The organism is Dictyobacter halimunensis, from assembly GCF_036245075.1.
In genome coordinates, this window is sequence record NZ_BSRI01000002.1 from 1,326,445 (window position 1) to 1,787,817 (window position 461,373).

General features: G+C 54.2%; 359 protein-coding genes, 10 tRNA genes, 6 rRNA genes, 4 pseudogenes and 1 riboswitch (2 of these 380 cut by a window edge). Of the genes and pseudogenes, 183 read left to right on the forward strand and 196 right to left on the reverse strand.

The features are described 5' to 3' along the window. The 3 genes and pseudogenes from AABA21_RS19555 to AABA21_RS19565 all read right to left on the reverse strand — a co-directional run. Positions 1-638, reverse strand: the 5' portion of a protein-coding gene (locus AABA21_RS19555) for a hypothetical protein (RefSeq protein WP_338253133.1). It extends 4 nt beyond the left edge of the window; only the first 638 of its 642 coding nucleotides appear in the window; the start codon lies at positions 636-638; its stop codon lies off the left edge, out of view. A 268-nt stretch (positions 639-906) separates the two neighbouring features. Next, complete coding sequence (locus AABA21_RS19560) at positions 907-1,092, reverse strand: hypothetical protein (RefSeq protein ID WP_338253134.1); 186 nt, start codon at positions 1,090-1,092, stop codon at positions 907-909. A gap of 10 nt (positions 1,093-1,102) precedes the next feature. Further along, positions 1,103-2,971 (reverse strand): annotated as a pseudogene (locus tag AABA21_RS19565) (Ppx/GppA phosphatase family protein). A gap of 267 nt (positions 2,972-3,238) precedes the next feature. Between AABA21_RS19565 and AABA21_RS19570 the strand changes: the two are divergent. Beyond that, a tRNA-Leu gene (locus tag AABA21_RS19570) sits at positions 3,239-3,325 on the forward strand. A gap of 210 nt (positions 3,326-3,535) precedes the next feature. Continuing rightward, a tRNA-Leu gene (locus AABA21_RS19575) sits at positions 3,536-3,622 on the forward strand. A 133-nt stretch (positions 3,623-3,755) separates the two neighbouring features. Here AABA21_RS19575 and AABA21_RS19580 read toward each other — a convergent pair. The 3 genes from AABA21_RS19580 to AABA21_RS19590 all read right to left on the reverse strand — a co-directional run bounded on the left by AABA21_RS19580 (position 3,756) and on the right by AABA21_RS19590 (position 10,535). Continuing rightward, positions 3,756-5,288, reverse strand: coding sequence for a serine/threonine protein kinase (locus AABA21_RS19580; protein WP_338253135.1), 1,533 nt, complete (start codon positions 5,286-5,288; stop codon positions 3,756-3,758). Between the two features lie 496 nt (positions 5,289-5,784). Further along, positions 5,785-8,745 (reverse strand): 23S ribosomal RNA (locus AABA21_RS19585). 307 nt (positions 8,746-9,052) lie between these two features. After that, a 16S ribosomal RNA gene (locus AABA21_RS19590) occupies positions 9,053-10,535 on the reverse strand. A gap of 744 nt (positions 10,536-11,279) precedes the next feature. Between AABA21_RS19590 and rrf (AABA21_RS19595) the strand changes: the two genes are divergently transcribed. Together rrf (AABA21_RS19595) and AABA21_RS19600 are read left to right on the forward strand one after the other, a co-directional pair. Then, positions 11,280-11,396 (forward strand): 5S ribosomal RNA (gene rrf, locus AABA21_RS19595). Positions 11,397-11,655: 259 nt separating this feature from the next. Next, positions 11,656-14,571, forward strand: a complete 2,916-nt coding sequence (locus AABA21_RS19600; RefSeq protein WP_338253136.1) for an ATP-dependent helicase — start codon at positions 11,656-11,658, stop codon at positions 14,569-14,571. Between the two features lie 110 nt (positions 14,572-14,681). Here the strand turns inward: AABA21_RS19600 and AABA21_RS19605 are convergent, their stop codons facing one another. After that, complete coding sequence (locus tag AABA21_RS19605) at positions 14,682-15,140, reverse strand: lipocalin-like domain-containing protein (protein WP_338253137.1); 459 nt, start codon at positions 15,138-15,140, stop codon at positions 14,682-14,684. A 374-nt stretch (positions 15,141-15,514) separates the two neighbouring features. On the opposite strand from AABA21_RS19605, the gene AABA21_RS19610 reads away from it, so the two are divergent. Further along, complete coding sequence (locus AABA21_RS19610) at positions 15,515-16,039, forward strand: hypothetical protein (protein WP_338253138.1); 525 nt, start codon at positions 15,515-15,517, stop codon at positions 16,037-16,039. Between the two features lie 68 nt (positions 16,040-16,107). Here the strand turns inward: AABA21_RS19610 and AABA21_RS19615 are convergent, their stop codons facing one another. Then, entirely contained in the window at positions 16,108-17,463 is a 1,356-nt protein-coding gene (locus AABA21_RS19615) for an MFS transporter (protein ID WP_338253139.1), read from the reverse strand. A 685-nt stretch (positions 17,464-18,148) separates the two neighbouring features. On the opposite strand from AABA21_RS19615, the gene AABA21_RS19620 reads away from it, so the two are divergent. From AABA21_RS19620 to AABA21_RS19630, 3 genes are all read left to right on the forward strand, one after another. Beyond that, positions 18,149-18,760 carry a hypothetical protein gene (locus tag AABA21_RS19620; RefSeq protein ID WP_338253140.1) on the forward strand — a complete coding sequence of 204 codons (612 nt, stop codon included), beginning with the start codon at positions 18,149-18,151 and terminating at the stop codon, positions 18,758-18,760. 137 nt (positions 18,761-18,897) lie between these two features. Beyond that, positions 18,898-19,308, forward strand: a complete 411-nt coding sequence (locus tag AABA21_RS19625; RefSeq protein WP_338253141.1) for a GntR family transcriptional regulator — start codon at positions 18,898-18,900, stop codon at positions 19,306-19,308. A gap of 77 nt (positions 19,309-19,385) precedes the next feature. Continuing rightward, positions 19,386-20,423 carry a DUF1648 domain-containing protein gene (locus AABA21_RS19630; RefSeq protein ID WP_338253142.1) on the forward strand — a complete coding sequence of 346 codons (1,038 nt, stop codon included), beginning with the start codon at positions 19,386-19,388 and terminating at the stop codon, positions 20,421-20,423. Between the two features lie 92 nt (positions 20,424-20,515). Here the strand turns inward: AABA21_RS19630 and AABA21_RS39455 are convergent, their stop codons facing one another. Further along, the gene (locus tag AABA21_RS39455; protein ID WP_479430363.1) at positions 20,516-23,494 is read right to left on the reverse strand and encodes a hypothetical protein; all 2,979 of its coding nucleotides are present in this window, start codon (positions 23,492-23,494) and stop codon (positions 20,516-20,518) included. 1,653 nt (positions 23,495-25,147) lie between these two features. Between AABA21_RS39455 and AABA21_RS19655 the strand changes: the two genes are divergently transcribed. From AABA21_RS19655 to AABA21_RS19705, 11 genes are all read left to right on the forward strand, one after another. Then, a complete protein-coding gene (locus AABA21_RS19655) occupies positions 25,148-26,557 on the forward strand; it encodes an isochorismate synthase (protein WP_338253147.1) in 1,410 nt (469 codons plus the stop codon). A 9-nt stretch (positions 26,558-26,566) separates the two neighbouring features. Then, a complete protein-coding gene (menD, locus tag AABA21_RS19660; protein ID WP_338253148.1) occupies positions 26,567-28,405 on the forward strand; it encodes a 2-succinyl-5-enolpyruvyl-6-hydroxy-3-cyclohexene-1-carboxylic-acid synthase in 1,839 nt (612 codons plus the stop codon). Positions 28,406-28,412: 7 nt separating this feature from the next. After that, complete coding sequence (gene menH, locus AABA21_RS19665) at positions 28,413-29,288, forward strand: 2-succinyl-6-hydroxy-2,4-cyclohexadiene-1-carboxylate synthase (protein WP_338253149.1); 876 nt, start codon at positions 28,413-28,415, stop codon at positions 29,286-29,288. Positions 29,289-29,328: 40 nt separating this feature from the next. Next, the gene (gene menB / locus AABA21_RS19670; RefSeq protein WP_338253150.1) at positions 29,329-30,147 is read left to right on the forward strand and encodes a 1,4-dihydroxy-2-naphthoyl-CoA synthase; all 819 of its coding nucleotides are present in this window, start codon (positions 29,329-29,331) and stop codon (positions 30,145-30,147) included. Positions 30,148-30,838: 691 nt separating this feature from the next. After that, on the forward strand, positions 30,839-32,002 hold the full coding sequence (gene menC, locus AABA21_RS19675; RefSeq protein WP_338253151.1) for an o-succinylbenzoate synthase: 1,164 nt from the start codon (positions 30,839-30,841) through the stop codon (positions 32,000-32,002). Positions 32,003-32,027: 25 nt separating this feature from the next. Next, positions 32,028-33,566: an o-succinylbenzoate--CoA ligase gene (locus AABA21_RS19680; RefSeq protein WP_338253152.1), complete on the forward strand. Its 1,539-nt coding sequence runs from the start codon at positions 32,028-32,030 to the stop codon at positions 33,564-33,566. Positions 33,567-34,133: 567 nt separating this feature from the next. Further along, a complete protein-coding gene (locus AABA21_RS19685) occupies positions 34,134-35,039 on the forward strand; it encodes a carbohydrate ABC transporter permease (protein ID WP_338253153.1) in 906 nt (301 codons plus the stop codon). A 150-nt stretch (positions 35,040-35,189) separates the two neighbouring features. Continuing rightward, positions 35,190-36,089 (forward strand): carbohydrate ABC transporter permease, encoded by a 900-nt coding sequence (locus AABA21_RS19690; RefSeq protein WP_338253154.1) that lies wholly within the window; start codon positions 35,190-35,192, stop codon positions 36,087-36,089. Positions 36,090-36,157: 68 nt separating this feature from the next. Beyond that, on the forward strand, positions 36,158-37,504 hold the full coding sequence (locus AABA21_RS19695; RefSeq protein WP_338253155.1) for an ABC transporter substrate-binding protein: 1,347 nt from the start codon (positions 36,158-36,160) through the stop codon (positions 37,502-37,504). 217 nt (positions 37,505-37,721) lie between these two features. Further along, a tRNA-Ser gene (locus AABA21_RS19700) sits at positions 37,722-37,811 on the forward strand. A gap of 8 nt (positions 37,812-37,819) precedes the next feature. Continuing rightward, positions 37,820-37,891: transfer RNA gene (locus AABA21_RS19705), tRNA-Trp, on the forward strand. Between the two features lie 256 nt (positions 37,892-38,147). Here AABA21_RS19705 and AABA21_RS19710 read toward each other — a convergent pair. Next, a complete protein-coding gene (locus AABA21_RS19710) occupies positions 38,148-38,783 on the reverse strand; it encodes a class F sortase (protein ID WP_338253156.1) in 636 nt (211 codons plus the stop codon). An 89-nt stretch (positions 38,784-38,872) separates the two neighbouring features. Then, the gene (locus AABA21_RS19715) at positions 38,873-39,694 is read right to left on the reverse strand and encodes a DUF4397 domain-containing protein (protein ID WP_338253157.1); all 822 of its coding nucleotides are present in this window, start codon (positions 39,692-39,694) and stop codon (positions 38,873-38,875) included. Positions 39,695-40,194: 500 nt separating this feature from the next. Here AABA21_RS19715 and AABA21_RS19720 point away from each other — a divergent pair, with 500 nt between their 5' ends. After that, positions 40,195-42,648, forward strand: coding sequence for a DNA polymerase domain-containing protein (locus tag AABA21_RS19720; RefSeq protein WP_338253158.1), 2,454 nt, complete (start codon positions 40,195-40,197; stop codon positions 42,646-42,648). A 56-nt stretch (positions 42,649-42,704) separates the two neighbouring features. Here AABA21_RS19720 and rbsK read toward each other — a convergent pair whose 3' ends face one another. Beyond that, positions 42,705-43,637 carry a ribokinase gene (gene rbsK, locus AABA21_RS19725; protein WP_338253159.1) on the reverse strand — a complete coding sequence of 311 codons (933 nt, stop codon included), beginning with the start codon at positions 43,635-43,637 and terminating at the stop codon, positions 42,705-42,707. A 258-nt stretch (positions 43,638-43,895) separates the two neighbouring features. Between rbsK and AABA21_RS19730 the strand changes: the two genes are divergently transcribed. Further along, on the forward strand, positions 43,896-46,022 hold the full coding sequence (locus tag AABA21_RS19730; protein ID WP_338253160.1) for an ADP-ribosylglycohydrolase family protein: 2,127 nt from the start codon (positions 43,896-43,898) through the stop codon (positions 46,020-46,022). 287 nt (positions 46,023-46,309) lie between these two features. Here the strand turns inward: AABA21_RS19730 and AABA21_RS19735 are convergent, their stop codons facing one another. From AABA21_RS19735 to AABA21_RS19745, 3 genes are read right to left on the reverse strand one after another with little or no spacing between them, the layout of a single operon-like run. Further along, complete coding sequence (locus tag AABA21_RS19735; RefSeq protein ID WP_338253161.1) at positions 46,310-46,852, reverse strand: hypothetical protein; 543 nt, start codon at positions 46,850-46,852, stop codon at positions 46,310-46,312. After that, the gene (locus AABA21_RS19740) at positions 46,830-47,129 is read right to left on the reverse strand and encodes a hypothetical protein (RefSeq protein WP_338253162.1); all 300 of its coding nucleotides are present in this window, start codon (positions 47,127-47,129) and stop codon (positions 46,830-46,832) included. The genes AABA21_RS19735 and AABA21_RS19740 overlap by 23 nt, the downstream gene beginning before the upstream one ends. Before the next feature lie 8 nt (positions 47,130-47,137). Then, the gene (locus tag AABA21_RS19745; RefSeq protein WP_338253163.1) at positions 47,138-48,145 is read right to left on the reverse strand and encodes a hypothetical protein; all 1,008 of its coding nucleotides are present in this window, start codon (positions 48,143-48,145) and stop codon (positions 47,138-47,140) included. A gap of 390 nt (positions 48,146-48,535) precedes the next feature. Between AABA21_RS19745 and AABA21_RS19750 the strand changes: the two genes are divergently transcribed. Continuing rightward, a complete protein-coding gene (locus AABA21_RS19750; RefSeq protein WP_338253164.1) occupies positions 48,536-51,136 on the forward strand; it encodes a tetratricopeptide repeat protein in 2,601 nt (866 codons plus the stop codon). 56 nt (positions 51,137-51,192) lie between these two features. Here AABA21_RS19750 and AABA21_RS19755 read toward each other — a convergent pair whose 3' ends face one another. After that, entirely contained in the window at positions 51,193-51,375 is a 183-nt protein-coding gene (locus AABA21_RS19755) for a hypothetical protein (RefSeq protein WP_338253165.1), read from the reverse strand. Positions 51,376-52,290: 915 nt separating this feature from the next. Between AABA21_RS19755 and AABA21_RS19760 the strand changes: the two genes are divergently transcribed. Beyond that, positions 52,291-52,863, forward strand: a complete 573-nt coding sequence (locus AABA21_RS19760) for a dihydrofolate reductase family protein (protein WP_338253166.1) — start codon at positions 52,291-52,293, stop codon at positions 52,861-52,863. A 3-nt stretch (positions 52,864-52,866) separates the two neighbouring features. On the opposite strand, the gene AABA21_RS19765 is transcribed toward AABA21_RS19760, so the two are convergent. The 5 genes from AABA21_RS19765 to AABA21_RS19785 all read right to left on the reverse strand — a co-directional run bounded on the left by AABA21_RS19765 (position 52,867) and on the right by AABA21_RS19785 (position 61,053). Continuing rightward, complete coding sequence (locus AABA21_RS19765; protein WP_338253167.1) at positions 52,867-53,937, reverse strand: SGNH/GDSL hydrolase family protein; 1,071 nt, start codon at positions 53,935-53,937, stop codon at positions 52,867-52,869. A gap of 287 nt (positions 53,938-54,224) precedes the next feature. After that, the gene (locus AABA21_RS19770) at positions 54,225-55,454 is read right to left on the reverse strand and encodes a sensor histidine kinase (protein ID WP_338253168.1); all 1,230 of its coding nucleotides are present in this window, start codon (positions 55,452-55,454) and stop codon (positions 54,225-54,227) included. 134 nt (positions 55,455-55,588) lie between these two features. Further along, positions 55,589-56,575 (reverse strand): MBL fold metallo-hydrolase, encoded by a 987-nt coding sequence (locus AABA21_RS19775; RefSeq protein WP_338253169.1) that lies wholly within the window; start codon positions 56,573-56,575, stop codon positions 55,589-55,591. Between the two features lie 21 nt (positions 56,576-56,596). Then, a complete protein-coding gene (locus AABA21_RS19780; protein ID WP_338253170.1) occupies positions 56,597-58,117 on the reverse strand; it encodes a sensor histidine kinase in 1,521 nt (506 codons plus the stop codon). A 689-nt stretch (positions 58,118-58,806) separates the two neighbouring features. Next, entirely contained in the window at positions 58,807-61,053 is a 2,247-nt protein-coding gene (locus AABA21_RS19785) for an ATP-dependent Clp protease ATP-binding subunit (protein WP_338253171.1), read from the reverse strand. Between the two features lie 744 nt (positions 61,054-61,797). Here AABA21_RS19785 and prfA point away from each other — a divergent pair. Continuing rightward, entirely contained in the window at positions 61,798-62,874 is a 1,077-nt protein-coding gene (gene prfA, locus AABA21_RS19790) for a peptide chain release factor 1 (protein WP_338253172.1), read from the forward strand. Positions 62,875-63,100: 226 nt separating this feature from the next. Here prfA and AABA21_RS19795 read toward each other — a convergent pair whose 3' ends face one another. The 3 genes from AABA21_RS19795 to AABA21_RS19805 all read right to left on the reverse strand — a co-directional run bounded on the left by AABA21_RS19795 (position 63,101) and on the right by AABA21_RS19805 (position 66,364). After that, positions 63,101-63,976, reverse strand: a complete 876-nt coding sequence (locus AABA21_RS19795; RefSeq protein ID WP_338253173.1) for a carbohydrate ABC transporter permease — start codon at positions 63,974-63,976, stop codon at positions 63,101-63,103. 104 nt (positions 63,977-64,080) lie between these two features. After that, positions 64,081-65,016, reverse strand: coding sequence for a carbohydrate ABC transporter permease (locus AABA21_RS19800; RefSeq protein ID WP_338253174.1), 936 nt, complete (start codon positions 65,014-65,016; stop codon positions 64,081-64,083). A 31-nt stretch (positions 65,017-65,047) separates the two neighbouring features. Continuing rightward, positions 65,048-66,364: an ABC transporter substrate-binding protein gene (locus AABA21_RS19805; RefSeq protein WP_338253175.1), complete on the reverse strand. Its 1,317-nt coding sequence runs from the start codon at positions 66,362-66,364 to the stop codon at positions 65,048-65,050. Between the two features lie 526 nt (positions 66,365-66,890). Here AABA21_RS19805 and AABA21_RS19810 point away from each other — a divergent pair. Further along, positions 66,891-67,649 carry an HAD family hydrolase gene (locus AABA21_RS19810; RefSeq protein ID WP_338253176.1) on the forward strand — a complete coding sequence of 253 codons (759 nt, stop codon included), beginning with the start codon at positions 66,891-66,893 and terminating at the stop codon, positions 67,647-67,649. After that, complete coding sequence (locus AABA21_RS19815; RefSeq protein WP_338253177.1) at positions 67,630-68,322, forward strand: hypothetical protein; 693 nt, start codon at positions 67,630-67,632, stop codon at positions 68,320-68,322. Before AABA21_RS19810 ends, AABA21_RS19815 begins: the two co-directional genes overlap by 20 nt. On the opposite strand, the gene AABA21_RS19820 is transcribed toward AABA21_RS19815, so the two are convergent. After that, on the reverse strand, positions 68,323-69,099 hold the full coding sequence (locus AABA21_RS19820) for a cysteine hydrolase family protein (protein WP_338253178.1): 777 nt from the start codon (positions 69,097-69,099) through the stop codon (positions 68,323-68,325). Between the two features lie 22 nt (positions 69,100-69,121). Next, positions 69,122-69,907, reverse strand: a complete 786-nt coding sequence (locus AABA21_RS19825) for an NUDIX hydrolase (protein ID WP_338253179.1) — start codon at positions 69,905-69,907, stop codon at positions 69,122-69,124. A gap of 440 nt (positions 69,908-70,347) precedes the next feature. Here AABA21_RS19825 and AABA21_RS19830 point away from each other — a divergent pair, with 440 nt between their 5' ends. The 19 genes from AABA21_RS19830 to AABA21_RS19920 all read left to right on the forward strand — a co-directional run bounded on the left by AABA21_RS19830 (position 70,348) and on the right by AABA21_RS19920 (position 92,252). Continuing rightward, positions 70,348-73,569, forward strand: coding sequence for a helicase C-terminal domain-containing protein (locus AABA21_RS19830; RefSeq protein ID WP_338253180.1), 3,222 nt, complete (start codon positions 70,348-70,350; stop codon positions 73,567-73,569). 110 nt (positions 73,570-73,679) lie between these two features. Next, entirely contained in the window at positions 73,680-73,886 is a 207-nt protein-coding gene (locus AABA21_RS19835; RefSeq protein WP_338253181.1) for a type II toxin-antitoxin system HicB family antitoxin, read from the forward strand. 411 nt (positions 73,887-74,297) lie between these two features. Further along, on the forward strand, positions 74,298-74,834 hold the full coding sequence (locus AABA21_RS19840) for a hypothetical protein (RefSeq protein WP_338253182.1): 537 nt from the start codon (positions 74,298-74,300) through the stop codon (positions 74,832-74,834). Positions 74,835-74,965: 131 nt separating this feature from the next. Beyond that, positions 74,966-75,373 carry an NUDIX hydrolase gene (locus AABA21_RS19845; protein WP_338253183.1) on the forward strand — a complete coding sequence of 136 codons (408 nt, stop codon included), beginning with the start codon at positions 74,966-74,968 and terminating at the stop codon, positions 75,371-75,373. 297 nt (positions 75,374-75,670) lie between these two features. Beyond that, positions 75,671-76,966, forward strand: coding sequence for an RNA-guided endonuclease InsQ/TnpB family protein (locus AABA21_RS19850; protein WP_338253184.1), 1,296 nt, complete (start codon positions 75,671-75,673; stop codon positions 76,964-76,966). 201 nt (positions 76,967-77,167) lie between these two features. Continuing rightward, positions 77,168-77,551 carry a response regulator gene (locus tag AABA21_RS19855; RefSeq protein ID WP_338253185.1) on the forward strand — a complete coding sequence of 128 codons (384 nt, stop codon included), beginning with the start codon at positions 77,168-77,170 and terminating at the stop codon, positions 77,549-77,551. A 907-nt stretch (positions 77,552-78,458) separates the two neighbouring features. Beyond that, positions 78,459-79,250 (forward strand): hypothetical protein, encoded by a 792-nt coding sequence (locus AABA21_RS19860; protein WP_338253186.1) that lies wholly within the window; start codon positions 78,459-78,461, stop codon positions 79,248-79,250. 96 nt (positions 79,251-79,346) lie between these two features. Further along, on the forward strand, positions 79,347-79,688 hold the full coding sequence (locus tag AABA21_RS19865) for a histidine triad nucleotide-binding protein (protein WP_338253187.1): 342 nt from the start codon (positions 79,347-79,349) through the stop codon (positions 79,686-79,688). Positions 79,689-79,722: 34 nt separating this feature from the next. Next, complete coding sequence (locus tag AABA21_RS19870) at positions 79,723-80,883, forward strand: glycosyltransferase family 4 protein (RefSeq protein WP_338253188.1); 1,161 nt, start codon at positions 79,723-79,725, stop codon at positions 80,881-80,883. A 5-nt stretch (positions 80,884-80,888) separates the two neighbouring features. Beyond that, complete coding sequence (locus AABA21_RS19875) at positions 80,889-82,055, forward strand: glycosyltransferase family 4 protein (protein ID WP_338253189.1); 1,167 nt, start codon at positions 80,889-80,891, stop codon at positions 82,053-82,055. Positions 82,056-82,064: 9 nt separating this feature from the next. Beyond that, positions 82,065-83,183: a glycosyltransferase family 4 protein gene (locus tag AABA21_RS19880; protein WP_338253190.1), complete on the forward strand. Its 1,119-nt coding sequence runs from the start codon at positions 82,065-82,067 to the stop codon at positions 83,181-83,183. Between the two features lie 249 nt (positions 83,184-83,432). Beyond that, a complete protein-coding gene (locus tag AABA21_RS19885; protein WP_338253191.1) occupies positions 83,433-84,326 on the forward strand; it encodes a hypothetical protein in 894 nt (297 codons plus the stop codon). A 15-nt stretch (positions 84,327-84,341) separates the two neighbouring features. After that, the gene (locus tag AABA21_RS19890; protein WP_338253192.1) at positions 84,342-84,614 is read left to right on the forward strand and encodes a hypothetical protein; all 273 of its coding nucleotides are present in this window, start codon (positions 84,342-84,344) and stop codon (positions 84,612-84,614) included. Positions 84,615-84,687: 73 nt separating this feature from the next. Further along, complete coding sequence (locus tag AABA21_RS19895) at positions 84,688-84,942, forward strand: hypothetical protein (RefSeq protein WP_338253193.1); 255 nt, start codon at positions 84,688-84,690, stop codon at positions 84,940-84,942. A gap of 195 nt (positions 84,943-85,137) precedes the next feature. Further along, a complete protein-coding gene (locus AABA21_RS19900) occupies positions 85,138-86,985 on the forward strand; it encodes a S9 family peptidase (RefSeq protein ID WP_338253194.1) in 1,848 nt (615 codons plus the stop codon). Positions 86,986-87,110: 125 nt separating this feature from the next. Next, complete coding sequence (locus tag AABA21_RS19905; RefSeq protein ID WP_338253195.1) at positions 87,111-88,061, forward strand: ribose-phosphate diphosphokinase; 951 nt, start codon at positions 87,111-87,113, stop codon at positions 88,059-88,061. Positions 88,062-88,182: 121 nt separating this feature from the next. Continuing rightward, on the forward strand, positions 88,183-89,379 hold the full coding sequence (locus tag AABA21_RS19910; RefSeq protein ID WP_338253196.1) for a protein kinase domain-containing protein: 1,197 nt from the start codon (positions 88,183-88,185) through the stop codon (positions 89,377-89,379). Positions 89,380-89,602: 223 nt separating this feature from the next. Continuing rightward, positions 89,603-90,952: an FHA domain-containing protein gene (locus AABA21_RS19915; RefSeq protein ID WP_338253197.1), complete on the forward strand. Its 1,350-nt coding sequence runs from the start codon at positions 89,603-89,605 to the stop codon at positions 90,950-90,952. Between the two features lie 82 nt (positions 90,953-91,034). Beyond that, the gene (locus AABA21_RS19920; RefSeq protein ID WP_338253198.1) at positions 91,035-92,252 is read left to right on the forward strand and encodes a protein kinase domain-containing protein; all 1,218 of its coding nucleotides are present in this window, start codon (positions 91,035-91,037) and stop codon (positions 92,250-92,252) included. 48 nt (positions 92,253-92,300) lie between these two features. Here AABA21_RS19920 and AABA21_RS19925 read toward each other — a convergent pair whose 3' ends face one another. Together AABA21_RS19925 and AABA21_RS19930 are read right to left on the reverse strand one after the other, a co-directional pair. Beyond that, the gene (locus AABA21_RS19925) at positions 92,301-92,783 is read right to left on the reverse strand and encodes a response regulator transcription factor (protein WP_338253199.1); all 483 of its coding nucleotides are present in this window, start codon (positions 92,781-92,783) and stop codon (positions 92,301-92,303) included. Positions 92,784-92,980: 197 nt separating this feature from the next. After that, positions 92,981-95,131, reverse strand: coding sequence for a GAF domain-containing protein (locus AABA21_RS19930; protein ID WP_338253200.1), 2,151 nt, complete (start codon positions 95,129-95,131; stop codon positions 92,981-92,983). 688 nt (positions 95,132-95,819) lie between these two features. Between AABA21_RS19930 and AABA21_RS19935 the strand changes: the two genes are divergently transcribed. Together AABA21_RS19935 and AABA21_RS19940 are read left to right on the forward strand one after the other, a co-directional pair. Next, entirely contained in the window at positions 95,820-96,947 is a 1,128-nt protein-coding gene (locus AABA21_RS19935) for a hypothetical protein (RefSeq protein ID WP_338253201.1), read from the forward strand. Between the two features lie 295 nt (positions 96,948-97,242). After that, positions 97,243-98,442 carry a hypothetical protein gene (locus AABA21_RS19940; protein WP_338253202.1) on the forward strand — a complete coding sequence of 400 codons (1,200 nt, stop codon included), beginning with the start codon at positions 97,243-97,245 and terminating at the stop codon, positions 98,440-98,442. On the opposite strand, the gene AABA21_RS19945 is transcribed toward AABA21_RS19940, so the two are convergent. Together AABA21_RS19945 and AABA21_RS19950 are read right to left on the reverse strand one after the other, a co-directional pair. Continuing rightward, positions 98,427-99,377, reverse strand: coding sequence for a dihydrodipicolinate synthase family protein (locus AABA21_RS19945; protein ID WP_338253203.1), 951 nt, complete (start codon positions 99,375-99,377; stop codon positions 98,427-98,429). The two genes, AABA21_RS19940 and AABA21_RS19945, sit on opposite strands and share 16 nt — an antisense overlap. Positions 99,378-99,484: 107 nt before the next feature. Then, entirely contained in the window at positions 99,485-100,387 is a 903-nt protein-coding gene (locus AABA21_RS19950) for a J domain-containing protein (protein WP_338253204.1), read from the reverse strand. Positions 100,388-100,483: 96 nt separating this feature from the next. Between AABA21_RS19950 and AABA21_RS19955 the strand changes: the two genes are divergently transcribed. Then, positions 100,484-101,176: a DUF6062 family protein gene (locus tag AABA21_RS19955; RefSeq protein ID WP_338253205.1), complete on the forward strand. Its 693-nt coding sequence runs from the start codon at positions 100,484-100,486 to the stop codon at positions 101,174-101,176. Between the two features lie 157 nt (positions 101,177-101,333). Here the strand turns inward: AABA21_RS19955 and AABA21_RS19960 are convergent, their stop codons facing one another. Beyond that, positions 101,334-103,364, reverse strand: a complete 2,031-nt coding sequence (locus AABA21_RS19960; RefSeq protein WP_338253206.1) for a glutamate synthase-related protein — start codon at positions 103,362-103,364, stop codon at positions 101,334-101,336. An 11-nt stretch (positions 103,365-103,375) separates the two neighbouring features. Then, entirely contained in the window at positions 103,376-105,868 is a 2,493-nt protein-coding gene (locus tag AABA21_RS19965) for a glutamate synthase central domain-containing protein (RefSeq protein WP_338253207.1), read from the reverse strand. A 1,207-nt stretch (positions 105,869-107,075) separates the two neighbouring features. Between AABA21_RS19965 and ppc the strand changes: the two genes are divergently transcribed. After that, a complete protein-coding gene (ppc, locus tag AABA21_RS19970; RefSeq protein ID WP_338253208.1) occupies positions 107,076-109,994 on the forward strand; it encodes a phosphoenolpyruvate carboxylase in 2,919 nt (972 codons plus the stop codon). 120 nt (positions 109,995-110,114) lie between these two features. Here the strand turns inward: ppc and AABA21_RS19975 are convergent, their stop codons facing one another. From AABA21_RS19975 to AABA21_RS19985, 3 genes are all read right to left on the reverse strand, one after another. Further along, positions 110,115-111,188: a sialidase family protein gene (locus AABA21_RS19975; protein ID WP_338253209.1), complete on the reverse strand. Its 1,074-nt coding sequence runs from the start codon at positions 111,186-111,188 to the stop codon at positions 110,115-110,117. Positions 111,189-111,411: 223 nt separating this feature from the next. Further along, on the reverse strand, positions 111,412-111,549 hold the full coding sequence (locus AABA21_RS19980; RefSeq protein ID WP_338253210.1) for a hypothetical protein: 138 nt from the start codon (positions 111,547-111,549) through the stop codon (positions 111,412-111,414). A gap of 169 nt (positions 111,550-111,718) precedes the next feature. After that, the gene (locus AABA21_RS19985; protein ID WP_338253211.1) at positions 111,719-113,581 is read right to left on the reverse strand and encodes a hypothetical protein; all 1,863 of its coding nucleotides are present in this window, start codon (positions 113,579-113,581) and stop codon (positions 111,719-111,721) included. A 921-nt stretch (positions 113,582-114,502) separates the two neighbouring features. Between AABA21_RS19985 and AABA21_RS19990 the strand changes: the two genes are divergently transcribed. The 4 genes from AABA21_RS19990 to carB all read left to right on the forward strand — a co-directional run bounded on the left by AABA21_RS19990 (position 114,503) and on the right by carB (position 121,071). Then, positions 114,503-115,567 carry a P-loop NTPase family protein gene (locus tag AABA21_RS19990; RefSeq protein WP_338253212.1) on the forward strand — a complete coding sequence of 355 codons (1,065 nt, stop codon included), beginning with the start codon at positions 114,503-114,505 and terminating at the stop codon, positions 115,565-115,567. A 30-nt stretch (positions 115,568-115,597) separates the two neighbouring features. Continuing rightward, positions 115,598-116,638 carry an N-acetylornithine carbamoyltransferase gene (locus tag AABA21_RS19995; RefSeq protein ID WP_338253213.1) on the forward strand — a complete coding sequence of 347 codons (1,041 nt, stop codon included), beginning with the start codon at positions 115,598-115,600 and terminating at the stop codon, positions 116,636-116,638. 114 nt (positions 116,639-116,752) lie between these two features. Then, positions 116,753-117,838: a glutamine-hydrolyzing carbamoyl-phosphate synthase small subunit gene (carA, locus tag AABA21_RS20000; RefSeq protein WP_338253214.1), complete on the forward strand. Its 1,086-nt coding sequence runs from the start codon at positions 116,753-116,755 to the stop codon at positions 117,836-117,838. After that, positions 117,838-121,071, forward strand: a complete 3,234-nt coding sequence (carB, locus tag AABA21_RS20005) for a carbamoyl-phosphate synthase (glutamine-hydrolyzing) large subunit (protein WP_338253215.1) — start codon at positions 117,838-117,840, stop codon at positions 121,069-121,071. The genes carA and carB overlap by 1 nt, the downstream gene beginning before the upstream one ends. A 57-nt stretch (positions 121,072-121,128) precedes the next feature. On the opposite strand, the gene AABA21_RS20010 is transcribed toward carB, so the two are convergent. Continuing rightward, entirely contained in the window at positions 121,129-121,848 is a 720-nt protein-coding gene (locus AABA21_RS20010) for an alpha/beta fold hydrolase (protein WP_420917164.1), read from the reverse strand. 470 nt (positions 121,849-122,318) lie between these two features. On the opposite strand from AABA21_RS20010, the gene AABA21_RS20015 reads away from it, so the two are divergent. Further along, positions 122,319-123,203: an SDR family oxidoreductase gene (locus tag AABA21_RS20015; RefSeq protein WP_338253216.1), complete on the forward strand. Its 885-nt coding sequence runs from the start codon at positions 122,319-122,321 to the stop codon at positions 123,201-123,203. Then, positions 123,200-123,697 (forward strand): winged helix-turn-helix transcriptional regulator, encoded by a 498-nt coding sequence (locus AABA21_RS20020; RefSeq protein WP_338253217.1) that lies wholly within the window; start codon positions 123,200-123,202, stop codon positions 123,695-123,697. Before AABA21_RS20015 ends, AABA21_RS20020 begins: the two co-directional genes overlap by 4 nt. Before the next feature lie 57 nt (positions 123,698-123,754). On the opposite strand, the gene hisG is transcribed toward AABA21_RS20020, so the two are convergent. The 3 genes from hisG to AABA21_RS20035 all read right to left on the reverse strand — a co-directional run bounded on the left by hisG (position 123,755) and on the right by AABA21_RS20035 (position 126,727). Then, positions 123,755-124,636, reverse strand: a complete 882-nt coding sequence (gene hisG, locus AABA21_RS20025; protein WP_338253218.1) for an ATP phosphoribosyltransferase — start codon at positions 124,634-124,636, stop codon at positions 123,755-123,757. A 521-nt stretch (positions 124,637-125,157) separates the two neighbouring features. Next, positions 125,158-125,622 carry a GtrA family protein gene (locus AABA21_RS20030; RefSeq protein ID WP_338253219.1) on the reverse strand — a complete coding sequence of 155 codons (465 nt, stop codon included), beginning with the start codon at positions 125,620-125,622 and terminating at the stop codon, positions 125,158-125,160. Between the two features lie 172 nt (positions 125,623-125,794). Beyond that, positions 125,795-126,727, reverse strand: a complete 933-nt coding sequence (locus AABA21_RS20035; protein ID WP_338253220.1) for a mechanosensitive ion channel family protein — start codon at positions 126,725-126,727, stop codon at positions 125,795-125,797. Between the two features lie 558 nt (positions 126,728-127,285). Here AABA21_RS20035 and AABA21_RS20040 point away from each other — a divergent pair. Genes AABA21_RS20040 through AABA21_RS20050 form a run of 3 tightly spaced genes read left to right on the forward strand, consistent with a single transcriptional unit; the run spans position 127,286 to position 130,109 of the window. Further along, positions 127,286-127,423 (forward strand): hypothetical protein, encoded by a 138-nt coding sequence (locus AABA21_RS20040; RefSeq protein WP_338253221.1) that lies wholly within the window; start codon positions 127,286-127,288, stop codon positions 127,421-127,423. After that, positions 127,420-128,829 carry an argininosuccinate lyase gene (argH, locus tag AABA21_RS20045; RefSeq protein ID WP_338253222.1) on the forward strand — a complete coding sequence of 470 codons (1,410 nt, stop codon included), beginning with the start codon at positions 127,420-127,422 and terminating at the stop codon, positions 128,827-128,829. The genes AABA21_RS20040 and argH overlap by 4 nt, the downstream gene beginning before the upstream one ends. A gap of 2 nt (positions 128,830-128,831) precedes the next feature. Beyond that, positions 128,832-130,109: an argininosuccinate synthase gene (locus AABA21_RS20050; RefSeq protein WP_338253223.1), complete on the forward strand. Its 1,278-nt coding sequence runs from the start codon at positions 128,832-128,834 to the stop codon at positions 130,107-130,109. A gap of 132 nt (positions 130,110-130,241) precedes the next feature. Here the strand turns inward: AABA21_RS20050 and AABA21_RS20055 are convergent, their stop codons facing one another. Then, positions 130,242-131,351 carry a lipid II:glycine glycyltransferase FemX gene (locus AABA21_RS20055; RefSeq protein ID WP_338253224.1) on the reverse strand — a complete coding sequence of 370 codons (1,110 nt, stop codon included), beginning with the start codon at positions 131,349-131,351 and terminating at the stop codon, positions 130,242-130,244. A gap of 118 nt (positions 131,352-131,469) precedes the next feature. Further along, entirely contained in the window at positions 131,470-131,871 is a 402-nt protein-coding gene (locus AABA21_RS20060) for a WD40 repeat domain-containing protein (RefSeq protein ID WP_338253225.1), read from the reverse strand. 413 nt (positions 131,872-132,284) lie between these two features. On the opposite strand from AABA21_RS20060, the gene AABA21_RS20065 reads away from it, so the two are divergent. Together AABA21_RS20065 and AABA21_RS20070 are read left to right on the forward strand one after the other, a co-directional pair. Next, positions 132,285-132,854, forward strand: coding sequence for a nitroreductase family protein (locus AABA21_RS20065; RefSeq protein ID WP_338253226.1), 570 nt, complete (start codon positions 132,285-132,287; stop codon positions 132,852-132,854). 224 nt (positions 132,855-133,078) lie between these two features. Continuing rightward, complete coding sequence (locus AABA21_RS20070; RefSeq protein ID WP_338253227.1) at positions 133,079-134,791, forward strand: hypothetical protein; 1,713 nt, start codon at positions 133,079-133,081, stop codon at positions 134,789-134,791. 511 nt (positions 134,792-135,302) lie between these two features. Here AABA21_RS20070 and AABA21_RS20075 read toward each other — a convergent pair. Together AABA21_RS20075 and mscL are read right to left on the reverse strand one after the other, a co-directional pair. Continuing rightward, positions 135,303-135,836 carry an adenine phosphoribosyltransferase gene (locus AABA21_RS20075; RefSeq protein WP_338253228.1) on the reverse strand — a complete coding sequence of 178 codons (534 nt, stop codon included), beginning with the start codon at positions 135,834-135,836 and terminating at the stop codon, positions 135,303-135,305. Positions 135,837-136,087: 251 nt separating this feature from the next. After that, positions 136,088-136,597, reverse strand: a complete 510-nt coding sequence (gene mscL / locus AABA21_RS20080; protein ID WP_338253229.1) for a large conductance mechanosensitive channel protein MscL — start codon at positions 136,595-136,597, stop codon at positions 136,088-136,090. An 867-nt stretch (positions 136,598-137,464) separates the two neighbouring features. Between mscL and AABA21_RS20085 the strand changes: the two genes are divergently transcribed. The 5 genes from AABA21_RS20085 to AABA21_RS20105 all read left to right on the forward strand — a co-directional run bounded on the left by AABA21_RS20085 (position 137,465) and on the right by AABA21_RS20105 (position 143,859). Then, positions 137,465-139,219 carry an ABC transporter ATP-binding protein gene (locus AABA21_RS20085; protein WP_338253230.1) on the forward strand — a complete coding sequence of 585 codons (1,755 nt, stop codon included), beginning with the start codon at positions 137,465-137,467 and terminating at the stop codon, positions 139,217-139,219. Further along, a complete protein-coding gene (locus tag AABA21_RS20090) occupies positions 139,216-140,979 on the forward strand; it encodes an ABC transporter ATP-binding protein (RefSeq protein ID WP_338253231.1) in 1,764 nt (587 codons plus the stop codon). The genes AABA21_RS20085 and AABA21_RS20090 overlap by 4 nt, the downstream gene beginning before the upstream one ends. A 128-nt stretch (positions 140,980-141,107) precedes the next feature. Further along, on the forward strand, positions 141,108-141,779 hold the full coding sequence (locus AABA21_RS20095) for a hypothetical protein (protein ID WP_338253232.1): 672 nt from the start codon (positions 141,108-141,110) through the stop codon (positions 141,777-141,779). A gap of 219 nt (positions 141,780-141,998) precedes the next feature. After that, complete coding sequence (rlmB, locus tag AABA21_RS20100; protein ID WP_338253233.1) at positions 141,999-142,751, forward strand: 23S rRNA (guanosine(2251)-2'-O)-methyltransferase RlmB; 753 nt, start codon at positions 141,999-142,001, stop codon at positions 142,749-142,751. A 130-nt stretch (positions 142,752-142,881) separates the two neighbouring features. Beyond that, a complete protein-coding gene (locus AABA21_RS20105) occupies positions 142,882-143,859 on the forward strand; it encodes a hypothetical protein (protein WP_338253234.1) in 978 nt (325 codons plus the stop codon). A 147-nt stretch (positions 143,860-144,006) separates the two neighbouring features. Here the strand turns inward: AABA21_RS20105 and AABA21_RS20110 are convergent, their stop codons facing one another. The 8 genes from AABA21_RS20110 to AABA21_RS20145 form a co-directional block, all read right to left on the reverse strand. Further along, complete coding sequence (locus AABA21_RS20110) at positions 144,007-144,741, reverse strand: SDR family oxidoreductase (RefSeq protein ID WP_338253235.1); 735 nt, start codon at positions 144,739-144,741, stop codon at positions 144,007-144,009. An 18-nt stretch (positions 144,742-144,759) separates the two neighbouring features. Beyond that, positions 144,760-146,115, reverse strand: coding sequence for an FAD-binding oxidoreductase (locus AABA21_RS20115; protein ID WP_338253236.1), 1,356 nt, complete (start codon positions 146,113-146,115; stop codon positions 144,760-144,762). 356 nt (positions 146,116-146,471) lie between these two features. Further along, the gene (locus tag AABA21_RS20120; protein ID WP_338253237.1) at positions 146,472-147,416 is read right to left on the reverse strand and encodes a DUF8189 domain-containing protein; all 945 of its coding nucleotides are present in this window, start codon (positions 147,414-147,416) and stop codon (positions 146,472-146,474) included. A gap of 356 nt (positions 147,417-147,772) precedes the next feature. Beyond that, complete coding sequence (locus tag AABA21_RS20125; RefSeq protein WP_338253238.1) at positions 147,773-149,266, reverse strand: NADH-quinone oxidoreductase subunit N; 1,494 nt, start codon at positions 149,264-149,266, stop codon at positions 147,773-147,775. Between the two features lie 77 nt (positions 149,267-149,343). Next, positions 149,344-150,924 carry a complex I subunit 4 family protein gene (locus AABA21_RS20130; RefSeq protein WP_338253239.1) on the reverse strand — a complete coding sequence of 527 codons (1,581 nt, stop codon included), beginning with the start codon at positions 150,922-150,924 and terminating at the stop codon, positions 149,344-149,346. Between the two features lie 13 nt (positions 150,925-150,937). Then, positions 150,938-153,106 (reverse strand): NADH-quinone oxidoreductase subunit L, encoded by a 2,169-nt coding sequence (gene nuoL / locus AABA21_RS20135; RefSeq protein ID WP_338253240.1) that lies wholly within the window; start codon positions 153,104-153,106, stop codon positions 150,938-150,940. Between the two features lie 4 nt (positions 153,107-153,110). Then, positions 153,111-153,434, reverse strand: coding sequence for an NADH-quinone oxidoreductase subunit NuoK (gene nuoK, locus AABA21_RS20140; RefSeq protein WP_126595220.1), 324 nt, complete (start codon positions 153,432-153,434; stop codon positions 153,111-153,113). Positions 153,435-153,439: 5 nt separating this feature from the next. Further along, positions 153,440-153,964 carry an NADH-quinone oxidoreductase subunit J family protein gene (locus tag AABA21_RS20145; protein WP_338253241.1) on the reverse strand — a complete coding sequence of 175 codons (525 nt, stop codon included), beginning with the start codon at positions 153,962-153,964 and terminating at the stop codon, positions 153,440-153,442. Between the two features lie 456 nt (positions 153,965-154,420). On the opposite strand from AABA21_RS20145, the gene AABA21_RS20150 reads away from it, so the two are divergent. After that, complete coding sequence (locus AABA21_RS20150; RefSeq protein WP_338253242.1) at positions 154,421-156,763, forward strand: protein kinase domain-containing protein; 2,343 nt, start codon at positions 154,421-154,423, stop codon at positions 156,761-156,763. A gap of 105 nt (positions 156,764-156,868) precedes the next feature. On the opposite strand, the gene AABA21_RS20155 is transcribed toward AABA21_RS20150, so the two are convergent. Further along, a complete protein-coding gene (locus AABA21_RS20155) occupies positions 156,869-158,275 on the reverse strand; it encodes a calcium:cation antiporter (RefSeq protein WP_338253243.1) in 1,407 nt (468 codons plus the stop codon). Positions 158,276-158,667: 392 nt separating this feature from the next. Between AABA21_RS20155 and AABA21_RS20160 the strand changes: the two genes are divergently transcribed. Both AABA21_RS20160 and AABA21_RS20165 read left to right on the forward strand, forming a co-directional pair. Continuing rightward, positions 158,668-159,507: a hypothetical protein gene (locus AABA21_RS20160; RefSeq protein WP_338253244.1), complete on the forward strand. Its 840-nt coding sequence runs from the start codon at positions 158,668-158,670 to the stop codon at positions 159,505-159,507. Positions 159,508-159,581: 74 nt separating this feature from the next. After that, positions 159,582-160,547: an aromatic ring-hydroxylating dioxygenase subunit alpha gene (locus tag AABA21_RS20165; protein ID WP_338253245.1), complete on the forward strand. Its 966-nt coding sequence runs from the start codon at positions 159,582-159,584 to the stop codon at positions 160,545-160,547. Between the two features lie 70 nt (positions 160,548-160,617). Here the strand turns inward: AABA21_RS20165 and AABA21_RS20170 are convergent, their stop codons facing one another. Continuing rightward, entirely contained in the window at positions 160,618-161,754 is a 1,137-nt protein-coding gene (locus AABA21_RS20170; protein ID WP_338253246.1) for a tetratricopeptide repeat protein, read from the reverse strand. 843 nt (positions 161,755-162,597) lie between these two features. On the opposite strand from AABA21_RS20170, the gene AABA21_RS20175 reads away from it, so the two are divergent. Next, complete coding sequence (locus AABA21_RS20175) at positions 162,598-163,626, forward strand: gluconeogenesis factor YvcK family protein (RefSeq protein WP_338253247.1); 1,029 nt, start codon at positions 162,598-162,600, stop codon at positions 163,624-163,626. 85 nt (positions 163,627-163,711) lie between these two features. Here the strand turns inward: AABA21_RS20175 and AABA21_RS20180 are convergent, their stop codons facing one another. Next, a complete protein-coding gene (locus tag AABA21_RS20180) occupies positions 163,712-165,301 on the reverse strand; it encodes a gamma-glutamylcyclotransferase family protein (protein ID WP_338253248.1) in 1,590 nt (529 codons plus the stop codon). Between the two features lie 179 nt (positions 165,302-165,480). Beyond that, positions 165,481-167,064, reverse strand: coding sequence for a MocR-like pyridoxine biosynthesis transcription factor PdxR (pdxR, locus tag AABA21_RS20185; RefSeq protein ID WP_338253249.1), 1,584 nt, complete (start codon positions 167,062-167,064; stop codon positions 165,481-165,483). A gap of 925 nt (positions 167,065-167,989) precedes the next feature. Between pdxR and AABA21_RS20190 the strand changes: the two genes are divergently transcribed. After that, the gene (locus tag AABA21_RS20190) at positions 167,990-168,910 is read left to right on the forward strand and encodes an eIF2B alpha/beta/delta subunit family protein (RefSeq protein ID WP_338253250.1); all 921 of its coding nucleotides are present in this window, start codon (positions 167,990-167,992) and stop codon (positions 168,908-168,910) included. Between the two features lie 130 nt (positions 168,911-169,040). After that, entirely contained in the window at positions 169,041-169,376 is a 336-nt protein-coding gene (locus AABA21_RS20195; RefSeq protein WP_338253251.1) for a DUF5522 domain-containing protein, read from the forward strand. Between the two features lie 37 nt (positions 169,377-169,413). Here AABA21_RS20195 and AABA21_RS20200 read toward each other — a convergent pair whose 3' ends face one another. The 3 genes from AABA21_RS20200 to AABA21_RS20210 all read right to left on the reverse strand — a co-directional run bounded on the left by AABA21_RS20200 (position 169,414) and on the right by AABA21_RS20210 (position 173,207). After that, positions 169,414-170,433 (reverse strand): CHAP domain-containing protein, encoded by a 1,020-nt coding sequence (locus AABA21_RS20200; protein ID WP_338253252.1) that lies wholly within the window; start codon positions 170,431-170,433, stop codon positions 169,414-169,416. Between the two features lie 224 nt (positions 170,434-170,657). Next, entirely contained in the window at positions 170,658-171,608 is a 951-nt protein-coding gene (locus AABA21_RS20205) for a CHAP domain-containing protein (RefSeq protein ID WP_338253253.1), read from the reverse strand. A gap of 513 nt (positions 171,609-172,121) precedes the next feature. Further along, positions 172,122-173,207 carry a CHAP domain-containing protein gene (locus tag AABA21_RS20210; protein WP_338253254.1) on the reverse strand — a complete coding sequence of 362 codons (1,086 nt, stop codon included), beginning with the start codon at positions 173,205-173,207 and terminating at the stop codon, positions 172,122-172,124. Between the two features lie 417 nt (positions 173,208-173,624). Here AABA21_RS20210 and AABA21_RS20215 point away from each other — a divergent pair, with 417 nt between their 5' ends. Together AABA21_RS20215 and AABA21_RS20220 are read left to right on the forward strand one after the other, a co-directional pair. Then, on the forward strand, positions 173,625-174,932 hold the full coding sequence (locus tag AABA21_RS20215) for a S53 family peptidase (RefSeq protein ID WP_338253255.1): 1,308 nt from the start codon (positions 173,625-173,627) through the stop codon (positions 174,930-174,932). Between the two features lie 229 nt (positions 174,933-175,161). Further along, the gene (locus tag AABA21_RS20220; protein ID WP_338253256.1) at positions 175,162-176,979 is read left to right on the forward strand and encodes a DUF2207 family protein; all 1,818 of its coding nucleotides are present in this window, start codon (positions 175,162-175,164) and stop codon (positions 176,977-176,979) included. A gap of 50 nt (positions 176,980-177,029) precedes the next feature. Here AABA21_RS20220 and asd read toward each other — a convergent pair whose 3' ends face one another. From asd to AABA21_RS20280, 12 genes are all read right to left on the reverse strand, one after another. Beyond that, positions 177,030-178,100: an aspartate-semialdehyde dehydrogenase gene (gene asd, locus AABA21_RS20225; RefSeq protein WP_338253257.1), complete on the reverse strand. Its 1,071-nt coding sequence runs from the start codon at positions 178,098-178,100 to the stop codon at positions 177,030-177,032. A gap of 113 nt (positions 178,101-178,213) precedes the next feature. Next, on the reverse strand, positions 178,214-179,695 hold the full coding sequence (locus tag AABA21_RS20230; RefSeq protein ID WP_338253258.1) for an aspartate kinase: 1,482 nt from the start codon (positions 179,693-179,695) through the stop codon (positions 178,214-178,216). A 95-nt stretch (positions 179,696-179,790) separates the two neighbouring features. After that, positions 179,791-181,119: a homocysteine synthase gene (locus AABA21_RS20235; RefSeq protein ID WP_338253259.1), complete on the reverse strand. Its 1,329-nt coding sequence runs from the start codon at positions 181,117-181,119 to the stop codon at positions 179,791-179,793. Positions 181,120-181,138: 19 nt separating this feature from the next. Further along, entirely contained in the window at positions 181,139-182,284 is a 1,146-nt protein-coding gene (gene metX, locus AABA21_RS20240; RefSeq protein WP_338253260.1) for a homoserine O-acetyltransferase MetX, read from the reverse strand. Between the two features lie 431 nt (positions 182,285-182,715). After that, a riboswitch (SAM riboswitch) is annotated at positions 182,716-182,833 on the reverse strand. A 209-nt stretch (positions 182,834-183,042) separates the two neighbouring features. Then, positions 183,043-183,621 (reverse strand): Uma2 family endonuclease, encoded by a 579-nt coding sequence (locus AABA21_RS20245; protein WP_338253261.1) that lies wholly within the window; start codon positions 183,619-183,621, stop codon positions 183,043-183,045. A 135-nt stretch (positions 183,622-183,756) separates the two neighbouring features. Next, a complete protein-coding gene (locus AABA21_RS20250; RefSeq protein ID WP_338253262.1) occupies positions 183,757-184,716 on the reverse strand; it encodes an aldo/keto reductase in 960 nt (319 codons plus the stop codon). 175 nt (positions 184,717-184,891) lie between these two features. After that, on the reverse strand, positions 184,892-186,076 hold the full coding sequence (locus tag AABA21_RS20255; protein WP_338253263.1) for a thiolase family protein: 1,185 nt from the start codon (positions 186,074-186,076) through the stop codon (positions 184,892-184,894). A 211-nt stretch (positions 186,077-186,287) separates the two neighbouring features. Further along, a complete protein-coding gene (locus AABA21_RS20260; RefSeq protein ID WP_338253264.1) occupies positions 186,288-186,557 on the reverse strand; it encodes a PLD nuclease N-terminal domain-containing protein in 270 nt (89 codons plus the stop codon). Positions 186,558-186,762: 205 nt separating this feature from the next. Continuing rightward, entirely contained in the window at positions 186,763-188,181 is a 1,419-nt protein-coding gene (locus tag AABA21_RS20265) for a sensor histidine kinase (protein WP_338253265.1), read from the reverse strand. A 230-nt stretch (positions 188,182-188,411) separates the two neighbouring features. Beyond that, positions 188,412-189,647 (reverse strand): peptidoglycan DD-metalloendopeptidase family protein, encoded by a 1,236-nt coding sequence (locus AABA21_RS20270; RefSeq protein ID WP_338253266.1) that lies wholly within the window; start codon positions 189,645-189,647, stop codon positions 188,412-188,414. A gap of 98 nt (positions 189,648-189,745) precedes the next feature. Continuing rightward, a complete protein-coding gene (locus tag AABA21_RS20275; protein ID WP_338253267.1) occupies positions 189,746-190,966 on the reverse strand; it encodes a TolB family protein in 1,221 nt (406 codons plus the stop codon). A 202-nt stretch (positions 190,967-191,168) separates the two neighbouring features. Beyond that, a complete protein-coding gene (locus tag AABA21_RS20280; protein WP_338253268.1) occupies positions 191,169-192,233 on the reverse strand; it encodes a lipid II:glycine glycyltransferase FemX in 1,065 nt (354 codons plus the stop codon). A gap of 164 nt (positions 192,234-192,397) precedes the next feature. Here AABA21_RS20280 and AABA21_RS20285 point away from each other — a divergent pair, with 164 nt between their 5' ends. Together AABA21_RS20285 and AABA21_RS20290 are read left to right on the forward strand one after the other, a co-directional pair. Further along, a complete protein-coding gene (locus AABA21_RS20285) occupies positions 192,398-192,829 on the forward strand; it encodes a potassium channel family protein (protein WP_338253269.1) in 432 nt (143 codons plus the stop codon). A 96-nt stretch (positions 192,830-192,925) separates the two neighbouring features. Then, positions 192,926-193,585 (forward strand): potassium channel family protein, encoded by a 660-nt coding sequence (locus tag AABA21_RS20290; RefSeq protein WP_338253270.1) that lies wholly within the window; start codon positions 192,926-192,928, stop codon positions 193,583-193,585. A gap of 139 nt (positions 193,586-193,724) precedes the next feature. Here the strand turns inward: AABA21_RS20290 and AABA21_RS20295 are convergent, their stop codons facing one another. Beyond that, the gene (locus tag AABA21_RS20295) at positions 193,725-195,002 is read right to left on the reverse strand and encodes an AI-2E family transporter (RefSeq protein ID WP_338253271.1); all 1,278 of its coding nucleotides are present in this window, start codon (positions 195,000-195,002) and stop codon (positions 193,725-193,727) included. A gap of 484 nt (positions 195,003-195,486) precedes the next feature. Here AABA21_RS20295 and AABA21_RS20300 point away from each other — a divergent pair, with 484 nt between their 5' ends. After that, on the forward strand, positions 195,487-195,771 hold the full coding sequence (locus AABA21_RS20300; RefSeq protein ID WP_338253272.1) for a hypothetical protein: 285 nt from the start codon (positions 195,487-195,489) through the stop codon (positions 195,769-195,771). Between the two features lie 126 nt (positions 195,772-195,897). Here the strand turns inward: AABA21_RS20300 and AABA21_RS20305 are convergent, their stop codons facing one another. Beyond that, positions 195,898-196,695: a hypothetical protein gene (locus AABA21_RS20305; RefSeq protein WP_338253273.1), complete on the reverse strand. Its 798-nt coding sequence runs from the start codon at positions 196,693-196,695 to the stop codon at positions 195,898-195,900. Between the two features lie 141 nt (positions 196,696-196,836). Continuing rightward, entirely contained in the window at positions 196,837-198,825 is a 1,989-nt protein-coding gene (locus AABA21_RS20310; RefSeq protein ID WP_338253274.1) for a DUF790 family protein, read from the reverse strand. Between the two features lie 399 nt (positions 198,826-199,224). On the opposite strand from AABA21_RS20310, the gene AABA21_RS20315 reads away from it, so the two are divergent. Next, a complete protein-coding gene (locus AABA21_RS20315; RefSeq protein ID WP_338253275.1) occupies positions 199,225-201,900 on the forward strand; it encodes a serine/threonine protein kinase in 2,676 nt (891 codons plus the stop codon). 222 nt (positions 201,901-202,122) lie between these two features. Here AABA21_RS20315 and AABA21_RS20320 read toward each other — a convergent pair whose 3' ends face one another. Continuing rightward, a complete protein-coding gene (locus AABA21_RS20320; protein ID WP_338253276.1) occupies positions 202,123-203,136 on the reverse strand; it encodes an endonuclease/exonuclease/phosphatase family protein in 1,014 nt (337 codons plus the stop codon). A gap of 351 nt (positions 203,137-203,487) precedes the next feature. Then, on the reverse strand, positions 203,488-204,858 hold the full coding sequence (locus AABA21_RS20325; protein ID WP_338253277.1) for a glycine--tRNA ligase: 1,371 nt from the start codon (positions 204,856-204,858) through the stop codon (positions 203,488-203,490). Positions 204,859-205,273: 415 nt separating this feature from the next. Here AABA21_RS20325 and AABA21_RS20330 point away from each other — a divergent pair, with 415 nt between their 5' ends. From AABA21_RS20330 to AABA21_RS20375, 10 genes are all read left to right on the forward strand, one after another. Continuing rightward, positions 205,274-207,973 carry a DEAD/DEAH box helicase gene (locus AABA21_RS20330; protein WP_338253278.1) on the forward strand — a complete coding sequence of 900 codons (2,700 nt, stop codon included), beginning with the start codon at positions 205,274-205,276 and terminating at the stop codon, positions 207,971-207,973. Between the two features lie 352 nt (positions 207,974-208,325). Then, positions 208,326-210,650, forward strand: a complete 2,325-nt coding sequence (locus AABA21_RS20335; RefSeq protein WP_338253279.1) for a serine/threonine protein kinase — start codon at positions 208,326-208,328, stop codon at positions 210,648-210,650. A gap of 113 nt (positions 210,651-210,763) precedes the next feature. Next, positions 210,764-212,851, forward strand: a complete 2,088-nt coding sequence (locus tag AABA21_RS20340; protein WP_338253280.1) for a serine/threonine-protein kinase — start codon at positions 210,764-210,766, stop codon at positions 212,849-212,851. A 65-nt stretch (positions 212,852-212,916) separates the two neighbouring features. After that, the gene (locus AABA21_RS20345; protein WP_338253281.1) at positions 212,917-214,671 is read left to right on the forward strand and encodes a hypothetical protein; all 1,755 of its coding nucleotides are present in this window, start codon (positions 212,917-212,919) and stop codon (positions 214,669-214,671) included. Between the two features lie 55 nt (positions 214,672-214,726). Beyond that, positions 214,727-215,191 carry a hypothetical protein gene (locus AABA21_RS20350; protein WP_338253282.1) on the forward strand — a complete coding sequence of 155 codons (465 nt, stop codon included), beginning with the start codon at positions 214,727-214,729 and terminating at the stop codon, positions 215,189-215,191. 420 nt (positions 215,192-215,611) lie between these two features. Further along, complete coding sequence (locus AABA21_RS20355; RefSeq protein WP_338253283.1) at positions 215,612-217,315, forward strand: hypothetical protein; 1,704 nt, start codon at positions 215,612-215,614, stop codon at positions 217,313-217,315. A 315-nt stretch (positions 217,316-217,630) separates the two neighbouring features. After that, complete coding sequence (locus AABA21_RS20360; RefSeq protein WP_338253284.1) at positions 217,631-218,491, forward strand: ABC transporter ATP-binding protein; 861 nt, start codon at positions 217,631-217,633, stop codon at positions 218,489-218,491. Positions 218,492-218,500: 9 nt separating this feature from the next. Next, on the forward strand, positions 218,501-220,180 hold the full coding sequence (locus tag AABA21_RS20365; protein WP_338253285.1) for an ABC transporter permease: 1,680 nt from the start codon (positions 218,501-218,503) through the stop codon (positions 220,178-220,180). Positions 220,181-220,576: 396 nt separating this feature from the next. Continuing rightward, positions 220,577-221,275, forward strand: coding sequence for an RNA polymerase sigma factor (locus tag AABA21_RS20370; RefSeq protein WP_338253286.1), 699 nt, complete (start codon positions 220,577-220,579; stop codon positions 221,273-221,275). Then, positions 221,272-222,588 carry a hypothetical protein gene (locus AABA21_RS20375; protein WP_338253287.1) on the forward strand — a complete coding sequence of 439 codons (1,317 nt, stop codon included), beginning with the start codon at positions 221,272-221,274 and terminating at the stop codon, positions 222,586-222,588. Before AABA21_RS20370 ends, AABA21_RS20375 begins: the two co-directional genes overlap by 4 nt. Positions 222,589-222,640: 52 nt before the next feature. On the opposite strand, the gene AABA21_RS20380 is transcribed toward AABA21_RS20375, so the two are convergent. From AABA21_RS20380 to AABA21_RS20400, 5 genes are all read right to left on the reverse strand, one after another. Next, complete coding sequence (locus tag AABA21_RS20380) at positions 222,641-223,576, reverse strand: AraC family transcriptional regulator (RefSeq protein WP_338253288.1); 936 nt, start codon at positions 223,574-223,576, stop codon at positions 222,641-222,643. An 18-nt stretch (positions 223,577-223,594) separates the two neighbouring features. Continuing rightward, a complete protein-coding gene (locus AABA21_RS20385; RefSeq protein WP_338253289.1) occupies positions 223,595-224,344 on the reverse strand; it encodes a phytanoyl-CoA dioxygenase family protein in 750 nt (249 codons plus the stop codon). Between the two features lie 191 nt (positions 224,345-224,535). Beyond that, on the reverse strand, positions 224,536-225,771 hold the full coding sequence (locus AABA21_RS20390) for a YncE family protein (RefSeq protein ID WP_338253290.1): 1,236 nt from the start codon (positions 225,769-225,771) through the stop codon (positions 224,536-224,538). Positions 225,772-225,796: 25 nt separating this feature from the next. Next, positions 225,797-226,930, reverse strand: coding sequence for a WD40/YVTN/BNR-like repeat-containing protein (locus AABA21_RS20395; RefSeq protein ID WP_338253291.1), 1,134 nt, complete (start codon positions 226,928-226,930; stop codon positions 225,797-225,799). Positions 226,931-226,967: 37 nt separating this feature from the next. After that, positions 226,968-228,902 carry a copper resistance protein CopC gene (locus AABA21_RS20400; RefSeq protein ID WP_338253292.1) on the reverse strand — a complete coding sequence of 645 codons (1,935 nt, stop codon included), beginning with the start codon at positions 228,900-228,902 and terminating at the stop codon, positions 226,968-226,970. A gap of 367 nt (positions 228,903-229,269) precedes the next feature. Here AABA21_RS20400 and rnc point away from each other — a divergent pair, with 367 nt between their 5' ends. From rnc to meaB, 4 genes are read left to right on the forward strand one after another with little or no spacing between them, the layout of a single operon-like run. Next, positions 229,270-230,010, forward strand: coding sequence for a ribonuclease III (gene rnc / locus AABA21_RS20405; RefSeq protein ID WP_338253293.1), 741 nt, complete (start codon positions 229,270-229,272; stop codon positions 230,008-230,010). Further along, on the forward strand, positions 229,994-231,679 hold the full coding sequence (locus AABA21_RS20410; protein ID WP_338253294.1) for an N-6 DNA methylase family protein: 1,686 nt from the start codon (positions 229,994-229,996) through the stop codon (positions 231,677-231,679). Before rnc ends, AABA21_RS20410 begins: the two co-directional genes overlap by 17 nt. Then, positions 231,672-232,103: a cobalamin B12-binding domain-containing protein gene (locus AABA21_RS20415; RefSeq protein ID WP_338253295.1), complete on the forward strand. Its 432-nt coding sequence runs from the start codon at positions 231,672-231,674 to the stop codon at positions 232,101-232,103. Before AABA21_RS20410 ends, AABA21_RS20415 begins: the two co-directional genes overlap by 8 nt. Before the next feature lie 8 nt (positions 232,104-232,111). Beyond that, on the forward strand, positions 232,112-233,071 hold the full coding sequence (meaB, locus tag AABA21_RS20420; protein WP_338253296.1) for a methylmalonyl Co-A mutase-associated GTPase MeaB: 960 nt from the start codon (positions 232,112-232,114) through the stop codon (positions 233,069-233,071). 18 nt (positions 233,072-233,089) lie between these two features. Here meaB and AABA21_RS20425 read toward each other — a convergent pair whose 3' ends face one another. Further along, positions 233,090-233,929, reverse strand: coding sequence for a hypothetical protein (locus tag AABA21_RS20425; protein ID WP_338253297.1), 840 nt, complete (start codon positions 233,927-233,929; stop codon positions 233,090-233,092). Positions 233,930-234,518: 589 nt separating this feature from the next. On the opposite strand from AABA21_RS20425, the gene AABA21_RS20430 reads away from it, so the two are divergent. Then, the gene (locus AABA21_RS20430; protein WP_338253298.1) at positions 234,519-235,928 is read left to right on the forward strand and encodes a DEAD/DEAH box helicase; all 1,410 of its coding nucleotides are present in this window, start codon (positions 234,519-234,521) and stop codon (positions 235,926-235,928) included. Between the two features lie 163 nt (positions 235,929-236,091). On the opposite strand, the gene AABA21_RS20435 is transcribed toward AABA21_RS20430, so the two are convergent. The 9 genes from AABA21_RS20435 to AABA21_RS20475 form a co-directional block, all read right to left on the reverse strand. Continuing rightward, positions 236,092-237,753 carry a serine/threonine protein kinase gene (locus tag AABA21_RS20435; protein ID WP_338253299.1) on the reverse strand — a complete coding sequence of 554 codons (1,662 nt, stop codon included), beginning with the start codon at positions 237,751-237,753 and terminating at the stop codon, positions 236,092-236,094. Positions 237,754-237,773: 20 nt separating this feature from the next. Continuing rightward, positions 237,774-238,421, reverse strand: coding sequence for a hypothetical protein (locus AABA21_RS20440; RefSeq protein WP_338253300.1), 648 nt, complete (start codon positions 238,419-238,421; stop codon positions 237,774-237,776). Further along, entirely contained in the window at positions 238,396-240,198 is a 1,803-nt protein-coding gene (locus AABA21_RS20445; protein ID WP_338253301.1) for a protein kinase domain-containing protein, read from the reverse strand. The genes AABA21_RS20440 and AABA21_RS20445 overlap by 26 nt, the downstream gene beginning before the upstream one ends. A gap of 31 nt (positions 240,199-240,229) precedes the next feature. After that, positions 240,230-242,719, reverse strand: a complete 2,490-nt coding sequence (locus AABA21_RS20450; RefSeq protein WP_338253302.1) for a serine/threonine protein kinase — start codon at positions 242,717-242,719, stop codon at positions 240,230-240,232. A 501-nt stretch (positions 242,720-243,220) separates the two neighbouring features. Further along, positions 243,221-244,360, reverse strand: a complete 1,140-nt coding sequence (gene dnaJ / locus AABA21_RS20455; RefSeq protein ID WP_126595280.1) for a molecular chaperone DnaJ — start codon at positions 244,358-244,360, stop codon at positions 243,221-243,223. A 398-nt stretch (positions 244,361-244,758) separates the two neighbouring features. Continuing rightward, positions 244,759-246,672, reverse strand: coding sequence for a molecular chaperone DnaK (gene dnaK / locus AABA21_RS20460; RefSeq protein ID WP_338253303.1), 1,914 nt, complete (start codon positions 246,670-246,672; stop codon positions 244,759-244,761). A gap of 151 nt (positions 246,673-246,823) precedes the next feature. Continuing rightward, positions 246,824-247,927, reverse strand: a complete 1,104-nt coding sequence (hrcA, locus tag AABA21_RS20465; RefSeq protein WP_338253304.1) for a heat-inducible transcriptional repressor HrcA — start codon at positions 247,925-247,927, stop codon at positions 246,824-246,826. A 441-nt stretch (positions 247,928-248,368) separates the two neighbouring features. Next, on the reverse strand, positions 248,369-251,242 hold the full coding sequence (locus tag AABA21_RS20470) for a transglycosylase domain-containing protein (protein ID WP_338253305.1): 2,874 nt from the start codon (positions 251,240-251,242) through the stop codon (positions 248,369-248,371). Positions 251,243-251,952: 710 nt separating this feature from the next. Beyond that, positions 251,953-254,796 (reverse strand): transglycosylase domain-containing protein, encoded by a 2,844-nt coding sequence (locus AABA21_RS20475; protein WP_338253306.1) that lies wholly within the window; start codon positions 254,794-254,796, stop codon positions 251,953-251,955. A 329-nt stretch (positions 254,797-255,125) separates the two neighbouring features. Here AABA21_RS20475 and AABA21_RS20480 point away from each other — a divergent pair, with 329 nt between their 5' ends. From AABA21_RS20480 to AABA21_RS20500, 6 genes are all read left to right on the forward strand, one after another. Next, positions 255,126-256,682 carry a peptidase MA family metallohydrolase gene (locus tag AABA21_RS20480; protein ID WP_338253307.1) on the forward strand — a complete coding sequence of 519 codons (1,557 nt, stop codon included), beginning with the start codon at positions 255,126-255,128 and terminating at the stop codon, positions 256,680-256,682. Positions 256,683-256,690: 8 nt separating this feature from the next. Then, the gene (dprA, locus tag AABA21_RS20485; protein WP_338253308.1) at positions 256,691-257,857 is read left to right on the forward strand and encodes a DNA-processing protein DprA; all 1,167 of its coding nucleotides are present in this window, start codon (positions 256,691-256,693) and stop codon (positions 257,855-257,857) included. A 381-nt stretch (positions 257,858-258,238) separates the two neighbouring features. Then, complete coding sequence (gene alr, locus AABA21_RS20490) at positions 258,239-260,818, forward strand: alanine racemase (protein ID WP_338253310.1); 2,580 nt, start codon at positions 258,239-258,241, stop codon at positions 260,816-260,818. Then, the gene (locus AABA21_RS39460) at positions 260,784-260,897 is read left to right on the forward strand and encodes an alanine racemase C-terminal domain-containing protein (RefSeq protein WP_420917165.1); all 114 of its coding nucleotides are present in this window, start codon (positions 260,784-260,786) and stop codon (positions 260,895-260,897) included. The genes alr and AABA21_RS39460 overlap by 35 nt, the downstream gene beginning before the upstream one ends. A gap of 192 nt (positions 260,898-261,089) precedes the next feature. Beyond that, positions 261,090-262,070, forward strand: coding sequence for a diacylglycerol/lipid kinase family protein (locus AABA21_RS20495; RefSeq protein WP_338253312.1), 981 nt, complete (start codon positions 261,090-261,092; stop codon positions 262,068-262,070). 68 nt (positions 262,071-262,138) lie between these two features. Beyond that, positions 262,139-263,890: a dynamin family protein gene (locus tag AABA21_RS20500; RefSeq protein WP_338253313.1), complete on the forward strand. Its 1,752-nt coding sequence runs from the start codon at positions 262,139-262,141 to the stop codon at positions 263,888-263,890. Positions 263,891-263,974: 84 nt separating this feature from the next. Here the strand turns inward: AABA21_RS20500 and AABA21_RS20505 are convergent, their stop codons facing one another. Further along, positions 263,975-264,397: a hypothetical protein gene (locus AABA21_RS20505; RefSeq protein ID WP_338253314.1), complete on the reverse strand. Its 423-nt coding sequence runs from the start codon at positions 264,395-264,397 to the stop codon at positions 263,975-263,977. A 156-nt stretch (positions 264,398-264,553) separates the two neighbouring features. Between AABA21_RS20505 and AABA21_RS20510 the strand changes: the two genes are divergently transcribed. Next, a complete protein-coding gene (locus tag AABA21_RS20510; protein ID WP_338253315.1) occupies positions 264,554-265,750 on the forward strand; it encodes a phosphotransferase family protein in 1,197 nt (398 codons plus the stop codon). Positions 265,751-265,807: 57 nt separating this feature from the next. Here the strand turns inward: AABA21_RS20510 and AABA21_RS20515 are convergent, their stop codons facing one another. The 8 genes from AABA21_RS20515 to AABA21_RS20550 all read right to left on the reverse strand — a co-directional run bounded on the left by AABA21_RS20515 (position 265,808) and on the right by AABA21_RS20550 (position 274,179). Beyond that, the gene (locus AABA21_RS20515; RefSeq protein ID WP_338253317.1) at positions 265,808-266,587 is read right to left on the reverse strand and encodes an SDR family oxidoreductase; all 780 of its coding nucleotides are present in this window, start codon (positions 266,585-266,587) and stop codon (positions 265,808-265,810) included. A 36-nt stretch (positions 266,588-266,623) separates the two neighbouring features. Then, a complete protein-coding gene (locus AABA21_RS20520) occupies positions 266,624-267,721 on the reverse strand; it encodes a Gfo/Idh/MocA family protein (protein ID WP_338253319.1) in 1,098 nt (365 codons plus the stop codon). A gap of 599 nt (positions 267,722-268,320) precedes the next feature. Beyond that, on the reverse strand, positions 268,321-268,545 hold the full coding sequence (locus AABA21_RS20525; protein ID WP_338253321.1) for a helix-turn-helix domain-containing protein: 225 nt from the start codon (positions 268,543-268,545) through the stop codon (positions 268,321-268,323). 474 nt (positions 268,546-269,019) lie between these two features. Beyond that, on the reverse strand, positions 269,020-270,063 hold the full coding sequence (locus AABA21_RS20530) for a hypothetical protein (protein WP_338253322.1): 1,044 nt from the start codon (positions 270,061-270,063) through the stop codon (positions 269,020-269,022). Next, entirely contained in the window at positions 270,051-270,227 is a 177-nt protein-coding gene (locus AABA21_RS20535; RefSeq protein ID WP_338253323.1) for a hypothetical protein, read from the reverse strand. Before AABA21_RS20535 ends, AABA21_RS20530 begins: the two co-directional genes overlap by 13 nt. Beyond that, the gene (locus AABA21_RS20540) at positions 270,214-270,882 is read right to left on the reverse strand and encodes a sigma-70 family RNA polymerase sigma factor (RefSeq protein ID WP_338253324.1); all 669 of its coding nucleotides are present in this window, start codon (positions 270,880-270,882) and stop codon (positions 270,214-270,216) included. The genes AABA21_RS20535 and AABA21_RS20540 overlap by 14 nt, the downstream gene beginning before the upstream one ends. A gap of 770 nt (positions 270,883-271,652) precedes the next feature. Beyond that, a complete protein-coding gene (locus tag AABA21_RS20545; RefSeq protein WP_338253325.1) occupies positions 271,653-272,204 on the reverse strand; it encodes an RNA 2'-phosphotransferase in 552 nt (183 codons plus the stop codon). A gap of 166 nt (positions 272,205-272,370) precedes the next feature. Further along, positions 272,371-274,179 (reverse strand): FAD-dependent oxidoreductase, encoded by a 1,809-nt coding sequence (locus AABA21_RS20550; protein WP_338253326.1) that lies wholly within the window; start codon positions 274,177-274,179, stop codon positions 272,371-272,373. A gap of 545 nt (positions 274,180-274,724) precedes the next feature. On the opposite strand from AABA21_RS20550, the gene AABA21_RS20555 reads away from it, so the two are divergent. Genes AABA21_RS20555 through queG form a run of 3 tightly spaced genes read left to right on the forward strand, consistent with a single transcriptional unit; the run spans position 274,725 to position 277,983 of the window. Further along, entirely contained in the window at positions 274,725-275,801 is a 1,077-nt protein-coding gene (locus tag AABA21_RS20555) for an ABC transporter ATP-binding protein (RefSeq protein WP_338253327.1), read from the forward strand. Further along, complete coding sequence (locus tag AABA21_RS20560; protein ID WP_338253328.1) at positions 275,798-276,706, forward strand: ABC transporter permease; 909 nt, start codon at positions 275,798-275,800, stop codon at positions 276,704-276,706. The genes AABA21_RS20555 and AABA21_RS20560 overlap by 4 nt, the downstream gene beginning before the upstream one ends. A 32-nt stretch (positions 276,707-276,738) precedes the next feature. Further along, positions 276,739-277,983, forward strand: coding sequence for a tRNA epoxyqueuosine(34) reductase QueG (gene queG / locus AABA21_RS20565; RefSeq protein WP_338253329.1), 1,245 nt, complete (start codon positions 276,739-276,741; stop codon positions 277,981-277,983). A gap of 258 nt (positions 277,984-278,241) precedes the next feature. Here the strand turns inward: queG and AABA21_RS20570 are convergent. Continuing rightward, positions 278,242-281,202: ribosomal RNA gene (locus AABA21_RS20570) — 23S ribosomal RNA — on the reverse strand. Positions 281,203-281,831: 629 nt separating this feature from the next. Here AABA21_RS20570 and AABA21_RS20575 point away from each other — a divergent pair. Further along, positions 281,832-282,122 carry a hypothetical protein gene (locus AABA21_RS20575; RefSeq protein WP_126595299.1) on the forward strand — a complete coding sequence of 97 codons (291 nt, stop codon included), beginning with the start codon at positions 281,832-281,834 and terminating at the stop codon, positions 282,120-282,122. Positions 282,123-282,236: 114 nt separating this feature from the next. Here AABA21_RS20575 and AABA21_RS20580 read toward each other — a convergent pair whose 3' ends face one another. Next, on the reverse strand, positions 282,237-282,575 hold the full coding sequence (locus tag AABA21_RS20580; protein WP_338253331.1) for a winged helix-turn-helix transcriptional regulator: 339 nt from the start codon (positions 282,573-282,575) through the stop codon (positions 282,237-282,239). Positions 282,576-282,779: 204 nt separating this feature from the next. Here AABA21_RS20580 and AABA21_RS20585 point away from each other — a divergent pair, with 204 nt between their 5' ends. Together AABA21_RS20585 and AABA21_RS20590 are read left to right on the forward strand one after the other, a co-directional pair. Beyond that, positions 282,780-284,126 carry an NYN domain-containing protein gene (locus AABA21_RS20585; RefSeq protein WP_338253332.1) on the forward strand — a complete coding sequence of 449 codons (1,347 nt, stop codon included), beginning with the start codon at positions 282,780-282,782 and terminating at the stop codon, positions 284,124-284,126. Positions 284,127-284,277: 151 nt separating this feature from the next. Next, positions 284,278-285,345 (forward strand): M42 family metallopeptidase, encoded by a 1,068-nt coding sequence (locus AABA21_RS20590; protein WP_338253333.1) that lies wholly within the window; start codon positions 284,278-284,280, stop codon positions 285,343-285,345. Between the two features lie 96 nt (positions 285,346-285,441). Here AABA21_RS20590 and AABA21_RS20595 read toward each other — a convergent pair whose 3' ends face one another. The 4 genes from AABA21_RS20595 to AABA21_RS20610 all read right to left on the reverse strand — a co-directional run bounded on the left by AABA21_RS20595 (position 285,442) and on the right by AABA21_RS20610 (position 287,691). Continuing rightward, entirely contained in the window at positions 285,442-285,813 is a 372-nt protein-coding gene (locus tag AABA21_RS20595) for a ribosomal protein L7/L12 (RefSeq protein WP_338253334.1), read from the reverse strand. A 23-nt stretch (positions 285,814-285,836) separates the two neighbouring features. Beyond that, complete coding sequence (locus AABA21_RS20600; protein ID WP_338253335.1) at positions 285,837-286,292, reverse strand: hypothetical protein; 456 nt, start codon at positions 286,290-286,292, stop codon at positions 285,837-285,839. A 281-nt stretch (positions 286,293-286,573) separates the two neighbouring features. Then, positions 286,574-287,596, reverse strand: coding sequence for a DUF6585 family protein (locus tag AABA21_RS20605; RefSeq protein ID WP_338253336.1), 1,023 nt, complete (start codon positions 287,594-287,596; stop codon positions 286,574-286,576). A 24-nt stretch (positions 287,597-287,620) separates the two neighbouring features. Then, positions 287,621-287,691, reverse strand: a tRNA-Gln gene (locus AABA21_RS20610). Positions 287,692-287,953: 262 nt separating this feature from the next. Here AABA21_RS20610 and AABA21_RS20615 point away from each other — a divergent pair. Then, positions 287,954-289,171, forward strand: coding sequence for a Gmad2 immunoglobulin-like domain-containing protein (locus tag AABA21_RS20615; protein ID WP_338253337.1), 1,218 nt, complete (start codon positions 287,954-287,956; stop codon positions 289,169-289,171). A 516-nt stretch (positions 289,172-289,687) separates the two neighbouring features. On the opposite strand, the gene AABA21_RS20620 is transcribed toward AABA21_RS20615, so the two are convergent. Continuing rightward, the gene (locus tag AABA21_RS20620; RefSeq protein ID WP_338253338.1) at positions 289,688-290,542 is read right to left on the reverse strand and encodes an LLM class flavin-dependent oxidoreductase; all 855 of its coding nucleotides are present in this window, start codon (positions 290,540-290,542) and stop codon (positions 289,688-289,690) included. Positions 290,543-290,957: 415 nt separating this feature from the next. Here AABA21_RS20620 and AABA21_RS20625 point away from each other — a divergent pair, with 415 nt between their 5' ends. After that, positions 290,958-292,133, forward strand: a complete 1,176-nt coding sequence (locus AABA21_RS20625) for a glycosyltransferase family 4 protein (RefSeq protein WP_338253339.1) — start codon at positions 290,958-290,960, stop codon at positions 292,131-292,133. A gap of 81 nt (positions 292,134-292,214) precedes the next feature. On the opposite strand, the gene AABA21_RS20630 is transcribed toward AABA21_RS20625, so the two are convergent. The 5 genes from AABA21_RS20630 to AABA21_RS20650 all read right to left on the reverse strand — a co-directional run bounded on the left by AABA21_RS20630 (position 292,215) and on the right by AABA21_RS20650 (position 302,215). Next, on the reverse strand, positions 292,215-296,423 hold the full coding sequence (locus AABA21_RS20630) for an MBL fold metallo-hydrolase (RefSeq protein ID WP_338253340.1): 4,209 nt from the start codon (positions 296,421-296,423) through the stop codon (positions 292,215-292,217). 449 nt (positions 296,424-296,872) lie between these two features. Then, positions 296,873-300,136, reverse strand: a complete 3,264-nt coding sequence (locus AABA21_RS20635; protein WP_338253341.1) for an FtsX-like permease family protein — start codon at positions 300,134-300,136, stop codon at positions 296,873-296,875. Continuing rightward, complete coding sequence (locus tag AABA21_RS20640; protein ID WP_338253342.1) at positions 300,133-300,849, reverse strand: SGNH/GDSL hydrolase family protein; 717 nt, start codon at positions 300,847-300,849, stop codon at positions 300,133-300,135. The genes AABA21_RS20635 and AABA21_RS20640 overlap by 4 nt, the downstream gene beginning before the upstream one ends. 182 nt (positions 300,850-301,031) lie before the next feature. Continuing rightward, a complete protein-coding gene (gene secG / locus AABA21_RS20645) occupies positions 301,032-301,280 on the reverse strand; it encodes a preprotein translocase subunit SecG (protein WP_338253343.1) in 249 nt (82 codons plus the stop codon). A 179-nt stretch (positions 301,281-301,459) separates the two neighbouring features. Then, positions 301,460-302,215 carry a glycosyltransferase family 2 protein gene (locus AABA21_RS20650; RefSeq protein WP_338253344.1) on the reverse strand — a complete coding sequence of 252 codons (756 nt, stop codon included), beginning with the start codon at positions 302,213-302,215 and terminating at the stop codon, positions 301,460-301,462. A 292-nt stretch (positions 302,216-302,507) separates the two neighbouring features. Here AABA21_RS20650 and AABA21_RS20655 point away from each other — a divergent pair, with 292 nt between their 5' ends. The 3 genes from AABA21_RS20655 (at position 302,508) to AABA21_RS20665 (ending at position 306,223) form a co-directional block, all read left to right on the forward strand. Continuing rightward, positions 302,508-303,158, forward strand: coding sequence for an MBL fold metallo-hydrolase (locus tag AABA21_RS20655; protein ID WP_338253345.1), 651 nt, complete (start codon positions 302,508-302,510; stop codon positions 303,156-303,158). Between the two features lie 70 nt (positions 303,159-303,228). Beyond that, on the forward strand, positions 303,229-304,902 hold the full coding sequence (locus tag AABA21_RS20660) for a CTP synthase (protein WP_338253346.1): 1,674 nt from the start codon (positions 303,229-303,231) through the stop codon (positions 304,900-304,902). A 4-nt stretch (positions 304,903-304,906) separates the two neighbouring features. Continuing rightward, positions 304,907-306,223 carry a magnesium transporter gene (locus AABA21_RS20665; RefSeq protein WP_338253348.1) on the forward strand — a complete coding sequence of 439 codons (1,317 nt, stop codon included), beginning with the start codon at positions 304,907-304,909 and terminating at the stop codon, positions 306,221-306,223. Positions 306,224-306,297: 74 nt separating this feature from the next. Here AABA21_RS20665 and AABA21_RS20670 read toward each other — a convergent pair whose 3' ends face one another. The 3 genes from AABA21_RS20670 to AABA21_RS20680 form a co-directional block, all read right to left on the reverse strand. Beyond that, on the reverse strand, positions 306,298-307,023 hold the full coding sequence (locus AABA21_RS20670) for a hypothetical protein (RefSeq protein ID WP_338253349.1): 726 nt from the start codon (positions 307,021-307,023) through the stop codon (positions 306,298-306,300). A 181-nt stretch (positions 307,024-307,204) separates the two neighbouring features. Beyond that, on the reverse strand, positions 307,205-307,717 hold the full coding sequence (gene greA, locus AABA21_RS20675) for a transcription elongation factor GreA (RefSeq protein WP_338253350.1): 513 nt from the start codon (positions 307,715-307,717) through the stop codon (positions 307,205-307,207). 585 nt (positions 307,718-308,302) lie between these two features. Continuing rightward, positions 308,303-308,767: a DUF5679 domain-containing protein gene (locus AABA21_RS20680; RefSeq protein WP_338253351.1), complete on the reverse strand. Its 465-nt coding sequence runs from the start codon at positions 308,765-308,767 to the stop codon at positions 308,303-308,305. Positions 308,768-309,147: 380 nt separating this feature from the next. Here AABA21_RS20680 and plsY point away from each other — a divergent pair. Continuing rightward, positions 309,148-309,752: pseudogene (plsY, locus tag AABA21_RS20685) on the forward strand (glycerol-3-phosphate 1-O-acyltransferase PlsY). 35 nt (positions 309,753-309,787) lie between these two features. On the opposite strand, the gene pgsA reads toward plsY, so the two are convergent. Next, on the reverse strand, positions 309,788-310,405 hold the full coding sequence (gene pgsA / locus AABA21_RS20690; protein WP_338253352.1) for a CDP-diacylglycerol--glycerol-3-phosphate 3-phosphatidyltransferase: 618 nt from the start codon (positions 310,403-310,405) through the stop codon (positions 309,788-309,790). 122 nt (positions 310,406-310,527) lie between these two features. Beyond that, a complete protein-coding gene (locus tag AABA21_RS20695) occupies positions 310,528-311,616 on the reverse strand; it encodes a TRM11 family methyltransferase (RefSeq protein WP_338253353.1) in 1,089 nt (362 codons plus the stop codon). A 181-nt stretch (positions 311,617-311,797) separates the two neighbouring features. Here AABA21_RS20695 and AABA21_RS20700 point away from each other — a divergent pair, with 181 nt between their 5' ends. After that, complete coding sequence (locus AABA21_RS20700; RefSeq protein ID WP_338253354.1) at positions 311,798-313,354, forward strand: NAD(P)H-hydrate dehydratase; 1,557 nt, start codon at positions 311,798-311,800, stop codon at positions 313,352-313,354. A 105-nt stretch (positions 313,355-313,459) separates the two neighbouring features. On the opposite strand, the gene rplI is transcribed toward AABA21_RS20700, so the two are convergent. Next, positions 313,460-313,927: a 50S ribosomal protein L9 gene (gene rplI, locus AABA21_RS20705; protein ID WP_338253355.1), complete on the reverse strand. Its 468-nt coding sequence runs from the start codon at positions 313,925-313,927 to the stop codon at positions 313,460-313,462. A 762-nt stretch (positions 313,928-314,689) separates the two neighbouring features. On the opposite strand from rplI, the gene AABA21_RS20710 reads away from it, so the two are divergent. Beyond that, positions 314,690-315,394, forward strand: a complete 705-nt coding sequence (locus AABA21_RS20710) for an SRPBCC family protein (RefSeq protein WP_338253356.1) — start codon at positions 314,690-314,692, stop codon at positions 315,392-315,394. Between the two features lie 18 nt (positions 315,395-315,412). Here the strand turns inward: AABA21_RS20710 and AABA21_RS20715 are convergent, their stop codons facing one another. Continuing rightward, positions 315,413-316,603 carry a hypothetical protein gene (locus AABA21_RS20715; RefSeq protein ID WP_338253357.1) on the reverse strand — a complete coding sequence of 397 codons (1,191 nt, stop codon included), beginning with the start codon at positions 316,601-316,603 and terminating at the stop codon, positions 315,413-315,415. A 239-nt stretch (positions 316,604-316,842) separates the two neighbouring features. Between AABA21_RS20715 and AABA21_RS20720 the strand changes: the two genes are divergently transcribed. The 7 genes and pseudogenes from AABA21_RS20720 (at position 316,843) to AABA21_RS20750 (ending at position 325,099) form a co-directional block, all read left to right on the forward strand. Continuing rightward, positions 316,843-317,628, forward strand: a complete 786-nt coding sequence (locus AABA21_RS20720; protein ID WP_338253358.1) for a DeoR/GlpR family DNA-binding transcription regulator — start codon at positions 316,843-316,845, stop codon at positions 317,626-317,628. A gap of 228 nt (positions 317,629-317,856) precedes the next feature. Then, a pseudogene (gene galE / locus AABA21_RS20725) lies at positions 317,857-318,845 on the forward strand (UDP-glucose 4-epimerase GalE). Further along, the gene (gene galT, locus AABA21_RS20730; RefSeq protein ID WP_338253359.1) at positions 318,845-319,915 is read left to right on the forward strand and encodes a galactose-1-phosphate uridylyltransferase; all 1,071 of its coding nucleotides are present in this window, start codon (positions 318,845-318,847) and stop codon (positions 319,913-319,915) included. The pseudogene galE and the gene galT overlap by 1 nt, the downstream one beginning before the upstream one ends. Beyond that, positions 319,912-320,937 carry an FIG domain-containing protein gene (locus AABA21_RS20735; RefSeq protein WP_338253360.1) on the forward strand — a complete coding sequence of 342 codons (1,026 nt, stop codon included), beginning with the start codon at positions 319,912-319,914 and terminating at the stop codon, positions 320,935-320,937. Before galT ends, AABA21_RS20735 begins: the two co-directional genes overlap by 4 nt. Positions 320,938-320,990: 53 nt before the next feature. Next, positions 320,991-322,433 carry a galactokinase gene (locus AABA21_RS20740; protein WP_338253361.1) on the forward strand — a complete coding sequence of 481 codons (1,443 nt, stop codon included), beginning with the start codon at positions 320,991-320,993 and terminating at the stop codon, positions 322,431-322,433. A gap of 378 nt (positions 322,434-322,811) precedes the next feature. Further along, a complete protein-coding gene (locus AABA21_RS20745) occupies positions 322,812-323,387 on the forward strand; it encodes a beta-class carbonic anhydrase (protein WP_338253362.1) in 576 nt (191 codons plus the stop codon). A 266-nt stretch (positions 323,388-323,653) separates the two neighbouring features. Beyond that, a complete protein-coding gene (locus AABA21_RS20750; RefSeq protein ID WP_338253363.1) occupies positions 323,654-325,099 on the forward strand; it encodes an NADP-dependent isocitrate dehydrogenase in 1,446 nt (481 codons plus the stop codon). Positions 325,100-325,162: 63 nt separating this feature from the next. Here the strand turns inward: AABA21_RS20750 and AABA21_RS20755 are convergent, their stop codons facing one another. After that, positions 325,163-326,032 carry a phytanoyl-CoA dioxygenase family protein gene (locus tag AABA21_RS20755; RefSeq protein WP_338253364.1) on the reverse strand — a complete coding sequence of 290 codons (870 nt, stop codon included), beginning with the start codon at positions 326,030-326,032 and terminating at the stop codon, positions 325,163-325,165. Between the two features lie 254 nt (positions 326,033-326,286). Here AABA21_RS20755 and AABA21_RS20760 point away from each other — a divergent pair, with 254 nt between their 5' ends. Continuing rightward, positions 326,287-327,039, forward strand: a complete 753-nt coding sequence (locus AABA21_RS20760; protein ID WP_338253365.1) for an SGNH/GDSL hydrolase family protein — start codon at positions 326,287-326,289, stop codon at positions 327,037-327,039. Between the two features lie 71 nt (positions 327,040-327,110). On the opposite strand, the gene phoU is transcribed toward AABA21_RS20760, so the two are convergent. Next, the gene (gene phoU / locus AABA21_RS20765; protein WP_338253366.1) at positions 327,111-327,860 is read right to left on the reverse strand and encodes a phosphate signaling complex protein PhoU; all 750 of its coding nucleotides are present in this window, start codon (positions 327,858-327,860) and stop codon (positions 327,111-327,113) included. Between the two features lie 400 nt (positions 327,861-328,260). Further along, complete coding sequence (locus tag AABA21_RS20770) at positions 328,261-328,677, reverse strand: response regulator (protein WP_338253368.1); 417 nt, start codon at positions 328,675-328,677, stop codon at positions 328,261-328,263. A gap of 368 nt (positions 328,678-329,045) precedes the next feature. On the opposite strand from AABA21_RS20770, the gene AABA21_RS20775 reads away from it, so the two are divergent. After that, the gene (locus AABA21_RS20775) at positions 329,046-329,885 is read left to right on the forward strand and encodes a PIG-L family deacetylase (protein WP_338253370.1); all 840 of its coding nucleotides are present in this window, start codon (positions 329,046-329,048) and stop codon (positions 329,883-329,885) included. A gap of 60 nt (positions 329,886-329,945) precedes the next feature. Here the strand turns inward: AABA21_RS20775 and murJ are convergent, their stop codons facing one another. From murJ to AABA21_RS20800, 5 genes are all read right to left on the reverse strand, one after another. After that, positions 329,946-331,793, reverse strand: a complete 1,848-nt coding sequence (murJ, locus tag AABA21_RS20780; RefSeq protein ID WP_338253372.1) for a murein biosynthesis integral membrane protein MurJ — start codon at positions 331,791-331,793, stop codon at positions 329,946-329,948. A gap of 82 nt (positions 331,794-331,875) precedes the next feature. Next, entirely contained in the window at positions 331,876-332,400 is a 525-nt protein-coding gene (locus AABA21_RS20785; RefSeq protein ID WP_338253374.1) for an adenylyltransferase/cytidyltransferase family protein, read from the reverse strand. After that, a complete protein-coding gene (locus tag AABA21_RS20790; RefSeq protein ID WP_338253375.1) occupies positions 332,393-333,421 on the reverse strand; it encodes a bifunctional heptose 7-phosphate kinase/heptose 1-phosphate adenyltransferase in 1,029 nt (342 codons plus the stop codon). Before AABA21_RS20790 ends, AABA21_RS20785 begins: the two co-directional genes overlap by 8 nt. Further along, on the reverse strand, positions 333,411-334,196 hold the full coding sequence (locus tag AABA21_RS20795; RefSeq protein ID WP_338253377.1) for a WecB/TagA/CpsF family glycosyltransferase: 786 nt from the start codon (positions 334,194-334,196) through the stop codon (positions 333,411-333,413). The genes AABA21_RS20790 and AABA21_RS20795 overlap by 11 nt, the downstream gene beginning before the upstream one ends. Before the next feature lie 13 nt (positions 334,197-334,209). Continuing rightward, the gene (locus AABA21_RS20800; RefSeq protein WP_338253379.1) at positions 334,210-334,500 is read right to left on the reverse strand and encodes a DUF503 domain-containing protein; all 291 of its coding nucleotides are present in this window, start codon (positions 334,498-334,500) and stop codon (positions 334,210-334,212) included. 509 nt (positions 334,501-335,009) lie between these two features. On the opposite strand from AABA21_RS20800, the gene upp reads away from it, so the two are divergent. From upp to AABA21_RS20830, 6 genes are all read left to right on the forward strand, one after another. After that, positions 335,010-335,678 (forward strand): uracil phosphoribosyltransferase, encoded by a 669-nt coding sequence (gene upp / locus AABA21_RS20805; protein WP_420917203.1) that lies wholly within the window; start codon positions 335,010-335,012, stop codon positions 335,676-335,678. A 127-nt stretch (positions 335,679-335,805) separates the two neighbouring features. Next, the gene (locus tag AABA21_RS20810) at positions 335,806-336,168 is read left to right on the forward strand and encodes a hypothetical protein (RefSeq protein ID WP_338253383.1); all 363 of its coding nucleotides are present in this window, start codon (positions 335,806-335,808) and stop codon (positions 336,166-336,168) included. Positions 336,169-336,337: 169 nt separating this feature from the next. Beyond that, complete coding sequence (locus tag AABA21_RS20815; protein ID WP_338253385.1) at positions 336,338-336,751, forward strand: response regulator; 414 nt, start codon at positions 336,338-336,340, stop codon at positions 336,749-336,751. Between the two features lie 182 nt (positions 336,752-336,933). Then, complete coding sequence (locus AABA21_RS20820; RefSeq protein ID WP_338253387.1) at positions 336,934-337,332, forward strand: response regulator; 399 nt, start codon at positions 336,934-336,936, stop codon at positions 337,330-337,332. Between the two features lie 216 nt (positions 337,333-337,548). After that, positions 337,549-338,367, forward strand: a complete 819-nt coding sequence (locus AABA21_RS20825; protein ID WP_338253389.1) for a M55 family metallopeptidase — start codon at positions 337,549-337,551, stop codon at positions 338,365-338,367. 130 nt (positions 338,368-338,497) lie between these two features. Continuing rightward, the gene (locus AABA21_RS20830) at positions 338,498-338,749 is read left to right on the forward strand and encodes a hypothetical protein (RefSeq protein WP_338253391.1); all 252 of its coding nucleotides are present in this window, start codon (positions 338,498-338,500) and stop codon (positions 338,747-338,749) included. Between the two features lie 18 nt (positions 338,750-338,767). Here the strand turns inward: AABA21_RS20830 and AABA21_RS20835 are convergent, their stop codons facing one another. The 5 genes from AABA21_RS20835 to AABA21_RS20855 form a co-directional block, all read right to left on the reverse strand. Then, complete coding sequence (locus AABA21_RS20835; RefSeq protein ID WP_338253393.1) at positions 338,768-340,396, reverse strand: methyl-accepting chemotaxis protein; 1,629 nt, start codon at positions 340,394-340,396, stop codon at positions 338,768-338,770. Positions 340,397-340,682: 286 nt separating this feature from the next. After that, positions 340,683-342,011, reverse strand: coding sequence for a GTPase HflX (hflX, locus tag AABA21_RS20840; RefSeq protein WP_338253394.1), 1,329 nt, complete (start codon positions 342,009-342,011; stop codon positions 340,683-340,685). Between the two features lie 96 nt (positions 342,012-342,107). Then, entirely contained in the window at positions 342,108-342,653 is a 546-nt protein-coding gene (locus AABA21_RS20845; protein WP_338253395.1) for a CvpA family protein, read from the reverse strand. A 243-nt stretch (positions 342,654-342,896) separates the two neighbouring features. Further along, positions 342,897-344,234 carry a TldD/PmbA family protein gene (locus tag AABA21_RS20850; protein ID WP_338253397.1) on the reverse strand — a complete coding sequence of 446 codons (1,338 nt, stop codon included), beginning with the start codon at positions 344,232-344,234 and terminating at the stop codon, positions 342,897-342,899. Positions 344,235-344,251: 17 nt separating this feature from the next. Further along, the gene (locus tag AABA21_RS20855; protein WP_338253398.1) at positions 344,252-345,709 is read right to left on the reverse strand and encodes a TldD/PmbA family protein; all 1,458 of its coding nucleotides are present in this window, start codon (positions 345,707-345,709) and stop codon (positions 344,252-344,254) included. 471 nt (positions 345,710-346,180) lie between these two features. Here AABA21_RS20855 and tgt point away from each other — a divergent pair, with 471 nt between their 5' ends. The 3 genes from tgt (at position 346,181) to AABA21_RS20870 (ending at position 350,034) form a co-directional block, all read left to right on the forward strand. Then, a complete protein-coding gene (gene tgt, locus AABA21_RS20860; RefSeq protein WP_338253399.1) occupies positions 346,181-347,311 on the forward strand; it encodes a tRNA guanosine(34) transglycosylase Tgt in 1,131 nt (376 codons plus the stop codon). Beyond that, on the forward strand, positions 347,295-348,122 hold the full coding sequence (locus AABA21_RS20865; protein ID WP_338253401.1) for a class I SAM-dependent methyltransferase: 828 nt from the start codon (positions 347,295-347,297) through the stop codon (positions 348,120-348,122). Before tgt ends, AABA21_RS20865 begins: the two co-directional genes overlap by 17 nt. A gap of 94 nt (positions 348,123-348,216) precedes the next feature. Beyond that, on the forward strand, positions 348,217-350,034 hold the full coding sequence (locus tag AABA21_RS20870; RefSeq protein WP_338253402.1) for a glycoside hydrolase family 2 protein: 1,818 nt from the start codon (positions 348,217-348,219) through the stop codon (positions 350,032-350,034). Between the two features lie 69 nt (positions 350,035-350,103). Here AABA21_RS20870 and AABA21_RS20875 read toward each other — a convergent pair whose 3' ends face one another. Beyond that, on the reverse strand, positions 350,104-351,603 hold the full coding sequence (locus AABA21_RS20875; RefSeq protein ID WP_338253404.1) for an MFS transporter: 1,500 nt from the start codon (positions 351,601-351,603) through the stop codon (positions 350,104-350,106). A gap of 200 nt (positions 351,604-351,803) precedes the next feature. Here AABA21_RS20875 and rlmN point away from each other — a divergent pair, with 200 nt between their 5' ends. Next, positions 351,804-352,964 (forward strand): dual-specificity RNA methyltransferase RlmN, encoded by a 1,161-nt coding sequence (gene rlmN / locus AABA21_RS20880; protein WP_338253406.1) that lies wholly within the window; start codon positions 351,804-351,806, stop codon positions 352,962-352,964. A 444-nt stretch (positions 352,965-353,408) separates the two neighbouring features. On the opposite strand, the gene rpmB is transcribed toward rlmN, so the two are convergent. Next, the gene (rpmB, locus tag AABA21_RS20885) at positions 353,409-353,606 is read right to left on the reverse strand and encodes a 50S ribosomal protein L28 (RefSeq protein WP_126595355.1); all 198 of its coding nucleotides are present in this window, start codon (positions 353,604-353,606) and stop codon (positions 353,409-353,411) included. 217 nt (positions 353,607-353,823) lie between these two features. Between rpmB and AABA21_RS20890 the strand changes: the two genes are divergently transcribed. From AABA21_RS20890 to AABA21_RS20910, 5 genes are all read left to right on the forward strand, one after another. After that, complete coding sequence (locus AABA21_RS20890) at positions 353,824-354,219, forward strand: Asp23/Gls24 family envelope stress response protein (RefSeq protein WP_338253407.1); 396 nt, start codon at positions 353,824-353,826, stop codon at positions 354,217-354,219. Positions 354,220-354,246: 27 nt separating this feature from the next. Beyond that, positions 354,247-355,962, forward strand: a complete 1,716-nt coding sequence (locus AABA21_RS20895) for a DAK2 domain-containing protein (RefSeq protein ID WP_338253408.1) — start codon at positions 354,247-354,249, stop codon at positions 355,960-355,962. Positions 355,963-356,149: 187 nt separating this feature from the next. Next, entirely contained in the window at positions 356,150-357,001 is an 852-nt protein-coding gene (locus AABA21_RS20900; protein WP_338253409.1) for a DegV family protein, read from the forward strand. 525 nt (positions 357,002-357,526) lie between these two features. Then, complete coding sequence (locus tag AABA21_RS20905) at positions 357,527-357,766, forward strand: hypothetical protein (protein ID WP_338258458.1); 240 nt, start codon at positions 357,527-357,529, stop codon at positions 357,764-357,766. Then, positions 357,763-358,173 carry a hypothetical protein gene (locus AABA21_RS20910; protein ID WP_338253411.1) on the forward strand — a complete coding sequence of 137 codons (411 nt, stop codon included), beginning with the start codon at positions 357,763-357,765 and terminating at the stop codon, positions 358,171-358,173. Before AABA21_RS20905 ends, AABA21_RS20910 begins: the two co-directional genes overlap by 4 nt. A gap of 109 nt (positions 358,174-358,282) precedes the next feature. Here the strand turns inward: AABA21_RS20910 and AABA21_RS20915 are convergent, their stop codons facing one another. Continuing rightward, positions 358,283-358,870, reverse strand: coding sequence for a DUF3090 family protein (locus AABA21_RS20915; protein WP_338253412.1), 588 nt, complete (start codon positions 358,868-358,870; stop codon positions 358,283-358,285). Between the two features lie 11 nt (positions 358,871-358,881). Then, positions 358,882-359,862, reverse strand: coding sequence for a D-2-hydroxyacid dehydrogenase (locus AABA21_RS20920; RefSeq protein ID WP_338253414.1), 981 nt, complete (start codon positions 359,860-359,862; stop codon positions 358,882-358,884). Positions 359,863-360,331: 469 nt separating this feature from the next. Between AABA21_RS20920 and AABA21_RS20925 the strand changes: the two genes are divergently transcribed. The 10 genes from AABA21_RS20925 (at position 360,332) to AABA21_RS20970 (ending at position 368,867) form a co-directional block, all read left to right on the forward strand. Further along, positions 360,332-361,270, forward strand: a complete 939-nt coding sequence (locus AABA21_RS20925; RefSeq protein WP_338253415.1) for a hypothetical protein — start codon at positions 360,332-360,334, stop codon at positions 361,268-361,270. A gap of 166 nt (positions 361,271-361,436) precedes the next feature. After that, entirely contained in the window at positions 361,437-361,658 is a 222-nt protein-coding gene (locus AABA21_RS20930) for an AtpZ/AtpI family protein (protein WP_338253417.1), read from the forward strand. A 198-nt stretch (positions 361,659-361,856) separates the two neighbouring features. Continuing rightward, the gene (atpB, locus tag AABA21_RS20935) at positions 361,857-362,600 is read left to right on the forward strand and encodes a F0F1 ATP synthase subunit A (RefSeq protein WP_338253419.1); all 744 of its coding nucleotides are present in this window, start codon (positions 361,857-361,859) and stop codon (positions 362,598-362,600) included. 115 nt (positions 362,601-362,715) lie between these two features. Further along, positions 362,716-362,937, forward strand: coding sequence for an ATP synthase F0 subunit C (atpE, locus tag AABA21_RS20940; RefSeq protein ID WP_126549613.1), 222 nt, complete (start codon positions 362,716-362,718; stop codon positions 362,935-362,937). Between the two features lie 160 nt (positions 362,938-363,097). After that, positions 363,098-363,658 carry a F0F1 ATP synthase subunit B gene (gene atpF / locus AABA21_RS20945; RefSeq protein WP_338253421.1) on the forward strand — a complete coding sequence of 187 codons (561 nt, stop codon included), beginning with the start codon at positions 363,098-363,100 and terminating at the stop codon, positions 363,656-363,658. After that, complete coding sequence (gene atpH, locus AABA21_RS20950; RefSeq protein ID WP_338253423.1) at positions 363,658-364,260, forward strand: ATP synthase F1 subunit delta; 603 nt, start codon at positions 363,658-363,660, stop codon at positions 364,258-364,260. The genes atpF and atpH overlap by 1 nt, the downstream gene beginning before the upstream one ends. A gap of 229 nt (positions 364,261-364,489) precedes the next feature. Beyond that, positions 364,490-366,037: a F0F1 ATP synthase subunit alpha gene (atpA, locus tag AABA21_RS20955; protein WP_338253424.1), complete on the forward strand. Its 1,548-nt coding sequence runs from the start codon at positions 364,490-364,492 to the stop codon at positions 366,035-366,037. 11 nt (positions 366,038-366,048) lie between these two features. Then, positions 366,049-366,957, forward strand: a complete 909-nt coding sequence (gene atpG, locus AABA21_RS20960) for an ATP synthase F1 subunit gamma (RefSeq protein WP_338253425.1) — start codon at positions 366,049-366,051, stop codon at positions 366,955-366,957. A 53-nt stretch (positions 366,958-367,010) separates the two neighbouring features. Continuing rightward, a complete protein-coding gene (atpD, locus tag AABA21_RS20965; protein ID WP_338253427.1) occupies positions 367,011-368,432 on the forward strand; it encodes a F0F1 ATP synthase subunit beta in 1,422 nt (473 codons plus the stop codon). Positions 368,433-368,435: 3 nt separating this feature from the next. Then, the gene (locus tag AABA21_RS20970) at positions 368,436-368,867 is read left to right on the forward strand and encodes a F0F1 ATP synthase subunit epsilon (protein ID WP_338253429.1); all 432 of its coding nucleotides are present in this window, start codon (positions 368,436-368,438) and stop codon (positions 368,865-368,867) included. Between the two features lie 70 nt (positions 368,868-368,937). Here the strand turns inward: AABA21_RS20970 and AABA21_RS20975 are convergent, their stop codons facing one another. Together AABA21_RS20975 and AABA21_RS20980 are read right to left on the reverse strand one after the other, a co-directional pair. After that, entirely contained in the window at positions 368,938-369,975 is a 1,038-nt protein-coding gene (locus AABA21_RS20975) for a hypothetical protein (RefSeq protein ID WP_338253430.1), read from the reverse strand. Positions 369,976-370,130: 155 nt separating this feature from the next. After that, positions 370,131-370,382: a hypothetical protein gene (locus AABA21_RS20980; RefSeq protein WP_338253432.1), complete on the reverse strand. Its 252-nt coding sequence runs from the start codon at positions 370,380-370,382 to the stop codon at positions 370,131-370,133. A gap of 304 nt (positions 370,383-370,686) precedes the next feature. Here AABA21_RS20980 and gpmI point away from each other — a divergent pair, with 304 nt between their 5' ends. Further along, positions 370,687-372,276 (forward strand): 2,3-bisphosphoglycerate-independent phosphoglycerate mutase, encoded by a 1,590-nt coding sequence (gpmI, locus tag AABA21_RS20985; RefSeq protein ID WP_338253433.1) that lies wholly within the window; start codon positions 370,687-370,689, stop codon positions 372,274-372,276. 138 nt (positions 372,277-372,414) lie between these two features. On the opposite strand, the gene AABA21_RS20990 is transcribed toward gpmI, so the two are convergent. The 3 genes from AABA21_RS20990 to AABA21_RS21000 are packed head-to-tail and all read right to left on the reverse strand — an operon-like array spanning position 372,415 to position 377,313. Beyond that, the gene (locus AABA21_RS20990) at positions 372,415-373,377 is read right to left on the reverse strand and encodes a hypothetical protein (protein WP_338253435.1); all 963 of its coding nucleotides are present in this window, start codon (positions 373,375-373,377) and stop codon (positions 372,415-372,417) included. Between the two features lie 33 nt (positions 373,378-373,410). Then, complete coding sequence (locus tag AABA21_RS20995) at positions 373,411-375,270, reverse strand: glutamate mutase L (RefSeq protein ID WP_338253436.1); 1,860 nt, start codon at positions 375,268-375,270, stop codon at positions 373,411-373,413. Between the two features lie 24 nt (positions 375,271-375,294). Continuing rightward, entirely contained in the window at positions 375,295-377,313 is a 2,019-nt protein-coding gene (locus AABA21_RS21000) for a hypothetical protein (protein WP_338253437.1), read from the reverse strand. Between the two features lie 156 nt (positions 377,314-377,469). On the opposite strand from AABA21_RS21000, the gene AABA21_RS21005 reads away from it, so the two are divergent. The 3 genes from AABA21_RS21005 to AABA21_RS21015 all read left to right on the forward strand — a co-directional run bounded on the left by AABA21_RS21005 (position 377,470) and on the right by AABA21_RS21015 (position 379,637). Continuing rightward, the gene (locus AABA21_RS21005) at positions 377,470-377,931 is read left to right on the forward strand and encodes a RusA family crossover junction endodeoxyribonuclease (protein ID WP_338253438.1); all 462 of its coding nucleotides are present in this window, start codon (positions 377,470-377,472) and stop codon (positions 377,929-377,931) included. 110 nt (positions 377,932-378,041) lie between these two features. Next, entirely contained in the window at positions 378,042-378,950 is a 909-nt protein-coding gene (locus AABA21_RS21010) for a DUF92 domain-containing protein (RefSeq protein WP_338253439.1), read from the forward strand. Positions 378,951-379,160: 210 nt separating this feature from the next. Then, positions 379,161-379,637 carry a DUF6789 family protein gene (locus tag AABA21_RS21015; protein ID WP_338253440.1) on the forward strand — a complete coding sequence of 159 codons (477 nt, stop codon included), beginning with the start codon at positions 379,161-379,163 and terminating at the stop codon, positions 379,635-379,637. A gap of 63 nt (positions 379,638-379,700) precedes the next feature. On the opposite strand, the gene AABA21_RS21020 is transcribed toward AABA21_RS21015, so the two are convergent. Then, positions 379,701-380,057, reverse strand: a complete 357-nt coding sequence (locus tag AABA21_RS21020; RefSeq protein ID WP_338253442.1) for a DUF4870 domain-containing protein — start codon at positions 380,055-380,057, stop codon at positions 379,701-379,703. Between the two features lie 1,263 nt (positions 380,058-381,320). Here AABA21_RS21020 and AABA21_RS39465 point away from each other — a divergent pair. The 6 genes from AABA21_RS39465 (at position 381,321) to AABA21_RS21050 (ending at position 386,512) form a co-directional block, all read left to right on the forward strand. Then, positions 381,321-382,439, forward strand: coding sequence for a bifunctional lysylphosphatidylglycerol flippase/synthetase MprF (locus AABA21_RS39465; RefSeq protein WP_420917166.1), 1,119 nt, complete (start codon positions 381,321-381,323; stop codon positions 382,437-382,439). A 348-nt stretch (positions 382,440-382,787) separates the two neighbouring features. After that, on the forward strand, positions 382,788-383,138 hold the full coding sequence (locus AABA21_RS21030; protein ID WP_338253445.1) for a PTS sucrose transporter subunit IIBC: 351 nt from the start codon (positions 382,788-382,790) through the stop codon (positions 383,136-383,138). Between the two features lie 12 nt (positions 383,139-383,150). Then, a complete protein-coding gene (gene holA, locus AABA21_RS21035; RefSeq protein ID WP_338253447.1) occupies positions 383,151-384,173 on the forward strand; it encodes a DNA polymerase III subunit delta in 1,023 nt (340 codons plus the stop codon). A gap of 59 nt (positions 384,174-384,232) precedes the next feature. Next, the gene (locus AABA21_RS21040) at positions 384,233-385,345 is read left to right on the forward strand and encodes a class I SAM-dependent methyltransferase (protein ID WP_338253449.1); all 1,113 of its coding nucleotides are present in this window, start codon (positions 384,233-384,235) and stop codon (positions 385,343-385,345) included. Between the two features lie 107 nt (positions 385,346-385,452). Then, on the forward strand, positions 385,453-385,947 hold the full coding sequence (locus AABA21_RS21045) for a DUF427 domain-containing protein (protein ID WP_420917204.1): 495 nt from the start codon (positions 385,453-385,455) through the stop codon (positions 385,945-385,947). 103 nt (positions 385,948-386,050) lie between these two features. Then, a complete protein-coding gene (locus tag AABA21_RS21050) occupies positions 386,051-386,512 on the forward strand; it encodes a nuclear transport factor 2 family protein (RefSeq protein ID WP_338253453.1) in 462 nt (153 codons plus the stop codon). 188 nt (positions 386,513-386,700) lie between these two features. On the opposite strand, the gene AABA21_RS21055 is transcribed toward AABA21_RS21050, so the two are convergent. Next, positions 386,701-387,993: a glycosyltransferase gene (locus AABA21_RS21055; protein WP_338253454.1), complete on the reverse strand. Its 1,293-nt coding sequence runs from the start codon at positions 387,991-387,993 to the stop codon at positions 386,701-386,703. A gap of 348 nt (positions 387,994-388,341) precedes the next feature. Here AABA21_RS21055 and AABA21_RS21060 point away from each other — a divergent pair, with 348 nt between their 5' ends. Continuing rightward, positions 388,342-390,333, forward strand: a complete 1,992-nt coding sequence (locus tag AABA21_RS21060; RefSeq protein WP_338253456.1) for a copper resistance CopC/CopD family protein — start codon at positions 388,342-388,344, stop codon at positions 390,331-390,333. Positions 390,334-390,457: 124 nt separating this feature from the next. On the opposite strand, the gene AABA21_RS21065 is transcribed toward AABA21_RS21060, so the two are convergent. The 4 genes from AABA21_RS21065 to AABA21_RS21080 all read right to left on the reverse strand — a co-directional run bounded on the left by AABA21_RS21065 (position 390,458) and on the right by AABA21_RS21080 (position 393,309). After that, complete coding sequence (locus AABA21_RS21065) at positions 390,458-391,000, reverse strand: gamma carbonic anhydrase family protein (protein ID WP_338253458.1); 543 nt, start codon at positions 390,998-391,000, stop codon at positions 390,458-390,460. Positions 391,001-391,121: 121 nt separating this feature from the next. Then, positions 391,122-392,030, reverse strand: coding sequence for a proline dehydrogenase family protein (locus AABA21_RS21070; protein WP_338253459.1), 909 nt, complete (start codon positions 392,028-392,030; stop codon positions 391,122-391,124). Positions 392,031-392,191: 161 nt separating this feature from the next. Continuing rightward, positions 392,192-393,076, reverse strand: coding sequence for an SDR family oxidoreductase (locus AABA21_RS21075; RefSeq protein WP_338253461.1), 885 nt, complete (start codon positions 393,074-393,076; stop codon positions 392,192-392,194). A 5-nt stretch (positions 393,077-393,081) separates the two neighbouring features. Beyond that, entirely contained in the window at positions 393,082-393,309 is a 228-nt protein-coding gene (locus AABA21_RS21080) for a hypothetical protein (RefSeq protein ID WP_338253462.1), read from the reverse strand. Between the two features lie 591 nt (positions 393,310-393,900). Here AABA21_RS21080 and AABA21_RS21085 point away from each other — a divergent pair. Beyond that, on the forward strand, positions 393,901-394,788 hold the full coding sequence (locus AABA21_RS21085; RefSeq protein ID WP_338253464.1) for a hypothetical protein: 888 nt from the start codon (positions 393,901-393,903) through the stop codon (positions 394,786-394,788). 102 nt (positions 394,789-394,890) lie between these two features. Here AABA21_RS21085 and AABA21_RS21090 read toward each other — a convergent pair whose 3' ends face one another. The 5 genes from AABA21_RS21090 to pheS all read right to left on the reverse strand — a co-directional run bounded on the left by AABA21_RS21090 (position 394,891) and on the right by pheS (position 405,586). Further along, a complete protein-coding gene (locus AABA21_RS21090) occupies positions 394,891-395,196 on the reverse strand; it encodes a 2Fe-2S iron-sulfur cluster-binding protein (RefSeq protein ID WP_338253465.1) in 306 nt (101 codons plus the stop codon). A gap of 113 nt (positions 395,197-395,309) precedes the next feature. Then, positions 395,310-397,445, reverse strand: a complete 2,136-nt coding sequence (locus tag AABA21_RS21095; protein WP_338253466.1) for a BACON domain-containing protein — start codon at positions 397,443-397,445, stop codon at positions 395,310-395,312. Between the two features lie 537 nt (positions 397,446-397,982). Further along, positions 397,983-401,624 carry a BACON domain-containing protein gene (locus tag AABA21_RS21100; protein ID WP_338253467.1) on the reverse strand — a complete coding sequence of 1,214 codons (3,642 nt, stop codon included), beginning with the start codon at positions 401,622-401,624 and terminating at the stop codon, positions 397,983-397,985. 317 nt (positions 401,625-401,941) lie between these two features. After that, positions 401,942-404,476: a phenylalanine--tRNA ligase subunit beta gene (gene pheT, locus AABA21_RS21105; protein ID WP_338253468.1), complete on the reverse strand. Its 2,535-nt coding sequence runs from the start codon at positions 404,474-404,476 to the stop codon at positions 401,942-401,944. Between the two features lie 63 nt (positions 404,477-404,539). Continuing rightward, a complete protein-coding gene (gene pheS, locus AABA21_RS21110; RefSeq protein WP_338253469.1) occupies positions 404,540-405,586 on the reverse strand; it encodes a phenylalanine--tRNA ligase subunit alpha in 1,047 nt (348 codons plus the stop codon). A 495-nt stretch (positions 405,587-406,081) separates the two neighbouring features. On the opposite strand from pheS, the gene AABA21_RS21115 reads away from it, so the two are divergent. Beyond that, a tRNA-Pro gene (locus AABA21_RS21115) sits at positions 406,082-406,155 on the forward strand. Positions 406,156-406,394: 239 nt separating this feature from the next. After that, positions 406,395-407,120 (forward strand): DNA-binding transcriptional response regulator, encoded by a 726-nt coding sequence (locus AABA21_RS21120; RefSeq protein WP_338253470.1) that lies wholly within the window; start codon positions 406,395-406,397, stop codon positions 407,118-407,120. A 99-nt stretch (positions 407,121-407,219) separates the two neighbouring features. Here the strand turns inward: AABA21_RS21120 and AABA21_RS21125 are convergent, their stop codons facing one another. The 4 genes from AABA21_RS21125 to AABA21_RS21140 form a co-directional block, all read right to left on the reverse strand. Then, complete coding sequence (locus AABA21_RS21125; protein WP_338253471.1) at positions 407,220-408,374, reverse strand: tyrosine-type recombinase/integrase; 1,155 nt, start codon at positions 408,372-408,374, stop codon at positions 407,220-407,222. Between the two features lie 12 nt (positions 408,375-408,386). Further along, positions 408,387-408,593, reverse strand: coding sequence for a helix-turn-helix domain-containing protein (locus AABA21_RS21130; protein WP_338253472.1), 207 nt, complete (start codon positions 408,591-408,593; stop codon positions 408,387-408,389). 12 nt (positions 408,594-408,605) lie between these two features. Beyond that, the gene (locus AABA21_RS21135) at positions 408,606-409,721 is read right to left on the reverse strand and encodes a rolling circle replication-associated protein (RefSeq protein ID WP_338253474.1); all 1,116 of its coding nucleotides are present in this window, start codon (positions 409,719-409,721) and stop codon (positions 408,606-408,608) included. 401 nt (positions 409,722-410,122) lie between these two features. Then, entirely contained in the window at positions 410,123-410,443 is a 321-nt protein-coding gene (locus tag AABA21_RS21140; RefSeq protein ID WP_338253475.1) for a hypothetical protein, read from the reverse strand. A 330-nt stretch (positions 410,444-410,773) separates the two neighbouring features. Here AABA21_RS21140 and AABA21_RS21145 point away from each other — a divergent pair, with 330 nt between their 5' ends. Continuing rightward, positions 410,774-411,226: a hypothetical protein gene (locus tag AABA21_RS21145; RefSeq protein WP_338253477.1), complete on the forward strand. Its 453-nt coding sequence runs from the start codon at positions 410,774-410,776 to the stop codon at positions 411,224-411,226. A 100-nt stretch (positions 411,227-411,326) separates the two neighbouring features. On the opposite strand, the gene AABA21_RS21150 is transcribed toward AABA21_RS21145, so the two are convergent. The 12 genes from AABA21_RS21150 to AABA21_RS21205 all read right to left on the reverse strand — a co-directional run bounded on the left by AABA21_RS21150 (position 411,327) and on the right by AABA21_RS21205 (position 416,291). Continuing rightward, positions 411,327-411,662, reverse strand: coding sequence for a hypothetical protein (locus AABA21_RS21150; RefSeq protein WP_338253479.1), 336 nt, complete (start codon positions 411,660-411,662; stop codon positions 411,327-411,329). Between the two features lie 5 nt (positions 411,663-411,667). Next, a complete protein-coding gene (locus AABA21_RS21155; RefSeq protein ID WP_338253481.1) occupies positions 411,668-411,826 on the reverse strand; it encodes a thiol:disulfide interchange protein in 159 nt (52 codons plus the stop codon). Between the two features lie 79 nt (positions 411,827-411,905). Next, complete coding sequence (locus AABA21_RS21160) at positions 411,906-413,228, reverse strand: CCDC90 family protein (RefSeq protein ID WP_338253483.1); 1,323 nt, start codon at positions 413,226-413,228, stop codon at positions 411,906-411,908. A gap of 232 nt (positions 413,229-413,460) precedes the next feature. Then, the gene (locus tag AABA21_RS21165; RefSeq protein WP_338253485.1) at positions 413,461-414,153 is read right to left on the reverse strand and encodes a hypothetical protein; all 693 of its coding nucleotides are present in this window, start codon (positions 414,151-414,153) and stop codon (positions 413,461-413,463) included. A 13-nt stretch (positions 414,154-414,166) separates the two neighbouring features. Continuing rightward, positions 414,167-414,508 carry a hypothetical protein gene (locus AABA21_RS21170; RefSeq protein WP_338253486.1) on the reverse strand — a complete coding sequence of 114 codons (342 nt, stop codon included), beginning with the start codon at positions 414,506-414,508 and terminating at the stop codon, positions 414,167-414,169. Between the two features lie 165 nt (positions 414,509-414,673). After that, positions 414,674-414,925 (reverse strand): hypothetical protein, encoded by a 252-nt coding sequence (locus AABA21_RS21175; RefSeq protein WP_338253487.1) that lies wholly within the window; start codon positions 414,923-414,925, stop codon positions 414,674-414,676. An 8-nt stretch (positions 414,926-414,933) separates the two neighbouring features. Further along, the gene (locus tag AABA21_RS21180) at positions 414,934-415,080 is read right to left on the reverse strand and encodes a hypothetical protein (RefSeq protein WP_338253488.1); all 147 of its coding nucleotides are present in this window, start codon (positions 415,078-415,080) and stop codon (positions 414,934-414,936) included. Positions 415,081-415,134: 54 nt separating this feature from the next. Further along, entirely contained in the window at positions 415,135-415,350 is a 216-nt protein-coding gene (locus AABA21_RS21185) for a hypothetical protein (protein ID WP_338253490.1), read from the reverse strand. 14 nt (positions 415,351-415,364) lie between these two features. Next, a complete protein-coding gene (locus AABA21_RS21190) occupies positions 415,365-415,580 on the reverse strand; it encodes a hypothetical protein (RefSeq protein ID WP_338253491.1) in 216 nt (71 codons plus the stop codon). A gap of 11 nt (positions 415,581-415,591) precedes the next feature. Continuing rightward, on the reverse strand, positions 415,592-415,858 hold the full coding sequence (locus AABA21_RS21195) for a hypothetical protein (protein WP_338253493.1): 267 nt from the start codon (positions 415,856-415,858) through the stop codon (positions 415,592-415,594). Continuing rightward, positions 415,858-416,058 carry a hypothetical protein gene (locus AABA21_RS21200; protein ID WP_338253494.1) on the reverse strand — a complete coding sequence of 67 codons (201 nt, stop codon included), beginning with the start codon at positions 416,056-416,058 and terminating at the stop codon, positions 415,858-415,860. Before AABA21_RS21200 ends, AABA21_RS21195 begins: the two co-directional genes overlap by 1 nt. Positions 416,059-416,081: 23 nt before the next feature. After that, positions 416,082-416,291 (reverse strand): hypothetical protein, encoded by a 210-nt coding sequence (locus AABA21_RS21205; RefSeq protein ID WP_338253496.1) that lies wholly within the window; start codon positions 416,289-416,291, stop codon positions 416,082-416,084. Between the two features lie 311 nt (positions 416,292-416,602). On the opposite strand from AABA21_RS21205, the gene AABA21_RS21210 reads away from it, so the two are divergent. The 10 genes and pseudogenes from AABA21_RS21210 (at position 416,603) to AABA21_RS21255 (ending at position 424,662) form a co-directional block, all read left to right on the forward strand. Then, positions 416,603-416,824 (forward strand): helix-turn-helix domain-containing protein, encoded by a 222-nt coding sequence (locus AABA21_RS21210; protein WP_338253497.1) that lies wholly within the window; start codon positions 416,603-416,605, stop codon positions 416,822-416,824. Positions 416,825-416,954: 130 nt separating this feature from the next. Beyond that, positions 416,955-418,157: an NsdA family TPR-like regulatory protein gene (locus tag AABA21_RS21215; protein WP_338253498.1), complete on the forward strand. Its 1,203-nt coding sequence runs from the start codon at positions 416,955-416,957 to the stop codon at positions 418,155-418,157. Positions 418,158-418,176: 19 nt separating this feature from the next. Then, positions 418,177-418,830 (forward strand): NUDIX domain-containing protein, encoded by a 654-nt coding sequence (locus AABA21_RS21220; RefSeq protein WP_338253499.1) that lies wholly within the window; start codon positions 418,177-418,179, stop codon positions 418,828-418,830. A gap of 827 nt (positions 418,831-419,657) precedes the next feature. After that, a pseudogene (ltrA, locus tag AABA21_RS21225) lies at positions 419,658-420,886 on the forward strand (group II intron reverse transcriptase/maturase); the annotation flags it as partial. 213 nt (positions 420,887-421,099) lie between these two features. Further along, positions 421,100-421,408 carry an HNH endonuclease gene (locus AABA21_RS21230; protein ID WP_338258459.1) on the forward strand — a complete coding sequence of 103 codons (309 nt, stop codon included), beginning with the start codon at positions 421,100-421,102 and terminating at the stop codon, positions 421,406-421,408. A gap of 111 nt (positions 421,409-421,519) precedes the next feature. Next, entirely contained in the window at positions 421,520-421,786 is a 267-nt protein-coding gene (locus AABA21_RS21235; RefSeq protein ID WP_338253501.1) for a transposase, read from the forward strand. A 14-nt stretch (positions 421,787-421,800) separates the two neighbouring features. Then, positions 421,801-422,637 (forward strand): IS3 family transposase, encoded by an 837-nt coding sequence (locus tag AABA21_RS21240; protein WP_338253502.1) that lies wholly within the window; start codon positions 421,801-421,803, stop codon positions 422,635-422,637. Between the two features lie 36 nt (positions 422,638-422,673). Beyond that, on the forward strand, positions 422,674-423,588 hold the full coding sequence (locus AABA21_RS21245; RefSeq protein WP_338253503.1) for a restriction endonuclease: 915 nt from the start codon (positions 422,674-422,676) through the stop codon (positions 423,586-423,588). 20 nt (positions 423,589-423,608) lie between these two features. Further along, complete coding sequence (locus tag AABA21_RS21250) at positions 423,609-423,887, forward strand: hypothetical protein (protein ID WP_338253504.1); 279 nt, start codon at positions 423,609-423,611, stop codon at positions 423,885-423,887. Between the two features lie 205 nt (positions 423,888-424,092). Continuing rightward, positions 424,093-424,662, forward strand: coding sequence for a hypothetical protein (locus AABA21_RS21255; RefSeq protein WP_338253506.1), 570 nt, complete (start codon positions 424,093-424,095; stop codon positions 424,660-424,662). A 383-nt stretch (positions 424,663-425,045) separates the two neighbouring features. On the opposite strand, the gene AABA21_RS21260 is transcribed toward AABA21_RS21255, so the two are convergent. After that, entirely contained in the window at positions 425,046-425,603 is a 558-nt protein-coding gene (locus AABA21_RS21260; RefSeq protein WP_338253507.1) for a hypothetical protein, read from the reverse strand. 1,128 nt (positions 425,604-426,731) lie between these two features. On the opposite strand from AABA21_RS21260, the gene AABA21_RS21265 reads away from it, so the two are divergent. Then, a complete protein-coding gene (locus AABA21_RS21265) occupies positions 426,732-427,142 on the forward strand; it encodes a hypothetical protein (RefSeq protein WP_338253508.1) in 411 nt (136 codons plus the stop codon). Between the two features lie 99 nt (positions 427,143-427,241). Here AABA21_RS21265 and AABA21_RS21270 read toward each other — a convergent pair whose 3' ends face one another. The 5 genes from AABA21_RS21270 to AABA21_RS21290 form a co-directional block, all read right to left on the reverse strand. Beyond that, on the reverse strand, positions 427,242-428,015 hold the full coding sequence (locus AABA21_RS21270; protein WP_338253510.1) for a hypothetical protein: 774 nt from the start codon (positions 428,013-428,015) through the stop codon (positions 427,242-427,244). Between the two features lie 653 nt (positions 428,016-428,668). Continuing rightward, positions 428,669-429,739 carry a class I SAM-dependent methyltransferase gene (locus AABA21_RS21275; RefSeq protein ID WP_338253512.1) on the reverse strand — a complete coding sequence of 357 codons (1,071 nt, stop codon included), beginning with the start codon at positions 429,737-429,739 and terminating at the stop codon, positions 428,669-428,671. 65 nt (positions 429,740-429,804) lie between these two features. Next, the gene (locus tag AABA21_RS21280) at positions 429,805-430,683 is read right to left on the reverse strand and encodes a UbiA family prenyltransferase (RefSeq protein ID WP_338253514.1); all 879 of its coding nucleotides are present in this window, start codon (positions 430,681-430,683) and stop codon (positions 429,805-429,807) included. 89 nt (positions 430,684-430,772) lie between these two features. Then, positions 430,773-431,342 carry an anti-sigma factor family protein gene (locus tag AABA21_RS21285; RefSeq protein WP_338253515.1) on the reverse strand — a complete coding sequence of 190 codons (570 nt, stop codon included), beginning with the start codon at positions 431,340-431,342 and terminating at the stop codon, positions 430,773-430,775. 2 nt (positions 431,343-431,344) lie between these two features. Continuing rightward, positions 431,345-431,980 carry an RNA polymerase sigma factor gene (locus AABA21_RS21290; RefSeq protein ID WP_338253516.1) on the reverse strand — a complete coding sequence of 212 codons (636 nt, stop codon included), beginning with the start codon at positions 431,978-431,980 and terminating at the stop codon, positions 431,345-431,347. Positions 431,981-432,094: 114 nt separating this feature from the next. Here AABA21_RS21290 and AABA21_RS21295 point away from each other — a divergent pair, with 114 nt between their 5' ends. The 7 genes from AABA21_RS21295 to AABA21_RS21325 all read left to right on the forward strand — a co-directional run bounded on the left by AABA21_RS21295 (position 432,095) and on the right by AABA21_RS21325 (position 435,127). Then, positions 432,095-432,550, forward strand: a complete 456-nt coding sequence (locus tag AABA21_RS21295) for a DUF6249 domain-containing protein (RefSeq protein ID WP_338253518.1) — start codon at positions 432,095-432,097, stop codon at positions 432,548-432,550. 356 nt (positions 432,551-432,906) lie between these two features. Next, positions 432,907-434,385: ribosomal RNA gene (locus AABA21_RS21300) — 16S ribosomal RNA — on the forward strand. A gap of 194 nt (positions 434,386-434,579) precedes the next feature. Beyond that, positions 434,580-434,653, forward strand: a tRNA-Ile gene (locus AABA21_RS21305). A 3-nt stretch (positions 434,654-434,656) separates the two neighbouring features. Continuing rightward, positions 434,657-434,729, forward strand: a tRNA-Ala gene (locus tag AABA21_RS21310). A gap of 39 nt (positions 434,730-434,768) precedes the next feature. Then, a 5S ribosomal RNA gene (rrf, locus tag AABA21_RS21315) occupies positions 434,769-434,885 on the forward strand. Positions 434,886-434,919: 34 nt separating this feature from the next. Continuing rightward, positions 434,920-434,993: transfer RNA gene (locus tag AABA21_RS21320), tRNA-Ile, on the forward strand. A 60-nt stretch (positions 434,994-435,053) separates the two neighbouring features. Next, positions 435,054-435,127 (forward strand) — tRNA-Ile (locus AABA21_RS21325). Positions 435,128-435,199: 72 nt separating this feature from the next. On the opposite strand, the gene AABA21_RS21330 is transcribed toward AABA21_RS21325, so the two are convergent. Then, entirely contained in the window at positions 435,200-435,988 is a 789-nt protein-coding gene (locus AABA21_RS21330; protein WP_338253520.1) for a type III pantothenate kinase, read from the reverse strand. A 34-nt stretch (positions 435,989-436,022) separates the two neighbouring features. Further along, on the reverse strand, positions 436,023-436,706 hold the full coding sequence (locus tag AABA21_RS21335) for a hypothetical protein (protein ID WP_338253521.1): 684 nt from the start codon (positions 436,704-436,706) through the stop codon (positions 436,023-436,025). Between the two features lie 299 nt (positions 436,707-437,005). Between AABA21_RS21335 and AABA21_RS21340 the strand changes: the two genes are divergently transcribed. Both AABA21_RS21340 and AABA21_RS21345 read left to right on the forward strand, forming a co-directional pair. Next, entirely contained in the window at positions 437,006-440,683 is a 3,678-nt protein-coding gene (locus AABA21_RS21340; RefSeq protein ID WP_338253522.1) for a UvrD-helicase domain-containing protein, read from the forward strand. A gap of 86 nt (positions 440,684-440,769) precedes the next feature. Beyond that, on the forward strand, positions 440,770-441,012 hold the full coding sequence (locus AABA21_RS21345) for a DUF2630 family protein (RefSeq protein ID WP_338253524.1): 243 nt from the start codon (positions 440,770-440,772) through the stop codon (positions 441,010-441,012). 58 nt (positions 441,013-441,070) lie between these two features. On the opposite strand, the gene AABA21_RS21350 is transcribed toward AABA21_RS21345, so the two are convergent. From AABA21_RS21350 to AABA21_RS21370, 5 genes are all read right to left on the reverse strand, one after another. Further along, positions 441,071-441,835 carry a lysophospholipid acyltransferase family protein gene (locus tag AABA21_RS21350; RefSeq protein WP_338253525.1) on the reverse strand — a complete coding sequence of 255 codons (765 nt, stop codon included), beginning with the start codon at positions 441,833-441,835 and terminating at the stop codon, positions 441,071-441,073. Next, positions 441,832-442,518, reverse strand: a complete 687-nt coding sequence (cmk, locus tag AABA21_RS21355) for a (d)CMP kinase (protein ID WP_338253526.1) — start codon at positions 442,516-442,518, stop codon at positions 441,832-441,834. Before cmk ends, AABA21_RS21350 begins: the two co-directional genes overlap by 4 nt. Before the next feature lie 114 nt (positions 442,519-442,632). After that, entirely contained in the window at positions 442,633-443,442 is an 810-nt protein-coding gene (locus AABA21_RS21360; protein ID WP_338253527.1) for a pseudouridine synthase, read from the reverse strand. A 477-nt stretch (positions 443,443-443,919) separates the two neighbouring features. Beyond that, on the reverse strand, positions 443,920-445,164 hold the full coding sequence (locus tag AABA21_RS21365; protein WP_338253528.1) for a DUF2851 family protein: 1,245 nt from the start codon (positions 445,162-445,164) through the stop codon (positions 443,920-443,922). Next, on the reverse strand, positions 445,130-446,170 hold the full coding sequence (locus AABA21_RS21370; RefSeq protein ID WP_338253529.1) for a coiled-coil domain-containing protein: 1,041 nt from the start codon (positions 446,168-446,170) through the stop codon (positions 445,130-445,132). The genes AABA21_RS21365 and AABA21_RS21370 overlap by 35 nt, the downstream gene beginning before the upstream one ends. Before the next feature lie 516 nt (positions 446,171-446,686). Here AABA21_RS21370 and AABA21_RS21375 point away from each other — a divergent pair. Continuing rightward, positions 446,687-448,609: a S1 family peptidase gene (locus AABA21_RS21375; RefSeq protein ID WP_338253530.1), complete on the forward strand. Its 1,923-nt coding sequence runs from the start codon at positions 446,687-446,689 to the stop codon at positions 448,607-448,609. Positions 448,610-448,729: 120 nt separating this feature from the next. Here the strand turns inward: AABA21_RS21375 and AABA21_RS21380 are convergent, their stop codons facing one another. From AABA21_RS21380 to AABA21_RS21455, 16 genes are all read right to left on the reverse strand, one after another. Continuing rightward, positions 448,730-449,968 carry a DUF4097 family beta strand repeat-containing protein gene (locus AABA21_RS21380; protein WP_338253531.1) on the reverse strand — a complete coding sequence of 413 codons (1,239 nt, stop codon included), beginning with the start codon at positions 449,966-449,968 and terminating at the stop codon, positions 448,730-448,732. Between the two features lie 99 nt (positions 449,969-450,067). Then, on the reverse strand, positions 450,068-451,177 hold the full coding sequence (locus AABA21_RS21385; protein ID WP_338253532.1) for a DUF4097 family beta strand repeat-containing protein: 1,110 nt from the start codon (positions 451,175-451,177) through the stop codon (positions 450,068-450,070). A gap of 282 nt (positions 451,178-451,459) precedes the next feature. Continuing rightward, positions 451,460-451,960 (reverse strand): DUF3054 domain-containing protein, encoded by a 501-nt coding sequence (locus AABA21_RS21390; RefSeq protein ID WP_338253533.1) that lies wholly within the window; start codon positions 451,958-451,960, stop codon positions 451,460-451,462. 1 nt (position 451,961) lies between these two features. Next, positions 451,962-452,120 carry a hypothetical protein gene (locus AABA21_RS21395; RefSeq protein WP_160145720.1) on the reverse strand — a complete coding sequence of 53 codons (159 nt, stop codon included), beginning with the start codon at positions 452,118-452,120 and terminating at the stop codon, positions 451,962-451,964. 17 nt (positions 452,121-452,137) lie between these two features. Beyond that, positions 452,138-452,875: a cytochrome c biogenesis protein gene (locus AABA21_RS21400; RefSeq protein ID WP_338253535.1), complete on the reverse strand. Its 738-nt coding sequence runs from the start codon at positions 452,873-452,875 to the stop codon at positions 452,138-452,140. Positions 452,876-452,978: 103 nt separating this feature from the next. After that, a complete protein-coding gene (locus AABA21_RS21405; RefSeq protein ID WP_338253537.1) occupies positions 452,979-453,668 on the reverse strand; it encodes a heme exporter protein CcmB in 690 nt (229 codons plus the stop codon). Next, positions 453,665-454,438, reverse strand: coding sequence for a heme ABC exporter ATP-binding protein CcmA (gene ccmA / locus AABA21_RS21410; protein WP_338253538.1), 774 nt, complete (start codon positions 454,436-454,438; stop codon positions 453,665-453,667). Before ccmA ends, AABA21_RS21405 begins: the two co-directional genes overlap by 4 nt. Further along, the gene (locus tag AABA21_RS21415) at positions 454,435-455,691 is read right to left on the reverse strand and encodes a carboxypeptidase-like regulatory domain-containing protein (RefSeq protein WP_338253539.1); all 1,257 of its coding nucleotides are present in this window, start codon (positions 455,689-455,691) and stop codon (positions 454,435-454,437) included. The genes ccmA and AABA21_RS21415 overlap by 4 nt, the downstream gene beginning before the upstream one ends. Further along, positions 455,669-456,037: a hypothetical protein gene (locus AABA21_RS21420; protein WP_338253541.1), complete on the reverse strand. Its 369-nt coding sequence runs from the start codon at positions 456,035-456,037 to the stop codon at positions 455,669-455,671. The genes AABA21_RS21415 and AABA21_RS21420 overlap by 23 nt, the downstream gene beginning before the upstream one ends. Beyond that, positions 456,037-456,630 (reverse strand): cytochrome c-type biogenesis protein, encoded by a 594-nt coding sequence (locus AABA21_RS21425; RefSeq protein WP_338253542.1) that lies wholly within the window; start codon positions 456,628-456,630, stop codon positions 456,037-456,039. Before AABA21_RS21425 ends, AABA21_RS21420 begins: the two co-directional genes overlap by 1 nt. Continuing rightward, complete coding sequence (locus AABA21_RS21430; RefSeq protein WP_338253543.1) at positions 456,627-458,663, reverse strand: heme lyase CcmF/NrfE family subunit; 2,037 nt, start codon at positions 458,661-458,663, stop codon at positions 456,627-456,629. Before AABA21_RS21430 ends, AABA21_RS21425 begins: the two co-directional genes overlap by 4 nt. A 9-nt stretch (positions 458,664-458,672) precedes the next feature. After that, the gene (locus tag AABA21_RS21435) at positions 458,673-459,128 is read right to left on the reverse strand and encodes a cytochrome c maturation protein CcmE (protein WP_338253544.1); all 456 of its coding nucleotides are present in this window, start codon (positions 459,126-459,128) and stop codon (positions 458,673-458,675) included. 13 nt (positions 459,129-459,141) lie between these two features. Beyond that, positions 459,142-459,600 (reverse strand): hypothetical protein, encoded by a 459-nt coding sequence (locus AABA21_RS21440; RefSeq protein ID WP_338253545.1) that lies wholly within the window; start codon positions 459,598-459,600, stop codon positions 459,142-459,144. Between the two features lie 13 nt (positions 459,601-459,613). Further along, entirely contained in the window at positions 459,614-460,225 is a 612-nt protein-coding gene (locus AABA21_RS21445; protein WP_338253546.1) for a TlpA family protein disulfide reductase, read from the reverse strand. Positions 460,226-460,510: 285 nt separating this feature from the next. Beyond that, positions 460,511-461,122: a type 1 glutamine amidotransferase domain-containing protein gene (locus AABA21_RS21450; protein ID WP_338253548.1), complete on the reverse strand. Its 612-nt coding sequence runs from the start codon at positions 461,120-461,122 to the stop codon at positions 460,511-460,513. Between the two features lie 105 nt (positions 461,123-461,227). Continuing rightward, positions 461,228-461,373, reverse strand: partial view of a GNAT family N-acetyltransferase gene (locus AABA21_RS21455; protein ID WP_338253549.1) — the final stretch only. Its footprint extends 424 nt past the window's final position; only the last 146 of its 570 coding nucleotides appear in the window; the start codon falls outside the window, past its right edge; it ends in the stop codon at positions 461,228-461,230.

Sequence of the window (461,373 nt, forward strand, 5' to 3'; positions counted from 1 at the left end):
TCATGGGTAACGAAGTGCAGCTTGCGATCAAAGACTTTTTCAAACAGGTCGGCCTTCTCCTGGGCGTGTTCTAATTCAACGTCTAAATCGGCCAGTGGACGTACCCACAGGCGCAGGGTCCAATGCTTATCATTGCAGCGAGCCGGATCAGCGGCCACATTGAGTACACGACCATCGTGATCGTAATCCAGGGCATCCGCGATACGCAGCAGAGCGGAGAGCGTAGAGACACGCTTGCGCGCATTGGGTGAGAGGGCCGCGTATTCCTCATGATCTGTGCTCGGCAGGGCCCGCCGATGATAGCGAGCGATACAGGCGATCTCATGGCGCTGCTTATCCGAGAAATCGGGCAGGGGAGTTTCCTTGATCAAGCGATACGAGTGCTTATGATGGCGACGTGCCTCCACCATCATCCCTGTATTATGCAGGAAAGCCGCCCGCTCCAGCAAACGCAAGCCACGTTTACCATACCCGTGCAAAGGGCGGGTAGCCTCAAACAACTGGATGGAGAGACGCATTACCTGACGAGCATGGGGCCAGTCTTCGACCAGCAAACCACCGCTCAACTGCAGTTCTTCCGCCGTCGGTTCATCTTTTCTGACTTCATCTAACTCTTGAATCGAATCTGGCATCATCATGCGCTTGTACCTCCAAAGACACAGTATACATCCAGGCATCCATCTGGTCGATGAAAAATATCGCCACCCGTGCCTCAGGTTCCTGTTCGTTTCGTTACACGAATTGGATAACATATAAATAGATAAACTTCAAATTTTCCCTCACCGAGGGAAAAGGGTTTATAAAAATATAGGGAGGAATTTGTGGGGGAACTATCATGCCCCCGGCATGCTTGCCCCCACGCCCCCGGCAGGAGGGCCTAGCCGGCCCTCCTGCACCTCCCCCGCTTTATGCGTTGTCGGCCAGCATGCTGAGCACTTTGCGTTGAAAGTTCTGCTGCTTGAGCTGATACCAATGCTGGTAAAACGCTGTATACTGGCTCTCGCGCTGTTGCTGCAGGTTGCGCAGCAACAGTTCCAGACCCTCACGTTGCTCGGCACCGAGGGGCCGGGCAGGTTGTAAAAGGTGCTTCACCAAGGCTGGATTAACCGCCGGGGCCTTTTTTCTGGTCCTGGCTGCTAGCAGTCAGCAGGGCCTGCTCATAAGCCGCGCCACTATCCTGCGCTCCCAGGCTCAGCCTTAGCAAGGCGATCATAACATCGTCATCGTGTAATGAACCCAGCTCTTCCTGGATCTGTTCTACTTCCTTGATGATTGAGGCACATTCGTCGGGGAATGTTTCCTCGAAAATTTCCAGGGTATAGCGTAGACGTTTGGCGGCAATGCGTAGATTGTGCAGGTTCTTGACCGCGTAAGGATCATCTACATATGTTTCCCAGCTAAACATCTCGGTCAGCCGCACCCTGGCGATGGCTCGCGCATTCTTGCCGGTTGAGGCATTCCGATCCAGATCGGTTACCATACTAGCCTTTGCCATTGGTCACCTTACCTCCTCTTCTGGCAGGCATGCCATCACTCGACGTAGAAACGCCTTATCCTTCAATGGTTGTAAGCATTGTTCTATCTGGCGCTGATGCTCCTGGCGATACGCGTTCAATTGTTCAATGAGCCATTCAGCTCCCTGTTGCTCCACCAAAGACGTGTTCTCGGACTGCTTACGCAGATTTTCAATCATCACATCTGTATCACGAGCCAGACCCAGGGTATCGGCGAGCTCTTTGACCTGGCGATAGACGGCTTTAAACTTTTTGGGATTACAGACCGATTGATAAGCATCCATGACGGCACGCAGGCGGCGCGAGGCCACGCGCATTTTATGGACCGCCTCGATATCATCATGGCGCAGAACATCGTCACGCCAGTCCAGCATGGTTCGCGCCCGTTCCTGAAACAGGCGCCGGCCGGTGGAGATAAAGTCATCACGGTAGGTAACTACAGAGTCCATGAGCTCATTATCGGTGATCAACTGTTGGGATGACTGCTCGGATGCCTCGGCTTGCTGTTGCGCGCGCTGCAGCCACTGCTCCCCCTCCCGACAGTAAGCCATGGCCAGCCCTTCTCGAATGCCAAAGGTGCTGATGTGGATCTCTTTCAAGTGAAAGACTTCGAAGATCGCCAGCAGGATCAATGCGCCGGCGGTGATGATGCGGGCTCGCTGCACATCCAGCTCGTAGCGACTGGCTACCTCTTCCGCTGGCAGTGCCCATAACAGTCCCTGGCAGCGCAGCAGATCTTCATACGTCAGCACATCCGCGCCTTCATCCAGCTTAAACGCTCGCCGCGCGAGTGATAGCAGGGTATTTGCGCTCCCACCGGTCACAAAGAGAATAGATGGAAAAGCTTTGATGTTTAACCCGGACAGGTATGTACGTAAGAATGTCCTGGCCGTCGATTGATCGGCCACCGTGGGAGGGTTAGATTGCAGGTAACGATCGTGCAGCCAGCCAGAGCCAATTGGCAGAGAGGTATGCCAGGAGATGCGCGCGTTTTTCGCCAGCACCAGCTCGGTACTTCCACCACCCATATCCATGACGCCGAACTGCTCAGGTGGCTGCGGCAGCTTATTTACGGCATAGGCCGCGCCATAAAAGGTAAGCGTCGCCTCGACATCACCACCGATGCAATGAACCTTGATATCGGTTTCCCGCTGGATAGCCTCCAGGAAATCCGCGCGATTGCTGGCCTTACGAATAGCTTCCGTGGCAATGGCCAGTGTTATCTGTGGCTCAAACTCTTTAGCGATTGCTTGAAACTTTTTCAGGGTAGAAACCGCAAGCTCTTGTTTCTCTGGTGAGATCGCGCCCGTGGCATTGACGCTTTCGCCAATGCGCACTACGGCCTCATCTGCGGCCAGAATCTCAAAATCTGTAGCGGAACAACGAGCAACCACCATACGCAAGGTATTACTACCAATGTCGATAGCCGTGCACACGGATGCGGTTTGCTCAGGCATGCATTACTCCAAATTTCTATTTTTTTGATACACTTTATAAAAAACACGTGGATTTAACAAAGGTATGTTTAGCAATAGTATTAAGAGCAACATACCTCAGATTTATTCCTTCGGGGACACTAGTGTTATTATAACATGAATTTTGAGATATGAATGAACAGCCGAGCAAAAATAAAAATTCCAGCCTCAAACCTTGAAATCGCGCCTCTAAACCTATTGACAGAAGCGGCCAGATCCTGTATTATGAACACATCCTGAACGGGGCAAGCCGAAGTGGTGAAATTGGTAGACACGCAACGTTCAGGGCGTTGTGCTCGCAAGGGCATGGGGGTTCGAGTCCCCCCTTCGGCACCAATATCCGCCTCCTCTTGAGAGATCAAAGGGAGGCGGTTTTGTTCTGTCTTGATTCTGTGGAGAGTTGGCGCGTCAGACCAGGATAAGCCATGCATGGGGCACGTGCAGGGCATTATAAAAAATAGGGATAAAAACTACGCAAATACCCGAAATATCTCGTTGACAAGCCGATCGGAATCCTGTATGATATACCCATCCTGAACGGGACAAGCCGAAGTGGTGAAATTGGTAGACACGCAACGTTCAGGGCGTTGTGCTCGCAAGGGCATGGGGGTTCGAGTCCCCCCTTCGGCACCAATATCCGCCTCCTCTTGAGAGATCAAAGGGAGGCGGTTTTGTTTTGTCTGCAAAAGCAAGCGGCGGTGCTCAGCAGTCCATTGTGTGCTGGTGCATTGAGGGCGCAGCTGCCCCCCAATGCACCAGCACACAATCAGATATCATCAGGGGATGGCGCGCTAGAGAGTGTGATCTGCTCTATCTTCCAGGAGCCATCGGACTGACGATCGATAAGGCCATCCCAACGATAATAGTGTATGAGTGTCCCCTGTGGAGCTTTCTCCTGCGTATGAAGCTGCAGTAACACATCGACCTCCGAGGGCGAACGCGCAATGGACTGCTTGAATGATATATCATTATGCGCCAGCGATTGATAACTACTCAAGAAGCGCTCATAACTTGTGTGCCGCTGAAAATCCGGACTGCACAGGGCGTAGGCCGCGCGATAGTTGTGTTGATTAAGATCATCGTAATACTGACTCACAGCCAGCCGAGCCTGCTCAGATGGTGGTATAGAAGAAGTTGCGAAGGCTCCCAGGATATGCAGCACAGCCAGCGTACCAATGCCAACCATGGCGAATAGAGGCAGGCATTTTAAGACAAAGTATCTGAACAGGTCTGGCTTACGTGCGATGGTTGAGGGCAACGGCATGACCTGCTCATGGGTATACGAAAAACCAAAGTCGGCGGTTCGTGGAGCTGCGTTGCTGGCCACGGGAACTGATTGGACCGGGACACGCGAAGAAGCCGCTACAAGTTGAGGAGATACTGGCGCGACAACAAACTCTGATTTGCCCGGCTCTCCACTGGTGCCATTGGATATAGGAAAATGAAGGTGATGTGCCAGCGATTGCCGCGGCCTGTCCATCATGGTGATAGCCCCCGCAAAAGCCTGAGCCAGTTCGCCCACCGATTTATAACGCTCGGAGGGATACCTGGCAGTCGCTTTCTGCAGCACCCGATCCAGCGTCAGCGGCAGATCAGGGGTTAGCGCGGCCACCGATGGAAGCGTCTCCTGCAGATGCTGGCGCATCAGGGTATATGTGCTCTCCCCCTTAAAAGGCTTGTGACCGGATAGCATTTGAAAGAGCAGGATCCCCAGTTGATAGATATCCGAATAGTGGGTAAGCGGCTCGCCGCGCACCATTTCTGGAGACATATAGAGCGCGGCCTCCATATCGGCATCCGCCGTACTTTCGAACAGGTGGGCCAGGGCAAAATCGGTCAGGAGCAGCCGGCCCTCGGCGTTAATCAGAATATTCGTCGGCCGCAAATCTCCGTGAATAGCATGCAGTGAATGCGCATAATCCAACGCCGACGCGATCTGCAAGAGATAAGCCAGAATCTGCTGCGGCGCCAGCTTACCCTCGCGTTTTAATAGCTGTTCCAGGCTGCCACTGCCTATATAGGGCATCACCACGTACGCCAGCTGATCATGTTCTTCATAGTCCAACAGGGGAAGAATGTGAGGATGATCCAGGCGAGCGATATTTGTTACTTCGCGTCGAAAGCGCAGGAAAAAATCATCTCGTCTGGGTGCCTGTGCCTGTACAACCTTGACCGCGACCAGGCGTCCAGGATGAAATTGCCTGGCCAGGTATATAGTGCTGAACTGGCTATGGCCAATCACCTTCTCAAGCGTATAATTTCCCAGGACTGTTCCAACAAGATCATCATTCACTTTCACAACGCACCGCCCCCTTGACTAAGGTGTTAAGGATGTGTCTTTTTCTCGTCTTTCTGGTGTACGTGAGCGCCCCCGCACGGGCGTCCGCTGCGCGGCCGCACTTGTTTTTTAGTAGGTGGTGTAACGCAGTGAGTGTGTGCGAATGCACACACTCACTGCGTTACACCACCTACTAAAAAACAGTTAAGCACCGCAGGTGCGAAAAAGCATGCAGGCCGCAGGCGATGAGCATGAGAGCAAGACACATTCTCACTGACGTAAAGTAGATCGATATACTATAATGACTCAAATGCCTGGAGAGAAATAAATGAGAAACAATAAGTCCGTAGAATTGGGCATAAAAAAAGATTCGTTATATATATAACGAATCTTGGAAGCTTTTTTATTTGCTTGAATAACTGGAGAGTAGTATTCCCTCAATTTTGCCGAGCCATCTGTCAGTCAGAGACTGAAGCAGAGAACACGCATTCCGTGCCACGATGAAGATACATGTTGGTGAAACAAGCCGTACGATCATTAGGGCGACTTCGCTACGCCTGTTACCAGGTGTCCACGTGTCGTCTATCTACCAGGTCGTCTTCCTGGGATCTTGACTCTTCTAGAGAGTGGGAGAACAAGTCTTGGGTGCGGCTTCGCGCTTAGATGCTTTCAGCGCTTATCCCTTCTCGACATAGCTATCCAGCTCTGGCCCGGGCAGGCCAACTGGCACACCAGCGGTCGAGCCATCTCGGTCCTCTCGTACTGGAGATGACGCCCCTCAATTCTCCTACGCCCACGACGGATAGAGACCGAACTGTCTCGCGACGTTCTGAACCCAGCTCGCGTGCCGCTTTCATGGGCGAACAGCCCAACCCTTGGGACCTACTCCAGCCCCAGGATGCGACGAGCCGACATCGAGGTGCCAAACCTTGCCGTCGATGTGAACTCTTGGGCAAGATAAGCCTGTTATCCCCGGGGTAGCTTTTATCCGTTGAGCCACACTCCTTCCACTCGGGAATGTGGGATCACTAAGCCCGACTTTCGTCCCTGCTCGACCTGTCCGTCTTGCAGTCAAGCTCCCTTGTGCCTTTACACTCTGATGGGTGATGTCCATCCACCCTGAGGGAACCTTTGGGCGCCTCCGTTACTCTTTGGGAGGCGACCGCCCCAGTCAAACTACCCGCCTGATCCTGTCCACGTCCCGGCTCACGGTGACGTGTGAGAAACAAAACACAACGAGAGTGGTATTTCATTAGTGTCTCCCCCACCCCCACAAGGGTAGGTTCTCCGACTCCCACCTATGCTACGCACGCTCTGCCTCGTTTCGAGGTCAAGGTGTAGTAAAGCTCCACGGGGTCTTTTTGTCCTGTCGTGGGTAACCCGTATCTTCACGGGTACTTCAATTTCGCCGAGTCCTCTGTCGAGACAGTGCTCAACTCGTTACTCCTTTCGTGCGGGTCGGAACTTACCCGACAAGGAATTTCGCTACCTTAGGACCGTTATAGTTACGGCCGCCGTTCACCGGGGCTTAGATTCGCAGCTACGATCACCGCTCCTCGTAACCTTCCGGCACTGGGCAGGAGTCAGCCCCTATACTTCCGCTTTCGCGTTCGCAGAGACCTGTGTTTTTGGTAAACAGTCGGTTGAGCCAATTTCTTGCAACCCCCTCACGCCATTCCGAAGAACATCGCTACTAGGGCACCCCTTCTTCCGAAGGTACGGGGTCAATTTGCCGAGTTCCTTAACAGAGGGTCGCTCGATCACCTGGGGAGTGTTCCCCCTGCCTACCAGTGTCGGTTTGCGGTACGGGCGGAGATGGCTCTGGCGAGAGGCTTTTCTTGGCGGCCTAGGGGCCGATGACTTCCGCGGACGCAACGTCCGCTCGCTGCACGTGTCATGCACAGGAAACCGGGATTTGCCTCGGCTTCGCACTTCAGCGCACAGACCCATCCTGTCCACTCGATGGGCTCACCTTCCTTACCGCGTCCCCCCATTGCTCGTAACGAGCATCTCCGGTGCAGGAATCTCTGACCTGCTTTCCATCGCCTACGACTATGACGTCCTCGGCTTAGGACCCGACTCACCCTGGGACGTTTGACGGTGCCCAGGAACCCTCAGGCATTCGGTGTGTCTGGTTATCACAGACATGACGCTACTCATTCCGGCATTCTCACTTCTCTTCGCTCCACCAGTCCTTACGGTCTGGCTTCTCGGCTTGAGAACGCTCCCCTACCAATCCATCTAGGATGGATTCCATGGCTTCGGTAATCCGCTTGAGCCTCGATACGTTGTCGGTGCCACGACACTCGACCAGTGAGCTATTACGCACTCTTTAAATGGTGGCTGCTTCTAAGCCAACATCCTGGCTGTTTGGGCGTTGTGACCCCCTTTTACACTCAGCGGATACTTGGAGACCTTAGCCGATGGTCTGGGCTGTTTCCCTTTTGACGACGAAGCTTAGCCCCCGCCGTCTCACTTGCATGCATGCTGTCCTGGCATTCGCAGTTTGCTTGGGTTTGGTAACCTGCACGAGGCCCCTAGCCCATTCAGAGCTCTACCTCCAGGATAGTTCATCATACAGCTGTACCTCAATACATTTCGGGGAGAACCAGCTATCTCCGTGTTCGATTGGAATTTCTCCCCTATCCACAAGTCATCCCCCAGTTTTGCAACACTGGTGGGTGCGAGCCTCGACGGACTGTCACATCCGCTTCACTCTGCTCATGGATAGCTCACACGGTTTCGGGTCGCATCGCCGCAACCGCTCGCCCTGTTCAGACTCGGTTGCCCTATGGCTCCCCAGCTTTAACGCTGGTTAACCAGGCTACGACGATGCACTCGCCGGATCATTCTACAAAAGGCACGCCATTAGCCCTTGGTTTCTCATGAAACAGTGGCCTCTGACTGCTGGTGAGTACGTGGTTTCAGGGTCTCTTTCATCCCCCTCTCGGGGTGCTTTTCACCTTTCCCTCACGGTACTTGTTCGCTATCGGTCGCTAAAGATGTGTAGCCTTGGAGGGTGGTCCCCCCAGCTTCCCACAAGATTGCACGTGTCTCGTGGTACTCAGGATACCGACCCAGTCCCCTCGTTCGTCCTCTACGGGACTCTCACCCGCTCTGGTCACGCTTTCCAACGTGTTCAAGTAAACAAAGGTTCTTTGTTGTCGGTCCTACAACCCCGATGGACCCGAGGGTTCATCGGTTTGGGCTCCTCCCGGTTCGCTCGCCACTACTACGGGAATCTCGGTTGATTTCTTTTCGTCGGGTTACTGAGATGTTTCAGTTCACCCACTGCCCCCCGTCACTGCCTATGTGTTCAGCAGGCGGTCTCCAGACATCACTCTGGAGGAGTTGCCTCATTCGGAATCTCGGGGTTCATCGCTTGTATGCAGCTCCCCCCGAACGTTTCGCCGGTCTCCGCGTCCTTCTTCGGTCTTTAGCGCCAAGGCATCCACCTCGTACTCTGTGTAGCTTGTTCTCTACGTCTCTTCATCATGTACTATGAATGCTTTGACTTCTGCTCTTCTTCTCGAAGAGAGAAATCGATCCTCTGCTTCAACTCTGGCTGACCATATTGCTCAGCAAAATTGAAGGAATACTATCTTCAGTTGTTCAGGTGCACTGCTGGCCATCCGCCTTCCGTAGAAAGGGATGCTGTACCCCAACAGCTCAAGAGTGGAAACCAGCGTCGCTTCTGGCAACGCACCAACCAATGTCCTGGTCGACCTGGAAGTGGGATGAAACTGTACGTTCTTCTGTGAAGAACCTTCATCCAAGCTCCCTAGAAAGGAGGTGATCCAGCCGCACCTTCCGGTACGGCTACCTTGTTACGACTTCACCCCAATCACTGACCCCACCCTCGACGCTTGCCTCCCCAAGGGGTTAGCCCAGCGGCTTCAAGTGTTGCCAACTTTCGTGGTGTGACGGGCGGTGTGTACAAGACCCGGGAACGTATTCACCGTAGTGTGCTGACCTACGGTTACTAGCAACTCCAACTTCATGGAGGCGGGTTGCAGCCTCCAATCTGAACTGAGGCCAGGTTTGACGAGATTAGCTCCCCCTCGCGGGTTGGCAACTCTTTGTCCTGACCATTGTAGCGTGTGTGTCGCCCAAAGCGTAAGGGCCGTGCTGACTTGACGTCATCCCCGCCTTCCTCCGTCTTATAACGGCAGTTTCGCTAGAAATATCCAACTAACGACAGGGGTTGCGCTCGTTGCGGGACTTAACCCAACATCTCACGACACGAGCTGACGACAGCCATGCAGCACCTGTGAACCCGCCCCGAAGGGACAGCCCGTTACGGCTGGTGCAGGTCCATGTCAAGCCTTGGTAAGGTTCTTCGCGTTGCATCGAATTAAACCACACGCTCCGCTGCTTGTGCGGGTCCCCGTCAATTCCTTTGAGTTTTAATCTTGCGACCGTACTCCCCAGGCGGACCACTTATTGTGTTAACTGCGACACTGAAGGGGTCGATACCCCCAACGTCTAGTGGTCATCGTTTACGGCTAGGACTACCAGGGTATCTAATCCTGTTCGCTCCCCTAGCTTTCGCACCTGAGCGTCAGGTACTTCCCAGGACACTGCCTTCGCCTTTGGTGTTCCTCCGGATATCTACGCATTTCACCACTCCACCCGGAATTCCGTGTCCCTCTGAAGCCCTCAAGTCAGACAGTTTCCATAGTACTTCGTCAGTTGAGCCGACGACTGTCACTACAGACTAATCTGACCGCCTGCGTGCGCTTTACGCCCAGTAACTCCGGACAACGCTCGCCCCCTACGTATTACCGCGGCTGCTGGCACGTAGTTAGCCGGGGCTGATTCCTCTGGTACCGTCCGTTCTCGTCCCAGAGAAAAGCAGTTTACGATCCGAAAACCGTCATCCTGCACGCGGCGTTGCTCGTTCAGGGTTGCCCCCATTGACGAAAATTCCTCACTGCTGCCCCCCGTAGGAGTCTGGGCCGTTCTCAATCCCAGTGTGGCTGATCGTCCTCTCAGACCAGCTATCGATCGCAGTCTTGGTAGGCCATTACCCCACCAACCAACTAATCGAGCGCAGGCTCATCCTCGGGCGCCGTTTCCGGCTTTGCTCTCGCGAAAGAGCATATGCGGTATTGTCGGCGATTTCTCGCCGGTATTCCTCACCCCAGGGTAGATGACCCACGTGTTCCTCACCCGTCCGCCACTCCCTGTTTGCACAGGGCGTTCGACTTGCATGTGTTAGGCACGCCGCCAGCGTTTATCCTGAGCCAGGATCAAACTCGCCATCCAATTTTGTATATCGACATCGCGCTCAACGAGCGGATGCGCAATTGCATGTGAATTGCGATCATGGCCAAGTTACATTAACATTGGCTTGTTTCGCAGATTATTATGGATACTTGATGATGGAAAAACCATCAAGCCTCCGAATTGACAGGAACTGGTTCTTATGTGTGTTGTTGTTCCAGTTGCTGTTCTGCTTTCCACTCTTCAGTTGTCAAGGTACTGTGTCGGCAGAACCTTCATTCTGCCATTGAGCAAGCATTTGTGCTTTTTTCGTTCGCTTGTCTCGTGTGCTGTAGTATCGCATATCTGTTGTGCTCTGTCAAGCGGTTTTGGGACCACTTTTGCGAGTCGTCCGAAATCTCGTTGCTTACCCCGGTTCCGCTGGGAACCGCCACTGCAAACGGCCTGAAACGCTCACGGACGCGGTCACCCCGCGTGGTATGTCTTTCAGGGGGAAGTTGATCCCGGAGGGGCTACATTAGCGTAGCACAACTGCGATATAGGGACAGGAGCGCCCACACGTATAAGAGCGGGTGATTGTCTCTTTTTTGACAGCTCGATGATTATGCCACACCTGCATAACTCTGTCAAGCATTTTTTAGACATATTTGACCCCGGCCATAAAATTGGCGAAAAATAGGAAGCGAGGAAAAATTCATCCAAATTCATTCTAAAAGGGGGTTGACAGAGTCAAAACTCTGTAGTAGTATTCCCTCTGTCAGAAAAACCACTTGCATGTGCAGGTGAGCTGGTGACAATAGCGAAGAGGGCACACCCGTTCCCATCCCGAACACGGAAGTTAAGCTCTTCCTCCCCGATGATACTGCGTGGGCAACTGCGTGGGAAAATAGGAAGTCGCCGTCTCACCCGCCCATACGGGTGGTTTTTTTGTTGCCTTAAAAACGCACCTATGTCATGGGTTGAGGCAGGAAGCGCCCGCACGGGGCGCACCTACGATGGCATGATTTATCCGCCCGTTTTACCTATTGGGCTGTTTTCTTCAAAAAAAGCTGATTGCGCTGCGTATATCTATACATGAGAGATCCCGATTGTTGTTGGTATGGGCGAACTGGCTGGCCTGGTGCAGCGGTTGGCTCCTCCTGTATAGAAAGTATGTTGCTTGATGATAGAGACCGGTGGCGCTATTTCCCCTCTATTGACCTCCCACTACGAGATGAATGAAGATCAGAAGGCCATCGTGGCCCACAAGCAGGGGCCGCTACGCGTGATCGCGGGTCCCGGTTCCGGCAAGACCTATAGCCTGACGCTGCTGGCGATGAATCTGCTTCTCTGCCAGGATACGTCCCCGGAGGGCATTATACTGTGCACCTATACCCAGAAGGCTGCTTACGAGATGCAGGACCGGCTATATGAGATTGCGCGCAAGATTGGCTATACGGAGGATCTGTCGCAGATCAAGATTGGGACCATCCATAGCATCTGCAAGCAGTTTTTGATCCGTCATCTGAACCATACACCGCTGGGCAATAATTTTGAGACGCTGGACCAGTTTTCGCAGCAGATGCTGATCTACCGCCACCTGGATGAGCTGTGTAGTCCGGGGATGCTGCGCTTTCTGGGCGAGCAGTGGGGGAGCAGCTGGCAGATCGCCAAAAAGCTGCAGTTTCTATGCGATAAGATTGCCGAGGAGTTGATCGTCGATAAGCTGCTGCAAGAGTTTCCTCATCCGCACCTGGATACCAGCAGCGATCGGCGTACCCTGACCAGTATGCTGCCACACATCTATCACAAGTACGCCGCTCTCCTGCGTGACGCTAATTATGTTGACTTCGCGCACCTGCAAAAATATGCCTATGACCTGCTCCAGCAACCAGCGGTCTTCCAAAGTATCGCTCAGCATATTCGTTACGTGCTGGTCGATGAATATCAGGATACCAACTATATCCAGGAACAGATCCTGTCTAAACTGGCTCTGGCAAATGGGGAGCGCAATCTTTGTGTGGTCGGAGATGAGGATCAGGCCCTCTATCGCTTTCGCGGCGCCACGGTACGCAATATTCTTGAGTTCGCACAGACGTTTCCCGAATGTAAACAGGTGCAGTTGACGATCAATTATCGCTCGCACGCGACCATTATCGCCACCTGCAACCGGTGGATGGAGAGTCTACATGCCTCCTTCCCGCAGGCGCCCACGTATCTGTCCGGTATCTTCCGTACCGAAAAAACGATCCGTTCGGCTCTCTCTCACGCCGAGACGGCGCATTATCCAGCCGTAATCACGCTAGAGGCCCGGGATCCCTGCGATGAGGCGGAACAGTTCGCGCGCCTGATCTATGAGCTGAAGCAGGAGGGACGCATCCAGGACTATAGCCAGGTCGCTATCCTGCTGCATAGCGTGCGCTCTTCCTACAGCCAGCCATACATTGATGCGCTCGAAAAATATCAGATCGCGACCCATTGTCCACGGGCGCGCAACTATTTCAACCAGCCAGAAATTCAACTGCTGCTGGGATGCTTTGCCCAGTTGCTTCATCTGCAGGAGGCCGACTTTACACCCGAACAGGAAAACTTTCTGCTCTATCTCCAGTCATGCCAGGAACTGCTGACCCTGACCTGTCAGCGCCATCGCGACCTGACCAGCGAGCTGCATACTATCCAGGAGGAGATCTGGACGACCAGCGAGTGGTCTGAGACCGCCGAAAAGCAGCTGGCGGATTATTTCTATCGCTTCATTTTTACGTCCGCCTTCGATACGTATCGAGCGGATAAGCAGGCCATGGCCAGCCTGGTTATCTTCTCGCAACACCTCAAGGCGTTTTTAACCAGCTTTCAACACACCCATCTCAGCACCAGAAATCTGGCCGCCGTTCAATACGACTTCTTTCACACCTTTCTCTACTTTCTCCATCTGGATGGGGTCAACCAATTCGAGAATCCAGATGAACTGGTGCCGCTGGATCATGTGCAGATCATGACGATCCACCAGGCTAAAGGATTGGAGTTTCCGGTGGTCATTGTAGGACGGCTGGATAAGGCGCCTCCCCAGGGAGGCAATGAGGATAGGGCGCTGCGGCCATACTACCAGCGGGAAGCGGTCGAGCCCGAGAAGTATATTCCGGCTTTCGATACACGACGCCTTTTCTATGTAGCTTTCTCCCGCGCCCGCCAGGTGCTGATCCTGAGCGCGCCTCTGAAGCCGCATAGCCAGTTTAGCCTGCTCTGGTACAATACGCAGGCCCTGGAGTATCATTATCGCGAGCTGATGCTCAAGATGCCACCGGCGGATGAGGTGCAGCCACATGAGCCACCCAAGCGCCGCTTAAGCCTGACCAGTCATATCGCACTCTACGATACCTGTCCCCGGCAATTCGAGTACCTACGCGAGCACAACTTCAGTCCAGCCCACAGTGTCAATACTTTTTATGGTCAGCTCATCCACCAGACGTTGGAGGGTATGCATCGCCTCGCCCTGGAGCAGCCTCTGAACAGCGTCCATGAGCATTTGATTCTGGAGCTGTTTGAACGAACCTTTTATTTCCTGACCTGTAGCGGCATGACTCCCCTGGATCGTGCCAGCAAACAGAAGGCGCTGGCGCAGATCCTGCGTTACTTTGATCAGAACCAGGACCTGCTCGACCAGGTATACGACGCCGAGTATAGCTTCCAGGTTGAGAAGGATCAGTATCTGCTGACGGGCAAGATGGATCTGCTGGTGCGGGGACAGCAGGGATTGGAGATCATCGATTTCAAGTCCGGTACTCGGCCTGAAGAGGACGCGATGATCCTGGGAGCCTACAAGCAGCAGCTCTATCTGTACGCCCATGCCCTGGAACGTCGCACACGTCAACTGCCCGCACGTCTGTCCCTCTATTGGATGGCCGAGCCCAATAAGCGGGATGCATTGATGGAGGTTCCCTTTCACGAGGAGAACCTGCAGCAGGTCGATAGCTATTTTGATGCCATCAGTCACAAGATTTTGAATAAGCAGTTTGAGGTGGTCACACCTCCCCCACGTGAGGTCTGCCAGCGCTGCGATATCCGCTATCTCTGCGCGAAACAGGGGACCATCTCGTTGTGAGATATGTCCCCTGTCCATTTCTTAAAATGGGTCTGACTCCCGTCACCCTGGTGGATCGTGATAGCCCCCGCATGCACCAATACACAATGGACTTGTAGACTACCAGCCGGTCAGCTATCAATTCCTGGCGCATACTTGTGCCAGATCATATAACCGGTCCCCTGCTTACCGTTGGCCAGAATAGGCGCTGACCGCAGAATCAACTGCTGGTCGTCCACCATTTCGATGTAGCGTAATTGGGCCTGGCCAACCCAGTTAGGGAATAAGCTGGCCTTGACATGATGGGTGACCTCGTTGCCATGCAGTTCATATGGTCCCCCATAAGAGACATAGGACCTGGCGGCCTGAGCCTGCTCTTCCAGGCTTCCGGCCAAAATATCTTCCGTCGCGAATAGCTGCCGTTCTCCTGTGGCGAGGGCCATTGACATGTATCCGTCAGGTGAATACACCAGGTGTCCGCTGGCGTGCGTTCCCCAGGGATAGCGAACATCCCCATCACTATAGCGCATCTCTATCGAAGCTAACTTCCATGTGCCGATTAAATCAGCCGGAGCAATAACCAGTTCCATAAGCGGCCGTCCTTTTCAGCTTGTACGCCAGTTGCTCACGCAACTTTTATAGCTGTTAACGCGCTACATAAAATCCATATTCTTGTTTTATATAGTTACCCTGTCATCATATTTACGCACAGTGCCCGTATAACTGTCAAATAACATGTAGTTCTGACGGTACAACTTTTTGCCTGACTGCTGCGTGTAGAAAGAGTAGTTGCCCTATATTTTTAGCAAAAAAGCTAACACAAACGTAGCAGTATTACACAGATCTCAGCCGCGACCTGCTAGCATGGCAGGTTCACATGTAGAAGCTGGGTGCGCCAAATGGTTTCACTCAGACGTGTAGGATAAAAGCAGGGAGGTCTGTGTGATAGAAAGGTTGAAGCAAGATGACTGCCATACATAGAGAGAATAATAAAACTCGTATCGAGTTCCCTTCGATTACTTTCACTCGCACGGCTAATCGCGCTATCAATGTCAAGGATATAAATAAGGCCTCCTGGCTGGGGATCGCGGTCGGACTGCGTTCGATGACCCCGATCGCGGTGCTGACCACGACCAGCAATCAGAGCTCACCAACGCTCAAAAAGGTGACGACCTTTCTGGCGGTGGGAGAAGCTATCGCCGATAAACTGCCAGTCATTCCCAGTCGCGTCTCGAAGGGTCCGTTTCTGGGCCGGATCGTGATTGGAGCGGTGGCGGGAGCGGTGCTCAATAAGCGATTACAGCAGCCACCAATGATGGGAGCGATGCGCGGCGCGCTGGGGGCGGCCCTGGGAACGATCGCGGGCTATACTTTCCGCAGCTTTGCCCCCAACGCAACCGGCATACCCGATATCATCTGGGCCCTGGCCGAAGATGGCATAGCTTTTACGCTAGCCACAAGTGCTACTACATCAGATAAGCTGATGTAGCAGCATTACACAGCAGAATCTTTTTCTATGCGCCGTCAGGAACCAACAAACTGCATACCGGGCTGAGATCAGTGGATCACCTGGTCAGGTTGCTTCTCAACCTCGCGCAGCGTTCCTAGACGGCGCATTTCGGGCCAGCAGAGTGCGACACAGACCACGACCAGGATGGTACCAATGCCTCCAGCCACTACAGAGAGGATGGGGGTGAATAGTTGCGCGGTCAGCCCCGATTCAAAGCCCCCCAGTTCATTTGATGCCCCCACAAACAGTGAGTTGACCGCCGAGACGCGTCCCCTCATCTCGTTGGGCGTCCGGGTCAGCAGCAGCGAACTGCGAATGACGACGCTCACATCATCGAGGGCTCCCAGCAGGAAGAGCATGGCCAGCGATAGCCAGAACGAATGCGAAAGTCCGAAGACGATGGTGGCAAGACCAAAACCAGCGACCGCGACCAGCAGAGTCGGCCCCGCACGCTTGAATGGCGGCCGATGGGTAAGGATCAGTACCACGCACAGGGCGCCGATCGAGGGGGCCGCGCGCAGCCAGCCGAGTCCGGTTGGTCCTACATGCAGGATGTCACGCGCAAAGATCGGCAGCAGGGTTGTTGCCCCACCCAGTAGCACGGCGAAGAGATCCAGCGTGATCGCCGCCAGCAACACCGGGGTGCGCCGCAGAAAATGCACGCCCTCAAAAACCTCTCTCCAGCTGGTCTCCTCTTTCTCTTTACGCGCATCTGCTTTGACAACCTGGTGGCGCGCTTTAATGAAGATCAGGAGAATGACAAAGGTAAAAGCGGCCAGCGCGTTCAAGACGTAGACCAGGGTAGCGCTATGGAAGAGACCAACCAGCATGCCACCTAGACCGGGTCCCATCACAGAGGCGAGCTGCCAGGAGCTACTGCTCCAGGTGGCGGAGTTCTCAAAGTCCTCCTCAGGAATAGTCTGGGCCGAAAGGGCGGAACTGGCTGGATTCAGGAATGCCGTGGCGGTACCAATAACGAATAGACAGGCATAAATCAGAATAAGCGAACCATGAAAGAGAGATAAGGCGGCCAACCCCAACGAAGATATGACCAGCACGCTCTGTGAAATAAGCATGATCGCTTTACGGTTCACGCGATCGGCGATATGCCCGGCGGGCAACGATAATAAGATCACCGGAATGATTAAAACCAGCCCCACACCACCCAGGACCAGGGCAGAGTTGGTGCGATCATAAAGATCCCATCCTAACGCGACCTCTAACATCCTTTCACCCATCGAGACGATGAACGATCCAATCAGCAATAAGCGGAAATCACGCGAACGCATGGCGGCGTAAGGATCGTGGACGGGAGGCGGGGCTGAACCTATTTCAGAAGCGGGTGGCGAAGTGTTGGAGAGCGCAAACTCAGACTGCTGATCATCCCTGTTGACAAGACTCACGTATGTACCTCTTTAACTAGCTCACGAGTCCACTGTGGGTTGATGCATGGAGTGATCATCCGATCACTCCATGCATCAACCCACAAAACCAGCGCAACTGCGCAAAGGACGCGCGTGCGAGGGCTATCACCTGCCCCCGTGTGGCAAAAGTTAGACAGATGCTACAAAAATACCTTTGCTAGCAACTATACCATATAATCGGCCAGCGATTTGCCGCTTCCATAGGAGAAGATAAGTACTAATGTTTTGTGTCATTAAATACTAGCATAAACCAAAAGGTGTTATTATAGTCATATAATGGGCATATATATGGTCCATCCTCTATTACTAAAAGGCCTGATGTATCCTCTTTCAAAAAGATTATGTTACAATACTCATATATGGAATCATGCGTGGCCGTATACGTTGACTATATTCCTCCGGAGCCAGTTTAACGGGTCCGATTCCTATCCTTTTTTATCAATTACAGGTGCTTTAACGTTTACAGTATTACAGTACCGGAATAAAAGTTTCTACTCATATCGTCAATAATTTATCTCTACAGTAGCATTAGATAGTAGGGCCTCTATTGATTTGTTTGTTTGCATTATTAAGACTATATGCAACCAATCAGGGAGACAAACTTTGGCTTATGGCGAGAGAGGGTTGCCCTCTGTAAGAAAAGCGTTTAATCGAGAGGTGCGCAGTGTATAGGATCGGTCTGTCAACCCTCTTTCAGGTAATGCAAGAATATCGGCAGAACGGGCGCCTGAGGGCGCAGTTACCGCAAGGGACGCTCGGGCTAGACAGTAGCTATGTCTTTATTGATATGGTCCAGGGCAGCATCGTCTCGTGCTATATCGTTAATGCCCAGGGCCAGCTACTTACGTCTGGTCGTTCGGCCCTCAATACGGTCGCGTATGTTGGCGCGTTAGATTGGACGGTGATGCAAGAATATGTGCAGACCAGTCCACGCCTGCCCGCTGTGCGCGCGAATACCACGGGACAGCTTCCAGCTATTCCTCAATACGCCGGAGGTAACACGGGACAGATTCCGGCTATTCCTCAATACGCCGGACATAACACGGGACCCCATCCCGCCATTAACTTTATCCCCCAGAGAAGTATACCGCTCGATTCAGCGATCCTGACGCGCTTTCCACGCCATTTAAAGCGTGTCCTGGTACTGGCCGATGGTACGCGAACCGTGGGAAAGATTGCTTCCATCCTTTCACCACATGAGGATCGCATCCGCGAAGTGCTGCAGATTCTGCACGACCTCGAGGACAGGGGCCTCCTGAGCATTAAGCGCTCGTAGCTTGCTCGTTCCCTTCTCCCTACCCCTCTTTTGTTTCCGACGTATCACAATCTCTGCCTCTCCTGGTATAGCATATTGCAATTCTTTGTTCTATTTGTTATAGTATATATATTACAAAGTAGCGAAAGGCTTACGCCATGTTTTTGATGATAGAGATCGATAGTGAAAAACCTATCTATATGCAGATTCGCGACCAGATCATTGAGGGGATTGCCAGCGGGCAGTTACCAGCGGGTGCGGGTCTGCCATCCATCAGGCAATTGGCCTCTGACTTTGGCATTAATCTCCATACGGTCAATAAAGCCTATGATCTGCTGGAGCGCGAGGGCTTTATTCAGCTCAGGCGTAAGACGGGAGCCGTCATTCAGGTGACTCCTCCTCTATCACCTACCTGGCAGGAGCGGCAGAGAACGCTGCTGGCGGAGGCTTACGCTAAAAATGTTCCTTCTGAAGAGATTTTGCGACAGTGCCATGCCATCTTAAAAGAGTTTGAAGAGGCTGCGCTACATCATCAAGAGAATAGTAGTAATCCACAGAATTGGAGCTAACAATGGGTACTCTGTATGTACTTATGAGCATCATTTCTCTCATCCTGGTTGTGTCCGCGTGGTTGTGGACGCGCATTATGCCTCCTACAATCCCCTTTGGGGTACGTATTCCGCCCGATCGTGTGGATGCACCAATTATCGCGCATGTTCGACGCGACTATCATACCGGTCTGATCGTGATCGCTTTGCTGGTGGGGGCTGCCAGCTGGTTCTTCGCGCAGTATAACTCTGTGATCTATACCAGCGTGGTCGGCATTCTGGTGACAACAATATTGATCTACCTCGATTATTACAGCGCGCATAAGCGCATCGCGCATGTAAAGGAGCGCGAAGGCTGGTACAACGGTCTGCGCCAGGTGGTTATGGCGGAGGTTGGCACGACGAGATCCGAGGTGAGTCGTCCCTCGCTACTCTGGTTGCTGCCGGCTCTGCTGATCCTGGCCGCGATCATCGCCATCGGCATCGTGCGCTATCCAGCGCTGCCCGCGATGATCCCAACCCACTTCGGAGCCGATGGGCAGCCCAATCAGTGGACCGACAAGGCGGTGGCGTTGTGGACGTTGCCGCTGCCTGTGATCCTGGTTAGCGGTCTGCTCTATACCCTGGCTTACTACCTGCCCCACACGCGCCAGCAGATCGACCCGAACAATCCTGAAGCAGACCATGAGCGCCAGCGCTTGCTGCGCCAGGGAACCAGCAAGCTGCTCCTGATGATAGCGACGATGACGAACCTCATCTTTCTGCTCACAGCGTTGCTGGTGCTCGGCGTCCTACCACCCGGCAACGCTGTGACCATTGTGCCTATCGTGACCACGATCACGCTGCTGATACTTGTTGGGACCATCACCTATCTGACACGCCTGATGAGCCGCGCCAGTCAGTCTCAGCACGCACAGGTCAATGCCAACAAGCAATTTGTGGCCCGCGATGATGACCGCTACTGGATCGGTGGCATACTCTATTATAATCCTGAAGATCCGGCTCTATGGGTGGAGAAGCGTATGGGCATGGGCATGACCATCAACTTTGGCAACCCCACAGGCAAGATCATTACGGTCGCCTTTATCGTCATCATCCTCATCTCATCGCTATTGCCAATCATCCTCGGTCATTAACATGGCCCAAAACAAAGACGTATGCATGTAGCGCAATGCTACATGCATACGTCCTTCAAGCTAGTCCAGCATCCTTCGAGCTGGTTCTGTTATTACCAGAACGGAGGAGGCGGTGGAATGTTCAACGATGCACTACAAAGTCTATATGGATACGATGGACAGGTCGCGGGCAACGGGCTGTTCTGTGATACACCAGAGCTCCCAGACGCGGGCAACGGGCTGTTCTGTGATACACCAGAGCTCCCAGATGCAGGCAACGGGCTGTTCTGTGATACACCAGAGCTCCCAGACGCGGGCAACGGGCTGTTCTGTGATACACCAGAGTTCCCAGACGCGGGCAACGGGCTGTTCTGTGATACACCAGAGTTCCCAGACGCGGGCAACGGGCTGTTCTGTGATACACCAGAGTTCCCAGACGCGGGCGGCAGGTCGTCATACTTGTGGATGTTCAAACTGGCGTTGGCCGTCACCTGGCTACCTCCAACCAATGTTGGCAGAGTCACAGAACCAACCGATGAAGTATTATTGGCCACTGTGATCTTATCACCCGCATTCAGTTGGACGATAACTTCCCCATGAATCTGTTTGGTCTCCAATGAGCGACCATTAGATCCAAATCGGCCTCCCGGAACTGGCGTACCATTGAGAAGAATAGCGAACTGACTGCTCTGGTTCGTCTGAATATCAACGCTGATACGATAGACGCCGGGGTCATTCACAGTCACCGTATCCGCCGCTGTATGCTGGATTCCTGCAGAGATAACACCATCGGTACCAAACGTGACTGTATTATTAGGTGCTATAGTCTCTGCAGTTGTATTGTAAATGTCCGCATACTGCTGAGTCATTGTCGATCCTGAAGGGCCTTGCGGTCCTGCCGGGCCAATGGGACCCTGTGGACCAGTTGCACCAGTTAGGCCAATGGGACCCTGTGGACCAGTTGCACCAGTCGGGCCTTGTGGGCCGGTGGGGCCAACTGGGCCGGTATCACCTTGTGGTCCTTGCGGGCCGGTGGCGCCAGGATTGCCTTGTGGACCTGTGGCGCCGGCCGGTCCTACTGGTCCCAGCGGGCCTTCCGGTCCCTGAGGTCCCTGAAGTCCTTGCGGGCCCACTGGTCCCTCAACTCCCTGGGGACCTTGTGGTCCTGTGTTACCTTGCGGGCCGGTGGGGCCAGCTGGGCCAATGTCACCTTGTGGTCCTTGCGGGCCGGTGGGGCCAGGATTGCCTTGTGGGCCTGTGGCGCCAGCCGGGCCTGTTGGTCCCAGCGGGCCTTCCGGTCCCTGAGGTCCCTGAAGTCCTTGCGGGCCCACTGGTCCCTCAACTCCCTGGGGACCTTGTGGTCCCTGTGGTCCTATGTCACCTTGTGGGCCTGTGGCGCCAGTGTCACCCTGTGGTCCTTGCGGGCCAGTGTCACCCTGTAGACCTTGCGGTCCAGTTGGGCCGGCTGGGCCGGTATCGCCTTGTGGGCCTTGTGGGCCTTGTGGGCCGGTGGCGCCAGTGTCACCTTGCGGTCCTTGTGGGCCGGTGGCGCCAGTGTCACCCTGTGGTCCTTGTGGGCCGGTGGCGCCAGTGTCACCCTGTGGTCCTTGTGGGCCGGTGGCGCCAGTGTCACCCTGTGGTCCTTGCAGGCCGGTGGGGCCAGCTGGGCCTGTGTCACCCTGTGGTCCTTGCGGGCCGGTGGGGCCAACTGGTCCTGTGTCACCTTGCGGTCCCTGTGGGCCTGTGTCACCCTGTAGTCCTTGCGGTCCAGTTGGGCCGGCTGGGCCGGTATCGCCTTGTGGTCCTTGCGGGCCAATGTCACCCTGTAGACCTTGCGGTCCAGTTGGGCCGGCTGGGCCGGTGGCGCCAGTGTCACCCTGTGGTCCTTGCGGGCCGGTGGGGCCAACTGGTCCTGTGTCACCTTGCGGTCCCTGTGGGCCTGTGTCACCCTGTGGTCCTTGCGGTCCAGTTGGGCCGGCTGGGCCGGTATCGCCTTGTGGTCCTTGCGGGCCAATGTCACCCTGTAGACCTTGCGGTCCAGTTGGGCCGGCTGGGCCGGTGGCGCCAGTGTCACCCTGTGGTCCTTGCGGGCCGGTGGGGCCAACTGGTCCTGTGTCACCTTGCGGTCCCTGTGGGCCTGTGTCACCCTGTGGTCCTTGTGGACCGGTGGCGCCAGTGTCACCCTGTGGTCCTTGTGGACCGGTGGCGCCAGTGTCACCCTGTGGGCCTTGCGGGCCGGTGGGGCCAACTGGTCCTGTGTCACCTTGCGGTCCCTGTGGGCCTGTGTCACCCTGTGGTCCTTGCGGTCCAGTTGGGCCGGCTGGGCCGGTATCGCCTTGTGGTCCTTGCGGGCCAATGTCACCCTGTAGACCTTGCGGTCCAGTTGGGCCGGCTGGGCCGGTGGCGCCAGTGTCACCCTGTGGTCCTTGCGGGCCGGTGGCGCCAGTGTCACCTTGCGGTCCTTGCGGGCCGGTGGCGCCAGTGTCACCCTGTGGGCCTTGCGGGCCGGTGGCGCCAGCTGGGCCAGTGTCACCTTGCGGTCCTTGTGGGCCGGTGTCACCCTGTGGTCCTTGCGGTCCAGTTGGGCCGGCTGGGCCGGTATCGCCTTGTGGTCCTTGCGGGCCAATGTCACCCTGTAGACCTTGCGGTCCAGTTGGGCCGGCTGGGCCGGTGGCGCCAGTGTCACCCTGTGGTCCTTGCGGGCCGGTGGCGCCAGTGTCACCTTGCGGTCCTTGTGGGCCGGTGGCGCCAGTGTCACCTTGCGGTCCTTGTGGGCCAGTGGCGCCAGTGTCACCTTGCGGTCCTTGTGGGCCAGTCGAGCCAGCCGGGCCAGTTTTACCGGATGGGCCTTGCGGACCTGCTACACCTTGCGGGCCTAAGGGTCCCTGGTTTCCTTGCGGGCCTTGCGGGCCTACCGGTCCCTGAAGTCCCTGAGGTCCTTGCGAGCCTTGCGGTCCGACTGGACCAACAGGCCCGGTAGCTCCTATAGGGCCGGCTGGGCCTACGGGCCCTAAGGGACCCTGGGGTCCCGGAGGTCCTGGAGGCCCTTCCTGCTCTACATCTTTCGTATCTAGAGCGTGATGCCTGTTCAGGCTACTGCCCCTAGTGGTATCAATGGAGGGATTCGTGCTTGTCTGTACGAAGCCATGAATACGTTGATAATCTGCCAACGTATTCACCGTGGTGCTGGTGAGGACATGCTCGTGGCTGTTGGACAAAGCCTTTGCAACACCTACATGGGCACCCATCATGGGCATGGTAAACACGGCCCCTGCCATCAACAACGAACCAGCCAGACGTATACCAATCTGGGGGCTTTTGCGCGGGAGCCTGGGGTGGAGATCCACCTGTTTCATAGATGTTATTCCTTCCTTGATGAAGCGTTGATCGCACACGAACAATCAACACTTGCCGAACGGAATATAAACAGATAAAGAGGTTTTTTATATTTTTTCAGCATTCGGATAACATTCTTGCTAAAAATTTACCTCCTATGTTAACTATACATATCGCAAAAAATGAGCATTTTAGATTTATATAATATTCTATATCATAGAAATCACTCTAAACGATTTAATTAATTATGTAATTTTTTAGCTCAAGAATATATTGGAAGGCAAAATATGCTGGAGGGGATTTTCACTCACCATATGTGCTAGCCCATTTGTGCTATCACATATACAGATTTTTCAATCAAGGGATCTAATTAAACCGATCCCAACAGCGCCTCAGCGCCATTTTCGCCAAGAGACCCTTCGGCTAAAATGGGAGACCCGTTACCAGCCGGGGCATTTCTTAACCGTTTGCGCACCTTGGGCAGGTGGAGACCCGTCGGCTAAATTGGGAGACCCGTCACAAAATCGGGAGACCTGAACTTTTCAAAATGGGAGACCCGTCATAAAAAAGGGAGACCCGTCGGGCGTCTCTGTTGCCATCAAAAAGAGGGATTCACTATCTTATGACAACTAAAGGGGAATTTTTCCAGCTCAAAGGGAGACCCTGCGACTGAAATGGGAGACCTGAAGACCAAAAGGGAGACTTGAGTCTCCTTCCCTATCGATATCGATATCGTAATATATATTTAATTATTATATTTTTATTAACTTTAACGATTACGATTAATCGATAACCGCTACCCCGCCGCTAACTTCTCAACCACAGGAAAATATTATGTCACTATCTGTTGCTTATTTTTCAGCTATTGACTTTCCAGCCACCTCGTGCTATCCTACCACCAGATCACGCTGCACCATCACCCAATCGCCCGACACTTGCAGCGTGGATGATCTCGCTTTGCTGAAGAAATTTTTCTCCGTATTTCCCTCTTTGGTTTGTTTTTCAACGACGTGCTATAATACTACAGGCACTGCTTTGGCTTCGGCTTTTCTACCACCGCAGTATGTCGCCCCATGTGGTCATACCTCTGCTATCTCTAGACTACTTATGTTGCTGGTCCCTTTGGGTGTGACTACGATGCGGCCCGGTGGCTAGATCGAGAGTTGTCAACGGTGGTTATGGATATGCGGAGGATCAGAAACAAGCTGTCTGGTTTTGCTGTTCTCTCTCCCTCCCCATCTTCCAGCCCGCACCGTCTGGCTCATAGATGAGTATATTCCACTATGGTCGCATGGTCTCTTTCGATATAATAATCAGTGATACTTCTGGTGAGTTGAATGGATATAACTTTTACTGATAATGCGTATAACACAAAACATGCGGGGTCCCCTCTCTACGACCGAGACCATTTGCTAACGACGTTCCAACAGGCCAGGGAGCGCGCGAGCCAGCTAGAACGTCAGATCCTGGTCAGCATTACCCTTCCCATGGCCACCCACGATCCACAGGTGGTGTTTCGCATGTTCCAGCATCTTGATATGGGCGATCGCTTCTTCTGGGCGCGCGCAACCGATAAGCGAGCACTGGTCGGCGTTGGAGAGGCAACGGTAATTGAGACGACCGGCCCCGAACGGGTAACGACGGCGGCAACCGCCTGGCGCGAACTACGCCAACACGCGATTATCGAGAAAATTTCGTCAGACCTGCCTCCCTATACCTCGGGTCCCGTGCTGCTGGGCGGCTTTATGTTTGACACGCTGACACCCCATACCGATCTATGGGAAGGTTTCCCGGACGGCCTGCTGATCCTCCCCCACCTGCTCTTCCATGTTGATGAAGATAAAGCTGCCCTGACCATCAATGCGTTGATCGACGCAGACGATGCCGTTGAGCAACGTACCGAGCAGGTAGTAGAAAGACTGCAGCATCTGGCCCAGGCGCTACAAAACAGAATCGATCAACCTGTTGAAGAGGCGGCACAGCGGTCCAGCGAGTTGAGGACACAGGATATGCTGCCGGCCGAGCGGTGGAAAGAGCAGGTGGCGCAAGCGGTGAAGAAGATCCGCGCGGGCGCCTTTGAGAAGGTGGTGCTGGCCCGTGGCGTGCAGGTGGCGCAGGAGGAGGAGTTTGATGTCGATGGCACGCTGCGACGCCTGAGCCAATCCTATCCCAGCGCCTATGTGTTCGCCATCCAGCGTGGCACGCGCTACTTTATGGGCGCGACCCCCGAGCGTCTGGTGTGCAGCGAGGATGGAGAGATTCAGACGATGGCGCTGGCCGGTTCAGCCCCCCGCGGGACTTCCGAGGAAGAGGATCGCCGCTTCGGTGAGGAGCTGCTCAAGAGCGAGAAGAATCAGGGTGAACACAATTTTGTGGTGACAACGATCCGCGATGCCCTCTCTTCCCTGTGTTCGCGCGTCTGGGTAGCAGATGCTCCACGCCTGCTGAAGCTCAAAAATATTCAGCACCTGGAGACACCGATCATGGGTAATCTGAAGCCGGGACACAGCATCCTGGAGGCCATTGAGGATCTCCACCCGACCCCTGCGGTCGGTGGCTATCCACGGCTGCCGGCGCTCGACGCCATTCGTGAAGATGAGCAGTTGGATCGCGGCTGGTACGCGGGTCCGATCGGGTGGATCGGAACCGGCGGCAATGGCGAGTTCGCGGTGGCGCTACGCTCAGGATTGGTTGATGGCCGGCAAGCCACGCTCTTCGCGGGCTGTGGTATCGTGGCCGATTCCGATCCTGAGAGCGAGTATCAGGAGTCCTGCTTGAAGCTGCAGGTGATGCTACGTGGCCTCGGTGGAGAAATGTGAGAAAGTTCTATGGTACAGCTACAAACACATAGTGATCCGCGCCAGGCAGCGAATCCTATGTATGCTTATGTCAATGCATTTATTGATGAGTTACAGCGTTCGGGGGTCCAGAATATTGTGATCTGCCCGGGCTCACGCTCGACGCCGCTGGCGATGGCTATCGCGGCCCACCCATCTCTCAAAGCCTGGATGCATGTAGATGAGCGTTCGGCGGCCTTCTTCGCGCTGGGAATGGCCAAGCAGTTGCAGCGCCCGGTAGGACTGGTCTGCACCTCGGGGACGGCGGCGGCCAACTTTCTGCCGGCCATTGCCGAGGCAAAGTTGACCCACATACCACTGCTGGTCCTGACCGCCGATCGTCCTCATGAGCTACGCGAGACCGGCGCTCCGCAGGCCATCGATCAGAATCGCCTCTATGGGACGCACGTCAAGTGGTTCGTCGAGGTCGCTCTGCCCGAGGCGAGCAACGAGGCGCTACGTTATATCCGCACGCTGGCCGACCGGGTCGCGGCGCTGGCTAGCGCGGTGCCGGCCGGACCGGTCCATCTCAATCTGCCGTTTCGCGAGCCGCTGACGCCCGCCGCCCTACCCGATCAGCCTCTACCACCCGTTGAAAAGCGCGATCCCATCCTCTGGCAGGGCCGGCCCGACAACGCGCCCTATATCCGTGTCAACGATGCCCTCCCCGGTAGTATCCCGGCCGCAGAGATGGAGCGAATCGCCGAGCAAGCCAGCTCCACCGCGCATGGACTAATCGTGGTCGGACCATCATTTGATCCCTCCCTGACACAGCCTCTGCTTGCCCTGGCGCGCACCCTGCGCTATCCCATTCTGGCTGATCCACTGTCGCAGCTACGCGGCGGGGCGCACGAGCAGGATCTGGTCGTCAGCAGCTACGATGCCTTCCTGCGCCTTGAGTCCTTTACGCAGCGCTTCGTACCAGAGCTGATCATCCGCTTCGGCGCGATGCCGGTCGCCAAACCTTTCCTGCTCTACCTGAAGCGCTATGCCGACTGTCCGCAGATCATCGTTGATGGGCTGGGGGAGTGGAATGAGCCGACGCAGCTGGCCTCACAGCTGATCCATACCCATCCGGCTACCTTCTGCAAGGAGCTGGCGGCTCTCCTGGCACAGCGGAAACAGGATCGTCCAGCACGCGACGACGGCTGGCTCCAGAGCTGGCTGCGCACCGATCGCACGACACGCCAGACGCTGTGGGCCGCCATCCAGGATTTTCAGGACCCCTTTGAGGGGCGCGTCTTTACCGAGCTGGCCGATCTGCTACCTGAGGGCGCGACCCTCTTCGCCGGCAACAGCATGCCGATCCGCGATATGGATACATTCTACTGGGGCGGTCCTCAAAACGTCGACGCGCTCGGCAATCGTGGCGCCAACGGCATCGACGGCGTCATCTCCAGCGCCCTGGGGGTTAGCGCGGGCAAACAATCCTCCACCCCCACGGTACTGGTCATCGGCGACCTGTCCTTCTTCCATGATCTCAACGGATTGCTGGCGGCGCGATTACACCAATTGGATCTGGTGATCATCTTAATCAATAATGATGGTGGTGGGATCTTCTCATTCCTACCACAGGCCGCCTATCCAGATCACTTTGAGCAGCTGTTCGGTACCCCGACCGGACTCGACTTTCAGCCGGTCGTACAGATGTATGGGGGGACCTATCAGCGGCCAGCGGACTGGAGCGCCTTCCGCCAGGCCTTTCAGCATGGCATCGCCGCGCGTGGGCTGCATGTGATTGAACTGCGCACCGAGCGCGCCAGCAATGTAACCATGCATCGCCAGCTATGGCGAGCGGTCGAAGGTGCGCTCCGTAGTCAGGAGGACTAAGCGAACAATGGGAATGCAACGCCCCGATCTTCAAGTAGATAGTGTGCAGCAGATTGAGGTCAATGGGATACATATGGGTTGTCTCCAGATGGGTCGACACGAGGGTGAAGGCGCCGAGCAACCCACGGTAGTCTTTATCCATGGTTTCACAGGGTGCGCGACCAACTGGGGCTCCCTGCTGAAACATTTAGTCGAACACGGAATGCATGTTATCTCTCTGGAGATGCTCGGGCATGGCCTTTCCAGTGTGCCCGAGGATCCCTGCCGTTATGCCATAGAGCATTGCCAGGAAGATATTGTGGCGGCCCTGAGCTCCCTTGGCATCGCCGCCGGACAGGCGATCCTGGTTGGCTACTCAATGGGAGGTCGCATCGCCCTCTATACGGCTCTCTCGGGCTATTTCAGGGCCTTGCTGCTGGAAAGCGCATCACCAGGACTGTCCTCCCCTGAGGAGCGCGAGCAGCGCCGTCGTAGCGACGAGGCGCTCGCCAATTGCATCGAAGATTATGGGATCGAGGCGTTTGTAAATTACTGGGAGCGCCGCCCGATCTTCGCCACCCAGGAGAAGCTGCCGTACAGGATACGCGAGGCCCTGCGTCAACAGCGTCTGCGCAATAGTCCACGTGGATTGGCCAATAGCCTGCGCGGCGTGGGTACCGGCGCGCAACCGGCCATCCATGATCACCTGGAAACCATTGCGGTCCCGGTCCTCCTGCTTACCGGTGAGGAGGATCAAAAGTTCTGCGCGGTTGCTCGCGATATGGCCGAGCGCTTTCCCCAGGCCCGGCACCACATCGTTCCAGGCGCCGGTCATACCATACACATGGAGCAACCCGAGGAATTCGAGCAACTTGTCTACACATTCTGCCGCTCTGTGCCATAATAGGAGAGAAGATAAATTTAGAAACAAGGAGACTATGATCATGTCAGTTGAATGGCAAAAAGTTCGTGATTATCAAGATATTATTTTTGAAAAAGCCGAGGGCATGGGGAAAATCACCATCAATCGCCCCGAGGTACGCAACGCATTCCGCCCAGAAACGCTGAATGAGCTGATCGATGCCTTCACGCTCTGCCACGAGGATGCCGAGATCGGCGTGGTTATCTTCACCGGGCAGGGCGAAAAGGCTTTCTGCTCCGGCGGCGACCAGCGCGTGCGCGGTGAGGGTGGCTATGTCGGCAGCGACGGCGTGCCCCGTCTAAACGCCCTTGAGTTGCAGAAGGTGATCAAATACCTGCCTAAACCCGTTATCGCCATGGTCGCGGGCTACGCGATCGGCGGTGGTCACGTCCTGCAACTGCTCTGCGACCTGACAATCGCAGCCGACAACGCCCGCTTTGGCCAGACCGGTCCCCGCGTAGGCAGCTTCGACGCCGGCTGGGGCGCCACCTACATGGCCCGTGTGGTTGGTCATAAAAAAGCCCGTGAGATCTGGTACCTCTGCCGCCAGTACGACGCCCAGCAGGCACTGGACATGGGACTGATCAACACCGTCGTCCCCCTGGACCAGTTGGAAGAAGAGACCGTGAAATGGGCCCAGGAGATCCTGGAGAAGAGCCCGATCGCCATCCGCTTCCTGAAGTCAGCCTTCAACGCCGACACCGATGGCCTGGCAGGCATCCAGGAGCTGGCCGGCAACGCCACCATGCTCTACTACATGACTGAAGAAGGCAAAGAAGGTAAGAACGCCTTCCTGGAGAAGCGCAAACCCGACTTCTCAAAATTCCCACGCCTCCCATAAATAACGAAGGCAAAACGAAGGGGCAAGCGCTCGCTTGTCCCTTTACGCAACAGTGGATCAGTGGTGGAAGTAGAGGAAGATACAATAACATAGACCCAGGAATCCCAGGAGCATAAGTGAAGCGCCCAACAGAACCCCCAGCAATCTCCGAATATTAAGTGGCTGACTGATGGGTCGCTGGGGAACGATCCCTGGCCTCCTGTGCGGTGACATGTTTTGCATACAATCTACCTCCTACTTTCCAACATCTCTCTTGGTCTCTATAACGAACACAACTCGATACATTATCATTACAATGTAATCATTGCACATCCATAACATCATCGTGGGGAGAAAAGAGATCCCGTAGGTTCGGCCCTCGCGGCCAATGCTTTCAACTTTTAGAATAAGCAACAAGAAAAGAGACCACAGTACGTGCGGAGCTTGCCCCCGCTTGCTTGCTCGCCGCTCGAAAAAGCAGCAAGCAGAATGCGATGCATCGCATGCAACCGTTCCTGGTCGCTTTGAAGGAGCTTTCCGCTTGGGGGACAAGCAAGCGGGGGCAAGCCCCGCACGTACTGTGGTCTTTTCTCGTTTTGCATGATCTTACATTGAACGTATTGGCCCTCGCGAGGGAAAATCGGCCGCAAAGGCCGAACCTACTGGGTCGCTTCATTGAAATGTTGTAGAAAGCATACAAAAGGGGAAGGAATTGAGCACGTCCAGGCAACTAATCATTGAGGGGATAAGATGGACGCCATACCAGGTGCCGTTGCGGAGCAGCTTTACCAGCGCCCATGAGCGCCTGGTGACGCGTGATGGGATTATCGTTGAGCTACATACAAGTTCCGGTACCATCGGGATCGGCGAGTGCGCCCCTCTGCCCGAGTTCAGTGGGGGGACGCTACAGGATGTGATGGGTTGTCTGCCGTTCGTCGCTCCACGCCTGCAGGGGCTGGCACTATCAGATGCCCTGGCACAGCTTGATCAGCTGCAAGACACGCTCCCTACGGCTGCACGCTGCGGATTAGAGACCGCCGTGCTGGATGCGCTGGGCCAGCATTATCGGTGCTCATTGGCGACCCTGCTCGCCCTTCCCGATCTCATAGAGCCGCCCACAGCACAGGACCTGGCACAGGCGGCCTCTCAGGTACGCACGAGTGTACCGGTCAATACAGTCATCGGCGCGCAGGAGGTCGAGGCGGCGGTCGAGCAAGCCCGACAGGCGGCTGCTCAGGGTTTCTCCTGCATCAAGCTCAAGGTGGGACCACAACTGCGCCAGACCGTTGAGCTGGTGGCGGCCGTACGGGCCGCGCTGGGTCCTACCATCCACCTGCGCCTGGATGCCAATGAGTCCTGGGATTTTGAGCTGGCCCGCTCGATTCTGTCGTCCTGTGAACTCTGGAGCATCCAGTATGTAGAGCAGCCATTGCCGAGAACGGATCTGGCCGGCATGGCGGCCCTGCGCCGCGCAGTACCTATCTCTATCGCCGCCGACGAGGTGCTCTCTGATCTGGAAAGCGCCCGGCGCGTCCTGGCCAGAAACGCGGCCGGAATCTTTGTGATCAAACCTCAGCTCGCCGGAGGCCCGCGCCAGAGCCAGCGCATGATACGCGAGGCGACCGCCCATGGCGTGCGCTGCGTGATTACCAGCACCATCGAGAGCGGCGTCGGCGTCGTCATGGCCCTGCACCTGGCGGCGGCCATGCCCGAGATCACGCTGGAATGTGGCCTGGCCACCCTGCCGCTGCTGATCGACGATCTCATTCAGGAAACACTCCCGATCGAGAATGGACACATGACATCTCCCACGGCCCCCGGCCTAGGAGTACACCTGAAGCAGGCGACCTTGACAAGATACGCCGGATCAAACTAGTCATTTACAAGGTAGAGGCATAAAAGTGAATAGCACACATCTTCCCAACTGGCTACAGCGCTGCGCGGACAATACGCCGCGCAAGCTGGCCATCAGTACGCCGGAAATAGCATGGACCTTCGCGGAATTGAATCAGCAGGCGCTGCAGCTGGCACAACAGCTATCGACGCTGGGTATCAAGCAGGGCAGCCGCGTGGCGCTGCTGGCCAGCAACGGCGTCCCCTTCGTGGTCTGCGTGCACGCCCTGATCCGCCTGGGCGCCATCCTGGTCCCGCTCAACGTGCGCCTGACCCTGGACGAACAGCTCTGGCTGCTGCGCGACGTGGAGGCCATGGCACTACTCAGCGATAGCACTTATACGGAGCGGGCCGCCGCTATTCAGCAGGCCCTGCCAACCCTGAGCACAGCCCGGCTACAGTTAGAGACGGCTACGCGCCACGTGTCGCTGCACAATGTCGTCCCCGACCAGCATACGGCCCTACTCGACGAGATCGATCTGGAGGCGACGCACGCCATCATGTATACATCAGGCACGACCGGCATCCCCAAGGGCGTAATCATTACCTACAAGATGCAGTGGTGGAACGCCATTGGCTCGGCCCTTAATATGGGACATCAGGGCGAGAGCGATTGCTGGCTGCTATGCATGCCGCTGTTCCATATCGGCGGCCTCTCCATCCTGATGAAGAACGTCATCTATGGCATTCGCATTATCGTATATGAGAAGTTTGATGCCGCGCTCGTCAATCAAGCGATTCGCGAGCAGGGGATCAGCATCATCTCGGTGGTGGCGATCATGCTGCAGCGCATGCTGGCCGAACTGGACGCCAGCCATCAGCACTATCCCTCTACGCTGCGCTGCGTGCTGCTAGGTGGTGGACCCGCTCCCCGGCCACTGCTGGAGGATTGCGCCAGCCGCGACATACCGGTGGTCCAGACCTATGGCCTGACAGAGTCCTGCTCGCAGGCGGTCACGCTCTCGCCCGCTGACGCCCTGCGCAAGCTCGGCTCGGCCGGCCGTCCCCTGCTGCCAGTCCAGCTGCGCATCGTCGACGAGGGCGTGGTGGTGGGATCCAACCAGCCCGGCGTCATCTGCCTGAAAGGCCCCAGCATCACGGCCGGCTACGATCACCGTCCCGAAGCCACGGCGACCACCATTCAGGATGGCTGGCTGACAACCGGCGATGTCGGCTACCTGGACGAGGAAGGGTATCTCTATGTGCTCGACCGGCGCAGCGACCTGATCATCTCCGGTGGAGAAAACATCTATCCTGCCGAGATCGAAGCCGCCCTCCTGACCCATCCAGACGTCGCGGAGGCGGGCGTCTGCGGCCAGGTCGATCCTCAATGGGGACAGGTACCCATCGCTTTCGTCCACCTGCATCCCGGCAGCACACTGACCCCAACCGAACTGATCACCTATGCCAGCCAACGCCTGGCCCGTTACAAAGTCCCCCGCGCCATCTATCTCACCTCACCGCTCCCCCGCAACTCCTCCGGCAAGCTCCTGCGCCGCGAGCTCCCCACCCTCCTCCCAGGACCCACATTACCGCCCTCCCCGTAGTTTCGGGCCTCGCGCCCGATTTCCCGTTGCCGAGCACGTATGTTTCCTCGGTTTTTTTCGTGCTTGAAGGGCAAATCAGGCATAAGACCCGAACCGACGGCGGGTGAGAATTATTATGATTATTATTCAATAATCTCGCTCATAAATATATATTAGAGATCACGTAATCTATATTAGAGATCGCGACAACGCTTTTGAATATGTGTGCTATTTGAATACAGAATTCTGAGTAATAATATATAAAAGGCATTCATTCCAGATAACAATTTCGTTCCCCTTCAATTACTTTTATAGATATGCTATAATCTTTTATAAAGATATTCCTTCAGACAAGAAACACACTCCCCGCTAGCTTTAAATCGACATAAGCGTGTTTCTTTCAAACGGTTCAACGTTGAGCTTTCAGGAATGGAAAATCAGGTGGAAACCTGGCTCTCTCAGCGCAGGCATGGTTGCCTGTAATGGGAGAGCTAAATTGTTTTTCTCGCCTGTTTTTCATAGATCTACAATGTGGTCATAAAGTCCTCACAAGAGAACTCGGTATGTTTCCATGTAAGGAGGCTATTGATGATTGCTGTCAAAAGCAACAGAATGAGCAAACGGGAACGCTCAAATGTCCTGAAAGGATTGATGTTTATCAGTCCATGGATGCTCGGTTTTCTGGTCTTTGTATTGTATCCGACGATCTATTCGTTTGTGATTAGCTTCGCTCGGTATTCGGGCATGCTGCCGCCGGTCTGGCTGGGATTCGGGAATTACACTCGTCTCTTCACCGATCCACTGGTCGGGACCGCTGTGCAGAACACGTTTTTCTACGCGATCCTGGCGGTGCCGATAGGGCTGGTGGTGGCCTTGCTACTGGCGCTGGCGATGAACCGCTCAGTCAAAGAGGTCGCGATCTATCGCACGGCCCTCTATCTCCCCTCGATTATCCCTATCTTCGCGATGTCGTTTATCTTTATTGTGCTGGTCAATCCTCAATATGGCTTGCTCAATATGGTGCTGGGGCTTTTTAATATCCCTCAAACCGACTATCTAAGCGATCCGACAGGGGCGAAGCTCATCATCGTCTTGATGGCGCAACTGGGCGCGGGCAACGCTGCTCTTATCTTCCTGGCTGGCCTCAATAATATTCCTAAGACGATGTACGAGGCGGCCCAGATCGATGGTTCCAGTCGTCTGGGCAGTTTCTTCCGCATTACGCTGCCCTTGCTCTCACCGACGATCCTCTTCAATCTGATCACAGGCGTGAGCGCGGGCCTGCAAGTTTTCCAACAAGCATACATTATGACGAACGGTGGGCCTGCCAACGGCACCCTGTTCTACATGTATTACCTGTATCAGAATGCGTTTAGCTACGCGCAACTGGGCTATGCGTGCGCGCTAGCGGTGATATTGTTCCTCTTTGGATTAGTGCTGGCACTCGTTCTATACTGGCTGAGCCAGCGTTTCGTAAACTACGATGCTTCTTAAGTCACGCCCCGCAGCGATATCTATGGAGTCACATAGCTATCGTTTCAGGGTGTAGAGGTTGCTTTACAGATTGAGAAAGTGAACAACTATGTACAATTCCATCAATTGTAGCTGGTTAGATGGCCGTGATGGCATGCAGGAGGCGCTTTAATGAAAACGGTGACCAGTCCAAGTACAAGTCCGATCAACGATGATCCTAAACTGACCCAGATGCGCCGCCAGGTCGTTGCTCGCAAGGCGCGCAAAGAGATCGGGGTACGCGTCTTCCTCGTGCTGATGTCGCTACTCTTCCTTGTCCCGCTCTACTGGATGATTAATACGGCCCTCAAGTCTAATCCTGAGTTGGCCATTACTCCCCCCACGCTCTTCCCTCAGAGCTGGGAATGGAATAACTTTATCCAGGCGATCAACACGATCCCGTTTTTTCAGTACTTTCTAAATACGGTCATCTATACCGCCCTGGCGGTAATCGGAGCCGTGTTATCCAATCTGATCGTGGCCTATGGCTTTTCATGCCTCGAATGGCGTGGCCGCGACAAGATCTTCTATCTGGTGCTGGTGACGATCTTTATCCCTTTTCCGATCGCCATCATCCCCATGTTCGACCTCTTCGCCTGGCTGCATTGGATCAATACGCTGCTGCCGCTGGTCGTACCGGCCTTCCTTGGCAGCGCCTTCTATATCTTCCTGCTGCGTCAGTTCTTGCTGCAGGTGCCCCACGAATTGCTTGACGCGGCCCGCATCGATGGCGCCAGCGAGTGGAGCATCCTCTGGCGCGTGATAGCCCCGATCGCCAGACCAGCGCTGGGCGCGGTCGCGATCCTATCGGCCGTGGGCGCCTGGAACGACTTCATGGGTCCCTTAATCTATCTGCAAGACGACTCGATGCATACGCTCTCGATCGGCCTGCAGGCATTCCGCTCAACCCACGATATCCAGTTTAACCTGTTGATGGCCGCCTCCGTCCTGGTAATCGTGCCAATCGTGGTGCTGTTCTTTATCTTCCAGCGCTTCTTCATTGAAGGCGTGACGATGGGCAGTATCAAATAGCCGGGATATACACTACGCGGAACACTATGGTGTGTTTCTCGCAACGATTTTTCATGGAGAAAGCAAGCATGCAACAGAATAAACATACGACGTTTGCCCGGCTCTGCGTCGGGCTGCTGGGACTCTTCCTGGTGGCGATGGCGCTGTCGTCCTGCTCATTCCCGGGCTCGCGCGATTCACACGAGGTGGTCTACTGGACCACGGCGACCGATCCGATTACGACGAAGGCGCAGCAGGCCATCATCGATGCCTTTGATAAGGCCAATCCCGATCTGCATGTGCGCATGGTGGGGATGCCGTCACAGGGCACGGGCGATTCGACATCCTTGATTACGGCGGTGCGCGGCGGCTCGCCACCCGACGCCTATATGATCGACCGCTTTACCGTCAGTCAGCAGGCCTCGGTCGGACTGCTGCAGGACCTCACCCCCTACGAGAGTAAGAATCCAGGACTTGAGAATGGCTATCTGCCCTTCGCCTGGGGCGAGACGCAGTACCAGGGCCATTCCTACGGCCTGCCGCTGGAGACGGATGCGCGCGCCATCTACTATAACAAGGATCTACTGAAACAGGCTGGCATCGATCCATCTGAACTGGACCCCTCTCATGGTCCGGTCACGGTCGACAAGCTCTGGTCGATCGCGCAGAAGCTCAATAAGACTGATTCCCATGGCAACTATACCCAGATCGGTTTTATCCCCTGGGCAGGTGAAGGCGAGCACGCCACCTGGGCACTGGACTTCGGAGCCAAATACTTTAATCAGCAGCAATGCCAGGTGACGCTGACCGAGCCGGCCATCATGCAGGCGTACCAGGATTATCAGAAGTGGGCGCAACAGCTGAACTATTCGAGGGTAGCGACCTTCCTGGCGACCTACCAGCCACCCAACGCGCCACCCAGCCAGACGCCGTTCTTTACCGGCCACCTGGCGATGTCGATTGATGGCAACTGGAATATCGCCAGCCTCCAGCAATACGCGCCCAAACTGAACTATGGCGTCACATACCTTCCCAGGCAGCAGGCGGGCGAGCAGCCCTTCACCTGGTCTGGTGGTATGGCCGTCGTAATGCCCAGGGGAGCGCCCAACGCCGACGGCGGCTACCGCTTCATTCGCTACATGACCGGCGCCGAAGGCCAGAAGATCTATGCCCAGATCACCGGGCACCTGCCAACCTGGAAAGATCTCTACAACGACAAGAGCCTGTTCCAGGGCAATCAGCAATTCTTTGGCAACTTGATGCAATACTCGACGAGCCGCGTCCCCCTACCAGTGGGCGCCCAGCTCTGGGATGCCATGACCACGGCCCAGCAAGACGTGCTGCTCGGCAACAAATCGCCGCAGCAGGCCCTGCAAGAGGCCCAGGCCCGCATCCAACCGCAGATGCAGCAATATTGCCCCTTCAAAATAAGCTAACAGATCATCCATACACAGCAACCCGATCAGGAAACGTCTCTCCTCGAGAGGAGGGACGTTTCCTGGTAATTCACAGCCTCTGCAAAAAACAGCCTGAAAAGTGTTGACAGTCGGTTGCGGTTATGTTATGATTTTCCTCGTTAAGGCAGTTCTAAACCCAACTGCTATACGGTACACCAGAATCTCATGGCAACATGATCTTCGATGTAACCCGCACGGAGAGGTCGCATAGTGGCCTAGTGCGGCGGTTTGCTAAACCGCTGAAGGGGCAACCCTTCCGAGAGTTCGAATCTCTCCCTCTCCGCCATACTCCATAGGGGAGTAGCTCAATGGTAGAGTCCACGTCTCCAAAACGTGTTGTTGCAGGTTCGAGTCCTGTCTCCCCTGCCCCTTAAAGAAGGCTTCGGCAAGTGTTTGCCGGGGTCTTCTTTTTTATTGTGCTCCCCTGCGTTGCGCGCCTTCGGCCATGACACTACGCACCTACGGTGCTCACAGGTTTTTTAAGAGTGGTGCGGTACAACAGGTGGGTGCGGATGCACCCACCTGTTGTACCGCACCACTCTTAAAAATGGGGCGGCCGCGCATGCGGACGCCTGTGCGGGGACGCTCAGGTTCCCCAACAATATAATAAAGGCCTGCGGCCTTAAATCAGCTTGGTGTAAACAACCAGGCGTAGCGAGGTCTGCCCCTGGCTGGGAATCCAGACGCCTGCGCAGGTGATCATATTCAGATAGGTACCACTGCTATCGCCAAAAATACCTTGCAGGTGGCTGGGATCGGGCGGGATAGCTTCGCTCCTGATGGTGCGGAAGTGGAGTTGCTGGCCGCTACTGGTGGTGATAATGACTTCGTCACCGGGCTTCATGTATTGCAGGTTCCAGAAGACGGCGGGACTGCCCCCGTCCCGGTCGACATGCCCGTCGATGACGGCGCTCCCCTTCTCACCAGGGCGGGGACCGCTTTCGTACCAACCCGTTCCATCCCATTTGTTCCTATGCGGGGTGTCCAGGTTGCCGCTGGCCAATACCCCGACCGGCTCGACTTCGGTGTCAACGCCAATAGCGGGAATACGGATATGCACCGGCTCAGCCACACGCACAATCGGCACAGGTGTAGGTGTCGGTGGCATGGATGTGGGTGTCGGCGCTACCGTTGGTCGGGGCGTCGGCCGGACCACTTGAGCCTGAACCGCGTTCCCACCACAGGCACTCAGAACACAGAGCAGGCCAACATACATAAAACCCATCATTGCGACATACAAACGATTGACACGCACCATCACGAACACCTTTCTAGTAGCAAATCCTCCACAAAGTGATACGCACCTATCCTTTGATTAGATGCGTATCACTCTTCTTTCCTAGCAGATTAGCGGCGGACGCGGGCGTAGCGCACGGTGTAGCCAGCGGTTCCCGCGATAATCAGGGCGACGGCGCCAAGGAACCAGGGCAGGGTCGTATCGCTGGAAGCCGGAGCAACGGCATGGGGATTTGCGCCGGTCTGCGGCATGCCAGGAACACCGGTAGCGACACCAACTACGAACTTGAGAGCGGGATCACCCTGGTAGAGGCCAATGGCGAACACGCTATTGACGGTGTTGCTATTCAGGGTGGCACTCACAGGAATGGTAGCATTGGCCTGGGTGGCGGTCACGTTGAAGGTGTAGGAAGCTGGCGGTACTGTCAGGTAGTCACTGGCATTCTTGTAGGTCAGTCCGGTAATGACGGTCTTGCCACCGGCCGCCACGTTGACTGGACCAGCATTGGGCGAGAGATGATATACACGCACCTTAGCCATACCACCCGACAACATGTTGTCATCAGCGAAAGCTTGCAGGCCAAAGCCGGTATCCTTGGTGCCAATAGCGGCGACGGTGTAGGCCATACCAGACTCAACAGAAACACTCTGGTTGATGACGGCGGCATCGGCGCCCTTACCAGCGGGTGCGACCTGAACTTTATGCGAACCAGCAGGTACGGCCACATAATCGGTCACGGTACCAAAGGTGAAGTTAGGCAGCAATTTGTTGCCATCGACAAAAACATCGACCGTACCAGCCGCAGGAGAGGCATGCACCACACGCACATAGGCATTATCGGCCGGAGCCGCGAACGCACTGGCCGACGAGAAGAGCACCAGAGCCAGCATTCCCACCAATGCAGCAGCAATAGATACACATCGTTGTAACATCTTCATTGTTTCCTCTTTCTTTTCACAACATAAAGTAAATACATACGAACAACAGGTCAAGATTTTGACGTTCTCTAACCATGAAAACCAATCTCTCCAGATGTATTTTGGAGATCGCATTCTCACACGAGATCGTAGGTGCTGGGCTTGCCCCAGCCTTGCCGCTCAGCGGCCCCGTGCCCGGGCGCCAGAGTGTTAAATTAAACATCTTGGGACTCACCCCGGCTTGTAACGCGACACGAAATACATAGAACCATTCTATCTTGCTCACTCAGGTCTATTACCGATTAGTGGATGGCGTATGTATTTCGTGTGAACGTAGTATTGACGACACCACACCCGTGATTCTGTAAAATTATTTAACCTTTTGAAGAAATTCATGCAAATATATTCATGTTACGGCGGGAAAGGTGAGCCGGGACTTGTTATTCAAGGTCAACTCATGTATGATTAGAACAAACGTTTTCTTCTCATAATAGACCAGGAGCGTGCAGTCGGCTATGCAAACACAAATTGATCCTACGCCAATCCCAATCGAAGATGAATACCTCTTTGGCTGGAATCCGACGCCAGGCATCGTTTCTGTCTGGGCCCATCGCGATGGCCGGGCGCTGATCTGGCGCCGGGTGAATGGCACCGTTGTGCGTTCGGCTGAACACTATATCCCCTGGCTCCTGGCCACTTCCCTGCAGGACGTGAAGTACCTGGGGGACGCGCTGCAGCCCCACGATGAGCATGCCAGCCACAAGGTCGTCCTGCGCTACCGCAAGCTGAATGGGCCGGCCTCCTCCTACAAATATCTGCTGTATGCCCGCGAAAGTCGCCTGCTGGAGAAAACGATTCTGGAGGGGGCCGGTCATCGCCTACGGCGGCCACTCAATATGATAAATGAACTGGGTGATGCCTATTACCGCGTGGGGCCGGTCGAGCAGTACCTGATGAGCAGCGGCAAGGTCTATTTTCGCGGCATGACCTACCAGGATCTCCACCGGCTGCAGTTTGACCTGGAAACGACGGCGCTGGACCCGCATCGTGGCCGTATCTTCCTGGTGGCGATCCGCGATAACCATGGCTTTGAGCGGGTGTTGGAGGCCGCCACACCCGAGGAGGAGGCGCACCTGATCTATGAGCTGTGCGCCCTGATTCGTGAGCGCGATCCCGATGTGATCGAGAACCACAATCTGTTCGGCTTTGACCTGCCCTTTTTGGAGCATCGCGCCACCGTGCATCGGGTGCCGCTGGAGATCGGGCGAACGGGGGGGCCGATGGTGATGGAGAGCTACCAGGAGACGCTGGCCGTTGGACCCGAGGCGCGCAAGCGCAAACGCTTCAGCGTGGTGGGCCGCGAACTGATCGATACGATGGACGCGGTGCGGCGCCATGATTTCGTGGTGCGCGATATCCCCAGCTATGGCCTGAAAGAGGTTGCCAAATATTTTCGCATCGCCTCGCCCCAGCGCGTCTACATCGAGGGTAGTGACATCTTCGAGACCTATCAGAAAAATCCAAACCTGGTGCGTCGCTACGCTATGGATGATGTGACGGAGGTTGATGGCCTCTCGCAGCGATTGCTGGGGGCGCCCTTCGCCCTGGCTGGCATGGCGCCCCGCCGCTATGAGCGACTGGCCTCGGCTGGTCCAGCCATGGGCATCCTGGAACCAATCCTGGTGCGTAGCTACCTGCGCCGGGACGCAGCCCCACCGTATCAAGCAGCCCAGCAGAGCGCCGAGGATGGTCTGCACGAAGGAGGGGCGGTCCACCTGTTCGCCTCCGGCATCGCCGAGCAGGTCGTCAAGGCCGACGTCGCCTCGCTGTATCCCTCACTGATGCGCACCTTCCGCATTGGACCCTCCTGCGATCGCCTGGGAATCTTCCTCAACATCCTGGGACGCCTGACCGATCTGCGCCTGGAACATAAGGAGATGGCGCTCCAGAATAAACGCCACTCGATCGAGAGCAATCATCACGCGGCCACGCAGGCGGCGATGAAGATCTTGATCAACGCCGCCTACGGCTATATGGGGGCGGGCAAGATGGCGCTGTTCGCGGACGGCAAGGCGGCCGGCGAGGTGACGCGGCGCGGCCGGGCCATCCTCAACTCGATCCTGGACGCCCTGCGCCAGCGCGGCATGGCGCTGATCGAGGCCGATACGGATGGCGTCTACTTCGCGGTCCCCAGAGGATGGAGCGCGGCCCAGGAAAAGGAGCTGGTCAATTCGATCGCCTCGGAGCTGCCCGCCGGTATTCGCCTGGAGTATGAGGGTCGCTACCGAGCCATGCTCAGCCATGAGGTCAAGAACTACGCCTTGCTAACCTATGATAATCGCCTGCTGGTCCATGGCGTCGCCCTGCGCTCCAGCCGGGCCGAGCCCTTTGGCGACCGCTTCCTGCGCAAGGCCCTGCACTGCGCCATGGTGGGAGATGTCGTCGGTGTCCGCAACCTCTACCTGGAAACCGTCTCCGATCTGCGCAATCGCCGCCTGCCGGCCTCGGAACTGGCCACGCGAGTCAAGCTCTCCAAGAAGCCCGAAACCTATATGGAGGCGCGCAACAGCCACCAGGAGCCCGCCTACGAGGCCCTGCTCGGCGCTGGTCGTACCCACTGGGAGGTCGGGGAACGCGTCCGCTTCTATCGCACGCGCAAAGGCTACGTCTGGCTGCCCGACGAGACCGAGGAGGCACCCATCGTTACCGACTGGCGCGAACAGGCCGACGGCAAGGTAGCTCCTCAGACAAAGACCTCGCTCGTCACCTATCAGGATATCGCCAATCGCCGCGACTACGACGTCGAGCACTACGTCCAGGTGCTGCGCAACTCATACGCCGCCCGGCTGAGCAAAGCCTTCAGCAAAGAAGCCTTCGAGCAGCTCTTTCGTGCCGAACAACAACCCAGCCTCTTCGACGTCGACCCACCTATCGAAAGCATCGAGCCGCTCTGGATTCGCCACAATTAACTGTACGTGCCGGGCTTGCCCCGGCTTGCCGCGAAGCGGCCCGTACCCTCACGATTCTATTCCCCCACGTCGGAGCGCCTGGGGAGGCCAGATTGGGCCCCGAAGCGAGTCACTTTGATGGAGCTGGCGCGGATGGCGAAGCGCAGGGCATCAGCCGGCGTCTGACCTTCGGCAAGGGCGACGGTGAGCGCGCCGACAAAGCAATCCCCAGCGGCGGTGGTGTCGACAACGTTGACTTTAGGCGCCTGCTGATAGATGATATTGGTCTGCCCCTGCTCGTCCGCATTGATCAGAACGGCCCCCTGCGCGCCCAGGGTAATTACAACGGTGGGAATGCCGTGTTCGTGGAGAATAGCCCCGACGTGCCGGGCATCGTCCAAGCTCTCCACCGGCTGTCCACTGAGCAGGCTGGCCTCGGTCTCGTTCACAACCAGCACGGAGAGCTTGCTCAGCGTCTCCCTGCGCAATGGATGGGCCGGTGCCAGGTTGAGGATAACCGGGACGTTCAGGCTGTGGGCCCGCTCAATCAATAACTCCACGGTCTCATGTGGAATCTCCATCTGCATCACCAGGGCCTGAACCTGCTCTAGCGCGTCAAAAATATGCTCCATCTGCCGCTGATCTTTGCCGACGTTGCCATTGGAGCCCGAGGAGACGACAATGGCGTTCTCGCCCTGCTCGTTCAAGAAAATAAAGGCCGAGCCACTGGCCGCTTCTGTATCCGTGACCAACAGACTGGTATCGATCTGATCGTCCTCCAGAGCGGCCTTCAGTTGCTGGCCAAAGGGATCCTGTCCAATGCGCCCGGCCATCTGAACCTGGGCACCCAGGCGCGCCATAGCCACAGCTTGATTGGCCCCCTTGCCGCCTGGCACAAACGTAATCGAGCTCGCCCCTAGCAAGGTCTCACCCATCACAGGCAGTCGCGGCACGCGCACCACCTGGTCCATATTCAAACTACCAACCACAAGAATTGGCTTTACAGGCATAAATATGTCCTACCTTTCCTAAACGATAAAATTCTGGTTTCCCACTATACATTTGAGTTCTGTTAGAATAATAATAGCCTATTAAACCCTTAACATGAATCGTGGGATATGAATATATCGAGGCCGCATCTCTGGTAGCCCCTGCTCTAACAACGATAGTAAATCCGGCTTACGACGTTTTATTGCTGGATTGGCCTCTGGAGGGCTACGTGGCTAAGAACATATCATTACGTTGAAAGGTTACAAAGGTTTTCTTCTATGTCAGATCAATACACATTGCCAACGGATTACGTTGAACGCGCCTATGCAGGTGTGCTGGGGAAGATCATTGGCGTCTACCTGGGGCGTCCGTTTGAGGGCTGGTCGTATGAACGGATCATGCGGGAGCTGGGTGAGATCAATTATTATGTGCATGAGAAGCGCGGTGTGCCACTGGTGGTGACCGATGACGATATTTCCGGGACCTTTACGTTTCTGCGCGCTCTGGCCGATTATCATTATGATCCCGAGCTGTCGGCGGCCCAGATCGGGCAGAGCTGGCTGAATTATATTATCGAGGGGCGCACGATTTTGTGGTGGGGCGGCATGGGTAATTCAACCGAGCATACAGCCTACCTGCGCCTCAAAGAAGGTATCAAGGCTCCGCGTAGCGGCTCCATCGAGATGAACGGCCGGGTGGTGGCGGAACAGATCGGGGCGCAGATCTTTATCGATGGCTGGGCCATGGTCTCACCCGGCAATCCCGCGCAGGCGGTGCGGCTGGCTGGTGAAGCTGGCCGGGTCAGCCACGATGGCGAGGCGGTCTATGCCGCCCAGGTCATCGCCGCGATGGAGGCGCAGGCCTTTGTTGAGCGCGATATCCAGAAGTTGCTGGATTGCGGCCTTTCGTTTATTCCTGAGGATGCGCTGGTCTATCGTATGATCCAGGATATCCGCGGCTGGCATCGTGAGGAGTCCGATTGGCGCAAGACGCGCGAGAAGATCGCGAAGAAGTATGGCTATGACACTTATGGTGGTAACTGCCATGTGATCCCTAATCATGCCCTGATCATCATGGCCCTGCTCTATGGTGAAGATGACTTCCAGCGCTCGCTGATGATCGTCAATACGGCGGGCTGGGATACAGACTGCAACTCAGCCAATGTTGGCTGTTTGCTGGGGATTAAGAATGGCCTGCAGGGTATCGATGCTGGTCCGGACTGGCGCGGGCCGGTGGCTGATCGGCTCTATCTGCCGACCGCAGATGGTGGTCGGGCGATTACCGATGCGGTGATCGAGACATATCATATCGTCAAAGCGGCTTCGGCCCTGGCTGGCGTGGCATATCAGGCACCTAAAGATGGGGCGCGCTTCCATTTCTCCCTGCCGGGCTCGGTACAGGGCTTTCAATTGAGCGGAGATGGAGACCAAAGGGCACACTTGAAGAACACGGCACACCCCTTGCGGGCGGGTGAGCGCTGCCTGGAGGTTGCTATCCAGGAGCCCGGCACTGATGGGCAAGCGTTGCACTTGACCACAGCGACCTTTGTGCCTGTAGATGCCCTGGAGATGAGGGGCTATTCGCTACTGGCTTCGCCAACCCTCTATTCTGGACAGCGGGTGCAGGCCGCAGTGCTGGCTGATAGCGGGAATAGTCAGCCGCTGCAGGCTCGTCTGATCATCCAGGTCTATAACGCCCAGGATCAGCTTAGCGTGCTTGAGGGACCGCAGGTAGAGATAGCCGCTGGCGAGCAGAAAACGCTGGAATGGCTCGTGCCAGATACCCACGGGCAACCGATCGCTACAATTGGACTGGCGCTAGCTGGTGGCCAGACCGGGAAACTCTATCTGGATTATCTGACCTGGCAGGGAACACCCGATATCTTGCTGACGAGGCCCCAGGAAGGGGGTCATGCATGGCAGCGGTCCTGGGTGAATGGAGCCGATCAGCTCGAATCCGGGAGCTCAGAATCGTATCGCATCATACAGAACCATGGCCGTGGCCTTGTCAGCCAGGGCACAAGGGAATGGGGCGACTATCGCGTCGATGCCGTGCTGGCGGCCCACATGGCCGATGCGCTGGGAATCGCCGCGCGTGTCCAGGGCCTGCAGCGCTACTATGCCCTGCTGCTGACCAATGACGGCCACGCCCGCCTGATCAAGGTTCTCGATGGCGAAACTGTGCTGGCCGAAAGCCCATTCACCCGGGAACTGGATCACCGCTACACCCTCACCCTGCACGTACAAAGCCACACCATAAAAGCCCTCATCGACGGCCAACCATGGTTCGAGGTACAAGATCAACACAATCCTCTGCTCGGTGGAGGTATCGGATTGGTATGCGAGGTTGGCCGCATCGATTGCGACACCGTACGCGTACAACCCATAAACATAAAAACCACGTAGGCTCTTTCAAACATACCATCACCCCCTTATTATTAGATAGGGCAACAATACCATCGCCCTCTTATTATTAGATGGGGCAATATGGGTCGCATGGCGACCCATATTGCCCCATCTAATAATATCCTTTGAGCGCCGAAGGCGCGTAGTGTCAGGGGCCGAAGGCACGAAATGCAAGAAAGAAAAAAGAGCGGAACCGAACCATTGTGGGATATGGTTCGGTCCCGCCCTCACAACCAGAAAGCACAGGGAGGACATAATGTCGATTGTATGTTTGGGTCTCGCGCCCGCTAGCGCCGTCCCGCGACGACCGCCTTGCGGGGCTCTGCGTATTCTTCTTCTTCGTCCGGCTGGCCCGAGATGAGCAGGATGTAGCCGGTGGCCAGGATCGATGAGATATCGACGTTGAATGAGCGCATCTTCAGACGCGTACGCGAAAGGGCGCAGCGCACCGGGCGCATCTCTTGATCCCAGTTACCCTCTTCCATCGCCTCTTCCAGGTGCTCGCGGGCCCGCGTGATATCGGCCTCGCTGGCCTTGCCACCGCTATAGAAATTGGCGTAGAGCACTTCATAAGGACAATAATAGGGAAACAGCTCCAGGAGAGGCAGCAAAACGTTCATCTCGGTATTGGTGAACTGCTCCTGCTTCAGGAGGCGCGGAATATGCAATTCATCGCAGGCCAGGTAAGACAGCGTCCCAAAGGTCGTGTTAAGGACCATGATGTGGCCCGCAGGCAGCGAATCCTGAAGTGAGAAGTGCAATATTTTATTCGCCTGCTGGTTTGTATAGTCTGCTGGTGCTTTAGGTTTACGCAGGTAGACTTTCTGCATGGTGATACTCCTTCATAGTAGACACATCTTTAGGGTCTACCACTCTCAACCGCATCGCCACTGTCCCGCGTACACCAACCGTGGCCGCCTCTCGGCTAGCGGTATGCGACCCCTGCTCTTGTGAGGTCACCAGGTGCGGGAACGCAACGGCGGCACCATAGGTGCCGGCCGGCGCATCCACACAGGATACCGCAGCCGTGACGACAAAGCGCACAGCGATGATTAACCGGGTGTTGATAGGACGATTTAGATGAATACGCTGTACATAAGTTGCCATAGACTCGACTATATCCCCCAGATTGTATGTAGCAACGAGGCTGGCGTCTGTAGTGTCGGGTTGGCGCGCGCGACCTCAAGCAGATAGCCGAAGCCAATGCCACCCACGATACCCAGAACGACCAGTGCCACGAGAATAAGCAGTAATTTATCCTGTTTAAGGCGCGCAACGTGTGTGCTAAAGGACGATGGCTGCTCAAGTGCCTCAGGCGCGTACGCTACCTCAGCAACTGGCTGGACCATCTCCTCAGGCGCCTGCATGTCCTGCGTAGCTATATCTAAAGAGAACGCCACCCCGGACAAAAATGGGGCTTCCTCCTCATTTTCAAGTAGCGTCGCAGGGCTCAGCACACGTGTCTTGCGTACCCTTTCCCCACCTTGAAGTGACCCATACGAGGGTAAGTCGGATAACGGTTCGGTCACCCGAGTCGCCGTAATACGCCTGACGGCCGCTACGGGGGCCGTATCAAGCATCTCAAGCGTCTCTGATGAACCGACTTGACCAGAAGGTTCGCGTAAGTCAGCAACGGCCACGCTACTCGACAGGGATGTGCGGTACGTTTCCCCCTGCGTACCTGTAGCCTGGCTGTCATAGCGATTCCAGGGACCAGTAAAACTGGTGACTGGAGACTGCTCAATTACCGTGCTCAACTCGGGTTGGGCCGGTAATCCATCGAACATGGAGGGCCAGGAGGGCGGAAACCCCGGTTGGAGTAACGCCTTCTGGCAGGTCTCTATCGTCGAGAAGACGGTAAAGCCATGCCGACGCGCCCATAAACGCAGTCGTTCGTTCCCCTCTATGACCAGCACCAGCTGAGCATCCTGCCGGGTCGCGACCTGTTGCAACTCACGCAAATCTCCCGGACGCCGGAACACGGCATCTTGCGGCAATACGACGACGATGGGCTGGCGATAATACTGGCCCAGGTGATGGAATAGCCAGTTGACTACAGATGTGCGCTCGTCGCTCGATTCAACCACCAGGGTACTGATGTCGTTTAGCTTCTCGTATCTCATATGCCGTCCGTATCTCTGTTAGTCTTCCCTGAGAGCATTTAAAAGTAGCGCTTAGCGGGGTCAAGGGGCGGCTAGCCCCTTGCGGGGTGTGGAGTGTCCCCATCCTCTCCTTCCCCCCGCCGCCAAAACCGGCGCTTAGCGGGGTCAAGGGGCGGCAGCCCCTTACGGGGTGTGGGGTGTCCCCATCCTCTCCTTCCCCCGCCGCCGAAGGCGGCAACAATACTTTTAAATGGCCCTGCCATTTCCTTACTACAAACTTTTTCTATGCTAATTATGTATTAAAATAAGGTATACTTTTAATGACAGATTTATCAAAAGCATTTATCATTTTTATCATTCTGGCGCTATTTATCACATTCATGCTCACAACCTAGGAAGAATGGTGAACGGATGCCGACTTCAGAGACGCCCCATCAGCCCCGTGTACGTTTAACTGAAGCACGTGTCAGCTACAACCTTTCGCAGCAAGAGGTCGCGGACGAGATCGGCACGACCTATGTCAATGTCAGTCGGTGGGAACGTGGAATCACCAGGCCTAACCCCTATTTTCGGCGCAAGCTGTGTGCGCTGTTCAATAAAACCGAGGAAGAACTGGACCTGCTGACGGCGCGAACCGAACGCGGCAAAAGTGGCCGCTCGTCATCCTCCGGCGCGTCCAGCGCACCCGCCACGGTCGCGGCCCCGGTAGTCCAGCGCGTCATCTATGACCCGGCTATACCGCTGCTACCGGCCATACCGTTGGTGGGACGCGAAAAGGACCTGGCCGTGATCAGGCAGCGCCTCAAGGGCAGTGGCAATATGGCCCTGACCGCCCTGAACGGGCTGCCCGGCGTGGGCAAGACCGCGCTATCGGTGGCGCTGGCCCACGATGGTGAGCTGCGCGAATTCTTCAAGGATGGTATCCTCTGGGCCGGCCTGGGACCACAACCCAACTTGCCCGGCATCTTTAGCCGCTGGGGCAATCTGCTGGGCATCTCGTTCGCCGAGATGACCAAGCTGGGCAGCGATGAGGCGCGCGCCAAAGCCATTCGCAACGCCATCGGTGATCGCGCCATGCTGATCATCATCGATGACGCCTGGAAACTGGAGGAGGCGCTGGCCTTCCGCGTCGGCGGCAGTCACTGCGCCCACCTGGTGACCACGCGCTTCCCCAACATCGCCTCCCACATGGCACTGGGCAACGCCATCAATATCCGTGAGCTGGGCGAGAGCGAAAGCATCAGTCTGCTCAACCTGCTGGCCCCACAGGTCATCTATCGCGAACAGCAGAAGGTCCACGATCTCGTACAGGCTGTCGGCGGACTGCCACTGGCCCTGACCCTGATCGGCAACTACCTGCGCAAGCAGGCCTATAGCGGTCCCGCGCGCCGCATCACCTCGGCCCTCGAACGCCTGAGCAACGCCGAAGTGCGCCTCAAGCTCAAAGAGCCACACATCCCGGCCGAGAGCCATCCCAGCCTGCCCAACGAACAATCGCTCTCTATCCAATCCATCATCGCCGTCACCGACCAGCTGCTCGACGAAGAGACGCGCCGCGCCCTCTACGCTCTCTCCGTCTTCCCGCCCAAGCCCAACACCTTCTCTGAAGAGGCCGCCATGGCCGTCGCCGCCTGCGGCACCGACGAACTCGACGCCCTCTCAGACGCTGGCATGCTCGAAAGCAACGGAGAACGTTACCTCCTGCACCAGGTCATCTCCGACTACGCCCTGCTCCAGATCTCCGACGAACAGCTCACCGCCGCCCAGGAGCACCTCGTAGCCTACTACGCCGACTACGTCGAAGAACACAAAAAAGACTACGAACAACTCGAAGAAGACAGCAGCACAATTGAAGCAACCCTCGAAATTGCATATGAGATTGATGAAAGCATTGCATTTATTAGAGGCGTTTGTGCCTTTGCGCCATTCTTATTGCTAAGAGGCTTATATGTTCAGGCAGAACATTATTTAGAACAGGCCTATGAAAAAGTTGTTGACCAAAACGACCAGACCCGTCACGCACAGGTTTTACTTTATCTAGGAGAAACAGCTCAAAAAAGAGGAGAATCACAAAAAGCAGAACAATATCTTTTAAGAGGGTTAGAAATAGCCCGGAGTAATGCAGACAACGAAAGAATATGTGCACTGCTCGGCAACTTAGGCGATATAAAATGGAGATCTGGAGATTTAAAGCAAGCGGAAGATTATTTAACAGAGGGGCTAGCACTAGCCCAACAAATTGGTGACATTGAACGAATGAGTAATCTGTTAAAGAGCTTAGGTCCCGTTGTCACGAATCAAGGCAACTATCAAAAAGCAACCGAATACTTAGAACAAGGATTGGCCTTATCCAGGCAGATTAATAATCATGAGCAAGCATGTCTTCTTCTTAGTAACCTTGGAGTTCTAGCAGGAATGATGGGCAAATATGAACCCGCAGAAATGTATTTCCAAGAAGGATTACTATTAGCTCGCCAGTTAGGACACCGAGAGCAAATTTGTATATTATTACTTAATTTGGGCGCTGTATCTGTAGATAAAAAAAATTATATGCAGGCCAAAGCATATTTCCAAGAAGGATTGGCTATCAGCCGGCAGATGGGATATCCAGAAGGTACAAGCATGCTATTGCTTAACCTGGGAGAAATTGCTGTTATAGAAAAAAACCATATACAAGCAGAAAAATATTTACAAGAAACCTTAGCTTTAGCCAAACAACTTGGCAGACCTCTAATTATTGCTAGAACAATGCTTGAATATGGGAAGTTGCATCTGCAACAAGCAGAGTTAGAATCAGCTGAAAAGGATTTTTGTGAAGTGTTGACTACAGCTTCTAAAGGAAATTTAGATTTAATAGCAATGGCTAATTACGGCCTTGCCCAAGTTGCAGCACGGCAGAATGATTTAGTTCGTGCCACTTCTTTAGGAAAAGAAAGTTTAGCCATATTAGAGACAATGGGAGATCCGAATTCCAAAGAAGTTGGTGAGTGGTTACAATCACTTCACAATTAGCAAAAACAACAGGGGTACAAAAAAGATAAAAGTCTTTTGTACCCCTGTTGTTTTTGCTAATTAAACCAGTAATAGCTTGGGTCAACTTTTTTGGAAGGTGCTACTGTTGGAGTTGGCGTTGGAGATACAGTTTTCACACCGGCGGCGTGGCTCATGATGGCAGGACCGATGACGAGGATGGTAGCCATAATTAAGAGTACGAGAACGGGTACGATCCAGCGAAGATACTGTTTACGCATGATGCTTCCTTTCCTTGCCCCGGGAGAGCAGAGCCGCTTCCGAACGGTCGCTCTTACCGTCTTGCCTGGTCTCCGAGGCTGCTACTGTTTTGAATACACGTGTTTCGCTTGAAGCCACATCATCGTTGTTGCTCTACGGCAACTGCTCCAACCTCTACAAGGCCCGCGTTTGCAGAGGCTGGGTCACTGCCGCCATGTACATGCAGCTTCCGGTTTGCCACCCCATCCAGGAAGTACCAGTATGTTGACCCTTTGTCAGGCATTCCGTATACCCTGGTTGGTGCCGGTTCAACGTCTTTTCGGTAGAAGACATCTTGTCGCTTTCTTTGGCATCTGCTGCGCGCCCGGTCGTTATGTCTTATACCGAATGGATAGCACCGACAAGATGTAAGGTATAAGATTTTTTTCGATTCATCATTTTTGCCTCAAGTGGTACTCAAAAAGTACTAAGCGGATGTCCATATTGATGTACATACCATGAAAGAGCCTGTAGAGCGCTTCAGGCCACTGACAAAAGTCACCAATTCGCGTCGGAGCAGGCGAATTAGCCGGAAGTGTTACTGTTAAGATTATGTAAAGATTATTGAAATTGCTTTGTAGCCATAAAAGAGGGGCGTTTACTCCCAAAATTGCGCAGGGGTTTTAAAACACCCGTTACAAGTGATATACTTCAAATTGGTAGCCGGGCAGGCGGCTTGAGATGTGTTGCCAGACCCTGGCTGCCCTGGTCCTTCGATTTCTATCCTGTCTTCTTCCGCCCTATCATATTTCCCCTGCATTGTCTGAAGCACCTACCCATCCGGGTGATAAAGTTGAAGCTTTCAATATCATTTCCGATTATGTTCCTGTTATCTAGAAAAAGAGAGTAATTATTATTTGACAGCAAATCAGATATGAGAGGATAAGAAGGAGAGTATGAGAAAGATCATCAGCACCATGTGGGTTACCCTTGACGGTTTCATTTGCGGACCAAACGGCGAGATGGATTGGGTCGCGGAATGCTTCGACGAGGCTATGGGCAAATATCAAGGCGAATTCCTCTTCGCGGCCGATACGCTCTTGCTGGGACGCGTCACATATCAAAGCTTCGCCGGCTCCTGGCCGCATGTGCCAGATAATCCAAATGTCTCAGAGGATGAGAAAGAGTACGCGCGCAGGCTGAACGCGATGCAGAAGATAGTCTTCTCCAGAACACTCGAAAGCGCGGATTGGAACAATACCCGACTGCTAAGAGAGATCGATCCCACGGAGATTGAGCGCCTGAAGAGCGAGCCGGGCCGCAACATCAACATCTCTGGCAGCCCTGGCCTGGTCCAATCCCTGGCCAACCTCGGCCTGATCGATGAATACCAGGTCCTGGTCTATCCACTCATTCTGGGCGATGGCAAACCCTTCCTGCAAAACATCAAGGACCGCGTCAGGCTCAAGCTGGTCGACAGCAAAACGCTCCCATCCGGCGTGATGATCCTCTATTACCAGCCGAAGTAGAAGTTATACCTCTCCCTTATGGCGGTAGCGCAAGATAGGCACAAGCTGAGCCGCAACCTTGCGCTGCCCAATATCACTGGGATGGAGAGCATCGCTGAAGTCGGGCGGTCCCGGACTCAGCCAGCCGGTGGTATCGACGTAAAAGACATTGTGGTCGCCGGACGCATTGAGCGCGTAGACCGCCGATCGCGTCGGCGCCTCCATGTAACCGGCAAAGGTTCTGAGGACGTAGATGGGCGTATCGGGATAGTGCTGCCGCAACCTGCGCAGAAACGCCTGGTAGGTTAGCTCAAAGACCTGGGCCGATTGTCCATGATTATAGTCGTTGGTCCCCAGGTTGATGACCAGCGCACCGGGTGTATAGCGACTGGTGTCCCACAGGGATGAATCGGGATACTGCAAAGTCTGCATCTTGAAATACTGGGTATCCATGCCCGCGCAGGATGGCGCCGTCGAGCTCAGGCAGATGCCCGAAGTCGCTATCTCCGTATGTTCGGCCCCCAGTTGTTCCGCCGTCAACCAGGCGTAGGTGGAGAGATCCTTCATGCTATCAGAGTAACCAGCCGTGATCGAATCTCCAATAAACTCTATGATGTCTGATGAAACCTGGGGAGTAAGCGTACTGGCGCCGCCATCCAGCAGCAAGCCCTGAAAATGCATGCTCGACCACTCTGACGCGATAGTCACGCGTAGCGAATGATCGCCATCCGGCAACTCCACCGGGGTAAGATTCAGCAGGCCCCGGGTGCCATGGTAGAGCACATCGGGTCCCCGATCGATGCTGACATAGACGTCAGACGCCTCACCCAGCCGTAGCTCGACATGTTGTCCATTGAAGGCTGTCTTAAAATAAGCGCCACCCCAATAACTCACATATTCATGGTTATTGGTGGTATCCCAGCGCCCATAGTATTTGATATCCGCGTTATTCACAGCCACCCGTATCGGCAACTTCTTCACCGGTGGCGTCTCACGATGTTGCCATGGCCACGCATAGAGCAGATACGCGATCGCCACCAGCAGAGCCAGCAGAACCAGCCCGACGATCGCATAGCGTTTCATGGATCCAATCAAAATCAACCTCCCCGCTTCTCCAGACGCACGCACCACTCTCTTTTTATTTCATTATACAACCTTCCACCTTTTATATATGCATGAGCATAAATAATGCGATTGGAGGCCCCCGTATGTTCGGAGCTTGCTCCCGATTTCCCCCTCCTCGTACGAAAATGCCCCCTCTCGCGGCCGATTTCCCTCCGCATACGAAAACGCCCATTAAAAACGATAATGACATTTTCATGCATTGCGCGTTTAATGGACGTGGTCATACGGGAAGGGGAAATCGGGAGCAAGCCCTGAACCTACGAGGGGGGCGAGGATAGCGACACGGGGAGCTCTACGTAAAATGTACTGCCTTTTTTGAGCTCGGATTCACACCAGATGCGTCCATTGTGACGCTCAACGATGTCTTTGGTGATGGCCAGGCCCAGGCCCAGGCCACGCTTGGAGGAGGATTGGGCGTCCGGGGTGCGATAAAAGGTTTCAAAAATATGCTCCTGCTGGTCTTTGACGATGCCGCGACCATGGTCCCGCACCGAGAAGAGGACACAATGGGTGCCGGGATTGATGCTGACTTCAACCGGCGTGTTGTCGGGCGAGTATTTGATGGCGTTGCTGATCAGGTTGGTCATGACCTGAGAGAAACGATCAACGTCCAGCTTGAGGGCGACTGGCTCGGTGGGCGCATCCAGTACAATCATGCGATCGGTGAGCAGTCGCTGGTCCTCCACTACTTCGCGGCAGAGCGCGGTAACGTTGCACAGGCGTCGATTCAATACGGCCTTGCCGGTCCGTATACTACTGACATCCAGTAGTTCGTCGATCAATGTGGTCAGGCGACTGGTCTGGTCATTGATGCGCTCAAGGGTAGTGGCGACACCGTCCATATGCTCAAGATCCTTGTGCCTGGAGATGCGACGCAGCATCAGCTGGGCCTGTCCCCGAATGGTGGTGACCGGGGTCTTCAGCTCGTGCGAGGCGATCGAAAGGAAGCGATCCTTCATCTGATTGGCATCTTCCAGGCGCCGGTTGGTCTCTTCCAACTCCTGGGCATATGATTGCAGTTCAAGCTCGGTGGCCATAGCCTGGAAGCGCGCGCGTTCACGCTGCGCCGTAATCAGGGCAATCACCAGTCCCGAACCAATAAATGGTAATAATTGCAGAGCATCGCGCCAGTTTGAATAATCATATGAGCTTATAGGCAAAATAAAAAAGAAATACAGGGCGGCCGCGTTCAATAAAATAGACCAGATGGCCGGGCCAGCTCCCCAGAACAGGGCCGTCATAACAATCACAATAATACTAAAAGTGCTAGGAAAGAAGAATTGCCCGAACATCTTTGTCACATAAATGGTGCATAGAGACACGATCACTGTGGCCGGGATCGCTACCAGATAGCCAATCAGTGGGTGACGCCACTTTGGCACATTGCCCATATAATCTTTGCGCAACTGTGAGCGCTGCTCAAGACTCATGCGCCGATAGCGTCGGCCCCGCTTATCTGTATATATGTCACCATGAGCTAATCTCATGCTTTATCCAACCCCCTCTTACAACCCGACCGGTCGCAATACATAAATAGCCATGCCCCAATTCCTGTATAAATCCTGGCTGGTCGCCTCGCCTTTTATCATTATGAGAGAAGCTCTCCCACGGTCGGGCGGATTTATACTATCTGGGCACGGAGCCGTTTTTGCTCGGTGGTCATAAATGCTTCTTGCATCTGCGCATCATGCATACCAATAATGGCTACCTCTGGGTGCTGCCGCGCGAAATAATGCAGATCGATCAACGTTTGTCGCGCTGTCGCATCGTCGCTGGTCACCATGGACCAGAGTACGGGATGCATAGTCGTTGGAACCGTATAGTTGTCCGAGAGCCACGCGGCATCTCCAATAAGGAAGACGCGTGGGCCATGAGCACGATTAATAAACATACCCATCTGGCCCGGCGTATGGCCCGGCAACGGTACCAGTATGATCGATCCATCTCCAAATACATCATGACTGCAGCGGAAGCCTTCGTAGGCGGGTCCCGCGAAGTCTAGCAACTGCATTGGATTATTCGATAATAAACGCCTTACCAATCCCTGATTCTTTTCTAGCAAACCCTGGGTGGCAAAATCATATTCTACTCGATTCACCTGCAGAAGTACACCGGACAGATCAGGAATACCCGACACATGGTCCCAGTGTAGATGGGATAACAGCACGAAATCCAGGTCTTTTGGTTCCATGTGCAGATGTTCCAGATGCTGGCATAGTGGCCGCTCCATGTTGAAACGCCCGAGTGTTTTTGAAAAAAGGAATGACTGATCCATTAAAAATAATGGAATATCGGTGCATAAGCCGCTATCATAGAGGAATGTTTCCCGGGGATGCTTGATAAGCACGGCGCTATAGGCGATGGTACGCGCTGTCAAGGAGAACGAGCCACGTACCGCTATACATTCTGGAACCGCTACGCTGCCACAACGCAGAAAGGTGATGTCGATATCAGGCAAGTCTTCTTTGGCCAGGCTCGCTGACTCCGTAGGACGCTCGTAGAGCTGGTCTGTCACAAAGGGATGCGGCAAAAAGCTATTGATGGCACTCGCTATCCCGATAAAGCCCAGCGTGAGACCTCCCAAAGTTAGCCAGTTACGTAGCTTCATAAGCTTTCCTCGTACATGTTACTAGTTCTCAGTCGCCGCTTGCTCCCCTTCCACCTGCGCCAGAGGCACGGTAAACCAGAATGCCGACCCTTCGTCAGGCGTACTGATAACACCAACCTGACCACCCTGTCGCTCGATAAGTATCTGACTGATATACAGGCCCAGGCCCATACCAACGCCTGATCCACTACCGGCCTTGATGGTTGGCGACTGATAAAAACATTCCCAGATGCGCGTCTGCTCTTCTGGAGCGATGCCCGGCCCTTTATCTTGCACGGCCACTCGTACCTGGAAACTACCGGTAGCGACCAGCGGTTCAAGCTGGACATTCACCCGAATCGGCTGCTGCGCCTCAGAATACTTTAACGCGTTCAGCAAATAATTGTTGACTACCTGCTGGAGACGATCGGGATCAGCGATGATCAGGATAGGCTCATCTCCAGGAAACTGCACAGTAATAATACGCTCGGGTAGCGCTTTGTGTTGCTCACGCACGGCGGCTTCAATAATCGGTCGCAGATCACATGGCTCCTGGCGCACGTGCACCTGCAGGCGATTGCCCTGGATACGCGAAACATCCAGCATATCTCCAACCAGGCGATTGAGTACGCCGATCTGGCGCTCGACGCGCTCCAGCATCTCTATTGAGGCCCGGACCTTGCCGTCTGCACCTTCCAGCAGCATTTCTGGACGCTGCATGACGCTTCTCAGGCGCCGCATGGCGAGCTGGGTATTGGCCTTGATGGTTGTGAGTGGCGTGCGCAGTTCATGGCTGGCCAGGCTCAGAAAATCTTCCATCTTCGTCCTGGCCTCGTGCAGGGTTGCAACTTGCGCTAAAGCTTCATCACGTTCAGCTAGCGCATAGTCTAACACATTACGTGTTAAGGTCGCCAATTCATGACCGAGGGTCCTGATTTCAGATTGCTCGTCGAGGGTAGAAAGTCGCAGTTCCAGTCGCTCCAGTTCCGCCAGCAACTGCTCCTGGGGATCCTCCACTGACTCGGACTGCGCGAACAGCGACTCGGATGCAACCGATGATAGTTCTGGCTCTGGAAGTTCTTCCGGCTGATTCGCCTCGTCTTTAACGATGGTGGGAAGCGCGTTCATATTACGGGTGGCAGGGTCGGCCGCGGACCAGCTCTCATCACCGAGTGCTTCAACAAAACCCAGTATGGCATAGTGCTGACTCGCACGCTGGCCCGAGGCGGAAAAGGTAACCTTTACACGCACAGGGGTCCCGTCACGTCGCAGGAAACGCGTCACAAGATTGGCACTGGCCAGCTCTCCGGTCGCGAGGCGGTGCACTAAATCCATGCAGGCCGCCCGATCCTCGGCATCAACGATCTGTGGGAAGGACTGCTTCCATAATTCTCCCCGGCTATAGCCGAGCAGCTGGCAAAACGTTCCGTTTGCCTGCAGCCAGCGACCACCGGTGCTGAGCGCGATAATGCCCAACGCGGACTGTTCAAACAACACCTGATAGGGCATCTCGTAGTCCTGCTTCCAGGGCACGACATGCTTCTTCTCATTCTGCTTACCCATAGGGTTCCATACACTTCCAAAGACAATAGTATTTTTATTTTCCATCGTTACTTACACCAACCGCTTCCGTCATCATGGGTTCGGCCCTCGCGGCCAATTTGCCCATCCCCCACAATCACGTTTATCCGGCCAATCGCGTTACAATCATTAATCCGCCCACAACGAAAATAGCTTGTAGTATTCTCATTGGAGTTGGTTAGAGTTGGCGAACGGCGTGCCACACTGGCAAACGCCAAAAACCATATGTAATCGCTCGGTATAGACCAAAGCTCTAGTATTTTACACGATTGATCGTACCAAATAGATGAGGGGCCGGTACCACAAAGAAAAACAGTGAGCACTTTCCGCTCACTGTTTTTCTTTGTGGATACCAGATACTTATCTATTTGAGGTACGGGCGCGCCCCCGCACTGGCGTCCGCTTGCGCGGCCGCAGCGAGTTTTATATATGGAAGCGACAGGGGCGCGGATGCGCCCCTGTCGCTTCCATATATTATAAAGAGGATGAAGGGAGCGCAGATGCTCTCCTCATCCGGGGTATTCGCGCCCCTGTTACTTCCATATATAAAGAGAATAAGGGAAGCGCAGGTGCTCCCCACATCTGGGGTATTCGCGCCTCTGTTGCTTCCATATATAAAGAGGATGAGGGGAGCATAGATGCTCCCCTCATCCGGGATATTCGCGCCCCTGTTAGGAATTCTGGAGGGGCTGGTGTTGCTGGGCCTCAACCACGATCTTGCCGTCAACCAGCGTGAGCATGGCGGCCTGGCCGCTGCTGATGTCGTTGGACAGCAAGGCGTCAGCTAGAGGATCATCAACGTAGGTCTGGATGGCGCGGCGCAGTGGACGCGCTCCATACTCTTCGTCGAACCCTTCCTTCAGAAGGAAGTCACGCACCTCGTCGCTGATGACCAGTTCGATGTTCTGCTCGGACAGGCGACCGCGCACCTGGTTGAGAAGCATATCTACGATCTGATACAGCTCGTCTTTACCCAGTGAGTGGAAGACCACCACCTGATCGATGCGGTTGATGAACTCAGGTCGAAAGACCTTCTTGAGCCCTTCCATGGCCTTTGAGCGCATAACTTCGTGCTCTTCGGCGCGGGCATCATCACCTTTCCTGTACACAAAGCCCATGTTCACAGCCCGGCGCAGGTCCGCGCTACCAGCGTTACTGGTCATGATCACCACGGTATTTTTGAAGTCCACGGTCCGGCCCTGCCCATCGGTCAGACGGCCATCATCCATAATCTGCAGCAGCGAGTTAAAGACTTCAGGATGAGCCTTTTCGACCTCGTCCAACAAAATGACGCTGTAGGGACGGCGGCGCACCTGCTCGGTGAGCTGACCACCATCGTCATGACCGACATATCCAGGAGGGCTACCAAACAGTCTTGAGACGGTATGGGGCTCCATATATTCGGACATATCCAGGCGAATCAGGTTGCTTTCACCACCAAACAGTTCCGCAGCCAGCGACCTGGCCAGCTCGGTTTTACCGACGCCGGTGGGACCCAGGAAGAGGAAGGAGCCAATCGGACGGCGAGGATCTTTAAGTCCCGCTCGTGAGCGACGGATGGCGCGAGCCACCGCGCTGATTGCCTCATCCTGTCCGATGACTCGCCTGCGCAGATCGCCTTCCAGGGAACGCAGGTTCTGGCGCTCGCTCTCCAACATCTGGCTGACCGGCACGCTCGTCCAGGTCTCAACCACGCGAGCAATGTGCTCGGGCGTTACGATCAGGGAGACATGGTTGTTCTTGTCAGAGCGTGCGCGCTCTAGATTGCCTAGCACCAGCAATTCCTGCTGGCGCATCATGGCCGCCCGCTCATAGTCTTCGGCGTTGGCGGCGGCCTCCTTCTGGGACTGAATATCGGACAGCTCTTTTTCCAGGTCCGAAATGGTGGTGGGGCTGATGATCCCTTTCTCGGTGGCCTCTAAACGCAGGGCTGAACCCGCCTCGTCCATCACATCGATGGCTTTATCTGGCAGGAAGCGGTCGTTGATGTAGCGATCCGACAGCTTGACGGCGGCATCAATAGCCTCATCGGTAATCGAGACGCCGTGGTGGGCTTCATAATTTGGGCGCACGATACGCAGCATGTCGATCGCCTCTTCAATCGAGGGCTCATCAACCAGGATGGGCTGGAAGCGGCGCTCCAGGGCGGCATCCTTCTCGACGTGCTTGCGATATTCATCCAGCGTGGTGGCACCGATACAGCGCAGCTCGCCACGGGCCAGCGCTGGCTTGATCATGTCCGCCGCGCCAACCGCGCCTTCAGCCGCGCCCGCGCCAACCACCGTATGCAGCTCATCGATAAAGACGATGACCTCAGGCGCCTGGCGCAACTCTTCCAGAATGGACTTGATGCGCTGCTCAAACTGACCACGGAACATTGCGCCCGCCACCATGCCACCAATGTTCAAAGTGACGATACGTTTGCCGCGCAAAGTCGCGGGCACATCGCTGGCGTAGATCTTACGCGCCAGACCCTCGACGATCGCTGTCTTACCCACACCAGGCTCACCAATCAAGACAGGATTATTCTTCTGGCGCCGGCCCAGCACAGTAATCAAGCGGCGTAGTTCACGCGCCCGCCCGGCAGCCGGATCCAGTTTTCCCTCCGCCGCCTCATCAGTCAGATCACGACCATACTGGTCCAGCGTCGGCGTCTTGCTATGCTTTTTGTTCTGACGCTCAGCAGTCGCGGTATTCAGATTCCCAGTATTAGAGGAAAATTTATTGCTGGTATTATTTGCCGAAAAACCAAAGGGAGCACCAGTCGGACCCTGTCCGTCCGCGTCACCAAGCTGACCGATGGCATTCATCATCTCGTCAACACAGGACTGGCAGAGGAAGTGGGACTCACGACGGCCATCAATCATCTGTTCTACGCGTACGCGAGCAGGGTTCTTCTGACAACGTTCGCATTTCATGTCTTGTATGCTCCTCACGCTATTTGCAATCTAGCACGCTTTTTTTCAATCGGTTATACACATGTTTGTTATCGATTTGGAAACGAAATATCATTTTTGATAACTTTACATCTGCGTGCTTTACGCGTATTTCACATAAAATGTTCTAGCAAACTTATTTATAGACTGCTAACATCGATTATAACACATGAGCTTTTTGGCTGTCTAGCACTCATGCTTTATGATTGCTAGCACACCTATTACAACATAGGGGACGGACCTCTTATTCCACTACTTTCCCCGCCACATCCTATCGCCTCCCTATAATTATTACGATTGAGTTCGCCACCCTGTTTTAAACATAGCCAACTCTCCCATTTTCAATGTGGGTATGCTATAATGAAGGCGTGAAACTATATCTGCCTGTTACAACCAGTATACAGAGGTTCATAACCGCCCACGCATGTGCCTTGCATTCTACACGCCATGCGACGACCGCGCGTTACCTGCTCACAGCCGGGTAGCGGCGCTTAAACACGCCCCTGAACTTCCTCCATCAGCACAGCCACGCGCTCGTGCTCTGTGTGTGAAGATAGCTTCTATCTTTATACGAACCGGAAGACCTATTCATAGATGTTTGATATCGAGAAACTACCCGCGTATGTCCGCCCCTCTGTGTTTACAACCATATATGGCGCTAACCTGGCCATCCTGGATACACGACCAATTCCGGGCGGATCGTGAGATATAGGGAGAGAAAATAGCATGGATTTTATGGGAAAACTTGCCAGCCTGGCTAAGCGTTACGAAGAACTGAACTCGCTATTGGCGCAACAGGATGTGCTCAACGACCTTGATCTGCTGCAGAGATATGGTCGCGAGCACGCGGAGTTGGAGGATGTCGTTCATAAATATAATGAACTGAAGACAACCGACCAGCAGCTCGCTGAGGCGCAGGAGCTCTACGAGAGCGACGATCCCGAGATGCGCGACATGGCCTACGAGGAGATGGAGCGTCTGAAAGCCTATAAAGAGCAACTGCTTGAAGAGGTCAAGGTCGCCCTGTTGCCCAAGGATATCATGGATGAGAAGAATGCCATCGTGACCATCCAGGGCGGTGCCGGTGGTGACGAGGCCGCCCTCTTCGCTGGTGAGCTTTATCGTATGTATACTCGCTACGCCGACAATCACCGCTGGAAGATCGAAGTCCTCGACGTCAACGATACCGAGCAGGGCGGCATTAAAGACATCACCTTTGTTATCAAAGGCAAGGGCGCCTATAGCCGCATGAAGTACGAGGGCGGCACCCACCGCGTGCAGCGCGTACCGGTCACCGAGGCCAATGGCCGCATCCACACCTCAACGGCCAAGGTCATCGTCCTGCCAGAGGCCGACGACGACATCAATATCGACATTAAAGATAGCGATATCCGCGTCGATGTCTATCGCTCAACCGGCCACGGGGGACAGAGCGTGAACACCACCGACTCGGCGGTGCGTATCACCCACTTGCCAACCGGCCTGGTCGTCACCTGTCAGGACGAGAAATCGCAGTTGAAGAACAAGACCAAAGCCCTGGGCGTCCTGAAGGCCCGCCTATGGGATCTTGAGGAGGCTAAAAGGCAGGAGGAACTGAGCAAGAACCGTCGCTCCCAGGTACAGACCGGCGATCGCAGCGAAAAGATCCGCACCTACAACTTCCCGCAGGACCGCGTCACCGACCACCGCATCGGCCTCACGCGCCACAACCTGCCCGGAGTCATGAACGGAGATCTCGACGAGTTCCTCAACAACCTTATCGCCGTCGACCAGGCCGACAAACTCCAAAGCACGTTCGCGTAATTTCGGGGAAAAGAAGAACCAGAGTACGTGCGGGGCTTGCCCCGCTTGCTTGCTTCCTATTCGTCAAAGCCAGCTTCTGCCGATGCGCATCATTGTTCTTGCTGCTTTTTCGAACGGGAAGAGCAAAGCGGGGGCAAGCCCTGCACGTACTCTCATCTTGCTTCTTTGTACATTCTTTTAAAGTTAAAGGTATTCCCCACCAGGGATTATTTAAGCGCTCCTTCGGTCAATCCCTGCAGGAATTGTTTTGGAAGAAGAAGAATATAATGATCAGGGGCAGCGCGGCCAGCACAGCTCCTGAGAGCAGGATGCCATACTGGTAATCATACGGACCGACCAGCGATGAGATGCCCAGGTTCATGACGAACATGCTGGGATCGGTCGTGACCACCAGCGGCCACAGGTAGTCGTTCCATAGCCCCGTGAAGGAGAGGATCGCCACCACGGCCAGTCCTGGACGCACCAGCGGCACGATTACGCGCCACCAGATGCTGAACTCGGTGGCGCCATCGACGCGGGCCGCGTCCAACAATTCATCCGGCACACTCAAGGTGTACTGGCGCATCAGGAAGATGGTGAAGGCGCTCACCGCGCGGGGGAGGATCAGCGCCTGGTAGGTGTTGAACCAGTGCAGGACACGAATGACTTCGAACTGCGGCACCAGCGTCACCTGTCCGGGGATCAGCATGGTGGCCAGCAGAACGCCGAAGAGCACATTCTTAAATGGGAAGTTGTATTTAGCGAAGGCAAAGCCCGCCAGCGATCCCAGCACCAGCGAGGTCAGTGTGCCCAGAACCGCTACGACCGCCGTATTAAAGGCCCAGCGCGCAAAGGGAAAATTGGTCAGCAGGTCCTGCATATTCACCATCGTGAAATGCACCGGGATCAAGGTCAGCGGCGTCCCAAAGATCTCCGAATTCGGTTTGAACGCGCTGCTGATCATATAGATAAATGGGATCACCGTCAAAACCAGCAGGATCAACAGGATGGCGTTGATGACGGTCGATCCAATGTAAAAGCGCGTCTTATACGCATTTTTTCTACGGCTCCGTATCGTACTGCTCTCTGCTGCTTCTGGAGCGGCAAGATTGACATTGGCCATGATGCATTGTCCTCTCTTCTTGTTTTACCAGTAACTGTCTTCTCAGCTATCTCCGTGGCGCAGGGACGCCCTGGCTACAGACAGATAGCTAATCCTCAACTGGCTTAATCACCCACTCCCTTAAATCCGAAGAGCCTGATGTTTAAGAGCGATAATACTAACAGGATAGCGGTCATTGAATAGGCAATCGCGCTGGCGTACCCTACGTTAAACGCCTCGAAGCCCTGATAGTACACGTACACCGAAATGAAGAGCGAGGCATCAGATGGACCACCACCAGTCAGCAGGAACGGTTCAGCGAAGACGTTGTAGGAGCCGATCAGGGCCTGAATGGTTACCAGCAACATGATTGGACGCAGCAACGGCGCGGTCACATAGAAGAAGTTCTGCAGTCGTCCAGCCCCATCGATGGATGCGGCTTCGTTGAGCTCGCGGTTAATGCTGTTCAGTCCGGCCAGCCAGAACAGGGTGTTGATACCGATATAGTTCCAGATGGCCAGAATCATAAATCCAATCAGGACCACGTTGGTGTCGGTCAGCCAGCCGATCGGCTGAATGCCGAACCAGCCCAGCATGGCATTGAGCAGTCCATAATTGGTATCCAGTACACGCGAGAAAATCACCGAGATGATCACCGCCGAGGTCACCGTGGGCAGGAAGAAACCCGTCTTGTACAGACCCTTCCAGCGCACAAATGTGGAGTTGATCGCCAGCGCGACCAGCAGGGCCAGCGGAGACAGGATGAAGATACTGAAGAGGGCGAAGCGTGTCGTCACCCAGACCGCGTTGATGTAGCGCGGATCCTGAAACATGTGGATATAGTTGCCCAGTCCGAAGAAGGCCTTCTGCTCAAAGCCAAATCCCTTGAAGAAACTTAACCAGAAAGAATAGGCGATAGGGTAGAGGCCAAAGACCAGGAAGATCAAGTAGAAGGGGGCAACAAACAAAAATGGCGCCAGCTGACGTTGATGGCGACGCCACCAGTTGCTTGAACCGGTGGTCTGTGGACGAGCCGTTACCTGTGTCTGTGTGACAGCCATGGTAAAACACCTCCCTGTGAACTAGGTAGCCTTAAGCGGATTCAAAGCTAATGATACTCTGCGACTGTCTCTGCGCCTCAGACAGGGCAGACTCAGCCGAAACATCAGATTTTTGAATGGCCGGCGTAAGGCCATAGTTAACACACGCACTGGTCGTCTCGGGCCAGAACGGCGAGTTATACCATTTATTGATCTCCGGCGAAACCTCTTTGATGAGATCGCCGACCCGCTGATTATCAAAGAAGGCCAGTGGCTCATTGAGGGCAGAATTGTTCAACGCGGGCTTGTAGGTCGGCCAGACCTGGCGGATACTAAAATCGTTGAGCAGGGCCTCAACGTTGGTATGCTCAAAGAGCACAAAGTCCATGGCTTCCTCAACACTGCTCGACGTCTTCAAGACCGTCACGCCGGTTCCGCCCCAGGTAGCCGTGCGCGATCCACCAGCCTCCCAGGCTGGCACCGGCATGAGATGCCACTTCCCCTTGGTATCCGGCAGACTCTGTTGTGTAAAACCGCTAAAGTTCCAGGAGGGTCCCAGCACTGTGGAGATACTGCCCTGTTCCAGGGCGGTATTGTATGCCTGCCCGATGGGGCGTACGGTCCCCCAACCCTCCTTGATGGCATTCTTCTGGTACTGAAGCGCTTTGATATTCTCAGCGCTATTCAGCGAAGGCACCCCCTGCGCGTTGAAGAAGCCGCCTTTGTTCTGCAGGGCCATGATCCACCAGTAGCCCCAGTCATTAAATGGGAAATCGAGCAGATAATTCTTGGTATCGGTATGGTATTTGCGCGCCGCCTCCGCGAACGCGTCCCAGGTGGGGATGGTGGTCGTGACACCGGCCTTTTTCCAGATATCCCAGCGATAACAGAGCAGGCAGGTGTTTAATTCATTACCGATGCCGTAGATCTTGCCCTTCCAGCTCCAGGGATTAGTGGCGGAGGGCTGATAGAACTGGTCCAGGACCCCCATCTGCTGCAGCTTGGGCGTCATCTCGGCAAAAATAATATCTCCTTTGATGTAGCGAGAAAACTGGCTGATCTCGATATCGGCGATATCAGGACCACCCGATCCAGCCTGCGAGGTCACCAGCACCTGGTCGTGCATCTGTGTGTAGGGGAAAACCAGCCAGTTGATCTCAAAATCGGGCTTTTTCTGCTGCTTGTACATTTCCCAGGCTTTCTTCTGCCACGCGATACGTGTATCCGAAAAGGCCCAGAAATTGAGGGTTTTCTTGGCGCCAGTGTTAAACGCGGGCGCGCAACCGCCGAGAAATAAGGAACTGCCAACAGCCAGTCCAGCGGCGGTTTTGAGGAAGGAACGTCGACTTGGTGACGTGATGGTAGGCATCTCTCCTCCTTAAGAGTATCATGATGAGTGCGGGTCCGCTAAAGAATTCGACATCGAACCAGACAGACCAATACGTGGACTCCTCGTGTACATCTTGCCTATGAAGAAAAGATAACTGCAATATATATGAATTGTCAAGGTTATACACGTACAATTTATTAAAATTTATTTGTATATGCCGCGCATAGCCTGTCAATTTAAAAACTAGCTATAATTAGATATATCTTGATATATTTTTACATATAATTTATGGAATTGCCTGAGGGGTCAGGCGCCCCCCTTTATCAGGGGGCATGATAGCCCCCACACGGGCGAACATAAGGGGTGCAGGGTCCTCCCCGCACCCCGGCAGGAGGGCTCGCCGCCCTCCTGCACCCCCCGCGTGTGCAGGGGCATGCATGCACGCTGGTTTGACATTCAACCAGCGTGCATGCTAGACTTTCTTATACTACCAATACATGCAGATACATATGATGCAAATAGTCATCTATGTATCTGGCTTGATCTTCAGATAAGGTAATGCGACATGAAGTTAGAACAGCCACAATCGATGCGTACCGTGTTTTTCGATGCCGGCTTTACCTTACTCGAGCCTCATCCTTCGGTGGCGGAAATCTGTCACCAGGTCTGTCAACAACTTTCCCTGCATATTCATCTGGAGCAGCTTCAAGGTCAAATTGAGGTTGCCGAGGATTTTTATTTTCGGCACGTTCGTTCACATCCCCATATATGGGCGGATAACCAGGATATCGATGATTTCTGGATTGAATACTATGCCCATCTTCTGCGGCCATTTATAGAGGAGCACGATGAGCAGCGTCTCTATCAACTGGCGAGGACCATTAATACCGAGTTTGAAAAGCATACCAGCTGGCAGCTTTATCCCGATGTTCATGAGACGCTGGGGACGCTGCATGAGCGCGGCTATAGCCTGGGTGTAATTTCAGATTGGGGTATTTCACTGGGACCTATTTTACGCCAGCTAGAGTTGACCCGCTATTTTGATTGCGTCTTGATTTCAGCAGCCACGCGACATGCCAAGCCGTCCCCTACTCTGTACGATCTGGCTTTGCAGCGGGCCAACGCGATCCCTGATTATACAATCCATATCGGCGATTCCTACATAAATGATGTGCTAGGAGCACGCACGGTCGGTATTACACCAGTCTTGCTGGACCGCGCACATCGCGTTACCGAACAAACACTCGATTGTTTATTAGTTCATTCACTCACAGAGTTACTTGATATCTTGGAGGTTGAACGACTTGAAGGCGAGTACAAATAAACAGCAATTATTGATGATAGCTGGCGCATTTATCGGTACAGTGGTTGGCGCGACGTCGCTGCTCGTTCATTACGTACGGCAGGAGATTGAGAGACGTGGCTATCCGAGCTGGCGCGAGTGTCGCTGCGAATTTAAGACGCAGGAGACGATCTTTCAGGTCTGGCATAGCCATCATGAGCAGCGGGGTGAGACGATCATCGCGCAGGAATGGGGCACCTACCTGGTAAAACCGCCGCTCTGGCTGCGCTCTTTTCTCCACCATGCCACACAGACACTGGCGGTGCTCAATCCCTTTGGACGCTACATCGAGCGGGTTACGTTGAGCCCACAGCAGTCCTATCAGTTCGCGGCCATCCTGCATGCCAGCACAACCAACGAGGATCTCCCCGAGCCCACCTACCAGGATGATCTGTATGTGATCTGGCGGCGCGAGGTGCTGCACTTCCCACGCTACCTCTTTGATGCGTACCTGCGCCGTCTCTATCCGGTCAATGTGCCGGCGGACCGCCTGACGCAAGAGGAAGGCCTGCCCGCATTGTGGGACCATGGCAGCAATCTGCCCCTCCCCAATGAGGGTTCCCTACTGGAAACCCCCGTTGGGACGCGCATCGACTGCATCGGCTGGGCGCCGGCTCAGATCTCTTATTGCACCGCTCGTTCGCTGCACAACTAGTTAGCGCTGAATATTTCTTACGACCTCGATGCCGTTTAGAGCCATATGGTACAAGAAGATGAGGTTGAGTACATCCCCGTCGTGGGGCAAGATGCCCAGCTGTTGGGCTGCGGCGACGGGCGTATCATACGTCTGGACGGCATTGGCGGGTACGATGACGCGCAGCGGCAGGTTGTGGGCGTTGGCGTACAACTTCAGGTGCATAGCCATCTGGTAGATACAGAGATCGGTACAATCACCCACGATAATGGCAGCTTGCAGGTCGCGCTGCTCCTCCAACCAACCAGCAAGCCCGGTACCATGGAAACCACTGAGGGAGTTCTTCTGGACGGTGGTATAGAGATCGGCGAACGGCAGCCGCGCCAGTTCGGGAATGTTGTCGGCCTCAGACGTTCCACGCACGCAGTGGGGTGGGAACTGCGCGAATTCGGTGGCGTCGGGAGTATGGGCATCCTGGGCCAGGATAAACTGGCGCACACCCGCCTCGTAGGCTCCCTCAAACACATCGACGACCGCCGGGATAATACCCTCGACGCGTGGACTCGACAGAGCCCCCTCGTGGCAAAAGCCGTTGATCATATCGACGCTCAACACCACCACCTGCCCATCCCGTGCTGGCCCCGCCAGGTCCTGCCAGCTTAAATTTGCTAACTGCTGCTCCCAATCATGCAAAGCGCGCAAAAAGAGATCGGCCTGCGCCTGAAATTGCGCGGACAAAGGTGAAGTTGTCATACGATCCATGCTCCCATCTGCCAGTCTGACTGGTCCATCTGTCATCCGTTATCCATTGATTAAACAGCTATAACTTGTGTTCCGCCGCCGGATTGAAGCGGTACAGGCGCGCCGGTCGGTGCGTCCCTTCCATCTTTTTGGCACCCGTATCCTCCAGAATGTTAGTTGAGAGGATCTTTTTGCGGAAGTTGCGCTTGTCCAGGCGTTTATGCAGAATAATCTCGTAGACACGCTGCAGCTCGCGCAGCGTGAATTGTTCCGGCAATAGGTTGAAGGCAATGGTGGTGTACTCAAGCTTATTGCGCAAGCGATTGAGGGCGTAGTCTACGATCTCCTGGTGATCGAACGCCAGCTGCGGCAGTTCATAGACAGAGAACCAGCCCACGTCGGCCGCGTCGCTGGCCGCGCGCACCTGCAAGCGCTCCGAATCGAGCAGGGCAAAATAGACCACGGTAATCACACGCGTGCGCGGATCGCGTCCGGGATCGCCAAAGGTATAGAGCTGCTCCAGATAGACATCCTGTACACCGGTCTCCTCCTGCAGCTCACGCTTGGCGGCCGACTCCAGCGACTCATTCATGTTAATGAAGCCCCCGGGAATGGCCCACATACCCTCATATGGCCAGGCGCGCCGCTTGATCAGCAAGATTTGCAGATCCCGCTGCCGCAAGCTCATCATCAATACATCAACCGTCACCGATGGACGTTCATACTTATTCACATCATACTGATGTGCCTCACCGTTGTCCGTTTGTTCGGAGACCTGAACCTGGGCATGCTGCTCGTGCTTCTCCTCACGCCAGTCCTCACGGCCACTGATACCGCTACCCATCGCTTCGCTTTGCTCTTCCATACTTGTTGCCTTCTTTATCTCGCCATACAACTACTGAAGTATTTCTTGTCCACTACATTTTACCTATTCCGCTACTCGACAACTATAGGTGTGAGAGGGTATCATATTCTTAACAACGGCACCCGTACCCGTCCTCCTCTACTTAGTGTACACGATACACTATTTATACTCTATATCCCTCCTCATGTCAAGTGATCTCCCCTCTACATAATCCTTCCCCGCACCCGCACAGGCGGACGCCTGTGCGACCACACTTGTTTTGAGTTGGTGCATGGGGTGCGCGAATGCGCACCCCATGCACCAACTCAAAAGATAATGGGGACGCCTGCGTTCCCCACGCCGGGAGGCGCAAAATACCAATTGGCTTTAACGGCCTGACTATGCTATACTGCAGACTATAAACAAAACAGGCGTTCGAATATTTGGGAGAGGCAGAAAAAATGGCAGAGGTAGAGCTTCAGCAGATTGGCGCGTACCCCGTTACCGGTCTACTGCACGAGAGTTCTACGAGCACTTTTTATCTTGGTAAACAGCGCAAGAAAAATGTAATTATTCAAAGGCTCAACATCCCTTTCTCCGATGCGGAGGATAAAAAAGCCTTTCTAGCTCGCACGAAACAACTAAAGAAACTAAAGAATCGCGCTATTGTGGCGGTCATCGAGGCGAATTTTGATGGTGATAGCGCCTACCTGGTATTGGAGCAGCCGGCGGGGAAACCGTTGAGCCAGTTGATTGAGCCCGGAAGCTGTCTGAAGCCCGACGTGGTGCGGCAGTACGTGTCGCCGCTCGCCAGCGCCCTGCACTATGCCCATGTCAGCCACGTGGTCCACGGCAATCTCCATCCCGGCGCGATATTTATGAGCGATCGTCACGAGATGCTCCTGACCAGCTTTGCCCTGACCCCTCCTGGCTTTACACCTTCTCTGGACAACGAGGATGCGGCCCTGCCCTATATGGCCCCTGAGCAGCTACAGGGCCAGACCAGCGCGTCCAGCGATCAGTACGCGCTGGCGGTAATGACCTACACCTGGCTCTGTGGACGCCGCCCCTACCAGGCCAGCGAGCGCACTCAACTGCTCGCACAGCAACTGCACGAGCCATTCCCCAAGCCCTCCAGCCTGAACAAGCATATCTCAGCCGCGCTTGAGCAGGTGTTGCTGCAGGCGCTCTCAATCGATCCTTCGCAGCGTTTTCCCCATATCCAGGATTTTGCCGATGCCTATCTGGGAGCGTTGATGGGAATGCCGGTCAAAACGTCGGTAATCCGACCAGCCCTGGCGCGCCCAACTATCCCAACGACACCGGTGCTACAGGACATAGAGGAAGACACGACACCGCGGGTGTCCGTTACACCGCCGCAGCCATCACGACCTCGCAAAATCGCCGAGGAGCCACTACCATTCCGAGCGCAGCAGAGCTCGGAGGCGCCCGCCGCGCCATCCGTCCCCGAGACACCCGACGACCTGTCAAGCCGCGTTGAGAGCATAAGCGATGAGCGGCAGCAGGAACTCGCTACATGGCTAGCCGAACGTAAACAACAAACGGGCTCAAATGCTGAGGCAAGCAATGGATCTCGGCCCGCCGCATTTTCTCCAGACGATCTAAAGGCATTGGATACTCTAGATGAAGAGGCCGAGGAGGAGAACGCGGCACCGCTGCACGATTCACGCCTGGTAATGAGGGTTTCAGAAGATCTGCGGCAGGGCGGCGTGCTCTCGCAGAGCCTGCCCGGCTACGAGGAGCGACCGGCCCAGATCGAGATGGCGACCATGGTTTCACGTGCCATCAACCAGAGGACACCCGCCATCATCGAGGCGGCGACCGGAACCGGTAAATCGCTGGCCTACCTGGTCCCGGTGGTACGCTCGGGACAGGTGGCCATCATCAGCACAGCCAATAAAGCCCTGCAGGAGCAGCTCTTCTACAAAGATATCCCGTTTGTGCAGCGGCATATCAAGCACTTTGAGGCCGCCCTGGTCAAAGGTGTCAACAACTACATCTGCCTGGATCGGGTGGAGAGCGAGCGCGTGGGCATGCAGTTCTTTACCAAGAACCGCGACTTCCAGCGCCTGTACGACATGATCAACGATCCCGAGACCGGCTATCGCATGACGGGCGATTTCGAGACGCTGGGCTTTCAGTTGCCCGGCGATATACGTTCCCGCGTCGCCACCGATAGCGATCAGTGCGCCTGGTCCAAATGCAGTTTCTTCGATGAATGCTACGTACGGCAGATGCGCGAACGCGCCGAGCGTGCCCAGGTCATCGTCGTCAACCACACCCTGCTGCTGCTGGACGCGGCCATCGGCGGCTTCCTGCTGCCCGAGCGCGACGTGATCATCCTGGACGAGGCCCACCACCTGGAAGAGGAGGCCACGCGCTCCTTTACCATCACCATCAATCCGGGCCAGATTCAGACGTTGCTGGCGCAGCGTATGCTCAAGGACCATAGCCAGCTCAGTCTACAGGATGATGCCATGCGCGCCGCCCAACTGATGTGGATGCGCCTGGAACAGGTCGCCAACCCCAGCTTCAAGGGGCGCGTCAACCTGGAATCACCCCTGGAAGAAGGATTGCGCCTGGCCACGACCATCTCCGACCTGACCGACTCGCTGCGCAAACAGCGTCCCAAAGAGCTCCCCGAAAAAGAGGGACAGCTCTACGATAAGCTGCTGAAGCGCACCCAGAACCTGGCCGAAAATATCCGCACCGTCTTCTCGGTGGCGGACCAGAGTAAGTTTGTCTATTATGTTGAGCGCATGGAAGGGTCGGCGTCACGCGGCTTCGTGCTGCAGGCGTCGGCGGCCCCGCTGGACGTAACGGCCTGGCTGCAAGAACGGCTCTTCGACAAGTGCAATGTCATCAGCACCTCGGCCACCCTGGCCACTATCGGACCCAACCCGGCTAAACCCGAGGAGAAGGGACCCAACTTTTCGTATTTCCGTCGCCGCGTCGGCCTCGATCCACTGGCGCGTCCCGATGTGGTGGAAAGCGTGCTGCCCCTGACCTTTGATTATGAGAACAACGCCCTGCTCTATCTGCCACGCCACCTGCCGCCGCCGACCTTTGGCGCCGGGGCTGATGACTATATGGTAGACGTCGCCCGCGAGATGTACCGGCTGGTCAAGGTCTCACGAGGACGAGCCTTCCTGCTCTTCTCCAGCCGACGCATGCTGGACCGCGCCTACGAGCTGATGGCCCCACACCTGCCCTATCCACTCCTGCGCCAGGGAGACATGACGCGGCTCGAACTGACCCGGCGCTTCCGCGAAGAGGAAGGCTCGGTCCTGTTTGGCCTCAAGAGCTTCTGGGAAGGGGTCGACATCGCCGGAGACGCCCTCTCGCTGGTCGTCATCGACAAGCTCCCCTTTGATCCGCCCGACGACCCGGTGCACGAGGCGCGCGTCGCCCAGATGAAGGCCGCCGGCGAAAACTGGTTCGGCACCTATGTGCTGCCCCAGGCCGTGCTGCGCCTCAAGCAGGGCATCGGTCGCCTGCTGCGCACACGCGAGGATCGCGGTGTCATGGCCATCCTCGACACCCGCCTGCACACCAAAGGCTACGGCAAACAGGTGCTCAACGCCCTGCCGCCGGCGCGGCGCACCTCCAGCATCCGCGACGTCGACCGCTTCTTCAACGAAACACCGCCGTCGTCATCGTAGATGCGCCCCTTGCGGGCGCTTCCTGCCTCGGCCCACGGGATCCCAATCATAAAATATGTTTTGCGCCAAAATAAAATGGTACATTGGTAAGAGAAAGGGAGGCAATGGATATGAACCCTGATCATTATTCAAAGCTCATCCAATGGGATCCACGTGATAATATCTATGTCGTTACCATTCCAGAGCTCGCAGGATGTCGCACCCATGGCGATACTTATGAGGAAGCTATAAAAAACGCCCTCGGAGTTATCGAATTATGGATTGAAGATGCCCAAAAAGCAGGAGAGCCTATTCCTCAGCCAACTTTTGCCGCTTAGCCTACCTGAGAACTTTTTTCCACAGAAATATATCAGCACCCCTCATTGAGATGAGTGGGTACTGATTATTTTGATGAAAAAAATGTGAACTATTACACATTTTCTTCAATGGAGGCGGATAGGGGAGATTTCTATCGATATAGCCGCATTATCTATAGTGAGAGGTGGAGAAAACGGTTCCACTTACATAAAATTGTAAATCCTCTGTTCATAGGTCTGGCGAAACAGCAAGAACCCTCGTAAGAAGAAAGCAGTAAAACTTCGTTTTCTTATGCCACTACACCTGTAAGGAAATCAAAATATTAAATGCGATTATATCTTAATACCGCAGCTTATATTGTGTAATGATAGCAAACGAGTAGGTCAACCTAACCAACTATTGACCTGATATTCTTGAAAAGAGGTATCACCATGTGGAACAACAAGGCAAAAACAGCACTCATCGCCATAGTCTGTTTCCTCGTCGTGGGAATAGCATACTTTGGAAGTGTCATCGGAAGCCAGGTTGCTAATGCGGCGCCAGCTTCCCCATCACAAGCGCACTCAGCATCTACAAGCAATAAAGTCACGACGAACGCTTCCATCAATGGGGTCACAACTCAGGCTTCCGCTTTCAGGGTAACAGGCATTGATATGTCTGTTACTCCAAGCACAACCTCCCTATGGAGGTGTGGCTCTTACATTCAAGTTGTTTACCATGCCACCTTTCATGTCAACTCCGGTCCAAATGGAGGAACGATTGTCTTCTCCTATACCATTAATAATGGGCGTTCTCAAACGATGGAAAAGTTAACTATTCTACCTGGTCAACATCTCTCAGACTTCACATTCACCTGGCAAGGAAGCCTTCCTGCCGACCATTTCTACCCGGAGCCGGGAGGCGTAATGGTTACCAGCCCAAACACCCTGGTGTCTAAGCTGGTCGCGCCAGCTGGACACTGCCGCTAATCACAGCAGGTTTCAAGCGTTTATGCCACAATGCGCAAGATGGGAGAGTCAGATACTCTCCCATCTTGCGCGCCCGCCAACTTTATTGAAACGCAAACGAGCAAACAACACAGACAAATAAAGGATAAAAAATGTCAATACCCAAACATATTATTTCTGCAGCCGCCATTGTTCTTAATGAGAATAACCAGATATTGCTAATCAAAGGACCTCGCAGAGGTTGGGAGATACCAGGTGGACAAGTTGAAGAGGGTGAATCAATCAAAGACGCTGTTGTGAGGGAAGTGAAAGAAGAAACGGGCATTGATGTTGAGGTGATCAATTTTTGTGGCATTTTCCAGAATGTTTCAAGCAGTATTTGCAATACACTCTGGTTAGCCACGCCTATTGGTGGACAATTTCAAACAAGCGAAGAGAGCCTGGAAGTCAGATATTACCCGATAGATGAGGCACTTAATATGGTAAGCTGGAAGAATTTCCGCGAGAGAATTCTTCATTGCCTTGATAAAAGTAAGCATCCCTTCTTCGTCGCCTTTTAACATCCGGCGCGGGAAGTCCCGTCTCCATTCATGGGACGGGATGAAAGCGCCGTTCCTTTTGGGCTGGTTGGGTGGGTGGAGCATCCAACCAGCCTCGCTTCTCTCCTTAAAGCACCACTGAAGAGGGATTGATGCCCTCCGCCAATGCATGTGTCGCCGACTCATTTCAACGTGCCTTTCACCAATGAGCAGATGCTTCCAAGCGGTGGGAAACCACACCACGTGCATGATGATTGAGGTGGAGATCCCCTCATTTCCCCCTTGGAAAGTTCGTTCGAGTATGCTACACTAGCAGACATGAACACCGTCAAGATCTATCAACTGAAGCACCTCTCTTCGGAGCACTATCAGCGATTACGGACGGCACAGCAAGAAGCGGCATTGATATGGAATGCGTGTGTGACATTACATCTGCAGGCGCGCATGCAGCATACCACGTGGCCCGGACGCGACGCGTTGCAGAAAGCCACCAAGGGGCGCTTTGCCCTTCATAGCCAGTCGGTTCAGATGGTCACGCATGCCTTTCTTGCCAACGTCGAGACCACTCGGCAATTGCGCCGGTCACATCCGCAGATGAAGATGCGTTATCCCTACAAACTGAAGCAGTTCTACCCTGTCTCCTGGCCTGCACAAGCGGTATCCAGAGAAGGAAAGCGCGTGGTGTTGCCGATGGGACGCGGGCGTGACTCGTTGGTGTTGCCCGTCGAACTGCCCGAACACAGTCGGTCGGTGACATTGGTGTGGAACAATGGCTACGAACTGCATGTGAGCGTCGAGGTTCCGCAAGCCGAAACCGCTCCAGGCAACGTCCACGCCACCGTTGATCTGGGAGAAATTCATCTTGCGGCCGTTACGACCAATACGAGTGAGGCCATCATCGTCACCGGGCGCGGTATTCGCTCGCTCAAACGGGGGCGTAGCAAAGCGTTGCGCACCATCAGCAAGAAGCAGTCCCGCTGTACCAAAGACTCCCGTCATTGGAAGAAATTGCAACGGGCCAAAAACAAGCAATCTCGACGAGCAGAGCGCCGCATTCGTGATCAACGGCATCAAGCCACCCGCAACGTGATCGACTTCTGCGTTGAGCACAAGGTCGGGACCCTCTTTATTGGCAACCCTCACGGGGTGCGCACGAAGAACCATGGACGTCACCACAATCAGCGTATGAGCTTGTGGGAATACGGAAAAGATATCGACTGTCTGACCCACAAAGCCAACCAGGCTCACATCGAGTGCTTCACTGGCTCCGAACGAGGAACAAGTAGCCAGTGTCCTGCATGTGGGCATAAACACAAGCCGAGAAACAGGCAATGGACGTGCAAAGCCTGCGGGTTCTCTGGGCACCGCGACCTGGTCGGTTCGATCAATATGCATACGCTCACCTTTGATGAGCAAGTGAACTTTCCTCGTTCGTTCACGTATCTTCGTCCTGCCATATGCAGGTCAAGAAGTAGTAGGGCAGACGCGCCCCTGGTCTCCCAAAAGGAGATCTGTTGTCTCAGTCAGTCCGGCTCTCAGCCACACGTTGCAGACGTGGTCTCTTCGGAGGCAGGTTACCGCCCGGACGATGCTAAGAAGCCTGTCTCCCTTTAGGGGACAGGAGCGTCACGGCTTTATTGTCAAAACAAACCCACACGCAGGCAAACGAAACGCACGAAAACAAATACCTCTCGTCAGTATGACCTTTAGCAACCAATGACTGCCTCTATACGTGCTTAGTAATGGATTTATGTCTATGGTGCTGAGCGACATACGGCAGTGATTGAGAGGCATGCGATGAGGAAAAGAATACTCGTGATTGAGGATTCCGACCCTATCCTCGATCTGTTCCGCCAGGTCCTGGCTGAAGACGACTATGAAGCGGTCCTGTCGCCCTATCCAATACAGACAGCGCAAGAAGTAGAGGATATTAAACCAGACCTCGTCATCCTTGATTTCATGTTTGGGAACAAAAATATAGGGTGGTCAATACTACAAATGCTCAAAATGCATCTCCCAACATCTCATATTCCTGTTCTCATTTGCACCTCTGGTTTAGAAATGGCACGAGTATACAGTGAGCCTTTAATTTCTCAAGGCGTTCCAATCGTATATAAACCTTTTGATGTAGATGAGCTACTCAGAATAATAAGACATATATTTGCATCAAGAGATGTAAAACCATGCAATACAGAATAATGATATCTTTATCCTCCATGTACTAAGAAATCACAAGATCAAGTTAACTACCCAAGCTAAAAAGCACCAGCTAATCAGCTATACATGCCTCTTCTACACCGGTGTAAGCACTCGTGAGCTAAACTCAATTTGACAGCAGTGAAGTAAATTATTGCACTTCTCTATAGATGCATTTAAATATTTCTAATATCTTACGAGCGTATAAACTCAGAAGGACAAAGGTAGACAGGGCTGGAAAAAGAGAATAGAATAGGAGGTGCATTCCGACTCATCATAAACAACAAAAATTTAAATTGGTACAGGGGAGTTCGCGCATGAGCAAAACGAAGATGCGTTGTATCAATTGTGGCAAGTGGTTTCAGTCGGCCAATGCTAGAGAAGTAACTTGCCCTGATTGCACGCAAAAAGCCAGAAAAGAAAAGCAGGCGGCCAAAAACGCGCCGCCCTCCCAGAATAAAGCTGCCGGCGCGGCCGCAGCACCCCGGACGGTGGCGCCCCCACCGAAGCCGAAGCCAGCGCAAAGTGGAACCAATCAATGGCTCGATAGCCTGTCCGATGTGAAGGTAGCTCAACCGGAGCCACCCCCACAGCGTCCGAAGATACCATCCCCTCCTGTACAACGCGACCGCGGCAACGGTCCGGGAGGAAATCGCCCGGCTGCTGGACCACCAAACCAGGGGCTGCGCGATGGCAATGCGCCACGCAGCAATGGTCCAGGGCGCGGTCCCGCTGCGTATCATGTGAGCAATGGCAATACGCTCACAGTTTCACCGGGGCAGCGCCCCCCCAGCCATACCGGCCTTCCGAGGGTGGCCCGAATCGCGGCGGTGTTGGACGCGGCAAGCCCTGGACCAAAGGTGCCGGTCCTGGCGGCCCTGGCGGTCCTCGCGGTGGCAAGAAGCCAAGGGTGCCAAAGCCAGCAGCCGCGCCAAAACCAAAACGCGAGAAGACGCCGCCACCAGAGCCGTTTAAACCGACATTGGAGCAGATTACCCAGGTCGAGGAACGCTATATCGCCCTGGCCCAACCGTCCGAGTTCGATGGCATCCGCACCCAGATCGCGAAAGAATTTAGCATTCCAAAGAAGGCGGTCAAGAAGATCATTAAAGATCTGCGCGATCGGCAGAATATCCCCAGCTGGTGGGAGATTCAGACCTATAAGGGTTCTCAGGAGGAGTTAGATCGCATCAAGGCGATCTATGAACCCTACCTGCCAGTACCACCTGTCGGGGTGCATAAGAAGATCTCTGACGAGCTGGAGCTGAAGCCGGGAACGGTCTACCAGGCCATTAAGGCGATTCGTACTGAGATGAATCTCCCTCAATATAATGATCCCAAGTTCCATGAGGAAGAGCTGGCCGAGCATATCAAGCGTGCCCAGGCTAAAAAGGCCGCGGCCGAAGCGGCTAAAGCCGCCGCTGCTGCTGAGAGCCAGGAGAAGGAGACAAAGAAGGATAGCGCCGAAAACGAAACGGGCAAAGAGACAGCGGTGGCGGTGGCAGGTCCCACCACAGCCGAAGCCGCTCAACCTGCAGCTTCCGAAGCAGAAGCTTCTAAACCCGAGTCGTCAACGGCGGCTTCCGAGGCACAGACTCCTAAACCTGAAGCCACGGCCACGACTTCCGAGCCCAAAGCTCCCGAGCACGAGACCTCCGCGGTGGCATCTGAATCTGATAGCAATTCAGGCGCCCACGAATAAACTGCACGTCAATGGGACTAAAGTCATCCCATGGCGATGCAACCTAGTCAAACCAGATGAATTAGGCGATAATTCATCTGGTTATTGAGGTTTTCTATGGAAGATTGTATTTTCTGTAAAATCGCAGCGGGCCAGATCCCAAGCACGGTTGTCTACCAGGATGACGATGTGTTTGCGTTCCGGGATCTCAACCCTCAGGCCCCTGAACATATTTTGTTCATTCCAAAGCGCCATCTCGCCTCAATGGCCGAGCTGACCGCCGAGGATGGCCCTCTTCTGACCAGCATATTCACGGCTGCTAAAGACGTGGCCCATCAGCTGGGTCTGGAGCAGGGCTATCGCTTTTTGACCAATGTCGGCCCTCACGCAGGTCAAAGCGTCTTCCATCTGCACTTTCACCTTCTGGGCGGCCGCGACATGGGCTGGCCTCCAGGATAAGCAGAGGTGCGCCTACCAGGATAAAGGATTTGTGATGCGTATTGCGATTGACTATACCGCGGCTATTCGCCAGGGCGCGGGCATCGGGGTGTATGTGCGCAACCTGGTGGCCGCCATGCTGGCACAGGATGAGGATAATTTCTATACATTGCTTACCAGTGGACGCGCCAGTGCGGAGCGTCCATTTCCTATGGCGGACAATGTCCGTGGACGCAATATAGGCATCCCCGATCGTTACCTGAATATCCTCTGGTATCGCCTGCGGGCGCCCCTGCCGGCCACCCTCTTTTCTGGTCCGGCCGATATCTATCATGGACCCGATTTTGTGCTGCCTCCCCTGGGGAGGCGAGTGCGCAAGGTGGTGACGATCCACGACCTGGCCTTTCTGGAGCATCCCGAATACGCGGTGCCCTCGCTGGCCGAGTATCTGCGCAGGGTGGTGCCACAGGCGGTGGAGAGCGCCGACGTGGTGGCGGCGGTCTCGCAGGAGGTCAGGCGCACGCTGGTCGAGCATTTCCAGACGCCGCGTGAGAAGCTGGTGGTGATCCCCAATGGGGTTCAATCCTATTTCCGCCGCATCACGGACCCCGTGATCCTGGGCGCCACGCGCCATAAGTTTCAGCTTGAGCAGCCCTTTGTGCTGGCCGTGGGGACGCAGGAGCCACGCAAGAATCACCAGGGCATCATCAAGGCGTTCTACCAGGCACAACAGGAGAAAGATGGTCCTTCTCTCTTAGTGATCGCCGGAGGACAGGGCTGGCTGTATGAGGAGACGCTACAGCTGGTGCGCGATCTTAAGCTTGAGAACAAGGTACGCTTCCTGGGTCGTGTCACCGAGCACGAGTTGATTACGCTGTATAGCATGGCCGAGCTCTTCGTTTTCCCTTCCTTCTTTGAAGGCTTTGGCATCCCGCCGCTGGAGGCCATGGCCTGCGGAGCACCGGTTATCACATCGAATACATCGTCTCTACCAGAGGTAGTAGGCGATGCCGCGTTACAGGTTGATCCGCACAATATCGATGAACTGTCGCATGCCATGCTGCGCCTGCTACAAGATGAACAGCTCCGCACAGATCTGCGCCAGAAAGGCTATCAACGTGTACAGCTCTACAGCTGGCAAGCATCCGCCCGCAAGATGCTCCGCATCTATGAGCAGTTGTATGCGGGCCAGAGTAATTTCGCAAGCGAGGCATAACTATCATGAAGATCGGCATCAATGCGCAGTTCTTTCAATTCCCCGCCACCGGTAGCGGACAGTATCTCTCTCACCTGCTCAACGCGCTGGCTGAAGTGGATGATCATAATGAGTATGTCTTGCTAGGACCCCGTTCGCTGCCACAGCTGCCGGTGCAGACATATCCCTACCGTGTCCACGCGGTCCCGTCGCTGGCGGCGCGCAATGAAAATATCGAGAAGGTGGTCTGGGAGCAATGGACGAGTCCGCTGGCGGCGCGCAAGGAGCATGTTGATCTCTTGCACGTCCCCCACTTCGCGCCCCCTCTCTTTCCGCCCGTGCCAACCGTGGTGACTATCCACGACGTGATCCCACTGCGCCTGCCCGCTTACCAGCCCAACAGTAAGGTCAAGGCATATACCAGTCTGATCGCGCGCTCGGCCCACCGGGCCAGTATGGTGATCGCACCTAGCCAGCATGCGCGGCAGGATATCATCGATGCGCTGAAGCTGCCGCCTGAGCGTATCCGTGTCATCTATGAGGCCGCCGGTGATGAATATCAGCCGGTGACCGATCCTGCCGTGTTAGCCGCCGCGCGCGCCCGCTATGGTCTGGGTGAACGCTACATCTTCTACCTCGGAGGACTGGATCAGCGCAAGAATGTGCCGCAACTGGTGCGCGCTTTTGCTCGTCTGCATGCCCAGGTCGGCGATCCCAATCTGCAGTTGCTGATCGCGGGCAATCCGGACAAGCAGAAGGGCTCGCTCTTCCCCGATCCACGCCCGGTGGCCGCCGATCTGGGTATGAGCGGTCAGATCACCTATCGCTTTATCGAGGAAGAGGATAAGCCCGCCATCTATAGCGGGGCCAGCGTTTTTGTGTTTCCTTCTCTCTACGAGGGCTTTGGACTCGATCCGCTGGAGGCGATGAGTTGTGGAGCGCCGGTGGTCTGCTCTAATCGTACGTCGCTGCCAGAGGTGGTCGGGGACGCTGCCATCAGCGTCGATCCCGAGAATGTAAAGGATCTGGTGGATGCCATGCAGCGCGTTCTGACCGATGAGGCGCTGCGCTCAGATCTACGTGCCCGTTCTCTTCAGCAGGCGAAGCGCTTTCACTGGCACCAGGCGGCACAGCAGACCCTGGCCGTCTATGAAGAGGTACTGGCACATAAAAAAGCTCGTAGAAAAAACTAAAAGGGACTGATGATGCGTATTTTGATGCTTTCCAAGGCTCTGGTCGCCGGGACCGCGCAGCGTAAACTGGAAGAGATTGCCCGGTGTCCTGATGTCGAACTGACCCTGGTTACCCCTCCGTACTGGCAGAGCGATGATGGGAGCAAGCAGGTGCTTGAACGCCTCTACACCGAGGGCTATCGCATGATCGTAACGCCGATGGCCTTCAACGGCAAGTTCCACTGGCACTACTACCCAAAGCTAGGCCAGATTATGCGCGAGGTGCGGCCCGATATCGTGCACATCGACGAGGAACCGTATAACCTGGCGACCATCCAGGCAATGTACCTGGCACAGAAGCAAGGGGCACGGGCGCTCTTCTTCACCTGGCAGAATCTGTATCGCCGCTATCCGCCACCGTTTCGTCAGATCGAGCTGTACAATTACAGGCACGCGGCACTGGCCATCGCCGGCAACCGCGATGCCTCGGAGGTCCTGCGCAAGAAAGGCTACCAGGGTCCCATCCGCGTCATCCCGCAGTTTGGCTTTGATACCGATATCTATAAACGTAGCGCGCCCCGGCCACCGCGCGAGGCTGGCGCACCCTTCACCCTGGGCTTCATCGGTCGCCTCAAAGAGGAAAAAGGACTGCACCTGATGGTGGAGGCGTTGACCCACCTGCCCGAGTATTGCCAGGTCGTCTTTGTCGGCCACGGTCCCATGAAGAGCCCGCTGGAAGAACTGGCCGCGCGACTGGGCGTCAGCCAGCGCGTCATCTTCAAGCCGGGAGTCCCCACCGACCAGGTACCTGGCGAGATGGAGAAGCTAGATGTCTTCGTGCTCCCCTCGCTCTCGCGCCCCAACTGGATCGAGCAGTTTGGCCGCGTCCTGGCCGAATCGATGTCCTGTGAAACGCCCGTCATCGGCTCCAGCAGCGGAGAGATCCCCTACGTGATTGGAGATGCCGGCCTGATCTTTAAAGAAGGCGATGCTCTGGACCTGAGCCTGAACGTACGGAAGCTGCTCGAAGATCCCCAGCTCTACAGCACCCTGGCGCAGCATGGTCGCCAGCGCGTCCTCGACAACTATACCCAGGCACAGATCGCCCGCCAGACCTACGAAGCCTACCAGACCATCCTCCAGAAATAGCAAACACCGGGCGCCCCTCATGGGCGCCTTCCCTCAATTTTCCATGTTTCATTTAATGCATCGAAAACATTTTTGTCTTTTCAGCTTTGCCCAAATCATATCTATTATTGTCAAATTTTTTCAACACGTTTATTATTAGATTTCTTTAATATTCATGCTAAAACACTTGCATTATTGCGGAGTTTAAAGTATCATATAGATACATTTAATATATGCAATATTTCCAAATCTAAATCTGGAGCCTTTAACATGCAAAATAACCCTAATCATTCTGAGCAGCCCAATTATCCTTTTTCATCTAATCAATACAATCAGCCTAATCAGCCTTTCTCGCCCAATCAGCCATCGCAACCCGGCTACCCATCGCAACAGCCCGGGTTTCCACCTCAAGGATACCAGCAGCAACCCTATCCAAACCCCTATGGGGCGCCAACAACCCAAAACAGTACCCTTCCAGGTACTTCGGTACCCAAAGCCAATTCGCTGGGCAAGACCTGGGGGTGGTATAAGCGACAGCGCAATATTACCAAGCTGGGTGTTGGGTGTGGATCGCTCTTTGTCCTTCTGATGTTTTGTTCCCTGTGTTCTGTTGCGGTCCAGGGAGCTTCTTCTTCATCCCAACAAACAGCGACAGCGGCCACGCCAACCATCGAGACCACCCCAACTGCCAAACCTGCTGACACACCATCCCCTACTCCGAAACCAACACCAACGCCGAAACCAACACCAACGCCCAAGCCAACCCCTACCCCCAAACCGGTCCCAACCATATCACCGGCCCAAGTTGAGGCCAATGACAAGCAGACCTATAGCGATACGACTATTGCCAACATCGACAAAGATGGCAATCAGGGTTTTGGCAAGTTATATCATTTTACCTGTACCCTGGTAAAATTTGTGAAAGACGACCAGGGAAATACGGCGGGTGCCAACGTAGATGACCCCAACAACCCTGGCACGTTCGTTCAGATCGCCTTCCCGGACGGGACCGATCTGAGCAAACTCAACGAAAACGACACGATTGAAGTGTGGGGAATAGGTGGTGGCGTTGCCACCGGACAAAATGCCTTTGGCGGGACCGTTCAAGAAGCAACTGTGGCAGTAAACTATATTACGGACACAACGACCGGGTACCAGAAGTAAAAGGAAGGACTTCCTATGAATACACCACAATCCATGGTGACCAGGAACTACACCAAACCTGCAATACTGACCCTAGTGCTGTACTGCCTGCTCTGGCTCCCTGGCTGTATTGTCAACATCATCTACCTGCAAAAAGCACAGGCGACAAAGCGCATGACTGGGGTACAACCTGGTGGCTATGGCTGCCTTCTGACGCTCTTCATTGTTTGCGGTGCTCTGCCTCTGGTATTCAGCATACTGTTTGCCCTGCTGGCTCTGATCAACCCATCGGCTGCTGGCTTTCATTAAAACAAGAACCAGGAAAGAGAGGTCATCGCGCCTCTCTTTCTTGTTGCCAGCACTGTATATTTTTCTCAGAATTATGTCCTCTACCTCACATCAGACCACCCTACCAAGAGCCATCCTATCCACCAACCCTATCTGCTGCCCCAGACTCTATTCCGATTCCCCCTGCCTCCTGGCTGGAAGAAGCGGTGCATCGACAGGTGAGTATCCAGCTCCTGCTCTGGCCGGCTCTATCGTCTACGAGGTGCCCAGCGCGCAACACAATTTCACTCTGCAGTTCACGCCCGATATCACAAGTAACGACATGGCAAACTGGGACTTCTCGGTCTAATTCATCAACAGACGCAACACTCTCTGACGACACCGCCCCGGCAGCGCGTATACATATACGCGCTGCCGGGGTCGTTTTAGCGTTCGATCTCAACTTTCCCCCATGGCCATACGTAGAAGTAACAGAATGTAGCATGTAGCATGTTTCAGCGGGCATAGATTGCTTCGCTATCATAAAGAAAAGAGAGGAATTTGTATGACAGTTTCAAACAGGACCGAGTTAATCCCACGCCGTATATTGTTTGGAAATCCGGTCAAGGCCAGTCCTCGCATCTCGCCCGACGGGACGCGGCTGGCGTACTTGGCCCCCGTGAACGATGTGCTCAACGTGTGGGTCGGCGAGGTCGGCAGCGAGGAGTCTCATCCGGTCACCAATGATACGGAGCGCGGGATCCGGTTTTATTTCTGGGCCTTCGATAATAAACATATTCTCTACGTTCAGGATATGGGCGGCAATGAGAACTGGCGCCTGTACGCGACCAACCTGGAGACGCGCGAGACACGCGACCTGACGCCATTTGAAGATGTGCAGGTACAGATCGTCGATCAGGATAAGCACTTCCCCAATGAGATGCTGATCGCGATGAATAAAGAGAATCCCCAGGTTCACGATGTCTATCACCTGGATCTCTCCAGCGGCGAGCTGACGCTGGTGGCGCAGAATCCCGGCAATGTGGCGGGTTGGATCGTGGATACACAGTTCAAGGTGCGCGGCGCCATGGCCGCCCGGCCCGATGGCGGCATGGATCTGCTGACGCGCAAAAGCGAGCAGGACGAGTGGCAGCACATCCTGGGCTGGGACTCCGATGACGCGCTGACCAGCGGGGGCCTGTTCTTCAGTCAGGACGGCGAGTCGATCTATCTGCAGGATTCGCGCCAGTCCAACGCGGGCCGCCTGGTCAAATTGAACCTGGCCAACAACGAGCAGAGCGTGATCGCCGAAGATCCACAGTACGATGTCGGCGATGTAATGGTCAACCCGGATACCTATGAGATCCAGGCCGTAGCCTTTAACAAGGACCGCGTCGAGTGGCAGGTGCTGGATGAAACGATCCGGCTCGACTTCGATCGCATCCATGAGATCCACCAGGGGGACTTCTCGATCGTCAGCCGCGATAACGCCGATGAGACCTGGATCGTGGCCTTCATCGCCGATAATGGTCCGGTTCCCTACTATGCTTACCACCGCAAGGATCAGAGCGCGGACTTCCTATTCGTCAATATGCCTGATCTCGCCGAGTATACGCTGGCAAACATGCAGCCGGTGACCTACCAGGCGCGCGACGGCCTGACCATTCATGGCTACCTGACTCTGCCAGTTGGGGTGCAACAGAGCAACCTGCCGCTGATCGTCAACGTCCATGGTGGACCCTGGGCGCGCGATAGCTGGGGTCTTAATCCCGAGGCGCAGTGGCTGGCCAACCGTGGCTACGCCTGCCTGCAGATCAATTATCGCGGCTCAACCGGCTACGGTAAGGACCATCTGAACGCCGGAGATAGAGAATGGGGCCGCAAGATGCATTACGACCTGGTCGATGGCGTCGAGTGGGCGGTCAAGCAGGGCATCGCCGATCCGAAAAAGGTCGCCATCTATGGTGGCTCTTATGGTGGCTACGCCGCGCTGGTCGGGGCGACCTTCACTCCGGACCTGTTCGCCTGCGCCGTCGATATCGTGGGTCCCAGCAGCCTGATCACCCTGATCCGCACCATCCCTCCCTATTGGTCAACGGCCCTGGCCACGTTCCAGCAGCGCGTGGGCAACGTCGATACCGAGGAGGAGTTCTTGAAGTCGCGCTCGCCGCTGTTCGCGGTCGACAACATCAAGATCCCGCTGCTGATCGCCCAGGGTGCCAACGATCCACGCGTCAAACAGTCCGAGGCCGAGCAGATCGTGGAGGCGATGAAGAGCAAGGGCATCAACTACGAGTATATGCTCTTCCCTGATGAAGGTCATGGCTTCGCCAAACCCGAAAATCGTCTCAAATTCTACGCGGCCGCCGAAAAGTTCCTGGCCCAGCATCTGGGTGGACGCTACGAAGAGTAGCCATGAAGCACTCTGACATAGAGGTACCGCTATGTCACTTCCTTGAGAGCCCATCCGTTAGAGAATGTGGAGCCCTGCATCTCTACGGATGTACTCCCAGGGGTTCAAGCAAGGGAAACTGAGTTATGAATGACGACCCGATGTTGATCTTTGCAGGCAGCGGGAGTCCACGGCTGACGGCTCGCATCTGTGAATATTTACATCTTCCACAGGGCAAGAACGAGACCCTGCACTTCTCTGATGGCAACACCTTTGTACGCGTCCTGGAGAATGTGCGCGGACGGCGCGTCTACCTGGTGCAGTCCACCATCTTTCCGACCAACGATACGTTCATGGAGTTGCTGTTCTGGATCGATGCCTTCAAACGGGCGGGGGCCGACTCGGTCACGGTCATTATTCCTTATTTTAGCTATGGTAAAGGTGACAAAAAAGATGAGCCACGCGTCTCTATTCGTGGTCGCGTCTGCGCGGACGCCATCGAGGTAGCCGGGGCCGATCGCGTGGTCACGATGGACCTGCACGCACCCCAGATTCAGGGCTTCTTCCATCGTCCAGTGGATAATCTCTACGCCCTGCCTGTGCTCTGCAATCGCATCAAGGCCATGAACCTGCCCGACCCGATCATCGTCTCGCCCGATGTAGGCTTCGCCAAACAGGCCCGGCGCTATGCCTCGCACCTGGGAACGCCAATCGCCATCGCCTACAAAGAGCGACTGGCCCACGACGAAAAGGCGGTCGTGATGGAGGTCATCGGCGATGTACGAGACAAGACCGCCGTCGTGGTCGACGACTTCACCACCTCCGGCGGCACCCTGGTCAGCGTCGCCAACCTCTTGCTAGAACAGGGCGCGCGTGAAGTCTACGCCGCCGTCACCCATGGCGTCCTGACGGGCCGAGCCATTGAGCAGATCGAAAACAGTCCCATCAAACGTCTCTTTATTACCGACACCGTCGAGAATCACCCGGTCCAGTTTACCGCGAAAATCGAGGTCGTCTCTGTAGCGCCACTCTTTGGTGAGGCCATTAAACGCATTCACAATCGGGAGAGTATCAGTGAAATGTTCAAAGGCGTGTAAGGTCAGACATTGGTCACGAAGGGGAATCTACCAGCCATCACGGCAAGCATCATGACACAAGTGAATGGATGGTGTATAATGTAGCCGCTAACAGTAGCCTATTATTAGAGGAGTTCACGCCATGAATGGTGACATGATAGGTCGTGTCATCAAAGGTCGCTACAAACTAATCGATGAACGCGGTCGGGGCAGTTTTGCCACCGTCTATGTCGTACGCGACCTCGGAGACAACCGGATCTACGCGCTCAAGGTCATGCATCTAGAGCTCTCGGGAGACGGCGAACTGCTAGCGCGTTTCCAGAGAGAGGCACACATTCTCTTAAATCTGAACGATTCTCACATTGTACAGATCTTTGACTATGGAAACGATAACAACATGCACTATATCGTGATGGATTATATCGACGGTCAAAGCCTGAAGTACTACATGATTAATCAGGGTCCCATGGAGCCGATACGCGCCATTAACTATGCGCGCCAGATTACCGAGGGCCTGGACACGGCGTATAAACAGGGTGTAGTGCATCGAGATATAAAGCCACAGAATATACTTATTAATAGCAAGGACATTGTAAAGATAACCGACTTCGGCCTGGCCCGTGGCCGGGACACTGTTACACTGACGCAGTCGAATGTATTTATGGGCACTGCCTACTATATTTCGCCTGAACAGGCCGAAAGTGGGCGTTTAGCAGATACCCGCTCCGATCTTTATTCGGTGGCGACTGTGCTCTTCGAGATGTTGACGGGGCGTCCACCTTACGAGGGGGATACCGCCGTAGATATCGTAATCAAACATATCAACGAAAAGGTGCCGTCGATCTGCCGCCTGCGCCCCGATCTGCCGCTGGAGATGGATGCATTTATGCAGCGGGCCCTGGCGAAATCGCCGGATGAGCGCTTTGCGACCCCTCAGGAATTTAATGCCGCCCTTGAGCGACTCACCCAGCAATTGCCACCACCCAGGCCGGTGAGCGCGGGTGACAACAAAAAGACACCCGCGCCTCCAGCAAGGGAGGCACGCGTCGTCGTAATATCCAGTGGGCAGAGCATTCCATTAAAGGGGGATAAAATGGTCGTTGGTCGTCAGGACCCTACCCTGGGTATCTATCCAGAGATCAATCTGGCGGATAAAACAGTAGGGCGTCGTCACGCCTACCTGCGCAACCAGCAAGGGGTCTATACCGTCGAAGACCTCAATGCCCTGAATAAGACTCGTTTAAACGGAGTGACCTTGACACCACACGAGGAACGTACCCTTAAAGATGGTGACATTCTACGCTTTGGGAGCGTCGAGGTACGTTTTGAATTGCGCTAATTAGAGGCTAATTATTCGATATTCTTACTCATTCGCTAATACGCAACATTGCGCTCGCCGTGGTGTGAATAGCACTGAGTCGCAGTTGTAGGGGTACCTGGGATGGTGCCCGATCCAGATCGGGTGGCGTGTCTCGTCTGTAGTCTGGTCAGGCTGAGGAGATCAGCCGGGCTACAAATGGCGAGTGTTCTCGCTGCCCCTACGCTTAGAGGGGTGAACTGTTATGAGAGAGCCATATTTGACTATCTTTGCTGCCCTGGGCAGCCTTATTCCAATGCCTGTTCTCATCGGAGCCATCATCGCCGTTGCTGTTATTCTGGCCCTTGGTGGCGTATTCTTGTGGCGCAGCAACAAAGGCAAAACGCCGAAAGCGCCAATCGGCTCCGGCGGGACCAGCGATTGGCAGCGCCAGGCTCAACCGGGCGCCTGGAATCAGAATCAGCAGCAGGGGTCGTCCGCCTGGAATCAGCAGGGGGCCCAGGGGCAGAATCCATGGGGCACATCCGGTGCCGGCGCCCAGCAGAATAGCTGGGGAGGCGCCTCCGGCGCGCCTGCTCAACAGCAACAGCAGCAGCAAGCCAATGCCAATCCATGGGGCGCATCCCCGGCTCAACCCGAGCAGAATCCATGGGGCGCACCCAGTCCTTCACAGCCCTCATGGGGCAACGCGCAGCAGCCACAGCCGCAATCACCGGCGCAGGGGGCCAATCCATGGGGCGCAACCCCGGCTCAGCCCGAGCAGAATCCATGGGGTGCATCCAATAATCCGGCGCAACCAGCTGCTAACCAGCCGTGGGGTACATCAAGCCCTTCACAGCCCGGCTGGGGCAATCAGGGCAATCAGGGCAATCAAGCTCCCTGGAACGCACAGGGTGCCTCCGCTCCCGCTCAGGATCCATGGGGAGCCGGCCAGCAGGGACAAAGTGGCTCAGGCCAGCAGTGGGGGGCCCCGGCGGCCAACGCGGCCTCACAGCAGGCGCAGACCGCCTATGGCGGAAATCCAAACGCGGGCTGGAATCAGCCGCAGCAACCACAGCAACCGCAGCAGCCACAGCAGCAGGCCGATCCATGGGGCACGCCTACGCCCAATCCCAAGCCACCTTCCGCGCCATTCTCGAATCCTTCTTCGGTCCCACCGTGGCAGCAGCCCAACCAGGGCGGCTTCGGTCAGGATCCCAACGCCATGTATGGTGGCGGCGGCGCCGATAACGAGAAGACGGTGCTGCGCTCACAGGGTCCCCAGATGGGTGTCAATCCGCAAATGGGCGGTGGCGTCGGCTTTGTGCGCGTAGAAGAGGGGAAAGAGCCTGGCCGCATCTATGAGATTCGCAAGGAGTCATTGAGCATGGGCCGTAGCCGTGAAAGCGATATCTTCCTGGAAGATCTGGCCGTGTCGCGCCTGCATGCCTCACTTGTCAATATGGGCAATGGTAGTTATGCTTTAAAGGACGAAGGCAGCGCCAACGGCACCAAGGTCAATGGGCAGCTCGTCAACAAATTCCAGACGTACCCATTGCAGGAAGGGGACCGCATCCAGCTTGGGCAGACCGTTCTCGTGTTCGCCAAGAAATAAGCGGAAACGCTTCTGACCGATGTCAATGTCTATACTACGCTCATACACTAACGCCATTTAGAGAGGGAAAGGGGCCACGCAGGTGTACTGCCCGGATGGAACCAAGCAGCAGCCATCAGCGTGGCCCTATGACATGATGCAGCAAGACGATCTGATTGGAACAACGCTCGGCAATTACCGTATCCTGGAGGCTCTGGGACAAGGGGGAATGGCTCGGGTATATAAGGCCCACCAGGAGAACCTGGGCCGCGATGTGGCGATCAAGGTCCTGCCACCGTGGTATGCGGCTGACCGTAGTTTCGTTGAGCGCTTCAATCTGGAGGCCAGGTTGGTCGCGTCGCTCACGCATCCGAATATTGTGACCGTTCACGATGCGAACGAGCAATATGGTCATTTGTATATTGTAATGCAGCTTGTCGATGGGGGAACCTTAAAACAGCGCTTCGATAGATTTTTATTGGAGAAGCGAGCGATCGATACGGCTGAGTTGATCTCTATTTTTGTGCAGTTGTCCGACGCTCTGACGTACGCCCATGGTCAGGGGGTCATCCATCGCGACATCAAACCGGTCAATGTGCTGATGGATCGCTCGGGGCGCCCAATCCTATCGGATTTCGGTATCGCCAAGGTGCTGGCCAGTACGCAGATGAACCTTACCCGTCCCGGCGCCGGTGTAGGTACGCCGGAATATATGTCACCAGAGCAATGCCAGGGCGGGCCCGTGGATGGGCGAGCCGATATTTATGCGCTGGGCGTCATGCTCTATGAGGCGGAGACCGGGCGTACACCGTTCGTGGCGGATAACTATCCGGCGCTGGCCCATAGCCATATCTATGAGCAGCCACCGCATCCACGCGCGCTCAATCCACTGATCCCACCGGCTATAGAACACATTATGTTGAAGGCCCTGGCCAAAAATCCTGCTCAGCGCTATCAGACGGCGCGCGAGATGGGTGACGCCCTCAATCAGGCGCTCGTGCAGATCAACAATCCGTCCCAGTCAGCTATCGGCGGCATGTTTGGACAGGCACCGATGGGTGGAGGCAACTTTATGCCGCAGCATCTCCTGCCATCTCAGCCCCCGATCGCCCAACCGCCCCCGCCACACACACCGACGATGGTCGATAGTCGCCAGCAGAATGTACTCTTCACGTGCTTTAATTGTCAGCACTTAAACAAGCCTCAGATGCGCTACTGTACGCGCTGCGGCTATCTGCTCAATCAATGCACCGTCTGCGGCGAGCGTAATCCGGTCGGCAACCGCTTCTGCACGCGCTGTGGACAACCACTGGCCATCTAACATCGTCGGCCCAGCCGAAATAAAATACAGCCGGACACTCCCGGTGCGTCAATAGACGAACTCATCCGGCTGCATAGAGGTCAGGCGGTCAAGGGTTCTGCGTTGCTCATCCATCCGTTTGTGGTGCAGCATAGCCCTTTGTTCGGCCGATAAGGATAACAGGGCTCTGACGCGCTCAACAATCACGCTGGGCTGCGTAGGCTTGGTGAGGTATTCAATCGCGCCCTCTTCAAAACCCTGCATCTGATCCGTCAAATGGACCAGGGCACTGACGACCAGCACGGGGATACCGGGCAGCAGATGGTTATTGCGGAGCCAGTGCAACACATCCCACCCCGACCCCGGCTGCATGACCAGGTCGAGGATGATCAGGTGGGGCTGAAATTCTGGAATGGTGCGTATGGCCTCCTGGCCATTTGAGGCGACCGCGACCTCAAAACCATGGTGCCGTAAAAAGAAGCCCAGAACCTGCTGGATAGCCTGTTCATCTTCAACGATAAGAATCCGATTCTTCTGTGGTGCCTCATACATACTAGTTTACCTCTACTATCCACCAGCCTGCTAAATAGAAACCAACATTGATAAACATCACTGTATCGCGTCACTCGACGCGGCGGGCATACACGTATGGTAGGCGCATCTCTCCCTGCTGATATGTTGATCCCCTCCTTTGGGGACGTTCATACGCCAGCACAGAGGGTGTCGCGGTGTGGCAGATCTGAACCACGCTACGAGGTACGACTGCGCCTTACCAGGGGAAAGCGAACTTCTGAAATGGTGCGCTCAACCGGTTCGTTATTTTCTTGCGCGTTACGGTTTGACAGCGTGACCATGCCACGGCGCAAGGAAAATTTTCCATCGAGATCGCCGATCAGATGCTTGATAAGCGAGAGGCCCAGTCCTTCGGAACTGCCCTCGGCGTTTTCGTCAAAGGAGAGCTCAAAGGCTGGTCCGACGCCGTCGTCCAGCACTTGGACGGTAACCATGCCATCCTCTTCCAGGCCACGAATGATGATGGAACCTTCATTTTTATTCGCCATACCGTGCTTGATCGAGTTAGAGATCATTTCGTTGATGACCAGAGCCAGCACGGTCACGGCCCGCGAGGGGATAACGATCGGGCTGGGCTCGACCTGGAAGGTAATGCGCTTCTCGGGCGGGCACAGGTTGGCGTGGGCGACACCAACGATCTTGCGCGCGATCTCGTCGACGCGCGCCTCGCTGACATCCTCGTGGGCCAGCAGATCATGGGTTGAAGCCAGGCCCTGCACGCGGTTGACGCTTTCCGCCAGCGTGGCCCGGATCTCGGGCGACTTGGTGCGCCGCCGCTGCAGCGAAAGGATACCGCCCACGGTCGCCAGGTTGTTCTTGACGCGGTGATGCAGTTCACGCAGCAAGACCGACTTGAGCTCCAGGCCCCGGCGCGCCTCCTCGTACAATCGAGCATTCTCGATGGCGATGGCGGCTTCATTGGCGAAGGTAATCACCAACTGCATCTGTTCAGGACTCAGCAGGTGGCGATGATTGCTATAGATACAGATACAGCCCAGCACCTTCTGCTTGACCTTGAGGGGAACGCAGAGCACCGAGTGGATCTCCGATGAGACAAAGGGATCGCTACGGATAAAACAGCTCTCATCCGCCTGGAAGCAGTCAACCGCCATGCTTGGCCGTCCGGTCTGGACTGAGCGACCGGCGCAGCACTGTCCCACGCCAATCTGGATGCTGGAGGCCAGGTTGGTATTCAGGCCATAGTGGGCCAACACATGCAGCTTCTGCCGATCCTCGTCAAGCTCGAAGATGCAGGAGCGCTCCGCCCCCGAGAGGTGAACGGCCTGGGTGGTGATGATCTGCAGCACCTCGTCAAGGTTCAGGGTCGAAGCGATAATCGACGAAACGCGGTGGATCGTCGCCAGCTCATGCACCTTGCGGCGCAGCTGCTCATCGGTCTGCTCATAGAGCCGTCCGTTTTCGATATTGATGGCCACGATGCCGGCCACCACCTCGACAAAGCTGATCTCGTCGCGGGTAAACTCGCGAGGCTCGATCGATTGTACGCTGATCACGCCGATCAGGCGCTCCGCGTTGCCGAAGAAGATAATCGGTAACGCCATCAGGCCGTGCAGATCGGTATGGTAGGAACGCGCTTCCGAGGCGAAATTGTTATCCGAGAGGGCATCGGGCATAAACAGGGGACGCCCCTTGTCGGCCACCCAGCCGCTATAGCCTTCGCCCAGGCGCAGGGTGAAATGCATCCCTCCCAGGGGACGCGGACCATTGGTGGCGCGCAGGGTCAGCACGCGTTGCAGTTCATCATAGAAAAAGATGGAGCAGAGTTCAACGTGTAGTTCAGCCGCGACTTCCTGAGCGGTAATCTCGAGCGTCTGGTCCAGGTCCATGGCCGAATTGCTCACGCCATTGATGCGCTGCAGGGCCGTCAGACGTTGCTCAAGCTGCTGGGTGGTGTGGACGCTTTCAACCTTATACTGATCGGTAACGCTCTGATATCCACGCGCCAGCGACATGACACTGATCGATTGCAGCTGCGACAGGCGGGCTGTGGCCGCAGCCAGCATGCCGGGCTGCTCCGAAAAGACCTCTTTCAGTTCATTTAAGAGCGCATCAATATATTGATGGAGACCGTTGAGGCGCCCGTCTAGCTTGCCACCCTGTTCCGCCAGCCAGCGACCGGATCGCTCAAAACGAGCTGCCAGACTTTCGTTATTAACAGCCTCATCCCCTATCAGAGCATTGAGAAGAAGCCATGCATCACTTCCCTCCTCGGGGCCATGACTATCGCCAGAAACACGCTGGAGACATGCCTGCAGGCGAGTTATGTGGGTATGTAATCCTTGCTCTACACCGTCACCTGATATCACGTTGCTTTTCCTAATCTGCTTCATGCCACACTAAAGTAGCGCGTCATCTACCATCTAACAATTCACGTGATGCGGGTCCCCTCGGTTCACCCATGGGGAGGGGCATCACGCACTCCTTTCCTGCGCTCCTCTTTCTCGTGTCACCTTTTTATATCGCCCCTTGCGGGGAGCCGTTTTTGGTGGGAACGGCCAAACCCGCACCGGTTTCCCGGGTAATGTGTGCCTCGCCGATGTTCGAAAGGGTTTCTTGAATACGGCACCGCCTCGAACCCCATCTGGCTGTTTAACCGCATTCCGTAGAGCTTGGAACTGGCAATGCATTCCAGGGTACCTATGCATTCCTTCCGAACGTAGCCCGATGGCCTTCCGAAGAAGGTCCTGGCTGGGGCTGGTCAAGTCCGGGCCTGCAATAGCTGGGCAGAAGTCACCCCTATTTACAAACCTCCGCCTTCAGGCGTGGGGATACTTGACCATTACACTTGGTCCATGTATCGTATTTTAGTTGTGCTATGAGTCAGTGTCAAGATACAGAGTATATGTTCACTAAACGCTGATCCCCGGGGAAACCGCATAACTATATGACTAATCTCCTATTCGCACTTTTTTGTTTACCACCCCTATACCTGCTTCGTCATTATAAGTAATGTCTACAGCAGGGTAGTTGTTTGATAAAGAGGTTTGTTAGAACATGAGATGCTCACAATGCGGCATGCCGCTCTCTCCATCGCGTACCAGTTGTCCACGCTGTGGAGCAACGGTTGCGAACGGGGGAATACGTCCATCGGGCAAGATCAGGCTGACTCACGATCCAGCCCCTTCGCCGTCCAATTCATTTACACCCGATAGCGCTAGCGCTAATCAGAACGCGCCAGCCGGCTGGGGTATGTTCGCCCCCGTGACGTTCCCACAGGAGCGGCCAGTTGATGTGCCACACGCCCCAGGGCAAGCTGGTCAGTTTTCCCCTGCATCTCAGCCTTATCCGCCTCCCCTGACAAATGGGCCTCTACCCGTGAATACCGGTGCGCGGCAGAATATGTATGTGCCGTCAACGCCAACACCAACCAGGCGGACTACTCCACAGGTGCCGCGTATGCCTATGCCGGCCCCGCCACCGATACAGCGACAGTCTACCCCACCCCGTCAGCCGCGCATAAAGCTAGGCTTTACGGTTGCGGGCATGTGTCTGATGGCAGGTTTCCTTATTATGGTCTTTGTTTTCATCATGGCGCAAAGTCTACAATTGACACAGAACACTGCTTCTAGCAATGCAGCACCTCAGCAATCCATGAATCAGCCGGCCGCTACACAACCTGCTACGACACCTCCTACCAGCACACCTCAAACCTCTGCGACCCAGACCCAGCCGGCCGCTACACAACCCGCCGCTACACAACCAGCCGTGGTACAGCCACAGGCGACGCCAACCACGTCGTTCGCGACCCCAACCATGCCAGCGTCGGGCAATCTCTACGTGGATAACGCCAGCCTGACCAACGGGGTCAACACACAAAACGGACAGCCGCTGCAGCCGACGCAAACCTTCCGCCTGGGTCAACTGGTATATGTAACGATGGTCGTTCACCAGCCCGCCTACAACGGCGCCATCTGCCTCAGCTGGTCCGTCAATGATCGTGCCTACCCCTATGCCAGCCCGGCAAATCCTGGTGGGGCCACCTATCTAGCGCAGACCAGCGCCTATTTCTATTACAAACCGGGCACCACCGGCCCTGGCTTTGTAGATATTTATTGGGCCAGCTCAACCGCCTGTACCGATAAAGTGCTCGTTCAACACCTGCCATTTACCATCACAGCTTAATCCATCACACACGCAAAGACAAATCCGTCGGTGCGCCCCTCGTGGGCGCAACCCACCTGGGGGTCACGGCAACCTCGGCACGCCTCTTGCAAGCACATCCAATTACTCATATAATATGCTCAACAAACGAAATCCAATAGAGAATATGCAGTCGAGCTCTTGTGGTCCATTCTGTCTCTTTCATCTGTAAAACATCAAAAAAATTATTTATGCATCAATTTCACAACGGAAGTGCGCATACAAACGCAGCAGATATGTATAACAGTCTAGTTTCATTTGCAGGAAGGAACCATTCATGACGCATTGTCAGTTCTGTGGCGCCGTATTACAATCATCACTCACCGACTGCCCATCCTGTGGAAATGCCGTGATCACTAACAACATGCAAGGAAGACCGGCTGCGAACACCACCGGCAACCCTCCGAACGCCATGCCTATGCTTCAGAACGGCCAGCCTCCTGCTCCCGCGCAGTCACCGCCATCGGCCCTGTTCAAGAAACCAGGGCAGGCTTTTTCTTTGCCCACGTCACCGGCCGCAAATAGTCAGTCTCCAGCTGGACCGCCTTCTCACTCAGGCCTGCTGGGCGGTAAGTCTTCGTCACGGCCATCCTCGCTGTCTGGCTTACAAGGACCGGGCCCCCAATTTGCACCCCGGTTGTCCCTCTCAGGTATTTCGGGCACCAACTCAGGGTCACAAGCACAGCGATCGCCACAGTCATCCCTCTCGGGCTTCCAGAATGGTGGCATCGCCGCGCAGCCACTCTCAACACCATTGCCGCCGCAGCCACCCTCAACACCATTGCCGCCGCAGCCGCTGGCGGCGATGCCGAATACTATGCAGCAAGCCGCTGGCGCGCCAGGGATACCTATGGCGGCGCTTCCCAACACGCCGCAGCCGCTGGCACCTGCGTCGCTCTGGCAACCACCACGCCAGCCAGACATGGCTTCGCGACCCGCAACGACGAACCAAAGTAAAAGTCAAGCGCGCATTGGAGTCTGGCTAACCATCTTTATCCTGTGCGCGGTCGTAGTGGGCGCCATTGGTGTATTTGCCTACCAAAGATATAGCGGCAATCCGCAGCAAGGTTCGTCTTCTTTCACGTCGGTCCAGGGACCATCGGGAACAACCAGTGTAGAGCAGGCGGCCTCGATCATCTTGCACGCCCAGACCTCGAGCGGTATTGACGCCAATTATAATCCCGTGAATCCAGGCAAGAACTTCGCGGTGGGGCAGAAAATATATATTAGTTTCGATATCCAGACCAAAACCAAACGGGGCTATATTGAGGTCAAGTGGTATAGCGGGAAGCATATAAAGGACGCCGATATGTTCGCGCACGATCCCGCGAACTCCAGTGGCTACTTCAGTACATACTATAACGCGCCAGCGCCGGGCGCCGCCGAGCTCTACTGGTGTACCCGGGCCAATTGTAGCGATGCCCAGCTGGCTCAGGTACTCACCTTTACCGTTGCCTCATATCAGAGCAATCCCTGACCTTCTTCGAGCTCTTTTTCTCTGGCGATCAGGGGGGACAGCGCCGCCAGGAGGGCGCGCTGCTCCTGGTGCGTCAGCGGCTGCAGCGGAAGACGGGGCAGGCCACCATAGCCGACACAATGCTCAAGCGCCGCCTTCAGTCCCGCCACCCCGTATTTAGAGGTCACGGCGCTATTGGCGGGGATCAGGCGCGCCTGCAGGATACGGGCCTCCTCGATCTTCTCCTGCTCAAACAGGCTCTGCAGCCGACACACGGTACGTGGAAAGACATTGGCCAGGGCGGCTACAGCCCCGATAGCGCCTCCCACCAGCGCGGGCAACAGAATATCCGCGCTGCCGGCGAAGACCTGGAAATTCGGCTCGGCACGCGCCACCAGCTGCGACAGCTTGACGATATCGCTGGAGCTATCTTTGATGCCGGTGATATTGGGATGCCGCGCCAGTTCCAGGATCAGATCGACGCTCAGATTGATCCCGGCAGCGCTGGAAGGCATGTTATAGATTAGCACCGGCAGCGGACTGGCATCGGCCACGGCCCGGTAGTGGGCACCCAGAGCCGCATCATCCATGCGACGCGGATAATATGAGGGCGGCAAAACCAGAGCGAAGGATGCGCCATGGCGGGCCGCCTGCTCGCAGTAAGCAATGGTCTGGCGCGTCGATTGCGCACCGCAGCCCGCGATGATGGGGAGTGGCTTCTCGGCGCCCCTGACCGCCGTCTCATAGCTCGCCGCCAGCAGCCGCGCGCGCTCCTCGCTATCCAGATGGACCGCCTCGCCGTTCGATCCCATCACCACATAGCCCGCGATACCGCTGCCCGCCAGACGGCGCAGATGGCGCTGTTGTGTCACAAGATCTAGATGCTGGTCGGGATCAAAAAACGTGGGAACGGGGGGATAGATACCACCCGGTAGAATTGTCGATTGGCCTGGCATAAATAGACACCCTCCTGCTCATGCGAAAGAGATATAAATATATATTCTAAGCGCATTATAGCACGCCACCCATTCAGATGAGTCGGGCAGCCGGGAGGGGTTCGTATTTACAGATGGCCGCCCAGCGCCACCAGCGCCACCAACAGCACCAGCAACAGGCACACGCCAATCCAGAGCGTGCGCATCAACAGCGCCTTCTGATTGGCTTTGTGGCGCAGCTCAGCGACGCGCTGATCCTCCGCCGGTGACCAACGAGCCCGGCCACAATAAGGGCAAAGCGGAAAGAGTTCATAGGGTGGACAAAGTCCCCCCAGCTCATCACGCCTGCCCGAGCCGTAGGAATACGAGCCAATCTCATAACGGATCTGCTCGCTCTCAAAGACGGCGTTACAGTGGACGCAACGCAGCAGCAGAAACTCGGGCCAGTCCAGGGCGTGGCAGTTGGGACAATAGCGGGGCTGCTTCTGTCCCTGCCAGCGATGGTGGCAGCGGTGACAGAAATATTGTCCCTGTGATGCTTTCGGGGCAACGCCACGCAGCATACCATCCAGAGCCAGGCGACCAGCATCAGCGGGCGCGAGTGTATAATCAAAGTCAACCAGGTTGATGCGGGCAGGTTTGCCCGACGTCAAGGTAGGAAACGCATAGTGCCGCTGGCGATCGCGCCGGGCCCCGGGCGTCACATCGCCACTCCCAGCCTTGCCGCCCCGTGGACGTACCGTGGCCGCCGGATGAGCAGCAGCATTGGATGGTGGAGCTTGATAGCCACGTCCACCACGCTCGTCCAGCAGATGCTCGGAGCGCCGGGCGTCATACTGCTTACGCTCAAGCGGATCGCTGAGCGTCTGATAGGCCTGCAGCAGCTGGCTCATCCGCTCATTGGCATCCGAGCCAGCATAGACATCGGGATGATATTGAAGCGCCAATTTCTTGAAGGCCGCCTTAATGACGCTCGGTTCTGCATCCACCGGCACCTCAAGCAACGCATAATAATCAGTAAAAGTATTCATTCGCTAATTGTGTTATAGGTACGTAAGCTGGCAATTTTTTGCAAAACAAGGTATCTTCTAGTACATAGACGAATAACTAATCAAAAGGTTGTACACATGGTCAAAACACGAGAATATCAAGCGTTGCTCAGCGCCTGTGACCGGGAAGGTTGCCTCCTTTGTAACCTGGTCCATGAGAGTGTCTATCGCTACCTGGATTCCTGGAAGTATGAACTCTTTACAGATGTAGAAATTCGGCAAGAATTGCGCGACACGCAGGGCTTCTGCCATATCCATACCTGGCAACTGGCGCGCATGGGTGCCACCCTGCCCATCGCGCAGGCATATCGCGATATTCTCTCCGACACCATTGATCAGCTACAGCAGAATGGCTCCTCCACGGGTCCATCCGGAGGACTATTGCGCCGGCTCTTCGAGAATAAGGGAGACGCCACCAATAAACCCAATTGTCCCGCCTGCAAGCAGAAAGCGCAGGCCGAGGAGCGCTACATCCACAGCCTGCGCCAGGCGCTGCTCGACGATGAATTTGTGGCCGCTCTCTCACAGTCCACCGGACTCTGCCTGGACCACTTTAAGCTGGCCAGCGAGCTACGCACCAAAGAGGTTCCCGGCAACTGGCCCCAGCGCCTGCGCCAGGCCCAGCTTACCTGTCTACAGAGATTGGACGCCCAGCTGGGCGAGTTGATCCGCAAGCACGATTACCGCTTCAAGGAGGAGGAGCGTGGTAGCGAGATGGTTGCATGGAAGCGGGCGGCCGGCCTCGTCTCCGGCGAGGACGTTCTCTCGTAGCCAGCCTGGGGGCGCTGACGCTCCCAATCTTATTAAGATAGGATGTGGTATAAACATGGCGCTTTGGCGCCATGTTTATACCACATCCTATCTTAATAAAAGAAGGGAAAAGCGGCGTTGCTCTTCCCTTCAAGATCACAAGAAATGGTAAATTGTATTAATGAGAGACGCTCAACAGACCATCGTAGTCGCTGGCGCCGATGAAGTCGCGCGCGGAGAGCGTTGAGTTCTCGGGCAGAACGCGCCAGAACTTGCCGCTGAGTTGATCCCAGTCGGCCAGGATCTCTTCGGCGTATTTGCTGCGCGTCTTGCGTGCGTGCAGCTCAACGACGTTGCGCAGGGCTTCGAGCTCGCTGCTATCTTCGATACGGTTGAGTCCAACCATCTCTGTGTTGCAGCGACCTACAAAGTGGTCCTCACGGTCCAGCACATAGGCGACACCGGCGGACATGCCGGCGCCAAAGTTCTGTCCGGTCTCACCCAGGACCACAACCATACCGCCGGTCATATATTCGCAGGCGTGATCGCCGACCCCCTCGACCACGGCGACGGCACCGCTATTGCGAACCGCGAAGCGTTCACCGGCGCGACCAGCCGCGAAGAGGTAGCCAGCCGTAGCACCATACAGGGCCGTGTTGCCAAGGATGATGTTATCCTGCGAGGCAAAGGTTGAGTCGGTTGGCGGCACGATCACGATCTGTCCACCACCCATGCTCTTGCCGACGTAGTCATTGGCGTCACCACTCAGGATCAGGCGCATGCCGGACACGTTGAAGGCGCCAAAGCTCTGACCAGCCGAACCGGTAAAGTTACAGGTAATGCTGATACCAGGCAGCCCCTCGTTGCCGTAGCGCCGGGCGATCTCACCCGCCAGGCCAACGCCAATCGAGCGATCATAGTTGTTGATCTCATGCTGAGTGATGATGCTGCGCTCGCCACGCAGGGCTGGCTCGGCATCGATCAACAGCTGCTCGGCCACCTTGGATTGTGGTACCGTCGTCTGGGCGTTGGGATCAGAGATGACCGGCAAAGAGGTCAGCAGTGGCGCCACGTCCAGATCACACTCAACCTTACCTTCCAGCAGGTCAGCGCGTCCGATAACATCCTCCAGCCGCGAGAAGCCAAGCTCGGCCAGCAGCTCGCGTACCTCTTCCGCTACCTGGGTCAGGTAGTTGATCAGGAACTGGGGACGACCGGTAAACTTGGCGCGCAGATCCTCGCGCTGGGTCGCGATGCCGGCCGGACAGGTGTTCAGGTGACACTGGCGAGCCATATCGCAGCCCAGGGAGACCAGGGCCGAAGTGCCGAAGCCGAATTCTTCAGCACCGAGCAGGGCGCCGATAATCACGTCGCGGCCAGTCTTAAAACCGCCATCGACGCGCAGCTTCACGCGCTTACGCAGGCCGTTCTTCACCAGCACCTGCTGGGCCTCGGCCAGACCACGCTCCCACGGCATACCCACGTGCTTGATCGACTGGATCGGTGAGGCACCGGTCCCGCCATCGTGGCCGCTAATCAAGACGTAGTTGGCATGGCCTTTGGCGACACCGGCCGCGATCGTGCCGACGCCGGCCGCGGAGACCAGCTTCACACCGACGCGGGCGCCTGGATTGATCTGGTGCAGATCATAGATCAGCTGCGCGATATCTTCAATACTATAGATGTCATGATGGGGTGGCGGCGAGATCAACTGGACACCAGGCGCCGTGTGGCGCAGCTTGGCGATAAACGGCGTCACCTTAAAGGGAGGCAACTGACCACCCTCACCCGGCTTGGAACCCTGAGCCATCTTAATCTCCAGCTCCTCGGCCCGCACCAGGTACTCCGGCGTCACGCCGAAGCGTGCCGACGCCACCTGCTTGATCTTACTGCTGACGGGATAGCCCTCAATGGTTTTGTGATACCACTCGGGATCTTCACCGCCCTCACCAGTATTGTTGCGTGCGCCGATGCTATTCATCGCCGCCGCGATCGTCTGGTGGGTCTCAGGGCTGAGCGCGCCCACCGACATCGCTGAAATAACGAAGCGGGAGCGGATCGACTCCATCGACTCAACCTGATCCAATGGGATTGGCTCGCGGGGTACGAACTTCAGCAGGTCACGCAGCACAGTCGCCGGTCGCTGATAGACCAGCGAGGTGAACTGCAGGTAATCTTCCTTCGTGCCCGATTGAGCGGCCTTCTGCAACGCCCGCACGATCAGGGGATTGAAGGCATGGTATTCAGCATCGCGACGGAAACGATAGCGGCCCAGGTCGGCCAGCTTACGCTTTTGGGATTGGCGGTCTCGGGCGACGCCTGCGCCTGCTGCAGCTCTTCCGCCTGCTTGATCAACTGCTCCGATACCAGCTGATAGGTGATCTTGCCGGTATGGAAGGTCGAACCCGCGAAGCAGCGCTCAACAAACTCAGGCACCAGACCCAGCACCTCAAATTGTCCCGCGCCAATGATGTTGCGCAGGGTCGAGATGCCCATGCGCGCCATGATCTTGCATAGACCCTCTTCAATAACGTGGATGTAACGCTCAACGGCCAGTTCGCGCGTCACATGCTCAAGGCGGCGATCGCCGGCCATAGCACGTACGCTCTCCAGCGCCATAGTGGGCACAATGGCTTCAGCCCCATAGCCCAGTACCAGCGCGATCTGGTGCACGTCACAGACCTTACCGGTCTGGCAGATCAACGAGGCGCGCGAACGCAGTCCCTTGTCGATCAGCGCCCGGTGGACCGCGCCAATGGCGATCAACATCGGCACTGGTAGACGCGTCAGCGAGGCATCGCTATCGCTCAGGACGATCAGGGTAATGCCATCATTGATAGCCGCGATCGCCTCCGCCTCCAGGCGGTCAAGCGTCTTTTCAACGCCCGCGCTGCCATCGGTGATGTCGAAGGTCGTCAACAAGGTGCGGGAGCGGAAATGCTCGTCATCAATATGGCACAACGACTCCAATTGCGCTTCGGTCAAAATCGGCGATTTCAGATGGACCAGGTGCGCGTGATCAGGCGTCTCGGTCAGCAGGCTGCCACGGCGACCGATGTAGGTATCCAGCGACATCACCACGCGCTCACGCAACGGGTCGATGGGAGGATTGGTCACCTGGGCGAAACGCTGCCGGAAGTAATCCGAAAACGAACGCTGCTGATTGGACAGGACCGCCAGCGGCGCATCATCACCCATACTCCAGGTCGGCTCTTTATTCTCCGACAGGATCGGGCGCAGCACCATCTCGACATCCTCATGTGTATACCCGAAGATCTGCTGACGTACGAACACATCGCTGATCTCTGGCGCATAACCAGGATCTGGCAACTCCTCCAGAGATGACTGAGGCAGGCTCACGCGATGGCTCTCCAGCCACTCCTGATAGGGCTGGCGCTGGGCCAGCGCCTCTTTAATATCCAGATCGCGCAGGAAAACCTGGTGCTCCAGATCGACGGCGATCATCTCGCCGGGTCCGAGGCGACCCTTCTCCACAACATCCTGCGGCTCAACCGAGACCACACCAACCTCTGACGCAACGATCAGCAGGCCCTGCGCGGTCAGCACGTAGCGAGCGGGACGCAGACCATTGCGATCCAGCGCCGCGCCAACGGTACGACCATCGGTAAAGACCAGCGCGGCCGGACCATCCCAGGGCTCAATCAGACCAGCATGGTAATCGCACCACGCGCGCCGGGCGGCATCCAGTTCTGGATCGTGCTCCCAGGCGGGTGGAACCAGCATCTGCATACTCTGTAACAGATCGCGACCAGAGGCCGCCAGGAACTCCAGCGCATTGTCCAACTGGGCTGAATCGCTGTTCCCAGGCTGCACCACGGGCAACAGGTCCTGTATCTGCTCGTTCCAATACGACGACGTCATAGAACCTTCGCGCGCCTGCATCCAGTTGCGGTTGCCCTGAATGGTATTGATCTCACCATTGTGGGCCAGCAAGCGCATTGGTTGGGCCAGCGGCCAGGCAGGAAATGTATTGGTGCTATAGCGCTGATGGAAGACGGCCAGCGCACTCGTAAAGCGCGGATCGGCCAGGTCTTGATAGAAGTTGGCCAGGTCATTGGGCGCCAGCAAGCCTTTGTGAACGAGAACGGTATTGGAAAGTGAGGCGATGTAACAATCCGAAATATCGGCCTCAGTAAGCTTTCTCTCGATCAAACGCCGGGCATGATAGAGGGCTTTCCCATATGCCTCAACAGTAAAATCAGCGGGACAAGCGACCAGGACCTGCGCGATCTCGGGTGCAATCTCGCGGGCGCGTGCTCCCAGAACGTTATAGTTCACTGGAGGAGTACGCCAACCCAGAATGACCAGACCGGCATCCTGCAAAACTTGCTCGATGATCTGGCGACATTGTTGCGTATGGACACTGCCCTTGGGAGGGAGAAAAACCATGCCGACACCCAGATCTGCCGGGTTGGCGACTGTCACGTGCTGTTTTTCCAGTTCCTCAAGAAGCAATGCTCTAGGAATTTGTGTGAGAATGCCAGCGCCATCATATACCTCTGCGTCTGCATCCTGGGCACCACGATGGGTCAATCGCGCCAGAGCTTCCAGGGCCTGCTGTACCAGGGAATGGTTGGCCTCACCGGAAACGTGCGCTAAGAAACCCGTGCCGCAGGCATCATGCTCCCAACGGCTATCATAAAGCGGATACATTTGACACGCAGATTCAATGGCTTCATGCTTGTGCGTCATGCATTGCTCTCCCAATTAAAGACTATCTTGCCAATGCTAAGAGGCACCTGCGCCGGAGCCGGAGAGTTCGACGAACTGTCGTTGGCCGCCGAAATCATTTTCGCTGTTTCGGGTATGTGCAAGAGGGACGTTGTTTCAGGCTTAAAACATTTGGAGTATGTCGTCGCGACATGGAATGGATGAGCATCGTAGCTCTTCGTACAGATCTGGTAACATTACCACTTGTGGAGAGAGTATAGCATACAGATAAGCATCCAAACAAGCTTTGTATATGTAGAAAGTAACTACACTGTTCCTGGCGAGATAGTATATTTTCAACTCCTTTTTAGTAGACTCTACGGCAGGGAGAGCCGAACTGGCGGCCTTTTATCGTCACTACGACAATAGTGAATCCAACGAGTGTTCCGGCCGAAAAAAGCTCACAGCAGCGTCATACTCAGATATTGCGACAGCCGATTCAAGCGCTCGGCGCTTCAATAGAGAGATTCTTCTCATAGAAGAAAGATCCACATTCCCCAACGGCCCCCTGTATAATTTCTCCATATTTGAGTTGAACATAATCTGACGCTGGTCATATTGGAGCTCACGTGAGCGCCCCCGCACAGGCGTCCGCGTGCGCGGCCGCACTGGTTTTTTTGTGGTGGTGCAGCAGAGGTGCGCCTTCGCGCACCTCTGCTGCACCACCACAAAAACTGACTCCTGAGCACCGCAGGTGTGAACCCTCGTGCCGGCCTCAGGTGGAGGAGGTGTCCCTACTAGCGTCAGCTTAAGGAGTGCAGGGGCCTCCCTGCCGGGAGCGTGGGGGCAAGCATGCTGGGGCATATAGTGCCCCACCAATTCCTTTCCCCTCCCTCCCCACGGGAGGTGCAGGAGGGCGCTCAGCCCTCCTGCCGGGGTTTGGGGTTCCCCACCATTCCCACCTTCCTCCCCCCGCGGGAGGTGCAGGAGGGCGCTCAGCCCTCCTGCCGGGGTTTGGGGGTGTCCCCCACCAATTCCTTTCCCCTCCCTCCCCGCAGCAGGCGGGGAATTATGTAAACCAGCTACATCTTGCCTGCAGCATAAATATGCTAGAATGAAAACAAAGTGCACAAGATCAAGCCAGCAAGTGGAGTCACACACGCAAATAAAAAGTCTCTACACTGAGAGCATCTGGCAACGACGTTGATCATGTACTACTCATCAGATGTGCTTACAGTAAGGACAGATTATGTCAGAACGAATGTACCGTCGAGAAAAAGACTATGCGCTCCGACAGGATATACGTGTCCTGGGCAACACATTGGGGCAGTCTATTCAACGGCACGAAGGCCATCAAGTCTTTGATACAGTAGAGCAATTGCGTGGCCTTTGCATCCGCCTGCGCGAGCATAGTGAGCGTCTAAAGCAGGCAGATGGTGCCGAGAAAATCACGATCCAACAGCAGATTCGCGATATGGAGCAAGAGATCTTGCGCATCGTGAGCGAGAGTGATCTGGATACAGCCATCGATGTAATTCGCGCTTTTACCGTTTATTTCCACCTGGTTAATACTGCCGAGCAGTACCATCGTATCCGCCGCCGGCGCGCCCATGAGCTTGATCCTCAGTCTACCCCGCAGCGCGGTTCTTTAGAGGCGCTGGTCGAATTCTTTAAGCGTAACCAGATCGATGGGGAGACGCTGCAGAAGCTCTTCAATCAGATGTCGATCGACCTGGTCTTTACGGCCCATCCGACCGAAGCGACGCGCCGCAGCCTGATCACGAAATCACGCCGCATCACCGAACTCTTGAGTAAATCAGATCACGCCGATCTGATGACGCAACGGGAGCGCGAGCAGTGGCAACGCGATCTTGATACCGTCATCGATCTGCTCTGGCGAACGGACGCGGTGCGCCAGGTGCGGCCGCAGCCACTGGATGAGATCAAGATGGGCATCTACTACCTGGATGAGATCATCTACTATGCCCTGCCGGACCTGTACGCGGAATTCGAGGAGTTGCTGCACAAAGAGTATCCCGACCTGGTGGTCCCACCCTTTTTGCACGTCGGCTCCTGGATCGGCGGCGACCAGGATGGCAATCCATTCATTCATGCCGATACGCTGCTGACAGCCTTAAATCAGCAACGCAACTATATCTTGATTCACTATCGGCGCACGCTGTTTGAGCTGGCCCGCGAGTGCTCGCAATCTATCGATCATTCCACCGTCACCCCGGAACTGCAGGCGTCGCTGGACCGTGATATGGCGGCCATGCCCGAGTACGTGGAAGAGATGGGACCCCAGACGGCGCTCGAACCATATCGCGCCAAGTTCTCACTTATGTGGAGACGACTGGGCGAGAACCGGGCCGCCCCACCTATTCCCCAGCAGCTCTCCTGGACCTCTTCACCATTGGCAGAGCAACAGGAAGAGACGAGCAAGGGGATCGCCTATAAGGACGCTGAAGAGCTGCTCGCCGATCTGCGCCTGGTGCAAGATAGCCTGCTGGCCGACGGCGAAACGACCATCGCGCGGGGTCCCTTGCAAACGCTGATCCGCCAGGTCGAGAGCTTTGGCTTCTATTTCGCCGCACTGGACGTGCGCCAGCATAGTGAACGTCATTCGTCCGCCGTCTCAGAACTGTTACAGGCGACCGGACTGCGCAAGGATGACTATAAGACTTTGCCCGAGCAGGAGCGCATCCAGATCCTGGAAAATCTGTTGCAGGACCCGCGCATCCTGACCCGGCCCGGCCTCAAGCTGAGCCCGGAGACCGGCCAGATCCTGACCAACTTCCAGACGATTCGCCAGGTGCGCGAGACCTTCGGCAAGCGCGCCGTGAATTGCTACATCACCAGCATGTCGCATTCGCTCAGCGATCTGCTGGAGGTTCAGTTCTTCTGCAAAGAGATGGGCATCTACGATCTGCCGATCGTGCCGCTGTTCGAGACTATCGATGACCTGCGCCAGTGTACCGACATTCTGGAGACGGCTTTTACCCATCCACTCTACCAGGAATACCTGAAGAATTGTGGTCGCGAGCAGCAGGTGATGCTTGGTTATTCGGATAGTAGTAAAGATGGTGGCATCCTGACCTCAAGCTGGGAGCTCTACCAGGCCCAGAGCCGGCTGGCCACGCTGAGCCAACGTCACGGCATCACCATTACCATCTTCCACGGTCGCGGCGGCGCCATCGGTCGCGGCGGTGGTCCCATCTATCAGGCCATCCTGGCCCAGCCGCCGGGGTCAGTCAATGGCCGCCTGCGCATCACCGAACAGGGCGAGATGCTCTCATTCAAATATGGCATCCACGACATCGCGATCCGCAACATGGAGCTGGTGGTCGCCGGAGCCGTACAGTCCAGTATTCCCATCGAGCACATCGTTGAATCCCAGGTCCATCCCAAACCCAAAGCGGACTGGATCGCGACTCTGAATCGGCTCTCGAACAGTGCCCATAGCCGTTACCGCAAGCTGATCTATAATGATCCGGCCTTCCTGGCCTTCTTTGAGCAGGCCACGCCCATCAAAGAGATCGGCTGGCTCAACATTGGTTCCCGTCCGGCGCGCAGGACCGTTGGACGCGCCATTGAAGAGCTACGGGCCATCCCCTGGATCTTCTCCTGGATGCAAACCCGTTATGTGCTCCCAAGCTGGTATGGCGTGGGAGGCGCGCTCGAAGAATATCTGCAGGAAGATCCAGCTCGACTGAGTCAGCTACAACAGATGTACAAACAATGGCCATTCTTGCAGGCATTCCTGGACAATCTGCAGATGACGCTCTCCAAGGCGGATATGAGCATCGCCCATGTGTATGCCCACTTCCTGGTTGAAGATCGGGCGCTGAGCGAGCGCATCGCCCGCGAGATCCAGTCTGAATACGAACGCACCTGCCGCGCGGTCACCGCCATCGTCGGTGGCAAAAATCTGCTGGACAACTCGCCCACTCTGCAGGAATCGATCCGGAGACGCAATCCTTACGTTGATCCGCTCAGCTATTTCCAGATCATCCTGCTCAAGCGCCTGCGCGCCCTGGGTGGTCCCCTGACGCTGGACGCGGAAGCGCAAAAGCAGGCATCGGCCGAGGAACTTGAGCGTGCCCGCCTCACCTACGCGGTGCTCCTGACCATCAACGGCATTGCCGCCGGCGTCCGCAATACCGGTTAATAAGTTCGGACCTCGCGTCTGATTAGAAATCGTACGCGCCCGAGCAAGTTCAGGTACACAATACCCCCTCCAATTGATGATATTGGAGGGGGCTGTTATATTGATTTCATCCCGATAGGTTTATTTTACGCGCCCAAACCTCATCATAAGCGCGCCGTTTAAGCCAACAATGACGCCTATCTGTTTTGGATCGCTGCCGACCTGGTAGATAGCAGGCCAGGTGCAACATCCAGCATACCAGGCTGGTTGATCATTTTTGTACCAGGTGGCACCGTTGTCGTCACTGATCGAGACTTGATTGGAACCAGCCGACGTAACCAAAACGCGCCCACTCGGCAGAACAGTAACATAAGGGCCATTATACTGATCTGGAATAGCCGTGCCCAGATCGTTTGACCAGGTCACACCATCGCTAGAGATCTTGTAATGGGCATTACAGTTATCGGTCGCGCATAACTCAAAAACAAGAATATATTTGCCATTCGCCATTCTCGCCATGACAGGCATGCCTGGCCGGGCCGCGCCAGGTTGAGCGGCGGCAAATATCTCAGGTCCCCAGGTAGTCCCTCCATCGCAGGAGACGCGCTCAGATACGACCTGGTTATAAGATGGGTTGTCATCGGCATGCTTTTCACTGGAATAGAAACCAGCAACACAGCCATTCGGCAACACGTATAAGAAAGGCTCCCATAGGCCACGATTGAAACGCCCGGCGGAATTGGGGTTCGTATCCAGCTGGCTTACCAGCGTCCAGTTATGCCCCCCATCGGTACTCTTGAAGACGGGAAGACCGAACCAGTTCAGGTCTGTTCGGCGGCTACGCGTCGCCATCAAGATGGTGCCATCGTGTAAGCGCGCCATCTGAGATTGTTCCTGAATATAACCATCAGGCGATGGTATAGAGGCAATAACGTTATAGTGCTCGGCTGTCTTATCGACAGTGGCTACTTTGATCACGAAGGGGCCACTACTCGGGTATTCGGTATACGTAATCAGATTCTCATCCTGCTTACTCCAGGGCAACATGCGCCCCCAGCCAGGATTCCTCGTATTGCTAATCGTCGTGGAGTCAGACCAGGAAATGGGACCACCAGAGGCAGAGGCATACGCCGCAGGAGCAACAGCTATCAAGCAAGCAACAATGCCAATGAACCCGGCTACAACTAGCTTCCAGCGCAAAATAAACATCTTCATTGTATATCTTCTCTTCCTTGTCAAATATACTGAACTGAACATCCTGGTATGTTTACTTTCGTTCAACGTTGAACGAAAGTAAACATACCATCATTTGTATATATCTGTCAAGACCTGGAAGAAAGAAGAAAAGTGGTTGAAATGCAGAAGGAAAGATTTTGATGCAGGCAATTATATAACAAAAGCGCCCCATACAGGGCGCTCTTATGATCTTTTTTGACAGTTAACGTTTCAACTCACGAATCAGCTTTGGCAAAAGAATTGCATGCGATGTCAGGGCGGCGGCCCACAGCGCCACCGTGATGACATTACCATATTTTTGTGTAAAAGAACTATTTTGTTGTGTTGTCCCCGATGCCATTATATGTCCTCTCGAATACATGATATAGCATTAAGTGTTAACGTACACCAATATATTCGAATCATACCCAACAAATAGTTACGTAAGCAAGCACAACCCCAATAGGTTCGGGCCTCGCGTCCGATGAAATGTTTTCATCGGACGCGAGGCCCGAACCTACTGGAAGGGGTTATTTTCGAGGCGCGGGGGTCGGCGTTGACCCGAGTTGGATAGTGGTGTCGTCAAAGGTTTTGAGATTGACCACGGTTCCGCTGGCTCCGCTGTAGGTGACGGTTACGGTGTCGCCGGTCTGGACCAGAGGCAGTTTAGGTGACAGCGCGAGGTTGGCCGTGAAGATGTACGGCTGTCCCGCGATCTGCAGGTAGTAAACGGTACTGGTTCCCTGCTGGACCGAGGAGATGCGCTGCACCTTGCCGCTAGCGGTCTGTATCTGGCCGCTCGTGCTGCCGCCCGAGTTGCCGTTACTGGCCTGAGAGGTCAACCATTGCTGGTAATCGCGCAGGCCGGAGTTGAGGTCGGGATCGAATTGTACGTTGTTGCCATTGAGCTCGCGGGCATCAACCAGGCCGACCGCCTGGAAGATATCGCCGCTGGCGGTGTTCTGCACGTAGATAGCCACCCAGGTCGGCGTATTATAGATCTGGTAGAGCTGGACCGAGGCGACATTATAGCCACGAATATTGGCGCGCGTAGATTGGAACGTCTTCGTGACGTTATCACCAATACCCAGTCCGGCCGATTTGCTGTAGAAATTGGCCTGGTTCTTGTGCGTATCGAACAGGAACACACCGGTGCTCGAATTATCATTCATCGAGGCGGAGGTCATCGGGATCAGCCAGACCGGCTGATCGACGTTATTATAGAGCAGTTCTGGTGAACTGGAAGGCGACTGCTGTCCCAGACCAGAGGGATTGAACCAGGGGGCGGCATGATAAAGTCCCCACCAGCTGAGATACTGCGAGACAGTCTCCTCTGGCATAACGCGATCGACCCAGGCAGGGACGTTCTGAGGGCTGTATTCTTTGATATCGCCGGTATGGGCATCCACCAGCAAGACCTTGCTCAGCACGTCACCGGTATAGCCACGCGATGGCTGCATGAGAGAAATGGTCCAGTAGGGATGCAGGCTATCATCCAGCTCAAGGGTGGGATCGACCAGCCGCCCATAGGTATAACCACTGAGATAGACGTGGCGCAGCAGATCCTGGTTCAGCAACGCTCCAGGCAGGTAGCGGATCGTCGCTTGCGACTCGGTATGCAGCTGTGACGGCTGCTGGGGATCTTCCGCATCCACCATCACAAAGCCAGGCGTGAAGGGATTGGAAAGATTGACAAACAGGTTATTATAGCTCAGCGGCGCGACGTAGTAGAGATGATGATTGATGGACTGCAACGTATAGCTGTCCGGGCTCAGTTGATAGGCCGAACCCAGATTCTGGCCCGTCGATCCCAGAATCTGCTGCCCCTTGTATGACGCGATGCTCTGACTGACCAGCACGATATGGCTGGCATCGGTCGGCGGCAGATTCGGCGCGGACTGCATGGTGACATGGGGAATCGCCGCCAGCGCCTTGGCGTTGCCATCGAACCAGGTAGTAAAGATATTGATGAGCAGGGTGGCCGCGATCCCAAAGACGGCCACGACGATCAGACCGAAGACACCCGCGGCGATCGAGCGGCGCGAAACTTTGGCGGCATCGGCTTTGGGAGTATAGACCTGGCCCTGGCTGGCGCTCAGGCTCATCTCCAGCGCCCCGCGCGCGCCCCCGGCGATCGCGAATAGATTGATGATGCTGCTGATCAGCAGCGGCCAGAGCACCCACTGCCAGCCCCAGAAGGGTCCGGTGAAGGCAGGTTCAGAGAAGTAGAGGATCACCAAACAGAACACATAATTGAAAATGGTAAAACCCGTAAACCAGCGCACAAATGAACGCGCCTCGAAAGGCTCCTTGCGTCCAAAGCCCAGCCGACCGATAGTCAGACAGGCCATAACGATCAGGGTTCCGATCAGTGCCAGCAACAGAATGATCATCTGGATCAATCCCTCTTACTCAGAGAGAAGAGGTCTCCTTTTCTCAAATGCAACAATAACATTTTGCTATTATTTGTATAACATAATGCTATTGCTCTGTCAAGAGAGGGAGGTGCAGGAGGGCGGCGAGCCCTCCTGCCGGGGTGCGGGGTGTCCCCGCGCCCTTACCTTTTCCCTCTCGCGCCGCCGCAGCGGCGCGTAAAAAGAGAAGAAGAGGTTTTGCGGGGACACCCCGCACCCCGCAAGGGGCTCGCCGCCCCTTGACCCCACTTAGCGGCAGGCTACGGTAGCGCCATGCTTAAAACATGTGCTGTAAGAGTTCCACATAAAGTGCTCGTAAATAGTATGCATGACTCACATTCATTCAGGACGTTTATTCGTTGACATTTCACAAGGCGGATGGTAATCTCTTTGAAAGACAAATAAATAACCAGACCCGCGCTGATCGAAAATAGTATGAGAGAAGCACCTGACAGCGATCCGAAAGAGAGTGGAAGTTCGGAATGGGAAAGCTCTTTCAAAACGCCTTCGTGAGCGGCTGACCGAAGAAAGCTACCCGGCTTTTTCTTGAGCCAGGGGAGCAAGTAGGACAGGTGGGTGGTTCCCACGTCGCGTATTAACCAGGAAAAGTGGTCACTGTCAGTTTTGTCACGAGGACGTGAACAGGCTAAGCTGCAGATAGTGACAATTGGGGTGGCACCACGGGCATAGCTCTACCACGAAGTCTGAGAACTTCTAGTGTGACTATTCTCGTCCCTTCAAAAAGAATGGAGGGGGCGAGGATTTTTTTTACCTCTTTGCACCTTCCATCTATCACATTCCAACTTTTTCTTTGTCCTCTCTCGGGAACGTTATGAGCCTGCCAGTGACAGGCGCACGTGCAATGAGGGCAAAACAGTCAGGAAGAAGAGGTGCAATACCATGCAGATGCAACTTACAAAGATTCCCTCAGCGGTGCGCAAGCTTGACGTACCTTCAGTCGTTGAGATCAGTGAGCAAATTATCCCTGAAGAGGGCGCGGTCCTGATCGCGGAAGCACTGTCGGACGCGGGCAAGAACAATCTGTTAGAGTTCACCACCGGGCGCATCGGTTTTCTAGTCGAGGGAGACGTCCTACCCGTCGTCCTCGGCAAGCGGCGCGCGCTGCGCGAGTATAGTGGCGATATCCCCAAACATGTCGCCGTTGGTGACCTGCTCTATTATCTCTGCGAAAGCGGCGTTGTGGGCGAGATCCGTGGCCTCAACGAACAGTGGGGCGCCCCCATGCAGGTCAGAATTCTGGGCAGCCTGGTCGAAAATGGTCGCCAGGTCAACATTAAGGACGCCGCCCTTCCCCATCACACAACGCTGGAGCAGAGCGCCCCCATCATTGGCGTGGTCGGCACCTGCATGAATATAGGCAAGACCACCACCATCTGTAAGATCATCAAACATTTTACGCAGCAGGGCCAGAAGGTCGCCGGTGTTAAACTTTCGGGCGTCGCTTCCACGCAGGATCTGGACAAGATCTCGGACGCCGGGGCATCTCCAGTCATCGGCTTTATGGATGCCGGCCTGCCCTCCACCTGTGGCGATCCCAAAGAGGTGGTTGAGGCCGCCATCAGCGTGCTGCAGGAGGCCAACAAGTCAAACCCTGATCTGATCATCGCCGAGTTCGGCGACGGCATCCTGGGCGAATATAACGTCGGCCATATCCTGAAGTCACCCGAGATTCAGCAGCACATCAGTTCATTCATCGTGGGGGCCGGAGACCTGGTAGGAGCCTGGGGCGCGCAGCAGATCATGCACCAGTACGGAGTTCCCGTCACACTGATTACTGGTCCCGCTGTCAACAACGATACCGGCGTCCAGTTCGTGGAGAGCCACTTTGGCGTTCCCGCCGAGAGCAACCAGCACGCCATGCCGAAGACGCTGCACCTGGTCGAGAAAGACCTGGCCGCGATCAAGCAGAAACAGCACGCGCCAGCCGTCATGGCACAATCTTAAGCAGAGTCAGTACGTACAGGAGAACATCGTATGCTTCAACAGCAAACCAATACCCATTTCCTGAATACGGCCGACCTGCCCCAGGAAGAGATCCAGGCGCTCATCGCGCTGGCCTTAGATTTAAAACAGGGTAAAGTGCAGAAGAGCCTGGCCGGTAAGACGCTGGCCACACTCTTCTTCAATCCTTCGGTTCGCACGCGGGTCTCGTTCGCCACGGCCATGTTCAAGCTGGGCGGCCAGGCGCTGGAGATCAGCGGCAACAACGTGTGGTCGTTTGAGTACGCCGATGATGTGGTGATGGATGGCTCGACCATCGAGCATGTCAAAGAGGTGGCCCCCGTACTCTCGCGCTACTGCGACGGCCTGGCCATCCGCTGCAGCGAGCTGGTCACCAAATCAGCTGAGAGCGCCAGTACCGGCAGTTGGGCCGAAGCCAAACAGGATATCGTGCTCAACAGCTTCGCGAAGTACGCCAGCGTGCCCGTCATCAATATGGAATCCAACGTCTATCATCCCTGCCAGGGACTGGGAGACGCCGTCACCATCAAAGAACAATTGGGCGAGACAAAGGGCAAAAAATACGTTCACACCTGGGCCTACCACCCCAAGGCTCTGCCAATGGCCACCACCAATTCACAACTGCTGGCCGCCTGCGACCTGGGTATGGACGTCGTACTGGCACATCCACAGGGATGGGAACTAGATCCTGAGATACTTGAAGTGGCCCAGAAACGTGTTATACAGAGTGGGGGCTCATTTTCCATCTCCAATGATCAGAATGAAGCCCTGGAAGACGCGGATATCGTGTGTGCAAAAAGCTGGGGCGCCCTCCCCTACTACGGCAACTGGGAAGCTGAAAAACAGGCCCGGGCGCAACTGAAAGACTGGATTGTTGATGAGCCAAAGATGGCTCGTACCAGACAGGGCAAATTTATGCACTGCTTGCCGGTGCGTAGAAATATCGAGGTTACGCAAGGCGTACTGGATGGTCCCAGTTCGATCGTCATCGACGAAGCCGAAAATAGAATGTGGGCCCAGATGGCCTTACTGGCGACCCGGCTTGGGGGCTGAGCCAGCCACACGGTATCTGCCAGATGCCTGATCCATTTCGGTTGACCTGTCATTATGTTCTGCTTAAACCTCCTGGCGACAAACGGAGGAATGGCAGTTAAGAAAGGATGATCCATGCACACGCCAGTACTAACCAGACCAGATTCAACCCAGCGGCCCCTGCGCCACGGCAAACTAATCCTGGAGGATGGGACGCAATTTGAGGGCCGCTCCTTTGGCTATGAAGAGGGACGATCCGGTGAGGTCGTCTTCAGCACGGGTATGGTGGGCTATCCCGAGTCACTGACTGATGCCTCGTTCGCCGGTCAGATTCTGACCCTGACCTATCCGTTGGCCGGCAACTATGGCGTGCCCTCCCGGGACAAGTGGGAAGATGATCGCATCCACGCTACCGGGCTGATCGTCTCCAACTACATTGATACGCCGTCACACGCCCAGAGCACGATGACCCTGAGCGAGTGGCTCAAGCAGCAAAAGGTGCCGGCGCTCGAAATCAAAGATACGCGACTGCTCACCCAGCACATCCGCAACCACGGAGCTATGCTGGCGAAAATCGTCTTCGATGAGGACGTGCCCTTCTTTGATCCCAACCAGAGCAACCTGATCTCACAGGTCTCAACCAGCGAAGTTACCATCTCAGGCAACGGTCCCAAAACGATCGCACTGCTGGACTGCGGCGCCAAGAAGAATATCGTGCGCTGTCTGGAGCGCCGCAATGTACGCATCGCGACGGTGCCCTGGGATTATAACCTGTTCGCACCGGATATCCCTTTCCACTTCGACGCCCTGTTGATCTCCAATGGCCCGGGCAATCCCAAAACGGCCACGGCGACCATTCAGACCATTCGCACGGCACTGGAACAGAAGATCCCCACCCTGGGCATCTGCATGGGCAACCATCTGCTGACTCTGGCGGCCGGTGGCGATACCAGCAAGATGAAGTTTGGGCATCGCAGCCAGAACCAGCCCTGCATCATGCAGGGTAGCCCGCGCTGCTACATCACGACCCAGAATCACGGCTTCGTGGTCAGCGAGGTACCACCTGACTTCAAGCCCTGGTTTATCAATGCCAACGACGGCAGCAATGAGGGCATCATGCATGTCTCCCAACCCTTTATGTCGGTTCAATTTCATCCCGAAGCGGCCCCTGGACCAGTGGACACTGAGTGGATCTTTGATTACTTCCTGGAGAAAATTTGATGGAACAACTACGCAAAGTGCTGCTGCTGGGGTCCGGTGCCTTGAAGATTGGACAGGCCGGTGAGTTCGACTATTCCGGCTCGCAGGCCCTGAAGGCGTTAAAGGAGGAGGGGGTCCAGACCGTCCTGATCAATCCCAATATCGCGACCATCCAGACCTCACAGTTGCTGGCGGACCGTGTCTACTTTCTGCCCGTGACGCCCTACTTCGTGGAGCAGGTCATTCAGCGCGAGCAGCCAGATGGCATCCTGCTCTCATTCGGCGGTCAAACGGCCCTGAACTGTGGCATCCAGCTGCATGAACAGGGAATTCTGGCCCGCCACAACGTGCGCATCCTGGGCACACCAATCTCAGCCATTATTCTAACCGAGGATCGGCAGAAGTTCGCCGAGCATCTTCATAGCATCAATATTCCAACCCCGCAGAGTCAGAGCGCCACTACTCTGGCCGAGGCGCTCGCACTGGGAGAGCAGATCGGCTTTCCCGTGATGGTGCGCGCCGGTTTCGCCCTGGGTGGACAGGGCTCGGGTATCGCCAATACAAAAAATGAACTTGAGCATATCGTTAAACATGCACTCTCGTTTGCCCCGCAGGTGCTGGTTGAACAATATCTTCATCACTATAAAGAAATAGAATATGAAGTTGTCCGAGATCATCATGATAACTGCATCACCGTCTGCAATATGGAGAATATGGACCCGCTGGGCATCCATACCGGCGAATCGATCGTGGTCGCGCCCAGCCAGACCCTGACCAATGAGGAATATCACCTGCTGCGCGCGGCCTCGATCCAGATCGTGCGCAGCCTGGGCATCGTCGGCGAATGCAACGTCCAGTTCGCCCTGGATCCTATGAGCACCCAATATTATGTCATTGAGGTCAACGCACGCCTCTCGCGCAGTTCGGCCCTGGCCAGCAAAGTCACCGGCTATCCACTGGCCTATATCGCTGCCAAGCTGGCGCTCGGCTACGATCTGACCAGCCTGCCCAACAAGGTCACCGGCGTGACCCGTGCCTGCTTCGAGCCCAGCCTCGACTACCTGGTCGTCAAGATACCACGCTGGGATATCGCCAAGTTCAAGGGGGTGGAGGAAACGATCGGCACGGGCATGAAGTCCGTGGGCGAGGTGATGGGCATCGGGCGCACCTTTGAGGAGGCCTACCAGAAGGCCCTGCGCATGCTGGAGCAGAACTTCGAGGGCGCGCTGCCGGCCGCAGATTTCTTCTCCTCGCAGGAAGAGATGAGGCACTATCTCTCTACTCCGACGCCCAAACGTCCCTTCGCGCTGGCGCAGGCCCTGCAGCAGGGCATCACCATCGATGAGATCTATACGCTGACCGGCATCAACCCCTGGTTTCTGGCGCGCATCGCTAATATCATCGAGCATGAAGGGGCGGTTACACCAGGCGGAGATCTGGCGGCCGAGCAGTTGTGGGAGCTGAAGCAGCTGGGTATCTCGGATAAGCGCATCGCCGAACTGCATGGCAGCGACGAGATGAGCATCCGTAATCTGCGCCAGCAGCTGGGGGTACGCCCCTCGGTCTTGCAGATCGATACGCTGGGTGCGGAGTTCCCGGCCGAGACCAACTATCTCTACCTGACCTACAATGCGCGACACCATGATGTCTCGCCCTGCTCCGGCGATGGCGTGATCGTGCTCGGCTCGGGTCCCTACCGCATCGGCTCCTCGGTGGAGTTCGACTGGACCAGCGTCAGCACAGTCGAGGCGCTGAAGAAGCACGACAGACAGGCTATCATCATCAACAGCAATCCCGAAACGGTCTCCACTGATTATGACGTCTCCGATCGGCTCTACTTTGAAGAGCTGACCTTTGAGCGCATCGCCGACATCTACGATTTCGAGCAGCCGGAGGGCCTGATCGTTTCAGTGGGAGGACAGACACCCAATAACCGCGCCCGCGCGCTGGCGGCGTATGGCTGTCAACTGCTGGGCACGCTGGCGAAAAACATCGATCGCGCTGAGAACCGCAGCACCTTCTCACAGTTGCTGGACACACTAGGTGTACAACAACCCGAGTGGAACACGTTCACGACGTTGGACGAATTGACCTCCTTCGCCGAGCGCGTCGGCTATCCGGTCCTTATTCGCCCATCCTATGTGCTCTCGGGCAGCGCCATGAAGGTCTGCGACACGCCCGAAGAACTGGAGCTGTACGCCAGCCAGGCCGCCGCGCTCTCACCCGACCATCCCGTGACTGTCTCAAAATTCTTTGAATACGCGCGTGAACTGGAGTTCGACGCCGTCGCCCAGCACGGGCAGGTCAAGGCCCACGTCGTCTCGGAGCATATTGAGAATGCCGGCGTTCACTCGGGCGACGCCACGATTGTCCTGCCACCGCAGACCATCTCACAGGAGGTGCAGCAGCAGATCGCTGCGATTGGACGCCAGATCGTACAGGCGCTGGAGGTAACGGGTCCGGTCAACATCCAGTTCCTGCTCAAGGACGGCCAGCTCTACGTGATCGAGACCAACCTGCGTGCCTCGCGCACCTTTCCCTTCATCTGCAAAGTCACCGGCGTCAACTTCATGGACATCTTTGTAGACGCCATCTTCTCCCAGCAAGAGTTGCCCTGCACGGAGGTTCCGGAACCTGACTTTGTCGCCCTGAAGGCGCCACAGTTCTCCTTCTCGCGCCTGACCGGGGCAGACCCGGTCCTGAGCGTAGAGATGTCCTCCACCGGCGAGGTCGCCTGCTTCGGTGAGGATCTTGAAGAGGCTTATCTGAAGGCCATCCTGGCCTCGGGCGGCACGCTGCCCCAGAAGGGCATCTTCCTCAGCATATCCGGCGAAGACAAGCAGGAGGACCTGCTCGCCAGCCTGCAGCATCTAAAAGAGTTGGGACTGCCGCTCTACGCCACCGAAGAGACATGGCAGTTTCTGCAGGGGCACCAGGTCGCGGCCACCCTCTTATCAGCGGAGAAAGGAGAGGTGGAGCAGGCCTTCCGCCAGCACCAGGTTGACCTGGCCATCGTCATCGTCGCGGGCCGCCTGCAGCGCGACTTCGACCAGAACTACACCCTGCGGCGCCTGGCCATCGACTGCAACATCCACCTGGTCACCAGGATCAAGCAGATGCGCATCTTCCTGCGCGCTCTGGCCCACAAAGATCTGTCTGAGCTGCCCATCAAAGCCTGGGACGAGTACCGGCACGAGCAGCCACTCGCAGAGCTCTACATATCTGAGCCCACGCTGATGCGCAGCCAACCATAAACCGCTTCGCATGGCGCATTCCAGCAAAAGTCAGTAGATAAGCCACGAGACAATAGCTTATATACTGACTTTTGCTGCATCTTGAATAAAGCGCTTTATTTCTTGCGCGATAGGCCCTGGCTTACCATAATCCTGTGCCGCATCATGGTTTAATCCATGGAGTTCAATTAGCTGAACATGGGGCAAGACGTTATGTAAAGCATTGATACTTCCCTTGATGAATTCAGCGCTTTTGCTGCCAAGGAGTAATAGGACATCAGCGGTCACGCCTCTATAATTCTCAATGGTGCCCTCCGTTTGGGTGACGATCTGCAATTCATCGCGCAACGTGGGAAGAAGTTCCCGGTATGGCACGTCATCACCTTTCACATTCCGATCGACTAGCCGCAATATCAACCTGGTCAGAGGTATCAGAAAAGAATCTGGGACAAGACGAAGCGCCTTCACCTGATCTTTTGTCAGGCCTACCACGGCTAGAATCGGGCCACCTTTAGCCATATTCAGCTCAAAATGCTGAATGGAGGCTATAAATGGTTCCAACCCTGGCTGGCCCGCGAACAGAACAGGCTCATAGGCGATGACCTTCTGGATGGCGGGCAGCGAGATCGCCGCATGCAGGGCAAAGAGCGCGCCATCAGCGGTGCCGAAAACAAAGTGCGCATCCGTTTGCGTAAGCAGGGCATCAAGATCTTCATCTTCCCTCTCGATGCTATAGTTAGCACCTAAAGGACCGCTCAGGCCGCGCCCACGACGATCCGGAATATAAACGGTAAACACATTTGACAACGCACCTCCCAACTTCATCAAGTTTTGCGAGGCATTTACCCCCCCCATGCAGAAGAATAAGCCCCGGACCGCTACCCATCTGGCGGTACCCGATCTGAGTCCCATCTTTGGAATGTACAAAACCTTTTGTATACGATTGAGCCTTTTTACTCATAACCACTTCCCTTTTCATTGCCCATCGTGTTTTTTCTGTTTTTCATGGACAAAACAACAGGTCGCCTATAATTAATAAACATATTGTCTGTTTATTAATTATAGGCGACAGATCGCCATTGTCAAGAGAATCGGCATCAAGATGATGCGAAACAACAAGGGACGTCGAATAAGGCGAACAGAAGGTAAAAATGCTCCAAATTGGAGCATTTTTTGTTGTATTTCCGCCATAATAACGCTATAATTAGTTTGCAAAATGCAAACTAATGACGTGACAGTGAGTGCAAAGGAAAAGGTAGGAGTACATCATGATTCTTATTACTGGAGCAACTGGCCTGACCGGTACGGCACTTGTGAACAAATTCCGAAAACGCCATGAGCAAGTACGCATACTCACGAGGGACGCTAAAAACGCGAACATGTTTGAAGATGATCCGAACATTGAAATTGCAGCCGGCGACATGCTCAAGCCAGAAACACTTGATGACGCACTCAAAGACGTAGACAAAACAGTGCTTATATCTCCGGCAGACCCGGTAGCAATGGCCGCAATGCAGATATCATTTATCAATGCTGCTAAAAAGGCGGGTGTACGACACATCGTTAAACTGTCCAGCCTGAATCCAGATAAAAATAGCCCTGCCCGTTTTTTACGCATGCATGCCGAGATCGAGAAACACCTCGAGGATTCCGGCATGGCATGGACGCATATTCGCCCGGCCCACTTCATGCAAATGTATCTGCTCGAAGCAGCGACGGTTATCGCGCAGGACTCATTATTCATCCCTATGGACAACGCGTTCATCGCACCAGTTGATGTGCATGATATCGCCCAGGTACTCCATGCCGTGCTTACAACTGAAGGTCATGAAGGCAAGATTTATGAGCTAAGCGGGCCAGACTCGATGACGGTAAACGCTATTGCTGCGCAGCTTTCCAGGGCACTTGGGAGGACTATCCACTACGTCAACGTCACACCTGAACAGGAGCGACAGCAACTCGTCATGTTCGGTATGCCGGAGCAACTGGCGGATGCTGTGAACGAACTTTACAGTGAGCGACGCAAGGGTTCTGAGTCGAAAGTGCTCCTCGAGACACATAAACTGTTTGGTATCCAGCCAACTCCATTTGCCGAATTTGTAGCGCGGAATGTAGAAGTATTTAAGGCTGCTCAAAAGGAACAAAAGGGATGAAAGGTCTGCATCCAACAAAACAGGGGTTCCAGATACAAAAGAATCAACTCAGGTCTGACTGTCCTATTAACTTCGCACTTGAGATCTTCGGCGATAAGTGGACGCTGCTTATTGTACGCGACATTGTCTATGCCGGCAAAAGGACACATGGGGAATTCTTGAAATCAGACGAGCGTATTGCGACGAATATCCTGGCCGACCGCTTGGCAAGGCTTGAATGCCAGGGAATTATCACGAAGGTGGTTGATCCAAAGGATAAACGCCGCGAAATCTTTTCTTTAACTGAGGAAGGTTTAGCGCTTATTCCGTTACTGCTCGATCTTCAGTCATGGAGCAATGTATTTGGACCAGCACACATCAGCCGGAGTGCGGCTCTTGAAGCGGCGCTCAAAAAGGACAGAGAAAAAGTTATATCAGATATAACTGACAGCGTACGACATGGCGGCTTTCTGTTCGCGAACGCAGAGTGGTTCCCACCTCGGAAGGCGCAATAGCAATGCTGCGGTTGTATGATTAGATAGCAGGGAAATCATACAACCGCAGCAGCCATATTAGACAAACATTTTTTCGATGGAGGAAACGAGGATGCCCTGGGCGCCGAGGGTTTTGAGCTCTTCGATGACATCCCAGAACATGTCTTCGCGAATGGCGGTATGCACGGCCATCCAGGAGGGATCGGCCGTAGGCAGAACGGTGGGAGACTTGAGGCCGGGCATAATGGTGGAGATGTATTCCAGCGCGCTGGACGGGACGTTCATCATGACGTATTTATATTCGGAGGCGGCGATGACGCCACGACAGCGTGTCAGCAGGCGCTCGATGATAGCGGCTTTATGGTCGTTGGCCAGCGAGTCGCGGTTGGCGATGATCACCGACTGCGAGTCCAGCACGTTGTCGATAGCGACCAGGTCGTTCAGGCGCAGGCTGCTACCAGTGCTGACCAGGTCGACGATGGCCGAGGCTACGCCCAGCGCGGGCGTAATCTCCACGCTACCACTGATGGTGATTACGTTGACATCCACGTTGCGCTCCTGAAAAAAGCGACTGGTCGTCACGGGATACGAGGTCGCGACCTTGCAGCCGGCCAGCTGTTCGATGTTTGTAATGCCGCTCTCGGCGGGAACGGCCACCTTCAGGCTGCAATGGCCATAGTTGAGCGACATGATCTCCGTAACCGGCTTGTCGGACTCCACCACCAGGTTGCGGCCCACGATACCCAGGTCCACCACGCCTTCAGCAACGTACTCCGCGATATCGTCATCGCGCACATACAGAATATCCATCGGAAAGTTGCGGCAGATACTGAAGAGGCGCTGCTTATAGGATTCAAAATGCAGACCCACGGTACGCAACAAATTACGCGTATCTTCGGTCAACCGACCATCCTTCTGTATCGCCAGCTTGATGTGATCTTCACTCAATCTCGTTACCATCGTCAGTGTACTCCTTCTGGTTTTACCCATAAAAAAACCCTCATTCCTCGCAACTCGAGGAACGAAGGTCAATCCGCGGTCCCATCCTCATTTCTGTCCAACCGACAGACACTCGGCCTCATAGTCCTGTCTCTTTCAAACAAAAGAACGCAAGACTATAAGATGCTCTTGATAACGGATGAGGCCATCCGGTGTGCTTTGGCGCTGCTGCGCCTGTTCGCACAAGGCTCTCTCGGTGTGTTCGGTCGGCTGGTATACCTGGATTTGCACCACCCTCCAGGTCGCTGTATATACCACACCCGCCTACTCTTCCTCGATCACTCGCCTCTACTTGAATACATTGTACTGATCATCTATGACTGTTCGTAACTGCAAGCTAGTTACCAGACCTGTTGCAGCGACGAAACCAATGTGCTTATCCAGCTTTGACTTTAGTATAGTAAGCACTCAAACCATTGTCAAGTGAAAATTATACATTTAAAGATCTTTTAACACATGTATATGGCGTGTCAGGGCGACAACTAATCGGCCGCCGAAGTGGTCTCATCCTCGTCGACAGTGGGCGGCAACATCGGATCGGTGACCGGCTCATGCTTGGGCGCAGCGGTTCTGGTCGGACGCGGACGATAGACGAAGCGATCCGAGACCAGGTATTTGTAGACAAACGAGAAGCAGAGCCCGATCGGATTGGAGAGGTATTCGTTCACGTGGAAGACATAGTGGAAGATTAGAGCCACCGAGAAAGAGATCACCAGGGCGGAGATGCTGGTCACCTCGGCCTTCAGCAGCCGATAGAGCCAGATAGAAGCGTGGTTGGGGCGGTATTCGGGATAGGTAATGAGCTGGTTCAGGGCAAAATTGGCGCCATTGCTGACGGCAAAAGCAAAGACATAGGCAACTGGATAGAAATGGAACAAAAACATAAATGCAGCCAGCGCCAGATCATTAATGAGAATACCAATGCCACCGATAATGGCGAAGCGCACAAATTTTTTGCGTACTAAATTCAAGAGAAAAGCAAAGATAGAAAATCTCCTTTTTTATTCACAAACCACAAAGGGCGGGTTGCCCTTTGTGGTTCTGCATATATCTGGAATCCACATATATTAACGTCCGGAGACCGGAGCCGGTTACCACTGATCCCGGATGTTACAACGGTTATTTGCTACGCCATGGCTCGTTCGGCCCCTGCCCGGTAGAGGTCTGTGGGGGATAGCCCTGGGTGGAGGCCGTCTGGGACGGGTAGCCCTGAGTAGGGGGCGTCTGGGACGGGTAGCCCGTGGTCGGACCCGCGGGGGTAGGCTGTCCCGGTTGATTAAGCTCACCGGGAGCCTTGCCCACCATCGATGGTGGCTGATTAAAGGGCTGCGACATATCGATCTGACCCTGCCCCGAGGCGGGCGCCATGGCCACGTTCATACGATTCTCGCTACGTTCAAGGACACGCTTGGCACTATCGCGTCCACCCAGGCCAAAGGCCAGTCCGCAGGCCAGCGCGATGCTACCAACGACAGCGGTAAACAGCGTCGTAATCAACGCGGGAGCAATCTGCAGTTGCTCCAGAGCGATCAACACGGAGAAACCCAGGATCGCGTAACGCGCGATGTTGGCCAGGAAGTTGGGATTCGCCATGCGCGTACTGGCGGAGGCACCCCGCACCAGGTCGGCCACCACGGCCGAGACCAGCATACCGATAAGCAAAACCACGATCGCGACAAACACATTAGGGATATAGCCAACGATCTGTCCGATCAGGACGCTGACCGCGTTCAACTCCAGGGCGTTGAAGGCAGGCACCAGGAAGATCAAGAAAACAAACCAGAAGAGGACCTTTCCTAATAATGTCGCGGGATCCATGCGCATATTCATCTGCTGCTCAAAGCGCGTAAGCCCAATGCGATCGCTCAAGCGATCAAAGCCTACACGGCGCAACAACAGGGTTAGTCCTTTAGCCAGCAACGAAGCTACAATCCAGCCTACCAACAGAATGACTAAGAATCCAACCAGCCTCGGGATAAACGCAAACACCATACCGAGCGCATTCGCCAGCGACGAATAGATGGCGGCGCCCCAATTGGTAATAACGCTCATGAGCTATGCTCCTTTCGCGGGTAGATATCGCTGACTGCCTGGACCACCCCTGTATAACAAACGAATCTACATGGATATGTGAAACATGTCCTCCTAAAAGGCAACTTTTATGTGCAGTCAGGGGTTTGACATTTCAGGAGAGGGCTGTTATCCTAATACAAATATTAAAGAAGACCCGCGTTGAACGAAAATAGTACGAGAGTTACAACCAACAGCGATCCGGAGTAGAGTGGAAGTTCGGAATGGTCGTGTCCTCTCAGAACGCATTCGTGAGCGGCTGGCCGAAGAAAGTTTGCTGTGATCCACACACTTATGGGACCACAGAAGACAAGTAGGACAGGTGGCTGGTTCCCATGTTTCGCAAGTAACCAGGAAAAGTGGTCTTTCGGCTCTTGCTCATAGAGCCTGCATGAAAGACAATTAGGGTGGCACCACGGGTGTGATAGGGCAATGATTAAGATATCCCTGCACTCTCGTCCCTTCAAGATTGACGGAAGGGGCGGGGGGTTTTTTATTGCCCTGCAGCTTCTTCCATAGCACAATCGAAGGAGATCACACATGCTAATGGTTCAACAGGGGTGCCCCAACCTATCGGACACCACGGCAAGATCCATTCGTGCCCTCAACCAGCCTGCCAGCCACGCATGGCATGCCCATCCCAGCGTCTCCCACGGCGCGAAGGAGGGCGCGCGATGAGCAAGATCTGGCAAAAAGGCTATAGCATCAACGAGCAGGTGGAGCGCTACACGGCCGCGCAAAATAGTCTGCTCGACAATCGCCTGATTCGGCATGACGTCTGGGGCTCGCTGGCCCACGCTATCATGCTGCACCAGATTGGAATTCTCGACGACGAAGAGCTCCAATCCCTCAAAAAAGGTCTGAACGAGATCCTTGAGCTGGAGAAAGAAGATACATTTGTCGTCCAGCCCTCGGATGAAGATGTGCACACTAGCATCGAGAACTATCTGACGCAGACAATCGGTACAGCAGGCAAGAATATCCATACCGCCCGCTCGCGCAACGACCAGGTGCTGGTGGATCTACGCCTCTACAGCAAAGAGGAACTAACGCAGACCAGCAAGAAGCTCTTCAACCTGATCACTACGCTTTTGAACTTCGCCGAAGAACAGATGGCTACTCCCATGCCCGGCTATACCCACATGCAGCGCGGCATGCTCTCTTCGGTTGGCCTGTGGGCCGCCAGCTTCGCCGAGTCCCTCATCGATGATGAGCGCCTGCTCTCGGCGGCCTATGAGATCAACGATCAGTCGCCGCTCGGCTCCGCCGCTGGCTATGGTGTCCCCTTGCCTATCGATCGCCAGCTGGTCGCTGACCTGCTGGGCTTCGCGCGCGTACAGAATAACGTTATCTACGTACAGAACGCCCGCGGCAAGATCGAGGCGGCCATCGTACAGGCGCTGACGCAGATCATGCTGGACCTCAGCAAGATGGCCCAGGACCTGCTGCTTTTTACCACGGCCGAGTACGGCTTTTTCCAGGTGGCGCAGGAGGTATGCACCGGCAGCAGCATCATGCCCCAGAAGCGCAACCTGGACATCATGGAACTGGTGCGGGGGCGAGCCCAGACGATGCTGGCCCATCAACAGCATATCCTTGGCATCGTCTGCGGCCTGCCATCCGGCTTTAACATGGATTACCAGGAGACCAAGCGCCCGCTGATGGAGGCGCTGGACCTGGCGCAGCAGAGCATCGACATCTGCTCCCTGGTGATCAGCAAGATAAGTGTCAACAAAGAAAGACTGCTGAAGGCCTGCACCTTTGAGCTCTTCGCCACCGATCGCGCCTACGACATGGTCACTAAAGATCAGATGCCGTTCCGCGATGCCTATCGCATCGTCGGCAAAGAGGTCACGGCCCAGCTCGATCAGCTCCTATCTCTGCCAACCGAAAGTCAGGAGCAACTGGTTGAACGCCTCAAGGCCCGCAGCCATCAGGGCGGCACTGGCAATCCGGGTTTAGAACAGGCCCGACAACGCCTGGCGCAGGCGCAAGAAGACTGGCAGCAACGCGCCACAACTTTCACAACCGCAATTCAACAGCTCGTCGGAACATCACAGATATCTATTCTGGAGGAGGAGTAGCTATGCCATCCGTTGTACTCGCATATTCTGGAGGACTTGATACCTCAGTCGCCATTCGCTGGATCAAAGAAAAATACGACCTGGACGTAATCGCCGTCACCATTGATGTCGGCAATGAGCGCAACATGCAGGAGATCGCCGATCGCGCCACCCAGATCGGGGCCATCAAGTCCATGATCGTGGATGGGCGTGAAGATTTTGTGCGCTATTTTGTCTGGCCCGCCCTGCAGGCTGGCGCCATCTACGAGGGACAGTATCCGCTGGCCACAGCGCTGGCCCGTCCCCTGATCGCTCGTCTGCTGGTTGAAGTAGCACGCCAGGAGGGAGCGGTCGCCGTGGCCCACGGCTGTACCGGCAAGGGCAACGACCAGGTGCGCTTCGACGTCTCAATCAACACGCTGGCTCCTGATCTCAAGATCATCGCGCCCGTGCGCGAATGGAGCATGACACGCGACAACGAGATCGCCTATGCCGCCGAGCACAACATGCCGATCAAGGTCAGCAACGCCAGCCCCTACTCGGTCGACCAGAATCTGTGGGGTCGCAGCATCGAATGCGGCATCCTGGAAGATCCCTGGGCCGAGCCACCGGCCGACGTCTTCGCCTGGACCAGCGATCCCGACACCATGGACGCCCTGGAGCCCAAATACTATGAGATCAGCTTCCAGAACGGCATCCCGGTCGCCCTCAACGGTGAAGAGATGCCCGGCTATGTCCTGATCGAGACCCTGAACAGCGAGGCCGGCAAATACGGCATCGGACGCATCGACCACATCGAGAACCGCCTGGTCGGAATCAAGTCGCGCGAGATCTACGAAGCTCCGGCCGCCGTGGTGCTGCACACCGCCCACAGTGCCCTGGAAAGTCTGACCCTGAGCCGCGAACAGATCCGCTTCAAAGAGACGATCGCCTCCGAGTACGCCCGCCTGATCTACAACGGCCAGTGGTATAGCGCCCTGCACCAGGACCTGGCCGCGTACGTCCAGAGCACGCAGCGCTTCGCCAGCGGCACGGTACGCGTCAAGCTGTCGCGTGGTCGCTGTCAGATCGTTGGTCGCAAATCGGATCACTCGCTCTACGATCATGGCCTGGCCACCTACGACAGTGGAGACCAGTTCGACCACAACGCCGCCCTCGGCTTCATCAAGCTCTGGGCGCTGCCGCTGAGCACGCAGGCCCAGGCCCAGTTGCTCCCCTCCATCGGCTTCGAGGGCAACCTCCTCAACACCGGCGAAGGCAAGGTCCAAATCTCCACCAAACCCGAGACGACCCACCCATAGGGTCAGAGTCTACCTCCGATTTTTAATACATCAAGCAGGCAGAAAGCGGAGGAGTGCGGGAGGGTCGGCTAGCCGACCCTCCCGCACTCCTCCGCTTTCTGCCTGCTTGATACATCCTCTCATTGAGGTATGCTATGCGTGGGTGGGAGTTTTGGGGGGCTGTTCGGGGGCCTTCTCCTGTTCGGCCTCTTCTTTGTGATTCTGGCGGGCGGCACGCCACTTTTTGAAATCGAGCATGCGCCTGTAAGCCTGGTAGAGGAATGGGTTGTAGGGCAAGTCGTAGCCAGGCATCGCGGTACGCGCAAAGCCGTTGAAGCCACGCTTGAAGGTATAGACGCCCCACAACGGATCCTTCTTGGCCTCTGGCTCTTCCAGCGTGGTGGGAATGCCCAGGAAGTTGTAGTATTCGCAGCCACGGGCTTTGGCCCACTGCATGCCGGTCCACTGCAGCAGGTGATTGGGCATGACGTTGCGACCTTTGGTCAGGGACGCGCCATAGCGATACCAGCACCACTTACCCATGCGCATCAGGACGATAGCGGCAATCGGCTTGCCCTCGTGCTCGGCGATCAACATGGCGTAGCGATCACCCTCAGAAAATAGCTTCTCTACCAACTCAAAGTGCTCAATGCTGTGGATATAGAACTGGTCGCGCTCACTGGTCTCCTGCAGGATACTATAGAAAGCTTCCATATCCTCCCGGCCTTTAGCCTCGCGTACCGTTACACCTTTACGGGATGCCAGGCGGATGTTGTAGCGCCACTTCTCTTTCATGTTGGCCAGGATCTCTTTTTCATCCGGCCGGATATCCAGGATCCATTCATTGCGAATGTGCAGAAACTGGTTCGATGGCTTGAAGCCGCGACGAGTCAGGGCCGAGGTCCAGGTGGTATCGCCTGCGTCGACTCCCGGTTCCAGCTTGAGCATAAAGGCCCCCTTCTTACGGGCCTCGCTCTTGACGAAGTTGAGCAGCACATTCATCGCCGGGGAATCGGGATCATCGATCACGGGACCGCGTGGCGCATAGAAGAAACTGCTACGCAAAAGCGGCATCTTGACCAGCAGCAGCAGCATGGCGGCGCAGAGATTGCCCTGATCATCAACCACGCCGACATGAAACGCCTGTGAACCGACATCCTTCGACAGCTCACCCCACTCATAGGACTGGGTGATATTTCCGTAGGGGGACTTCTCCACGAAGTCGTTCCACTGCTGCCGATCAGTAATGAAACGTGCTTCCATCTTTTTCTTCTCCTCTATTGCAACCTGATAGGCTGAGAGTCTTATCACGACTAGCACAGGCCAGGGCACCCTCTCAGGCAAATAAGCAGAGGAGACACACAGCAGCCATGCTAGGGTATTAGCTAGCGGATCCTGGTGAGTAATATACTCCTACGCCAGGTTGTTTTTGTGCCTGGGTCCAGACATCCCATATATAGAGCACTCGCTCTGTACTGGTCGATATCTTCAAGCTTGCGTCGGGCAGCCAATCCAGCACAGCACTCATAGTTTCCCGATAGACGAAAACAGCATACCGGGTGCGCACATTCCAAATGTGAATATCCTGGTCTTCGCCAGTTGACGCCATTACGCGCGTCTCAGAAGAACACGTCAGGGCCGTAACCTCTTCCGCCTGATGATAGCAGACCAGATTACAGATTATAGAAGAGGGATCGGGACCCGCGCGATAATCCCATACCTGCTCCATATAGGCCGAACCAGCACCCACGATCGAAGTCAACCACGAAAAAAAACTTTCCACACCTACACCTCATCTTCGACCAATCAATCGCAGAAATGTATGAACCTGACAAGTCGCGTGACAACACTCCAGTTGAATTTGCGCCGTCTTTACTTAACTGATTGAAAGGTATGATGTTATCGCGTTCAGTTTATCATGCAGTGGGATAAATCGCTACCAATTCAAACTTATGTCGCATGCGCTGGCCTCTTTCTTTGCTCAGGCGCCTGCGGCGCCGATCATGGATATTGAGGAGTGTGGTGTGCGGCCGAGGCCGCACACCACACTCCTCAATATCCATGTGATGGGGTCATGCCTTTTCATAAAGTGGGGAAAAGAGCTATAATACATCTCAACGATAGCAAACGTATAGGCGGTAAAAAACCTTCCCGGGCGGTAGCGCCATTATGAGTAGGAGAGAAAGTTTAGAGCAGATGACAACAGTTTTTGAAACGATCAAGCGGCGTCGTAGCATTGGTAAGATGACGGACCAGGTGCCGACGCACGAGCAGATTGAGCGTGTGCTGGAGGCGGCCACGCACGCCCCTAATCATCATAAAACCGAGCCATGGAGGTTTTTTGTGGTGAGCGGTAAGACACGTATCGAACTGGGAGCTGTGATGACCCAGGCCCTGGCCGAGCGCCACAAGGACGAACCCTATCTTTGCAGCCAAGCCAGCCTGGATAAAGAGCGGAATAAGCCATTGCGCTCCCCTATCCTGATCGCTGTAGCCTCCAAAGCGCCGGAACAGGGCAACGTACTCGCCATTGAAAACATCGAGGCGACGGCGGCGGCTGTACAGAACATGCTGCTGGCTGCTGAGGAGATGGGACTGGCCGCCATATGGCGTACCGGAGAGGCGGCCTATGATCCCCGCATCAAACACTGGTTTGGACTGGCAGCAGAAGATCAGCTGGTCGCCTTTGTCTACCTTGGCTATCCAGCCATTCAGGCCAGCGAACGCCTTCCTGTACCAGCGGACAGCCAAACCGTCTGGCTCTAATATGTTACCCCGCTGCATCCACCTCATGGTCAGCCTGGTTTTTGATGGCCAACCCGCAAAGGCCCCGAGTTTTCCCAACAAAAAACTCGGGGTAACTTCATGATATTTACAGGAGAATGCTCTATTGCAGATACGTTAAATAGTCCTATTCACACAAGCGATTATTTACGTTCTATAAGTAATAGGTAATTCATTTCTCATGTCCATAGCATAGGATGATAGTGATGTATAGCAAACCACTTATATTAGAAAAACAAAAAACGCCATCAAACGTACCCAATCAAAAGGCACGTATCGCGGTAGTACTTGTAACGACTATGGTGGTTATCGCGGTATCGATGCGCTTTATTCTGATCATGAATAACTGGCCTGTCACAAATAGCGATGAATCAATTATGGGGCTTATGGCTCTCCATATTTCACATGGAGGAGAATGGCCTCTTATGTATTATGGGCAGGGATATATGGGGCCGATAGAAGCATATATAGCGGCGCCCTTTTTTCGGCTCTTAGGTCCATCCGTATTTAGCTTACGGATTGGACTATTACTATTTTTCAGCTTGTTTTTAATTGCGATGTACAGGTACTCAAAGTTTCTGTATACAGAAAAATTTGCCCTCTTTATCTGTCTTTTACTGTGCCTGGAATCAAAAGAGATTATCATCCGACAATTGAAGGCGATAGGAGGGTATCCAGAGTTACCTCTGTTAGCAGTTACTATTTGCATCCTGGTTACAGCAATACTCTGGCGGCATAATAAAACGATCACTAATAAAGCGCGAGCAAGTCAATATTTACTCTATTTTCTGCTTGGTTTGATGGCAAGTTTTGCTATCTGGACTGATCTTCTGATTTTCCCATTTGTCATGATGGGCCTATTCCTTCTCATTATTTTTATAAGAAAAGATTTACTATCTCTGGCAGGGCTATTATTATTGTGCGGCTTTGTTATCGGCATATTTCCAATTATCCTGCATAATATAACAGCACCATTTAGCGAAAGCACCATCGCCAATATGGCTGGACTTATCAACGCGACTGATGGAAAAAGCTATTCACTACTGCAAAAATTGGGTGGCGCATTCTTTATTGGTATCCCTAGTGCAACCGGCTATCCGCAAATGTGTCCCTCCAACATGGCTCCAACCCTTGGGGAAATACAGGCGGGGTGCTTGCTCCTGCGAGGTAGCTGGAGCCTCGGCTATTTAGTGCTGTGGACACTGGCTGTATGGAGCGCAATCAAAAATATCAGGCGGGAAAGCGGGAAAGAGATAGCGACCACACGTGAAGCAAGACAAAAGCAGATCATCGAGTATAGCCGCCTGATGTTACTTGTGGGTGGTGGATTAACGATCATCATCTACTCGCCGAGTACATCGGCCGCGTCAGCACCAGAACCAACCGCGAGGTATCTTATCTGTCTGCTTCTCACCATTCCAGCTGTCCTGTGGCAACTCTGGCCCGGCAAGAGCAGCTATCTTAAAAACAAGGCCACAAAAGCTCCAGGCATCATCTTCTATCTGCACTTGTGTCTGTTAGCCACTATTCTATGTGCGTTCTCATATGGCATAATTGAAACGTTTACCGATATCCCCGCGGCCCAGCAATTTTCTCGCCAGGAAACAAGGCTCGCGCAACACCTGGAGTCAATCCAGGCAACACGCATCTACTCAGAATACTGGACGTGCAATCGCCTTATATTCCAGAGCGAAGAAAAAATTATTTGTAGCGTCCTCAATCCGGATCTTACACCAGGGATGAATCGCTACTCCCCTTACCAGGTTGCTGTGCAAAAGACCCAGAGTCCCTCATATGTATTTCCGCTGAACTCACAACACGAGCATAACTTTATCAAAATACATAAACAAGATAATACGCTGCAGAATTATCAGTACAGCACTTATGAAGGGTATTCCATATATCTCTCTAAAGGGTAGGTCTTACTTTCTGCATCCTGGGGGTACGTGAGCGGCCCCGCACGGGCGTCCGCTGCGCGGACGCCCTCGTTTTTGTATGTTGATGTATCGGGTGCACTGGTGCGCACCCGATACATCAACATACGCATGTCTTTTAAGCACTATCGGTGTGAAACTGATTTTATGTGTTGTTGCATGGGGTGCTCGGATGCCTAATACATCAACATACACATGCTCTTTAATCACTGTTGGTACTCAACAGCTTATTGTATGTTGGTGCAACAGGGGCGCGGATGCGCCCCTGTTGCACCAACATACAATACCGGTGCGGCCGCGCATGCGGGCGCCTGTGTGGGAGCGCCCATGTGCCCCCGCACGGCGAGAGTAATACATGCTCTTACGTATAAGCAGCATAGGAGATAAACAAAAAAAATATGCGAGGACACCATTGCTTGAGCAGGTGTCCTCGTATACACAAAAGGTAGTATCTGGGGATACTTCATATGTTTTTTTCTAGCAGAGATGGATGGGCTTAATATTGGATCAGCGCGAAGACGTCGTGTCCCTCCAGGCGTTCGCGGCCCTTGAGGAAACCCAGTTCCACCAGGAAGGCGATGCCGGCGATATGGCCTCCCATCTTCTCCACCAGTTCGATGGATGCGGAGACGGTGCCACCCGTAGCCAGCAGATCATCCACAATCAGGACACGCTGTCCCGGCTTGATGGCATCGGTATGCAGTTCAACCACATTGGTGCCATACTCGAGCGCGTACTCAACGCTAACGGTGCTGGACGGCAGTTTGCCGAATTTGCGCACGGGCACAAAGCCACAATTGAGCAGGTAGGCCAGCGGCGCCCCGAAAATAAAACCCCGAGACTCAACGCCAACGACGGCTTCAATACCAGCGCCCGCATAGTGCGCAGCCAAACGATCCATGGCCACGTGAAATGCTTTGGGATCTTGCAGCAAAGGGGTAATATCCTTGAACAGGACACCTTTCTGGGGAAAATCAGGAATATCGCGAACCCAATCTTCCAATCGTACAGGCTCGGATGTTGACGTCATGAGCTATGTTCTCCTCTGTATGGTATGAAATTGGCAATAACACAGGGGCCGGTCAAGCCACATACGCTATTCTCTTGACTGACCGCCCCTTGTCTTCACGGAAAACATTAATCGCATCCATTAAATTTATGAATAACAATCAACATTTTCTCCGTTAGCAGTATACGCTAGCCATTTCCCACATGCAAGAATCTGAAGGGTCGTCTCCCGTTTTCCGCCGGCAGAAAACGGGGGACGGAGGCGGATAGAAATTAGCGCGCCGTCGCAGCCTGTGCAGGAGTCTCATCGGCCGGCGGCAACTGGGCCGTACAATAAGCACACCGCGTCGCCTTCAAAGGCACCTCGCTCAAACAGAACGGGCAATCCCGCGTGGTCGGGGCCTCTTCCTGCTTGGGACGTAGTCGCTCATAACGATCATGCAAAGCATTGATCGGCTTTACAACAAAGAAGTAAACCACCGCCGCTGTCAAGATAAAACTGATAACGACGTTAAGAAAATCACCATATAAAAAAGGGCCCTCCTTCAAAGTGCTCAAATTACCCTGATGTACAAAAATACCAATTAATGGTGTAATCAGGTCTTTAACCGCACTCTGAACAACCCCATTAAAAGCGGCCCCAATAACAACGCCAACCGCCAGGTCAACGACGTTGCCGCGTAGCAAAAACTTGCGGAAGTCACCCAATGTGTTTAAGCCACCTCTGAAGCCACGACGTCCATACTCCATAATATTACCTCGATCAAATAAGTCCCGAGCCATGAACACTCCTTCTCGGCCAAAAAATCATACAATTACAATACAGTTGTTGGATGCTACACACGCATCTCGCATGTAATACGAAGGCCAGAAATAATCCGCTACATGGTAGAGGCATTTGTAGTAGGTGCTGGGCTTGCCCCAGCTTTGCTTGTAGTAGGTGCTGGGCTTGCCCCAGCTTTGCAGCGCGGCCCCAGCTTTGCAGCGCGGCCCCAGCTTTGCAGCGCAGCAACCTCGACAAATGTACTACCATACAGATCCAATCTCAGGGTAACATAAAGCTCAGCGTTATTCCAGACCCTCTCCTTATCGTAAGCGAAGATGCTGGGGGCATCCTCAACCCTGGTTTGTCGCAAAGCGACCCCGTTCACGGCCGATTCAGCTCACATAACACCATCCCATTGTCCCAGAACCCTGTTTGCAACATTTGAATGATGCGTAATGAATATATGTATCTTGATTTATATACAGGTTTATGGTACGCTCGTAAGAGATCGGCTGAAAGGAGCAGATACGCTAGATGATAACGATATTCGCATTTGATTTGAAGAAGAATTTTTCGCATCCTCTGATAGGAACCTATCTATAAGTGCGCCCTCGAAGCCGCTAGCTGTTTGTAGCATTGCTCCCCCTTCTTTACCCCAACGGGAGCATATCCTCCACTCGCTTAGACTGCATGACCATGGGTGCACGCTGACCCGTGGCTTTTTTCTGCCTTTTTCACATTATGATGCGTTTATACGCGAAGCCATGGGTATGGTTTGTCTATTCACCTCGTGGCCTAGCGGAGGTCATCATGCGCGCAAACGAATCTCTGGTGTCGGGCTCACGAGGTTTTTGAAAGCATTGCTGTGATGAAAGGATTCACCCATGAGCACCGCGCTCAAAGATTCATTTACCTATCGTGAGCTGTTGACGCTCTACCTGGGACCACAGTGGCGGCGCGTCTGCTGGCTGATCTTACTGCTGCTGGGCAGTATAGTCCTGCAGCTGATTAATCCTCAGATCTTACGCCAGTTTATCGATAACACCATGCAGGGAGCCGACATCACGCCGCTGATGCTGGCCGGGGCCCTGTTCATGGGATTCTCACTGCTGAACCAGATGCTGGCCGTGATCAATACCTATGTCAGCGAGAATGTGGCCTGGACCGCCACCAATCAGCTGAGAACCGACCTGGTGCGACACTGTCTGCAGCTCGATATAGCCTTCCATAAGGCCCGTACGTCGGGCGAGCTGATCGAGCGCATCGATGGTGATGTCAATACGCTGGCCACATTCTTCTCGCAGGCCATCGTCAGATTATTCGGCAACGGCTTGCTGATCATCGGCGTGCTACTGCTGCTCTTCAAGGAACAATGGCAGGTAGGGATCGCCATCAGCCTGTTCGCGCTCTGCGGCCTGTTGATCCTGACACGCGTACGCCGCATCGCCATTCCCTACTGGATGAAGACGCGCGAGAAGGATGCCGAGTTCTTTGGCTTTCTGGGCGAGCATCTGGCTGGTACGGAGGATCTACGCGCCAATGGCGCCACCGGCTATGTGATGACCCGCTTCTACCAGATTCTGCGGGGCTGGCTGCCGATCAATATACGCGCCAGCCTGGCCAGCTATGGGACCTGGGGCAGCACCCTGCTCCTATTCGGCATCGGCAACGCGCTGGCCCTGGCCATCTCTATCTACCTGTGGAGCAAGCACGAGATCTCACCGGGCAGCGTCTACCTGATCTTCTACTACACCAACCTGCTCAGCGCGCCGATGGAGCAGATCCGCACCCAGTTGCAGCAGTTGCAAGAGGCGGGAGCCGGCATTGAACGCATCCGTCAGCTCCTGCAGGCTCAGCCAACCATTCTCGATGGCAGCGGGCCAGACCTGCCAGAGGGGGCGCTGGCCCTGGAGATCGATGACCTCACCTTCAGCTACAATCCGGAGGAACCAGTATTGCAGCACATCTCTCTGCAACTGTCGGCGGGACGCGTACTGGGTGTGCTTGGACGCACCGGCAGTGGCAAGACCACTCTGGCGCGCCTGCTGCTGCGTCTATATGAGCCCCAGCAAGGAGAGATACTGCTGGGAGGTGTGCCGCTGCGCCAGACGCGGCTGAGCGATCTGCGTCAGCACATCGGCATGGTCACCCAAGACGTACAGCTCTTCCACGCCACGGTACGCGACAACCTGACCTACTTCAACCGCGCCATAGCCGATGAAAGGATCATCAGGGTCCTCTCAGAGGTAGGGCTGGTGGGCTGGTATAAAAGCCTGCCTGAAGGGCTGGATACCGTCCTGGGCTCGGACGGCGAGGGGCTATCGGCGGGCGAGGCTCAATTACTGGCCTTTACACGCATCTTCCTCAGCGATCCCGGTCTGATTATTATGGATGAAGCTTCGTCCCGCTTAGATCCCGCGACGGAGCAGTTGATCGAGCACGCCATCGACACCCTGCTGAACAATCGCACCGGCATCATTATCGCGCATCGGCTGGGCACGATTCAGCGCGCCGACGATATATTGATCATCGAAAATGGACGGATACTGGAGTATGGACCGCGCACCCGGCTAGCCGCCGATCCTCAATCACGCTTTTACCAGTTGCTGCAAACCGGCTTAGAAGAGGTGCTCGCATGAAGACCTATCAATATCTCTGGCGCCTGTTTCGCTATCGCCCGCTGCTCTACACGCTCAACGCCGTGCTGTGGGCCATCATCCATGTCGCGCCCCTGGTACCGGGCCTGCTGGCACAGCAGTTCTTTAATCGTCTGCAAAGCGCCACACAGATCTCAAATGCCTTCTGGCTCATCATCGTGCTACTGGTCGCAACCGAGCTGGGCAGAGTATGCCTGATCCTGTGCGGAGGAACCGTAGATTCGCTGCACCGCTTCAGCATCAACGGCCTGCTGAAGCGTAATATGCTGGCGCGCATCCTCGAGCGTCCGGGGGCACACGCGGTACCGGGCTCTCCAGGCGAGGCGATCAGCCGCTTCCGCGACGATGCGCGCCAAGCCGAAGACGCCGTCAGCTGGACCCTGGATAGCATCGGCTCCATCTGCTTTTCGATCATCGCCATCGTGATCATGCTCAGGATTAGCGTCACCATTACGCTGTTTGTGTTTATGCCGCTGGTTTGCATGGTAGCTGTCACCCAGGCCATCCATAAGCGCCTGGAGCGCTATCGCCGCGCCAGTCGCGAGGCCACGGGGGCTGTCACCAGCGCCATTGGCGAGATCTTCAGCAGCGTACAGGGGATCAAAGTGGCGGCCGCCGAAACACACGTCGTAGAGCATTTCCAGGGGCTGAACGAGCAGCGCCGCCGCACCATGCTCAGGGATCGTACGCTGGAGCAGCTGCTCGACTCGATCTTCGGCAACACGGTCGGGCTGGGCACCGGCATGATCCTGATCCTGGCTGCGCAGGCGCTTCACACTCATCAGCTAAGCATCGGCGACCTGGCGCTCTTCATATACTACCTGACCTTCGTAACTGAATACACACAGTGGGCCGGCACGTTCCTGGCCCACTACATCCAGACCGGGGTAGCATTTCAACGTATGGATACACTGCTGCAGGGCGCGCCGGCTGAGCGGCTGGTCGCCCATCATCCGCTCTACCTGCGCGGTACCCTGCCAGCCCCCAGCCCGAACATAGTGCCCAGCGAACAGGATCAGTTGACGGTGCTCAAAGTGGAGGGATTGAGCTACCGCTATCCCGATAGCGGGCGTGGCATCACCGGGATCGGCTTTCAGCTGCGTCAAGGATCGCTAACCGTCATCACCGGGCGCATCGCCTCCGGCAAGACGACACTCCTGCAAGCACTGCTGGGTCTGCTTCCCGGAGACGAGGGGGAGATCTATTGGAACGGCCAGGCAGTGCAAGACGCAGCCAGCTTCTTTGTGCCGCCGCGCAGCGCCTATACCGCGCAGATCCCGCGCCTCTTCAGCGCCACGCTGCAGGAAAACATCTTGCTCGATCAGCCACACAATCCCGCACGGCTGCAAAAAGCCCTGCACACGGCGGTTATGGAACCGGACATCGCCACGCTGGAAAACGGACTGGAGACCATCATCGGCAGTCGGGGCGTCAAGCTCTCAGGCGGCCAGATCCAGCGCACGGCCGCCGCCCGCATGTTCGTGCGTCCCGCCTCCCTACTGGTCTTTGACGATCTCTCCAGCGCCCTCGACATAGAGACCGAGCACCTGCTGTGGGAGCGGCTGTTTCAGGATCAGCCACCCACCTGCCTGGTTGTCTCCCATCGCAAAACCGTCCTGCAGCGCGCCGACCAGATCATCGTACTCAAAGATGGACAGATCGAGGCCAGAGGCACGCTCGCCGAGCTCCTGGAAAATAGCGAGGAATTTCAATATCTCTGGCATGGAGCCGGCAATTTTTGACATTTATGGCAAGATCATGTTACCCTGGTAGAGGTAATATATAGCGTAAATCGCTCATTTACGAGCACACAATAGTAAAGAAGATAACCAGTGGTCATCAATGACCATCTTCGTAAAGGAGTACAGATATGTGGCCATTTGATCAGAATCAACACCAGGTATACCAGCAGTATGCCCAGGCCTATGATACGGGTAACTTCAGTGGATTCGATCCTATGCAAGCCATCAACCATTTACGCCAGTTTATTCAGGGCGCGCCACCCGAGATGCAGCAGAATATCTATCAGCAGCATTTTGATCAGATGCCTTATGAGCAGCGCGCGATTCTGGCTCAGCAGATGCCACCGCAATACGGGGTCGATCCAGGTAATAGCTGGTCGATGGCGCAGGGGCTGATGCGCATGGGACAGGAGCAGCCGCACCTGCTCCAGCAGATCTTCAGTCATCCCTTGCTGATGGGCAGCGCTGTAGCCTTAACCGCTCTGGTCGCCAAACATATGCTGGCCCATCGTCAACAGCAGGGTGGCTATCAGCAGCAGCCATACTATAACGATAATTTCCAGCAGGGTGGCTTCCAGCAGCAGCCCTATGGCAATGATCAATATCAACAGCAGCCCTATGGCAATCGGCAGGGCTACCAGGATCCTCAGTATGCGCAGCAAGAACTGCAGCAGGAGCGACAGCGCGAACAGGAATTGCGGCGCGAGCTGAGACAGGAAGAGCAAGAGATCGAGCGCCTGGAAGGCAATGGTTATGGTAATCAACAGCGCCATCACCACCAGCGCCGCGAAGAATATTAAGTCTCTTTTTGTGTGCTGGTGCTACAGGGGCGGATCCGCGCCCCTGTAGCACCAGCACACAAACCAGTGCGGCTGATATGAGAACAGGCCTTCCGCATGAGCTTTTTCATGCGGAAGGCCTGTTCTCATATCAGGCACAAATAGTGGAGAGAGGCGCGGTGGTGTGCTATACTCGGGGAGAATTAATTTACCCATCATCATGATACATAAAGAGGTACTATGCCCGAATATATATGGGGCCGCAATCCCATTGCAGAAACGTTACAGTCCGGTCGCCACGTTCAGCGCCTGTTGCTGGCCGAGGGAATCCGTGAGGCCCCGGCCATCGCGACTATCTTGCAAGAAGCCAGGCGACGCCAGGTTCCAGTTGAGACCGTGCCGCGTCACCGCCTGGATCAGATCAGCCACGGGGCAGTTCACCAGGGCTGCATCGCCCAGGTTGAGGAGCGCAGATACGCCAGCGCTGACGATATCCTGGCCCATGCCGCGCAGAAACAGGAAGCTCCCTTTATCCTGATCCTGGACGCGATCCAGGATGTCAATAACCTGGGCTCGCTGCTGCGTACGGCCGAGGCGGCCGGCGTCCATGGTGTGATCATCCCGGAGCATCGCGCAGCTGAGGTCAACGCCACCGTGGTCAAAACGTCGGCGGGCGCCACCGAGCATATCCTGATCGCGCAGGAGACCAACCTTACCCGCGTCATCGACCAGCTCAAGAAAGAGAACATCTGGGTCGTTGGCCTGGCAGGCGAGGGAAAGACCCTCTACACGCAGGCCAATTTAACCGGGCCGCTGGCCATCGTGGTAGGCAACGAGGGGAAAGGATTGAGCCGACTCGTACGTGAGCACTGTGATGTACTCGTCAAACTACCGATGTTTGGACAGGTCAACTCGCTTAACGCCGCCGTGGCCGGAAGCATCTCCCTGTATGAAGCATTACGGCAGCGTACCACCCAGAACGGAAAAAAGTAGGACATGACACATAAAACGCTAACAGGGCGGTAAATGTAGACGTATAGATTATAGAGGATTTATCCCGTTACGCCAATTCATTCAACTGCGTCTATTTTAATACAATGTTGTGTTCCCAGGAGTAATTCTAGTGTTCAAAACTTTCATCAGGTATCTCAGCGTCCTATTTTGTGGCCTGGTCGGGTGCGCACTTTTTATCTGTACCTATACACAACCAGCGGCTTTTGCCAGTCCATCTCATACCCAGGATGATCCAACGCCCACGGCAACGGCGACGGCCACCTATAATCCTAATTTAACGCTCGCCCTGCCAGCAGGAGGAACGCCCAGCGGACGACCAGGAACCGTCATTCAATTGACCGGCACCGGCTTCCCTCCCAACAGCGGTGTGGCGTTCTCGATCGCGACAGATCCCAATCAGTGTGCCAGCGGCAATGGCAGCGTAGGACCCCTCCAGTCACAACAGCCGGCGAATGCCGATGGCAACGGCAACTTCACGGTTCAGGCCAGCTGGCCCGACAGCGCCAATCAGCCCAACACCAAGTATTACGTCTGCGCCAGCGCGGGCAACGCCCATGCGGCGGCTACCACGCCGTTTACCGTCCTCGGTCAGCCAACGGTAGCCTCCTCCAACCAAACGGTCAACGCCGGTGACAAAGTGACCATCACAGGACAGAACTGGCTTCCCCAGCAAGGCTTAAACGTAGCGATCACCGCCGGTCAGGGCGGCAACACCATCGTCAGTGGGCAGGCCAATCCGGATACCAACGGCACCTTCTCGCTAGACCTGACGATCCCCGCCAGTACCGCGTCCGGCAACTACGGCATCAGTGTCGTCGGCCAGAATGATCCCAACTTGAAAACGTATCAGGATAACGCGATCACCGTCAACGCGCAGGCCACACCCACTCCCCAGGCCACAGCCACACCTACAGCCACACCTACTCCCCAGGCCACAGCCACACCTACCCCTACTCCTTCCACGAACAATGGCTCTTCTGGTGGCGGCGGCGGCCTGACCTGGCTCATCTTCTTATTAGGTGGTGTAGGGGTCGTCCTGGTCATCATCGGCCTGACCATGTACCTCTCCAATACCCACAGTAGTTGAGGGGTGTCAGACACACTTTTTCCAGGGACGCGTATGCGCCCCTTTCGGGCGGCCGCTGGCGCAGCCGCCCGTATTAAAAGGGTTGATGCATGGGTTGCGCGGATGCGCAACCCATGCATCAACCCTTTTATCATTTGTATGATGGTGCTACAGGGACAGGCGTTTGAAGATGCTTTCGGGAATGGATTTGATGACCAGCATGATGATGCGCCAGTAGCCGGGTGTATAGGCGATGTCTTTGCGTCGCTTGATGGCGTCGTAGATGCCCTGGCCGACCGCCTCCGGTTTGGCGAAGAGCAGGCCCTGCTTCATATGAGCCGTCATCGGTGTAGAGACGGTGCCCGGCTTGATCGTAACCACGGCCACGCCCGATTTCGCCAGGCGGTTGCGCAGTCCCTGCAAGAAGGTGCTGACCGCCGCTTTGGCCGTGCCATAGACATAGTTGCTTGCGCGACCGCGATCGCCGGCTACAGAAGAGATAACCGCGATCGTACCCCGCTTCTGCTGCTCAAAATAGTTGGCGCTCAGGGTGAGTAGTGAGATCACGCTCAGCGCGTTGGTATTGAACTCCTGCAGCGTCTCGGCCACGCTCAGCTCGCAGGCCCGCTGATCACCCAGGGTGCCATGCGCTATCAACAGCACATCCAGGCCTCCAAGTGTGGCGATCGCCTGCTGCAGCATCGCATCGTGGTGCTCCAGCTGACTGAGGTCCAGGGTATAGGTCTCGATAGCCTGCGCCCCGCGCACCTTCAGATCGGCGGCCACCACCGCCAGCTTCTCGGCGGAACGCGCGACCAGGAAGAAATCGGCCCCATCGCGGGCAAAAAACTTGGCTGTCTCATGGGCCAGCGCGGACGTGGCCCCTACAATTGCTACTCTCATCGTCTTTATCGTACTTTCTTAGATATAGGTCGGAATGTTGCTATCGGTCCCCTGAGTCACACGACGCCAGAAGCTGGAGGAGAACTTGGGATCAATATACTGTTCAAACTCCTGCCACTGCGGATAGTACTTCTTAAAGGACTCGGGGCTCATGCGGGCATCTTTAGCAGGATAGAGGACGCCACCGTTATCCTCAACGATGCGGTCCAGCTCGTTCATAAAGGTGCGCGTGCGCTCACCATGGTTGGAGAAGTCGAGGGCCAGCGTAATACCGGGACGTGGGAAGGACAGCATACCGGGCGACTTGATGTAGCCAAACTGCTTCAACACGGTCAGGAACGAACCCTCGCCAGCCTGCTGGATATGGTGGATGCACTTGCGCATCGCCTCGCGGCCATTCTCAAACGGGACCACAAACTGATACTGGAAGAAGCCACGCTTGCCATAGATACGATTCCAGTTGTGGATAGCATCCAGTGGATAGAAGAATGGATCGTAGGGCACGGTCTTGCTGACGTACTTCTCACGCTGGACATGATAGTAAGCCTCGTTGAACGCCTTCACAGTATACGTATTGAGCGCGAACGAAGGGAAATCGATCGGCACGGCCAGCGGCAGCTTCTTCGGCTTATATTTCTTCGCCAGGTCAGGATCTTGATTGTGGTTGCCGCGAGAAAACTTGCCGCGACACAGCTTATCACCACCGATCAAGAGATCCACCCACGACACGGTATAGTCATAATCTTTATCCGAGGCGGCCGAAAGCTCGAAAAACTCATCGAGCGACTCGAAGCGGATCGAGTCCATATCGATAAAAGGATTCATGATCTTGCGCAGCCGAAACTCGGCCCACAGGATCACACCGGTCAGGCCCAATCCACCGATCGTAGCCCGGAAAAGCTCGCTGTTCTGCTCGGGTGAGCAGATCAGGTGCTCCCCGCTTGAGCGCACCAGCTCAAATTTAGTCACGTGACAGCCGAAGGTGCCGGCGGCATGGTGATTCTTCCCATGCACATCATTGGCGATCGCGCCGCCGACCGAGACAAATTTGGTACCCGGACTCACCGGCAAGAACCAGCCGCGTGGGACCGCCACCTGCAACACATCGGCCAGCGAGACGCCGGCCTCGCAGCGAATAATGCCTTTTTCTGTATCAAAAGAAATAAAATTCTTAAGATGGCTCGTATCAATAGAGATACCATTTTCATTCAGACAGCTATCGCCATAGCTGCGACCATAGCCATAGGGGAGGATTGATTGATCCATCGAGCCAAGGTCCGGCAGTTCACCGCGCCAGTATACTGGTACGACCTGGTTATTCTTGACCAATGGATAGCGCCCCCAGGATTGAGGTTGTTTATTTGCAGATCCCATAACTTATCTATTCCTTGTTCATTGTAGCGCGAATGAATATGTTTCACATTGTTGTTACGTTCATAATAACGTATAAGCCCTAACTCACGCTACGAATCAGCCCAAATGTATAGGTGGGAGGGAGATATGGTGTTGGATACAGGGGCCGTCGAGGCCCCTGTATCCAACACCATAGAAAAAAGGGTATAGGGTAATGAGGCAGCTCAGGAGTCCATTTTGAGTTGGTGCATGGAACCTCGTCGGCCCCTGTATCTAACACGCTGAAAAAGGGGTATAGGGTGCGGAGGCAGCACAGGAGTCCGTTTTGAGTGGTGCATGGGGCGCGGATCCGCGCCCCATGCACCACTCAAAAACTCTTAGTAGAGGGCCATGAAGGTGGTAAGGATGCTGTGATCGACGTCCTTTTGCTGGAGGGCCAGAGCGTCGGAGGTCAGCTTATGTTGCTGACTGGGACTGCCACGGAATGAGAAGTGATGGAGCGATCCATCACTGCTGGCGACGACAACGTGCTGCAAACCATCGGCCTGGGCGTAGGCGGTCAAGAAGGTCATGCTGCCCTCGCTGACCAGGTAGAAGCGAGCAAGCACATCGGTCTGGAAGGATGCCTCTTCATTCAGATAGCTGACGTGATAGAGTTTACCATCGCGGGTAGCAACGATGAGGTGACGAGACCCATCGATCGGCAGTTGGTAGGCCGCCATGCCAAAGAAGCGCTCATCGAAGAAGCCCAGTGAACGGCGCTGAGCCGTCTGCTGGTTGCCAAAGGCGTAGTCATATAAATGACCATCGCTGGCCGCGACCAGCAGATGGTGTGTAGCAGTCTTAGAGGTGAAATAGCCAGCGATACTGGTCGCATTGCTCTCAAGGCTTGCCACCGGCTCGGGAGTGGCCTCCCGCTCTGACTGCATGTTGAGATGATAGACCACGTCATCACTGGTGGCCGCCAGGACATGATACGTATTATCAGCAGAGGAGTAAGCCGCCAGCGCCGTCACCATCACGTCCTCAAAATGGTGTACAAACTGCTTCTGCTCACCCTCAAAATGGTAGAGGTTACCATCGACGGTCGCGGCGACGGAATGAAGCGCGCCATCAGCGCTAGCATAGACCGCCAGCGCGTTGATTACCTCACCATCCAAGCGACCGATCACGCTAAACGCGAGCTGCTCATTAGCCTGCGGCGTAATATAATAAATATTCGCATCACCCGTTGCTATCACCACATGCTGAGTTTGATCATTCTCAACTACAAGACCAGAAATAGCCGTTGCTACCTCATTAAACGCAAGAGATTGGACCATCTACCTGCTTTCCTTTCAAGATACCTGGAGTCGTTATAATTATGTATCTGAATATGCATTCTATAGGCTATAGCAGATAATTATGGTAATAAAAAAGTGTATTTATGGTTAAGATTAAATGATTCGAGTGCTGATTATGTATAGGCTGCGCCATAAGCCGGCGATGGGTGTCTGCGACCCCTCACGCTACGCGCCTGCGGCGCTCAGAGAGTTTTTTATAGAGATGATGGTGCAAAGGTGCGCTTGGCGCGCACCTTTGCACCATCATCTCTATAAAAATAAAAGAGGTTCAATAGAACTAATAATACAGTTCTATTGAACCTCTTTGTATGGAGCCTGTAGCTCCAGGAGTTTTATTAGCGACCGACGAGTGAAGCGAAGAGATTGAAGGCCGCGGGATTGGCGGCATTGATCACCAGCTGCACGATAACGGTCAGCACCAGCAGGGCAGCCGATGCCAGGGTGATCGAGGTACCCAGACTCATTGAGGTCACCAGGCGACCCTCTTTCTGTGGCTCATCAAAGAACATGACTTTGATGATGCGACCGTAGTAGACTACCGAGACGATACTGTTCAGCAGAGCGATGATTACCAGCCACGACTGACCCAGCTGCCAGGCCGAGGTAAAGATAAACACCTTACTGAAGAAGCCGGCCACCGGTGGAATACCTGCCAGAGAAAGCAGACACAGGGCGGTACCAACACTCAGCAGCGGGGCGCGCCTCCACAGGCCACGGAAGTCATCGATCTTCTCGCCACCGGTCATATTCGCCAGGGCGATGATGCCCGAGAAGGCACCCAGGTTGGTGACAACGTAGACCAGGATAAAGAAGAGCACCGCGGCGGTACCGGTAGCGGCGGCGGCCTGGTTAATATGGGCCATACCCACAGTACCGACCACACCGACCAGGATATAACCGGCCTGCGCGATACTGGAATACGCCATCATACGCTTGATATTGGTCTGGACCGCAGCCACAAAGTTACCCAGCGTCATGGTCAGGACAGCCACGATCGAGAGGGTTACAACCAGGGGCAGCAGGTCCACCTGCCACAGGCCACCATAGATCAGGACGCGGATCAGGGCCGCGAAGCCAGCTGCCTTCGAGCCAACCGAGAAGAAGGCCGTTGCTGGTGTGGGAGCGCCCTCATAGATATCGGGAGCCCACATATGGAACGGAACCGCCGAGATCTTGAAGCCAAAGCCCGCGATCACCAGCACATCCGCCACGATCACCATCAGGTTGCCATTGGTAAAGCTCTTGAAGGTATGCGCCAGGCCCTGCAGATCCGTGGTACCGGTCAGGCCATAGAGCAAGGCGAAGCCATACAGCAGGATGGCCGAGGACATCGCGCCGAGCAAGACATACTTGACGGCCGCCTCAGACGACTTGGTATCGGAACGAATCAGGCCAGCCATGATATACAGTGGGAAGCTGGTCAGTTCCAGAGCGATATAAATCGAGATCAACTCGCCTGTGCTGGCCATGAACATCATACCCACGACCGACAGGAGCATCAACGAATAAAACTCGCCATCCGCCTGCACGTACTTCCCAATATAGTCATAAGACGCCAGGATGATAACGGCCGCGATAATCAAGAAGATGATCTCAAAAAAGAGAGAATACTGATCCACCACCAGCATCTTAAAAAATGCCGTCTGGGGGCCACTAAAGGTAACAACCTGCGCGATGGTAAAAGCCGCAGGCACGATCAGACCTACCAGCGCGGTAGCCGCAATGACGATACGTTTCTTCGTAAAAAGATCAACGGCCATCACAACCAACGCTAACAGCACCAGGCTGATTTGAGGCGCCAGCAGGTAGAGATCATAAGGCCTAAACATAATTACTCCTTACCCCGCAGCGGGGCGATCCAGCTTGTTAACCTGGCGGATCGCCCAGGCTGCTTCGGGGGCCTCCCCTACTTTATCATGGTCACGGCCGTATGAATAATCGGCGTGATACTACTCGAAATCATGTTAACCAGAGGCGCCGGATACACGCCAACAAACACGATCAGCCCGGCCAGAGCAAACAGCGGGACGAGCTCGCGTGCCGAGGCATCTGGCAGCCAGTTCCACTTCTGATTGAAAGGTCCAAAGAAGACGCGCTTGATCATCCACAGCAGATACGCGGCGGTCAGGATCATAGTAAAGACCGCGATCAAAGTCGGAATGCTCCAAACACGGAAGCTACTGGTGAAGACCATGTATTCAGCGACGAATCCGGCCATACCAGGCAGCCCCAGTGAGGCCAGGGCCGCGAAGGTGAATAACGTGCCCAGCATCGGCATGCGCTTGGCGATACCACCGAAGACGGCGATCTCGCGGGTATGGGCCAGATCATAGACGACGCCAACGCAGAAGAAGAGCATACCGGTAATGATACCGTGGCTAAACATCTGCAGGGTCGCGCCGGTCAAAGCCACCTGGCGGAACGCCTGGTCGCCAGCCAGGCCACCAGCCGCGGCGGCCACGCCCAGCAGGATGATACCCATATGGCTCACGCTCGAATACGCGATCAGCTTCTTCATATCCCTCTGCACCAGGCAGATCGCCGCGCCATACAGGATATTGATCACCGCGATCACCACCAGCCAGCCCGCGAACTGCCCCAGTCCTCCAGGGAACAGGGTAAAGCAGAAGCGGATCAGGCCATAGGCACCCATCTTCAGCAGCACACCAGCCAGCAATACGCTAACCTCGGTCGGAGCATCCGTGTGGGCATCCGGCAGCCAGGTATGGAACGGGAACATCGGGATCTTCACCGCGAAGGCCATGAAGACCAGCAGGAAGGTCAGCAACTGCAGGGTAATGCCAATGCCAAAGATCGTCGTGGTACCACCGATCAGGTGCGTGGACAGATACTGCATGTCGGAGCTACCGACATTGAAGTAGAGCAGGATGAAACCGGCCAGCATAAACACGCTACCAAAGAACGTGTAAAGCAGGAACTTCCAGGCCGAATAGACACGACCGGGAACGCCATGTTTAATCGCGTCACTTCCCCAGACACCGATCAGGATAAACATCGGAGCCAGCTCAACCTCCCACATCAGGAAGAAGAGGAAGATATCCAGCGCCATAAAGACGCCCATCACACCGGCTTCCAGAAACAGCATCATGGCCAGATAGTCTTTGACGCGCTTCTTCTGCCAGCCGCCAATCACGGCCAGCATCGTCAACAACGCGTTCAAGATCACCATCGGCAGGCTCAGGCCGTCCACGCCGAGAAAGTATTGCACAGTAAAGCGGGACGAACCAGCCTTCAGATTAATCCAGTTCAACTTCACCTGGTCGGCCAGGTGGTTCAAATCACCAAATCCGCTAATCCCACTGGTCGTGAGAATACGGAAGAAAATCCACATTGAAAGAGCGAAGGTAGCCGCCGAAAGGGCCAGGGCCCACCAGCGCGCCACTTTCGTCGGAAACACATAGACACCCACACCACCAATCACAGGCAGCAGGAGAATCCATGTGAGATCGCTCGCAAAAAACGACATGTCTTCTTATCCTTTACTTGACGCCTGTGGTGATCAGGACAACGACGACAATCGCCAATACAGCCACACCGCCAAAGAAGCCCAGCATATACGTCTGTACACGACCGGTCTCCACACGACGGGCGCCAGCCCCCAGGCCAGTCACACCGCGTGCCACACCATTGACGATGCCATCTACAACATAGGTATCAAACAGCTGCGACAACTTGGAGACGCCACCCAGGATCAGGTAGTTGGTAATCCAGTTGTACAGGGTATCCATATAGTAACGGTTATACAGAATGTTATGCAGCACACGCAGCACGGCGTTCGACTGCACAAACTGGTTGATCTTCACCAGCTCGACGCGGCCATAGACCGCCCAGGCAATGCCCAGTCCAGCCAGGGACACGATGACACCGAACCAGGTATCCAGGCTTGTTAGCAGGGTCGGGATGCTCAAGTTCTGCACAGCCTCGGCGTTGACGTTAACATACTGGTAGAAACCGGTCCAGTAGCCAGCGATGACGGAGGGGATCACCAGCAGCATCAACGGAATGGTCATGGTCAGAGGAGACTCATGCACCTCACCGGAGCCACGATACGGACCACCCCACAGACCCATGAACTTACCACCCTTACCACCAAAGGCCAGGATGAAGGCGCGCAGCATATAGAAAGCGGTCAGGCCAGCGGTAAGCAGAGTCAAAGCATAGATAACAATATGACCATGCTCCAGCGACAGACCGATGATCTCTTCTTTACTATAGAAGCCGGACATGAAAGGGAAACCCGAGATAGCCAGCACAGCGACCAGCCAGGTGAAGGCGGTGATCGGCATGCGAGTCGCCAGGCCACCCATCAAACGTACATCCTGAACTTCTTTGTGCATGGCATGATGCAGACCGTGCAGCACGCTACCGGCACCCAGGAAGAGCAGAGCCTTGAAGAAGGCGTGCGTAAAGAGGTGGAACATACCGGGGCCAGGGCCAAACTCAGGACCGGCCACACCGAGACCCACGAACATATAGCCCAGCTGACTGATAGTCGAGAAGGCCAGCACACGCTTGAAGTCCGATTGCACCAGCGCGATAGTCGCGGCGAAGAAAGCGGTAAACGCACCGATCGAAGCCACAACATCAAAGGCGAACGCGGGAGCCGCGTTAAAGAGAGGGAAGGTACGGGCGACCATATAGACGCCGGCGGCAACCATGGTTGCCGCGTGGATCAGCGCGCTCACCGGGGTAGGACCTTCCATAGCGGAGGGCAACCATGTATGCAGCGGGAACTGCGCCGACTTACCAATCGCGCCACAGAACACCAGCAGCATCGCCACACCCAGCAGGGTGGAATGATACAAAGGGTTACCAGAAGTGATACTCTTCTGAATCTGCGCGAAATCGAAGGATCCTGTATTGACGAAAAGGATCATGATACCGAGGATAAAACCAACGTCACCGATGCGGTTCATGATAAATGATTGCAGGTTCGCACTAGCAGGCGCGGGTCGCTGCTCCTCGGGTTTAGCCCGTTTATTGATCCAGAAACCGATCAACAGATAAGAGCTCAAACCGACCAGTTCCCAGCCACAGAAGATTACCAGGAAGTTCTGGGCGAAAATGATCAGCAACATTGAGAACGCGAACAAAGACAGGTAGGCATAAAAGCGCGCATAACCTGCCGAGTTCTCCATATATCCCTGGGAGTAAAACTGGACCAGCAATGAGATAGTGGTTACCACCACCAGCATCGCGATGCCCAGACGGTCCAGGTGGAAGGCGATATCATAATGCAGAGTAGCCACATTGAGCCAGGTATAAGAAAAGACCGGAATACCGCTCTGAGGCAGAACGCTCGAAGTCATCGAGCTCAACAGCAAGACCCAGGAATAAACACAGGCGGCAAGCATAATCAGCAGCGCGGCATAGGCGCTGGCCTTTGCACCGGCCGAAAGACGAGGAACCTTAGGATCATCGTCATCATCCTCGGCATGCCCGACTCGCTCATCTCCATGGGTGCCCTGCGCCTCAACCGAATGATGGTCAGCGTGGTCGCTGGCATGGTCTCCATGGCCACCAGCATGAGCTGCAGGAGCCGTCTTAGGTCGGCTCAGCATATCCCATACCCGTGTACCGAAGATGATTACAGCGAAAGCGAGGAGCGGTGCAAACAAGATTGTCCACGATAATTGATACAACAACATCTGATCACCACTTCATCATATCGATCTCGCCAACATCCACCGTAGCACGTTTGCGATAGATGGCAATAATCATTGCCAGTGCAACCGCAGCCTCGGCCGCAGCAACAGTGATAATGAAAATAGCGAAGATCTGTCCAGTCAACAGCTCTTTATAAGCATTGACGGTATTAAAGTACGAAAAACCAACCATTGTAATATTGACTGCATTCAGCATAATTTCAATACCCATCAATACGGCAATGGCATTGCGCTTCGTAATAGCGCCATACAGGCCAATACAAAAGAGCACGGCCCCCAGAACAACAAAATGATTAACTGTAAGCTGCATCCCCATTAATCCTCTCTGCCAATGACAATTGCGCCAACAATTGCGACCAGCAACACCAGTGATGCAATTTCAAACGGGAGCACATAGCTGTAATGGACAGGGCTGTATAACAACTGGCCGATGCTCACAACGTTGTTGGGGAGCTGCTTTGCGACCTCTGACGCACTGACAACATTCTTTACAGCATGCTGGCTCGTATTCACCGCGTAGATGATCGCCACGCCAAGGGCGGCACAGATCACAGCAGCCACGGGCCATAACCTATTAGTTGGATTGGTTTGTGTACGTCCCGTAATGCGCGTTAACATCAGCGCAAACAAGATCAAAATCGTTACCGCACCTACATAGATGAGGATTTGCACAATAGCAATAAATTCTGCACTGAGCAGGACATAAATACCGGCGGCCATGGCGAAGACCATAACCAGAGCCAGAGCGCTATGCACAATATTACGAAGCCCCACCACCAGCAATGCGGCACCCACCAGGATCACGGCGAAGATCCAGAATAAGAGGGTGGCTAAATCCATAAAAAAACATACCTCCGGATTATATCAGATATTATTGGATCGTAATTTCAGACTCAAACCAGAGGGAGAAGATTACACATCCTTACATTGGTTAATTTCTGCTAATTGTATTGTATCTCATTCTACGACGCCCTGGACACGACAAGGTAAGCCTATATCCTAATGGGGGAGTAGAACACGTGCATAGTCCCTTTGGGATTCTAACAAAACCTGAGACTGGTGACAAGGGGAAAAAAGTTCCATTGCGCCACCATTAGTCAGGCAATCAGCCCCATCTCCAATTACCCGTTGCTTACGCTATCCCTGCCATTTATGAAAATAACTCTACAATAACAAGATGCAAGTAGGCAACCATCATGCCTACTAAATGGCGGTACACGACACGTAAGGGAACCAGGTGTGCTATAATTTGTCGTAAACATACATAGTTTCATTTTAAAAGGGCGTAATTGTGGCATGAGCTTAACACATACATCTCTCGATCAAACTCAACCTGATATAATGCGATGCAAACGTTGCAATGCGGAATTGCCACCTTCGGCAACTTTTTGCGGACGATGTGGTGAGCGCGTCGAGAAACAGGGAGGCGATAAGTCATCTCCCAAGAACGCCGACATCACTGACCGCTATCGTATCACTTCATTGCTGCGGCGACAAGCTCCAGCACAGGTCTTAATGGCCATTGATACCCAGCAGCAACGCCCGGTCATCATCCATGATATTGATATCAGCTCGCTTGACGAGGAACATCGAGCCCTGGCTATCGCGGCGTTACAAAATGAATATGACGTGCTGCGCCGGCAGCGTATTCCAGCGGTAATGCCGCTGGTCGATCTACGCTATTTCAATGGACATCTATACGTCATTTCCGGCTGGCCATTCGCGCTGGCCAGCAAAGATGGCACCAGCAACACATCGCAGATACGGGTCTCAACCTTGCAAGATATCCTGCAAAGTGGCATTGGCCTGCCCGATGAACAGACAGCCATCGCCTGGATTTATCGCCTGAGCCGGGCGCTTGAACAGATCCATCGCTCAGAGGTCATGCTCGGGCAGATCGATCCCCAGACCATCGTAGTCAGTCAGCATGACTATAGTGGAGAGCCACTCCTCATCATCGCCTGGATCCCTGATCTCCTACGCGAACTCATTCCCCAGCCATTGAACCATGCCAATCCTTCTCCGTTTTGCGCACCCGAGGTACTGCTGGGCGATATCGAGCCACGTTCAGATATCTACAGTCTGGGCGCCATTCTCTATCTGTTGTTGACAGGCATTACACCCGATGATGCCAATAAACGTCGTCACCGTCCATTGCCAGCGTTGCGCGACCTGGATGCGCGCAGCAATAGCACATTGGATATGACGGTCATGCAGGCCCTGGCCATGGAGCGAGAGCTACGCTATCAAAGTGCCAGCGAATTCTCAGAAATGCTGCAGCGCTTCCTACCCCAATCCATCAACAATCGCTCCGGCGGCTCCAATAATCCGCAAGTCAGCAATGAGAAAAGTGCTCTGTCGATCGCTGCGAACATGGCCGATAATAAAAGTGACACCGATAATGGGGTAGCGGACACCGAGGAAGCAGATGATCAGACCATTTCGATGATCCCGCTTCAGGCTCGCATGGCCCGGCGCTACCTTTCCAGAATCAAAACAAGCAATCTGGGCTCGCCAGAAGTATCAACCGGGGAGGCGCCAGTGGAAAAAGGGGCGGCACAACAGAGACAGTTCCAGGTAGACGAGGGGACCAGCCAATCTGCACAACCATCTGCCGAGGAGCCAGAAGTTATGAATACAGAGACAACAGAAGAACAGACAGTGGAGTCCGCAGGCACTGAGCCCGCTAACGACTCGCAAGATGCCTCCACTATTGATGAGCGGCATACGTTGGAACAGCAGAATACAACTGATGTCCACCAGAACGAACAGAATCGACAAAGCGAGACCGCCGCGCCAGAGCTGAATAAATGGGGGCCGCAAGAAGGGGCCACCAGCGAGGGGCGGCATATCCAGCCATCGGGCGAACTACCACCTCAGGATATCTCCCAGATGTCGACGGTCCTGATTAAAAAAGACTCACTTACCGCGGACCTGTTAGCGCAGGCCGCAATGGTGGATCAGTCGGCTGATAATGGACAGGCTGACAATACCGAACAGGCACAACATGGTGAAGAGCCGATACACGAGCATAAAGACTCATCGCTAACACACCTGAAGAATATCATCACCGGTTCTCTGCCGGCATTGCCCAAACTTCACATACCAAAAACTCCCATCCTGGGCGGAGAAAGCACAGGAGAGAACAAAGAACGGCCCGACGATTCGTTATTGAAACGGGTCCAGCGCTTCATCCTGGGCGAACCTCAGCAGAGCACATCAGCGGCAGCCCTAATTGAGACGCCGATGCGTATCCAACCCAAGCAGGGCTACTCTATTCGCGTCAACGTCCTGGGACGCAACAAGGCTAACAATGATCAGGTAACTGGTGGGTTGAGCTCTCTGGGAGAAGGGGAAACGGTTCACATCGAAGTGCGGTCAGCGCTCTATCAGAACTACGCCTACATTGTCCAGCAGGCTGACGTCACCATACCAGGAACCGGCTATGTCGCCGAGGTCACGATGCCTATGCAGGCTCTCAGCAGCGGACCCAGCGGTAGACGCGAACGCCTGCATATCTTCTTTATGGATGACAATCGCAGTCCCCTCTATGAAAAGCCTTTTGTTATCGAGCTGTTCGTCTCCCACCTCGTCCAGAGCGGTCGCGAAGGACATAATGTACTGTCAATACCATTATAATGGTATTGACAGTACATTATTTTAATGAGGATATGGAGAGGGGCCCTGTGTGGTGTGCAGTGCACACCACACAGGGCCCCTCTCCATATCCTCATTATTAATTTCTTATCCAGGGATGACGGGTGAGTTTCCGAATAGGAAGATGGTGCCACCCATCATGGCATAGAGCAGTATCATCAGCAGACCTTCGAGCCAGACCAGTTCACCATCTTTGGTGACTTCGCTAAAAAGGAAGGTGGCTAGCGCGAGCACAGCCAGTTCAACCAGGCTAAAAATCAGGTCGAGACGGTGCGGCATAAAGAGGCTAACCAGGACCAGGATGGGGGCCATTAGCAAAGCGATCTGGATCGACGAGCCTGCGGAGGCAGACAAAACCATTTCCATGCGCTTATCCAGGGCCATAGAGATAGTGTTGAAGTATTCTGGCAGACCACCGATCAAAGGAATAAAGATCAGGCCCACAAAGGCGGCATTCCAGTGCAGTACCGCCGTCATCGGCTCAATCGTCCCCACCAGAATCTCAGAGATGATAGCGACCCCAACGGTTGCCAGGATCAGCAGGAGCAGGCTTCTCCACAAAGGAACCTTTTTCGCCTCTTCATTCGGCTTCGCCTCCTCTGGAGCCGTCTGCGCCTGCTTTCCAGCGCTCCGTTTAAGTACCAGAGACGGATCTAGCAGGGAATTCTTGGAGGCACTGTTCCCATCGGTAGCTTCTGGCGCCTTATCCTGCTCCGCCACCGCGCCGGCTGCCCCGGCCGCATTTCCTGTCTCATGGGCAACGATCGCATCAACGGTACCATCAATGCGCCGCAGCACGCCGCTCTTGCCCGCAACCGAGCTCTGAGCCAGGTGCTGGCGATAGGCGAGCAGACGCATAATAGCGGCCGCCGAACGCGCTCCCACCAACGGATCAATCTCTACCTCGTTCTCCTGATGTTTATCACCCAGGCGAAAGACGCTGAACAGGATCGACGCGACATAGCCGATCAACAACATGACCGCAATCGCGTCCGATAGCATCACACCACGCTCAGCAACCATCGATTGGTTGGCGCGTGTCGCGAAGATTTCAGCGATCGTGGGCAGCAACAGACCCCCGATCGAGAGTGCCAGCAACGATGCGTACTGGCTGGCCGGACGCGTCTCAAAACGCAGGCGCCCATTTTTAAAGCCACCGATACAGACGGCGATCCCAAAGACCAGCAAAAGATTCCCGAGCACCGTCCCGATAATGGTGGCACTCACCACATCAACCAGACCCTTGGTGAGAGAAATAATACCGATAATAAGTTCAGTGGCATTGCCGAATGTCGCGAACAATAAACCACCAATACGCTCACCTGTATGCTCCGCCACCTCTTCCACCGATTGGCCAATCAGAGCAGCCAGTGGAACAATACCCAGGGCGGCAATCACAAAAAGCACCCATGAAGGGACATGTATAAAGGGAACATATTCAAACACAACAGCCAGAGCAGCAAAGATCAATAAGAAATATAACCAGCGCGGCATTCCATTCCTCCCAAATTATCCTGGATAGAAATCCATACGTTGTATACGCACGGTCATGCTGTAGAGTTACAGCCGCCCGGTTGGTCATGCTGGGAAACGGCATGACCAACCGGGCATGGGGAACGCAGGCATCCCCATTCTCTTATGATGTGCTGGTGCAAGCGGGAGGTGCAGGAGGGCCGGCGAGGCCCTCCTGCCGGGGTGTGGGGTGTCCCCACCAGATCCTCCCTCTCCCGCCGCCCGCAGGGCGGCAGAGCGGAGTCCGAGAGCACAGCTCTGAAATCAGACCACTGACAACTCTTGTCAGAAGTAGTAAACTTTTGCCATACTTTTAATGGAGAGAAAAGTCTCAAGCATTGTCTTTACCAGGTATTTAATAAAGGTTTTTTCTAATGAAACGTGGTTTATTAGCCAGGCTACGCTCAAATGGCATCTATTACATTATTGCGGGCCTGCTTTTGTTGTTAGTCATACCGCTCTACCAGGTCCTCTTCCTGGGTCATACCGGCTTTAGCGCCGCCCTGGACGCCACCGGTCTGGGACGCTACACAGCCTATCTTGCCTGGATCAGTAGCCATAGCCTGCCGTTTTTGGTCTATCGCGCGCTCTTGCTGTGCGCCTTTTTGCTACTGATCTCGTTTCCGTTTAACCTGAATCGCATTATTATCGCCCAGGAATTGATGGCGCAACAGGAGCGCGAGGAGGAAGAGCGCCAGGCCATGACAGAGCAGGCAGGCGCCGCCGATAGCGAAGAAGAAGAGGAGGAGGATGGACTACCGGCATATCCATGGCGTGGTAAAGGGTTTGTCGTGCTGGCGGCCTGGCTGGGTCTGGTCGGGCTCTCGATTTATTTGCTGGGTACCGCGGCCAGCAGCATCTACTTCATCCTCGTTGCCAGCAGCACAGGAGCCGCCCTGCAAAACAGCGTCACAACCATCGCGCCCATATTTTCCATCATCACCAATGTGCTGGGCACCGGTCTGCTGGGATTGGGATGCCTGTTCTTTGGCGCCATGATCGGGCGTACCGGCAAGAATCTCTGGCCAGGAGCCTGGGTAGCCTTTGGCTACGCCTCGCTCTTCATCGGAGCCATGCTCTGCATCAGCGCGGTAGCCGTGCTTAGCGCCGCAGGCAGTGGTCAGAGCACCCTGACGACCATTGCCACCCTCCTCTTCGCAATCTGGATCATCTGGCTGGGGACCATGCTGGTGCGTTTGAAACCGGAACCGTAAATTCATAAATTAATCGGACGCGAGGTCCGAACTTATGGTATTTTTCATGAAATGGGAGAAAGGGAATTGTATTTATGCTTAATGATCAGGTGTTGGTGAACGATTGGCATGTCGTCGCCCGGGCAGAGGAGTTGCAGGAGGGGAGAACCATGCCGGTCCGTCTGCTGGAAGAAGACCTGGTGCTCTGGCGCGTAGGCGGAAAGATCTGCGCCTGGCAGGATCTGTGCGTCCATCGGGGAACCAGGCTCTCGCTTGGCAAGGTTGAGAACGGGACCCTGGCCTGTGCTTATCATGGCTGGGTTTATAATGAAGATGGTCAATGTATACGCTACCCGGCCCATCCCAGTCAGCAGCCATCAGAGCGTGCGCGGGCCAGGGTGTACCAGGCCCGCGAAAAATATGGCTGGATCTGGGTCTGCCTGGGAGAGGCGACCAGAGACATTCCGCATTTCCCTCAATGGGAGGACGCCAGCTATCGCAAGGTTCACTGCGGGCCATACACATACAAAGCCAGCGCCCCCAGGGCGATTGAAAACTTTCTGGATATCACGCACTTCCCGTTTGTGCACCAATCGTACCTGGGAGATCCCACGCATGCTGAAGTCAATGATTATCAGGTAACAACTGATGAGGATGGTATCACAGCCAGTAACATCACCGTCTGGCAGCCCGATCCCGATGGTAGCGGGCAAGGAGCTCTTGTCTCCTATACGTATCGCGTGTATCGGCCTCTGACGGCGGGGTTTGTGAAATCTTCGGCGGGTCCCCACTTTGCCATGTTCTTCACCATCACGCCGGTAGCGCCCAACCTTTCACATGCATGGGCATATGTAGCGATGGATTATAGCAATCTCACCGAGAGCGAGATCCAGGAATTTCAGAATCTGATTACCATGCAGGATGTGCCGATCGTAGAATCTCAGCGGCCGGAACTACTGCCCCTGGACCTGCAGGCTGAGCTACACCTGCGCTCCGACCGCACCGCCATCGCTTATCGCAAATGGTTAGGGCAGCTGGGATTAAGTTTCGGGACAGCTTGATCCCAGTTTAAATAGCTGGTGGGTCACCCATATGCTGTGCTGGTGCACGACATACACGTGACCTACCGGGCTATTTACCATCTTCTCTAAATTGATGGAGCGCGGTATAGCCGGCGCGCCAGCACTCAATGGCTTCCGCGTCGCGGCCGAGTTCCTCTAGAACCTGCGCCCAACCACCGTAGATCTCAGCCTCATCGGCGTAAGCCTGGGTCGCGGCCAGGCACGTCTTGGCCTTCTCATACCAGGAAAGAGTCTCCTCCAGCAGCTGGCGATGCCGGGCTCCGTCCTGCTGGAGAGCCGCCGCATACGCCACCTTGGCGATTACATGATAGACTCGCCCCTTCATATGCACATCATCGGTCTGCTCCATCGTCGTCAGGGCCAGTTGACAATAGCGCCTGGCCTCCGTCAGACGCTTCTCAGCCAGGCGCACCTCTGCCAGGGCGGCGCAGTTCAACATAGCCAGTGTTGGTCCCTGGTAACTGGTTGCCATAGCCAGCGACTCAGTATAGTGGTCAGAAGACTCGCGATAATTGCCCATCTGCATACAGACATGGCCGAGCATATTGTGCATGCGCGCCGCCATCTGCTGATCCTCGCGCGCCATATACAGGCGCAGCGCCTCCTGACCGGCGTTGTACGAATCGACGAGCTTATTCATTGCGCGATAGACATCGCACAGGCCATAATAGATATCGGGCAGAGCCGTCTCATTGCCGTAATGATTACAGAGGCGTATCGCCTCCTCGTAGTGCTCAAGAGCTGGAGTATATAAACCACGCATCAGACACGTCATGGCCAGGTAGTAACGCGCATGGATACGAACCACCGGCAGATGAACGCGTCGATCGTGTAGTACCTTCAGGCAACGCGTAAAATGAAGAGAGGCATCTTCATACGTTGAAAGGTTCACCGCAGCCATTCCCAGTCGCAACAACGCCATCGCATGGCGCTCGCGCTCCTGTGGTGTCTCTACAGCCAGGCGTTCATCCATTCCCACCAGAAGTGGTGAAAGAGTATTAAGCGCCTCCTCCCACTGTTGGCGCTGAACATAACACCAGCCAAGCAGATACGCTACTTCTTGTTGCTGCTTCTCGTTATCGAGCTGCATGTTTATCAATACGTCCAGAGCCGCGTCATATCTGCCTTCTTCCACCAGAAGTCTGGCCCGATAAAGTAACATCCTGTTATCCGCATTCTGTGTCACTAGCGCATTCCTCCCTCAAAAATAAGAGCAATTATAACACATCTAATCTCATAGGTACACATATCACTCATGATGCGATATATTGTTTAATGGATTGAGAAACCAGTGGATACCAAACTACCGTTATGCACAATAAAACACCCTAAACCTATATTTTTATCTTATTAATAGACAAAAATAAATGAGGATTATTAAATTTTCACCAAAACTTTAGCCTTTAAGGGATGGATGGGCAAAAAATTAAAGTGTAAGGAGAAAAATTACATGGAAAGGCATATAGAGAGCATGTAAAAATACAACGGGAGTCTTGCGCCCCCGACACCGCGCCCACAAAGTGTCGAAGAGATTCCCGTTGACAACAGTATAGCGTAATTCCATTCCTTACACAAGAAGATAGGACTTATGGGAGGATAGATCATTCAAATAACATAAAGAGAAATGTTGATTTGCAACTATATTTGCTGCGTAATAGCATAACATATATTATAGCTGAGTATGATTCATTCAGCACCAGTAGCCAGAAGCTCCTACTTAAAGAAGTAGCTGATAAGGGTAGACAAGCATAATTCTTGCACGAGGTATACTGTCGTGATAGACTGTCGGAAGAAAACAGATCATTGTTTTGAAAATGATAGATATTAAAATTATCATTTTCTCCGATTGTTTATATTACAATGTTTGCTTATCAAATATATGTCGAAAAAATAACGACGCCGTACGTATTATACAATGCATATCATGGCGTAATTGAACAGACGCATGCTGTGCATCTACATAATGCGTATTTGTGTAGAGGAACATATTGTGGATAACGAACCTGGAATCAGCCGAAGGAGAAACCTAGTGCAGAGGAATTTGCGCACAGGAGACCAGTTTGCAGGACGCCGTGTTGTAACTATCGGCGGAGGATCAGGAACATTTTCACTCCTTTCCCATCTCAAAAAATATCCATTTAATATCACTGCCGTGGTCAATATGTCGGACAGTGGCGGTAGCTCACGCCGGCTCATGGACGAGTTCCGCCGCCAGTTGCCATTGGGCGATCTGCGCATGTCGCTGGTTGCGCTGGCTCGCAACGGAGCCCTGTGGCGAGAAGTATTTATGCATCGTTTTGAAAAATCCGAAGATGCCACTGAAGCCAATACTGTTGGGGGCGTTGGCGGCCATAGCCTGGGCAACCTTATTCTGAAAGGTCTGCAAGATATCAACAATGAAGATCTTCTGCTGGCTATTGAAGATGCGCAAGAGTTACTGGATACCGCCGGCAACGTCGTGCCCGTAACCCTGGCTCAGACCACTATTTGCGCTGATCTGGAAGACGGCACCGCGATATGCAGTGAAACAGAGATAGATACACGGGGAGAAAAACATCCTGGTCCGCTGTCGCCCATTCAAAATTTGCGCCTGATACCCGCAGATGCGCCTGCGTGCCAGCAGGCGGTTCGCGCCATCCGCCGCGCCGACACCATCATCATTGGTCCCGGAGACCTCTATACCAGCCTCTTACCCAATCTACTGGTGACGGAGATTGCTCGCGCGGTACGTGAATCTGACGCGGAAAAAGTCTATATTTGTAATCTGATGACAAAGCACGGTGAGACCGATCACTATAAAGCATCTGAATTTGTCAATGTGATTCACCACTATCTGGGGGCGCGGGTAGACCGTGTCTTGCTTAATGATGGTACCTTTTTATCAGAGGTTTTAAGCGCGTACGAGGAAAAAGGGAGCATGCCGGTACAGGTTGATCAAGAGCAGGTGGAGCGCATGGTTCCCAGCGTGGTTGTCGGGCGCTTTAACCTGGAGGGCGATTCGCTGGCGCGTCACGATCCCGAACGCGTTGTGCATGCGATCTTTGATAATGCCGATTAGGATGGTAATTCTTCAGTGATATGGTAAGGGGAACATGACACCAGGCGTCATGTCTTCCTTACCATATCACTGTTTTTCATCCAGTTCAGGGGCGCCGAAAAAATACGCGTCCTTCGCAGAGGCCGGCCAGGGCACCGACGAGTGAAAAAAGGGCGATATGGCGGTGCAGGTTTGCGCTCCAGATAAAGACGCCGCTGGTTAATAAAATATAGCTTAGAATAGCCAGTACCAATCCGATAAAGGGACGAGTGAACCAGGTAATAACGATAAATGTAGGGGGACGATCTATCTGCAGACGACTCAGGGTGACGATGCAACTGATACATCCTCCTAGAAGCCCATACATCATGACTAGCCAGGGCACCCCCAATGGCTCGAAGCTTTGATTAAACACCCCATTAGCCACCCCCAATCCCTGAATGATGGCGACCAGCAACACGATCAGCAACAGCGCAACCAGGTAGATGGCGAAGATCATCAGCCAGCGCTGCGTCTGCAGTGTGGACTGAGGCAGAAATGAACGTGGAATAAGGTTAGCGGAAGGTAGAAGGGATTCTTTAAAAACGGGCAGGGGTTCGGTATTATGTTCATTAGCGGTCGCTGTCTCGCTTCCAGAACCGGACAGCATGTCCGCTGGCAGATGGGCGGAACGTAGCTCCGATACATGCGAGGAATGCAGGCCGGCCACCTGAGATGAATGGGAGACATACTGACCAAGGGGACTATTGCGCATGGTACTCTCCTCTGAAGCGCTATTCATGGCGCTGACACGCCGTGAGCGCTGACCCATGAAGTATTCCCCGGCTGATTGCTCACTCTCAAGATTTACACGTTGCTCCAATAAACGCTGAATATAGCTCTCGGATATTTTATGCTTGCGCGCGATCTGCGCCAGGCGCTGCATAAAGGCCAGATCGCCGGTCCCTTGTTCAGGCAAAGTAAAGTGCAGCTGCTGATAGGCGACATCGGTCGCGACATAGGTAGTGCTGGTTATCTCGCGTTCCCGGTAAGACTCATGGACCGCCACCTGGATCCCCTTAAAAAACTTCTGCGGCGTGATTGCGGCATGGATAGTATCAAGCAACGATGGATCGTTCCCATTTGGTTCAGACACACGGCGTGGGATACGATAGAGCACACCCCATACCTCCGCGTCGGGCTCTAAACTGGGGCTGATCGCGACGATAGTGGGTCCAGTACTGCCATGGATACGCTGGGCGCCGACCACCAGTGTATAGCCTTTGAGAACCGCCGGACCATACAACAAGGCCAGGCCATCCAGGCGTTCAGGACTATTTAAAATCGCGGCGTCCATTTCCAGGCCGTATTCAAATAACCAGATAAATTCCTGCTCCTCTTCGAGGGGACCGGGCTGGCTGGTAGAGGCCGACGCCAATGCTTTCTCGCTATCGGACTCGCCGATCTCTTCAGGCAAGGGAGGAGCCGATGGTGCTTTCGAGGGAAAGGGAGGCGCGGTCTCAAGCCGGTTCTCGGCTGGATACTGACCCCCGGAGGATATCATCATTTCATATGAAAGTGGGCGCGGAGTATTGCTACGTACAATCGGCACGCCGGGCACAACCTCTTCTCCCGGTTGCTGCCCGGTGGTCGATACCGATGTTTCTTCCTGCTGCTCCTGCGCCTCATCAGATTTTTTCTGCTGCTTGTGCTCCATTTTGATTGCAACCTCCTTCTATTCACATGCCCACCAGTCAATCAAAATTACAGCTTCTATCATGCTAAGATACTCATAATGCCCGTCTTCACCAAATCAATAGGACTAATGGGGCAACAGGAGATTGACGGCCACAATGGTCGGGAACCATCAAGGTCGCTCTGAAAGGCAAAGATGGATCAAACCACCGGCAGATGCTCAATGGGGAGGTCCTGATCCTCTGAATGCGTCCTACGAGCCAACAAACGACGCATGGCGACTCCGATGCGACGTATGCCCTCGGAGATATGAGCCTCTTCAGGAGAAGCAAAACTCAGACGAATATAGTGCTGTCCGCCTCCATCGACATGGAACAGATCACCACTGACGAACGCGACCCGTTCGTGGGCCGCTTCACGCAACAGGTGGCGCGCCCGCATCCCATGGGGCAGACGGCACCAGAGATGCATACCACCGGTAGGCGGATAGACACGTCCCCCCGACGGCCAGTAGGTCTCGATGGCTTCCAGCATCAGGTTCAGCTTATGTTGATAGCACTGACGTGCCCGCGAGAGGTGTCCATCCAGTAGATCACGGCGTATCAATTCAGCGATAATCCACTGTCCGAGCGCGTTTGTATTGAGGTCAAAGGTTTGCTTATATAATCCCATGCGCTCAATTACGGGTTCGGGAGCAGCCAGCCAGGCCACACGCAGGCCAGGGGCCAGCATCTTCGAATAGGTGCTCAGATATAAGACATTGCCGTAGGTATCCAGGGACTTCAAGGGCCGGGATGGCTCCTCGCCAAAGTAGATCTCGCCATAAGCATCATCTTCAACGATAGGAACCTGGTAGCGCCTCGCCAGTTGCAGCAGGCGTCGACGCCGCTCAACGGACATCACCACCCCGGTAGGATTCTGGAAGGTCGGCAGGGTATAGATGAAGCGCGGCTGACGGCGCGCCAGGATCGCCTCCAGCAGATCCACACGCATCCCCTCACTATCGGTGGGGATACCAATGATGCGCGCGCCCAGCGCCCGGAACATCTGGATCGCGCCCAGATAGGTTGGCACCTCGACCACCACTTCATCGCCAGGTGAAAGCAGGAAACGCCCCAGCAATCCCAGACCCTGGGTGGAGCCCGAGAGGATCAGGATGTTCTGCACATCCACGCTCACGCCACGGGTGCGCATGCGGGCCGCGATCTGGCGGCGCAAGCTTAAGAGACCATCAACAGGGCAATAACCCAGCGCACTGCGTTGCGCTTCAAGCGAGCTATCGGCCATAATCGACTGAATCAGATCGGCCGGCAACATATCGGCGGAAGGAGTCCCCTGGGCCAGCGAAATAATCTCCTCGCCGGCTTTAAGCGAGGTCAGTTCGCTTACCGCGCGCGTGTCGCGTCCGATCAGTGAATCCTCATTTGCAGCCAGTCCCAGCAACCAGGAGGGCGTCGTCTGATCAAAATAGTCCTCCTCGGGGCGGAAAGAACCACGCTTCACCAGCGTTCCCCGTCCTACATGTCCCTCGATCAGGCCCTCGGCCGACAGATCGTTATAGGCATTCATGACCGTCGTACGGTTCACGCCCAGTTCTCGGGCCAGCGTACGTTCAGGAGGAAGGCGCGTCCCCTCGGGCAGTTCGCCAGAAAGGATCGCCTCGCGCAACCCCTGGCTGATCTGCCGATAGAGCGGAATGCCATTTGAACGCTCAAGACGGATAAATGAACGAATGGATGCCATAAACAAAGGCAATGGCTGATAGCTTGTCTGTGCTTGTCCCATGTCTTCCTCCCGATTGGCTGTTGATATCACACAGTGTAACCAATCCAATCGCTAACCCACAAGAGCCAATTAAGGGTTGTATCCAGCCAATTGTCAGACCTACTCTGACAATTGGTTGGGTAGTTGAGCGCCCCCGCACGGGCGTCCGCTGCGCGGCCGCGCTCGTTTTATATATGGGAGCCAGAGGTGGAGTGCGCCTCAGCGCACTCCACCTCTGGCTCCCATATATAAAACGAGTGTGCATTGCTGGCGCCGCAGAAGTCAGTTATGCGTTGGGCCAGTAGGGGCTGAGGTGCACTCCATCCCTGGCTCCCATATATAAACTGATGTGCACTGCTGGTGCCACAGAAATCAGTTATAAGTTGGGATAATAGGGGCGCAGATGCGCACTCCACCTCTGGCTCCCATATATAAATGACCGTTGAATGCTGCTGATGCCATAGATACCATTTGTGAATTGGGACAACAGGGGCGCGATACGCACCCCATGCTCCCATATAAAGACCGGTGTACACTGCTGGTGCCACAGAGTCAGTTATGCGTTGGGCCAGTAGGGGCGCATCTGCTCACCCCATCCCTGGCTCCCATATATAAAAACTGGTATGCACCGCTGGTGCCACAGAAGTCAGTTATGCGTTGGTGCAACAGGGGCGCATCTGCGCCCCTGTTGCACCAACGCATAAAAACCAGTGCGGCCGCGCAGCGGACGCCTGTGCGGGGGCGCTCACGTGCCTCAATCAGAGGGGAAGAGGATACAGCTAAGAAGTTGGGAAGAGGATTTGAAAAATAACGATGCGATCTAGCTGGGAGTATCCAGGGGGCTGGAGGTTATGCTACACTAAATCGCATCGTCTAACCTATCAAAAAGACGAATAGCAACCCATATCAGTTAATTTTTTCTTTATGCAAAGTGAAGTAATAATATATGGAAACAGTTGAACAACGTATTCAGCAGGTATGCGAGGATAGGGAGCATGGCTCACGCTGGCTGGTTAAAGAGGCGATTACGATTCTGCGCGACCTGGCGCGGGATGAGCGGCGTCCAGCATCCGAACGCCTGCGGCTTCTGGCCAGCGTCGCTCGGCAGATCGTTCAGGCTCGACCAGCCATGGGGGCGCTCACCAGCGCGGTCGGACACGTCATCCAGGCGCATGAAGAAGGATTGGAGGCCATGGGAAATGCAGCCCAGCAGTTACTGGACGACTATGCATCGGCGACCGAGCTCATGGCCGAACATGCACGTCCCTATGTAAAGGGACGCCTGATGACCTGCAGTATCTCAGGAACCGTTTTAGAGGTTCTGGTGGCGCTGAAGGACCAGATCGAGCACGTCACGGTGCTGGAGGGCCGTCCTCGCTACGAGGGGCGCGCAATGGCCCAGGCTCTGCATGAAAAAGGGATCGCGGTCACCATCATTACCGACGCGCAGGCGGACATTTTCTTGCCACAATGCCAGGGAGTGGTCGTAGGAGCCGATAGCCTCCTGATCAACGGGGATCTGCTAAATAAAGCCGGAACCGCGCTGCTGGCCTGGGCCGCCCGTGGACACGACATCCCTTTTTATGTCCTCAGCGAGACACTCAAAATCTCGCCCAAACGCTGGCACGAGCACGATCCCGCGCGTATGGCCAGCAACCTGGCGCTCCTGGAAGAGAAAGAGCCCGCGGAAGTCTTTGCCGATGCTCCATCCGGCATTCAGGTACGCAACTTCTACTTCGACCATACCCCTTATCGGCTCCTGACGCACGTCATCACCGAGAACGGTCTGCTTGATAGGAGGAGGATTCGAGAGATCGCGGTCGCCACCAGGGCCAGCGAACGCCTGCTGTCGAAGTGGCATCCGTAGGGGGCAACCTTGCCCTATCCCACTTTTTTTCAGCTACAATACTTCAACAGGCAATGCATTCTCAGCAAAACTGTGCCAGCCAGGCGTAGAAATGATATGTAAGTGGATGGGTACAGGGAAAGGTCTAATCATGTACTTGAGGAAAGAAGACGGGGATTGGGAGGTAACATCGAATGGCTTGTATGTTGCAACGCGAGGTTATCTTATTCGTCGCGGCTTCTGCTGCTCCAACCGCTGCCGAAACTGTCCATACATCAACTGGCATAGCAGTCCCCACTGGCAACCTCTTCCTGCCGAATGCATCAAACGCACCCGCGTCTCACCCAGGTCGATCTGCGCCGCCCAGGCGTTGCTGGCCTATCACGAACAGGAACTCAAAGATGGTCCGTCAGAGGACAGGGACAGACATCAAGAAATGATTGCCCACTATACACGCCTGCTCACCCAATGGGGGCACAAAAAATGAGGAAGGCCAATACAGCATTGGTCTTCCTCATCAAAGGTTATGGATGCCAGATAAAAGAGACACCGGGACCTGGTTGATACGTATTCCAGGAAAAGACTCCCCAACCGACAACATTCCAGTTGGTAGTGGCCACCGAACCATCGGCGTTTATTTTCTCAACCACGGCTACGTGCCCGGCCCAACCAGCGTACTGTGTACCCGGCTGCAACACGATAATCGAGGGAACATGAGGCTGAGAAGAAACAACCCAGCCAGCGGCGGCCGCACCGGACGCCCAGGCCGAGGCATTACCACTCCAGGTAACGGCGTAGCCGGTCAAATGGTGGTACTCATAGTCGGCCCAATAGGTACACTGTCCCGGCGTAAATGGATTCACAAAGCTGCTATCAGCGATCGTACCAGTGCTGGAAGAGATTCCATTTGTCGTGCCGGTCGAGGTGGTCCCCGTCTGCTGTACGGGCTGCTGCTGTACGGGCTGCTGTGGGGTTGTTGGCTGTTGATTCGTCTGCGTGCCGTCAGGCAAAGTAAAATTATTCTGCACGCCAGCGAAGGAATACTTACCACCGGCGCCATTATATTCAAAGCCATCCTGCGTCACCGCGGTCGCCGTGGCGGCCTGGGCCGCGATCAAGGCTGTATTATTCTGCTGCGACGCAACCGTATTAGAGTTCTGATGAAATATATTTCCCCAACCATTCGCCAAACCAGAGCTTACCGGTATCACAGCTGCTAGAGCACCAATTATAACCGCCACCAGGGCAACTGTGGCTCCAATATTGACGACAGCCTTTCGCCCCGTGGGGGGGCGCAATGTACCGGAGCTTTTTTTGCCAGTACCAGGAATGAAGATTGGTCCGCGTTGAGGGGAAGTAAGTTCCTTGTTCGCACTGGAAACCGCAACTGGCTGTACCTCTGTCCCCTGTGTTCCCTTCACCGCCACCGGCAACTGCTCAGCAGGAGCCTGGGATATGGCAACACCGCCTTCTGGCTGGGAAGAAGTGCCAAAATCCAGCTGTTCTACGTCGGATGACGTAGCAGTGTGTTCATTCGAAAACATGTATACTTCCTTCACTTGGATAAAACATCTTTTAAGAGTCGCAAGCCATGCGCTTCTCTAGACTTCCGACCCCAATTTATCTAATTACACCTATGTGCGTCAATTTATTGATACTTATTAGGACTATGTACCCATGCGGTTTTACTTTTTTTTACAAAAATAGCCACATAAAAAATAAAGTGGAGATAGAAATTATTCTATCTCCACTTGCATAAAATTATCGCTTAGCCCGGGAACCAGATAAAGGTCACGCCAGAACCAGGATAGAAGGTCCAGTAGGTGGTTGTAGCCCAGTTGCCATTCCAGTTCCAATTACTGGTTGAGACGCCATTGTAGGGATTGCTGACACCTGTCTCAACAACCGCGACGTGGCCATAGGCGCCAGCACCTTCAGTATAGGGGGCCAGTACAATGATCGATGGTCCATATGGATTGGGAACCGATGATGTCTTCCAGCCATACGAGGAGGCCTGGTAGGCCCATTCATAGGCATTACCCAGCCAGGGGACCCAGTGGCCGGTCAATTGATGGTAGCGCATATTAGCCCAGTAGGTACACTGGCCGTAGAAGAAGCGGTTTAAGCTGCCTTGATCTTGAGCGGGGATAATATTAGTAGTGACTGTAGGAGCCGCCTGAACACCTGCGTAGACCTGGTTACCAGCGTCAAAACCATCCTGCGTCACCGCGGTCGCCGTGGCGGCCTGGGCGGCAATCAACGCGGTATTATTGCCTTGAGAGGTTTTGGTGTCGCTGCCCGGATTAAATATCTTTGTCAGGGCGCTGCTGGCCTGGCCATTACTGGTAGGAAGGACAGCGGCAAATGCACCAATGACGATAACGATCAAGGCCACCGCCACACCTATATGCACCACGGTTCTCCTCCCCCTGGGAGGACGCAACGTGCCCGTGCTTCTCTTACCTGTGGAAGGGATAAATACAGCCTCACGGAGTGGATCGGTGGTTCTTGGTGCGATAGCAGGAATGGCTCCGGCATCCAGGGGCATAGGAACAAGGGGCGCCTGCGCGTCACCGGGGGCAGGCATGGGAGTATTTGGGCCAGGGGCACGTCTCTGCTCCATCAACATGCTCGGAGCGCCTCCCCCATTGGAGGCCGGAGGAGTAACGCCTTGGTGTTGCTTATTATCGGCATTACGGGAACGATCACGAAATAACATACACATTACCTTTAGTTTTACAAGGGTGCATCAAAAGATGACGCTCCAAATAGATTTTTTCAAATACTCAACATGACTTTACATAAGTAGCGGCGTTTCAGTCAATTAATCAGACCTTTTTTAGGACCATATAACTATCATGTATTTATATAAAAGAATTTTAATATGACCCAATACGCCTCTTGCAGAAACATGTGCCGCCTGCGGCGGCACGGAAAAGGGAAGGAAGCGTTGGTGTGCGCGGGCCTGATCGGCCCGCGCACACCAACGCTTCCTTCCGTCATTATGAGCGAAGCACAAGCGCAATGTGAAACTGATCGGCCCGCGCGCACGCCTTCCGTCATTATGAGCGAAGCACAAGCGCAATGTGAAACGTAGGTGCCAGGCTTGCCCTGGCTTGGAACCGATGTGAAACGTAGGTGCCAGGCTTACCCTGGCTTAGAGCCGACAGGCGACCCTGTGCCCGAACATCCACCTTCCATCACAACAATGACGTGGACATCTGTAAGAGGCTTAATTGGGATACCAGATGAAGCTGATGCCGCGACCGGGATAGAAGGTATGCATGGAGAAGGTAGCCCAGTCCCCGTTCCAGTTCCAATTGCTGGTCAGTACGCTCCCATCTGCATTGACTCTTTCCACTACGGCGACATGGCCGTAAGCACCGGCTCCCTGGGCATATGGGCTAAAAACCATGATTGATTGGCCCACTGGATTGGGGATATCAGAGATTGTCCAACCATACGCGGGTGCCTGATAGGCCCATTGATAGGCATTGCCCAGCCAGGGGATCCAATGGCCGGTCAATTGGTGATAGCGCATATTGGCCCAGTATGTGCACTGACCATAAAAGAACTGGCTTAATCGGCCATAGTCGGCGACCGGAAGGTGGATATTCGCTGGGGCCGCCTTTACCCCAGCGTAAACATGGCCGCCCCCGGGATCGTAGCCGTCTACGGTGACCGCGGTAGCGGTAGCCTCCTGCGCGGTGATCAAGACTGTATCATTTTTGTGAACCGAGGCAATGTGGAAGGTGAAAGGGAAGGTGCTCCCTTCATGGCTGGTACCGGTATCGACCGGCATCAAAGCCATCGTCGCCCCCAGGGCGAGAAATAAAAATAAAAAGCTTAGAGCGCTATGGACCACCAGGCGCCTTCCTCGCAACGAGGTCTTTCCAGCGGGCGATGTCCTGCCGCCTCCGGGTACAATAACCAGCGATGGCGACCCGCTCACCCCTGATCGGACAGAAGGAGCCGCAATCTCCTCGGTCTTTTGTTCGGTAACAAACTGCTGCGTGTAATTAACAGGGCCCCCGCCAGAGGGTATAACAGGCGCGCTACTGGCGAATGGAAAGGGTTGCCCACCACAGGCGATACGTTGAAAGGTCTCATGCGGTGGCGCAGGATACGCTCCCGGACTTGCTGGTGGAAAAAGAGGAGGTGTATGGACGGCATCATAAGATAAAAATTGCATATGCTCTGGAAATGGTAACTGTTCAATGGGGACACTACGCGGGACAGCTTCATTCGCCAGAGGAGCTATGCGACTACGCTGCCGATAGCTGCTTTTACGCTTATGGTAACGTTCAGAAGACAACATTACGTACAACCTTCACAATCCAGCCGAGCTGCACTACAACAATACGACCCAACCTCAGAAGCACTCGACTCCTGTTTATAACTTTACCCATATAATGAGAAAAGGCAAAATACTTTCTTTTACCATAGGAAAATAATACTACACCCTAAACTGTGAAAAGTAGATAAACAATTTTATATACTATAGTATAATTTTATACTTTTACGCATGTTTTATACTATATTAAACAAGCATATACAAAATAATCAACTAAAACTTGCACCTAATGAATCTTTTTCATCTCTGGCACGATACCTGATTGCTGTCCAATAATCATCATTCATGATAGGATATGGTTACCGTTCTGAAATGGCGATGTTATTAAGCAAGCAAACTATTGACCTAACGATTCACACCATAGTGCAAGTAGGAGCTAAGATGAAACGCACCACCCTGCGTCTTTTTTTCTCTTTATTCTCCATGATCCTGCTGCTGGCCGCCTGTAGTCCTCAGTCAGTATTAGGAGATGGGGTTCAGTCTACGCCCACAGCTGCACCCGGCATAAATTCGACGGACGCCTGTCCAGCCAGTATCGGACAACTGCCGACCTGTCTGACGCCTACTGCCATGCGCAAAGCCTATGGCATCCAATCGCTCTATGAGAAAGGGTACACGGGTAAGGGGCAAACTATCATCGATATCGTTTCCTTTGGTAGCCCAACCATTCAGCAAGACATGAAAGTATTTGACCAGACCTTCAACCTGCCCCCCGTGAACCTGCAGGTTATCACGCCGCTCAATGTGCCCGAATATGATCCCCACCATGACAAATCTGGCTGGGCTGACGAAACGACGCTGGATGTCCAGATCATCCATGCCCTGGCTCCTGATGCTAAAATCATCCTGCTGGTCAGCCCGGTAGCGGAAACAGAGGGCACAGTCGGACTGCCAGAATTTCGCCAGCTTGAACAATACACCATCGATCACAAGCTGGGTAATATCGTCTCACATAGCTGGGGCGCCTCGGAGCTCACCTTTAAGGATGCCAAAGGGCAGGCTGAGCTCAACGCCTGGAATCAATTGCTGGAGAAAGCAACAACACAGCAGGGCATGACCTATTTCTCTTCGTCCGGAGACAATGGCGCGACTGATTACTCGGACCTCAATGCGACCAAGCTCGCGCATGTCCAGACGACCAGTTTCGCGGCCTCCTCTCCCTGGGTTACCAGCGTGGGCGGAACAAATCTCGTCGAAAACCATGGCACCTTTAAAGAGGTAGCGTGGACCGGTAGTGGTGGCGGCTTCAGCCAGTTTTTCAGCATGCCCGACTATCAGAAACTGCTCCCCGCCGCGACGCAGGAGCAATTTAAAAATCGCCGCGGGGTACCCGATGTTTCGGCGGTCGCCGATCCTTTCACTGGCATGGCCGTCTATATCAATGGCAACTGGACACAGGCCGGTGGCACCAGCGCCAGTTCGCCCGTGTGGGCAGCGATCATGGCTATCGCCGATCAGATGGCCGGTCGACCGCTGGGCTTCATCAATCCAGCCCTTTATAAGATCGCCGCGTCGAACAGCTATCGCCAGGCCTTCCGCGACATCACGCAGGGTAATAACGACAACCCATCCGTCAAAGTTAAAGGCTTTGAGACTGCAGCGGGCTGGGATGCGGTGACCGGCCTTGGCACACCCAACGCGGAAATTCTGGTACCCGCCCTGATCAAAGAGATTCCCAAAACCGCGTAAACGTTCGTCACAGCGGTCGCGCATGCGCGACCGCTGTTTTTTTTGGGGTTGGTGCACCAATGCGCCCCTGCCGTACCAACCCCAAAAACAGATCAGGGAAAGCAGCGTGTGATTTGAATTATGGTTGGTTATGGCGTCGTATTATATTGTGGTGCTATTGTGCACGAAAAATATATTTATACCAGAATTTGATCTATGTATATAAACATTGTTAAAAAGGGGTAGACCCATGATGCGCAGGCTTTTGGTGGTAATGCCATTGGTGTTACTGCTGCTGGCTACACTGGCTCCACCTGCCATGGCGGCCGGGGGCAAAACATATTCCGCAGATGCCTTTAATTCGACGATCAATATTCAGAATAATGGTGATCTTGATGTTACGGAAGCGGTGACATTCCGCTTTGCAGGGGGTCCTTTCAGTTTTGTCTATCGTGAGATCCCAACCGATAGAACCGACAACATCTCTATCACCGGCGCCAGCATTGATGGCAAGGCGATGGCAGAGGGCACGGATGCGGGAGATTATGAGATAGGGAGCGGCAATCCGCTGAAAGTGACCTGGCATTTCCAGCCACAAAGCGATGTGACCCATACCTTCCAGCTCACCTATCGTGTTCAGGGAGCGATTCAACAAACACAGACAGCGGATCTGCTCGACTGGAATGCGCTGCCAACTGATTACGGCTACACCATTCAGAAGGCCATGGTAACGGTTAATTATCCAACTCAGGCCCGTCTGATCGGTTCACCCACCGTCGTGCAGGGTCCCGCGACCGTCAGGAATCCATTTGCTCCCGGTAGCGTCATCCTTCAGGCCAGCAATCTGCCGGATAGCACACCGATAGAGGTGGGGATGCGTTTTCAGCCTGGTAGCCTGATCAAAACCGCTCCACAGTGGCAGATCAATCAGCGGGAGATTGACACCTTTCTAGGCCCCGGCCTGCTGGGAGCGCTTGGAGTCAGCATCCTGGGAGTCCTGGGAGCCATATTCTACAGGCGCAAGCGCCAGCCAAAGGTAGTGACGCCGGCAGTTCAGGCGGGCAATGTCAACGCTCCCCCCGATAACCTATCACCGGCAACAGTGGGAGCGCTGGTAACCTCACCTGCTCGTGGCAAAGCGGACTTTAACCAGGCGCTGGGAACCATGTTTGATCTGGCCAATCGTGGCTTTCTGACCATCCTTGAAAATGAGTCGGCAACTGGAAAGCAAACACAAACGCCGGCTGATTTCAGCGTCCAGCTCCAATCGGTTCCAGATCAACCTTCAGCGTATGAAGCCCTATTGATCACTACTCTGTTTGGAACACAGCCCAGTGGTATAAGCCCTCTGCCATTTTCAGAGGTGTATAGCCGCTACCAGGCGCGGTCCGGCATGTTCAATGCGCCACTCAGGGAAGAATACCAGCAACGGGGCTATGTAGAGCCTACTTACGCGCCCGCCCATAGAGGGCTGGGCCTTATCAGCCTCGTCTTCTTCCTCATCGGTCTGTTCGGCACCATTGGTGGCCTGATTATAGGAGCCAATCTGTACATGTGGCCCCTGGGGCTGATACCGCTGGGATTCATCCTGGCGAGTATGATCTGCCTGGGATTGCGCGCATCGCTGCGCTACTTTTCACCTCAGGGTCTATATACTGTGGCCCAATGTAACGCGTTCAATGCATACCTGGGCTATCTGCTACAAGACGCCCAGCTGAGAGACAGCAGCATAGAGGTGAGGCAGGAGGTTTTTACGCGCTACCTGCCCTACGCCACCAGTTTCGGCTGGGGCAATACCTGGATACAAAACTTTCAGCAGCTCGGGATCACAGCGCTCCCGCCATGGTTCCTGGGCTTCAACCAGCCTTCGCGCCCCAACAATATCGATGGTTACGCCTATAACTATCACAATGGCTATAACCACAACATGGCTGGCATCATGATGATCACGAATACACGCTCGTACCAGCCGACCAATTATGGTGGGGGCAGTTCGGGTAACTTCGGCGGTGGCAGCTTTGGAGGTGGCGCCGGGGCAGCCGGTGGCGGCTCCAGCGGTGCTGGTTAAATATAGACAGAGACCATGCCGACCCCGAACGGGGCCGGCATGGTTCACTCTTAAAGCAATCCTTTGTGGACGCACCATTCGGCGTTCAGGAGCGAGCCGCCGGCGGCGCCACGGATGGTGTTGTGGCCAAGCATGACAAACTTGTAGCTGAAGAGCGGGCAGGGGCGTAGCCGACCAAGGGTCACGGTCATGCCATTGCCGGCGTCGCGATCACGCAGGGTCTGCGGGCGATCGATTTCACGGCGATAGACGAGAGCATGTCTGGGTGCGCTGGGCAGGCCAGCCGCCTGCGGCTCCGGCACATAGTTCTCCCAGGCCGCGATAATCTCCTCGGGACCAACCGAACGCTCCAGCTGGATACTGGCGCACTCCAGATGTCCCTCACGAGTCGCTACACGGTTGCAGTGGGCGCTCACCGCCAGCGGCGCATCCACAAAGCCCCGTCCCTCCTGCCACTCGCCCAGCATCTTTAGCGTCTCGCTCTCCAACTTCTCCTCTTCGCCACCGATATAGGGGACAACGTTATCCAGAATGTCGTACGAAGGAACCCCTGGATAACCAGCACCAGAGATAGCCTGCATGGTGGTCACCAGCGCCTTACTGACTCCAAAGGCCTGCTGCAACGGCTTGAGCGCCATCACCAGCGGCGTCGCCGAGCAGTTGGCGTTGGTAACGATAAAGCCCGACCAGCCCCGCTGTTTCTGTTGCTGAGGGATGGCGGCGATATGGTCCGCATTCACCTCGGGGATCAGCAGGGGCACATCGGCGCCCATACGATGGTTCTTGGCGTTGCTAAAGACGGCCACGCCAGCCTGAGCAAAGGCGATCTCGATCTCGCCCGCGATCTCCCCAGGCAGAGCCGAAAAGACCGCCTTCACCCCCGGCATAGCCTCGGGACGGCACGACACCACCGGGAGCTGCGCCGCCTCCACGGGCATCTCGCTCCCAGACAGGCGCCAGGCAGTCACCTCGGCATAAGGGAGTCCATTGTGTTTATCTGAAGCCGCCAGGGCCACCAGTTCAAACCAGGGATGCCCCTGCAATAATTCGATAAAGCGCTGGCCAACCATGCCGGTTGCCCCCAGTACCCCCACAGGAATCTTCTTGTGCGATGTCTCCATATATTCGTTCTTTCCCTGCCTCGTATGAAAACGGACGGGCCGCATACACAAGCGAACCCGTCCCCTGGTTATTTACAATACTATATCATCTGCTCGATGCAGCGGTATAACTATCAGGCCTGACGGCGCGCTTCTTCAACGGTGGCCGGATGGCGCACCAGAGGGATCACCGGGGCGATCAGATCGCGATGCAGACAGCGCAGGGCGCGCTCAGCCGAACGATTCTCTACGATCAAGGTTATGCCCTGCTCTGAGGCTCCCTGCGAGATGACCGGGATACGCTCACTGGCCAGCGCGGTAATGGCGCGCGCCGGGCTCATGGGATCATTGGTAAAGCCCGAACCGATGCAGGCGCAGGCCGCCAGACCCCGGCGGAGAGAGACACGCCAGAGCTCTTTATCCATGTTACGCTGCAACAATGCCACCACCGAGTCGGCCGCCTTCTCATCCACCACAAAGGAGAGATGGTGCCCGGAAGAGGAACAGATAGCCGCGGGGGCCGCACCCGCCCTGGCGGCAAGGTCAAAGACCTGTCCGGCATTCTCCGGAGCACCAAAGAGGTCCGTGCTCTCCACCGTAATCAAGGCCATGTTGCGGCGGATGGTGATCGCGACCGCCCCACTCGAGGTATGTCCTGTGGGGCCAATGATCGTGCCACGAATATGTGGCCGGAACGAGTTGCGCACCCGCACCGGAATGTTACGATGGGCGATGGGGATCAGGGTACGTGGGTGCAGCACCTTGGCGCCAAACCAGGAGAGACGGGCCGCCTCCGCGTACGATAATTGTGTCAACAATCTGGTATTGGCGACCAGGCGGGGATCCGCCGTCAGCACACCATCAACGTCTGTGTAAATCGAGACATCCACGCAATTAAGGGCTGCGCCAATCACCGTCGCAGAATAATCAGATCCATTGCGTCCCAGCGTGGTAACAAAGCCTGTGATCGTGCGCCCCATAAAGCCAGCGGCGATCGGCACCACACCGGCCTCAACCAGCGGATAGATCAACATCTGAGCGTTAGCGCGCGTCTCCTCGGTCAAAGGATCGGCGCCCTCAACCACGCCAAAGGGCTGCGCGGGATCGTGTGGGGGATGACTGGTGATAATGACCTCTTTGCGCACCGGCTCCGCGGAGGCGCCACGCGTACGCACAGCCGCCGCCACCAGCAAAATAGAGAGCCGCTCACCCCAGGAGGCCACCGTGGCCGTACGCAGATGCACCATATCATCGTTGGCCGCCGCTCTACGCAGGATCTGTACATCCTCGCGCAGTTTCCCAAGCGCTACCTCCAGTTCCTCCAGCAAGCGCGTTTGCCCGTCGCCCACGTGGGTCACATGGCTGGCGGCATCCAGGTGCTTCTGGCGCAGTGAGCTCAGTTCCTGATCACAGGAATCACCCTCGCCCGAGCAGGCGTAGCGCGCGATCCGCAACAGCTGATCGGTTACACCAGACATAGCTGAGACCACCACGACAGGAAAAGGGGTTGTAGAATCATGCAAGGTGTCAACAATAATGGACGCCACGCGCCGGATACGCTCTCCGCTACCGACCGATGTACCACCAAACTTTAAGACACAGACAGATTGTTCCATAACAGACCACCACCATTCATAACACAGCTTCAGGAGCCAGGCCGCTCAACCACGCATACCCGCGATCAGCGGCCCGCATCCGAAGAAAGACTTATCTACGCATTCGTAGCTGCACCAACATCGGCCAACGCAGCATTCAAAGCCTGGTCCAGATCCTCAATCAGGTCATCAACGGTCTCCAGGCCAATGGAGAGGCGGATAAAGTCAGGCGTGACACCAGCCTCAACCTGCTCCTCAGGCGTCAGCTGGGCATGGGTGGTACTCGCGGGATGGATAATCAACGACTTCGCATCACCCACGTTGGCCAGGTGCGAGAACAGCTCGATATGGCGGATCAGCTGCTTGCCAGCCTCCAGGCCACCCTTGATGCCGAAGCCGAGGATGGCACCGAAGCCACCATGCGTAAAGTACTTCTGTGCCAGTTCATGCTGTGGATGACTCTCCAGGCCGGGATAGCTAACCCAGCTGACCGCGGGATGCTGCTCCAGAAATTCCGCCACACGCTGCGCGTTCTGGCTATGGCGCTCCATACGCAGCGGCAGGGTCTCCAGTCCCTGCAGGAAGAGCCAGGAATTAAATGGTGTGGTGGCCGGACCCATGTCGCGCAGCAGCTGGACGCGCGCCTTGATGATGTAGGCCAGCGGACCAACGGCCTCGACGTAGCGCACACCATGGTAGGAAGGATCGGGCTCGGTCAGACCGGCGAAGCGACCACTGGCCGCCCAGTCGAAATTACCACCATCCACAATCACACCACCGATGGAGGTACCATGTCCACCGATAAACTTGGTCGCCGAATGGATCACGATATCAGCCCCATGCTTTAAAGGCTGAACCAGGTAAGGAGTCGCAAATGTATTATCGATGACCAGTGGCAGGCCATTCTCATGCGCGATATCGGCCACCGCGCGAATGTCCAGCGTATCCAGGCGAGGATTGCCCACCGTCTCTGCGTAAAAAGCCTTGGTGTGCTCGTTGATCAGCGAGCGGAAATTCTCGGGATCGCGGCTATCCACAAAATGGACCTTGATGCCAAGCTTGGCGAAGGTATAGTGGAACAGATTGTAGGTACCACCATACAGGCTGGCCGACGAGATGATCTCATCGCCCGCGCCGGCGATATTGAGCAGCGCCAGCGACTCGGCCGCCTGGCCCGACGCGACCGCCAGAGCGCCCACGCCACCCTCCAGGGCAGCCACGCGGCGCTCAAAGGCATCCTGAGTCGGATTCATAATACGAGTATAGATATTGCCAAATTGCTTCAAGGCAAAGAGATTCGCCGCATGTTCAGGGCTATCAAAGACATAAGATGAGGTCTGATAAATAGGCACGGCGCGCGCCCCGGTGGCACTATCGGCGGTTTCCTGTCCAGCATGCAAAGACAACGTTTCAAAACCATAGCTACGATTACTATTTAATGCCATGAGATTTATTTCTCCTTTTTTATAGTGAGAATTGGTGGAGGACGGTGTTTAATTGGTCCCATTCTTTCAGGAACGCATCGTGGCCATGGGGAGAGTTTATCTCCACATAGCGCCCATCGCCTCCAACGGTTTGTACTTTATCTGCCAGCCAGCGCACATGTGACGCCGGGAAAAGAAAATCGGAGCTGATCCCGACAAAGAGCATCTTACTCTGGATGCGTCCGAGCGCATCTTCAAGAGAGGCATACCCCTCGCTTACATCATAAAGATCCATCGCTCGGCTGATATAGAGATAGCTATTGGCATCAAAGCGGCGCGCGAGCTGATCGCCCTGATAGTAGAGATAGTTTTCGACATCGAAGCGGCCACCCAGATTGGGAGAAAAGGTCGGCGCGGTCACCGGTTCGCGCTGCGCCTGCTTGCGCGCGAAGCGCTGCTCCATCGACTCCTCGCTCTGATAAGTGATCATCGCCAGCATGCGCGCGATCGCCAGGCCCGTCGCGGGTCCCTGGTCCAGCCGGTAATCCCCACACTGCCAGGCGGGATCAGCCATAATCGACTGGCGAGCCACCTCATTAAAGGCAATCGCCTGGGCCGACACAGCCGCCGAGGCCGCGATCACGGCCACTTTATCCACGATATTAGGGTAAGTGACCGCCCACTCCAGCGCCTGCTGTCCCCCGATGGAGCCACCGGCCACCATGGCCAGTCGGCGCACGCCCAGGTGCTTGATCAGCTTATACTGGGATCGCACCATGTCACGGATCGTGATCACGGGAAAGCGCATACCATAAGGTCGTCCGGTCACAGGATTCTCTGAGGAAGGGCCGGTACTACCGGAACAGCCGCCAATAATATTGGCGCAAATCACAAAGTAGCGCGCAGTATCAAAGTATTTTCCGGGACCGATCAGGGGATTCCACCAGGCAGCCTTAGGATTCTCTGGATCTTCGACATCATGGGCATGAGAACTACCGGTCAGCGCATGCGTAATCAAGATCGCATTATCGCCGGTGGCATTGAGCTCCCCCCAGGTCTCATACGCCAGCGTCACCGGACCCAGTCGGTCGCCGCGCTGCAGCAAAAGCTGATCAAAAGTGAATGTAAACACTTCATTCTCTGTCTGCGTCTTTATTCGATTTATATATTCTAATTGCGCTACCATGCAATACTCTCCTCCTGGAAAAAGGAACAAAAAAACCCTCACCCTGCAGGGGCGAGGGGTAAACGTCTTCGCGGTACCACCCTGATCTATTGACACCTCACGGCGCCAACCTTTACGAGTGTTATCCTGTCAACCTGGCCATTCAAACTATCCACAACTTAACGGCCAGTGGCAATCCATAACACTACAGCTATAACGTAGCTCACGGCACAATCTACTACCTCGCCAAAGGGTTCAATCTGCAACTCAGAGGCCATATTCAATGCCGGTACGGCGCTGACATCTCATCGTCGTCAACTCTCTGTAGCCGCCCATTCTCATTTACTCTTCCTCTTCAACGCAATTCTCTTTTTCAATTGTAAGGTACACCAGATTCCAGGAAACAGGTAACAAAAAAGCCCCACACTTGGGGGGCCGCTACATTGCTGTTCCCCTCATCTTGCGAAACATGCGCAGCACGTTTCACCGGAATTGGCACCCTGCTTGCTACATTGCAAACGGGTTGCCGGGCTTCACAGGGCCGTATCCCTCCACCTCTCTTGATGAGAGCAGTTATCACTGCATTTATTCAGTTATAGTATGTTCTTTTGTTTGCGATTTGTATCTTAATGTTATTGAGTAGTATACCCAAGGTAGTTAAACGCTGTCAAGGGCACAACCATACCAAACATGTGTACGAAATACACATATCGCCATATTTGCGCAAGTTGGGTCAAGCCCAGCACCTACGATGCGGGAAGCCGGGACGAACCCGGCACCTACGGTTCTTCTTCTAACTCCAGGTAAACTTTGGCATAAATCTCTTTGAGCGTAAAGCTGACTTCAATACTGGAGAGTTCTATAATATCCCTGTCATCGGTAAAGATAGAATGCTGCCACCGGGACATGCCCAACCGATGATGGTGCTCTACCAGACGCCGGCGCGAATCAACAAACAGGATCTCCTGGATGGTAGGATAGCGCTGATACGCGAGTAGCTTCTCTCCCCTATCAGTCTTCTCGGTCGAAGGAGAATGGACCTCTACAACCACGGAGGGAGCTTCTAAGGCCCTCTTGCGCGTCCAATCAGCCGGATCGCAGGAGACAGATACATCAGGATAATAGATGCGGTTATCAAGCAATTCCACCGCCGCGTCAGAGCCATACACATTGCACTCAGAGTCATACAAAGCACGATCCAATATACCAGCAATCCTGGCCGCGATCTGAGAATGGGCAAGCGTCCCACCAGTCATCATGCGGATATCGCCATCAATATACTCATATTTCCGTTCAGGAAAGCTTTCGACCATCCTCCAATATTCATCTAACGTGTATCTGTGCAACGGATCATGCATAACAGCCCCCTCCTAAACAAATCAGCCCAACTTGTATAGTCACACCATACACCATGTATACAAGAAAAAACAATAACCAACCAGTAAAAAAGAGGTGGTTCTTCAGAAGTTGCAAGCCACCTCTTTTTTCAGCATTTAGTCCCAGGAGGAAGCCTGGTTGAGGGCGGTAATCTGGCCAAGGTTCAGGGTGATGTCGACCGCCTCCAGGCTGGGCTGCAGTTGATCGGCGCTGTTGGCTCCGATGATAGGAGCGGTAACAGTGGGCTGAGCCAGCAGCCAGGCCAGCGCCACGGCACTCGGCGTGGTTTCAATTTCCCGGGCGATGCGCTTGACGACATCGACGGTACGCCAGGCACCCTCAGAGTCATACTTCTGCGCAATCGAGCTGGCACGTTCGCTCTCAGCATTTCCGCCGCGCTCGTATTTGCCCGTCAGGAAACCACCGGCCAGTGAGCTATAGGGGATCACACCGATCTGGTGCTGCTCACAGATCAGTTTGAGCTCGCTCTCGAACTCGGCGCGATGGACCAGGTTATAATGTGGCTCCAGCACATCATAACGCACTGTATTATGGACATCGGCGCTCCACAGACTCTCCATCAACCGCCAGGCCGGATAATTGGAGGCGCCAACGTAGCGCACCTTGCCCATGCGCCGCAGGTCATCAAAGGCCTGCAGGGTCTCGTCAATGGGAGTCTCGGCATCGAAGGCGTGCGCCAGGTAGAGATCGATATAGTCGGTCTGCAGGCGGCGCAGGGAGGCATCTACGCCATCAAGGATATGCTTGCGCGAGAGCCCACGATCGTTGGGACCCTCGCCCATTGGCTGATAGACCTTGGTCGCCAGGACCACTCCGCCGCGCTTGTGGCGAGACTTCAGCCAGCGACCGATAATCGTTTCGGACTCGCCGCCCTCGTGATACGGAAGCCAGCGTGAATAAAAATCGGCGGTATCCAGGAAGTTGCCGCCCTTCTCGGTAAAGGCATCCATAACTTCAAAGGCCGCATTCTCATCCGCCGTCCATCCCCACTGCATGGTTCCCAGGCATAGTGCCGACACTTTCAGGCCCGTACGGCCCAATTTTTGATAGCGCATTGCAGTATCCCCTCTTTCTAAGCGTCAGGCCAACACACATCTATATGCATAAGAGCTCGCCAATACAACGTATCACCAGTCTATGTTGCACGTCGCATGCCCGGCATTCGTTTCCTGGCCCAAACACATAAAAAGAGATGCCATCGTGCGATCCACAATGGCATCTCTACAAATCTTAAGCGTTGAGACGTTCGATGATCAGGGCGTTGGCCATGCCGCCACCTTCACACATGGTCTGCAGGCCGTAGCGACCACCCTGCCGTTCCAGTTCCCACAGCAGGTGCGCCATCAAGCGCGAACCTGACGCGCCCAGGGGATGGCCGATGGCGATCGCGCCACCATTGACGTTAACCTTGCTCATGTCCGCGCCGGTCTCACGCTGCCAGGCCAGCACGACGCTGGCAAAGGCCTCGTTAATCTCGATCAGATCGATGTCGGACAATGTTAAACCGGCCTTCGCCAGCACCTTGTGGGTCGCCGGGATGGGGGCGGTCAACATAAAGATGGGATCATCGGCGGCCAGGGCGAAAGAGACAAAGCGGGCGCGGGGTCGCAATCCCAACTTCTCGGCGGTAGCGCGCTCCATAATCAGGGTCGCCGCCGCCCCATCGCTGATCTGCGAAGAATTGCCCGCCGTCACCACACCATCCTCCTTAAAGGCCGGCTTGAGCCCCCCCATCTTCTCCATATTGCTATCCATGCGAATCCCCTCATCGCGCTCAAACGACTGTTGGGTCCCTTCGGGGGAGACAACCGGGACCGGGATCAGCTGTCCGGAGAGGCGACCTTCCGCGGTGGCCTGGGCGGCGCGCCGATGACTTTCAAGGCTAAACGCATCCAGCTCACCGCGGCTCAGCTCCCATTTCTGGGCGATCAGTTCGGCGCTGACGCCCTGAGGAACCAGTTTGCCCTCGTAGCGCTGCTCCATACGCGAACCAAATGGCGAGGCGGCCCCCTGAGCACTGGAGCCCATGGGCACACGCGTCATCGATTCGACGCCCGCCGCCAGCACAATATCGTAGGCTCCACTGATAACGCCCTGGGCCGCGAAGTGAATAGCCTGCTGGCTGGAGCCGCACTGGCGATCGATCGTTGTTCCTGGCACCGACTCGGGGAAGCCAGCCGCCAGCACAGCGTTACGGGCGACATTCCAACTCTGTTCGTTCACCTGGCTCACACAGCCAACGATCACATCATCAATGAGGGCGGGATCAATTTTTGTACGCTCAACTACATGCGAAAGTACATGGGCCAACAGATCAACTGGATGCCAATCCTTTAGCTGACCACCACGACGACCAAACGGCGTCCGTACAGCTTCAACGATCACTGCTTCACGCGGGGTTGTGCCTTGCGTCATCGCACTGCTCCTCCTTACCGTTACTGCTCTAACAGTCCTTGCGCTTGTATTGCGTGCTATTTACTATAGTAAGCCACAAAGATGCAGATAGAACAAGCGGTGCTTATCCATGGTGCATGACAGCCTATCAGACATCTATGTGGCCGGAGTCAGAAAATAACGAGGCACCATCCCGGATCGGGATGGTGCCTCGCTTTTTGTTCGCGGTTAGCTAGTAACGCTGCTGATAGGGATTGGGAGCGTAACCCGGCTGGCCAAACATGACGCGCGGACGATTGACCGGGCGCTGACCAAAGATGAGGTAGAGGAATGGACCCAGGAATGGCAGTGCCCAGATGATCAGCAGCCAGAAAACTTTGCCCAGGGGAGAGTGATCATCCTCCAGGATAAAGATGGTTTCAATAATATGTCCGACCAGGGGCAAAAAGACGATGATCAAAAACAATATAGAATTGGTGGCACAGCCTCGACTTGTAGCCATACTTCTTTATCTCCTTGTTGCATACTATGTATGCTGTATTGCCATGAAGCGCGTTCGCAGCATATGCGAATCTCTACGTCTATATCTATCGTTAATATCTGTCAGGCGCTATCAATAATAGTACGGTTTACATATAGAAATTGTTGCAAACGGGACCTCAGAACTATGCTAACGCTATTTTGTGCTGATGGCTACACGGATCAAGTCAGGCGAAACAGACGGTAAAGTGCAGGGCCAGGCCATTCTTTGCGTTATGCTCAACCCATAGCTGGCCCCCATGCATCTGTACAATACGCTGAGCAATGGAGAGGCCCTTGCCATCGGAGTTCTCATGGGTAGGCTCGGGCAGCCTGGAGCTGACGCGCAGATGAACATAACCATGGGCAAACATATTCCAGGCCTGATTATGGATACTCACATGCACTTTGTTTTCCGCCACGTAGCTGCTAATGGTAACCACATTGCCCCGGCTGGTGTGTTCAATGATATAGCTTAGCAGGTGGGAGGTCATCAGCGTAAGCTTTTCGCGATCTCCGAGCAGAATGGGGATGGCGATGGCCGGGCTAAACACGATGGTATGATGGGGAGCGATAAAGCGCATCCTTTTGACAACACCGGCGATAAGGATGTTCAGGTTCACCCATTCCAGGCAAACGTCACCCTGGTTGGACTCGATGCGCTCTAAATCGAGCATGTCATTGATCAGATGCAGCAGGCGCCGGGCATCGGCATGGATATCGATGGCAAACTCTTTGAGAGTATCCACGCCAAGGTCCTGGTCATGCATAATCTCGCTACACCTGGCAATGCCCTTGAGAACGGTACGGAATTCGTTATTGATGGTGGTCATAAAATTTGTCTTCATGGTGCTGGTACACAGTAGCTCTTCATTAGATATCTGGAGGCCACACAGCATACCCTCATACTCGCGCAGTTCACGGTCCCGCTGCATTATCAGGGCCAGCATACGAGACAGGGAGCGCATCAATGCCACATCAGCTTCAGGCAACGGCAGCAACACGCGACCGTAATCCAGAAAAAGGATGCCAACCAGGTCATCCTGGTACAGCATAGGAACGATCATGCGGTACATAGCATGTTCACCACCCGGTATATGCGCGCCATCCGGCACCATCGCCTCACCCCGGCACAATCGCTGAAACTGCGCCGCATCTTGAAACAAAAGATCGACGGGCACATCCTCACTCCAATACTGGGCATATGCGGGCACATCACCCGCGCAACTAAGGGGAGTAAATAGTTTATGCACTGGCTGAAACTCGGCCAGCATCACAAAATAGCATCCCAGACACTTACGGATAGACTCGCTACAGCGCTCGATCAGCGAGGTCCTCTCTTCGTCATCTCTCTCACACTCATTTAACCTGGTCAGCGTATCGTGCGCGACCACAAGGGTCCGGCGCTGAACCAGCGCCAGAGATAGGGCCTCCAGGGCTTCCAACGCGTGTCTCGCTCGCTGCACGTCTGGTATATATGAATATGCTGCCGATTCAAGCACCTGACCTTCCCCCTCCTCAACCTCCTCCTGTTCTGCTCTATCAACAGAGAGCCTGGAACCGTTCGTATGCGCGGTATGCTGGCGGTCTTTGCCATCTCTGCCCATAGTGTTACTCCTTATTTTTACCTATTTATAGTCTACAGATGGCGCATAATTGGGTTAAACATCGCTCTATTATTTGCGTACTTTTTCAGATGCACACACATAGAGATCCTGAACTCCGTAGAAGCGGTAAGCAGCCTCCATGTGTCAGAGGCCGCTTACCATGTGCATCCGATCTACAGGGATTAACTCTATTCAGGATGTAAAGCCCTATCATAGCGATTGGAGGCAGCTCAGGGCTGCGCATCAAGGTTGCCGCCAATATAGGCGCCGCCGCTGGGAGTGGTATAGCCACCACGAACAGGCACGAATTCGACCCCGTCGGCGGCCACCTGGGTACCGAACTCGCCGGTAAAGTTGCTTAGCACCACGCTACCGGTTGTGCCGCGATGGAAGTAATAGGTGCCCAGGCTCACCCACTGAGTTCCCGTGCTGACGGAGCCAAAGGGACCACCGAAGACGCCGATGTGAGATTCATCGACGCGCACAGTATGTCTTACCGGAAGCAGTGGATTCTCAGGATTGGCGCTATGGATGGTATAAGGGACCCAGCTACTTGTGGCATGGGTATCATCGACGTAGACGCCGACCTCATAGTAGCCATCCGCAGGAATCACAGGGCGCCAGGTAGCCGTGGCGGACGCGCCCCCGGTAGAGGTCCAATGCAGGCTCCCACGGAAATCGGTCCAGAATGCGCTGCGATGCCAATTGCCAGTCGAGCTCCAGCCGGAACTACTATCATCTACCAGGATGGCGCCGGAATGGGCGTGTGATCCTCCCAGGTAAGGAACCGCCGTGCGCGAGGCCGGTGCGTCTACCCAGAGATAGTTGTCACGCACGATATTAGGATTATGTACGCGACCGCGCCAGCCAAAGGGATCGGTCGCCTGCCAGTTGGGCAGGTAATAGGACGACATATGCAGGTGAGGTCCGGTAGAGGCGCCAGTTGTACCACTGGTGCCGATCTGCCACTGGGTCCCAATCTCATCTCCATCTGAAACCAGTACCGAACTGAGATGCCCATACGAAGTTACAATGCCATTGCCGTGATCGATCGCCACCCACAGTCCAAAAGAGGAGTTATGATTGACCGCATTGTACCAGCCGGCGCGAATAACCCGGCCCCCGGCCGCGCTCAGCACAGGCTCAAAACGCATATCCATGTCGTAACCATTGTGCCCATCATAGCAGCTCAGGCGGGCGATACAGTCATAGACCGAGGTGCGCCAGGAGACGCCATCGAAGCGTACAAAGACGCCGTCATTGGCGTACCAGGGCTTATCATGATCCACAAAAGAGACGGTGCGCTGCATAATGGTGCGATAACCGTAGTATGGGCGATGCATAAAAGGCATGCGATATTGATACTGTAGTGAAGCCGCCGAGGCCTTCTCGCCCATCCAGCCACCATTTCGTTGCATCCCAACCAGCCAGGGCAGGTTCATCAATATTGTAAACAGACATAGCAAGGATATATATCTTTGGAAGCGTAGAAACCTCATAGTCATCGATCTTCTTTTATAACTAGGGAAGCGCATGGAGCATATTCCCGCAACACTACGATCAGCTATCCCCATGCCACCACGTGCGAGAAGGTGGGTGAGATGGGTACGACCTGCGTCTCACCATCGGACCCATTGACCTGGGCGGACCAGTAGCGCGGCGCCCCCCCCAGCACATTATTCACCGGGTTGAGGGCCGTGAAAATGACGCGATCGCTCAGGGCGGACCAGGTCGGATTGATATTCCACTGCTGGCCCGTCTGCGCGGCCGTAGCGACCAGGCGCTCTTGATGGGTACGTAGATTGAAGACCCCAACACCGCACTGTAAAGCCTGGTATGACTTATCAGCCAGGTGATCACCGGTGTTGGTGCGCACCACAAAAGCCAGCTTCTGCCCATCGGGTGACCAGGAGGGCAGGTAGCCATGTCCACCATCTACGTCGGCGAGCCGCTGCTGCCGGGCGCCACTGCTATCCATGGTCCAGAGACCCGCGCTGAGGAAAGGGGCAGGACTATCGGCCAGCCGCTCGTAGGCGATACTCTTTCCATCGGGCGACCAGGCAAACAGGCCAGCCACAGATTCCAGGCCGGTGGTGGCAAAGAGGTGGGTGCGAACGCTCCCATCGCTATGCATCATGTAGGTATCGCTGCCCAGGCCCAGTCCGTCCGTGGTAGAGTAGACGATGCGTGAACCATCCGGCGAAGGGACCGCGTCAATCAGATTAGAGGATACGGTACCGATATCGATATTGACGTGCGCCCCTGTAGAGGCATCGACCGTCCACAGACCTGGATTCCAGCTGCCGCCGTCCAGCGGCGCATCGGGTCCCAGTGGCAGCATAGGGCGATAGAGGAAGGTGTGTCCATTGCCGCCAGGCAGCCAGCGCAGGAAGTTCCCCATCACAGCGTTCGGCTTAAACGAAACGGTATTCGCCTGGACCGCATACATCCATACCTGCTCGCCGTGATCGCGATTCCCATCGATCGCCAGGTAATCGCCATCCGGCGACAGTTGCAGAGAGAGAACCATGTCGGATGAGACAAGGCCAAAGTTATCGCCCAGCGGCACCAACGGCTGAGGTCTACTTTTCGGCTGCCCATCAGGACCCTTGGGGGCACGAGCCAGCACAAAACCACGAGGATCCTTCAAGGTATAGTAGATATAGGCGTTGGCGGAAGAGGTGTTCGTAGGTGCCTGCCACAACACTTTCCATGCGGTAAGGCCGCCCGCGATCACCGTTACAATGCACAATATCACAAAGGGTATGAATATTTTTCGTCTCATAAGCATTCCCAATTCAGCGATAGTTCAGCAGATTGCATGCAGAGCTTTTCAATGCTTCTTCAATAAGCCTGGCATGGCTCATGTAATCTCAATCGGCTGAACTGAAAAGCTGGACAGGGAAGGTTATGAGTCATCCCAGATTTTTCGCTCTCACACCGCCCGCGGCGGTGCGAGAGCGAAAAATCTGGGATGACTCATATATTTAAAGGAAGCGACGTGCAAGGCGCATGAATAATGGCCGGTAGATATGTTCGTAGCCGCCTGCATATTGGACGACGCGCCCACCCCAGCCGCGTTTGAAGCGGTAGACGCCGGCCATAGCTTCGTCTTCATCGTCGCTGGCTGGAATGCCCCAGAAATCATAGATATGTGCTCCGCGCTCTTTAGCCCAGCGAATAGCGCCCCACTGCAAGACGTAGTTGGGCATCAGTTGCCGTTGCTGATTGCTTGAGGCCCCATAAAGATAGATCGCCTGCCGCCCTATAATAGCGATCATGATGCCGGCCAGCAACTGGCCATCGTGCTCCGCTAACAGGAGGCGCAGGTTATCGGATGGCGCATAAAGCTCCCAGACGCGCTGATAATAGGCCAGGCTATGGATACCAAACTGATCGCGATCGCCGGTCGTTCGCAGCAGTGTATACCAGGCCTCCACATCAGCGAGAGAGCTCGCCAGGCGCACCTGCACCCCTTTGCGTGCTCCCAGGCGCACATTGTAGCGCCACTTCTCCTTCATCTGGGCCAGCAGGCGATCCTCATCAGGCTCCAGGTCAAGCACAATGCTGCGGCCAGGCTGAACAGGCGCGATCGCAGCCGCGCCCCACTCGCGTGTAAAGCGCTCAACCGCCTCACCATCAGGGGTAGCGACCTCTACATCTGGCTCCCAACGCAGCGCCAGGGCTCCCTGCCTGCGCGCATAGCGATCCAGTTGCGTAAAGAAGGCACGGACCAGATCTGGCTGCTGCCAATCTACCACAGGACCGCGCGGAATATAGGCCAGATGGCCCAGGGCCAGCGGTACCCGGGGCGCCGTCTTACGCAATACCTGGGCTACGGCCACAATCTGCTCGCCAGAGCACAGGGCCAGGCGCAACGGTGACCAGCCGGCCGTCGCTTTCAATTCACCCCAGCCCCAGCTCTGCAAGAAATGGCCATTGGGATGCTTCTCCACAAAGGCATCCCACTCGGCACGCCGCGTCTCAGGCAGCGCCCGCAAAACGTAGCGCAAGGAATCCGACCTCACTTGAGACTTAGACTCTGTTACCATCTTATCCAACTCTTTCACTTCAGATATTGTTCTATATCATACTCTATATCGTCTTCAACTATAGGAGCAACTAGCCATAGCAGAAATGTCCCTACATGCTATAATATTTGAGTTACAACCTAACAATCCTAACAAGCGGTCATTTGACCGATAGGAGGCAATACGTGAATATAGTGATCCTGGGATGTGGTCGTGTTGGAGCAACACTGGCCACACGACTGGATGAAGCAGGACATACAGTATCAGTCATCGATAGCAGCAGTGACTCCTTTCAACGTCTGAGCCCCAGATTTACGGGAGAGAAGATCGTTGGCAATGGTGTAGATGAAGAGACGCTACGCCGGGCTGGTCTGGAAACCGCGGATGCATTTGCCGCCGTCACCAACGGCGATAATCGTAATATTATGGCCGCCCAGATCGCCAAAGAAATCTTCAATATCAAAAAAGTCGTTTGCCGCATCTACGATCCCCTGCGTGAGCAAACCTTTAGAGAAGAGCTCGGACTAGAAACGATCTGTCCAACACAAATCATCTCAAGCCTGTTCGTCGATGCGCTGAGCGGAAACAAGGCCTCTGCGCCCGCCCAGAGAAGTTAGCCAGCCAGGGGTCAGCTGTTTATGGGTACGAACCGCACTGGCATAAATGGTACGTACTCCACCTATCACACAGGAAAAAATTAAGCGAGGCACAACATGTATATTATTGTCGGGGGAGGTGGCGATGTCGGCTACTACCTCACACGATATTTGCTCCAGCAAGGTCACGAGATCCTGCTTCTCGAAAAAGAGAACGGGCGTTTTCAGACGCTATCAGAAGAGCTAGGCCAGGCGGTACTCAAAGGTGACGCCTGTGAGGCGAGGACGATGGAGGAGGCAGGGGCTCGCCGAGCCGATGCGGTGATCGCCGTCACCGGTGAAGATGAGGATAACCTGGTCATCTGCCAGATGGCAAAGAAACGCTTTAATGTTGCCCGTACTATTGCTCGTCTGAATAATCCCAAGCATGAGGAATTGTTCCAGCGCCTGGGCATCGATGTCACGGTCAGTCCGACCAAAGCCATCCTGTCATTGATCGAATCGGAACTACCCGGACAGCGCTTCGTTCTGTTGATGAATCTCAAACGAGCAGGATTAGAGATTATTCAGATCGTGGTTCCCTCACTGTCACCGGTGGTCGGCAAGCCTCTCAGCCAGATCAATCTGCCAAGGCGCAGCAACCTGGCTCTGATTATTCGCGGTGAGGAACCAATCATCCCGTCCGCCGATGTGACCATCGAGGCCAATGATGAAATTTATGCTCTGGTCAATCGCGATGGAGAGGAGGAGCTGCGTCGCACCTTTGGCAACGCATAGAGCTTCTTCCATATGGGGGCAAGTGAGCGCCCCCCACAGGCGTCCGCATACGCGGACGCACTCATTTTTGAGTTGGTGCAGCAGGGGCACGAACGCGCCCCCCTGCTGCACCAACTCAAAAATGTATCTGGGCACCGCATCAAAGGGCGGGCTCGTCAGCTTTAGAGACCGGGGTGGGCGTAGGAGACTCGGATAACAACCCATCATGTCTGCTCTCATCATCCAGACGCTCGTCAACGCGGATACGCGAGCGCAACTGGTCTTTGGTTTGCTCACGCCCTCCATGCATAACTATGTGTGGGCGTCGAATGGCCCAGGGCGCTCGTTTACGCGCCATGATCTGATCAGCGGTCTCACCTCTGGCGGAACGATAGATGCTGGCCACAACAACCCAGGCGGCCGCAACGATCGGGGTCGCCAGCAGGGCTCCAAAGACTCCGAAGAGCCTGGCACCTACCAGTAAGGAGAGGATGGCTGCGACAGGATGGAGGCCGACGGCGTGTCCGACGATACGCGGACCCAACACATTGCTCTCCAGCGCCTGCATAATCACGAACAACACAATAATCAAGATAGTGCGTTGAGCCATCTGAGGCTCGCCCAGCAACAGCGAGAGCAGAATAGGTGTGATCGAAGCCAGGGCTGGTCCAACCATCGGAATGGTCTCAAACAAGAACGCCAGCACGCCACAGATCAGGGCATAACTGCCCAATCCCGAGACCAGGCAGATCAAACTGGTCCCCACACCGATAATCAAGGCCAGCGTCAGCTGACCCCGGATATAGTTTCCAACTACACGGTTCAAAGCGTCTTCAAACAAGAGCACATTGGGAAGCCAGGAGCGGGGAGAGATGCTGATCAGGTTGTTACGGATACGCTTGCCGTCCAGGGTTAGATAGAAACTCAACACAGTCACCAGCAACACATTAAGAAAAACACTGACGCCATTGGAGACGATAGCGATCACGTTCCCGGCCAGCGAGGTAGCGAAGCCGTATACCTGCGCCTGCACCTGCGTAATCGCGTCCTGAATCTGTGCATACGGCACGCCCATCTTCACCAATGAGTTGATGGCGACGTGAAAGGTATCGGGAAGTGAAAATGCGAAATTAGTGATGGTGGTAGAGAACGTATTGACCTGCAGCACCAGCGAGAAGACCAGCTCATAGGCCAGGCCAATGATCGCACCTAAGACAACAATATACGTAATCACGGTCGCCGCAAGACGTGAGACACCATATTTTCCCAGGAAATTGACAATAGGAGTGAGTAAAAATGCGACAGCCATGGACAGCAGAAGAACAACGATGGCCTCAACAAACTGGCCCAGTAATATCCAGACCGCCCAGAAGATGACACCCAGACATACTATACTCAGTAGTATATCGCGCGTTCTCTGCCAATTAATATGATCCATACACCCTTAACCTTCATAGTTAATCAATCTCAGCAAAGTATCCCTCGGTGTCATTGTGACAGGTTTCCCATAAAAGAACAAGCATATAACATATGAAATCACTGTCATATAAAATATAAAAAATATTATTAATTATTCATATCAGAGAGGAGATACAGTATTAGAACGAATAGAGAACGTCACATACCAAAGCGCACAGAAAAAATGAACAAAAACAGCCATAAAGTAAGGTTTAGTTGCCAAATGAACACCTTTCGGGAAACAATATACAGCAGAGGATTGCATAGCAGGCATATGTATATGTTGAAACTTTATTTATTTATAAGTCGTCATTCCAATAGGACAACGCAAAGCCAATTGCTCGGCTACCCTCCCGAACAATGGGTTTATGTTAGAAGAAGTCCTTAAATTACTTTTGTTGATTATTACAAAACGGTAATCTTATCTTGCTTCGACTGGAAGCAACGTGAAAGAGGATGTACCCGTGGGTATAAATGTAGCAATCACACCTAGTGCACTATTACTATCTATCTTACTGCTGTTTCTCGTGGCCTGGACCGTCATTTTTGCCTACCTGGCATTGAAACGACCGGTCGAGTCATTGGTAGAGACCAGTGCAGCAGCATCAGCAGCGCAATCAAAGCCTGTAACTATCGCTCCAGCCGTACCTGCACAGCTTCCCAAGATGAAGCCAGCGGCCCTTCAGGCAGCGGTAGCCTATTCGGAGCAGGCGGCCAGAGAGCCAGTATTAGAACAATCATTGCGCTAACCTTCATGCACGATACACATAAAGAATGGCACCAATCTCACACAGCTAATGTGGATTGGTGCCATTCGTGTAAACTAGAAAGAGCAGAAGGGTCAGTTAAGAGAGCGAGGCATAGGATTCGCTCGGTCAGGGAGTATATTGTATGTTCTCTCCGGGATGCGGAGCGCGAAACTGGCCGGCGTCATTTAAAAATATAATATGGCTCTCCTGTACATTCACAATCATATCCGGTTTACCATCGGCGTTCACATCTTTAAAGGTCAGCGTTACTGGCGCGAGATCCTGGTCCGCACCGACTAAAACAGGCCCGACATAGACTTTGGCATTGGCGGCATCGCCTCCCTGGAACTCGATGACTTGAATATGGCGGTTCAGGTTCATAGCGATAAAATGGCTGGGGCTGGTAGCGGAATCGTGGTGCCCCACGACCTGGTCGGTCTGAAAGGTGCGTGGACGGCCGTAGCGCCAATCGTCCTCAACCCCCTGCCACCAATGGGCGACGCTGCTGACGACCATCCACCCGATCATCATGGTGATCATGGCGAAGCCTGCATAGACGGTCCAGTGCATACGGCGAGGCTCGTGGGTAGCATAGACAGGACGTGAACGATGGGCGGGAGACACCACATTGTTGGTGTCTACCTGGCGATGGCTGGACGTAGCTATGGGTGGATGACTGGCGGTCCTGCGGGCCGGAACGGCGTTGCGCCCGGTGGAACGCATATGCTGAACCTCGCTCCATTGCTCATCGCCATGCGGATGTTCCGTCTCTGTCTGTACATCGGTGCGATAGCGTATTACGCTGCTCGCCGGTCGCGATGATGGCCAGATGTCATCATACTCTTCAGAGAAAATATCCGGGGCAACTGGCCTCTGCTGGCCAGAGCCTCGCCTGATTGTACGCACATACGAATTCTGCTCCACATTGCTACCGTCCTCTCATCAAATTTTACAGCAATCCGAACTTCTGTTCTAACTGCTTTCCATAGTACACGAAACGTTTTGCCCTGTCAACAACTTTTTGGAACAAAATTACTATGGTTCGCAAAATCTATATATTTGCAGTCATCCCCACAGATCACCCTGAACAATCTCTGGTGGAGGAAGCGGACGCTTTTTGCTGGCGGCACGCCGCTCACGCGCGGGCCGGCGTGGCTCTTTGTCGGAAGATACGCCTGTGTCAGGTGAGGTAGCAGGGGTAGCAGTTTCTAGTCGGGCGTTCTGCAATTCAATGGTCACCTCAAAGATGGATGCACGCTGAATCCGCACCTCATCCCACAGGCTGACCAATGTCTCCAGCGTCGCGTCCTCAGACTGCTGAAGATCAGGGGCGAGGTGACGTAGTTCCTGGACGGCCTTATGCCAGCCAGCTGTCCCTCCTGGCTGCTTTTCCAGCCAGGACAGAAATGATTGTCTGACATGGGTCAGCCAGTTCTGTGCATACAGGCCAAGGCCAGCCACAAAAGTACTATCCGTTCCATTGGATATGCCAGATACCGTTACCGCCTGCTGCAATTCGGAACGGCGGTAGCAGTGCAGGAGAGGATAGCATTGTCGCTCGGCAATAAAGCCCTGTTGCTGGACCTGCCGTCGGATCTGCGCCGCATCGAGCAGCTTCAAACGATCCGCGAAATCGTCGTAGTGCTCTTGTAGAAGTTGTAGCACATCCATCACAGACAGTTGTCCCTGGTAATACACCACGGGAAAATCAGCGGCAATAGGGCTAAAGGCATCTCTGGCCTCCTCGGGGATAGCCAGAACCAGATCTTTACGTCCGCGCAGATACTGCAGTTTCTGGATCTTGCGCTCGCGATAGGCCGGCGTCCAGAAGCCGAGGATTTCAAAGTAGATGCGCCGCCGGCCACGCGTAAGAGCAAAATCGGGTAGAAAAATACCCTTATCCAGCAGCAACGGTTCCTGCTCGCGTTCGAGTTGCCAGCCATCGACACCATGGCTCCTGGCCAGCGAGAAAAAGGCCTCCGAGAAGTTTTGCTCGATGCTGCTATCGAAGAGCAGTGAAGGATCGTTAAAGGTCTGGGACCGGGCAGAATCGCCCGCCTGGGGTAGCAGTTGCAACAGTTTGGCATCCATGGCAAAGGTATAGGCGCGCTGCAAGAAGTGTACCCTGGCCTCAGCCTCGACGATGCCAGGGGTAAGCTGTGGCTTTTTAACGGCCGAGCGCTGGCTGTAGCCCAGCAAGAAACGGCACAGGCGCGCCAGGCGCAGTCCATATTGCTGTGGCGCACCCGTCACCTCCTGGGGTCCATACAACGTCAGGTGAAGCAATGGCGGCGTGGTGGATCCGGTCAGCGTGGGCTGAGAATGCTGCTCATATTCCAGATCATAGTAGACACCCAGGCGACGCGCCAGGAAGCAGAGGCGCTTGATCACGGCGCCCACACCGGCGGAGGGAGTCTGCAACGCGGCCTGCTGGTTCTCAGCCTGGTTAAAGGCCATGACATCAATCACAAAATGGACGCTGGAGGCATTAAAGAGCGCCGCCTCAAAGGTCCACTGGTTATAGAGGGTCGTCACTTCCTCAACGGTAGGAGGGTGCTCCGCATCACGCGTCAGAATGGCCTCGTCCTCGCTATCCAACGCCAGCAGGTATTCCAGGTCGCCAGTCGATAGCGCGTAACGACTGGCGACCGACTGCAAAGCCTGCGCGCGCTGCTCAGCTCCCAGGAAGCCATGATAATGCTCATTGATGTAGGTATACAGGGACAGGCGCAGCTGCACCGACGATCCCAGGGCCAGCAGTTCCTCACTGCCCCTCATCTGCGCCACAGTCTCATTCCACGCGCGCGAACGCCAACTATACCAATAGCTAAGTGTAGCCATCAAACAATACGCCAGGCGATACTCTCCGACAATAGTCCTGGCCTCATCCTGCACGAATGAGCGCTGCGGCTGACCCAGCAAACCCTCATAATAGGTAACGAGGCGCGCAATCTCATCCTGGCATTCGCCGCCCCGCAAAAAATGGAGCGACACCGCCAGTTTATCACCCCGCCGCTGCACCGATTTCCGGATATCCTGTAAGCTAAAGCGCACAAATAACTCCTGACTAGCAATGATGTCTATTATTGACCTCTATTATAAGGCATTCGCCTGCAGCCTGCATGGGTGAGCATTCGCATCTGCGATGCTCAAAAGCCATTTGTGTGGGTGGTGCAACCGGGCGCGGATGCGCCCGGTTGCACCACCCACACAAAAATCAGCGCGGCCGCGCAGCGGACGCGCGTGCGGGAGCTATCACCTCCCCTAATAAGGCAAGAAAAAACCATTATTTACAAGAAAAACCCTTACCACGTCCTATTCTTTAACAGCCGCTATCAAACGGCATATAGGATACTTTTCCTAAATAATTGAGTATCTACTCTAACTCTGCTATGGTACCAATGGGACAGTATAGACTTTGCCGACAGCTTTGTCGACGAACAGGAGGGGGCCGTGAGCACATCGCCACGCCGCATTGGACAATATGAACTGTTGCAACAGATCGGCAGCGGGCATCTAGGAGAGGTCTGGAAGGCGCATGACCATGCCCAACGTCGCGATATTGCCATCAAATTACTACACAGCGATCTACAGGCCGACCCAAACTTTTTAAATCGCCTGACCAATGGAAGCAGGATGTTGACCACGCTGCACCATGAAAACCTGGTTAGCGTCTACACTGCCTCGGTTTCGCGCTCAAACGAGGCTCGTGAGACAACCGCCTATATTGCGATGGACTACATCGAAGGATACACACTCAAGGATTACATTCAGGCCACTGTGCACCGTGGTATTTTTCCCGACACCGAAGACCTCGTCTATCTCTTTTCATGTATTGGAGCGGCCGTCGACTATCTGCACCAGCAAGGTATCGTACATGGCGATATCAAGCCAGCCAATATCTTGCTGCACAAGCAGCGGCGCACACATTTCACCGCCGGTGAGCCGCTGCTCACCGATGTTGGAATCACCCAGATTGCCGGTAATGACAGCCATCTCAGCGCCCCTCACTATTTATCTCCAGAGCAGGCCCAGGACAGGCCAGCCAACAAGGCCAGTGATATTTACTCCCTGGGCATCATCCTCTACGAGCTATGTACGGGCACGGTCCCATTTCGAGGGGATAAGACATTCACAGTTATCTCTCAACAGAACGATACACTACCCGCGCCACCAACGCTGCTCAACGCCAATATTCCGCCGATCCTGGCGCAGGTCATCTTGCGCGCCCTGGCCAAAGATCCCAATACCCGTTTCCCGGAGGCCACACAGATGGCCTACGCTATTGCCGAGGCATGCGCGGTACAGCCCACTCACCCACTGGTGAAGCAGATCGCCACCCGTACATCGCAGGAGCAGACCTCGACCGGCACGGTGCCGCACAATACACACTCAATTCTGGGTGTGCCACAGCCGCTCACCCCCGAACCACCTATATTTATGCGGCCACTGCAGGATCTCTCGGCGCGTCAGCAGCCACGGCCTGCGCAGTCCCGTCCCGTCTCACTCAACGCCAATCCCGATCTTTCCGCCGTGGATTTTTTCCCCAACTCGGGTCGCATGTCGGCGGTTACGCCCGCCAACCAATCACCTACTACCAGCAAGCACCCGGCCACGGGCATCACCTCTCCACAAAAGCCGGTGGTGGCACCCACCCACCTGGTGCCAACGGCCCCACCAGAGAAACCCCAGTTCCCCCGGCCATCTGGCTTATTGGGTCCCCTATCCAATCCCGGCACCCCACAATCTCAGACACGACAGGCAGCCACAGACAGTGCATCGGCGCTGGAGAGGCGCAACTCAATGCCACGTCTGCAGGCGTTGCCAACCACACCGTCATTACCGGCCCCTTCTCACACAGCACAACCACAGGAGCCTGCGCAGGCCACCGGTTCATATCAACTATCGTCCATACGCAATGCACAGGCCGCCGCCTATCAGCAACCATCCGCCAGACAGACAGCCAATGCGACACCACCACCCTTCCCACTACACACTAATTCTGGCAGAAGCACACCAGTCTATAAAAATAAGTATGTGGCCGGGATCGCGCTGTTGCTCCTGGTGGCACTGCTTATCGCGACGTTTGTCATCAATACCGCAGTCAACCATAGCACAGTAGGACAAACAAAGGTAAATGGGGGAACTAATCCATCTCCTGTCACCACAACACCGGTGGCGGGGACACTCTTCTTTCTAGATGATGCCCTGGGGCACAATGACCAGCTACATCTAAACATGTCAAACATCGACGCTCCGGCGCAGGGTAAAAGCTATTACGCCTGGCTACAAACGGATGCACAGGACTTCATACCATTGGGAGAGATGCAGGTCCAGAATAAAACAATCGACTTCATGTATGGAGGAGATGCCGTCCATTCGAATCTGCTGGCCCATGCCCAGGGCATACAGATTACCCTTGAACCCGCAGACTCCGCGCCTAAAGCGCCAGGCAAACAGATCGCCTACCAGGGCAGCTTTCCCGTCGCGACGCTGGCAGAGATCAAGAATATTCTCTACTCGACGCCCGAGCTACCATCAAAATCTGCCGTTATCGTGAACATGTTCGACACCATTAAGTCCATGAACGACAAAGCGATCAGCATCGTTGATTCGCTGCAGCAAACCAAAGATTATGGCCTGGCCAAACGGCAGAGCACACGCCTGATCGAGATGATCGATGGCACCAACTATGCGCGTGACAGTGGAGACCTGCCCGCGACCATCCCACCACAGCTGCACACCTCCATTGGTCTGCTTTCCTCGCCCAAACAGCAGGGATTTCTGGATATCCTGGATAAGCACCTGGATAAGCTGAAGACGGTTTCCGGCAATAACGCCAACCTGCTGCAGCGCATCCAGAACGCAAAAAACGGCGTGCAGGACCTACGCGGCTGGCTCCAGCAGATGCGGCAGAATGACGTACAAATCTTAAAGGCCACCAACCCCGCCAGCAATCAGAATCTCAGCGCGGCCCTGCAACTGAAGCAGATAACGGCCTATGCCTATACAGGGCGTACCATTCCACCGGACACCAATCCAAAGCCAACGCCCGGTTCAGCAGGTGCGCTGCAGACCTATACCGAGGTGCAATACCTGGCGGCGCTGGATCTGCAGGCGGCCAAATAAGCTGAACTTCGCACCTTCGGTGCTTAGGAGTTTTTTGGGTTGGTGCATGAGGGCGCATTCGCGCCCTCATGCACCAACCCAAAAGTGCGCCCCTGACGGCCTGTATGCGTTTTCTTACCTATGATGCTCAGCACTGGTTTGTTTTATGTTGGTGCAGGGGAGGCGCATTCGCGCCTCCCCTGCACCAACATAAAACAAACCAGTGCTGACGCTCACGCGGATCTATGTGCGTGATATGGCGTTGTCCGCAGGGGTCGAAGGGAGCCGAGAAGCCACCGGCAGCCCAAATTCGGCCGTCATAGCCAGGTGATCGCTGGCATGCTCACCCAGAAAACCATCCTCACCCTCAACCATAGCATGACACATCTCCAGGCGATCAATCAGGGTGGGATCGGCAAAGACATAGTCGATCCTGCCCGCCGGGGCGGCGGCCGGACAGGTGAAGCCCTGCTCGTGCGGATGCAGGTGGCGGAAGCAATCTACATAATGCTCCTTCAGGAGGCGAATGGGAGCACGGGGCGCATAGAAGTAGGCGGCCAGGTCAAACATTTTACAGAGCAGATCGCTCTGCCCTACCGCGCGAAAGACCGGATTAAGAAAGCGCAGCCTGCGCGGTACGACCGAATTGAGATGGGGATGCCCATCCTGGAGCGCGATGTTTTTACGCCTGGTATCCAGGCGCATAACATATTTGAGCAGCGCGCTAGCTGTAAAATCGTCTTTGGGGGCCAGTGTATTAAAATCGCCCATCAATATATGTGGCTTGCCCTCGGCCCGGAACGGCTCCAGGATATTCAGGATCTCGCGCACCTCGCGCATACGAATGTGGTTGCCAGCCCAGCGGCGATTAAACGAGGCCGCCAGATGGATGACGAAGATCGTCAGTTGCTGGCCCGAACTCTCTTCAACACACACTTCCAGCAAGGGGCGGGTCAGCACGCCGGGCCGGACATGATTCTTCACAGAGATAATCGGCAGGCGCGTCATCAAGGCCGTCCGATAATCGCGATTACTACCAGTCTGCCCACCCTCGACAAGTTGCATGCCCAGCGCCTGCGCCATCTCTTCAACCACCGTCGGACCCTCAAACTTAATGGGATTGAGCGCCTCGGGCAATCCCACAATATCGGGATCGGCCAAGCGAATGATCTTTAATAACTGTTCTGTCCTCTTCGCGCCTTTTTCGCGCAAGCTATAGCCACCGGCAAGAATATTATATGAAACGACACGCGTCATCGGTCTTGATCCTTTTATACGAGATAACTGGCCTCACTACCCTTTATCAGCTAAAGCCAGTTTTGTCCATTTCAACACTCATAAATTTCAGCTTATATACTGATCAGAATACAACATTGAACAAACCTGTCGATTACTCTACGTTTGATGTGGGTTACTGGTGAGAAAATACCCAAATTCACTATAGCAGAGATAGAAAAAAAATTGAAAGATGGGACTATTCCTTTTCCAGAAGTACTAATTTGAACAGCAGGAACGATAAAAGAAGAGTAAAGCAAAATGGCCTGGCAGAGATGCTCAATATGATAAACAGTGCATCTCTACCAGGCCATTAGAATAACTATACGCCAGCTACTTCCAGGTGACGCGATCCAGCAGGTACATGGTCAGTTCGCTGATTGGCAGGCGGATCTGGGTCATGCCGTCGCGCTCACGCACCGTCACCGTCTGATCATCCAGAGTCTGGAAGTCAACGGTCACGCAGAATGGCGTACCAATCTCATCCTGGCGGCGATAGCGGCGCCCGATATTGGCCACATCGTCGTACTGCGACACCATGTAGCGGCGCAGATTTTCGTGAATAGAGCGCGCGCTCGAGACCAGTTCTTCCTTGTTCTTCTGCAGTGGCAGCACCGCGACCTTGACAGGCGCCAGCCAGGGATGCAGGTGCAGAACGGTACGAGGCTCTTTCCCATTGGGATCTGGCTCTTCCTCATAGGCATCCAACAGCAAGTTCAAGAAGGTGCGATCAACGCCACCGGAGGTCTCAACGATCCAGGGAATATAGCGCTCTTTCGTCAGTGGATCGGTATAGCTCAGATCCTGGCCGCTATACTCGGAGTGACGCGAGAGATCCCAGTCCTGGCGCCAGTGAACGCCTTCCCATTCCTGCCAGCCCAGCACCGTCTTATACTCCACATCGAAAGCCTTTTTAGCATAGTGAGCCAGTTCATCGCTGCCATGCTCGCGGAAGCGCAGGCGATCCTTATGGTTCACGATGCCCTTATACCATTCGAAGCGGAAATTCTTCCAGTACTCATACCACTTGTCCATCTCGCTGGGATGAACAAAGAACTGCAGATCCCACTGCTCAAACTCGCGCTGCCGGAACAGGAAGTTACCAGGGGTCACCTCGTTGCGATACGCCTTACCGATCTGGCAGATGCCAAAGGGAACCTGGACGCGCGACGACTTCACCACATTATCGTAATCCAGGTAGATGTTCTGGCAGGCCTCACCGCGCAGGTAGGTCTTCATGCGATCACCTTCAACCACGCCCAGGTAGGTCTCCATCAGCAGATTAAAGACGCGCGGCTCGCTGGTCAACTCGCCGCCGCAGACGGGGCACTTGTGCTGCTCCAGGTTTTCGGGCTCCAGGTGATCGGTACGGAAGCGGCGCTTACACTTTTTACAATCAACCAGGCGATCTACAAAATTTTCTACGTGACCACTGGCTTCCCAGACACGTGGATGTGTGATGGTAGCGCCCTCGATACCGACGACGTTATCATGGTTCTGAACCATCGACCACCACCAGTAGCGCCTGATATTGTTGCGCATCTCAACGCCAAGGGGGCCAAAATCGTAGATGCCAGCTACGCCGCCATAAATCTCTGAATTGGGGAAAACAAAACCACGGCGCTTGGAAAGGGAGACAACTTTTTCAATGGGGACCAGAGGGGTATCCTTTACCTCTGGCTTATTCTCTTCGATCTGTGTCATATGAGTGGTTTCCTCCGCAAAAAAGCCCCAGGCATCTATAGCCCAGGGACGAATGCGCCAACGTAGGCCTGGGGCAACTACGTTTTACAGCGACATGCGCGGTCCCACCCTGCTTCTTCACCAAACAGTGAAGCCACTCAGTTATGTTCAATGCATCCACCTCAGAAGCGCCCTTCATCCGCCTGCGATTGCCGACCTCACACCAATTGTCGGCTCGCTGTTATCCAGTACAGATTACTCTTCTTCCTCAACGCTGGAACGCATTTTGTATTTGTATTGTATAAGCATTAGTATAGCGAAGAACCATGCGAGTTGCAAGTGATACAGCCCAAACTAGGACATTCGCTACCTTGTGAAGGTTATTGAGAGGTGTTACAATAATGCGAAAAATAGTCGGTAATGAATTAAAGAAGAGATGGAAGAATACGTGGTGACCGAGCACGATCCCCAGGCTGATATCCAGGCCTTTGCCGCGCGTTATACATTTCCAATTGACACGTTTCAACTGGAAGCGATGGACCAGCTCGCGCACGGACAATCCGTGCTCGTCGCGGCACCTACGGGGACAGGAAAAACCCTGGTAGCAGAGTACGCCATCTGGCGTGCCCAACAAAAGAAGCAGAGAGTCATCTATACGACCCCTTTAAAGGCCCTCTCGAATCAGAAGTACCGCGATCTGCGTGAGGTATATGGCGCGGACGCCGTGGGCCTGGTAACCGGTGATATCGTTGAGCGCAGTCGCGCCTCGATCGTTATTATGACCACTGAAGTCTATCGTAATATGCTGCTTGAAGAAGAGAGCGATCCAGCGTCCGCCGGGGGTCCTTCAAATCTGGCGGATGTCGGCTATGTCGTTTTCGATGAGCTGCACTATCTGAGCGATATCGGGCGTGGACCAGTATGGGAAGAAGCCATCATCTGCTCCCCGCCTCATGTTCAGCTCGTTGGTCTCTCGGCCACGGTCAGCAATGCCGAGGACCTGGCCAGCTGGATCAGCCGCGTCCACCGCCCAATCTCTTTGATTACCCACGAGCAGCGCGCGGTACCATTGGAACACTACTACTTCCTGGACGGCAAACTGCACCTGGTACAGGACGCGGACGGCAACCGGATCGAGAAGTTTCCCCAGACCGGAGGTGAAGCCAAACTGGCGCAGATGCTGGGCCGCAACCGGGTCTTTACCTTTGACGACGAGGATGAGGATGAGGATGACGATTTAGATACCGATCTCTGGGAAGAGCGCCGCCGCCGCAACCGGGCGCCACGACCACAGGATCACCGCCTCTCGCGCAAGGAGCGCGAACGGCTACGTTCTCAACCACGCAGGGGATCAGGATCGGGACTTAAAGAAAGCTCTAACCAGACGGAGGAGCGCGATGAAAACAGTCCACAGGCCAGCACCAGTGCGGAAGCGCAGACCAATGGAGACGTGGCGCACCAGGAGAAACCACGCGGACGCCGTCCCCGGCAGCGCAAAGCCCCCGAACCGGGCGAGATCCTGACTGTCCTGCGTGATAAGGACATGCTGCCTTGTCTCTACTTCCTCCCGGGTCGACGCGTTGTGGAAGAGGCCGCCATGAGCGCCTCCCAGCACAACTTCACGACCCCAGAGGAAGAAGCCTTGATCCGCGAGGAGACCAGCATCTGGCTGGAACACCTTCCCAAGGAAGACCGCAATCTGCAACAGGTGCATGCCCTGCTCAGTCTACTGCCTCGTGGCCTGGCCTTTCACCATGCTGGACTGCTGCCGGGACTGAAAGTGCTGGTAGAAACGCTGTTCGCCCGTGGTCAATTGCGCGCCGTCTTCGCCACCGACACCCTGGCGCTGGGTATCAATATGCCCGCGCGCTCCGTCATTGTGGGCAGCCTGAGCAAGTTTGACGGCCAGGAGATGCGGCTACTCACACCCAACGAATACCGCCAGCTCACGGGACGCGCCGGACGCCGTGGCATGGACACGCGTGGAGCTGCTATCATTCCCTATTCGCCCTGGGAACCATTTGAGTCATCGTTCCAGAAGATTACCGGCGATATGTTGCCCGTCACCAGTTCATTTGTGATCCGCTACAACTCGGTACTCAATCTCTGGCGACCCACCGATCTTCAGCACCTGCGGCGCATCTGCGCCTCCAGCCTGCGTGAGTATCAGCGCTACCTGCTCTGGGAGATCAACGAGCTCCAGCGGCTGGAAAAACGCTACCGCAAGGCCAGCAAGTCGGGCAAAAAGAAAAAGGGCGCGGCATCCGCAGAGGCGGAACAAGCTCTGGAGAGGCGGCGTGAGAAGATCGGCGCCTTCCCGCTCAGCCGTGCCGGAGCCGCCGAACTGGATGGGACCATCTTCGCCCTGCGTGCCCTGGGGCATATCGGGCAGGATGAGCAGCTCACCCTCAAAGGGCGGCTGCTGCGCAACATCTTCCATCCCGCCGGCATCGTGCTGGTCGACCTGATCACCAATGGCTACCTGGACGAGCTCTCGCCGGCTGAACTGGCCGAGGTCTGTAGCTGGTTCACGTACGACAACGATCGGCGCCTGAATAATCGGCATGTCATGCATGCGCGCCTGACCCAGGTACGTCGTGAGCTCTGGCACGTTATCCAACACGTACGAGGAGTTGAGGAGCGCGCTGGCATCAGCGCAACACCGGGCTTTGTACCTGAATTTCATGGCCTCGCCCTCTCCTGGGCCCGTAACATGACGCTCAGTGGCCTGATGAAGCGCATCGATCTGGCCGAAGGCGACATCATGATGTTGCTCAACCAGACCATCGATCTCATCCAGCAGATCCAATCAGCCGTTGGACAGGTATTGGACAGCCGTGATATCTGGGAACAGCTCTCGCCAGTCATGGTCGAGGGCATCTACAATGAGAGCAACACGCCCCGCTACGAGAAGAGGCGCAACGAGCAGCAACAGCAGCAGCGGGCCAGCATGGAGCGCCTGCGTCCCATGCTAGCGCAAGCCTCCGCGGCTCTGCTCCACGGCATTATAGCCCAGAGCCGCACAGTACCCTCGATGGCGGTCCAGATTGGAGCCGAAGAGGTCCCTCTGGATGCCGAAGAGGATCGCGATCCTCAGGGCCTCTCAGACACAGAAACATTCGTCGGTGACCTTTAACCAACGTCGTGTGTGAGCGTGCAGGCAAGGGACGGCTCGCCGTCCCTTGCCTGCACGCTCACACACGAAATCTCTTCTTGAAATTCACTGAAACAGACTACATGTCTTACACCCCTCGCAAAAAACAATTCTGCGTATAATCCAATGCTACTAAGTAGCACGAAAGCACAAATTGACGCAGTAATAGACATTACTTTGGTCATGCTTGCCCTGCCATTTCATTGTCAGACGCATGGAAGTTGACTAATATGTACAAAGGTACAAGTATGTCGGGAAGGTGGGGTGAAGAGGTTAAGCTTAGTATTCGCTGGCAAAGTGAGCGCCAGTTGTAATAGAGGGGTAGAGAGTTTTGATGAACGCAGAAGCATTGATTGGAAGGGTATTGGGCACATGCACGCTCCAGAAACTGGTAGGACAGGGGGGCATGGGGGCCGTATTTCTTGCCCAACAGTCCCGCCCTCGTCGTCAGGTTGCGGTCAAAGTGCTTCTACCGATAACACAATTAAACGCCAACCAACTGGCCGCATTCCTGGAACGCTTTCGTCGTGAAACTGATGCCGCAGCCTCGTTGGAACACCCAAACATTATGCCCGTGCATGAATACGGGGAGCAGGGCGGCCTGGCATACCTGGTCATGCCCTATGTATCTGGAGGCACCCTGCGCGATGAATTGGAGCGAGAAGGGCCTCTCAGCCTGCAACACACCGTAGACTATTTAGAACAACTCGCCGCCGCCCTCGACTTTGCTCACGAACACGGGGTCATCCATCGCGACATCAAACCCGCCAACATCATGGTCACCAACGAAGGCCGTCTGCTACTATCCGACTTCGGCCTCGTCAAAATTATCGCCGAAGGGCAGACGCCGCAGGTGCGATTGACTGGAGCTGGCGCGCCAGTCGGCACACCAGACTATATGGCGCCGGAACAGGTCATTGGTGAAGAGGTCGATACCCGTGCCGACCTTTACTCACTGGGAGTTATCCTCTTCCAGATGCTCACCGGGACAACGCCTTTCCAGGGTGAGACACCGATGCAGATCGCGGCACAGCATCTGCAGATACCACCTCCCTCGCCACAGATGCTGCGCCCGGATCTACCGATCGCGGCCGAGCAGGTGGTGCTGCGAGCAATGGCGAAGCGTCCCGGAGACCGCTATATGCGTGCCCAGGACATGGCCCGGGCGTTTCGCTCGGCCGTCGTCAATGCGGGTATCCGACTGGATCCAGAGCAGACATGGGCGGGACTGCTGAGCGGTTCAACCGCTTCACGCCTGGCTATTCCCAGAGGTCAGTTTGACCCCATGCGCCAGACCGCCTCGATGCCTAAAGTGACGAAAGCGGATGCACAGTCAAGGGGGAACGCGCTGAACCGGCCCGCCAACAATCCGATTCCTCAGCAACCGGTCGCGGAACCAGTGCTACCTCGACAGAGTGGTGGACTGCTGGGCCGCACCAACACGATACCCACCGGAACCCCCGCTCGCCCAACGGGTGGTCTGCTCTCAAAAAGCGGTCAATGGCCACCGGCTGGATCGGGGGCCATGCCCACAGTGGGCGCACCTGATCCTGTCGGCGCACCCAGAGCGGCCGGTGGTGGGCTCCTCTCTAAGACCGGGCAATTCCCCCTGGTCGGGGCGGGCAACGGCCTCAATCCTGCCTGGAGTAAAGAGCCGCCACAGACGCCCAACAACCTGGCTCAGAATGCGGCCTTCCCTAAAACACCAACGAACACCCTGACCACAACAGAGCAAAATGGTTCAACCGGCACGCTTAAACTGAATGATCCGGTCAAAGTAGTAAAGGTGCCAGTCGCCGGCCAGCCCGGACGCTATATTACCGGCATCCTACCCTTTGAAAGGCAAGCAGAAGAGAAGCCAGCCGAACCGGCCCCCGTTAAACCAGGTCTTAAGCCATGGATGAGGAATACTATCGCATTGGTCATTGTATGCGTGGTCCTGGCATCCATAGCCGGGGGGCTCCTGTTCTCGCAGCATCAGAACACAACGCAGGGCAACCAGCAAACGAACACAACGGCGGCGGGCAATGCCGCCAATGATCCGGCCACGATGGCCAGCGCGACCGCGAACGCCAATGTGCTGGTTTCCGATCCCTTGAGCAAAAACATCAATGGCTGGCGCACCGATCCCGCGAATCTCTATGCCTTTAAAGGTAACGCGTATCATATCGCGGTGCAGAACAACAAGGGCAGCGGCGCCATCCTGCCGCAAAAAACGTTTGATGGTCCGCTCACCTATCGCATAACCATGCAGGAGGTCAAAGGTGACGACAACGATCCCAATAACACCTTTGGCATGCTCTTGCGCTTCAACCAGCAACAGAAAAACGGCAAGACCAACACAACCTTTTACACCTTTGAAGTGACAAATGTAAAAGGAAAAGAATACCAGTTCTGGCGCTACGATGATAGCCAGCAAAATCCCTGGATACAGGTCAAAAATGGCACCCTGCCAACGGGGAACGAATTTCACCAGGGCAAGCAGGCCAATACCATTGCGATCGCAATGAATGGTGACAGATTTACGGTTACCGTCAATGGCAAAAAATTATCCAAAGTTTTTCAGGATGGAACCTATAAAAATGGTTCTGTGGGTATGATCGTCAATAAAGATGGCACGGAAGTAGCCTTCACGAATCTCTTACTTACACGTAACTAACACCTTCTATTACAACTGTCTTGTAAGTTCACAGAAAGGGGACAGCCTCTGGGACGGTGTTTGGATCATTCACACCAGATAGCCAGCTTTTGTCGGCAAAGGGGTAAAGTATCATGAACGCAGAAGAGTTATGCGGCAAGGTGCTCGGCACCTGCACGCTACAAAAGGTGATTGGACGGGGTGGTATGGGTGCAGTTTATCTGGCTCAGCAGTCTCGTCCGCGCCGCCAGGTTGCGGTCAAAGTTCTTCTACCCATTACGACCTTCAAACCGCAGCAACATAGAGCATTTCTAGAGCGCTTCAGACGAGAAACTGATGCGGCCGCTTCGTTAGAGCATCCCAACATTACACCGGTCCACGAGTATGGAGAATTAGATGGATTGGCGTACCTGGTTATGCCCTACATCAGCGGTGGGACCTTACGCGACGAGCTGGATACAGAGGGCAAGTTACCTTTGACGCGCGTGGTGAGCTATCTCGAACAGATGGCGGCCGCGTTGGATTTCGCGCATGAACGCAAGGTTGTCCACCGTGACATCAAGCCAGCCAATATTTTAATGACGCCAGAGAAGCGCCTCCTGCTCACCGATTTCGGCCTGGTCAAGATTATTACCGACGGCAAGCAGCGCAGTCAGAATCCACTCTCCGAGGTCGGGATGCCAATGGGAACGCCAGATTATATGGCTCCCGAGCAAGTTATAGGTGGCGTAGTAGACGCGAGGGCAGATATCTATTCGCTGGGCGTCTTACTCTATCATATGGTGGCGGGTACGCCTCCCTTTCAAGGCGAGACGCCGATGAAGGTGGCCCTGCAGCATTTACATACGCCACCGCCGCTACCCAGAATGTATCGCCCAGATCTGCCCCCGGCCGCCGAACAGGTGATTTTACGCGCCCTGGCGAAACGGCCAGTTGATCGCTACCTGCGGGCACGCGACCTGGCCAGCGCCTTCCGCCTGGCCCTGGAAGCGGCTGGCGTACAGGTCGACGGATCGGCGGAAGCTGGTAACCGCCGCCGGGGACTCTTTGATCCGGTCTGGCAAAGTCAGATGCCCACAGCAACGGTGACTCCTCAACGGGAACCGGTGAAAGCGACGCACGAATCGGTACAGCAGATCTCTCAGGAGCCAGCCGGCAAGGCCGCCCAGCCGTTTACCGCACACCACGATATTGTGGCCCAGACCAGGATGACGCTACCATCATTCTCCGGTATCCTGACCGAGACAGATATCGCAGCCTTCAAGTCCGCCAGTCCACGGCCAACCGCATTGCCGGGGGCGGACTCGCTGCTGCAGGCCCAGGGGATTCCAGAGACGCCAAACAGCGGCCTGACACCTTTGCCACCAACCATTGGGACCGAAGTCCGCCACGGCGGCCAGCGACCAGGGTCCAGGCAGACACCTTTGCCACCGGTAGCGGAAAATATGCAATCTGCCCTGCCAGGCAATAACCAGATCGGGAATGACACAGAGACCGGGCCCAGAAAGATGTTTATGCCGCCTCGTCTGAAACTGGGGCATAAAACGAATTTGCGCGGCCTGCACAAGGGCGCCAGCAAACCGGGAGGACTGCCAACCGTGCCACAGCCCCTGCTAAAGGCCACTCCTGAACAGGACTATCGCGTGACAACGAACGAAAAGACGACACGCGCATTCGGTCTGCTCGCGGGCATCCAGCCGGGGGCTACCAAAACGGAATCCCTGGTCCAATCGCATCATGAGCCGGGCATCCTGCCAGGAATGCCGGTCGTGGATCATCAAGCAGCGACAAAACAAAATAAGAAGATATCGACCGAAGTACTATCGGTGCTCTCTCAATGGCCTACTCTGATAGAATGGGTCAAGAGCCACTCCAAGTGGCCTACCTTGATAGAATGGGTCAAGAGCCATAAGAAGACAGCACTGGTGGTTGGCGCGATCATCCTGCTGGTCCTGGGCTTGCTTCTATACATGCTCACGCGTCCGGCTTCCAGCACGCCAGCATCGGGCGAACGCGGACCATCAAACAGCATAGCGTTCACAACCGGCGCCAGCACACGGTTCACAGCCAGCGGGCCAACGATCCTTCCGGATCATCCTTTCAGCGCACCTGCAGTTGATAGAGAGCAAGAAAAGCAAAAAGGGGGTCCGGCGTTTGCCAGTTCCGCAAGCGAGGACGTGCACATTCAAACACAACAATATTTAAAACAAACAGGATATTGAGCCGGGGCAAGCCCGGCAAACGCCATTACCGTTGACATACGCTATTTACGACCGGTGAGAGATATATGAATAACCAACAAGGACCTTTTAACTCGCCCTTTTTCCCAAAGGCGGGGGAGCGAGAAACAGAGCCATCTGAAAATACAAAGACGACCAATCAACATGGTCGCCTGGGACATAGAACCAGCCTGCGTGGGTTGCAGCAGCAGAATACGGGGCCTGTGTCTACGAATACTGCGGGCACTAATGCTCAACAACCGTTTGCCCCGTCACAGCCGTCCTGGGGAACCAATGGGGGGCCGCAATCCTTCCTGCCCCAACAGCCCTGGAACAATCCGGGTCAGGCCTTCCAGGAAAACCAGCAGCAACAGTATGGAGCAGACATGCAGAGCTTTCCATCCTCACCGGCTCAACCTGGTAATCCTACAAACAGGCGAACGCCCACTGGCCAGTTAGGTCCTGGTGCGTCCATGTTTCATAATCCACTAATGCCGAGGGGAAACACACAACAGCTGGGCAATGCTGGTTCGTCCGCGAACAACTTTAACAATCTACAAACAGAGGCTCACGTGCCCGTCGATGGCACGCCCAATGCCACCCAGAACTTCGGCAATAGCGGCGCATTCAGGCGACCAACCGGCACACTCGGTAGCACCGGCACATTCAGAAATCCAACCGGCGCACTCGGTAGTAGTGGCACGTTCAGAAATCCAACCGGTGCACTCGGCAGTAGTGGAATACACCCAAATCCTTACGCCACCAGGGACCTGGGTAATATGGGGCTCGTACCCAGCCCAACCGGAACCCTGGGCAATACCGGTACCCTGATGCATCCGGCGGGCGAATACAGTGGTGATACTGGCATGCTCAAGCTCAATCAGGCCGTCAAAGTTGTGCGCATCCCCGTCGCGGGTAAGCCAGGCGAGTACAAAACAGGCATCCTGCCGGTCATCTCGCAGGGTAATACTGGCGCGCTGCCGCCAGCACAAAACCCGGCGAAGAAATCCAAAAAGAAGAGCACAGTTATGATGCTGGCCATCCTGGTCGTGCTCGTCATCTTTGCCTCTGGCATCTACATGTTCACCCGTTCAGGTGGCAGTAACATGGAGGCCAACCCGGGAAGCACGGCAAACGGGGACAACGCACAGAACCAGGCCAATTTGAAAGCCACGGCGACCGCCAACGTTGAGGCCACCACGACGTTTAACAACCTGATATTCGACGATCCGCTGGAAACTAATGGTAGAGGCTGGTTAACGACAAACAACCGCCCTGACCTGGTAAAAAAAGGCATCGTTATGAACTTCACAAACAATGCCTATCATATCGGTTCAGCTAAAGTTGGTGACAATACATACTTCGCGTCTTCCGTTCTGCGCAACGAGGATATACCCGCCAAATACACCTACAGTGTGGATATGCAGCAGGTGAAGGGCAAAGATGACAGCGACTTTAACTTCTTTGGTCTGCTGTTTAGCTACACGGAGATTGGCGGGCAACCGATAGCTTACGCATTCCGTGTCATTAACAATAAAAGTGGTTTGAGGTACGAATTTTGTACCCTCGACGGCCGCAAAACTCCCGTCTGGTCCGATCCCATCTGGAAGCAGAATGCTGGCAAGGAGTTCAAAGGAACTAAAGCCAAAAACACCCTGAAGGTGCATGTAGATGGGCATAACTTTACCTTCTGGGTGAATGGGAAACAGGTAGGTAAAGCGCATGATACCAGTTTTGGCACCGGTTCCATTGGCCTTGGTGTGAATGGACAGGCTGGTGGTTCAGAGGTAGCATTTACCAATCTTGTGCTGAGCAAGAATTAAATTTTCGTTGATCTTATCAATTTTCATCATCAATAACATGGGTGGAGGTACTCGTTTGATAGTATTTAATAGCGCTCTCATATCAGCCACGGTCGCGCAAATAAGTGGATTGAGCTTCAAATCAACAGCGGTGATCCCCGTGGTACTATGTGTCACAGGCTTTCTGTGTCTGATCAATGTGGGTCTGGCCATCTTCTATCGCCACAATAAGCGAGCGGAGATTATCACATACTACGCGGCCTTCGCCTTTGAGCTGATCCTGTTCGTAGCTGCGTTCCTGGTACTGCTGGGGGTCTTCTCTCAGTCGTTCTTCCGCCTCCCTGCCGGTCTGCCGATCAACCAGGGTGAGATCGGCGTGGCACTGGCCATTGGGCTCGGCCTCTTTCCAGCCGCCTACTGGCATCGCATCAACATCTCTGAGCTGCCTAAACGCATCACAGAGGATGGCCAAAACCTCAAAAACAACCAGATCGACGTACGCATCCGCGACCGCAGCATTCCCGGTGAATGGATGAATTAAAGATAGTTATCCCTCAAAACATGGAGAGATAGGCTAGAGCAAAAAACGCGCGTCAAACGCGCGTTTTTTGCTCTAGCCTATCTCTCCATGTTTTGAGGGCAACTTCCCATATGTGGTACCTGATCTAATCATAAGGGTCAGGTAGTTGCAGAAATAGCTTTGATCTGCTAAAGTAGCAGCACAATAGTTGATAAATGTCCGGAACAGCTATAGTCGGCACAAAAAGTCATTGGACCGAATATTGCGGTGCAAAGAGAGACCCATTATAAAAGCTAACCGGGTAGCATCAAAACCAGCAGGTAATATTTAAAACACAAATTTACGGTTTCTACTTATCCAGCGGACATATATAAAAACGTCACAGCGTCATTCTTTTTCATTGTTAGACCTACACACCCATTGATTATCCGCGAGAGATGTATGAATAATCAGCAGGAATCTTTCAATTCTCCGTCCCTTCCAAAGATGGGGGAGCCAGAGACAGAGAACCAACGCATAGCTCCCCGTTTGAGGCCGAAAACAAAGCTGCGTGGTCTTGCGCCATCACAATCGAGCGCGCCCACCACCCAGACACCCTCATCCGTAGACAACGCAGGCACGGATACTTCCCAGTCCTTTATCCAGACGCCAGAGCCATGGGCGATGCCTGGTACACAGGCATTTTCATCATCACAAAGTGGAAATTCTTCTCGGCAGATCTCCTGGCATGAAATGGCCACGCAGGCCTTTCAGGATGCCCAGCAATCAAGGGGCGGAACAAACACTCAGGAGTCTCTAACACCGGTTCAATCTCCACGACCAGATACAACTGAAACGCTTGCGCAGTCGGTGCAGGCGCCATCAGGCAAGCAGGCGAATGGGCACACATCACAGCTCAATAATAAGCCGAGGTTCTCGAAATCGGCGTTCTCTAAGAGAAACGATCAGCGGACAGGCGAAACGGGCACACCCACGACCAACCTGACCGATGCCAGTTCCAATACGCAGGCCGATCTTAAACCATCCAACAACCTCAACGGCGCGACCGGCGCCCTACCTCCTGATCCCAACGCTACCAGGAATCTGGGCAACACTGGTATCTTGCCGGGCCCAACCGGAACACTGGGTAACACCGGCACCCTGATGCATCCAGCGGGCGAGTATAGTGGCGACACCGGCATGCTCAAACTCAACCAGGCCGTCAAAGTCGTGCGTATCCCCGTCGCCGGCAAACCCGGCGAATATAAGACGGGCATTCTGCCCATGTTAGCGCAAAGCAATACCAGCACGCTGCCACCAGCGTCCCCACCACAAAAGCAGACCTGGCAGCAGAAAATCAAGCAGCACAGCAAGCTTGTAGCGCTGGCCACCTTAATCGTGCTGGTCATCTTCAGCTCTGGTATCTATCTGCTCACCCATACAGCGGGCAATACAACAGCCAGCACAAAGCACGACAGCAATTCAACAAAACAGGTCAGCCTGAACGCGACAGCTACTGCTGACGTCAAGGCCACCGCCACCTTTGATCAGTCCTTGCTCATCAGTGACTCCCTAAGCTCCAATACCAGAGGATGGTTAACAACACAGACTCGCGAGGAGCTGACAAAAAAAGGCATTAGGATTTTTTTCCAGGACAATGCTTATCACATTAGCTCCACCGCGACCGGTGGCATCACCTACTTCGCGGACTCCCTTCTGGTAAACGAGACACCCCCTGCCAACTTTACATTCAGTGTCGATGCTCAGCAAATCAAAGGCGATGAGAATAGCCAATATAATTTCTATGGCCTGCTCTTTAGCTATGTAGAGATCAATCAGCAGCCCATCTCCTATGCATTTCGGGTCATCAACACTAAAGCGGATCGAAGATATGAATTCTGCACCTTCGACAATCGCAGGAAAGAGCACAAATGGTCCGAGCCAATATGGAAGAAAGCGACCGGAAAAGAGTTCCATGGCGGGAAGGCAAAAAATAATCTGGAGGTCCAGGTGAAGGACCATGCCTTTGCGTTTTATGTCAATGGCCAGAAGCTTGGCTCGGTAAGGGATGCTAAATATGGACCCGGTTGGATCGGCATGGGAGTCAATGGCCTTCCAGCTGGTTCCGAGGTAGCATTCACCAATCTCTTGCTGACAAAAAATTGATTTTAGCCTTATTATGACTATACAATGGAGATGTTCCCGCACAGGCATTGCAGCACCTGTCTGTAGCTTGCGGGATCGTATCCATTGACCCACCTATCCTAAAAATCGCAATAGAGGGGCAAAAGATTTGATTATGCCTGTTATCCTACGTCAGTATAGGTGTGTCCATTGCAAATAGCGTATTGCTATAGGTAGCATAGCGAATAGCTATTTTCAGGCGGACAGCAAATGATCAAGCACGAACGTATAACGCGTGAGGCAAGTGCCAGGATTAGCCATAGCAATATTCATTACAATAACAAAGGGATAATAAGTATGACGATGTACCCTGAACCAAACGCATCTAGCAGTTCAGCGCCGATTGAACAGTATAACTCTCCTGTTCCGGCCCAGACAAATACTGCATATGCCGTGGTTAGCCGCAATCTTGTGCGTCAATTTGATCAGAAGCTGGCGGTCAATAATCTTAACCTGGCGGTCCAGCCGGGGGAGTTCTTTGGGTTTCTTGGGCCCAATGGCGCGGGCAAATCAACGACCATCAAAATGATGGTAGGACTGCTGCGACCAAGCTCCGGCAACGTCTGGGTTGGCGGCGTCGATGTCTGGCAAGATCCGTTGCGGGCGCGCGCGCTGATGGGCGTGCTCCCTGAGTACTTAAACCTCTATGAGCGCCTCTCTGGTCGTGAGTTTATCACCTTCTCGGGACATATGTATGGCGTGGCCGAAGCCGACATCCAGAGGCGCACAGAAGAACTGCTGCAGGTGCTGGACCTGAGCAACGATGCCGACAAATTGATTGTTGACTATTCAGTCGGTATGCGTAAGAAAGCTGCCCTGGCCGCGGCCATCATCCACCGTCCCCAGGTACTCTTTCTCGATGAACCATTTGAGGGCATTGATCCCGTCAGCTCACGCGTCATTCGTGATATCCTCCATGACCTGACGCGCCGTGGCACCACCATCTTCTTCTCATCGCACATTATGGAAGTGGTTGAGCGCCTCTGTACACGTGTGGGCATCATCAATCAAGGGGTGCTGGTAGCTGAAGGTACCCTTCAGGAACTGCGTGAGCGCGCCAGCGGCAGTGGTGGTAATAAAGACGCCACTCTGGAAGACATCTTCTTGAATGTGATCGGCGTGCGCAACGAGAACCACAATTTAAGCTGGCTGGATTAGGAGGATATCGTGCTTATCCACGGTGATAAACTTCGCTGGTTATTCTGGCTGCGCTGGAAGATGTTTACGCGCGGCTTTACACGCGGCAACAAGGTTGGTCGCATCATCGGCACCATTTTTCTCGCCCTGTTTGTGCTGGGTATGGGTGTAACCATCGCGGGCGCGACCTTTTTTGCCTACCGCCTCCTGCCCGAGCCGGCCAATGCCGAGATACTCTTCCTCGTTCTGACCGGCATTTTCTTGCTCTGGCTGCTTCTACCGCTACTAGAGTTTACAACCAATGAGGGGCTAGACATCTCCAAGCTGGCTCTCTTCCCCTTAACCAGGGGAGAACTGATGCTGAGCCTGGTCTTCTCGACCCTGCTGGATATTCCAACGGTGGGCCTGGTCATCGCCCTGGCGGCGGTGGTGGCGGGCTGGGCTACATCAATTCCACTGGCATTGATGGCGCTACTAAGTATGCTGGTGTTTTATGTGCAGCTGGTCGCCGCCAGCCAGCTGGTGCTGGCCCTGCTACAGAAGGTATTGCAGAGCCGCCGCTTCCGCGATCTCAGCGTAATTCTGATCGTCCTGCTCTCATCCAGCGGCTACCTGTGCCAGTTCGCCGTACGCGGCTTTATCAACAGGGGCTCCTACGATACGCTGTTACAGGCGCACATCTCGCCCTACCTGCAGTGGTTGCCTCCCGGCATGGCGGCCCGTACCATCCAGCAGGCGGCGGTGGGCAACTGGCTGATGAGCGCCGTATGGCTGCTGGCGCTGGTCATAATCACGTTTCTGTTCCTCTTCTTCTGGCAGATGATTGTGGAGCGGGGCCTGACCACAGCCGAGAGCGCGGGAACGGCCAGGGCGGTACGCCGCCAGAACGTAACCGGAACAACCTCGGGCAACGTGCTGACGCGCCGCATCCCGGTCCAGGTCAAGGCCATTCTGGAAAAGGACCTGAAGTACTTCTGGCGTGATCCACAGATCAAGGCCGTCTTCCTGCAATCGATGGTCTCACTGGTCTTCCTGATCCTGTACTTTGGCTTTACCTTTTTCAATAACAGTGGCACCAATAGCGCACGCCTCTTCGCGCGGATAGGACCCTGGGCCGTGCTGATCGCGCCGCTGTTCCTTATGCTCACGCTCTACACCCTGTCCTATAACTCGCTAGGATTTGAGCGGCAGGGCATTACGACCCTCTTCCTGTTCCCAATCAATCCCAAATATATTCTCTGGGGCAAGAATATCGCGATCTTCATAGTGGGACTGGTAGAGATCTGCGTGCTGATTATGATCGCGGCCATCATCACCAGAGCCTGGACCTTTATAGGGCCGGCCCTCGTGCTCGGGCTGGCCGCCATGGGCATCATTCTAGGCATTGGCAATTTCACCAGCGTCTACCTGCCGCAGAAGATGCGCCTGGCGCGGCGCGGCTTCCAGACCTCTTCCAACCTGTCGGCGGAAGGAGGCTGTCTACGCGCCATCATGTCCATGGTAGCCTTCATGATCATGCTGGTCCTACTCATACCGGCGGCGGCGGCGGTCGCGGTCCCCATCTTCCTCCACATTGAGTGGATCTGGATCTTAACGCTGCCCGCATCCCTACTCTATGGAGCTGCTTTCTACATTATTGTTACCAACATAGTCGCTCCACGTATCCTTAAACAAGCGCCCGAGATCGCGGGGATTATATCCAGAGAGTAAAGACCATTCTAAAAAAATTGCTCGATGTCGTTCTTACGAACGACATCGAGCATTAGAGCCTTAACTACAAACACACACTCTCTCTCATAAACGGTGCAAAAAACCAGGATTCTTACTGTTCTCAGTGCCCGTGTACATTGTGCTTGCGTTTCTCACTTATATAGTTGTCTTTTTTTTCAATTGGTTACGGCCAAAACGATTATATTTTTAACCAATATTATTTATTATTTACTGTCTCAACCCATTTACTATTGTCCATTATGTGCCTGGTAGAAAACAGCAATAAGCCAATCAGGTAGTACCTGTTAAATTTTTCGCGTTTGACCCGTACCTAATACAGAGAGAATGATAAATATTAAAGGATGAGACTGCATTATTGTAAGAAGGACTTATTCTATGTTTTTCAGGTCACGATCTCCTGACATGGCAAACTCGGACAACGCGACGCAGCAGTCTGTGTTTGAGCAAACCTTGTATCAGGCCAAACAAGGAAATGGAGACGCTATCAGTGCCTTGTACCGACAGTTTCTTCCAGCCATTTTTGGCTATATTACGGCACGGGTCCCCGAAAAGTCCCTGGCAGAAGATCTAACATCTGAAGTGTTCTTAAAAATGATCGAAGGACTGCAGCAGGTACGGGCCACTAATGAGGCAGGCTTCGCAGCCTGGCTATTGCAGATTAGCCGCATGACTATTGCTGGCTATTATCGTGGACAAGCAAAGCAGCCAGAGCCTATTTCATTGACGCCAATGGATCAGGAGGCCGGGCGGCATAGCGGCGTTAGCGAACTACCAGACAACCATCCAGGAGCGGATCCGGTTCACCAGTTCGAGCAGCGCGATGAATGGAGGAGCGTCGTACAGGCCATGAATACATTGACCGAAGAACAACGCCAGGTGATTGTCGGGCGGCTGATCATCGGTTATGATGTGGCAACGGTAGCAGAAATGATTGGGAAAAAAGCCAACGCGGTCAAAGCGCTTCAATTTCGTGCATTGCAGAGTCTCCAACGAACCCTCAATCCACAGCCAAAAACAAAACAGGCAAAGAAGCAGAACCGTGGCAAGTGGCAGCATCAGGAGGTTAAGCCATGAAGTCGCAATCAGAACGCCTCAACGAACGATTGGAGGAACAACTTCAAGCCAGGCGAGGCGCGGCGATGTCAGGTAAACGGCATGCCCATGCAACCTCCGGAGAAGACGAGGAGATCGATAATTTACTGGAGATCGCGCAATATCTCCATTCAACACCGCATACGCAGGTAGACAACCAGTTTGCACAACGCCTGGAGAGACGCGTCCGCGCATATGCTATCCATATCCACCAGCAAAAACGCACCAGCCAGCCCTGGTGGCAGACCCTGTTCCTGCACAAAGTACCCAGGCAGATCGCAGTAGCGGCCATCGCTATCTGCCTGCTGCTAGGGGCAGGAGCCATCGGCATAGCGGCTCAAGCGGCCCCTCCTTCCAGTCCTCTTTACCTGATAAAGAACCTGGAACACAAAGCTCAGCAAGTATTAGCGCCCTCCCAACTTGATAAGGCAGAGCAGATCCAGCAGGGTGTGCGCGATCAGCTCAAAGTTTTGAAGACACTCGCCAATCCAGCGCAAGAAAAAGCCTATAATCATGAACTGCTCAGGCTGGAACAACAGCTGCATTTAGCATCTCAGATCATCACGAATATTCCGGATGCAAACGATCGCAGCCGCGCAAATAACGAGTTGAGCACACTGAAAATGGAGGTCAACGCAACCCTGCACGACCTGCTCCCTATGCTCAATCACTCAGAACAACTGGCGACCACCAATGAACTCAATTATCAGGGAGAGCAGGTTCTACATGTGAAGAACGCCACCGTCAGGATCTCGGCATCACTACATCCACAGGCGACCATTACCATTACAGGCGATAGCTTTCAACCCGGCGCGCAACTATTCATCAACAACCAATTGCAGCCCGCGACCGGCATACTCCAAAACGGGGTATATATCTTCATGGTAGATTGGAATGGCGAGCAACAGCCCGCCACCATAGCCCTGCGCAATCCTGATGACACACTGGCACAGACAACCATGGTCACATTCTCAACTGACACTCCCCCCATGGGAAATGGCTCTAACGAAAATCCGGCCCAAAGTGGGAATGGCTCTAACGAAAATCCATCACAAAATGGACATGACAATAACGGCAACAATAATAACAATGGGAATGGCAGTGACAACAGCAATGCCAATGACAACGGCAATGCCGGTGCCAATGACAACAGCAATACTGGTGGCAACAGCAATGCCGGTGCCAATGACAACAGCAATGCCGGTGCCAATGACAACAGCAATGCCGGTGCCAATGGCAACGGCAATGCGGGAGGCAAATCTGACGCCACGCCATCAAAATCGCATCACAAATGATAACTATGGATCATGCCGATAACCAATAGCTCTGACTGAGAAGATTGGATGACTAGAGAAAGGTCGTACCGCCACGCTGGCGAAAGACGGCCGGCGTCAGACCTTTGCGGCGGCGGAAGAGGGTGATGAAGTAACGAACATCGGGATAGCCGACGGTCAGAGCTACCTCTTTGACCGGTAACTGACGATCGAGCAGGAGTTGGGCCGCGATGTCCAGGCGCAACGTCGTCAGATACGACATGATGGTTTCACCCATCACTTTCTGGAACAGGCGGCTGGTGTGGCGCTCGCTTAGATGCACCTGGGCCGCCAGGTCGCGGATAGAGATGGGACGCCAGTAATTGTCACGCAGATAGCGCTCAATCATCTGGGCGACCGCCTGATCGGGCTGACGAGAAACAGGCTGCTCAGACCGGGTCAGGGTCTCCTCATCCACCGCCGCCCTGGCAGTATCGACCAGCAGCTTGCAGACCAGACCATTGATAATATGTGGATAGCCAGGATGCCGGGCCGCCACCTCCTCGGTCAATAGCTCCAGGATACGCAGCATGGAAGAGGTACGCCTGCTCACAACGCACGGAGAAGACATAAAGGCTGTGAGCAGATTATCCATAGACTGATTCTTCCCTGGCTCATCGCTCAACGCGGTATCTTGCGCGCTCGGCGTCAGAGTATAGGTCCAGAAATAGATACCAAGAGGTCGCGCCTCCGTGGAGATGATCTCATGGCTCACACCGGGACGCGCGATAAATACGTCGCCGTTACTGACGATATGTGTTTCCGGGCCAACACGAAACTGACCCTCACCCGCGAAGGCATAGCAGACCTCAAAGCACGAATGCGTATGGAGATAGTTGCGCCAGTAGCGCGGCTCAAAGAAACCCCAGCCCAGCATCTCGCTGGCAAAGCTCCCCAGATGGATAGACAGGGCCAGGTTATTCAGTTCTATGAAACGCTGACGTGGGACAGACGCAGATATCTCCACCACAATACAACCTTTGTTACACTAGCGAGCTTCCAGAGGGTCAATGCCGCGCAGCATCATACCCTGTCCACGAGACTTATGGGTATCTACCGTCGGAGGATCCTGAGGATCGCGCATCTGGATGAGCAGGGTCGTTCGCGCCTCGTTACTGACGTTGACGCCCGAGCCATGGATCGTCAGATAGCTAAAGAACAGCACATCTCCAGCCTCGGCGGCACAGGGCTGAGCAGATTCCAATGGATACTGCTCCAGTGGTAGATGCCAGCTGCCCTCGGCCTCATGTGGCACGGGACCCAGCTTGTGAGAGCCAGGCACGACACGTACACAGCCTTTTTCCAGGGGAGCATCATCAAAATGCAGGATCGCCGCGATCATACTATGGTTTTGATGTGGAAAAAAAGGATGATCCTGGTGCATCGGGAAGGGAGATCCCTTCTCTGGCGGCTTCACAAACATCTTATTGTGATGTAGCTGAACGTTCGGGCTACCGATAATATCGGCCGCGATCCCCGTAACGCGCTCGTCAACCAGCAAACGAGTGAAGGCCGCGGATTGAAATTGCACATCGTGGCAATGCAAGATTTTGGTCGCCACCGCCGCATTCGTGCGTGCGCTACCCCAGGTAGCATCGATGTCATGGTCTCGTGATAAGCGATCAATCAGGTTATGGCACTCCTGGCGGTAGGCCGCAGCCTCCTCCTTCGACAATACCCCTTTGACTAGAATATAGCCATTCTCCTGATAAAACGCAAGCTGCTCTGCTGTAAGCATGTCGGTCCTCCCTGTCCAATAAAGCTCCAGGTGAATAAGTAGGAGCAAAACTCTATACAGATATTCTAAACAGAGGGTGCCGAACGTACAAGAAAGGAGAAGGACAGGGTTGTTTGTAAAACGGACATGCTCACCCTGGAACCGATTTGTGACAGGGTAAGCATAATCCTTAAGCACATTGGATCACAAGCTCAATGCTCATCGGGCGGCGTAAGAGGCGTCTCCTCCTGCCCCTGACCAGCCTGCACCTCAACAGCCTGATTGGCAGACGTCGCACCACGCGCTTTAGCATAGCGTCGGAACAGGATAAAAGGCACGATCAGCAACACCACAACGATCACATAGCCGAGAATATTGCCCAGTTTATCGACCGTGCTGGCCTGCTGGGGCGTCGTACCCAGGTTGGGTGGGTAGAGGCCAGTAATAATAAACTGCGGCGTCCCCCCGGTCGGGATGGTCGCGGCCAGTTGCCGGCCCGGAATATCATACATCGCCACATTCCCATTGCTTAGAGCCACGAATCCCAGCTGACCATCGTTGGTGATCGCGATCGAGCGCGGGGCGGCATCCAGTTTCAAGACATGGTTCGGCTCTTTGGGGATCGTAAAACCAGCGTTCACGGGATTCAATACCATCAGCCGGTTGTGCGCGCTATCAGGTACATACACCTCGCCCGTGGTCTCATCAAAGTCCATTGGACCATACGTCCCCCCCGAGAGGAGTGGAGAGACTTTGTGTGAGCTGATATCAATGGCCTGCAGCGATCCAGCAGTGGTGGTCGCATAGACGGTGGAACCAGGAGGGATCGAGAGGTAGCGCGGCCCCTGAGGCAGTGGAATGCTCGCCAGCTGCTGACCACCCACGTCATCATAAACATTCAGGGCCTTCTCATTCGAGACCCACAGTTGCTCCCCGCTCTTGCCAGAAACGGCGGACCCGACGGCCGCGTACGCCAGGCCATAGACGGGTCCAGCGGTTTCGATCTTGCGCTTAATGGTGCAGTTCTCGGCATCTATAACGGTAATGGTTGGACCATTAGAGCCGCCCGCATACAACGATTTAACGTTGGGGTCAAAGACCAGCAACGTCGGCGCGCCAGGAACGGAGGCGGCGCAAACCTGGTCCCCCGTTTTGGCGGCGATAATAGCGACCTTATTAAGCTGCGGTTGCGTCACATACAGAAAGCGTCCATCCTGGCTTAAGGCCACCAGGTGGGGCCCCCCAGCGACCTTGATCGTTTTGGTGACCTTCTGCTGCCCCACATCAATCACCCCTACGCCGCCGGTAGCACCGGCGACGTAAGCCAGATTGGGGGCTCCCCCATCCGCGTGGGCCATGGGCGCCCGCATAGCGAAGACGACCATAGCCAATAGGGAAACAATAAGCAGCAAGCAACGCGCGTATATAGGGTTATCTTTACCAAACATGTCCTTACCTGGCCTTTATTCTTCTCTATGTCTTAGGGGTTAACGATGTCCATGTGGGATTCTGCTGATCGAACTGGTAGACCGCGCATGGATAGGATAGCGACAGGAAGAGGCGAGACGATACCTGTGGATCCGGCACCAGGTTCTCCAGGTTGCCCTTGATCTGCGGCAGGGTCTTCCAGCTATGGCCACCGTCCGTACTCTTGTAGATCATGCGGCCAGTCTTGCCATACACCATCTCAGGTTGGCCAGGGACAGCGGTCAAGGCGCTATAGCGTGCGTCGGCATAGGCCAAGGAAAAGCTCTTGCCACCATCCTTAGATACCATGATCCCCTGATCACCGGAAGCATAGATCGGCGCCCGGGGACCGCTGGTGGTCATATTGTACACGGCAGAGGTGAAGTCCTTGATCGTCTGCCAGTGAGCTCCACCATCACTGCTGCGCGCCGCTCCATCGTTACTGTATACCAGTAGCTGTCCCGGCTGACCGGGTAGGGCCAGAATGCCCAGGATGCGCCCGAAGGGCAGCGGTCCCGGCGAGCTAAAATGCTTGCCACCATCCTGGCTGACCACAAAACCGTTGGCACCCTTGGTAGGCACATAGGCATAGAGCTCATTGGCGGAACGATTGCCCGCTACGATGGTATACATCTTCCCGGTATCACTGGCTTTGGAGGCCAACTGCCAGCTACTGCCACCGTCCGAGCTGGCGTACAGGCCAATGGTGCCCGTCTGGCTGCTGAGCGAGTGCTCCGCCAGCAGATAGACATGCTGGCGATCCAGGGAACTGCTGGTCAACGACGAGGTCATCATATCGCCCATGCCCTGATTGGGTCCGGCCCAACTTTTGCCGGTATCGGCAGAGCGATAGAGGCCATAATGGGTGGCGACCAGCAGAACGTCATTGGGCAGCGCCAGCATGGCATGCACATGGTTCGCGGCCGTGCCAAACACATTGACCTTCTGCTCATCTGGCGTAGCCGTCGTCGGCTGGGTACTGTCATTTAACGCTGAACACGCGCTCAACAGCAGCAACAGGGTCAGGATACAGAACAATTGGACAGGAAAATATAGCCAGCGCCGACTGTCAGCAGGCGCGTCATTTCTACGTACTTCAGCTTCATCAATGCATGAAGCTGAACATGTGTTTCTACTCATCCCTACATCCTCAATATCAAATTCTCACCACTGCAGCTTAAAACGCGGTAGTGATATCGACAGTTCCACTATGCAAGGTGTCCTGCGGCGTCCGGATCTCAACCCGTAGCTGCCAGTGCCCCCCCATATTCAAATCTCCCTGGGCCGTAAAATGCCCCTTCCCATCGGGTTGTAGATTCACGGAATCGGTCCCCATATCCATATCTAGCATCGCGATGTAAACGGATACGCCAATGTTGGTAACGGGCTTTCCCTTGCTATCGCGCGCACTGACCGTAAAGACGTTGGTACCAAAGCGATTAGGAGAGACGGTCAGATCGATAGTATACTGATGGTCTTTGGTGGGGAAGGTGCCATGATACGGCTTCACCACACCGACCTGTTGCGCCGCCGGCTGATTGGGAATCGCAGGTGTCAGGCTACCGGCAAACACATTCATCAAACCCGTGCACACCAGAACGGCTACGCCGAGCACAGGTTCCCAACGCAGAACCGTCGTAAGGCGCCGGGACTGCCGTCCGACGGTAGTCTCAAGCTGCTTAACCTCTGGCGCCGATGCCAGCGGTGGCTGCTCGCCATCTTCCTCGCTCGCCTCCGGCTGAGTCACAGCGCTATCATATTGGGCGGCGACCTTCTTCAAGCGCGGGCGATAGATCAGGACATGGATCGCGCTGGTGACGAGCAGCGCCACCACCAGCAAGGTCTTAACAGATAATGAGCGGCCATACGCGGTGGTAATCAACTGGGCAAACGAGTCCATGTGCACGACCGCATTGAATGGTCCGCTGACGGCCATAATCACAACACCCGCCAGCGCCAGCGGTGAAAAGCGTCCCAGCGTTGACAATAGAACATGCACGCGATCGGACAGAGAGCCGCGCCGCAATCCCGGCAGATAGACGAGCGAGAGGTAGATCATACCCCCAACCCATAGCGAGGCGGCCAGCAGGTGCAACCAGTCGCTCAGAATAGCCAACGTCTGCACATTGCCGGTAACGGCGGCCGCATGGCCCGAGAGGGTCACAGCCGTCAGCAAGGCCAGGCCGAGCAGCAGATTGAGCCAGGATAGGATGCTATCCATGGCCCGTGGGCGCTCACGCACCACCGTAGTAAAAATGGCCAGCACCAGGGCAATCACAACTACCCCAAGGCGCAGAATCAAGAACGAGCCGAAGCGACTATGGAACAGGAGCTCCTGGAACGTGGTGGGTGATAGCGCCTGGCCCAGATTACCATTCGAGAGGTCCAGCCCCTGGCCTATTAACACACCTATATTCGCCAGTAAAAGCAACAGCAACGTAGGAAGCGCGAAGACACGCTCAAAACGATCGGCGGCACGCTGATCGGCGGCGCGCAGTTCAGCGTCCTCCGTATCGTTGAGCTGCAGCACAAAGGAATGCCAGAGCTGGGCACCAACCCAGAATACTACGCACAGGTCCACCAGCGTGATCATCAAAAAGCTAAAGAACGAGGTGGTATCCAGCTGTCCGCTGGCAGCGCTGGAGGTACCACCCAATACGCCCGTACCGGGTGTGACCTTACTTGTTGACTGAGGCACCGTCCCATCGGCCGCGGCCACGCTAAAGCGCACCGAGCCACGCAAGATATGGCCATCATCAGCTGATTGGGTGCGCCAGACCACGACATAAACGCCGGGTGGCAGATTGTCTGGTAACGAAACGATCATCTCACGGGGATCACCGCTTGTGACATGGGCATCCTTGGAATCCACCGGCGTATTGGATGCATTCACCACCTCCATAGTACTGGAGGTTGGATTCAGATCTTCGCTGAACCACGCCTTGAACTGGGTGGGTGGGGTGGTAAGGACAGCATCTTTGCCAGGATCTGACCTGAGCAAGATGGCATGAGCCTCAGCTGGCAAAACAGAGAAAAAGAGCAGGAGCATGACAAGAGGAAAAGCCAGTCCAAGCATGCGTCCCATAGTACAAAAACGGCGCAAATATAACATAGAAAAAAACCTTTATCTTAGCGGATGACGAGCGCTAGCAGTCCTGTCCATTGCATACAATATTGCTGGTACACACCTTTATACAGTTTGTATGCACTTCTCACCCCTGATTTTATTATAGGCGGCAACGAAGAATAGCATACATACTAACAATTACAGGTAGATGCCATTTCGTCGCAACGACTTTTTGGTGCTGCGACGCTCTTCGTATTATAACGCACTCAATTGAAGAAAGCTCATAGGTACATACGCGCCTGGGTACAGGGTCGCCTGTCGGCTCCAAAGCCGGGGCAAGCCAGAAGCCGGGGCAAGCCCGGCACCTACGACGACTCGACGCTCTTCCTATAACTGAGATATAATAAGAAATATGAATGACGCAGATCTCGTAGACAATCTTACTGCGCTGGAATCATTGCTCCAGGTTACGTTTCATGATCGGACCCTTTTGCTCCGGGCAATTACACATCATTCGTGCTGCCCGGAGACGGCGGTGCACGATTCATACGATACGCTGGAGTTTCTGGGTGATGCCATTATTAGCGCCCACGTGGTCGAATACATCTACCGCACCCATCCCGATGCCTCAGAAGGAGAGATGACGGCGGTAAAATCAGAGGTGGTCAGCCGCCGTGTGCTGGCGCAGGTCGGCCAGCAATTAGGGCTCTTCCCATTTATCTGCGTCGACATCGCCAATCTGCGTACGTTCAACGAGCGTTCCCGCGATTCCCTCTGCGCCGATGTACTGGAAGCGATTGTGGGCGCGATCCATATCGATCAGGGGACAGAGGTCGCGCGCGAGTTTGTCACCCGTACGGTTTTCCCCATGATAGAGTTAGTCAGCACGCACGCCATCGATACCAATCCTAAAGGACGTCTACAAAAAGTAGTTCTACAGCGCACGGGTCATTTACCCCGCTACCGCGTGCTTGAGCAAAGCGGCCGCCATAATGATCGCGTGTTTCTGGTTGGAGTATTTGAGCAAGAGCAGCTTATAGCAACGGGTAAAGCATCCAGCATTAAAGAGGCCGGACGCTTGGCCGCCCGCGAAGCCCTGCAACTGCTGCAAAAGAAAGATAAACGCTCATCCGCCGATGACACAACAGCATGATCTTCTACATTGGTATGAGGCCAGCCTGCCACAGCGAGAGCGCAAGTTGCGTGGACATTTTTCTACACCCCCTCGGCTAGTGGAGCAGGTGCTCGACGCGTGTGGTTATACATCTGACGTCGATCTCTCGGGCATCCGCGTGCTAGACCCGGCCTGCGGAAGCGGCAATTTTTTAGCCGCCGCCAGTCGCCGGTTGCTCAGCTATGGGAGGGAAGCAGGCGTCTCCGCGCGCGTCTCGGCCAGATATCTCCATCACAACATCTGGGGCTTCGATCCCGATCCCATCGCCTGTATGCTGGCCGAGCTTCAGCTGCACGAGACCTTCAAGGATAATTACCCTCGCAGCCGGGCTTTGCGTCACCTGCACATTCACCAGGCCGATGGACTGGCCTTTCCCTGGCAGCAACGTGGACACGTCGACCTCTTCCTGGCCAATCCTCCCTACCTGGCCGCCAAAAACAATGATCTGAGCGGCTATCGCTCGACCCACCAGCGCGGACAGGCCGATAGCTATCTTCTCTTTCTCAACCTGGCCCTGCAGATAGTGCGACCCGGTGGCTGGATCGGACTGGTGCTGCCCGATCCGGTACTGGCCCGCAGCAACGCGACATTAGAGCGGCAGCGTCTGCTGACCGAGACGACCATTCATCATATCTGGCACCTGGCCGATGTGTTCGCCGCCTATGTGGGCGCGGTCGTCATCGTCGCTCAGAAGACGCCGCCACCGATTCATCACCAGATCAGCTGGAAACGGGAACGCTGGATCGATACGGCGGCGCGGGCGGCGAACAAGGATAATCTGCCGCTACAGGTAATGACCACCGTATCACAGCAGCAGCTCGGTCAACAGCCAGGAGCCGAGCTGCGCTACCTGCTCAGCACCATCAAAGGGACCATTATTGAACGCCTGCAACATCAGCTACACATGCAGATCGATCCACAGGCGCCACGCACCCTGGCCTGCCTGGGAGAATATGTGGTGATCAGGCGCGGTGAAGAGCTGGGCAAGGACAGCGCGCTGCTCAAAGGTAGCGCCCCCCATCCTGATGACCTGAAGTGGTATCCCGTCCTGCGTGGTGGTATCGACATTCACCCCTATGCAATACCGGCAGCGACGTGCTGGATCGCGCGCGAGCAGGTCCTGAAGCCGCTGCATCGCTACCTGGCGCCAAAGATCCTGCTGGTCAAAAGCGCCGGTCGTCTGCAGGCCACCCTTGATGTACAGGGACACGTGGTACTGCAGACCCTCTACATGTTGCAACCGGTCGTCAATCCAAATCCAACCATCCAGACAGCATTTAGCGAAGAAGATGAGCTCTACTTCTTGATGGCGCTCCTCAACTCGCGCATCCTGCAGGACTATCTCTACGCCCTGCACACCGCCTACAAATGGGTACAGCCCCAGATCGAGCAGCACGTCCTGGCGCAATTGCCCATACCTGCCCAGGCGGCGTACGAGGAAAAAGAGCAGATCATCGCCCGAGCCCGGCTCTTAATGCATGCTTGCAGCAAATCATCCTCCGTTGTAGAATTGAAAGCACAAAGCTACGAGCTGTATGAAGAACAGGAGCGAGCGATTTGCGCGCTCTACGAGATAGCTCTCCAACAGAGGCAGGTATCAGACCCGCCTCGCGACGTTATTGACGAAGGAGTCAGTTTGTATGGTTGAGAATCAGGCAACTCGCCACATCCGTGTCCTGGTAGCCAAACCGGGACTTGATGGACACGATCGGGGCGCAAAGATTATCGCCCGAGCCCTGCGTGACGCAGGCATGGAAGTTATTTATACCGGTATTCGCCAGACGCCGGAAATGATCGTGGAAGCCGCCATTCAAGAGGATGTCGACGCGATCTTATTAAGCATTTTATCAGGCGCCCACATGGCCCTGTTCCCCAAAATTATAGAGCTACTCAAGCAGAATAATGTTGACGACGTATTGATCGCGGCCGGTGGCATTCTGCCCGATGAAGATATTCCAGCCATTAAAAGTATGGGTATTCAGGGTTGCTTTGGACCCGGCACATCGACAGAAGAGATCATCGCTTTTGTACGCGAGAACATCCAGGCCGAACGCCTGACCACAGAAGTATAGGAGTGGGCGTGAAAGACATCGTTAAACGCCTGCTACAAGGAGATCGCCGCGCGCTGGCGCGCATGGTTACACTGATTGAGAACGAGCTACCTCAGGCCCACACCTATCTGGCCGAACTGCATCAGCATAGCGGAAAAGCCCATATCGTCGGCGTGACCGGCTCGCCGGGTGCTGGCAAAAGCACGCTGGTTACGCGTATGGTACGCGAACTGCGTCAGCAGGACCGTAAAGTCGGGATCATCGCAGTCGACCCCAGCAGTCCATTCAGCGGCGGCGCCATCCTGGGCGATCGCATCCGTATGATGGAGCTGGCTGGAGATCCCAACGTCTTTATTCGCAGTATGGCCAGCCGGGGACACTTAGGTGGACTCTCTACGGCCACCCGCGACGTGGTACGGGCCATGGATGCCGCTGGCTATGATCCCATCATCATTGAAACGGTCGGCACCGGCCAGGCCGAGGTCGAGATCATGCGCACAGCCCAGACGGTCCTGGTGACGATGGCGCCGGGCATGGGCGACGATATCCAGGCCATTAAGGCCGGTATACTTGAGATCGCCGATATTTTTGTGGTCAGCAAAGCCGACAAGCCGGGCGCCGACCAGACGGCGGCCGAGCTTACCATGCTCCTGAGCCTGGACCCCAATCGCCGTCAATCCGCCTGGCGCATTCCCGTCATCAAAACCTCCTCGCTGAAAGAGCAAGGGATTCCCGAGTTGATCAGCGCCATGCAGAAGCATTATGGCTATCTGAAGGAGAGCGGCATGCTGACGCAGAGGGCGCAGCGCCAGATCCACAGCGAGATCCAGAATTTGATCCTGCAATCGGTCGCCAAGACCCTGCAAGCTGCCGTAGGCGAAGAGGAATGGAACACGTTGATCGAGAGCGTTACCAACCGTGAGAGCGACCCATACAGCGTGGCCGCGTCTCTTCAGGAGCGCATCGGCCTCCGACATCCCATCCTCTAGTAGCCGAGCAAATTGGTGCTAGTTATAGAGATCTTTGCTAGCACCAAACTCTTCTATCTCCAGTTGATGCTCATAGATCTGCTGCTTCTCAAACCATAAGAAGGGATTTTCGCTCTCGTTAATGTCGTCCAGCACGTTAACGCAGTAGGTCAGGCTCTCGTCAAATTGCGGCTCTGGTGCCAGCGAGAAATCGCGAAAATAGAGCTCATGCGCGTATTCCGCTCCCACATTGACCATCGCAAACAACCATGTCCCCGGTACAATCTGATCACGCAACTCGGCAGGAAAAACATCGAGCGGCATGCGAATACGCTGATAGCGATCCCAGTAATCGATCGACACATCCACATACTGTTCACCGGCTATCCCCTCCATATGCTCGACGCCTACCATTACCCGATAAGGGATACGCGATTCGGGGATATGCCCTTGCAGTTCACTGACACATAGATCGAGGTAGTGGCGCAGCGTCGAAAAGTCGAACTCGCTCAGGTGCAGGACGACCGGTAGCTTATCGCGCCAGCGCCGAATAGACGAATGCTGATCAATTTCTAAATACTGGGTCACCAACAAAGTTGGAATGCCCACATCATAGAGGGCGGCCGCCAGTTCGGCCCCGTAAAATTGCGGCGCGCCGTATGGGCTCAGGCGATGCGAGCAGATGGCGGCCTGCGCGTGCTCCTGGATAAAAGCCACGAGCTCGGGGATGGTCCGCATCTCTTCAGGTACAAGAACAGTAGCAAAGCCAGCGATCTCCGCGTCCCAGTAGGGAATGGCTTCTTCAGGTCCAGAGGATGGGCTATCGACGATCGCGATGGTTTTGATTTTGTAGGAGAGAAATTTGCTTAAAGTTTGCATACAGGACAACCTCCGCCACATTTCTTACCATAAAAATAGCACAATGTATTTCACTACAGGATAATACTATAATATATCCTTTAATTCAATAGTCTCTATACATATGTCTGGGGTTTATACATAAGGGGATGTTGAGTGCCCCCTTTCGCGCGAGCGCATGCGCTCGCGCTTGTTGTGTGATGTGTGCGGGGGTGCGCGGTGCGCACCCCCGCACACATCCATGTTGACGTGGGTTCGCGGCTCGCTGTCGATTTATATTATGTGGACATGGGTTGGGGCTTGTCTCTGATTATGATGGTTGCCAATTATGGGTCGGGCAAATAGAATGTTTATGTGAGGAGCATGGGCAATATGCCCAGATTTTTTTGAGAGTGTTTGACTCCTATGATTATCGCCTGCTGCCTGCATGAGCTTTCGCACCTGCGGTGCTCACGTGTCAGTTTTGTGTTGGTGCATCGGGTGCGCGGATGCGCACCCGATGCACCAACACAAAAAACGAGTGCGGCCGCGTAGCGGACGCGCGTGCAGGGGCGATCACGTGCCCTTAGCGTGACGGGAGTAAGACCCATTCTATGTGTAGGAGATTGTTTTGAGCGAGACGGTTATTGATCAGCGGGGGCGCGATCTGGCGATTATTCCACCGCCGGAGATGGCAGGGATGGGACGCCAGGAGATGATCGAGGCACTGTTTGGGGAGCATCTGTCGCTGGAGATTACGCAGGGGATGGAGTGGGATAAGCGGGGACAGTGCTTACGCAGTCTGCCCATGCATTTGAGCTCCGTCAAGCAGGCCCTGCAGCAGCAACAGACTCCCTTTCGGATCGCCTTTGATGAGCGACCAGCCTTGCCGTTTCAGACGAAGCTGGCAATGGAGGCTCGACCGTATCAGCGGGATGCGCTGCAGGCCTGGCTGGCACAGCAGCGCGGGGTCGTCGTGCTGCCGACCGGGGCGGGCAAGACGTTCGTGGCCGCGATGACCATCCACGAGACCGGACTATGGACGCTGGCTGTGGTGCCGACTATCGATCTGCTGCAGCAGTGGCGGGTAGCGCTGGCGGCGGCCCTGTCCATACCGGCGGAAGAGATCGGCATGTTCGGAGGAGGGGAAAAGGATCTCAAGCCGATTACGATCATCACCTATGACTCGGCGGCTCTGTATCCGCGAGAGCTGCGGCAGTTCGGTCTACTGGTCTTCGACGAGTGCCACCACCTGCCAGCTCCGACCTATCGCCTGATCGCCGAGAGCGCCTTTACGCCATTGCGGCTGGGACTCAGCGCCACCCCGGAGCGCAGCGATATGGCGCACATGGAATTGGAAGAGCTAATCGGCCCGGAGATCTATCGCCGTTCGCCCGCCGAACTGACAGAGGGACGCTTCCTGGCCCAGTATCAGGAAAAGGTCATCGACATCGCACTGTCTGATGAGGATCAAGAACGCTACGCGGAACAGAGGCGCCTCTATCGCTCTTTTCTGCAGCGGCGGCGCATCGTGATCCGCAACCCAGAGGATTTTCAGCAGAAGATCATCTATATGAGCGCCCGCGATCCCGAGGCGCGTGAGGCGATGCTGGCCTGGCGAGAAGCGCGCAACATCGCCATGAATGCCCCGGCCAAGTACACGGAGATCGAGCACCTGCTGCGCGAGCATGGCGGCGACCAGGCGATCCTCTTTTCAGAATATAACAACGTGGTTGATGAGATCAGCCGCCGCTTCTGCATTCCCAGCATCACGTATAAAACGCCAACCGAGGAGCGAAGATTGATCCTGGAGCGCTTCCGCAGTGGCGAATATACCAAGCTGGCCACGGGCCGCGTCTTGAACGAAGGGGTAGATGTCCCCGATTGCCGCGTAGCCATCATTGTCAGCGGCAACAGCACCAAACGCGAATACATTCAACGCCTGGGCCGCATCCTACGCCCCAAGGTCGGGCAGGCCCTACTCTATGAACTCGTCACCGGCAACACCACTGAAGAACAGATAGCTAAACGCCGCCGATAAGGGTATTATCGGCGGCGTGGGAAACGCAGGCGTCCCCATTCTTTTTATTTAGAGGTGGTGTGGAATAGGCGCGTACTTGCGCCTATTCCACACCACCTCTAAATAAAGGCTTGAGCACCGCAGGTGCACAGCAATCATTTAATAGTTGGAGCAGCGGCAGCAATCAGGTACAGGGGGAAGAGTTCACGTTCTGGGGGCAAACTTTGATCTCGAAGGTCGCGCCACCCGATGGTGAAAGCTGAGCATAATAGAGACGGGAACTCGCATCAATGGCCGGGACGAGGATATGAGTATTGGAGGCATCCTCCAGCGTAATCAAGAAGAGCGAGTGGGGCGTCACCAGGTTGGTAACCTTATTATCCGACAGGGTACCGCTGCGTATCTGCTTCTGCCGAACCTCTAACTGCCAGTGCGGAACATAGCTCTCATTGGCGGGGGCATCAATCCAGGCATAATACATCTTCCCCTCAGGCGGGTCAGGGACGTTTTGCATGGTGATCTGTAGCTGATCATAATGGCTGGAACCCAGGCTATAGCTAAATTGTACCGAGCCATGGGGAGTGAGTTGGGCGGGTGCCGCCGCCGATGGCCATAGGCGAGCAGTGACCCCTACAATGAGTAGCACGACAATCAATCCAGCGATCGCCGCCAGCCAGCGTGGATGGCTCAGAAACGATCGCGCTGGCGACCGTGGGGGGACCACAATTGATGGCGCGCTGGGGGTCTGAACCGGCGCGGCGGCCACGTGCGCCAGATTGGGCAGGGCGTGAATCTCGTCTGTCTGCGCCACCGGGCTGGCGCCACCCGAATGCCTGTCTATAGCTGGCGCGGCCAGGGTGGCGGGTGGCGTCTCAGCCAACAATGGCCGATCCGCCAGCGAAGGTGGAATATAAGAAAGAGAGATAACGGCATGCGGTGGCATGGTGCGCAGATTCTGAATCAGCGACTCCGGCACCGGCAGATGAAATGATTCCGCTAGCGCGATCACCATTTCAGACGCGCTGGAAAAGCGATCCTCGGGCTTCTTGGCGATGTTTTTTAAGATCACAGCGGAAGTCGCCGCGCTGATGGCCTCATTCAGGAGCTCGGGAGGGGTTGGCGCCTGATTCACGTGCTGCATGATCACGTTCATCATGTTATCTCCGCGAAATGGCGGGATGCCCGTCAGCATCTCATACAGGATAATGCCCAGCGAATAGAGATCGCTGCGCTTCTCATCATAACTTCCGAGTGCCTGTTCAGGCGCTACATAGAGCGGCGTCCCCACCACGCTGCCGACGACGGTACCCCCCGAGATCCCCTGGCGGCGCGCGATGCCAAAATCGGTGATGATAGGCACGCCCAACGCCCTCTGCCTGGTGTCTCGCTGGTCCAACAAAATATTGGCGGGCTTGATGTCGCGATGGATCATACCACGGCTATGAGCATAGTCGATGGCCTGTGCCAGCACCGAGAATAAATAAAGGATATCTTCGTGAGACGGAAACCGACCCAGCTTAGAGGTGGCGGCCAGGTACTGCGCCAGCGTCTGCCCCTCAACATAATCCATGACCATGTAGAGCAGAGGTGGCTCGCCGGGCCGCTCCTCAATGGCGAAGTTGTGGATATTGATGATATTGGGATGGCGCAGGGAAGCGATCAATCTGGCTTCGCCCTGGAAGCGCGCGACGAAGTCAGCCGAATAGCGCCAGTTGGACAACAAGAGCTTGATGGCCACGATACGCTGTAAGTGGGTATCCATGGCCTTCCATACTTCACCCATACCACCAGACGCGATGCGTTCAAGCAGCTGGTACTGTCCAAGGTAACGCGGTTCTATCCCCATACATGCCACTCCCAGGAATGTTACAGGTGCGTGGGCACCTTTTTGGTCAGCGTAAAGGTAGCCAGTTGCTCGATATCCTGGTGGACCTGCGTCACCCCCGGATGGACCTGGTTGGTGACCGGATCAAGCTTGCCGATATAGGCATACGTCGTCAGGGTCACCATATCGTCCAGCGTACGGCCCGCGTCCGCCTGCTTCAACTGATCGGGCGTACTGTTAAAGAGCTTGACCGCGTCCTGGCGCACCGTTCGCAGCCAGGAATTAACGTTTTGCAGCGCCTCAATGATATGGGCGGCCCGCTGACGCGTATCTGGTGTAATGTCGCTGGCCTTGGCCACCTGGGCCACGTGGAACTGCACATGATCCGTATAGCCCGGCGGGTTGGTCTTGTTAAAATCTCCTCCCTGATGGGCGGGATCAACCGTGAGCAGTCCGACGGTAGCAGCAACCGGATCAGCCATCACCGGTGTGCTGGCCGGAATATCTACATGCACATTCTTCAGACCATCCAGATAATCTAACTCACTGATAAACTGGTTGCGCATCAAACCAATCTCAGAGCTATTGGTTTGCGCCCCATGCCAGTTATCGCGCGCGCTCACCGACCACTCCAGCAGCTTCTCGGTGTTTTTAAACAGCCAGTTATCCAGCCCCTCCGGGCAGACCAAGCACGCTGATATCGACCTCGTTATAGAACAGGTGGCGGATATGGATCAAGGCGCTGAACGCGGCCGCATCCTGCGCGATAGGCTGCTGTGGCAGGACCGCGTAGTACTTCCATTGAGCCGGATCTTTCGATGGAGCGGCGTTGGCGCTACCGGCATCCTCCTCTGTAATCAACAGGCGGCTGGTCGACGACAACAGGTTGTCATGGTGTGCATCGCCTGGATAGAGGTAGTGGATGTGGCCATTCTGTATCGGCAGGCTTTTGGTCAAGAGCAGCGGAGGATTGATCGGCAATGGGCCGGTCAGATCATCGCGCCGCATGGGATCGATATCGCCCAGCAACCAGGCATGATAGCTCTTACCCGCCTGAGGAGGCGATACATTGGGCACATCAATCTGTAGCTGATCGGCTATCCCCTGCGCGCTATTCACCGCTGTCTGGCCGCTGCTAACATAGAAAGCGCGCCCATCCGTCTGGGCCGACAGAGCCGCGTACGACGGCCAGATCACGAAGGCGGTCACACCTCCGGCGATCAGCAGGACAAGCAAGACAACGGTGCCGATCAGGTACTTGGAGGACACGCGCCGGCGGCCAGCGGGCGGCCGATTTCTAGCGGGAAAAGCCGGAGGAGGACTGATGCCAACGGCTGGCGTACGTGCGGGCTGTACCGCCGGCGCTGCAGGAGCAGTGCCAGGCGTGGCCGCCACGCTAAGAGACTCAGCCGCGCCAGCATAGCCTCCTGAAGATGCCGCCTGGCTGGCGGGAGCTGAAATCCGCGTCTGCTCACCAGTGCCCGAGGTTGCAAAGCGCATCGCATCGGACGTTGAGGAAGTTGGCCTGGTCAGATCCAATACCTCTATCGTCGTTGGCTGCCCCAGAATTTCGGGCACAGTAACATTCAACGCCCGCGCAATGGCGACCGTCATCTCCGAAGCGCTGGCATAGCGCTCATCGGGATTTTTAGAGATGCTGCGTTTGATAACCTGCACCAGGGCGGGTGGAATATTGGGATTGATCATGGTGGGAGAGATCGGCGTCGCATGCACATGCTGCATGATCACTTCCACCGGCGTATCACCACGGAACGGAAGCACGCCGGTCACCATCTCATACAGGATAATGCCCAGTGAATAGAGATCGCTGCGCCCATCACCCTGCAGTCCCCTGGCCTGCTCCGGCGATATGTAGAGCGGAGTCCCCAGCTGCACGCCACTCTGGGTATTGGTCAATGCACTGAGCAGTTTGGCCACGCCGAAATCGGTCAGGATCGGCTCACCCATGGGATTGCGCGCGGTATTGCGCTTATCCAACAAAATGTTGGCCGGCTTGATGTCGCGGTGGATCATGCCCTTGCTATGGGCATAGTCGATCGCCAGACTGATCGAGGTAAAGAGATTCACGATCCGATCCGGCGCGGGCACTTTGCCCACGCTAGACGTCTCATAGATGTACTCGGCCAGCGTCTGTCCCTCGACATAATCCATCACCATATAAGCTAGAGGAAGATACGTCGGCGTCGCCGAGGCGGGCGGCTGATAGATTTGGAAATCATGGATCTGCACGATGTTCGGATGGTGCAGGGCAGCGATCAACTGCGCCTCGCGCTGGAAACGGGCGATAAAATTTGGATCATCGCGCAAATTGGGATGCAGCATCTTGATTGCCACATAGCGCTGCAGCTGGGTATCCAACGCCTTCCACACCTCAGCCACCCCACCGTGGCCCAGACGTTCAATGAGTTCGTATTTATCCAGACGCTGAGGAAGAGCACTATTCATGTATACCAACCCTCATCTCTCTGTACCGCGACTAAACGCAGGACCGGGTAGTCTGATTGCTACATGCTACAATGTCGAACGTCGCCAATCGTTGGGCCTTATAATGGATCTGTGACACGCCTTCTTTAACCTGGTTGGTACCTGGATCGGTCTCCCCTACAAACGCGTTATTGGCCAGCTTAAACATATGATTGAGCGTATCCATAGTCCCCGGCTGGCGCAGCTGCGCCGGGCTCATATGGATCAGTTTGGCCGCGTCGTCGTGCACGCCCAGGTACCACGCCTGAACGTTATCGATCGCCAGGTTAATCTCTTTGGCCAGCTGTTTCTGTGACGTGCTCACGTTCGGCGAGTTCGTGATCTCGCGCAGGTGGTTGCCGATATGCTTTAAGTAACCGGGAGGATCCTCACTCTGGCTCACCTCCAGCAGGGACACGCGCGCGATTTTGGGGTCCACCAGTATCGGAGATAGCGTAGAGGGGATATTCTCGGTCTGCACATACTGCGTCCCATCCAGATAATCCAGGATGCGTACAGCCTGCCGCTGCATCAGACTGGTATCGCCGCTATTGTAGGCATCACGGGCGCTACCCGCCCATTCCAGGACCTTCAAACTATTGCGGAAGAGCCAGATATCGAGGCCGCCGGTAAGTCCTACTTTTGCCAGCTTGGGATCCTGCGCTAGCAGGTGCCGCAGGTGGTCGAGCAGGCTAAAATGATTCTGCGTATCCTCGGGACTTGGCACGCGCGAGAAAACGGCTCCATAGCGCCAGGTAGACGAGTCCAGTGATGGATTGGTTGGGGGCGCGGCTGAATCTTCTTCAGTCACCAGGAAACGGCTATAGTGTGATAAGAGATTGTCATTCTGAGGACTGCTGTACGCCATCGAGGCATGTCCATTAACCAGCGAGAGCGAGCCGAGCCCGATAGGGGGCGACGTAACATTGGTATCCGTATCCCCCAGCAGCCAGGCATAATAGCTTTTACCGCTAGCTGGGACCGAAACATCGGTCAGATCTATCTGCAGCCCATCCACGATCCCCTTGGGATTATTGGGATCCAGCAAGCCGCTACTCACAAAGAAGGCATGCCCGGAAAGTGAGGAGGCCGCGAGCCCATTATAACGGGAAACAAGAAAAGCGGCCAGGCTGGCACCAATCACAGCCAGGCAAAGCAAGGCCGAGAGCAGGATGGTCAGCTTTTTTCCCCGTGAAGTACGCCAGAAGCCACCTCTCCGTACCGGATAAGGCGTTGCATACGGTGGCGAGACGGGCGGTGCCGGGGCGGGAGCAGGCGGCATCGGATGAAGTCTCTGGGTCTCCATCGCCGCCAGCAAATCAGGCGCTGAACGCGGCGATTGCATCACCGCATCGGCATGTGTTGGTGTATAGCCACCATCTGGCGTCACCGCAGGAGCCGATGAGGTCGGGGCCGACGACAACGAAGTGGGAACATCGGCGCCAGGATAGGCTCCAGCAACGTTGGTGCCAGCCTCCGCATGCGAAGCGGCCGGGCTGGTCAAGCCTTGAGAACGCTGCGGACTCAAGTATGTCTCATCAATGCTCACCTGTGCCGGTGTAAACCAGGGGGTCAAACGATTGCCACTGCTGGCCGCGCCCGACTGTCCCACGCGCGACTTCCCCGGAGCGTTGGCAACCCTCGACAGGGCGGCTGTCAGCGCGGCCCCGGTTGGGAAGCGGGCCGAAGGATCTTTGGCCAGGCAACGTAAGATGATCGCGGTCATGCCGGGTACAATGCGGGTATTAATCAGAGCCGGCGACATTGGTTCAGCATGCATATGCTGCATCAGCATCTCTGAAGTGGTCTCACCCTGAAATGGCAGCGTACCTGTGCAGAGCTCATACAGGATCACGCCGAGCGAATAGATATCGCTGCGCGTATTGACCGTCTGTCCCTGCGCGCCCTCAGGAGAAATATAGGCGGCATCCTCCAGCGCAAGGGTCAACGGCGACAGTATAGTATGCATCCCGAAGCCCACCACCTTTATCTCGCCCTGTGGTGACTCCGGTGAATCGGCCTGCGTAAACAGAATATGGGCAGGCTTCAAATGGCTATGGACAACACCATGCTGATGGGCATAATCCAGGGCCGAGCTGGCTGGCGCCAGGATACGATAAATATCTGTCAGGGCTGGAAAATCGCCGACGCCGGAGGTGGCCTCAATATAATCGGCCAGCGACATCCCTTCAATATACTCTCTGACAATATAAGCCTGGTATTGGGCGACACCATCCAGCGTGCCAGGCTGCTCTGGAACTGCAGAAGCCTGTACATCGTAGATCTTCGCGATACTGGGATGATTGAGCGCGGTCAGACTTTTGGTCTCATACAGAAAACGCGGCATCAACACAGCCGCATTGGCTGCCTGCAGGTGCAGAATGGTAATCTCCACCTGACGTTGATGTTGCGAATCCCAGGCTTTCCAGGATTCGTATTGGCGCGTATCGCTCAACCTCTGCTGTAGCTCGTATGGACCAAGATAGCGTTGGTTTGTACCCATGGCGACCCCTCACGCAAAGCTAATAAGCTGCTACCCCGAGACGATGCCTCTTACACACGATAAGATCCAGAGCAAATGGGCTTTTCCGACTTTTACCGGCTTATTAAGAGTGAATGGGATTTTACGTTTATTGCAGACTCATGAACAGTATGGTGCCAGATCACAATCAAATCAATAGTAATTATTGACCACATAGCATCCTATGTCAATGAACCATTTCACAATCGTTGATTGGAGTTCCCAATGCGGGAAGTGCAGGAGGGCGGAGAGCCCTCCTGCCGGGGTGTGGGCGAGCATGCTGGGAGCATGCTCGCCCACACCCCGGCAGGGAGTTTAGCATGCCCCCGGCATGCTCGCCCTGCACCCCCGTTTTGGGAATTTTTTAAAAGTTCAGGATGACTTATAAATTGCACCAATCTTAAAAAACAAAAGGATAGGCCACCATTGTGTGGTGGCCTATCCCTCAAAGATTGGAACGGTTGGATATAACCGTTTCTGAGCCTATTGGAAAACGTCTTTCGTTTTCTCGAACAGGTCGCGGAAGATGTTTTTACTGTTCTGTTCGTTCTGTTCGGCTTCGATGCGAGCGAACTCCTCGAGCAGCTGGCGTTGCTCCGCCGTCAGGTTGGTTGGGGTGACTACCTTGACAAAGACGTGCTGATCGCCGCGCGCGCTGCTATGCACAACAGGGACACCCATGCCTTTGAGGCGGAATGAGCGGCCACTCTGCGTGCCGGCAGGTATCTTGAGCATGGTGGACTTACCGTCGACCGTGGGGACCTCTACTTCATCGCCCAGAGCCGCCTGCGTAAAACTGATCGGCAGATCATAAAGGATATCGTTGCCCTGGCGCCTGAAGAAATCGTGCGGCTTGACGGTCAGGACCACGTACAGGTTGCCAGGTGTACCACCACGGGAGCTCACCTCGCCCTCGCCGGTCACACGCACATTGATGCCATCGTCCACGCCGGCCGGGATATTTACCACCACGCGGCGATTGTTGCGCACACGCCCCTGGCCACGGCACTTCTCACAGGGGGTCGTAATAATGCGGCCCTCGCCACGACAGCGCTCACACATCGTCACATTGACAAACTGACCAAAAATCGACTGCTGCACCCGGCGAATCTCACCGGAACCCTGACAGGCCGGACAACGCTGGGTGGAGGTCCCAGGTTGAGCACCATTACCACGGCAGGTCGAACAGGTTTCCCAGCGCGGCAGTTCAATCTCTTTCTGACATCCAAAGACAGCTTCTTCAAACGAAATGGTCAACTCATAACGCAGGTCCGCGCCACGCTGTGGCCCGGAACGCCGTTGACCACCCGAAGCACCCGCGAAGAAGGTTTCGAAGATATCGTTGAGATTGCTAAAACCACCGAAGTTATCGAAGCCCGCAGCGCCGGCACCGGCGCCCACGCCAGCATGCCCATAACGATCATAAGCGCTACGCTTCTGCTGGTCACTTAAAACCTCATACGCCTCATTAATCTCGATAAAGCGGGCTTCCGCTCCCTGCTCTTTATTTGCATCAGGGTGATATTGCTTGGCCAGGCGACGAAACGCTTTTTTAATCTCGTCGTCCGATGCACTGCGCGATACCCCCAGCACCTCATAATAATCTCTTTTGTTTGCGGCCATCTGCTGGTCCTTTACCCTTAGAAACAGGGCGCGAACGTATCCGCGCTACTGGATGAATAACTTTTCTACTGTATTCAGAATAGATGGTATTGACAGCTTTACAGGTGCTATAAGCATCTGGCATGCGAAACACCTTTCGCGTTCTTTGGCATACATTCTGGCATTGTTTAAGGATACCTCATGACACAAAAGATACGCAATAAGCATAGCCCAAGTAGGAGTATTGGAAGAGTATAAGTAGTACTCAGGCCACTAGCGTTTGTAACTTTCAGTTACCAGTCCCTGCGCCAAAACAGGGATATGAGAGGGTAACAAATTCGTTACCCTCTCATATAGAGGAGATGCTATAGAGATGTTAATACACCGTCTTACAGACAACGATCTCCTCCTTCAGTCAGCTACATTTCCTTGTATTCGCCCTCGATGGTGTCATCGTTGGAGCGTGGCTGTTCCTGATCGGTAGCACCCGGCTGGGGCTCACCATATTCAGCACCGGCACCGCCAGGCTGACCCTGACCATACATTGACTGGCTGATCTTGAAGAACGCCTGCTCCAGTTCCTCGCGGGAGGATTTGATGCGCTCGACATCGTCGGTCGACAGGGCGGTGCGCACGTCGGCGATTTTGCCCTCAAGCTCGCTCTTCTGCTCGGGCGAGATCTTGTCGCCGATTTCAGAGAGGCTCTTCTCCGAGCGATACGCGGCGCTATCGGCCAGGTTACGCTCCTCAACCTCTTCTTTGCGGCGCTTGTCTTCCGCGGAGTGGGATTCAGCATCACGCACCATCTTGTCGATCTGGTCTTTCGACAGACCACTGGATGGCATGATGGTGATCTTCTGCTCACGGCCGGTGCCTTTATCGCGGGCCGAGACGTTCACGATACCATTGGCATCGATATCGAAGATAACCTCGATCTGCGGCACGCCGCGTGGTGCGGGTGGAATACCATCCAGGATGAAGCTACCCAGTGAACGGTTGTCCTTGGCGAACTCGCGCTCACCCTGCAGGACGTTGATCTCTACGCTGGGCTGGCTATCGCTGGCGGTCGAGAAGACCTGACTCTTCTGAGTTGGGATAGTGGTGTTGCGCTCGATCAAGCGGGTGAAGACACCACCCAGGGTCTCGATACCCAGGGACAGAGGCGTAACGTCGAGCAAGAGCACGTCTTTGACGTCGCCGGTCAACACACCAGCCTGAATGGCGGCACCGATGGCAACGACCTCGTCGGGGTTCACACCACGATTGGGCTCGCGATCAAAGATGCGACGCACCAGCGTCTGTACGGCTGGCATACGGGTCTGACCACCAACCAGGACCACCTCGTCGATATCGCCAGGGCGCACACTGGCATCCGAAAGAGCCTTGGTCACAGGAACGCGGGACTTCTCAACCAGGTCCTCAACCAGCTGCTCCAGTTTCGAGCGGGACAACGTCATAGCCAGGTGCTTTGGACCACTGGCGTCGGCCGTAATAAAGGGCAGGTTAACCTCGGTCTGCATCGAGCTGGAGAGCTCTTTTTTCGCTTTCTCAGCGGCCTCTTTCAAGCGCTGCAGGGCCATGCGGTCCTGGCGCAGGTCGATGCCCTGCTCCTTGCGGAACTCGTCGGCTAGCCAGGTGATAATGCGCTGGTCGAAGTCGTCACCACCCAGGTGTGTATCACCGTTGGTGCTCTTCACCTCAAAGACGCCATCGCCCAGTTCCAGGATAGAGATATCGAAGGTACCACCACCAAGGTCGTAGACCGCGATGCGCTCGTCTTTCTTCTTGTCCAGGCCATAGGCCAGTGAAGCGGCGGTCGGCTCGTTGATGATACGCAGCACTTCCAGGCCAGCGATCTTACCCGAGTCCCTGGTCGCCTGACGCTGAGCATCGTTAAAGTAAGCCGGCACGGTAATCACGGCCTGTGTCACACGCTCACCCAAATAGGCTTCCGCGTCATTTTTTAACTTCTGCAGGATCATAGCGGAGATTTCCGGAGGGCTATACTGCTTGCCCTGCACCTCAACCCAGGCATCACCATTGGCAGAGCGAACCACTTTATAGGGCATCAAGCGTTTGTCACGATCAACTTCAGGATCCTCGAATTTGCGACCCATGAAGCGCTTAATTGAATAGACGGTATTTTCTGGATTTGTGATAGCCTGACGCTTCGCAACTTCACCAACCAGGCGCTCGCCATTTTTATTGATAGCTACAATAGACGGCGTGGTACGTGCACCTTCCGCGTTGGGGATAACAACAGGTTCGCCACCCTCCATCACAGCCACACACGAGTTTGTTGTTCCAAGATCGATTCCAATAACCTTTGGCACAGTTGCCTCCTAAATCAAAAAATCTCAACATCTCAAGATCTAGCATCCACAGATCAGATCCAGTATAGACAGATCAGATCGAAAATTTATAGATCAGAGCAGAGCTAAAAATCCAAGCTAAACCTAGAAATCTATGTGTATCTGAGCTTTTTTACTCACATCCATAAGCATCAGCCAGTAGCTCATCCATAACCTGCGACATATAGCGCACAACGGCGATGGCACGGCCATATTGCATTCGGGTCGGACCAATGATCCCTAACAAGCCGCCCACCTTGCCCTGCTGCCCATAACGCGCCAGAACCAGGCTGACATCCTTCATTTCATCCCACTGATTTTCGCCACCGATGATCACTTGCACACCGTCTGAAGAGGGCAGATGCGAGGCCAGCACAGGTAGAATGCGCTTTTGCTCAAGATCATCCATCACTTTCTGCAGGCGCTTATGCTCAAGTTCTTCAATCATTTTGCGAATCCGCTCGGCTCGCTCCTCCTCAGGAGGTAAGCGCAGCCCGACAGCGGAGACAGTGGACTGGTCCAGGATATTGACGATGTCCTCCCCAAAGAAGACATCCCCTTCCATCTCCCCATGCTGCTCCAGGATACGAACGATTCCATTCGAAATAATTCGTTCCACCGGAGCGGGCTCATAGGTCACAAGGAACGTATTGAGCTCATCGGCATTTTTGCCAAGAAACAGCGGATTGAGACGAGCCGCGATCGCGCTCAACTCATCCTGCTGGGTTGGTTTCTCTAAGAGCAAACGCTGCTGCTGCACCGAACCGTCCATCAGAACCAGTATCAGGTGCACCGATAGATCGGTAACCGCTAGTACCTCAAAGTGTTTAATGCGCCCCTCGATTGAACGAGGAGGAGTCATTACCGCGGCACTATGCAGCAGACGCGCCATCACTGACGCCGTGAGCCGCACCCATTGATCCAGCTGATCCTGTACCTGATAGAACATATGGCGAATCAGACGCTGCTCATCGAGCAACAATGCCGACTCCTGCATCAGGTGTTCGACAAAGTAGCGATAGCCAAGGTCCGTAGGTACACGACCAGCAGAGGTATGTGGCTGATTGATCAAATTCGCCTCTTCCAGTCCCGCTAGCTCGTGGCGTACGGTAGCAGAACTAAAAGGGAGCTCATACTTGCGTACGAGCGTCTCAGACGCGACCGGGGTCGCGTTGTGAATATATTCTTCAACCAGCGCACGCAAAATCTGCTGTTTACGTGGGCTTAAAGGTGTCATGTACGTGCTTCCCTCGATAGTCTTGCTGTACCTCCCTGGCAAGTATCCCGCGCCCGCGACAGCAGAGCGGTTTATGGATATGCTCGGATGATACAACATCTGTCAAACGCGATTGCTAGCACTCTCACTTGGAGACTGCAAGTACAGAATAGCACTCTCAAGGGTCGATTGTCAAGTATTCCAGGCAGGTGAGTTGAGCGCTCCCTTTCGGGCGCTCGCAGGCGCGGAAGGCCCTGTTTAATACGTTGATGCCAGTGATGTCGCAGCGCGGCATCACTGGCATCAACGTATTAAATAATGTTTACATTGGAGGGTGCGTAAAACTGCTCATCGAATGCTGCAAGAATTGATTGATAATCCAGCTCAAAAGAGAGGAGTGTGACGTATAGGTCGTCACACTCCTCTCTTTTGATTTATACAGATAAGCCAGCGAACACTTGCTTACGGCTGCAAGGGCGCCTGCCCATCGATGACGAAATCCGTCGCACCACCACCCTGCATACCAGTTGCGGACGAGAGAGATGTCTGGGTCACACCGGCAGGAATCGGGAATTTCCAGGTAGGATTGTTAGAAAAGCGGAAGTGATAGTTAGGGCCACATGGCACACCATCAATATCCTGATTACAAAAACCCACGGCGCGCTCCATAACGTTGTGCCAGATAGGGGCCGCGCCGGTAATACCAATGACGTTGTACATCGGCGAGTTATCGGCGTTGCCTACCCAGACCGCTACAGTGACATCCGGCGTATAGCCAACAGTCCAGTTATCCCTAAAGGAGTCAGTGGTACCGGTTTTGGCCGCCACCTGGTGCTCACAATAGAGAACAACGGCACAATTCGGATCTTTGTCAGTGAACGATAGATCGTGGTCACCAGAGAACTCTACGTTGCGATCTGGCTCATCAACCAGAACCGAGGTCATCAGGTAAGCGACCTGGGGACTGAACACGCGGCCAGAGACTGGCTTTTCCAGGTTATAGTGAAACAGGTTATTGCCAAGATTATCCCAGACATCCAGGATGCTCTGCGGCTGAACGCGCACGCCCTGGTTGGCAAAGGTCTCGTAAGCATTGGCCATCTGTAGCGGCGCGATGTCTCTCGCGCCGATGGCCCAGGCCAGACCATCATTGACCTGAGTGTTGATACCCAGTCGTTGCATCGTATTCAAGACAGCCTTACCACTGGCAAACTGCATGGTTTTAATGGCCGCAACGTTCAGCGAGCCGGCGGTCGAATAACGAACTGAATGAGGTTCAAAAGTCCAGGTTTTGCCATAGTCCGATGGAGCATAGAATGTTCCAGATTCCGACAAGGCATCAATCTGCGACTGAATAGTTGGTACCTGTACACCGACATTATTGCTGGTCGGGAAGATTGTCTCATTGTCCTCCAACATAACAGCCGGATTCCAGCCCATCTGGAAAGCGGTGGCGTAGTCGAAAGGCTTAAAGGTTGATCCGGGCGGGCGAGCATGGATAGCTACGTTGTACTGTCCATTGACCCTGGGGTCATTGGAGTTAAAGTCCGCACTGCCGTCCATACCCAAAATCTCGCCGGTCTTTGAGTCCAGCACCACTACCGCCGCGTCATGCACGTTGTTGTTTTCACTCAGTGTGACGTAGGCGCCAGTCACCTTTTGCACGTCCGGCTGGTAGATGTGGCGCGTGACCTCCTTCTGGATATAGTTGTACAGGTTAAGATCGAGCGTGGTGCGAATATTATAGCCACCGGTCAGGAAAGCGTGGGCTCCTGCGTTACCACCACCGAGAGCCTGCGTCATCTGGTCAATCACATATTGCACAAAGTGAGGGGCCTGCATCTGGCGCTGATATGGCTTAAAGGTCTGTTTGGCCATCAAGGCTTCCGCCTTCTGGGCATCCGCCTGGGTGATCTTCGGACTATCCGGCTGACCATCGATGGTCATGCCCTGGGTAATCATGGCGTTCAAGACCAGCTTCTGCCGATCCAGGGCGCGCTGCTTGTTGTCGGCGCCCAGGGTAGGATCGGTAGCGCTGGGCGCGTTGGGCTGGCCGGCCAGGAAGGAAGCGCGGGCCAGAGCCAGGATAGGATCGTTCTTTTTGGTCTTGGAGTTGTAAGCCAGTTTGGAGATACCGGGTATACAGGGCTGGTTCGTCTTGCAGATCGGCCTCAGACCAAAGTAATCTTCCGTGGCCACCTCGACGCCATAGGTCTGCGCGCCAAAGGGGGCTACGTTGAAGTACATCTCCATGATCTTAGCCTTGGAATACTGTTGCGTCAGCGCGATGGCCATGGCGGCTTCGTTCAGCTTACGCTGATAGGTGGGTGAATTATCCCTGGTCAGGTTTTTGATGACCTGCTGGGTCAGGGTACTGGCACCACCATACTGGCTGGCACCGGCGCGCACAATTGCCAGCGGATCTACACCCTCGTTGGTCCAGAAGGTCTTATCTTCAATGGAGGTCATGGCATTCTGCATGACCAGCGGGATGTCCTGATAGCGTACGGTGACACGGCGGCCGCTATAGGCCGAGGACGTGTTGTCGTATGCCTCGTACAACAATTGGCCATTGCGATCATAGATGCGGGTGTTCTGGTCGATATGCTGGTTGGCGAATTCTTCCATACGCGGCTGCTGCTGCACATAAAAGCTATAGGCGTAGGCGCTACTGCCAAAGGAGGCCAGCACCACCAGGGCCAGCAGACATACCAGTGCAATCACCAGCGCACGTGTTGGACCACTGTTGCGTGTCCTCAGGCGCCGCTGGCGAATGTGCTGATTGATGCGCAAGGCGCGTGAGCGTTTCCAGGGACGCGAGGTGCGAATCACTGGCTGATGCGGTCCCGGAGGGGAAGGTGGGCGATAGTAATCCATGTAGGGAGCCGGAGGCTGCACCTGGTGACCGGCGACGGCGGCCACTTTACCGGACCAGCGCCGCATCATATCAACCGTGTTGGATAGCACGTTAGGGCGCTGCTGATCTGGAGGCATCTGAGGCTGAGCCTGCGAAGGATACTGCTGGTTGGGAGCCCCACCAGCTTGCCGAGATGGTGACCTTTGCTGTACATCCTGACCAGGCTGGGGCGGAACAGATTGTCCCCCCTGCGCCGAGGGAGAGAATTGCTGATATCCCCCACGCAATAGGGATGAATTGTTCCGCTGAGGTCCGGCTGGCGACGAGGCAGAATTCGCTCCAGGCAACGGCTGCGATTTAGAGGCACCTTGACCATCTTGTTGTGTTTTAAAATTGCTTAACAGTCCTCCGGACTTGGACCGAGGACTATGCTCAGAAGGTTGATTTTCGTCTGAATTTGGATTCCAATTATCGCTCATACATCATCCTTGTGTTAGCGCAGTGGTAGTCTCTGCCTACAATAAATAGATAAATCTAAATATTGATTCTGCCACTGTGAAACAAAAATAATAGTTGTCTCTGCTCCTCCTCATATACCAGAGAAAGCTTTAGATCTGCATGCTTCTATCTTTTCTTTGAAAGAACGGCAGATCCAGATATATTTAGATAGAGGGCGCCAGTTTTATCACTCTGATTCCCTTACTGTCCACGTTTTCTGGTGTTCGGGCATCCGTAGCGTTTCGAATTACCTATCTCAACGAACCTGTTGATACACGTTAACACACCCCCCTATTTTGGGGGGGTTGTGTAGCAAAAGCTTCTTATATATTGCTATTCTATTACTTATTTTTGGGCATTTTTTGTACCCCTTAGTAAGAAGAATATACTGCTATATTACGCACTCTTGCAAATTACACTCGAATAGATAAGAAAGCTCTCCTATGAGGAGGGCTGCCAGGCAGCTTTTTTCTATATGGGGGGGGTTTGTGTCTGCGACCCCTGACGCGAGCGCCTTCGGCGCTCGTAGAGGTTTAATGTGGTGATGCAGAACCGGTGCGGAGCACTGGTTCTGCATCACCACATTAAAGAGTGATATGCGCTTTTTTCATCACACTTAAGAAGCACATGCATCATCAACATATTAAAGGGAAGGGGTCAAAGGGATGAAGCTTTTACGACGATATATGATTCAGGGATATTGGAGGGAGAGGGCCCAGTCGGGAGGTGAGGATTGGCCGTCGGTGATGGATGGTTGATTGAGTAGTTCGAGGCCGGGTGGGATGGGGAATGTCCATTGGGGGTGGGCGGAGAAGCGAAAGTGGTAGTCGGGTCCACAGGTGATCTGGTCGGGACTGACAAAGGCGTTGGTGTAGGGTGGATGCTCGTTGCAGCGTCCCAATACGCGTTCCATGACGCTGTGCCAGATGGGGCCGGCTCCGGTAATGCCGATGACGTCTCTCATCTTTTCGTTGTTGGCGTTGCCGACCCAGACGCCGACAACGACGTCCGGCGTGTAGCCGATGGTCCAGTTGTCGCGGAAATCGTCGGTGGTGCCCGTTTTGGCCGCGACCTGTCGGCTACAGTTGAAGCGCGAGTAGGCGCAATTGGCGTCCATATCGGCGAATGACAGGTCGTGGTCTGAACCAAATTCATAGGCGCGCGAGGGCTCGTCGGCCAGCACCGAGGTCATCATGTAGGAGACCTGTGGAGAGAAGACCCGACCGGACGCCGGCCTGCTCTCATCGTAGTGATAGAGGTTGTGGCCAGCGTTATCCCAGATATCCAGAACACTCTGTGGTGGGACGTGCAGGCCCTGGTCGGCGAAGGTCTGATAGGCGCTCACCATCTGCAGCGGCGAGACGTCCTTTGAGCCCAGGGCCCAGGCCAGGCCGGTATTGGCTTGCGTGGTAATGCCAAGACGACGTGTGGTGGTGACCACCTGGTTTGCGCCGGCGAACTGCATGGCTTTGATGGCCGGGATATTATAGGAATTGGCGGTACCTATACGCACGGACACCGGTCGATTTGTATAGGTATGCCCGTAATCATACGGGGCGTAGATGGTTGAATCCTTGGAGAGGGCATCCTTATCGGTGCGGGGCATCGTCGTGCCCGCCGGTGCCCCATTCGGGAAGTAGGTGCGGTTATCCATCAGCATCACGCCAGGATTCCAGCCCATCTGGAAGGCGGTGGCATATTCAAAGGGCTTGAAGGTTGAGCCGGGCGGACGCGAACCGACGGCGGCATTAAACTGACCACCCACACGTGGGTCCATAGAATTATAGTCGGCGCTCCCGTTCATAGCCAGAATCTCACCGGTCTTTGCGTCCATCACTACCACCGCCGCCGTGTGCAGATTGTTATAGCTACTGAGCATCGCGTAGTAGCCGCGTAGCTTCTGGTAATCGGGCTGATTGATATGCCGATCCACAGCCCGCTCCACATATTCCTGTAGATTCACATCGATGGTGGTACGAATATTGAAGCCGGCCTTCTGAAAGAGACCATAACCCTCAGCGGCATCACCGTTTCCCAGCGCGGTCGAAACCTGGTTGATAACCCAATCCACGAAATGAGGGGCGTGCTTGACGCGCGTAGAGCTCCTGAAGGTGTGGCGCTCCATCAGCCGCTGCGCCTTTCTGGCGATAGCGGGTGTAATTGGACCCAGGCCATCCACGACGGTATGCAGCGCCATCATCTGTTGCAGCACCAGGCCCTGACGATAGATAGCACGTTGCTTGGCATCGGGCCCGCTGGTTGGATCGTTATAGAACGGCTGATTGGGCATACCGGCCAGCAGAGAGGCACGGGCCAGGCCCAATAAAGGATCATTTCTGCCGGTTGCCTGGTTATAGTTCAGCCTGGAGATACCAGGGATGCACTTCTGGTTAGTGTGACAGGTTGACTGCAGACCAAAAAAATCTTCGGTCGCCACCTCGACGCCATAGGTTTGTCCCTCAAAAGGGGCGATATTAAAATACATCTCAAGGATCTTGCTTTTGGAATACTGCTGCGTCAGGCCAATGGCCATAGCCGCCTCGGTAATCTTGCGTCCCAGGGCATATTCGCGCTGATTGGACAGGTTCTTGATGACCTGCTGCGTCAATGTGCTGGCTCCCCCGTACTGCCTGGCCGCCGCGCGAATGATGGCCGATGGCTCGATACCCGCGTTGGTCCAGAAGGTCTTATCCTCGATGGCCACCAGGGCATCCTGCATAACGGGAGGGATGTCCTCATATCTAATGGCGATACGCCGGCCTCCCTGCCTGGAGTTCTGATCATAGGCTTCAAATAAAAGGACGTTGTTGCGATCATAAATACGCGTGCTCTGGGCGATGTGAGCATTCGCCAGTTCATCTACGCGCGGCAATTGCTGCTCATAGTAACCATAGCTATAGGTGGTGCCAGCCACACACATCAGACCCAGCACAGACATCAGGGCCATGGTGAATACCGCCCAGAGCCGCCGTGGGGCACGCTGCCAGCGCGCGCGCCGCTGCCTCATCTGCATGGCGATACGCAGGGTACGCGAACGACGCCAGGGAATTCTCTTCGCGGGTCGCGGTGTCTGTGCTTCTACGCCAGATGGCGCGGGGTTTGAGCCATGATAACGCTCCATATACGGCGCGGGAGGCAGTATCTTATGTCCGGCGACCGCCGCTACTTTACCTGACCAGTGGCGTACCATCTTCATAGTATGGATCAGCAGTTCTGGTGAGCGCAGCAACTGTCCGCGTCCAGGCAGACCAGCAGATTCCCCAACCGAGGAGACAGGAAGGCGTAGCTGACCACGCGAATAAAGAGGAGGGGCCTTGGAGGGCGGAGCAGATCTTTGCGCAGGTGGGAGCGGTAAAACAGGATGGTCAAGCTGATCGGTTGTCGAAAGTGAAGATGGTTGTGAGAACAGGTCCGGCTGCGACACCGACGACTGCTGCTGCCGATAATTGCGTAAAAGCCCTCCCGTCTTTGGTGGCGCTCCATCTTCGATGCGTGGTTGCTGACCCCCAGCTTGTTGATCCAAATTATTACTCATATATTCAATCGCCTCCCTTCCACATCTGTCCCCGTGTCGGTTGCATGCGTTACCAGAGAAACACAAACTCAACCTCATTTATACTTAACGAACGAATACGACATAGATTAACAGTAGAGAAAGCCGATTAACGGCAGTTTGAAAGAGTATGTTCCGGTGTTGGTGCTGCCGCAGCACCAACACCGGAACATACTCTTTCAAACTGCCAACTATAAAAATTTGGGGATAGCCATGCGTACTATATTGATGAGCAAATCACGATATTTTTGTGCTTGATCAGATATAATAAGGATTGATGTTCGCGAATTGCCACGAGGAGTTTAAATTATATGCGCTGGAATGCCATGCGGCGTAGTGGGCGCCTTCTTATCTATCTATCAATCATGATCCTCATATCGATAAATTTACCTCCTCACGTCTATGCAGCTGTAGCGGATGACCCCATTACCATTAATTCAGAGACTGCCACCCTCAACTTCCCCAAGGCGATGGACTTCCAGCTGGACACACAGGATAGTGCCAGTCCAATCGAGATCGCCACGCTCACAATCAAGTTCAACTCTATGCGGGTCTCAGAGGTTCATCCGATTACGCAGACTCCGGCCAACCATCTCTCCTTTCAGTGGCATGAAGACCTTGACGAGCAGCATTTTATGCCGGTCGGAACCATTATCAACTATACCTGGGACATCTCTGATAGCGCTGGACATAGCTATAAAACTCCTCCAAAGACGCTGCAGATCACCGATACGCGCTTCCAGTGGCAACATCTCTCCCAGGGGCTCTACCAGGTCAACTGGTATGATCGGCCCACATCCTTCGGGCAGCTCTTACTCAATCAGGCGGGCGATAGTTTGAAACGCATCTATGCGAATCTAGGCGTGCAACTGCATCAACCGATCAACCTGTGGATCTACGAGAACAGCGACGACTTCCACAGCTCGCTCCCGCCGGACTCGGCCGAATGGGTTGGCGGGGTAGCCTTCTTCGAGATTAATCAGGCCTCTGTTACCGTCCAGGGACCAGATGATACAACGCTGAACAGGGATCTGCCACATGAGCTAACGCACCTGGTTCTGCACCAGACCGCGCAGGTCACGATTCCCACCTGGTTTGATGAAGGGCTGGCCGTCTACGATCAAACCTACCATGAAGGGGATATGCAGAACCAGTTCAAGACTCAGCTAACTAAACACAGTCTGATCCCCCTCTATCAGATAGATCGCTCCTTCCCGCGCGACGCGCAAAAAGCCTACCAGGCCTATTCGCAGAGCTGGCAGCTCCTGGATTATATGTATAAAACCTTTGGTGTGAAAAAGATGAACGCCCTGATACAAAGCACAGGGAACAGCGATGAGCCATTTGATACCGACCAGAAACAGACTTTGGGTGTAGACTCGGATCACCTGGAGAATCAGTGGCATCTTCACCTCAATCAGCCGGCGACCCTGAGCGGTACAGACCAGGTTCAGCAACAGACTCCTCAGACAACTACTGACAATAAGATAGTGCCAGTGACGAGCGACTCATCCGACGCGTATCTGACCGTGGCGGGTTCGCTCTTGATCATCATTCCGCTGGCCAGTGGCGTGCTACTGCTGATCTACCTCTTCTATAGCCGGCGCAAAGCCAGGGCACAGGCGGCTGTCATCCCACAACCAGCCTATAACTACATGCCGCCAGCAGGAAATTACCATCCCGATATCAATCCTGCCGGAAGCTATGCGAACCCGGCGACCTATAGACCCGGCGGACCCTATGGTGAAGTCGCCGGTCAGCCACCTACAATGGCCAACAATGTACCTCCCGCGTATACGGCCTATCCTCCCTATCCATGGGGAGAACCAACCAGCGCGGGAACCAGACCACCAGAGATAAAGGAGTAAAGAGCATCATGGGCAAGAAGCAGCGGCGGATGGAAGTGTTTGATGGCCGGGCCCGATATTATCCTTCAGACAAACTCACTTTAGAAGAACTCTCGTACTGGATCGCATTTAGTCGCGTGATGGGCATAGGCCCGGTGCGCTTTCAACTCTTACTGGACCACTTTCAGGAAGATGTAGCCCGCGCCTGGTACGCTCCATCATCTGAGCTCACCCGGATCGGTCTTGATCAGCGCACCGTTGACAGCTTTATCAGGCAGCGTGCCAGCATAGATCCCGACCACGAGTTGGAGCGCCTGGACAGGTTACGCATCCAGGTCATTACCTGGAAAGATGCCTGTTACCCCCCGCTCTTGCGCAAAATAGATTATGCTCCCCCGGTCCTGTATGCCTGCGGTCAGTTGACCGAAGACGACCTACACTACAGCATCGGTATTGTGGGGACGCGCAAGATGAGCAGCTATGGACGACAGGTGACGGAGCATTTCACCAAAGAACTGGTAAAAGGGAAGATCACCATCGTCAGTGGCCTGGCGCTGGGCGTAGACACGGTAGCGCATAACACCGCCCTCGATAACGGTGGACGCACCATCGCTGTGCTGGCCTGTGGCCTGGATACCATCTATCCCCCCTCGAACTATCACCTGGCCAAACACATCATCGACTCCGGCCGGGGAGTGATATTAAGCTCATTTCCCCTGGGTATCAAACCAGAGGCCGGCAACTTCCCGGCGCGCAACCATATCATAGCCGGCCTCTCTCTGGGTATCCTGGTCACCGAGGCCCCCCTGAAAAGCGGCGCTCTCATCACAGCCAACTCGGCCCTGGTCCAGGGGCGCGAGGTCTACGCAGTCCCCAGCAGCATCTTTTCGAACAGCGGCGCCGGGGTCAACAAACTCATCCGCGACGGGGCACACCCCGTGACCGAGGTAAGCGATATCCTGGAGCATCTCAACATCCATACCGTTCCGCTACCAGACGCCAGCGTCCTGCGCGAGCCGGAGAGCGAAGAGGAACGGATAGTGCTGGGCCTGTTGAGCCGCGAACCCCGGCATATCGACGACCTGATCCGCGATACAGAACTGGCTCCCAACATCGTTACCTCCACCCTGACCATCCTTGAGCTGGACGGCCTCGTCAAACAGCTAGGTAGCATGCAGTATGTGCGCTGCACATAGAGGGTAACTACACTTCTCTTTTTGGGGTGAGTGAGCGCCCTCGCACACGCGTCCGCTGCGCGGCCACACTGGTTTATAATTTGGTGCATAGATTGCGCTTTCGCGCAATCTATGCACCAAATTAAGCAGAGAGCAGCCTCCCTCAAAGTGGGATGTGCAGGAGGGCAGCTAGCTCTCCTGCACCAACTTATAGTGGACTGATGGAGACCCTGATAACATATATTACAAGCTCATCTATCAAGGGAGCTCATACATATATATGCCCATACCGCGGACAGCAATATGGTAAGCTTAGTATAAAGAAGAGCATTGCCAGCTCATCATATTATGGCAACATAAAAAAACGTCACCAATCACGTGTTACAAAAATATGAGGATACCATGATCTATCTCGATCACCTGTTAAAAGCGACGCAGGGCACCCTGCGCCAGACCAGTAAGCATGTTCATTTTCAGGCGTTCAGCCATGATACGCGCCAGCTCTCACCCCATGAAATGTTCGTTGCTGTGCGCGGCGAAAGGGGCAATGGCCATGATCATGTGCTTGATGCAGTCCGCAAAGGCGCTACTGGACTTCTCCTGTCGGGTCAGACGTTCCAGCAGTTCTCCGAACAGGCTAAATCCGTCCTTGCAAATGAAGAGATCACGATAGTTCTGGTCGAGGATACGCGCCGTGCCCTGCGGCAATATGCCAGCGCGATCCTGGAGATCTGGCATCCTACTGTTATCGCGGTCACGGGAAGCGTGGGCAAGACGAGCACCAAAGAGGCAATCGCCACCGTGCTCGCGCGCCAGTTCACCACCTTCCGCAGCTGGCAAAACTATAATGATATGCTCGGTATTCCACTTTCGCTGGGCCGATTGGAGGCGCGCCACGAATATGCCGTATTAGAGCTGGGCTGCGACCATCCCGGCGAGATTGCCGCCCTCAGTCGCATGGTGCGTCCGCAGATCGGCGTGCTAACCAATATTAGTCCCGTTCAGCTCCAATACTTCAGCTCGCTCGAACACCTGGCCTTTGAACTGGGAACGCTGCTTACCAGCCTGCCAGAAGGCGGCCACTTCTTTTATAATCAGGAAGACCCCATCATTCGGGCGCTGCTAGAGCAGCGCGTCCACCATGCCCCATCCACGGTGAGCTGCCATCCTTTTCTTCCCGCTGGGTGCGCGGCAGATGAACAGCCACACGTAACGGTCGGATGGGACGGCATCCACGGAACAATCAAACGCCGTCGCATCTCCGACGAGATTGAGAGGGGTGAGGAAGAGCAGGTAACGGTTCAGCTCCGCTCGCAGCTGCTGGGAGAGCATCAGTTCGCGACCATGCTGGCGGCTTACCAGATCGGGCTCAGCCGCGGCATCTACCCCTCCCTGGTCGAGCAGGCACTGACAACCTTAAAACCGTTGCCGGGACGCCTCAATCCCCTGCCGGGCATTCGGCGGTCGGTACTGCTGGACGATACCCATAACGCGGCGCCAGCCTCGGTTAAAGCGGGTCTGCAAACGCTCAGTGCGCTGGCGGGTGAGCGGAGTCAGCGCATCGCGATCCTGGGCGACATGCTCCACCTGGGTGAGGCGGAGGCGGAAGCACATCGCTCCATCGGGCAGGAGATCTCCCAGTACGTCGACTACCTGATCACGCGTGGCGAATGGGCCACCCTGATCGCCGAAGAGGCTCGACAGGCCGGAATGGATAGCGAGCGCATCATCATGACCTCAACGCATGAGGACGCGGCCCAGGCGGCCCGCCGCATCCTAAACACCCTACCAGACAGCGATAGGTGCGCCGTCATCCTGCTCAAAGGCTCCGAGGAGACTCGCATGGAGCGCGTCACCGAGCTCTTGATGGCCCGTCCCTGGGAGGCATCAGAGTTGCTGGTACGCCAGACGCCCGGCTGGAAAAAGACCATCTTCAGGCACGCCGAGCGGCCCACCTGGGTAGAGATCGACTTAAACGCCATCGGCAGCAATACACGCCATATCGCCTCTCTGGTAGGGCCGAGCACGCAGGTCCTGGTCGCGCTCAAGGCTGATGCCTATGGTCATGGAGCGCTAAAAGTGGCCCGCACCGTACTCCAGAATGGAGCCAGTATGCTTGGCGTCGCCACCGTCAGCGAAGCGATCCCTTTGCGCGAAGCCCATATTACGGCTCCTATCCTTGTCTTTGGTTATGTGCCCCGCTGGCAGATGCGCGAGGCACTACGTCTTGGTGTCAGCGTCACCATCTACTCCAGGGAAGAGGCTCAGGCGCTCTCGCAAGCCGCGCAGGCACTCGACAAAACGGTCAGGGTCCATGTCAAAGTTGATACAGGTATGGGGCGACTGGGAGTTCGCTTTGAAGAATTGCCAGCCATTCTAGAGCTGGTACGTGAGGCCAGCCAGCTGCCCGGCCTGGAGCTCGAAGGTCTCTATACCCACTTCGCCCAGTCCGACGCCGAAGACCAGAGCCACGCCCGCATGCAACTGGCACGCTTCCAGGGAGTGTTAGAGCAGCTGGAGAAGGAGGGGATCAGACCTCCGATTGTTCACGCAGCCAATAGCGCCGCGACCCTGGCCATTCCAGAAGCTCGCTTCGACATGGTACGGCCCGGAATCGCCATCTATGGCCTTGAACCATCGCCTTTTGTACGCCTGCCAGAGGGCTTTCGGCCCGCGCTGGCCTTCAAGACGCAGGTCTCACAGGTCAAATGGATCCCCACCGGAGAAGGGATCAGCTATGGCAGCACCTATATCACGCAGCGTCCGACACTCATCGCCGTCCTACCCGTTGGCTACGCCGATGGCTTCCGCCGCAGTCCACAGAACTGGGGCAGCGTACTCATTCATGGGCAAGAAGCCCCACTGCTAGGGCGTGTCTGTATGGATCAATGTATGGTTGATGTCACCCACATTCCACAGGTTCGCATGGGTGACGAAGTCGTCTTAATTGGACGGCAGGGGGGAAGCCACGCTTACCGCTGAAGAGATCGCCAGCCGCTTAGGAACCATCAACTACGAAGTCGTGTCTGAACTATTAGCCCGCGTTCCACGTGTAGACTAAAATTGCCGCGCCCACGAACACGGTGCCTACAACCAAATGCGTCGATAATACGTACCAAAATTGCAAGGGATAAACCCATGCATGAATGTGAAAAACCTATATCGCTATATACTGGTGTAGAAAACGATGTACGCGTTTTCTACACCAGTATATAACACTGTTTTGAGCTACTACACACTAAAGAGGTTCGTAATGCAAGAGACGACCAATAAAGCCAGCACACCTGTTAAGAAGCAGCAAACAAAAGCCATTGTTATCGCTAATCCAACTTCAGGCAGCTATACGCTTCATGAACATCAGATCAAGCACATCATCGCAAAGCTCCAGCAGCAGGGATGGCAGGTAGAGCTCAAATTAACCCAATCCAGCGGGGACGCCTGCCGGCTGGCGAGCGAGGCCGCCCAGCAACATATCGATGTGGTCATCGCCACAGGCGGTGATGGCACTATCCATGAGGTCATTCAAGGACTGGCCGGCAGCGAAACAGCGTTGGGAGTACTCCCCAGCGGAACCGTCAATGTCTGGGCACGCGAGGTGGGTATTCCACTGGATCTCAATGGAGCTAGCAATGTGTTGCTCAATGGCCAGACCCGGCGCATCGACCTGGGTAAGATAGATGATCAGTATTTCTTGCTGATGGTCGGCATAGGGATTGATGGAGAGATAACGCAGGCGGTTGAGAAACAATCGATGAAGCGCCTGAAATTCTTTTCCTATCTTCTGATGGCCGCCTGGTGGGGAGCCCGCTATCCAGCGTTTCGCGGTACCATAAACCTGGGGGATCGTGAAATTAAAGTCAATGCTCTACAGGTGATTTTCGGCAATACCCAGCTCTATGGCGGTGCGATTAAATATACCTGGCAGGCAAAATGCGACGATGGGCTGCTCGATCTGTGTGTCGTGCGCCGTCAAAGCGTACTCCGGCGAGCAGCCATGATCATCGATTTCCTGCTGCGGCGTCCGAAACGCCATCAATGGGTACGCTATGAAACAGGCGAGACAATTAAAATCACCACACATAAACCGGTTGCCATCCAGGTTGATGGGGAACCACTGGGCCATACCAGCACTTCAGAGGCAGAACCTACCCTCTTAAGCGTGGGGCCACAGGCCCTGAAAGTGATCGTGCCAGTCACAGCTCCCGAAGACCTGTTCTCTCGCCAGCCGCTGTAACGTATTACTACTACAGCGTCATCACTTATGATGGCAACACAGTGGCCCCGCGAGGAGATATAAAGAGTATGGCAAAATCTATCTTACAAGACCGACAACGAGCTCTGTTACAACAAGAGAAGCAGCTCGCCATTGACCTGGCGAGCTGCCTGGAAAATTTCGAGGGTGGCGAACCCTATGAGAAAACCCTGCGGCAGGTCACGGCCTCGCTTGATGACCTATTTCTGCTGGTCATTGTAGGTGAATTTAACGCGGGGAAGTCTGCCTGCATTAATGCGCTACTACACAACGAAGTGTTAGAAGAAGGCGTCATCCCGACAACGCACCAGGTAACCATTCTGCGCCATGGGGAGGAGCAATCACAGCACATGCTGGCGCAGGACATCCTCGAAATGGAGTACCCAGCCGAGTTCTTACGCGACATCAGCATCGTGGACACGCCCGGAGTCAATGCTATCCTGCAGGAGCACCAGCGTCTAACCGAAGAGTTTGTCCCCCGTAGTGATCTAATATTGTTTGTCACCTCGACCGATCGACCATTTACGCAGAGCGAAAAAAGCTTCATGGAGCGCATCCGGGCCTGGGGCAAGAAAGTCATCATCATTCTCAATAAGATCGACCTCCTGCGCTCGCCGGAAGAACTGCAGAAAATCACCACCTTCATATCACACAACTGTCAGCAGTTGCTGGGCTTTCAGGCGGAGATCTTTCCCGTTTCGGCGGTACAAGCGCAGCAAGCGCGCCAGGCCGTGGGACACCAGGCCGTTGAGCTCTGGGAACGGAGCCGCTTCGGCAAGCTCGAAGAGTATCTATTTGAAACGCTGGACGCCAGGGAACGCGTGCGCCTGAAGCTCTTGAGTCCACTGGGAGTCATGCAGCGGCTGCTGGATCAGACACGCGGCTCGGTAGAGGAACGCGCCAGGCTGTTGACCGAAGATGCGCGCACCGTCACCAATATCGAAAATCAACTGAGCTTCTATCGTGAGGACATGGAGCGCAATTTCAAGCATCGCCTCACCGAGATCGCCAACGTTGTCCTGGAGATGCGCCAGCGCGGCGACTACTTCTTCGATGATACCATTCGGCTGCGACGCATCCTGGACCTGGTGCAGGGAGATCGCATCCGCCACGAATTCGAACGCGAGGTGCTGGGCGACAGCGCCGCCCGCATCGAACATGCCGTCCAGGAGATGATCGATTGGATGGTCGAGCAGGAGCACCATTTCTGGCAAAACATCATGGAATACATCGAACGACGACGCGAGGTAAGCCTGCGCCGCGATGACAACATGATTGGAGCCGTCAGCCGCCAGTTTGACTACAATCGCCGTCTCCTCCTACAATCGGTCTCACATACCGTTACAGGTGTCATCCAGACCTATGATCAGGAGGCCGAATCTACCCAGCTTGCCGAGGATATGCGCAATACAGTCGCCCAGGCGGTGATCACCGGAGCTGGAGGCATTGGGCTAGGCGCATTGATCGTCGCGTTTATGGGCACGCTGGCGGCCGACGTCACCGGCATCATCGCGGGTATCGGCCTGTTGCTGGTCGGCTATGGCATCATCCCACTGCGTCGCAAGCAGGCGAAAAAAGCCTTCGACGAAAAAATGCAGGAGCTACAGCAGAGACTGACCTCGGCTATGAGTGAGCAGTTCCGCAAAGAGCTCCAGAACTCTCTCAACCGCATCGAGGATGCCATCGCCCCCTACACACGCTTCGTGCGGTCCGAGCAACAAAAAACCACCGAGATTCAGGCTCGCATCGGCCAGCTAAACAACACCATCACCACCATCAAAAACGAAATCGAAAAAGGATAATCATGAGTAAAAAGGCAATGGTGCAACAATAGCGCGGGAAGCGCTATTGTTGCACCATTGCCTTTTTACTCATGGCAGCTTTCGCTACCCAAGCAGGTTGAAAATCACGTTGACAAGGGCGATAATGCCACCGGCTACAATAAATGAGGCGAAGCCGATGGGACCGCCGACCCCGGCCAGAAGAATGGCTGCAAGGGGAACCAGCACGCTGACAGAAACGATGGCCAGGGCCAGGCGCTGGCCCGAAGACGCTTTAGATCTCGTGCTACCTGGCTGATATATCTTGCCACCAAAATTTTGGTTCTGGTTCAGGCGTTGACCCAGGCGCTGGGCTACAGCCTCCACAAAATTATCGTCCGCGAATTGATTGGTGCCAGATGGCTGACCGTAAGTTGCCTGCTCGTGTTCATAAGGTGGGCCGTCATGGCGGTATGTCGAAGTGCCTTCATAGCCTTGATAGGCCGAGGGATTGGGGCGCTGCTCCTGTGAATCCATCTGTGGTGCCATCCAGTAAACCTCTTTCTCAAAAATGATACAGTTTAGAATATCTTTTCTTCTACATTACGTCTACCATAGACCCGGGGTTGTACGAATATTCATCATTTGCAAATGCGGTAAACTATAAAGAGGCGCAGGCCAATTCTTGAAAGAAGGACGGAACCTATGTCACAGGACGAGACAACGCAGCCATTGCACGCAGTTGAGGCGATTGCGAACGCTGAACAACTTTTGAGCAGACACTTTGGTATAACCATACGACTTGGTCCTGGCGATGATTTAGGAGGTAGCCAGCGTTCGCGAGTCTATCGGTGCCCCGTACTGGAGGGACCAGAGCTGTTGGCTTCCGGCGTCATCATCAAGCAGGCCAGCGAACCCGATGGTACCCCGCTACGGCAGGCCAATCAGCTCTTCTTAAATGAATGGGCCAGTCTGCAGTTTATACAGGCCCTATCACCAGCGCAACCACTGGCACCACAGTTTTACGTTGGTGATTTCAATCTCAGCATGTTTATTATGGAGGATCTTGGACCTGGCGAACAGCTCAATCACGTCTTACTGGGTCGTGACAGCGCGCGGGCTGAAGCGGCCTTGCTGAACTACGCAGGCATACATGGACGTCTGCACGCCCTCTCAATGGGCAGGCAAGCCGAATATACAGCGATCCGAGCTGCCCTGGGACCACAAGAGGAGAGCCTCTATTTCAGCTTCGACTGGCTGCACGCACAAATGGAAAAGATCATCACAACACTCAATGTACAACCTGCATCAGGGATCGAGCGTGAGCTCCACACCCTGCAAGCTGCCCTGACCAATCCAGGTCCGTTTCTAGCTTTCATACAGGGAGATGCCTGCCCCGATAATATCATACAAACCACACAAGGGGTGCGCATGATCGATTTCGAGGGCGGCACGTATATCCACGCGCTCATCGAAGGGGCTTATGGACGGGTCCCATTCCCAACCTGCCGCTGCCTCTATCGCATTCCTGAAAACATTGCACTGGGAATGGAGGCGCGCTATCGCAGCGAGCTCAGCCAGAGTTGTCCCGCCGCCGCCGATGATACGCTGTTCTACCACGGTCTGATCGAAGCTACCATCTCCTGGGCGCTCGGCTTTCATACCATGGTTCCCCTGGAAATCATCCTGCCCCAGGATCGCTTTATCATGGCCCTGACAGATCGCCAGCGCTACCTGCTCTTCTTTGAAAACGCCGCCCACTTATGCGCAACACACGGCTATATGCAGGCCATCGGAGAGACGCTGGAAAAGCTGGCCCAGAAGATGCGCCTGCTCTGGCCGGATACAGAGGAACCCCCCTGCTATCCAGCCTTCCAGCCAGCGCCACCAGCACTCCCGTAACATGAAAAAAGCAGGAGGCCAGATAGCCTCCTGCAACTGCAATTTTGCAAAACCGGATCAGAGAGCGGTGCCTTCAGGGAGCAATGATTCGAGCGAGCCCCCGATGACGATGGTACGCCCATCAGCAATGGTCGCGTCGGTGGCGGCCCTGGCGATAGCTTCCCCCATTTCAGCGGCCGTGGGCAACGCGCCCACCTGGTTGCTGCGGTTGGCCGCCAGGCCAGGAGCGGAACGCTCTAACAGCTTCGGGGTAATCGTTCCTTCGATGAGATCCCCGGTCACCACCACAAAGCGAATGCCCCGCGCGGCAAACTCCTGCTGCCGCGCGCGCAAAGCCTGCTCGCCAGCGTATTTAGACGCCGCAACCGGCTCATAAGAAGGAACATGCTGGATACCATGCCCATACAGATGAGCCCAGTGGCTGGTAATAAATACGATCGCGCCGCCGGGACGCAGCAGGGGGAGCGCCAGGTCAACCATGGCCACCTGAGCATCACGGTTGATGTGCATAGGATAGTCAGGGTCCAATGCCAGGGCATCCTTCTCCAGACCGCCGGAGGCATTGAGGACCAGCACATCCAGTCCGGAACGCCACTGCCGCACCTCGGCAAACAGGCGCGCCCGATCCTCAGGGCGCGTAATATCGCAGCTCACGGCCAGGGCCTGCACGCCGCGCCGGTTAGCTTGGGAGACAACATCATTGGCGCGCGCGGCCTTATTGCGATAGTTAAAAGACACATCATAGCCGCGCGCGGCCAATGCCAGCACCGTCTCCGCTCCAATGCCACGAGATCCCCCGGTGACTAAAGCGGTCTTTGGCTGTGTTGTCTCTTCCATCAAAAATCTCCTTCAATACAAAACCCGATAGAGTGATTATGCTTCGACTACGACCTCGCGCCCCTGTAAAGCGGAGGCATAGCAGGCATCGATAACGCGGGCACGCCGCAGGCCATCAGCCCCATTGTAGAGGGACCAGTTGCCGCTCGTAATACGCTCGATAAACTCTTCAGTCACCGCGTTATGGAACTGGCCACCACGGGTATGAGGATGGATCTCAGATGGCGCACCGGCAACATCGGTATAGATGGTCAGGGTATTCTCCGTATTATAATTCTTCACACGAATGTCGGCGCCACCCTCGGTCCCATAAAGGATGATCCCATAGTCGTCCTGGGCGCTACTATGGGTCGCCCAGCTGGTCTCCAGCAGCAGCGTACCGCCGTTTGAGAGGCGCAAGAAAGCGGTAGCCAGGTCCTCTACCTCATAGGCATGCTCCTCGGAGCCTGTTTTGCGTGAATTGAGATTAATGCCAACACCACGCGTCCCCAGCTCATTGTAGGTTGAGGCGCTGACAGTCAGTATCGAGGGCTCCTCAAGCAGATAGAGGGCCATATCCAGTATATGCACGCCCAGATCAATCAGGGGGCCACCACCGGCCATATTCTTGCTGACAAACCAGGAGCCAGCTCCTGGAATACCGCGTCGACGCATCCAATAGGCTTTAGCATAATAGATATTGCCCAATTTACCTTCATCAATATAGCGTTTTAATGTCTGTACATCATTGCGCTCACGGTGATTGAAGACAACCTGCAGAACACGGTTGGCCTTCGTAGCGGCCTGCACCATAGCCTCGGCCTCTTCGCTGTTACGTGCCAGCGGTTTCTCACACAACACGTGCAATCCACGCTCCAGAGCGGCGATGGCGATAGGAGCATGCAGCGCGTTGGGGACAGCTACGCTGACCGCGTCCAGGTCCTCGTTGGCCAGCAGATCCTTATAATCCCGATAGCGGCTGGTAGCAGGAATACCAAAAGTATCACCTAGATAGGTCAGGCGATCCTCCTCAAGTCCCGCTAATGCTACCGCTTCAACGTTTGGCAGCAAACGAAAACCCTTAAGGGCGCTTTCTCCGCCGAATCCCAGGCCGATAATGCCTATACGAATTTTTTTATCTTGTGTCTCGTTCATTATTCGTGATTACACTCCTTATCTACCAATTAATAGCACAAGCCACACATACGTTTCATCACATACAGTTGAGGAGTTTGTAGATATAGACATATAGAATAAGTGGCACTCTATTGCATACCAAAGCCTACCCAACAGTAAGTAGCATACCATACATAGTAGAGATTTCAAGGGTTGATGAGAATGTTTTACTCTCCTTGTGGTAGCGAACGTGAGCGCCACCACACGCGCGTCCGCTGCTCGGACGCGCTGGTTTGTGTGTTAGTGCCTGGGGTGCGCGGATGCGCACCCCAGGCACTAACACACAACGGACTTGTGGGCAACGCTGGCGCGAAACCTCATGCAGACTGCACGTGTGGTGGCGCTCACGGGTCTTTTATAAATTGATGCCGCAGGGGGCGCATTGTATATGCCATCACACAAACGACTTTTGCATGCTGCAGGGGCGAGAACTCACGGGTCTTTTATAAATTGATGCCGCAGGGGTGCGACTGCACCCCTGCGGCATCAATTTATAAAACAGAGTTATGAAAAGATGGGAGAATGGCGAGAAGGGCATCTTAGAGATGCCCTGGCATTGATCCCAGCGGATAGACTTGCTAAGAGACCAGGTCTAGAGTTGGCACGCCCAGCACACGAGCTAAAATACGCAAATGATAGGGTTGAGCCTCTTCGCGACCTGTTTCGAGATGAGTAATAGTATCACGTCGCAGTCCCGAGAGATCTGCAAGCTGCCCTAAACTCAGCCCTTTCTTCTGGCGAAGCACACGTAGGTTGGGGATACCGTGAGATCTTGTCACTCTCACTTTAGTTGCTACTTTCATGTTCCTCTCCTTCGAGGTAGTATGACTAACTTCTCCAGCGCCATTGCAAGAGAAGGCGACTGATGCAAAATCTGTATGCACTTTCTTTATCTTCATCAAATAGCATACCAGATGGTACAGGTTGTTGTCCAGTGACACAACAATAGTAATTTTCCAACTTCAACCATAACCTTTATATTAAAAACATATTTAAAGTTGTACCTCTATTATAAACGCATATAGAGGCCCAAACCTTGCATCGGATTCATCAAAATACGCCTATGATTGCGATTTAATCAATCACACGCGGGCAAGAACAATTACGCAATTTTCTTGCCGTATACTACACGATTCAAGCGAAAAATTTGCTTCACATACAGCTATAGCGCGCAACGTCCATAGGATAGAAGTAGGAAAATGCGGCAAAGCAAGTCGGAGGCTATCGATCCCTCCTCGGCTGGCATGTTTACACCACAGGGAGAGATCGACGGAAAGCTATTGCATAAAAGGATGCAGGCTGATCATACCGTTGCGGCTCTGGGGTTGGTCGGAGACGGCGCCAACCAGCTTGAAGGAAGGGCCACCACTTGTATCAGGATTATCCAATGAAATAACATCATTGGCAAACTGGCCAGGGGTATCTTCATCGCTCTGTGTCACACGATCGATACGGCCACCAATATAATGACCAGCATGCAGATCAAATACCTGCAGGGAATTGGCCACCGAGGTCAGTTCGGCATTATTAATGCCGTCGCTGGGATCACCAACGATCCAGAAAACGACACCACTATTCTCGTCGACAATCTCGCTACGGTCATTATAGACCCAGGTCGCATCCGCCCGACCAGTCTGGGTCCAGTGACCTTCGACAAAGATGGCCGAATCACTATTACCCCCATGGTTAACCGGGATCTGCCTGGCCGCGCCATCTTTCACCACCAGGTACACGGTACGCTTAGGCTTAAATTCACAGATAGTAATATGCTTGGGAGCTACGCCGGGGAGAGCATATGTATACTCAACCACCATAATCGGACCATCGGCCCAACTATTATCTCCACCATACATATAGAAGTCGCTCTGATTATAGCGATCGGGAACAGATGAAGGGACAAAGAGAGGGAAATGCAACAGATGCTGAGCCTGGACCAGGCTAATCTGCTGTGTGTCATCCTTATTTGAGTTTGGATCTTGTTTCTGATTTGAAACATTGGAAGAGACGACCGGGGCATTATTGACTAACAATACCCCGCTATGGGCGCCGGACAGAATATAGCTCAGGCCATAGGCGAATGCCGGGGCGGTCGCTACAACTGAGAGGAGCATAAACAGGGCGCAGGAGGCACAGAAAGCCAGGAAGGGACGCGAAATAGTTGTAAACCCATCAAAGAGTGTAGAGCGCAAGGATGGATGTGAAGAGCTCGCAAGGCGACGATTGAGCTGAAGACGACGAAATACGACGGCTTTAGTCTTCAACTCAAACCCATATTCGGCAGGCTGCAAACGCTCATCATCGGAATCCATTAAGGTCTGCACAAACAGAGGGGGAGCTCCTCGTGTTCAGGAGAAAATAAAGCATTGAGCTCACAGGCGAACTCAACTTCATCCATCGTGAAATCGTCAGGAAATACACCTTCCTGATTGGAAAGGTGAAATGTCTCCGGCCTTGATTCGGGAGGATATTCCTCAAATTCGCTCATACTCATGGGCATGCTCCTTGAGCGCTTCGCGTAAGCTTTTGCGCGCTCGCCAGAGTCGCGTGTCAACGGCATGGCGGGTCAATCCCGTCTTTGTCGCCAGTTCCTCAGTGCTAGCAAATTTAAAATAGCGGTGATAGATGAGAAAGCGGTCAAGTTCGGGTAACGTCGCCAACGCAAGACGCAATTCCTCGCGCCTTTCGCTTTGCTCTAGCAAATGTTCCATACTTGCTTCTGGATGTGGAGGCAAAGTTGTGCGTGCATCGTGTTCGTATCCCCAACCAGAAGATTTACGATTACCAGCAGTATCGCTTGAACCCCATTGACGAATTTCATCAGCAGATTGCACATTGTGCGTCTGACGACGGCACAATTGGCGACGACGATCTAGCGCGATATACTTCGCGCGCATCGTAAGCCAGGTGCGTAAGGTCCCGCGTGTAGCATCAAATGTATCAATCTCTTGCCAGACGGCCACAAAAAGGTCGTTGACACATTCCTCTGCATCCTGCGTTACCCCAACGCTATCAAGCACTAAACGAATAAAATAAAAAACTTCACGAGAATACCGGGATATAAGGGTTTCCAGTGCCTCGGGGTCTCGATCATGCAGCTTTTGGGCCAGATCCTCATCGGACCATTCATGTCGCACCATCATTGCTCCTTGCAGACCTGCGTATATCCTTTCAAATCAGTGAGCCGCTGGCACCTGCTTACTATACGACAGCAAGACGGCTCAGACGGGGGGAAAGAACATACCGTGATCGGTGGTACACTCGCCTGATTTATGATAGATATACGACATATAGAGACGCATATCTCTCACAACTCAGGCTTTTTTTTCAATTTTGCTTAAAACAGCGAAAATTGTCAAGTACCTATGCCAATGTACTACTAGAATGTTGTAGGCAAATAGCCTATATCACGAAAGATAAAGTAGTCAAATAAAATATACTATCGGGCACCTGAAAGTACTCTTTTGCCCAACCAGCCTGTTATTACTTCTGATAATTCATCAGCTATGCTATAAAAACTGGAAGCAAGCCACATAAATGGTATAAACAGCACCAGGAATGATCATATAATAAAGATCCGATGAGCTTTTATAGCTGCCCGATGTAAAAGTAGATGTTAAAGAATCTGCCGCTCACAGAAACGGCTCACAAAATTAGCAACTATGATAACTAGTGACTCCATATCTATATACAATCACAGGTCGCGAAATCAAAAATTATAGAAACTTTATCCATATGCATATCCATGCTGGCGGCAGGTGCCACCCGGCTCGATGGCGCATGATGACACATGCTACCTTCCTGGCTCGTACACTATGGGCGGGAATGCTAACATGATTATAGCGCGAAAAGTTCACTTCCACCAGAGGGTGAGGGCAAGTATTTGTGCAGGCATGAATCCTCTGGCAGGGATTTATATCTGCCGGCTCAGGTAAGCAGGAGGGATGGTATCGGCCAGCCAGACACTCTCGTTGCCCAGGTAGAATTGAACGCCGTCCTGATAGGCCTCTGAGGCAGCCACAACCAGGATAACCGGCTGCGAGGTACGACGCCGGGCAACCTGAAGCGCCGTCTCCCTATCCTCAGAAAGATGGACATACTGGCGTTCCATCGGTAACAGCCCTGATTGACGAATCCGTTCATAGGCGGCCGGGGTAGTACCGTGAAAGAGTCGCGCCGGCGGGGTCGCAGCCTCACGCTGCATGAGCTGTTGCAGGGAATGTCCATAATAAGCGCGAATGTGGCCCGCGCGCAATTCATAGCGCTTCTTTCCCGGCAACGCGATAACGTGCTCGATATCGCTCACCTGCAGATGCTTCCAGCCTGTACGGTGCTGGCGCAGGGCGCTTACCAGAGCATCTACGGAGACCCAACCCTCATCATCCAGGGTCAATCCAAAGCTTGCCGGCTGATGGCGCAAGGCGTAAGCCATCGTGCGGCTAAGCTGTTGCAGGTCTATTTCCATCTCTCAATCCTTTTAATCACACTTGAATGGAGGTAATGGCCCCCGCACGGGCGTCCGCATACGCGGCCGACTGTTTTTAGGAGTTGGTGCAACATCACCGGAGTCGCGAATGCGACTCCGGTGATGTTGCACCAACTCCTAAAAACACAAAGGTCTTTTTACTGGACTAGTTGACATTGATGACGGGTATTTTCGAAACGCTCCAGCGTGCGTTGGGGCTAGAGACCTCGAACTGCACCATAGAGATCGCATCGGTAGGACAGCGTACAATACACAATCCACAGCGAATACATTTTTCTTCATCAATGATCATATCAGCTCCACCCCGCCAATCTTCGGCATCCTCATGCATGGGATCGCCCTTGACGACGCGTGAGAGACCTTCCATGCTAATGCAGTCATAAGGGCAGATGTCCACACAGCCAGAGCAGAGAATACAGATTGAGGGATCAATCATGATATTCAACTGACACTGCAGACAGCGGCGCGCCTGAATGACGGCCTGCTCAGGAGTATAGCCGGTCTCGGTCTCACGGGTGTGAGCATAGCGATCTTTCAACGGGAGTGAAGGCAGCATCTGGTGTGGAATGGACTCATAGTTGTCGACCATACCACGGCGATAGTCGGGCAGTTCAACCTCTTCAGCGGCTTCCGCCGGCATATCGACCCCACCCAGGTAGCGGTTAATGGCGGCGGCCGCATCACGGCCATCACCAATCGCTGAGATCAGGTTACGGGCACCCTGCGTAAAGTCACCGCCGGCAAAGAGGCCAGGATGGTTTGTCATCCACGTCTCGATGTCCAGCAGAGGCACGCCCCACCTGTTAACCTCAAGACCCAGTTCCTCGGCTGGCAACCAGGATACGTCGCTATACTGACCGAAGGCCGGGATCACGGTATCGACTTTGATCTCGAACTCGGTGCCGGGAATAGGTACAGGACGGCGGCGGCCACTGGCATCGGGATCACCCAGTTTGTTGCGAATAAAACGCATGCCACTGACATGGATGCCATCCTCACTCATCACTTCCAGCTGCGTCACGAGATAGTTGAACTCAACATGCTCGAACATGGCTTCATCCATCTCGTACTCGTCTGAGCCAGCTTCCTCTTTTGAGCGACGATACATGATGTAGACCTTCTCAGCGCCAAAGCGGACCGATGTACGGCTGCAGTCCATAGCGGTAAAGCCGGAGCCAAGCACGGCTACACTCTTACCGATAAAGGCCGGCTCACCATAATTTGTCTTTTCCAGCAATCGGATACCGTCGATCACACCATGCAGGTCGGCGCCTTTAATCACTTTGTTATCGGGGCCGGTCAATGCATTTGGAACATAACAACCAGCGGCCAAGTATACAGCATCATACTCTTCAAGCAGATCTTTGATCTGTACATCGCGACCGACGCGCGTGTTGTACTTAATCTCAACGCCGATATCCGCCATATATTCATCGCACTCTTCGGTGGTCACATAGCGGGGCAGGCGCCAGACCGGGATACCATTAACCATCACGCCACCGGCGGTTGGATACTGCTCATAAATGGTGACCGCATAACCCATATCGCGCAGATCACGGGCACAGGCCATACCAGCGGAGCCAGCACCCACGATGGCAACCTTTTTGTCTTTGGTTACCGGCGGGCACACCGCGTGATGGCGATACTCACGATGATCGGCCGCAGCACGCTTCAGCCAGCAGATGGCGATCGGCTTACCATCGACTTTATTACGCCGGCAAACGGGCTCACATGGCTTCGCACACGTGCGACCCAGCACGCCGGGCACAACGTTTGCTTTACGATTCAACAGATACGCCTCATCGAAACGGGCCTGCGAAATCAAACCAATGTAGGTAGAAACATCCGTATGAGCCGGACACCCCACCTGACAAGGAATATTTGTCTGATACCAGTCCGGTGTCACAGTCACTGAACGATATCGAGCTTCCAATTCGCTATCGGGATCTATCATTTTAACCAAGTCCTTTCCTGGGCACCGGGCACTCTCTTCTACCAGGTAGTGAGGTATGCTAGCACCCGGAACAGGGGAGACAACGCTGGCGGCATAAACCGCTATTACAGTCTGGTCTATTCCCTATTAAAATTGCAAATAAACGTTAGACCAATACTCGTAGGATACAACATGATTGCGTTTTTGCTGCGCGGCTAGCACGCTTTGAGATACGAATATCCTCATAGGCTAATTTTCCTTGTCAGATTATAGCATAAGGCCAGTCTCCGGAACAAGAAGAGAGCATGCAGGAGCGACGTCACTCAAGGAGAAGACCATCACGCCAAAAAGTTGGGAGCCGCCTTTACAGTTCCGGGTGGCAGTTCATTGCGTACTAACCGTATACTATTCGAATAGGAAATAAAGTCTTCTTTCCCTGATATCACATAAAAGGGCAGATGGCGCCTACCCACCCGGCTCTGCAGCGGCTAAACCGGATGGGCAAAAGTAGCGAGACAACAGGTTTATACCATAAAATAGAGAACACAAAAGAGAAGGAGTCGTCAGTGAGCGATATAAGCATCCCCCCATATGACGGCATGCCAGTAATAAGCACTCAACGATTAACAAAGGCGTTTGGAAATCTTGTCGCGGTCAATGACCTGAATTTGCAGGTCATGCGGGGAGACGTGTTTGGTTTTTTAGGTCCCAACGGATCAGGCAAGACCACTACAATCCGCATGCTACTTGGACTCATTCACCCAACGGCTGGTCGGGCTGTGCTTTTTGGCATGGACAATGCCTATCAGCTACCAGCTATTTTGCAGCGCATCGGCGCTATCGTTGAAACCCCAACGTTTTATCCCTATCTATCGGGCCTGGATAATTTGCGTGTCATCGCGGCCAATTCGGGGATGGTACTGGGGAGAGCCAATAGCCGGCGCTATGAAGAGGTATTGGATATAGTTGAGCTCAAACAATATCAGCACCTTGCCTACCGCAAGTATTCGCTGGGCATGAAGCAGCGGCTCGGCATCGCCGCAGCCCTGCTGGCGGATCCGGAACTGGTGATGCTCGACGAGCCGACCAACGGGCTTGATCCCGCCGGCGTCATTGAGATCCGCAAGCTTATTCAGCGCCTGGCGGGATTGGGCAAGACCATTTTCTTATCCAGCCATATTCTGTCAGAGGTGCAGCAGGTCTGCAATCGTGTGGCCATTTTGCGCAAAGGCAACCTGGTCAAGCAGGGTGATGTCAAAGAACTGCTGCGCGAAAAAGAACAGGTCGAGATCCGCATGAGCCAGCCGGAAGAGGCACTGGAAGCACTACGCATCTTACAGCAAATAAAAGTTCATGAAGCTGACTGGATCGGGCATATCGTGATCGAACAGAATGCCCTGCGCCAACCGCTGCTGCTAGTGGATGCTCCGGCCGTCCGGTCCGCTGATATCAATCGCTTACTGGCGCGCCATGAGCTGTTCGCGGCCGAATTGCATCCACGTGAAGGGAGTCTGGAGGCAGTCTACTTACAGGCAACGGCACAACCCAATCAACCTGGCGAGATCACAACGCTTGAGGCACCATACGAGCAAAAGCAGGTTGCCGATCATACAACTGATCGCACACGAGGAGCGGCGAAATGAACAATCAGATAGAGACAGCGATAGATCAACCCATTCCGGCCCCCGCGCGCAGCGAGCATGTCATAATGGGCAATCAGCATTTCATGAGCGTCCTGGGCCGTTCCATCGCAGGTGAGCTATACAAAATTCGTCGGCGCGCCATGTCCAAGGTTCTGAGCACCATCGCCCTCATAACGGTCATCCTGGCCCTGCTCTTTACAAACTCAACCTCGTCGCGTCTTTTCCCCAATATGATCGACACCACGATATCGATTGTCAACTTCATCGGTACGATCCTGTTTATCATCCTGGCCGGCACAATTGTCGGTGGTGAATATTCGGTTGGCAGCATTCGTCTGATGCTGACGCGTGGACCAACACGCCTACAATTTTTGCTGGCCAAGCTGGGAACGATGCTGGTCTGCATATGTATCGCGTTCATCTCATTGATAGTTGTTGGTATAATAACGTGGGTGCTATTAAATTTGCCCGCGGGCCGCAGCATTGATTGGAGCTTTTTGAACGCGAATTGGCTCTTACATACAACGCTCTACTTTCTGGCGACCCTGCTAAGCGTGTTTACTTACTGTGTGCTGGCGATCAGCCTCTCCACATGGGGAAAAGCAACGGCGGCGGGCGTCACAGGCGTCTTGATCTGGTGGTTCCTGGAAGGTGGTATTAGCAGTCTCTTTACCATTTTAGGAAGCCAGATGCAGAACGCATTTGGAACCTTTTTCGCCGCCATCCCAGATTATTTTATCGGTAACAACCTGTCGGCCCTGCGCACGAATCAACAGGACTACCTGCTGGGAGAGGCCGCGGGCGCAATCAATGATCTCCATGCCGGTATTGTTATCATTGTCTACCTGGCACTGTTCGGCGGCATCACCTGGTGGGCGCTGAAGACACGCGACATTACCAATTAAGGTCACACCGGTGACCATAGATAGAAAAGATAATGCTCAACGCACAGACTATTAAGGAATATGCATACAGCCTGGGTTTTGACGCGGCCCGCATCACCAGCGCCGCAGCATTCCCCGAGACCAAACAGATTATTCAAGAGCGCATCGGGCGTGGCTTGATGGATGGCTTGCCGTGGTTTACCTCCGAGCGGGCAGAAATCTCCTGCCATCCAGATGCTCTGCTACCCGAAGCACAATCTATCATTACGCTGGCATTGTGCTATCTCACAGAACAACCCGAGGCGCCTGACGAAACAAAACCACATGGTAGCATCTCGCGCTACGCCTGGGGAGATGACTACCATGATATCATCAAGCCTAAATTGCAGCAGTTCGCCAGCTGGCTCAAAGACTACGCGCGGGATCAGGAAGGGAATGAGGTAGAGACGCGCCTGTTTGTGGACACAGGCCGCATGGTGGATCGTGCCGTCGCCCAGCGGGCCGGTCTGGGCTGGTATGGGAAGAATACCAATATTCTAACCAAAGGTTGGGGATCGTGGGTCTTTCTGGCCGAAATCGTAACGAATCTTCCCCTGGCATCCGACGAGCCACTCAAAGCCAACTGCGGAAGCTGTGAGATATGCCTGCACGCCTGTCCCACCGGCGCCCTGCCCAATCCCTATGAGCTGGACAGTACGAAGTGCATCTCGTTTCTGACCATCGAACTACGCGGCAGTATTCCCATAGAGATGCGGCCCCTGATGGGCAATCTGATCTTTGGCTGTGATATCTGCCAGGAGGTGTGCCCGGTCAACAAGGTTGCTGAGAAGCGTCTGGGCCTGCGTGATACGCAGGGCAGGCCGGTCATTCCCCTACGAACAATTCAGAGGCGTGCCAGCGAGCCTGCCATGGACAGCCAGCCAGTGAGGAAAGCATTTCAACCACGTAGCGAATTTCAGACGCGTCCAGCCGTTGGCAGCACGCCTGAACTGATCCCCCTCCTATCGCTGACGGAAGAGGAATTCAGGGAACGCTTTCGCCGCAGTCCCATCAAGCGTACCAAGCGGCGCGGCTTCTTGCGCAACGTATGCGTGGCGCTGGGCAACAGCAAAGATCCCCAGGCGATTCCCGCACTCACCAAAGCACTGCATGATGATGAGGCATTGGTTCGCGGCCACGCAGCCTGGGCCCTTGGAAGCATTGGCGGCGCCACGGCCAGGCAGGCGCTCCACGACGCCCGGCAAACCGAGCAAGATCCAGAGGTGCTTAAGGAGATTCAGTACGCCTTAACTATGTAAATTCAAGCCTGCGTTTTAAAAAAGGAGGTGGATGATACCGGTGGGCCAACTGGCCCACCGGTATCATCCACCTCCTTTTTTAAAACAAAAAACCACCAATGACCTGAATAAAGATCGTTGGTGGAAACACTGTGTTAAGCTGGGGCAAGCCCGACACCTACGAAAGATTACCATTTCCTCAATTTTGCCGAGCCATCCGTCAGCCAGAGACTGAAGCAGAAGACACGCATTCCGTGCCACGATGAAGATACCTGTTGGTGAAACAAGCCGTACGATCATTAGGGCGACTTCGCTGCGCCTGTTACCAGGTGTCCACGTGTCGTCTATCTACCAGGTCGTCTTCCTGGGATCTTGACTCTTCTAGAGAGTGGGAGAACTCGTCTTGGGTGCGGCTTCGCGCTTAGATGCTTTCAGCGCTTATCCCTTCTCGACATAGCTATCCAGCTCTGGCCCGGGCAGGCCAACTGGCACACCAGCGGTCGAGCCATCTCGGTCCTCTCGTACTGGAGATGACGCCCCTCAATTCTCCTACGCCCACGACGGATAGAGACCGAACTGTCTCGCGACGTTCTGAACCCAGCTCGCGTGCCGCTTTCATGGGCGAACAGCCCAACCCTTGGGACCTACTCCAGCCCCAGGATGCGACGAGCCGACATCGAGGTGCCAAACCTTGCCGTCGATGTGAACTCTTGGGCAAGATAAGCCTGTTATCCCCGGGGTAGCTTTTATCCGTTGAGCCACACTCCTTCCACTCGGGAATGTGGGATCACTAAGCCCGACTTTCGTCCCTGCTCGACCTGTCCGTCTTGCAGTCAAGCTCCCTTGTGCCTTTACACTCTCGTGGGTGATGTCCATCCACCCTGAGGGAACCTTTGGGCGCCTCCGTTACCCTTTGGGAGGCGACCGCCCCAGTCAAACTACCCGCCTGATCCTGTCCACGTCCCGGCTCACGGTGACGTGTGAGAAACAAAACACAACGAGAGTGGTATTTCATTGGCGTCTCCCCCACCCCCACAAGGGTAGGTTCTCCGACTCCCACCTATGCTACGCATGCTCTGCCTCGTTTCGAGGTCAAGGTGTAGTAAAGCTCCACGGGGTCTTTTTGTCCTGTCGTGGGTAACCCGTATCTTCACGGGTACTTCAATTTCGCCGAGTCCTCTGTCGAGACAGTGCTCAACTCGTTACTCCTTTCGTGCGGGTCGGAACTTACCCGACAAGGAATTTCGCTACCTTAGGACCGTTATAGTTACGGCCGCCGTTCACCGGGGCTTAGATTCGCAGCTACGATCACCGCTCCTCGTAACCTTCCGGCACTGGGCAGGAGTCAGCCCCTATACTTCCGCTTTCGCGTTCGCAGAGACCTGTGTTTTTGGTAAACAGTCGGTTGAGCCAATTTCTTGCAACCCCCTCACGCCACTCCGAGGAGCATCGCTACTAGGGCACCCCTTCTTCCGAAGGTACGGGGTCAATTTGCCGAGTTCCTTAACAGAGGGTCGCTCGATCACCTGGGGAGTGTTCCCCCTGCCTACCAGTGTCGGTTTGCGGTACGGGCGGAGATGGCTCTGGCGAGAGGCTTTTCTTGGCGGCCTAGGGGCCGATGACTTCCGCGGACGCAACGTCCGCTCGCTGCACGTGTCATGCACAGGAAACCGGGATTTGCCTCGGCTTCGCACTTCAGCGCACAGACCCATCCTGTCCAATCGATGGGCTCACCTTCCTTACCGCGTCCCCCCATTGCTCGTAACGAGCATCTCCGGTGCAGGAATCTCTGACCTGCTTTCCATCGCCTACGACTATGACGTCCTCGGCTTAGGACCCGACTCACCCTGGGACGTTTGACGGTGCCCAGGAACCCTCAGGCATTCGGTGTGTCTGGTTATCACAGACATGACGCTACTCATTCCGGCATTCTCACTTCTCTTCGCTCCACCAGTCCTTGCGGTCTGGCTTCTCGGCTTGAGAACGCTCCCCTACCAATCCATCTAGGATGGATTCCATGGCTTCGGTAATCCGCTTAAGCCTCGATACGTTGTCGGTGCCACGACACTCGACCAGTGAGCTATTACGCACTCTTTAAATGGTGGCTGCTTCTAAGCCAACATCCTGGCTGTTTGGGCGTTGTGACCCCCTTTTACACTCAGCGGATACTTGGAGACCTTAGCCGATGGTCTGGGCTGTTTCCCTTTTGACGACGAAGCTTAGCCCCCGCCGTCTCACTTGCATGCATGCTGTCCTGGCATTCGCAGTTTGCTTGGGTTTGGTAACCTGCACGAGGCCCCTAGCCCATTCAGAGCTCTACCTCCAGGATAGTTCATCATACAGCTGTACCTCAATACATTTCGGGGAGAACCAGCTATCTCCGTGTTCGATTGGAATTTCTCCCCTATCCACAAGTCATCCCCCAGTTTTGCAACACTGGTGGGTGCGAGCCTCGACGGACTGTCACATCCGCTTCACTCTGCTCATGGATAGCTCACACGGTTTCGGGTCGCATCGCCGCAACCGCTCGCCCTGTTCAGACTCGGTTGCCCTATGGCTCCCCAGCTTTAACGCTGGTTAACCAGGCTACGACGATGCACTCGCCGGATCATTCTACAAAAGGCACGCCATTAGCCCTTGGTTCCTCATGGAACAGTGGCCTCTGACTGCTGGTGAGTACGTGGTTTCAGGGTCTCTTTCATCCCCCTCTCGGGGTGCTTTTCACCTTTCCCTCACGGTACTTGTTCGCTATCGGTCGCTAAAGATGTGTAGCCTTGGAGGGTGGTCCCCCCAGCTTCCCACAAGATTGCACGTGTCTCGTGGTACTCAGGATACCGACCCACGTCAACAAACCGTCCTCTACGGGGCTCTCACCCGCTCTGGCCACGCTTTCCAACGTGTTCGAGTAGTTCGTCGTTGCTTGTTGTCGGTCCTACAACCCCGATGGACCCGAAGGTTCATCGGTTTGGGCTCCTCCCGGTTCGCTCGCCACTACTACGGGAATCTCGGTTGATTTCTTTTCGTCGGGTTACTGAGATGTTTCAGTTCACCCACTGCCCCCCGTCACTGCCTATGTGTTCAGCAGGCGGTCTCCAGACATCACTCTGGAGGAGTTGCCTCATTCGGAATCTCGGGGTTCATCGCTTGTATGCAGCTCCCCCCGAACGTTTCGCCGGTCTCCGCGTCCTTCTTCGGTCTTTAGCGCCAAGGCATCCACCTCGTACTCTGTGTAGCTTGTTCTCTACGTCTCTTCATCATGTACTATGAATGCTTTGACTTCTACTCTTCTTCTCGAAGAGAGAAATCGATCCTCTGCTTCAACTCTGGCTGGCAAGATGTGCTCAGCAAAATTGAAGAAATGATAATCTTTAGTTGTTAGTGTGCTTTTTATGCGGCTCGCATCGCTCTCGTGCGGCGCTCAGATAATATGCCATACATTGCTGGCTTTGTCAACACTTTTCTGCAGCTTTTTTTGGCAATGTGCCAGATTGGTGCACATGAGCCTGCTAAGGTACTGGTCAACTGATACACGACTAGCTGTATTACCTCTTTAAACAAGAACCTGTCAGGCTCACATTTAACGCATGCAGAGCGCTGAATCTCCTGATGTCAGAGATAAGGGGATAGAAGATGCAAATACGCCAGTTCGTAGCGCATGGGCTACAACAGGTGCCTAAGCCAATGGGATGGCAGCGAAAACGCAACTTGACGTTTAAAGATTGTTATGCTAAAATTGTCGGAGTGTAGTATGAACCTGACAATCCACCTATCAAAAATATGGTGTGTTGCAGTGTGACAGAGTAGTCTCAACGACAAATTATGAAGTAAGCAATTGAAAATTTTTCTTCCAATTATTTAGGGAGGGAGAAATGCCGGCCACGTTCAGTTACGCGAACATCTTACATGCAGTCGGTCAGGTTCTTGACCAGATTGGTGTCAAGAGCATCGCAATCCATGAAGAAGAGGATGGTCTCTTCGTAGAGGGTTTCAATAGTGACGGCCAACTACAGGTACAGATGCGTTATGATATCGCCAGTCTGTATGAATTAGTGAGCAGAGCGGATATAGAGGCAGAAGAGCACACCACAACTCAAACTTCCGGTGTGTTAAGCCGTTTCCTCTCTGAACATCATCGCGAGCTGGTTGGAGCATCACTTTAATACGTTTGGGAACAAATACGAGAAAGAACCGGGGGCAGACCTCCGGTTCTTCTAACTTAAATTACGTGGGTAGGGGGAGTAAACTAGCTACAGCAAGATCTAGTGCATGTATATCTACTTATCATCACACAACCACTTTTTCCCGTAGTCCCGCATACTATCGATTACAGGCACCAGGTCATACCCCTTCTCCGTTAGCGAATATTCAACGCGAGGAGGTGCTTCTGCAAATGTCTGACGACTGATAATTCCCTCTTCTTCTAAAGAGCGCAGTCGTTCGGAGAGTGTTTTGGGGCTGATGCCCTGGAGAGAGCGTTCTAACTGATTAAACCGCTTGACACCAGTGGCTAAATCACGAATAATAAGTATCGTCCATTTACCGCTCAGGACCTGAGCCGTTCGGGCAACCGGACAAATTGATTTATCTATGAGATGAGACTCTATTAGCTCCATTACTGGTTACTCTTTGTATCTCTTGTTCTTTCTCAACTACAGAATATACCATAGTAGGTACGCAAAGTAAAGCGCAGACCTCTCGACTTTAACCATAAAGTATGATATGCTCATAGCTAAGAGGATACACTGCTAGGTAATCCGAGCACCTGAACAATCATAAATCTTGGCCTGCGCGGTTTCTCCCTATGAGAGGAGAAGGTTGTGCCCGAAGATATTGCTTTATTCATCGATTTTGAGAACATACGTTACAGTATGCTGAATATACAACGGCGAGAGCCCGACCCACAGGAACTAATTGCTGTGGCTCGCCGCTATGGCACTGTTATGGTCGCCCGCGCTTATGCGGACTGGTCTCGGCAACCCGAGCCGTTTAAGGGGAGCCTGACGGCAGCGATGATCGATCGTGTCGATTGTCCTGCCAAGCAGAGGGACCGTATCCGCATGGGCACGATTCATTATGCATCTGGTAACACTCCGACTGGCTCTCTTGGCTCCTCAAACTACGTTGCTGAGCAGGGAACCGGCGCTTATCCCCGGCAGTGGCCCTCGAACATCTCAGGTAATTCTGGTTCACTTCCCGCGATTCAACCAGGAATGCTGAACAATGGTTGGCCCACTGAAGCAGAGTCCTTGCCACATGACCTGGACGACAATTTGCTCTCCGACGAGGAACAGCCTCCCGATGAGCAGTACTCCACGTCAGATGACCCGCAACGCGAGCCTTATCGCCAATCACCCTATGGGGCCTCCTATGGTCAATCCAGTCCGACTGGTCCACTTGGGCAAAGTAATACTGGTCCTTTAGGATATTCTAATAATGTTCAGCATACCGGCAATACTGGTCATATGCCCGCCGTTAATCCTGGCAATAGCACTATTGTACAGAGTACGGTTGTGCAGAGTACGGTCGACCTGAATATGTTGATGGATATTATTGAAACTGTTTTTGATCGTCCCACCATCTCGACATTTGTGTTGATGACTGGCGATAAAGATTTTACTCGAATCAGTGCCCGCTTAAAGTTACGCTTAAACAAAACTGTTATTGTTGTTGGTATTCCAGGAACCGTCAGCCGAGATTTAATCAGTAGTGCGAATCAATTTGTGCCTCTTGTTCCAGGTGGCGTAGGCAGTACCACCGGGCAATTACCGATTGTCCAGATGTCACCCAGCAATGCGCTGGGCGCGAGTACCGGATCTATGCCCGCGGTCAACTTTAATAATAGTGGATCTCAATATCAGCAGTCACCTTATGGCAGCCCGCCAATGGATGTACTTGATCCACAATTCTTACAGTTCCTCGATTATATCGACCGCAACTGGTCCTGGCGCACAATCATCGGAGTGTCTAATTTTATTGGCGATCCAGTCAATCCAAAGAACCGTTTCCGTGGCCGTTTAACACGTGAATCCGCTCGCGAGCTGCTTAATAACTGTATTCAACAGAATATTCTGCTCGTTCAGGCTGATGCGACGGGGGCGGAGGATTTGCGCTTGAATCGTGCCCATCCCGGTGTTGATGAAGTACTCAAACAATTTGTGCGTTAATACTTACGTTAAGCTAATTAAGTTTATTCTGTAAAAGCTCAAAAGAAAGAACGTGAACCCGGTACGGGCCTCCTCCGACCAGGAGTGAGGCCCGTACCGGGTTCTTTGTTTTACGCCTATAGTTTATTCTCTACTTTCTATGGAGGTTTTTATGATAGATGAGTCACGCGTCTCATTTCTAGAACGCCTGATCAGCAGTCCCAGCCCGTCTGGCTTTGAGCAGCCAGTACAACAGGTCGTGCGTGAAGAAGTCAAACAATACACCGATGAGGTGCGTACCGATGTCCATGGCAATGTGATTGCCGCCCTCAATCCCCAGGGGACACCTCGCGTTATGCTGACCGCTCATGGTGATGAGCTCGGCTTTCTGATTCGTTATATCGATGAACAAGGCTTTCTTTATTTCGCCCCCATTGGGGGATTTGATCCTTCGACGCTCCCTGGCAACCGTGTGCATGTACATACCCCTTCAGGTCCCATCCTGGGCGTCATTGGACGGTCTCCGGTGCATACATTGAGCAGCGAGGATCGCGGCAAGAGTCCCAAACTGGCGGACCTGTGGATCGATATCGGCGCCACCAGTCAGGAAGAGGCCAGGGAACTGGTACCCCTGGGAAGCGTAGCAACGCGTGCGGCCCTGCTGGAACGTATGCAGAATGATACGATCGTGTCGCGTGCCCTGGATGATAAGTCCAGCGTCTTTGCTCTGGTAGAGACGATGCGCCGCCTGCATGAAAAGCGCGAAGCCTTAAAGGCAGGCGTCTTCTTCGTCTCGGCGGTCCAGGAAGAGGTAGGCTCACGCGGTGCACAGACGGCGGCATTCAGCGTCGATCCACTGATCGCGGTCGCGGTTGACGTCACCTTTACCTCTGACCATCCGGGCACCTCGAAAAAAGACCTGGGAGATGTCAGGCTGCATGGCGGTCCCGTTCTCTCTATCGGCGGTCATATCAATCCACGCATCTACCAGCTGCTTGTAAAAGCGGCCGACGAGGCAGGCATTGCCTGGCAGGTTGATCCCCAGGCCGCGCGTACCTCTACAGATACAGACGTTATCCAGGTGGTGCGTGGCGGTGTTGCGACCGCCCTGGTGAGTATCCCTTGCCGTTACCTGCATACCGGCTCCGAGATCGCCTCACTGAAGGATATTGATGAGGTCGCCGAACTGCTGGCACGCTTTGTGCTGGCGCTGGATAAAGACACCAACGTCATTCCTTAAACAGCCTTCAGAACTAGAGGAATGAAAAAGGAGGCGGCTCGAAACTTATCGAGCCGCCTCCTTTTTCATTCCTCTTCAATCTGATCGTCGCTTGCCCTATCTGTACTGCAATGATCTTTCTAACCAATCCACAGCATCTTTGGCTTCTTTCAATCCCACGCCGGTCATTTCGCGATAATACTTGATGGCCTGAATTTTTTGTCCTGCTTGAACCAGGGACTGCAGCTTATCTGTATCCATATACTGAGAATTTAGTGTTGCCGCACCCTTCAATTCTCTCTCAATGTTATCAACAGCTTGCTTTGCTTCTCTCAGACCCACGCCAGCACGTTGCCGATAGGTTTTAATGGCGAAGATCTTACCTTTATACGTAAGGTCCCAGGCAATCTCTTCCTGCAAACTTGTAAAGGAGGGCTTTTCAGGCTCCCATTGCTGGCTCCTATTTTTGAAGCCGCCAAAGACAGGCATACATGACCTCCAAATCGTATAGATTACATCGGGGGCATCTGCTGTGGATATTCAGCTTTAGGCTGATATGGATCCTCTTGCACCTGCTCAGGGGCCTGCTCATACGTCTCTTCAGCGTAACGTGCACGCTCATCATTTACTGGTGCCTGATATTGATAACCCTGCTGATAGGACTGATAATATGGCTGCTCTGCCTCAGCCGTTTCGCGCGGCTGCGGAGTCGGCTGGTAGTATGGCTGCTGAGGCGGATTTGGAGCGCCTGGATTGTAGTAAGTCTGCGGCGGATTCATACTGCGCGAACTCATCCGGCTGATAAATGCGATTATCAGAAAAACCACAAATCCTGCAAAGATGAGGCTCCACAAATGATTGGGCAACACCCAGAAAAAGGCGAAGAACAACCACCAGGGGAAGCCACCAAACCCCCTGCGTCTGCGGCGATAGCGTGGATACCCCGAACGATCGTCAAACCAAAACATGATATAGTCCTCCTCGCAGCGTTCCTGCGAGCGTATCCTTATCTGTATCTCTACGAATATTTATCACTAAATGTTATATTAGGCCCGATCCAAATATAACATTTAGCAATTTCCGTGTCAAGTGTTACCAATTTTTCCGGCGCACGTATTTTAAAATGCGTCGCAAAGAATGTGCGAATATTGGAAATTTAGCATTCTCTTTAGAGAATCCAACGTAATATCAGGGCTTCGATCCAATTACTTCTCAGGAGGCCATCTGTTTAAATAAACGATATAACGTATTACGAAATGGGACGTGAAAAAGTTGAAGGTATGGTTTCTAGATGACGGCGAGACTTGCTAGATTCTGAGGAAACTCGCTTCTGACGCGAGATCAGGATGTATTTGACCAGTTCAACAAAAACGCTGGCATCTGAAACCTGCGATAAATAGCTAACATCCAGACATGTATCATCGATGCTTATCAATGCAATGCCCGAATCGATATATGCGCAGGCGCGCAACTGCTCCCACTGAAAAAGCTGCTGGCCGTTATCAATACCTTCCCAGCTTACGGTAAAGCGGCCGAACAGAACGGGCTCACCGGAGTAATAGGCCGAGCGGGCACGCGCAAACAGGTAGCGGAATGCTTTCCCGTAAATAATGTGCTGGACCGCTGTGCTATTGGCCCAACTGCTACGCAATTTCAGGCTACTCCCATTACTGCATACGATCCGCGCGCATCCTTTATTTGAGCGTATCGATGTAATCTGCTCCCAGCGTATAATGCGCCGGCGCTGCAATTTATCCATAAACAGGCAGCCATCGGTACAGATCATGATGGAACGGGAGAGGGGCATAAAATAGAGAGCGATGACAACTATGATGGATCCCGCGACGCAAAGGAATAAACCACCAAAAACATAGGCCGCCGGATCAGGCGGCGTAGCGTGAATCATTACCAGGTAACTACCCAGGAAGACCGGCAGCAGACTGGCAATGGTGCCAAGCACATTGAGCGCGAATAAACGCTGATTGCCAAGTCGATACATTATCCAGCCAGCAATAGCAGGAACGGCCAGCATGGCCAGTATCCATAACCATGCCGTAGCAAGATGGTAGGTAATGGTGGCAGAGATGGTCAGTATAGAACCACAGGTAAAGCAAAATAAACCCAAAATCGCGACAACGGCGAGCTCAACAAACAGGATAAGGTTATGGGATGAGAAGGAATGAGGAAAATCAAAACGAAATTTCCGTGTAGGAACACCTAATTTATACTTTTTGGCAAGTAAATGGTCTTGAGGTAAGATATGATTTGCCACGAGCAATGTTCCTTTAGATTAAGGCTGGAGTGCAGGGATTCGAACCCCGATTACCTGATCCAAAGTCAGATGTCCTACCATTGGACGACACTCCAATATGCTCACCTTCACTATAATAGCTCTTTCTTTACTGGTTGTCAATACACATCTCAGGCAAATTCAGACTGATCAGTTTACGCCTCCCAAAGTATGCAAGGCTCTCAGATAAATATATGTTTATCCTGAGTTTATATAAATAGATCGTCATCATATTCTACTTTTCTTCTTGTGTTGACACTCGCTTGTAGCACTGGTAAATATACTGTATTCATGGCATGGTGGTGCAACAAATACAATACCGAAATCAGGAGCAAAAATATGGGTACGTGCATACAGCGCCAATCATTACAATCATTATGCATGAATGCCACCGTATGTCTGCTGGCCTTGTTTATGCTGGCAGCCTGTTCACTGGGCAATGGAAATTCTGATGCGAACACAACCACGAAAAAACCTACAACGCCAACCGCGATGCCCGCTACGGCCACGGCTACGCCAATACCCTCTATAAAACTGGGCACCCAGTCCTGCCCGTCGGCCGTCAGTCAACCGTCTTATTGGAACGCAAAAATACCTACACAGGCGAATGTCAACCAGGTCGAAACTGTCACCTGCGCCAATTTGATGGGGAAGGTCGACCTGCAGGCATTGGTCACAGTACGCTATGCGGGTGCCGGACATATGCTCGATGTGCATGTCTACAACAATATCACCAATCCCAAACCCGATGGGATTTTTCAACTCACCAACCTGTATAATGGTGAGGCCAGGATTAGCGCGTACAATACCCTGTTAACCAGTGAGGCCAATCAAAAATCCCCACAAAATCTGAATCAGCCCCCGTCTTCAATCACCGATGATCTGCAGCGCGAGTTCAAGTGGTCAGACAGCAACCAGACGCTCGTGCCGGTGACGTTTCCAGGCTTCTTCCCCAGCACCACGCGCTACCAGGCGGAAGCGGATCAGCAAAAGGTGAATCAGGGACAGGAAGCCTGGCAGTTGAACGCGGAGGTAGTGGCCAGTAAATTTGTGGCGCAGAGCAAACTCTTCAACTGGCAAAATAGCATACAGACGACAACGGTCAGCGGTGGTGGAAAAAACGACGTCAATGCTATCGTTAAAGTCGAAAAGACCGCTCCGGCCGGAAGAGACTCTGTCACCATTAACATGAGCCGGCTGGAGAATAACGCCAATGGTGGCATCTGGATCGTGACCAGGGTAGATAGTCCGCAGCTATCCATTACTTCCCCAGAGCAGCAGAGCCGCATTCAGAGTCCCGTTACCGTGTCAGGTAAAGGAACGGCTTTTGAAGGGGTGATTGGCAAGATTTCGATTTTCGATAGTCAGTATAATATGCTGGGTAACGCCAATGCCCGTGGTCAGCAGGGCAATGGCATGACCGCTTTCTCGTCTCATGTAAACTATACGCGCACCTTCAAGAATGGAAGCGAGGAAGGGGTCGTGGTGATATTCTCTTACAGCAACGCCGATGGCAGTGTAAATGGATTGGCCATGGCCAAAGAAATCTTAAGCTAGCATCTCATTCTATGGGGCGCGGATGCGCCCCATAGAATGAGATGCTAGCTTCCCCGGTTTTATATATTAGTGCATAGGGACGCGGATGCGCCCCATAGAATGAGATGCTAGCTTCCCCGGTTTTATATATTGGTGCATGGGGACGCATTCGCGTCCCCATGCACCAATATATAAAACCAGAGCGGCCGCGCAGCGGACGCGCGTGCGGGGACGCTCACATCCCGCTTGTAGCACAAAAAAAGGGGAGATCAAGGGCGCAGACCCTTGTCTCCCTTAATCATCTCAAAACAAAGAGATGATACCACCTGAGCGAGCTAAGCATCATGGTTGGTACATCAGGGTTTCTCCTGATGCTTTATTTTCTTACCCTCTTTATAGCACATGAAGTGGTTGACGCCTACACCTTTAAGGCTTTTGCCAGTTTTTTTTATCTTTTTTTAATACGTTCGATTATAAACCGAGATGAGTAGATGAATATATGTAGGTGATTGATAATCTCCTTGTCATCCTGCCTCATCAGGCACGAACGGGAGGGCCCTGACGGATAAATGGACGCAATTCCTGCAGGGTTCCCCGCTCCCAGCTGAGATTTTCTATCCACCAGTTCGCGCCTGCCTCCTCATAGACAGAGGCCAGAGCGGCATCATGCCCACGATCCTTTCCATCCATGATGCCCCATTGGACACATGCATAATCGGCGGAAGCCTGACCGGAAGTCTGTTGAGAACGAACATAGTCAAAGCAGGCATGTGCCTGTTCCGGAGTCATCTGCTCCGTCATGCTCACCCCCTTGCCGATCGGACATACGCCGTCCCAATTCGCCGCCCGGCGCATCGGCTTTTTATTGGGCCAGACACCACCAACCCAGATCGGGATGCGCGGCTGCTGAATCGGGCGCGGCAGATGACGAACATTTTCGATCTGATAATATTGTCCCTCATAAGAGATGCGCTCGCCGCTCCAGAGCAGTGAGAGCAGTTCAAGCGCTTCATCCATGCGCGCACCATGCGTTTGTGTTTCTCCAGGCTCGTGGTAATTAACGTATTCAATACCACCACCGCTTCCAACGCCCAGAATCATGCGCCCAGTGGAGAGTTGATCCAGCGTGGCTACTTCACGAGCCAGTTTCCAGGGGCGGCGCCTCGTTACAGGAGTCACCATCGTACCGAGCCGAACGCGCCGGGTACGCATCGCCATCGCGGCCAGCATCACCCAGGGATCAAGTACCTCATCACCCCACTTATCACCGATGTGATCCCAGACGAAAAAGCCATCCCAGCCAGCCTGTTCAGCTTCATACGCCACTTCCGCTACCAGGTGAATATCTGCAAAATCTCCATGACAATTAGGGATCGCAAGTCCAAATTTCATGCATTTTCTCCTCTCAAGCTTGCTCTTTATTATACGTTATAGTCAAGCTCGTTATAAAAAGGTGCTTTACGTTCGTCATCGTGGGGCACGTAAGCGCCCCCGCTACGCGGCCGCATCGGTTTTTATATGGGTGCATGGAGTGCGCGGATGCGCACTCCATGCACCCATATAAAAACCGAAAATCTTATTAATATCCATACAATTTTGCAGTCTATATATAGACAAGAGCGCAAAATATCTTCTCATTGCTAGTGCAGTGGCTGCTTAAATCACATCTTTTGTGCCGGCAAGGAGAGAAGAGTTATGAGGAGGCGTCTACACGGGGGCGCTTTGAGGTTCATGGTGATACGCTTCATGCAGGCATATCTTAGCAATGGCACAGAATGAACCGGTCAATAGAAAGAGTGAGGCACGCATGAGAATTGCACAGGTAGCACCACCCTGGATCGCAATACCACCGAAAAGCTATGGTACCACTGAATATGTTATTTACCATCTCGTTGAGGAGCTAGTGGCTCTTGGACATGAAGTGACTCTGTTTGCTCCTGCAGATGCCCACACATCGGCTAAACAGGTTTCTTTTATTCCAAAATCGTTGATTACTGAAGGTGTGCCCTGGCAAGCGACGCTGAAGGCATATTACCACCTGCATAAATCGCTTGAATATATTGCTGAGCACGATTTTGATATCGTGCATACCCACCTCGCCTCCAGCAGCGATATGTATATTTTTCCGCTGGCGGCGCTGATGCCGACGCCGCATGTGATGACCCTGCATGGCTACTTTCCATTCGATCGTACCGTAGATAACTGGACAGGGGATGCGGATGGCTATTTTATGGAGTGGGCGCAACATGTGCCTCTGGTTGCCACGAGCGAAAGCGCGCGCAAGCAGGTAGCTCGGCTCGCGCCACAGGCGCACTTCGCGGGCGTGGTACATCATGGTATCCATGTTGAGGAATGCGAGATCAGTGCCCAACCCATCGGCGATTACTTTATCTGGCAAGGGCGCTTCACATATGAAGCCGGCGCCCACCTGGCCATCGAGGCCGCCAGGCGTGCGCGGCAGCCGTTGATCCTGGCGGGCATCAAAGAGTCCCACAATCGCGATGCGATGGATTACTATCGACACCTGGTGGAGCCATATATCAATGGGCAGGATATCCTCTACATCGGACCGGCAATGTATCGCAACAATATCGAGCTCTTACGCCAGGCCAGGGCGCTGCTGGCTCCACTGCAATGGGAAGAGCCATTTGGCGTTGAAATGATCAAAGCGATGGCCATGGGTTGCCCCATCATCTCGTTCGCAGCCGGGGCGGCCACAGAAATCGTTGATCACGGGCGGACAGGATTTCTGGCGCACGACGCTGCGGAGATGGCACACTACATGAATTACATCTCTGACATTGATCGTAGACAGGTGCAAGCGCATGTCGAGCGCTACTTCTCAGCCCGCGTGATGGCCGAAAAATATTTGACCATTTATCGCAATGTCATCACCTCCCCAGGAGGCGGTGGAGGGGTCACAACCCCTGCTAACACGCAGCCCCTGGTCGGAGCGGCTACCTCAGATATGCTCTCCGCGTAGCAATGGCGCTCGTGGATCAGTATATATATCGGCCTCGCGGTTCTCTCCCACTGCGAGGCCTTCTTCGTTAGATGCGGATCATCATGTCAGTTGGATATGCCAGCCAGTCTCTTTTTCCAATTCCTCCAGCAGCGTGGCATCGACGTGCCGCTGTCCATTGGTAAACTGCAGGTGGACCATGAGAATATGGCGAATGGCATCTACCAGCAAACGCCGGACATTCCCATATGCTCCCAGCTTTGTCTGTACGATAACCTGGGCATCCCGCTCGTGAAGAGGCTCTCTGGCAGTGGCTTCGCCCGGAGCTTTTTGCTCGTTGCTATTGGCGGACACATAAAATGCCTGCTGACCAGAAAAGTCCAGTACGAGGCTCCAACCAGTCTCCTGCGTGAAGCATTGCTGAATATGCCGTAGCTGTTCTGGCTCCAGGATACCCGTACAGGTCAGCCGCAGCGTTAATTGCTCGTGCAGGATGGATTTCTTGCCGATGATGGCCACATGCGCGGGCAATAAGCGGATAACAGCTTCAACCAGGGCTTTCTGGTGGACATCCTTATCAACTTCAATTTTCCAACCTGTCTCCTGAGACAGGTGCTCAAGTTGCGCGGCATAACGGCTTCGGGCCAGTTCAGGAAAGAAGAAATGCAGCCACAGGGTGGTACGCCTGTCATCTACCCCTAACTGATAGAAGTCAGACGCGGCCCCAAAGGTTTCAATGACGCGAACCATGGCGTCCCCGCGCACCAGCATAGGGACATGTTCTGGTACGCACTCTTCCGCCAGCGTCTCAACGGAAGAACCACGCAACTCAAGCTCCCACCCGGTCTCCTCCATGAAACGCCGCCGCGCCTCCTCCACCAGTTCCGGCGCAACCTGTCCGACGCATACAATACCGACCTTGCGCTTTTCTTGATAGATCGATGGCGTATCAACACAGGAGAGCCCTTCAGGCAGGCTGCGGGTCAAAACCTCTTTCAGCGCCGGTGGATAGATAATCATATGCAAGCGTACATTCCAGCCGGTTACCCCTGAAATCGAGGCCAGATGTTCAGCATAGCGCTCCCTGGCGATATCAGGGAAGGCAAAGCGAGGAATCAAGGTGTGGCTATCCATCTCTACTTTTACGCGCAAATAACCGGGCAACGGCTTCAAGAGCTCTTGCGCGTAATGGAGTGCGTCCTCCATGCGATACGGTTTATCGGTGGGACGCGTCACCAGCGTCCGGTTATGCAGATGGGAGCCATTCGTCGTACCAGACAGGGATGAGGTATGCAGCAGCGAGAGCATCCATCCAGTTGTAACCTGAAATTCGGTGCGCGCATCGCTAATGTCCTCTTGCGAATCGTAGCCATCATAGATGAGACGCACCGTTTTCTGTGCCGGCAAGACCTCTGGCATTCCAACGCAGACCAATCCATCGGACAGAGAGCGCCGGGCGACCTCGATCAGGGCGTCACGGGCGGCGATGGGGATGATCTTGACGTGCCAGCCGGTAGCATCGGCGATCTCTTGCCATAACGAGGCATGGCGGCCACGCGCGACATCGGGAAACAAAAACGAAACGATTAAACAGGAGTCCTCGGCATAGATACGTACAAAACCCGGTAAAGAACTGAGGCGTTGCGTGGCGAATTGGAGTGCCTCTTCAGGCGATACCGGCACGCCGTCGACTGGCTCCGCAACCAGCTCGGGCAGCGTCTGAGGAAGGGCGGTCGCACCAATGGTCGCGCCGGTAAACGTAATATGCCAGCCGGTCAGATCGCGATAGTGGACCTGCGCCTCCTTCAGCGCCTGCGGCGTCGTCTGTCCGCTGACTTCAAAATGGATATGTTTGCTCTCCTGATAGACCGAAGGATGGCTCTGAATGCACAATCCTTCCGGCAGCACCTGCTGAGCGACCTCGCTGAGCGCATCTTGATGGGCATATGGCGATACAAGAATGTTTATATCCGCCTCCTCAGCCGCTTCGGACAAAGCCTGCTGATATTTCTTTTTGGCGATGTCGGGGAAGTGGAAGGAGAGCGTAAGGTCTCCTGTATCAGGATCAAAGCGTCTGCGATACAGGTCAGGGGGATTACCGATATGCTGCTCCAGAATCTGCAACACCAGGCGGCGATCAAGCTGGGAGGCTGAAGGCTCGGCATCATCTTTCTTCAGCGCCTCCTGCCAGTTGGGAGCCAGGGTATAGATGGTCTGACCCTCTTCGAATTGTGGCATCTGCTGTACATAAAAGAGTGAAGAGCTACGCTGCGCCAGGTCGGCAACCGCCAGACGATCGGCCAGTTCCGTAGAGGAGACACCGATCAGCTCACAGAGCTCGCTCAGCGTATAGCTGGTATGCTCCTGGCAGGCCAGAGCCAGTTTGTGGGCGGAAAGTGAGCGGCGCAATACGCGCGCCTGGCGGCTCAGTTCGGTGAGATAAGATGAGACCTGGCGCTCTTCGATGTGTTCGGGTAGCGCGCCTAGCACATCCAGGATCGTGGAGTAGGCATAGCGAATGCGGTCGGATACGCCAGGGGCGAACTGCACGCGCACGGAAGCAGTCGGCAGGAGGCCCCGGCATAAAGCGGGCATGGGACTGCCCCCAAAGGCGACCTGCACAAAGAGCACCTGGCCGATCAAATCACTAAAGAGCTCTGAAGAGGTGCTTTTGCCACGCACATAAAACGCCTCTTCAAGCGCCCGGTGCGGCATAAAATAGCGATAGCGCGGATCTTGCTTGAGCACATCCAGAATACGAGTAATGGTCTCTTCATGCGCCTGACCTTCCCATATCAGGGCCAGTTCGCGCGCGGTTACGATACGCAGGATGGGAATCTGAGAAACAACCTGCCAGAGCTGCTCCACATGGGCTCGTTCAAAAAGGCGTCCTTTGCCGATGCCAACGGCGAGATGTGATAGGGCGACCGCCTGATTCTGCGCCACAGGGTGCACAACCCGGCCAGCAGAAATGGTAAACTCTGCCGCGTTATCTGGTAACAATACCTCCGCGTCGGGCAGGCGGGCACGCAACGCCAGCCGAGCCTCTTCATCCCCATGGACCAGGGCTACATATAATGGCTGCAGAGAGGCCGCGTAGCTGGCCAGTTCACCAGCATCGGCATGGGCCGACAGGCTATATTTGCCCACATGGCACTGTATCAGGGTACTGACGCCATCCAGATCGAGATGGTCCTGCCGCCGATCCGCCACATCCAATAAACGCCGGCCCGGCGATTCCTCATCCTGATAGCTGGTAATTAAAATCGAGGCCTGGGGATCAGAGATCAGGCGCGAGGCGTACCAGACGCTGGGTCCACCCGTCAGCATGCCAGAGCTGGTAACGATGCAGGCCGGCTCACCGGCCAGAATATGTTCCCGGTCGTGCTCATCCTTGACATAGGTAATGCGCCGTCCGGCAAAAGGATAATAGCCCTTACTGATCTGACGCGTCAGACGCGGGGTCAGCGCTTCCGGCAAGAGATGATAGGTTGAACAGACACGGCGCACCAGGCCATCCACATAGATTGGAAATTCTGGGATCAAGCCTTTCTGCTGCGCATCCACAAGCAGCAGCAGTACCTCCTGTCCCCTTCCCAGACCGAAACAAGGAATCAACACATGACCGCCACGCTCAATGCCTTCGGCGACCGCCTGCGCCAGGCGCTGCTCTTCCGCCTGCCGATTGGCGTGCAGCCGCGCGCCATACGTAGCCTCCAGCACGAGGAGATCAGGCTTCTCAATCGGCGGCGGCTGGGCCCCGCAAACGGTGCGCTGCTCGGTCACACTAATATCACCGGAGACCACCAGAGAGCCGTCAGGAGCTACGAAACCAAAGCTGACCGCGCCAGCGATATGGCCTGCCGAACTGGCGATGACGGTCACTTCAGGCAGTTCTGGAATCGTAACAGCCTCTCCAACCGGCAGAGGGCGCACCTGATTAAGCATACGTTCAACCAGGTCGCTGGGGTAAAGAGGGAGCTCCATCTCATCAACGGCTCGGCGCTGCATAATACGCTGCGCATCCGCCAGCATCACCTCCATCAGCAGACCCGTCGCACGTGAAGCAAAAATAGGAGCATCCGGATACGCCTGGTGTAGCAGCGGCAACGCCCCGATATGATCGGCATGGGCATGCGTAACAAAGATTGCACGGACCTCTTTGTCCTCCAACAATGCAAAATCGGGGAGAGGATCGGCACTGCGATCGACACGCACGCCCGCGTCAATGACAATCCACTGATCGGCGATTTGAACAGCAAGACAACTGGCGCCAACTTCATTGGTGCCACCAATAAATAGTACATGCATAGACAATCCTTCGTCACATGATGATGATGCAACGCATATGCATTACATCATCAGCCTAAGTATCCTTCTAAGTCAAACCCCAAACACGCTGCTTGTGAGAGCTGCACTCTGACAAGAGCCATTGAGAACACATCACAGCTCAACAAATATGTATCCTTTGCCTGGGTGGCAAAACATTGCCAGCATCCACACAGGTCGCTACACCCGCGTAACAACACATCCATCATGTGGTCACAGAGAAGAAATATGTGAAGTAAAATATCACAGCAAACGACATCTATTCTATTATTTTAACTCATAGATAGATACTTTTACAATCTTTTTTCATTTGTATGCAAGCACTATAAATTCTTCTACTGTTATTATGCAATATTTTCTCACCTGCTTGCTGAGTTAATTGCTGGAAATGGGGCTCATGATACATAAAATATGGGATTTTGTGGTTGGATTTATGAATAGCGCAGTGCTTCGGCTGGTGCGACACGTCCAGCCTGCCAGGCCGGCAGGACGGCACCAAGGAGTGAAGCAGCGAAGGAGACGGCAACGATCAAGCCAAGTTGTTGCCAGGGGATACTGAAGACGAGGCCCGTTTGATACTGCTCAAAAAAGTTGGCGGCAAAGATGTTGCGCGACAGGATGAGACCTAGCGCGATTCCTAGAATACTGCCCAGCGCCCCTATGAGGAATGATTCAAGTAAAAATGCACCCTGAATCAGCAGGCGTGAACTGCCCATGGCACGCATCATTCCTATCTGCTGGCGACGTTCGATGACGGCCCGTGTCCCGATCAAAGCCAGGGCCGCCATGCCCAGCAAAAGGACCAGGCCAACGACCGCCAGCAGCACATTGCTCAGCAGGATGCGTGGTCCGCGAGCCTGCCAGATAATATCTTCCAGCACCGTTGTCTCCAGGCCATCATCCAGGTAGGCTGAACCCAGCTGGAGCGCTACCGCCCGTAGATCATGTCCGGGGGCTACCTTGAAATAGTAGCTCTGATTCTGTGGAGAATTTGTGCTTCCCGGCACGATACCGGGCTGGCTGACATCGTAGGCGGACTGCGGCACATAGAGTCCAAAATGGGCTGAATCGCTATTGTCGACCACCCCGATCACGGTTATCTTCGTCGCGGTCTTGCCATGCAGACCAATCACCCAGAGGGGTACCGCCAGAAATGAAGTATCACCCTGCGACATGCCGCTCATGGTAAAGGTCAGGTTGGGATCAAAGCCCGGTGGCGTTTTGGGCACATTGGCCGTTGTGGCATTGGCAGCGGAAGGATCATAGACGTATGATCGATTGGGATCATAGGGCAGGGCGCTACTATCGATCAACGCATAATCGGGATGCTGGCGTAGCGCCTGCCAGACCGCGTCATCGCTCTGGAAGCCCTGCGCACGGGCAATGAGATGGGTACCATAGCCCTGCAAGAAACCACCATTCACGACCTGGGCCGGGTAGACGGACCAGCGTGGAGAGGGCGCGCCGGGCTGCAACACGCCCAGGGCGGTCGTGTGTCGCACCCCGATGGCGGAAAAATCGGACGGACTAATTCCATGTGCGGCCAGCGATTGCTGCAGATTCGGGATCGCTTTAAAGTAGGCCGTCGCCTGGATGTCGTACCCTCCGGTCTGCGTGTTGATATCGACATACGAATTCTGCATCGCATTGGTAATAATCGCCATCACCGTCATGGCAAAGACGACCAGGCTGAACATGATCACGCTTAAGCCGGTGCGCAAGCGACGCTGCAGCGGATAGGCCAGGGCCAACCTGAGCACAACGAAGATCGCGGGTATGCGCGAGAACAGGGCCAGAAAAGGCACAGTCAGCAGGCGAGCATTGGCGCTCAGGGTCCAGACAGCGCCCAGAACCATCATGACGCCCGCGACAAAAAACACTTCGATGCCCGCTTGAAAGCGTGGTAGGCCGAGTTGAGCCAGCGCATCAAAAGGCAGCGCCCAATAGGCCAGCCACGACAGTCCTATCAGCGCGGCTACAGCCCCATCAATCCAATACGACCAGGATTGAAAATCTACCTTCTCATATCTATGGCGCAGTCGCAGATAGACGGCCACGCTCTGAAGCAGCAAGGTTTTGAGCAACAGCACGCCCCCAAAGACAAACAGCGAGAGGCCAAGTGAAAAAGGAATGACCTCCTCATCGTTCAAACCCTGTTGGACCAGCAGGATACCGGCCAGCAGGGGAACGATGCCGATAACGGTCAGCGTAATCAAGAAGCTCAATGCTACTTCGGGTACATGTTCAAACAGGATTCTGCGCGCGCGTCGCCAGTTGCGCACGCCCGGTCGCAAACAATCCCTCAACTGCACACTCAGCTGATAGAGACGCGTCCCTTGCTCATGCAGAGGCAGGCGTACGCGCGCCGGCTCCGGCAGATCCCGAATAGCCTCGCTCACCGTCATCCGGCTCACCAGCCAGGACGCCAGGGCCACCGAGAGAAAGGTAAAGATGACGCCCAGACAGTAAGCGATCAGCAGGCTATGAGGCTGAAAGCTAAATTTAAGCGGAAAATTGAAGCGCGCCAGCAGGGGTCCTAAGAAATAAATCAAGGCGGCTCCCAACCCAAAACCAGCCAGCAACCCGATCAGGGAGGAGATCAGATCGTAGACGGTACCCTCGAAGAGATACATCAGGATGAGATGTCGCCTCTGCACACCGATGGCGCGGGCGATCCCCATTTCCGAGCGTCTCTCAGCCGCCAGCAGCACAAAGATAAGAAATATCAACAGCAGCCCGATGGCCAGGGCGAAGAGGGCGAAGAGAGAAAAGATACGCGAAAAGATATCCTGCGCATTCTGCGAGGTTTGCACCCCCTGTTGCTTGACCTGTATCACATGAACGTCGCCCGGCAACCAGCGCTCCACCTGATCCTCTACCTGGTCTGACAGGGCGACACCATTAACGCCACCACCGCCGCGATTCGCGATCAGGATCTGGTTGATTCTACCCGGCTCGTTCTCTATCTTCTGGAAGGTATGCAGATTGCTGATCAGGACCGGCTGGTCGCCCACGATATCGGTATTGTTAACAATGGCGACGACATTCATCGTATAGCGGCGTCCGGGCCAGCGCGAGGAATAGAGGTACAGACGATCGCCCGCGCGGGCGTTTAGCAGGCTGGCACAAGACTGATTCAGATAGACCGCGTTATCTGGCAGGGCGCTGATGCGCCGGGGTCGTTTAGATATGGCATCCGTTAAGCCCCCAAATCCAAGCTCGCTATCGGGCAATACCGCCAGCGCGCCCACATTCGAGCGCACCTGGCGCGACGTCTGGTCCGCCAGCAACAGACCGGTGTCGTGTAAGTCCGCCCCCACAGCCGCGATATCGGGCACCGTCTGCGCATGTCGCTTAACCTGGTTATAGGTACGCTGGGAGTAGGTCCCAAGGGCCCCATGGCCTCCCTCCACCAATTCATCGATGTTGCCCCAATTATAGACGGCAACGCTCTGGACAGCCGAAGTCATCACATCGCCAGTGGCCAGTACCCCCGAGAGCAGGGTGGTAGAGAGCATGAGGGCAAACACGATCAGACCCATCTGGGTACGGCGTCGACTGACATTGCGTAGCCCGATCTTAAAAAAGATCGCATTGGTGATGGCCAGTATCAGGGTTCCCCCCATAATAATACCGGTCACGATCAGAAGAATAGGTGTTAGTTGGTCAAGCGAGATGCCAAAAAATTGTGTCATGTTTTCAATGTCTTCAGCGTATGGTAGAAGATATCGGCCACTTGTGCGTAACCCAGTTCGTTGGGATGAAAACCATCCTGGCTAATGTATTCGGGATGATCGGCCAGAGCTTGCCAATCCTGATAGAGATCAACCAGCACAACATGATTCTGCTGCACAACTTTGGCGATGACTGCGTTATATGCGGCAATCTGGCGCTGCAGTGCCCGGATATCGCCATTTTTGAAGCGCGGCAACAGGGTCAGGTCTGGCACATTGGCCACCATAATCGGGGTATTGGGATTGGTGGAACGCAAGCGCCGCACGATGCTATCCAGGTCGCGTTGATAGCTGGCCAGCGGTACCTTATCAACCAGGTCGTTGACCGCCAGCCAGACCGTGACCAGGCCGGGATGGGCATCCAGCGCCACCGGTAACTCGATATTCAGCGCGTCATGAGCATCGATGCCCGGAATCCCCAGATTGATTAAACGGGTCTGTGAACCCAGCGCATGCGTGAGATCTACCGGCCAGCACTGCGTGGCAGGATCATCCGTACCCGTGCCAAAGGTATCAGATGCCCCGATCGCCACGTAAGTTAACCTGGCGGTGGGAGGTGGTTGCACCTGCAATCGCGTAGAGGTGGGAGCACTGGCGCACGCGGTACTAAAAAACAGGCACAGGAACATAAAAAAAAGGCTGCTAAAAGGAGTTCCGGCGGCTTGAAGTATCATAGCTCTACCGGATTTCCCTGGCAGCCTTTTTTCGCTCTCTATCTCGATATTGCGGATAAGCTATCCATGCGCGCTGTAGCAGAATGACCTCTCAGGCGTGAAACGCGACCAATATTGGTAAATTTCGCTTTACAGCAATCACTCAACCTCAGGACACACCAAAGCAGGTGTCCGTGCGAGCCTTATAATCCGCGAGCAGCAATAGCCGCGCTCAGCACAGAAATCAGAGCGAAGAGGACAATGAAGATGATCGTCGCATTAAAGATCAAGCGCTCAACGCCACGGCGTGTTTTAAACACGGAGCCGGCGCTACTCCCACCAAAGGCGCTTCCCAGACCTGCGCCACGAGCCTGTAACAAAATAAAAACCACGACGGCGATGCTCAGAATGATCTGAACAACACGAATTGCCGGAAGCCACTGTTGCAGCAAGAGTTTTCCTCTCTTTCGAGCTAACCCATTTCAACCAAAGGTGAATCAATTTCGCACAGATTATACCATAGGATATATCAGACGTCGAGAGAACACACGCGCATATATCAATATATCCGCCGGCTCATTACCTGAATATACAGGGGCGTCACTGTGTGCCACGCAGCATAAACGCATAGCTACTTGACGATGTTGACGTGTTCTGGCGCGCTCTTATTATTGCTCACTGGCTCAGCGATACTGATGCTTTTGTTAAAGCGCTGCTTTAATAGCATAGCCAGGGCAGGCCAGCCATCTTTCCAGGGTGAAAGCTTCTTCTCTTCACGAGGATAATAGCTGATGGGCACCTCAAAGATCGTGTAACCGGCTTTGAGGATGCAGGTCGTAATTTCTGGCTCGATCTCAAAGCGCCGACCGGTCATGGGCAGGGCATGGGCCACCGCGCCTGGCATCAACTTATAGCAGGTCTCCATATCATGAATACGGCTACCAAATAAGACATTGGTCACAGTGGTCAGGAAGCGATTGCCCCAGCGGGTCGTAAATTTCTGACCTGAAAGATCGCGATACCCATAAATAGCTACACGCTTATGGCCTGCTGCCGTCGCGGCATCCCATTTGTGTACCAGCGCAGGAATGTCCTGGGGATCATACTCCATGTCCGCGTCCTGAACGGTTACCAGGTCGCCGGTCGCCAGTTGGAATCCGGTACGCAGGCCCGCGCCTTTGCCCTGGTTGCGCTCATGACGCACATACTGATAGGAGTCGTAAGGGGCCGTCTGGCGCAGTTGCTGAATGATCTCCCAGGTGCGATCGCTGGACGCATCATCGACAACAATTACCTCAAGGTCCAGTTGCACCTGAGCAAGCATCTCTAAAATCTTAGCCACTGTCTTCTCTTCATTATAGACAGGGACAATAACGGAAATCCGCATACATAAAGCCTCTCTTCTTAACTAAAAGAATGCCTATACAGGCAGAAATAAGGACGCAAAAATAAGTCTATTCCATATCAAGTAAACGAATGAATGAGTATATAGCAACAAACTACCTTACAAATAGTATCTCTAGATCAGCAAGGATCCGTTTATCCTTCTCCCAGGGAGACATACAAAAGTATTAGCCATCCATTCGTCCCTTGTAGGACACTTAACCAATATGATACAATACAATCCGGGCGAGGACATTGGGTCCCCGCCCGAACTTATGTGAGAGAGTATTACAGTTATGGAAATAACCTGGCTTGGCCACTCTTGCTTTCAGCTACGTGGCAAAAACGTCGTTCTCATTACAGATCCCGTTACTCCTCGGCAGGCGAACTCGGAAGCGGCCGACAGCTTGAGCAAGGTAAATGCCTCTATTGTCACAGTCAGTCATGATCATCCAGGCCATAACTACGTACAGGGTGTGGGTGGTCATCCACGAGTCGTACGTGGACCGGGTGAATATGAAATTAGCGATGTGTTGATTACCGGTGTTGCTTCCTATCATGATGATGAACATGGACAAAAACTGGGGCGCAACACTATTTACATTATACACATGGACGATCTCGTCATCTGCCATTTAGGTGACCTGGGTCATGTTTTACAAGAGCAACAGTTAGAAGAAGTTGCCGACGCAGACATACTTCTCCTGCCAATTGGCGGTGGTAATTCGATTGATGCAACACAGGCTGCGGAGATTATCAGTCAGGTAGAACCACGCGTGGTTATTCCTATGCACTATCATCCGGAAGAAACTGAAGGCGTACCGGCACAACTTAATAAGTTTTGTCGTGAAATGGGTGTGGAGGCTATTGAGCCGCAGCCCAAATTTACGGTCACCAGAAGCTCTCTGCCAGCAGCCATGCAAGTTGTGTTACTTACACCACGCTAAAAGCTGTGACACTATTGTCAATGTTTCAATACTCAAGGCAAGGCTCCGGGTATAAGGAGGAAGCGAAGCTATGTCAAAATTTATCTTTGTAACAGGTGGTGTGGCGTCTTCAGTAGGGAAGGGTATCAGTGTCGCCTCACTCGGGCGTCTCCTCAAAAATCGCGGAGTCTCCGTCTCCCTTATGAAATTAGACCCCTATATTAATGTTGATCCGGGCACAATGTCACCTTACCAGCATGGTGAGGTCTTTGTGACCGATGATGGGGCTGAGACGGACCTGGACCTGGGCCACTATGAGCGCTTTACTGATGAGCCATCATACCAGGCCAACAATGTCACCACCGGTCAGGTCTATGCATCAGTTATCGGTAAAGAACGCCGGGGTGAGTACCTTGGCGGCACGATCCAGGTTATCCCCCACATTACCAACGAGATCAAGGATCGCATCCACGCGGTCGCCCGTCGCTCGGATGCCGACGTGGTTATCGTTGAGGTTGGTGGCACGGTCGGTGACATCGAGGGCGAGCCGTATTTAGAGGCCATTCGTCAGATGCGTAAGGATGTCGGACGTCGGGATGTCCTTTATATCCATGTCACACTTCTCCCTTACCTTGGAGCCGCCAAGGAGCTCAAAACAAAGCCAACGCAGCACAGCGTTAAAGAGCTACTGCGCGTCGGCATTCAGCCTGATGTGATCCTGTGCCGCTCCGACTACCCGGTGCCCGATGACCTGCGTGAGAAGATAGCGCTTTTCTGCAACATCGAGGAAAAGGCGGTTATCGGCATGACCAACGCCGAAACGATCTACGAGGTTCCCTTGAACCTGGAGGAGGCCGGCCTGGGCGAGTTTATTGTGCAGGAGCTGAACCTGCCCAAACATGAGCCTGAAATGGGCGAATGGGGAGAACTGGTGGCCCGCATCAAGCGTTCACGGCCCGAGCTCACCATCGGCCTGGTTGGTAAATATGTCGAACTGCACGACGCGTATATGTCGGTCGCGGAGTCCTTACATCACGCCGGCTGGTTCCATGACGTCGATATTCGCATCAAATGGATTAATTCAGAAGCGCTGGAGCAGATGGGCGAGAACTACGAGGAGGCGTTGGAAGACGTCGCCGGTATCGTGGTTCCCGGTGGCTTTGGCCACCGTGGTATCGAGGGGAAGATCAAGGCCGCCAGCTATGCGCGCCGTCACAACATCCCCTACCTGGGTCTCTGTCTGGGTATGCAGGTAGCCGTCATTGAGTTTGCCCGCAACGTGCTGGGTATGACCGATGCCAATAGCTCCGAGTTCGATCCCCAGAACGCCAATCCGGTCATCGATCTTATGCATACGCAGCGCAACGTCTCCGATAAAGGCGGTACCATGCGTCTGGGCAACTGGGTCTGCTGCTTGATGCCTGATACAAAAGCCTATAAAGCCTATGGAGAGGCGATTGTATTTGAGCGCCATCGCCATCGCTATGAATTCAATAACGAGTATCGCAAGCGCATGGAGGCTCATGGACTGGTAGTCAGCGGTCGGTCCGCCGACAATAGCCTGGTCGAGGTTATCGAGCTCAAAGATCATCCCTGGTTTGTCGCTTCTCAGTTCCATCCCGAGTTCAAGAGCCGGCCTAATCGACCTCATCCACTCTTCCGCGATTTTATTGGTACCAGCGTCCAGCTCAACAAACAGCAGGATAACTCCTTCGAGACGTTAGAACCCAGTAAAGTGTTGCCTGATTCACGGGTAGAGATGTAATCACATGTTATACTTGAGCCAGCTGCTCGGCGCGCCATTGCTGGACCAGCATAATACGCGCGTTGGCAAAATCATTGATATACTCGCGCGCGCATCCCAGGTAGGACAGGACAATCCAGCCTATCCTACCGCCCTGCTGGTAGAGATCGAAGATGACCAGCAGAAGCGCGTGCCAATCACGGATGTTATACATAGTGAGGGAGCGTGGCACCTGCGCTACCCCGAGGAACAACTTGCTCAGTTACAGTCTGACCTCGTGTCTGAGGATGAGTTCCGCCTGGCTCAAGAGGTACTTGATAAGCAGATCATTGATCTGGAGCATAAAAAAATGGTGCGCGTCAATGATCTGTGCTTCAACGATAGCTGGCAGATTCTGGGCGTCGACAAGAGCTCCCTCAGCCTGGTTCGTCGCCTGGCCCCATCCTGGCTGGCTAACGCGATCAACCAGCCCACCAGCGCCACGCTGGTTCCCTGGTCAGAGGTTGAACTGGTACAGGCGGGCTATTATGAAGAGGAGAGCGACCAGAAGGTTCCTACCGCACCCCTGACCACTACATCCACACCTACGCACCGCACCCTCAGCGGTCACCTATCAGAGCTGCATCCAGCGGATATTGCCAATATCGTCCACCAGGTCTCAGTTGAACAGGGGGCGCGCCTGCTCGAACGCCTGGACGATGAACTGGCCGCCGATACCATGGAGGAGATCGCCACCGAACGCCAGGCGCAGATTCTGGAAAATCTGTCTGATGAGCGGGCTACCGCCATTCTGCGCGCAATGGGTCCCGATGAGGTGGCAGACCTGCTGGGGCAACTCCCTGAGGACCGGCAGCAGGAACTCTTGCAGCAACTCAATCCCGAGGACTCGGAAGAGGTACAGGATCTGCTGGAATATGAGGCCAATACGGCCGGCGGCTTGATGACGACCGACTACATTGTGCTCAATCAGACGCGCGCCGCACAGGATGCGCTCACGGCGATCCGCACCGAGATCATTGAAAACGATGTACGTATCGCTTATGTCTACTGCGTGGAAGATGAGAATGCCGATGAATATCGCCCGCTAGGGGTTGTATCTATCTGGGACCTGCTGGTCGCGCAGACCGGTCAGACATTGCAGGAAATTATGGAGACCGATCTGATCGCAGTGCGGCCAGATGACGATCCACGCGCCGTGGCCGAGACACTGGCGAAATATAACCTGCTGGCCGTGCCCGTGGTCAACGAGAATGGTCACCTCGAAGGCGTGATTACGGTCGACGATGCACTGGACGTCTTGCTGCCCAACGGACGAAGACACAGACCCAATCGCATGTACTAACATTATTGTGGACGAAAATGGTCGGTGAGTCCGACCATTTTCGTCCACAATAATGTTATGCTTCAAACATCCCGTCATGGACGATCGGAGGTATTCGGGCATACGGCTGTTTCCAGCGCGGCCAGCACCTGCATAATATCCTGACAGACTTCCACTAACACGCCAGGTAGCCACTCTTCGGGCTGTGGATCATCTGGCAAAACGATCTGCTCCAATCCCCCATCCTCTACCTGCAGCAGGATACTTTTACCGGGCACAGGCTGATCCTCATGCAAGCCCCGCATACCCAGGGGATGCCAAATAGGAATCTCTACACGCTGCTGCAGCGTCAGAACATCGGGATAGAGACGATTGTCGCGTAAGATCATGCTCACGCCTGGACGTGTCTCGATGGTTCTGCGGCTCTGCTCGCTGGCCTGGAGCTTGAGCATCTGCGCCAGCGAGAGCAGGGTCTCTTCGCTGGGCGCGACCCCATGCAAAACCAGGGTGTAAGAGAGGTCCAGTATCAGCGGTGGAATCGCGCTGGTATGTAGATGGGCGCAATCCTGTTCGACCTCATGGAAAAACTCACATACGCCGGCCGGGCCATCTGTTGAAAGGGCGGTATCCAGTACACCCCAGGAAAACGACACCACACACGAGCTCTGCTGCTCCACGTCATCGCAAGAACCCGTATGACAGGTACAGGTAAACTCACGTTCCAGCGAACGCGTATTCAACCAGGACTCGGGGTGCGCGACCAGACCAAGATCACGTGCCGCCTTGATAAATAATCCGGTCAAGTCTTCAAATGTTAACACGAACTAGCTCCTTATCGCCCCTCACAGGCCATTTGCTGGCCCACGGTACTCCACCCTACAGCCCAGCAATAGAATTATCCCTCTATATTACCGATGAGTATACCATGTGTCAAATATCATCCCCCAAAAAAAACAGGGCGCCCATGGTGTGGGCGCCCTGGAAAAGTATTACTAAGCCTGGCTATAGCATTGGCCGAACAGAAATGATCGTATATGTCGTTACACCGCCAGGAGTTGAAACACTCACTTCATCACCCTCGCGGTGACCCATCAGAGCTTTACCCACAGGAGCCTGATCAGAAATCAACCCCTCTTTTGGATTTGCTTCGAACGTCTCAACGATCTTAAACGTACGCTTGGTGCCTCTGTCCGTCTCTACTTCAACCTGCATACCAATATGGATGGTACCATCCGTGTCAGCGTGCATGTCTGGAGTCATTACCTCGGCATAGGCGATGCGATGTTCAAGTTCGAGAATCTCGCCTTCTAGCATTGCCTGGTCATTTTTTGCTTCTTCGTATGCGCTACTCTCACTGATATCGCCAGCTTCCTTGGCTTCATGAATGTAGTCGGCGACCTCTCGGCGTTTTACGTTACGCAAATAGTCCAGCCGCTCTTTCATCTTCGCGAAGCCTTCAGGTGTGAAGCGATAGATTTTGCGATCCGATGCATCACTCTGTCCACCAATACTCATTGTCAAACTCCTCCTGGTAGTGAGGCTCTCGACCCCAGCGGGTCCATTCCCGATATCCGCCTCTGATTACCTATCTAGTAAAACTAAAAGCTTCATCCAGCTTTTATATCTGCCCTGTGCTGCTTGCCCCTTGCTTTAGCACCATACCAACGGCGGCGCAGATAGCAAAAACCACACCCGACGTCTTTATCAATCCCTGCAAGCTTTCACACAAAAAAGAGGATGAAGTACTGACAGCAAATAAAACGCTTACGAGTCCGCTTATTGGTTGCTGTCTTTCTGATCATCGAGGCGACATAATTCCACGCCTCGTATCAATGCGAAACGTAGATGCTCAACACACATGAGGGAGATTATACGTTGAGAATGATAGAACGTCAAGTGATTTGCTCCATTTTTTCCTTACTTTCATAGCAAATCTCTGTGTTCTATTGTAAAGTAATGCAGCATGCCTCACTTAGCATGGCAGGCTCCTCAACATACACATCATTAACCCTCGATCATCTCCGCATCTACTATCAATTCGTACAGAAATTGTTGTTTTAAATTACTGCAAGCCGTTTCAACGCTTTTCACTGAAGGTTTTTAGTTACTCGTTGATATAAAACGAAAAAGTCGTGTACCACAGACGGGGCATACCCCTTCCATAGCATTTCTGTTATTCTTGGTAACAATCCGTCTGGCATCTTTCATCCCACGCCTGGCACGGCACTTCACGCAATAGGCTTCGGGCTGCGAGGGAGAAGTATCAGCAGACTCCTCTGCTTCTTCACTTGTTGATCGATCAGCCATAACAGGTGATACTGTTTCATTTATCGGCTCTTCGCTGGCTGAAATAAATTCCGCTACCTCAGTCTCGTTTGAGTCACGCTCTATGGCTATAGAGGGCACCTCTTCGACCGGGTGTGATGCAATTGTATCGAAGCTGGTCGTCTGCAAGCGGCCTGAGAGCCGCTGTAACACATAGCGACCCAGCATGAAAAGGATGCCAACGGTAACGACTATAAGTATTCTAACAACAATACGGCTATACCTTCCAACGCGCCGCATATAATCCTCCTTACACGCTACAGCATAACTCTATCGATAAAATAATGATAATGGTCGAACCCAATCAGCGCTGATCAGTAATATAGATAGTACCTGCACTATAATAGAACCATCTCGTTAACGGTTTTTTGGCGCCTTCCTTCGTTGAGTATATCATTATCTGCCATGGCTGGCTGCGCTCTCATGACCCATGGAAATAGTATCACTGTAGCAGCGGCCCTCGACATATCCCCTAGTCAATTCATGAGATGCGGTCTATAATGGGGCTGGCACTGGATGTACATCATACAAAGGAGCATTCGATGTCTAACATCATCGTTTCACTTGTTCTGACAGCGATTGTCGCTTATCTATGGGGGTCGATCCCCGCCGGCTACTGGATGGGAAAACTACTCCGTGGTAGGGATTTTGATATTCGAGAACATGGAAGTCGCAAAATCGGAGCGACCAATGTACAGCGCACGCTGGGAACTGGTCCAGCGCTGATTGTTCTGGTTATCGACCTCTCAAAGGGGATCGGCCCGGCCCTGCTGGCAACACTGGTCCCACTCTTTTATGCCAATGGCTGGGGCATTCTGGTGGCTGGCCTGGCGGCCCTGCTGGGACACTGCTATCCCGTCTTTATCGGCTTTAAGGGTGGCCGCGGCGTTCTGACAGGCGGGGGGTGCTCCTGGTCTGTTCGCCGTTGACGTTTCTGATCTCAGCAATCACTACCATCGGCACCATTAGTATCTGGAGATATGTCTCGCTGGGCTCCATTGTTGGTGGCCTGACCTCTATGGTCTGCGGCATTGTATTTTATATCCTGGGCGTTACACATCCAGGCTTTTTTGCCGCCGTTAGCTTGCCTCAACTCCTCTATATGCTTATCGGACCCGCACTGGTTATTATTTTTCATCGCGATAACATTGGCCGCCTGCTTTCAGGCTCGGAACGCAAACTGGGGCAAAAAGTGCCCGAGGCCGAAGCTAATCCAACTGCATAGCGAGAAGAGCATGCTCTTCTCGCCTCTTTGCGACCCTATTTTTCGTCCGCATCGCTGCTGCGCAGCAGCGGCCAGCCTCCGATCAGGTATTCGACCCCTGAAAAGATGGTCCAGATGGTGGCCACCACGATCAGGGCGTCAGCGATCAAGAGTAGTATCTCTGCCGCGTTGACAGTCTGACTATTGAAAGTAAGCATGAGGGGGAAAAGCGAAAGCATATGGGCGCCCAGACCTTTCGCCAGCAGTAATGCTCCCAGGGCAACTAGCGTAATAAAGGTCTTTTGCTTTCCCCACACACCCGCTGGGATCACCTTGCCCTTGGCGGCCGCGATTGAACGTAAACCGGACACCATAAATTCACGCGTAATGATGATGAAAGTGACCCATGCCGGCACCAGGTTAAGCTGTACCAGCGCGATCAGTACCGCGGCCACAAATACCTTGTCAGCGGTCAGGTCCAGAAAAACGCCCAGCGAGGAGACCACTTTAAAGCGACGGGCCAGGTAGCCATCCAGGTAGTCGGTTACAGAGGCCAGGAAAAAGAGAACGGTGGCGACCAGAAAGGCCCAGGGCTGATTCACCAGGATTAAAATAAAGACCGCCACGGTGGCAATCAAGCGGCTGATACTCAATATATTTGGGAGATTACGCATACATACCCCTTATGATGGAGCTATCCGTGTGTACAGACAGCTTCGGTGTGCCGATTTGTTACAGCGATAATAAGTAACATTATATGCGAAGCCAGCTAACATGTATAGCTACAAAGGAGCAGTTACGCTTTTACAGCAACAATCAGGTCACGTCGCTTAATGACACGGTCTACAGGATGAGCAAATCGTGTATACACGTCCTCGTTCAGAACCTGGAGCTGCGTATATTTTTGCAGGGCGGCCACCATGTCTTCTCGCGTAATACGGGTGGCGTTCCAGGCCAGAGCGATGCTGCCACCGGATACGAGCATGCCTTCCCACACCGGTAGCGCTTTGCTCAAGAGGGATGCGATCTCACCGAAATGCTGGATGCCATAGGGCAGGTCACCAACGATCACGTGCATACGCGGTCCTCCCACGACCTCGCGCATGTGCAGGGTCGCGTCCGCCGCGTCCCCATTCGCCAGGACTAGATGTTGAGCATTGCCTTTGGCGCCGATCTCAAACTGATAGCGCCGACCACTGCGCCGACCACGTTCATCGGTCTCTTTGACCCTGATATGCTCTCCCTGCAGGTACTGGCGCACGAATACCGCTGTCGTATCAATATCCTGCCGGTTCAATTCGATGCCAAAGGCATCATATCCAAAGGCCAGGGCCAGAAATAGGGTGGTTCCTCCGCCACACAGGGGATCCAGCACCCTGATGCGCTCACCTTCCGCGAGTTCAAAGCGACTGGAAAAGACGGCCGTATTGAGCAAGACACGCGTAAAGGTCTCATTGGTTTTGCCGCGATAGCGGCGTGCCTCGGCCATTTCAAGAGGTAGAAACGGCGTAAACTGAGGCTCGATGGGACGGAGCAAGGGTCCTGGGATATCTCCCAGCTGTTCAAAGTATTCGTAACCTTCGCTTAAGGCCCCCAGCCTGGGCAATATCGTCGGGAGTAAGGCCAGGTAGCGGTCCCTACTATCGTCAGGGATCGCCACAAGCACATATTCCTGCCCGGCCAGCGTTATAGGCTGTATATCCTGGGCCAACGAACCCAACGGACTGATGAGCAGTTCTGGCACCGCCAGCAGGGCAGTCATATCCGCGTACTGTGTGCTGCGTTGTGGCATAATTTTGAGCGCTATTTTCATATCTAGCAGTATAGCATAGCACTGAGCCAGTTCATAGCATTCAAACGTACTCAGTAACAGGAGAGGCTCCATACTGTCCCCACATCACATTCATAATGGATGCCATTCATCTGGATGAGCGGAGCCGCATACTTTTTATAGTATCATGCGATTAGCAATCATTTATCAGTTTGCTCCCTTCCCTATTTATTGAGCAGTAAGTACAATACAAAAAGACAGAGATCATTCAATAGAGCAGCATGGAGGATGTTGTATGCATATCGTCACCATCTCAGAAATGAAAGAGCTGGAGACCCGGGCCGATAAAGAATATGGCCTGACTTCAGAGATCCTCATGAGCAACGCAGGGAGAAGCGCCGCCGAGCTCTTTGAGGCAAATCTGCTCCCCACACATAAACTTAAAGGGCTCAAGGTACTCTTCCTGATTGGTCCCGGTAACAATGGCGGGGATGGACTGGTAATGGCCAGTCACCTGGAAAAGGAAGGGGCTCTGATTAGCCTGTATTACTGGAAAGAACATAAGCTGGTCGTGCAGGGTACCCGCAGGCCGGATGAGGTGGTCGATGAGACTCTGGCGGAACAGATTCAACGGGCAGACTATATCATCGACGCATTGCTGGGTACGGGACGCTCACGTCCCCTGCCCGATGATATGCGCGCCCTGCTGGCCCGGGTAAAAGATGAACGCGCCCGCCGCGCCGATCTGCGCCTGGTAGCGATAGACCTTCCGACCGGCCTTAATGCGGATACCGGTGAGGTCGATCCGGGTAGCATCGCCATGGACACAACGATTACGCTGGCCTGCCCCAAACAGGGCTTCTTCTTCTTTCCGGGCCGCGATTATATCGGCGATTTAGAGGTAGGCGATATTGGCTTACCAGCGGCGTTAGAGAGCCAGCTACAGACAGATATGCTGACAGGTCAACAGGTACACAAACTCCTGCCTGAACGACCGCTCAATAGCAATAAAGGGACCTTTGGTAAGGTGATGTTGCTCTGTGGCTCACTACCCTATCCCGGCTCGGCTTACCTGGCGGGCAGTTCGGCCGCCAGGGTGGGGGCAGGTCTGATTACGCTGGCCGTGACCGAGAAGATGCTGTCCTTCTACGCCAGTTCTTTCCATGAGGCGACCTTCACCATTTTACCCGAAGAGAACGCGGAGAGCTACGAGCGCGCCAAGGCATTGATTGACAAGCTCGAAGGCTATAAAGCCCTGCTGATCGGACCCGGCCTGGGACAGTCATCCAACACACGCGAGGTCATTCTACAGGTCCTTGAGCATCTGCGTTCACTACCGGATGAGACACGTCCCCACCTGGTTATCGACGCCGATGGATTAAATAACCTCTCGGCGCTGGAACGCTGGTGGACCCTGCTGCCAAAGGATACTGTGATTACCCCTCATCCTGGTGAGATGGGCCGTCTCTGCAAGGGCGTCAAGGTGTCCGGCGGCAACATTGAGCGACTGGAACTAGCGCGCACCAAAGCCAGAGAGTGGCAGGTCAACCTGCTCTTGAAGGGCTCCTGTACCATTCTGGTCGATCCGGAGGGACGTACACGCATCAACTGGTGGGGCAATCCGGCCCTGGCTACCGCGGGCACTGGCGATGTTCTGGCGGGCATGATTAGCGGTTTCCTGGCCCAGGGAGTGCAGCCATTTGACGCGGCCAGCGCCGCGGTCTACCTCCATACGGCGGCCGCGGACCTGGTGAACCAGAACATGCACATTGGACGCGCAGGACTGCTGGCCTCGGACCTGCTGCCCAACATTCCCATCTCCCTGGTAGATACTGCACACGCCAAAATGTAGCCAAAAATGATGACAGAGGTACCGGCTATGTGTCTAACATAATACGGTACCTCTGCAAAAAAGACGCGGGCACGTCAGCGCCCGCGTCTTTTTATGTTGAAAAGCTTACTGAGCAACAGCCGTTTCAGCCGCGTCAACAACGTTGACTGTGATCTTTGGCTCTAGTTGAGGCGCAATTCTCACAGGAACGGTGAAAGAACCTAACGCACGGATAGGCTCGGAAAGTGCAATAACGCGGCGATCGACGGTGACGTTTTCAGCGTCGCGCAGGGCAGCAGCGATATCCTGGCTCGTGATTGAACCATAGAGGCGGCCCTGGGTGCCAACTTTAGCTTTGAAGGTAAGTGAAACTTCGCCCAATCGCTCAGCCAGCTGCCGATTGGATTCGGCCTGCTTCTCCATTCTGCGCTGTTCGGCGGCAACACGCTGAGAACGGTTAGCGATTAAACCTGGGGTTGCTCCTGCAGCCAAACGGCGCGGCAAGAGGTAGTTTCGGGCATAACCATTAGCAACCTCTTTCAGATCACCAACTTTTCCCAAACCTTCAACATCTTGTAAAAGAATAACTTTCATTAAATTAAGCTCCTCATAGAGGGGGGCAAGAACCCGACTTCCTCCTCACGCAATTATACGCATGATAGTATACACCTTGAGGTAAATGAAAGCAAGCCTCCCAACAAACGTCCTTCGAATGCGCGCTCATGTGCCCTTTATGTGTTGTGATGGTGCATCGGGTGCGCGCATGCGCACCCGATGCACCATCACAACACACACGTGCGGCCGCGTAGCGGACGCGCGTGTGGGGGCGCGTAGCGGACGCGCGTGTGGGGGCGCGTAGCGGACGCGCGTGTGGGGGCGCGTAGCGGACGCGCGTGTGGGGGCGCGTAGCGGACGCGCGTGTGGGGGCGCGTAGCGGACGCGCGTGTGGGGGCGCGTAGCGGACGCGCGTGTGGGGGCGCGTAGCGGACGCGCGTGTGGGGGGCGCGTAGCGGACGCGCGTGTGGGGGCGCGTAGCGGACGCGCGTCCGCTACGCGCCCCCACGATGACGAGAATCAAATACGCGCTAACACAATGAGCGGTAAAAGAGTTATACTATTTACGTTGAAATAATTTCATCCCAACCCGATACAATATAGCGAAACCGGTCAGAATTTGAAGCTCATGGCTGTGATGTGAGGGCGAGGCATATCCGCTGTATGCCTAGCTTCATAGATCATTATAGGTAAGAAGAAGCACCAGCTTTCATAAAAAGGCTTTCTCCCCTATAATGACAGCTAAACGTGGCCAGTATTATTCCGACGACGAGAACTCATCTATCACAAAGGATTTATCATATGAATATCGAAGGTACTTACACCTTGCAGGCCTCCCCGCAGGAGGTCTGGCGCTGTCTGACAGATCGGGAAATCCTTGGCGCTACCATTCCGGGGCTGCAACAGGTTAAGCAGGTCAGTCCCAGTATCTATGACATTACGCTCACGATGAGCAACCGTCTATTAGCAGGTTCCCATCACGGCGTGATGACGCTCTCTGAACAGCAGTATCCCTATCACTATCGCCTGACCTTTACCAGTGATGGCGAGACGAATTTAAGTGGAGTGGGTAGTATCCATCTGCATGAGCGAGAGCATAAAACGATCGTGGCCTATAAAGGAACGCTTACAATCAATAAATCTGCCGGCAAACTGACGCCAGCCTTGATCAAGGGGGCCATCAAACATTTTATCCAGCAGTATTTCCAACACCTGTCCGAGTATCTGCGTTCAAACGTCCACACAGCGTCGGCAAACCAGGTTGAAGACCATCAGTATGCAGGCATGAACCATGGCGATGTGATCGTCATCCCGCGAAAAACCAGTCCACTGGAGGCTCCGCTTCCCGATACGCTGGCGGCCAGAATTGTGCATCTGCTTCGCCTGGGGGCGCGCAATCCACGGGCACAAATACAGTGGGAACAGCGTATCCGTAGAACGGGGACCATTACAGGCCTGGCTATTCTGGTCTGGGTGGGCACACGCCTCCCGCGACGGCGGCGTTAATGCATGGGCGACGAGAGATCAAGCGTCGATAATTGAGCGCAGACGCGATTTCCAGCCATTATCGTCATCATTTGAGGACTGCGTATTCTCGACCACCCAGCTGCGTGTTCCATCAGCGGCACGCGCTGGCGCCGGACGAGTCTGGCGCGGTTCTTTTGTTAACAGATTGCGCAGCGCCGTCTGGGCCGCCTTGCGCACATCTAAAACCGGATCGGTGAGCAGGGCGCTGATCGGTTCGACCGCAGACTGTACACCTAAACGACCCAGGGCTCGGGTACTGGCCGCGCGCTCATCGGAGGTGAGTGCCTGCAATAATGGGAGCAGGTCGCCGGAGAGTTGGGTCAGAGAAAGATCCGCGATCAGGCGCAGCAAGCGATTGCGCCGCATGGGATGCTTGACCATTACCAGGGCCGCCCGGCAATCAGCGATCACCTGCGCGCGGTTCACAATCTGCCCCTGCGCTTTGGCCTCCGCGATCGCCATCTCAGGTGAGAGCGTCGCGTTCCCGCGTAGAAATGGCTCAATCCAATGCGCGACCAGGTCCACCTCGCCATTCATCTCGTGTAACTGGAGGATCTCGTGATAGTGCAGGTCCAGCCAGCGATACAGGGCCAGCGTTACCTCCGCGTCGCGAGCCGCGTACGCAACCATCGCCGGAGGCAGTGGACGCCGGGTCCAGTCGGTGCGCTGCAGGCTTTTATCCAGGTGATAGCCAAAGGCCCGTTGGAGCATCGCGGCCAGTGAGGACTCATGCTGCCCGAAGATAGAGCGGCACGTCGCCTCCAGGTCATAATAGTGGGCAACCCGTAGTTCGCGTTCGGCCATTACACGCATGTCAGCACCAGCACCGTGCAGAAGCACGGCAATCTCGGCATTACCAAGCACATCCATTAGTGACGAGAGGTCCGCCAGGCGAAGCGCATCCACGACGAAGCAGTGCTTCTCAATCGCTAATTGCAGAAGAGCCAGACGAGGGATATTTGAAACGACATCACCCTGTGAGCGCGAACGTACCTGGGTAAATTCCGCGTCTACCGCCACCACACCAGACTGCTTGAGCAAGTTGACCGCGTGCGATAGTTGCGCAGGGCGATCAACCCAGAAACGCTCTCCACGTGGCGGCAGCTTGCCTGGCGGGGGTGTAGGACCCAGGTAACCGTGTAAGTTTTCCAGGTTCTCTAAATCTGTTAGTGGTGAATTATCACTCAATGAATTACCATTCTGATTTCTAAAAGCATGATAGACATGGTGTGTACTCTACACTATACCATACTTCACACCGCTAGTCCAGTTACAATGCTCCAATAGCATTGAAGTATATGTAATATCATCAAATAACGCAAATATTCATAAGGGGTGTTCCTCGCTCCCTTGGATGCCTGCGGCCGCTTGACAGCGGCAAAGCCAGCATATATAATTGCGCCACATTGCCACATTTAGGAAGTTACATGTCAGACGTTACAAAACGAACCGAATTTATTCTGCAAGAACTGATGGTCCATGGGCGCGTGCTGGCCGAAGACCTGAGCCAGCGTCTCCATGTTAATTCCTCTACTATACGACGCGACCTTGAGAAACTGGAGCGTCAGCAGCTTTTACGCCGCGTGCATGGCGGCGCGGTGCCGCTGGATACGCCCTCCTACAGCACATACGCCGGCGAGCTTACATTCCAGAAAAATATGCACAAGCTGGTGGAAGAGAAGAATCGCATCGCCACCGCCGCGCTCCAATTTATTCAACCAGGCGATACGCTGGCGCTTTCTCCGGGCACCACGACCACCCACCTGGCGCGCCAGATCCGCCGCGCGCAGATTCCCGATCTGACAGTGGTCACCAATGCCGTCAATATTGCGATGGAGCTGGCCCAGGTGCCAGGATTAACGGTCACGCTCACCGGCGGCTTCCTGCTCTCCGATTTCTTTGCGCTAGTGGGTCCGATGGCCGAACAGAGCTTGAGCCAGATGTTTGTCGGCAAAGCTTTTATCGGCGTGACCGGCATCAACGCGGCCTATGGTCTTACCGGTCCCAATCAACTGGAAGCGCTGACACATAAGAAGACTATTGAGCGCGCCCAGCAAACGATCGTGCTGGCCGATCATTCAAAGTTGGGACAGGTCGCGCTACACGCCATCGCCCCTATCTCGGCCGTACATACCTTGATTACAGATGGCGCCGCCCCGGCTCAGCCTGTACAGGACATAAAGGACGCCGGCGTCGCGGTGACGCTGGCCTGAACCCTATTCACCATCCCCACCGGTTCTTCCTTCAGATCCCTTGATTGTGATATTATCCAGGTAATCCACTCTCAGTGGAGATGCTGCACCGCGCACCATGACTTTTTTTGCTGGCACATTCATGCATAATTTTTTGCACGAATGTGCATTGACGCGACGCGTTTCGTGCAGTATACTGTTAGTAAAGACAAAAAACACACAGGAAAAAAGTTACTGGAGGACAGTAAAGTGAAAGTACTTGTACCAGGTGGTGCCGGATATATCGGTTCGCATACAGTACGTGAGCTGGTTGCGCGCAACCACGAAGTCATTGCCCTGGATACACTGGAAAACGGCAATCGGGCCGCGCTGCTGGGGCAACCTCTGATCAGAGGCAGCATCGATGATGCGGAACTGCTAGATAAAATTTTTGAGCAGGAGAAACCTGACGCGGTAATCCATTTCGCGGCTTATAAAGCGCCGGGCGAATCTATGACGCAGCCTGCTAAATACTTTCGCAATAACGTCAGCGGCACGCTGACCTTGCTCGAAGCCATGCAGCGCCATTCGTGCAACTATATCATCTTCTCTTCGAGCTGCTCGATCTTTGGTACCCCCAAAACCTGCCGGTGACGGAGGATGCTCCTTTCGGTCCTGAGAGCGTCTATGGTGAAACCAAGCTGATGGTTGAAACCATGCTGCGCTGGCTCGATAAGACGACTTCGTTGAAATCAACCAGCCTGCGCTACTTTAACGCGTCGGGCGCCTCGCTGGATAATAAGATCGGCGAGGACTGGCGTATCACCGGCAACCTGATTCCCCTGGTGATGAAGGCCGCGGTGGGCAAGACGGAATCGGTGAAGATCTTTGGCACCGACTATCCTACGCCCGACGGGACGGCGATCCGCGATTATATCCACGTGGTCGATCTGGCGACCGCCCATGTGCAGGCGCTGGAATCACTGGCGAAGACCAATCAAAGCACCGCCTACAATCTCGGTACCGGCGTCGGCAGTAGCGTCAAAGAAGTTGTCGATACTGCCAAACGTATCAGTGGCGTTGATTTCAAGGTTGAGCTGGAACCCAGACGTGCCGGAGATCCAGTGGCGATCTGGGCCGATAGCAGCAAGGCACAGAGCGAATTGAACTGGAAACCACAATACACCCTGGAAGATATCGTGCGTACCGCCTGGAAATGGCATAGCACACATCCAAATGGTTATACTGAGGAGCAGTAATGAGCGAGACAACTTTTCCCCGGCAGACCCGGTGGGAAGAGCGCTGGCACCCACTCCGCGAGGAGTGGGTGGTCATCGCCGCGCATCGCCAGGATCGTCCATGGATTGGAGAGACCGTTTCGATCGCCGATCAAGAGATACCGGCGTACCAGGCAGATTGTTATCTCTGCCCTGGCAATAGCCGTGTCTCAGGCGCGCGCAATCCCGATTATACAGGCGTCTATGTCTTTGATAATGATCATCCCTGCGTGGGCCTCAATGCGCCGGAAGAGCCGCCAGCGCCCCCATATCCCTACCGTGTACGCCCGGCACGTGGACTGGCCCGCGTCATCTGTTATAGCCCCGCCCACAATCTGACCCTGGCGGAGATGGCGCTCCCTAATATCGAAGAAGTTGTTTCTATGTGGCAGGCACAGACTCGTGAGCTCCAGCAAGTGCCGGGCATCAAACACCTTCTCTTCTTTGAGAACCGGGGCGAGGTGGTCGGCGTCTCCAATCCACATCCACATGGGCAGATCTATGCCACCAATTTCGTCTTTAAATCCATCGAGACCGAACTTTTCGCGGCTCAGCGCTATCAGATTGAGACCGGACAACATCTCTTTAGTACGATCATATCAGCCGAGCAGAGCGACGGCAGACGTGTTCTTTATGAAGATGAGCATAGCATCGCCTTTGTCCCTTACTTTGCCCGCTACGCCTATGAGGTCTATGTAGCACCCAAGCGCCGCGTGCCGTATGTCTCGGATCTCAATGAACAGGAAGTCGTTTCGCTGGCGCGCGCGCTCAAGAACGTGACGGTGCGCTTTGATAACCTGTGGCAGATGCCTTTCCCTTATGTGATGGCCCTGCACCAGGCCCCCAATGATGGTGACTACGGGACGTATCATTTCTTTATCGCCTTCCATCCTCCTCTGCGCCAGCCCAGCCGGCTCAAATACCTGGCCGGACCCGAGATCGGTGGTGGCAATTTCATCAGCGATACGCTGCCAGAGGAAAAGGCCGCCGAATTGCTCCAGCAGGCCACCGTGCATTATCGTGAGCAGAGCAAAAGGAATGAGCTATCATGATTCGTGCCGCTAATGAACTTTTGAGCATGATTCGCCAGATACACGCCGCTATCCGCAATGAGGTCGTAGCGACCTGCGAACGCGACTCGTTGAACGCGTTAAGCGAGATTGTGGCCGATCAGGCTGGCGATACAATCTTCGCTATCGACCGTGTCTCCGAACAGGTCCTGCTCCAACATTTTGAGCAGTTGGGCACCCGCTGGTCTTTTGTCCTGGTGGCCGAGGGATTGGGGGAAGACGGGCTGATGGTTTTTCCGCCCGAAACCGATCCAGCACAGGCTGAACTGGTCATCATCATTGATCCCATCGATGGCACGCGTGGCCTGATGTATCAGAAGCGCGCCGCCTGGATTCTGACTGGCGTAGCCCCCAATCGGGGCGCGTCCACCAATCTTTCAGATATAGAGCTGGCAGTGCAGACTGAGATTCCCCTGGTAAAGCAGCACCTGAGCGATTGTCTGTGGGCCTTCGCCGGGCAGCCGGCTCAGGGTGAGCGTTATAATCGCCTCACCGGCGAGAGCATGCCACTACATCCTCAACCATCGCAGGCTCAAACTATCGCCCAGGGCTATGGTAACATCTCACGCTTCTTTCCAGGTGTGCGAGCCGAGCTGGCCGCCATCGATGATGAATTGATCCTGCGCACGCTGGGACCCGCCGCGGCCGGTAAAGTGCAGGCATTTGAAGACCAGTACATCAGCAGCGGTGGACAGCTCTATGAATTAATGATGGGGCACGATCGCTGGGTGGCGGATCTGCGTCCACTGGCCGAGCCGCTGCTGGCTGCGCGCGGGCAGGCATCCGGCCTCTGCTGCCATCCCTATGATCTCTGTACCGAGCTAATCGCGCGCCAGCTGGGCATCATCATCACCAACGAACATGGCGAACAGCTTAGTGCCCCCCTGGACGTCTCAACCGATATGTCCTGGATCGGCTATGCGAACAGCGCCATTCATGAGCAGATCGCCCCCACGTTGAAAACATTGCTGGCACAACATTTCACGCCAAAATCGTCGTCGTAGGTGCCGGGCTTGCCCCGGCTTAACAAATGGGCAATGAAAGGAGTCACTCCTCTATGTGGCATTATCAGTCGGGCCAGTCCGCCACAGATATAGAACGTCTGCTGACACAACTCAACACCCAGGAGACAGATTTCTTCGCGCCAGATAAGCCGCTCCTGGTAGCGCGCGCCCCCGGTCGCCTGGATCTGATGGGAGGCATCGCCGATTACTCCGGCTCGCTGGTGCTTGAGATGCCGCTGGCGGTAGCGACCCTGGCCGCCATCCAACCTACTGATGATCCAAGCATCACAGTCTGCAGCACGGCGGCCAGCGAAATTTCGGGGCAGTCCATGGTCAGTCTGCCGCTCAGCAGTCTACAACGTGACGACAAGCCACTTGACTATAATGAAGCCCGGCTCCTGCTCAATAGCGATCCAGCGACCTCGTGGGCGGCCTATGTTATCGGCGTGGTAGTCATTTTGCAGCGGGAACGGCAGTTGAACCTGAGCGGCGGCCTGCGCATCATGATCCACTGCGAGGTCCCCATCGGCAAAGGGGTCAGCTCTTCGGCCGCCCTGGAGGTCGCGGTAATGCAGGCCCTCAACGCACATTATCAACTGCAAATCAGTGGACGCGAGATGGCGATTCTATGCCAGAGGGTCGAGAATCTGATCGTGGGCGCCCCCTGTGGCGTAATGGACCAGATGACGGCGGCCTGCGGCGAGGACAATAGCCTGCTGGCCCTGCTCTGTCAGCCCGCGGAGCTACAGGGATCGGTACCGCTGCCCGAGAATGTTGAGATCTGGGGCATAGACTCAGGGGTGCGTCACTCCGTTTCTGGCGCGGACTATGGCTCGGTACGCATCGGCGCCTTTATGGGCTACCGCATGATCGCCGGCCTGCGTGGCTTTTCCGCTACTGCACAGACCGACACAACCGTCGCGATCGATGATCCCGACTGGCAGGGCTACCTGGCCAATATCACCCCCTCGCTGTGGGAAAGCCGCTACCGCGATCAGCTTCCTCTGACCATCCAGGGGGCGGACTTTCTGGCACGCTATGGAGGCACTACGGATGCCGTCACACGCATCGATCCCGACCACAACTACGCAGTACGCCAGCCAACGGCCCATCCTATCTATGAGCATCACCGCGTACGGCTCTTCCGTGCCCTTTTACAGGACAGCTCCGCCAGCGATGAGCAGTTAAGCCTGCTGGGAGAGCTGATGTATCAATCCCATGTCAGCTACAGCGCCTGTGGATTGGGCTCGAGCGGTACCGATCGCCTGGTTGAGCTGGTGCGCGAGGCTGGAACCGCCTCCGGACTCTATGGGGCCAAGATCACCGGTGGCGGCAGCGGCGGCACCGTGGCCATCCTGGCCCGCCTCCATGCCGACGAACAGATTCAGAGATTGGCGACACGCTACGAGCACGAAACAGGCTTAAAAACCACCATTCTGCGCGGCTCATCACCCGGCGCCTCCGCCTGGGGTACCCGTGAGTTGCGCCATGGTTAACCGGCCGGGGTCGCACCGACCTGAAGCTCTCCGAAGGAGCCGCGCGCCCTCTGCGCTCCTCAATCGGGAGGTGCAGGAGAGCAGCGAACCCTCTGCGCTCCTCAATCGGGAGGTGCAGGAGGGCGGCTAGCCCTCCTGCCGGGGTGCGGACGAGCATGCTGGGAGCATGCTCAAGTCCCCGCCCATTCTTTCTCCTTCTCGCCCGCGTAGCGGGCGAACAATTTATCAAACGAAGTTTGACAAAGCACTATGGGATGGGATCGCAAGCCGGGGCGGGCCCGGCACCTACTTGTACACGGTACAATGTACATGTTAAACTGAGGCCGTCAAATTGCAATGCTGTTTTTCCGATAAAGATAAATAAGGAAAGTGACTTTGATGCTTCAAGATATTTTAGCTCACAATGAGCGATTCCTTCAGCAAACAACGCTGCCCCACGTTGGACATGCTCCGAGCAAACATACGGCGGTAGTTACGTGTATGGATTGTCGCCTGGTCAACATGTTTGAGCCCGCCCTGGGTCTGGAGCGCGGTGATGTGCTGGAACTGCGCACGGCTGGCGCCACTATCTCATCACCCGAACGCGCTACGGCGGACAACGATCTGATCCGTTCTCTGGCCGGTGGCGTCTACTTGCTGGGGGTACGCCAGGTCTTCGTGGTCGGACACACCGAATGCGGCCTCTCGAAAGTCGACCCGACGGCTCTGACGTCATCTATGCAGGCGCAGGGAGTCGATCCACAACAATTGATCCAGCAATACAACCTTAAGGATGCCAATGGGCTGGTTGACTGGATCGGTGCCTTTAAGGATGTACATCTCAATGTACAAGAAGTGGTTGACGTTATTCGCCAGAGCCCCTTCTTGCCCCAGATTCCAGTTTATGGACTTGTCATCGACATCAATACAGGCAAATTAACCGTTGTCGACGATGGAAGTAAAGCGAAGGCGTAAATTTCATCTTTTTGTGTGTGGTGGTGCAACAGGGGCGCGGATGCGCCCCTGTTGCACCACCACACACAAAAACTGTGTATTTTTCGCATGTGGTACAATGCGGGTAATCACTGACCCCTGTGCCATGATTACCCGGGGTTATTTCAGGAGTCACGTACTGCAAGAGTCCATAGGTGAAAGTACGTGCTCTTTATTATGTTCCAAACCTTATACTCCGCTCCTTTGCATATGAGGGGCGGTCAGGCGGAGAAAGGACTCCTAAACGAATGGCAAACAAGACACCAATTACAGTGGCCCACGGTGATGGTATCGGGCCTGAAATTATGGATGCGACCCTCCATATTATCGAGGCGGCGGGCGCCCAGATTGATCCTGAAACCATCGAAGTTGGTGAAAAGGTCTATCTACGTGGCATCAGCGCCGGTATCGAGCCCAGCGCGTGGGAATCGCTGCGCCGCACCAAGGTCTTCCTCAAAGCTCCTATCACTACGCCACAGGGCGGAGGCTATAAGAGCCTGAACGTGACAACACGCACCACCTTCGGCCTCTACGCCAACGTCCGTCCCTGCGTCTCCTATCATCCATTTGTCGATACCAAGCATCCTGTCATGGATGTGGTAATCATTCGTGAAAATGAAGAGGATACGTACACCGGTATCGAGTATCGCCAGACGAATGACATGATGGAGTCGCTGAAGCTGATCAGCCGTCCCGGCTCAGAGAGGATCATTCGCTACGCCTTTGAATATGCGCGCGCCAATAATCGCAAAAAAGTCACCTGCTTCATGAAAGACAACATCATGAAGATTACCGATGGCCTCTTCCACAAGGTCTTTGACGAGATCGCCAAAGAGTATCCCGATATCGAGAATGAGAGCTGGATCGTCGATATCGGTTCCGCCAAGCTGGCCGATACCCCTGAGGCCTTCGACGTGGTGGTGATGCCAAACCTGTATGGTGATATCCTGTCTGACGTGGCGGCTCAGATCGCCGGCTCGGTTGGACTCGCCGGCTCGGCCAACATCGGTGAGCAGTGCGCGATGTTCGAGGCTATCCATGGTTCAGCTCCCCGTCGCGCCGGACAGAACCTGGCCAATCCTTCTGGCCTGCTGCTGGCCGCGGTGATGATGCTGGTCCATATCGATCAGCCTGAGGTCGCGACCCGCGTGCACAACGCCTGGCTGCGCACGATGGAGGATGGTATCCATACCTACGACATCTTTGAAGAAGGCGTCAGCAAGCAGAAGGTTGGCACGAGAGAATTTGCCGAGGCCGTGATTGCGCGCCTGGGACAGGAGCCTCGGACCCTGAAGGCGGTGCACTATGTTTCCGCTCCCAAACAGGAAAGCCGTGAGCAGATCGAGCGCCAGCGCATCGTGAGCAAGAAAGAGTTGGTTGGCGTAGATGTCTTCCTGGATTGGGACGAGCATGATACCGAGAAGCTGGCCAGCCTTCTGCGGCAGGCCAACGGTGATGGCCTCGAATTGAAGCTGATCACCAACCGTGGAGCGCGCGTCTGGCCCAATGGTCTCCCCGAGACCTTTACGACCGACCACTGGCGCAGCCGCTTCCTGGGCAACGGCACCATCAACCACGCTCAGATCACTTCGTTGCTCCAGCGCATCAGTGAGAGCGGCCTGGACTTCATCAAAATCGAGAACCTCTACGACTTTGATGGACAGCCCGGCTACTCATCCGTTTCCGGCGCTTAAGCGTCAAAAAGACATCAAAAGAGGGGACAGGGTTGATCGGCCCTGTCCCCTCTTTTTGACCGATCATGCGAAGATGGCGTTGCGAATGCTTATTTCGAGCGGAGAATAATCACTGTCGCCGCGCTGTAAATTCAAACGCTCTTTCAATGGTGCTGTGCGATTGCACATAAAACGCGGCACGCCAGAATGATTTTGCGATGATGCGTGATACAAAAATGGATGGCAGAGGATCACATCGCCGGGCGCGCCTGTCGTATCAACTACACGCAGATCCGCGCCATCATCGTGAACGGTTTGCTCCATAAAATATGCGATGCGGTTCTGGATAGTCTGCGTCTTCCCAGTCAGTTCCGCCAACCAGGGATGGGTGGAGGCGCACATTCCGATGGCCTCATTTAGCTCCAGGCCTTCAGGATGTTGTTGAAGAAACCGCGCCACCAGCTTATGTGAGCCCTCCGCGACCACAGTACCTCCCCCATGCGGCCCCACCTCTGAAAAGATACAGAGAGTTAGCAATCCCTGCTCAGGACTATCAACAAAGTGACGAAAATGAATACCGTCCCAATGCCACCCGGTGGCAGGAACATCCCACGGCTTATCCGCACCGGCCGCAAAGTTAACCGGCCACCATCCCCATCCAGAAGTATTCGTGCGCCGCCTGCCGCTATTGAGAAGATCATCCATCGCGCCCGCCAGGCGCTCGGTAGCACATTGCTGGAAGACGGAATCATTGTAGTTTTCGTTGATGCGTATCATCGGCCTCGTCCAGGTGGTCGGATCGTCCTTGCGCACACCGTCGCGTTCCGCCAACCTCTGCCAGAGATATTCCTGAGCCTTCAAGGCCTGCTTACGGGGGAAAGCTTCCTCGACAACCGCATAGCCACACTCGATAAATTGATCTACCTGCGCTGAAGATAGTACATTAAGTCCCATCGTAGTACCTTACTTTTGTAAATAGCGACTTCTACAAAATAGAAAGCCAATAGCTTCTTTTACATGTATGTATAGAGCATACCATCTTTTGTCAGGCGCGATCAACGAGTATCATGGCTGCATTCTCATGAGACAGCCTGTCCATCAACTCAAAAAGTATCATTGTATGTCATGTTGCGATATACTGTCGTATGGTACAATGGAGACGTTATTGCCTTCGTATTAGTCATTGCCAGAAAAAAGTGAATATTTATATGCAGACCCATACCTATAAAAATTCGACCAGTTTCTTGCTGATCCTGGTCTGCGCCTTTATGCTATTTTTGAGCGCCTGTGGTGGCTCCAGCAGTCCAGCTAAAACCAAGCAGCCAGCTACTACCCCTACAGCTACCACAGTTGCCAGTACAAAGCTTCTCAACGGGCCGCTGGTATATGTCGCGCTCGGAGCTTCAGACGCGGTCGGGGTAGGAAGTCAGCAGCCAGGATCCCAGGGCTATGTCCCTTTGATTTCTGACCGCCTGCCCAGGGGATCGCACATGATTAACCTGGGCGTCAGCGGGATCCACCTGCATGAAGCGTTGACCAAAGAGCTTCCATTGGCCCTGAACACCGATCCGCAGCTGATTACGATCTGGCTGGTCACCAACGACTTTATTGCCGGGGTCCCTTACAATGACTATATGCACGATCTTGATTCCATGCTCCAGCAGTTGCACTCACAGACCCAGGCCCGCATGGTTATGGCCAACCTGCCAGATCTGACGCGCCTCCCTGCTTTCGCGCGTAACAGCGCCGCACAGAAAACACAGATGCGGTCCCAGATCCAGCGCTGGAATGCCAGCATTGCCAGCCTGGCGCATAAATATGGCGTTACGCTGGTTGACCTTACTGCTGAAAATAGCCTGCTCACCTCACACCCTGAGTATATCAGTGGCGACGGCTTCCATCCCAGCGCCGCCGGCTATGTACAGCTCTCAAATCTCTTCTGGCAGGCCATCAAATCCTGATTATTGTATAGAGCAAACCCATAGAGCGGCAGACGTCCCGGGGCATCTGCCGCTCTATGCGTTTGCTCTAATTATTGCTTCTCTGAAGAGGCGATAATTTCGTTTTCGCCTTCAACGGTAAAGACCAGACGTTCACAGACATTGGTGCAGTGGTCTGCGACGCGCTCCAGCTTGTGGGCGATCCATAAGAGGTAGGTGACACGCTGCAAAGCCTTGGAGTCATTCTGCAACGTAGGAATGGCATGGCCGCCGGCCATCATGGCCATCAGATCGTGGCGCACCAGGTGATAGCGCACATCCACCACGTCGTCCTCTTCCCAGATGTAGCGGGCCGCCTTCGCATCGCGCTCAGCCACCGCCTTCATGGTTCCCTGCAAGACGCGACGCGCCTCTCGACCCAGTTCAAGGATGCCGCGTAGAGCCGTGGCCTCAGAAACCTGGGTATCACCGGCGGTCGCGGTACTTACAATTCCATCACCGCTACGCAGGGGCGCCATACGCAGGAGGATCTGGGCGATCCCGGCCGCTCCATCACCCGTACGTTCCAGATCACCGGCAATAGCCAGCGCCGACGTTAGATAGCGCAGATCACGACCACCGAGAGGTTGCTGCATCGTTAACAGACGAATAGCATGCTCCTCTACCGTCTTACGTAAGCCGTCAATTGTTGAATCAGCCTCGATGACCATGCCCGCCTGGGCGAGATCACCAGTCGCGAGGGCCTGCAGAGATTTATCTAATGCCTCATCAACGAGGGCGCCTAAACGTTGAATCTGAGAATCCAACTCCTGCAATTCTCTATCTAATGTTGATCGTGCCATTCAACTCTCCTCACTCGGTTCTTATTGGCAATGCTATCACAAGCAATCGAAAACATCACTTACTCGTAGCCAGCTACAATCCCTTTTAATTGAAAGGAACAAATCAAATATTCAATCGATACGTCATCAATTCCAGCCATTATTAACGATAGCTAAAAATAGCACAAATTTTTGCGTTAAAGAGGACTTTAGATGCACGCAATACTCTAATCTACACATAAATTTGCACACTAAGCATAGTGTAGCATATTTATCCGAGGAATGGTAGAGTCATAGTCTAACATCACATTCTATTCTTTAGGGATAAGACTTTACAAACTATAGTGTATCATGCAATGCGCATAAAATGCCCTTCCATGCAGTCTAAACAGATAAAAAATCTCATACTTGAAAAGCATCTTTACATATCTCTGTTATGGAGAGCTGAAGAGCTGGTTTTAAATGCATGTGTTACGGTTAACAAGAGGGAATCTATGTCAAAGGGCTTATAGACAACGTTCACTCCCTGCGCTGATAGATAACCTTCCTGTTCCTGTACTTCATCTATGGCGGTAGTGCAGATAATAATGGGAATATGGGAAGTGGGGCGATACATTTTGAGCATCTGTAACATCTGCCAGCCGCTCTTTTGATTCCCATAAATAAAGTCGAGAATAATAAGGTCAGGTCGGATATTCTCAATCTCCTGCGTCTTTTGCATTGGATACGATGACAGAAACACCTCAAAACCTTCTTCCTCTAACAGGAAACGAAACAGATCAAGGATAGCCTCAGTATCGTTAATGACCAATACTCTCCTCTTTGCATCTTTCATCATCAGTATACAGCCTTTCCTATTACTTTTCTGATGAACTTAACACGCCTTACGGAATTTATTGGTAACACGGCATCCTCGCGGCCCTACAGGTTGAAAGAAATGCGGCTCTGATAAGCAAATCGATATGCATTAATAATCTATTCAAAACAATCATGAATCCAAACAACTACATCTAAAATGATATAATCTTTTTTTACTATATAAGCATGATACATAGCAGCAATATAAATAAGAGGGTGAGGATACTTACGTTCTCTAGGCTCGTAGGCATCTGAGAAGCAGCGGAATTGACAGTCATTCTTAGCGCATGCTACATTAGCAGAAAGGTTCCATCCACAAGGCAGGCAGTAGAAAAAGGAACAAAAACCATGTCAACGAAAAGACTACTTGGCGTTTTTGCCCACCCCGATGACGAGGGACTTATCAGCGGCGCTCTGCTGAAATATCAGGAACTAGGTGTTGAGACCGGCCTTGTCTATGCTACGCGTGGGGAAGTCGGAGAATCTTCCGACCCGATCCTGACCGCACCAAACAACCTTGGCGAGATTCGTGAGGAGGAGATGCGTGAGGCCGCCCGTGTACTCAATGTCCAACATCTATGGTTTCTAGGGTATCGTGACTCAGGGATGCCAGATACACCCGCCAATCAGCATCCCCAGGCGCTAGTCAATGCCAATGCAGCCGAAGTAATTGGCAAGATAGTTAAGATCATCCGCGAATTTCAACCACAGGTCATTGTGACGTTTGATGAATCCGGTGGCTATGGTCACCCGGATCACATCGCCATCTATAAGTACACCATTGGAGCCTTTCATGCCGCGGCCGATAACGATCTCTATCCCGAGATGGGCCCCGGCTATTCCGCTTGCAAGCTGTACTATACATCATACTCGCGCCGCCAGGTGTTGATGATGTCCGAGTGGATTCAAGATCAGGCCTTTGACAATGTATTCAAAAATCTGGACCTTGAGCATTCGGGCTTCGACGATAATCAGATCAGCGTCCTACTGGATGTTGAGAACTGGCAGCAAGAGAAGAAACGCTCGTGGGATATGCATCGCAGCGAGGTAGATTCTGTGCTCCCCATTATTCGTTTGCCGCGCGAGCTACAGCGCAAGTGGCGCAGTTCCGAATACTTTCAACTGGCCACCTCGCGCGTGGGCAACGACAACGTGGGTGAGAATGATCTGTTTGCCCATGTCCCCTGATAGGAAGATGAGCACAAAAAAACCTCTCCGACTGGAGAGGTTTTTTATATGCTCGATCGCTTATTTCTTGCCCAGTTTGGCCAGGACGGCCCCTTTCAGCATCGATACCTCTTCTACTTTAAAGACAATCACCAGCGCAAAGTAGACGATGGCCCCGATACCGCCAGCGATAATCACCGTCACCAGGCTGCTGATAAAAGATGATGAGGCGAACAGGTGGAGATATCCCAGGCCAAGCTGGAGTCCCCAGGCCACAGCAACCATCACAGCGGTCGCCACCAGCATCTTCAGCAACGCCGGCAGAATGCCGCGCAGATGCAGCGATCCAATCGTCTTCCAGAGAATCAACAAGAGGATCAATGGATGCAGGGTATTCTGCACGGTATTGGCAAGGGCCATCACTGGTACACCGACGGTGTTCCAGAACGGCAGCGCGACCGCCAGGTAGCCCATGACGCTGAGCACCAGTACCGCGACGGGGATAATGGTGTTCTTGCGCGCGTAAAAGGCCGAGATGAGCAACTGATCAATGGCGATAAATGGCAACTGATAGGAAAAGTTCTGCAGAACCGCCGCGGTCACGACCGCCTGAGCCGGCGAAAAGTTGCCGTGCCGGAATAGCAAGGTGACAATGGGCAGTTTCAAGACGATCAAGCCAGCAGCGGCGGGGATCATTAACAGCAGGCCCAATCGGAAACCGAGCAACAGAGTGCTTTTGAAGCGCTCTATGTCTCCTTCGCGCATATACGTAGTCAGGGTGGGCAACACCGCAAACGAGAGCGCCGAAGCAACGAGTCCACCTGGAAATTGAATGAGCAGGGTGGCGAAGTTCATAGCGGACAGGTTCGCATCACCACAGCTTTTAGCCTGCCGCATCACCTCCATACAGGGCGTCAGGGTAGTCAAAAATTGGTCCAGAAAAGCCACGCAGGCCGAAAAGAAGAAGCTAAAAGCAACCGGGGCATAGAGCTTCAAGATATGGCGCAGCGCTGGATGCTTGAGATCGAGCACAAACATATAGCGCATACGCTGATTGCGCATGGCCGGGATCAACAATACGATCTCGCCAACCGTACCCAGGATGACGCCAAAGGCCAGCCCATAATGTCCCAGACCAAATAAGTGATCACCCGCCACGGCCGTGAAGATAGCACCCGCGATAATACCTGCGTGATAGGCGGCAGCCGCGAAGGCGGTCCAGCCAAACTCCTTTTGAGCGTAGAGCGCGGCCTGCAGAACGGCGAAGGGCCCCAATGCCAGCAACGAGAAGAAGACGATGCGCGTATATTGCAGCGTCAACAGCTTCTCCTGCGCATGGAAACCGGCAGCGAGGACCATATTAGTAAACCAGGGGGCTACAAAAAAGTAGCCCACTGATGAAATCGTCATGATGATCAAGACCAGGTTGACGATGGTAAAGACCAGCCGCCGTAAACCTTCCCGATCCTCGGCATAATCATTGAAAGTAGGGATCAATGCTCCCGGCACTGATCCATTGACGATAAAATCATTGAACTTCTGCGCCGGCGAGAGTGAGGCAAGAAAGGGTCCTGAAATGCCGGGGCCGGTAGAGGCGACGAAGCTCTGCCGCAGCATGCCCAGCAAGCTACTACCCAGGTTGCCTAGAGCGACCAGCGAGGCCGACTTGACCAGTTCCCTGCGATCGCTCTTTACCTCTCCCGCGCTGGGGGGAACGGCCTCTGCCTGCTCTTCCGCTATCGTGCTTTCGGACGCGGCAGACGCCACGTCGTCATCCTGAGGAGCAACGGGCGTGGACTCTATAACCTCCATCGTAGCCTCAGAATCTCCATTCCGTCCGCCCAGCACCCTTGGCACCGCCTCTATTGAATCAGCATTTTGATCATTTTGAGATGAGAGTATTTTTTCATTGATAGAATCTTTTGCCATAAAAATTGCTCCTCATAGATCCATACACAAAAATAATGGAGCTTCACGCATAATTAGAGTACCCCCCAACCAACCATAACCCCTATGGCAAACGCTTAATTTTCGCGATCAACTCTGTGGTCGAGTGATGTGGTAGATAAGGGATAAGCCGGATTTCACCGTTATACGCCATGACGTGCTTTGCTTCGGGCAGACGCGTCGTATCTGGCTGACCATTCAGCGCCCCGGCGTAGTCCGCGCCCTTGACATAAATATCCGGCCGCAGGAGATCGATCAGCGCCTCCGCGGTCGTTTCAGGAAAAATCGTCACATAATCGATACAGGATAGGGCCGCCAGAATTTCCGCCCGCTCGCCTTCGGAGACCAGGGGACGGGTGGGGCTTTTGAAGCGGCGTACGCTCTCGTCGCTGTTCAGGCCCAGTACCAGGAAATCACCCAGTTCGCGCGCTTCCTGAAGGTAGCGGATGTGGCCAAGGTGTAAGAGATCAAAGCAGCCATTGGTAAAGACGCAGCGCTCACCCGCCTGCTGGCGTCGTCTGACCTCCTCGGCCAGTTCTGTACGCGTTAAAATCTTGTTTTGTGCCAACTCTTGAATAGTTTTACTCATGTAGAATTCCCATCAGTTCATCAGGTGTATTGCTGGCGCAGCCCATGCGGCGTACGACCAGTGAGGCCGCGGCATTAGCCAGGTAGGCCGCCTCCGCCATACTGGCGCCGGCGGTCAGAGCAAGGGTGAACGTGGCGGCAACCGTGTCGCCCGCGCCATTGGTATCTACGATCTCGCTGCTAAAGGTATGTGGATAGATGGGCAGGTGTAAGGGTGTTTTGCCCATCTCAAACAGGCTCATTCCCTCGCTACCACGGGTGATCAATACACCCTGCGCGTTGCTTCTCTCTAATAAACGTCGCCCGACCTCATTTAATTCTGCCTGAGTACGAATGGTGATCCCTACCTCGGCTTCAGCCTCGGGCTGATTCGGCGTCAACGCGGTCACGCCCTGGAAGCGCGAGAATGATCCATGCGAGTCCACCACCACTACCTTGTTCAGGGATCGGGCCGTGGGGACGCAGTTCTCGATGATTTCGGGGCTAATCACACCATTGGCATAATCCGATAACACGACGGCATCGATGGTGGGCAGGACACGCCCGATGTAGTCGATGATCTGACTCTTACTGGTGGAGCTGATATCGGACGTATCGACGCGATCGACGCGCACGATATGCTGCTGCACAATCTGCGGGCTACCAGCCAGAATGCGCGTCTTGGTTGAGGTGGGACGGTCCCTATCGGAGACCACACCGTCCTGATTCATGTTCCAGGTAGCGATGGCTTCACGCAGCTTGCGGCCCGCGATGTCGTCGCCTACCACACCGGCCAGCAGGGTATCAGAGCCCAGCGAGCGCGTATTGACCGCGACGTTACAGGCTCCCCCCGGAACGATACGCTCTTCGGTCAGGTCTAATATGAGAACCGGAGCCTCGCGCGAGATGCGCGCGGGGTTGCCGATGATATATTCGTCAGATACCATATCTCCAATCACCAGTACACGCTTGCCCGCGAAGGCGCGAATCAGCGAGCTCAGTGCGCTGGCGGTGGGGATAGAGGTAGGGGTGTCAAGCGTCATGGGAATTACGCCCTTTCAATACCACATGCAATACAAATAGAGGTAGCGCTAACATTCGTCGCCAGCGCCATGGTTCGCGATAGAGGCGATACAGCCATTCAAGTCCACTCTTACGCATCCAGAGAGGGGCCCGGCGCTGTCTTCCGGCTAAAAAATCAAAGGAGCCACCGACGCCCATAGCCAATGCTACCGGCAGGCGAGCGAGGTTGCGATATATCCAGAGATCCTGGGCGGGCGCGCCATAGGCGACACATACAACGTCGGCACGCGCGGCACGGATACGCTCAAGGATGTCCTGCTCCTCTTCTACAGATGGTGAGCCCGCGTAGCTGCCAGCGATCTGCAAATCAGGATAAAGGTTCCGCAGGCGCTCCCCGGCGATCTCAGCCACGCCTGGCGCGGCCCCCAGTAAGAACATGCGGTATCCCTGTTCCGCGCATAATCTGGCCAGTTCGCGCAGGGTATCGACGCCAGTGACCCGCTCAGGCGTTGGCTGGCGCAAGAAGCGGGCCGCCAGCACAATACCAATGCCGTCCGCCATCACAAGGGCGGCCTGGTTGATACAGGTGCGGAAAAGCGGATTTTTCCGGGCCGCCATCACAAACTCGGGATTGACGGTGATGATTTGCTGGCAGGGAGGCGGTGTTGGACTGGCATGGGCGGAAGAGAGTATCTGCTCCAGGTAAGCGAGCACCTGGCGTTGGGTGAGGCGATCTACACGCACCCCCAATATATAAACGGGTGGTGGTACATCAGACGGTCTTGTATTGAGCATTTGTACCATAGATTTACCAGTGAATCACTTCTTTCTCAAAAGCAGAAACCATAATATCGGGCCGTGTCTCCTCAATGTAGCGCCTGATATGGGATAAGAGCTCGTCAGCGAGCTGACTACTGTTACTAACGTGGCTCAGTCCAATTTTGGCGCTCTGCCAGAGGTCGTTGTCCCCAACTTCAGCAATCGAGACCTCAAACTTGTTGTGTACACGGGCCATGATAGATTTTATAATTTGCCGTTTATCTTTTAATGAGTGACATTCCGGCAAATGCAATGTTATTTCAGCTGCAGCTATAACCATGCGTGTAGTATAGCATATGCAGGGCTGTCTTTCTCTTTTACTTGACCTATGGACTATTGGGGCGCCATGCGCGCTCTTCCGAAGCTCACTCGCGCCTGCGGCGCGAGGGGAGAAAAGGGAGCCTTGGGGACTTGATCATGCCCCCAGCATACTTGCCCGCACCCCGGCAGGGGGGCTGCCGTCATTTCAAGTATAGGTTTTTTAGCAGATAAGCGGGGATACAAGGGGCGGCGAGCCCCTTGACTGGGGGTTTGGGGGCTGTGCCCCCAACGCCTCCCCCATTCCCCGCCGCCCGCAGGGCGGCATGAGGGGGTCCAGGGGCACAGCCCCTGAAAAACCTATCCCTGTAAGGGACTGCCGTCCCCTGCTGCTGTGACGGGGGAGGAATAATGGTAGACTCGACGCGTCTACTCAACTCTGATACAATTCTTAGTAAAGTTTATATGATTTATGATGAGGGTAGAGACATGCTAGGAACGAGTCCACAAGGTGGGAAGTCGAAATTGCCGATGCAGGGGGTGCCGCAGCCGACGCGCGATGAGGTTTTGAAGCTGCCTCGGGTCCATATTTCGTCTCATCCTGTGATGGCACATAAGATGACCCTGTTACGCAATAAGAATACACCACCCCCGCAGTTTTATCAGCTGGTGAAGGAGATCGGGTCGCTGCTGGCTTATGAGGCAACAGAGAATCTGGCTCTGGAGAAAAGCGAGATCGAGACGCCATTGCAGAGTACCACTGGCTATCGTCTGGCCGGTGGCATCGGGGTAACACCCATCCTGCGGGCGGGCCTTGGACTGGCCGAGGGCTTTCGCCAGGTTATCCCGGATGTGCAGGTCTGGCATCTGGGTTTGCGCCGCGACGAGGAAACGTTGCAGGCCATGGAATACTATAATCGCCTGCCACACCAGGTAGATCTACAGGTTGTCTACGCGGTAGATCCAATGCTGGCAACGGGTGGTTCAGCCATCGACGCGATCAATATTCTTAAGCGCCGGGGCATTCCACGCCTCTCGTATCTGGGCATTATCGCCGCTCCCTACGGGCTACAGAGACTGGCCCAGGCTCATCCCGATATCGATATTTATGTCGCGGCACTCGATGAGTCGCTCAATGATATGGGTTATATTGTTCCAGGGCTGGGCGATGCCGGAGATCGCCAGTTTGGAACCTTCTAGTTCGGCTGCTCTATTAGCCGTTCTGCTAGATATAAAGGATTAATTTCTGTGTCTACGCCGTCTGATTCTTTTTCGTCAGAAGATTCTGCTCACGAAACCCGGCCCCCACAGCCGGCAGGGGGGGGACTTGCCCCCTGAAGGGGAGACAGAATCACAGACCACACCACCTCCCGCCCCTCCTTCTCCACAGTCACAGCTACCACCAGAAGCTCAGGGAGAAACCAATGGCGGGCCCCTTGGCTGCTGCCTGGGGACCATGGTCGGTATGCTGCTCAGTTTGAGTGTGGCCCTCTTTGGCCGTTTCTACGCAGATCCTCTGGCGGGCGTGCTCCACAGCAGTTTGAGCACGACAATTCGCGTCGTGATGTTTGTGGTTGCACTGCTGGCCGTGATTATTTGCGGCTACTTTGGTTGGAAGATAGGGAAACGCCTCTATCGTGAATATGAAGAGCCACGGGTAAGACAGAGGAAACGCAAACGTCGCTGGTAAGCAAATATGCTATTATTCATAAGTAAGTAAGTAGTATAGCCATAACGCCTCCGGGTCTACCGAAACACACGCATCGCATGAAAAGACCCGTAAATATGGATGTATTTTGTATAATAAAGACAGGCGTACCAGTACCTTAAACCGCTCATGGCTATAAGGAGTTCCGACCATGACCCAGCAATCAACAGCCATACAGCCACCAAAGAAGATATTGATCGTTGAGGATGATCCTAACAATGGGGAATTCCTCTCCCTGGTGATTTCGCAGGAGACGATCTATACGCCAATCCTGGCCGCCAACGCGGAGGAGGCGCTAGAGGTGGTTCAGAAGATGACGCCGGATCTCTTTATACTTGATTATTTTTTACCACCAGGCATTAATGGCTTTGAACTTTATCAGCAACTCCACCAGCAAGCAGGGCTGAAAAACATTCCCACTATTTTTCTGAGTGCCAGTACTGAAAAAGAGGATATTAAACAGAGCAATGTGCTTTTCTTAGAGAAACCATTTGAATTGGATGAATTACTAAAAACCATTGAAAAAGTGGTAAAGCTGTCTGACACGCCCGACTCCCCCCATTAGAATTCACATCCAGGTGACCAAAACGTTTTGCCGCCGATTGCCATAGGTTCCGCACTTTTTGTATATCTCCATCGTTTCCGCCGAAGATGCCTGAATTTTATATAACGTGAAACGGGATACCCTTCATCCGCGTACCTAATATGACTCTATTTATCCAGTGGTTGAAACAGGAGTTGGAACATATGTCAGACAAACCAACCTCAGGCACTAAAGATGCCGTTGCAATAAAAACCCTCCTTGTGGTTGAAGACGATTTAGATATTGGCGAGTTTATTGTTCATGCGATTCAGCAAGAAACCCCCTACCAGGCATTTCTAGTTGTCGATGCCTTTAAAGCGTTGAACGCGATCCGTCAACGTAAGCCGGATATGTTCCTGCTAGACTACCAACTTCCTGGTATGGATGGCCTCGAATTATACAATCTTCTACACACAACAGAGGGATTGGAAAATACACCTGTTTTATTTATGAGCGCAAACTTTTCCGAAAAGGAATTGGACATACTGCGCCTACCATATATAGAAAAGCCATTCGAGTTGGACGACCTCTTACAAGAGATTGAAAAAATACTAAGTGCATAAAAGCTACACAAAAGGAGACGCCAGGTAAGCAGTTACTTACCTGGCGTCTCCTTTTGTGTAGCTTTTATGTAGCTAGCCTGGTGGATAGGAGGTAATGAGGCATAAAGTACTATGTCTGTTTTATCAGTAGAACGGATAGGAGTATGATACGAGTAATAAACAGGGGGGAAAAGGAAGCGAAGATAGTTACCCTGGCAGGTTGGAAAGAGAGTATACATGCGCGTTGTCATTTTCTGTGATATGGAAGGCATTTCTTGTATTGAGACATGGGATCAGGTTAACGCCGGAACAGCCCTGTATGAAGAATGTCGCAAACTCTACACCGATGAGATGAACGCGGCCGTACGGGGGGCACGAGCGGCCGGGGCAACTGAAGTGGTGGTAGTCGATTGTCATGGAGCCGGGGGAGCCTATAGCTTTAAAAGCTTCCTACCATCGCAGTTGGAAGCAGGCGCGGAATATGTATTTGGCTATCCGTGGGCTCGTTATATTGAAGCCTTTGAAAAAGGTTGTGATGCCGTCCTTTTTGTAGGCGCCCATGCCATGGCCGGTACCCCAGACGGGGTGCTCTGCCATACCGTTTCAACCGAGGAATGGCACAACGCCTGGATTAACGACACCCTGGTGGGGGAGAGCGGCATTCTGGCCGCCATCGCAGGCTGCTGGGATGTACCGGCCATTTTCGCTTCCGGCGATGAAGCGACCTGCCGCGAGGTCAAGGCACTGCTGGGTGAGGAGATCGTGACCGCCCAGGTTAAACAGGGGCTTGGACGCTATACAGCCAGAAACCTGGCGCCCCAGGATGCCTGTTCCCTGATCGAGATGCGCGTGGCGCAGGCTCTGAGTCAGAGGGCCAACTGGCCCAAACCCTATAAGGTCGCGGGCCCGGTGACGTTCCGCGTTGAACTGGCCACCCCGGAGCGCGCCAGCAGCTTTATCGGACGCGAGGGGGTTCGTATCGAGGGTCCGCGCATGGTGTCAGCGACCGCTGATACATTCTGGGAAGCCTGGGACCACTTCTGGTATAGACACTAATATGGCAGACCTGGGACTATTGGGGAAGGCCACCCGGTTTAAGCACCCTTAAACAGAATATTCTTTAAGATAAGACATGCGAGTTATTCAAATAGATTGCCACAGAGTACAAGAAAAAGGAAGGGCAGCCATGCAAAGCTCTGCTCACTCACAATATATGGATGAGAGCTATTCATCAATTTTTTCAATTACCAATACATTTGATGTGGTTGACCCCGATGCGCCGGAAACCGCTTTAAGTGCTTATGAGCAGGCCATCTTCCTGGCACCGCGCGCGGCCGCTTTATATTACCATAAGGGGCAGGTACTGGAGCAGATGGGCAGAACAAGCGAGGCCCAGAGCGCCTATACAGAGGCGCGTCAACGGGGCCATCGTTGCTAGAAGCTTGACGGCGCGGCCCTATCGCTCATCACGTAAACGAATCAGTGCCAGCCGAGAACGTAACGCGTCCGTAAATTCAGACAGACGATTCGTAGATTGTTGCATTTCACGCATATGGCGGGTGACATCACCCGTCATACGCAAGATTTCAGCGATAGCGCTAACCGCCATTTGAGAGCCCTGCGATTGGCTCTCAGCGGTTGCGCAGATGCCATCGATCAGGTGCGTGAGTTGATCTGTTACCACCCCAATCGCGTCCAACGCCACCCCCGTCTGCATGACCAGTTCCGTCTGCTTGACCACTTCCTGGGTACTCTGCTCCACGCTCTGTGAAGCCTTGGTTGTCTCTTGCTGAATAGTAAGAATATAGGAGCTCACCGTGCGCGCGATTTCAGAGCTACTCATCGCCAGCGTGCGAATCTCCTGCGCGATAACCGTAAAGCCCTGCCCGTTTTCGCCGGCACGCGTCGCTTCGATGGCGGCATTGAGAGCCAGCAGATGCATGCGCATGGTCAAATCATTCAAGCCTGCGACGGTCTCGTTGATCTCCTGACCGCTCTCACTGAGCTGCTTCATCATGCGAGCCGATTGCAGGGTGGCCTCGCGTACCAGTCCCATCCCCTCGGCGGTGCGGTCCACAGCGGTCTGCGCCTCATTGGTAACATCAACTCCATCGATAGCCGTCTTCGAAAGATTAGCCGCCCGTTCGGAGATGCGGCTCATCATCTGCGCGAAGTCATTGATGGTGCGCGAGATCTGATCGATCTGCACCTCCTGGACATGGGTGTCATGCACCAGTAACTCAGAGTTTTGCTGCACGTTCTGCACATGGGCATCGACCGCCTGGGCCACTCCACGCATATCATGCAGAATGGCACCGATACTCTCAACAGTCGAATTGAGCGTATCGGCGATCGGTTGCAGACGTGGATGTTGCGAAGAGATGCGCGAGCGCATATCGCCCTGCGCGAGCAGTTGAATCTCCTCATTTAAAGCCGATACGGCCGACTCCAATGCACGATGTTCCGCCTCGCGCTCCTGAAAGATGCGCACATTATCGATCGCGATCGCCGCCTGATTGGCGAATAGCTCTATCACCTGTACGGCTTCCGCCGTCGGCACCTTACCATCCTCTGGATCATCAAGAGACAGATAGCCTAGCAATTCCTGTTTCCGTGGGCTGTACAGAGGAACAGAAAGAAAATCTTCAGGATGCCATTGACCCGGTTGATACGTATCATCATCTTTTTCTTTAACAATCACAACTGGTATCTCGGATAGGGTCTCTTTATACACAGTATGAGGGATAAAATAGCTCTGACTGATCAGAAATTCTGGTCGCATCGTATTTGTGAATGCTTCAATAGGAAAAGGGTTGTCACGCAAAGCGCGGGCATCGGCTTCCGATAAGCCAATCGAGGCCACGGAAGAAAGCATTTTGCCGCTCTGGTCTAGCAGGTTGATGTTTAAGATACGGAAACCGGTGCAGGCCGCGGTAGAGGCAACAATCTGCTGCAGGACGTCATTGAGGTCCAGGTCGGCGCGCAACAGGCTGCAAAGTCGTACCAGCTCGCGGGTCTGTTGAATATAGCGCTCCTTTTCGGATGGGGACGAGTTGCTAACGGTCGATTGTAACTCACGCGTCACAGTATGCTCCTGCGTAACACTAGCCGCATCACGCCCCTGGGGTGTAATACGGACACGGAGGTATCTTGATTGCGGTTTCCATTCTGACATAACATGCGCCTCTTCAAACTCAGGATCAGAGTAATTATACTCAGCAGAATAGCATACCACCCCCTGATCGACAAGATAATAGCCCTTCCAGCCAGGTCAGTATCGATAGGGTCTGCCGGCGATCAGCGATGACGAGGTGCATGGCGGTACCCATGCACCTCGTCATCACACTATTTTGAGCATACAGACAGGTAAGCTATTCGGCGATTGAATAGGGAAGAAAGTAGCCACGCAGCACGCGATGGATACGCCCCACGATATGCACCCCATCCTCCAGATGCTCTTCCTTTTCAATATTGCCCCGGCGATGGAAAAGCTCGACCAGGTCCCCTTTGCGATACGGAATAACCACATCCATCACTACCATATTCTCCGCTATCACGCGGGCAAGAGTCTCCATCAGACTGTCCAATCCCTGCTTCTTGAGGGCTGATACGGGGGCCGCATTGGGATACAGGCTGGTATCGATATCGTCGGGATCATCCACCAGGTCTACCTTGTTCAGGGCCGTTATCCTTGGTTTGTCGGCGGCCTCCAGTTCCTCCAGGATCTCGGTGACGGTTTCATTCTGCTCGATGGCGTTCTCGTGACTGATATCCACAACCTCAAGCAGAATATCCGCCTCCACCACCTCTTCAAGGGTAGCTCGAAACGCCGCAATCAGCTTGGTCGGCAGCTTCTGGATGAAACCCACGGTATCTGTTACCAGGATCTCCTGGTGGTTGGGCAGGGTAATGTTGCGGGTGACCGGATCGAGAGTGGCGAACAACATGTTCTCAGCCACTACGCCGGCGGAGGTCAGTGCGTTAAAGAGGGTGGATTTGCCGGCGTTGGTATAGCCAACCACGGCGATGACAGGCATGGCCTGGGCCTCGCGCTGCCGCCGGTGAATGGCACGCTGCCGGCGCACATCCTCAATCTCTTCTTTAAGTTCCGAGATCCGGCTGCGAATGCGTCGCCGATCAATTTCTAGCTTGGTTTCACCGGGACCACGGACACCGATCGCGCCGCCTACACCACCGCTGGCGCCCCGCGATCCACCAGCCTGGCGGGTAAATTCTACATCCTGACCACTCAGCCGGGGCAGGCGATATTCCATCTGGGCCAGTTCAACCTGCAGAATACCTTCACGAGTACGGGCATGTTGAGCAAAGATGTCGAGAATCAACGCCGTACGATCAATGACACGCGCGTTCAGGGCTTTATCAAGGTTGCGCTGCTGGGTAGGTGATAACTCATCATCAAAGATGATCAGTTCACAATCGAGCTGCTTCTCCAGATCGCTAAGTTCCTGTAAGCGCCCTTTCCCCAGGTATGTCGCGACATCAGGATGTGCTAATCGCTGGCGCAGGGTACCGACTACTTCAGCCCCAGCCGTGTGGGCCAGCGCGGTCAGCTCGTTCAGCGAGTCCTCGACACTCCAGACGCTATCAGCATTTGTCGCCTCGACCGCTACCAGACAGGCACGCTCAGGTCCACGACTGACACCGGTATCGATGAAACGTTCAGATTTTACCGTAATCAACCTCCGGTCTATTACTAATACAAACAGCATGCTATTGTGTATTGTATGAATTAGACCATGAGAATGCAAGTTTTATGCGGTCCGCAAGAGACGAAGTTACGGCAGGCTGGGCAAAGATTTTACAAACAGACCATTCACTTTGGCGAACAAGCTATTGGTGACCGCCTGGTTGTAGAAGTCGTGCCAGCCTTGTAATTGACCGGTGGGGACGTTCACGCCGGGAACTACGCTGGCACCCTGGACCAGCGAGGTTTGCAGGTGACCCAGGAAGGCGCCGAGCACGATCAGCAACAGGAGCCAGAGCAGCCACGCCTCGACAAAACCGATCGCGCCACCCAACAAGGTGTCTCCCTGGCTGATAAGAGGGATGCTCTTGACAGCGCCACGAATAAAGTTGCCGACAATGTGAACTGCGAAAACACACCCAAAGAAGAGCACAATATACGAGATGATGGGCGTTGCCGAGATACCATTGGAGGATAACATCTGGGTAAACTGCGGACCATAGGTGTATGCGACCCAGAGACCTACAGGGATGCCAAGCAAACTCACTAAACTAAAGACGGCTCCATTGCGCAAACCATTAAAGACTAACAGGGCGACTGTCGCAAGAAAGAGAATATCAACCCAGCTGAGAGACATCGCTTTATCCTCCCGGACCATGAGTACTTACTTTACAGTTGAACGGATGAGTCTATTATCATACATAATGATACAACGTGAGTAGGAGGTTGGTAACAAATGGGGTGTGAGGGAGCTCACATCCCCATTTGGAATCTTCGTGCCCGCCAGCGTGGGGGCGCTGACGCCCCCAATCTCTTTTTCTAGTTGTGCTGCAATCCATGCGCTATAGCGCATGGATTGCAGCACAACCATTCATATTTTTTAGCCGGTGATACCGGTGAAGTTGAAGCGGTCGGCGCGCAAGGCCGGCGCTACAACTGTGAGATAGTCGGTATATTGAATACTTTCGCGGCCAAGCGCGGTTGTACCACGTAAAACATCCATAATGCTTTGGGTAAAGCGTAGATTTTTTACGGGTCGCGTTAGCTCGCCGTGTTCAATGAGAAATGTTCCATCTCGCGTCATACCTGTGAGCAGCGTTTTCACCGGATGCAACGGATTTGTGTAGTGAAAACGTGTTACATAAATACCACGATCGACACCTTTAATTAGTTCTTCAAGTGTTGCATCTCCCGCCTCTAACATGAGGTTGAGCGGCATCGGTCCTTCACCGTTGGGCGCCGGCAAGGCATGACCAGTATTGGGCTTGCCTTCGCGAGCGGCTGTAAACGAGTCGTAGACGACCGCATTCGCGACACCACGCTCGATGATGTTGACACGCTGCTTGGGAACCCCTTCGTAGTCAAAGGCCTGCGGCAGACCAGCGATGTCATGACCGTCATCGTAGAGTGTAATCAATGGGCTGGCCAGTTGCTTACCAAACTGACCATTCATAAAGCTGCGCTCTTCCTGCACAGCGGTCGCGGAGAGTCCCATGAAGATCAGATTTTGGAGCATGTCGGCGACGGCGTATGAATCCAGGACGATAGGATACTCGCCCAGATCGATATCAATCGGGTTGCGACTGCGCTCGGCCTTGGCCACCGCCTCGCGGGCCATACACTCAAAATCGAGCTTATCCACGTTGGTGTCCATACGCTGGGTATAACCAGAGCCGTGCGCGTCGGCCATTACGACGGCATGGCATTCCGCGTCCGTTCGTGGCTCGTACGAGAAAACACCCAGCGAATTGGCGACCGCCACGTGGTGGGTATTGGTCGAAAATGCGCCCGCGGACTCCAGATGGCGCTCTTTGGCCAGTTGCACGATAATCCCTACGCGGCGCGCCCGTTCCTCGGGCGTAAATCCGGCGGTGCGCTCACTATAGCCGGCCGCCGATGCCATCGGGGCAGGGCCTGGAAGCGAATGAAACTCGGGATTCTCGGGCTGGATGCGCGCGATCTCTAGCGCCTGCTCCGCCACTTTGCGCAGGGACTCGTCGTCCAGCCGATTGGTGGTCGCGACTCCCACTCGCTTACCAACCACGGCGCGAACCCGCAGTTCGTGGTCGCTCTCGGCAACGTTCTGATGGATATGGTTGGTGGCGAAACGGGTCAGCGCGCTCTCGGTGGCGTCAAATACCACCTCTGTCTGCTCGGCCTGGGAGTAGCGCAAAACTTTCTCCAGCAACGTGCGAACGCTTGCCTCATCAGAATACATGCTATTTACTCCCATTTCTATGACCACCGTCCAACGCCAACCTGCACGTTGCGGAAACGTGCCGGGGCCGCTCCATGACCGGTGCGCATCACTTGCATTGGCTCGCCCTTTCCACAGTTTGGCGTGCCCCACACGGTCCATTCATCCGGACCACATACGGCATCGCACGATCCCCAGAACTGTGGCGTAATGCCCGTATAGGTGGCATTTTTATAGAGACGCCCTAACTTGCCATTCTTGATTTCGTAGGCCAGCTCTACCCCAAACTGGAAGTTCAGGCGACGATCATCGATGCTCCAGCTTTTATTAATGCTCATATAGAGCCCGTCAGCGGTATCGGCGATCAGGTCATCCAGCTTCCAGGTGCCAGGTTCCAGGCTGACATTGGTCATACGAATCATCGGTAGACGGTTCCAACCATCCGCCCGCACACAACCATTGCTGCTCAGGCCGATCAGAGGCGCGGTATCGCGCGACATCAGGTAACCGCTGAAGATGCCTTGAGAAACGATCGGCGTGCGTTGAGCCGGCACCCCTTCGTCGTCCCAGCCAAAGGTGCCTAACGCGCCTGGAATAGTCGCGTCCGCCGTCAAATTAACTACGTCCGACCCATAGCGATAGTTGCTATTTAGCTTGTCCGTGGTTAAGAAGCTTTTGCCCACAAAACCCGCTTCGTAACCCAGTACGCGATCCAGTTCAATGGGATGTCCACAAGATTCGTGCACCTGGAGGGCTGTCTGCGGCCCATCTAGAATAATGGTGGTGACGCCACTGGGACACTGCGGAGCCGCCAGCAGGCGCACGGCCTCTTCACCGATGCGCGCACCATGATTCACCAGGTCCATCGCCTCGATAAATTCGTATCCAGTTGTCCCTGCCTGACGGCCAAATGAGTTGGGATAGGAGCGCGTCTGTAGCTCATTGCTCTCAGGATCTACGGCCGTGGCGGAGATAGCCGCGCCGGTATCGAAAAGCTCTTGCTCGATTTCACTGCCTTCGGAACTGGCGAAAAACTTGTGCTCACGCGAGTATTCCATCGTCGCACTGGTAATAGCGACCCCATCAACACTGCGCATGGCGGCATCAGCATCCAGTAAGAGCTGCACCTTCTGATTTAGGGGCACCGTAAATGGATCAACGCGCATCGGGGTGCGATAAGACCCTTTTTGGGGTGGCAGCTCTGATAGGCGTACCGCTTCACCGGCGACCAGTGCGCTCGCGCGGGCGATCTGCACCGCCTGGCGGGCGATACGCTCGGCTTCAGCATTATCCATACGCGCGCTACTGGCAAATCCCCAGGCTCCATTGACAATCACGCGCACATTAAAACCACTGCTTGCCCCACTGGACACGCCCTCGACACGGCCATTTTTAACCTCAATGCCTTCGGTGGTACGCTCCATCACGCGTACATCTACATAGCTCGCTCCGAATTGCCGGGCGGCATTGATGGCTCTGATTGCGAGTTCACGCATGTATTATTCTTCCTACTTCATACAAGCCGGCCAGCACACGATGTATGCACCTTCCAAACAAGGTCACGCCAAAGGAAACAACAGGTGTGTCATGCGATATATGACCCCTGCTGCTTTTAGCATTCCCTCATTGGAATAGAGTCGGCATACAATGCGCTTTGGCCGAACAACATACCGATAGAAGTCAGCGATGGCGCAACAGTTGCGCATCGATAAAGTGGCACCCATACTTCTACCGCACTATCGTTGTGACAATATGCTTTATTGTACGGATTTTTCCCTCCGCTGTCCACTCGCCGCGGGTCGCCATGAAATTGGCCGGAACAGGCTGTACATGCCGTCAGACATGCCTGCAGGCAAGCCACATAAAGTATGCTATAATAGCCTCAATCTTTTATAACCCTGCAGTCCCTATCATTAGACGCATAAGGCTCGCAAATCGAATAAACAGTACAGACAGTAAGGAAAACAATGCAATACGGACCCGCCGCCCAGCCACAATATGGAAGCCTGCAATTACCCCATGGTGCCATCGATCTACCAGTATTTATGCCGGACGCAACGCTGGGAGTTGTTCGTTCAACCGATGCGACCGATCTGCGGAATTGCCAGCTCCAGGCCCTGGTCATGAATACCTTTCACCTGATGCAGCGGCCTGGCACGTCCACCATCCAATCCCTGGGCGGACTCCACACCATGAGTGGCTGGCAAGGACCGATTGTGACCGACTCCGGCGGCTTCCAGGCCTATTCGCTGATCCAGCAAAACGCGAAGTTTGGATCTCTGAACGCGGATGGCATTACGTTTAAGCCAGAAGGCTCGGATCGCAAGTTTCAGTTGACCCCCGAAAAGGCCGTCCAGTTGCAGATGAGCTATGGGGCCGACATTATTATGTGCCTGGATTATTGTACCCATGTCGACGCGGACGCTGCATTGCAGGCCGAGGCGGTCACACGCACGATCGATTGGGCCAGGCGCTGTAAAAAAGAATATGAACGTCTGCTCAAGCAGAAGAAGCTGGCGGAAGAGAAGCGTCCCTTGCTCTTTGGCGTTGTTCAAGGGGGAGGATCTGAAGAACTGCGCCGCCGCTGCGCCGAGGCGCTACTGGAGATCGGCTTCGATGGCTTCGGCTATGGCGGCTGGCCCCTGGATAAACATGGCAACCTGCTGACCGATATCATTACCTATACCCGCAACCTGATACCCGCGCACTACCAGATGCATGCTTTGGGCGTGGGACATCCCGGTAGCATCGCGGAATTGACACGCCTGGGCTATGGTATCTTTGACTGCGCCATGCCCACTCGTGATGCGCGCCATGCGCGCCTCTATAGCTTTACCTCCGCCTCCACCTCTTTCGCCAGCGGAGAGCGCTGGTTCACCTACATATATGTGAACGATGACAAATATATCAAAAACAATCGACCGGTCTCGGAGTTTTGTGACTGCCTCTGCTGCACCCATTATTCGACTGGCTATCTCCATCATCTCTTCAAAATCAACGATACGCTCTTTTTCCGCCTGGCAACCATTCATAACCTACGCTTTATGACCATGCTGACACAGCGCATTAGAGATGGATATTATGGCCAGATTGGATAAAACGGCGGCCCTGGAACAACTGGTGGCGGATGTCAGCCACAGCAGCAAGTATAGAGATATCTGCCCTGAGCTTATCGGCAGCATCGGCGCGCAAGAATTAGAGAAGCGACGCAATCTGAAGGAGGCGATAAAGGCCACCAAGAACAAGCTGCACCAGGTGGGAGGGGCCTATCTGGATGGGCGCGACCACCTGAACGACTGGCAGGCCATGCTGCAGCAGGCCCTGGCAACGGGGGAGACCGAGCAGATCAAGCAAACCTGTCGGCACCTGATGGGATACCACGCCTCAACCCGTGAGCGCCTGTCGATCCTGGACGATTTTTATTCCACCCTCTTCTCCCAACTTCCTCCCATTCACAGCATAGTAGACATCGCCTGTGGCCTCAATCCACTCGCCTTACCCTGGATGCCCCTGCCAGAATCCCCCACCTACTACGCCTATGATATTTACCAGAACATGATGGATTTCCTGGCCTCCTACTTTGAGCTCATGCACGTAGAGGGCCATAGCCACGCCCGCGATGTCATCCGCTCTATTCCTACCCAGCCTGCAGATCTGGCGCTCATACTCAAAGTACTCCCCTGTCTGGAACAGCTCGATAAACAAGCGCCCTACCAGCTTTTACACACCATTAAGGCGCGCCATATCGTTGTCTCATATCCGATTCAGAGCCTGGGCGGCAAAAGCAAAGGGATGGCCAGCTATTATGAGGAGCATTTTAAACGCCTTGTGGAAAACGACAACTGGCTGGTCCACAGACTCGAATTCGCCACCGAACTAGTGTTTCTGATCGATACTTACCCGGCATAACTCATAGATTTTCTGGCTTTTATTGAGTATTATTAAGTGAGTACAACGTTGAATGTATCTCCACAATATCTCTCGAAGGAGCTAGAGTATTTTTATGAGTATTCCCCGATCAGAATACCCACGCCCACAATTTGAGCGCACTGCATGGCAATGTCTCAATGGCGAATGGCAGTTCGAAATCGATAATAGTGATAGTGGCCTGGAACGTGGGCTACTCGATAGAGACTTACAGGATCGTATCACCGTCCCGTTTTGTCCGGAGTCGGAGCTCTCGGGCATCAACAATAAAGATTTCATGAATGCCGTCTGGTATCGTCGTAGCGTGACGATTCCCAGCGAGTGGGAAGGTCAGCGCATCCTCTTACATTTTCAGGCCTCTGACTATGACACAACGGTGTGGGTAGACGGGGTTGAGGTCGTTCGCCATCGCGGTGGTTTTACGCCTTTCACCTGTGACATGGGCAAGGCCACTGGCACCAAAACGATCGTTGTACGCGCCCGCGACGACCATCGCCCGCCCCAGCCACGCGGCAAGCAATCACAGCGCTACTACGATTGGGGCTGCTTCTATATCCGCACCACCGGCATCTGGCAGACCGTCTGGATGGAACCGGTGCCTGAGGTGTCCCTGCGCCGGCCACGCATTACGCCCGATGTGGCCAATAGTGTGATCCGTCTGGAGCAGCCGATCACGAACAACACGCCTGGACTACGCCTGCGCGCCGAGCTCTCCGACAAAAATGGGGTCGTGGCCGAGGCCGAAACGGCCGCCGACTGGGATTTTTCGCCACGACTGGACCTGTCCATTCCCGCGGACCGTCGCCATCTCTGGTCTATTCAAGATCCGTATCTCTATGACTTGACCATCTCCCTGGTGGATGCAGAAGGCAAGGTCATCGACAGCGCCCGTAGCTATACGGGTCTGCGCAGTGTCACCATCGATGGACGCGCCATCAAAATCAACAACGAGGTCGTCTTCCAGCGCCTGGTGCTCGACCAGGGATACTATCCCGATGGCGTCCTGACGGCACCCAGCGATGAGGCCCTCAAGCACGACATCGAGTTGAGTATGGAGGCCGGCTTCAACGGCGCACGCCTGCATCAAAAGGTTTTTGAAGAGCGCTTTCTGTACCACGCTGACAGGCTAGGCTACCTGGTATGGGGTGAATTCCCCGATTGGGGCTCTGAGGGCCGTGTTCCCTGGCAGGATGACAACACCTTCACACCCGCCTTTGTAGCGCAATGGCTGGAAGAACTGGAGCGCGACTATTCGCATCCCGCCCTGGTTGGATGGTGTGGGCTTAACGAGACCCTCTATGATCGCCAGGAAAAGATCACGAACCTGGACGACATTACACGCGCCATGTTCCTGGCCGCCAAGGCGATGGACACCACACGTCCCGTATTGGATGCCTCTGGCTACGCCCATCGCGTTCCAGAGACCGATGTATACGACTCACACGACTATCTAACCGGAAAGGATTTCTGGGCAGACATAGAGCGCTATAAAGAACGCCACGCGCATGTAGGAGACGGCAAAGTCCATACAAATCTGCGTGACGGCCACGAGATGTCTTTACCCTATACCAACCAGCCTTACTTCGTCAGTGAGTTCGGTGGCATCTGGTGGAGCGAGCAGGTCAAAAAAGGCGACAATAAATCCAGCTGGGGATACGGTACCGCCCCCGAGACCCACGAAGAGTTTTATAAACGCTTCCAGGCTCTCTGCGATGTCCTGCTGGACAATCCGCACATGTTCGGCTATTGCTATACACAGCTCACCGATGTCTCGGTCGAACAGAACGGCATCTTCACCTTTGATCGCCGCTCAAAATTCGACAATGCCCGGCTACACGAGATTCAAACGCGCCAGGCAGCTATCGAGCGGGAAGCACAAAAAACCACCCGTTAATAACAACATTAAAGAACAGGGGTCGGTCGCGTATGCGGCCGACCCCTGTTCTTTAATGTTGTTATTGGCTTAACCAACATCCTCATGTGCATCAATTTCGGCCTGACTTTCATGATCCTGATGCTTCTGCTCCTCCTCAGCGACAGGATTGGTCTGCTGCGCATCCGCTCCCTTGATGTAGTGGATGCCCCACCAGCAGAAGGCCAGCAGGCTAGCAGACACTATAAAGATCAACGGGGTAAAGCCGATCAGGGTAGTAAAGGCACCGGCGAACAGAAGAACGGGGATGGTACCCGCGCTATAGAGCATAAATTGCAGAGAGAGCACGCGCGCACGCCCACTCTCAGGGGCGCGCTCCTGCATCAGGGTCTGGGTCGGGATATTGACGCAGGCCATGGCAACACCAAGCACACACAACACCACAATAACGCCCAGCAGAATGCCGAGTGATTGCGTACCATGGGCGGGATTGATCCAATGACCCAGCCATTCCAGTCCCGGCAGGAGAATAAACCCGGCGGCCAGCGCGATAAATCCGATCACGGTCAGGCGGATACGGCCAACCTTTTCGACGAAGCGGGTCATCAGAACCGAGGCGCCCACCAGGCCAACCGCCGCCGGAGTCAGAATTATAGACATATCCTCAGGCGGACGATTTAAGACCTGCTGCACAAACGTACCTGCCAGTTCGCCAATCAGCTGCATTAATACACCTACCAGGGAAAGCTGAATCACAGAGAAGAAGAGCAGTCGATCGGCTCGTACAATCTTCCAGCCCGTCACCATATCGCGCCAGAGGGTATGCAGCGCCTGTGTGCCCGCCGCGTAAGCTCCATCGGTCTCATGCCTATGCTTATGCTTGTTAATATGATCCTCGTTAAAGGCCTGTTTAGGGATAGCCAGAATAAGACCCACGCAGACGATGTAGAAGAGCGCGACGATGACAAACAGCATATCCGTTGATTCAACGTGGAAAGTGCGAGAGCCCAGGGCAAACGAGAAGGCCGGGAAGAGCTTGGCTACCACGCTACCCAGCACCAGAAAGCCAATCGCCTGCGAGAGAGTCATTGAAATATTGAACAGGGATAGGGCCGGCATCAACTCTCGCTCACCCACCAGCAAGGGAATCGAGGAACCCTCGGCCGGAATAAAAAACTGGCCGATCAGCGATGTTAAAAACATCAGCCCGAATAATGTCCAGACATTTGAGCGATCCAGCAAGACCGTCACAAACATCAACAGCATCGTGCCCATACGCAGCAGATTACTTACCCAGAGCACGCGCCGCTTATCAATGCGATCGACGATCGCTCCGGCAATGGCGCTGAACGGGATAGCAGGCAAAGTAAAGGCGATAATCGCCAGACCAGCCATAAATGCTCCATTTGGCGGCCGGTTCACCAGCACGATCAAGCCGAAATTGGCGGCATTGAGGATAGTCAGCGAGATCAACTGCGCCATCCACAGCAATAAAAAATTGCGATTCTTTAACACATGGCGAAAGCTCGCCATATTAGCTTGTTGTTCAGTATTAGCAGGCTTTTCGGCCTGCTCGGTAGGAATCGACATATAGCACTGGCTCTCTTCCATGATAATCTAAGGATCGCATGTCTCTACTAATGGACTCCTCTATTCGGTATACGTATGATTATAGAGAAAAGTAAAAGGGAAAAACGTGTCAAATGGCCTATATTTTTCTTCGGCCATACTATTTTCTGCAAACCTGCTCCTCATCATAGCCAATTCGTGCTATAATGTGGGTCATGACCATGACACCGATTTCTCAAACACAAAAAAAGACGGATCTCCTCGCCCTGACGCTGCCGCAATTGCAGCAGTGGCTTAAAGATCGTGGTGAGGCACCTTTCCGTGCCAAACAAATTTATAACTGGCTCTATCGCCAGCTCGAAACCGACTTCTCGGCTATGTCTAATCTGCCGCAGTCATTGCGCCAGCGCCTGTCTGAAGAAGCATGTATTGGACCCACCGTTATTCGTAGTGAACTGCATTCTAAAGATGATCGCACGCGCAAAATTCTACTGGAGCTATCTGATGGCAAACTGGTCGAATCGGTGTTGATGCTGTATCCTCCTCTGAAAGAGAGCAGTTCCAGAGCGACCGTCTGCGTCTCCAGCCAGGCTGGCTGCGCCTATGGCTGCACATTCTGCGCCACCGGGCAGATGGGCTTTGATCGTCACCTGAGCGCGGGCGAGATCGTGGCCCAGGTGCTTTTCTTCGCCCGTGAACTACGCACCACCCCCTGGACCGCCTCCGGCTTGCCGGGTAGCACGCCAATCGACCATATTACCAACATTGTGCTGATGGGTATGGGTGAGCCGCTGCACAACTATACCAATGTCCTGCAGGCTCTGCGCATCCTCAACAGCAACGACGGCTTCAACCTGGGAGCGCGGCACATGACGGTCTCGACCGTTGGCCTGGTCCCCGCCATCCGCAAGCTGAGTCAGGAAAATCTGCAGATCAACCTGGCCATCTCGCTACATGCTCCGACCGACGAGCTGCGCAGTCGCACCATGCCGGTCAATCGCAAATATCCACTGGCCGAACTGCTAGCGGCCTGTAAAGACTACATTGCCACCACCAAACGCCAGGTCACCTTTGAGTATGTCCTGCTCTCAGACGTCAACGATACCGCCGAGTACGCGGAAAAGCTGGCTGAGCTACTGGCGCCACTCAAGCAGTTCGCGCACGTAAACTGCATCCCGGTCAACGCCACCTCCGCCAGCTACCAGACTCCCGGACCAGATGCCATCCGCGCCTTTCGCAACATCCTGTTCGAGCGCGGCATCAGCAACAGCGTCCGCGCCGAGCGCGGAGACGACATCGCCGCCGCCTGCGGCCAGCTCCGTACCCGCTTCGAAAATAGTAGGAAGGCACCGGTGGTGCCGGTGGTTACGCCGCAGGCGTAGCCTGGGGATTCTCGCCTTCGGCCATGACACTACGCACCTACGGTGCTCACATTTTTAAATGATGTGCTCATGCATGGTGCGCTTTGCGCGCACCATGCATGAGCACATCATTTAATCTGGACATAATTCAGGGCGCCATGCATGAGCACATCATTTAATTTAAAAATAAAATTCAGGGCGCACTAATTTTGGCATTCTCCGGTGGCTCAGCCACCGGAGAATGCCAAAATTAGTGCGCCCTGAATTAAAAATGCGGCCGCGCAGCGGACGCCCGTGCGGGGGCGCTCACTTCACCCCAAAGCGCGCACGCGCAGCAAAAGCAAAAAAAAGACGCAATACACACAAGGAACCCCCTGCAACAGATATTCATTGTAGCCCCGACGCAGCCGGCCACAATCTCACTTGCAGAGGGTTTCCTTGATGCGTAATCGATGCATAAGCGAACTAGCGCTCTTTAGGCAGCTTGCTCATGGTGCGCAGACAGCGCGTGCAGATGTTGACCACGCGTGGAGTACCATTGATCGCAATACGACGGCGCTGCACGTTCAGTACGAAACGACGGCGTGTGCGATGCTGCGAAAAAGGCACATTGTTGCCATACATTGGCTTGCGCTCACAGATATCACAACGTCCTGCTGACATTATTCTCATCCTCCCGAAAGATGCAAAGGGACACAAAATAATTCCTTCCTCAGTCGGAAGGCGCTCATTTTGCCCTGTATTCGTTTACTTGATTATCCTCGGAGCCTCTGGTATACTGCATCAAGAAAACTCGTGCGTGCACCGTTTGGATAATCCAAACATGTCATGCGAGTATAACCTATATTGGCTATTTTGGCAAGAGAGAAGACACATGCGTATGCCAAAAGCATCTGCGATACAGCCGCAACACGGCTCACACCCTCTCGGGAAAATAGAAGTGCTACCCAACGCCATCCATTCCATCGCAGTAGAAGCGACTCTGGCCTGCTACGGCGTTCTGGGCATCGCCTCTCCACATTTGCGCAATGGGCAGGCAGTCATTCTAGCACCCGAGCAGAGAAACCAGGGGGTACGCATCCAGATACACAACGAGCAACTGACGATCGATATCTATGTAGCGCTCGAATATGGATTGCGTATTTCTGAAATTGCGCATAATATTATGAGCGCCGTCAAATTTTCGGTTGAAAAAATGCTTGGCACTCCCGTAACGCAGGTTAATATTAATGTCCAGGGGCTTATCCATGGACCAGGACTTACAGAAAAGAAATAATTAAAGGACAGAGGTAGCACAGCGGCTATGGAGGAAACAAAACCACGCCCAATACTACGTCAACGGTCGAGACGCGTTAGTGTTTTTGATGGACAAGATTTAAGAAAAGCGATCTTAGCCGGTGCAGCCTGGCTGGAAGAAAATCGAGAAACCATCAACGCACTGAATGTTTTTCCTGTGCCCGACGGCGATACGGGGTCAAACATGGCAGCGACGATGAAATCCGCCATTCGCAATATCGCGCAAAGCGAGGAGAAATCGGCGGGTGTTATCGCCAGGCAAGTTGCCCATGACGCACTATTAGGCGCACGTGGAAACTCGGGCGTTATCTTATCGCAAACATTGCGCGGTATAGCTGCTGGCCTGGAAAATAAAGCGACGTTCAATGCACAGGACCTGGCTGAAGCTTTTCAGAAGGCGTCAGAGCTAGCTTATCGCGCGGTCATTAAACCGGTGGAAGGAACTATCCTGACGGTGGTGCGCGAGGTGGCCGAAGCAGCCAAACGTAGCGCGGAACATCAGAACGACCTGATTATTGAGATGCAGGATATCGTTGCCGCAGCTCGCCAGGCGGTCGCTCGAACTCCTGAACTCTTGCCCACCCTCAAACAGGCAGGCGTTGTTGACGCCGGCGGACAGGGCTTCTGTACCATTCTCGAAGGCGTCTTGCGCTACATGCGTGGTGAGGCCACCAGCGGCCCAGACAGCCTGAGCGATACACTTGCCGCCGCGCCCACATCCGACACCACCACCCCAAGAGAAACCCACACCAAAAAGGGACGCGTAACCATCGAAGAAGAATTTGGCTATGAGGTGGTCTTCCTCCTGCGCGGCAACGATCTGGATGTCGAGACCATCCGTCAAACGATCATAGACATGGGCGGCGTCTCAACCGTGGTCGCCGGCGATGAAACGATGCTAAAGGTACATACCCATACGCTCACGCCGGGCAAGATCCTGGACTACGGCGTTGGCCTGGGCAGCCTTCTCGACATCAACATCGAAAACCTGCAGGAGCAGAGCCTGACCTATGCGGCCGAGAGTGATGCGGAACACGCCGAAGAAGAGCAGAAGGCTGAGGTCAGCAACCAGCTCGCGACCGTAGCGGTGGTCTCAGGCGAAGGTTTTGAGAAGGTCTTCCGTGGCCTGGGCGTCAGCTCTATCGTCTCGGGTGGTCAGACCATGAATCCCAGCATCGAAGAACTGCTGGATGCTGTGGAGAAGACCGCCGCCGAAAAGATTATTATCCTACCCAACAATAGCAACGTTATTTTGAGTGCTCAACAGGTAGTAAGCTTGAGCAGCAAAGAGGTCTACGTCATCCCCTGTAAAACGCTCCCGCAGGGAATCGCGGCCCTGATCAGCTTCAATTATGAAGCAGACTTCACCACCAACTGCGAAACGATGACAGAGGCCGCGCGCGCCATTCAGACGGCAGAGATCACTACCGCCGTCCGTTCGGTTCAACTGGGAACGCTTCATGTGCGTGAAGGCGACTTCATCGGTGTCATCAATGGCAACCTTTCCGTGGCCAATTCCGATATGGAAGAGACCCTGCACGACACCTTGCAGCGTATGAATATCAACAGGTACGAGATCGTTACGATCTATTATGGTGACTCCGTAACCGCCGAGCAGGCACAGGAGACAGCCAGGCGCATCAAGATGAATTATTCTCAGCTTGAAATAGAGGTTGTAGATGGCGGTCAACCCTACTACGCCTACATTATTTCTGTTGAATAACGACTATTACAGATAGAGGCATCCCCTCTTCTGTTCAATCTAAGAGCGTATCCCTTTATTTTGCTTGCCAGCAACCCTACAGGAGTGGTCCACACATTGGTGTCAGGTTAAAGGAGGTGCGGGGTCCTCCCTGCATCTCCCGTGTGGATCACTTTTCATCGATTATATACTTCCCAGGAGACCTGCAATGAGCATTCGCATCGTCACAGATAGCACTGCAGATATTTCGCCAGAGACGGCGGACGCATTAGGCATTACCATTGTCCCGCTCACCGTCTTTTTTGATGAAGAGGCTTACCAGGATAATGTCGACCTGGATAACGCAACCTTCTATCAAAAATTACAGGCCAGCAAAGTGCTTCCACGCACTTCACAGCCTTCGCCCGCCCTCTTTCAGGAGGCATACACACGCCTGATCAATGAGGGTGCCACCGGCATCTTATCGATCCATCTCTCATCGCAGTTGAGCGGCACCTATCAGTCCGCCCGTACCGCCTGGGAAAGCCTGCCAGAAGAGGTTCGCACCACCCCCTTTGAGGCAATCGACTCCAGAAGCATCAGCGCCGGCATGTTTATGACCTTGAAAAAGCTGGCCGAGATGGCGAGCTCCGATGCAAGCCTGGAAGAGCTTAAGGCGTATGCCGAGGATCGCTTCTCACGTACGCGCATCCTGGCCGTTCTCGATACGCTGGAATTCGTCAAGCGCGGCGGCCGCATCGGCGGAGCCAAAGCCCTGCTGGGCAACATGCTCAGCGTCAAGCCGATCATTGCACTGAGCAAAGAAGGTAGCGTCGTCCCGGTTGAGCAGCCGCGTACACGCAGCAAGGCATTCGCACGCATGGCTCAGTTGCTGGCCGAAAGCGGCCCCATTGAGGACATCGCTATCGCCGAATCCAATGCGGAGGTGGGTCAACAGCTGGCCGAAGCCCTGAAACCCGTTTACACAGGCGAGATTCCCCGCTACAAGCTGGGTGCGGCCCTCGGCACCCACACAGGTCCTGGCACCGTTGCGATCACCTTCGTCAACGCCAAACAATAAAACCTGCTGAAAAGGGAGTGCCCCGGAAGCTAAAGACGCTTCCGGGGCACTCCCTTTTCAGCAGGCGTAACCACACCTACAAACGCCCGAACACGGACGCCTGCTATCCTCACCGTTACAGAAATCTGGCAATCCTTACAGCTCATGCATAAGACATGCCATACCGCGAGATACGCATTAAAGGAAAGTTAATGGTGGCTTGAATAAGCTTCTAACCATTGACTATACCGGGGTCGTCACGTACAATAGTAGTACCAGCGTGTATCTTTTTGTATACACAGTGGAAACGCCCGACGTGTTGTATATGTTATATGCGCAAGCATTTGCCAGGTTTAAACCAGCTAAGTTGAACAATTGCCCGCGCATACATGGTGCAGTTATCTGTACCGAACCGATTCGTTTATGTAGTTCGTTGACAGGATGACACCAGGCTACTGTTGTCGTAGCCTGAACCAACACACATTTTGTTGGCATCAGCCATGCGATCAACATGGCGTAAACTGCGAAGGAGGAACGACTGTGGGTATGTTACGGGTGATGTCACGGCGCGGCGATGACCGCCTTACCTGGGATGAGCAGAAAATTCAAACAGGTGATCCCGAAGCAGTAGCGGCCGTCAAAGAGGCGGAACGGATCTTCGAACAAGAAAAGGCGAAGGGCGCGACGGCATTTCGAGTTATCGATGGCAATCCGGTACAGCGCATAGATAAATTCGACGCCACAGCTGAACAGATAGTTCTGGTGCCACGAGTCGTTGGAGGATGAGCGCCGCGTCCCTGGTCATCTCTGTCCTGTGTTGGACGATCATTGCCTGCGCGATCACGCCGGTTGTGTGGCTGTTCTTACTGCCATATCTAAAAGGGCTAACGCGCGCGGAGCGACAGGCGACCAACCTGTTACGCGATATGCTCACACCAGAGCAATTTCGCCAGCTTCTCTGGCGCGGCTATTTGGAGATACCAAGTCCAAGTGAGCCTCGATGGACATATCGCGTACCCAGGACAAAAGGTTATGTTCAGATCATAGAAGGTGGCCGTGCCGTCATGCGCTTATGCCTGCAACCCGCCGAGTATCTACCCGACGCGGATGTTGTGGTACTACACAAGCTCATGATTGAGGCAAATGAAGAAGTCTACTTACAGAAAGCCAATAAATACGTCTGCCGCGATTGAGAAGATAGAACAATTAAGCGTTGAGGATGTGTTGTGCCATTATGATGAGATGCGCCAGACAAACCCCATAGGGGCGTGAGTGTTACGCCCCTACTTCTCTTTACACGTATTACTCCCCTTCATCGTCCGGTTCTTCAATCTGTACAATTTCCCGATGCCCATTCTGCTTGACACAGGCATGAGGCCCTCCATCCAGCGGGGTGTGACACAAAGGACAGACGGGACGCCCAGAGGTCACGACGGCCTGAATGGTGCTGGAGAGGTCCTGCGCCTGCTGCTGGGTGAAACCTACCTGGATCTGGTCTTCTTCACTCATGGTGACTTCAGGCTCGCGGCCACTCTCCAGCGAGATATTTAGTGGAGTAATTAGCAGGGCGAACACTGAATCTTCCTCGTCGAAGCTCAGGCGCATCTGTCCCACCTGCACCTCGTAATCAGGATAGCGCGAAAAGTCAGCCGGCATGGTTACCGCGGCCATAATACCTCCCGCACGCGCCTCGGTTCGCAATATCTGGCCCTCTGTAATCAGAGCCAGCGAACGGTCTAGCGCCTCGGCCAGGCCGGACAATTGCTCTTTCTCCAGCCACATAACGGCTGAAGCCTCTCTATTCCGCGTGAAGATGCGGAAACGCCGCTGCCCAGGTTGGCCGACAGCATCAGCACCAATAATAGATACACGTCCTAAATCTATACCCATTTTTCACCTCATCAATATCCACGAGCTGGATCATAACGATTGATCATTGGCTCCCCTGCTCGATAGCGCCGCAGATTGTTGGCAAACAGTTCGGTCAGACGCCGATCATAGTGCACACTATCACCTGAAATATGCGGCGTCAAAATAACGTTGGGCAGGGAAAACAGTGGACTACTCGCTGGTAATGGTTCCTCCTGTGTCACGTCCAGACCCGCGCCGGCGATCCAGCCTTCTTTTAAGGCCCGAATCAGCATCTTCTCATCGATGATCTGTCCGCGAGCGACGTTGACCAGATAGGCATGAGGCTGCATGGCGCGCAGCTCTGGTTCCCCGATCAACTTTTCTGTTTGCGGCGTCAAAGGTACGGATAAAACAACGTAGTCGCTGTGCCGCAACATCTCCTGCAGGTGATCCATCGGGTACAGCTGATCAACATCGGGATCGGTCATCCCAGGCTCGACACTACGGCGAGTGGCCAGTACCCGCATCCCAAAGGCATGGCCTAATTGCGCAATGCGCCGGCCAATGCTGCCCAGCCCTACAATACCTAGCGTCTGATCTACCAGTTCACGTCCACCAAGCTTATACCAGCCCGCGCTATGAGGCCACACATGACGATCCTGTAAACGCACCATCTCGGGCCAGGTACGATTAAACATGAGCATACTTCCGAACACATATTCCCCGATCGTTGAAGCGTGGATGCCCACAGCGGTTGTAACGATTACGCGATCAGGCTCATTCAAGATTCCTGACGGACGCAGGCCATCGACACCGGCGCCCGAAGCCTGCAGCCAGCGCAAATTAGGCGCGAGCGCACGCCAATTATTGGGAACCCAGTATGAGCAAAGAATCTCAGCTTCTTTCAGACGCTCAAGAAATTCCTCCCTGTTAGCGATACATAGTACATCAGTTTTCCCCGCCTCACGCAAAATCGCCTGTGATGCTGTTGTAAACTGGAATGTACTGATAACTTTTCCGTAATCAGTCATACAACCTCCTCTTGCGGTCTGGTACGTTTCTTTATTTGCCGCGCCAGCATGATAGCCTCCTCATCCCGAACAAACAGAGTAGGCTTGCATTTGCTGGACCGAACTATATGTACGGCTACTTGCAGATGGTATAGCTATCTCCTCTCCCCTCAGCCTCCAGCCTGCATGATGAACATAACTGCTAGCAATACTATTATAAATGTCAAATGCTCTTTGCAGTATAACAATCCTCATGTATACTACGCCAGACCCGGTACCACAATGGCTCTCCAGCCGCTTCCTTCGTATATCATATGGTGCAATTTACATTTTTAACGCATACTTAACGCGTACAGGCGAATGATTATGCTACAGTATAGTTATAGAGACGGTCCTGCGCTAGCTGCGTTTCTTATGGCGTCTACCATACATCATCAACGTATCAACAATCTAATGGGTGATTTACGCAAAGTAGTTTAGGGGGGCTGACGTGGAAACCACACAACATTTTCTTCATTCTCCATCCACCGGGAATCAAAAAATCTGGCCCACGATGGGAAACCATCAACTGATCATTGTTACCCGCCTGCTACAGGCTATAGCAGGGATGCAAAATATTGACGAGCTCTTGCAGTGGTCGGCGAATATGCTAGCGCAGCGCCTGAACTTAGAGGTTATACAGATCTGGACCTTTCAGGACGAGCGCTACAAACGCATACCCATCGAGCTATGTACCACCGCCTGTCGTCAGCCCGACGTACCTGAACAAATAGTGATTAATGCTCATGTGGCTGAAGTAGCCAGGCGTCTTTGCAATGAACATTATACCGTCACTATACCACAAGTCACTGAAACTATCTTTTCACCCCAGGCAGCACGCCTCCTGACGAAATATAATCTCAATTACTGGGCCTGCTACCCACTTACAAATAGTATCCCTATCCAGGCTATAACAGGCTTTCAATATCCGCTGACCCGGTTTAACCCTCCAACCCATACGCTAGTCTCCTTTTTTACACGTCAACCACCTGATCCACGCCTCGTTCCTACAATCGGATATATCATGGAACAGGTTATCGGGCTCGCGTTCAATCGTGGTCTGCTGCTAGCGGAAAAGCAGGTTCTGGTACAGTCACCCGCGGGAGCAGGAAGTACAGACGCGCTCTTAATGAAGCTCGTTCCACAGCGAAACTGCGACAGCGAGGCCAACCGTGGCAAACACGTACAGGTCATCACCAGCCGCCAGGTGCGGCGCCTGTACCTTTCCATTGATGGACACCGCAACCTGGCTAACCTGGCTGTATTGACACAATTGCATCAACCTGATTTCATGCTGGCCCTGCGTTCGCTCCTCACCCAGAGGCAGATCCAGCTCTACGAACCAGATGGGCACTTCGTCGATGGCACAGCCGTCCTGAGCGTTCTCTAACGAGCTATCCCACTCACTAATAAAATGAGAAAAAAACCATTTTAAAAAGTGAGGAAAATTCAGCATTCTCGTGCTCCTTAAAAAGTGTATCTAGTGTTGCAACTGGTTCGTTCCCTGTGCTATAATCCGACTGGTATTATTGAGAAGAAAAAATGGGACAAAAAGGATGAAACAGAAACCGCCTTCCCCGACAATGTTAACAACGTTGGGGGCGCTGAGCGGCATGGGTTTTACTGTAGCCGTCCCCATCGCCCTTGGAGCCATCCTGGGAAATTACCTCGATGGCCTTCTTCATACCGGACCATTACTCATACTTCTCGGGCTGCTGCTTGGCCTGATTTCGGGAATTTATGGAGCATACCGTTTATATAAGAGCGTCTTTCAGTAGGCCAAACGGATCCCCTAAGCACATCGAACCAGACCTGGCAGGGCTCGGCATATAGGGAGGAAAGCCGAGTGAATCTGTGGAGACTTCCAAATATCACGATTGCCCCGGAAGTAGTAATTCCTGGCACGTGGATCACTAACACTCTGCTCTGCAGTTGGATTACTATTATTTGCCTGGCTGTGATACTTTTTTTTTGGTATGCGGCGTCAAGACCTTGTCCCACGAGGGATGCAGAACGCACTCGAATGGGTGGTCGAGTTCTTGCAGAATCTGGTAGAGAGTGTCGCTGGTAAAGAAAAAGGAAAGAAATTCTTTCCCCTTGTTTTTACATTCTTTATCTTCATTGTACTCGCGAATCTGCTTGACGTTATTCCTGGCGTTGATACAATTGGGACTATTCACTCTGAAAAGGCTGGCGCGGCTATTACTGGCCCGTTCCTCTTCGGTGATGCGTCTAACCAGATTATCCCCTGGATCCGCCCCGCGACAACAGACTTGAACCTGACTCTGGCGATGGCGCTGGTGTCGGTGGTGGTGACCCAGATCATGGGCTTCTCGATGCTCGGCTTTGGAGAGCAGATCAGTAAGTATCTGAACTTCAGGGCGATCAAAGAGAAGGGTGCGATGGGTTTGGTTGACTTATTAGTCGGCCTGCTTGAAATTATCAGTGAGATCGGACGTTTGATCTCTTTCTCCTTCCGTCTCTTTGGTAATATCTTTGCCGGTAGCGTGCTGCTCGCGGTATTCGCCTACCTGCTCCCAATCGTCGCCAATATCGTCTTCATCCCATTCGAAATTTTCGTAGCGGTCATTCAGGGCTTTGTTTTCGCCTTCTTGACCTTGCTCTTCATGCAGGTTGGTACAACCAGCCATGCCGCCCATCACGATGAGGGCGAACATGGGATACACCATGAGTATGAGGGCAGCGCTGCCACCCACTAATGTGAAGGTACAGCGCATCAACACGTTTGCTTCTCGCAGAAATTTCTGCGATTGCATAAACAACCTTAATTCATCAATTACACAACACATTCGTCCTTAAGGAGGATTTTTAATCATGAATCTTGCTCCACTCGCAGCTGCTCTTGCTATCGGTATCGGTGCTATCGGACCTGGCCTGGCAATTGGTATCCTGGCCGCTAAAGCTATGGAGGCCATCGGCCGTAATCCTGAGGCAGCTCCTGTTGTACAGACCAACATGATTCTGGCTATCGTGTTCGCCGAAGCTATCGCTATTTATGCTCTGGTAGTCGCCCTGCTGATCAAGTTCATCCCTTAAGTAATACTTCCTGTTTCGTACCGTATAGTGGAGACGTAGTGCGTCCATTCTGTTTTATCCTCTCCTTCCACACCGGTCAGGAGAGAGACAGGCGATGCCACGTCTCCGCCTTACGTACGGGATATCCCATGTATTACTTCTGATGAAAGGAAGCGCTATCGTGAACATAACACTCACACTTGCATCAGCCACTGCTGCAAGCGCCGAGTCGCCCAGTGGCCTTGGAGCACTTGGCATCAACGCTGCGGCCTTTATTTCGCAGCTCATTACCTTTCTCATCGTTCTCTGGGTCATCTGGAAATGGGTTCTGCCAGCGCTACAACGCACCCTGGAAAAGCGGCAGGCGCTCATCCGAGAAGGCATCGAAAACGCTGAGCAGGCCAAGCGCGATCTGGCTGAGGCCGCCCAAAACGCTGAGCGGATCATCATGGACGCCAAGCGTCAGGCTCAGGATACCATTGAACGCGCGACCAAAAATGCTGAACAGGTCGCCCAGCAGATCGAGACCGAGGCGCGTGACCGCGCCGAGAAGATCAGCCAGCAGCAGATCGCTCGCATCCATCAGGAAGCCAATCGTGCTCGCATGGATCTGAGTCGCGATGTCATCAACCTTTCCATCGAGGCCGCCAGCAAAGTTATCAGCCGGTCAGTTGATAGCAACGACAACCGCCGCTTGGTCGAAGAGTTTGTCACGGCTAGTGACCAGGCGAGGAATAACTAATGCTTAAAGGAGCGATCGCACGCCGCTATGCAGGAGCGATGTTCGACCTGGCGCGCAAGCAGAATACGTTAGACCGCACGCGTGATGACGTCAAAGAGATCGCCGAGCTGTTTAAGCAGCGCAAGCTGGCCTATCTGCTCCGCGAACCCAAAATTCCTGCCAGGCGCAAAGAGAATGCTTTACGCCAGGCTTTAGCCTCACAGGTGCTGCCAACGTCGCTCAATCTTGCCTTGCTCATCGTCCAACGTGGGCTGGTCGAGGTGATGCCAAATATTGCGATCGAGTTCGAGAAACTCGTACTTGACTACCGCAATCAGGCCATCGCGGAGGTCACAACGGCGGCACCGATAGACGATGCACAAAAGGATATCGTCAGAAGAGCGCTTGAGCACAAGACTGGTAAACATATTATCATGCATTCTCGGGTTGACCCGAGTATCTTAGGTGGTGTTGTCGCCCGTGTTGGTGATGAAATCATCGATGGTAGCGCCCGCAATCGCCTGCATATCCTGCAGCAGCAATTGCTCTCCGGTGTTACCGCGACCAGCAACAGCGACGACGAGTTTGCTTCCGAGGGTTTTGCCCAACCGGCAAACCTCTAGCGAATGCGTCTGTGGCACAACGCCCGTATCAGCTCCATCTCGATCTTAAATACAGGTATAATATGGAGGTCGGGAACACTAGAAATATGATGTAGGCCCCCGTATAAATGTCCACCTGAAAAAAGTTCGAATGAACCAGATTGACACCTGATACGTGTCAAGATCTATTAGAGCATAACGACTATATAACAAACAGTAAAAGCCACTAGGAAATACTAGGAGGAACACGATGGCATCTTGGGCTGATGAAATCAGTGCCATCATAGAGAAAAACATCGCTGGCTTCGGTACAGATACCACCTCGACCGCCAGTGTCGGTACCGTTATCGCGGTACAGGATGGTGTCGCGCGTATCTATGGCCTGCAGGATGTGAAGTATCTTGAGTTGGTAGAATTTCCCCGTACAGGACTCTATGGCATGGCCTTTAACCTTGAAGAGGAAGCGGTCAGCTGCCCGATCCTGGGTGATTATACACAGATTCGTGAAGATGATGAGGTCCGCACAACCGGGCGCATCATCGAGGTCCCGGTTGGCGATGCCCTGCTTGGCCGTGTCGTTAATCCAATCGGCCAGCCTCTCGACGATCGAGGTCCTATCGCAACCGATAAGACTCGCCCGATCGAGCGCGTCGCCCCTGGCGTGATTACCCGCCAGTCGGTGAATCAGCCGGTACAGACCGGTATTAAAGCGATCGATAGCATGATTCCGATCGGCCGTGGTCAGCGCGAGTTGATCATCGGTGACCGCCAGACCGGTAAGACCGCTGTCGCCCTCGATACGATCATTAACCAGAAGGGCAAGAACCTGATCTGTATCTACGTGGCAATCGGTCAGAAGAACTCTTCGATCGCCCGTACCCGCGCTATCCTGGAAGAGCATGGCGCGATGGAATATACGATCATCGTTGCCTCAGGCGCTTCCGATCCCGCTCCTTTGAAGTATATCGCCCCCTACGCCGGATGTGCGATTGGCGAAGAATTCATGGAGACCGGTCGTGACGCTCTGATCGTTTATGACGATCTGACCAAGCACGCTGAAGCATATCGCAACATTTCACTGATCATTCGCCGCCCTCCAGGACGCGAAGCGTATCCCGGTGACGTGTTCTACCTGCACTCCCGCTTGCTGGAGCGCGCCGCTCGCTTGAACAAAGATTATGGCAATGGTTCATTGACCGCTCTGCCAATCATTGAGACCAAGGCGAACGACGTTTCGGCCTATATCCCGACCAACCTGATCTCGATCACCGATGGTCAGATCTTCCTGGAAACTGACCTCTTCAACGCTGGTCAGCGCCCCGCTCTGAACACAGGTATCTCGGTGTCTCGCGTAGGTAGTAGCGCCCAGACGAAGGCGATGAGCCAGGTTGCTGGTACCTTGCGTCTGGACCTGGCCCAGTTCCGCGAGCTGGAAGCCTTCTCCCAGTTCGCTTCCGACCTGGATAAAGCTACCAAGTCGCGTATCGATCGTGGTCGCCGCATCCTGGAAATCTTGAAGCAGCCACAGTATCAGCCTGTCTCGGTTATCCGCCAGGTTATGATCCTGTACGCGGTAACCACCGGCTACCTGGATGAGGTACCTCTGGATAAAGTGAGCGAGTGGGAAGCTGGCTTCTATCGCTTCGTGGATGCTAACTACCAGGATCTTCAGAATGATCTTATCGCTTCCTCAGTTGAGGGTCGCAATAAGATGAGCAAAGAGCAGCTGAACAAACTGGGCGCCGCCATTGAAGACTATCAGAAGACGGCCGCTCCACGAGAAGAGCAGAAGCGCTAGGAGGCAGATAGATGCCATCAACCCGAGAAATTCGGCAGCGCATACGATCAGTAAAAAATACAGCGAAGATTACGAAAGCCATGCAAATGGTGGCGAGTAGTAAGATGAGACGGGCGCAGGAGCGAGTCGAACAGGCTCGCCCCTTCGCCGATCAGATCCGTGAGCTCGTTTCACGCCTGGCAACGGCGGCCGCCAACGGCAACGAGGACCTGGCTGAGGATCTGGCATTGTTGAAGCAGCGTCCAGTGAGAAATATCGGCATTGTGTTGATCTCTCCTGATCGCGGTCTCTGCGGCGCCTTACCCTCAAACATCAATCGTCATGCCGCGTTAACGGCACGCAACGAAAGCCAGCGCCTGGCCGAGCAGGGCCGTAGCCCTGGGGTGGAATACGTAGCCGTTGGTCGCAAGGGCCGTGACTTCGTTGTTCGCAACGAACTAGGCCTGGTGGCGGAGTTCACCAACTATGGTGATCGCCCCGGCATCAGCGACGCAAGCGCCATCGCACAGGTGGCCGTGGATGCCTTCCTGAAAGGGGAGGTCGACGTTGTATATCTGGTCTATGCCAAATTCGTTAATACGGTGACGCAGACACCGGTAACCGTGCAGCTGCTGCCCGTCCAGCCACCTGAGAAGAAGGAAGAGGACGAGCAGGCGAAGGACACTACAGAGTATATTTACGAGCCCGATGAGCAAACGATCTTTAAGGCGCTGCTCCCACGCTATGTAGATATTCTGGTGTATCAAGCCATGCTTGAAGCCGTCGCCAGCCAGCAATCCGCACAGATGGTTGCCATGAAAAACGCGACCGATAACGCAAACGAACTGATTCAGGATCTCACCTTGACGTATAACAAGGTTCGCCAGGCCGCTATCACAACCCAGATCCTTGAGGTGGTAGCCGGTGCTGAGGCGCTCTAAAGAGATGTCTGGGCAGGGGGTAAGCGAAAAGCCCTCCTGCGATGGAGAAACACATGACAGTAACACAAACAGGCACAAAGGGAAAAATTGTGCAGGTACTGGGAGCCGTAGTAGACGTGGAGTTCCCCCAGGATCAGCTCCCTGAAATTTATAACCAGATCTTGACGCGCCCTGTCGGTGCCGAGCAGGATCTGACTCTTGAGGTCGAGCAACACCTGGGCAATAACTGGGTGCGCTGCGTCGCTATGGGTCCAACCGATGGTCTGCAGCGTGGGACCGACGCCTACGATACAGGCACGCCCATCAGCATGCCAGTTGGTCCTGATACGCTGGGGCGTATCTTCAACGTGCTGGGCCACGCAATCGATAACAAGCCAGAGGTCGAGGGGACCGCTCGCTATCCCATTCATCGCCATGCCCCCGACCTGGAAGACCAGTCTTCCAGTGTCGAGCCATTTGAGACCGGCATTAAAGTTATTGACCTGATCTGCCCCTTCATGAAAGGTGGTAAGGTGGGTGCCTTCGGTGGTGCCGGTGTAGGCAAGACCGTCGTTATCCAGGAGCTGATCAATAATATCGCTAAGGTTCACGGTGGCTATAGCGTTTTCGCCGGTGTGGGTGAGCGCACCCGCGAAGGCAATGACCTGTATCATGAAATGCAGGAAGCCAACGTTATCGACCGCCTGGCCATGGTCTTTGGTCAGATGAACGAGCCTCCCGGCTCCCGCCTGCGTGTGGCTCTGAGCGGTCTGGCTATCGCGGAATACTTCCGTGACGAAGAGCATAAAGACGTACTGCTCTTCATTGATAACATCTTCCGCTTCACCCAGGCCGGTGCAGAGGTGTCCGCCCTGCTGGGTCGTATGCCATCCGCTGTAGGTTATCAGCCTAACCTGGCTGAGGAGATGGGTGAGTTGCAGGAGCGCATCACCTCGACAAAAGAGGGTTCGATCACTTCGATGCAGGCCGTCTATGTGCCCGCTGACGACTACACCGATCCCGCGCCTGCTACCACATTCGCCCACCTGGACTCCACCATCGTGCTGGAGCGCTCGATCGCCCAGAAGGGTATCTATCCCGCGGTAGACCCTCTGGCCTCTACCAGCCGCATCCTCGATCCTCAGGTTGTGGGTGACGAGCATTATAACGTGGCTCGTGGCGTTCAGACCGTGCTGCAGCGCTATAAAGAGCTGCAGGACATCATCGCTATCCTGGGTGTCGATGAGCTGTCAGACGATGATAAGTTGCTGGTCGCTCGCGCCCGCAAGCTGGAGCGCTTCTGCTCACAGCCATTCACCGTTGCTGAGGTCTTCACTGGCCTGCCCGGCAAACAGGTGAAGTTGCAGGATACCGTGCGCAGCTTTAAAGCCATCCTGGATGGTGAGGTCGATAACATTCCCGAGAGCTACTTCCTGTCACAGGGCGCGATCGAGGACGTTATTGCCGCTCACGATGCCGATCAGAAGAAGGGTTAAGCCATGGCGACACGCAATACACTGCATGTCGAGGTGGTAACCGCGGAGCGTGAGCTCTATAACGGCGAAGCCGATATCGTGGACGCACCTGGATCAGAGGGGCAGCTGGGCATTTTGCCCGAGCATGCCCCCCTGCTGGCCCTGCTGGGACCTGGACCCCTGCAGATCAAGTTGCGCGGAGAGGACAATGTCTTTTTCGTCTCTGGCGGCTTTCTGGAGGTCTCTCACGATCGAGTCACCGTTCTGGCCGATACGGCTGAAAACGCGGCGGAGATCGACCAGGCTCGCGCAGAGGAGGCTCGTCGCCGGGCACAGGAGCATCTGGAACAGGCTCGCTCAAATAGTGAGCGCGCCGAGTTACAGGCAGCATTGTTGCGCGCCATCAACCGCCTGAAGGTGGTGGAGCTGGCTCGCCGCAGTGGCCGTATTCGCTAGCCGGCACTTCGATACAGCACAAAAAGGCGGCACTGATAACAATATATCAGCGCCGCCTTCGCTATATCTGCTAGAAGTTTCCGCTTGAGCCACCACCGAAATCGCCACCACCTCCACCGCCTCCACCGAAATCTCCGCTCGATCCTCCGCCAAAGTCTCCACCACCACCGAAGCCGCCATCTCCACCGCCTCCGCCGAAGTCTCCGCTCGATCCTCCGCCAAAGTCTCCACCACCACCGAAGCCACCATCTCCGCCTCCTCCTCCAAAGTCTCCACTGGCGCCTCCTCCAAAGTCTCCACCCTGACCATAGCGTTCAGCATCACGTTCACCCTGGGCTTTACCGAGCTCATAACCGGCCAGTCCACCTGCGGCCGCGCCCAATCCACCGGCCGCCCATGGATTCATGCCCTGATTCTGCGGGTATGGTCCCTGGTAGTTAGGAGGATAATTGCCCCCATAGGGCTGGTTATACGGCTGGTTATACGGCTGATTGTAACCACGCTGGCGATTGAAGAGGCCGCCAACGCCACCTCGACGGCGACGCGCAAAGGTAAAGGCCGCGATAATGGCCAGGGCGATCAAGCCAACGCAGCACAGCGTGCCTCCGATGGAACTGCCAGCGCCGCCACCGACGCCAGGAATGAACGAGTTGCTACTATTGAGTGAGCCCTTCAATGAATTAATGGCCGCGATCGTAGCGTTGGTATAATTTTTACCGCCACTATTTATCTGATTAATGAACGCATTGGTGGCGTCATTATACTGGCTGGAAGATAGGCCAACATTCTTTCCACCAACGATCGCCACATGGTGAGGGTTAAACGCCAGCACGATCATATCAGCACTCTTGATACTACTCTTGGCCGTCTGGTCAAACGAGGAGTTCGAAGCCGTCGAATTAACCGCATAGATATCAATTGGCTTGGATAATGACGAGGCAGCACTACGCACCTGCGATTGGTTCAAAACCCCAGCATTATCGTAAATGTTGACGGAATTAGCCAGTGCGGCCGTGGCTGTAATCGCTAGCAGGCACAAGGCAGCAAAAATCGCGATAAATCCTTTGCTCGACTTCCTCACAAAGGAGCCTGAAGATGTCTTGCCCATAATATTCCTTCCATCAGCACGTTCTGAAACATGGAGAACCTGAATGACAAACCTGCAGTAAGGCTTCAAGTGCAACCATTGCTTCGAAAGCTATACGTTTGTTTGGACGCATATACAGCTATGCCATCAAATCACAACTATGTAGGATAAACGGCTCAACGCTGGCGATTTAGTTCATCATTGTCTGTGGCTTTATTATAATTACGATTAACGTCCGCCCGAGTTGTGACATTTTGATCAACCCTGGTTTTCTCGTTGCGCGCCTGCGCATCAGGAATCGGATCAACGCGAGATGTCACCTTGTTACCGGCGTTGCGCGACCGATACATCGAAATCCCGATCAGGATAATCGCAGCAATAAAAAGCACCACAATTACGCCGATAAATATATTCAGCACACCTGCCATTATATTTCTCCTTTCGCCGGCTCAAGTCCATTTATGGTTGGCACAACAGGCGCTTATTCGCGCCTGTTGTGCCAACCATAAAAACAGTGCGGCCGCGTATGCGGACGCCTGTGCGGGGATGCTCACGTGCCCCAATATGGCGCAAGCCTGATACGCTCCTAAAAAAGCATTAGACTGTTACTCTTACTATACTCAAGTACACGAGAAAAACAGTGTATTAGATACACAACAATTGTGCCCCCGGCATGCTACAATAAAAAAACCAATCTTTGGTCATATATTTATCGTGGGAGTGTGAAATTACATGAGCATGACATCCTCGGGTCGTAAACACCCTTTCGTTTTGATTATTATGGATGGATGGGGCATCAATCCACGCAAAGAGGGCAACGCCATCGCGCTGGCACAAACGCCCAATATTGATAAGCTCGCACGCGAATGGCCTCATACTGCCGTGAAAACTTCGGGGGCGGCGGTAGGCCTGCCCGATGGTCAGATGGGCAATTCAGAGGTGGGGCACCAGAATATCGGTGCGGGCAAGCGTGTGCTGCAAGACTATACGCGTGTCAGCGAATCCATTCAGGATGGGAGCTTCTTCCAAAATCCCGCCTTCCTGGAGGCGATCAAGCACGTCAAGAAGAATCAGTCACAGCTCCATATCTGTGGTCTGCTCGGCAATGGCGGCGTTCACGCCCATGAGACACACCTGGAGGCTCTGCTGCGCCTGGCCACGACACATGATATCGAACGCGTCTATATCCATGCCTTTACCGATGGCCGCGATACTTCTCCCACGGGAGGGCTGGAGTTTATGCAGCGACTGGAAGCCCGGGCCAAAGAGATTGGTGGCGATCATCCGGCGAAGGTAGCGACGGTAACAGGACGCTACTATGCGATGGATCGAGATAACCGCTGGGAACGCACAGGAGCCACGTATTGGGCCATGACTAAGGGTGAGGCCACCCAACATGCCACCTCCGCACTGGCAGCTATCCAGCAATCTTATGATGCCAAAGTGACCGACGAGTTTATTTTGCCAACCGTCATTATGGAGGATAACCACCCTGTCGCGACCGTGCAGCCGGGCGATGCGGTCATCCATTATAACTTCCGCCCCGATCGCGCGCGCCAGCTCACCAAAGCCTTTGTGATGGCGGATCTTCCTCCACAGGCCGAAGGCAAGTTTGATCGTGGTCCTCGCCTGGCGGATCTGGCGTATGTCATGATGACGCAGTACGAGGAAGGGCTGGACGCGCAGGTTGCCTACCGCGCCGACGAGGTAGAGATGCCGCTGGCACGAGTAATCGCCGAACAGGGCATGTCACAGTTCCATACCGCCGAGACCGAGAAATACGCGCACGTGACCTTCTTTATCAACGGACGCCGCGAGGTACCCTTTAAAGGCGAGGATCGTATCCTGGTTCCCTCTCCCAAGGTCCCAACCTATGATCTGCAGCCGGAGATGAGCGCGGCTGGCATTACCGATACGGCGGTCGAACACATCCGCAGCGGCCAGTACGATCTCGTTATCATGAACTATGCCAACGCGGATATGGTCGGCCATACGGGCGTTATCGAGGCTACCATCAAGGGGGTCGAGGCCGTAGATAAAGGCGTCGGTCGAATCGTCGAGGCGACGCTGGCCGCGGGCGGAAGCGCACTGATCACCGCCGACCATGGCAACGCGGAACAGCTGATCGAGTATGATACCGGCAAACCCTTTACCGCTCACACGACCTATCCTGTGCCCCTCTACCTGGTTGCACCCCGCTTCGCCGGAGCAAAATTGCGCACCGACGGTATTCTGGCCGATGTCTCCCCCACCGTCCTGCAGATCATGAATATTCCTCAGCCAAAGGACATGCAAGGGCACTCACTCATTTTACCTTCTTAGGGTGTCAGACACACTTTTTACTGGCGTGCGGCCGCGTATGCGGCCGCACGCCAGTAAAAGTGTGTTGATGCACAGGGGCACGTTCGCGCCCCTGTGCATCAACACACAAACAAGAATTTTTGCACTGATGGCGACGGCCTAGCAGATGCGTTCAATCAGGGTTAGCGGCACGGTGTAGAATGAACCGTCGTCGAGTCGCAGGCGCGCGGCCCGCGCACGCAGGCCGGACGCAAAGACCTGCTCATAGGAGTAGAAGTAATCGATCATGCCAACCGCGCCATTGCGCGCTCCCCCACATACGCGCACCTGCGCTCCCAGCGCCAGGGTACTATCAGGACGCACGGGTTGCCAGCCTTTGTCGATCTCGGCCAGCGGGATCGAGATAACCAGCTCTGAAAAGGAATTATGGGTCAGTGAGGTCGTGCCGGAGAGCAGTCCGATCGAGCCCTGGTAATGGGTGAGGAGGTTCATGGTGTGGACCGGCATATTGGCGGAACCGATACCCTCGGTCAGCAGCAATGTCAGAGGGGGTAATTGCTCCAGTGCCTGCTCCAGTGCGGTCAGCTTGAGCAGGTGAAGATAGTCGGCGCGCAGAAAACCTTCCAGGTCGCGCAGGGCGATACTGCTGGCGATTACACCAACGACGCCCGAATTGAGGGCCTGGTGCAGCAGACCAAAGGTCAGGGGTCCGGGAACAATCAAAATGGCGCCTGGGGGAATGGTCTGGTCATAAGAATATTGGTTGTGGGGCTGCCACATCGTGAGGACGCCCGCCACCTGCTTACCCGCACCAAGCGAGCCCTGAATCACGGCCGCGTGGCTCTCAATCACCACTCCTCCACGCGAGGTAAAGCCGACGACGCGTCCATGCAGGCCAGCGGGGATATCAGAGGAGAGGTCAGGAGAGGAAGGCGTGCCTCGCGCACGCCTCTCTTGCTCTAGCTTTCCTGAGGATGCGGTCAGGCGAAGGACGGGTTGATCCGGCACCACCTCCTGACCACGGTAGGCTAATGGGACGCCCCTGCCTCGATATCCACCGGGCCAGCGCTCTCGTTTGACGATCAATCGCGGAAGAACAGACCACCCTGCAGGATAGACCATGGCAGGAACCTCCCATTATTGTGATCTTCCCACTTACGCCCCTAGCGCCTGTGACCATTGCAGCAGACGTGCCTGGCGCTCAGTATCGTCTTCTGGAAGAGCCAGCGGACGACCGCGAGCATCAATGATCAGCCCGATCAGGCCACCATCAATCTCCTCGGCGGCCCGGGCGCGTTCACCGGGTCCAAGCCCAACATCGACCGTCGGAGCGGGGAAAAGTGTTAGCAGAGCTTGCTCGTTTATTTGTAAGGGGATAACCTCGATGGAACCGCCCATTACATCAACGTTCAATTGCCTGCCATTACTATATTCTACCCCTACCCGCACAGCCAGCTGCCCCTGCTGGACATTTCCGAAGGGAATAACACAGGTCCCAAGCCGATGTGAGACCGCGTCATTCTCATTGACCTGCACAGCCATTACCGGGGCCACGGTAGCCACGGCCCCCAGTTGTGAGATCAGCATGGTGCTATCAACCACCAGAGAGGTAACGCCGCGCGGCTGGAGCGCGTCCAGCAACATCATCGCGATCTGCCCATACTTTGGTGCATGGGATAATACGCCACCTGTAGCCAGAACAAGGTCGGTATCTGGCAACTCCAGGCGACTGTTCTTGCGCGCCGCCTCCACTGTTAGAGAGATCGCTTCGCGCGCAAATGCCTGCATCAACGCCAGTTCACGTCCATCCGTCGGCAAGGTCTGAGGATGCAGCATGTGGTTGAGCACAAATTGTCGTACCTCATCCTCTGAAATAAGGAATGGCAGCCAGCGCGTAATCCGCTGCAGGCCAACCTTTTGCAGTATATCGCCAATATTGGGACCAACGCCGACGCCGGTGTTGACCATCGGAATAAATTCTCCCTGCTCCCCCGCCATCATCACAGCGGTGGTACTCCCACCGACATCTACGGCTGTGACATTCATCATGTAGTGCTGGGCCAGGAAGCGCACCAGGCTACTTAAAGAGGTGGCAGAGGCAACAGGATTCGCCCCGGACCAGTTGCGCACGCGCTCATAACCGGGGATCTGCTGCAGTCCCTCGCGCTCGTGCAGCGAACCGATGGCCGCGCTCACAGGGCCCAGCTGAGCCGAGTTGGTTAACGGCTCTACCCTGGTAACATCAGCGACGTTTTGCAGCATGCGGCGTACCGCCTCTACATACTGTGGAGCTCCGGCATATACAACCGAATAGCGCCTGGATGAGCCATCAGAGGAGATACCACTACCCTGCTGAGCCGCTTCTCGTGCGTAGTTGATCAACAACTGGCAGGCCTCTTGTAGGGGTGTAGGACCAGCGGGACCATCGGCGCTTCCGATTATGAGAGCCGCCTGCGGCTGCAATTCACGCAACCGTGCCTGTTGTCGTTCCCATTCCTGGGAGACGCGCTCCTGCGTCCAGCCACCACCAGCACCAGATACGCCGACCGCCGCGGGCGTGGTCGCGGCCATCTGCGCGGGGGAAGGGATCACCTGCACCTGAGAATACAGGCCTGAAACGGCCTGCGTAGATAAATTTGCCAGTTCAGGAGTAACCGCCCCAAGAGCGGCAACACGTAGGGGATCACCCGCGCTCACCGTCGCGATAAAAATATCGACGCCATCTCCGTTTGCCTGCTCAGGAGAAATAACGTGCTTCTCCTCAACAAATTTGCGACCCGTCACAAATTCGACCACATTGATAGCCTGAATAATACCTTCGGAGAGGTCTTCAAGCGGGGGCTTAATCGTTGATGGCGCCTCCCCGCGCGCCATCAACCGATATTGACCTTCAACCAGGCCAAAAAGCGAGACCTTGGTAAAAACCGCGCCACAATCAGCAACCAGCAGGGAATTAGGAGTCACTGAGTTCTGTGCTGGACCCTGTCCACCCTCTGGATAGGGTTGTGTATACATTTCCGGTATCCTTCTTCTCTCAGACTAACGAGAAAGCCATTCGCGAATTGCCTCAAACAATCCACGTTTTTTGTTACTTTTCTGATCGCTGGTGCTGCTATCAGGTGAGGCCGATGAGGCCTGTGATCCATAAGCGTTGCCTGCATAGGGAGAACCAGCATTTGCGCCGGTTTGACTACCCATTGAAGGATTAGCGCCCATGGCTGGATTCCCCTGTCCCTGGCTGCTACCAGGATAAGCATTGCCATACGTGCCCGACAGGCTATTGCCGCTATAGTTCTGAGGGAATGTGCCACTGGTGCCCATTGGTGTGTTGGGTATCGATCCAGAAGTTGGCATGCCACTCAGGTTGTTCTGTGACATTCCCGGCTGACCCATAGCACCGGGCTGACTCCATTGACCCGACTGATGACCCAACTGACCTGACGATCCATAACTGTTGGCCTGACCAGGCTGACTGTAAGGGGCTCCCTGTCCGGTCTGCGCTTGCCCCACGTAAGGAGGTTGCACACCCGAAGGGGTCTGTCCATAAGCCTGCGGTTGAGATTGCCCTGGCTGTCCTCCCTGTTGCTGCACTGGATAATTGGGGGTCGCGGAGGCAACACCCAGCATCGAAGCAAACACGTTGGCGGCCAGCTCACTGCTCTCGCTCGGATTGGCCTCGTTACGGGGACGGCTAGGAACGCGCATATTGTCCGGCCTTGGAGGCACTCCATAGCCTGATGGTCGTGATCCTGGTCCCTGTGGTTGGGCAGCGGTTCCCGGCTGACCACCAGAGGAACGCAACCACTCTGGCAGCGAGTTTGGATCAATAAAGGAGGACGCAGATAGCTGCCCTCCCTCCTGTTGAGGCATCGCATTGGCCGGAGGCGTCTGCATTGGGGCTTGCATGCCCGATGGCATCTGCCCTCCGGCAACCGGCCACGCAGAACCCGATTGGCCCTGATTCCAGCCAGATTGTACAGGCGCTTGCGCCGGCCAGGCGGATTGCTGTGGCGTAGGAGCCGCCGGATTATTAGCTCGCGACTGCTGGCCTGAACCCTGAACACCCTCGCGCAACCACGATGGTAACGAATCCACATCTAATAACGAAGATGCAGAGAAACCATTCTGGCTACCACTGGCGGCTGGAGGAGTCTGATTTATTGTATTTGAGCTCGGATTTGCGTTCGCATTGGTTTCGCGCCCGGCTGGCTCATTTTGCGGCTGCATCCAGGACGGAAGTGACTGCTGATCTACCAGGTCACGAGCCGAAAATCCCGGTGTAACCGTCGGGGATGCAGACGGCTCAGCCGGCCTCGCCGGGGGTTGCGGAGTCTGATTTATTGCATTTGCGTTCGCGTTGGTTTCGCGTCTGGCCGGTTCATTTTGCGGCTGCATCCAGGACGGGAGTGACTGCTGATCTACCAGGTCACGAGCCGAAAATCCCGGTGTAACTGTTGGGGATGCAGGCGGTTCAGCTGGCCTCGCCGGGGGCTGCGATGCGGCTGGCGCGGGATTTGGCCTGGGAGCCGCAGACGACGACTGCAGTGTGCGCATCCAATCAGGAACGTGATCAGGTTGAACCAGGCTGGAGGCAGCAAGACTGCTCGGAGAGGGCTGAGGAGGCGTGCCAGATGACGCACCCTCCTGCATCCAGGATGGCAATGATTTTTCATCAATTAATGATTGCGCTGTAATCCCCTGTGGCGGAACATTTCCACCAGGCGCACCTTGATCTGGAAACTGATTGGGTTGAGCAGGAACAGGTGAATTGGATGCCATATTATCACGCGCATCCCCACGTTCTGAACGCATCCAGCTCGGAAGGGCCCCATCATCAACCAGATCGGCCGGGGAAAAATTCGGGACATTATTCGCAGGGGGCGCTGCTGGTCGCTCACCGGCACGCAACGACTCCAGCCAGGCTGGTAACTCCGGTTGATCCTGGAAGCCCATACGCTGGGCCGGTCCATTATCAACCATGCCGGTGAGCGGTGCGCCACATACCTGACAAACCGTGCCGGCAGGGGTCATTTTTCCACAGCGGTTACACTTGATCACTTTTACTCCTCGCTTTCGTCAGGCCTCATTCTTGGCAGTGTATCACTCTTTTTCCAGCTTGACAACGATCATGATCTACAGGATAAAACATGCTGATATGATACAATACGCAGGATATTGTTTATTCCAAAAGTACTACATAGGTAGGATATATTTATGCGTGAGCAGACACCTGATTGGGGAGGAGTCGTCTATACATCTCCTCCTCGTATATGCCTTACCCTCCCGCTTCCCCCAAGCATCAATGAACAATATGCCACCGTCAACGGACATCGCGTCAGTACGCAGGTTGCCCGTAGCTTTAAGCGCACAGTACGTGCCGTACTGCGGCAGCTTGAAAGGCAGGGACAACTCTCACAGGCCCTGCACAAACAATTTCAACAAAGCCACCTGGCTCTCATGCTGGATTGCTACTTTACGACACCTTTACGAAGAGACCTCGATGGCGGACTCAAAATCACGCAAGATGCTATCTGTGAAGGATTGGGGATCAATGATAATCGCGTGGTAGATATTCATTTAATGAAACATATTGACCCGCTCCACCCTCACCTCTATGTCGAATTGGAGACGATAGCCGACTGGCAATTTGACAAAGAATATGTGCTTCTGAACTAAAGATTATAGACTACTATACTTGTATTTGCACCACGCCTTCTTTAAGATAAAACCAATAACACTCAACTTCTGTAACAAAACTAGTCCTAAATTTTAATGAGGTACTATATATGCAAACATTTTTCACTTCTATTATAGAAGCTATGGGCGCCAGTCCACAATCTGGCAAACCCGCAAAGAAGGTGAGCCGGCAACGCTTATTCACTGGTCTGCTCTTAAGTAGCGGCATTGGCTGGCTGGCCTATCGCAGGCGCTCATTGAGCCGCGGTGGAGTAGCTGGCGCGGTCGCAACTGGCACCACTGTCTTTGGCCTGGGTGGCCTGGGCTGGGGACTTTCCCTTATCTTCTTTTTCGCCTCGTCCAGTCTTTTTTCACATTTTCGGGCCGCTGACAAAGAGCGTACGGCCGCCGATAAGTTTAGTAAGGGGTCGCAAAGGGACCTGGCCCAGGTCGGAGCCAATGGTGGGGTGGCAACGGCCATGGCCATAGGCTACGGCCTGAGCCAGCAGCCAGTCCTACGCGCAAGCTTTGAAGCAGGCTTTATCGGCGCCATGGCCACAGCCAATGCCGATACCTGGGCGACTGAACTGGGTGTACTCAGCCAGCAGCCTCCACGCCTGATCACGACCGGTCAAACCACGACGCCCGGCACTTCGGGAGGTGTCAGTACGCTGGGGGCAGGCGCAGCGGCCGGCGGCGCCTTCAGTGAAGGACTGGTCTACCAGTTGCTACAACGCCGTATTTCGCCACTCCTGCCCCTCATCGCCCTGCTGAGCGGATTCGCGGGCAGCCTGTTTGACAGTTTTCTGGGAGCAACGGTACAGGCTATCTACTATTGTCCCCACTGCCAGAAAGAGACCGAGCGCCGTATCCATAACTGCGGCACACCAACCCACCATCTACGCGGATGGAGCTGGCTGGACAACGACCTGGTCAACCTGCTGGCCACACTGTTCGGCAGTCTGCTAGCCATCGTGCTCCGCTTACCCTTTTGCACAGGAAAAAACATCAATAAATAGTCCTGTTTTGTGATGACGCAACCAGGCGCGGATGCGCCTGGTTGCGTCATCACAAACAATGAAAATGGGGCGCCCGCGCTCCCCACGCCAGGGGCATTTATATTTCTGGCACGCCAGAAATATAACACTTTCTTACCGGGCACTAACCGGATGTATGTAATCTGAATTAATGGAGAACGTACTATACTGTAACAAAGGTAGGACATAACCATGAATATAGGAAAATCACTACTTTCACCGCGCTGGAAGCCGGGTAAAGCAGCGTGGACGGGCCTCGTAGCCACGGCCGCCTACAGCATCGCCATGGAGGGCGATAAATTTCTCGTCGGCAACCGCTTTAGCGATGTGCGTTTTATCCAGGGACTCATTGAAGGCGCGAAAAGAACCAGGGGCATTGCCGCCCTCTCGTGGATCATCCATTTCCTGAATGGTGCCGTCCTGGCAGAGATCTATGCCGCCGTGTTCAAGCGTTTCTTACCCGGACCAGACTGGCTGAAAGGCTCCATCTTCGGAGAGATCTTTATCGTGAGCGCCTGGTGGCTCACCCCTCTGGCCGATAAATACCATCCACTCATTAAAAATGGCGAACTGCCAAAACTTGCCAATTGGACCTCTTTCTGGCAAAACATAGTACGCCACCTGGTGTTTGGACTCACGCTGGGCTTATTATATAAAGAGGGAAAATAAACAAACAAAAACAGGCTGAGAGGATAGCTATACCTTTTCTCAGCCTGTCCTGGCGCCTCTATTTTAGAGGATTGAGCGTACCCATTTACTGATAAAGGGCAAACGATAATCGGGACTGAGCCACGCCATTACCATCAACCAGATCCAGAGAATAAACCATGTCCAGACCAGAATGCGTAATAATAAGCCCAGCCCAAAAGAGGTCAGAATGCCCAGGAAGGGGATCCACCCCAGCGTGGTATTTAACATGCTGACGCCAAACATCAGTAACGAGAGTGTGCCAAATGTAATCAAAGATTGTTTCGCGTGCCAGCGTACAGTCTGGTTCTTCTCAACCAGGAGTAGCACAAATCCCGATACCCAGAATAATGAATATGCCAGTACACGCTCAATGCGCTCATTGACTCCAAGCGTCGTCATTCTACGCATTCTTCCAATGCCTCACTGTTCTGAAAAATAGAAACCAATAACCCAGCGTTCGTGTCTTTCTGGTAATTATCTCTACAACGCTATATACGCACAAAGTCTGGAGGCGTTGCAACTTCACTTCCCTAAAAAATAATGACCCCAAAAGTGTCTATAGATCACAACCCTTTTGTACTAAAGGTAACAGACAAAGCGACCATTTTCTGGTATAAGTTCTATAGAAAAATCCTATTGATGCAACCATTTAAGGGTATTATGCGTTTCATCATATGGATAAAATTTAGAGTAGATAAGAATTGCATGAGAAAACTTAAAAATATCGTCGTGCATCAACGTTTATCCTATGGTAGGAGAAAAGTAGCGGTCGAAAATCCCGCTACGCACGAAATATGTACATAACGTGTACAATAAAGATTGTGCATAATATTTATGAATTCGGCTATACATTAAAGTGTAGTATAAAATTAGTTGCTCAGGCAACAAGAGATCAAGATCAGCAATGATTACTGTGACTGAAGGGTGATACCTGGAGTGGCTACTCGCTATAGCTGACAGTATGCACCTCCATCCATCCACCCACATTTTCAGGGGCCGATGTGACAAATGAAGGGCTTTATGCAAACAGAAATTATACATACAACCAAAAAAACCGATCGCACGCGACATAGTGTTCGCTATCTTGCCGGGCTCGTCATAGCGCTGGTAGGACTATCGGATATGCTATCAGCGATTGTTCCTCGCTTTAGCTGGAGCTTTTTTCTGGGGGCCTGGCCAATTGTCAATCACCGTGTACCAGCCCAGACATTTACGGTCGTGGTGGGTTTCTTCCTGATCGTGCTCTCTTATGGCCTGGCACGCGGCAAAAAGCATGCGTGGAGCATTACACTTATTCTTCTATTGCTCTCGGCGGTCCTCCATGTTCAGCGTAGCGGCTCGGTGCTGGCTACCCTGATCGCGCTGGCGCTGACGATCGCGCTTTTTTCACTCAAAGGCTTTTTTCACGCCAAAAGTGATCCCCCATCGGCACGCAGGGGCTACGTGGCGCTCGGCCTGGGGCTGGGTATCGTAGTCTTCTATGCCATCGGCGGCTTTATCGCCCTGTACGACGATTTCGCCCCGTGGATCGATCGCATAGGTATCCATGGCGTGATCATTCGCATGTTCTCCCATGGCAACCTGCGCATCCCACATGCCACGGAAGCCTTCTTCTTCCAGCATGCGTTACCAGTTCTCTGCATCAGCGCCATCCTGTATGGTATGGCCCAGATCTTCCGCCCCGTGGCCGCCGTTTTGATCCCAGATACGGCCACACGCGATAAGGTTAATGAAATCGTGCGCATCTACGGCACAAACTCTATCAGCTACTTTGCCCTTGGAGAGGATAAATCCTACTTCTTCTCCAACTCAGGGCGCTCGGTGATCAGCTATGTCCTGCAGGGTAGTACAGCTGTTGTCGCGGGCGACCCGATTGGCCCAGAAGATGAGATGCCCGAGGTCATCAAGCAATTTGTCGCCTTCTGTAATGAGCAGGATTGGTCGATCGTCTTCTGGCAGATCCGCGATCAGGTTGCGGCCTTGTATCGCAGCGCGGGCTTCCGCCTGCTGAAAATCGGAGAAGACGCAGTCATCGATGCGCAAAAGTTTACGCTCAAGGGGGGCGCGATGGCCAATGTGCGCTCCAGTGCCAAGCGCGCGGAAAAAGATGGCCTGCGCGTCATCTTCTATCGCGGTAAGGTCAGCGATCAGGAACAGCTTCATCAGATGGAGCAAATCTCGCAGCACTGGCTGGCCGAAAAAGGTGGCTCTGAAATGAGCTTCAGCCTGGGTCGCTTTGATGCTCAGGGTGATCCGCAGCAGATCTATGGGCTGGCGGTTGATGAGCAGAATAAAGTGCACGCTTTTGTATCATTCATTCCCGTTTATGGTCGCCGGGGCTGGGGACTGGACCTGATGCGACGCGCTGAACAGTGCGCTCCCGGAACGATGGAATTGCTGCTGGCACGCTCCATTGAACATATGAAAAATCTGGGCACGCAGATGATCAGCCTGGGCCTGGCACCATTGAGCAATGCCAATGAGGACGATGATACCTTCCTGGGCAATAGCATCGACTTCCTGACCGATCGCTTCGGCAATCCCAGTAAGAATCAGTCGCTGTTTAACTTCAAGAAGAAGTTCCAGCCGACATGGGAGAGCCGCTACCTGGTCTATTCAGATGCCCTGAACCTGCCCAAAATTGGCTGGGCCCTCTACAATGCCCACCAGACCGATGCATCCTTGATGGGTACCCTCGTCCAGACCATCAACGAGTGGCAACGCAAACACAACCTGAGCGAAAAAGCCCGCCTCAAAAGCGTTGAGGCAGCCAAAGCGTAGGTAAAAAATAAAAGGCGGCCCCGAGCTCGGGGCCGCCTTTTATTTTTTACCTACGCTTTGGGCACCCAGACTAAGCGCTCGCGCGTCCGCATACGCGGCCGTCTTTTTTATGGGGCAACGGCGCACAAAGCCGCGCCTGGCGCGGCTTTGTGCGCCGTTGCCCCATAAATTTTGTGAGCGCCGCAGGCGCGTAGAGTCAGGGGCCGAAGGCACGATTTTCGTCGCGTTCGAAGAACGCTTTGAGCAAAAAGTCTATATGTTGTCACAGGTAGGGCAACTGCCGTATAATTACAGGGGTATAAGTCCTATTTCTACAAATCAAATTATCCTCAGGAGGCATATTTCATTATGGTGCTTGGTGCGCTCTCGCTCGATCAAGTAACGATCGGAGCTTTTTTCGGGTTGCTGCTTTCATTGCCGATTGCACTCTTCCTGGTTTACTGGCTGAGTGCGGTGAAAAACCGTACAGCTGTCATTATGGGCGGTCTGGCCGGCGCGTTTATCGCTTTCCTGGTCATTCTGGGCTGGGCCGGTACGCTCTTCTTCTCCCAACCTATCCCTGGTGCCAATGGCGCTTCAGCGTTCTTCGGTGGAGTTCTGCTCTGTTCGGCCGCGGGCCTGGTTGGTGGCATCGTCGTTGATCTAATCGTCGCTCGCCGCAATAGTCGCGACTATCGCCGGCAAGTGTCACACGAATAACGGTGACAGACGATGTTCTATCTTTTACATGGTGAAGATGAGTTCACGAGCCGTGAACGCTTAAAACAGCTACGTTCCCAGGGGGACTTTGGCTTTAATCAAGATGTTTACACGGGAAATGATGCGGATATTAAAACCGTCATCATGACCAGCGAGACGCTCCCCTTTCTAAGCGAGCAGCGCCTGATCGTTATCGACGGCCTGCCAAAGAAGAAGCGTGGTGAAAGTGCGGCATCTGTAGAAGATACGAACAAGGGTGGTAAGGCGAAGAAGGGCCGCAAGAGCAGCAAAAATGCCGCGGGCCGCGCTGGCTTTGAGAAAGCGCTGGCTGAACATGTCGCGACCATGCAGGATTCAACCGTCATGATCTTGCTGGTAGAAGAGGCACTGGATAGTAACAATGCCCTCTTAAAGGCCGCTGAAAAACATGGTAAGGTATTCCAGAGCATGCTTCCCAAGGGGGCTGCCCTGGAGAAATGGATTACAGGCCGGGCCAAAGGTATTGGGGTTAAGATTGCCCCGGAGGCTATTAGCCTGCTGGCAAACTTTATTGGCAACAATCTGCGGCTGCTGGCAAATGAATTGGATAAGCTGGCGATGTACGTCGGGGTAGGAGGAACCATTACCGTAAACGATGTACGCCAGCTCTCCGCTCAGGTGCAGGAGGCACGCATCTTTGATCTTACCGACGCCCTGGCCCAACGCAATCGCAAGCAGGCGCTCAATATTCTGCACGATCTGCTGGCGGACGGGGAACCTCCCCTCAAGTTGATCAGTACGATTACTTCACAGGTACGCACGCTGCTGCTCGTCAAGGAGCAGGCCCAGAGGGGAATGCGTGGTGGGCAGATCGCCTCGGCCCTGGGAATCGCTCCCTTCATCGCCGATAAGGCCCTGCGCCAGGTCGGCAACTTTAACGCACCGCAGTTAGAGAACGCCTATCGGCAGCTCCTCTCTACCGATGCTGCTCTCAAACGCAGCCGCCTCACTCCAGAGATGGCCCTGGATCTACTCGTCGTTAACTTTGGCCTCTAAACCGGATCGCTACATCATTTCTGGCAGGCCTGGATTCTTTGAGAGAAAGTTTTTTCTGTATGCAAGTATCTTCCTTACAACAGCTCATTGCTGAGCGCATCCTGCGCGATGGCCCCATCTCTTTCGCGGACTATATGCGGATGGCGCTGTATGAGCCGGGCTACGGCTACTATGTGACCGGAGAAGCAAAGATGGGTTGGGAGGGCGATTACTTTACCAGTACCGATCTCGCCGATCTCTTCGCCCATTGTATGGGTCGCCAGGTGAAGAAGATGTGGGAGTTGCTGGGACAACCCGCCAGGCTAGGTGTCCTTGAGCAGGGCGCTGGTCGAGGAGATCTGGCACAACAGCTGCAGCAGTGGGCCACCACGCAGGAGCCAGCATTGATGGCTGCCCTGGATTATCGCCAGGCAGATATTAAGACCGGCCAGGATGCTCTGGTAACCGTAGACGACGATACATTTGCCCCGGCCATCATCCTCTCAAACGAACTGGTTGACGCCTTTCCCGTCCATGTCGTCGAGAAACAGGGAGATACGCTCTACGAGGTCGCCGTCACCATCGCGAATGGACGCCTGGCGGAGACACTGGTTGAGATGAGCGACAGCACGCTGAGCGACTATCTGGAAAGCTTCAAAGTTCCCTGGCGCACCTTTCCGGATGGCTGGCGGGCGGAGATTAACCTGGACGCCCTTGCCTGGATGGAGCGCACCTGCCAGATCCTCACGGGTCCCAATCCTAAACGTAAGCGCCACGGCTTTATCCTGGCTATCGACTATGGGGATGTCGCCGGGAAGCTGTACAGCAGCGAGCGCCGCTACGGGACCTTGAGCAGCTACTACAAACACCAGATCACCGATCGTCCTCTGGTTCGACCGGGAGAGCAGGATATCACAGCCCATGTCAATTTCACCGCCCTGATACAGGTGGGACGCCAGCAAGGCCTGCGCCTGCACGCCCTGACCACGCAGGGACAATGGCTACGCGACAACGGCATCGACGATGAGCTTGACCAGATACGCCAGCGCGACTTTAGCGCCCTCGATACCGATAGGGGCAGCAACCAGGGGCAGACAGCCCTCCTCCAATGGTACAACCTGCGCCAGCGCGCCTCCGCACTGACAGATCCTATGGGCATGGGCAACTTCAAGGTCCTGATCATGAAACGCTAAGCATATCTATCTGCATCACCCGGCACGCTTTACCCGTTTTCTGCCACCGCATAATCCTGTTTCTAGCAATGGTACATCAGAAAAGACAGCCATAAAGGAGACGGATGATGCTACGTAAAAGAAGCAAGCCAGGACCCGGCCAGGAGTCGGTCTGGGACTATCCACGGCCACCCAGGCTGGAGGACAGCTCAAAGCTGATCGAGGTGATGTTTAACGGCGAGGTAATCGCCAGAAGTCAGCGCGCCAAACGCATATTAGAGACCAGCCATCCACCTGTGTACTATATTCCACCTGAGGATATCAAGATGGAATATTTTACGTCCACCGACCGACATTCTTATTGTGAATGGAAGGGCATGGCCTCTTACTACACCATCACAGTGATGGACAGGTCGGTGCCCAATGGCGCCTGGTATTATCCGCAGCCCACCGCTGGCTATGAAGGGATCACCGGCTATATCGCCATCTATCCCTCCCGGATGGATGCCTGCTATGTCGAAGGCGAGCAGGTGCAGGCCCAGGAGGGCGACTTCTATGGCGGCTGGATCACCCACGACATCGTCGGTCCATTCAAAGGTGGAAGAGGGTCGGCCGGCTGGTAGAGCCTCTTCTTCAAGCTCAACAAAAACTTCCTCCATTCCTGCATCGTGTACCCAATAGAACGGAAAAAAATATGCGCGGCAAACACAAGGAAAAGGAGTGAAAATGAATACGAGCGATACGCCTACAGATATTGTGCGCAATTTTATGAGCGCCCTGGACGATAATAATCTGGATACCGCGGCCAACTACCTGGCCGATGACTTTCAATTCAGTGGCTGGACCCCTATGCCACTAGATAAAAATGGCTTTCTGGGCATGTTCAAAGACATTAAAGAGGGCATACCGGGCCTTTTATTTAACCTGCACAATGTGCTTGAACAATCAGAGAACAGAGTCACCGGAACCATGCAAATCAAGGGCTATCAGACCGATAGCTTCATCATTCCCATTCTGGGTACGCCGCCGATTCCCCAGACCGCGAACAGCGTATCACTACCCACAGAGGATGTTACCTATCAACTCAACGACTCAGGTATCGTAGCCATGGTAGTGCAGCATACCTCCGGTGGAGGTATCACAGGTTTATTAAGGCAGTTGGGCATCGATCTGCCCATCGTACAATAAGCCCACATTTCGCGCCTTCGGCGCTCCCAGGCTGGCCAACAACATATTGATACCTATAAGTACATAAAGTTGAGGATGGGAAAAAATTACGGTAAAAAAGAACATATACCTCTTGCCGGGTCTTCGCCACAGGACTCGTGTGCTGCCACAATCAATGCCGCAAGAGGTATCCCCCCTTTTCACCAGGCCTAGAGCGACGATCTCACAGGTCGTCCCTTCTCCGCTACACGAGCATTCTCATTATGATATTGACGACCACGCCAGTCTACCCCGCGCTTTGTAATGACGCGCCACATCGATTGTCCGAGGATGCCTGAGAAGATGGCGCCCGCCAGCGGCTGGGTAAAGGCATAGTACCAGGGAACATTTAGCTGCCGATTCAACCATGCGCGATACGAGATCAGCGGCGCCAGCTCAAGACCCGTAGCCAGGGCGGCTTCGCGCGCTGAGATACCTTTCGAGCGTGAGCTACGAGTAAGACGAGCCAGCAACGGCAATAAGAAAGGCACAATCGAAATCATGGGCAGGCCAAACAACTGGACCAGCACAAAGAGCAATCCCCCACGATTGCCCAGATAGGCATTCTTGCGCCACCCACGCCAGATATCGCCCAGACTATGATACATATGCACGTGCACCAACCCAAGGCTATCGACAAAGCGCAAACTGTAGTGATGGGACTTGACCAGGTGGGCCAGGTCGCGATCATCCAGCAGGGTCGCGCGCATCTCGGGCCGTCCATAGCCTCCCAGGTCCTGATACACCTGGCGACGAATCAAAATGTATTGTCCATTCGCGACCGCGAGCGGGCTTTTGGGATCATTGACGAACCGTGGAGGGTAGAGCATGCTGATGCCAAGATAAGCCATAGGCATCAGAACGCGATCCCAGAAAGACGGAAGCTCCTGTTCAGCTCCCAGGGTAAAAAGGTCGGCCCGTTCGGATACGGCCTGGGTAATGGCTGAGCGCAAGGCATTGGGAGCATGCCATGTATCGGCATCTGTGAAGAGAAACCAGTTCCCCCGCGCCTCCTGTACGCCACTATGGATAGCGTGCGGCTTGCCCGCCCAACCCTCAGGCAATTCGTCACGCAGGCGCAGTACCCACAGTTTCTTACCGTTGACATGACTGCGCGCCAGATCATCCAGCACAGCACCCGTGCGGTCAGTTGAACCATCATCCACCACGATTACTTCATAATTCGCGTAATCCTGCTCCAACAATGACTGCACACAACGCTGAATATTGCGCTCCTCATTGCGGGCCGGCACAATAATTGAGACCAGCGGCGTCCGCTCGGCCTCATCGGATACCGGTCTCCCCTTAGAGCCAGTCGCCCCCGGTGCTGGCAGCACATGCAAACGATCTTCCTTGCGTGGCGAGGTGCGCCACCAGAGGATAGAGTAGAAGCCAACCACACCAATCACATGCGACCACAGCACAAAGCGCGACCAGGATTGCCACCAATATGCATTTTTCATTTTTTTCACTCTTCATTAACATTATGAAAAATTTATTTTCGCCTACTATCAAAAAACGGCCTGGATCTCATTCACGACCTCACATCAGCATCCCCCCAGGAGAATGGTACTCCGCCGGGACCTTACATAGGATACTCTGTATAGCCTGGATAGGTCTCACATGTATGCACAGCAATAAAAATAACGTTCCTGCTTGCGAGCTTGATATAGCTGGTGTACAATCATAAACAACCCATACTCCGTGGTGGCACAACGGCAAAGTGCCTGATACGGACGCGCAATTCCCTGTACACGATAACGGCAAGAGACATCGGTCGTAAAGGTCGAATCTATCCATAAAGAGAGCATATGCAACAAAGACGATGGCTTTTTATATCAATAGCATTACTCTTGAGTTTTCTGGCTTACTTTGGCAGCATGCTGGTCATACCGCCCCCCACAGCGCAGGCTCACGCATATGTTATTGGTTCAGACCCGGTTGATGGCTCAACCGTTGGTAAGGTACCAGGTGAGGTACATATCTTTTTCAATGCTCCGATCAGCTCAATCAGCAATGCCCACATCTACTCGATTCAGCATGGAAATCTGGTAGAGGTAAGCACAGGCGCCAGTCGCGTGCCTGCTTCCAATCCACAAGAACTCATTGCATCGATTAAGACGCCCGATACCCAGCCCGAGGGTAGTTATGAAGTAATGTGGACAGCGGTAGCCAATAACGACGGCAATACAACGTATGGCATCATTGGTTTTGATGTTGGATTTTCAGGTACCGGCGTAGATGGGACCACTGTACTTGGCCCAACCAGTAGCAATAACCTGGAAAGCATCCACAAATTAGACACCGCCGCCATTCTATCCATCGTCTGGGAATGGATAACCACTGCCGCCCTGACGTTCTGGATCGGCCTGCTTGTCGTTGAGCAATTCATCCTGACGGATAAGCGTACGTTAAGCGTGCTTGCCCAGGCCCGCAAGCGCAGTTACGCGCTTGAATGGATGTGTCTCCTGGCGCTGCTCTGTGGCGAGATTATCGCGCTGATTCTACGCATGGTGCGCCTGGCCCAGACACTCCCTGCATTGAATATACCGCTACTCATCACAATTATTTCTGATACCATGTATGGCTTGATCTGGATCCTGCGTATCCTGCTCATTGTGATTGCCATGGTCTTTCTCTACGTCAGCCATCGCCGGCGAACGACACCGGTCGTTGAGCCAGAGCCTGAACCGGAGCCAATAACCAATTTTGAGCGCCTTTCAACGCAGGATGCCGTAGCGGTCAGCCCGAGTAAGACCCAGGAGGCGGTTGAGAAACGAACAGTCGAACCGGCGATGCCACCACGGCGTCAAACCGCGATCTGGCTGACCCTGGCCGGTCTGATCACCCTGACATTTGTGCTTACCAGTTCGATTGTTCAGGTCCTTAACCCATTCGTGAGCGCCATCGTTTTTGACTGGCTGCACTGGCTCTCACAGGGCATATGGTTAGGAGGCTTTGCCTATCTGGCCTATGTGCTTCTGCCGCTGCTCAGTGGGGCTGAACTAGAATACAACACCGAGACCCTGACCTTTCTCCTGCGTCGTCTGACGCCGCTCTTAATCGCGGGTATGGCCATTCAACTGGTCAGTGGGCTCTTCTTAAGTGAGGCCAGCATTCATGACCCTCAGCAATTGATCACCGATCCATTTGGACGCACACTGCTGGTCCAGATCCTACTGACCCTGTTCGCCGCGCTCCTGAGTATCTATGCACTCTATATCATTCGACCGAAACTGACCCACCAGGCCCTGTTGCTGCCGGTCGTTAAAGCGGATCTGCCCGCCAGGCGTACACGCCAGTCTGAGATCAGCGGAACGCAGCGCCTCCTCAAGCTATCCGCGAAGACAGTAGCCTTCTGTGGGGCGATTATCTTGCTGTGCTTTGCGCTCAAATCGTTTTTTGCGCCGCCGATCGATTTTCCCAATGTGAAGTATAATAACCCGGGCCTCACACAGGGAAACACTACCATCAACGCGCAGACGCGCCAGATGGGAGATCTTACGGTCACCTTACAGGTGCTCCCCGGGCGCATAGGCTACGAGCATACAGTGATCGTAATGATTACCGATAACAAAGGCAGGCCCGTCACCAATGCCCAGGTCAATCTGACCACCAATATGCAGCTCATGGATATGGGCGAGGGCCACGCCAGCCTGCAGCAGGGGAACCCGGTCTACATAGCTACCTTCGATAAGCGCGCCGCATTCAGTATGGCGGGCCTATGGAATATCAAAGTGGAGATTCAAAGGGCGGGACAGAAGAAACTGACCGATACCTTTAGGATTACCCTGACGGCTTAGGGGAGGTGAGGAACGCAGGCGTCCCCATTCTCTATTTTCGTGGTGCATCGGTGGCGCATTCGCGCCACCGATGCACCACGAAAATAGCATAAGAGTGTGTCTCAATGCGCACAACAAAAAATAATCAGGAGGAGGGTGGAGGGGCGCCGCCGGCCGCCTCTTCGGTGCGATATTCTTGAGCTAGTTCGGCGTAATGGCGGGCGCTCAGAGATAGAGCGGTAATCTCATTTTCATTCAGGCTGCGTACAACGCGCGCTGGTGTGCCCAGCGCCAGGACATGGTCAGGGATATGCTTCCCCTCACTTACCAGGGCACTGGCCCCGATGACCGTCTCACTATCAACACGCGCATGCGACAGGACCACGGCTTGCATGCCAACCAGCACACGCGCACCCAGTGTAGCGCCGTGCACCACGGCGTTATGGCCGATGGTACACTCTTCACCGATCTCTAGTGGGGCGCCCGCGTCCACATGCAGCGTACAGTTATCCTGGATATTGCTATGGCGTCCAACCACGATCCGGTCGCTATCAGCACGCAAGACCGCGTTATACCAGATGCTGACGCCCTCTTCAAGCACCACATTGCCAATCACCATGGCGCCCGGAGCGATAAAAACATCTTTTCCAATCTTTGGCCAGACTCCACGATAGGGCAAAACAGGCATAGTCAGTTTCTCCTCATCGATTATGGTTTATGTTATACATCAGCAATTTCGTGGCGCAATGCGCCACGAAATTGCTGATGTATAACATAATTGTTTTGAGTGCCATAGGCACAAGACCTTGTTAACGCAGGGCGTTTGTTACGACGAACACCAGGTTCGCGGGACGTTCGGCCATACGACGCATGAGATAGGGATACCAATGCGACCCATAGGGGACATAGACGCGCACATTGTATCCCTGCTTGACTAATTTATCCTGAAGATCACGGCGGATGCCGTATAACATCTGGAATTCGAAGGAAGATTTGCTGATGCCGTGATCGCGCACGAAACGACAGGCATCATCAATAATGGCTTCATCGTGCGAGGCGATGGCGGGAAAATTGCCACGCGCCAGCAGAATATGCATCAGCTCTACGTAGTTTCGGTCGACATCGGCCTTCTCTTGATAGGCCACGCTTTGTGGCTCTTTATAGGCCCCTTTGACCAGGCGTATCCGCGTACCCTGATCGACCAGTTTTATAATATCGTCATGGCTGCGATAGAGATAGGATTGAATGACCGTGCCGACCAGTTCATAGCGCTCGCGGGCCCGGCTGGTCAGAGCGACTGTTTGCTCTGTATACGCCGAGCCTTCCATATCAATGCACACAAAAACGTTGTGCTCGCGCCCGCTCTCTAAAATGGTAGTGAGATACTCCTCACACAATTCGGGAGAGATGTCCAGTCCCAGTGCCGTTAGCTTAATAGAAATATTCGCATCGATCTGGGTCCTGGCAATCAGTTCAATGGCATTCACGTAATCTCGCATCGCTTCCGCGGCCTCTTCTTTGACGGCCACGTTTTCACCTAACATATCCAGCGCTACTTGAATTCCACGATCATTAAGGGCGCGTGTCGCGCGTAAAGCATCCTCTAATACTTCGCCTGCGACAAAGCGACGCGAAACATTGCGAGTAAGCTTATTCTGCACAACAAAGTCGCGTAAGCGTGGATTCTGAGCGAGGTAGAGTAAGGTATCTTTGAGCATCTTTGGCATCCTTTCAGCGAGGAGAAGCAAAGAATGAATGATGAGCGGTTGGCTAGGCCGCAAAAATCATTCCTGTCACCAGCTGCAAAATTTATTTGCTCTACCTATCATAGCACAAGGAAGCGGGGTGTTTGCCAGATCTGATGGAAGACGGTACGAGCTTACCAACGCATGGCTAAACGGATCAGACGATCCCACACTACATCTGGCAGGAGGCGGCGCAGGAACATGAGTAATGCGGCGTTAAAGGGAACGCTGTAGCGCGCGCGAGGATAGGAACTGTCGAGGATGCGCACAACCGTGTCAGAGAACTTCTGTATCGGGAAGCCATTCTTGCTGGATTGGGTAGCGGACTTCTCGGCCATCGTCAGCAAACGGGCATAGGGGCTCGAGTCTCTGGCGGCGCCGAGACGCTCAAACGAACGTTGCAGGCTGGTCATCCAGATGCTGGTAGGGCTTGAGGCGGGCTCGATCAGGCTGACGCGCACGCCAAAGGGGGCTAATTCCAGCCGCAGAGCATCGCACAATCCCTCCAGCGCATACTTGCTGGCGGAATAGACGCCCGTGACCGGGACCGAGATGAAGCCGGAGATGCTGCTGACAAATATAATCTTGCCCCGGGCGGCCTTGAGCAGCGGCAGAAATAATTGCGTTACACCGACGTGCGCAAATACATTGATCTCAAACTGGGCCCGGATATCTTCCAAGGGCATAAGCTCAATGGGGCCACCATAGGCGGTGCCAGCATTGTTTAACAGGGCATCCAGATGGGGTGTCTCGCCGCGAGCAGCTGGCTGTTCGGCCTGTAAGATAACCTTCACCTCGTCACGCAACTTTTCCACCTGCTCCCGCTGAGTAATATCACAGAGCAGGGGCGTAATATTGTAATCGCAATGCTTCCGCTCAGCCTCCTCCAATAGACTGGCGCTATCCGCCTCTTTACGCACAGTCGCCAGAACATGCCAACCGCGGCATGCGAGATCCAGGGCCGTGCAACGCCCAAAACCACTGGAACAACCCGTAATAAGAATGGTCTTTCTTGCCATACCTGTTAACCGTCTCCTTGTCCGATACGACTCCATAGTCCCAGGCGTATAAGCTCGTTACGTGCCTCAAAGCCAAACAAGAGCGGATCTATCCCTCGCCCATGCCGAATTACCAGGCCACGCAACATCTCGATCAACTCCGCTTTACAGGCCACATCACGCTCAAAAGGGATATGCTGAGCTAACTGTTCGATCGCTTGCCTGTTATACCATTGTTCCTGCGTCTCAGCCATAGAATGAAAGACACACCCTTCCAACTATACGCATCGACAGCCTTCAGACGCATTGACATACGTACTGAAGCGGCGTGAGAGCTGTATAGTAAATTACACTGGACAAACGCCTGCTATGAAACCATGGTAACACCTGGCAAAGAATACGTGCAAGTGAAGGATCTTCGACAGGTCATTTTTTGGTATACCATGAAACAAAATGGAGATATGCGGATTATATATAGCCATTTTGCCCTAAAGTAAGCCGCAAAACTTGATTGAACAGGGAGTTCAATGTTACTGTGATGTAGTATTAAATTGTGTTGATAATAGTAGACATAAACGCATTTGTCAAAAATATATAAGGTAGGCGAGGAAATGTTCTGTACCTTTTGTAAAACAGCACGGGCAGCGAATGAGGCACCATGTCCTAATTGCGGGGCTCCATCTCCACTACTGGACAAGTCACAAAACGCGGGCTGGGGCGCCGGGAATCCCGGTGCTGCATCCTGGGGCGGTCCTGGAGCTTCCGGTGCATTATCCTGGGGTGGCCCTGATGCGCAAAGCAACATGGCATCCGGGGGACAATGGGAACAATCGCAGGTTCCTCAAATGTCTTTTAATAATGCATCGGCACCTTCCTGGCAGACCGGCTCAAACCCGATGCCATCATGGCAGCAGCCATCTGAACCATTGAATCCCATGCCATCGTGGCAGCAACCTTCCGGTCAGCTGGGCGCGCAACCAGTTGAGCAGAGCCCATCCTTTCAACAGGATCAGCAGCAAGCCATGCTGCCCGTCCCCTATCAGGGAGGAATGGAACTGCAAGAGGGGCGTCAGCCAACCATCTCACTGCAGCTGGTACCACAGCAGGCGGTTGAACACCTCTTGCCGGCTGAACCGATTAATCCTGACGTGATCCATGTCCCACCCATGTTTACCAAGCCACGCCCCATCGTTTCCCGCTATCGTGTCGTCAGTGGCTTTTTAAGCGTGCTGATTGTGTCGCTCTTATTATGTACGGGCGCCGGCTATTACGCCAAGGCCAGTGGCACCTGGGACAGAGTGATGAACATATACACCGGTAAGGCAAGTGTTCCCAATGTCACGACCGGCAATACAAACATCTCTGATCCACCGGCGCTGACCGCTAAAGACAGCGGACCCGCGATGAACGTCATCCCAGCCGTCTCGCTGGCAACCCACATTGATAAAAACAATCTGCCCATCCAATCGCAGAACATATTTCAGCCAGGGCAGACCTTTTATCTCACCTTTAGCGTGCAGCCTCCCAAGGGGCAGCAAGGCAAGGTGACGGCCAAGTGGTACACCAACGGTATATTTTATCAACCACAAACAACGCCGAACACGTTCAAATATGATCCGGTCCAGGTGTCCAATGTTCAAATGAACATGCGGTTTGACAATCGCCTCTCGGGCTACGTAGAGCTGTACTGGAATGATCAATTTGCCCAGCGGCGCTACTTCGTAGTCAGGTAAATACACGGACGTCTTAACATGCTGAGAGGGGTCTCTCGGGCGCGGCGGTCGCGCCCGAGAGACCCCTCTCAGCATAGCAATTCAGCGATGGAAAATATGGCCTTATTTGCACTGTGTCTCTACTTCTAAGTCACCATGAACCCTTACCTGACAAGCCAGACGCATGTTAGGATTTTTCTTCAGGTCGTTGCGCAACCAGAACTTCTCCATGAAAGAGAGCTCATTGGCATTGGTAGAAGGGGAGACGGCAACACGATCGGTACCACAGAAACCATTGCCATGGCAATTGGCGAACTTGTAGAGACCGCAGTATATGGGAACGTCGTTTTCTAACGCTGGATAACGGACAGTATCTCCTTCGGGGACTTCCACCCGTACATTCTCACGTACATATGTAATGGTTGGCACGACTCAATCCTCCGCAAAATAATAGCTTGTTGATGGATATAGCATAGCTTGATTATGCCTTGTCAGACTATAGCACAGAAGATAAGGAGCGTCAATGAAACGCGCAACAGGGCTTATCTGGCCGCCGTAGCCGTAGCCGTAGGAGGCATTGCGGTCGGGGTTGGTGTGGGACTGCTATGGTTGATGGTGACCTGAACCGTCTGGTGGACGGCGGCAACGCCTGGCGCGGTCGCACTGATCTGGATAACAGCAGTGGAGGTCTTGAGTCCCTCCTGCGGGGTATGCAGGACGACGGTGAGCGTAATGCTCTCACCCGCCTTGATGGCGCCCTGTGCAGGATCCACGGTAAGCAGTCCTTTATCGATCCCATCCACTCCCACAGAGCATTGCAGATCAACATTGCCGGTATTCTGGATGGTAATCGTCTGCGCGGGCGTATCCTGACCATCCACGGCCGTAAAGCTCAGGCTGGCGGGCTGTACCTTGATCTCCGGCGTCGGGGGAGCCGTAACCAGCAAAGCCACGGCCAGTTGCCGAATGTTGCCACTGGACGAGGTAAAGGTGATCGTTCCCTGATACGATCCCGCTCGCAGCGTTTTAGCTGAGGCGCTCACCGTCACCGCCAATTGTTCGCCTCCCACCAGAGAACCACTGGTGGGCGAAACCTGCAGCCAGTTCCCCTGGTCAACCGTCGCTACACGACTCGTCCAGTCCAGGGCAAACCCACCACTATTTTGTAATGTCACCGTCTGGTCGGCCGCAGACTGGCCCGCCTGGGTGGTGAAGTTAAGCGCAGGGGGTGAAGCAACCAGGTTGCCGGCGTTCACAACACTCATGGAGATACCCACCTGGGCGTTTGTCCCGCCGGAGAACTGAATACTACCCTGATAGGTACCGACGGCCAGATGATAGGAGTGGGCGCTCACCACCAGCGTCTCGCTGGCCCCGGGCGCCAGTTCATCATGATCCGGAACAAGGCTTAGCCAGTTACCGTTGTCTCCGGTGGAGGCCGTACCTGACCAGCTGGCCGCCTTCTGACCACTGTTGTGCAGGGTAATCAGCTGATCGGCTGGATCCTGACTGTTGCTGGCGGAATAGTTCAATTGCGTGGTAGACAGGGTCAGGACAGCCGGTGCCGGAGTCACCTCCATGGAGACGTTCATGGTGACGGTCGCGCTACCGGCATCTTTCTGGCTGAATGTCAGGTGTCCGCTATATGGCTGGGGGGCGAGCCCTCCTCGATTGACCGTCACGCGAACGCTCTGACTGCCAGAAAAGGTGCCGCTGCTCGGGGTGGTGCTGAGCCAGGGCTGATCGCTGGTCACGCTCCAGGAGATCTGGCCGCCACCGCTATTAGATAAAATGATCGATTGGCTGGAGACGATGCCGGGAGCCGCGGCGGGAAAACGGCACTCAGACTGAGAGAGCTGGAGGACGGACGGCTGAGCCGAGGGCGCCTTGATCTGAATATGCGTCACCGCCTCCACCCCACGGGTGCTATCCACGGCGTTCAGCTGATGATCTCCGGCCTGCCAGTCCGCGGGCACCTGCGCCTGCAGTGAAAAAGCACCTAGCGCATCGGTATGAACGGCCATTGGCTGTCCGTTTTCATTTATCAAAGCGAGATGGGAATCATGAAAAAATGTGATCTCGTCATGAGCCGCGAACCCTCTGCCCGATAGGGTAAAGGTGTCATTGGCACGCAACGTATCGGGCATCGCTTGAATTACCGGGGTGGCAATACCGTCGTGCCGGCCGATTAAAGCAAACGCGATAATGCTGGCGGCCAACAGTAAAAAGATACACGAAATGGTCAGCAGAGATGAAATGGTGCGGCGCGAAAACCAGTTCTGGCTTCGGGCTGGTCGAGGCAAACGTACCGTCTTCAGCTCAACCGGGGGCCGCACAGAGGTGGTCTTCCGCCGTAGCCGCGCGGTTCTCCGTGACTTTAAGGCCGGAGCCTCCTGCGTTGGAGGGAAAACAATATATTCAGGATTTTGCTTCCCCCGGTACAGCGGCTCCTTTTCATCGGCCGGGGAACGTTGCGCGATCATCATATTGGATTGATAGGGCTGATCTTCAGGATGGAGTCCAAAGGTATGCCCGGCGCGATGTGAGGCAGCAATCGGCCGTGAATCCTGGCGCGCCTCACGCGTCGATTCCGGGGATAATACATGCCCGCAGCGGCTACATACCTGAGCATCGACACGTTGTAAAGCCTGGCAATATATACAACGTTTGGTATCCATAATCCACCCTTTTTATGGCTCTGCTTATGCGCGCAACGACACACCGCTAGTGCTACGCTGAGAAAGGATAAACAACCTGGATCGAGTTTGGTCGATCCAGCTCTATATACAATAACAGACGTACGGACAACTATAATCCCAAATGCCCGCTTTATAGCAATTAGCCCTTACTATAAGTACGTTTTACGCCATCAAATTTAGATGCGCAGATATAACACGTACCCATAGCATGAGTCAGATTCCCATGATTATCGCCGGAAGCAAGCTTGAGCATTCGCACCTTTGATACTCAGCAGTCCATTGTATGGGGGATGCACCTGCGGTGCTCAACAGTCCATTGTATAGTGGATGCAACAGGGGCGCATTCGCGCCCCTGTTGCATCCACTATACAGAACCGGTGCGGCCGCGCACGCGGACGCCTGTGCGAGGGAGCGCATGTCTCCCCATACACGGTAAAGCCGAAGGCGGGGACGACGATGCGCGCATCGTCGTCCCCGCCTTCGGCTGGTGATACTTTACAGGTGGATTGTCCCACTTCACGGTGAGGGAGTGGGAAAGTTGGCGATAACATTGATCTGCATGGTTACAACGTTTCCAACCACGGAGACCGGACTACTGCCTGAATAAACCACCTGGGCGACATCTGTACCATTGGCGACGGCCGTATAGGTACCCGCTGGCACATTGTTAAAGGTGGCCACACCATTAACATCAGTTGTCTGACTGGCGATCACATTGCCGCTCAAATTGGAAAGAGAGACCAGCGCGCCCGCAAGCGGCATTGGTGATAGACAGCCAGCGCTCGCGCACGAATTAACGGTGACGCTGACCGTAGCCCCGGTGACGGTCAACGTCACGGGTATCTGCGGCTTGCCATCTACCGAAGCTCCACCACTACCGCTGGGGGTCACTGTAATCACACCATTATAAGTACCCACATTCAGGCCGGTCGCATCAACGCTCACGCCCAGTAAACTCCCCTGCCCATTGTCGGACCCGGTGGTAGAACTTAGTACCAACCAACTACTATCGGACGCCGCGGTCCAGGATACCGGCAGGACACATGAACCAGACAGGCTCAAGGGGATGCTCTGCTGGCTGGCCGTCTGACTCTGAAGCGCTGAAAAGGTGAGTCCCGGCGATGAAGACTGGAACGTACAGGGCTGTTGGACCGACATCGCCACGGACAGCTTTTGAGGGCTGCCAGGAACCCGCGTTCCCGTGCTATCGGTCACAACGATATTGGCCGATGTATTATAGTTTCCGGCCAGCAAGCCTGCATCACTGGGATCAACCACCACGGTTGCCGACTGGCCACTGGTCGTAAACTGTCCAGTGGCCGTCACGAGCTTGAGCCACGACGCTGATGCCCCATTGTTGATCCTCCACTTTAACGGCCAGCTACAATTACCTGAAACCGTAAACGTCACTTGCTGCGATGGAGGATCGACGCCACCTTGAAAGGCATTAAAGGCCAACGAGGTAGCAGACGGGAAGGTCAGCGAACAGGGCTCAAAGACCGTAAACGTCACCATAATGGTCTGGGGGCTTCCACTGGAGGGATTGCCATTGGCATCCACACCACTCAGCGCGATCTGCCCACTATAGCTACCTGGGGTAAGACCTGTGGCATCGACATTAACCATCAAACTACCCGTTTGACCAGCGGAAATTATACCTGGACCCTGCATAACACTCAACCATTTCGCCAACGGCGTCGGCGCTACAGCCAGCGTCAACGGGCTCCTCCCGGTATTAGCGACAGCGATACTCTGGGCGGGGGGATTATCCTGACCACTGGTCACGCTGAAGTTGAGGTTCAACGGCGAGGCTCCCATAACTGGAGCCGAAGGGAGAGGCGGTGGCTGTATGATCAGTTGTACAGACACCGTCTGCGTGCTTTGCGCCATTGAGATCGTGAGAACCCCATTATAGGTACCCGCCGACATACCACTGGTATTGGCGGTAATCGTAGTAGATGCCGTGGCGGCATTCATCAAATTTCCCTGGCTGGGAGTAATCGTCAGCCAGTGTACTGATGATGAAACGCTCCAGTTGGAGCTCCCTCCACAACTGGCATTGCCAACCAGATTTAACACCTGGCTATTGGTGGTACTGCTCTGACCGGCCACGGTGGTAAACAGCAGGTTACCAGTACTGAGCAACAGGCTACAACGAGGCTGTACCGTCAGCGATACAGCCACGGATTGAGGGCTATTCAAAGCCTGCGGGTCCTGAAATTGTAGCTGTGCCGAATAGGTACCTGGCAGTAATGTCCGGCTATTTGCATTCACGTTTATCGATACATTCCCTCCGGGAGGAATGGTACCGGCCGTGGCACTGGTGGTTAGCCAGGGATTGGTAAATCCAACTAAGTTACTGACATAAGAATTAGTATCCGCCTTCGTATTTGAGGGTTGGTTATGAACAGACCAGTGCAATGGCTTCCTGCCAGGATTTGAGATGACCAGTGCCTGCGTCGCGGGATCTGCCATGCCATCAACGGCGGTAAACGACATCACTGCCGGGGAGACATCAAGCACTGCACCCGCGTTAGCAGGAATGGCCGTCACCTCCATGTGGACCATGATATCTTGCGGATCGCTTACATTGGATGAAAAGGTAATTTTCCCATCATACGAGCCAGGATTCAGCTTGGTGCGATCAACGGCGACCTGCACGTCCTGGTGATCGCTGAACATACCATGGTCGGGAGTAAACATCAGCCAGCTGGTACCGCTGCTGGCTGACCAGTTGATACTGCCACCACCGGCATTATCCAGGCGTATGGTGTATAACGTATTGGCACCTTGCAGGGCGGAACCCAAATCAATGTTTGTGCTTTCCAGTTGCAGGTGGGCCGGACGCGTCGGACCTACCCCGATGGATAATACCGCGCTGGCGGTATAACGTACCTTGATATCTTCGGCTTCAATTGTATGTGAACCAGCCTCCCAACTGCTATCGATCCGCATGACAACGTCTTTTGATCCCTGGGCGTCAGCATGAACAATATCCCCCTCATTGATCAGCTTGACGCGCTCCTGAATATCGTGTGAGAGAACAATCGATGAGTTGGGCGCAAAATCCTTCAGGTGAATCGTGACAAGATCACCTTGATTGGCAAAATGCGTCGAAAGCGTCATGGTAGGTGGCAAACTCGAAAACGCGGTTGCCCCGTGTTCTAAAAACGCTACCAGCGCCGCGTCGATGCCCAAAGCAATGATAGCAATCGCGCACATGATAATGAAAGCGAGACGCAACCACTTGCGCGGTGCCCTCCGCATATTTTGCAAGAACGATCGCGTCTGATAAATAAAGGCCTCACGTATATCACTACTTATGATGCGTGTTTTACCGGACACTTCCGGGAAGCGGCGAGAAAGCAACGGATCGTCATGGTCAATCCATTCGTCCTTCCCTTCATCGATCTCCGCTGTATGCAGCCAGGGCCAGAGATCGGGCAGGCGCCTATCCAGATCCTCTGCTATCCGCTCATGAAACGCATTCTGCATATGCTCTGTACTATAAGCAGTGGCTGGTAAGGGTGTGCTTTCACGGCGAATGTCCGCCGAAATATCTCGCAACGGTGACAGACGCGATGGCCGTGGTAAGCGAGCCCCAGGCGAGGCTTCTCCCTCCACCTCGGCAATCATCCTGGCAGCGTTATTGAGCATATGAAAAGAATGATCTGCAGCAGCTTGATAGCTATCAGGCACCGACCGGGCCTGCTCATCAGAAATATGCGTATCAGGTTCAGGATAAAACGCGTCCATTGGCACGGTGGACAGAGAAGATGGAGACAATACATGATCCGGCACGATTTCCGCATCTGGCACAAACGGCTCGATTGATCGGACGGGATCCACCATATCATAATCACGATGTTCATGCTGTTCATCATGTGCAGGCTCAAAATAAAAGGGATTCTCCACCTGAGCCGGGGTAGATGGAGAAGCAACCAGTGGGGTAAGCGCCATTGACCCCTCATTGTGTTTCAGCGTAGTTGGTTCAGCAGTTGGTTCAAAGGAAGAAGAAACAAACTGATCTGCGCTTATTCCCTCACCTGCCGCTTCCAGTTCCTCCTGTTTTCCACGGCCTTTGAGCTCCAAACGGCACTGATCGCACAGGATAGCTGAAGCACTACATGGCTGATTACAACGCAAACAATGATTCATGCTTTTAGCTCTTCTGGTGATAAATATAAAATCCCATACCCATATATGCCAATTTTACACTCTACTGTTGACAAAAAAAATTCCACTCATCCCACATTACTACTTCACCCACACACCTCGACTCATCAATTATAAGAGAACTCACATTGAATAAACGTTGCTAATCAGCAATTGTCACCAAAACAGCAAAAATAGGTATATTGAGCCTCAATTCCCCTGGCATACAAAGAAATCTTTCTTGTGCGGTTGCAGAAAATGGTCGGCAGTGCCGACCATTTTCTGCAACCGCACAAGAAAAGTATCCTTTAATAGGACTGCTAGCGCAGGACGGCTCCAAAATCTTCGTGCAGCATACGAATAATGCGATCCTGCAACTCGTTCGCCTCGCTGTCTTTCAAGGTCCGATCCTGAGCCTGGTACACCAGCGTATAGGTCAGGTTCTTTTTGCCGGCGGGAATGGGATCGCCAGTATAGACATCGAAGAGATCGACCGAACGCAACAGCTCACCGCCATGGCGGATAATATCGGCCTTAATATCCTGAGCCGCGATATGCTGGTCCACCACCAGAGCCAGGTCGCGCGTCAGCGCCTGGTGTCGTGAAATCGGCCTGTAGGTCAGCTGAGTCGGCACCGCCGCGTAGAGCGCCTCCAGGTCAAACTCGGCCAGGTATGCGCGCTGGGCAAGGTCGTAGCGCTGCTGAACCAGCGGATGCACCTCACCTAACACACCTACCGGGCGGAAAACCTCGTCTCCGCTATCCGTGGTATAGGCCAGTTCCAGCAGTGCACAGCGACCAGGATGGAAGGTAGGATGCTGAGTTGGCACAAAGCGATAATTGCGGATCTTGAGTCCCGCCAGCAGTGTTTCGGCGATGCCTTTCAGATCGTAGAAATCGGCCGGGCGCGATAATTCTGGCAGCCAGGTGTTCTCAGCCGGACCCGAGAGGGCGAAGCCAAGCGTGCGGCGCTCATCCGGCAGACTCGACACGCCATCTGTCGGCAGATAGCGACGCCCGACCTCAAAGAAACGCAGGCCATCTTTGTTATGCTTACTGTTCTGCTGAATGGTCTCCATGAGATTGCTCATCAGCGTCAGGCGCAAGGACTCCAGTTCGGGGCTGAGCGGATTGACGACCGTGATCGCGGGCAGGGCACGGGCATCAAATGTTGCTACCGACGTGTTGATATTAGAGGCGGCGATGCGTGCTTCCTCCTGGGCGGCCGAACGATTGGGCGCCTGCAAGAGCAGACTGGCGGATGCCGCATCGGCCTGAGCCAGCAATTTAATCATACGTGCCCGACTGGTCAGCGTATAGGTCAGGATCTCGTTCAGACCAGCTCCGATCATCAGATTGCGGATCACCTGTTCACGCTCGAACCAGCGATCGATGGTCTGCTCTGGCAGAGGACCATCAGGGATGGTGCTGGGAATATGCTCGTAACCGATCAGGCGAATAACCTCTTCTACCAGATCGGCGCTCTGGGTGACATCCGTACGGTAGGTTGGAACCGTCACCTGCATGCTCTTGCCATCCTCATCGGGCATCACGCTGAAATCCAGTGCGCTCAATGCCTCAACGACCTCGTCCTGTGTGACCTGCATTGAGGTCAACCACTCCACATCATCGGTCGAGAACGGCATGGTACGTGGCTGCACCGGATGCGGATAGATATCCACCACCCCTGGATGAACGCTACCACCGGCCAGCTCGGCCAGCAGCTGCATGGCGCGGTTCGCTCCCAACAACGCCAGTTCAGGATCTAATCCCTTCTCGAAATGACTGGAGGCATCAGTGCGCAATCCCAGCGTCGTCGAGGTCCGACGCACATTACCGGGATGGAAGTTGGCGGACTCCAGCAACACGTTGGTGGTCTTATCGCTTACCTCACTGGCCGCGCCACCCATCACACCGGCAATAGCCGTCGGACCCGTGGGATCGGTAATGAGCAGCATGTCCGGTGTCAGTTTGCGCTTGACGTCATCCAGCGTGGTCAGCTCTTCGCCGGGCCGCGCATGACGCACGATAATGTGATGCTCGGGGACCAGGTCGTAGTCGAAACTGTGCAATGGCTGACCATATTCCAGCAGTACATAGTTAGTAATGTCCACCACATTGCTGATCGGTCGCAGGCCAGCGGCCAGCAGGCGCCGCGCCATCCAGTTGGGAGAGGATCCAACCTTCACATTGCTCGCGATGCGCGCCGTGTAACGCGGGCAAAGCTCGCTATCCTCAACCGTCACCCTGACCATCTCCGTCGCCGGCGTCCCCTGTTCCTGGAAACGAAGCTCGGGCAGGCGCAACGGACGCTTGGTCAGCGCGGCTACCTCGCGGGCGATCCCGATAATAGAATTAACATCGCCCCGGTGGGCTTTGATCGAGAAATCGAGCACCACCTCGCCCAGCAGATCCACCAGCGGCTGTCCCAACTGCGTATCCGCGTCCAGAATATAGATGCCAGAATGATCGCTGCCCATACCTAATTCGCGCGGTGAGCACAGCATACCCTGCGAGACATAACCGAACTTGCGCGTCTCACTGATCGTGATATCGCCCACCTGGGCACCTGGCAGCGCCAGCGGCACCTTATCCCCTAACTGAATGTTGGGCGCGCCACAGATCACGTTGATCTGACTGCTACCGGTATTAATCTTCGTATAATTGAGGTGATCCGACCCCTCGACCTTCTCCAGATGATCGATCTGTGCCGTGATAATCTTATCACCCCAGCTCTGTCCAATATATTCGATCGCCTCAACCTCCAGACCGGCCATTGTCAGCGTATGGGCCAGTTCTTCGGGCGACTGCGTAATCTCAACATACTCCTTGAGCCAGCTCAAAGGAACTCTCATTGCGTCTACTCCTTCTTAAAATCGCCATTCATGCTTGCTTTTTTTGCTCCACGACCGCCGCTACTACAACTGGCGTAAGAAGCGCAGATCATTGCCGGAGAAGAGGCGTATCTCTCCTATGCCATACTTCAGCATAGCGATGCGTTCGACGCCCATGCCGAAGGCGAAGCCCCGATATTTCTTTGGATCATAGCCCACGTTGCGTAGAACGTTGGGATGCACCATGCCCGATCCCAGTACCTCAAGCCAGCCGCTATATTTACAGGAGCGGCAGCCCTTGCCATTGCAAAGTCCACAGCTAATATCCACCTCGGCGCTGGGCTCCGTGAATGGGAAGTAGCTTCCCCTGAAGCGCAGGCGACGCTCAGGACCGAACATCTCATGGGCGAAACGCTCCAGGCAGCCCTTCAGGTCTGCCATCGTACACACCTCATCGATGAGCAGGCCCTCGATCTGATGGAACATCGCCTCGTGGGTCGCATCGATATCCTCATTGCGATACACCTTGCCGGGCACCACCACGCGAATGGGCGGCTGATACTGCTCCATCGTTCGAATCTGCATCGGCGAGGTCTGGGTGCGCAGCAAAACCTCACCCGGAGCGATCCAGAAGGTATCCTGCATATCGCGCGCGGGATGATCAGTCGGAATATTCAGCGCCTGGAAGTTATGATAATCATTCTCCACCTCCAGACCCTGCAGGACGCTGAAGCCCATACGTACGAAGATATCGGTCACCTCTTGAATCGTACGCGAGATAGGATGCATGGTCCCGGCGGGCAGAGCCCGGCCCGGCAGCGTCACATCGATGCGCTCCTGCTCCAGAGTCAGCATCAGCTCGCGCTGCTTCAGCTCCTCACGCTTCTCCTTCAGATGGCGCTCCAGTTCCTTCTTCACCTCATTGATCTTCTGACCCACAACGGGGCGCTCCTCCTTCGACAGCTTTGGCATCATCGAAGAAAGGCTCTTCAGCTCGCCGCGATTGCGTCCGAGGTAGCGTGTATCCCAATCATCAAGGTCAGCAGATGTGTTGATCGGCCCTAATTCCTCGATCGCCCGCGCCAGCAGCGAATCGAGTTGTCCGAGCAACTGTTCGAGTTGTCCAATCATACAACCTCCCAAAAATCAAAAAACCGACATTCGTCAACAGGGACGAAGTTGTCGGCTATAGCAAGCTCCGTGGTACCACCCGTATTGAATGGCAAACACATCTATATACCCGGCGCGCCGATCGCCATACGTACGACGACAAAGCGCCAGAGAAAGGTGCCGCAGCATTCCACTCGGTTTGTCTGTTAACGGTGACGGCCGGGGCTGTCTACTTTACCACGGGTTCAACAGCCAGCTCTGGGGTGAACTTCAGCGACTTCGCACGCAAAAGGGCTTACAGTCGGTGGCCCTCTCTCCCTGAGCGCGCCTGGACGCTTACTCTCCCCATCATAGCTTTTCACTGCCTACGCAGTCTAATTTCCTGAAATATATATTAGCAGATCGACCCACAAAAGTCTAGCGTACAGATTTAAGAAATTTACAAAAAAAATCCCCAAAAGCGCTTGACTTGGCTTTTCTTTTCTGCTATACTAATGCCTGTTCCGATAAGAACAGCGGGGTGTAGCGCAGCCCGGTAGCGCACTACAATGGGGTTGTAGTGGTCGGAGGTTCAAATCCTCTCACCCCGACTAGAGTCAAGGCCTGAAACGTCTTCTTAAAGAAGCCTCAGGCCTTGTTTTTTGCCCTTCGCCAAAATGCATTAAGGAATCAAACCTTTAATTGGGGGCAAAACTGGGGGCAAAACTCTAACATTGCCAAAGCAGCAGTAAAACCCATCACATCTAAACGTAGCTCTATCAACTCACGCATTCTAACTAATTCATCTTTGGAAAAACCAGAGTATAGATTCCTCTAAAGGGGGAAATGCATGGATGCAGATCAATGGATAAAGTTGTTTAACGCCATCATCTCACTGATTTTAGGAATTAGTTGGCCCCTTGTCGCCTTATTTCTCCTGGCCTATCTTCGCGTACCCATCAAAAAATTCATCGAGAATATGGGAGAAATTAATTTAAAGGCAGGCCCGATTGAAACTACAGTGAAGAAGCAAACCATTGAAGCAGCGGCATCTTTAGGTGCAGCGGCAGCTGTAGCAGAGATAAATGAGAAATCATCAACAAACCAAGATCTGGCTGAAAATAAAATTACCGATACAGACATTGCTCGTGAAGTAGCATCCTTAATAAATCAAATTGTTACACCTCAAACGCTCCATAAAATACAAGGTGCAAAAATACTCTGGGTTGATGACAGACCCTCGAATAACTATTATGAAAGAGAAGCACTATCAGCACTGGACATCCGGTTCGTTCTCAGCAATTCAACTGAAGATGCATTAGAAAAACTAGGCAAAGAGAATTTCAATCTCATCATATCTGATATGGGACGTCCACCAGATGCACACGCTGGCTATACCCTATTAGAAAAAGTACAGAAATTGAATCGAGATATCCCCTATATCATTTATGCTCGAGGGGGTAACTCGCCTGAATACCAGAAGGAAGCTCGTAGAAAAGGGGCTTTGGCAAGTGTAAGCGGGCCAGAACGTTTATTCGAAAAAGTCATCAATGCCTTGGCCATTTACGATTTATAGGCATAACAAAAAAGGTCAGAAGCTCATTAAAGCAAGCTTCTGACCTTTTTACAGCACGATAAAAATGCCACTCATAAAAACTAAGCTTGAGAACCGAACCTAAGAACGTCCCTTCTCATCACTCTCATCATCCAATAAAAACACGCCATCCCATGTGTCTACAACCTCTTTCTGCATAGAAGGAAGCAGGTGCGAATATGTCCTCAAGGTAATCGATATATCGCTGTGCCCCAATAGCTCCTGTATGACTTTGATATTTACGCCCATACAAAGCAAAATCGATGCCGCACTGTGACGGAGATCGTGAAAGCGAATGTGGGATAAACCGACCTCTTTTAACAGCTTTCTGAACTTCTCCCCCATGTGATTAGGATGCATATACCCACCGCTCAAGTTAGGGAACACCAGGTCATTATCTACCCACTTCTTAGCAGCTTCACGCGCTGCCAATTGTTGAATGCGATGCTTTTCTAGCATGTCAATAAGAAAAGAAGGAAGACTAATCAGCCGCTTACCCGCTGTCGTCTTAGGCTTATCCTCGATGTAACCATAGTGAGCTATAAAATCAACGGAGTGCATCACCAGTAAACGCCGCCGCTCGAAATCCACATCGGACCATCGCAAAGACAGCAGCTCGCCACGACGCATACCAGTGACTACAGCCATAGCCAGTAAGACTTCCAGGCGATGGCCCTGGACGTGCTTCACCAGAACCCGCGCCTGCTCCAGTGTCAGAGGAACAACTTCACGGCTCACGATACGAGGAGGAGTGACCAGGTCGCAGACATTTCTAGAAACCATTCCCCAGCGTACCGCATTTTTCAGAGCCAGATGTAGCACCCCATGAATCTCATGCACGACTTTAGAGGAAAGTGTCTCAAGTTTTTTCGTGTAAAACGCCTGCAATTGTTGAGGAGTGAGCTTATCTAACCAGACGTTACCAAGATCATCGACGATATATCTGATAAGCTTCTTATAATTAACATAGGTACTGATACGGAGCTGACTCCTATGAGCGTTCTCTAGCCAGTCCTCCAGGTAGTCGCCCAGCTTCTTCCTAGCAGCGGTGACTACAGTCCCCTTCTCTAACTCCCGCAACACCTCGTTCTTTTTTCGGATAGCTTCTTGTTTGGTTTTACAGCGGTATTTTTTACGCTTGCCAAGAGAGGTTGTGATCTGTGCAACCCATCTATCACGACTCTCCTCATAATACACCGTACCCTCATTATGACCACGTTGACTTTTATCTGCCATAAGCACCACCTCCTATGCAAGCACCTGTTCACGTTCTTTTAGCCAGGCGTGAAGAGAGTCGGGAGACACGCGCCTCATTCCCCTCACTTTAATCGAAGGCAACCCTTCGAGGTAAATGTAGTTGTAAACCGTCTGGCGACATACGCCCAGATGCACAGCCACGTCGGCAACGGACAATAAAAATTTTTGAGTAGGCGCAACACCTCCTAATTTGCTCATAGGCACACCTCCTTATGCTACTTGCCAATCAGCAGACCGCCGTTCATTACGCTGATAGGCCCACACATGAATCACCCGTCTGGATAACTGCTTTCCGCCACTGTGTAAATCTTCCAACACCTCTAGCAGCGTCTTTCGCTTGCGCTTTCTGTACTCCTTGATATCATTCGTGAACTCATAGCGCTCGACCAGGTGCCAGGGAGAGCGGGCCGGAACCTCTTCAACCTCCTCAATATCCTCCTCTTCCTGTTCTAATGGCTTGCCATTTTCCTCTTCAGCTATCCCCTCAGCGCCCTCTACAGGCTGTTCTATCGACTCTTCCATCCCTTCGAATAATTTCATCCGCATAACGGCCACACGCTCAGGAAAAAACTGACGAGAATAGCGAATCCGATGCGCTTTACTTGTCGCTTGCTCCATAACCGTCTCAGTGATGTACTCACTATGGCCCTCGTCATCCTGCACCAGCACCTTACGTTCACGCTCAACCTGCCGTGTGCCCTTCTCGCCAGTCGTGAGAGCCTTCGTCAGGTACTTCGTAACGTAACCGATGGCACGAGTGTTACGAATGCGCTCAATATGCCCAATCTCTGCTATCCCATGCCGAGCCGAGCGCCACAGCGGTTGGATCACCTCTTTATAGGGAATGCTATCAACTCCCTTGATCAGCAGATGCCAGTGAAAGCCATTTTCCGCAAAGTTCGCATGTCGCTCCAATACTGCAAAGTACTCCACTGGATACGCCGGACGAACCCCGATATGGCCTCGACCTCGACCCTTTGACCCACGGCGCAACGCTTGCATAAAGGTGGTCAGCGCCCTGGCGGCCTCTTCAACCGTCTGCCCTGCCTTCGTCAGCGTCAGAAACAACACCGGCTCAGACGCCTTGACCAACTGTCGCCACAGGTCCACTTTCCGAGGGCCGCAGTAGAGGCAGTCCCAGCGGTTACAGCGCGCCCGAATCTCTTCACCTGTCTCGTGATTGAGGAAGCGGTGACGTATCGCCCAGGGATTGCGACAATACAACAGCGTATCAATGCCCATTTCCTCTGCCATATCCGCTTGCTGCTCAATTGGCGGCAGCTCCCAGCGCCTTTTTTCTGCTTTGATTGCTATCGCTTTCCCCATAGGCACCTCCCTAAATTGGATTTCTATATACATGAAGCGTTATATAAGTATCTGAAATGTGAAAAGAGGAATTCGCATGAAACTCTCTAATCAACCTTCCAATCACCGAATTCTTAGGAACCTTCGCTTTTATTTGGATCTTAATAAACCTCCTAGCCTCCGTTTTATGACAATAACCGTCCGTTTTATATCAATAATCGCTGCAATCTCACTGATGCTCAATTTTCTCCTTGCTACGGTTCTTTTTTTCGTGCTCGATATTTCTCTGCCATGGACGCATTTTATTCTGATATTAGGCGTTATGTGTTTTGGCCTTGGATTCGAAATTCTTTTATTCTCATTTATTTTAAAGCTTCCACCCCCTGACTCTAATCATCCAACAACAAAGCCAACATAAAATTTTACTTGTGTGATATATGCTTATAAGGGTCAAGGGAAGGACCCGGAGGCTTGTACGTCGTTCGGGCGGGGACCCCAACCCCGCCCGCCGCGTACAAGCCAGCCCCCAGGCCACGGGCCAGACGGATCGATGCCCGGCGTTTTGGCTGACGCCCGGCCAGCGTGATCGTAGCCGGTTGTGGGGGCGATGCCGCCCTTGACTCAGGCGGTTGATCGGCTGGGGCCGAGAGCGACCTGGTACTGCATTGGGAACCGAACCGCAGCCCGGTCGCTCTCTGACGCGTGAGTATAACCGCCTGGTCAAGGGTCGGGCCTGGCGGCATCGCTTGTTCCCCACAACCGCCATGCGCAAGCCGAACAGCCCACCAACGCTGTGCCTCAAGCTCCCAAGGATGCTTGGTCGGCTTCGCCAGCGCTGCCGCATATAATCATCAGCCAACTTATGCTCTCCCTTTCTGTTTGAGTCGCAAAAAGATCATCCAGACCACCATCAAGAACATGGACAATGCGCTTAGCCGACCAGGCAGGTAAAGCAATAATGCTACAATATCCTCATGCATGCAGACCTCCTTTTTCATTTTGTGATATGTATTTCATGTCGTTTAACACAATAAAAGGGAAAACCAGGTTTAACTTACAGAAGGGAACTGCTTATGCCATCTCTCTTTCGCAATCTTACTCAGGAGCAAAGAAGCCAGCTACAAGATGCTGTTTACGCAGGCGCACTTGCTATTAACCTCTTGTTCCTTCAAAACCTCATCACGACTACGCCAAATCATGAAACTCATGCAGCTCTCATCAATTTCGCAGTTGGTATCCCAGCCGCCGCTGGTGCCATCCTTTCAAAACGCCTTCACCAGCGTAGTACCTATGTTGACCGCCTTATGGGCTATCTTAGCCTCTGCAATACAACCGCCGGTGTTGCATTCGCACTTTGGCACTTCTCCCCTGATGTGAGCATTACATTTTTACTCAGCACTGGATGTGCCGCAGCGCTTATCATCCTTGGACATAACATCTATAGTTCCCCTTCTAATGCAGAGACAACAGAGATCATAGCTGAAGTTAAGCCTGCACAGGCACCAAAGAAGCGAAGAAACAGATAAGCACAAACAACTTCATGCACCAATCTAATGGCTAGCCAATTTTTTGTTTTCAGCTAATGGCTAGCCATTTTCCTCTTTTCTTCCCTATCAATCCACCTCCCTATGCCCATTCTTCTAACTCATCGCCCTGGTAGGCATCGACCAGGAGACGATGACGATAGACTTCTAACTCAAGCCAGCGCTGACGTTCCTGCCAGGAATAGTCATAACGCCCATGACAGGACGGGCACAGCGCCGCCAACCGTGGAGCCGGGTTCCAGGGATCGTGATCCAGATGCGCCGCCGCCAGGTAGACGGTATATACAACGCCCGTCCTTTCTGACACCGCTAGCTCACCATGCCCAATGCCGCAATGCTCACAACACCATCCCGCCTGTTCCTTGCAGGCCAGCGCCAGCTCCTCCCAGTTCTCTGGATACATCCAGCGGTTTTTCATCCCGCCTACACCCGCCACGTTCCCTGAACAAAGGCCAGCACCACCCACACCACCGCCGCACCCACAGCCATCCAGATCAACCAGAAAAAACAGCCGCGCAGCCGTAGCGAACGCAGCACCCCAATCACCAGGAAGAAAAACACGGCCGTCAAAGCTACTCCCATAGGCATCCCTCCTTCTACGGCTTAGCCATTGAACACCAAAGTAGACAAAAGAGGAGCTATTGCTAGCCCCTCCCATCAGCTATAAGCGGCCTTGAAACTGCTTGTACGCCTCAATCTGGTCAATATACATGCGCGCCGAGTTGTAGAGTCCTTCGCCCAGTTCGGTTGCTTCATCAGGTTCAGGCACGGGATACTGATCAACAAGATCGCGATCGCGCTCAAGTTCCAGGCGAATATCGTGCCAGGTCCCACGCAGCCGTTCACTAAAATCGTTCAAGCGCTGCTCAACATCCGCTTGAATGGCCTCATATTCATCCCGGTACGCCTGGATCAGATCGCTATAACCCCGTATCACCCATTCCCACTGTGTACTCAACTGCTGCTCAAGTGTCTGCCGCTGCTGGCTCACCCGTTCGGCCAGCGAGACATCATAGTACTGCTCGATGTACTGAGAGAGTATAGAGGTCAGTGCACCAGGGTAGAGCGCTTCCAGGGCGTCCAGTTCGACGGCCCCCTCACCATGCCGAGCTTCAAAACCGATACGCCGCCGTTCCGTCTCCTTAATGGGCGTCCGAGGGAGCTGGTAGTACTGCACCTGTTCCAGCGTCAGCACCACCGGGAAAACACGAATATCCAGGTTCAGGCCGAAGCGCCGCACAAAGTATTCAATCTTGCGCGACATCGCCACCGGCATCGACTGGCCTGCCGGGTCGAAATCGGAGACGTAGAAGATACGCGCCGGTTTATTGGCTTGCTGTAGACGATGCACCAGGGCAAGCGTCGCCGTGATACTCATCTCTCCCATACCCGTTTGCAGGTTGGCATTGTACCGCTCACATAACGGGCCGAGCACGTCATTCATAGTGGACTTTTCGCACCAGACTTCCAGGTGATACGCCTGCTCAGGATAGTACCCATACACAGAGTAGTCGGGCACTTCAGGAAACGGCGGCAGCGTGATACCAGAGCGTGGTAAGTAGCCATTGACTGACACATACGGTTCAGCCTTACGACTTGTGGCATAGATCATCGTCTCAGGGGTGCGACGATCATTAAAGGCCCCAGGATCGACGAGTTCCAGGTACCGGGCCGCTTTGGACGCCAGGTTCAGACTATCCCAGCATTCAATGGTATTTTCATATGGCTTGCCATTGGGAAATTGCGCCGTTCCCTGAGACACCAGCCAGTAGTGCACGCGCCGGATATGCATGCGTTCATCACCGATATGATGCCAGAGTTCGGAAAACCACTGCCCCAATGACACATCCGTTGGCGTGCCTGTATAAAACGGATCGTTTTGCGGAGCCAGCACAATCAAGTCATTCACAGAGACGCCTTGCTGTTTGGCCGTCTGTTTGATCCATCCATAATCAATGCGCTGTTCTTCAAAGGTATAGCTCATAGGCTCCCTCCAATCACTGGAAAGGCGCGGTTTTGACCGTCTCTACAGCCTCCACACGCGCCCTGATCACACTTACCATGTTCATCATCACCCTACGAAGTTCGAACCTGAAAATGCCGCCATTGATGCCGGTTGGCAAACTGAACATCTTGCCCAGCGGCCAAGGCCTGCCGGATCGTTTCCGCCTCCTCACGTGACAACCGCTGCCCGCCAGCCACCAGCAAGGCACCCGTTACGGGATCGAGATCGAGGGAGCCGCCCCCACTGGCTGGGGTTGTGGACGAACTCCCGGCGAAGGGTTGGCACTAGCTCGCTGGGCAGGCGCACCAGGAGCAACCTGTGGACGAGGGGCACCAGCAACGGGACTCTGCGGCTGTAGCCGTGGAGCTGCGCCTTGTGGTTGTGGACGCCGGGCCACTGCACTCCCTTGAGCAGCCGGAGCTTTCTGCTTGTTACGTTCCAGGTCCATATCGACCACTGCCAGGAACACCGACGCCAGAGGCACAATCGAGAGCACGATATACGTCGCCACCACCAATACCCCTTGTTGGCCCGCCGGAGCCGAGTGTATCCAGTCTGCATGCAAGATCACATCCGCCGCTTGCGCATAGTTGGCGAAGATCTCCACCAGTTCCACCACCAGACAAATCGGGATATAGGCCCAAAATGGTTCCTTTTGCATCAGCCGATAGGCTAAGCCGCGACTTACAAAGTAACCCAGGATACCAAAGCCAGCCGCCGCCGCCCAGGTCACGTAGGGCTGAAGCAGATCAGCCCCCGTGGTAGTATCCAGAGGAGAGAAAATCCAACGGATCGCGTGGGCCGAGACGATGGAGAAGACAAACGACACCATCCGCAAAACCACATGTTCCGCACTGCGTATCCAGGCCTCTTGCTGTCCTCTGGCATGTTGCCATAGTTTCATAGGCTACCTCCTACTAGGCCGCTACCCCTTGGGGAAGACGACAGACCAGCGTCAAGAACGATCCTTTGCCCTTGATCTTGACGACATCAAAATTTATGTTGCTCATCGTCGCCGGGAGATTGGCGCGCAGCCGGTTGACGATCTCGTCATATTGCTCCTGGGCCGCGTTCACCTGTTTAAGCTGTTTGAGTTCCTCAAGTTCGGGAAAGCCGCCAGAGAACTGGCATTCATACTTCTCAAAGGTATCGGCATCGATGACGGTTAGCTTGACAGAGAAACCAGGCCGAGGCATACCCGTAACCTGATCATAAAAAGTGCTTTCGAGCACATCAGCATTGAGGACAATCGCGTTCATGTTCATAAGCAACCTCTCATTCTTTGCTTTCACAGCAACTCATATGCTTGTCGAAACAACGAAATGTACGTATGTACGTTGTCCAGGCCGCAGACCCACCACACACCGCACATACGTACCCCTCCTACCCTCGCCACATCTAGAATCGGCCTGCCTCCAAGTCACTCAACCACTCCCAACCGCCTCATCGATCATCTGTTGCAGCCGTTGCTCACCAGCCGCTACCACCTGCCCGGTCGGATCATCCCACCACAACTGCAACGAGCCGCCACATCCAGGACAACACGCCACCACCAGCCCCGGCACATCCCGGCCACCATCGCGATAGTTCACCACTACTTGACCACCGATCACCCCCAGCACGAACGACCACAACCGATACCCGCACGCATGCCGCATCCATTTCCCGTCACCCATAGCCACCTCTACGAAATGGTGAAATGACCGATCCAGACCACCGCACACGCAAGCGCGACACCAACTAACAACGCGATACCAAGAAAGCGAAAGCGATCAGAACCAAAGGCAAACAAGATGCCAAGCACCAGCAGAATAGCGAAAAAGTACAGCATAGGCGAACTCCTTCCAGCCTGTTCTCAGGCCCATCGAAACAACGTCACCACATCCTAATAGCTTGCCATACGACGACTGCCGCGGCTGACAGGTTGAGGGCGATAGATGTTAACCCCTAGCTTGATATCCTCACACCCAGGAACCGACACATTGCCGCCAGTTGTCGCAATGATCACCGACTTCCCGCTTGCCGACACCCCTAGTTCCTGGCTCAAATCTACTTCGATGACCAGGCGATCACCCTGAACCGACAGTTGAATATTCTGCATAGGCAACCTTCCTTCTACCAACCTTGCTGGTTAGTGGTATACATAACAACGCCGCATTCACTCACTGGTGACTGACTCCAACATCCAACCCACCGACGGCCACGCAACACAAAATGATGATCCTTGACCAGCTCCGCACCACACTCAACACACTGGACCGTCCGAGACAGGTGATACTCATGCGAATACTGATCCACTGGTTGACCAAACCGACGACGCATTCCATGCATAGACCACCTCCTTATGCTGGTTGATAAGGCCGCTTTACCGGGTATTCATACGCAATGTCATTCCCTAAAACCTGCACATCATGCAGCCACATCTCATGGCTATCAGAACGGATGTACACGACCGCCGCCAGGTCGATACCAGCGCGGCGCATCACCGAATGAACTGCGAACTGTACAGAGATCGCCATTGTGTCCTCGACCACATCCGGCTCAACTTCGAGCATTGATGGAGAGGCGAAGACCTGGATATGCAATGCATGCGCCCGCAAAACTGCCATTAGCTCACCACCTCCACATTAGCGCCGTTAATATGCAAAGCAGACCAGCAGGCCCGGCACTGTCCACCAAACAAATGGACCAGATGAGTTATACGAAGCTCACGGCCACAATCCTGGCACCAGACCGAGTGAAGAGATATACGCGCATGCTTTGGCTGTTTGATGTACTGACCATCATCCTGTAGCATTCGTTGTTTCATAGACATCTCCTTGTCACTAATGCCTAATGGCTTGCTATTGCAGCCATAACTTTAGGTTTCCTGAATGAAGGGGTAAATTGAAGTGGATTCCACAAAATCTCATCAGCATGTTCAAATCGCTCAAGTTCAGCACAGTCAGAGCAAACCAAATCTATTGCATGAGCAGATGTATGATCGCGATTAACAACCACCTGAAGAGATGCCACTTTTTGACACCAATCACATCTCTGCATAACCAACCCTCCTTTACTTACCTCTGAGTAACTGCCCTGGCAGCACTATCGTCTGAGACAATTAAAACATGGAAAGGAGGGTGCAGAAGGTAAAACAAAGTACCTAATACGGATCAATTTATGAGGCATACTAAAGGCATTTTCTGACCTATCTTTGATCCCTATTTGATCCATTTTGCTTTTATTACATAGCCTGAATCGCAATGCAATTTAGCAGCATAAAATGCGCGTAGAAGCTGGTCTAAGCCGCATAATCATGGTATAATTTAAATAGTCCTGATAAACGAACAAATTTTGAAGAGTAGGGTTATATGGCACAACGCATTAGCGGAGATCGCACATTAATCAATACCCTTGAAGCAAGCACAATTGCTGGAATGAGTCGTGAATACATTCAAAGGCTTGCCCGTAAAGGGCGGATAGAGGGTTTAAAGACAGGGCATGATTGGCTTGTTTATGAAGATTCTCTCACAACTTTTCTCGCTACACCACGCAAGACAGGTCCAAAGGGGCCGCGCACCCAGAGCAAGTAAAAATGGCTGAATAGTAGCTTTGACAAACATCCATAGAGAACAATTTACCACCAACCTGAAAGTGCGTTATTTCTATAGTAATGTGGGACATAGATAAGAAAGTAAGGCTAAATGCAGGAGGGAGACCTACATGCATCCACTTAAAAAGGCCCGTCTTGATCTAGGTTATTCCCAACAAATGCTTGCAGACTTTATTGGAGTCAGTACGCCAACAATCAAGCGAGCCGAAGCTGGCAAGCAAGTTAGAGTCGATATTGTCAGGCTCATATGTGACTTCTTCGCAGACAAGTATAAGCGAGAAGTAGAGCCACAAGAGCTAGGGTTAGCCCAGCAAGAGAAACAAGATAGCGAAGACCTATCACCCCTACAAAACAATAGTAGTGTTTTAATTACCCCAACATTTGATGCAGGAATAGCCGATAAACTTGAAAGCGCTGAAATTATTATTAATCTGGCCTGGGAGACCTGGTTTGCTTCACGACCTCGTGAAGTTGCACGCACTATGAATAAACTACTACCGGGCCTGGAAAAGATTGCGTACTCATTCTATCCGGCTATTCATACCACGCATGCAAAAAAACTTGCCATTCGGGCACATGGCTTGTTAGGTAGCGTTTGTTCGGATGCCTTGCAACATGACACAGCCCTTTTTCATTATATGCAAGCACATAGGATAGCAGAAGAAATACACGAGACAGATTTAATGGCTACCTATTTGTGTTTCATAGGTGAAGTTTTAAGACACCAGAACGACCAGGCAAGTGCACTAAGCCATATGGAGAATGCTAGAGATTTAGCGTATAATGCATCTAAGGCAACACGAGGGCATATCCTACAGATGCTTGCTTATGCTTATGGTGATAATAAGCAGGAAGATGCGTTTGACCGTGCTATCTCAGAAGCCACTGATCTGCTCTCGTTTTCTGGCGAGGGAATAGATGCATCAAAAAAGGAGTTTATTCCTTTTGAGATTTATGAGACACGAGGAAAGATTTATCGCGATTTAGGCAAGCCTACAGAGGCTATTCCTTATCTCGAACTTGCAGAGCAAGCCCTGGTTAGTGCGAACGCTGTCACACCTCGCTGGCATGCCCTTTTAGAGATCAGCAGGGCGCAGACATTTTGCGATGCTGGTGATATGAAGAAAGGGACGGAGCTGGCGCGTAAAGGTTTTATACTTGCATATCAGTGCCATTCGCGACACCAGATGAACCGGGTACGAAAACTTGTAAGAAAATTAGAAAGTGGTCCAGCCCGAAATCACCCAGGGGTGCCAGAGCTAAAGCATCTTGTTTATGAGACGTATATGAATATGGATAATGCAGCGATATAGGTGAAAGGAAACCATCACTATGTCTGATCAAGCACAGGGCGTTTTAGTTACGGTTGATGTTGTTATTCCACGCCTGTCGCCCTCTCATTCCGGATGGGAAGTGGTGCTGATCCAACGCAAGAAAGAGCCATATAAGGGATCGTGGGCGCTTCCTGGCGGCCACCTGGATATAGATGATCCATTACTAGAGGTTGCTGCACAACGCGAGGTCAGGGAAGAGACCGGCCTGGATATCCCCTTGCATATGTTTCAACAAGTGCAAACCCTCCAAGACTTCGAAGACCCTCGAGGCAAGTATGTTTGCCTGCTCTATGTCTTATCACAACCACTAAGCCCCAAGGCCACCATTGAAGCCGGTGACGATGCTTCTCACGTACAGTGGTACTCTATTGAGAATCTACAAGAGCTTCCAGAGCTAGCATTCAACCATATCAAACTACTTCGCATGGCCTTGAGCCAGTTTTTCACCTCGTACTACCATGAAGCTTTAAAGCTAGAGAAAATAAACGCCGCTCAGTGCGAAGTAAAAAATGCTTCTGGTATGCGTTGCCTCAACACAGCATACTGGCAATATAACGGCCTTGCTGTTTGTCCAGTTCACATCCAGTCGCTTACAGATAAAAGAAAAGACCAGGCAGCCAACTATCAATCAGAAGAACGTTCAATGGCTTAGCCTTAATAATTGCTCACTTCTAGATGAGGATCTCTATGCAATTAAATGGCAAGCTAATAAGCAATAGACCCCTAGGTTCTCTTCATGTTATTATAAGGAACAAAACTTATAAATGAATAATTGTATACAAAAATCGTAGGAGTGTAACGTACCTGGTAGAATAGACAGTAAAAGAAGAGAGGTACGGAAGACATGGCAGGCAAACGGAAAACGTATACACCAGAATTCAAGTGTGCGACACGAGGTCGCTTGCCGTGAGTGAAGCGAAGGTGCTTCCAGCCTAGTATCCAAGGCTGTCCCCAATTCCTCTTTGCGTCGTTGGTAACAAAGGCGTGAAAAGCGAGGGATAATGTCTAAGGAAGCTTCTAGCCAAAAGAGGCAACCGGGCTAGGGGAAGACTGGAAGGATGAATGCAAATGAACCTTTGATGAAGCTGCGTGACTGGTGGTCATCGTAACTGGCTGAAACGATGATGAATGGGATAACGATCTCCGTGGGTATTTGAATCACGGAGGTGGATACATCAATCCCCGCAGTAAAGAAGGCTATCCGCCCCAGTCGTATCTCACACACGCGGAACGTGGTAACCCCAATGAGATCTCAGGGATGGTCGATACCCTGAGTAAGCGAACTGCAAAGAAAGCCGAACTTCTCAGTGGGAGTAGGAGGAATCAAGAAGCGAAGGCTGCCAGCCGAAAGGCAACAGGAATTCATAACTGGGCAGATAGGGCCGGAAACGGACATACCCACGCTGAAAGGCGGCTAACGTGATTCTGGTGCATCACCCAAAGAACGATGTGAAGGTTACTTATCAAGGGAAAAGTTAGATGCGAGAATCAATCTCTGCAAACGGAACCGAGAAGCAAACCAACTGGGATGCCATCGATTGGGGCAAAGCCAATCGGATTGTTCGTAACCTCAGACAGCGAATCTTTCGGGCAGCACGAGAGGGCGACCAAAAAAAGGTGCGCTCACTCCAAAACTCATGATGAAAAGCTACGCGAACCGGCTCGTGAGTGTCCGGCGAGTGGCACAGATCAACGCTGGAAAATATACACCAGGTGTGGATAAGCTGGTGATCAAAACACCAGCGGCCAGAGGAAGAATGGTGGATGCCCTCGCCCACTACTCCCCCTGGAAAGCCAAACCAGTGCGGAGAATCTACATCCCAAAGGCCAACAACAAACGAAGGCCGTTAGGAATTCCCGTCGTGATGGACCGCTGCCTTCAAGCTGTGGTTAAGAACGCCCTCGAACCCGCTTGGGAAGCCAAGTTTGAGGGTACAAGCTACGGGTTTCGCCCAGGCCGGAGTGCCCATGATGCCATCGGAAAAATCTTTGTCTTGGCCCGACCAAATAAGACCAAGAAATGGATACTCGATGCCGATATTCGCGGCGCATTCGACCATATTTCACACGAGTATCTGCTGAAAGTCATTGGTCAGGTTCCTGGAAGGGAACTGATCAAACAATGGCTTAAAGCAGGTTACGTGGAACATGGGACGTTTCATGCAACGGAACAAGGAACCCCACAAGGTGGGGTTGTGTCACCATTGCTCGCAAATATTGCATTACATGGCATGGAAGAAGCTATCGGGGTCACGCATGACGCCCGAGGCCAGCTCATTGGAAAACGGGCAATCGTGAGGTATGCGGACGATTTTGTGTGCTTTTGTGAAACCAGGGAAGATGCCGAACAGGTACAAAATATTCTTGTGGAATGGCTGAAAGAGCGTGGTTTGACCCTCTCCGAGGAAAAAACGCGCATCGTTCACCTGACTGAAGGATTCGACTTTCTTGGCTTCAACATTCGGCACTATCCAGCACCGCAGACCGCGCGTTCGGGATGGAAACTCTTAATCAAACCCAGCAAAGAATCAATCCAAGCTATGCGAAAGAAGCTCAAGGGACAATGGGACAAAGCCCAAGGGACCAATGTACAATCGGTCCTAACAAAGCTGAATCCGATCATTCGAGGGTGGGCGAACTACTTCCGCACAGTGGTTGCCAAGGAAATCTTTAGCAAACTGGATAGCTGGATGTTCTACAAAGCAGACCGCTACACCAGACGTATGCACCCTAAGAAATCCAAAGACTGGCTGCACCACACCTACTGGGGGCAGTTTCAGCTTGATCGACGAGACTCCTGGGTGTTTGGTGACAAACAAACAGGTGGACATCTCCTCAAGTTTAGCTGGTTCCCGATAGAACGGCATATACTGGTTAAAGGAACGGCATCTCCAGATGATTCACGTCTCAAAGACTACTGGATGAAACGGCAGGCTGGGAAAGCCAAGGACCTGACGTTTTCCAAACAGAAGCTTGCCAAGAGACAACAAGGGCGATGCCTAGAATGTGGAGAGTCCCTCTTCAATGATGAAGAGACTCAGGTCCACCATCGTCTGGCAAAATCCCAAGGTGGTAAGGATAGCTACAGCAATCTGGCCCTGGTTCACTTGCTCTGTCATCAGCATATCCATGCTGTGACTGAACGTCCAATGCGCGAATGTCAGCAACATAACGACCGAGATCTACTGACTGAAGAAAAAACGCATGTACCAAAAGCTACAGCAAAATGAGAAAAGGAGTCGTGTTGTTTGTGATGTGCTCAAGCTGGGTGCGTTGAGAGGCGCACGCCCAGTTTCTAGGGGAGGACGTCGTAGCAATACGACGTCTTTACCCGACTCAAAGTGGTCATGGAAAGCTTTCAGCGTGAGACGACCTTAGAAGAAGTGTGCCGAAAGTTTGGCCTGGCCAGCTCCGTCATCAGTCGATGGCGCCAAGAATTTCAACAAAAAGGGCCAGAGATCTTTGCCGATCAACGTGATCTCCAAACGCGCAGCAAGGCTCAAGGCCATGCACCAGGGGAATCTCCGGAAGAGTTGAAGCAGCTCATTGGCGATCTGACCGTTCAAAATGACCTGCTAAAAAAATCCCGCGGGCTACTGGGCAATTAAGCGCACACGAGAAAGTGGAACTTGGGCGAACCCTCTGCGCTTCTGGTGGTCCGATCAACAAAACACAACTCGCCCGTGCCCTTGGCATCGCTCGTAGCAGCCTGTATCTGCATCTCAAGCGGCCGCAGATGGATAAAGCCTTGGTTGTCAGTATTGAACAGTGGCATGAACTGGATGATACGTTGGGACATCGCAAGCTGGCCGTGCTCACCAACACAGGCAAGAATCGGGTCAAACGGGTGATGCACAAATATGGCATCGCCGCTCGGCGCAAAAAGAAGAAGTACGTCTATCCGGGCAAGGCAACTGAGATAGCTCCGAACCTGGTCCGAGAACTGAGCGAAGATGCCACGCAACACGTGATTTTTTCTGACATCTTTGAGGTTCATCTGGCCGATCAATCCCGCGTGCGAGGCTGCTTTGCCCTGGAGAAACAGACGCGCCAGATTTTCGGACTGGCCTTTGATTATCATATGCGCGCCGACCTGGTGACGAGCGTCATAGAGACCATGACCTTTCCCACAGCGGGAGCCATTTGGCATAGCGATCAAGGCAAACAATATGGAGCGCACTGCACCCAAAATCTGCTGTTGCAGAAAGGATTTCTGCAATCGATGAGCCGTGCTGGCACACCCACAGATAATGGCTACGCCGAGAGGTTTGTGGGCACCTTCAAGCTTGCTGTGGCGGATCGCCGTTCGTACCGAACCCTGGGTCACTTTCTGGGCGCTGCAGAAACATGGATCAATTTTTACAATACGGTACGTCCTCACGAGGGCGTCGGCAATTGTTCACCCTTGCACTATGCGCAAGAGCATCAGTTACACGGGGCTCCTTTGATTTCCTTATGAGCGTGTCTCTTTTACTGGGTACTTTACAGAGTACATATGGCCGTCCCTGACTACCAAAGTCTTATGCTTCCTCTCTTAAAAGTAGCCAATGATGGTAATGAGCACAATATTAGAGACACCATAGAGATTTTAGCTCAACAACTCATGCTCAGTGAACAAGATAGAAAAGAACTTCTCCCCAGTGGTAAACAGCGCAGATTTGATAATCGAGTCCACTGGGCTCGTACTTACCTGGTAAAAGCTCTTTTACTGGCCAACACGGGAAAATCAAAAATTCGCATAACGGAACGCGGCCAGGAAGTTATTAAATCAAATCCTACCCATATTAATGTCAAATACTTAAGACGGTTTCCTGAGTTCATTGCTTTTGTTGGCAGCAAAAGTAATGGGGATGCAGAGACAACGCAAGAAATCATTGAAGAAGTCAGCCAGACACCACAAGAAATTTTAGAGGCCAGCTATCAGAACCTGAAAAAGAACCTCGCCATGGAACTGCTGGAACGTGTCAAAAATAGCCCACCAAAGTTCTTTGAAAATCTTGTTGTAGATCTGCTCATTGCCATGGGATATGGAGGCTCGCGGAAAGATGCGGGACAAGCTATAGGGCAGGTAGGAGATGGTGGCATAGATGGAATAATCAAAGAAGATAAACTAGGCCTGGATGCTATTTATCTTCAAGCGAAAAGATGGGAAGGAACGGTTGCTCGACCGGTTGTACAAGGATTTGCAGGTGCTCTCATAGGCAGGAAAGCGCGAAAAGGGGTTTTCATAACCACGTCTGATTTTTCCAGACAGGCAATCGACTATGCCAATGGAATTGATAATTTGAAAATTATTTTAATTGACGGTGAACAATTAGCTCAGTTAATGATTGAGCATAATGTGGGTGTAGCAGAAGAGTCACGATACATTCTTAAGAAGATAGATCTAGATTACTTTAGCGAGGAATAGCAATAGGGAAAACAACGAGTATGGACCAGTTTGAGCATATTCTTGAAGATTGCCAGAAGCAGGTTGCCCGGGGAGCTTCTCAAGAGGAAATTATTGTGAACTTGCATACTCAAGGCGTAAACATTATAGAGTCCACGAAAATCATCCGAGGAGTGTACCATATTCCTCTTATCGATGCTAAGCGCATTGTGACAGCTCATCCTGTTTGGACATCCCTTGTCCAGAGTTGGGATCCAATTCATGCGGCCTTGATCGAGGAATTAGAAAAGGATGCAAAAAAAAGTTCTTTTGACTCATAGAAAAAGCATAACCAATCTCCCTGCGAGGTTAATCGGAGCAAATGGCAAGCAAGCTATTAATAGAAATGTCCACCATGTACAAAAAAACCAACCTGTCATGCAGGGTATATTGGCGATAATCTGAGGCCCATCGGTTCCATTCTGAGCAGTAATATGACTCCTTACTTCATCTTTGCTCATTCCGGTACCAAAGAAGAATATTTATATGAAAAAGAAACATATACAGCAGAGTCCTCAACCTAACGAGTGGCTCTTTACCTGCCCAATCCAGATATCCGCAGCGACAATTATTGCTACATTAGGAATGATTCACAGTGGCATCACCGAAGTCAATGCATGCAACTGGCAAAACGAAGGAGACATGGCAACAGCATTTGTTCGAGAATATGGCTACAATGAGCCTATACTCTCTTCATATCCTTCTGGCTCCAAAGTAAACTGGAATGGGTTGGAAGATTGGATGTTCATCCGTACATCACAGAATAACCCAAACCCAGCTTCTCCAACTAGCAACTTTGTTGGTGAGGTCTTAATCATTCGACGATGCCAACCAGAACAAGAACACATCATGGGTTTTGTTGCGAGTATGGTTGCTGCTAATGTGGAATGGTTAAGTAAAAAGCTCCACCATCCAGATCCGGTGCTAGCAGTACGCCCATTGGCCTTGGTACTCGAAGGTTGGGAAACGCCCATGCTAGAGTGGAAAGGTTGGGGAAAACGTGAAGCTTGGATAGTCAATGAATGGCCAAATAATAAAGCCATTAAAGCAGAATGACTAGGCAGCCGCAAAAAGTGGGGGCAAAACTGGGGGCAGAAACGTTCAACGCAGGTTATAAAGCCTTGATTTCATTGGACAAATTTAATAAGCCAACCAGCTTGAGAGGCTCATCGAGGCAGATGGCAAGCCATTAGAAAACGGGACTGTGAGTAGTTCAAATCCTCTCACCCCGACTACCGAACGAGGCCGGAAGCTTTTACATAAAAAGGCTTCCGGCCTCGCTTTATGCGTGCCTATGCTTATTCTAAATAATGACTCACTACCCCAAAATGTAGCAACCGTGTAGCAACGCGCTATTTTTTGCCTTTTTTCTTGGTTTTTTTGCCAAATTTATCCTCCCATTGTTCAGCCGCGTCATCCTGTAGCGTATGAAAAATATACTACTTTTTCACCTTAGACTTTTCCAAGCCTGTAATATCTTGCAGTACACCTGCCAGTGGTTTTGTGAAGGGCGTGCTATGTACATAGCACTGTGGATTGCAAAGGTCGCGAGTGGGATGATAGAGGAGTATTCCTCCCTGCGTTGTTTGTAGAGATGTGAAAACCTCTTCCGGGGTAGAGATGAAGAGGTGACGTTGTGCCTGATGGCAAAAATGCTCCCAGCACCAGGCAGTAGTAGTCGTAATAGTATACACGCCCTCTGCCTGTTTCCGTGCTACGCAAGCGGCTGCAAGTTGGGTGATCCGCTGCTCGCTCACATTACTCCACTTGGTTGCCCGCTCAATGGCTTCAAGAACATCAAAATAATGATCGATTTCACAGAGGGCTGGATATCCGCATTCCAGACACGGTTGCACGAATTGATGATGGCGTTGCCATGGACGGTAATGAGCCTCAACTAAAACAGTGGTCATCGGTTTACTTCTTTCTCTTTTCATATGCGCCTGGGCAACATTGTTCAACTCTGGACAATCCTGTACGAATTGGGGAACACCCATAACTGCTCTCCCCAGGGAGTAAACGCCTATGCATACCGCTCAAGCTCGCGGCATAGGCTGAGGGAGCCAGCGTAGCCAGAACGGTCAGAGTGGTGAAGATGACGGCTAAGGCGAGGCGGAGCCAGAGACCACCACGCCAGAGCAAGCGTACCGCGGCGGCGCATCGAGCACGCAACTGCTCAACCTCCGGGTGCGACATGCGTAATTTGAGCATGTAAACCCTCCTGTACGACTGAGAGACGTACATACATAAAAAGAGGAATATCAATTATACGTGAAAACAAAGCACAGCAAAAAACACATGACAATGACAACGCCTGTGTGGATTCGCCGTTGCGGCTTCGAAACACATCGAAAAGAAAGCCAGTGCATCCTTACACGGCGGGGAAAGGGCGTCCTGCTCCTTTAACTATTGATGAGAATGAGTTGGAGGTGATGTGTAAAAGAGGCAACTGGCACGGTTACTCTCTTACACCATTGGATACGAAAATAAACCTTCAGGAAACATTCAAATCAAAAAACAGAAAATAGGGTATGCAAGCTCCATAGTAGCAAGAAAACTACTAATGCTTCTTTGATACCAGATGTATTACTACACTATGTAGTATATAAAAGCAAGAGTATAAAAGTCAACCCTCTATGGAAATCTATTTATTTTTCGAATAGTTCCATAGAAAGTTGTTTTCTTTACATATAAAAGAAAACTCATCAGTAAATGCGTATTACACATATCACCAACGGGGTGAAGAAGAGAAGGGCTTTGGCGCTGAGAGATAGAGCAGAAGCAGGATTGAAGGGAGTGATAGTTCCCATAAGAAAAACTCCTGCTTCCCATGGGTGATTCCTGAGGAAGCTCTGGTCATTCACCGCTATATTTCACCATCCTGGCCTCTTGTTCCCATCTCTGCTTGTGGAAATCACATAGGAATTGAGAGGCTTCGACGTTTGGAATACTGTTTAAATTTGCTTAAAAAACGCAATTGCCTATTTTGACCTTGACAATCAAAATTGCTATATATTATAAATTATATTACTAATTGCAATAAATAGGTTGCTATGTATAGCAGAATCAGTGGGCGTTGCTGCCTTGTTCTGATGTGTATTCTGATGTTCACCCTGGCAGGATGCATGCAAGGAACAACGTATTCTACTGGTCAGTGGATCCAGCAAAATGCGATTCCGCTACAAACAACAGACCAGGGCCATTCAGACGCCGACCTTGCTCCATTGAAACAAATTGTCGGCAACGCCAGTATCGTTGGACTTGGAGAAGAAACTCATGGCACACATGAAATCATTGATCTTAAGGCACGCCTTGAGGAGGAACTTTTTATGTCTTTACCTCCTAATATATTGAATAGGCTACAAATCGCTAGTGGGGCGACAATACTTGTGTTGGGGACAATCATTGTCTACCACCTCGTTTCTACCCAGGGTTTCCTTTGGTTATGGGCGGCAATTCCATATTGCGTGTTAGGATTTACATCCATGGGTGCTGGAATCTTTGGCGTTATCTATCGCAAAAAGAAAGAGCCATAAAATCTTACTTGTGTGATATATGCTTATAGGGTCAAGTAAAATACCAAACGGAGCTACATTGCCCGCTACTGGATAAGCAAAAGATGCAAGGACGGCCCATCAGTGACGAGCACATAGTTCTTGAATAGCGCTATGCATGGCTGGCGGCACATCAAATCGCTGGGTGAGAAAATCTAGAATTGCCAGTGCCGACTCAACATTGTGCTCATAACCTTGCATAAAGGTCGGAAGGTAGTGAGCTATTTGCGGATAGCGCGTCTCGTATCTGCGCTCCATATTGAATTGATCTTCATTCTGCACCCGCGCAGTTTCTATGGACTTTGTCAGCGCAAGGATATGATCGACCGCATAACTCTGGATAGAGCGTGTACCGGTCAGCACCTCGCCTCGATGCACACGGCCAAGCCCAACATAAAGATTGGTCAGTGCCTCGCCCAGATGCCACTCCATTGTGCCTTCAATAGCATTGACACGTTGCTGTACAGGTTGCGGATTAAGCAACGTCTCATCAAAAGATACATCTTTCCAGACAAGGCGTCCATGTGCAAAAGGAATATGACGAAGCTCATGCGGCTCAAACACGGCAAATTCACAAAAAATACCATCCTCAAACAGGACCTTATAGCCGTCCACAGTGTTGCGAAAGACATAACTCGGTGGACAAGGGGCGGCCAGCCAATCAAGGTTATCAATGTAGCGGTCCTTCGTTCCCGGTCTGACAATAGCAAAAAAATCCAGGTCAGAATACTTATCCAATCGCTCTATTTCGTTGCCAACCGATCCCAGACCCAGCAGTGCCAGGGCCGTACCAGTGTCCCTCAATGCAAATCCAATTTTATCTAAGCGCGTAAGAAGTTGCTGCGCTGTCGGCATAAAATCTATCCTTTCACTATCATAATGATCTCACTGGAAATAGTTTCTAGCAATAAAGGGTGCTCAGTCGATAGGCTACTACAACATAAGTACCGGATATCTATTCTCTACTCAACCAATTATTATTTCTACGCTCGATCTCCTAATAATCATAAATCAGCATCTATTTTAATTGCTCCCCCGTAACCTATAATGTGCAATGGCACATCGATGTAAAAGTAATTAAAAGGATGAGGCTACATATGGCCGTCCAATTGTTCACGATAGGCATTGCTGTCATTCTAATTAGCCTTGTCATTCTCGTTCCGACACTGTATTTTGCGTTCAGAGTACATCGGCAACAAAACTTACAAGGAGCAAACAAACCCTGGTATAGAAGCGCATCGATTGTCCTGCCACTTTCCATGTTAGAAATGATGATGACGTCCCTGTTTCTGGGGTTTATGGGGCTTAAGCGGTTCCCCGGCTCTCCAGTTCTTTATGTATTAGAAATAATATTCCCAATGATTGGCATAGCTATAGCTGTCTACGCGTTCCTACTGATCAAAAAGAAATCGCTATAGTATCAAGAGTATAAGATAGATGGCAAAACGCACCCAGATGCTGGTTAATCACTGCATCTGGGTGCGTCTTTGCTTTTGATTTGCGTAGAGCTAAGATCTTTTTTTGCGGGCGCTGATGAGGGTAGCGCCGGGGGTGATCAGGCGGTGCTGGCGTACCTGCTCCATGCCGCAGGATTGTAGCCAATCCTTGACCTCTGAGAAGGGATAGCAGGTGCCGCCGACGATCTCCATGGTGTTGGCCATCAGCTGGACCATGGTGTTGGCAATGCGGGAGTAGCGCGTCTGGTTAGGTATCTGGTCGACGAAGAAGATCTGGCCGCCCGGCTTGAGGGTGGCGATGACTTTGGTCAGCAGGGCGCGATTCTGCTCTGGCTGCAGCAGATGGGCGATGTGGAAGTAGAGGGCTGCGTCAAAGGTGGCGGAGAACTGTTGATCAAAAGCGTCGTGTACCAGATCTGTGCAGACAAAGTGGATCCGCTTGTTCAGCTTCTGCTGTTTTACGGTGCGTAGGCCCGCCTCAATGCCGGGCTGAATATCCAGCACGGTGGCCTGCAGGCGCGGATATTTGCGGCAGAGCATGGCGCTATACGCCGCGTGCGATCCCCCAATATCTACCAGGCTACTGGCGCCCCTGGGTAAGTGGATTTTGTAGATGACCTCCCGGCCGAGGACGCTGGCCAAGGAGGCCAGTCCCGCGTAGTGGCGCGCCAGCTGACGCTGCACCTCGGGATCACTGGGATCCTCTTCATATGGCATGCGCTGGGCGGGCTGGTGCGTGCGGATGGCGGCCGGCAAATTCTTCCAGATATCGACGATGTCCGGACTGTGGATGACATAGGGCGCCACGGAGAAAGGAGAGCTTGTCAAGAGCCAGCGGCGCGCGACGCGCGAATTACTATAGCTCCCCTTGCGCTCCCGTATATATCCCGCCGAAACCAGTACCTGCAGCAAGAGCTTCAGTCCATCAGGATGACAATCCAGCCCTTCAGCCAGTTGCTCCAGGGTCAGGGATCTGCGATCCAGCGTATCAAACAGGTTGAGTTCACAGGCGGTCACCAGCACGCTGGCAATACCAGGAACCAGCGGGGTATCAAAAAGCGGTGCGGGCAGTAAATTCAGGCTGGCCAGAACGTGGTCCACTAGAGATAAGCGTAAGGGCATGCGCTCTACCTTTCAACAAGAACATAAGATTCATTTCGTTCAGGGTCCTATACATGTAATACGGATCACATGAGAAAGAGGCTGCCAAGCCAGCCACTGGCCAGAAGCAAGCAGGTGAATGCCGTCAAAAGGAAATAGTGCTTGTCGTTGTGCCCGTTGCGCCAGAGGCGGGGCCAGATGGCCAGTACAACCGACAGCACACATACCAGCAGGAGCGTTGGCCAGATAATCAGGGGGCGCGCGCCAGCGATGTTGAGCAGCGTAAAAAGACCTACCAGGATGGTCGCGCCCAGGATCAGCAGAGGACAGGCCAGCAGCGTTCTTTGTTCACCCAGCACGACCGCCAGGGTGTGCGCGTTGTTGGCCGCGTCCTCGGCGATATCTGGTAATGAGTTTGAGAGGTTGAGGGCGATTCCCAGCAGCGCGGCAACAGGGATCAAACAGAAGAGAGCGGGCGAGCCATGACCAACGCCAACGAAGGCGTAAACAGGAATCAGAGGGATGGCCAGCGCGAAAACGATGCCGCTCCACGGCGTCGATTTGAGTCCCAGGTTATACCCCTGCCCCAGTAACAGGTAGAGCACTGAGAGGAGCAGGGCCAGCCAGTTAAGGGGCAGCAGCAACAGGAACATCAGAATGATCCACGCCCAGCCAAACACCAGCGCCTCGCGCGGCGAAACCAGTCCACGCGCGATCGGCTTCTGGCGCTTGCTCTCTATGTCCAGCCGCCGATCGCAGTAATCGTTGAGTACGGCGATCGAGCATTGCATGGCGAAGTGGGCGCCGATCACCAGCAGCACGGTGGTCCAGGCCAGGTGGGGCCACGCGGCCAGTACAGCGAAGACGGTTACCGCCACAGTATGTATCAAAACAGGTCCGGGATGACAGAGCAAAAAAAAGCCCAGCGCTCTATCGCCAGGCCGTCGCTGTTTCACAGTTTCCACGATATGCTCCCCCTCAATCTGCCGCCATCACCACCCTTACGACCAACCAGTAGCCTATCATATCAAGAAACAACCATAGAGTGAGTGAGTTACCAGACCGGTAAACGATCCATTACAGCCTTATACCACTGATCCCGCATATCAGAACCGGCTACCGCCAGCGTAATCCAGATACCAAGCAGCGTACCCAGTATCCACAAAAAGAGCATGACTGTATCGCTATTAACATGGACCAGCCCCTGCCAGAGAGAAAGCACCAGCAAGGATAGTGGATCATGCCCATTCGCGATAGGCAGCGCGGGGCGCACCGAGGGCTGCTCCAGCACAATGCCTAACATGGTAATGGTCGCCAGGGCGACAGCGGTCAACATCTCCGGCAGCGAAGGTCGGAATGATGTCAGGGAACGTGCTTGCTGTTCCTGAACCGCGACCTGCGGTGAGCTTAGCGCCACGCGCCGCATAATATGCATAGTCAGATCAGCTGGTTCGCGCACCATCTCCATCCCAGTCAACACCTGGTCCACCTCTAGCAGTAGAAAATATTCGCGGCAACAGGCAGAGCAACCTGAAAGATGCAATTCTAACGCGCGCGTCTGCTCTAAATTCAATTGCTTATCAAGATACAATTGTAGTTGGCGGGTCGCTTTTGAACAATGCATGACTAACCTTTCGTTTTCCACTCTTGATCAAACGCCTCTAAACGCTCCTTCAGCAGATTCCTCGCCCGAAAAAGATGCGTTTTTATTGTTCCGATCGGCATAGTCAAAATTTCAGCCATCTCCTCGTAAGTCATTTCTTGTAAATGTCTTAACACCAACACGACACGATATTTGGCAGGCAGGGTTGATATATGTTCACGTACGATCGCCTGTCTATCATGAGCTTCTAGCTCGGCCCCGATGCGCTCATCGCTATCTACAGCCTCCGCCTGCATGGCGACTTGTAACGCGCTATCTTTCTTCCGCTGCTCTAGCTGCTTCAATGCACAATTATAGGCGATCCGGTGCAACCAGGTAGTAAAACGCGCGTCTCTTCGAAATGATCGCAGACCTTGCCAGGCGGCCAAAAAGGTCTCCTGCGTGACTTCGTTGGCCTCGTCATACTGCTGGAGCATCCGGTATACTAAATTAAATACACGGCGCTGATGGCGCTGAACCAGTACGGCAAATGCATCTTGATCGCCAGCCTGGCTGGCGATGACAAGGGCAACATCATCCTGTTCTGTAAATGTCGAGGCTACGCCTGGCAATGATATTCCAATACTTTGTGGTGGCTGCAATAGATACTCACTCATCATACTAATTTAGAGTCTCATTTGAGAGTATATGTTTCACCAAACTGACGAAACATACAAGTTGCTTAAACGTATCTTATCATACAGACTGATATCTGTATAAAGAGGTAGCCCTATATGTCATTCAACGCAATAGTTCTTGTCATTGGCTGGCTAATCGCCCTGGCCATTTTTCTCGGTTTTATCATCTTATTACGCTACATCCAGCACCGTGAACGCATGGCTATGATCAGCCGCGGGCTTCACCCATCAGAAATACAACGCAGGCGTCGCAACAAAGGTATCCTACGAGCAGGCCTGATCACTATGATGGTCGGACTTACCCTGCTTATCGGCTTATATCCGATTGGCTTTTTACTGCCTGCGACCCTTGCCACCGCCCCGCTACACATTGGGCCCTGGTTGCTCCCAGGCCTGATCCCGTTTGGCGTCGGACTGGCCCTGACCGGCAGCTATTATCTAGAGCAGAACTCACAGGGCGACATTGAAGACCCAAAGGAGACCAGGCTCAACAAAAAAGACGACACCAACATCATCCCGCTCAAAGAGCGCAAAGGGGGTCCCCGTGCGTAACGAGGTCGCATCTGGTGCAGGGGCGCAAACGCGGCGATTAATGCATCTGTGTGCATATTCCTGACGTTCTTTCGCGGCGTAAAAGCGCTTCAAATCCCATTAGCCCTTTTTTTTGGGCGTTCCTAAAATTTCATACAAAAACGCTTGACAGAAAAGCCGGTCAGTGCTATTATCTCTCTTGCGCCAGACAGGAACGTCTGAAGCGTCTACATAACACAATTAACTGTGAAATGTAGGAACATGAACAACTGAAGAGTGGTAAGGAAACAGAAAAACATAAGCCAGTTAATTGCTTTGATAAGCTTGCCATAACATTGCATAGTAATTCTCTGTAGAGAGTTTTACATATAAAAAATTGGATGGCGAGTTTGATCCTGGCTCAGGATAAACGCTGGCGGCGTGCCTAACACATGCAAGTCGAACGCCCTGTGCAAACAGGGAGTGGCGGACGGGTGAGGAACACGTGGGTAATCTACCCTGGGGTGAGGAATACCGGCGAGAAATCGCCGACAATACCGCATATGCTCGCGAGAGCAAAGCCGGAAACGGCGCCCGAGGATGAGCCTGCGCTCGATTAGTTAGTTGGTGGGGTAATGGCCTACCAAGACCGCGATCGATAGCTGGTCTGAGAGGACGATCAGCCACACTGGGATTGAGAACGGCCCAGACTCCTACGGGGGGCAGCAGTGAGGAATTTTCGTCAATGGGGGCAACCCTGAACGAGCAACGCCGCGTGCAGGATGACGGTTTTCGGATCGTAAACTGCTTTTCTCTGGGACGAGAACGGACGGTACCAGAGGAATCAGCCCCGGCTAACTACGTGCCAGCAGCCGCGGTAATACGTAGGGGGCGAGCGTTGTCCGGAGTTACTGGGCGTAAAGCGCACGCAGGCGGTCAGATTAGTCTGTAGTGACAGTCGTCGGCTCAACTGACGAAGTACTATGGAAACTGTCTGACTTGAGGGCTTCAGAGGGACACGGAATTCCGGGTGGAGTGGTGAAATGCGTAGATATCCGGAGGAACACCAAAGGCGAAGGCAGTGTCCTGGGAAGTACCTGACGCTCAGGTGCGAAAGCTAGGGGAGCGAACAGGATTAGATACCCTGGTAGTCCTAGCCGTAAACGATGACCACTAGACGTTGGGGGTATCGACCCCTTCAGTGTCGCAGTTAACACAATAAGTGGTCCGCCTGGGGAGTACGGTCGCAAGATTAAAACTCAAAGGAATTGACGGGGACCCGCACAAGCAGCGGAGCGTGTGGTTTAATTCGATGCAACGCGAAGAACCTTACCAAGGCTTGACATGGACCTGCACCAGCCGTAACGGGCTGTCCCTTCGGGGCGGGTTCACAGGTGCTGCATGGCTGTCGTCAGCTCGTGTCGTGAGATGTTGGGTTAAGTCCCGCAACGAGCGCAACCCCTGTCGTTAGTTGGATATTTCTAGCGAAACTGCCGTTATAAGACGGAGGAAGGCGGGGATGACGTCAAGTCAGCACGGCCCTTACGCTTTGGGCGACACACACGCTACAATGGTCAGGACAAAGAGTTGCCAACCCGCGAGGGGGAGCTAATCTCGTCAAACCTGGCCTCAGTTCAGATTGGAGGCTGCAACCCGCCTCCATGAAGTTGGAGTTGCTAGTAACCGTAGGTCAGCACACTACGGTGAATACGTTCCCGGGTCTTGTACACACCGCCCGTCACACCACGAAAGTTGGCAACACTTGAAGCCGCTGGGCTAACCCGTCTGGGAGGCAAGCGTCGAGGGTGGGGTCAGTGATTGGGGTGAAGTCGTAACAAGGTAGCCGTACCGGAAGGTGCGGCTGGATCACCTCCTTTCTAGGGAGCTTGAACAATCGTCGCTGGATACCAGCGACCTACAAAGATTGTTCCACTTCCAGGTCGGTCTTACTTCACAGAGTAAGAGATCTAAACGAGCTTGTCGAAGTTGGCGTTTGACTGCTCCGCCTTACCACTCTTTAGTTGTTCAGGTTCACAACATTGCTTATGTAGTACAATAGAGAAATAGATACGGGCTTTTAGCTCAGGTGGTTAGAGCGCAGTCCTGATAAGACTGAGGTCCCTGGTTCGAGTCCAGGAAGGCCCATTCGGGGGCGTAGCTTAGTTGGTAGAGCGTCGCCTTTGCACGGCGAAGGTCAGGAGTTCGAATCTCCTCGCCTCCACCCCGGATCTCTCATCCGCTGTTTTGTACACGCGGGTGGGATGGTGACATTAGCGGAAGAGTAACACCCGTTCCCATCCCGAACACGGAAGTTAAGCCTTCCAGCCCTGATGATACTGCGTGGGCAACTGCGTGGGAAAATAAGACGTCGCCATTCCACCCGCTGGTATAAAGCAGGAAACGAGAGTCGCGGGCTTTTAGCTCAGGTGGTTAGAGCGCAGTCCTGATAAGACTGAGGTCCCTGGTTCGAGTCCAGGAAGGCCCATTATCCAATCTCTCAAATGAGACAGCTCCGCTGGTCTTATTTTTTTGCCCCACATGTTACGGGCTTTTAGCTCAGGTGGTTAGAGCGCAGTCCTGATAAGACTGAGGTCCCTGGTTCGAGTCCAGGAAGGCCCACTTTAAAGAAGCGAGGGGGTGTAGGATGCTCGATTGAGCATCCTACACCCCCTCGCTTTATATTACCTGTGATTATTGTTGCCCGCGCAGCCGATTATAGACCAGGCGTAGCCCCTCAAGCGGTAAATACTGGTTGACGTATTGAATTTCGGGGATGATTGGTGCCATCTGTTGCGCCATTCCTCCATGGGCGATGATCTTGATCTCGCTAGGATGGGTCACGTCGGGAATCTCCTTACAGAGCCGCGCGATCAGACCCTGCACCAGGCCGACGTGTCCATAAATAATGCCCGATTGCATGTTCTCGATCGTGTTCTTTCCCAGCGCGGAACGTGGCGGCGTCATGTTGACGCGATAGAGTTGGGAGGCGGCACTGCTCAATGCCTCGGCTGAGATAACCAGGCCAGGGGCGATGGCGCCCCCCAGGAAATCGCCATCGATCGAGGCGACATCAAACGTTGTAGCGGTACTGAAGGCGATCACAATCGCGGGTCCACCATAGAGATGGTGAGCCGCCAGAATGGTCATGATGCGATCCGACCCCACTTCCCAGGGGTTATCCACGAGCAGCTTGATCCCTAGATCCATTGTATGGTTGATGACCAGCGCTTCGCGATTACAATAGCGCGCGGCAAGATCCTGAAAGACCGGTGTCAGGGGAGGAACAACACTGGACACTATGATGTCGTCGATATCAGTCAAGGTGTAGCCAACGTGACGCAGCAGATCGCTGAGTACCATGGCGTACTCATCGGCTGTACGCTGGCGACTAGTTGATACAACCCAGAGATGCTTCATTACATCATGATCATATAGACCAAACTTGATATTTGTATTACTGATATCGAGCGCAAGTAACATACATAAGTCCCTTCTCTACTCAAGCATCATGCAACTATCTCTGGGATATCTCCTGCTCCTTGGCAGCGGCCACATATTTCTTGATGACGGCCGCGATCAGAAAAGGATCACCATGGGCATCATCATTGACGACCGTGACCTCTGCTTCTGTGCGATCATCCACGAACGCCAGGGACGTTGGGGTGCGCATGCGCTTGCGGCGTTGTTTCTGGCCGCTGGGAGTGATACCGCGCCCGAAGACAAAGCCCATCAGATTCTCGCCCGGACTCTGGATATTGTTGACGCCACCCTCATCAGGGTTACGCTCAATCGGTGCGCGTCCGCGCGGGGTCACGTGGCGAACATTGACCAGTGGTACATGGGTCGTTCGAGAACCTTCTTTATGTACAAAATCCGTGGGGGTCAGTACGATTATGTGTTTTTCTGGTTGGGCCACGCGCAGAATGTCCACGCAGAGCATATAGATGCTGCCCAAAAAGATAAAAGCCAGGATACCCAGCAATAATGTGGTTAGAATAATGGAAAAAGCCCCACGCTGGTAATTAAAAGGAACAACAATAGGCACAATTAAGGCTAACAAGCCTCCACCCATTAAAATACCGAAGATCCAACCAATGATTCCCCAGATAACCTTCCCTTTGAGAAGGGGGAAAGTAGACCAGCCAGGCGGCAGTTCCGCGCTTGTATTCGCTTGTGCGAGAATCTCTTCTGCGTCCATTTTGAAAATCCTTGTCAAGATATATGGCACCATCTTATCTCGGCCCATTATACCAGAGAATGCCCCATTTGGAAAAATTACTTTGGGTATTTGTACATTGATGCAACGGGCGCGCAGATGCGCGCCCGTTGCATCAATGTACAAATACCCTTCTGTGTAGAGAACGGCTCAAAAAGGTCCCGCCGGGGCTCTCTATGCGATATAATATGATATGGACTAAGGCGAAAAGCAGACATGCTGGTTAACATACCTTTCTCATATTTGCTGATATTTTTTTACTAAGGCGCTGGGAGCACGCTGTGGATAATGTGTTACGGTCAACGGTTGAGGCTACGGCCCGGCTGGTGCTGGAAGAATATAGGAAAGACAACCCTGCGTGGACCAATGATGTCACCCCCGTTGATGAGCTGGCCGAGTGGCTAGGATTAAGTATTGGTACGTTCGCGGAAGACGATTATGCGCAGGGGACGTACGGCTTTATGGATCCCGATGAAGAGGAGGATCTGATCTGGATCTGCCGTTCCCTCAATGAGACGTTTCGCCGCTTTACGTTGGCTCACGAGATCGGACATGCCTTGCTGCATTGTCGCGATGGGATGCGCCTGCAGCGCTTCTCAGAACAGCATAGGTTGCCATTTGTGGGCCACACCTCTTATGCCCCGATACCAGAGCCGTCACCAGCCTTCCCCTGTCGCGATGATGATATTCAGGAAGATATGGCGACCTTGCTGGAACAGGAGCAGATACAGGAGAAGGTTGGTAGCGCCCACGGCTATGATCCACGCAGTGAGCGTGAACTGGCCGCCAATGTCTTTGCCGCCGAACTGCTGATGCCCGCGACCCGGCTCTATACCTTATTTGTAGAGGGTGGCGTGCCAACCCATACGCTGGCGACCCGCTTTCACGTCTCGCCGGCCGCACTGCTCAATCGCCTGACCGGCTTTTTGGATACGCCGCCGACACGGGAGACGGTGCAAGAACCTGTAGCCGCCACGCCTGTCGCGCCAGAAAACGGGACTCCGCCGGCAAAAAAGCAATATGATGAATTTCAGCAGGCGGCCATCGAAGCCGAGACTCCGGCGCTGATTGTGGCTGGACCCGGTAGCGGCAAGACCAGTACGCTGATCGGGCGGGCCGACTATCTTATCAATACCCTGGGCATCCCCGCCCAGAATATTCTGGCCCTGACCTTCTCACGCAAAGCTACGCTGGAGATGGAGGAGCGCCTGCGGCAACTGCTCGCCTGGTCGGGACAGTCCCTGCCGACGATCAGTACCTTCCATGCTTTTTGCGCCAATCTGCTGCGCCAGCACGCGGCCCTGGCGGGCCTGCGACCAGACTTTACGCTGATCGATGAGGCCGAGGGCTACCTGATCCTGCGCCGGCAGGCCAACGCGATGCGGCTCCACCACTATCGCCTGCTACAGACGCCCACCCATTATTTTCCAGATATGCTCAAGGCGATCGCGCGCGCCAAAGACGAATTGGTGACGCCCGAACAGTACGCGGTCCTGGCTCGCACCATGCGCCTGCAGGCTGGAGATGATGAAAAGGAACAGGCCGAGGCGGAAAAGACACTGGAAGTGGCGCAGGTCTACGCGCTCTATCAACAGGAACTGCAGCGCCGTGGCGATACCGACTATGGTGGCCTGCTGGTATCGGCGATTCAGCTTCTTACTGACCATCCAGAGGTCCTGCATGAGCAGCAGCAAAGGTTCGCGCACATCCTGGTCGATGAATTTCAAGATGTGAACCGGGCCAGCGGCGTCCTGCTGCGCGTACTGTCCGGAGAGTCTCGCCGCGTCTGGGTGGTGGGTGACGCCAACCAGGCCATCTACGGCTTTCGCGGTGCCTCGCCCGCCAATATCAGCCAGTTTGAGCAAGACTTTCCGGGAGCCAGAGTCCTCCCACTCAGCCGCAACTATCGTTCGCGACCCGATCTGGTGGCGCTGGCCGAGGCGTTTCGCTGCCGGCATCTCGAATTGGAGCAGGACGCGGGCAAGAATCAAGCGGTACGCCTGACCAGCACTGAAGCCTATGTCACTATCGCCCAGGCACCCAACGAGGCTAGCGAGGTCGCGAGCCTGATCGCCGATATCCGTCACAAGCGCTCGCTGGGCTATGCCTACAAAGACATGATCATCCTCTGCCGCACGCGCAGCCAGGCCAACAAGATTACCGCCGCCCTGCTGGAAGCCGAGCTTCCCGCCATTGAACAGGGCGGCATCCTGGAACAGGAATATATCAAGGACGTGCTCTCAGCGATCCATCTCATCGCGGATAACAGCGGAATGGGACTCCTGCGCATGGGGCGCCAGCCTGAATACGCCTTGAGCCAGCAGGATGTCGAGGCCCTGCTGCTGGCGGCCCGTGAGCCGGGCAAGACACCGCGTCAGATGCTGCTCTCTGGCGAGGCTCCCTTGAGCATGAGCGTGGAGGGACGCCATGCATTACTGCGCCTCTCGCATATGGTACAGTCGCTGTTCAGGGCGCCCAATATGTGGTCGCTACTGGCTCAGTACCTCTTCATTGAAACCTCGCTGGTGCGCACGCTGCTGGCGCGGCCCGATGATAAAGCCAGCGTCTTGCAGCTGGGCGCCTATCAGCAACTACTCCAGACGGCTCGCCACTATGATCAGCAACTGCTGCTGCGCCAGCGACTGGATCAGCAGGCGGCCTCTCAGGATGGTCAGGAAGCGACAGACAGCGAGCCTATGTCGCTGGAAGAGCAGGTGCGAGATTTCCTGGACTACCTCAGACTCCTGGTGCGGCTGCGGCAGGATAGCGGCAATCGGCAGAATAACGAAGACGAGACAGAGGAGGAAGCCGATACCATCAGCGTCATGACCGTGCATGCCAGCAAGGGATTGGAGTTCCCAATCGTCTATATGCCGGGTCTGATGCAGCGCCGCTTCCCCACCACAGGTCGCTCAGGCCAGGTCAAGCCGCCCACGGGTATGCTGACAACCGAGAGGAACAGCCATGATGTAGGCGAAGCCTGCCTCTTCTACGTAGGGGTGACACGAGCAAAGGACCAGCTGGTACTGAGCTATAGCGAACGCTACGGCAAGGCGCAACAACGCTACCAGCGCTCCATCTACCTTGACGCGCTTGAGGCGGGATTGGGTGAGGAACGTATCGTCAAGCTGCACTGGGACCAGCCCTACACGGGCACGCTGTTGGAGGAAGAGGTCATAGGGTTCCATAGTTCCCAGCCAGGCGAAGATTTTATCGCGGCCATGAGCTCTCCCATCGTGAGCACCTACTCCATCGAGAGCTATCTGAACTGCCCACGCAAATACGTCTATAGCTCGATCTATCACTTTGAGGATCAGCCAACCGGTTATCGGCTCTTTACGCAGGCCACGCGCAAAACGGTCGAGTCGCTGCACCGGCAACTGGATGGTGCCAGTGATCCGTCCGACCTCCCCAGCCAGCAAGAAGTTCAACAGCTCTATCTCCAGCACTGGCAGGAGCTTGGAGGCCATACGGAGCCGTTCGCCACCATGTATGAGGAGCATGGGCAGGAGGTCGTGGCCTCTATCCAGCGCCGCCTGCATACCCAGGAAGAGGTACACTGGCAGCTACAACCCGGCTATAATGTTGATGTCGCGGGCACCAACGTACATGTGCCCATCGACCGGGTAGAGACAGCCAACGAGATGACCCAACAGCCAGATCGCTTTATACGCACCAGCTATGGACGTTCCAAAGAGAAGATCGATCCTAAACATAAAGATCTCCTCTATCACCTGGCCTATCGGCAGCAATATCCCGGTCAGAACGTTGAGGTACACAGCCACAACATGAGCACAGGAGAAAGCATGCCGATTACCATCACGGCCAGAAAAGAGCAGAGCCTCTATCGAGACGTCGAGCAGGCCGTCAAAGGTTTACAGGAGCACCGCTACCCGGCGCAGCCCAGAGACTCCCAGCAGTGTCCGACGTGCCCATTCTTTTTTATCTGTCCAGCTTAGTCGTATAGAGCGTATCCATTCGTGCTGTGTGTGCGTGTTATAATACAATCTGGCGGCATCGAACTAGCAATATGCAGAGGAAGACAATGGACGATAAAGAAATAATGAAACACATTCAAGAACTTGTCGATGAAGAGCACCATCTTCTCAAACTGGAGGAGGAGGGCAAGATCCAGGGTGATCAGCGTCAGCGTGTCAAAGATCTGGAAGTGGGACTCGATCAGTGCTGGGATCTGTTGCGCCAGCGGCGCGCCCGCCGCAACGCGGGTCAGAATCCCGACGATGCCCAGGTGCGCGATCCTAACATCGTCGAAAACTACCGACAATAAACCAAAAAGATGGGCTGGCACTTGCCAGCCCATCTTTTTGGTTTATTGTCGGTAAGGCTTAACTCAGTGAGTTGAGGTCAACTGGTTGGTTGGCGGTGAGGTCGGCATATTCGCCACGGTAGCGCTCCGGCATCATCTCAGCGATGCGCTTCATCACCTCGTTGGTGGCATCGGCGATATCCTCGCGGGTAATCTTGTTACCCTTGGGCTTCAGCAAGATGGGCTCACCATAGGAGATGGTTATGTGGGCGCCAAATTTCTTCAGCGCGTTCTCGCTTCCCCAGATGGCAACCGGGATCACGGGCACACCCGAGCGCAGCGCGATCATGCCCAGTCCGGCATGGGCTTTGCCCAGGGTATGCGTCTTGCTGCGTGTCCCTTCGGGGAAAATAATAAAAACCTTCTTCTGCTTCAATTGTTCCTGGGCCGCGCGAATGGCCTGGCGATCACCCTCACCGCGCTTCACAGGAAACGCACCCAGGAAGCGCACCAGCCAGCCCATCTTGCTGTAAAATGACTCTTCCTTGGCCATATACACCACTTTACCCGGGACATAGGCCGGAACCAGCGGGATATCGGTCCATGAGAGATGGTTGGCGGCAATAATATAGGGTCCCTTCTTCGGCACATTGTAGCGTCCACGCAGGTGGACACGCGCAACCAGAAAGAAGACCGCTTTGGCGATGAAGCGTATCGCTTCATACAGCACGCGTGGGGTTGAATAGGGCTCGTATAGATTTTTTTCCGGCTTCTTCTTTGGCTCACTTTTTTTGGTTGTCGCCGTATTGGCTGAAGAGCCGGCAGCATCCATATCCTGCGTCATACAGTATCCTCCACATAGGGTGCGATAGTCTCCATTACCTGAGGAACGCTGAGATAGTCGGTTTCAATAACGATGGCGTCTATCGCTGGTTGCATATTATCGTGGTCAATCTCGTCCCGGCGCTCGATATCGCGTATCAGTTCTTCAAGAGGGGGAACATTTTCATGCACCGGTCCATAACGCTCAACCAGTTCAGTGTGGCGCCGCCGGGCCCGCTCGGCCAGGCTGGCCGTTAAATAAATCTTCAGTTCAGCATCGGGCAAGACGACCGCTCCGATGTCGCGGCCAACCATAACGACGCGGCCCTGCCTGGCCATCATGCGTTGCTGCTCGATGAGCAGCTTACGAACCTCGGGATGTGAAGATACCGCCGAAACCGCGCGCGTCACGTCTGACCGGCGAATATCCCATGTAACATCCTGTCCGTTGACCGTCACAGTATATTGCCGACCATCAGAAATATGGGGGTGGTTAATCACAATATCTGCCCGTCGCGCGAGTTGGCTCAGGGCGGATCCATCATTGATATCAACTCCCTCATGAAGAGCCAACCAGGCCACCGCACGATACATTGCTCCGGTATCAACATAAAGGTAGCCTAATCGACGGGCAAGTTGCTCACCTATGGTACTCTTCCCTGAGCCTGCTGGCCCATCTATTGCTATACATTGTGGCCCTGACATGAATCCTCCGCGTATCGATGATAATCATAACTCAACGGATTATATCATATCCTGCCTGGTTAGGATGACGCAGACGCCACCAAACGTCGATCTTTTGCGTAATCTCGTTTGTGCTCAATTTTTGCCCTGATTTTTTGAATGCTCTTTCATAAGCTGCTGAACCTCGACCTCGGTTAGATTGCGCCACTTGCCCGGCTCGACCCCTTTCAGGGTCAGGGGGCCCACGCCGACACGCTGCAACTGACGAACGGGATGTCCGACGGCACGCAGCATGCGGCGGACCTGGCGCTTGCGGCCTTCATGCAAGGTAAGCAGCAGGGTCGACTCTTTCTCGTCCTGTCGCAGCACGCGCACATCCGCGGGCGAAGTTTGAAAGGTGCCTCCATCATCCTCACGAATGGGAACGCCGTGGCGCAAAGACTCCAGGGCCACGGCGTCCGGATGCCCCTGCACCACCACTTCATAGTGCTTGCGGGTAGAGTAGCGTGGATGGGTCAGCTGCAGCGCGAAATCTCCATCGTTGGTCAGCAGTAGCAGGCCGCTGGTATCGATATCCAGACGCCCGACCGGGTAGACGCGGAGCTGGCGGATATCGGGCGGCACCAGGGAGAGGACGGTCGGCCGCTGCTGTGGATCGTAGGCGGTACTGACATAGCCAGCCGGTTTATTGATCATGATATACACCTTGTGGCTGCTAAGCTGCACAGGCTTCCCATCCACGCTTACCTGATCGCACTCAGGATCAATACGCACCCCCTGCGCGGTAATCGTCTGGCCGTTCACCTGAACGCGACCGGCGTGAATAATCTCCTCCGCGTGGCGCCGCGAGGCCACACCTGCATGGGCAAGGAAACGGGCTAACCGCACCCCTTCTATGCTCTGTTCGGACGCTTGTTTTTGCTCTGGACTCTGTTCGCTGTTCATATTCATTGTTTTCCATGACACAGGCCCTCTCCACACATCACCGGCGGATGGCCATTTGATCGCTTACAAATATTGGATATGTGTTTGATGCGCCTCTGGCGCCAAAGCCGGGGCAAGCCCGGCACCTACGGCGGTGGCGATTTACGTTTCCTTACAAGCTACACTATTTCGACGGATTCGGCAAGATCATAATTCTGTCAATTGTACCCAACATATGATCTACTGCTTATAAAAATCGTTCGGGTTCACAAAAAGCTGGATATTTCCACAAATTGTGCATACCAGCGCACCTACCTCAGATCCCACCACCCTATGGGCATCACTATCAATCCGCAATATACTATCCCCATACCCAGAGATCCCCCGCCACTGACGATAATGTCCATCTGCCTGGCAGTTTGGGCAGGGAGCATAAAACATTGGATTATTGTTCATGTGCAATTGTATCCTCATTATTTAAAATATTTTTTATTTATTTTATATACGCTGGCAGCCTATAATGCAACTATGGCAATGCTTTTCACGGCAGGTCTGTTGATAGATATAGTGCAATCCCTGTTGCTGGCAGCTGCCGTGCGGCTCTCTGGATAGCTGGAGCTGTCTGCACATGCTGCGGGTAATGTAGTTGGAGGGCAGGCCGGGATGGTGCAGGTAGAGGGCGCGGGCATGCTCGGCCAGCGCTTCGTTGTGTTCGAGTAGCGCGATGGCCGCAGCGAACGGCAGGACGACGTTGCAGAGCAGGATGTCGGTCCTGGCCTGGCTCAATCCGATGGAGGCAAAGCGGGCGCGCAGGTTGGCTAGCATGCGAGCTTGGTCTGACTGTCCGTGGGTAGGGCATAGGCAGTTGCGCAGGGTACGCCAGATGCCTATGTCGCGCCAGCGTGCCAGCAAATTCATCAGTACATGCAGCCGGGTGAGGTCGAGTGGTTGGGGACACAGGCTGCGGCCCAGTGGTTCTGCGATCTCGCCGCGACCCATCAGCAGGCGTAGACCCAGGGCGCGAAAGGTGACGCGATCACGGCCATAGCCCAGCGCTTCGGCCAGCGCCAGAAACAGGCAGGCATCATAGGTATCGAGCCCCGGAAACTGCGCGGGGTTCATGGCATGCAGCTCTTCAAGCAAGCGATGGCTTCTGGCTTCGAAGCGTAGCAGTCCGGCGCGCCGCAACATTGTGTCGCGCTGCCGAGCGTTCAACTGCTGACAGGGCCAGGACATCTCTTCAACAAGCGGCAAAGATACCAGTTTATGGCCCAGTGGCACGTCCGCCAGCGAACAGGTGGGGACCACACGTCCATCCTGGCGGCGCGTGGGCTGCGCATCATCGCAGACCAGGACTATATGCAGGCGCACATTGTTATATGTTGGGTCAACGTCATGGGCGTGAGAGCGCCAGTCGCTGGCGCGTACGTGGAATTCGACATCCCCAACCACGCGTTCCGCCTCTTCCAGTACCGGGTCGGGACCCGAGATGAAACGCAGAACCGCGTCCCGCACATCGGGTCCCGCCGCGCCACCCGGGCGTCCCGCGAACAGAACCTGGCAACGGCCACCTTGCCGCAGCGGTAGATAAATAGAACGGGGTAGTTCCCACCAGCGCCGCGCTACCTCGTATTCATAGGGCAGTTCCGGCTCACGACATCGTGCGCTGATCAAGGGTATAGATAACCCTTGATAGGTCACACCACCGCTACCTCTCCTGTTCGCTCTCTCCCTCAATAGCATACTGCTGCTCCTCCTCTATCCTCTCCTCCACATCTCGTACCAGAGAACGGGCATGGGCGACCTCCATCTCCGCGGCTGTGAGAGCCCGCACGGCCTCTTCTCCGCTAAGGGTCCCCTCTTTAACGGCTGCGCGCACCAGGGATAGTGTATAGTCGGCCTGCCGCATCATTTCGTGCACATCAACGGTGTGCTCGCTGCTGGCTTCCAGCATGGCCTCGGATTCCGCTACTTCATCCGCCTCAGCGTCCGCCAGGATCAGGGATGCCACGGCCGCGAATGCGTCTTCATCCTTCTCAATCTCATCAAACATTTCGTTGTTCTCCTTCGCTACCTCATCCAGGAAAGCTGCGTCTCCGGAAAGTTTTTCCAGCTCAATGTCTACTGATGTCGTGTCTTCTGCCCGGGGCGTCAGCGTGACCAACAGCTGTTCTGCCTCATCAGCCGCCTGCGCCGTCTCGTGGGCAAAGATCTGCGCCCGCTCAACCTCGCTCTGCAAATGGTCATACTCCTGGGCGAGATGCCTGCCAATACTCTCCCGGGCCAGCCTTTCTTCCGCGTATTCAGCCCGCGCCACGGCGGTACGGGCCGCCTCCTCTGCGACCCCCGCAATCGCACGCGCATCATGGGCCAGGGCTTCAGCCTCATTGTATACCTGAGCCGCCTGCGCCTGGTGCTGCCGCATCACCTCATTATGTTCATCGGCGGATGCTGGGTTCCACGTGCTGAACTGCTCCTCCTCATCAAAAATAGATGGACCCTCCTCGTCAGCAATCAGGGACAGAGCAATCAGGCGCGAATGGACGGTCAGGAGCTGCTGCTCAAGTTTGCGTACGCGGGCAGATCTGAGCTGCAATCGCTCCTGCGCCAACTTCAGCCGCGCTTCACTGCGATCACGCGCCTTACGTGCCTTCTCAAGGCGCTCCTGCAGGCGGCGCTTCTGTTTGTTTAATTTCTTCTTATTGCGCCTCATTTTGTCTTGTGGAGAAGATGAATCGGTATTGCCCATGATATGTGGTCCTCCAGGGGGTATGCTCAGTCTCTGTTCTACCCGGCTAACTATTGAAACATCTGCGAATTGTATGCATCAATCAACCTCCTTCATTACCACTCCACATTGAATAACATTATAGATGCATCCCAGAATATCATATTATTCCCATACGGCTCTAAAGAGTTTACCACTAATTTCCTATAAAACCCATCCTCACAAATTCCTAACACATGGTCAGACAGGATTTTATGCTGTAAAAGTAGACAAGCAGGGTAAAGTACGGTATGATGGCTGACAGAAAACATGCACGACGCACGAAGAAAAGCTATAACATAATTTGCGTTGGCGCTGGTGCGGCGCCTTTATGGTTACCAGCATGTATAAGCACTTAGTATGATATGTCTCTCAAGGATAGAGGGCGATGAGGTCATAATGGGTACAAATTTTTTTCTAGTATGCTTCCATTCTTTCCGTAGAAACAAATTAGCTCTTATATTACTATCTGGTTTTATTTCTTTTCTCTGCATTTTTGTGACTTCCGGATCGGCCCTGGCCGATGCGACGCCGGGCGGCAATATTTCAAATCCAGTTATCAAGGCGGTCGACATGGCCAAACCGGCCGTGGTGCGCATCATTACCACGGTGGGCGGGCGCCTGTCCGTCCAGTTTACCGATACGCAAAGCGCCACTTTTCCGCTGGATGGCGGCTACTACGATTTAAAACTATCTGGCAGCGGCACCTTTATCAGTTCTCACGGTGACATTCTGACGGCCGATCATGTGATCCAGCCTCCGCGCGATAAATCGATGGATGACGTTTTACAGATGACGGCGGCCCAGGATGTCGCCGATTATATCAACATGAATTTTCATCCGCAGACCCCTTATAGTTCGCAGGATGCCTATAGCAACATGGCCTTCGGCATCTTCCGCACGCAGTCAACCTATCAGAGTCCTAAAAGCGAGGTGTTCCTCAGCAAGGATTACGCGGGCGTCATCAATGCCAATCAGCTCTCGGATGTGTCGTCGGACTTCCACGCCCAGGTCGATAAAGTCGAGCAGGAGAGCGCGGTCGACCAGCGTGACGTGGCTATTATCCATGTCAATATGGAGGATACCCCTTCCGTTCAACTGGACGACTCTTCCAATGTGTCGCAGCAGGATGAATTGACCATCATCGGTTTCCCCGGCAATGGAGATCTGGGAGATCCTACCAAGCCCGATCCCACAACCTACCTGACATCCTCGGTCAATAAGATCTATGTCAGCGCCATCAAAGAGCATGTCATCCAGGTTGGTGGCAACGTCGAGCATGGCGATAGCGGCGGTCCGGCACTCGATAGCCATGGCAACGTAGTGGGGGTGGTCAGCTTCTATAACGAGGATGCTCAGACACCGATTGGTACCAGTTTCCTGCAGGCCAGCAGCAGCGCCAAAGAACTGATCACCAATCTCAAAATCGATACGAAGCCCGGCAAGTTCCAGACAGCCTGGGAGCAGGCATTCAACCAGTACACATCCACGGGAGCGGGCCACTGGCACCAGGCGTACGCCGATTTCCAGAAGCTCCAGAAGGCCTATCCCAGTTTCCAGGCCGTCAATCCATTCCTGGATTACGCTTCGCAGCAGGCCAGGCACGAACAGATGCCACAGCCCGCGCAAAACAATACTACGGCGCTCTTGATAACGGCCGCGATCATCTTTGTCATTGTCATCGCGCTGGCGGTACTGGCCGGGTTGTGGTTCGCGCGGCGACGCAAAAAGCCTCAACCAGCCTATCAATACGGCAATCAATATAACAATCAATATAGCGCCCAGGCGCCTCAGAGTTATAGCCAGACATCACAGAACCCGGGCAGTCCATATGCATATCAGCCGTCCGCTCAATCGGAACAGGCTGGTGCTGGCAGCTGGCCTCAGCCATATACAGCACCATCATCAATAGCAACAGCAGAGAAAACTGATAGGCGGTCCGACTCACAACCTTCGCGCCCCCCCGAATTTGAGAGTCCACAAACGCCGGAGCCTGCCCTGCCATGGTCACCAGCAACCCCTACAGCCGTATCAGCAACGCCTGCGTTCCCCCAGGAGTCCATCAACCCCCAAGAGCAGGCTAACCTGGCATGGGGGTCTCCTGTGGCTGCTGAACCCACAGAGAGGCAGCCGCGGAACGGTGCCGATAACAGGCTACACGTCAAGAGGATGAAAACCGATAGTAGCCTGGAAGAAAAGTTTAAAGATTGGCCAACCGATCTTCAAAATTACTACGCGTCTCCCGAGCAGGGTCCCCAGGAAGTGGATCAGGTTCCATTTCCGCTGGATAAACCACAGGATCAGTCAGAGCCCGGTGAGAAACATGAGGCAACGGATAAGATGCCAGCCATCGCGAAAGAACGGTCCAATGTCCTGACAAACGTGGATGCAGGCTCATTCTATACCCAGGAAAATGCTTAAAACCGCGTAGGAAGCGATCATCAAAAACAGGAGAGTGCCCTGGCGAAGAACCAGGGCACTCTCTTTATGTACACAGCATATACGCATCAGCTCTACTAGTAATATAACCCGGGGACAAAGTTACCGAGTTTGATGAATTGTGATCGCGTCTCTCTGGGTGCTGACGGCGATCTGTGCCTGGGGGCTCTTACCGTTAGAGAGCCGCCCAAACTCGTTGCTGACCGGACCAGAGCCGCTGCTAACGCTGATATGGAACGCTTCAAAGCGGGGCAAGGACAGACTCAGGGAACCATTGATGGTGGTGAAATGGAAATTACCGGTCCGGGCCAGCGAGCCATCGAAGGTAATCGCTCCATTATCTACGGTCATGGCCGATTGACCGGTCAGCTGAACCTGGCGCGTCTCAATATCACCCTGACGCGTAGATGCATTGAGCTGACCCTTCACATTATGCAACGCGATCGATCCGGTATCGGCCTGCAGCGTCATATTGCCCTCGCTATCATCAACCACAATCGAACCGCTAGCGGTGCGAGCAGAGACCTGGCTGACATTGCCGGTTATAGTAATCGTTCCGGTAGCGGTATAGGCCTCAACAGACGTAGTTGGGGGAATCGTCACATCGATGTCCACGCCACGCGAGCCAGCGAAAAGATAGTCGGGATCGAGGCGGGCGTCAACGGTCGTCTTCGCATCATCTTGATTATATGTCACGTCAGTATTGATCAGCCCCAGTCCCATGCCCTCTGAATACTTATTCACCTGAAAACTAAACGGGCCATGCTCCTGACTATGAATATGGATGGTCCCGGTATCGTTATTGATCACGATCTTCTGGTGCTCCTGCTGCGGAAAAAAGTAGCTCTCGCTGGCATTCTGGGTGCCAGCCCTGTTGATGATGCCAACGGCAATCAGGCCCATCACCAGCGCGATCAGTAAAGTAAACATAAGAATTCTGCCCAGGTCATTCTGATTGGCGCGCTGAATGCGCCAGTCAGGGGCAGGAGGGCGGCTGGATAATGGCGACCAGAAGCCCGTTCCCCATTTCGATCTCGTCTCCGTTGCAGGCATAGTGGGAGAGGTGGTCGCAACAGGTTCGGCCACTTCGGGCGCAGAGGGCTCGCATCCTTCAGCAGTCTCAACGGGCTCGGTAGCCGTCGCCGCTTCAGCCTGGACCTCCTCTAGCGGTGGTGACTCCACTGCAGTCTCATCAGTGGGAGCAACCTCTGTGGTACATTCATCAGAAGCGGGCATTTCTGACGTTTCCTCCTGCGCTTCTGACTGATTGGCTGGAGACGATCGTTGTTGCTTTTTCTGGCGTTTAGGAGACGCCTGACCAGTCTCTGGATACTTACTCATCACTTGCCCCTTCGTGCTATAAAAAGCCACACTCCTACAATCCACAATCGGAGTGGAGAGGGTAAAACTAAAGCGCAGGTTGCTCAATCACCGGCCAGGTTAGTTGTCTTCATTAATTTCGACATTGCCAGACATGGTGGCGATACCGATATGGGCCCGGGGCCCGGTTCCAACAACGTTGCTGCCAAATTCATTATCAACCGAGCTATGATCAGCGAAGACACGCAGGTTGAAGCTGGCATTTGACGGCAACGAGACATCGATAGCCCCCCCACGGGACGCAAAGCTATAGTCATTTTCGGGATCGACATTGCCATCAAAGACGATCTTGCCATCCTGCGATCGCATGTGTGAAGGGCCGGTCAGATGGGCATCGCCAACCTCGATATGCCCTTGATTGGTCGTAAAAGCCACCTGCCCATCTACCTGGTCAACATCAATAGCGCCATCGCGCGAGTAAAAAGCGATATGTCCGTCTCCACTATGGACATTTTGCGCATTGATAGAATCGCTGGCCTCAACATTCATATTACCGGTGATGCCATCGATCTTGACCGCGCCATGGTTGGCCGTGATCTGAACATTGATAAAGGTGGGGACCGTCACATCCAGATCCATGCTCTGGGCGTCGCTATGCTCGCCATCACCCGGCTGGTCCGTATTGACCAGGATCGTATGCCCGTTGTCCACCACGCGTGCATCCACGTTCATCTCGCTGCCGGGTCGCGAGATCCAGCTCGCGTTATACCTGGTCGAAGTTACACTGACCGGGCTATTATCGCTGCCATGAAGACGTACCCGTCCGCGGGCATTATGGATGACGACGTTGCACGGGTGATCTGCCGCCAGTTGCTGGGTGGTCGTATTTTTAGCCTGTACCATCTGCTTGAACAGGTTGCCACCGCCAGCAAGCATAAAGAGTAGTAAACAGAGAATAAGAGCGGGAGGAATAAATTTTAGTGCCTTGAGAAACGGTGAAGGACCCGGCGCGGGTACCAGTTTTTCCCCCAGCATCTCGCGCTGGGGAAAATCATCGACCGGTCCACGATACCCTTCGAGATAGAGTGGGACGGGCGCCCTCTCTCTTTCTTGTTGTGCCTGCTGCTGTGGATGCTCATAGACTGGAGCGGTCGGATCCGCGTAGCCATCAAAAGGCCGTTGCGGCTCTTGAGAATGAGAATCGTCAAATGAAGATTGCTGCTTGCCCATGTATAGTTCCCCTACAATTGCACCATACCGCATCCTGGCGAGAAGATTGATACAAACGACCAGTAATGCAATAAAGCTGCCACCAATGCCCACATACCTCACTATACCTGACACCCCAACATCCCTATTACGCCATATCAGGAGAGAAGATAGACAGTTACCACTCCTTGCTGTCTGCTGTTAAACAATCCAACAAACAAAAACCCATCCTGTTTCGTTGCTATTCCACATGTATTGTACTACATTAGAACGAAACAGGATGGGTGAAATGGTATTGTCGTGTTACTTTTTCCTGGGTGCAAGCCGGGTTTGAATGTCCTTTGTATGATTCGTCATAGCAAATGGGATGCGCCAGATAAAGAGGAGCACGGTATTAGAGATCAGCGTTACCAGGCCAAAGGTGATGGCGGAAACCACGGTTGGTAGATGTTGCTCAAAAACAAAGTGCAAAATGACACCTATTGGCCAGGCCGCCAGCCAGGCAAAAGCAGTTTTACGGGCCATCTGGCGTGGCTCGGTCATCAATTCACGGCGAAACGCACCCATAAAAGGCGCGATGGCAAACCAGCTGATAGCAAATGGTAGCGCGGTCCAGACAACCCTTAAGACCGCGGCCAGGCCCGTATCTTCACCATGGCTCTGGCGTCCAATGACCGAGAAGATCAGAAAGACCAGGGCATCGCCGAAGATCAGTATCCACAGACGTCGGGCCTCCTGTTTATTGTGAGGTTTGCTGCCCTCAAGGGCCGAGGTAGTCACAGTTTTTTTCTCTTTAACGGCCACACTAAAGCTCCTTTTCCTGCTGTAGCTGCTGCTCGCGCACCAGCTCTTCAACGGCGGCCAGTTCGACGCGTACCCCGCGAATGCGCATGGCCAGGATCACCAGGTAGAGGCAGATAGCCAGCCAGGCAATAATATAAGCAGCGATCAAGTATGTTTGCATCGTTTCGTCCTTTATCCTTATTCCACAATCGCGCGTAACTGTTGCGCCAACGCCTGCAAGCGCTGCAATTGATAAGCCTGTACCATCATAAAAGCGTAGAGCAGGGTGATAGCCACCAGGGCCACCATCAGGGTCAGTGTCGCCTGTGGAGGAAGCGCGCCCTGCACGCCAACCTGGGCAACGGGATGCTGTCCGCGCCACCAGCTCACCGAAAGGTAGATGATCGGCACATCAATGGCGCCAATGACGCCGATCACGGCTCCGGCACGCGCGCCCTCGCTCGTTTTCCCCATATAGCTACGCAGCATTAAATACCCGACATACATAAACCACAGGATCAAGGTAGCCGTCAAGCGAGCGTCCCAGACCCACCAGGCGCCCCAGATCGGCTTGCCCCAGAGGGAACCAAGGATCAGGGTGATAGAGAGGAAAACCACTCCGACCTCAGCGGCCGCGCGCGCCAGCCAGTCCAGCCGCGCATCTGGCTTGAACAGATAGATAATACCAGCCAGCGCCAGGATAATAAAAGAGAGCATGCCCACCCAGGCCGTGGGAACATGGAAGTAGAAGATGCGCTGGGTCTCTCCCTGCAGACTATCGACCGGCGTATAAAAAAAGATCATCCACAGCGCCACAGCCAGCGTGAGGGCGGTCAAACTTCCTAAAATGAGAGAAATAAGGGGCCAGCGTCCCCCCGGCTGCCTGGTCACGGCGGCACGTTCCTCTGTAGCAGATATCTGTTTCGCTAAAGCCATAAAAGTGTTCCTCAAAATCGGACTCTCCTCAAGGGTGGTGTCTACCGCTCACGCGGCCAGCTAACAGCCACAACCTGGAGTCCATCCATTCTGAATAATCGGATTATTCCTCAACAACATATTGAAATAACAGCGTCGAGACGCTGAGAAAGATCACATCAAAAGCGATCAACAGGCTGAGCCATGGTGGCTCGTTGACGCCAGGCACCAGCAGCAGCGTGGTGGCCCGCACCGCGCTGATCACCACCGGGACCACCAGTGGAAAAACCAGGATAGGCAGGAGCAGTTCGCGCGCCTGGGTGCTGGCGGCCAACACCGAAAAAAGCGTGCCGACCGAGGCGATACCCAGGGCTCCCAATAAGACGATGGGGATCAGCGCCAGCAGGGTCGGACCCTCCCAGATCGGCAGATTAAAGAGAATCGCGAAGACCGGCAGGGCGATAATTTCTACTACACCGATAAATAGCAAATTTCCGAGTAGTTTGGCAAGATATATAGCCTTGCGATCCACCGGCGTCAGCAGCAGACGATCCAGCAGACCCTGCTCGCGCTCGGCCGCTACGGTCCTACCCAGACCAAGCAAACTGGCGAAGATAAAGGCGACCCACAGCGCGCCTGGCGCGATGGCGGCAACGTTGCTGACGTTCAGGTCAAACGTGAAATTAAAGATCACCAGTACCAGCAGAGCAAACATCCCCATGCCGATCCAGGTCTGCTTGCTGCGCAGCTCGTAACGGATGTCTTTCCATAGGATCGCCCATAACTGGTTGAAAAAGAGGCCGGCCATCTTCATCGCGTGACCTCCCGATAGCGCCGCTGCAGTTCTTCAAGCGACAGGGCGGTGCTCTCGTGCTGATAGGTCACGCGACCACCGGCCAGGATCACGATCTGGTCGCTCCAGGCCAGGGCACGCTCCAGATTGTGGGTGGTAAAGAGCATGCTACCGCCGCGAGCAGTATGCTCCGCCAGCAGAGATTCAACCAGGTCGTTGCCGTGCTGGTCCAATCCGGTGTCGGGCTCATCCAGCAAGAGCAGCCGTGGCTCGTGCAGCAGGGCGCGCGCCCAGGCCACGCGCTGCACCTGCCCCCGCGAGAGTGCGCGAATGCGGTCATTCACCCGGCGCTCCATCCCTACACGCTGCAGCAGCACGGTGGCTCGCTCGCGGGCATGCGCCACACTATACAATTTGCCAAAGAACAATAGATTTTCCAGTACCGTCAATTCTTCATACAGATAAGGCTGGTGGGCCACGAAGCCAACCAGCTGACGAATCTCCTGCAGCTCATCACGGCTATCCAATCCATACACCCGTACCGTCCCCGATCCGGCCTTGCTCAGACCGGTCAGGATACGCAGCAGCGTCGTTTTACCGGCGCCGTTCGCGCCCAGCAGGGCCATGCGCTGTCCCCGCGGCAACGTCAGCTGAACGTTGCGCAACACCGGCTTGAGGCCAAAACCCTTCTTTAGATTGGAAATCTCGATCGCTAACGCCGTTGGAGCCGTCACATCAGGATGCGCGGGAGCGGGCTGCACGGCGGCCATCTGCTCACCGGGCCTGCTCATCGTCGCGTAGTCTCCTTCTCGCTCATCAGAGAGCGCAGGCGAGCCTTCGTTCTGGCCCGCTGCTTCTCGTAGCGATCTTTGGTAATATTACCCGCCTCATACTCTTTATCCAGCTTCAATAACTCCTGAAGCAGCGCCTGCTCTGGATTATCAGCCACGGGCGCTTTAGGTGTAGCCTTATCCTCGGTGCGTGCCTGCTTATTGGCGTCCGGCTTTTGCTGCGTGGCCACGCGCTTACGCTGGGAGCGCAAGAGGAACCAGGTCATCGCCACAATCGCGACCAGCACCAGCACGCCGACGATCAGCCAGATGGTCGCGGCATTAAAGGACGGAGAGCCAGCGTGGCTGGCAGGCACCGCCAGTCCCTCCAGGGACATCGCTACCTGCTTATGGGCGGGCAACACCGTGGCGCTAAAAGAATGATACGCGCGATTATCGGCGTTCACAATGCCGGTCGAGGTAAGGTCCTTGGAACTGGCATGCAACGCTGGATCAACCAGTACAGAGAGCGAGACCGTCGGGTACTGCGTCTCATACGGGAAGGTATAGGTTGAGCCCGTGTAAGGGACCTCGTAGGAGTATGAGAATTCATTGGTACCGGGCAGCAGGGCCGCGTCGGTGGCGAATCCCTGATTGACCTGGATCACCTGGTAACCGGAGAAGCCGCTGCCGAGCGTAATGTTGCGCACGCCCGCCGGTAACGAGAAGAGCAGCGCGTTCGGCTTGCCCTTACTGGCGTTCAAGGAGCCAACATAGGTCTTTTTATTCAGATTCTGGAACGAGAAGGCCTGCGAAACGTTGATCACGCCTTTAGAGGGATCGTCCTGGCGCATCAATACGGTTGAGCGCACCACGGCCACGTTGTCGGTGCTGGTGGTGGCTTCATAGACCTGCACATTGGCGCTCTGCACGGCCTTCTGATTCAGTGTCATCCCATTGCTGACGTATTGCGCGCCCTGATAGCGCGTATAGACCACGTAGGTAATGGTCTGATCGGTCGCCAGCTTGCTAAAGGTGAAGCGCCCCCGCGCGTCGGTCTTCACTGTACCGGCGTCGCGGCTATTGCTCCCCTGCGCCTGCTGCAATGTGACGTCCTGCCCACTCACCGGCGCATTGTTGTTGGTACCATCCAATACCTGGCCCGAGATCTGTCCGTTTTCGGCGGCCGCGTGAACCGGTGTTACCTGCCAGTTCAGAACAATGAACGCGAGTATTGAGATCAGCAGCAAGCTACTCGTGATTCGTTTTCTCATAGGACTCCTTTAGCTGTCGCAACTGCTGTTCAATATCATCATCAATCTCTTGCTCTTGCTCATAACGAGTTTTCAAAGCGGTCAGGGCGCGGCGCATGTAGCGCTCGCGCAGCGAACGGTAGTCTGGCTCCTCAATATTGCCCAGTTGATAATCCAATTCAACCTCTTGAATGGCGGAGCGCGCCTGCTGCTCATCCTCGGCCAGTTCCTTCTCCTCAGCCGCGGGCTGCTCCCGCTCCACCTTCGCTTGAGCTTGCTGACCTTTCCTGGTCGAACCCGTATAGAGTGGATAGAGAACGAACACGAGGGCCAATAGACCCAATACCATCGCGATTATCAGCGCCATCAGTTTGCCTCCGTTCTCGACCGCCTGAAGATTGGATCATCGGCGGCAAGTTCCTGTTCTAGTTGTACGCGATAGCGCTCCAGTTCAGCATCAGCCTCGTGCTGTGTTCCACTAGCCGATTTATTCTGCCCGCGCGGATCGGTTGTGGCAAAGGCCAGCGCGAGAGCGGACTCTTTTCGCCAGTCGCGCACAACCAGGAAGAGGAAGAGGCAGCCCGCCAATAGTAAGGCGATCGGGACGATCCACGCCAGCAAGGTAAAGCCCTGCCACTGCGGCACCCAGACAATATTGCCCTCACCGTAGCGATTGGCAAAGTATTGAATGATCTCCTGATCAGATTTGCCGGCCAGTACCTGTTGCCGAATGATACCACGCATCTCAAGGGCCAGACCAGAGGGGGCATCGGCCACCGATTCACCCTGGCAGACGGGGCAGCGCAGCTGCGATGCGATATCGTGCACTCGCTGATCGACCGTCTGCTGCTTCGGGGTCGAGAACAGCTGCCACGACCAGACGGCCGCGATCAGGGCCAGCGCGGCCAGCACTAGCAGCAGCGAACGTTTCGGCTGCATAGCTTTCTTCTGTATACTCATGCGATCACCCCTCCATCAGCCACCTCTGGAGACTTCTGCTCGCTCGCTTCTGATTCTACCACGTTAGCGGTCCTGGCAACCTTGACCCGCGCCCGTGGGCGTACCGGCCACCAGCAGAGGATGCCTCCAATCAGCATTAAGATGCCGCCCCACCAGACAAACGGGACCAGGGGATTGATGAAGACACGAATGGTGGCCTGAGCAGCTCCTTGCCAATCGGCCAGGTAGACATAGACATCGGTAGCCCCGAAAGTCTTAATCTCAATCACGCTGGTCGGCTGATCGGGATAGCTGCTATAGATCACGCGACCCGGATAGATATAGCTCTGCAATTTTCCGTCGCGCCAGATCTGGACCTGCGAGGAGATGGTCTCTTTATCAGTATCCTTCTCATCGATGTTACCCAGATAGGTAAAGCGATAGCCAGCGATACTCATCTCCTGGCCCGGCTTGAGGGTGGCATCTTTCTGCTGCTGGAAATAGTGCGAGCCAATAATGCCCGCTACCAGCAAGACCAGTCCCAGGTGCACTACGTAGCCGCCATAGCGCTGCCGATAGCGCTGAAAGAGCTTGTAAACGGCGAGCAGATAGTTTTCACCATGACGATGGCGCACGCGAGCGCCGCGCCAGATCTCATAGAACACAGCCCCGGCCGTAAAGATGCAGACGGTAAAGCCGATATTGGCCGCCACATCCGTCACCCCCACGATGGGCAGGATCACGGCACACACAGCCGCCAGGATGGCGGGAACGCTGATATTGCGCCACAGAGCCGCCATCGAGGTACGTCGCCAGGCCAGCAGGGGACCAATGCCCATCGCCAGTACCAGCAGCACCGTCAGCGGCGCCACCACCTGGTCATAGAAAGGCGGTCCCATCGTCATCGTCTGACCACGGAAGGTAGCTGAAATCAACGGGAAGAGCGTGCCCCAGAGGACAGCGAAGGTTATACCTACCAGCAACAGATTGTTGAGCAGGAAGACCCCTTCGCGTGAGACGACCGAGTCAAACTCTTGCTCGGCCCGCAGATGCGGCAGGCGGAAAAAGAACAGGCCGCTGGAGAAGAGCAGCACCACCGCCAGGAAGCCAAAGAAATACGCGCCGATATCCGAATAAGCGAACGAGTGGACCGAGCTAATCAGGCCGCTGCGCACCTCAAAGGTACCAAAGATCGAGAGAGCAAAGGAGGCCATCACAAGGAAGAGGTTCCAGACCTTCAGCATGCCACGTCGCTCCTGCACCATTGTTGAATGCAGGAAGGCGGTCGCGGTCAGCCAAGGCAGCAGGGCCGCGTTTTCCACCGGGTCCCAGCTCCAGTAACCACCCCAACCCAGCACGTGATAGGCCCACCAGGCGCCCAGCACCAGGCCCGTCGTCTGCAGGCACCACGACGCCAGCATCCAGCGACGAATCGAGCGCAACCATTCGGCGTTGAGCCGACCCGTGATCAGGGCCGCCACCGCGAAGGCGAAGGGGAGCGAGAAGCTCATATACCCCATCAACAACATCGGCGGATGCACCAGCATCCCGGGGTCCATCAACAGTGGATTCAGACCGGCACCGTCTTTAGGCGCGATGGTCGAGCGCACAAAAGGATTCGAGAGCGTCGACAGCATAAACAGGAAGAAGGCTTCGATCCCCATCAGGGTCGCCATCACATAGGGTACCAGGGCAGCCGGGGCGCGCTTCGAGGTGGCGACAAATAAGGCCGAGAAAAGGGAGAGCACCAGCGCCCAGTAGAGCAACGAACCCTGCTGGCCGCCATAGAATGCCGCCGTCACAAAATACCAGGGCATCGAGAGGCTGGATTGCTGCGCCACGTAGTTGACACCGAAATCATGGGTCAAAAACGATACCACCAGCGCGATAGACGCCAGCAGCAAGAAAAACGTGACGACCAGCAGACTGCGCTTCGCGCTGGTCACCAGTTGCGGTACCGAGCGCACGGCCCCCAGAATGGCTGCCACGATAGTATAGAGAGCAAACCCGAGTGCCAGGATAAGAGCGATTATGCCGAGATCTGAAAAATACACAGTCAATCCTTATTTCGCTGTGGGAGTTGCAGATTGAAACTTCGATGGACACTTGGCCAGCAGGGTCTGGGCCGTAAATGGACCACTCCCCGTGTAGTGCCCCTCTACAACTACCTGAACGCCAGGCTTGAAGATGTCTGGCACAACACCACTATAGGTGACGGGCAACGCCTGATTGCTATCGGCAATTGAAAATGTAATCACCTGCGTCTGATCGTTGCGCTTAATTGAACCCTGCTGCACGATACCCGAGACACGCACGGAGCGCGCCATACAATCGGTGCAATGGTGCAGTTCAGGCACGGTCAGATAGTAGACCGCGCTACTCTGGGTATTGGCATAGACGAGATAAATCATAGCGCCAAGGATGGCGATGCCCGCCAAGATAAAACTGAACGGGACGCGCTTGCGCGGCTTTGCCGTTTTCTTCTGCTCTTCAGTAGCTATATTTAAAGCAGACTGCACAATACGACCTCCATCAATGTGGCGCGATCGTCATCTCAAAGATAGTATTGAGAAGCGCGCCGAGTATAAATACCAGGATGCCCAGGGCTAGCATCAGTTGTGGGGCGGCTTTCGAGAGTCGCGTGGTACGCTTCGCCAGGCGCCTGATGTTGCTCTGGCCCAGGTACATCGCCAGCACAAACAGCCCCAATGCTCCCAGGATCTTTAGGCCCAGAATAACAATATATGCTAAACCCAGGTTGGCCTGTGTCAGGCGATCAAAGGTTAAATAGACGCCGCTAAGCAGCAGCAACCCCACGCAGATGTTGACCATGCGTTTGAAGAGCTCGGCGATCTTTGACGCGACCGCCGGCACCGGTCCACCACTGCGCAGGGCGGGTATCACCACTATCAGGTACATAAAGCTCCCACCAACCCAGGCGCTGGCGGCCAGAATATGCACCAGGCGGACAAGCCACCGTATCTCCCACATGCTGACTACCGCCTCAATTTACCTGAAGTTTTGCCAGTTCCTTCTGCAAGCCCGCCGAGTCAAGCGCCCCAATCCAGTGAGCGACAACCTTGCCATCGCGATCGATAAAGAAGGTCTCCGGCATTCTTGTGACGCCATAAGCGATACTGGTGTCGCCACCAACGTTATCCATGATATTGGTGTAGGTTACTCCGTATTTCTGTAAGAATTTGTTGCCCGCCCCTGCGGTCTCTCCACCATCAATGCCAATCATGGCGACGCCCTTGGACTTCAGATCCAGCCAGGAGCTCTGCAGGACGGGAGCTTCGGCATTACAGGGATCACACCAGGAGGCCCAGAAATTGACGATGACAGGCTTCCCTTTGTAGGCCGCCAGATTGACTTTTTCTTCATTGCCGTTGACCAGCGGTAGATCAAAGGCCGGGGCCGCTTTACCTACCAGCGGACTGGGAGCGTCACCGACCGCCAATGGATCATCCGGCGAATGGGTGGCCGTCGATACCGGAGTCGTGAGCTGGGTCCAGAGTAATACCAGCGCGCCAATGATTAAAATATTGGTTACTACAAAGACAACGATGTTGCGTTTGCGCGATCGGCTGCGTGTTGTAGTTTCAGTTATTTCCATACATTGCCCAATTCTTACAAGCTATTTCAGCTATTTAATTTCAGTCTGATTATGGTGCTTGAGCCTGATAGCCAACTTGCAGGCCTTTCCCATCACCTTACAAAGACCTGAACGTTTAAGAAAAAAAATGCCAGCGGCACAGCCGCTGGCATTTTTTTTCTTAAACGGGGACCCTTATTTGCGGTGCCGCCTGACGGCGGCAAAGAGGAGGGAAGAGAATACTGGGGACACCCCCAGACCCCCGGCAGGAAGGCTAGCCGCCCTCCTGCACCTCCTGCTGGTTTATTAACCAGTGATGACGTCCTGGGCCCTCTGGGTGGAGGAGGAGGAGATGGGGCCCTTTTCTTTGTATTCGGCAAAGAGCGAGACAATGGCCGAGTTGAAGGCTGGCAGATCCTTGGGGCTGCGGCTGGTGACGAGGTTGTGATCCCGTACAACTTCCTGGTCTACCCAGTTGGCACCGGCGTTGCGCAGGTCGTCCTGAACTGTGTAGTAGCTGGTCATGGTGCGGCCTTTGGCGCAGCCGGAGGAGACCAGCAGCCATGGGGCGTGACAGATGACGGCCATTGGGCGACCACTCTGGTCGATCTGCTGCACGAACTGGCGCGCCTTTGGCTCCATGCGGATGGTGTCGGCGTTGATCGCACCACCGGGAAGCAGGATAGCATCAAAGTCACCAGGATTGGCCTGGTCGAGGGTCATATCTACAGGGAAAGTGTCGGCTTTCTCGTCGTGGTTAACGCCCTGCACCTGTCCAGGCTTGTTGGAGATGATCTTTGTTACCGCTCCCGCCTGATCAAGCGCCTTACGTGGCTCGGTCATTTCAGCCTGTTCAAAGTCATCTGTGACTAGAATCGCGACACGTAATCCGTCTAATCTTTTACCACTTGCTTGCATAGTTCTACCTTCCTTTTCCTACATAACAACAGCATTTAAACTATTAACATGTTGTATACGCATGGCGGAAGGCAATCGTGTCTCAACCATATGCTTTTTTTGAGCTCAGGCATCGACAAGTCTTTTTGTCATGTGGAGATATGGATGGTGCGAGATATATACGACGGCGTCTTGCTGATAGTTGAGGTACTGGTAGAGGCGATGGGCGCGCTGGTTGTCTCTATCGACGAGTAGCGCGATGCTGGTAGATT

What these genes read in the sequence shown, in the direction of transcription:
- AABA21_RS19715 (WP_338253157.1), bottom strand. Translation starts at nt 39,694, where the DNA reads ATGTTACAACGATGTGTATCTATTGCTGCTGCATTGGTGGGAATGCTG.
- AABA21_RS19805 (WP_338253175.1), bottom strand. Translation starts at nt 66,364, where the DNA reads ATGCCTACCATCACGTCACCAAGTCGACGTTCCTTCCTCAAAACCGCC.
- nuoK (WP_126595220.1), bottom strand. Translation starts at nt 153,434, where the DNA reads ATGCAGCTTACAGTTAATCATTTTGTTGTTCTGGGGGCCGTGCTCTTT.
- rlmB (WP_338253233.1), top strand. Translation starts at nt 141,999, where the DNA reads ATGCCCGAATATATATGGGGCCGCAATCCCATTGCAGAAACGTTACAG.
- AABA21_RS20425 (WP_338253297.1), bottom strand. Translation starts at nt 233,929, where the DNA reads ATGCAAACTTTAAGCAAATTTCTCTCCTACAAAATCAAAACCATCGCG.
- ppc (WP_338253208.1), top strand. Translation starts at nt 107,076, where the DNA reads ATGTCAGAACGAATGTACCGTCGAGAAAAAGACTATGCGCTCCGACAG.
- AABA21_RS20615 (WP_338253337.1), top strand. Translation starts at nt 287,954, where the DNA reads ATGGGTACGTGCATACAGCGCCAATCATTACAATCATTATGCATGAAT.
- AABA21_RS21080 (WP_338253462.1), bottom strand. Translation starts at nt 393,309, where the DNA reads ATGGCTGAGACGCAGGAACAATGGTATAACAGGCAAGCGATCGAACAG.
- hrcA (WP_338253304.1), bottom strand. Translation starts at nt 247,927, where the DNA reads ATGACACCTTTAAGCCCACGTAAACAGCAGATTTTGCGTGCGCTGGTT.
- AABA21_RS20545 (WP_338253325.1), bottom strand. Translation starts at nt 272,204, where the DNA reads ATGGAAATAGACCTGCAACAGCTTAGCCGCACGATGGCTTACGCCTTG.
- AABA21_RS20970 (WP_338253429.1), top strand. Translation starts at nt 368,436, where the DNA reads ATGGCGACACGCAATACACTGCATGTCGAGGTGGTAACCGCGGAGCGT.
- AABA21_RS19750 (WP_338253164.1), top strand. Translation starts at nt 48,536, where the DNA reads ATGCCGACTTCAGAGACGCCCCATCAGCCCCGTGTACGTTTAACTGAA.
- AABA21_RS19945 (WP_338253203.1), bottom strand. Translation starts at nt 99,377, where the DNA reads ATGCCAGGCCAATCGACAATTCTACCGGGTGGTATCTATCCCCCCGTT.
- AABA21_RS19600 (WP_338253136.1), top strand. Translation starts at nt 11,656, where the DNA reads ATGATAGAGACCGGTGGCGCTATTTCCCCTCTATTGACCTCCCACTAC.
- AABA21_RS21245 (WP_338253503.1), top strand. Translation starts at nt 422,674, where the DNA reads ATGGCCGTCCCTGACTACCAAAGTCTTATGCTTCCTCTCTTAAAAGTA.
- AABA21_RS21260 (WP_338253507.1), bottom strand. Translation starts at nt 425,603, where the DNA reads ATGGGTGTTCCCCAATTCGTACAGGATTGTCCAGAGTTGAACAATGTT.
- AABA21_RS21380 (WP_338253531.1), bottom strand. Translation starts at nt 449,968, where the DNA reads ATGAGTAAGTATCCAGAGACTGGTCAGGCGTCTCCTAAACGCCAGAAA.
- AABA21_RS21135 (WP_338253474.1), bottom strand. Translation starts at nt 409,721, where the DNA reads ATGGGGAAAGCGATAGCAATCAAAGCAGAAAAAAGGCGCTGGGAGCTG.
- AABA21_RS21175 (WP_338253487.1), bottom strand. Translation starts at nt 414,925, where the DNA reads ATGGGTGACGGGAAATGGATGCGGCATGCGTGCGGGTATCGGTTGTGG.
- AABA21_RS20535 (WP_338253323.1), bottom strand. Translation starts at nt 270,227, where the DNA reads ATGAGCGAATTTGAGGAATATCCTCCCGAATCAAGGCCGGAGACATTT.
- AABA21_RS20355 (WP_338253283.1), top strand. Translation starts at nt 215,612, where the DNA reads ATGAATAATCAGCAGGAATCTTTCAATTCTCCGTCCCTTCCAAAGATG.
- AABA21_RS19950 (WP_338253204.1), bottom strand. Translation starts at nt 100,387, where the DNA reads ATGAATACTTTTACTGATTATTATGCGTTGCTTGAGGTGCCGGTGGAT.
- AABA21_RS20295 (WP_338253271.1), bottom strand. Translation starts at nt 195,002, where the DNA reads ATGGATCATATTAATTGGCAGAGAACGCGCGATATACTACTGAGTATA.
- AABA21_RS19795 (WP_338253173.1), bottom strand. Translation starts at nt 63,976, where the DNA reads ATGGCCAATGTCAATCTTGCCGCTCCAGAAGCAGCAGAGAGCAGTACG.
- AABA21_RS20445 (WP_338253301.1), bottom strand. Translation starts at nt 240,198, where the DNA reads ATGAATAGTGCTCTTCCTCAGCGTCTGGATAAATACGAACTCATTGAA.
- AABA21_RS19800 (WP_338253174.1), bottom strand. Translation starts at nt 65,016, where the DNA reads ATGGCTGTCACACAGACACAGGTAACGGCTCGTCCACAGACCACCGGT.
- rbsK (WP_338253159.1), bottom strand. Translation starts at nt 43,637, where the DNA reads ATGCCTGTAAAGCCAATTCTTGTGGTTGGTAGTTTGAATATGGACCAG.
- AABA21_RS20525 (WP_338253321.1), bottom strand. Translation starts at nt 268,545, where the DNA reads ATGAAAGTAGCAACTAAAGTGAGAGTGACAAGATCTCACGGTATCCCC.
- AABA21_RS19975 (WP_338253209.1), bottom strand. Translation starts at nt 111,188, where the DNA reads ATGAAGATGTTTATTTTGCGCTGGAAGCTAGTTGTAGCCGGGTTCATT.
- AABA21_RS20865 (WP_338253401.1), top strand. Translation starts at nt 347,295, where the DNA reads ATGGCCAGATTGGATAAAACGGCGGCCCTGGAACAACTGGTGGCGGAT.
- AABA21_RS20750 (WP_338253363.1), top strand. Translation starts at nt 323,654, where the DNA reads ATGGCAAACAAGACACCAATTACAGTGGCCCACGGTGATGGTATCGGG.
- carB (WP_338253215.1), top strand. Translation starts at nt 117,838, where the DNA reads ATGGAACAACTACGCAAAGTGCTGCTGCTGGGGTCCGGTGCCTTGAAG.
- prfA (WP_338253172.1), top strand. Translation starts at nt 61,798, where the DNA reads ATGGATTTTATGGGAAAACTTGCCAGCCTGGCTAAGCGTTACGAAGAA.
- AABA21_RS21050 (WP_338253453.1), top strand. Translation starts at nt 386,051, where the DNA reads ATGAATACGAGCGATACGCCTACAGATATTGTGCGCAATTTTATGAGC.
- AABA21_RS19735 (WP_338253161.1), bottom strand. Translation starts at nt 46,852, where the DNA reads ATGCAGAAAGTCTACCTGCGTAAACCTAAAGCACCAGCAGACTATACA.
- AABA21_RS20250 (WP_338253262.1), bottom strand. Translation starts at nt 184,716, where the DNA reads ATGCGCTATCAAAAATTGGGCCGTACGGGCCTGAAAGTGTCGGCACTA.
- AABA21_RS21450 (WP_338253548.1), bottom strand. Translation starts at nt 461,122, where the DNA reads ATGCAAGCAAGTGGTAAAAGATTAGACGGATTACGTGTCGCGATTCTA.
- AABA21_RS19915 (WP_338253197.1), top strand. Translation starts at nt 89,603, where the DNA reads ATGAGAGAGCCATATTTGACTATCTTTGCTGCCCTGGGCAGCCTTATT.
- AABA21_RS21140 (WP_338253475.1), bottom strand. Translation starts at nt 410,443, where the DNA reads ATGCCGCCAGGCCCGACCCTTGACCAGGCGGTTATACTCACGCGTCAG.
- AABA21_RS19605 (WP_338253137.1), bottom strand. Translation starts at nt 15,140, where the DNA reads ATGGAACTGGTTATTGCTCCGGCTGATTTAATCGGCACATGGAAGTTA.
- AABA21_RS21385 (WP_338253532.1), bottom strand. Translation starts at nt 451,177, where the DNA reads ATGGGCAAGCAGCAATCTTCATTTGACGATTCTCATTCTCAAGAGCCG.
- AABA21_RS20385 (WP_338253289.1), bottom strand. Translation starts at nt 224,344, where the DNA reads ATGCTTACAGCAGAGCAGCTTGCGTTTTATCAGGAGAATGGCTATATT.
- AABA21_RS20370 (WP_338253286.1), top strand. Translation starts at nt 220,577, where the DNA reads ATGTTTTTCAGGTCACGATCTCCTGACATGGCAAACTCGGACAACGCG.
- AABA21_RS20130 (WP_338253239.1), bottom strand. Translation starts at nt 150,924, where the DNA reads ATGTCGTTTTTTGCGAGCGATCTCACATGGATTCTCCTGCTGCCTGTG.
- AABA21_RS20850 (WP_338253397.1), bottom strand. Translation starts at nt 344,234, where the DNA reads ATGTATTCTGATGAGGCAAGCGTTCGCACGTTGCTGGAGAAAGTTTTG.
- AABA21_RS19695 (WP_338253155.1), top strand. Translation starts at nt 36,158, where the DNA reads ATGCAACAGAATAAACATACGACGTTTGCCCGGCTCTGCGTCGGGCTG.
- AABA21_RS20275 (WP_338253267.1), bottom strand. Translation starts at nt 190,966, where the DNA reads ATGAGACGAAAAATATTCATACCCTTTGTGATATTGTGCATTGTAACG.
- AABA21_RS20870 (WP_338253402.1), top strand. Translation starts at nt 348,217, where the DNA reads ATGAGTATTCCCCGATCAGAATACCCACGCCCACAATTTGAGCGCACT.
- AABA21_RS20500 (WP_338253313.1), top strand. Translation starts at nt 262,139, where the DNA reads ATGGCAAAATCTATCTTACAAGACCGACAACGAGCTCTGTTACAACAA.
- AABA21_RS19980 (WP_338253210.1), bottom strand. Translation starts at nt 111,549, where the DNA reads ATGGCATCGGGGACAACACAACAAAATAGTTCTTTTACACAAAAATAT.
- AABA21_RS20900 (WP_338253409.1), top strand. Translation starts at nt 356,150, where the DNA reads ATGAGCATTCGCATCGTCACAGATAGCACTGCAGATATTTCGCCAGAG.
- AABA21_RS20875 (WP_338253404.1), bottom strand. Translation starts at nt 351,603, where the DNA reads ATGTCGATTCCTACCGAGCAGGCCGAAAAGCCTGCTAATACTGAACAA.
- AABA21_RS20085 (WP_338253230.1), top strand. Translation starts at nt 137,465, where the DNA reads ATGAGCACCGCGCTCAAAGATTCATTTACCTATCGTGAGCTGTTGACG.
- AABA21_RS21095 (WP_338253466.1), bottom strand. Translation starts at nt 397,445, where the DNA reads ATGGATACCAAACGTTGTATATATTGCCAGGCTTTACAACGTGTCGAT.
- AABA21_RS20325 (WP_338253277.1), bottom strand. Translation starts at nt 204,858, where the DNA reads ATGACACAGATCGAAGAGAATAAGCCAGAGGTAAAGGATACCCCTCTG.
- AABA21_RS20065 (WP_338253226.1), top strand. Translation starts at nt 132,285, where the DNA reads ATGACAACAGTTTTTGAAACGATCAAGCGGCGTCGTAGCATTGGTAAG.
- AABA21_RS20230 (WP_338253258.1), bottom strand. Translation starts at nt 179,695, where the DNA reads ATGGAACAATCTGTCTGTGTCTTAAAGTTTGGTGGTACATCGGTCGGT.
- AABA21_RS20740 (WP_338253361.1), top strand. Translation starts at nt 320,991, where the DNA reads ATGTGGCATTATCAGTCGGGCCAGTCCGCCACAGATATAGAACGTCTG.
- AABA21_RS21255 (WP_338253506.1), top strand. Translation starts at nt 424,093, where the DNA reads ATGAAAAAGAAACATATACAGCAGAGTCCTCAACCTAACGAGTGGCTC.
- gpmI (WP_338253433.1), top strand. Translation starts at nt 370,687, where the DNA reads ATGAGCATGACATCCTCGGGTCGTAAACACCCTTTCGTTTTGATTATT.
- AABA21_RS20120 (WP_338253237.1), bottom strand. Translation starts at nt 147,416, where the DNA reads ATGGTCCAATCTCTTGCGTTTAATGAGGTAGCAACGGCTATTTCTGGT.
- alr (WP_338253310.1), top strand. Translation starts at nt 258,239, where the DNA reads ATGATCTATCTCGATCACCTGTTAAAAGCGACGCAGGGCACCCTGCGC.
- AABA21_RS20125 (WP_338253238.1), bottom strand. Translation starts at nt 149,266, where the DNA reads ATGTTTAGGCCTTATGATCTCTACCTGCTGGCGCCTCAAATCAGCCTG.
- AABA21_RS20815 (WP_338253385.1), top strand. Translation starts at nt 336,338, where the DNA reads ATGACCCAGCAATCAACAGCCATACAGCCACCAAAGAAGATATTGATC.
- AABA21_RS21420 (WP_338253541.1), bottom strand. Translation starts at nt 456,037, where the DNA reads ATGGCGCTGATAATCGCGATGGTATTGGGTCTATTGGCCCTCGTGTTC.
- AABA21_RS21425 (WP_338253542.1), bottom strand. Translation starts at nt 456,630, where the DNA reads ATGAGTATACAGAAGAAAGCTATGCAGCCGAAACGTTCGCTGCTGCTA.
- AABA21_RS20360 (WP_338253284.1), top strand. Translation starts at nt 217,631, where the DNA reads ATGACGATGTACCCTGAACCAAACGCATCTAGCAGTTCAGCGCCGATT.
- AABA21_RS20580 (WP_338253331.1), bottom strand. Translation starts at nt 282,575, where the DNA reads ATGGAGCTAATAGAGTCTCATCTCATAGATAAATCAATTTGTCCGGTT.
- AABA21_RS20930 (WP_338253417.1), top strand. Translation starts at nt 361,437, where the DNA reads ATGAAACAGAAACCGCCTTCCCCGACAATGTTAACAACGTTGGGGGCG.
- AABA21_RS21015 (WP_338253440.1), top strand. Translation starts at nt 379,161, where the DNA reads ATGAATATAGGAAAATCACTACTTTCACCGCGCTGGAAGCCGGGTAAA.
- nuoL (WP_338253240.1), bottom strand. Translation starts at nt 153,106, where the DNA reads ATGTTGTTGTATCAATTATCGTGGACAATCTTGTTTGCACCGCTCCTC.
- AABA21_RS21185 (WP_338253490.1), bottom strand. Translation starts at nt 415,350, where the DNA reads ATGCAGAATATTCAACTGTCGGTTCAGGGTGATCGCCTGGTCATCGAA.
- AABA21_RS19830 (WP_338253180.1), top strand. Translation starts at nt 70,348, where the DNA reads ATGGCAGAGGTAGAGCTTCAGCAGATTGGCGCGTACCCCGTTACCGGT.
- AABA21_RS20040 (WP_338253221.1), top strand. Translation starts at nt 127,286, where the DNA reads ATGCTAATGGTTCAACAGGGGTGCCCCAACCTATCGGACACCACGGCA.
- queG (WP_338253329.1), top strand. Translation starts at nt 276,739, where the DNA reads ATGCTCAACGCACAGACTATTAAGGAATATGCATACAGCCTGGGTTTT.
- AABA21_RS19720 (WP_338253158.1), top strand. Translation starts at nt 40,195, where the DNA reads ATGCAAACACAAATTGATCCTACGCCAATCCCAATCGAAGATGAATAC.
- AABA21_RS20855 (WP_338253398.1), bottom strand. Translation starts at nt 345,709, where the DNA reads ATGCGTGAACTCGCAATCAGAGCCATCAATGCCGCCCGGCAATTCGGA.
- galT (WP_338253359.1), top strand. Translation starts at nt 318,845, where the DNA reads ATGAGCGAGACAACTTTTCCCCGGCAGACCCGGTGGGAAGAGCGCTGG.
- AABA21_RS19905 (WP_338253195.1), top strand. Translation starts at nt 87,111, where the DNA reads ATGAATGACGACCCGATGTTGATCTTTGCAGGCAGCGGGAGTCCACGG.
- pheT (WP_338253468.1), bottom strand. Translation starts at nt 404,476, where the DNA reads ATGAGAGTTCCTTTGAGCTGGCTCAAGGAGTATGTTGAGATTACGCAG.
- AABA21_RS19995 (WP_338253213.1), top strand. Translation starts at nt 115,598, where the DNA reads ATGCTTCAACAGCAAACCAATACCCATTTCCTGAATACGGCCGACCTG.
- AABA21_RS20635 (WP_338253341.1), bottom strand. Translation starts at nt 300,136, where the DNA reads ATGACACAATTTTTTGGCATCTCGCTTGACCAACTAACACCTATTCTT.
- AABA21_RS21285 (WP_338253515.1), bottom strand. Translation starts at nt 431,342, where the DNA reads ATGCATTGTTCAAAAGCGACCCGCCAACTACAATTGTATCTTGATAAG.
- AABA21_RS20510 (WP_338253315.1), top strand. Translation starts at nt 264,554, where the DNA reads ATGTCACAGGACGAGACAACGCAGCCATTGCACGCAGTTGAGGCGATT.
- AABA21_RS20395 (WP_338253291.1), bottom strand. Translation starts at nt 226,930, where the DNA reads ATGAGTAGAAACACATGTTCAGCTTCATGCATTGATGAAGCTGAAGTA.
- AABA21_RS21265 (WP_338253508.1), top strand. Translation starts at nt 426,732, where the DNA reads ATGCAAGGAACAACGTATTCTACTGGTCAGTGGATCCAGCAAAATGCG.
- AABA21_RS21040 (WP_338253449.1), top strand. Translation starts at nt 384,233, where the DNA reads ATGCAAGTATCTTCCTTACAACAGCTCATTGCTGAGCGCATCCTGCGC.
- AABA21_RS21345 (WP_338253524.1), top strand. Translation starts at nt 440,770, where the DNA reads ATGGACGATAAAGAAATAATGAAACACATTCAAGAACTTGTCGATGAA.
- AABA21_RS21365 (WP_338253528.1), bottom strand. Translation starts at nt 445,164, where the DNA reads ATGCTATTGAGGGAGAGAGCGAACAGGAGAGGTAGCGGTGGTGTGACC.
- AABA21_RS20660 (WP_338253346.1), top strand. Translation starts at nt 303,229, where the DNA reads ATGTCAAAATTTATCTTTGTAACAGGTGGTGTGGCGTCTTCAGTAGGG.
- AABA21_RS20830 (WP_338253391.1), top strand. Translation starts at nt 338,498, where the DNA reads ATGCAAAGCTCTGCTCACTCACAATATATGGATGAGAGCTATTCATCA.
- AABA21_RS20595 (WP_338253334.1), bottom strand. Translation starts at nt 285,813, where the DNA reads ATGCCTGTCTTTGGCGGCTTCAAAAATAGGAGCCAGCAATGGGAGCCT.
- AABA21_RS20155 (WP_338253243.1), bottom strand. Translation starts at nt 158,275, where the DNA reads ATGCCGCGCTGGTTATATTTCTTATTGATCTTTGCTGCTCTGGCTGTT.
- AABA21_RS20280 (WP_338253268.1), bottom strand. Translation starts at nt 192,233, where the DNA reads ATGGTAACAGAGTCTAAGTCTCAAGTGAGGTCGGATTCCTTGCGCTAC.
- AABA21_RS20990 (WP_338253435.1), bottom strand. Translation starts at nt 373,377, where the DNA reads ATGGTCTATCCTGCAGGGTGGTCTGTTCTTCCGCGATTGATCGTCAAA.
- AABA21_RS20640 (WP_338253342.1), bottom strand. Translation starts at nt 300,849, where the DNA reads ATGATACTTCAAGCCGCCGGAACTCCTTTTAGCAGCCTTTTTTTTATG.
- AABA21_RS21030 (WP_338253445.1), top strand. Translation starts at nt 382,788, where the DNA reads ATGGTGCTTGGTGCGCTCTCGCTCGATCAAGTAACGATCGGAGCTTTT.
- AABA21_RS20095 (WP_338253232.1), top strand. Translation starts at nt 141,108, where the DNA reads ATGTGGCCATTTGATCAGAATCAACACCAGGTATACCAGCAGTATGCC.
- AABA21_RS20680 (WP_338253351.1), bottom strand. Translation starts at nt 308,767, where the DNA reads ATGCGGCGCGTTGGAAGGTATAGCCGTATTGTTGTTAGAATACTTATA.
- AABA21_RS21220 (WP_338253499.1), top strand. Translation starts at nt 418,177, where the DNA reads ATGTCTGATCAAGCACAGGGCGTTTTAGTTACGGTTGATGTTGTTATT.
- AABA21_RS19840 (WP_338253182.1), top strand. Translation starts at nt 74,298, where the DNA reads ATGTGGAACAACAAGGCAAAAACAGCACTCATCGCCATAGTCTGTTTC.
- AABA21_RS20450 (WP_338253302.1), bottom strand. Translation starts at nt 242,719, where the DNA reads ATGGGTACAAACCAACGCTATCTTGGTCCATACGAGCTACAGCAGAGG.
- AABA21_RS20335 (WP_338253279.1), top strand. Translation starts at nt 208,326, where the DNA reads ATGAACGCAGAAGCATTGATTGGAAGGGTATTGGGCACATGCACGCTC.
- AABA21_RS20055 (WP_338253224.1), bottom strand. Translation starts at nt 131,351, where the DNA reads ATGGAAGCACGTTTCATTACTGATCGGCAGCAGTGGAACGACTTCGTG.
- murJ (WP_338253372.1), bottom strand. Translation starts at nt 331,793, where the DNA reads ATGGCAAAAGATTCTATCAATGAAAAAATACTCTCATCTCAAAATGAT.
- AABA21_RS21120 (WP_338253470.1), top strand. Translation starts at nt 406,395, where the DNA reads ATGGATGCAGATCAATGGATAAAGTTGTTTAACGCCATCATCTCACTG.
- AABA21_RS21085 (WP_338253464.1), top strand. Translation starts at nt 393,901, where the DNA reads ATGTCTTTTAATAATGCATCGGCACCTTCCTGGCAGACCGGCTCAAAC.
- AABA21_RS20435 (WP_338253299.1), bottom strand. Translation starts at nt 237,753, where the DNA reads ATGGGGATAGAACCGCGTTACCTTGGACAGTACCAGCTGCTTGAACGC.
- AABA21_RS20320 (WP_338253276.1), bottom strand. Translation starts at nt 203,136, where the DNA reads ATGACGCGTGTCGTTTCATATAATATTCTTGCCGGTGGCTATAGCTTG.
- AABA21_RS20235 (WP_338253259.1), bottom strand. Translation starts at nt 181,119, where the DNA reads ATGGCATTAAATAGTAATCGTAGCTATGGTTTTGAAACGTTGTCTTTG.
- upp (WP_420917203.1), top strand. Translation starts at nt 335,010, where the DNA reads ATGCAGGGGGTGCCGCAGCCGACGCGCGATGAGGTTTTGAAGCTGCCT.
- AABA21_RS20700 (WP_338253354.1), top strand. Translation starts at nt 311,798, where the DNA reads ATGCATATCGTCACCATCTCAGAAATGAAAGAGCTGGAGACCCGGGCC.
- AABA21_RS20020 (WP_338253217.1), top strand. Translation starts at nt 123,200, where the DNA reads ATGAAAGGTCTGCATCCAACAAAACAGGGGTTCCAGATACAAAAGAAT.
- AABA21_RS20160 (WP_338253244.1), top strand. Translation starts at nt 158,668, where the DNA reads ATGAAACGTGGTTTATTAGCCAGGCTACGCTCAAATGGCATCTATTAC.
- AABA21_RS20695 (WP_338253353.1), bottom strand. Translation starts at nt 311,616, where the DNA reads ATGGAGCCTCTCCTGTTACTGAGTACGTTTGAATGCTATGAACTGGCT.
- AABA21_RS21275 (WP_338253512.1), bottom strand. Translation starts at nt 429,739, where the DNA reads ATGCCCTTACGCTTATCTCTAGTGGACCACGTTCTGGCCAGCCTGAAT.
- AABA21_RS19730 (WP_338253160.1), top strand. Translation starts at nt 43,896, where the DNA reads ATGTCAGATCAATACACATTGCCAACGGATTACGTTGAACGCGCCTAT.
- AABA21_RS20215 (WP_338253255.1), top strand. Translation starts at nt 173,625, where the DNA reads ATGAAACGCACCACCCTGCGTCTTTTTTTCTCTTTATTCTCCATGATC.
- AABA21_RS20890 (WP_338253407.1), top strand. Translation starts at nt 353,824, where the DNA reads ATGCCAAAAGCATCTGCGATACAGCCGCAACACGGCTCACACCCTCTC.
- greA (WP_338253350.1), bottom strand. Translation starts at nt 307,717, where the DNA reads ATGAGTATTGGTGGACAGAGTGATGCATCGGATCGCAAAATCTATCGC.
- AABA21_RS21350 (WP_338253525.1), bottom strand. Translation starts at nt 441,835, where the DNA reads ATGACGCAGGATATGGATGCTGCCGGCTCTTCAGCCAATACGGCGACA.
- AABA21_RS20390 (WP_338253290.1), bottom strand. Translation starts at nt 225,771, where the DNA reads ATGTTTGGTAAAGATAACCCTATATACGCGCGTTGCTTGCTGCTTATT.
- AABA21_RS19940 (WP_338253202.1), top strand. Translation starts at nt 97,243, where the DNA reads ATGACGCATTGTCAGTTCTGTGGCGCCGTATTACAATCATCACTCACC.
- AABA21_RS20165 (WP_338253245.1), top strand. Translation starts at nt 159,582, where the DNA reads ATGCTTAATGATCAGGTGTTGGTGAACGATTGGCATGTCGTCGCCCGG.
- AABA21_RS21195 (WP_338253493.1), bottom strand. Translation starts at nt 415,858, where the DNA reads ATGGCAGTTTTGCGGGCGCATGCATTGCATATCCAGGTCTTCGCCTCT.
- AABA21_RS19910 (WP_338253196.1), top strand. Translation starts at nt 88,183, where the DNA reads ATGAATGGTGACATGATAGGTCGTGTCATCAAAGGTCGCTACAAACTA.
- AABA21_RS39465 (WP_420917166.1), top strand. Translation starts at nt 381,321, where the DNA reads ATGGCCCAGATCTTCCGCCCCGTGGCCGCCGTTTTGATCCCAGATACG.
- AABA21_RS20075 (WP_338253228.1), bottom strand. Translation starts at nt 135,836, where the DNA reads ATGACGTCAACATCCGAGCCTGTACGATTGGAAGATTGGGTTCGCGAT.
- AABA21_RS21020 (WP_338253442.1), bottom strand. Translation starts at nt 380,057, where the DNA reads ATGACGACGCTTGGAGTCAATGAGCGCATTGAGCGTGTACTGGCATAT.
- atpE (WP_126549613.1), top strand. Translation starts at nt 362,716, where the DNA reads ATGAATCTTGCTCCACTCGCAGCTGCTCTTGCTATCGGTATCGGTGCT.
- AABA21_RS21070 (WP_338253459.1), bottom strand. Translation starts at nt 392,030, where the DNA reads ATGCTCAAAGATACCTTACTCTACCTCGCTCAGAATCCACGCTTACGC.
- AABA21_RS19775 (WP_338253169.1), bottom strand. Translation starts at nt 56,575, where the DNA reads ATGAAGCTACGTAACTGGCTAACTTTGGGAGGTCTCACGCTGGGCTTT.
- AABA21_RS19835 (WP_338253181.1), top strand. Translation starts at nt 73,680, where the DNA reads ATGAACCCTGATCATTATTCAAAGCTCATCCAATGGGATCCACGTGAT.
- rpmB (WP_126595355.1), bottom strand. Translation starts at nt 353,606, where the DNA reads ATGTCAGCAGGACGTTGTGATATCTGTGAGCGCAAGCCAATGTATGGC.
- AABA21_RS19810 (WP_338253176.1), top strand. Translation starts at nt 66,891, where the DNA reads ATGAAGTTAGAACAGCCACAATCGATGCGTACCGTGTTTTTCGATGCC.
- AABA21_RS20905 (WP_338258458.1), top strand. Translation starts at nt 357,527, where the DNA reads ATGTTACGGGTGATGTCACGGCGCGGCGATGACCGCCTTACCTGGGAT.
- AABA21_RS20290 (WP_338253270.1), top strand. Translation starts at nt 192,926, where the DNA reads ATGTATATTATTGTCGGGGGAGGTGGCGATGTCGGCTACTACCTCACA.
- AABA21_RS19825 (WP_338253179.1), bottom strand. Translation starts at nt 69,907, where the DNA reads ATGGAAGAGCAAAGCGAAGCGATGGGTAGCGGTATCAGTGGCCGTGAG.
- AABA21_RS19770 (WP_338253168.1), bottom strand. Translation starts at nt 55,454, where the DNA reads ATGAGATTAGCTCATGGTGACATATATACAGATAAGCGGGGCCGACGC.
- AABA21_RS21370 (WP_338253529.1), bottom strand. Translation starts at nt 446,170, where the DNA reads ATGGGCAATACCGATTCATCTTCTCCACAAGACAAAATGAGGCGCAAT.
- AABA21_RS21400 (WP_338253535.1), bottom strand. Translation starts at nt 452,875, where the DNA reads ATGGCTTTAGCGAAACAGATATCTGCTACAGAGGAACGTGCCGCCGTG.
- AABA21_RS20895 (WP_338253408.1), top strand. Translation starts at nt 354,247, where the DNA reads ATGGAGGAAACAAAACCACGCCCAATACTACGTCAACGGTCGAGACGC.
- AABA21_RS21060 (WP_338253456.1), top strand. Translation starts at nt 388,342, where the DNA reads ATGCAACAAAGACGATGGCTTTTTATATCAATAGCATTACTCTTGAGT.
- AABA21_RS20550 (WP_338253326.1), bottom strand. Translation starts at nt 274,179, where the DNA reads ATGATAGATCCCGATAGCGAATTGGAAGCTCGATATCGTTCAGTGACT.
- AABA21_RS21055 (WP_338253454.1), bottom strand. Translation starts at nt 387,993, where the DNA reads ATGAAAAATGCATATTGGTGGCAATCCTGGTCGCGCTTTGTGCTGTGG.
- dnaJ (WP_126595280.1), bottom strand. Translation starts at nt 244,360, where the DNA reads ATGGCCGCAAACAAAAGAGATTATTATGAGGTGCTGGGGGTATCGCGC.
- AABA21_RS20800 (WP_338253379.1), bottom strand. Translation starts at nt 334,500, where the DNA reads ATGGTTATAGCTGCAGCTGAAATAACATTGCATTTGCCGGAATGTCAC.
- AABA21_RS21180 (WP_338253488.1), bottom strand. Translation starts at nt 415,080, where the DNA reads ATGCTGTACTTTTTCGCTATTCTGCTGGTGCTTGGCATCTTGTTTGCC.
- asd (WP_338253257.1), bottom strand. Translation starts at nt 178,100, where the DNA reads ATGGAGACATCGCACAAGAAGATTCCTGTGGGGGTACTGGGGGCAACC.
- AABA21_RS20755 (WP_338253364.1), bottom strand. Translation starts at nt 326,032, where the DNA reads ATGGGACTTAATGTACTATCTTCAGCGCAGGTAGATCAATTTATCGAG.
- AABA21_RS20630 (WP_338253340.1), bottom strand. Translation starts at nt 296,423, where the DNA reads ATGCATGTACTATTTATTGGTGGCACCAATGAAGTTGGCGCCAGTTGT.
- AABA21_RS19875 (WP_338253189.1), top strand. Translation starts at nt 80,889, where the DNA reads ATGAAGATCGGCATCAATGCGCAGTTCTTTCAATTCCCCGCCACCGGT.
- AABA21_RS21415 (WP_338253539.1), bottom strand. Translation starts at nt 455,691, where the DNA reads ATGAGAAAACGAATCACGAGTAGCTTGCTGCTGATCTCAATACTCGCG.
- AABA21_RS20845 (WP_338253395.1), bottom strand. Translation starts at nt 342,653, where the DNA reads ATGTCTCTCAGCTGGGTTGATATTCTCTTTCTTGCGACAGTCGCCCTG.
- AABA21_RS20475 (WP_338253306.1), bottom strand. Translation starts at nt 254,796, where the DNA reads ATGAGTAATAATTTGGATCAACAAGCTGGGGGTCAGCAACCACGCATC.
- AABA21_RS20790 (WP_338253375.1), bottom strand. Translation starts at nt 333,421, where the DNA reads ATGACGCTTGACACCCCTACCTCTATCCCCACCGCCAGCGCACTGAGC.
- AABA21_RS21330 (WP_338253520.1), bottom strand. Translation starts at nt 435,988, where the DNA reads ATGTTACTTGCGCTCGATATCAGTAATACAAATATCAAGTTTGGTCTA.
- menB (WP_338253150.1), top strand. Translation starts at nt 29,329, where the DNA reads ATGTCAGTTGAATGGCAAAAAGTTCGTGATTATCAAGATATTATTTTT.
- AABA21_RS21200 (WP_338253494.1), bottom strand. Translation starts at nt 416,058, where the DNA reads ATGAAACAACGAATGCTACAGGATGATGGTCAGTACATCAAACAGCCA.
- AABA21_RS20190 (WP_338253250.1), top strand. Translation starts at nt 167,990, where the DNA reads ATGGAAACAGTTGAACAACGTATTCAGCAGGTATGCGAGGATAGGGAG.
- AABA21_RS20620 (WP_338253338.1), bottom strand. Translation starts at nt 290,542, where the DNA reads ATGAAATTTGGACTTGCGATCCCTAATTGTCATGGAGATTTTGCAGAT.
- AABA21_RS20470 (WP_338253305.1), bottom strand. Translation starts at nt 251,242, where the DNA reads ATGAGCGATAATTGGAATCCAAATTCAGACGAAAATCAACCTTCTGAG.
- AABA21_RS20920 (WP_338253414.1), bottom strand. Translation starts at nt 359,862, where the DNA reads ATGACTGATTACGGAAAAGTTATCAGTACATTCCAGTTTACAACAGCA.
- AABA21_RS20265 (WP_338253265.1), bottom strand. Translation starts at nt 188,181, where the DNA reads ATGGGCAGAGATGGCAAAGACCGCCAGCATACCGCGCATACGAACGGT.
- AABA21_RS19985 (WP_338253211.1), bottom strand. Translation starts at nt 113,581, where the DNA reads ATGATCATTCTGTTGCTGGCACTGATCGGAACCCTGATCGTTATGGCC.
- AABA21_RS20495 (WP_338253312.1), top strand. Translation starts at nt 261,090, where the DNA reads ATGCAAGAGACGACCAATAAAGCCAGCACACCTGTTAAGAAGCAGCAA.
- AABA21_RS20015 (WP_338253216.1), top strand. Translation starts at nt 122,319, where the DNA reads ATGATTCTTATTACTGGAGCAACTGGCCTGACCGGTACGGCACTTGTG.
- AABA21_RS20050 (WP_338253223.1), top strand. Translation starts at nt 128,832, where the DNA reads ATGCCATCCGTTGTACTCGCATATTCTGGAGGACTTGATACCTCAGTC.
- AABA21_RS19955 (WP_338253205.1), top strand. Translation starts at nt 100,484, where the DNA reads ATGGTCAAAACACGAGAATATCAAGCGTTGCTCAGCGCCTGTGACCGG.
- AABA21_RS20825 (WP_338253389.1), top strand. Translation starts at nt 337,549, where the DNA reads ATGCGCGTTGTCATTTTCTGTGATATGGAAGGCATTTCTTGTATTGAG.
- AABA21_RS20910 (WP_338253411.1), top strand. Translation starts at nt 357,763, where the DNA reads ATGAGCGCCGCGTCCCTGGTCATCTCTGTCCTGTGTTGGACGATCATT.
- AABA21_RS19745 (WP_338253163.1), bottom strand. Translation starts at nt 48,145, where the DNA reads ATGAGATACGAGAAGCTAAACGACATCAGTACCCTGGTGGTTGAATCG.
- AABA21_RS20650 (WP_338253344.1), bottom strand. Translation starts at nt 302,215, where the DNA reads ATGCGGATTTCCGTTATTGTCCCTGTCTATAATGAAGAGAAGACAGTG.
- holA (WP_338253447.1), top strand. Translation starts at nt 383,151, where the DNA reads ATGTTCTATCTTTTACATGGTGAAGATGAGTTCACGAGCCGTGAACGC.
- AABA21_RS21190 (WP_338253491.1), bottom strand. Translation starts at nt 415,580, where the DNA reads ATGCATGGAATGCGTCGTCGGTTTGGTCAACCAGTGGATCAGTATTCG.
- AABA21_RS21205 (WP_338253496.1), bottom strand. Translation starts at nt 416,291, where the DNA reads ATGCAGAGATGTGATTGGTGTCAAAAAGTGGCATCTCTTCAGGTGGTT.
- AABA21_RS21230 (WP_338258459.1), top strand. Translation starts at nt 421,100, where the DNA reads ATGAAACGGCAGGCTGGGAAAGCCAAGGACCTGACGTTTTCCAAACAG.
- AABA21_RS20410 (WP_338253294.1), top strand. Translation starts at nt 229,994, where the DNA reads ATGACACAACAGCATGATCTTCTACATTGGTATGAGGCCAGCCTGCCA.
- AABA21_RS19610 (WP_338253138.1), top strand. Translation starts at nt 15,515, where the DNA reads ATGACTGCCATACATAGAGAGAATAATAAAACTCGTATCGAGTTCCCT.
- carA (WP_338253214.1), top strand. Translation starts at nt 116,753, where the DNA reads ATGCACACGCCAGTACTAACCAGACCAGATTCAACCCAGCGGCCCCTG.
- AABA21_RS21125 (WP_338253471.1), bottom strand. Translation starts at nt 408,374, where the DNA reads ATGGCAGATAAAAGTCAACGTGGTCATAATGAGGGTACGGTGTATTAT.
- AABA21_RS20785 (WP_338253374.1), bottom strand. Translation starts at nt 332,400, where the DNA reads ATGAGTAAAACTATTCAAGAGTTGGCACAAAACAAGATTTTAACGCGT.
- AABA21_RS21010 (WP_338253439.1), top strand. Translation starts at nt 378,042, where the DNA reads ATGCAAACATTTTTCACTTCTATTATAGAAGCTATGGGCGCCAGTCCA.
- AABA21_RS20115 (WP_338253236.1), bottom strand. Translation starts at nt 146,115, where the DNA reads ATGGGATCTGCAAATAAACAACCTCAATCCTGGGGGCGCTATCCATTG.
- metX (WP_338253260.1), bottom strand. Translation starts at nt 182,284, where the DNA reads ATGGTAGCGCAATTAGAATATATAAATCGAATAAAGACGCAGACAGAG.
- rlmN (WP_338253406.1), top strand. Translation starts at nt 351,804, where the DNA reads ATGACACCGATTTCTCAAACACAAAAAAAGACGGATCTCCTCGCCCTG.
- AABA21_RS20720 (WP_338253358.1), top strand. Translation starts at nt 316,843, where the DNA reads ATGTCAGACGTTACAAAACGAACCGAATTTATTCTGCAAGAACTGATG.
- AABA21_RS20480 (WP_338253307.1), top strand. Translation starts at nt 255,126, where the DNA reads ATGCGCTGGAATGCCATGCGGCGTAGTGGGCGCCTTCTTATCTATCTA.
- tgt (WP_338253399.1), top strand. Translation starts at nt 346,181, where the DNA reads ATGCAATACGGACCCGCCGCCCAGCCACAATATGGAAGCCTGCAATTA.
- cmk (WP_338253526.1), bottom strand. Translation starts at nt 442,518, where the DNA reads ATGTCAGGGCCACAATGTATAGCAATAGATGGGCCAGCAGGCTCAGGG.
- pheS (WP_338253469.1), bottom strand. Translation starts at nt 405,586, where the DNA reads ATGATTGGACAACTCGAACAGTTGCTCGGACAACTCGATTCGCTGCTG.
- AABA21_RS20710 (WP_338253356.1), top strand. Translation starts at nt 314,690, where the DNA reads ATGAATATCGAAGGTACTTACACCTTGCAGGCCTCCCCGCAGGAGGTC.
- AABA21_RS19935 (WP_338253201.1), top strand. Translation starts at nt 95,820, where the DNA reads ATGAGATGCTCACAATGCGGCATGCCGCTCTCTCCATCGCGTACCAGT.
- AABA21_RS21360 (WP_338253527.1), bottom strand. Translation starts at nt 443,442, where the DNA reads ATGAACAGCGAACAGAGTCCAGAGCAAAAACAAGCGTCCGAACAGAGC.
- AABA21_RS19755 (WP_338253165.1), bottom strand. Translation starts at nt 51,375, where the DNA reads ATGCGTAAACAGTATCTTCGCTGGATCGTACCCGTTCTCGTACTCTTA.
- AABA21_RS20330 (WP_338253278.1), top strand. Translation starts at nt 205,274, where the DNA reads ATGGAAGAATACGTGGTGACCGAGCACGATCCCCAGGCTGATATCCAG.
- AABA21_RS19885 (WP_338253191.1), top strand. Translation starts at nt 83,433, where the DNA reads ATGCAAAATAACCCTAATCATTCTGAGCAGCCCAATTATCCTTTTTCA.
- pgsA (WP_338253352.1), bottom strand. Translation starts at nt 310,405, where the DNA reads ATGCGTAATCTCCCAAATATATTGAGTATCAGCCGCTTGATTGCCACC.
- rplI (WP_338253355.1), bottom strand. Translation starts at nt 313,927, where the DNA reads ATGAAAGTTATTCTTTTACAAGATGTTGAAGGTTTGGGAAAAGTTGGT.
- AABA21_RS20150 (WP_338253242.1), top strand. Translation starts at nt 154,421, where the DNA reads ATGAGCTTAACACATACATCTCTCGATCAAACTCAACCTGATATAATG.
- AABA21_RS19780 (WP_338253170.1), bottom strand. Translation starts at nt 58,117, where the DNA reads ATGGGTAAGCAGAATGAGAAGAAGCATGTCGTGCCCTGGAAGCAGGAC.
- AABA21_RS20665 (WP_338253348.1), top strand. Translation starts at nt 304,907, where the DNA reads ATGTTATACTTGAGCCAGCTGCTCGGCGCGCCATTGCTGGACCAGCAT.
- AABA21_RS21290 (WP_338253516.1), bottom strand. Translation starts at nt 431,980, where the DNA reads ATGATGAGTGAGTATCTATTGCAGCCACCACAAAGTATTGGAATATCA.
- hisG (WP_338253218.1), bottom strand. Translation starts at nt 124,636, where the DNA reads ATGGTAACGAGATTGAGTGAAGATCACATCAAGCTGGCGATACAGAAG.
- AABA21_RS19845 (WP_338253183.1), top strand. Translation starts at nt 74,966, where the DNA reads ATGTCAATACCCAAACATATTATTTCTGCAGCCGCCATTGTTCTTAAT.
- AABA21_RS20600 (WP_338253335.1), bottom strand. Translation starts at nt 286,292, where the DNA reads ATGTTTTGGTTTGACGATCGTTCGGGGTATCCACGCTATCGCCGCAGA.
- AABA21_RS20520 (WP_338253319.1), bottom strand. Translation starts at nt 267,721, where the DNA reads ATGAACGAGACACAAGATAAAAAAATTCGTATAGGCATTATCGGCCTG.
- AABA21_RS21145 (WP_338253477.1), top strand. Translation starts at nt 410,774, where the DNA reads ATGCCATCTCTCTTTCGCAATCTTACTCAGGAGCAAAGAAGCCAGCTA.
- AABA21_RS19865 (WP_338253187.1), top strand. Translation starts at nt 79,347, where the DNA reads ATGGAAGATTGTATTTTCTGTAAAATCGCAGCGGGCCAGATCCCAAGC.
- AABA21_RS20145 (WP_338253241.1), bottom strand. Translation starts at nt 153,964, where the DNA reads ATGGATTTAGCCACCCTCTTATTCTGGATCTTCGCCGTGATCCTGGTG.
- AABA21_RS20340 (WP_338253280.1), top strand. Translation starts at nt 210,764, where the DNA reads ATGAACGCAGAAGAGTTATGCGGCAAGGTGCTCGGCACCTGCACGCTA.
- AABA21_RS19685 (WP_338253153.1), top strand. Translation starts at nt 34,134, where the DNA reads ATGATTGCTGTCAAAAGCAACAGAATGAGCAAACGGGAACGCTCAAAT.
- AABA21_RS21165 (WP_338253485.1), bottom strand. Translation starts at nt 414,153, where the DNA reads ATGAAACTATGGCAACATGCCAGAGGACAGCAAGAGGCCTGGATACGC.
- AABA21_RS19900 (WP_338253194.1), top strand. Translation starts at nt 85,138, where the DNA reads ATGACAGTTTCAAACAGGACCGAGTTAATCCCACGCCGTATATTGTTT.
- AABA21_RS20070 (WP_338253227.1), top strand. Translation starts at nt 133,079, where the DNA reads ATGTATAGCAAACCACTTATATTAGAAAAACAAAAAACGCCATCAAAC.
- atpD (WP_338253427.1), top strand. Translation starts at nt 367,011, where the DNA reads ATGACAGTAACACAAACAGGCACAAAGGGAAAAATTGTGCAGGTACTG.
- AABA21_RS20515 (WP_338253317.1), bottom strand. Translation starts at nt 266,587, where the DNA reads ATGGAAGAGACAACACAGCCAAAGACCGCTTTAGTCACCGGGGGATCT.
- atpH (WP_338253423.1), top strand. Translation starts at nt 363,658, where the DNA reads ATGCTTAAAGGAGCGATCGCACGCCGCTATGCAGGAGCGATGTTCGAC.
- AABA21_RS20760 (WP_338253365.1), top strand. Translation starts at nt 326,287, where the DNA reads ATGCAGACCCATACCTATAAAAATTCGACCAGTTTCTTGCTGATCCTG.
- AABA21_RS20180 (WP_338253248.1), bottom strand. Translation starts at nt 165,301, where the DNA reads ATGGAGCACAAGCAGCAGAAAAAATCTGATGAGGCGCAGGAGCAGCAG.
- AABA21_RS20655 (WP_338253345.1), top strand. Translation starts at nt 302,508, where the DNA reads ATGGAAATAACCTGGCTTGGCCACTCTTGCTTTCAGCTACGTGGCAAA.
- AABA21_RS20220 (WP_338253256.1), top strand. Translation starts at nt 175,162, where the DNA reads ATGATGCGCAGGCTTTTGGTGGTAATGCCATTGGTGTTACTGCTGCTG.
- dprA (WP_338253308.1), top strand. Translation starts at nt 256,691, where the DNA reads ATGGGCAAGAAGCAGCGGCGGATGGAAGTGTTTGATGGCCGGGCCCGA.
- AABA21_RS21395 (WP_160145720.1), bottom strand. Translation starts at nt 452,120, where the DNA reads ATGCAAACATACTTGATCGCTGCTTATATTATTGCCTGGCTGGCTATC.
- AABA21_RS19870 (WP_338253188.1), top strand. Translation starts at nt 79,723, where the DNA reads ATGCGTATTGCGATTGACTATACCGCGGCTATTCGCCAGGGCGCGGGC.
- menD (WP_338253148.1), top strand. Translation starts at nt 26,567, where the DNA reads ATGGTACAGCTACAAACACATAGTGATCCGCGCCAGGCAGCGAATCCT.
- AABA21_RS21440 (WP_338253545.1), bottom strand. Translation starts at nt 459,600, where the DNA reads ATGTGGGAGATACGGTGGCTTGTCCGCCTGGTGCATATTCTGGCCGCC.
- AABA21_RS20745 (WP_338253362.1), top strand. Translation starts at nt 322,812, where the DNA reads ATGCTTCAAGATATTTTAGCTCACAATGAGCGATTCCTTCAGCAAACA.
- AABA21_RS20255 (WP_338253263.1), bottom strand. Translation starts at nt 186,076, where the DNA reads ATGACGCAAGGCACAACCCCGCGTGAAGCAGTGATCGTTGAAGCTGTA.
- argH (WP_338253222.1), top strand. Translation starts at nt 127,420, where the DNA reads ATGAGCAAGATCTGGCAAAAAGGCTATAGCATCAACGAGCAGGTGGAG.
- AABA21_RS21100 (WP_338253467.1), bottom strand. Translation starts at nt 401,624, where the DNA reads ATGAATCATTGTTTGCGTTGTAATCAGCCATGTAGTGCTTCAGCTATC.
- AABA21_RS19895 (WP_338253193.1), top strand. Translation starts at nt 84,688, where the DNA reads ATGTCCTCTACCTCACATCAGACCACCCTACCAAGAGCCATCCTATCC.
- AABA21_RS19965 (WP_338253207.1), bottom strand. Translation starts at nt 105,868, where the DNA reads ATGACGCACAAGCATGAAGCCATTGAATCTGCGTGTCAAATGTATCCG.
- atpG (WP_338253425.1), top strand. Translation starts at nt 366,049, where the DNA reads ATGCCATCAACCCGAGAAATTCGGCAGCGCATACGATCAGTAAAAAAT.
- AABA21_RS19925 (WP_338253199.1), bottom strand. Translation starts at nt 92,783, where the DNA reads ATGTATGAGGCACCACAGAAGAATCGGATTCTTATCGTTGAAGATGAA.
- AABA21_RS21250 (WP_338253504.1), top strand. Translation starts at nt 423,609, where the DNA reads ATGGACCAGTTTGAGCATATTCTTGAAGATTGCCAGAAGCAGGTTGCC.
- AABA21_RS21335 (WP_338253521.1), bottom strand. Translation starts at nt 436,706, where the DNA reads ATGGACGCAGAAGAGATTCTCGCACAAGCGAATACAAGCGCGGAACTG.
- AABA21_RS20260 (WP_338253264.1), bottom strand. Translation starts at nt 186,557, where the DNA reads ATGGCTACAAGTCGAGGCTGTGCCACCAATTCTATATTGTTTTTGATC.
- AABA21_RS21295 (WP_338253518.1), top strand. Translation starts at nt 432,095, where the DNA reads ATGTCATTCAACGCAATAGTTCTTGTCATTGGCTGGCTAATCGCCCTG.
- AABA21_RS21170 (WP_338253486.1), bottom strand. Translation starts at nt 414,508, where the DNA reads ATGAACGCGATTGTCCTCAATGCTGATGTGCTCGAAAGCACTTTTTAT.
- AABA21_RS20245 (WP_338253261.1), bottom strand. Translation starts at nt 183,621, where the DNA reads ATGCATGATCCGTTGCACAGATACACGTTAGATGAATATTGGAGGATG.
- AABA21_RS19820 (WP_338253178.1), bottom strand. Translation starts at nt 69,099, where the DNA reads ATGACAGATGGACCAGTCAGACTGGCAGATGGGAGCATGGATCGTATG.
- AABA21_RS19760 (WP_338253166.1), top strand. Translation starts at nt 52,291, where the DNA reads ATGAGAAAGATCATCAGCACCATGTGGGTTACCCTTGACGGTTTCATT.
- AABA21_RS21130 (WP_338253472.1), bottom strand. Translation starts at nt 408,593, where the DNA reads ATGAGCAAATTAGGAGGTGTTGCGCCTACTCAAAAATTTTTATTGTCC.
- AABA21_RS20915 (WP_338253412.1), bottom strand. Translation starts at nt 358,870, where the DNA reads ATGGGTATAGATTTAGGACGTGTATCTATTATTGGTGCTGATGCTGTC.
- AABA21_RS20400 (WP_338253292.1), bottom strand. Translation starts at nt 228,902, where the DNA reads ATGTTATATTTGCGCCGTTTTTGTACTATGGGACGCATGCTTGGACTG.
- AABA21_RS19625 (WP_338253141.1), top strand. Translation starts at nt 18,898, where the DNA reads ATGTTTTTGATGATAGAGATCGATAGTGAAAAACCTATCTATATGCAG.
- mscL (WP_338253229.1), bottom strand. Translation starts at nt 136,597, where the DNA reads ATGGCTCGGGACTTATTTGATCGAGGTAATATTATGGAGTATGGACGT.
- AABA21_RS20775 (WP_338253370.1), top strand. Translation starts at nt 329,046, where the DNA reads ATGTCAACGAAAAGACTACTTGGCGTTTTTGCCCACCCCGATGACGAG.
- AABA21_RS20035 (WP_338253220.1), bottom strand. Translation starts at nt 126,727, where the DNA reads ATGAGCGTTATTACCAATTGGGGCGCCGCCATCTATTCGTCGCTGGCG.
- AABA21_RS20575 (WP_126595299.1), top strand. Translation starts at nt 281,832, where the DNA reads ATGCCGGCCACGTTCAGTTACGCGAACATCTTACATGCAGTCGGTCAG.
- AABA21_RS20625 (WP_338253339.1), top strand. Translation starts at nt 290,958, where the DNA reads ATGAGAATTGCACAGGTAGCACCACCCTGGATCGCAATACCACCGAAA.
- atpA (WP_338253424.1), top strand. Translation starts at nt 364,490, where the DNA reads ATGGCATCTTGGGCTGATGAAATCAGTGCCATCATAGAGAAAAACATC.
- AABA21_RS21445 (WP_338253546.1), bottom strand. Translation starts at nt 460,225, where the DNA reads ATGGAAATAACTGAAACTACAACACGCAGCCGATCGCGCAAACGCAAC.
- pdxR (WP_338253249.1), bottom strand. Translation starts at nt 167,064, where the DNA reads ATGGGACAAGCACAGACAAGCTATCAGCCATTGCCTTTGTTTATGGCA.
- AABA21_RS20200 (WP_338253252.1), bottom strand. Translation starts at nt 170,433, where the DNA reads ATGTTTTCGAATGAACACACTGCTACGTCATCCGACGTAGAACAGCTG.
- AABA21_RS20540 (WP_338253324.1), bottom strand. Translation starts at nt 270,882, where the DNA reads ATGATGGTGCGACATGAATGGTCCGATGAGGATCTGGCCCAAAAGCTG.
- AABA21_RS20995 (WP_338253436.1), bottom strand. Translation starts at nt 375,270, where the DNA reads ATGTATACACAACCCTATCCAGAGGGTGGACAGGGTCCAGCACAGAAC.
- AABA21_RS20820 (WP_338253387.1), top strand. Translation starts at nt 336,934, where the DNA reads ATGTCAGACAAACCAACCTCAGGCACTAAAGATGCCGTTGCAATAAAA.
- AABA21_RS20795 (WP_338253377.1), bottom strand. Translation starts at nt 334,196, where the DNA reads ATGCTCAATACAAGACCGTCTGATGTACCACCACCCGTTTATATATTG.
- AABA21_RS21150 (WP_338253479.1), bottom strand. Translation starts at nt 411,662, where the DNA reads ATGAAAAACCGCTGGATGTATCCAGAGAACTGGGAGGAGCTGGCGCTG.
- AABA21_RS20195 (WP_338253251.1), top strand. Translation starts at nt 169,041, where the DNA reads ATGTACTTGAGGAAAGAAGACGGGGATTGGGAGGTAACATCGAATGGC.
- AABA21_RS19690 (WP_338253154.1), top strand. Translation starts at nt 35,190, where the DNA reads ATGAAAACGGTGACCAGTCCAAGTACAAGTCCGATCAACGATGATCCT.
- AABA21_RS20505 (WP_338253314.1), bottom strand. Translation starts at nt 264,397, where the DNA reads ATGGCACCACAGATGGATTCACAGGAGCAGCGCCCCAATCCCTCGGCC.
- AABA21_RS20975 (WP_338253430.1), bottom strand. Translation starts at nt 369,975, where the DNA reads ATGGGCAAGACATCTTCAGGCTCCTTTGTGAGGAAGTCGAGCAAAGGA.
- AABA21_RS19990 (WP_338253212.1), top strand. Translation starts at nt 114,503, where the DNA reads ATGCAGATGCAACTTACAAAGATTCCCTCAGCGGTGCGCAAGCTTGAC.
- AABA21_RS19630 (WP_338253142.1), top strand. Translation starts at nt 19,386, where the DNA reads ATGCCTCCTACAATCCCCTTTGGGGTACGTATTCCGCCCGATCGTGTG.
- AABA21_RS20735 (WP_338253360.1), top strand. Translation starts at nt 319,912, where the DNA reads ATGATTCGTGCCGCTAATGAACTTTTGAGCATGATTCGCCAGATACAC.
- AABA21_RS20205 (WP_338253253.1), bottom strand. Translation starts at nt 171,608, where the DNA reads ATGTTATTTCGTGATCGTTCCCGTAATGCCGATAATAAGCAACACCAA.
- AABA21_RS19740 (WP_338253162.1), bottom strand. Translation starts at nt 47,129, where the DNA reads ATGGCAACTTATGTACAGCGTATTCATCTAAATCGTCCTATCAACACC.
- menH (WP_338253149.1), top strand. Translation starts at nt 28,413, where the DNA reads ATGGGAATGCAACGCCCCGATCTTCAAGTAGATAGTGTGCAGCAGATT.
- AABA21_RS21160 (WP_338253483.1), bottom strand. Translation starts at nt 413,228, where the DNA reads ATGAGCTATACCTTTGAAGAACAGCGCATTGATTATGGATGGATCAAA.
- phoU (WP_338253366.1), bottom strand. Translation starts at nt 327,860, where the DNA reads ATGGCACGATCAACATTAGATAGAGAATTGCAGGAGTTGGATTCTCAG.
- AABA21_RS21045 (WP_420917204.1), top strand. Translation starts at nt 385,453, where the DNA reads ATGCTACGTAAAAGAAGCAAGCCAGGACCCGGCCAGGAGTCGGTCTGG.
- AABA21_RS21215 (WP_338253498.1), top strand. Translation starts at nt 416,955, where the DNA reads ATGCATCCACTTAAAAAGGCCCGTCTTGATCTAGGTTATTCCCAACAA.
- atpB (WP_338253419.1), top strand. Translation starts at nt 361,857, where the DNA reads ATGCGGCGTCAAGACCTTGTCCCACGAGGGATGCAGAACGCACTCGAA.
- AABA21_RS20980 (WP_338253432.1), bottom strand. Translation starts at nt 370,382, where the DNA reads ATGGCAGGTGTGCTGAATATATTTATCGGCGTAATTGTGGTGCTTTTT.
- AABA21_RS19710 (WP_338253156.1), bottom strand. Translation starts at nt 38,783, where the DNA reads ATGGTGCGTGTCAATCGTTTGTATGTCGCAATGATGGGTTTTATGTAT.
- AABA21_RS21075 (WP_338253461.1), bottom strand. Translation starts at nt 393,076, where the DNA reads ATGGCAAGAAAGACCATTCTTATTACGGGTTGTTCCAGTGGTTTTGGG.
- AABA21_RS21210 (WP_338253497.1), top strand. Translation starts at nt 416,603, where the DNA reads ATGGCACAACGCATTAGCGGAGATCGCACATTAATCAATACCCTTGAA.
- AABA21_RS20090 (WP_338253231.1), top strand. Translation starts at nt 139,216, where the DNA reads ATGAAGACCTATCAATATCTCTGGCGCCTGTTTCGCTATCGCCCGCTG.
- AABA21_RS21065 (WP_338253458.1), bottom strand. Translation starts at nt 391,000, where the DNA reads ATGCCTGTTTTGCCCTATCGTGGAGTCTGGCCAAAGATTGGAAAAGAT.
- AABA21_RS20375 (WP_338253287.1), top strand. Translation starts at nt 221,272, where the DNA reads ATGAAGTCGCAATCAGAACGCCTCAACGAACGATTGGAGGAACAACTT.
- AABA21_RS19890 (WP_338253192.1), top strand. Translation starts at nt 84,342, where the DNA reads ATGAATACACCACAATCCATGGTGACCAGGAACTACACCAAACCTGCA.
- AABA21_RS19850 (WP_338253184.1), top strand. Translation starts at nt 75,671, where the DNA reads ATGAACACCGTCAAGATCTATCAACTGAAGCACCTCTCTTCGGAGCAC.
- AABA21_RS20110 (WP_338253235.1), bottom strand. Translation starts at nt 144,741, where the DNA reads ATGAGAGTAGCAATTGTAGGGGCCACGTCCGCGCTGGCCCATGAGACA.
- AABA21_RS20560 (WP_338253328.1), top strand. Translation starts at nt 275,798, where the DNA reads ATGAACAATCAGATAGAGACAGCGATAGATCAACCCATTCCGGCCCCC.
- AABA21_RS19880 (WP_338253190.1), top strand. Translation starts at nt 82,065, where the DNA reads ATGATGCGTATTTTGATGCTTTCCAAGGCTCTGGTCGCCGGGACCGCG.
- AABA21_RS21155 (WP_338253481.1), bottom strand. Translation starts at nt 411,826, where the DNA reads ATGGGAGTAGCTTTGACGGCCGTGTTTTTCTTCCTGGTGATTGGGGTG.
- AABA21_RS20770 (WP_338253368.1), bottom strand. Translation starts at nt 328,677, where the DNA reads ATGATGAAAGATGCAAAGAGGAGAGTATTGGTCATTAACGATACTGAG.
- AABA21_RS21005 (WP_338253438.1), top strand. Translation starts at nt 377,470, where the DNA reads ATGCGTGAGCAGACACCTGATTGGGGAGGAGTCGTCTATACATCTCCT.
- AABA21_RS20590 (WP_338253333.1), top strand. Translation starts at nt 284,278, where the DNA reads ATGATAGATGAGTCACGCGTCTCATTTCTAGAACGCCTGATCAGCAGT.
- AABA21_RS20345 (WP_338253281.1), top strand. Translation starts at nt 212,917, where the DNA reads ATGAATAACCAACAAGGACCTTTTAACTCGCCCTTTTTCCCAAAGGCG.
- AABA21_RS21270 (WP_338253510.1), bottom strand. Translation starts at nt 428,015, where the DNA reads ATGCCGACAGCGCAGCAACTTCTTACGCGCTTAGATAAAATTGGATTT.
- AABA21_RS21405 (WP_338253537.1), bottom strand. Translation starts at nt 453,668, where the DNA reads ATGAAGATGGCCGGCCTCTTTTTCAACCAGTTATGGGCGATCCTATGG.
- AABA21_RS20415 (WP_338253295.1), top strand. Translation starts at nt 231,672, where the DNA reads ATGGTTGAGAATCAGGCAACTCGCCACATCCGTGTCCTGGTAGCCAAA.
- ccmA (WP_338253538.1), bottom strand. Translation starts at nt 454,438, where the DNA reads ATGAGCAGGCCCGGTGAGCAGATGGCCGCCGTGCAGCCCGCTCCCGCG.
- AABA21_RS20210 (WP_338253254.1), bottom strand. Translation starts at nt 173,207, where the DNA reads ATGTTGTCTTCTGAACGTTACCATAAGCGTAAAAGCAGCTATCGGCAG.
- rnc (WP_338253293.1), top strand. Translation starts at nt 229,270, where the DNA reads ATGAATGACGCAGATCTCGTAGACAATCTTACTGCGCTGGAATCATTG.
- AABA21_RS19785 (WP_338253171.1), bottom strand. Translation starts at nt 61,053, where the DNA reads ATGAAATGCGAACGTTGTCAGAAGAACCCTGCTCGCGTACGCGTAGAA.